Source organism: Pantoea vagans (assembly GCF_001506165.1).
In the GTDB taxonomy this organism is placed as follows: Bacteria; Pseudomonadota; Gammaproteobacteria; order Enterobacterales; family Enterobacteriaceae; genus Pantoea; species Pantoea vagans_C.
In genome coordinates, this window is record NZ_CP011427.1 from 1,432,264 (window position 1) to 1,893,636 (window position 461,373).

Consider the following 461,373-nt stretch of genomic DNA (forward strand, 5'->3'; position numbering starts at 1 on the left):
ACTGGATGCACGTGAGCAGAATGTGCCACGTGGTGTGGTCACCGCGCATCCGTTGGTGATTGAGCGGGCGAAAGGCAGCGAAGTGTGGGATGTCGAGGGCAATCGCTATCTCGATTTTGTCGGCGGTATTGGTGTGCTCAACGTAGGGCATAACCATCCGGCAGTGGTTAATGCGGTGACGAAACAGCTCGGTCTGGTGTCGCACGCCTGTTTCCAGGTGGTGGCTTACCCAGGTTACATTGAGCTGGCGCAGCGCTTGAATGCATTAGTGGGCAACGGTGAAGCTTATAAAAGCGTGTTCTTTACCAGCGGTGCGGAAGCGGTAGAAAATGCCGTGAAGATCGCCCGCGCACACACCAACCGCAGCGGTGTGATAGCGTTTGACGGCGCATTTCACGGTCGTACGCTGCTGGGCTGCACCCTGACGGGCATGAGCCAGCCTTACAAACAGAACTTCGGACCTTTCGCGTCAGAAGTCTACCGCTTGCCCTATCCGAATGCTTTCCATGGTGTCAGTGATGATGACTGCCTGAAGGCACTGGATCAGCTGTTTGCGGTACAGATCATGCCGGAACGCGTGGCCGCCATTATTATCGAGCCGGTGCAGGGTGACGGCGGATTCCTGCCTGCGGGCGCTAACTTTATGCAGGCGCTGCGTCGTATCACGGAAAAACACGGCATCGTGTTGATTCTTGATGAGGTGCAAACTGGATTTGGACGCACCGGCACCATGTTTGCCTTCCAGCAGCTTGGCATCACGCCGGATCTGGTGACGGTGGCGAAAAGTCTCGGGGGTGGTTTGCCGATTTCAGGTGTGGTGGGTAAGGCCGCGATCATGGATGCGCCGTTACCGGGAGGCCTTGGCGGCACTTACGGCGGAAACGCGCTGGGTTGTGCGGCGGCACTGGCGGTGCTGGATCTGCTGGAGCACGACAATCTGCTGGCCCGCAGTCATCAGCTGGGTGAACAACTCAATGCGCGTCTGCAGCAGTTGGCGGAAAAATATGCCTGCATTGGTGAAGTGCGCGGCGTGGGCTTTATGCAGGCGGTGGAGATCATCGACTTCGAAACCAAACGCCCTGATGCGGCGATGACGCAAAAAATCCTCGATTGCGCCTGCCAGGAGGGACTGCTGCTGATTAAGTGCGGACTGCATCGCAACGTCGTACGCTTCCTTGCACCACTGGTAACCACAGATTCACAACTGGAAGAAGCGCTGCATATTTTTGATATTGCATTGGCGCGTGCCAGCGGTCGTCTCGGATAAATCCCGCTTCCTCATTGATATCTCTGGAATTATTTACTGGACCAAAATAAAACGTGGTGCGCGCAGACGCTAGCGCCGCCACGTCAAAGCGTGTTATACCATCGTAACAACCTGCGCGATTGGTCAACAATGAGGGGTGCTATGAACGGCTTAATGAAACTCGACCGCATCGACATCAATATTCTGGTGCAACTACAAAAAGATGGCCGTATCAGCAACGTCAATCTCGCCGACGCCGTAGGTCTTTCGCCCAGCCCCTGCTTGCAACGGGTGAAACGCCTTGAGCAGGCGGGTTTTATCACCGGCTATGAAGCCCACATCAATCTGACCAAAATCACCGATTCCGTAACAGTTTTCACCGAAGTGACGCTTTCGGGCCATCGCCGCGAAGACTTTATGAAATTCGAAAATGCCGTGCGCGATGTGGATGAGCTGATGGAGTGCCATTTAATTACCGGCGGTTATGACTATTTGCTGCGTTTTATTACCCGCAGTATTGAGCATTACCAGGAAGTGATTGAAAAGATGCTGGACGCGCAAATCGGCATCGATAAGTACTTCAGTTATATTGTGATTAAGTCACCGATTATGAAAAGCAGCGTGCCGTTGCGCTCGTTGATTTCCAAGCATAATCCAGTTGATTTTGGTGTGTAATCTGCCCTCATCCTGACCTTCTCCCGCCAGCGGGAGAAGGGACCGCGTGTGCCCCTTACAGCTTTGGGCTCTGACCTTATCAATTGCGCCGATCTGCTCCCCATTGGGCTCTGGTCCTAACATTCGCACCGATCGGCTCCCTCGCCCGTTTACGGGAGAGGGCTGGGGTGAGGGAAATCGCGCGCACCGAATCCCACAGCATAAAATTTCTTCCCTGCCGTAAATTCCCTTTATCTTTACTGTTCAGGCCATGGCTTCAATCACGCCGTGTTCCTGTGCCCCCGTACACTTAATTTATCCCTTTACAAGGAGTTGCCATGACCGCATTAACCCTTGCCGATCACAGCTGGCAGCGCGATGACTTCACTGTCTCCACCGAACGTCAGCGTCTGGACATGGACTACATCCACCAACAGCTGGTGGAAAAGTCGTACTGGGCCAAAGACCAGCCACGAGCCAAAACCGAACGCGCTTTTGCCGGCTCACTGCCGTTTGGTGTCTATCACCAACAACAGCAAATTGGCTTCGCGCGCCTGGTGACGGATTACACCCGCTTCGGCTGGCTGTGCGATGTGATGATTGACGAAAACTGGCGAGGTCATGGATTGGGAAGCTGGCTGGCGACCTGCGTGCGTGCGCACCCGGAACTCGCCACCGTACACCGCTGGATGCTCTCCACTAATGATGCCCATCAGCTGTATCAACGTCTTGGCTGGCGTGTGGTGCAGGACCCACAAAAACTGATGGAATTTCCTCTCTCCTGATAACGGAGCTTTCTCACCATGGGTTACCGCGTTGGCGTTGATATTGGCGGATCGTTTACCGATTTCGCCGTGCTGGATGAACAGACCAATCAGATTCATACCTTAAAAGTGCTGTCGCGTCCGGATCAGCCGGGCAGTGAAATTCTGACCGGACTGGCACAGTTGCAGCAGCGAGACGGGATTGAACCGCAGCACATTGATTACTTCACCCACGGCACCACCGTGGGTATCAACGCGGTGATCCAGCGTCGCGGTGTGCGGCTGGCGCTGTTCGCCACCGACGGTTTCTGCGACGTGCTGGAGCTGGCGCGCCTGAAGATCCCGCATATCCATGATCTCTTCTCACGCCGTCCCGCGCCATTGATTTCCCGCGATCGGGTGTTTGCGATTAAAGAGCGCACCGACCGCCACGGCAATGTCATGCAGCAGGTGGATCGCAATAGCGTGTTGGCGGCAATTGAAAAAGCTCGCGCGTCAGGTTGTCAGGGGATTGTGGTGTCGTTGCTGCACAGCTACCGCAACCGGCACAACGAAGCGGCGGTGAAAGCCATTATCGATGAGGTGGCACCCGAACTGCTCACCTCCTGTTCGGCCGATATCTGGCCGATTATTCGCGAATACGAGCGCACTATTACCGCCACCATCAACGCCTATGTGCAACCGATGGTAATTCACTACCTGGAATCATTTGAACGCGCACTGCACACCATGGGCGTGCAGCCAGCCCCGCGCATCACCAAATCCAACGGTGGCGTGATGGGGGTTGAGCAGGCCAAAAGCGAGTGCGTACAGATGGTGCTCTCCGGCACGGCATCGGGAGTGATCGGGGCCAGCTTCCTCGCCAGCGCATGCGGTTTCGACAAGATCCTCAGCCTTGATATCGGTGGGACCAGTGCCGATGTGGCGGTGATCATTGATGGGCAAGTGGCTCAGGGCAACGGGGAAATCATCGGTGATTTTCCAATTTATATTCCGTCAGTGGCCGTAACCTCGGTTGGGCAGGGTGGCGGATCGCTGGCGTGGATCGATAAGCAAGGCGTGCTGCAGATGGGGCCAGATAGCGCCGGATCGCTGCCGGGTCCGGTGTGTTTCCAACGCGGTGGCACGCAACCCACCGCCACCGATGCCTTTGCGGCTTGCGGCATGATCGGCCACGGCGATCTCGGTTACAACGCGGTGAAAGTGGATGTCGCCGCCGCACGTGCCGCATGGCAACCGCTGGCGGACCAACTGGGCATCACGGTGGAAGAGACGGCGGAAACCGCCATCGAACTGGCGATCTCCAGTATGTACGGTGACACCAGCGGGCTGTTGTCACGTTTTGGGCTAGACCCACGTGAGTTCTGGTTCCTCGCCTTTGGCGGTGCAGGGCCGATGATGGGCTGCTTCCTCGCGCGTGAACTGAACATGAAAGGGGTGATTGTGCCACCGACGCCGGGCGTGCTGTCAGCCTTGGGTGGGCTGGTGGCTGATATCCGCAATGACTTTATCCGCACGCTGTACAGCGATCTGGACAACGTACTGGCAGATCGTCTGGCTACCGAAGCGGAGGCACTGAGCCAACGTGCACGTGACTGGCTGACCGAACAGCACGGTGCCCAAATGCACTTTACGCTGCAGTACAGCGCCGACATGCGCTATCGCGGCCAGTCGTTTGAAATTGAAGTGGCACTGGAACCGCAATGGCTGGCTCAGGCCGATAAGGTTGCACTGCATCAGGCGTTTGATCGCCAGCATCATCAGCTGTTTGGCCATTTTGATGCCAAAGCGCCTGTTCAGATCATCAACCTGCGTTTAGTGATTGCCTCGCCCACGCCGAAACCTGAGTTGATTAGGTTACCCGCAGCGGAAGCCCCGGTTGAGGTGGTGAAATACGTTCCGGCCTGGATTGATGGCGCGTCGCATCAGGTGGCTGTTATCGCCCGTAGCACGCTGCGTGCCGGGCATCAGCTGACGGGTCCGGTGATTATTGCGCAAGACGACTGCACTACCTGCGTACCACCACAGATGCAGGTGGACGTGGATACCTTTGGCAACCTGCTGATCACCCCAGTGGAGGCGAACTGATATGGCTATTGATGGACGTAATCTGCAAATCCTGGCGAACTACTGTGCCGCCGCCGCGGATGCCATGGCCTTCACGCTAATGCGCACGGCACACTCCACCTTCGTGAAAGAAACTGAAGATTTTTCCTGTCAAATCGTCAGCCGTGACGGTCTGGCTTTTGCGTCTCCGCGCAGCTTTGGCGCGCCCTGGTACAGTGGCATCGATTACGGCCCGGTGCTGGCGTTGATCGACAGTTATGACGAGGGCGATATCTGCATCACCAATGATTCCTACGCGGGCAACGTGGCGACTCACACGCCTGATATTCACATCTGGAAACCGGTGTTCCATCAGGGGGAGATTGTCTGTTTTGTGGTGGGGCATATCCATAACACTGACGTGGGCGGTGCCGTACCGGCTTCCCTGTCGCGCTCCTTGACCGACATCGCGCAGGAAGGGATTCGCATTCCGCCGCTGAAGATGGTGCGCAACGGCGAAATGAATGACGAAGTGGCGCGCATTATGCGGCTCAACGTGCGCGCGCCGGATCAAAACTGGGGCGATTTCAAAGCGCAGATTGCTTCGGTGAACGTCGGCGAGCGCAAGATCCATGACATCATCGCGCGTTTTGGCATTGAGGATTTCCGCCAGGGGATTGCAGGTATTTTGGATTATGCGGAAGCGCAGGCGCGCAGCATCATCGCCACCATTCCCGACGGGGAATACTTCTATGCGGACTTTGCCGATGAAGATGGCGAGGGTGGCTTCCCCTGTCGCGTGGCGATCACCCTACGCATCACCGGTGACACGCTGGAGCTGGATTACACCGGCAGCGATCCCCAGCTGACATCATCACTGAATATGCCAACCGGTGGACGCGAGCGCCATCCTCTGGCGCTGGTGGGGGTGACTTACGTGCTTTCAACGCTGGATCGCCAGTTACTGCTTAATGCGGGTACGTTACGGCCGACGCGCGCCATTCTGCCGCCGGGGACGGTGATGAACTGCGAGGCACCTGCTGCAGTGGGGATGCGCTCGCTGACCTGCGCGTTATCGCAGATTGCAACCATTGGGGTGTTCTCGCAGGCGCTGCCGGATCGCCTTCCGGCTAACTCTCCGGGCGGTAACTCAATCATGAACATTCGCACCAGCGACAGTTTGAATCGCAGCGTGGTGGCATCGCTCGGCCCGGTGGGTGGTGGAGCGGGCGGCACGCCGCGTCACGATGGTCCAGACGGATCTGGCGGACTGTCCGCTTTCCTGAAAAACACGCCGATTGAGATCAATGAGGCAGAAGTGCCGATTCATTTTCATCGCTATGGTCTGGCGGCAGACAGCGCCGGTGCGGGGCGTTATCGCGGCGGTCTGGCGACAGAGATGGCGTTCGAAGTGTTCGCACCGAATACCACGGTCACGGCGCGTAACCGCAATCGATCGGTGTTTGCTTCGGCCGGGGTGCTGGGCGGCGAGTCGGGCGCACTGTCGCACTTCCGCACGTTGCGGAACGGGCAAGCCATCGAACACGGTAATACCGATGTGATCCGCTGCCAGCCGGGCGATATCGTCGAGGTGCGCGGGCCTGGTGCAGGGGGCTACGGGTTGCCAGCAGAGCGTGACGCTGTGGCGGTGCTGCAAGATGTGCGCTGTGGATTTGTCTCTGCGCAGGTTGCACGAGACAGTTACGGGGTAGCGATGGCGGCGGGCGAAATTGATCAGGTAACCACTGCACGCTTGCGCGCCGAGATGCGGGTGAATGTTTCTCAGCACTTCGACCACGGTCCGGCACGGACGGCCTTTGAACAGGTTTGGACCCTGGCGCGCTATCAGTTGCTCACGGCGTTTCTGGCATCAGCGCCAATAACCTGGCGGCATTTCCTGAAACAGCAGGTGTTTGAAGCCGTTGCGTTGGATGCCGGGCGGCCGATGCCCGAGATTTTTAGTGAACTGCAGCAGCGCTATCCCGCCATGATGCCCGCTTCGCACTAAGCGCTAATCTCAGCGGCGCGGCTTTGCCATAGTTATTGACCTTGCCCGATGACGGTTCATCGGGCGCCTTTAAGGGGATTTCATAATGGCTTCAGCAAACACACCGGTTTGGTTTATTTCGGGGTGCTCCACCGGCTTTGGTCGTGAACTGGCACAGCAAACCATTGCGCGGGGTTTTAATACCGTGGTGACCGCACGCGACCTCAGCAAGGTGCAGGATCTGGTTGCGGGCCACCAGAACGCGTTGGCGGTAGAGCTGGATGTAACCGATCAGAGCAGCATTCATCGCGCTGTCCACGCCGCACAGGAGAAGTTCGGCAGCATCGATGTGCTGGTGAACAATGCCGGTTATGGTTATCAAAGTTCGGTGGAAGAGGGCGATGAAAACGAAATTCGTGCGCAATTTGATGCCAACGTGTTTGGCCTGTTCGCCCTAACCCGTGCGGTACTGCCAGGGATGCGCAAGCAGCGTCGTGGGCATGTGATTAACATCACCTCTGTGGCCGGTTTTATTGGCTTTGCCAGCTCGGGTTACTACTCTGCCAGCAAGCACGCGGTTGAAGGCTGGTCTGATTCGCTGGCGCTGGAAACCGCGCCTTTAGGCATTCATGTGACCTGTGTTGAACCGGGTCCGTTCCGCACCGACTGGGCGGGACGTTCGTTGCATCAGACCCCCAGTACCTTGCCAGAATACGCCGATACCGCTGCCGCACGTATGAAAGCCACCTCCGCCTACAGTGGCACGCAAGCGGGCGACCCCGCACGCGCCGCGACCGCGATGATTGCCATCACGGAACATGACAACCCTCCCCGCCATCTGGTGATGGGCGCATGGGGTTATGATGCGGTGACGAACAAACTGAAAGAGCGTCTGGCACAGATTGAGGCATGGAAACAGGCGTCGTTAGACACGGATTTCCCGTCATAATTTTATAGTAATGCTAGACAGTTCAGCGCTGATGATAACGCCGTCTGGGGCCGCACCGGGGCTGGCGGTCCTCGCGCCGCTTCGCGGTGCCTTCACTTCACTCGTCTGCCTTACGGACCGGTGCCGATGGAACATCCATGTTCCAGCGCCACCTTTCGCCCGCGTCCTGCGGGCTCTCCTGGCATACTCACTCCGTTCAGCGCTGCGGATGCCAGCCCCGGAGCGGCCCCAGCCTGCTCATTAGCTTCAGTGCGTGTTGTCAGTAAGGGCTCATTTCCTGAGGCCATGACGTCCTCTGCTGAATGGACTACACCATCTTCTCAATCTCTTCGTACGGCACTGCCTGGCTGAATAAATACCCCTGCAATTGATTGCAGCCAGCGTCGGCGAGGGCGTTTTTCTGGCCTTCGGTCTCGACGCCTTCGGCGGTGACGGTTAAACCCATGGCGTGTCCGAGCCGCACCACCGATTCGATAATCGCGGTCGAGTTTTGCGCGACACCCAATGATTGGGTGAACGAACGGTCGATCTTGATTTTATCCACCGGGAAAGTGCTGAGGTAATTCAGGCTGGAGTAGCCAGTGCCGAAATCATCCAGCGCGATGCGGAAACCGGCTTCGCGCAGCGCAATGATATTGTTACGCGCTTCGTGTTCATCTTCGATTAACACGCCTTCGGTGATCTCCAGCTCCATATGCTGCGGGTTGGCGCCTTCTTCGCGCACAATCTCAATAATCCGTTCAACAAAGCCGCTGGCGCGGAACTGCACCGGTGAGACATTCACTGCCACTATCACCTGCGGCAGCTTTAACGAGGTTTTGCAGGCTTCGCGTAACACCCATTCACCGAGCGGGATAATCATCCCGGTCTCTTCAGCGATGGCGATAAAATCACCTGGCGAGACGTCACCGCGAACGGGGTGGTGCCAGCGCAGCAGGGCTTCCAGGCCGACCACGCGCTGCCCACTGATCTCCATCAACGGCTGATACCACACGCGCAGCCCAGCGAAATTGACCAACGCATGACGTAAGTCTGTCGCCATCTGCTGACGGGTGCGCAACGATTCGTCCATCACTTTCTCAAATTGACGATACTGGCCGCGTCCGCTGTTTTTAGCTTCATACAGCGCGATATCCGCTTTGCGCATCAACTCCAGACGATCAATGCCATCTTTGGGTGCTAATGCCAGCCCAATACTCACGCCCACCCAACCCTCACTGCCTTGCAGATCATAGGGTTCACTAAGCTCGCTGATAATACGTTTTGCCAGCGCCTGCACCTGACCAATGTTATCGACGTCCGGCATGATAATGATGAACTCATCGCCGCCAATGCGTCCGACAGTATCACTGGCTCGCAGAATGTGGGTCAGACGTCGTGCAACCTCTATGATTAGCTCATCGCCGGCATGATGGCCGTAGGTATCGTTGATGTTTTTGAAACGGTCGAGATCGAGCAGCAGCAACGCCACCCGCTGATCGTGTCGCGCGGATGCGGCCAGCGCCTGGGTTAAACGATCTTCCACCAAGGCGCGATTGGGCAGACCGGTCAGCACGTCATGAAATGCCAGATGCTGTGCCTGGGCTTCGCTGGCACCCAGTTTCAACAGCGACTGTGACAGGTTCAGCGATGACGTCCAGATACGCCGCACCATAAAAAGGCAGAGCAAGGTAATCAGAATCACGGACAGCAAGGTAGAAGGCCCCAACATCCGCAACATTTGTGCGCCCGGCTTATCAGGCTGCCAGGTGAGGTAGCCCACGGCATCACCCTGTTGGGAATTGAGTTGGTAAAGTGCATCGGTGCCTTTCTGCGGCGTACCGTCGCTAAAGTGTAACTGCTGTAACTGACTGCGATCGGCCAGATTACGCAGATAGCCGTCATCGAGGAATTTAATGCTCACCAGCCGATAGCGACCCGCCTCCCGCGTGCTACTGATATCTCCCACCGCCAGTGCGGCCGCACGCGGACCAATACGGACAAAGTCGGCGCGATCGCTGGGTCCCGCCACTTCATCGCTGCTCACTACCAGTGGGCTACGCAGCATCTCCAGCAGGTAATGGCCGATGCTGTCGGCGGATACACGCTGGCCGTTGCGCCACACTGCCAGCGGTTGATTATCCCGATCCAATAGCAGAATCAGTTGATGATCGAACATATCGTATAGCCAGCCGCCGATATTTTGATCCAGCCAGCTTTGGTCAGGTGTGCCTGAAGCCAGCTGATTCGCCAGCGGCGACCAGCGCGTCAGGCTGCGCAGCTGGCGCAGGTGTTCGCTCAGACTTTGGGCAAACGACGCCTCAATCATTCGCTGCTGCTGCGAGCGCGCTTGATCGTTGGTCAAAGAGGTGCCCCAAAACAGGCCAACACCTGCTCCGGCAAAGGTTAAAACTAAAATCGCCACTAAAGGCAAAATCACTTCCCGAACAAAATTGCGGCGAAAACCGTCGGAAAGTTTTATTGTGTTAATCATTTCAGGGTTCGCGTAACAAGGAGGGGTCACTTAATAAGTTAGCAGAGTTTCTGCAAGCTGCATCCTGTAAGGCTATAGATAAATGAGTGAAAATAAGTGAAATTTTTTTGATGACTGTCACAAAGGCAACAGTTAAAAATATTTTATTGAAACGCCAGCCGTTTCGCTTCAATTCTTCTGTCCTAATTCAAATTCATCCTCGCGTCATTGAGCCGTCACGGCGTTGTCATCTGGCTCGCGCACTGTAGTCGCCATCCCGCAGCAACCTTCGCTGCGTTCCTCAACCTGAAGCGAATGAGGTATTGAGCGTGATGGAGATATCCAGACATCCGACCACTGTATATCAGGCGGTCGCCGCCCAACTGGAGCAGGCACTGCAAGAGCGTTATCGCTGCGGTGACTATCTGCCTTCCGAACAACAGCTGGCCGATCACTACGAAGTTAACCGCCACACACTGCGTCGTGCGGTGGATGAACTGGTCAATAAGGGGCTGCTGCAGCGTCGCCACGGTGTCGGCATATTGGTGCTGATGCGCCCTTACGATTACCCACTGCATGCGCAGGCGCGTTTCAGCCAGAACCTGTTAGAGCAGGGCAGTCATCCCACCAGTGAACGCTTGTTAGCAGTGCTGCGCCCGGCCAGCAGCGATGTGGCCAGCGCATTGGCCATCAATGAAGGCGACAACGTGATTCACCTGCGCACCCTGCGCCGTGTCAATGGCGTGCCGGTGTGTGTGATTAACCACTTTCTGCCTGAATTAAGCTGGTGGCCGACGTTACAACAGTTTCAGAGCGGCTCATTGCACGACTATATGCAGCAGCATCTGGGCCTGGATTTAACCCGTTCGCAAACCCGTATCAGTACCCGTCGCGCACAGGCGAAAGAGTGTAAACAGCTGGAGATTGCGCTGCAGTCACCGCTGTTGTGTGTGCGCACCCTGAATAAACACCGTGACGGTCAGGTAGCGGAATACTCCGTCAGCCTGACGCGTGGCGACATGATTGAACTCACCCTGGAGCATGAATGAAACAGCAAACCGCCCGCCAGCATTGGCTTGCGGTGCTGGCGCACAGTGACGCCAACACCCTGAATGCCCACTGGCAATCGCTGCACCTCAATAGTGATTTCGAGTCTGTGCGTCCGGCTGAAACCGGATTGACTCGCCTGCAAGCGCGCATGGGGGGAAGCGGTAAACGCTTCGTGATGGGCGATGCCACCGTCACGCGTGCAGTGGTGAAACTGCACGATGGCACGCTGGGTTTTAGTTATGTGCTGGGACGCGATAAAGCGCACGCCGAACGTTGTGCGTTGATCGACGCGCTGCTGCAACAGCCAGAAACCCACGCGCTGTTGCAGGAAAAATTAATTGCCCCGCTGGCGGCACTGCGAGAAGAGCAGCGTCAGCTGCGCGCGCGTGAAATCGCCAGCTCTAAAGTGGATTTCTTTACGCTGGTTCGCGGAGATAACTCATGACATTACTGGCCAGTTTTAACCATCCGGTTGCCGATTCACAGCGTGCCTTCCGCCGCATCCTGAAAGCCATGAGCGAGCCAGGCGTTATGGTCTCTCTGCCCTTGCAACAGGGTTGGGGCGATTTGTCGCCTGCGGCAACCGCCGTGTTACTGACGCTGGTGGATCAGGAGAGCGCGTTGTGGATAGACAACCGCATTGACAGCGAGATGCTGCGCAGCAACCTGCGTTTCCATACCGGTGTGCCGATTGTTGAACACCGTGATGCGCCTTTTGCCCTCACTCATGCGGCTGCCAATCCCGATCCGGCGCAGTTTGCGGCCGGCGACAATATGTCACCGGAGAAAAGCACCACGCTGATCATCGAAGTGCCCGCGCTTAACGGCGGTCTAACCTTGCGTCTGTCTGGCCCTGGGCTGCGTGAACCCCGTGCGATTGCGCCGCAACTGCCGGAAGCGATTCTGACCTATCTGCGTGAGCGCCCCCATCCATTCCCATTGGGTGTCGATCTGATTTTCACCTGTGGTGAAGCGATGATGGCACTGCCACGCACCACCGATGTGGAGGTGTGCTGATGTACGTCGCGGTTAAAGGGGGCGAAAAGGCGATAGCCAGCGCGCACGAGCTACAGGCGGATTTACGCCGTGGCGACCGCGATGTGGCCGAGCTGGGGTGCGATCAGGTCGCTGGCCAGCTCGGTCTGGCGGTGGATCGTGTGATGACCGAGGGCGGTATTTACGATCCGCAGTTAGCCGCGTTAGCGATTAAGCAAGCCAGCGGCGACATGGTGGAAGCCATTTTCCTGCTGCGTGCCTACCGCACAACTTTGCCACGCCTGGCCGACAGTCTGGCGCTGGAAACCGACGAGATGCGCATCGAACGACGTATCTCTGCGGTTTATAAGGATTTACCTGGCGGTCAGGTACTGGGCCCCACATACGATTACAGCCATCGTTTGCTTGATTTCACGCTGCTGGCCAATGGCGAGACGCCTGCTGCACCGCGCGACGATCAGTCGTTGCCAGAGCATTGTCCGCATGTGTTCAGCATGATGACCCGTGAGGGGCTGGCGGCGCGTGAAGAGGATGACGGCAGTGAGCCTTGTGACATCACCCGTGAGCCACCAGGTTATCCCGCCAGCCGCGCCGCCCGTCTGCAACAGCTGGTGCGCGGCGACGAAGGCTTCCTGCTGGCGTTGGGCTACTCGACCCAGCGCGGCTACGGACGTAACCATCCGTTTGCTGGTGAGATCCGCACCGGCTATCTCAGCGTATCCATCTGCCCGGAAGAACTGGGTTTCGAGATTGATATCGGCGAAATCCTGCTGACGGAGTGTGAAATGGTCAATGGCTTTACCACGCAAACCGAAGGTGCGCCGCACTTCACCCGTGGTTACGGCCTGGTGTTTGGTCGTTCAGAGCGTAAAGCCATGGCGATGGCGCTGGTCGATCGTGCCTTGCAGGCCCCGGAGTACAACGAACGGATCGCCGGCCCGGCACAGGACGAAGAGTTTGTGCTGTCACATGCGGACAACGTTGAAGCGGCAGGTTTTGTTTCGCATCTGAAACTGCCGCACTACGTCGATTTCCAGGCGGAGCTTGAGTTGCTGAAACGGCTGCGCGAACAGGTTCAGGAGCAAAACGATGAGTGAGTTAACCGGCTATAACAACGGTTATCTGGATGAACAAACCAAGCGCACCATTCGCCGCGCCATTCTGAAAGCGGTCGCGATTCCAGGTTATCAGGTGCCGTTTGCCGGGCGTGAGATGCCAATGCCGTACGGTTGGGGTACCGGGGGTATTCAGATCACCGCCAGCATTATTGGTGACAGCGACGTGCTAAAGGTGATTGACCAGGGCGCGGATGACACCACCAATGCGGTGTCGATCCGTCGTTTCTTCCAGCGTGTTAGCGGTGCAGCCACCACCGAAGCCACCAAAGACGCAACCTTGATCCAGACGCGTCATCGCATTCCTGAAACGCCACTGGAAGAGGATCAGGTGCTGATCTTCCAGGTGCCGATCCCGGAGCCGCTGCGCTTTATTGAGCCACGCGAAACCGAAACCCGCACCATGCACGCGCTGGAAGAGTACGGAATTATGCAGGTGAAACTGTATGAGGATATCGCCCGTTATGGCCATATCGCCACGACCTATGCCTATCCGGTCAAGGTCAACGATCGCTACGTGATGGACCCCTCACCGATTCCGAAATTCGACAACCCGAAGATGCACATGATGCCTGCACTGCAGCTGTTTGGTGCCGGACGTGAAAAACGCATCTATGCGCTGCCGCCGTATACCAAAGTAGAAAGCCTCGATTTCGATGACCACCCGTTCACCGTGCAAAGTTGGGATGAACCCTGCGCACTGTGCGGTTCGCGCCACAGCTATCTCGATGAGGTGGTAATGGATGATGCCGGTACGCGCATGTTTGTCTGCTCCGATACCGATTTTTGCCACCAGCAGCAGGAACAACAGCATGCACAGTGAACAGCCGCTGCTTGCGGTCAACAATCTGACGCACCTTTATGCGCCAGGCAAAGGCTTTGAAGATGTCAGCTTTGAACTCTATCCGGGTGAGGTGCTGGGCATTGTTGGGGAATCCGGCTCGGGTAAAACCACCTTGCTGCGCAGCCTGTCGGCCCGGTTAGCGCCGCAGCAGGGCAACATTCTTTATCGCGCCCAGGATCTCTATCAACTGAGTGAAAGCGATCGTCGCCGTCTGCTGCGCACGGAGTGGGGGGTGGTGCATCAGCATCCGCTCGACGGCTTGCGCCCGCAGGTCACGGCAGGCGGCAATATTGGCGAGCGCTTAATGGCCGTGGGTCAACGCCATTATGGCGACATCCGCAAAGAGGCGATGCGCTGGTTGCAGGACGTTGAGATCCCGGCCAACCGTATTGATGACTTGCCGACCACCTTCTCTGGCGGCATGCAGCAGCGTTTGCAGATTGCACGCAACCTGGTGACCCAGCCCACGCTGGTGTTTATGGATGAGCCAACCGGTGGTCTGGATGTGTCGGTGCAGGCTCGACTGCTCGACCTGCTGCGCACCCTGGTGCGTGAGCTGAATCTGGCGGTGGTGATTGTCACTCACGATCTCGGCGTGGCGCGCTTGCTGGCGCACCGTTTGCTGGTGATGAAGCAGGGCAGAGTGGTGGAGAGCGGTCTCACCGACCGGGTGCTGGACGATCCGCACCATCCTTACACCCAACTGCTGGTTTCATCGGTATTGGCGTAACGTTTTTGCCAGGTGCGCATCAATGCGCACCCTACAACATCGGGTCACGACCCTTAGTAAGAGTGGGCTTGGAGCGTTGTAGGGGCGCCATTTATGGCGACCTCGAATCAAACATCAGGACATCAACATGCAACCTTTATTGCGCGTAGAGAAACTCAGCAAAACCTTTGTGCTGCACAACCAGAGCAGTGCCGCGCTGCCGGTATTACAGGACGCCAGCCTTGAAGTGTGCGCCGGTGAATGTGTGGTGCTGCATGGCCGCTCGGGTAGCGGAAAATCCACGCTGCTGCGTGCGTTGTACGGCAATTACCAAGCCAACAGTGGCCACATCTGGCTGCAACATCAGGGCGAATGGATCGATATGGCACAAGCCCCTGCACGCCAGATCCTGGCGATTCGCCGCGAAACCGTGGGCTGGGTAAGCCAGTTTTTGCGCGTGATCCCGCGTGTGCCGACGCTGGAAATCGTGATGCAACCGCTGTTGGAGCGAGGCGTGGAGCGCGCGTTCTGTGAAAAACGAGCCAAAGAGCTGCTGACGCGGCTAAATGTGCCAGAGCGTTTGTGGTCGCTCGCGCCGTCCACCTTCTCTGGTGGTGAGCAGCAGCGTGTGAACATTGCGCGTGGCTTCATTGCCGACTATCCGGTGCTGTTACTGGATGAGCCCACTGCCTCACTCGACAGCGCAAACAGCGCCGCCGTGGTGGAATTGATTGAACAGGCGCGTGCACGGGGTGCCGCCATTGTAGGTATTTTCCATGACGAAGCGGTGCGCGCACGCGTGGCCGATCGCCTGCACGTCATGCAGCCGGTAAAAACAGGAGCAGAAGCATGATCGTCAACAACGTCCGTCTGGTGCTGGAACAGGAAGTGGTGTCGGGTTCACTGGAGATCCGTGATGGCCGCATTGCCAGCTTCAGCGACAGCGCCAGCCAACTGCCGGGTGCGCTGGAGGGGGAAAACGCCTTCCTGCTGCCTGGGCTGGTAGAGCTGCATACCGATAACCTCGATAAATTTTTTACCCCTCGCCCAAAAGTCGATTGGCCTGCACATTCGGCTATGAGCAGCCACGATGCACTGATGGTCGCCAGCGGCATCACCACGGTATTAGATGCCATCGGCGTGGGTGATGTGCGCGACGGCGGCCATCGCATCGAAAACCTCAGCAAAATGATCAACGCGATTCAGGACAGCAACCGCAAAGGCATTAACCGGGTTGATCACCATCTGCATCTGCGCTGTGAACTGCCACACAACACCACGTTGCCGCTGTTTGAAACGCTGATGAGCACACCGGAGCTGTCACTGGTGTCGCTGATGGACCATTCGCCAGGCCAGCGTCAGTACGCGTCGCTGGAGATGTACCGCACCTACTATCAGGGCAAGTACTCGCTCAATGATGAGCAGATGGATCAGTTTGAGCGTGAGCAGCTGGCGCTGGCCGCTGAATTCTCCACGCCGAACCGCAATGCCATCTCCAGCCTGTGCCGTTCACGTGGTATTCCGATTGCCAGCCACGATGATGCGACAGCGGCACATGTGGCGGAATCATATGATGTAGGCAGCACCATCGCTGAGTTCCCGACCACCCTTGAGGCGGCACGCGCTTCACGCGAGTGCGGTATGCAGGTGCTGATGGGCGCGCCGAACATTGTTCGTGGGGGATCGCACTCCGGGAACGTGGCGGCATGGGAGTTGGCCAGCCATGGCCTGCTGGATATCCTGTCATCCGATTACTATCCGGCAAGCCTGCTGGATGCAGTGTTCCGCCTGGTGGCCGACGAGCGTAACAGCCTGACGTTGCCACAAGCCGCCGCGCTGGTGACACGTAATCCGGCTCGCGCGATCGGCTTGCACGATCGCGGGGTGATTGCCGAAGGACAGCGCGCCGATCTGATTCTGGCGCATACCGAACATGGCCATCCGCACATTCGCCACGTTTGGTCGCAGGGCAGGCTGGTGTTCTGATGGCACGGCTGATCTGGCTAACCGGGCCTTCGGGCTCGGGTAAAGACAGCTTGTTGAACGCGTTACGCGAAGCGCCGCCCGAAGGGTTGGTGATTGCGCATCGTTACATTACCCGCCCGGCGGATGCTGGGGGGGAAAACCATGTCGCACTGAGTGAAGCGGAATTCCGGCGACGTGAAGCCCTCGGCTTGTTTGCCATTAGCTGGCAAGCGCACGGCCTGCATTATGGACTGGGCGAAGAGATCGACCACTGGCTGGCACGCGGGTTAAACGTGTTGGTGAATGGTTCACGTCTGCATCTACCGACGGTACAACAGCATTACGGTGCTGAGTTACTGCCGTTGGTGTTGCAGGTGTCGCCTGCGGTGTTGGAGGCGCGGCTGCGGCAGCGTGGACGTGAAAGTGAAGCAGAGATTAGCAAACGACTGGCACGCGCAGCGGAACCCTTGCCTGCGCACTGCCATCCGCTCAATAACGATGGCGCACTGAGTGATACGCTCGAGAAGCTGCGCCAACTGCTGGAACATCCGCCATGAAACTCACTTTTCTCGGAACCGGCGGCGTGCAGTCCGCGCCGCTGTTCGGCTGTGATTGTCACGCCTGTGAACGCGCGCGCCGCGAACCCCGACATGCACGCGCAGCCACCAGCGCAATAATCGACACCGGCAGTGAGCGCATTTTACTGGATGCAGGACGTCACGATCTGCATCAACGCTTTCGCCCCGGTGAATTGAGTCGCATCCTGCTCACCCATTTTCATATGGATCATGTCGCTGGACTGTTCAGTCTGCGCTGGGGAATCGGCGAACCGATCCCGGTCTGGGCACCGCCGGATGAGAAGGGGTGTGATGACCTGTTTAAGCACCCTGGACTACTCGATTTCCGCCCGGCACTCACGCCATTTGTGCCCCATCACTTCGGCGCATTGCAGGTGACGCCGTTGCCGTTACAGCACTCCAAACTCACCCATGGCTATCTGTTTGACTGGCAGGGTACACGCCTCGCCTGGCTGTGCGATACCTGCGGATTGCCACCGGAAACCGCAGATTTTCTTGACGGTCAACCCCTCGACCAACTGGTGATTGACTGCAACGACCCACCGCGAGAAAGCGTGCGTAATCATAATGATGTGACACGTGCATTGCAGATTATTGAACAGCTGGCACCGCGCCAGGCCTGGCTTGTCCACCTGAGTCATGAGATGGACCGCTGGTTACTGAATAATCGCTTACCTGACAATGTGCTGGCGGCAACCGATGGCCAAAGCATTGCCGTCGGCTCTGTTCACGCTGTCACCGTTTAATCACTTTACTGTCATCAAGTCTTCATCGGATTTGCCCGTAATAACGGGCAATCAAGACCTCAGAGAGTGGAGTGCATCATGGCACAGGCATTACTGAAAACTGTTATCGACAATCCTTACGTTCCACACGCCGGGCAGGGTAACAAGGTGCTGTCGGTACAGGGACTGTGCAAGGCCTACGGCGAAAACCGCGTACTGGATAATGTCAGCTTCGATCTGCATGCGGGCGAGCTGGTGGCCGTGATTGGTCGCTCTGGCGCAGGCAAATCGACACTGTTACACATGCTGAATGGCACCATCAGTGCGTCACAGGGGGCGATTCTCAGCAACCGTCCTAATCAAGCAGATCGTGATGTGGTGACGCTCAACAGCCGCCAGATGCGCGAGTGGCGTAGCGAATGCGGCATGATTTTCCAGGACTTCTGTCTGGTGCCGCGTCTCGATGTGTTGACCAACGTGCTGCTTGGCCGTCTGAGTCAGACCTCGACGCTGAAATCTTTCTTTAAAGTCTTTTCCGAAGCAGACCGCGCGCAGGCGATTGAGCTGCTGCAGTGGATGAACATGCTGCCGCAGGCGCTGCAGCGTGCTGAGAATCTCTCGGGCGGACAGATGCAGCGCGTGGCAATTTGCCGTGCACTGATGCAGAACCCGCGCATCCTGCTGGCTGATGAGCCTGTCGCGTCGCTCGATCCGAAAAATACCAAACGCATCATGGATGTGTTGCGTCAGGTGAGCGAGCAGGGCATCAGCGTGATGGTGAACCTGCACTCAATTGAACTGGTGAAGCAGTACTGCACCCGTGTTATCGGCATTCAGCGCGGCAAAGTGCTGTTTGACGGACATCCTTCTCAGTTGACCGACGGCCTGCTGCACGAGCTGTACGGCGACGAAATTAACCAGCTCCACTAACTCCCACGGCAAGAGAAAAACCACGAATGAAACTGACCTCTTTAGCTTTACTGACTGGCGCTCTGATGGCTTTTGGCGTTAACGCAGCGGATGCACCAAAAGAGTTGAACCTCGGGATTTTGGGTGGCCAGAACGCCACTCAGCAGATTGGCGATAACCAGTGCGTCAAAGATTTCTTCGACAAAGAGCTGAATGTCGATACCAAGATGCGCAACTCCTCTGACTATGCAGGCGTGATTCAGGGCCTGCTGGGCAACAAAATTGATATGGTGCTGAGCATGTCTCCAGCATCCTATGCGTCGGTTTATCTGCAGAACCCGAAAGCCGTAGACGTGGTGGGGATCGTGGTGGATGACAAAGACGGTTCTCAGGGTTACCACTCTGTGGTGATCGTGAAAGCCGACAGCCCGTACAAAAAGCTGGAAGATTTGAAAGGCAAATCATTCGGCATGGCTGACCCGGATTCAACCTCTGGCTTCCTGATGCCAAACCAGGCATTCAAGAAAGAGTTCGGTGGCACCGTTGACGATAAGTACAACAACACCTTCTCTAGCGTGACCTTCTCTGGCGGTCATGAGCAGGACATCCTCGGTGTGTTGAACGGTCAGTTTGAAGGTGCGGTGACCTGGACTTCTCTGATCGGTGATTACAACACCGGCTATACCTCGGGTGCTTTTGGCCGTCTGATTCGTATGGATCATCCAGACCTGATGAAGCAGATTCGCATTATCTGGCAGTCGCCGCTGATCCCGAACGGCCCGATCCTGGTCAGCAACAACTTACCCGCTGACTTCAAAGCGAAAGTGGTTGCCGCGATCAAGAAGCTGGATAAAGAAGATCACAGCTGTTTTGTTAAAGCGGTCGGTGGTGCTCAGCACATCGGTCCAGCCACCGTTGCGGACTATCAGAACATCATCGATATGAAGCGTGATTTGATGAAAGGTTCGCGCGGGTAATACCCATCGGTGCTGTCGTTGATAGAGGTGCGCATCAATGCGCACCCTACGTAGGGTCGCCATTAATGGCGACCAGATTCCCTCCTGCACCCTTTCCAACACAGGACATCCCCCTTGACCGATTTTGAACACTACTATCAACGTATCCGCCGCCAGCAAAAGCGTGACACTGTGCTCTGGTCGCTGCTGTTGGTCGCACTCTATCTTGCTGCGGGCAAGATGGCGGAATTCAATTTGGTCACTGTCTGGCAATCATTGCCTCACTTTTTCGATTACATCGGCCAAACGATGCCAGTGCTACATCTGTCGGTATTGTTCGCGGATGTGAAAACCGAAGGCTCACTGGCGTACTGGGGCTACCGTCTACACTTCCAGCTGCCGCTAATCTGGGAAACTCTGCAGCTGGCGCTCTCGTCAACCCTTGTTGCAGTGATCGTTGCCGCAGTGCTGGCCTTCTTCGCTGCCGATAACACGCAAACGCCACGCAGCGTGCGTATCGCTATTCGCGCCTTCGTCGCTTTTCTGCGCACCATGCCAGAGCTGGCGTGGGCGGTAATGTTCGTGATGGCGTTCGGAATTGGCGCGATTCCTGGTTTTCTTGCTCTGGCACTACACACCGTGGGTAGCCTGACCAAACTGTTTTATGAATCGATTGAGAGCGCGTCGGATAAACCCGTGCGTGGTCTGGCGGCCTGCGGTGCCAGCAAGTTGCAACGCATGCGTTTTGCTTTCTGGCCACAGGTGAAACCCACTTTCCTCTCATACAGTTTTATGCGTCTTGAGGTGAACTTCCGCTCTTCCACCATCCTTGGGCTGGTGGGCGCGGGCGGGATTGGCCAGGAGTTGATGACCAATATCAAACTGGATCGCTACGATCAGGTCAGCATCACGCTATTACTGATCATCGTCGTGGTATCGCTGTTGGATACCCTTTCAGGCTGGTTGCGCCGTCGCGTCGTGGAAGGAGAAATGAAATGATCGCCTTAGCGCCAGATGTGGCGAAATTGAAGCAAGAGCATCCCGCACTGTTCGCCGCGCAAAACCGTTACTTACGCCGTATTGCTATGGTGGCGCTCGCCGTAGTGCTGTATTACCTGTTCTTCTTTGAATTTTTCGGTATTGAGTGGAGCCGTTTTATCATTGGCTGCCAGCAGTTGAGTCGCTATTTCCTGCGCATGTTTGTCTGGCAGGACTTTGTTAACTGGCCGTTTGGCTACTACTTCACCCAAGTTGGTATCACGCTGGCCATCGTGTTCGTCGGGACGCTGACCGCATCCGCCATTGCACTGCCCGTGTCCTTTCTGGCGGCGCGCAATGTCATGCACGATCCCATTGCCCGTCCGATCTCTTTAGTGGTGCGATGCCTGCTCGATATACTGCGTGGCATCGACATGGCGATATGGGGTCTGATCTTTGTGCGTGCCGTGGGCATGGGACCACTGGCAGGGGTACTGGCGATAGTGATGCAGGATGTCGGGCTGCTTGGTAAGCTCTATGCAGAAGGTCACGAAGCGGTTGAGCGCTCACCCAGCCGTGGGTTAAGTGCGGTAGGGGCCAACAGTTTGCAGAAGCATCGTTACGGCATCTTTACCCAATCGTTCCCCACTTTCCTGGCACTGAGTTTGTATCAAATCGAATCCAATACCCGATCGGCGGCGGTACTCGGTTTCGTCGGCGCGGGCGGCGTGGGCCTGGTGTACGCCGAGAACATGCGCCTGTGGAACTGGGATGTGGTGATGTTCCTGACCATTATTTTGGTGGGCGTGGTGATGATTATGGATGTGATCTCCAGCAAGCTGCGTAAGCGTTATATCACGGGGAAACCGTTGCCGCTGTGGCAGCCTGCCGCGCGCGACTGAGCCTTTCTCTCCGCTGCCAGGCACGTTCCAGTGCCTGTGCCAACTGCACCTGTTGCCAGGGTTTCGCCAGCCGCTCACACAGCGGCAAGGTGACCTGGCTTTGGCGCAAATCCTGACCGCTGATCAACAGCGTGGCCAGCGTGGGCCACTGCTGTTGTGCCTGGCGAATCACATCGGCACCGTTGAGCGGGCCGGGTAGCATCAAATCACTGATCAGCAGTTCAATATCGGGCGTCTGGCGCAGCAGCGTGAGCGCGGACTCACCATCACCACACTCCAGTGTCAGATACCCAAGCTGATGCAGATGTTCGCATAATGTTTGTCGCACTGCCGGTTCATCGTCCAGCACTAACACCAGCCGATTGCTACTGTCGCCCGGAACAAAGGTGGATAAGGTGGCCTGAGGCTGCACCGCTTCCGGCGCACGCGGCAACAGCAGACGTATGGTCGTGCCCTGGCCGGGTGCGGTTTCGACTTCAATATGGCCGCCAGACTGTCTTACAAAGCCATACACCATCGACAAACCCAGACCACTGCCGCTGCCGGTCTCTTTAGTAGTGAAAAACGGCTCAAAAACCTGTTCACGCACCTCGGCTGACATGCCGCAGCCATGATCGATCACTTCAATGGTCACCCGATCACGTTTGCCTTCCGCCTCTTGTGTGCGCTGATTCCAGATGCGCAGGCGAATTTCACCACTCTGCTTCTCCATGGCATCACGGGCGTTGACCACCAGATTCAATAACGCGTTCTCCAGTTGTCCCGCATCGATCCATGCAGGCCAGCCGGGACGCTGCGCATCCACCACTAACTGCTGGCCGGGCAGCAGTGAATGTTGCAGCAGCGAATGCAGGTTATCGACCAACTCGACCACCGATACCGCACGCGGATAGAGTGCCTGCTTACGTGAGAACGCCAGCAGACGTTGCGTCAGTTGCGCCGCACGGTCTGCGGCCTGGCGCGCCCGTTCAACACGACTGGCGAGGGTGCCGGGTGGCAGTTGATCTACCGTCAATGCCAGACTGCCGATAATCACCGCCAGCAGATTATTAAAATCATGCGCGATGCCGCCAGTGAGTTGACCCACCGCTTTCATTTTCTGGCTGTGCAGTAGCGCCTCTTCCAGTGCCTTGCGTGTGGTGCGCTCTAACACCGTGTTCACCATGCCACGGCGGGGCACCGGGCTGAAGCGCAACTCCAGCGTGCGACCATCTGGCAGACGCACTTCCTGCGCATCTTGCAGACCGTTAAGCTGCACATTCATGCGTGTCAGCAGACGTTGATAATGTAGACCGCGATGCAGTTCACGCGGTGAAATACCCAGCAGTTCGGCGTATTGCGCGTTCCACACCACCAGTTGACCACTGTTATCAAACAGGGCAAAGCCATCACGCATGGCGAGGAACGTCGATTCCAGCTGATTACTTTTCTCTTTTAACAGCCGGGAGGTGTGTGCCAGCGAGGCGGTGTTGCGCGCGAACACGTTAAAGGCGCGAGCCAGATCGCCCAGCTCATCACGCCGCGCCAGCCCCGGTACATTGACGCTTTTCTCACCCTGTGCCAGTCGGGTCATGGCATGGGCAATCGCCGTGAGGCTCGATCCCAGATTGCGATAGATGTAGTAGCCCGCGTAGCCGGTGATCAGTAACGCCAGCAGCATAAACAAACCGATAAAGCCGATGATGGAATCCAGTTCCTGATGCGTGACGGCACTGCGCGTATCGCTTTGTTGCGCCACCAACTGGACGTACCGGGTGATGTCACTGTTGAGCATCGCCACCAGCGCTTTGATGCGATACGTCGCGTAGGCGATAGTGATATCGCTCTGTTCTAACTGTCCGGCGACAGGTTGCAGGCTGTGTAGGGTGTCGACCAGACGGTCGCGTTGCATGGCCAGTGCGTCCTGTAACGGTAACGCTGACCAGACCGGCAGAACCTGTTGTAACTGCTGCTCTGCAGCTTGCGGTGCGGTGGACTGAATTGCCACTTTTAATAGCGCATCGGTTTGCTGACGCAGCGGCAGAAAAGCGGCGTTACTCGCGAGGGTATCAATACGATTGAGCAGCAACTGGGCTTGCCATAAACCACTTAGCATCACGTTACGCTGCAGATGGCGCTGGTGGCCCTCACGTAACAGCTGACTGATGCTCTGTTCCAGCATCTGGCTGCGTTCGCGAATTCGCGCCAACAGCGCCGGTTGCTGTGCGGCTAAAGGAGCGTTTGCCAGCATCGACAATGACCGCTGTAAGGCTTGTTGCGTTTGCTGCAAGCGCGCCGACTCGCTTTGGTACTCCAGCGCGCCCACCACCTGCGCCAGCCGCACGGCGGCGGTGGCCACATTGGCGGTGTCTCTCGCCAGCGACAGACTGCCGTTCATATCGGCGAGTGTTTGTTCCTGCGCCTGTTCCTGAATGTGACCGGCGTGGCGAAAACCAAAAATAGCCACCAGACTCACCGCCAGCGTGACGCTCACTACCAGCAGATTGAACAGCAGCAGGCGACCCCGCGCGCCAGCGTGCCAGTGCAGACTCTGACTCATTGCGGTCTCTCCTTACCACTCCACCTCTGGCGAGTATAGAAGCGCCATCCAGGCGCAATATGACAAATATGAATGGCCGCTGACATTTTCCATTTATCTGGCGTTGCCACACTGGGCGGCAACAACTGGCAGTGGGAGCCTGGCGATGACGGCGACACCGATATTAGAAATGCGCGAAATCACCCGACGCTTTGGCAGCTTCTACGCGCTCAAAGGCGTGGACCTGACCGTATGGCCTGGCGAGGTGCACGCACTGATGGGCGAAAACGGTGCCGGAAAAAGTACGCTGATGAAAATTCTGGCCGGTGCCTATACCGCCAGCAGCGGGGAAATTCTTATCGACGGTAAGCCGTATGCCATTAAAGGCCCGAAAGAGGCACTGGCAGCGGGGATCACCCTGATTTATCAGGAGATCAATCTGGCACCCAATCTGACGGTGGCAGAGAACATCTTTCTCGGCAGTGAGATCACCCGAGGGGGGCTGGTCAAACGTCGACAGATGGCGGAAGAGGCACAGCTTGTCATTAATCGTCTGGGTGCTCAGTTTAGCGCCACCGATCTGGTCAGCACGCTGAGCATTGCCGAGCAGCAACAGGTGGAGATCGCCCGCGCGCTGCACCGCAACAGCCGCATTCTGGTGATGGATGAACCCACCGCAGCACTCTCCAATCGCGAAACCGAACAGCTGTTCGCTTTGATTAAGCGTCTGCGCAGTGAAGGCATGGCGATCATCTATATCAGCCACCGCATGGCAGAAGTGTATGAGCTTTCAGACCGCGTCAGCGTACTGCGTGACGGACAGTATGTTGGCAGTTTGACGCGCGATCAGCTGAATGCCAGCGAGCTGGTGCGCATGATGGTCGGTCGGCCGCTCAGCGATCTGTTTAATAAAGACCGCACCATTTCGTTTGGCGAAATTCGCCTCGCCGTTAATCACCTGACGGATAACCGCAAAGTGCATCCCAGTAGCCTGGCGGTGCGCGCGGGTGAGATTGTCGGACTGGCTGGGTTGGTGGGGGCAGGGCGCAGCGAACTGGCACAACTGATTTTTGGTGTGCATCAACCCAAGGGCGGCGAGATCTGGATCGATGGGGAAAAGGTCAAGATCCAGTCTCCACGTGACGCCATTGCGCGCGGCATTGGTTTTCTCACTGAGAACCGTAAAGAGCAGGGGCTATTCCTTGAGTTGGCGGCACAGGAAAACATTGTGATGGCCACGCTAGAGCGCGACGCCAGCTACGGACTGCTCAACCGCCGTAAAGGACAGAAGATTGCCAGCGAAGCCATTGAATCGCTGAATATTCGCGTGCCCCATGCGCAGGTGCGTGCGGGCGGCTTATCGGGCGGTAATCAGCAGAAGTTACTGATTTCACGCTGGGTGGCCATTGCGCCCCGCATCTTGTTGTTGGATGAACCGACGCGTGGGGTGGATGTCGGTGCCAAGAGCGAAATTTACCGCATGATGAATCAGATGGCGCAGCAGGGTGTGGCGATTTTGATGATCTCCAGCGAATTGCCTGAAGTGGTGGGCATGAGCGATCGCGTGTATGTGATGCGCGAAGGCAGCATTGCCGGTGAGCTGAGCGGCGCAGAAATCAGCCAGGAAAACATAATGACACTGGCCACCGGCGCACAGCCGGTTCAGGCCTGAGGAGACCGAGATGACCAGTGAAACCGCACGTGCCAAAAGCCCAACGCTCAAACGGGCATTAATGAGCGATCTGCTGCAAACGGTAGGCATTCTTCCCATTCTAATCATCATCGTGGCGGTGTTTGGCTTCGTCACGCCAAACTTCTTTACCGAAGCAAACTTGCTGAACATTACCCGGCAGGCCTCGATCAACATCGTGCTGGCGGCGGGAATGACCTTTGTGATTCTGACGGGTGGTATCGATCTTTCAGTGGGGTCGATGTTGGGCACCACGGCGGTCGTGGCGATGGTGGTGTCGCTGGATCCCGCCTTTGCCGGTCTGACTATTCCAGCGGCGCTCGGTGCCGGTCTGATCATGGGATTGTTCAACGGCATCCTGGTGGCGTGGGCGGGATTACCGCCTTTCATCGTCACGTTGGGCACTTACACCGCACTGCGTGGTGCAGCCTATCTGCTGGCAAATGGCACCACGGTGATTAACTCCGACATCAATTTTGAGTGGATAGGCAATGGGTATCTCGGCTCGATTCCCTGGCTTATCATCATCGCCTTCGCGGTGATTGCACTGTGCTGGTTCATTTTGCGCCGCACTACGCTGGGGGTGCACATTTATGCGGTGGGGGGCAACGTACAGGCGGCGCGTCTTACCGGGATCAAAGTAAGTCTGGTGCTGGTGTTTGTCTATGCGATGAGCGGCATGTTGTCAGGGTTGGGGGGCTTGATGAGCGCCTCGCGCCTTTACAGTGCCAACGGCAACCTCGGTATGGGCTATGAGCTGGATGCCATCGCGGCGGTCATTTTGGGCGGCACCAGCTTTGTCGGCGGCATCGGCACCATCACCGGCACGCTGATTGGTGCGCTAATTATCGCCACGCTGAATAACGGCATGACGTTGATGGGCGTGTCGTATTTCTGGCAGTTAGTGATTAAAGGCGCGGTGATCATTATCGCGGTACTCATCGATAAATACCGCACACGCCATCATTTGAATTAACGGGCTATTTTACTTGCCATTTTGCCACCGGGCAGTGCGCGCAATCCTCACGTACTTCAGTACGCTCCGGTTGCTGTGCGCTGGCCGTCGACAAACTGGCTGCGACAATAACGCCCTGGGTTTGAGCTTATGAAACAGGTTGTCACATCACGGCGTTCTGACCGATCGCCAACATAATCATAAAAGCAGGAGAACATCGACTATGCGTTTTAATCCGATTATTACCGGACTGCTGGCGGCGACGCTGTTGAGTGCGCCACTGGTGCAGGCCAAAGAGTTGAAATCCATTGGTGTGACCGTGGGTGATCTTGCCAACCCGTTCTTCGTGCAAATCACCAAGGGTGCGGAGCTGAAAGCGCGTGAGCTGGCAGGCGACAAGGTCAACGTGACGTTAGTGTCGAGCGGCTACGATCTTGGTCAGCAGGTGGCGCAGATTGATAACTTCATCGCGGCTAAAGTGGACATGATCATCCTCAACGCCGCCGATTCAAAAGGCATCGCCCCTGCCGTTAAACGTGCTCGTGACGCCGGTATTGTGGTGGTGGCGGTGGACGTGGCCGCTGATGGTGCCAACGCCACCATTACCTCCGATAACACCCAGGCAGGTGCTATGGCGTGTAAATACATCTCCGATCGCCTGAAAAATAAAGGCAATGTGGTGATCATCAACGGGCCACCGGTATCGGCTGTGCAAAACCGTGTCGAAGGCTGTATGACCGAGCTGAAAACCCATCCGGATATCAAACTGCTCTCCTACAACCAGAACGCCAAAGGCAGTCGCGATGGTGGATTGGAAGTGATGACCGGTTTGCTTTCTGCTAATCCGAAAATCGATGCGGTGTTTGCGATTAATGACCCGACGGCGATCGGTGCCGACCTGGCTGCGAAACAGGCGCAGCGTAGTGAGTTCTTTATTGTTGGCGTTGATGGATCGCCAGATGGTGAAGAAGCCCTGAAACGCAAAGGTTCGTTGTTTGTGGCGACACCGGCGCAAGACCCACAGGTGATGGCGGCGAAAGCGGTGGAGATTGGTTACGACATTCTGCAAGGCAAACCGGCACCGGACAAGCCGGTGCTGATCCCGGTCACCATGATCGATCGTAATACCGTTGGCAGCTACAAAGGCTGGACGGTGAAATAACCGGTTCACCGCGATCTGTACTGGATGGGCGGGCCACGTCTCGCCCCTACCTGTGGAGAGGGACCCATGCAGCGATCAGAAGTTAACGCCATTCTTCAACTGACCCGCGAATTCTTCATGCGTCAGGATGTTCACCTGCCGCCCTGGGCTGATTATGGCCTCAGCCAGTGGCGTGCACTGGAGCAAAGCCGCGCGCAAGAGTTGCTGGCGCTGCACCTCGGCTGGGACGTCACCAGTTTCGGGGCAGATGATTTCAGCCAGACGGGCCTGACCCTGTTTACCTTGCGCAATGGCTCACGCGGTGGGCAGCCGTGGGGTAAACCCTATGCGGAAAAAATCATGCATGTCCGCGAAGGGCAGGTCACGCCCATGCATTACCACCCGCAAAAAATGGAAGACATTATTAATCGTGGTGGCGGCAATTTGATTGTCACACTGCATAACCGTGAGGGCACACAGCTTGGTGACACGCCGGTAAACGTGACGCTGGATGGCATCCGCCAAACGCATGCCGCGGGGTCGCAACTGCGCTTATCGCCTGGTGAAAGTGTCACCCTGATGCCTGGCATCTGGCACAGCTTTTGGGGAGAAGAGGGCTATGGCGATGTGCTGGTTGGCGAAGTGTCGATGCCCAACGACGACGAACATGACAACGTGTTTCTCACGCCGTTAGCGCGCTTCAATCCGATTGATGAGGATGAAGAACCGCGCTGGCTGCTCTGCAACGAATATCACCGCTGGCTGGCATAAAGGAGCGCACCATGGCACTGATTTCACTGGCGCAGGGCCTTGCCCACGCGCAGCAGCATCAATACGCATTGGGCGCATTTAATGTGCTGGATACCCACTTCTTGCGCGCCCTGTTTCAGGCAGCAGAGCAACAACGTTCACCATTCATTATCAACATTGCCGAGGTGCACTTTAAATATGTCAGCCTCGAACATCTTATCGCGGCCATTCGCACTGAAGCAGCGCTGCACGATATTCCGGTGGTGCTCAACCTTGATCATGGTTTGCATTTTGAAGCGGTGATGCAGGCGATCCGCCTCGGCTTTACCTCGGTGATGTTCGATGGTTCAACTCTCAGTTACGACGAGAATGTGCGTCAGACACGCGAAGTGGTGAAAATGTGTCATGCCCTTGGCGTGTCCGTGGAGGCGGAGCTGGGGGCTGTGGGCGGCGACGAGGGGGGAGCACTGTTTGGCGAAGCTGACAGCAACAAATTTACCGACCCTGCGCGCGCGGCAGAGTTTGTTGAATCAACCGGCATTGACTGTCTGGCGGTGGCCATCGGCAACGCGCATGGGAAATACAAAGGTGAACCCAAGCTCGATTTCGAACGGCTTGCGGCAATCCGTGCGGCAGCCAGGATTCCGTTGGTGCTGCATGGCGGTTCAGGGATCAGTGATGCGGATTTCCGCCATGCCATTAGCCTTGGAATTCACAAAATCAATTTTTACACCGGTATGTCTCAGGCGGCGTTAGGGGCGATTGAAAAACAGATTAGTCAGCGTGATGCGCGATACGATTCTTTCGCCGAACTACTGATGGCAGTTGAGCACGACATCGCCAACGTGGTGGCGCAGCAAATGCAGGTATTTGGCAGTGCCGGGAGGGCCTGAGATGGCGCAACGCAAGGGCATTTTGGGCGCAGGCAGCATGCTGGTAGACCATGTGCAGCGTATTACTCACTGGCCGGAGCAGGGCTGGCTGGCGGAGATTACCCACAGCGAGAAATGCAGCGGTGGGGCCGCGCTCAATGTGCTGTTCACGCTGGCGCGCATGCAGGTGAATGTGCCGCTGGCGGGGGTGGGGATGGTTGGTGAGGACAACGACGGCGATTACATTGTGCAGTTGTTGGACGACCATCAAATAGATCGCCGTTTTGTCCAGCGCACCTGCAGTGTCACCACCGCCATGACTCAGGTAATGACCACGCCAGACGGGCAGCGCACCTTCTTCCATGCGCGTGGCGCCAATGCACAGCTGGATCTGTTGCATTTTGCTGATGTCGCGACAACGCATCGTATTTTCCATCTGGGTTATCTGCTGTTGCTGGATAGTCTGGATCAACCTGACGATGAATACGCTACTCGCAGTGCACGGTTGCTGGCACAGATGCAGCAGCGCGGTTATCTCACCTCGCTGGATTTGGTTTCACGAGCGGGAGAATATCGTCCTTTGGTTGTCCCTGCGCTGCGCTGGCTGGATTATCTGGTGATAAATGAGCTAGAGGCGCAAGCGTTGACGGGCATCACGTTACGCAGCGAACAGGGGCTGTCGGCGCCAGAAGCTTTTGCGCAAGCGGCAGCATGGCTCATTGCACAAGGGGTGCGTCAGCGGGTGGTGATCCATGCGCCAGAGGGGGCGTGGGGGCAAGAAGGTACAGAAGAGGGGATCTGGCAGCCTGCCTGGTGCCTGACACCTGAGGAGATTGTCGGTAGCGTAGGCGCGGGCGATGCCTTTTGTGCGGGTGTGCTTTATGCCAGTCACGAGAACTGGACGATGATAGACACGCTGAAGCTGGCACACACCTGTGCCTGTTTTAATCTGCATGCAGCGAATGCGCTGGACGGCACGCGGCCATTGGCCGAGATGCAGCGCTGGATGGATCAGGCTATTTGTGTTTCACGTGATGCAGAAGCGGGGCGCATCACATCCGCAGAAAAAACGTAACCCAAACCGCGGATGGTGCGTATCAGGCTGGGCTGGTGTGGATTGGTTTCGATTTTTCGTCTCAACCGCATAATCAGCACGTCAATGGTGCGATCGAAGACTTCCAGGCTTTCGCTATGGGTCAGTTCCAGCAGTTGATCGCGGGTTAACACTTTGCGGGCATGGCTCACCAAAGCACGCAGCAAGGTATATTCCCCTTGGGTTAGCGGCACATTCTCCCGTTGCGGATTAAACAACTGGCAACGGGCATCATCCAGGCGCCAGCCATTGAATTGCCACCCCTCGTCATAATGCGTCTCAGGTTGAGCCAGACGGCCGCAGCGGCGTAACGCGGCTCTGGCGCGTGCCACCACCACTCGTGGGTTAAAGGGTTTGGCGATATAATCATCGGCTCCCATTTCCAGGCCTACCACCATATCCGCTTCAGAACCCATACCGGTCAACATGATGACCAGCAGGTCTGGCCGCTGTCTCTGCATCTGTTGCAGCACCAGCAGGCCGTTGGTATCGGGTAGCATCATATCCAGCATCACCAGAGAGATTTCAGGATGCAGGCTGACCAGCGCCAGCGCATCTTTGCCCTGGTGGCAGCTGTAGACGGTAAACACGTGTTCACTTAATACATCGTGCAGCAATTCACACACGGCACGATCATCATCAACGACCAAAATCGCGGGCTTCATTGCGCTGTCTCTTTGTTGCGGAAGGGTTAAAAAGCAGTGTAACCCGATGTTTTTAGGCTGCCGATTCAGGCTGCAGAAACGTGAGCGCCATCGCCAGGCAGAGTGTGAAAGCGTGCGTTGCCGCAATATTTTTTGCCGTGACCATGACCATTGGGGAAAACGATTGCGCAGCGATAGTGCAATGCACCATAATCGCGCCTCGTTCTGGTTCAGAATTATCTTAACCGTAAATACATTCGCGGACGTAAACGATTGCGTACAGTGATGGCATAGCAATTGCTATATGGACAGGGGAAAGCGGAAGGCGTTCTTGCCTTACGTCCGGCTTAAATCGCTTTCATCAAAAAAAAAATCACTAGCTTAACCACATTGGCAAGAGAGAACGTGCATCCGTGCCGTCTCCGCTCATGAGAGATGATGATGTTAGAAAAACTCTTCAAATTAAAAGCGCACAACACCACCGTGCGTACGGAAATTATTGCCGGTATCACCACCTTCCTGGCAATGGCCTACATCCTGTTTGTTAACCCGAGCATCCTCGGTGCAACCGGGATGGATAAAGGTGCGGTGTTTGTGGCGACCTGTCTGGCAGCGGCAATTGGCTGCGTGTTGATGGGTTTGATCGCTAACTATCCGATCGCTCTGGCACCCGGCATGGGGCTTAACGCCTTCTTCACCTACACCGTGGTGCTGCATATGGGTTACACCTGGCAGATTGCACTGGGTGCGGTGTTCCTCTCAGCGGTGATTTTCTTTGCTCTGTCGATTTTCAAAATTCGTGAGTGGATTATTGCCAGTATTCCTTTACCGCTGCGTGCCGGCATTGCCGCCGGTATTGGTCTGTTCCTGGCACTGATTGCGCTGGAAGGTGCGGGCATCGTGGTGGATAACCCAGCCACCTTAGTGGGTCTGGGCGATCTGACGAAACCGGGTCCACTGCTGGCGCTGTTAGGCTTCTTTATTATTGTAGCGCTGGAAGCACGTCGCGTTACCGGTGCGGTGTTGATCGGTATCCTGGTGGTGACCTTTATCTCCATGGGGATTGGCCTGACGCCATTTGGTGGGGTGTTCTCTGCACCGCCTTCGATTGCGCCGACCTTTATGCAACTGGATATCTCCGGTGCCTTCAACGTGGGCCTGGTAAGTGTCATCTTCGCCTTCCTGTTCGTTGATGTGTTTGATAACACCGGTACGCTGTTGGGTGTGACCAAGCGTGCAGGCCTGGCTGATGAGCAGGGCAACGTGCCAAAAATGGGCCGTGCACTGATTGCGGATAGTGCGGCTGCCTTGTTTGGTTCTCTGCTGGGTACCTCAACCACCACCAGCTACGTCGAATCTGCGGCGGGTGTCAGTGCCGGCGGACGTACCGGTTTGACCGCCATCGTGGTCGCGGTGCTGTTCCTGCTGAGCCTGTTCTTCTCGCCATTGGCGGGTAGCGTTCCGGTTTACGCCACCGCACCTGCTCTGCTGTTCGTGGCAGTACTGATGGCTTCCGGGTTGGCTGAAATTGACTGGAAAGACATCACCACGGCTGCACCAGTGACGGTAACGGCATTGACCATGCCGCTGACCTACTCGATTGCTAACGGCATCGCCTTCGGTTTCATTACCTGGACCGTGGTGAAGTTGCTGAGTGGTCGTACTAAAGAACTCAACGCCGCGTTAGTGATTCTCTCCATTCTGTTCGTGATCAAACTGGGCTGGCTGAGCGCTTAAGTTCTGGTTTACGGAAGCCCGCTCGGGCTTCCGTGTCATCTGTTACATCTCCGTAGTTAATTCCTGTGCGATGTCTCGCAATCCTCATTGATGCACGCTTCACGGATGTGTCGACCTGGTTTAACTTCTCGCGTCGTCATTCACTGCCTGACTTTTTTATCCCAATGGCGGGTTCGTGGAATGTTTAATCAGTTCGAATCTGTTTCACTAAGGTGATAGTGGGAAGATTGAACGAATACAGTAAAGGATTTGGTGATGGATAACCCCATTAACAACATGCCTCGTTTATCTCCTCCGCTTCTTTTGGGTATGCACAATCAAGGAGAACATCCCATGGAAACGTTAACGAAACGGGTTGAACATCTGGAAAAAAACACGCAAAAAATCCAGTTTGATGTTGCTCTGCTCACGGCACGATCCGAGCATTTTGCGACGAAATCAGACATTGAATGTTTGAGAACCGAGCAGGGGCAAATGCGTAATGAACTCATGGGCGAGATGGGCCAGTTGGATAGACGCATAGATCGCAAATTTGAAAGGCTAGAAGCCAAATTTGAAAAGCTGAATGACCGTTTAACGTGGTCGATTATGATCCCGGCCATCCTGGCTGTTGTGGCATGGTTTGTGAAAACGGCTGTGATGGAAATATGAGTGTTGAACCGGAAAGTCATTCCGACCTGCTAGCAGGCCGGAATGTACATATTTACCTGAACGGCGGCTCATTAAAGGTGCGCAACTTCCTGGAATGCAGCTTATCGCCCTCAGCACGCAGCAGCTCAACCGCGCAAATACCGATTTGCAGATGCTCTGAAATTGCCCCTTCGTAGAAACGATTTGCCTGTCCCGGCAGTTTAATTTCGCCGTGCAGTGGCTTATCCGAAACGCACAGCAAAGTACCGTAAGGCACACGGAAGCGATAGCCCTGTGCGGCAATTGTCGCGCTCTCCATGTCTACCGCCACGGCGCGGCTCAGGTTAAAGCGCAGCGCAGAAGCGGAATAACGCAACTCCCAGTTACGGTCATCAGTTGTGACAACGGTTCCGGTACGCAGACGCTGTTTGACCTCTCCCCCCGGCATACCGCTGACTGCTTTCGTGGCGTCATACAAAGCTCGCTGTACTTCAGCAATGCTTGGGATCGGAATGTCCGGCGGCAGTACGCTATCTAACACGTGATCGTCACGCAGATAAGCGTGCGCCAGCACGTAGTCACCAATGGTCTGGCTTTCACGTAGCCCGCCACAGTGACCAATCATCAACCAGGCGTGCGGACGGATCACGGCGAGGTGATCGCAAATAGTTTTAGCGTTGGACGGTCCCACCCCGATATTTACCAGCGTGATGCCGCGGCGGTTGGGTGAGGTCAGATGCCAGGCAGGCATCTGGTGCTTCTTCCACGCCAGGTCGGACATCATGGCGGTAGGGTCTTTGGTGTCGGCGGTGATGACCACATCCCCGGCGCACGCCAGACTGTCATAAGGCGTATTGGGATCCTGAACCTGTTCGATGGCCCAACGCACGAACTCATCGACATAGCGGGTGTAGTTGGTAAACAGCACAAACGGCTGGAAATGTTCTACCGCTGTACCGGTGTAATGACGCAGACGCGCGAGGGAGAAATCGGTGCGCAGCGCATCAAAGTGTGAAAGCGGGAAGATAGCATTGGCATGGAACAGACCATCCGCGGTTTCATCGCCGATTTGTGACAGTTCAGTGGTGGGGAAATGTCGCGCGATGCTGGCGCTCATTGAGCGGTCCAGCGTGAGGCCATCAATCACGTAGGGATAAGGGATTTCCTGTTGCGATGGGCCCACCTCAATTAGCACATCGTACTCTTTTTCCAGCATCTGTAACTGCTCGCTCAAATAATGGCGTAACAGTGCAGGGCGGGTGATAGTGGTGCTGTAACTGCCGGTATGGGTAAAACGGCCCCAGGCGCGCGTACGATTCTGCTGTGGGCCTTCCCCCTGCCAGGTGATGCGCAATTCGGGATAAACAAACAGACCATTTTGACGCTCGGCTTCATCCGGCAGCGTACCCTGGGCGGTGAAATCACGAATCGCGTTGCGCAGTGCCTCTACAGCGCTCTCATACAGGCGTTCCAGCTCATCCAGTGCCTGCTGGCTACTCAATCCGTTCCGTTGTGTATTCATAGGCTCTCCTTCAGGGAAACATGGACCGATTTGACCAGAGCATAGCGGATAAACACAGCAGCACGATGAAGAATCTGTGATCGACCGCATTCTGCACCATCACGGTGCTGGTGCGCGGCGTAACTGTGGCTATGTTTATGATTAGCAGGGATGTCACCTCGCGCCGCTTCTACCCTGGCGCGATGCCACTGCAAAAACTGCCACCGACCGTCTTCTTTGGCGAGTTTCTTGCTTATTCCTTAACCGTGGTCCTGATGACCACTGAAAGTGCTGCAAAAGTTTCAGAAATTGATTTCTCCCAGGCCGTGGTATGGCTCCGTTCCTGACCCGTTGAGGATTGAAAGCATGTCTTTGAAATTCATGAAACACCCAGTGAAGGTGGTACTTGCAGGTTGCCTGAGCGTAGCATTTTACGCGCAAGCGGATATCAAGATTGGTGTAGCGGGCCCGTTCTCCGGCCCCAATGCGACCTACGGGGCGCAGTACTGGAAAGGTGCAAGTCAGGCAGCCGACGATATTAATGCCGCAGGCGGTATTAACGGCGAAAAAATTGTGTTGGTGCAGGGGGATGATGCCTGTGAACCCAAGCAGGCGGTGTCGGTAGCCAACCGACTCGTTGATCAGGACAAAGTGATGGCAGTGGTCGGTCATTTCTGTTCGTCCTCCACCATGCCCGCCTCGGAAGTGTATGACGAAGCGGGTGTGCTGGCGATTACACCCGGATCCACTAACCCGCAAATCACCGAGCGCGGCATGAAAACCATGTTCCGCATGTGTGGTCGTGACGATCAGCAAGGGGCAATCGCCGCCGATTACATCATCGACAAGTTAAAAGCGAAAAAAGTGGCGGTAATCCACGACAAAGATACTTACGGTCAAGGCCTTGCCGATGCCACTAAAGCGGCGTTAGAGAAACGCGGCGTGAAAGAGGTGATGTATGAAGGGCTGTCTCGCGGTGAAAAAGATTTCAACGCATTAGTAACGAAAATCGGTGCGGTTAAACCTGATGTGGTCTATTTCGGTGGATGCCACCCGGAAGCGGGTCCGTTAGTGCGTCAAATGCGTGAGCAGGGCGTCAACGCCGCCTTCTTCTCCGGTGACTGTATCGTGACTGAAGAGATGGTGACGGCAGCTGGTGGCCCGCAATATACCAAAGGCGTGTATATGACCTTTGGTAATGACCCACGCACCATTCCTGATGGCAAAGCGGTGATTGAGAAATTCCGTGCCAGCGGTTTCGAACCGGAAGGCTACACCCTCTACGCTTATGCGTCAGTTCAGGCGATTGCTGCGGCCTACAAAGCTGCCGGTAAAGATAACGCCAAAGCCAGTGATTGGTTGAAAGCCAATAGTGTCGATACCGTGATGGGCAAAAAGGCCTGGGACGGTAAGGGCGACCTTAAAGTCTCGGATTATGTTGTTTATCAGTGGGATGACAAAGGCAAATATCACCAGCTGTAATATGACACGCGGCCCCGCCTGGCGGGGCTTTTCGCGATTGGACGCGAAATCTGCGTTCCTTTTACGTGCGAGAGATATATGGACGCTTTCTTCATACAGCAGATGATCAACGGCCTGACGTTGGGCGCGGTATATGGGTTGATCGCTATTGGCTACACCATGGTTTACGGCATTATCGGCATGATCAACTTCGCGCATGGCGAGGTGTACATGATCTCCGCCTACCTGTGTGCGATAGGCCTGGCATTACTGAGCTACTTTGGCATTCACTCCTTTCCACTGCTGATCTTCGGCACGTTGATTTTTACCATTATTGTCACTGCCGCCTACGGCTGGGCGATAGAGCGTATTGCCTATCGACCTCTGCGTAACTCCACGCGTCTTGCGCCCCTGATTTCAGCGATTGGCATGTCACTGATCCTGCAAAACTATGTTCAGTTGAGCCAGGGGCCAAACCAACAAGGGATTCCGACATTACTGACAGGCGTACTGCGCATGGAGATTGATGGCGGTATTGTGCAGATCACCTGGACCAAAGTGTTCATCCTTATCGCCGCCTTCTGCGGCATGGCATTACTGACCTGGATTATTCAATACACCAAACTGGGACGCATCTGTCGTGCGGTGCAGCAGGACCGGCGCATGGCCTCGATTCTGGGTATCAATACCGATCGTGTCATTTCGCTGGTGTTTGTGATTGGCGCGGCGATGGCCGGGTTGGCGGGTGTGCTGGTGACCATGAACTACGGCACCTTTGATTTTTATGCCGGGTTTATTATCGGCATCAAAGCCTTCACGGCTGCGGTGTTAGGCGGCATTGGTTCTTTGCCGGGCGCCATGTTGGGCGGATTACTGCTGGGCGTTGCGGAAGCGCAGTTCGCGGGGCTGGTGAACTCTGATTATAAAGATGTGTTCTCCTTTGCTCTGCTGGTGGTGATTCTGATCTTCCGTCCGCAGGGGCTGCTGGGACGTCCGCTGGTTGCAAAAGTGTGAGGATGCCGCGATGAATGCAATGACGCAAAGTACGGGCGTGCGCGAAGCACTGCTCGATACACTGCTGGCTGGCGTGATCGCGCTGGTGGTGTTTGGTCCGATTGTTGGGGTGGTGCTGGATGGCTACAGCTTCAAACTGTCGCCTCAACGTGTTGCACTGCTGGTGGCGCTGGTAATGGTGGGGCGCTTAGTCATCAGCCTGATTCTGCATACGCCCTTTGGCCAGCGCTTTAAGCGTAAGTTTGAAGGCAATGACGACGGTGTTTACGTCCGGGAACCGGGCTATCGTTCGCGGCTGCGCTGGGTATTACCACTGCTGCTGGTGGGCGCGCTGGCGTTTCCCTTTCTCTCAACAAAATATCTGTTAACGGTGGCTATTCTCGGGCTGATTTATGTTCTGCTCGGTCTTGGATTAAACATTGTGGTGGGTCTCGCCGGGCTGCTTGATTTGGGCTATGTGGCCTTTTACGCCATTGGTGCCTACGGTCTGGCATTGGGCTACGAATACCTCGGCTTAGGGTTCTGGAGTATGTTGCCGATTGCCGCGTTGCTGGCCGCTTTTGCCGGTGCACTGCTGGGCTTTCCGGTGCTGCGCATGCACGGTGATTATCTGGCCATCGTGACGTTGGGTTTCGGTGAAATTATCCGTCTGGTGCTGACCAACTGGCTGTCGTTTACCGGCGGACCCAACGGCGTATCGGTCCCTTCACCGACCTTTTTTGGCCTTGAGTTTGCCCGACGTGCGCGGGACGGTGGGGTGCCTTATCACGAATTTTTCCACCTTGATTACAACCCCAATATGAAGTTTATCTTCATTTACGTGGTGCTGGTGCTGGTGGTGCTCCTGGTACTGTTTATCAAGCATCGCCTGACGCGCATGCCGATTGGTCGCGCATGGGAGGCGCTGCGTGAAGATGAAATTGCCTGCCGTGCGATGGGGCTGAACCATGTGCTGGTAAAGCTTTCGGCATTTATGTTGGGCGCATCCACCGCGGGTATTGCCGGGGTATTCTTTGCCAGCTATCAGGGATTTGTTAATCCAACGTCATTCACCTTTTTCGAGTCTGCACTGATTTTGGCGATTGTGGTACTGGGAGGAATGGGTTCGACGCTGGGCGTGGTGCTCGCGGCTTTTGTGCTGACTGTGGCGCCAGAACTGTTGCGCAGTTTTGCAGAATATCGCGTCCTGCTGTTTGGCATGCTGATGGTATTGATGATGATTTGGCGCCCGCGCGGCCTGGTGCGTACCGCCCGTGTTGGCGTACCGCTGAGAAAAGGAGTGCGCCATGAGTGATGCCATTCTGCAAGTGGATAACCTGATGATGCGCTTCGGCGGCATTAAAGCGCTTAATGATGTCAGCCTGTCTGTGGCACGCGGTTCAGTCACCTCGCTGATTGGCCCCAATGGTGCCGGTAAAACCACGGTGTTCAATTGCCTGACAGGATTTTATCGCGCCACGGGCGGGCGCATTATGCTCAATGCTAACCAGCGCAGCACTGACGTGATTCAGGTGCTGGGGCAGAAAATCCACCCACAGGATTGGCTCAATCCTGCACGTCTGGGATCGCGAGTCTGGTACAAAATGTTCGGCGGAGCCCACTTGGTCAATCGCGCTGGGCTGGCGCGCACCTTTCAAAACATCCGTCTGTTCCGTGAAATGTCAGTGGTCGAGAACCTGCTGGTGGCCCAGCACATGCAGGTTAACCGACAGCTTTTAGCGGGGGTACTGAATACGCGTGGTTACCGGGAAGCGGAAAACCGGGCACTGGATCGCGCCTTTTACTGGCTGGAAAACGTCGATTTAGTCTCCAGTGCGAATCGGCTGGCGGGGACGCTCTCTTATGGCCAACAGCGGCGATTAGAGATTGCACGCGCCATGTGCACGCGTCCCGAATTGATCTGCCTGGATGAACCCGCAGCAGGGCTGAACCCGGTTGAGACCGATGCACTGAGTCAAATCCTGCATCGCCTGCGTGCCGACCACCGTATTAGCGTGATGTTGATTGAACATGATATGCCGATGGTGATGCGTATTTCCGATCACATTGTGGTGTTGGATCATGGCGATGTGATTGCGCAGGGCACACCGCAGCAAATCCGCCACGATCCCAAAGTGATTGCGGCTTATCTCGGTGCCGATGAGGAGAGCGAGCATGGCTGAGCCGATGCTGAGTTTTGAACAGGTGGATGTGTTTTACGGCCCCGTGCAGGCCCTCAAGCAGGTGTCATTGACCGTGAACCAGGGCGAAACCGTCGCCTTGATTGGCGCGAACGGTGCAGGCAAATCGACGCTGCTGATGTCGATATTTGGTCAACCGCGCATTGCCAGCGGTGAGATTCGCTTGCGCGGAGAATCGATTAGCCATCGTAGCACCCATTTTATCGCGGCCAGTGGTATTGCCCAGGCACCAGAAGGGCGGCGCATCTTCCCAGACATGACGGTGGAAGAGAATTTGCTGATGGGCACTATCGCCGTGGGTGAACGCCACGTCAAAGAGGACAAGGAGCGAATGTATCAACTGTTCCCACGCTTGCTGGAACGGCGCAAGCAGCGCGCAATGACGCTCTCTGGCGGTGAGCAACAGATGCTGGCAATTGCGCGGGCATTGATGAGTCGCCCGAAGCTATTGTTACTGGATGAACCTAGCCTGGGCCTGGCACCGATCGTGGTGAAGCAGATCTTCAACATCCTGCGCGAATTGACTCAGCAAGGCATGACGTTATTTCTGGTGGAGCAGAATGCTCGTCATGCGCTGCAACTAGCTGACCGTGGCTATGTCATGGTCAACGGAGAAATTAAATTGAGCGGCAGTGGGGAAGAACTCCTAAATAACGATGAGGTGCGTAGCGCCTATCTCGGTGGTGCAGCGGATCCTGCGGTGGTGGCGACAAAAAGTTTGTAATAATGATTAAATGGTGACGGGAAACACTTTGCATATTTCTCAGTGGCCTATCATCATTATTACTCTTCTTCTTCTCCAAAGTGATTTGGTACTCCCTTGCAAAATCCTGGCGTAGCAGTGATGCGTGCGGTCAGAAATACGGCGTGGTATCCCAAACGTCGCTCTTATCGCACGCTGTTGTGGCGTGAAATCACCCCATTGGCCGTGCCCATCTTTATTGAAAACCTGTGCGTGATGCTGATGGGCGTCCTGAGTACTTTCCTGGTGAGTTGGCTGGGCAAGGAAGCGATGGCGGGCGTTGGCCTGGCTGACAGCTTCAATATGGTGATTATCTCTTTCTTTGCGGCGATTGATCTGGGTACCACGGTGGTGGTGGCCTTCAGCCTTGCCAAACGCAACGGCAAACGCGCCCGTGCGGCGACGCGCCAGTCGCTGGGATTAATGACGGTGCTGGCCTTTGTGCTGGTGATCGTGATTGAGTTCTGGGGGCATTTAATCATTGATGGCATAGCCGGCAGCGCTGAACCCAAGGTGAAAGAGCTTGCGCTTAGCTATCTGCAAACCTCGGCGTGGAGCTATCCCGCAGCAGCGATTGCGTTGATTGGCAGTGGCTCATTGCGCGGTGCAGGAAACACCAAAATTCCAATGCTTATCAATGGCGGCATGAATATCCTTAACATCGTGATCAGTAGTGTGCTGATTTACGGTGCCATGGGGTGGGAAGGCATGGGGTTTGTCGGGGCCGGGCTTGGGCTGACTATCTCCCGCTATATCGGTGCGGCTGCGGCCATTTATGTGCTGTATCGCGGTATCACGCCTGCGCTCAGAATCAGCATCGCCAGCTATTTTCGTCGCTGGGATCGTAACATCCTGATGGAAGTGTTGGGGATCGGTGTACCCGCCAGTATTGAGTCTGTGCTGTTTAACGGCGGTAAATTGCTGACGCAGATTTTTGTTGCGGGTATGGGCACCAACGAAATTGCCGGTAACTTTATTGCCTTCTCCATCGCCACGTTAATCAATTTGCCCGGGAATGCCCTCGGTTCGGCATCCACCATTATTACCGGCAAGCGCCTGGGCAAAAACCAGGTGATGCAGGCAGAAAGACAAATCAAACACGTGTTCTGGCTGGCAATGATTGGCTTGTGCACGCTGGCCTTAATCACGGTGCCTTTGGCGGGCACGCTGGCGAAGTTCTATACGCGCGATCCTGAAGTGATCGAGGTAACGAAACACCTCATCTGGCTGAACGCCGCCTTTATGCCTATCTGGACTGCCTCGTGGGTGTTGCCTGCTGGGCTGAAAGGCGCACGCGATGCGCGTTATACCATGTATGTGTCGATGTTTAGCATGTGGGGCGCACGTGTGGTTGCGGGGTATGTGCTGGGTATCATGTTTGGCATGGGTGTGGTGGGCGTATGGCTCGGTATGTTCCTCGACTGGACTGTACGTGGCGTGTTCTTCTGGCTGCGCTTGACCAGCGGAAAATGGCTCAATAACTATCATCGAATGCTGGCAAAGAGCAGGGGATAGGCGTGTGATGGCCGCTGCAGAGTGCGGCCATCACAATATGCATTAACTGGGATTCCATCGCATATCTAATCGTTTTGGTTATCACGCGCTCTGCGCTTTACTGTCAGCGTCAACCATTACTGGAGAGCCTGACGATGAAAACCATCCTGTCGCAGTGGTTCAACCGCTTAATTAACGCTGATGTTCAGCCGCACGAAGAACGCGAGTTCGACCTCAGCAATCATATTGATTTGCTGATCCCAGTCAGCCAATTGTATGGCATTGAATTCCATCCGTCGGTGTATCGCTACTATGAAAGATGAACGCTTCCTTCAGGTGATGCGCTACAGCTACTGGAATGAACTCTGCACTGCCCAATAAAAAACCCGCTGCCATGTCCAGCGGGTTTTTTCTGTCCGCATTTTCCCTCTTGTTGAAAAAATTTCGTCTCACCCCGCCGTCTCATTCAACTGTATTGATTCTGTAATCTTAATGTAAAGAAATGTATTCCAAATCCTCACATTGCGTGTAAAGATAGAAACCTAAATGATAACCATTGGCGTTATCATTTAGGTGTTGCATGCCAAAACGGCCTTTTAGCCTTGATGGGATGTGATAAGCGCGTCAATAACGATAAGAAATCTTCCCTTTTAAAATGGATAAAAATCGCACTCTGCCGTTTGGCAGTTTCAATTCGCTGACCTTGTTCACGGGTCTCTGTATTGGTATTTCTCCTGCTGCCAGCCTGGCTGCTGACACCTCAACTAAAAAAACTGACGATACGTTAGTGGTGAACGCGCAGACTCCGTCGCTGTATGCGCCGAACGCCTCTGCTGACCCTAAATTTAGCCGCCCGCTGGTAGACACCACCCGTACCATGACGGTGATCAGCGATCAGGTGATTAAAGATCAAGGCGTGAATAATCTGACCGATGCGCTAAAAAACGTGCCAGGCGTGGGGGCGTTTTATGCCGGTGAAAACGGCAGCTCATCAACGGGGGATGCCGTCTATATGCGCGGTATGGATACCTCGAACAGCATCTATGTTGACGGTATCCGTGATATTGGCAGCGTGACGCGTGACACCTTTAACACGCAGCAGGTTGAAGTGATCAAAGGACCATCCGGCACCGATTACGGTCGCAGTGCGCCATCCGGCTCGATCAACATGATCAGCAAACAGCCGCGTCTGGATACCGGCTTGGATGCCTCTGTCAGTGTCGGCAGCGCGTGGATGCGTCGTGGCACGCTTGATTACAATCAGGCAATTAACGATAACAGCGCTTTCCGTCTTAATTTGATGGGAGAGAAAACCCACGATGCGGCACGCGATAACGTGGAAAACGAGCGTTATGGCGTAGCGCCTTCACTGGCATTCGGTCTGGATACGTCAACGCGTCTGTATCTGAACTACCTGCATGTGCATCAAAACAATACGCCAGATGGCGGCATCCCGACGATTGGTTTGCCGGGTTACTCTTCGCCAACGGCAGCCACGGCGGCACTGAACAACTCTGGCAAAGTAGCGACCAGCAACTACTACGGGACCGATTCGGATTTCGACAAGTCGACGACCGATACGGGCACCATCCGCTTTGAACATGACCTCAACGACAGCACCACCATTCGCAACACGACGCGCTGGTCGCGTGTTAAGCAGGAGTATCTGCTGACTGCGGTGATGGGCAGCACCATTACCACGCCAAACCCTAACGATGTCAGCACCTGGACCTGGACGCGTAACGCGAACCTGAAAGATGTCAGTAACCGCATTCTCACCAACCAGACCAATATCACCTCGAAGTTCTATACCGGCTCGGTGGGGCACGATATCAGCGCAGGCGTCGAGTTCACGCGTGAAAATCAAACCAACTACGGCGTGAATGCGATCACTGCGCCTGCGGTGAATATCTATCACCCTATCAGCAGTATTTCGGTGGGTGGACTGGATCGTAACGGTGCAAATGCCAACGGCCAGACGGACACCACCGGCATTTATGCCTTCGATACCTTAGCCATTACCAAAAGCTTTGAGTTGAACGGCGGCATCCGCCTCGACAGTTATCACACCGAGTATGACAGTGCGACGGCTTGCGGTGGTACGGGACGCGGTGCGTTGGCTTGCCCAGCGGGTACAGCACCGGGTACACCTTTGACCACGGTGGACACCGCGAAGTCTGGCAATCTGGTGAACTGGAAAGCCGGTGCACTCTATCGCCTGACAGAGCAGGGCAATGTGTATGTTAACTATGCCATCTCGCAACAGCCTCCAGGCGGCAGCAGTTTTGCGTTGGCGGCTGGTGGCACGGGTAACAGTGCTAACCGCACCGACTTCAAACCACAGAAAGCCAAGTCAAGTGAAGTGGGCACCAAATGGCAGGTGCTGGATAAACGCCTGCTGCTGAATGCAGCGTTGTTCCGCACCGATATTGAAAACGAAGTGGATGCTAACGATGATGGCACCTACTCACAGACCGGCAAAAAGCGTGTCGAGGGCTATGAGTTATCAGCCACGGGTAACATCACGCCTGACTGGGAAGTGATTGCCGGTTACACCATGCAGCACGCCTCCGTGAAGGAGGGTGCAGCAGTGGCGCAAGACGGTTCGTCTTCGATTGCCTACACGCCTAAGCATGCGTTCACCTTGTGGACACAGTATCAAGCCACTGACGCGATTTCAGTTGGTGGAGGTGCACGTTATGTTGGCAGCTTGCGTCGTGGCAGTGATGGCGCAGTTGGCACGCCTGATCATACCGAAGGCTACTGGGTAGCAGATGCCAAGCTGGGATATAAGGTGAATAACAACCTCGATCTGCAGTTCAACGTGTACAACATTTTCGATACCAACTACGTTGCTTCGATCAACAAGAGTGGCTACCGCTATCATCCGGGTGAACCACGTACATTCCTGTTGACGGCAAACGTCCACTTCTGAGTGTTAACGAGGGGCGTGCGCGCCCCATTTTATTTGAGAGAACAACGCGATGATGTATCACATTCCCGCCGTACTGGCACCGGAAGAGGTGGCGAAATTCAGTGAGCTGTTACAGCAGGCTGAGTGGATTGACGGACGTGCAACGGTCGGTAGTCAGGGTGCGACGGTCAAAAATAACCAGCAGATTGACACACGCACACCGCTTTACGATCAACTGCAAGCGGCGGTGATGCAGGCGCTGAACACCAACCCGCTGTTCTTTTCTGCCGCGTTACCGCGATCGATTTCGACACCCTTGTTTAACCGTTACGAGCAGGGGGAAACCTACGGTTTTCACGTTGATGGTGCGGTACGTCATAACGGCGCGGCGGGCTGGATGCGTACCGATCTTTCCGCCACGCTGTTTCTCAGCGAACCGGACAGCTATGACGGCGGCGAGTTGGTGATTGAAGATACCTACGGCCAACACAAAGTGAAGCTGCCCGCCGGCCATCTGGTGCTCTATCCCTCCAGCAGCCTGCATTGTGTCACGCCTGTCACTCGCGGTGCTCGTGTGGCGTCATTTTTGTGGATTCAGTCGATGGTGCGTGATGATAAACAGCGCGCAATGCTGTTTGAGCTGGATCGTAATATCCAGAGCCTGAAAGTACGCCACGGTGATAGCGAAGAGTTGCTGTCGCTGCTGAATATGTATCACAACCTGCTGCGTGGCTGGACGGAAGTGTAATAGGGGGGAGAGGTGCTGGTGAGCGCCTTTCAAGGAAAGCAAAAAGCCCGCTCAGGTTTCCCTGAGCGGGCTTCTCTAAATATGGCTCCTCTGACTGGACTCGAACCAGTGACATACGGATTAACAGTCCGCCGTTCTACCGACTGAACTACAGAGGAATCGTGTGAACGAGGCGCATATTAATGGCCCCCCCTTTATGTGTCAACAGCTAAAAACACATTTGTATTCAACTGGCTAGCAAAAGTACAAAGCGATCGCGATTTAAGCAGATTCCACGGATAAACGGGCTATCGGGTCCTGACGATAAAATTGCTGTAAGTGCTGATACATGGCAGGGAATCGTTGTGCCAATAGATCGGGTGCACTAAAGAAGTACTCTGACAGCACGGCAAAGCATTCGGCAGCATCACTGGCGGCGTAGGGATCGATAGTCGCCGCTTGCTCGCCTACCAGTTCCACCTCCGCTTCAATCTCTTCCATTGCTGCGAGCAAATCCTTTTCCCATTGCGCGACGTCTCGCAACGCAATGGCCGGGATACCGCTGGTGTAGCCGCTACCGCGCGCATCTAACTTATGTGCCACTTCGTGGATCACCAGGTTGTAGCCTGACAGGTCGAAAGAGTCTTGAATATCCAACGCATTCAACACCACAGGGCCTTGTGTCCAGCTCTGACCGGCATGTACAGCAGCAGCATGGTGCACCAGTCCACTGTCATCTTCCCAGTGATCGTTGACGTTGAAAGGCTCGGGATAGATGAGGATTTCGTGAAAGCCATCGAGCCATTCAAGCCCGAGCTTCAACACTGGCAAGCAAAACAGCAACGCCAGGCGTGCCAGTTGCAGTTCATTGAGTTGTAGACCCTGCAGCAGGGAGATTTTCTTCTGTTGCAGGAAGCGCTGCGCCAGCGCAGTGAGAGTGGATTGTTCTGCTGCGGTCAGCAAAGAGAAAATAGGCTGCGCCAGCGCCTGCTGCCAAGGTAGCGCCGTCACTGTTGCATCAACCTGCGCATTCCATGGCCATTTAAACATCGCGCGACTCACTCTGCAGGGCGGAAAGGTTTATCCTGGCGCGGCAAGACAAAAATTACCAGCGCGGAATCAAAGCCGGATATTCAATCAGTTGCTACAGAAATTGTCTGTGATTGGCGTGGCAAAGCCGGGAGAAAATAAAAAGGTGCGCACCATTGCGCACCTTACAAAAAACCGCATTCATTCTTGTAGGATCACCCTTCATGGCGACCGTCAGGCGCTCAACTGACAAGCATTACGCTCTATGCAGCGACCTTGTCATGATGAAGTGATTAGTCTTTCTCCAGACGCTGGAATTCGATTACCCACACCCAAGGGTTCACTTCCCAACTGGTGGCACCGTACTGCTTTTGCCACGCTTTGCGGTAGGCCTCTTTGGGGGATTCCGCATTCATATTCATAGTGAAGAAGTTATTCAGGAAGTGCGTATCGGTCTGCACGCCCTCGGCCATGATGTCATCTTCACTGATGTCCTGAATTTTCTCGGCACGCACAGACGTGATCGCCAGGCTAATTCGACTGGCCCAGCGTGGCATATGGATCGCGGTCTGCCAACCAAACTGTTCAGCGTCCTGAAGATCTTCATCCAACTGACCGAGTTCGTTGCTGTCCGCTCGATACTGGCAAAAAGCAGGTGTGCGGAAGGGCAGGGGATCGCGTTCGTATTCTGGCAGTTGCTCCTCTGGCACGATCGGGCCGCGCCACGTTTCACGCACCCACAAACGATCGCCTACCTGCCCATACGGACAGTGAGAGCTGATATCCGACATCGACATCAGCTTATAGCCGTGAAGATGGTTAGCGCTGACGTCGAATGCATGTACGCCTTCGTGATGATCCTGACCCGGGCCAAAAGCCTGAGTTTTCATGATGCGCCGGGTTTGCGTTTGCTGGCCAACAAGCAGGGCGCGGACCCGCTGTTCGGAAAAAAGAATCGGCCGTTCTTTCATTACGTACCTCATGTAGTGTCACTAACCCGGAGAACTTCGACGAAACATCCGCATCCGCAGATGTGAGAATCAGCATAATGGGTTTGAATCGATTTGCTTAATAATTTGTCGCCTTAGTATCAGGCTTTTCCTGCATATTCCGGTTTTAAAAATGGCTCATAAGCAAAATGCGTGCTAATAGCAGCACGTCAGGCCATGCTGAGCGGGAAATATCCCTTATACAGTACGTTATAACGGCCACGATGGGAATCTTTTCGGATTTAGTCGTGGGTGATTATCGCCTTTACTCAGAGTTAATCAGCACGTTTAACTGGAATATCTCAGCAATGTGAAAATTGTTGATGGTCAAAATAGATTACTCATGTTTAACAGAGTTGATTAACTAAAACGACGCTAAGGAAATGCTTAAAACGTGATCTGTGCTGGGAAACGCGCATTAACAGCGCTATAACAAGATCGGAGTCTCATTTTTTACGCTTTGCACATCCAGGAAGGATGTAAAAAAAGTGTCACGACCAGACCGCTATGATGTTACCAGGAGCAGCACCCTGATTGAGCGGTGCTTTTATAACAGCAATAAGGAGAAGCACGATGTCACTCACCCGCTGGCAACAACGCTACGAGAACTGGCTGCAGCAAAACTGGCTGCATGACGACAAAGCCCATGATATCGCGCACCTGCGTCGTGTTTGGATGAGCGCCAACCGCATCATGCAACACAGCGCAGCCGACCCCATGGTGGTGCTGACCGCCTGCTACTTCCACGATGTGGTCAACCTGCCCAAAAACCATCCCGAGCGCCATTTGGCATCGACCTATGCCGCGGAAGAGACGCGTCGCATTCTGCAGCAGGATTTCCCTGATTTCCCACAGGAACTGCACGACGGTGTTGCCCATGCGGTCCAGGCGCACAGCTTTAGTGCGCGCATCACGCCACAAACACTGGAAGCAAAGATCGTTCAGGATGCCGATCGCCTTGAGTCTTTAGGTGCTATCGGCCTTGCGCGTGTTTTCTACACGGCAGGGGCACTGGGACGACCGCTGTTTGACAGCGAAGATCCCTTAGGCAAAGAGCGTGAATTAGATGATGTAAAATGGACGCTGGACCATTTCCAGAAAAAACTTTTACGTCTGCCCGAAACCATGCAAACCGAAGCGGGGCGCCTGCTGGCGGAACATAATGCCGATTTTCTCGTGCAGTATATGGGCAAACTCTGTGCGGAATTACAGGGCAATCTGACCACCATTGATGAGTCGGTGTTAAGGGATTTCAGCCTCATACACTCTTAATATTAAATTTTTATGACAGTCTGTTAACTTTCATCTTCTTCCGCTACGTTGTTGTAAATCAAAAGGGAGTATGAAGATGACCGAGACCGTTAACTTAACCATTAAAATTGACCCGGCACTGAAAGAGCACATCAAACAGTTAGCCGCCGATAACCAAATCTCCATGAGTCAGGAGATCGTTAACCGCTTACAGGCCAGTTTACATGCTGTTGAGCAACCGGCCGTTGATAGTCTGCATACCGAAGAAGCGGTAGCTGAACAGCTTTCCGCGTCTGAACTGAAGCAGGTGCGTGCGCTGCTGAAGAAAGGCAAAAAGAAGAAATAAACGATAAAACCCGTCATTGACGGGTTTTTTTATCTCACCAGTTCACGCGGCATCAACGCGGAATTGCTGTGCGCGCTGGGCGAGGCGGTCTGAGAGTTCACGGAGTTGAGCTGCGGCCTGAACCTGATGCGCGTTCAACGCTTCGTTTTGCTGAAGCTGATTACTCATCTCCACCACTTCATGTGCAATCTTACTCACACGGTGGCTCTGTGCCGTGGTGTTTTGCTGTAGTTCATCCAGCTGTGTCACCACACCCGACACCGCAGCACTAATCTGCGCGAACAACACTTCCAGCGCTTTCACTTTGTCAAAACCATCATTTACATGCTGCTGAGTGTGCTGAATTAAACCATCAATCTGGCGCGTCGATTCGCCGCTCTGCTGTGACAACATGCCCATCTCTTTTGCGACCACCGAGAAGCTGCGACCATAAGCGCCGGCATGCGCAGATTCAATGGCGGCATTTAGCGATAACAAACGCGTCTGCATCGACAGGCTATCCAGCATGCCGACAATCCCGGCGATATTGCCCGATGCGGTCACAATTTGCTGCATCTTAAGCTCCATGTTATCGACTTCAGTGGCGCAGTTGCGCATCAACGCGTCTGCTGATTGGGCTTCCTGCGTGGCCTGTTGTGAGAACTGCGCGCCGATTTCCACCTCTTCTGATACACGGTGCAAACGCTGGGAAAGATGATGGAAACTGGCGTTTTGCGCCTGATGTTGCTGCATCACCTGTTCATTATGCTGCTGCATATCCTCAGCACCGGCGGCAACGCTGACCGCAACGGTGTTGATATCATTGACGATCTGTTGCAAACCGCTGCGCATGGATTCAATTGTCTGGAACAGCTGACGCGTCTCCAAAGACTGACGGCGCGGCGTATCATGGCCTGGCACCAAATCGCCGGTGGCGATCTGTTCCAACTGCTTATTCGCGCGTCGCAACGGTAACAGCACACCTCGCATCAACAGGCTGGAGGCCAATACTAACAGCGCCATGAGAATGGCACTGACTATCAGCGACATATTGCGGCTCTGTTTCAGCGTACTCAGCGTGTTCTGGTTAACGCTGCTCAGCTGGTGGTTGGCCTGTTCGATTTCGCTGAACCAGGCATCGTTAAACTGCTGCTGAAAGGCCTGCATCGGCACCATAAAGAAGGCGTTAATATCGTTGGCTGACAAGCCTTTTAACTGCTCCTGCAAACCTTCCGCCAGCATGGCAAAACCTTGCGCTAACGGGCTGTCAGCTTTGGCATGATAAGCAGCAAACAGTGTCTGGGCTTTTTTCAACGAGTCATCGGAAGCGGCGGCAAGACTTTTCCAACTATCAACCGAACCACTTTGCTGATCCTGCATCAGGTAGATACCTGCGCGATGGCTGTTATCACTGGCGGTCAGCAGCTCAATGCGCGCTTTATCCAGCAGGGCCAGCCTTTCCCGAAGTTGGTTAGCTTGCTGCAGCGAGGTTTGCGTCTGGTTGACGTGGTTGCTCAGCAGCAGCACACCGGCAAATTGCAGCAGACAGAACAGCACGATAAACAGCAAGAACTGGCTGCGCAAACTGGTGAGCCATAATGGCATCCGCCATGAGAATCGTGTACGTAAACGCAGCGGTAAGGAGATAACGGAAAGGAGTGACATCTAACGCCCCCAAAAATAAAAAGGAGTATTGGGAGCGGGCGTGACAGTTTGGTGACAGGGGCGGTGAATCAAAGCAAAACAGCACAAAGCCCGTCCCTAAAGGAAATTATGGACCTGATAAACTCGGTGTATGCGCGCAAGCGAATGGCCTGAAGACCATCGCTATGGCTTCTGTGTCAGAAGATGCTGCTCGATCAGCGGTGAAAGCAACTTAGCCACCGCCGCAAAAACCGGTACCACCACCGAGTTACCAAACTGTTTGTAGGCTTGAGTATCGGAGACGGGAATACGGAACGATGATTCTCCCGGCGCTTCAAAACCCATCAGTCTGGCGCATTCGCGCGGCGTCAAACGACGCGGCCGCCGTGCCATGTTACTGGCATGCTGGAAGTCTGCCTCACCCTGAGCCTGATCCCAACCGCGATCAATCAGAATCTCCGAACCATCCTTGTAATAACGCGCCGAGAGAGTGCGAACGCAAATGTCAGGGTTATGCGGGTCGTTAAGGCCAAAACCAAAACCGTTGCCTTTGGCTTTGTGCTTCTTCGCGTACTGGTACAGGTATTGCCACAACGTTGGCGACAAAATGTATTTCGCCTCTGGCGTGGGCTCCAGCAGGCTGTGTAACGACGGCACCTGTTGCGGGTAAAGTGTGGAGAGTGCGCGCAGTGAAAAGCCGTTGCTCAAACCACTGTCACGACGAATACCGACCAGCACAATACGTTCGCGATGTTGCGGTAAGAAATGGCGTGCATCCACGATCTTCGCATCGGGTGAGCCGTTATCGGCAGCATCGGCCACGTCGTATCCGAGTTCATCCAGCGTCGCCATAATGATGGCGAAGGTGCGGCCCTTATCGTGGCTCTTGAGGTTTTTCACATTCTCCAGCACGAAAAACGGCGGTTTCTTGGCCGCCAGGATGCGCGCGACATCGAAAAACAGCGTGCCCTGGGCTTCGCATTCAAAACCGTGTGCGCGACCCAGCGCATTCTTCTTACTCACACCCGCCAGTGAAAAGGGCTGGCAGGGAAAACCAGCCAACAATACCTGATGGTCGGGAATGGTTTGATCGATGTGCTGGTAAATTGCGTCTTCGTCAGAAAGTCCTGCGGGCTGTGTCACCAAACGAATATCACTGTTGAACTGATGTCGTGCCGGATCGCTATAGTGGTTGGCTTTATAGGTGCGTACCGCTTCTTTGTTCCATTCGCTGGTAAAGACGCACTGACCGCCAATCTGTTCAAAGCCACGGCGAATGCCGCCGATGCCGGCGAACAGATCGACAAACTGGAATTTAGCTGCATCGTAATGGGCGGGGCGTGATGGCAGCAGAGATCGTAAGCTTTCCACCTCATTGCTGGAGAGCGCGGGTGCGGCACTTTTTCCCTGACGAATACGATTGAGCCGCGGGATGCTCCAGTCTCGGCCGCCAGCCTCGGTTAAGGTCTGTACCAGATCGCGCGCGGCATAGATATCGAGCACCTGCATTAACAGCGATGTTGCGTCATCCGGAGCAGCAGTAAACGGGGAGGGCGAGACGGTCGCGGCGGGGTCGATAGCAAGCATGCGTTTTTCCTTAACAGTGAAGCCACTATGCTAACACTCATCGCACATTCACACACTTGTTGCGCGTGCCTTTCGCTTTTGCCTTTAACCGCTAAAGTTGAAGGAGCCCCATTAAAAGGAGACGCCATGGCAGACGTCCACCCGCAAAACATCCGCAGCAAAAATATGCGCGCCATTCGTCAACAGGATACGGCGATTGAGCAACGTATTGCGCTGATTCTAAAAGATCGCGAGTTCAGTTATCGCGTGCAGGATAAGGCGCTGCCGGGCCGCCCCGATTTTGTGCTGCCGCAGCAGAAAGCGATCATCTTTGTGCATGGTTGCTTCTGGCATCGTCACCACTGCTATCTATTTAATATGCCTGCCACGCGCACCGAGTTCTGGGCCGGAAAAATCAACAGTAACGTTGAGCGTGATCGTCGCTATATCCAGCAATTGCAGCAGAGTGGCTGGAAAGTGTTGATCGTCTGGGAGTGTGCGTTGCGCGGTAAACTGCGACTGGAAGACGTTGCACTCATTGAACGGCTGGAGGAGTGGCTGCTTGCCGCCACGCACAGCGGAGAAATTGATCATCAGGGGTTGCATCACTATCGCGAAGAGTAGCGCGTGATTGTTGCTTTTAGCCACCATAACGGTTTAGATCACCCCTTTCTCTGGGACGCGGAATAGAGCCATGAGCAGCATTAAACTGACGGTCAAACGCTTGTATCAACTCCGCGATGAGCGGATGGTGAACACCCACGCAACAGCTCGCATCTATCTGGGTGAGCAGTTGGTGGCCACTGAGGAGATCAGTGGGATGACGGAAAGTCCGGTGAGCAAGTATGTTCATGCGGGTGATGTTGCCGGGCAGGCACTTCGCGTTGAATGGGACTGTGCGGGCATCGCCGATATGACGGTCACGGCGGTTGAGCGTTGCCCCTGTTGTCAGGATCACGAACCGGAATAAGGATAACTATTTTGGCAGGAACCAGTTTATTAACGCTTCTGGATGATATTGCGACCTTGCTTGATGATATTTCAGTGATGGGCAAGGTTGCTGCAAAGAAGACTGCGGGCGTATTGGGTGATGATTTGTCACTCAATGCGCAGCAGGTCACCGGAGTTAAGGCCAACCGGGAATTGCCGGTGGTCTGGAGTGTGGCAAAAGGCTCCTTTCTAAACAAATTAATATTGGTGCCACTGGCGTTGGTGATTTCAGCGTTTGCGCCCTGGCTGATCACACCGCTGCTGATGCTGGGCGGAGCGTATCTCTGTTATGAAGGCGTGGAGAAGGTATTACATAGCCTCAATCACGATAAAGCCGAAAGCACACCAGAAGCACGTCAACAGCGCCTCGACAAGCTGGCACAGCAGGATCCTCGGCAGTTCGAGAAAGATAAGGTCAAAGGTGCGGTGCGCACTGACTTTATTTTGTCCGCAGAGATTGTGGCGATCACTCTGGGGATCGTTTCCGAAGCACCGTTGTTAAACCAAGTGCTCATTCTGGCGGGCATTGCGATTCTGGTGACCATTGGGGTGTATGGCATTGTGGCGATGATTGTCAAAATTGACGATCTCGGATACTGGCTGCGTGAAAAATCCTCCACGCTGGCTCAGGCGACCGGCGGTGCACTGCTGGCGTTAGCGCCTTGGTTAATGAAGGTGTTGTCCGTGGTCGGCACGGTCGCCATGTTCCTGGTGGGCGGCGGCATCATCGTGCATGGCATCGCGCCGCTGCATCACGCCATCACGGAATACAGCGGCGACTTTAATGGTGTGGTATCGGCGCTTCTGAGTAACGGCGCCAATCTGGTGCTCGGTTTTATCATTGGGTCGATCGTGCTGTTGGCGGTAAATCTGATTGCTAAACTGCGTGGAAAATCGGTATAAAGCGCAGGAAATTTCTAATCACGGGTCAGGAGAACGATGATGAACGACGATATGTTTGAATTTGATATCGATGCGCAGCTGGAACAGGCTGAAGCCAAAGCGGCGGAAAAAGCCAATGAAGTTCCGGCAGATATCAGCGATGAAGCTGATTGCGAAGGCTGCAAAATTTGATTTTCCCACCCGGGAAACCGCTTCAAAGCCGATAATAATTTTTATCGGCTTTTTTTATAAACAACATTTATGACTGCTTATTCCGATTTCGTCACAGTAATAGCAATATCCTATAGGCAAAAACCCTGTGCAGCTGCTATACCTAATTTCGTTCATTCAACGGAAAAAGGGAGGGCGCGGTATGACCTTTGCGATCAGTGACGAAGTTCAGCAGAAAGAGGGCGGACCCACGATGGTGGTGACCGGCTATGCCAGCGGAATGGTAGAGTGTCGTTGGTATGATGGCTACAGTGTGCGTCGTGAGGCGTTCCGCAGTGACGAACTGAGTCACCTGTCGACCGCGCAGCAGCTGGCCAGCTGAACGTATTCGGGACGGCAATCACCGTCCCGTTGCGTTTTTAGCTATTTGATTTTCCTTTGATCCCTGCCTGTACGCTTCCTCATCACCTGACTACACTTTTGGCATTCGACTTCTTTCGGAGCATGGTTGCTGATGCCAAACTCGCCCTTGTCGCCACGCGCAGGCAATCCATTTTTGCCGGTGCATCTCTGTTTTTTGGCGGTCTTTCTCTTCTCGTCTTTTCTTACCGTCCATGAAGCGCTGGAACTCAAGAACAATTATGAAGAGCGTCAGCGTGCGCAACTTTCTGATTTCCAAAAGAACCTCGACAGCCAGTTTCAGGAAAGCCTGGATGAGCTGATGTACTACCAGAAAATGCTGACCTATGCGTTAACCCATCCGTTGGACTCTGACCACGGGCGCGAAGCATCACAACGTTTTCAGCAACTGCGTCAACAGCACACCTGGCAGTTGCGGATCGCCAGCCCGCGTAGCATGCCATTGAATGGGATGAGTGACAGTTGGATAGAGCAGGACCCACTGTTACGACGCGATAGCGAGCACATTGCTCAGGAGCTCCGCGCTGCGCTGGAGTTCAGCTTTATTATGCAATTTGGCGATCCGGAACAGGAGTTCCACTCACGCTTTTGGTACACCTCGCGCGCGGGTTTCTTTATCAGTTCCCGGCCACCGCAAAGCCCGCAGGAGCTTGAAGAAACCTATGCCACGATGGTGAAACGGCCTTATTTCCGCGAGTTGGACCCGCGCAATCCGCAGCATTCACGCCTGCGCTGGACCGAAGCCTACCAAGGGCTATTCAATGAAGGACTGATGATCACGGTGAGTGCGCCTGTCGTCAGCGGAGACTATTGGTACGGCGTTCTCTCAATGGATTTCACGCAACAGCGCATTCACGCGTTATTAAACGAGGCGCGGCAAAGTTACTTACAGGGCAAGTTGCTTATCGTCGACCGCAGTATGCATGAAATCACCCGGCTTTCGGCCCTGCATGACAAGCCCTTAACGGATGAACAACAAGCACGGCTTGAACAGCAGATGCGATTGCATCCCGCGGGCATCATGCGCTTAGGGACGCAATTTACCAGCTGGAGCAAACTGACTAACGTCGACGCTTATCTGGTCAACATTCAGAGCCTGAAACAGGGCATAGCGCAGCCTCTGGGACGCGTTGCACTCTTCCTGTTTGGCACCTGGCTGTTATTTGTGGTGTTGTTGCTGGTTTCACATCAGGTCATCTTTCGTCTGGTTCGACGCATGGACGATCTCTCATCCAAACTCACCTGGCGCGCCAATTATGATGGCATGACGCGCCTGCTCAATCGCAATGCCTTCTTCGAGCAGTTTGTTGCCCTTGCGGCACACAATAAACAGCAGCAAACACCGATGGCGGTGATACAGCTGGATGTTGATCACTTCAAAAACGTCAATGATACCTGGGGTCATGCGGCAGGTGATCAGGCGCTGATTCGCGTTGCGGGCGTCATTAGCCATACGCTGCGCAAATATGACATTGCCGGGCGCATTGGCGGTGAGGAGTTCTGTATCGTGCTGCCGGAAACCACACTGGCTGATGCCAGCGCGGTGGCAGAACGCATCCGTACGCGCTTAGCCGCCAAAACGATACTGGTGAACTGTAATTCGACCTTCAGCATCACGCTGTCTGCCGGTGTGACAGGGAGTGAGGAGCAGGGCGATTATGATGCTGAGAGTTTGCAAGCGACCGCCGATCGTCGCCTGTATCAGGCAAAAACCAGCGGTCGTAATCGCGTGTGTGCGGAAGGTTAGACTTTGCCGTCGTTGTCCTCTTCCACCGCCTGATAGATACGTTGCAGGATGTCAGGAAACGCGGATTGCACCCGACTCCAGCTGGGGATAAATGGCTTCTCGTTAGGACGTTCGATAAAGGACTGTCCGGCATCAAGGATGGCCTGAGTGAACATTTCAACGGCGGCTTCTTCGATGTGTTGGTCAAACTTGAGGCCATTCATCGTCGCTTCGTGATTATAAATCTCCATCATGTCCAGCGCATTGCGGTAGTAGGTGGCTTTGAGCACGCGGAACGAGTCACTGGTCAGTGGCACGCCCATGGTCGCTAGCTTGCGCAGCAGCGATTGCACAATGTCATTGCTCATCCGTTTCAAACCGCCGGTGCCATCCTCTTCGGCCAGCGGCTGGTGCTTATGATCGTAGTTATCCGCAATCTCAACCTGACAGGTTTGACGCGTGGTGTAGTTGCGGTAGATCTCCGATAACACCCCAATCTCCAGCCCCCAGTCACCGGGTATTTTTATGCCATTCAGCACGTGAGTGCGCATAGCAAATTCGCCGGAAAGCGGATAGCGGAAGCTGGTGAGATAATCCAGATATTCGGAATGGCCATAAACCTTCTGCAGCGATCGCAACAGCGGGCCGACCAGCAGGCGGCCGACGCGGCCATTGAGTTTTCCATCTGCCACGCGCGCATAAAACCCTTTGCAAAACTCATACTGGAAAGCGGGGTTGGCAAGCGGATAGAGCAGGCGGGCGAGCATGCCGCGTTCATAAGTGACGATGTCGCAATCGTGCAGCGCCACGCACTGCGTACGATCGGAGGCCAGCGTATAACCGGTGCAGAACCACACGTTACGCCCTTTGCCCGGTTGGCTGGGAGACAACCCCTCTTTATCCAGTTCCGCGTCCAGCGCTTTGAGGCGCGGCCCATCATTCCATAAAATGCGATGCCGTTGCGGCAGCCGCGAGAAGAACTCGCGGGCAAAGAGAAACTGCTCACGATCGGCCCGATCCAAACCAATGACAATTTCATCCAGATAGGGCACTTTGGCCAGCTCGCTGACAATATTATCCAGTGCCGGGCCTTCTAACTCGGAAAACAACGAAGGTAAAATCAGCCCCATTTTGCGTTTACGGGCAAAACGCACCATCTCCTTTTCCAGCGATTCAACGCTGCGGTGGGTGAGATTATGAAAGTTAGTAATGACACCATTTTGGTAAAAATCACTCATCGTCTCATCCTTAGGTCAGGCGGTTAATCGGGTTGCGCCAGAAAGTAATCCAGCCCTTCACGCCAGCCCTGTGGGCCGACATGCGCGGTGTGATAAACGTGTTGATGATCGTCGCGCTGGAGTCTTACCGGGGTCTTGCTGAAGCCTTTAATCACCACGGCATAATCGACTTGATCCAGCATGGGTACATCGTTGGGGCCATCGCCTAATCCGATGGTGATGCGGGTGCGTGCTTCCTGTTGCGCCAGATGCTGTTGCAATTGCGTGAGTGCCACACCTTTGCCACTGCCGGCTGGCATGACATGCCAAAATCGACCTCCCTGCGTCAGTGCTAATCCGTGCTCCGCCAGTGCGGCGCGAAAGTCATCTAACTTATCGCCATCATCCCGCCACAGCACCACTTCTGAGGCATCACGCAGCCGACTCTGGCTGGCTTCGGTGAGTGTCAAACCGGTGAAACGAGCGACTTCGGCATCACTGAAATCATGAAAGCCGGTGAAGCGGAAGTCGGATTGCAGTTGACGCAGCGTCTGGCACAACTGCAGATAGGGTTCGCCCGGCTCATCCGCGAGGCGCTGTTCGCCATTGAACGCAATGCGTGCACCATTTTCGGCGATAAAAGGGGAACCGATGAGACCAAGGCGTTTCTGCAAAGGAATAATTTCAGCCGCCGTTTTACTGGAACAAATCACCACAGGGATCGCGTGTTGTTTGAGGCGGGTCAGCCACTCACTGGCGGCATCCCAGTTGTAATCATGATGGTCCAGCAGCGAGCCATCGAGGTCGGTCACTATCATTAAGGACGAATCGAGTCTGAGCATCGTTACACTCCTTACGCCAGGCGCATCCATAAAGCAGAGAGCAATCAGTATAATAGCGTAATCGGGATCACACTTTTTCGCGGGTAAGTTCCAGGATAAATCTTAAATCGTCATGCGTGCTACGCGGTGTGTGCGTGATTTGTGCACGTGAAAAACACAGTGAGCACAGAGTGTTTTCGGTAACATACGGGGAAGCTAATGCATTTTTGTTCGATTTACACGCAAAATTGGGACTTGTCTTGTGTTGACTAAAGCGTAACCTCAATCAGGTGTTAAGAATTCCCTGGTGTAACGAATTTACTGATTAACTTTACCCGGCGCCCCCGCCGGGTATTTTTTTGAAATCGATTTCAGCGATTCACTTCAGTGATGGAGAAGTCGCGGATGTCGAGTTCAAAGGCTTCTGCCAACTCGGTGTAGGAGTCGTAGGCTTCGCCATTCACTTTTACCCGATGCGCATGTTCCGCTTCCATGAACTCTTTAACCTCGCCTGAGGTTTTCTTCTGTATCGCTTCCAGCAATGCTTCTACATCGATATTCACTTCACGCTGCACGTTGTCGCTGTACTCTTTCGCGGTCGTCATAGTGGGCCTCCCAGAGGCGATGAGATTCAGGTTAAGTATAGACAACGCAGGTGCATGAGCGGGAAGGGCGGATTTCAGGCAAAAAAAAGCCCGCGCTGCGCGGGCAAAAATCCTTGTTACTTTTAGGTTGACTGCGCCTTTGGGGTTGGTGCAGTACCGAGAAGTGTACGAGCAGGCCGCGTCAGAAGTCTCTCTGCTAAACGTTAAGAAAGTGAAAAGTCAGGTTTTGACAGATCTTTACCCGAGTCAAACTCCATTTCTGTTATCAGTGTCTATGCTTAACCTTGAACGATTATTTTTCATTATCAGGGAGTTAGTATGGATTTTATTCGAATTGTGATTGCGATTTTGTTGCCACCACTGGGGGTGTTTCTGCAAGTGGGTTTCGGCGGTGCTTTCTGGCTGAATATTTTGCTGACGCTGTGCGGATATATTCCCGGCATCGTGCATGCGGTGTGGGTTATCGCACGACGCTGATCGCGATCAGGCAGCGGGCTTTTTCTTCCGTTACACTGTGTGCAGGACAATTTCAGGAGAGCAGTAAATGAAGGTCAATGACCGGGTAACAGTAAAAACCGATGGCGGCCCACGTCGTGTCGGCACAGTGTTGGCGGTGGAAGGCTTTAATGAAGGCGTGATGTATCTGGTGGCGTTAGAGGATTACCCGCTGGGGATTTGGTTCTTCAATGAGAGCGACCATGCCGAAGGCGTGTTTGTCGAGCCTTACGACGGAGCGTGAGGTCCAGCAGATTGTTAGGGGCGCCATCAATGGCGCCCCGGATCATTTAAAACGTTTCCCAGTTATCATTGCTGTTAGGTGCAGCCAGTGCCGGGCGCGGTGCCAGCGTCGGGGCTTTCAGTGCCGGTGCTGAAGGAGATACCATCCGTGACGCTGGTGCATCGTTTAAACGGAATGCGGCGACGGCCTGGGTCAGACGGCCTGCCTGATCTTCCAGCGATGCCGCCGCTGAAGAGGCTTCTTCAACCAACGAGGCGTTCTGCTGCGTCACGTTATCCATCTCGGTAACTGCCAGGCTCACCTGCTGAATACCGCGGCTCTGCTCATCGGATGCTGCAGCAATTTCCGACATAATATCGGTCACGCGACGCACCGCTTCGACAATCTCACTCATCGTTGAGCCTGCTTCACCCACTTGATGAGAACCGTTGGTAATCAGATCTACCGATTCGGCAATCAGCGATTCAATCTCTTTGGCTGCCTGCGCACTGCGCTGTGCCAGATTGCGCACTTCACTGGCCACCACGGCAAAACCACGGCCTTGTTCACCGGCACGTGCGGCTTCAACGGCGGCATTCAGCGCCAGAATATTGGTCTGGAAAGCAATGCTATTAATCACATTGGTAATTTCAGCAATCTTCTTCGAACTGCCAGAGATATTGTTCATGGTTTTCACTACACCATTCACCAACTCCCCACCGCTGCGCGCTTTCCCTGAAGCGTCCGCCGCCAGTTGACTGGCATGATGCGCATTTTCGGCGTTCTGTTTCACGGTTGCAGTGAGCTGCTCCATGCTGGCCGCCGTCTGCTCCAGCGCGGAAGCTTGCTCCTCGGTGCGTGATGACAGATCGGTGTTGCCCGCAGAGATCTCACTCGACCCCTGATAAATCGCCACGGCGCCTTCACGTACGGTTCCCACAGTGCGGACCAGCGCCGCCTGCATCAGTTGCAGATTATGCAGCAGGCTACCAATTTCACTGCGGCCATAGGGCTGCTCTGGCGCGGTTAAATCGCCTTGGGCAATACGACCAATACGTTCTACTGACTGCTTAAGCGGGTTAATCACGACACGGCGCAGGAAAACAAAGGTCAGGAGCACAAGAACCAGTGCGGCAGCAAAGGCGACGGCCATAGCAATAAAGCCAACGCGGGACTGGTGGGCTGCTTCGGCATTAATCGCTTCTGCGCGGTCAGTACGGATTTTGATGGCTTTCAGCAACACGGCGTTATAGGCATCATCCAGCTTACGGGTCACATCAGTTTCTTGCGCAACGATCCCCTCAAAGCTGCCTTGCTTAGCCGATTCAATCATCGGCTTCAGCCCCTTATCGATATAGTCGTTAAAACTGGCGGTCAGTGGTGCGTCCAGTGCCAAATCTTCTGGCGTCTTGGACTTGCGATCCATATAAGTTTTAAACCCTTCGCGCGCCTGCTTGATGCGTGTTTCTGTACGCGCCAGATCGGCACGATAACCATCCATCTCACCAATACGTGCAGCCGCACCAGATTGTAGAACATTCAAACGTGCCGTTCGCAGGTGGTTTGAGCTGTTAGAAATGCCCATCCGAATTTGAATTTCATCCGTGGCATCATTAAGCGAATTATTACTCTGAATAAGAAAGTAGCTGGCGAGGCCGATACACAGGGCGAAAAGTAGCAGAATGCCACCAAAGATCATGCTGAAAAGAGGCATCAGGCGCAGGTTCTGCCAGATGCTGAGCTTATATTGCTCATCAATCGATGCTGTTTTCATATCCTTGCTCTCATTTTGGGTAGGTGTTCTGAGAACAAGCATCGGCAATAAACGGCAAAGGCTTAGACGGGGAAATGCGATCTGGCTCGCAAAACACAGCAAAACGACAGAGGGCCAATCTGCGGATTGGCCCTCTGTCTGCTACGGATATTAACCCTTAGGGACTATCGTACGTTGACATAAATCCCGGAGGTCACATTATCGGTAAGACGCACCACATGATAAATAACCTGTTTATTATGTGTCTTAATTTTGCGTTTAATATTACCTTTATGTGACGATACCGTTTTGGCTTTAATTTGCATCTTGTCTGAAATTTGAATGGTGTCATGTCCTGACATCCACATTTTCAGCATGTTTGATTCAGTCTGGCTTAATGTCAGTGGGTGAATATCGAGGCCAGCGGAAATACGCGGCGCAACGCTGAGTTTCTTTTGCAGGTATGTGCCTAATAATGAATCCAGAGTCGATGTTTTTATCGATTTTGACGTAATAATCAGGTTCTTACGAACGTAGAGGTATTCCTCAAAATGGATATTCGAGATGGCCATGAAAATAAAGAATAACGTATCAGGATGCTGCATAATAATGGCACGAATACGATCGCTGGAATCGGATTCGTGAATGAAGCACTCTTCGTTAATAAACACGACACCTGGTTTTAATTGTTCACATCTTTGTTGCAATTGTTCGATATCAGAGACCGGAGTAATGTTTTTCTTTTTAACTCCTTTGGCCGACATATAGTCTGATAATCCCAGGCGTGTGTAGTTACATGAATCCATAATAATCGTTGGCATTATAGCGACCCTCACCAATTTGTTATCCGTTTAAATCAACGATGAATACGCGTTTGCGGTACGAGAGAGATTTCCAAAGACACTTTTTTATTCTGCTCGGCAGACTGGCGAAATGTATCCGTGCGCCATCATGACTCTTCCCTGAACCCTTCTGCGAAGTTTTTTTGTGTTACTTCAACGTCACTCTTGTCCCCGCGATAGTGGGAATCGCCGGGAGTTTGCATTAAGTGTGTAATTCGCTCTGTTTTTGAGAGCCCTGTCACTATCGCGCAAGTCACAGACAAATCTGATAGGACAATTCTTAAAAACATTTGAATCGCGAAAGTGTGACGTTTCAGCGAGTGTTGACAATGCCGTAAAAAAGGGATTTAGACAAGAAAAATCGCTGTAAAATTTTTTTTGTTTAAAAACAGCCCTTTGAGCATTTTTTCAACCAATTCACAAGGTTTTCCACCTTAGGAATCGTCTGACTAAAATACGCGAAGCGCGGTTTAATAAGAATAATTTTCACCTGAAATGCGCATTTATCAGAATAACCTCAGTTGATTTCTGAGAAATATGGTTCGAAAAATGCACAGATTGATTTTGAATACTTAACTATCGCATAAGATTCGCTACAGAATCGTTAATTAGCGCGGGCGGGAGAGTTCTGACACAAACTGCGCGAGTAAATCAAAGACTTCGCCGAAGAGATGTTCACAGAATGGGGCAAGCAGCGGCATCATCATCCCCAGACTAAGGATCCCCACCGTTAAGGTAATTGGGAAGCCAATGGCGAAAACCGACAGCTGTGGTGAAACACGGTTTAACAAACCTAGTGCCATGTTTAGCGTGAGCAACAGAACTATTAAGGGCAGCGCTAACATCATGCCGTTAAGGAAAATTAACCCGGCGGACTTCACCAGCGCCATAAATGCATTGGCGTTGAGAGGTTGATCGTTAATCGGCAGGGTATGAAAACTGTCCACCAGCAGCGAGATCAGCCACAAGTGTCCGTTGAAAGTTAAAAACAGCAGCATCGTCAGCATATCGAGAAAGCGTGCCAGCACCGGCATATTTAAGCGGCTGCCAGGATCGAAGAAGGTCGCGAAGGACAAACCCATCTGCAAACCCACCACTTCACCTGCCATGCGCACCGCGGCGAATGCCAGTTGCATGGTCAGGCCAATACCGACACCAATCAGCAGCTGTTGTAGCAGAATCCAGAACCCGGCAGGGGTGAAGAGGGTGACTTCAACAGGCGGCAGCACCGGAATAATGATCCAAGTGATAAGCACCGCGAGGCCAATTTTAACGCGTTTAGGAATCGACTTTTCGCTCAGCACCGGCGCACTGGCGAACAGCGCCAACAGACGTACCATCGGCCAGAAAAATTGCGCGACCCAATGGATCAGTTGGCTGCTGTCGAGATTAATCATTAGCCAATGATATACGGCAGGTTGGTAAACAGATTACGCATGTAATCCAGTACCAGATTGAGCATCCACGGACCGGCGATCACTGCTGTAGCGGCAACGGCAAGGATTTTCGGGATAAAGGAGAGCGTCTGTTCGTTCACCTGCGTCGCCGCCTGCAACAAACTGATGATCAAGCCGCTGACCAGCGCCGCCAGCAGCAGTGGCGCTGCAAGCATCAACGCGATGCGCATCGCTTCCTGGCCAATTTGCATTACCGATTCGGGTGTCATGCTGTGCTCCTACGAGTAGAAACTTTGTGCGAGGGAACCGACCAGCAGTTGCCAGCCATCAACCAGTACAAACAGCATCAGCTTGAACGGCAGGGAGATGGTCGCCGGAGGCACCATCATCATCCCGAGCGCCATTAACACGCTGGCGACCACCAGGTCGATGATCAGGAAAGGAATAAACACCGTGAAACCAATCTGGAAAGCGGTTTTCAGTTCGCTGGTAACGTAAGCCGGCAGCAAAATGCGCATCGGTACCGCTTCTGGCCCTTCAATCGGGGCCGTATTCGCGAGGCGGGCAAACAGGGCTAAATCTGCTTCACGCGTCTGACGCAGCATAAATTCGCGCAGCGGTTGCGCGCCTTTATCAATCGCCACGTCCATGCTGATTTTATCCTGACTGAACGGCAAATAGGCGTCGGAATAAATCTTGTCGAAGGTCGGCGCCATAATAAAGAAGGTTAAAAACAGCGCGAGGCCGAGCAGAACCTGGTTTGGCGGTGCTGATGGGGTGCCTAAGGCGTTACGTAGCAGGCCGAAAACAATAATGATGCGCGTAAAACTGGTCATCATCAGCAGCACGGCTGGAATAAACGTCAGCGAAGTGATGAAGACCAGCGTTTGTACCGGCAACGACCAGCTCTGACCGCCATTGGCCAGCGGTTGGCTCACTAAACCTGGCAGTTGCGCATGGGCAACCGGTGCCAGCAACAGCAGCGGCAGAAGGGGAAGCAATCGACGCATCATTGGGGTTTTCCGGGACGTTTAACCAGGTTCTGAAACAGCTGACGAAAATCCTGCGGTGCAACGCTGTTGCTTGCCAACTCTTCTGGCGGCACAGGTGGCAATGAGTGCAGATGGGTAATTTGCTGAGCGGTGACACCCAGCACCAAACGCGCGTCGGCCGTGTCCACAATCACCACGCGTTCCTGACGGCCAACCTGCACACTGGCGCTGATTTTCAGCGCCTGGGTGTTGACGGTCTTAGGCGCAAAACCGAGGCGTTTAGCTAACCAACCGCAGGCCAGGATCAGCAGGACTATCACCGCCAGTACGCTGCTGACTTGTCCAATCACCGAACCGGTAGAGACCACCGGCTGGCTGTGGACGGGCTGGCCGATTTGCGCGTTCTTCAACATGCTTAACGGCTCAGACGACGCATACGTTCGGAAGGGGTGATGATATCGGTGATGCGCACGCCATATTTGTCGTTCACCACCACGACTTCACCCTGGGCAATCAAATAGCCGTTGATCAGGATGTCCAGCGGCTCACCCGCCAGACCATCCAGTGCCACCACAGAACCCTGTGTCAGGCGCAGCAGCTCTTTAATGGTCATCTTGGTGCGGCCCAGTTCCACCGTCAGTTTGACCGGGATATCCATGATCAAATCGATATCCTGCAGCGAGCCACTGGCACCGTTGCTGTCGAAAGACTTGAAAACGTTCTCCGTGGGATCCGGGGCGCTGGTGGTAGCCTGTTCGTTCATTGCTTCAGCCCACAGGTCGTCCGCAGAAATATCATCGGACGGTTTTTTGCTGTCACTCATCGGGCTGTTCCTCGTTCAGCGAATTCAAAATCGGGTTAATCAGATGTTCTACACGCAGCGCGTACTGACCGTTCATGGTGCCGTATTGGCTGGTCAGTACAGGTACGCCATCGACGTGTGCGATGATGCGGTCCGGCTTCTCAATGGGCAGGACGTCACCGGGTTTCAGTTGCAAAATGCGTGACAGGCGCAGCGATGTCTCGGCGAAGTGGGCAATCAACTCCAGCTCTGAGTGCTGTACCTGTTTCACCAGATTGTCGCGCCAATGGGTATCTTCTTGGCGCGAGTTTTCTAATGGCGGATTGACCAGCAGCTCGCGCAGCGGCTCAATCATGGAAAACGGAATGCAGATATTAAATTCACCCACCAGGTTACCAATCTCGACCTGGAACGGCGTGTTGACCACGATGTCGTTCGGTGAAGTGGTGATGTTGGTGAACTTCACCTGCATTTCAGAACGGACATACTCAACGTCTAACGGATAAATCGCTTTCCAGGCATCGCTGTAACCATCCAGCGCCAGCTTTAACATGCGACGGATAACACGTTGCTCGGTATGGGTAAATTCACGGCCTTCCACTTTAGTAGGGAAACGGCCATCACCGCCGAACAGGTTATCCACGGCGATGAATACCAGACTCGGTGAGAACACCACCAGCGCGGTGCCGCGCAGCGGTTTCAGGTGGATCAGGTTCAGGTTGGTTGGCACCGGCAGATTACGGGCGAACTCATGGTATGGCTGAATCTTGATCGCGCCGACACTAATATCCGGGCTACGGCGCAGTAAGTTAAACAGCGCCATACGAAAATGACGGGCAAAGCGCTCGTTAATGATTTCCAGCGCCTGCAGGCGCTCGCGCACCACGCGACGCTGGGTATTGGGATCATAGGGACGGATATCACCCTCGGTCCCTTTGGAACTGTTCTCTACTTCCGCGCTGTCACTGTCGCCATTAAGCAGCGCGTCAATCTCAGCCTGGGAGAGAATGCTATCGCCCATTAAATCACCTCAAAATGAAGGCGGTAAACAGCACATCACTGACGACCTGAGGCGGTTGAGTTTTTACCAGCGGTGGCGCTAATACCTGTTTGATCTGCTCAACCAGGGCCTGTTTGCCTTGTTCCGTTGCAAGCTGCGCGGCATTTTGACGCGAGAGCAACAACAGCAAACGGCTGCGCACTTCAGGCAGGTAATCATTCAACCGACGACGGGTATCCTCATCCGGCAGACGCAGGGTAAAGCCTACGTACAATACACGGTCGGGATCGTTGTCAGGATTGATCAGGTTAACCGTAAACGTATCCATTGCAAAAAAGACAGGGGCGGCCGGTGGCTCTACTTTCGCCGCTTCCGGTTTGTCATCCCCGTGTTTATTCATCATTCGCCAGACTGCATAGCCTGCCACGCTGCAAGCGGCCAGCGTTACAATCAGTAACACCGGTATTAGTAGTGAACGTTTGCGGCCTTTAGCTTTCGCGTTATCAGACATGTTTGCAGTTACTTCCTGTGAATTATGGGCAAGCCTTTCGGCTCACCTGGACAGATTATCCCGCGTCTTAAGTCAAACAATGGGAAGAAAAGACGCGGGTTTTACGCTTACCTTCAGCGTTTAGCCGCTGTCAGGCAAAGATATCGACAGCGCCGTTGCCGGTCGCGCGTGCCTGAAGGGCTGCCGGGACGGCAATAGGCGTTATCTCGTTTTCACTGTCCTGGGAGAGGGTAAAGCTGCCGTGCTGGCCATCACGACGACCTTCCTGCTGGCCCTGATAATTCTGGCTCTGTGCGAAGGCGTCGCTGCTGACGTTACTCTGTCCCAGGTTTATTCCGCTCTCCGCCAGCGCATTTCGCAGCTGAGGAAGAGCCGCTTCCAGCGCGGCCCTCACTTGGCTGTGGCTGGAAACCATACTTAACTGCGCCTGATCCTTATCAAGGGTCAGGTTGATCTGGATAGCGCCCAGGTCTTCCGGATGTAAGCGCAGTTCGGCGTTTTGCTGACCGTTACGACTAAACATCACAATTTGCTGGCTAAGTGCCTGCTGCCACTCGTTGCTGCCGAGTTGGGCATTCAGCATCGGCGTCGACGGAGTGGTACTGGTCGTCGCCGTGCTATTGGTCAGTGTGCTACTGCTGCTGACCGGGGCGCTGGTTAATGCTGTCACCGCATCACTGCCGCTTTGGCTGTCACGGCGTTCTTCCGGCTTACTCAGGGCACTCAGTACTTGCTTAAAACTCTCGTCCAGTGTCAGCGTTGCGTTGCTGGCACTGGCCGTGGTGCTGGCGGCAGACGCGGTGGTACTGGTCTGTGCTGCGCTGGCATCACTCTTCAATTCACTCAGCACCGTGCTGGATTTCTTTTGCGCGCTGCTGTCTGTTGAAGCTGGCTCATCCTTTAGTGCGCTTTGTAGCGTACGACTTAACAATGCACTGTTTAGCGTAGACCCTGCCTCTGCTGCCGTCTTATCAGTGCTGGCACTGATCGCGGTTTGGCTGCTGCGGTCTTCTACTGCGGCCGGTAACATGGCAAACAACGCCTGCACATTCTGTAAGTCGCTGGCACTTAACGAACTTGCTTCAGTCTTGTCTTTATCATCGGCTGATTTCAGCGCGGCTTTAGTGTTTTCCGGCTGTAAAAGTGCGTTTAACGCTTCTGGTTTGTCCAGTGCCTGCAATAATGCGCTTAATGACGCTTTTGTGACGTCTTTTTCATCGACTTCTGCTGCTATATCAGTCGATTGCGTGTTAACACCTTGTTGCTTAGCCAGCGTTAATAAGCGGTTACCCAGCTCGGTGACAAACCCTTGTGGCAGGGTGTCGGTGTTGTGCAGAACATCCGTCGAAACTGAACTGTCTGCGTTTCCCAAATTAGAGGTTTGCGTAACCACAGTTGGCAGCGTAATCATTCCCCTCTCCTCATTGCGGCCCGTTGGGCAAATTCATCCATCCGTTTCTGATCGAGACGGTTTTCTTGTTGTAATGCTTTTTCAGCCGCGCGGGTGATCAGCGTTTGATAAGCATTCAGTCGCTTATGTTTTTCACGCCAGTTACTTAATGCCTGATCAAGGCGCTGATTCCACTGGTTAAGCTGCTGCCGATGCTGTTCAATCGCTTTTTCCAGCGTCTGAATAAACTGGTGATAGTTGGTCCAGCGGGTGCTGGCGATGCCACCCGACATATCGGCGTTGAGTTTGTTGCGGTACTCGTCCTGATAGTCGAGCAGCATGCTGAGTTGTTCATCTGCCTGCTGTACGCCACGGCGCATATCGCCTAAATGAATCACGGCCTGTTCCAGATCCTGCTCCGCAAGGTCGCGCAGCTTATCGATAGCATTGGCAGTTTTCATGGCTTACCTCGTTTAAGCGGGCGCTAACCGAACATGGCTTGCAGATGCAGACTGGCATCGTCATAGTCGCTGCGCTCGAAAATACCTTGTTGCAGAAACGCTTCCATTTCAGGGTAAAGCTTGATGGCTCTATCCAGCATCGGATCGCTGCCTGCGGCATACGCACCGACGCTCACCAGATCGCGGTTACGCTGGAAACTGGAGAGCAACTGTTTGAACTGGCGCACGCGCGCGTAATGGGTCTCATCAATCAGCGCGGTCATTGCACGGCTGATGGAAGCTTCTATATCAATCGCCGGATAGTGACCGGCTTCTGCCAAACGGCGCGACAGCACAATGTGGCCGTCAAGAATGGCGCGAGCGGAGTCGGCAATCGGGTCTTGCTGATCGTCGCCTTCGGTCAGTACGGTATAGAAGGCGGTAATTGAACCGCCGCCGTGGGTGCCGTTACCGGCACGTTCGACCAGCGCTGGAAGCTTCGCAAACACCGACGGCGGATAACCTTTGGTCGCTGGCGGCTCACCGATGGCGAGGGCGATTTCACGCTGTGCCATGGCGTAGCGGGTGAGGGAGTCCATGATCAACAAGACATGCTGGCCGCGATCGCGAAAATCTTCTGCGATACGCGTGGCGTAGGCGGCCCCCTGCATACGCAACAGCGGCGAAACGTCGGCAGGCGCGGCGATCACTACCGAGCGCGCACGACCTTCCGCACCGAGGATATTCTCAATAAACTCTTTAACTTCACGGCCACGCTCACCGATCAAGCCCACCACAATCACATCGGCTTTGGTGTAACGTGCCATCATACCCAGCAGCACCGATTTACCGACGCCGGAACCGGCAAACAGGCCCATACGCTGACCACGACCGACGGTGAGCAGGGCGTTAATCGCGCGTACGCCGGTGTCGAGGACATCTTCGATAGGCGTGCGTTGTAATGGGTTGAAAGGGGCGGTGATCAGCGGAGCGCGATAGCCCGTATCCGGCGCGGGTAAGCCATCGAGCGGCTTGCCACTGCCATCCAGCACGCGGCCTAACAGTTCTGGACCAAGCATCAACTGTTTGCCACTGTGTCCGCTTTCGCCATTAACCCGCGCATATACGCGTGCGCCTGGCAAGATGCCGTCCACTTCTTCCAGCGGCATCATCAGCAATTTCTGACCGTTAAAACCTACGACTTCACTTTCGACTTCAGAGATAGTGTTGCCGTCGTGACGTTCAATAATGCAGGTTGCACCCAGCGGCAGTTGCAGCCCGGTGGCTTCAAGCACTAAGCCGGTGGCGCGGGTCAGACGACCGTAACGACGCACCGTCTGCACTTGCGAAATGCGATCTTCGAAGGCATCGAGTGCCCCGAGCCAGCGAGAAAGGCGCGACGAAGTCATTAGAATGTCCCCGGCGCAGCCAGGCGACACAGTTCTTGCCAACGCGTAGCCACGCTGGCATCGAGATCGCCGTCTTCGGCACTGAGTTTACAGCCGCCAGGATGCAGGGAATTATCGGCCAGTAATTTCCAGCCGTGCAGATCCAGCGTCGGGCCCAGAGTCTGTTCAATGCGTTGCAAATCATCCGGGTGCACGCGCAGCTGTGGTTTGCCACTGAACATCGGTTCTTGTTGAATCAATTGCTGTATCTGACGCAGCAGGGCGGTGCCGTCCACCTGGGTGGCCTGGCCAATCACGGTTCGTGCCGCTTCCAGCGCCAGCTGCATCAGGCGTGATGCAATTACGCTGTCCAGCGCTTCCAGCGTGTGATGGAACTCGCTGACTAACTGCTGCATACGCGCTTGCAAAGGCGCTTGCTGCTGTTGGGCATCAGCCAGACCTTGCTGGAAACCCGCGTCGTAACCGTTCTGCTGCGACTCGGCAAACCCTTTTTGATAGCCTTCGCTGTAGCCCTGCGTCTGCGCGTCTTTGCGCATCTGCTGCTGCATGCGCTCCAGCATTTGCTGTTGCTCAACTTCAGCACTGACTTCGAACTCTTCAGCGGGCGTTTCCAGCTGCGGTTCGACTTCTACTTTGAATGCGCTGCCTAAATCATCAGGCTGCCAGCGCTGCCACGCACGGGCGGAAAAGGCATCAGACATAGGTTTCCTCGCCACCACCAATTACCATCTCGCCAGATTCGGCCAGGCGGCGTACCACCAGCAGAATCGCTTTCTGTTCGTTTTCCACCGCCGACATACGTACCGGGCCACGGTTGGCCAGATCGTCGCGCAGGATATCGGCCGCACGTGCCGACATGTTTTTGAGGAATTTCTCGCGCAGTGGTTGCTCTGCACCTTTCAGGGCGATCAGCAACTGCTCGGACTCCACTTCCTGCAGCAAACGCTGGATGCTGCGGTCGTCCACTTCCACCAAGTTTTCGAACAGGAACATCTCGTCGATGATTTTCTGCGCCAGCTCGCCATCGAAGTCGCGTACCGCTTCGATAACCGCTTCTTCCTGCTGAGTTTTCATCAGGTTGATAATCTCTGCCGCCGTTCTCACGCCGCCCATCTTCGCGCGCTTGAGGTTGGTACCGTCCAGCAGACCGTTGAGCACCTCGGTCAGTTCTGCCAGCGCCGCTGGCTGGACACCGCCAAAGGTGGCGATACGCAACATCACATCGTGACGCAGACGCTCGTCGAACAGCGCCAGGATATCTGCCGCCTGACCCCGTTTGAGGTGGACAAGGATGGTGGCGATGATCTGCGGATGCTCGTCGCGAATAAGGTCGGCGGCCGCTTGAGGTTCCATAAAGTTGAGCGTTTCCATGCCGCTGGTGGTCTCGTTTTTCTCGAGAATATCTTCCAGCAGGCTGGAGGCACGCTCTTCGCCCAAGGCTTTAACCAGCACGGAGCGCAGGTACTCATTGGAATTGAGACTGAGCGCGGCAAACTGTTCGGCATCGGCCTCAAACTGGCGCAGCACTTCAGTCAGCTGCTTATGCGAGACCTGCTTCATGTTGGCCATCGCCGCACTGAGATGCTGGACTTCACGCTGGTTGAGGTGTTTGAACACCTCCGCCGCGCGCTCTTCACCAATGGTCATCATCAGGATGGCGCTTTTTTCTGTACCGGTCAGACTCATAGTTCATTACCCATCCATTCACGGATAACCAGCGCCACGACGCGCGGATCGTTCTCAGACATATCGCGGATGCGCTGGCTCATCACCTCGGCGCTCATGCGGTTATTCGACTTACGTTCTTGTTCCAGCTCGTCTTTGCTGAGCTGCACGCTGAAGGCTTCTTCTTCTTCCATGGCTGCAGCACGGGCTGCCAGCGCTTCGGCGGCGGCTTTCTCCTGCTCTTTCTTACGCATCAGCTGTGGACGAACCAGTTTGCGATACAGGATGAAGGCAACCAACGCCACCAGCAGCCAGCGACCGCCGCTCATCAACATGTCGAAGAAGGCCTGCGTCTGCCAGAACGGCAGGTCACCGCCAGTTGGCTCAGTGGTGTTGAACTGCGAGTTCACCACATTCACGCTGTCGCCACGGGTCTGCGAATAGCCCATCGCTTCACGGGTCAGGTCTTCAATCTGTTTGATCTGTTGGTCGTTCAGCGCAACCGCTTTGCCTTTACCGTCATCGCGGTAGTTGACCACTACCGCGACCGACAGACGCTGCACATCACCCACGTTCACTTTGGTATGGCGGATGGTGCGGTCCAGCTCATAGTTCACCGTATCGTTACGGCTTGAACTGCTTGGGCCGCTGCTCTGTGCGGTGCTGGTGGTTGTGCCGTTGTTTGCCGCGTTGTTCTGACCATTGGCATTCTGGCCGTTGGCGTTGTTCTGCTGCTGCTGCGGGTTATTAACCGGTGCCGTATTGGCCGGTGCAGGCTGATTAGACAGCGCACCCGGTACGCCGCCTGGATATGGGCTGCCGTTCTGCTGATTGGTATTGGTCTGACGTGAACGAATCGCCGTGCTGTTCGGATTAGCGTTCGGCTGGTACTTCTCGTCGGTTTGTTCGCTGCGGTCAAAGTTAATCTGCGCTGTTACCTGCGCATGCACATTGCCCTGGCCAACAATCGGATTCAGGATCGCTTCAATACGTTGCTGATAGCGCGCTTCAACTTCAGACGCATATTTCAACTGCGCGTCATTCAGGTCACGGCCTTCGCTGTCTGAACGAGTCAGCAGGCGACCTGCCTGATCCACCACGGTCACGTTGCCTGGCGGTAAGCCCGCGACACTGCTCGAAACCAGGTGCTGAATAGCCTGAATCTGCCCTTCATCTAATGCGCGACCCGGTTGCAGGTTCAGGGTGACGGAGGCAGAAGGGGCTTTCTGCTCGCGCACGAACAGAGTGGGTTTAGGCATGGCCAGATGCACACGGGCGCTCTTCACCGGACCGAGCGTTTCCATGGTGCGCGCCAGTTCACCTTCCAGCGCGCGCTGATAGTTGATTTGCTCGCTGAACTGGCTGATGCCGAATTTCTCTTTGTCCATCAGCTCAAAGCCAACGGAGCCGCCCTTAGGCAGCCCCTGTTGCGCCAGACGCAGACGCAGTTCATGCACCTTATCGGCGGGCACCATCAAGGCACCGCCGTTCTCGGCGAACTGGTAAGGAATGTTCATTTGCGTCAACTGCGTGACAATTGCGCCACCATCTTCATCAGAGAGGTTGTTATAAAGGACGCGATATTCCGGCGCTTTTGCCCACAGCACCAACGCAAAAACCACTGCGATAGCGGCAGCTGCGGCAACAATTAAGGGAATGCGCGGATTCGCGCGCAGACGGGCGAGAAGGTCACTGAAGCCTTTCTTTGCGGTATCTTGTGTGGCGGCTGCACTCGCATTCATGACCGTTTCCTGCCTGACATAATTGACCGGGTTAGTTGTGATAACAAAACAGACTCCCTGACTTTCCTCTTCACATTTCGCATTGCAACTGCGTTGGCTTCTCGTGCTCACCCCGGTCACTTACTGATGTAAGCTCCCGGGGATGCGCCCGCTTACCGCCTTGTTGCAATGCGAACTGTTTTGAGGAAGACATAAAAATGAACTTCCAATCTTATGCCTGGCATTATTTGATGAATCGGGTCACTTCGATGGCTGGATAAGCCGTGGTTTTTACGTTTATTTAGCGCCTTTGTCCTATTGACACTGTGTTAACTTTTCCAGCGTGAAAATGTGAACCCTTCTTCAATGAGGAACAGGCAATGTCGATTCAGGCAATTGATGGTGTGTTGCAGCAGCTGCAGTTAACGTCGCTGCAGGCCAGCGGCAAGCAGGCCGAGTCAACCAGTCAGGTGGATTTTGGTGCCACCATGAAAGCAGCACTGGATAAAATCAGCGATACGCAAAATGCGGCACGCACCCAGGCGCAAGATTTCGAAATGGGTAAACCCGGCATTCAGTTAAATGATGTGATGGTCGATCTGCAAAAGTCCTCTATCTCAATGCAGATGGGGATTCAGGTACGTAACAAACTGGTGTCGGCGTATACCGATATCATGAATATGCAGGTGTAGTGGCATAGTTTGAAAGGCATTGCTCGCGGTGTGAATTGTCGTTTGTCTTAATGCTGAAAATAAGCGAAGCGCTAATTAAAACAATCACTTACTGATCATTCCTGTCATCTGTGTGTTAGTATGCCGTCGTTGATAAATGCCTGCTCTTGAGGGCAGCGACAAGAAGCGTACATAGATGAAAGAAGGTTATTACTGGGTTAGAGATAAAGATAACCCGCCAGAGGTGTGGCGTTATATTAGGCAGTTTGGCTGGTATCGTCCCTGTGTTGCAGTGCCGATTACCCTCAGCTCTTTTAAGCTGATGAACTATCAAGTCATCAGCGATCGATTATTACCACCGGGCTTTACACCGCTTTAAATGAAAAACCGCCCAAAGTCAGGCGGTTTTTGTCTGTTGAACAGCGCTATTTAATTTCGGGCCAGGCCACCGCTGGGAATCCGTTCAACAGCGGGTGCGCGAACAGATATCCCTGGAACTGACTGATCCCTGCCGCCTCCAGCCACATCCACTCTTCAGCTTTTTCCACACCCTCGGCAATGACGGCAATCTCCAGAGAAGAACAGCATTTGATAATGGCATGCACGATGGCCTGCTTCGGCCCACTTTTATGCACGTCACTGATGATCTCGCGGTCAATTTTAATCTTGTCGGGCTGGAATTTGGAGAGCAGTGACAGGCCGGCAAACCCTGCGCCGAAATCATCCAATGCCAGGCTGATCCCCGCTGCCTTTAGCTTTCTGACTTCTGCTGTGAATTCATCTGCCCGTGAAATGATTTCGTTCTCGGTCACTTCAACGATCACCTGTTCAGGTACCAGGCCATTCGCCTCAATTTCCGTTAACAAGAACTCGACGGCATTCGGCACTGTCACCAGCGACATTGGCAGTAAATTAATCGCCAGGCTGTGATCGCCAATGTTCAAGGTACTTGCAAGTTGAAATGCACGTTTTTTCGAGTGGATATCCGCGTAGTAAACCGCCTCACCTTCGAAAGCAGAAAAGTATTCCTGGGGTGACCCCCCTTTTGGGGTACGAATCAACGTCTCATAGGACACGATGCGACGTGCAAAGGGATCGATAATCGGCTGGAACGCGAAGCTGTGGTCCTGCGGTGGGGTTGACACTTCATCTTGCACGATATGCGATGATTCATTAGCAATGAATTCCCACATGTCTGCGCCAGGAAGTTCGAAGTAGTTGTCTTTGTCGCGTGCCATCACGAAGGTGCGCAGAAACTGCAACGCGCGATCATCATAAGTCAGTTGGAAACGTGAGGTACCTTTATCCAATACCGACTGGAGAACCGTATCTTTGTCGTGTTCGCGTAAATCAAACAGTTCCATGCCCACTTTGCCAAAGCGCCGTGCTGGCGCGAAGTCATGCATGAGCTCTACCAAATTATGATGGCGGGCATCCGCACTAATACGATTATAAATTCCCTGTACTGCATCACGCGGGCCTTCCAACAGTTGGAAGAAATGCAAGCCGTCGAACAGTAATATGCCTGTTACATCCGCGCGTTTATTCTTGGTGTTGGCTTTAGCAACCATATCTTTAAGCGTGTTGATCGGCACGTGCTCGTGAAGGTGGCTGCGATAGAGGATAGTGGTGAGCATAGCGATTGTCCGGACATATCTTTATTGTGGCCCTACACTAGCAGGCCTTGGATAATTATCTCCATAGCTGATCGGCCGAACGGTAAACTTTTTTTCAAATAACAGGTTAACCGAAGCGGCTGGCAATAGACGTCAAATCGAATTGTTAATTAAGTGTATTCGCGCAGTGATTTCGATAAATAAATTCGATTGAATGGATAAATAAAAAGCGTATCTTTGACCTCGTTAACCAGAGGTGAGCATGATGTTACGCGATTATTTAAAGATTGATGATAGCGATAGTTTAGTTGAACAGAGCGTGTTAAGACTCAACAACCGCGGTCAGGAACATGTCACCGAATGGTGCATTGTTGGCGCAGACGGCAAGCAGAAGGGCAGTGTCGCGCTGTTTGATAAACTCAATACCCGCCGCTCTTATTGCGTCAGTTATCGAATTACACAGAAGGATGTGCACGGGAGGGTTGTCGTCGATCATCTGACCGACGTTTTGTAATATTTGCCGTAGTTTTCTCCACCTTGGCCCGCTTATTAGCGGGTTTTTTGCATGAGATGATCAGCGCGATACCGACGCATTTCCATCAATGTTCCAATCAATTGCATGCTGTTCTCCGATGATGTCAACACAGGAAAATCTTCGTTTATGGGTCGCAACGAGAAAATTTGTTCGTCATGACGCTGAGATAACAGTCGGTAAACGCGAACCTGCGCCACACCATTGACCTCTGCGAGCACCACATCACCAGGTTGTGGTGTGACGGTGGGGTCAAAAATCAACGTATCACCCTGCCGATAGTCGGGTTGCATGGAACCATCTTCTAACATCACGGCCAGCGACTGTTCGCTGAGTAGGATATCGCTGTAGAGAAAGCGTGTGGCCTGCTGTTGCATCGCCAACCGTTGCTCATGCATCCACTGCGCCGCTTGCGTCAAACTTATCAATGGCAGCGGGGTGAGGTGGTTAATCGCCAGCGGTGCGCTAAACACTTCACCCTCGCCATCCATGATCCATGCCGCAGTGCATTGCAGCCATTCTGCCAACCGCAACAGGTTCTCACCGCGTGGCACGGTTTCCTCTTTTTCCCATTGAGAAACAGCGACATGTGATACGCCCACCCCTTTGGCCAACGCCTGTTGCGTCAATTTCAGCGCTTTACGGCGACTGCGAATACGCTCACCAACACATTCTTTTTTCATCATCTTGACAACTCCCGGAAGGTTTACTTAAGTATACTTAAATTCATTAATTAAAGTATACTTAAATTCAGGCGTTGGCTGCGCACCTGGCAAGGGTAGTCAACGTGCTTCTGGGGCGGACTCCTTGCCAGTGTTGAGAGGTGAGGCATGGAAAGTAGTTTGGTGACCAGCGTCGGTGCGTTGCTTCTCGGCGGCGGCGCAGCAGCTGTGTTCTGGAAACCGTTAATGGCTGGCATTGCAGCCATCGTCACCAGCAATCGCGCCGGCGGCGAGATCATCACCAGCTACAAAGAGCAGGTGATGCTTCTCAAGGAGAGCCACGCGCTGATGCGCCGGGAGAATGATGATCTGCGTATTCGCCACGATAAAAATCTCCGGCGTATCTCTTCGCTGGAAACCGATTTGCGGCTGATCAAGAACGCGCTGGGCATTTTGCTGGCGACCACGGAATCGGATCACAGTGACAAATTCCGTAGCCAAATCAATCAACTGATTACCACCCTTGAGGAGAGTCGCGATGGTGCAGATAAACAGTGAATTTTCAGTCAGAGGTCATCGGCGTCAGCTGCTGTTGGGCGGCTTGCTGCTGGTGCTGTCACTGATGTGTGTGGCAATGACCATCATGTTTGTTTTCGTCAATAACAGTGCCAATCGCCGGGTGGAGGACATTCGCCAACAGTACCGAACCATCTCTGATCGACGCGAAGCTCGCGTAGCCGAACTGACCAGCCAGTTGGTGGCGCTGCAGAAAAAACTCGATGGTTTGCCAGACCGCACGGCAAACAAAACGGCAGACAAAGTTAAGCAGGTTGTTACCGAAGACGCGCCACCGGAATCAACGCATTAAGGAGGCCATGATGAGTATTACCGAGCGGATCGCAACCCGTCTTCATCAGTTGCGGTCTTTATTCAGCAAGAAGGAGAAATTTATGAGCGACCAAACTGTTATTGAACCGACTACCGTCACGGATGCCAGCACAGTGTCACCGCTGGAGAGTTTTGCTAATGAGATCGCGGCACCGGCTGCGAGCAGTGCGCCAGCACCGGAGGTTGCTGCACCTGCGGCAGCCGCCAGTTCAGCCGCTGTCTCTGCCGTCAGCGAGGATGTGAGTGCCAGCGTTAAAGACTTCACGCAGGCATTTAACTTTGTCGAGCAGGGCGTGGAGAAGTTGGGGGCAGCCGCCAAGGATGAGCTGATAGCGTTAGCACGGAAGTATCTGTAACTATACGGGCGGTCATTTGGCCGCCCGATTTAACCTTCCGATTATTCCTAAGGCAGTCTCGATATTTTCTACTAACTTTAATCATTCAGACGTTATTTAAACGGGCTTATTAAGCAAAAAGGAAGACACCATGAGTGATACAGAGACTGTCAAAACCAAAACCGACTACCTGCGTGATGTCACCTCACAGCTTAAAGAGATGCGTCACTACGCACAGACCAACACCGAGACGCTTTCCAGCCACTGGTTAGCCTTCGATGCAGGCGAGTACAAGGATAAAGAGTATGCGGGACGTTTCGACACGCTGCTCAATAAGCAGGGAAAACTGCTGGATGATATTGAGCAGGCGATTCAGGATTTAGAGATCACCATCAATCACAGCGAACAAGAAAGCTAAGTTCCCTTCGCGCGGGTGGCCTATTCGGCCACCAGCCACATATCTGCTTCATCGAACATCTCTTCGACAATACGTGCGATAGTTGCTTTGTCGTTCTTACTCAGATCGGTATCAATCCCATTACGCTCCATCGGCTTGACGCGCACCTCAACCTCAGGAAATACACGTTGCACGCGCTTCTCCAGCTCCTGCAAAATCATTTCGCGTGCGCCTGGCAAACCGGCCACGTTGCGTTTGTCGTAAATCAGTTCCACAAACATCAGGGCATTCCATTCTTCAAAAGGGTGCGTCATATTACTGTAAATAAAAACAGTAGCAAGTCATCGGCGCTTGTCGGCTGGAAATTTTTTCTTTCTGGCAAGCGATGCACAGGATTTGCGCTGATACTCAACAGCGTTACACAGGGAAATGGACTCATTGGGAGGTAGGCATGCGGCAACTGGTGATCGATATCTTGCTGAAAATGGCAAAAATGGATACGGAAGCAAAAGAGCTGGTGGCGCAGGTTGAAGCGCAATCATTACTGATCGCGGCCTTGCTGATTCATGCGAAGCAGGATAATAGCTTAACCATTAGCGATACCGTTCAGGATGCGATTGTGACGGCTTCCCGCAGCGGGCATGAGTTTTTGCAGTCGGATGTGGATCTGCTGCTCACCCATATTAATCGTCTGTTGGCGGTGGCGAGCTATGTTGAGGTGAAGGGTATTGAGCGCGAAGAGTAGGGGAAAAAATACTACCTCTGGAGGGGAAATCCAGCAACTCCTCCAGAGGCGGTGCAACAGCACCTTCGTTCAAGGACAATCTACGACCTAAGCCGTCAGAGACAAGTTATACAACTTCGATGGTGTTGTACAACTTTTTCCTTGGTCATTTGTGTGGTTGGAGGTGTATCTGAGACGCCTTTTTAGTACCGCTCCGCTTAGAGTTCGTTCTTAATACAGAACTCTTCCCACGTCATCCCCAGCGCTTCCGCATGAGATTTTAAATAGGTTTCAATGGCTTCCGCAGCAACCGCTTTATCGGGTTCGGCCAGTTGAATAGAAAACAGCATGCCATCCAGTTTCTTTTGGCGCAGGAACGCCGCGTAAATACGCTCGGCATGCCATTCACGCAGTTGACGCAAAGACAGGTTAGCCGCACGCGCATCACTTTCGGTTAACTCATCCAGCGCGGCCTGGAAATCGGCATGCGCAGCAAAAAACATGGTGCGGGCTTGTGCGTAATACTCTTCTGGGGTTTTCATTCGGAATTCCTGCTGATCATCTTGCGCGCTAGTGTAACGCGCGCCGGGAACATTGTCAGGAACCACCGGGTTTTAATGAAGATTCCTTGCGTAACTTACGCGAAAAATTATAACGTACCGGGCATTGAAGCGAGTGTAGGAATCGATAATGAAAAAGTGGATGGTACTGGCCGCATTGGCATTGAGCGGATGTGCGCAAATCACCAGCTATGAAGGGGCAGTAAAAACCCCGGCACCGCAGGAATTACAAGGTAACTGGCAGACCGTGGGGCCACAAAGCAAACTGATCAGTAAGCAAGCCATGGGCAGCCTGATTATCGGTGCGCAGGGCGATACGCTGGATTGCCGCCAGTGGCAGCGCGTGATTGCCAAGCCGGGCAAATTAACCCGCCTGGGCGATGACTGGGTCAACGTGACGCGTCAGGTGCGTGTGATGCCGATTACCCTGCAGAACGGTGAGCTGCGTTATGACGGCTTGCGGATGCGTAAGGTCGATCGTCCAACCGTAGAGTGCCAGCAGGCCTTAGAAGAGGTGGCGAAACGCCCGAATGACGCGGTGATTCAGAATATTCAGCCGCAAATTATGGAGCCGGTGTCGGTGCCTGCACAGAAGTAATAAAAAAAGGGTGAGCACGAGGCTCACCCTTTCTCATTCACACTTCATGCCGATCACGAACTCTGCGGCAAATACACATTACCTTGCTTGCCGTAGGCGCTCATCACCGATTTCTGCTTAGATGACTGGCCCACCAGCAGCGTCAGCTCGTCCATACGCAATTTCAACAGACGTTTGACTTCACTCTCATTGTCGAGGATATGGCGCAGTACCGGGCGCAGCTGATCCTGCAGCTGGCTGGACGGCGACGCGGCTTCCGTCGAGCGGGCCAATGTTTGCACCGCACTGACATAATCCATCTCCTTTGTAATCAGGTCATCCCATTCGCCGTCTGCGGCCAGGCGCAGCATTCCATGGCTGAGATCGAGTAGCTGTTGGTAAACGGTAATCAGATGCGGTGCGTTATTCATTAAACGGCGTCCTGAAGGTGTTGAGGTTGTGCGACTTCTTTCCAGGCATCAGCGATATTGCGTAAAAGACCTTCGACTTCTTCGATGGCTTCTACGTCATTTCGCAGGTTGGCCTGCAGCAGACGGCGGACCATATAGGCGTAAAGCCCCACCAGATTATCGGTGAGCTCATCGCCGCTACCTTCCACCAGACCTTGCTTAAGTCCGTTTTCGATGATGTTAATCGCTTTAGACAGCGATGAACCTTTGCCTTCAATATTGCCATCCTGCAAGAACAGGCGGGCACGTACCAGCGCGCTGAGCGCGCCGTCAAACAGCATGGAGACCAGCTGCTGCTGGTTAGCGCTCATCACTGCGCTCTCCACACCAATTTTTGCATAGGCTTTAGTGCCATTTGCGCTGTACATGATCACTCCTTATGAAGAAGAGCTGCTGGAGCTAGAGCTGCTGGATGACTCGAACTGCTGCGTCAGATAGCTACTGGTCTGGTTAAGCGAGCTCATCAGGACATCAAGCTGAGTAAATTGGGTTTTATAACGCGCCACCATGTTGTCGATACGGGTGCTCATGTCGTTATATTGGTCGGTCAACTGGTTCAGCGTTTTGCTTACACCATCTGTGGCGGCCTGCACAATGCCGGTGCTGGAAAGCCAGCCAGTCAGATTCGTTGCGATGGTGGTAGAGATCCCGGTGGTCTTGCCATCACCAACGATCATCTCTTTCACGCCGTCTGGATCGCTGGTCAGCGCGGTTTCCAGCTTGTCAGAATCGGTTTCCAACTGTCCGGTCGTCGGGTCAGTGGTGATCCCAATCTGCGCCAGGGTTTTATAAGTGGAAGAGCTCTGTGCATTGGTCAGCATGCTCTTCAACTGGGTCTGAATGGTACGCAGGGTACTGTCACCCAACAGAGCGCCGTTACTGGAGTCCTGAGCATCCGCACCCACATCCACCGCGGTGTATTTCGTCAGGGTGTCGAACTGATCCAGCAGCGTGTTGTAGGCACTGACCCAGCTGTTGATGGCACTTTCAGCTTTTGACGTGTCTTTGGTAATGGTCAGCGTCTGGTTGCCGGTAGTGGTGTCGTTAAGATTCAGTGTAATACCTTCCAGCGCATCATCAATGGTGTTGCTGCTGTTCTCAATCTCAACGTTGTTGACGGTTAACTTGGCATTTTGCGCAGCGACGCTTTCGGTCATCGCATTGCTGCTGGATGTGGAGTCATAGCCCACAATACCCTGCAAAGTGTCATCGCCGGTCACGCTAATCGAGCTGACGGCATTATCGCTGCCGGTTTCGCTCGAGGTCAGCGATAAACGATAGCTGCCATCGCCGACTTTAATAATGGTGGCAGAGACACCGGCATCAGCACTGTTGATGGCATCACGCATGCCCGTTAGCGAGGTTTGATCGCTGGTCAGAGAGATATCTTTACTTGTGCCGTCTTTCAAGGCGATGGTCAGAGTGCGGCTGCTGGCAGAACTGTCACCTAAGGCTGTGGTATTACTGGTCTGCACTGCTGAAGTCAGGGTTTGAGCCTGCGCCAGTTGCGACACGCTGATGGTGTATTTACCGGCAACCACAGAACCCGATGTGGTGGCGCTAAAGGCGCTGGAACTGCTGCTGGCAGACGTCGCGGTGAACAGATCGGCATCATTAAGCGTGGTGTTGGCGGTCTGGAAGGTGGTCAGCGCACTTTTCAGCGTCCCGTAAGCACTCAGTTTGGCGGTATAGGCCGTCTGCTGAGTGGAAATCGGTGTCAGAGACGCTTTCTCGGCGGTTTCCAGGTTATCCAGAATGGTACTTAAATCGAGTCCTGAACCGATACCGAGCGTAGAGATACTAGCCATGTTGTTTCCTTTTATATCGACACGGAGAGTGAATACCCGGGTTATCGGCTTTTGATGGGCAAAGTTTAAAATTATTTATCAGCGAGTGATAAAGCGAATAAGGCATATAGAGAAGGGTATTTCTCGCGCTAGAAAAGTGCTGAGGTTGCACTAAAGAAGTGCTGGGTGAGGGCGATAAAGATAAGCGTGACAGGTTGAAGAGAAAAAATTTCGCCTGGTACTAAAAAAAATCTAAAGGTTGTTAGCAGGTAGACGATAACAACTTTGACGGCGCTGAAGCCGGTGGGTTGAAGCCCAAACCTTAACCAAAGACTTGATTAATAGGAACTTAAACCATGGCCCAAGTAATTAACACCAACAGCCTCTCGCTGATCACTCAGAACAACATCAACAAGAACCAGTCTGCTCTGTCTACTTCAATCGAGCGTCTGTCTTCTGGTCTTCGTATCAACAGCGCGAAAGATGACGCTGCTGGTCAGGCAATTGCCAACCGCTTCACCTCTAACATCAACGGCCTGACTCAGGCTGCTCGTAACGCCAACGACGGTATCTCTGCTGCGCAGACGACTGAAGGCGCACTGTCAGAAATCAACAACAACTTACAGCGTGTTCGTGAACTGACTGTACAAGCACAGAACGGCACCAACTCTGATTCTGACCTGTCTTCAATCCAGGACGAAATCAAATCACGTCTGGACGAAATTGACCGTGTATCTGGTCAGACTCAGTTCAACGGCGTGAACGTGCTGGCTAAAGACGGCAAAATGTCTATCCAGGTTGGTGCAAACGATGGCCAGACTATCGATATCGACCTGCAGAAAATTGACTCTACTACTTTGGGCCTGAAAGGCTTCTCAGTAGACGGTAACTCTCTGAAACTCAGCGACGCTGTTACCACCGTTGGTGATGCTTCTGATTCAGGTGCTACCGTTTCAAATGTAGATTTGTCAGACGTTGCAGATGCTTTAGGCGTAGATGCAAGTGGGCTCTCATTGCATAACGTACTGACCTCAGGTGGTGCTGCAACAAATACTTATGTTGTTTCATCTGGTAGCGATAACTACTCTGTATCGGTCGGTACATCAGGTAAAATCGAACTGAACACCGCAGATGTAAGTTACGATGATGATGCAAATGGCGTTACCGATGGTTCAATGACAGGTCAGTTCATTAAAGTTGGTAGTGATTCAACAGGCGGAGCCGTTGGCTTTGTTACTGTCCAAGGTAAAAACTATGAGACCGGCAGTGGGGCACTTGCTAACGGCGGTGATACAACAACAACAGGTACTGCGGTTGACATCGAAGATATCTCAGATTCAGCTAACACCCATGTATACTCTGGCGCATCAACTAACGACCCACTGGCACTGCTGGACAAAGCAATTGCATCAGTTGATAAATTCCGCTCAAGCTTGGGTGCAGTTCAGAACCGTCTGGACTCTGCTATCACCAACCTGAACAACACCACGACTAACCTGTCTGAAGCACAGTCACGTATTCAGGATGCTGACTACGCAACTGAAGTTTCAAACATGTCTAAGGCACAGATCATCCAGCAGGCGGGTAACTCAGTGTTGGCTAAAGCTAACCAGGTTCCACAGCAGGTTCTGTCTCTGCTGCAGGGCTAATCGTCCTAAATTTCTTGCTTATTCAACCCCGCTTCGGCGGGGTTTTTTATGGATAAAATATGGCTTTTACTACAACATGGTTGATATAAAGGATTAGCTGTAATTCTCCCTCATGCTCACCCGATTGAATAACGCCGTACTAGCTATGCTAAAGCAAAATTGTATTCGTTCTGAGCAGCATTATTCTGCGCTTAGAGCCAAGGGAGAATGAGCCAAAATGACTGAGCCAGATCTGGTAAGTATTATCCTGACAGCCCAAATACCAACGTGGTTCAATACCGCATTGGAAAGTGCACTTGCACAAAATTACCCCCATTGTGAAATCATTATCGCTGACAGCGGTGGTGATAGATATATCCCTGATTTGTTAACACCTTATCTCAATCAGCCTGGTCATAAAATTCGCCATTTAGTCTTTGATAAAAACGATAAAGGGATATTTGAATCCGCGATCCGCCAGGCGTATGGTAAATATATTAAATTTGTTTCAGATGCCGAGATACTTGAACCGTACTGCGTAGAAACACTGGTCTCCGGTCTGGTATCTCAACAACAATGCCGTATTGCTGCTTCAAAGCGTAAGCGTGTTGATCCTAAAGGGGGGTTGCTACCTGACTTGGTTTCGACATGCGCATTGGTTGATAGTAAAAGTATTATTAAAGGGCGTGATTTATTGTGCACGCAAAGTCGCGTTAGTTACAGTTTGTTAGGCGAGTTGACCGCTTCATTATTTTATCGTGATGATGTTATGGGATTAATGTCTGATGATCGGCTATTCGTGATCAATAATGAACCTGTAATTGGCGTTGAGGGGTTGCTTTTATATAGTAAGTTATTGGCCAAAACCGATTTAATCTGGTTCCCAGAGGCACTCTGTGCTGTACGTGCCTCTGAAGTTTATAAACAACCGCATCAACGGGATAGTGAAGAAGCAATAAAAAAAGCACGAGATGTTGTGTTAAATGCCATTCGCAGCGAAGTGTGGTACAACGAAAGTAACGTAAACGAAGTCCGAGTGGCACCCTTTGAAAACCCGAATGACTTTACGAGAAAAAATTTGGTTAGCCACCAATATCATTATCTGAATCTAAATAGACTTGAATGGTGGAATCGTGTACGTAAACTGGAGTCTTTCCAAGAGATACGTCTCCAGCAAATGGCTGTTGAAAATCCAGAGATTACACGCGTTGGAGTCATCATTAATGTTGCAGAGGATAATGCTTCCCGAGTAGACCAAACCTTGGCCTCTCTTTCCCATCAAAATATAAGTAATCTGCAACTGATTCCAATCTTAGTCGGAGCAGTCGAAAATACGCCTTTCGAAATAGTCAGATATTCAGCGCTAACAGATAATAGAATTGATATTATCAATCGATTGATTACTGAACGTGATGAGCAGTGGTATATTTTTGTTGATGCAGGCAGTTATTTTATGCCATCGGGTTTGGTTGCGCTTTCAACCACACTACCGCAGGTTGATAATTTGCTGGCTATTTATGCCGACGAATATTTTTACATGGGGAATGACCCTTCAGGTGTTATCTTCCGGCCAGACCTAAACTTGGATCTTGTGCTCAGTTCACCTAAAACGATGGCGCAACATTGGTTGTTCCGTCGTGAACTATTATTGGCTGCTGAGGGGTTGGATAAAGAATATCCGGCTTCAGCCGAATTTGACTTGATTGTCAAAATGCTGGAGTCTCAGGGACTCAATTGTGCGGGCCATCTGGTAGAGCCTCTGATAACTTCTCGCTTGAAAAGTCGCGCTATTGTTGAAGATGCTGCAATTATTGAACGTCATCTGCATAATCGTGGTTATCCTAAAGCACAAATTGCCTTAGATAGTTACTATAATTACCGATTGCGCTATCAGCATGCTGTAAAGCCGAAAGTATCTATCGTTATTCTCGCTAACTGGCATTTGCCCTCGTTGATAACTTCGGTTACTACTATTTTAGAAAAAACCAGTTATCTCAACTACGAATTATTGATTGTTGCCGATGGCCAACGGTCTGAAGAGCGTGAGAACTGGTTGAAGACACTTGCAAGTGTGGACCCAAAACGTATTCGTATTTTAAATTATCAACATACTTTTAACCATGGTGGGATGGTGAATTTGGCTGCGCTGAACGCAGAGGGGGAATATCTGGCGTTTATGCATTGTGAATTAGCGGTTACTGATAGTGAGTGGCTGGATAATTTATTAAATCATGGCTTGCGACCTGAAGTTGCGATTGTCGGTGGAAAGCAACTATCATCGGATAATAAAATACGCCATGCAGGCTTTGTCCTTGGAATGAACGGTGCCGCTGGGGAAGTGTTCCGCGGACTGGAAGATAATCAGCCTAGTTATTTAGGCCGCCTAAGTTTGGACCAAAACTACAGTGCTGTGTCCGGCGACTTTATGCTGGTGAGGAAATCTGTTTTTGATGCGCTAAATGGTTTTGATGCAGATCAACCGATGTATGGCGATGTCGATTTTTGCCTGCGCGCCCGTAATGAGGGTTATATGACGGTCTGGACACCTTATGCAAGAATTCATCGCCCGGCAGCACGTCAAAATCCTTTCCCTGGAGAAACTGTCCACAGTTCCAGCAAACTTAAACAGCTGGAAGAAGACAAACTTTATCAACGCTGGATGCCGATGATCGCGAATGATCCGGCTTTCAACGCGAATTTATCTTTGAAAAGTCGCCATTTCGATATGTCTAGTGAAAGCGAAATAACCTGGCGGCCAGCTCAACGGGAAAATTTACCTGTGTTTCTTGCGCACAATGCGGATATCTCCGGTTGCGGCTATTACCGCATAATGAAGCCATTGGAAGCAATGCTGAATGAGGGGCTGGCCGAAGGTAAGCAAGGTATGACGTTATTAACCTTGAGTGAGATGGGGAAATTTAAGCCTGATAGCTTGATTATTCAACGTCGATATTCTGTAGCATTTCACAATTGGATTGAGCGCACGGGTAAGCTTCACGATGTATTCAAAGTATTCGAGCTTGACGATTACATTCTTAACGTACCAATGAAGCACTATCGCCGTACCAGCTTCAAGCAAGAAACAACAGGCTTAATGCGTAAAAGTCTCAGCTATTTTGATCGCTTTGTCGTCTCTACAGAACCCTTAGCTGAAGCCATGCGCGATATGCACCCTAATATCGTGGTAGTGAAAAATCGTCTTCCGGTAGATATATGGGGGCAATTGCAAAGCCTACGAAATCAGGGCCGAAAACCTCGTGTTGGCTGGGCGGGCGGTTCTAGTCATCGTGGTGATCTGGAAATGATCGCGGATGTAGTGAAAGAGTTCACTAACGAGGTCGAGTGGGTATTTATGGGAATGTGCCCAGAAAAGTTGCGTCCATACGTGCATGAGGTTCATTACGGCGTAGATATCAGTCTTTATCCTGAAACATTGGCTGCATTAAATCTCGATTTAGCTTTAGCTCCAGTAGAAGATAATATTTTTAACTCTTGTAAGAGCAATTTACGGCTTTTGGAATATGGAGCTTGCGGCATTCCTGTTATTTGTAGTGATGTTGCTTGCTATCGTGGCGATGATTTACCGGTTACACGTATAAGTAACAGATTTATCGATTGGCGCGATGCGATCCGCATGCATTTAGCCGATCCTGAAGCAAGCTCACGTATGGGGCAAGCATTACAGATTGCCATACGTCGCGATTGGATGCTCACCGGTAATAACGTGCGTGAATGGGTGAAAGCCTGGAGTGCTGATTAAGCCAAATACGAGCCCCTGCTTTGCAGGGGCTCGATTTCTAAAGGTGAATTATTCTGCTTTAAAACAAATCGCCGTATTTCCATTTATATGATTTGTTCTTGCACCCTACATCCTCAGAAAAGTAACCACCCTGTTACAGTCCCGCGCCAAAATGCCGATAACCACTCCAGAATCATTCCAATTTTTACGCTCTACTTTTTCTGTTTCTGGGGTGTCTATGCGCTTCAATTATGACTTGTTACCAGGTGAGCAACTGACCTTCGAAGAGATTGCGTTGCGCTATGCGCAGCAGCATCCTGATGAGAAAGAACTCACCGCACGCGGGTTGCTGAGCCCGTCGACCAGCTTTCGCAATTTAATCATCCGCGCGGTGTTCGCGCAGGAGGAGATCAACAGCCCGCTGGAGGATCTGCTGTTCGTCTCGGAAGATAATGAGCGTAAAAACTATCTGCGCCGTTTTGAGCACTATTTAAAGACGCAACAGGCTTTCCTTTATTTCCGTCGCAACGATGAAATAAAGAAAGAAGGGCGCTGGAAAGTGGTGGGGGAAACGCAAGTTTACGCCATGCTCGATCCTAACTCAGCAGAAGCGCAGAACCTGCTCTCCAGCCGGGGCTTTAAACTGGTGCTGATGCGTCAAACGGAAGAGGAGGAGTATTGGCAGCTGTTTGATCCCCATGCGCATCCCTGTTTCCCGCTGTCGCGCAAGATTCAGTTCCTGGTGGTGTTGAGCACGCCGCATCATAAAGTGCCTACGGCCGTGATGCCGGGTACGGAAGTGGGTCGGCGTGTGAAAGCCAAAGTGTTCCAGCGCGCCAGCCAGGCGGAGTTCAGTTCGGCGGTAAAGGCACGCTATGGTGCCTGCATCATTACCGGAACGCAGCTCACCGAACGCCACAGCTGGCCATGGGTGGAAGCCTGCTATATCGATACGCAAGAAAATGAAGAGGGCTTTCTGGCGGATAACAGCGTCGATAACGGCCTGTTCCTGCGCAGTGATCTACAGCGCTTGTTTATCAACAAAATGATAAGCATCGACGCAGAAACTGGGCAGGTGGTGTTTAATCCGGCACTGGAAACTGAAGTGTCGGTAAGCGATTTCTATCAGACACTTGAGGGCAAAACCTGTGCACTGTGGGACGCGGTGCCGCCTGGCACGCGGCAACGGCTGCGTAATCTGCGCTAGACATCGGGCTGATGGCGGTGCATTGCGCCGCCATCCATAACAAATTTGAAATAACCTCGCTTTTTCCCGCCTATTCTGCCAATCGAAACCCCTACAGAATTGGATAATCATGCCGATAACTTTATTAACGCAGGGTAGTCATCGTGAACGATCTCTATACGCCCGAAGGCGTGATGGATAAACATTCGCTCTGGCAGCGCTACGTTCCTCTGGTGCGATATGAAGCGTTGCGCTTGCAGGTACGTCTGCCAGCCAGCGTTGAGCTTGACGATCTGCTGCAGGCTGGTGGCATTGGTTTATTGAATGCCGTGGAGCGCTACGACGCGCTACAAGGCACCGCCTTTACCACCTATGCCGTGCAGCGTATCCGGGGCGCAATGCTGGATGAACTGCGCAGCCGCGACTGGGCACCTCGTAGCGTACGTCGTAATGCGCGCGAAGTGGCTGGTGCTATGCATCAAGTAGAACAAGCGTTGGGGCGCTCGGCTACTGAGCAGGAAGTGGCTGAACAGTTGAATGTTTCGCTGGAGGAGTATCGGCAGATCTTGCTCGATACCAACAACAGCCAACTCTTCTCCTACGACGAGTATCGGGAAGAACACGGTGACAGTGCGGAGCTGGTGACGGAAGGGCATGAAGAAGCCAACCCGCTTCATCAGTTAATGGAAGGAAACTTGCGTGACCGCGTAATTGAAGCGATCGAGGCGTTGCCCGAGCGTGAAAAATTAGTGCTCACACTGTACTACCAGGAAGAACTGAACCTGAAAGAGATTGGCGCAGTGCTGGAAGTCGGGGAATCCCGCGTCAGCCAGCTGCACAGTCAGGCGATCAAACGCCTGCGTGCCCGATTAGCGGGGGCGCGCTGACAGACTCAGTTCCTGGGATCAAAAATAAAAATACCGGGGACTCAGCAATGGGAGCCAAAGCCAAAGCCAGACCTTTAAGTCGTTATCTTAAAGACTACAAACACAGCCAAAGCAATTGTTCACATTGTGGCAAGGTTTTAGACCGCATGGCGTTAGTATTCCGCGGCCAGATCATCAATAAAGAGGCCATCGCACGCATGGACCAGATGATTGACGATCAGGTGTGGATGAAACTCCAGCCGGAATTAACCGCGTTGTGTCGTTTTTGCAGCGATATTTTTTGTAATACCCATCCGAATTACTTCGACATTATGGCGTTCAAGCAATACCTGTTTGAACAGACCGAAATGAGTCACAGCACCATACGTGAGTATGTAGTACGCCTGCGTCGTCTTGATGACATGCTGAAAGCGAAAAATTTCCCGGCCGACAGATTACGGGGCATCAGCTGGCATGAGTGTCTGGAAAACGACTTACCTGATGCCGGTAACAATAACTACCGCATCGCGCTGCGCAAATATGACCAGTTTTTAGGCTGGCAGCAGGGCTGATTGTGATCCTGCCCTTGTTGTTGCTGAGCATAGCGGCAACAAGGGCCGCGCTCGCAGATTTCCGGGTGCGACTTTTCTCATCTTCTGCAACACTATAGGGATAATTGCACATTGCCCGAATGGAGGCTGCATTGTCCTTACACCTGTTGCACCAGTTCCCTCGTCTTGAATTACTCGGTGCGCCTACGCCGCTTGAGCATTTGCCACGGCTTTCTGACTACCTCGGTCGCGATATCTTTATCAAGCGTGATGATTTCACGCCGGTAGCTTTGGGTGGCAACAAACTGCGTAAGCTCGAATTCCTCGCTGCCGATGCGTTGCGTGAAGGGGCCGACGTGTTGCTGACCGCAGGTGCGATTCAATCCAACCATGTGCGACAGACCGCAGCGGTGGCCGCTCGTCTCGGCTTAAAGTGTGTCGCACTGCTGGAAAATCCTATTGGCACGACCAGCGAAAACTACCTTTCTAATGGCAACCGCCTGCTGCTCGACCTGATGGACGTCGAGGTGGTGATGGTGGAGTCGCTGTACAATCCCACTGAACAACTCGCTGAACAAGCCGATCGTCTGGAAGCGCAGGGCTTCCGTCCGTATGTGGTACCCGTTGGCGGCTCAAATGCCTTGGGTGCGCTAGGTTATGTAGAGTGCGCCCAAGAGATCGCCCATCAAAGTGAAGGCGTGGTGGATTTTGCCGCCGTCGTCGTTGCGTCCGGGAGTGCAGGCACGCACGCCGGTCTGGCGGTGGGCCTTGAGCATCTGTTGCCAGAAACCGAATTAGTGGGTGTGACTGTTTCACGCAAAGTTGAAGCACAACTGCCGGTAGTAGAACGTATTCGCACGGCACTGGCAGAGCAGCTTGAAGTGCAGGTGCACGCGCCGATCACCCTATGGGATGACTATTTTGCCCCGCGTTACGGTGAACCGAACGAAGAGGGTATGGAAGCGGTGAAGCTGCTGGCGCGTCTGGAGGGCATCATGCTGGATCCGGTCTATACCGGCAAAGCGATGGCGGGCTTGATCGATGGTATTGCGCAGAACCGCTTCCGTCGGGAAGGGCCACTGTTATTTGTGCATACCGGTGGATCGCCTGCGTTATTTGCTTATCATCCTTCGGTCTGAGACAGCAGCAAAAAAAAGTTTATAATCCGGCGGTTATTACATAAACGGTCGCCATAAATGGCAACCCTACGAGGAGGCAATATTATTTTCGTAGGGGAGCATTGATGCGCACCAAGAGATACACAACAACACATCACAAAAAATGGGGTCAACATGACTTTCTCTCCAATTCGTCGCCAACTGGTGATGGGCATGATGGCGGTCGCGCTGGTCGCGGGCGTGAATAGCAAATCCTTCGCAGCGGAAGATCTGCTGGCGCAGGTGAAAAGTAAAGGCGAGCTGCGCGTGGGTCTGGAAGGGACCTATCCACCGTTCAGCTTCCAGGATGAAAACGGCAAACTGACCGGTTTTGAAGTGGAGTTCGCTCAAGAGCTGGCCCAGCATCTTGGCGTGAAAGCCGACCTTAAGCCGACCAAATGGGATGGCATGCTGGCCGCGCTGGACTCAAAACGCATCGACGTGGTGATCAACCAGGTGACGATTTCTCCTGAGCGTAAGAAGAAGTATGACTTCTCTACCCCGTACACCATCTCTGGCGTGCAGGCGCTGACCATGAAGAAAAACGCCGGCAGCATCACCAAGCCGGAAGACCTGTCCGGCAAGAAAGTCGGTGTCGGCCTGGGCTCTAACTACGAACAGTGGCTGCGCGATAACGTCAAAGGTGTGGACATCCGTACCTATGATGATGACCCAACCAAATATCAGGATCTGCGTTCTGGCCGTGTTGATGCCATCCTGGTTGACCGCTTAGCGGCGCTGGATCTGGTGAAGAAAACGGGCGACACCATGGCGGTCGCGGGCCCGGCGTTCTCTCGTCTGGAATCGGGCGTTGCGCTGCGTAAAGGCAATGATGACTTGCTGAAAGCCATTGATGGAGCCATTGCCGACATGCAGAAAGATGGCTCGCTGAGCAAACTCTCTGAGAAATGGTTCGGCGCGGACGTCACTAAATAATGCAGGAAAGCCTACAACTGGTGCTGGATTCAGCACCATTTTTACTCAAGGGCGCGCTGTTCACACTGCAGCTGAGTATCGGCGGGATGTTCTTTGGCCTGGTACTCGGCTTCGTGCTGGCACTGATGCGTTTGTCACACTTCTGGCCGATAAACTGGCTGGCGCGTATTTACGTGTCGATTTTCCGTGGCACCCCTCTCATCGCCCAGCTGTTTATGATCTATTACGGTCTGCCACAGTTTGGTATCGAGCTGGATCCGATTCCGTCAGCGATGATCGGCCTGTCGCTTAACACCGCAGCCTACGCCTCAGAATCATTGCGTGGCGCGATTGCTGCCATTGAGCGCGGGCAGTGGGAAGCCGCAGCCAGTATCGGCATGACGCCGTGGCAAACCTTGCGCCGCGTGATCCTGCCACAAGCGGCACGCACTGCGTTACCGCCACTCGGCAACAGCTTTATTAGTCTGGTGAAAGACACCTCACTGGCGGCCACCATTCAGGTGCCAGAGCTGTTCCGTCAGGCGCAGCTGATCACCTCACGTACACTGGAAGTGTTCACCATGTATCTGGCCGCTTCACTGATCTACTGGGTGATGGCGACCGTGCTGTCGGCGCTGCAAAACCGTCTGGAAGCGCATGTGAATCGACAGGATCGGGAGGCGAAATGAGTGCAATTGAAGTACGCCAGCTAGTGAAGCAGTTCCACGGCCAGACCGTGCTGCACGGCATCGATCTTGATGTGGCTCCAGGTGAGGTGGTGGCGATCATTGGTCCGAGTGGATCGGGTAAAACCACCTTGCTGCGCAGTATCAATCTGCTGGAAGTGCCCGAAAGTGGTCGTGTCACGGTCGGCGATATCACCATTGATGCCAGCCTCGGGCTCAACAAGCAAAAAGAGCAGGTGCGCCGCTTGCGTCAGCAGGTGGGATTCGTGTTTCAGAACTTCAATTTGTTCCCGCATCGTTCGGTGCTGGAGAACATTATTGAAGGTCCGGTGATCGTCAAAGGTGAGCCGAAAGCGGAAGCGATCTCTCGCGCACGTAGCTTGCTGGAGAAAGTCGGGTTGCACGGTAAGGAACAGAGTTTCCCACGCCGTCTTTCCGGTGGACAGCAACAGCGTGTGGCGATTGCGCGTGCGCTGGCGATGCGTCCACAGGTGATTCTGTTTGATGAACCGACGTCGGCACTGGACCCGGAGCTGGTGGGGGAGGTGCTCAATACCATCCGCGCGCTGGCAGAGGAGAAGCGCACCATGGTAATCGTGACGCATGAGATGAGCTTTGCGCGCGATGTCGCTGACCGCGCCATCTTTATGGATCAGGGACGCATTGTCGAACAGGGGCCAGCAAAAGAACTGTTTAGCAACCCGCAGCAGGCACGCACCCGGCAATTTCTCGACAAGTTTCTTAACCAATAGTCTCAAGCGCCGTCTGGATCGGATGGCGCTTCCTTTCTGCGTTATGTCATTAACCGCTCTCAGTTTCTTCTGAAAATATTTACGCTTCGATTAAATAACCCACTGAATTTAGGTGTTTTATCATGACTAAAATTTCTGTAGCAACAGGCTAAAGGAATTTTAAGAGCCGCCCGATTGAGACAACTTTGTAAATATAAATAATTCTTTACAAATTCATGGCGCAATCAGGATAAAACAATGAGTAATGCCAGAAACGAGGTCCTCTGGATCAACACGCTAAAAGGTGCCTGTATCTTGCTGGTGGTGTTGCACCACTCGATCATCACCACCTTCGCTCCTTCGATACATCATCTCACCGCCGGTGTGGTGCCCGCGCACTGGTGGGTGACCTTTAACACTTACCTCTCGCCGCTACGTATGCCCGCGTTTTTCTTTGTGTCCGGACTGCTGGCAGCGAGTTCGATTATTAAGAAGAGCTGGAAAGAGGTGTTTACCAAGAAGTTCAGTAACATCGTCTATCTCTATTTACTGTGGGGAGCGATTCAGTGGGTCAGTATTCATTACATTTCCACTCACCTTGGGGAAAAGCTCTCCAGTGCGAAGAATGCTGCCTATGCCGATACGCCGTTTGAGTTCATCAAGCTGCTGTTCACCGCCATGACCAGCCTGTGGTATCTCTATGCGCTGGCCGGGTTCTTCCTGTTCACTAAGTTGTTCCATCGCCAGAAAATCGCGCTGGTGTTGTTGGCGATTTTGGCCAATTACGCGGCGCAGTTCAGCCTGATCCCCGGTTGGGGGCCAACCAGCGTGGCGCAAAACTATCTCTACTTCCTGCTTGGCGTGTTCTTTAGCCAGTCGCTGATTGAGATCAGTCAGCTCAAGCGCCAGCACTGGCTGCTGTTGGCGGCTATCGCGCTGATTGGCGTCGCGCACCATGTGGGCGGCATCTATAAAAATCCCTTCTACAGTTTGTTGACTATCGTGTTTGGCATTGTGGTATGTCGCTTCCTTAATGAGCGCCTGAATATGGCGTGGCTGAACTGGATTGGCCGCAACACCCTGCAGATTTATGTGCTGCATCGTATCTTTATCGAATTACTGGGTTTGAGCGCGATTGCGCTGGCACTGCACTACGGCTGGTTTGGCAATGCGGTGTTCAGCTGGGCGTGGGCGATACTGATGCCGGTGACGGGCGTTGCTGTCTGTGTGGCGGTTTCGTTGTTGGTGTGGTCCGTGCTGAATCGTGGGCCGGGACGCATGTTGTTCTTGTATCCGCGCTTGCTGCGTAAACCGACACTGGAGCCGAAGTCTGCGCCGTTGCCATAGGGCGCATGCGGGCGTATCTGGGGTAATGTTGGTTTTCGGTCGCCATAAATGGCGACCCTACAAGTATCGTGCATAGTTTACGTAGGGTGCGCATTCATGCGCACTTTGTTCCGCCCGACATACCTTATATTAATATTCTCCCCCGTATTAAATCAGTGAAATTAAACTATTTCCGCTGAATATGAATATCCTCTTAGCACATCATGAATATCTCTGCTTATCCATTTGGCACATTTAATAATTATCTGAAAATAATTTGATTATTATTTGGATGTCGAAGTAATGGATTGTTCTTAAATTCCTGCAGTGATTTCACTCTATACATTCCTGCTTTCGTCACGCTTAACGACTCAATTTAAGGCAAATATTCTTAGCCTGCTAAACATTTGATTAATGTTTGGAACTGTAAAGTATTGTTATATCAGGGCCACAAAAAAACTTTTAGGACTTTCGCTAGAGTCATCTCCGTCATGCTTGTTTAATAATTGTTGAATAACCAGAAATGCTTCATTGCTTATTTCCTCATACTTCTCCTTAAAGACCTACACAGCAGCGGGAGTTAATCATATGAATAACGCCAGGAAAGAAGATATTGCATGGGTCAATACCCTCAAGGGGGCCTGCATATTGCTGGTGGTGTTGTATCACACCGTATTACCCGGATTTGAAGGAACGGTGAAATATTTGACGGCCGGTTGGATCCCGGCAGAAATATGGGTGCAGTTTAATACCGTTTTATCTCCACTGCGTATGCCAGCCTTCTTCTTTGTTTCTGGCCTGTTGGCAACCAACGGGATTCTTAATCGCCCGTGGAAGCAGGTGTTTACCAGTCGTATTACCAATCTGTTCTATCTGTACATTTTGTGGGGCTTTATTCAATGGTGGTCTATCGTGGGCATCTCCACGGAAATCACCGGGCAACGTATCTCGCATAACCTTAATGCGGCCTACGCGGGTTCACTGTTTGAGTTCCTCAAGCTGACGTTTATGGCAATGAGTACCTCATGGTATCTGTATGGGCTAGCGCTGTACTTCTTGTGCGCGAAGATATGTCACAAACAGAAAGTGGCCTTGCTGGTGGTGGCGGTGGTGTTCAACTATCTGGCGGTGGAGAAGATCATTCCGTACTGGGGACCACAGAGTGTGGCTCAGTACTTCCTGTTCTTCTTACTGGGGGCGTTCTGGAGCCCACTGATGCTGCGGATGAGTGAATGGCGTCGTGAGAACATTGTGCCATGGGCTTTGCTGGCGGCGGTCTCGGGGATTCACATCATCTTTGGTCTGGATAAGAGCTTATTCCTGTGTGTCATCGCAGTGTTGGCGAGCGTGGCGGCCTGCCGCTGGCTCAATGCGCACTTCAAAATGACCTACTTCAACTGGATTGGGCGTAACACCTTACAGATATACGTTATCCATCGTATTTTCATTGAGTACTTTGGCATGTCAGCGATCTTGTTCGCTCAACGCCATCACTTGTTTGATTATGCGTGGTTCTCGGTGCTGTGGGCGTGTTTCTATCCGATAGCGATAGTGGGAATTTGCTCGCTGTGTTCCGTGGCGGTGTGGTCCCTCACTAACCGTGGGTTGGGGCAGTCGCTGTTTGTGTTCCCGACTCTGATTGGGATGAAGCGAGGTAAGACTGCGGCGTAATTAAAAAAAGGTCGCCATCAATGGCGACCTTACATGTCAGGTGCGCATTTATTCGCACCTGATCATTTTTCGTGGATGATGCTATCAACCGATGGTCATCAAACTCGCATTCCCGCCCGCCGCTGCAGTGTTCACGCTCAATGAACGCTCAATCAACAGACGCTCCAGCAGCAGATTGGTTTCACCGCGCGCAAAGCCTTGCACTGACACAATCGCACCGTCACGCGCCGCCACCTGTTCGCACAGATGACGCAGCTGATCGGCATCGCCGTGATAGATCACTGCATCAAACTCAGCCGCTAATGCCTCTTTCACTAGCACCACGTGTGCCTGTACCGCTGCGGGGAGTTTTGCCCGCAACGCACGATGCAACTCATCGTCCTGCCACAGCGCCTTACTGCCTACGCTGGTCACTGCCGCCAACTGCGTCAGTGCGTCCTGCTCGTTGTCCGACAGGCACAGCACATGCTCACGCGGCAACAGGGTGAAGGTATTGCGTTCACCCGTTGGGCCTGGTAACACGCGCACGGTACCGGCCTGCGCCAGTTCGTCATAACGCTGACACAGTGCCAGCAGTTCTGGCTTATCTTGCGCCCATGCCAACAATGCCTGGTGCGCACTCATCAATTCAGCACGTACGCTGCTGTCTGCTGGACGCTCCGCATCCTGACGGTTAAAGGTTTTCAGCAGTGCACTGTCTGGACGGTTCGCCAGTAAGCGATAGAGATAGAGTGGACCACCGGCTTTCGGACCGGTACCTGATAAGCCTTCACCGCCGAACGGCTGCACACCTACCACCGCACCGACCATGTTGCGGTTGACGTACAGGTTACCGACCTTGGCACCGGCGGTGACCTGCGCGATGGTTTCATCGATGCGCGTATGCACGCCCAGCGTCAGGCCGTAACCGGACGCGTTAATCTGATCGATAAGCTGCGGTAGGTTGTTACGCGCAAAACGCACCACGTGCAGCACCGGACCGAAGACTTCTTTATCCAGATCGCTCACCTGATCCAGCTCAATCAGCGTTGGCTTGATAAAGGTGCCGCTGTTCCACTCTTTGCTGTCTTGCGGATTCTCCTGCGCTGCCTGATACACCGTGAAGCCTTTGTTACGCATCGCCAGGATGTGACGCTCAATATTGCCTTTGGCTTCGGCATCAATCACCGGACCGATATCGGTTGAGAGGCGTTCCGGGTTACCCATGCGGCACTCGGCCATCGCACCGCGCAGCATTTTCAGGGTGTGTTCTGCGACATCATCCTGCACGCATAGCAGGCGCAGTGCCGAGCAGCGCTGACCGGCACTGTCAAACGCTGAGGCAACGATATCCACCACCACCTGTTCTGTTAGCGCAGATGAATCGACGATCATCGCGTTCATGCCACCGGTCTCGGCGATCAGCGGAGTAGGGCGACCTTGTGGATCGAGACGACCGGCGAGGTTGCGTTGTAGCAGAGTAGCGACAGCGGTAGAACCGGTGAACATCACACCACGGACACGTTCATCGCCAGTCAGCTGTGCGCCAACGGTCTCGCCCTGGCCTGGCAACAGTTGCAGCACGCCCGCCGGGACACCGGCATCCAGCATAATCTGCACCGCCTGCGCAGCAATGAGCGGCGTTTGCTCGGCGGGTTTCGCCAGCACGCTATTACCCGCTGCCAGCGCGGCAGCAATTTGACCGGTGAAGATCGCCAGTGGGAAGTTCCATGGGCTGATGCACACTACCGGTCCCAACGGACGATGGGTTTCATTATCAAAATCGTCACGCACCATACCCGCGTAGTAATAGAGGAAATCCACCGCCTCACGCACTTCGGCAATCGCATTGTTATAGGTTTTACCCGCTTCACGCACCAGCAAACCAATCAACTGCTGCAACTGGCCTTCCATTGCTTGCGCTGCACGTTCCAGGATGGCAGCACGCTCTTGCGGTGGAGTAGCAAACCAGATCGGACCGGCATTGACTGCCGCATCCAGCGCTTCTGACACTTCTGCTTCGGTGGCGTCACGTACGCTGCCCACCACATCGCCAGGGGCTGACGGGTTGAGCACCGGGCGGCTAATGCCTTCACCGAGGTCAGCCTCAACCAAAGGTTGTGCGATCCACGGCTGGCTGGCGCTGTTCAGCAAGGCGCTGGAAAGCGATGCCAGACGATGTTCGTTGGCCATGTCGAGGCCCGCCGAGTTAGCACGATTCTCACCGTAGAGATCGCGCGGCAACGGTATTTTTGGATGCGGTAAACCAACGGCACCTTCGCTGACGCCCATTTTTTCTACGGCGGTCACCGGATCGGCCACCAGTTCGTCCAGCGGTAAGCTGTTATCGGCGATACGGTTAACGAAGGAGGTATTGGCCCCATTCTCCAGCAAACGACGCACCAGATAAGCGAGCAGGGTTTCATGCGTGCCGACCGGTGCATAAATACGGCAAGGGCGGTTGAGCTTGCCGTCGGCCACTTTGCCCACCACCTGCTCATACAGCGGTTCGCCCATGCCGTGCAGGCACTGGAACTCATACTGACCAGGATAATAGTTGTTGCCTGCCAGCTGATAGATCGCCGCCAGCGTATGGGCGTTGTGGGTAGCAAACTGCGGATAGATTAAGTTCGGCACCGCCAGTAGTTTGCGGGCGCATGCCAGATAGGAGATATCGGTGTACACCTTGCGCGTGTAAACCGGATAGCCTTCCAGACCATCGATCTGCGCGCGTTTGATCTCACTGTCCCAATACGCGCCTTTCACCAGACGGATCATCAGACGACGACGGCTGCGCTGAGCCAGATCGATCAGTGAATCAATAACAAACGGGCAGCGCTTCTGGTAGGCCTGAATGACAAAGCCGATACCGTTCCAGCCATCCAGCTCCGGCTCGAAGCACAGCTTCTCCAGCAGATCGAGCGACAGCTCCAGACGATCCGCTTCTTCCGCATCAATATTGATGCCGATGTCATAAGAGCGCGCCAGCAAGGTCAGTGATTTGAGGATCGGATACAGCTCATCCATCACGCGCTCATATTGCGCGCGGCTATAGCGCGGATGCAGTGCGGAGAGCTTAATCGAAATGCCTGGGCCTTCATAAATGCCACGGCCGTTAGAGGCTTTACCAATAGCGTGAATCGCCTGCTGATAAGAGACCAGGTAAGCTTTGGCATCGCTGGCGGTGAGTGCGGCTTCACCCAGCATGTCGTAAGAGTAGCGGAAACCTTTCTCTTCCAGTTTGCGCGCGTTGGCCAGCGCTTCAGCGATGGTTTCACCAGTCACAAACTGTTCGCCCATCAGGCGCATCGCCATATCCACACCTTTTCGGATCAGCGGCTCACCGCTCTTACCAATAATGCGGTTCAGTGAACGTGACAGGTTGGCTTCGTTGTGGGTAGAAACCAGACGGCCGGTAAACAGCAGACCCCAGGTTGCCGCGTTGACAAACATTGACGGGCTGCGCCCCAGATGTGATTGCCAGTTGCCGTTGCTGATTTTATCGCGGATCAGCGCATCTCGGGTTGGCTTATCGGGAATACGCAGCAGCGCTTCTGCCAGACACATCAATGCCACGCCTTCCTGTGAGGAGAGGGAGAACTCCTGCAACAGGCTTTGCACCATGCCAGCGCGTCCGGTTGCACCTTTTTGGTGCCGCAATTTCTCCGCCAGACTGTAGGCGAGTTGATGGGTTTTTTCTGCCAGTGGGGCAGGGAGACGCGCCTGCTCCAGCAACATCGGCACCGCGTCCGTCTCAGGACGACGCCATGCCGCGGTGATGGCAGAACGTGTCACCGACTGCGGCAGAATGTGTTCCGCAAAGTCGAGGAAAGGTTGCAGAGCCTCGTCTGGCGTGCCTTCTTCGCTGGCGGCATCCGCCAGTTGCAAGGGAATTTCAGGCAAGGATTCACCCGCTTCTAACTGCGTGAGGTAGTTAAAAATCGCCTGCTTGATCAGCCAGTGTGGTGTGCGGTCAATTTTGTTTGCAGCCAACTTAATGCGATCGCGGGTGGCTTCATCCAGCTTCACCCCCATGGTAGTGGTTCCCATGAATTCCTCGTCTTTTAATGATGTCGTCAAATCCAGCGTGGCAGCACTATCACTTAAGTTGCAACTTTGTGCAACCTTGTTAAATGTGACCTGAGTTGCATGTTTTTCACTGTCTGAGTTGTTAAAACCGAATGAATCGGCATGAAACTTGCTGCAAGAATCTCGCCAGGGTTGCAACCTACCTTAACCATCGACGTTTTAAATGGATTTGGGTGCAACTAAAAGTGTGAGTGAGTGCAACCTATTGGCATTTAAAAATCGAAGTCAGGTGAAACCAGTGTGACAGCTGTGTTAAATGCATTGTGCGCGCCGCCCCTTTGCGGCAGGATACCGCGCCTTAAGAGGAATCGCTTTCTCTGGATGCGGTAAAGCCCTGAGTTATCCCGTTCCGATAACCCAGGAAAAAAGATTGCTCTTAATGGATTACATAATAAGTGGAGAGAGTATGAGTGTAAGTACACCGATGTTGGTGACCTTTGTAATTTACATCCTCGGGATGGTGCTAATCGGTTTCATTGCCTACCGTTCAACCAAAAGTTTTGATGACTATATTCTGGGTGGTCGCAGTTTAGGCAGCGTTGTTACCGCCTTGTCCGCAGGTGCATCGGATATGAGCGGCTGGCTGCTGATGGGCTTGCCAGGTGCCATTTTCCTGTCCGGTATCTCTGAGAGTTGGATTGCCATCGGCCTCACCATTGGAGCGTGGCTGAACTGGAAAATTGTCGCGGGCCGCCTGCGTGTGCAAACCGAACATCATGACAATGCCTTAACCCTGCCAGATTTCTTCTCCAGCCGTTTCGAGGATAAAAGTAAGCTGCTGCGTGTTATCTCCGCAGTGGTGATTCTCATCTTCTTCACCATTTACTGCGCATCTGGCGTGGTTGCTGGTGCACGTCTGTTTGAAAGCACCTTTGGTATGGATTACCAGACGGCGCTGTGGGCCGGCGCGGCAGCCACCATTCTTTACACGCTGGTGGGTGGTTTCCTGGCGGTGAGCTGGACAGATACCGTTCAGGCCAGCCTGATGATCTTCGCGCTGATTCTGACGCCGGTGTTTGTGATTATTGCAGTTGGCGGTCTGGATGATTCCCTGGCGGTCATTGAAGCGAAAAGCCTCGAAAACCTCGACATGCTGAAAGGGCTGAATTTTGTCGCGGTGATCTCACTGCTCGGTTGGGGCTTAGGCTACTTTGGTCAGCCACATATCCTGGCGCGCTTTATGGCTGCAGACTCCCATCGTTCAATTCGTGCAGCACGTCGCATCGGTATGACATGGATGATTTTGTGCCTGGCCGGTGCGGTGGCGGTGGGCTTCTTTGGCATCGCGTACTTCCAGAATCATCCTGAACATGCGGCGGGCGTCAGCCAGAATGGCGAGCGCGTGTTTATTGAACTGGCGCGCATCCTGTTCAATCCATGGATTGCCGGTATTCTGCTTTCCGCGATTCTGGCGGCGGTGATGTCCACGCTGAGCTGTCAGCTGCTGGTGTGTTCAAGTGCCCTGACCGAAGACCTGTATAAAGGCTTCCTGCGTAAAAATGCCAGCCAGAAAGAGCTGGTGTGGGTAGGCCGTTTGATGGTGCTGGTGATTGCGCTGATAGCTATCGCGTTAGCGGCAAATCCGGAAAACCGCGTGCTGGGCCTGGTGAGCTATGCATGGGCAGGCTTCGGTGCCGCCTTCGGTCCGGTGGTGTTGTTCGGTGTGTGCTGGAAGCGCATGACGCGCAACGGCGCGCTGGCCGGTATGGTGATTGGTGCGCTGACCGTGCTGCTGTGGAAGAACTACGGTTACACCGAGCTGTATGAAATTATCCCTGGATTCATCTTCGCCAGCATCGCGATTGTAGTGTTCAGCCTGATCGGCAGCGGCCCGTCAGAAGAAGCTCAGGCGCGCTTCGCCGCGGCTGAAGCAGAATACAACACCAAGTAATTTTTCAGTTTTGTTGCAAACCCGCCCGTAAAATGGCGGGTTTTTTGTTTTTAGCATTCATTGCCCAATGCCCCGTATAGCGATGAAGAGGGTCAAGGTCCCATAAAGGCCATACATTAATTCTGTCTCCCACTCCGCAAATGAGAAATTATTTCATTAAGTGACTTGTATTTTTCCTCCCTGTAATGATAATCGATATCGTTCGCACTTTACGTATTTTTACCTAAGGTTTACCCTCCTTAACAATCAAGAGGTTGGTGATGTTCGTACCGTTTCTCATTATGCTGCGTGAAGGTCTTGAAGCAGCGCTCATCGTCAGCCTGATTGCCAGTTACCTGAAACGCACCCAGCGCAGCCAATGGTTTCCTGCTATGTGGGCAGGTGTCTTCATTGCGGCTGCGCTCTGCCTGGCACTTGGCATCTTCATCAACGAAACCACCGGTGAATTCCCGCAGAAACAGCAGGAGCTGTTCGAAGGCATTGTGGCTGTTGTGGCGGTGGTGATCCTGACATCTATGGTGTTCTGGATGCGCAAAGTCTCGCGCAATATCAAAGCCACACTGGAACGATCGGTTGATCAGGCGTTGCAAAAGCAGGGCGGAAGTGGCTTCCCGCTGGTACTGATGGTCTTTCTGGCGGTGGCTCGTGAAGGGCTGGAATCGGTATTCTTCCTGCTCGCTGCCTTTACCCAGGATGTGGGCTATGCGCCGCCGATTGGTGCGGTGCTCGGTCTAATCACCGCTATTGTGCTGGGCATGCTGCTCTATTACGGCGGTATTCGCCTCAACCTGGGCAGCTTCTTCCGTTGGACCAGCCTGTTCATTCTTTTCGTGGCTGCTGGCCTGGCGGCGGGGGCGATTCGTGCCTTCCATGAAGCCGGACTTTGGAACCATTTCCAGGATGTGGCTTTTGACCTCAGCAACACGCTCTCAACCCATTCGGTAATGGGGACGCTGCTGGAAGGCATTCTCGGCTATCAGGAAACGCCTAGCGTCAGTGAAGTGGCAGTCTGGTTAATTTACCTGATCCCTGCACTGTTGCTGTTTTTCTTCCCGGCACGCCCAACGGCCAATGCCGCTCGCACTACACGCTGAAATTAAATCAGGCGCGATTGCGCGCCTGTTCTTCCATGTAACAGGGATATCACTATGACGATTCGCTTCCGCCGCAAGGCGCTGTTGGTTTCAATGCTGGCTCTCTCAGGCGCCGCTTCTGCTGCATCCATCCCGCAGGTCACGGTTACCGTCACCGACAAACAGTGCGAGCCGATGTCACTGAATGTGCAGGCAGGGAAAACCCAGTTCATCATCAAAAACAACAGCCAGAAAGCGCTGGAGTGGGAAATCCTGAAAGGGGTGATGGTGGTGGAAGAGCGTGAAAACATCGCGCCTGGCTTCAGCCAGAAACTGACGGCTAACCTCGAAGCGGGCGAATATGACATGACCTGTGGTCTGCTCACCAACCCGAAAGGCAAACTGGTGGTCTCTGGGGAGTCGAAAACCGCTGCCAAAGGCAAAACCGACATCATGCAACTGGCTGGCCCGATTACCGACTACAAAACTTACGTGATGAGCGAAGTCAAAGAGCTGGTGGCGGGGACGCAGGCCTTCACCGATGCGGTGAAAGCGGGCGATTTGGAGAAAGCCAAAGCGCTGTATGCGCCAACGCGTGCGCACTATGAGCGTATTGAACCGATTGCGGAACTGTTCTCCGATCTCGACAGCAGTATTGATGCCCGTGAAGACGACTTCGAGAAGAAAGCGGAAGATCCTAAATTCACCGGTTTCCACCGTATCGAGAAAATCCTGTGGGCTGACAAAACCACCAAAGGTGCAGAAGAGTTCGCCACTAAGCTGAACCAGGATGTGTTGGATCTGCAAACCCGTATCAGCGAACTGGCATTCCCGCCAGCCAAAGTGGTCGGTGGCGCTGCCGGTCTGATTGAAGAAGTGGCGGCCAGCAAAATCTCTGGTGAGGAAGATCGTTACAGCCGCACCGACCTGTCTGACTTCCAGGCTAACATTGATGGCGCACAGAAAATCGTTGATCTGCTGCGTCCACAGTTACAAAAAGCTAACCCGCAACTGCTGGCGAAAGTTGACGCAAACTTCAAGAAAGTGGACGGCATTCTCAGCAAATACCGCACCAAAGACGGATTTGAGTCTTACGAGAAGCTAACCACCGCTGACCGTAATGCGCTGAAAGGGCCGATCACCACCCTGGCGGAAGATCTCTCCCTGTTGCGCGGTACTTTAGGTCTCGACTAATCATGAGTAATAAAAATGACGCGGCGCAACCGTCGCGTCGTCGTTTATTGCAGGGATTAGGCATGCTGGGCGGCGCTGCCGCCCTCAGTGGCGGCTGTCCGTTCCATACGGCAGCCGCGGCTGACAGCTTCTCTCCCGGCACGGTTGCACCCGATGGACGCCAACAAGCGCAACCCTTCTACGGCCCGCATCAGGCTGGCATTATCACTCCGCAACAGGCATCCATGATGCTGGTGGCATTTGATGTCTTAGCCAGTGATAAAAGCGATTTAGAGCGCTTGTTCCGCCTACTTACCGCGCGCTTTGCTTTCCTGACCAAAGGTGGGTCAGCGCCAGCAGTGCCTAACCCGCAGCTGCCGCCGATGGATTCCGGTATTCTCGGTGCCGATATTGCACCTGATAATCTCACCATCACCTTGTCAGTCGGTACCTCCTTGTTTGACGAGCGCTTTGGTCTCAGCGCCCACAAACCGACGCAGTTGCAAGCCATGACGCGTTTCCCCAATGATTCGCTTGATGCCGAGCAGTGTCATGGCGATCTGTTGATCCAGATTTGCGCCAATACCCAGGACACGGTGATCCACGCACTGCGCGACATCATCAAGTACACCCCAGATCTGCTGGCGGTGCGCTGGCGTCGTGACGGCTTTATTGCGGACCATGCTGCACGCAGCAAAGGTCAGGAAACGCCCATCAACCTCTTGGGCTTCAAAGACGGCACCGCGAATCCAGATACGCACAATAATGCACTGATGGATCAACTGCTGTGGGTCACGACCAATCAGCAAGAGCCTGCCTGGACGGTGGGTGGTAGCTATCAGGCGGTGCGTATTATTCGTTTCCATGTTGAAATGTGGGACCGTACCCCGCTGGGCGAACAGCAGACCATTTTTGGCCGCGAGAAATTATCCGGTGCGCCATTGGGTATGAAAAATGAACACGATGTGCCGGATTACAGCAAAGACCCCGATGGTGATGTGATTGCACTCGATGCGCATATTCGCCTCGCCAACCCACGTACGCCTGCAACCGACAGCAGTTTGATGCTACGCCGAGGTTACAGCTACTCTTCTGGTATCACCGGAGCAGGGCAGTTAGATATGGGGTTATTGTTCGTCTGTTATCAGCATGATTTAGCCAAAGGCTTTATAACGGTACAGAAGCGTCTGAATGGCGAAGCGCTGGAAGAATATATACGCCCGATTGGTGGCGGATACTTTTTCGTTTTACCCGGTGTCCCTGATGAAAAACATTACCTTGGGCAGCCTCTACTGCAGGCTTGATTAATAAATGCACAGTTCCTACGCAGCGATAAGGTCGCGTAGGGGCTTTTTTTACTTGCAACAAACTTTCCCCCGGCCTCTTCCACTTCCGAATGTTCTGAAAAAGTTCGCCGCGCACTAAATAATCCATCACTCTGAAAGATATAGATAATTTAATTTAAGACGAAAGTTCTCATGCTTCGCTTATCTGTTTTTCTTTAGCGTGACGTAAAAATACTGTTGCAAAGCATGGTTAATTTGATGCACTTTACTCATAAGCGTTGTCAGTTGTGTGGCTAAGTCCACTGGAGTTCGCGCATGACCCGGTCCTTCTATGGACAGTTAAATACACTTCAGCTAGCGCAGTACACTGCGGGGGATTTCTTCCCTCCAAAGTATCCTCTTCACTTTTCAATTATCGTTTCCGAACTAACGCCAATTCTTTACCGGTGCGCTACAGCGCTTCGTCGTTGTTGCACACTATTCTCAATGGCCAGACTCGGCTTACAAGGAAGCCAACGAAACCTCTAAAGCGTTCAAGTCATCGCCGCGGGTGATCCGCCGCGATAAATGAAACCAACTGTAAGGTGCCACTATGGGAAGACAGAAAGCAGTGATCAAAGCGCGTCGTGAAGCAAGAAGAGTCGTTCGTAGTGATTCTCGCAGTCACCGTCAGCGCGAAGAAGAATCGGTCACTTCGCTGGTGCAGATGGGTGGGTTGGACTCAATAGGCATGGCGCGTGATTCACGCGATCGTGGTCCGATTGAAGCCAGAAATGAAGCTCAGGCGCACTATCTTAACGCCATAGAATCGAAACAGCTGATATTCGCTACCGGTGAAGCCGGTTGCGGTAAAACCTGGATTAGCGCAGCCAAAGCGGCTGAGGCCCTGATCAATAAGGACATCGAAAGGATAATTGTGACGCGCCCGGTTCTGCAGGCGGATGAAGATCTCGGTTTCCTCCCCGGAGACATTTCCGAGAAGTTCGCCCCGTATTTCCGACCGGTATACGACGTTCTGGTTAAACGTCTCGGCGCTTCCTTTATGCAGTACTGCCTGCGACCCGAAATCGCTAAGGTAGAGATCGCGCCCTTCGCATATATGCGCGGACGTACCTTTGAAAATGCGGTGGTGATCCTTGATGAGGCTCAAAACGTTACCGCCGCACAGATGAAGATGTTCCTGACACGCTTAGGCGAAAACGTGACGGTTATCGTCAACGGCGATATCACACAGTGTGACTTGCCGTCTAACGTCAAATCTGGTCTGGCCGATGCGTTAGCGCGCTTCGAAGAGGATGAGATGATTGGCGTGGTGCGTTTCGGTAAAGACGACTGCGTTCGCTCGGCACTCTGCCAGCGCACGCTGCATGCTTACAGTTAACCTTTTAGAAGTAGATTGAGAGTGTAGCGAAGCAAAACCCGGCGCAAGCCGGGTTTTTTTATTCCCGGTTAACCGGGATCAGTTGAGCGAATCATGAGTTGATTGTTGGGGAAGTCTATTAACACTGCATGGTTCTGCAGAAAGTTGGTCCCTAATAATCCATCCGCTTTCATATGTTGAAAATCACCTTCAAGAACTAAGGCGTTCACGTTAAATTTCCCTGGTGCGGTGTCTTTAATATGAACCTGAGTCGCCTCGCAATTATCGTTATCCATCTCAGCCCACAGTCATTTTTTAATATTTATTGTCGGTGTTTATTTATGCGAAGCAGTTTTAACTTATACCTCAGAGGGCTTTAATCACTGGCTCGTGATTTAAAACAAGGCGTTTCTTGTGAAAACCGGGCGGTACGCGCATCACGCTCATAACCTTGCGGTTCACACAGCAGATGATAAAGCTCGGGCCGACGGCCATGGATCCAGCGTCGGCCGGTGGACATGGCGAGCAAAGAGAGATCCAGCTCGGCACTGACCAGCGCATCCCGGAAGGTGGTGGTTTCATTGATAATGCGGCCATAGGGATCAATCACCATCGCATTGCCTGTGCGGATCTCGCCGTTATCGAGTCCAACGCCGTTACTGAATAACAAGAACAGCCCATTATCGTGTGCGCGTGACGGCAACCAGCGCATCAACCAACCGCGTCCGCTGTCTCCGGCTAAAGCAGCTTCAAGTGCATCTGGATTCTGCTCCCGCTTCTCCCACAAACTGAGCGGAATCGGCTTCATGCCGAAGGGGCTACGTGAATGCGTACCGCCGGTCTGATGTGGTGCAATCAAAATATCGGCACCGAGCAGGGCGGTAATGCGCACGTTATCAGTCAGGTTGTTATCCCAGCAGATCAAAATCCCAATACGCACTCCCCATGGCGTATCGAACACGGTGAATTCATTCCCTTGGGAAATTGCTGGGTGTTCAAATGCGTGGATTTTTCGATGGATATGACGCTGACCATCCGGCATGCACATCGCATAGGCATTGTAGAGCTGGCCATTGCGATGTTTCTCAATGAAACCAGCACCGATTGCCATTTGGTACTTCTCTGCCAGCATCGCGATACGTGCCAGCGAGGGGCTGTCATCACTGCGTTCAGCCAACGCTTCCACCTCTTCAGCAGGGAGATCCGGAACATGCCAGTAGCCAGTGATACACATTTCAGGGAAGGCGAGAACCTGGGTCTTATCCTGTGCAGCTTGTTCAATGAACTGCTCCATGGTGGAGAGATTGTAATCTTTGTCCCCGGCTCGATGACAAAACTGTACCGTTGCGACACGAAGTTTTTTATCCATTTGGTTTTCTCGTTTGGGAAATTGGACGCTATTTCACCAGAGAGATATCAACGGTGTATAATCACAAAATCTCGCATTTTGATAACCAAACGGAATGGATATTAAACTTCTGCGCGCCTTCGTGACGCTAGCCAAAACAGGGTCGTATCATGCGGCCGCGGACATACTGTGTGTGACACAACCCGCGCTCACTAAGCAGATACAGACACTGGAACATATTGTTGGTGTCACGCTTTTTCAGCGCGGGCGTAATGGCGCAAGGCTGACTATCGCTGGTGAGCAACTGTTGCCAAATGCCCAGGATATTGTTGAACGGCATACACAGTTTTGTGCGTCAATCGCTAATCTGCAAAGCGGTCATGCGGGAAAGCTGACCGTTGGGTTTGGTATCTCGTCATTTCGGCTGGCTCCCGAGCGGGTAGCGTCATTCCGCAATGTCTATCCGGGCGTGCAGGTGTCATTGAATGACATGCCCTCTGCGGTGCAGTACCAGCAACTGATTGAGGGGCGTCTTCAGGTAGGATTTGTGCGTCTGCCGGTGCCTGAGCCTTTGTGCAGTCTGGCACTGGGCGAAGACCAACTGGTGCTGGCGGTTGCTGCCGATTGCGCTTCAACATCGACGACCTTAATCGAAACCCATCAACTGTTGCAGCTCTCGCCGTATCGCGGTGACGGGCTAACGGAGCAGGCACAGCGTTATCTTAGTGCTCATCACCTTAAGCCGCGCACAGTGGCGGCCGCCGATGATATCCAGACATTGCTGGCATTAGTAGCGGCAGGTGATGGCATCGCATTACTGCCCGCCAGTGTGGCGCATATCCTGCCCTCAGCCGTAAAGTTGTTATCGCTTGAGGGTGAACATACGCGCTGGCAAACCGGCATGGCCTGGAATGCGCAGATTAAAGACCCAGTAAGAGATAACTTTTTGCATCTGGTGAGAAGTAACTAAAAGCGTTTTCGGGCTCTGGGGGAAAGATAAAAGGGCGGGTGCATTGAGGTCAGCCATGCCAACAAGAGAGAGTGGCGGGAGTTTCCTCCCGCCGGTTGCTCTTACTTCAAGGATTCGTAAGCCATGAATGCAGCAACCTCCATGTGGCCGGTTCGGATTCGTACCTCACAGAGGTCTTTTCTCGTGACCAGTATCACGGCCAGCACTGCCGCGATGAAGAAGATGGCGATCAAGATCGCCTCACGCTGCTTCATGGTTGCTTCTCCTTGCCTTTCGGCACGTAAGACGCTACCTTTCATGTTGTCTGGCATTAAGGGTAGGCCTCGGGTTGATTGAATAAATCTCTCGGGGCTTTCTTCTTTCTGCCGTCAGCAATGCTTAAGACAGAAAGCCTCAAGCACCCGCCCGAATACTACTTATCCTGATACAAGCTCACAATGAGATGCCTTGTAGTCGAATTCTTAATTCGTGAAAAGTTTGACCGCTGGAGTTAGATGATGAAATTGAGCAACCTCAATTTCATAAGTCGGCGGTGGGCGGCGGGAAATGAAAATAAAAATGCCCAGTTGTTAACTGGGCACTTTCATATAAATAATGGCGGTGAGAGGGGGATTGATTCGCTGCGCTCACCCTTCGGGCAGCGTCGCAGGCTCCGCTGTCCACCTGGCTGACGCCAGTTGTCGAACCCCAATCGGGGCTTCTCATCCCCCTCAGGTCGGCGGGAAATGCAAATAAAAATGCCCAGCTGTTAACTGGGCACTTTCATATAAATAATGGCGGTGAGAGGGGGATTGATTCGCTGCGCTCACCCTTCGGGCAGCGTCGCAGGCTCCGCTGTCCAACTGGCTGAAGCCAGTTGTCGAACCCCAATCGGGGCTTCTCATCCCCCTCAGATCGGCGGGAAATGCAAATAAAAATGCCCAGCTGTTAACTGGGCACTTTCATATAAATAATGGCGGTGAGAGGGGGATTCGAACCCCCGATACGTTGCCGTATACACACTTTCCAGGCGTGCTCCTTCAGCCACTCGGACATCTCACCACGTTTTTTCCGCTAACCGCACTGGGTCAACGGGGCGCTACTATAGGGAGTAACCCGAAAACGGTCAAGCCCTATTTTCTCCTTTTCTTCTATTCGCTTAAGCTCTGTGCAGCTTGCTGCAACTCTCAACGAAGTGGTGTTTCTGTCATCAAATTATTCCTTATCCGCCACAAAAGTGTCACCGAACTGTCGCAGACTTGTCTGCGGAAACATTTGGTTATATTTACTGATAAGGATGCTGATAAATGAAACACATACCTCTTTTCACGGTTTCTCTGCTGGCCTCATTAATGACCGCGTCAGCAGTGGCAGATGATGCAACATACTCGCGTGCCGCAACTGGCGATATTACCGAACACGGTGGCGCGCGCCGCCTTAGCAGCGATCAAACTGAAGCACTGAAAGCGTCATTAATGAACACCACGGCTAAAAACGTCATCTTGTTGATCGGCGATGGCATGGGCGATTCAGAAATTACCGCCGCTCGTAATCAGGCGATGGGGGCTGGTGGATTCTTCCCCGGTCTGGATGCATTGCCACTGACCGGGCAATACACGCACTATTCCCTCGACAAGAAAACCCACAAACCGAACTACGTGACAGATTCAGCCGCGTCAGCGACGGCGTGGGCCACCGGCACCAAATCCTACAATGGCGCAATTGGCGTCGATGTGAATGGCAAAGATCAGGTCACCATTCTTGAGCTGGCGAAAGCCGCCGGGAAAGCCACCGGTAATGTGTCAACCGCTGAACTGCAGGATGCAACACCTGCTGCATTGATGGCGCATGTCACTTCGCGTAAATGCTATGGCCCTGAAAAAACCAGCGAGCTGTGTCCGACTAACGCGCTGGAGCAGGGCGGTAAAGGATCAATCAGCGAGCAGATGCTAAAAACCCGTCCTGATGTCACTTTCGGAGGCGGCGCAAAATCCTTTAATGAAAGCGCTAAAGCCGGTGAGTACCAAGGCAAAACCCTTCGTGAGCAGGCTCAGGCGTTGGGCTATCAACTGGTGGATAACCTTGAAGGCATGAATGCGATTCAGCAGGCCGATCAAACTAAACCGGTATTGGGCCTGTTCTCTGATGGCAACATGCCGGTGCGCTGGCAAGGGCCGAAAGCCAGCTATCACGGCAATATTGATAAGCCAGTGGTGACCTGCGAAGTGAACAAAGAACGTCCAGCTTCCGCACCGACTCTGGCGCAGATGACTAAAAAGGCGCTCGATCTGCTGAGCACCAATGAGAAAGGCTTCTTCCTGCAGGTAGAAGGAGCATCGATCGATAAGCAGGATCATGCTGCGAATCCATGCGGTCAGATTGGTGAAACCGTCGATCTGGATGAAGCCGTACAGCAGGCGCTGGCTTTTGCCCGTGAGCACGGGGATACGCTGGTGGTGGTGACCGCAGACCATGCGCACAGTAGCCAGATTATCGAGAATGGCAGCAAAGCGCCGGGTCTTACGCAGGCGCTGAATACCAAAGATGGCGCAGTGATGACCATCAGCTACGGTAATTCAGAAGATGATTCACAAGGCCATACCGGCACACAGATTCGTATTGCGGCTTATGGCCCTCATGCGGCGAACGTAGTGGGTCTGACCGATCAGACCGACCTGTTCTTTACGCTGAAGGATGCGATGGGGATTAAGTAATAAAATCAGGGGCGGTCTGAAGATCGCCCCTCACTGTTACAGGCCGCGCTGAGCCATCAGACGGGCTAAATCGACTAAGCGATTGGAGAAACCCCACTCGTTGTCATACCAGGCAAGGATTTTTACCAGGTTGCCGCCAATCACCAGGGTTGAAAGGCCATCAATGATCGATGAGCGCGGATCGCCCTGATAATCGCTGGAGACCAGTGGTTCATCGCTATAGCCCAATATCCCTTTCAGCGGACCTTCTGCCGCAGCCGCTTTAAACGCGTTGTTCACTTCCTCAGCCGTCACATCCCGTTTTAATGTCACGGTTAAATCGACAATCGATACCACCGGAACCGGCACGCGCAATGAATAACCGGTCAGGCGACCCTCCAGCTCGGGAATCACGCGTCCCAACGCCTTAGCGGCACCACTTGAGTAAGGCACTATCGACAGCGCCGCAGCGCGCGCGCCACGCAGTTCTTTTTCAGGCTGATCGTGCAGCACCTGGCTGTTGGTGTAGGCATGCGTGGTGTTCATTAAGCCGTGCTCGATGCCAAATGCTTGGTGAAGTACCTGCGCGGCAGGGGCTAAGCCGTTCGTGGTGCAACTGCCGTTGCTGACGACGAAGTGCTGCTGCGGATCGTAGCGCTGATCGTTCACGCCGAGCACAATCGTCAGGTCATCATTTTTGCCCGGCGCGGATATAATCACCCGTTTCGCGCCCCCGCTGGTGATATGCACTGCAGCTTTGTCGCGTTCGGTGAAGAAGCCGGTGGCTTCAATCACGATATCAACGCCGACATCACGCCAGCGAATATGGGCCGGGTCGCGCTCGCTGAACACTCGCACTGGCTTGCCATCGATACGTAACTCGCCTTCAGAGGCTTCCACTTCAGCGGGTAAACGGCCGAGCAGCGAATCATGTTTCAGCAGGTGTGCCAGCGTCTTGCTGTCGGTGAGATCGTTGATTGCCACAATCTCAATATCGTCGCTACCCAGTGCGGCGCGAAATACATTCCGTCCGATACGGCCAAAGCCGTTAATGCCTACCTTGATCATCATTGACTCCTTATATGAAGTGATTGCAGTCAATGTAGGCCGTTCACAGGATGGCGTAAACGACAAAAAAGGATCACTTTACGCCAATTTTCGGCAGTGAAAGCGTTGGCGATATTCACCGGGTGTGAGGTGGAGTTGGCGCTCAAAACTGCGTCGCATATTGATGCTGCTGCCGAAACCGGTCTCTTCAGCAATGCGCTCCAGCGTGTCACGGGTCTGTTCCAGCCTTTCCCGTGCAGCCGCCAGACGTGCTTCCGCGACAAAGCGTGCAGGCGGCGCACCGGTTTCACGGGTAAATACGCGGGTGAAGTTTCTTGGGCTCATGGCAGCATGTTCGGCCAGCTTTTCAACGGATAAGTCTTCGGCCAGATGGTCGCGAATCCAGCTTTGTAGCGCGTTAATCGGACCAGAGTCACTTTGCTGAAGTTGGTAGCGACTGAACTGCATTTGTCCGCCGGGGCGGCGCAGATACATCACCATGTCCTGTGCGATATCGCGTGCTACGCTGAAACCGAAATCCTCTTCAACCAACGCCAGCGTCAGGTCAAAGCCAGAACTGACGCCACCTGAGGTCCAGATCGTGCCATCCTGAATATAGAGCGGGCCACCTTCAACCTTAACCTGTGGGAAGCGCGTTTGCAGTGTATCAAGCAGTCGCCAGTGCGAAGTGGCCCGTCGTCCATCCAGTAAACCTGCCTCCGCCAGCAGCATCGCACCACCGCATATCGATACCACACGTCGCGCCTGAGGGGCCGCCAGCTTGATAAAGTCCACCACCATGTTGCCTTCTTCCACGCTGTCGCCACGGCCGGTGATCATGATGGTGTCCCAGGCCTGACGGGGATCCAGTTCGGCCAGTTTAAGGTCGGCGAGCAGATTCAACCCGGACTGGCCATGGATGACTTGATGCGCTTGCGTCGTCGCGATACTGACACGATAGCGCGGCTGGTCGAGGCCAATCGGCAAGTGCAGATTGGCGTGCATCAGGATGTCGGCGATGCCCGCCGCTTCGAACAGCATGCCGCCGTCGGGCACAATGACGAGAAAATTTTTCATGGCTTAAAGTGTTTCTTGATGACAAAGCAAGTCAAAGTGTCGCATGCTGGTGTCGGCAAAGACCAGACATTTTGGCCAAAGGAATGTATGACTTCACATGGAGCAATCAGTGGAAAATCGTTTAGACCAATTTTTAATGCATCCTCCCACCATGACTTATCGCGGCAGCAAACGTTGTGCTGTAGAGTTTCTGTGGTTCGGCATTAAAGAAGCGCGTGCCTGCTTGTTTGCAGGACTGTTTTTCCTGTCCATCTTTTGCGTACCGCGCACCGGCTTATTTGGCATCGCACGCTATGACCTGCTGCTGATGATTGCGCTGACTATCCAGTTCATCATGGTCGCAACCCGGCTGGAAAGTTGGGATGAACTAAAAGCCATCACGCTGTTTCATTTGCTTGGGATTGGGCTTGAGCTCTTTAAAACCTCGGCAGCGATAGGTTCCTGGCATTATCCCGAAGCCGCATGGAGCAAAGTGGCGGGTGTGCCGCTGTTCAGTGGATTTATGTATGCTGCTGTCGGCAGTTACATCATTCAGTGCTGGCGATTGATGGATCTGAAGATCCGCCACCATCCACCGATCATTCATGCGGTACTGCTTTCACTGGCACTGTATGCCAACTTCTTTACCCACCACTTTATTGGCGATTACCGTTGGTACATTGCGGCGGTGGCGCTCGGTTTGTATGCGCGATCCGAAGTGATTTTCACCCCTTATGACCGGCCATTCCGAATGCCGCTGCTGGTGGCATTTATCCTGATTGGCTTTTTCATCTGGCTGGCGGAGAACATGGGGACTTTCTTTGGCGTGTGGCAGTATCCCAACCAAATTGGCGCATGGGCAACTGTGCATGTAGGGAAGTGGGGAGCATGGTCACTGCTGGTGATGATGACCTTTACCATCACGTTGTTTCTCAAGGATATTAAGAAACGCGTGCACATCGCCCAATAAAAAATCCACGCCGGGGCGTGGATTTTCTGGCACAGAGAAAGTTAGACGTTGAACAAGAAGTTCATCACGTCGCCATCTTTCACGATGTACTCTTTACCTTCTGAACGCATCTTGCCGGCTTCTTTCGCGCCTTGCTCACCCTTGTAGGTGACAAAGTCATCAAAGGCGATGGTCTGCGCGCGGATAAAGCCTTTCTCGAAGTCGGTGTGGATTTTACCTGCCGCCTGCGGCGCAGTGGCACCCACAGGGATGGTCCATGCACGCACTTCTTTCACGCCAGCGGTGAAGTAAGTTTGCAGGTTGAGCAGTGCATAACCCGCGCGAATCACACGGTTCAGACCTGGCTCTTCCAGACCCAATTCCGCCATGAATTCATCACGCTCTTCATCGTCCAGTTCGGCGATATCAGACTCGACAGCCGCACAGACTGGCACCACCACGGAGCCTTCGGCTTCAGCGATCGCACGTACCTGATCAAGATATGGGTTGTTTTCGAAACCGTCTTCGTTGACGTTAGCGATATACATGGTTGGTTTCAGCGTCAGGAAGCTCAGGTAGCGGATTGCCGCTTTCTCGTCCGCATCCAGTTTCAGCGCGCGCAACATGCCAGCCTGTTCAAGGTGCGGCAGGCACTTCTCCAGAGCAGCCAGTTCAGCTTTGGCATCTTTGTCGCCGCCTTTGGCTTTTTTCTGGCAGCGCTGAATGGCGCGTTCGCAGGTATCAAGGTCTGACAACGCCAGTTCGGTGTTGATAACGTCAATATCTTCCGCCGGGTTCACTTTGCCGGAAACGTGGATGATGTTGTCGTTTTCAAAGCAGCGCACCACGTGGCCGATCGCTTCGGTTTCACGGATGTTGGTCAGGAACTGGTTACCCAGGCCTTCACCTTTCGAGGCGCCTTTCACCAGACCGGCGATATCAACGAATTCCATGGTGGTTGGCACTACGCGCTGTGGCTTAACGATATCGCTCAGCTGATCGAGGCGCAGATCGGGCATTGGCACGACACCGGTGTTTGGCTCGATGGTGCAGAACGGAAAGTTGGCTGCTTCGATACCCGCTTTGGTCAGCGCGTTGAACAGGGTGGATTTACCGACGTTCGGCAGGCCCACAATACCGCATTTAAATCCCATGGTCTGATTACCTTTATCACTGAGTGTGCGGCGCTGACTGACAGCGTCGACAGATTCAAAAAATTTCGCGCATTATACACAGAATTACCTTCTGCGGCGCGGGAATTGGCCTTAACTGGCCTTGAAGGCGTGAAGGCGGTTCATCGCCTTGATCTTGTCTTCTTTCAGCCAGACTTCCGTGCAGCGCACGGCTTCATCGACGGCATCATCAATCAGCTTTTGTTCGCTGGCCGGGGGTTTACCTAAAACAAAACCCGTCACTTTATTACGGTCACCCGGATGGCCGATGCCGACACGCAAACGCTGGAAATTATTGTTGTTGCCCAGTTTGCTAATAATGTCTTTCAGGCCATTGTGACCGCCGTGACCGCCACCCTGTTTGAACTTCGCCACGCCTGGCGGTAAGTCCAGCTCATCGTGCGCCACCAGAATTTCTTCAGGCGTGATGCGATAGAAAGTCGCCATCGCTGCTACCGCTTTGCCACTCAGGTTCATAAACGTCGTTGGCACCAACAGGCGTACGTCTTCGCCCGCCAATGACAGGCGCGCAGTGTAGCCGTAAAATTTCGGCTCCTCTTTTAACGACTGATTATGCCTCTCAGCCAGCAAATCCACGTACCAGGCACCTGCATTATGGCGCGTTGCGGCGTATTCAGCGCCGGGATTGGCCAGCCCCACAATCAGTTTAATGCTGCTCACGATGTTTATCCTGTCTCACTGCGGAAAGGGCGATAGTTTACTGCCTGCAGGCAGGGATGACAAAGGGTGTAATGGCCAGATAATGACGCTGTGTGACTAATCAATTTCTATCGAAATCAACAGGCTGGCGGTAAAGAAATGTCAGAGATTGTGAAGGATGTGTGATCCTGTACGCAACTTAACCGCAAGCCATTGCCTAAACTTATGACAAGTTAACCATACGTGCTGTTTGTTCTTTCATAAGGATGGAGGTGAATCATGAAACGTCAAAACTGCCGCTTTGTGGGTAATGGCCTGATGTGTCTGGGTTTACTGACGATGGTACTGGGTGTCGGCTATTCCATTATTAATCAGCTACCTTCACTGCATCTGCCTCAGTTCCTCGCTCATGGTGCGATGTTCAGTATCTTCATCGGCGCATTGCTGTGGCTGATCGGCGCGCGCGTCAGCGGACGTGAAAGAGTGGAAGACCGCTATTACTGGCTGCGTCATTATGGTGATAAACGCTGCCGTCGTAATCACTCTTCACATTAAGTGAGCATCGCTTCCTGCAATGGCTGTAATGGCACCCGGTAACATTCGATGCGGTTACGGCCACTGGCTTTCGCGCGATAAAGCGCCTCATCCGCTAACCCGAGTAAAATCGGGAAAGTTTGATCGCGATGAATTGCGGTAGCGAAGCCAATACTCACCGTGTAGCAGACGTCGTTAGGCATCGATAACTGCGTTGCCAGGCGAATACGTTCGCACACGCACTGTGCCTCCTCACTGGTGCCAGGCAAGATTGCGGCAAACTCTTCTCCGCCCAAACGGGCGAAATGCCCCTCTGCGGGTAACAGCGCCTGTACCACATGGCAAAAATCGATTAATACCCGATCCCCTTGCTGATGCCCATAGCGATCGTTAATGCTTTTGAAATGGTCGAGGTCAAACAGCACTGCCGTGTAGATATACAGTTTAGGATGGCGGGCATTGCGCATCACCAATCGGTCAGCATGCTCGAACAGCGCACGGCGATTCCATACGCTGGTGAGAGGATCGTGCAGCGAGGCCAGTTTGTGCGCGATCTGCGTACGCTCATTCACCATTGCCAGGATAGTAAAGGTTAAGCCAATCACAAACAGTATCGACTCAAGGATCACATAAACCGAGAAGCTGGAACCGGCAATAGCACCGCGCACCGGCGTAGCAATGGCATCATCCAGAAATATCCGCGCCACATGAAACAGCAGATGGATCCACAGCAGCATCTGTGCCGGCCAGAATGTCACCGTCAGCGATGCGCGCGAGTGCCATAAAAGGCGAATCAGCGCGCCGGTGTAAATAATACAAAGCAGACAAAGCACCAGTACCCGCTTGGGTTGGCTGTAATAAAACTCGGGGAAAATACAAAGTATCGCCCAGAGTAAGGCACCAGCCAGCCAGCTCAATCCCAAGGGTTTGCCACAAAAGATGCGAAACGCATTCAACAGATTGCCATAAGCAAGCAGCATGACGACGTTGCCCACGGCAATCGGCAGAAAGTGAAATCCAGCGCTGCGAAGACTGCTAAGGAATACGGCTAACAGCGTCAGGCTGAGCGCGAGAGTGGTGAAACCCAGCACGCGATCGTACTGCGAACCCATCCAGGCGAAGACCAGAATAATACTCAAAAACCCGAGCACGTAGAGCTCACAAACAAATAATGTATAGATGTCGAGAGTCATAGTGGTCGGAGTTCTCAGAAAAAAAGTGACAGGAAAAATACCACTAATTATTAGAGCGCTAAAGCGCAGCATGATGTCTGAAATGAAAAGAGTGAAAGGCAGCGAGAATGGGGTGTTTTAACGAAATTTATCGCGAAAATATCTGTAGCGAAAGCGGCTTCATCGGTTGTGAAGACTGAGGAGATAAAAAACAAAACCGGGCGCGGGGCCCGGTTTCATGCAATGAATTAATGTTCAAACATTGCGGAGATGGATTCTTCGTTGCTAATACGACGAATCGCTTCGGCCAACATGCCAGAGAGCGTTAAGGTACGCACATTTGGCAGCGACTTCATCTCATCCGACAGCGGGATGGTGTCGCACACGATAACCTGATCAATCACTGACTTACGCAGGTTTTCAACGGCGTTGCCGGAGAAAATAGGGTGGGTTGCGTAAGCGAAGACACGTTTCGCGCCGCGTTCTTTCAACGCTTCAGCCGCTTTGCACAGCGTACCGCCGGTGTCGATCATATCGTCGACCAGTACACAGTCACGACCGGCAACGTCACCGATAATGTGCATGACCTGAGAAACGTTTGCGCGTGGGCGACGTTTGTCGATGATGGCCATATCGGCGTCATTCAGCAGTTTCGCGATAGCGCGGGCGCGCACAACACCACCGATATCAGGCGAAACCACAATCGGGTTTTCCAGACCAATTTGCAGCATGTCTTCCAGCAGAACCGGGCTACCGAACACGTTATCAACCGGGACATCGAAGAAGCCCTGGATCTGTTCGGCGTGCAGGTCAACTGTCAGAACACGGTCAACACCCACGCTGGAGAGGAAATCGGCAACCACTTTGGCGGTGATAGGCACACGAGCAGAACGCACACGGCGGTCCTGACGGGCATAACCAAAGTAAGGGATAACAGCAGTAATACGACCAGCAGAAGCCCGACGCAAAGCGTCGACCATCACAACCAGCTCCATCAGATTATCATTGGTGGGGGCACAGGTGGACTGGATGATGAAAATATCACCACCGCGTACATTTTCGTTGATCTGTACGCTTACTTCACCATCACTGAAGCGGCCGACAGCGGCGTCTCCGAGGCTAGTGTAAAGGCGGTTGGCAATACGTTGTGCTAGTTCCGGGGTAGCGTTACCAGCAAAAAGCTTCATATCAGGCACGAGAGGAACCTCAGGCTTGTCGTCCAGAGAATGAACATTTCAAAAGTAACCGGCGAATACTTTTGAAGTCGTTCATACGGGTGTGTTAATGCGTCACGTGCAGTGCCTGGAACAGGGTGGCACTGTCACGCATACGCTTAGAGCCCGGAAAGGGTGCGATGCAACGGCGAGATATTAAGCCCGCGCGCCACAAATCCGCAAATCCATTTCGGGGCAAGCTCCAGCACCTGACGAGCGTCGGACTCGGTGTTAAATTCAGCAAACACACAAGCTCCGGTCCCGGTCAGGCGCGACGGCGCGTATTCTAGCAGCCAGGAAAGCAGCGCATCAACCTCGCGAAAACGTTTTCTTGCCACAGCTTCACAATCATTGTGAAAAGGACGCTGTAACAGCTCATCTAATGTGCGTATCGGTGAATTGCGCGTCAGTTCCGGATCGCGAAACAGATCGGGGGTAGCAATACTGACCCCTGGATGCGCGACGAGGTACCATTTCTCTTCCGGTTCAGCGGGTTGAATCTGTTCGCCAACCCCTTGGGCAAAGGCGGCATGCCCACGGACAAACACCGGGACATCGGCACCGAGCGCCACACCCAGGGTGGCTAACTCATCCACGCTTAGCTGTGTTTGCCATAAATGGTTGAGCGCGACCAGCACGGTAGCCGCATCAGAGGAGCCACCGCCCAGACCACCGCCCATCGGCAAACGTTTCTCAAGTGCGATCTGCGCTCCAGCATTGGCGGGCAACGTGTCGCGCGCGGCAGCGGCCTGTTTCAGTGCCTGCGCGGCGCGCACAATTAAGTTCTCTTCATCGGGCACTCCTGCCAGCGGTGTAAGCAGTGTAATGCTATCGCTGCTGTCCGGCGTAATCTCCAGCGTGTCACCGTGATCAAGGAACTGAAACAGGGTTTGCAGGTTGTGATAGCCGTCAGGACGACGGCCAGTGATGTAGAGAAACAGGTTCAGTTTTGCCGGAGCGGGCCAGGTGGTGATCATTTCGTGGTCCAGCTATCCATACGCAGTTTGATGCGCTGACCACCTTCGGTCAGTTCCAGATTGGCTGGCAGCGGCGGGTTAACCTTGCTGTCGTAATCGGAAATGTTCACTTTCCACTGTTGTCCATTGCGGCTGTAGTTCACACTCTGCAACTGGTAGCTGCTGTTCAGCTGATAATCGGTGGCATCACCTGGCAGGCCCATCATCCATTGACGCAGGTTCGCCAGCGGAATATCCATGCCGGTGAGCTGAGAGATCATCTTCTCGGCATCGTTGCTGACGTAACGCTTGCCTTTGTTATCGACGATTTGCACCACGGAACCTTGGGCATCAAGCTGCAACTCGGTGCTGCCAAGCGGGTTGGTGAGCAGCAGACGATAGCGGTCAGCGGCGGTTTGCTGCCAGTTAAAGCGCGCGTACACTTTTTGCTTATCAGAGAGATAGGCAAATGCGCCGCGCGTTTGATACTGGGTGATTTTCGCGACAGCTTGTTGATGTTGCTGCCATTGCGGTGAAGTGGTGCTGGGACCCGGACCCTGGGGTTTATTGATGCTACAAGCAGCCAGCAACACGCTGGCAAGGGGCAGAAGGCGCAACAACTTGCGCGGGGGCAATTGCATCACGTGGTCGTCTCCTCAGACACGTTTTTAATTCCTAACAGGTAACGCTAACCATCCAAATCTGTGCCGTCAATGCCGATGTAATGATAATTGCGCACGATCAGTTTAATCTTATTACAGTCATAGCCTTTGTATGGCTTTTCTTGATCTGTGGCATCTTGTAGAATGCGCTTCACAAAACCCTGACAATCATTGGGACATCCCAACCCGATCACCATGACGCTGCTTGCACTCGGAATCAACCACAAAACCGCACCTGTCGCCCTGCGCGAACGTGTTGCGTTTCTGCCCGACACGCTGGATCAGGCATTAAACAGCCTGCTGTCCCAGCCGATGGTGCAGAGCGGTGTGGTGCTCTCAACCTGTAACCGTACTGAACTTTACCTTAGCGTAGAGCAGCAAACGGACCTGCAGGAGAGGCTGGTGCGCTGGCTGTGTGAGTATCACGATCTGCGGGAAGAGGATGTCCGCGCGAGCCTGTACTGGCATCAGGATAATGCGGCGGTAAGCCATCTGATGCGTGTCGCCAGCGGTCTGGATTCACTGGTGTTGGGTGAGCCACAAATTCTTGGGCAGGTGAAAAAAGCCCATGCTGACTCATCGCGTGACCATGCGTTGAGCAGTGAACTGGAGCGTATGTTCCAGAAAACCTTCTCCGTCGCCAAACGCGTCCGTACTGAAACCGAAATCGGGGCCAGTGCGGTGTCCGTCGCCTTTGCTGCCTGCTCGTTAGCCCGTCAAATTTTCGAATCCCTCAGCACGGTGAACGTCCTGCTGGTGGGGGCCGGTGAAACCATCGAGTTAGTGGCGCGTCACCTGCGTGAACACAAAGTACAAAAGCTGATGATTGCCAACCGCACCCGTGAACGCGCTCAACTGCTGGCGGACGAAGTGGGTGCAGAAGTGATCGGTTTGGGTGATATCGAAACGCGTCTGGCGGATGCAGACATTATTATCTCTTCCACCGCCAGCCCCTTGCCGATTATTGGTAAAGGCATGGTAGAGCGCGCGTTGAAGGCGCGCCGTAATCAGCCGATGTTGCTGGTGGATATTGCCGTACCACGTGATGTCGAACCCGAAGTGGGTAAACTGGCTAACGCCTATTTGTACAGCGTCGATGACCTGCAGGCGATCATCGAACAGAACATGGCGCAGCGTAAAGCCGCCGCCGTGCAGGCTGAAAGTATTGTGGTGCAGGAAAGCGGTGAATTTATGGCGTGGCTGCGTGCGCAAAGCGCGGGCGACACCATCCGTGAGTACCGCTCGCAGGCTGACGACGTCCGCGCAGAACTGCAAGAGCGTGCGTTAGCCGCTCTGCGCCAGGGCGCGGATGCTGAGAAAGTTTTACAGGAGTTAGCGCACAAGCTGACTAACCGCCTTATTCATGCACCAACCAAATCATTGCAGCAGGCCGCGCGCGACGGCGACAGCGAACGCCTGCAGATCTTACGTGACAGCCTCGGTTTAGAGTAATCTGGTCTGTCACGACCTATCACTGGGATACCCTCTATTACATGAAGAGCTCTATTGTTGCCAAGCTGGAAGCCCTCCAGGAACGCCACGAAGAAGTGGAAGCGTTACTGGGCGATGCCGGCGTTATTGGCGATCAAGAACGTTTCCGCGCATTGTCTCGCGAATATGCGCAGCTGACCGATGTCACCCGTTGTTTCCGTGACTGGCAGCAAGTACAGGAAGATATCGAAACCGCTGAAATGATGCTCGATGATCCTGAAATGCGCGAAATGGCCAATGAAGAATTAAAACTCTCGCGTGAGAAGCGTGAGGTGCTGGAACAGCAACTACAGGTGCTATTGCTGCCGAAAGACCCTGACGATGAACGCTCGTGCTTTGTGGAAGTGCGCGCCGGAACCGGCGGTGATGAAGCGGCCATCTTTGCCGGCGATCTGTTCCGTATGTACAGCCGTTATGCAGAATCCCGCCGTTGGCAGGTGGAAATCATCAGTGCTAACGAAGGCGAGCACGGCGGTTACAAAGAGGTCATCGCGCGCATTATTGGCGACGGTGCTTACGGTCGTTTGAAGTTTGAGTCAGGCGGTCATCGTGTGCAACGCGTGCCAGAAACGGAATCTCAGGGGCGTATTCATACCTCTGCCTGTACCGTTGCGGTGATGCCGGAACTGCCCGAAGCGGAAATGCCAGAAATTAACGCGGGCGATCTGAAAATTGATACTTTCCGCTCCTCTGGTGCGGGTGGTCAGCACGTTAACACCACCGACTCTGCTATCCGTATTACCCACTTACCGACCGGTATTGTGGTGGAGTGTCAGGACGAACGCTCGCAGCATAAAAACAAAGCCAAAGCGTTGGCGGTATTGGGCGCGCGTATTCACGCAGCGGAAACCGCTAAACGTAATGCGGCTGAAGCCTCAACCCGCCGCAACCTGCTGGGCAGTGGTGACCGTTCCGACCGTAACCGTACCTACAATTTCCCGCAGGGGCGTGTGACCGACCACCGTATTAACCTGACGCTTTACCGTCTGGACGAGACCATGGAAGGCAAGCTGGATACCCTGATTGAGCCGATCGTGCAGGAGTATCAAGCCGATCAGCTGGCCGCGTTGGCTGGACAGGATTGATGATCATTCGTCACTGGCTGCAGCAGGCGGTGGTTGCCCTCTGTGGCGGCGATAGCCCAAAGCGCGATGCGGAAATTTTGCTGGGTTTTGTCACCGGTAAATCGCGCAGTTGGCTGGTGGCATTTGATGATACCAAGCTCGACGCCGCACAAATCGCCGAGCTTGATGCGCTGTTGGCGCGCCGGGTGACCGGTGAACCCATTGCCCATCTGGTGGGCGAACGCGAATTCTGGTCGTTGCCGCTGCGTGTCAGTGATGCGACGCTGATTCCGCGCCCGGATACTGAAGTGCTGGTGGAACAGGCGCTGGTGCGCGTGCCGTCAACGCCATCCTCTCTACTTGATCTTGGCACAGGCACGGGTGCTATCGCGTTAGCACTGGCGAGTGAACGGCCTGATTGTCAGGTGCTGGGATGTGACCGCATACCCGAAGCTGTCGCGCTGGCACAAGATAATGCACAGCGCCTGCACATCAACAATGCCCGTTTTCAGCTCAGCCACTGGTTTAACGATCTCCCCTCCCAACGTTTTGACCTGATTGTCAGCAATCCTCCTTATATCGATGCCGCCGATGAACATCTGCAGCAGGGAGATGTGCGTTTTGAACCGCTTAGCGCGCTGGTGGCGGATGATGCCGGGCTGGCCGATTTGCGCTTCATCATTCAAAGCGCGCCGCAATGGTTGCAACCTGGCGGCTGGCTCTTGCTGGAACACGGCTGGCAACAGGATGAAGCGGTGCGAACCATTTTGACGCAACATGGCTATCAGCAGGTCAGCAGCGTCAATGATTATGGCGGCAATCCCCGCGTTACTCTTGGACAACTTTTCTGATTTAAGGAAGTACAATGGCGAGCTGGTATCCGCTGATTAAACATTTTCACCTCTTGACCGTTGCGCTGACTATCAGCCTGTTTCTGCTGCGTTTTTATTGGCTGACAACCGGTTCTGCCATGCTGCAACGCCGCTGGGTGCGCATCGCGCCTCATATTAATGACACCTTTTTGCTGCTCAGCGGCGTGGGGTTGGTGGTGATAACGCACTTTTATCCGTTCTCGCCACAAGGAAGCTGGCTGACGGAGAAGCTGTTAGGGGTTATCATCTACATCGCCTTAGGTTCCGTGGCATTAAGCCGTCGCCCACGCAAGATGGGGACACGTTGGATCGCTTGCCTGATTGCAATCGTTGCGTTGCTGTTTGTGATTAAGCTGGCGATGACCAAAATGCCGATATTGGGGATAGTATGACCTCGCCAGAGCAACTCGATTACAGTGAAACACCGTTGAGTGAAGCGGTGATTGGTGCGACCTGCGCCATACGCAATGATTTTTCCGCGCCCTCTGTGCAGCAGCAGTTGGCCGCGTTAGTAGATGAAGCCCGTGAATTTGTCAGCAGTGAGCAGGACGCAGATTTGCAGCTAGGCAAGCTGCTGGATCTGTTTTATCGCGAATGGGGATTTGGCGGCGCCAGCGGTGTCTACAATTTATCCGATGCACTGTGGATAGATAAAGTGCTGAAGAGCCGTCAGGGCACTGCGGTATCACTGGGCGTGATTCTGCTGCACATCGCGGATGAGCTGGAACTGCCGTTGATGCCGGTGATTTTCCCCACCCAGTTGATTCTGCGTGCCGACTGGCTTGATGGCGAAATGTGGCTGATCAACCCGTTTAACGGCGAGACGCTCGATAAGCATACGCTGGAAGTGTGGCTCAAGGGCAATATCAGCCCGACAGCCAAACTCTACAACGACGATCTCGACGAAGCGAAAACCATCAACGTGATGCGCAAAATGCTCGATACGCTGAAAGCGGCGTTGATGGAAGAGAAGCAGATGGAGCTGGCGTTGAATGTCAGCAAGGTATTGCTGCAGATAGACCCTGATGATCCGTATGAAATACGCGACCGTGGTCTCATCTATGCCCAGCTTGAGTGCGAACATATCGCATTGACCGATTTGACCTACTTCGTTGAGCAGTGTCCTGAGGACCCGGTCAGCGAAATGATTAAAGTGCAGATTCACGCAATTGAACAGAAACAGGTGACGCTGCATTAAGCGTCCCTCGAAAAAAAGGAAAAGGCATGACCCAGAAAATAGTGAATATTGGCGATATTAAGGTCGCAAACGATCTGCCATTTGTTCTCTTTGGCGGTATGAACGTGCTGGAATCGCGCGACCTCGCCATGCGTATTTGCGAACACTATGTAAAAGTGACCGACAAACTCGGCATTCCTTACGTGTTCAAAGCCTCTTTTGACAAAGCTAACCGCTCTTCCATCAAATCTTATCGCGGTCCGGGCCTGGAAGAGGGGATGAAGATTTTCCAGGAGCTGAAGCAGGCTTTCGGCGTGAAAATCATCACTGACGTTCATGAAGCGTCACAGGCGCAGCCCGTTGCCGATGTAGTGGATGTGATTCAGCTGCCTGCTTTCCTCGCACGTCAAACCGATCTGGTTGAAGCAATGGCGAAAACCGGTGCGGTGATTAACGTGAAGAAACCTCAGTTCGTTAGCCCTGGCCAGATGGGTAACATTGTCGATAAATTCGCCGAAGGCGGTAATGACAAAGTGATCCTGTGCGACCGTGGTAGCAACTTTGGCTATGACAATCTGGTTGTGGATATGCTTGGCTTTAACGTGATGAAGAAAGTCACTAACAACAGCCCGGTGATCTTCGACGTGACGCATGCTCTGCAGACTCGTGATCCATTCGGTGCAGCCTCAGGCGGCCGTCGTGCGCAGGTGGGTGAACTGGCCCGTGCGGGTATGGCTGTGGGTATTGCCGGTCTGTTCATCGAAGCGCACCCAGAACCAAACAGCGCGAAGTGCGACGGTCCTTCCGCGCTGCCGCTGGATAAGCTGGAGCCATTCCTGGTGCAGATGAAAGCGATTGATGACCTGGTGAAGAGCTTCCCGGAGCTGGATACCAGCAACTGATTGATTGCTGATGATTGTAAAAAAGGCGCCGCGATGGCGCCTTTTTTTATGGTGGTAGCGGCGCAATTTATCGCGCAATCGTGCAGCGGTGTGACTGCCAGGGGCGCGCAATAAATTGCGCCGCTACGCGTTCCTACAACATAATTGTCAGTAAATAGCCGGCAAACAGTGCCAGGTGCGCGGCACCGTTTAGCACATTGGTACGTCCGGTTGAGAACGAGATGTGGCACAAGATCAATGCCGCACTCATGATCACCATATGCGGTGGCTCCAGGCCAAATATCAGTTGCTGGCCCGTCAGGGTGGCGATGATGCTGACTGCGGGAACCGTTAAGGAAATCGTGGCTAACACCGAACCAAAGAACAGGTTCATGGCGCGCTGGACCTGGTTCATTAACACCGCTTTGATCGCCCCCAAACCTTCTGGTGACAGAATCAGCAACGCGACGAGGAAACCGGTGAACTGCGCGGGTGCATTCAGTTCTGTCAGCAGTTGCTCCAGAGTATTGGCGTTCATCTTGGTGACCGCGATAACGGCAATCAGATGCACGATCAACCAAATGGTATGCCACACAGAACTGTGAGCGGAAGGTTTGCCGTGATGGGGATCGCCATCGTCGCCGTCATCTTCATGCTCATACACAAACAGGCTCTGGTGCGTTTTCGTTTGAATCAGCAGGAACACGCCATACATCGCCGCTGAAATAGCCGCGATGATCAGTGCCTGGGCGGTGGTGAAATTACCACCCGGTAACGCGTTAGGGAACACCAACACCAAAATCGCCAACGGGAAAATGGCGATCATGTACTGTTTCACGCCTGCCAGATTCACATATTGCGTAGCAAATTTACGTCCGCCGAGCAGCAGTGCAAAACCAACCAGGCCACCGGTAACAATCATAATGATGGAGTAGAGGGTATCGCGCATCAGCGCCGGTGCAGCATCACCGGTGGCCATTAATGCGGAGATCAGGCTCACTTCTAATATCACCACCGACAGGCTTAAAATCAGCGAACCATAGGGTTCGCCCAGGCGGTGTGCCAGAACGTCGGCGTGACGTACTACGCTGAACGCACTGCAGAGGATTGCTACCAGAGACAGCAAGTTAATGCCGATAACCGGCATCAGCGCGGTTTGGCCGCCAAAGAAGCTCAGCACCGCGAGCGCAGCAATGGGGAAAATCAGCGAGTATTCGGTATGTCGGGTCTTTTCATGTGTAGCCATTCACCATCCTCTCCGGAAAAAAGAACCAAAACAGGCCATCAGTGCCTGATAAATATAATGACTTTTCTGACGCAGCGCAGTGTAACTTTTCAACAGTTGTGTTGCAGAGTCTTTACGCGTTTTTACTTAATGAATATTAATGACCTAAGTTGATAAAACTGAGTGTTATCCAGTAATAATGTCTGATATTCATTGGGTTGAAATGAGAGTAAATTCACTTAATTTATAAAATGGCACCAAATTTAACGAGGTTAAATCGCTCTTATTTTGGTTTGATTAAGAAGTTTCGGTTTATTTAACTAAAGTTAGACTTTTCTAACTTGCATGCATGACTCTCTATTAAACCGCCTCCCTAATTCAAGTTCTTCGCCAGGCAGCCGATGCTATTTACGAAGAATTTCCCCTTTGTGATCGGGGTCAATCTTGAAACTTTTATGAAAAATGCATTAATGTCTTCTCTTAAGTCGACGCAACGCGTGTTGCCTGTAAGACATCATCTTTGAGGAGCCGAACCGACAGGATGTCAGCGCAGTAGAGGAGGTCGCATTGTTAACCCGGGAATTTCTTTTAAAAGCGGATTGTAAAACATCCTTTGGCGATATTGACGAAGCGCTGCTGTGGAGCTGTGAAAAGCGCGCAGCATCGCTTGCGGCCACGCTGGCCTGTCGCCCTGACCAAAGCCCGGTGTGGATCTTTGGTTATGGTTCCCTGATGTGGAATCCGGTTTTTGAAGCGGAAGAAGTGGCTTCCGGGCGGCTGGAAGGCTGGCATCGGGCGTTCTGTTTACGCCTTACCGCCGGACGCGGCACGGTAGAGGCTCCTGGTCGTATGCTGGCGCTGAAAGAGGGCGGTGCAACCAGCGGGCTGGCGTTCCGTCTGCCGGAATCCCGACTGCATGATGAACTCGAGTTGTTATGGAAGCGTGAGATGATCACCGGCTGCTACCTGCCAACCTGGTGTGAACTGGAGCTGGATGATGCGCGTAAGGTGACTGCGTTGGTGTTTATCATGGACCCTCGACATCCGCTGTATGAAACCGACTCCTGCCGTAGCACTATCGCGCCATTGATCGCACAAGCGAGTGGGCCGCTGGGAACGAATGCCCAATATCTCTATTCGCTGGAACAGGAGCTGGGCAAACGCGGTATGCAAGAAGAAGCCTTAACGCGTCTGGCCGCAGAGGTCAGAGCGCTGCAAAAATCTGCAGCGCGCTAATCAGGGTTTGCCGGGATTAATCAGCCAGGTTCCCGGCTTATCAATCGTGAGTGATTGCGCCAGCACTTCACTACCATGATGGACTTCAATGCGATAGTTGCCGGCGGCCAGATTCAGCGAGGCAAAACCGCTGCTGGCTGGTTTCACATCCTTCACTTCACCATTCAGCACAATATTGTCGCCTTCCTGCAAGCGCAAATAAACCGTTGCCAGCGAGGGACCAGGATGAGCCGCACTGGGGTTTGCCACGGGTGCGGTTGCTGCAGGGGTCGAGGCGACAGGTGGCGCATCGCTGTGACGATTGGCTTTCCACACCACAACCACCACCGCCAGAATCGCAATCGCCGCCGCGGCAACTAAACCTGGCGACAGACGACGCACATTACGCGGTGTCACGGGTTCAATGGCGGCGGCAGCATGATTCACCGCCATCACCTGAGGTTCTGGCACCACAACCGCGACCGGCTCGGCAGCCGGGACTTCGGCGATCACCGGGAAGGTGGTCACCAGCGCCTCAACATCACTGACAGGTAAATCAATCAGGCTGGCAAAGGCATCAATATTTTGTGGACGGTCAGCCGGCTTCATGGCCAGCGCGCAGTCGATAGCATGAAGCAGCGGCAGCGAGTAGCCCTCTGGCTGGCGTTCGACCAGCGGCTGGTAGTTATCCTCGATACAACGCACCACGCTCACTGGTGGCGCATGACCGGTGATCAGATTGTGTAGCACCGCTCCGAGCGCATAGATATCCGTCCACGGCCCTTGTTCGACTTCGCCCTCTTCGCTGTATTGTTCAATCGGCGCAAAGCCGGGTTTCAGCATGATTTCGGTTTCGTCCGACAGGTTGCCGATCTCCTTGCGCGCGGAACCAAAATCGAGCAACACCGGTAACTGGTTTTCCTGAATCTGGATATTATCCAGCGAAATATCACGATGCAGATAACCCGCGGTATGAATGGTATTAATGGCACCAAACAGCGGAGGCAGCAGGCGACGGATCCAGCTTTCACTGATGCTTTCCGGGCTGGTCACTTGCCACTCTTTCAGCGTCATGCCGCTGTAGTAAAGTGTGCCCATATAGGCGGTGCCGTTCTCTTCCCAGAAGCGCAAGACATGCAGCAGACCAGGATGATTAAAACGTGCCAGCAGGCGCGCTTCCTGAATGAAGCTGTTGCGCCCGGCATTAAACAGTTTCTGGAAGCGTTCGCCACGCAGCTCAAGCGACAGGTCGGCAGCACGCACCGCCAGTGAAACCGGCATGTACTCTTTAATCGCGATGGTGCGCTCGAGCTGATGGTCCCAGGCACGATATACAATGCCAAAGCCACCGCCGCCGATCACTTCCTTGATTTCAAATTCGTTAAACCGATAGCCCGCAGGCAGGGCATTCGGTGTATGGTTTTCGTTTGCCGACATAGTGAACTCTCTGAACACGTCCTGTAGCGCCCGGTCAACATCATTGATCCAAGGCGACGATCGCTAATTAATTAATGTTACGCCAGGCACCAATCGCCGGATCGGCCAGATCCGCATGCAGGGTGTCAATCAGTAACACAGTCACTTTTTGCTGTGGCATAAATTGTGGCGACCAGACGCCACGTAAAGTTTCAACCCGCTTCTTAACCGCATCGCTGTCCTGGCCTGCTGTCTTATCCATTTTAATCAGCAGGTTGCCAGTGAAGCGCCATACGTGCTGCTGGCTGTCAAAGGGCAGCACCAGCCAGCTATCGTCTGCATCAGGGCGCGTCACTATCATGCGCTGCTTATTAACGGCGACGACTTCCAGCGCTGGACCGCTTAGCTTGAGATCGGCAATCGGGTAGCCCTGGTAGAAGTTAACCGCCACGCTGCGGGTATTACCGTTGTTCATCAGCGTGATATCACTTGGGCCTTCCAGCCAACCTTCGGTCGAGCAGTGCTGTTGCGGATTATCAGGGATAAAGAGTGAATCACCATTTTCATCCCACCAGGTGCGGAAATGGCATCCGGCCGGCAGAGCGAAGTGTTGCAAGGGGGCCGTATCTGCTGGTTTTGACAGGTCAAGCGGTGCGGCATTACTGGCACTTGCGCTGGCAGTGGCATCGTTAATCACAATAGGGCGCCAGTTTTGCAGTTTGGCTGCGCTACCATTCGCTAAGACGCTCCCATCTTTGTTGGTCATCTGCCAGGGGAGTTCATCCAGCGTGCCACACTGATTCGCTAACAGCGTCCCCACGCGTGGCAGGAAGCTGGTCAGGATGCTGGAATCGGTGCTTTTACCTGAAACAATGCGTAACGGCAGTGTCTCTTTACACCAGTCATTCGGCGAATTGCTGGCCACGTTATCGATATAAACTTCCAATGACAGGCTCGGCGAGTAAACCACGCGATAATCATCAGCTTGTGCATTTAGAGCCAGCAACAGGGTCGCTAAACCCGGCAACCACACTTTCATAAGGATCCTTGGAATCAATAACGTGTCGGCAGAAAACGTGCCGCATCGGCCTGGGAATAAAGCAGCGTCGCTTCCTGCGGCTCGCCAATCCAGATTGCCAGAGCGCTGAGATTGTCGCTTTTAACACTGCGGTTAACGGCTTGTTCCATCAAAGTCAGCCACTCTTCGCAGGCATTGACCATGCGCAGGGCTTGTTCCATCTCGTGGGTGGTCAGATTGAGCCAAAACCCATCGGTACAGACCAAAAACGCATCACCATCGGTGAGCGAAATCACTTCACTGAAGGTGGCGGGACGGGCAGGCTCAACACCGAGCGCATTATAAAGTAAATTACTGTTAATGCCGGAATTTTCATAGCCCGCTTCACGTAACTGTTGAGCCAGACTGTGGTCACGCGTGACCTGACTCAAGACCCCGTGACGGAAGTGATAAACCCGGCTGTCACCTGCGTGCGCCCACCATGCGCGCTGTGTTTGGCGGTCGATAAAGAGTGCGGCGAGCGTGGTGCTCATGCGGGCATATTTCGGATTATTTCCCTGCGCCTCCAGCAATACCTGCTGGCATTGCTCAATGGCGGCACGGGTGCTGTCAGGGGTAAAGGTGTCGCTGTTGTGCAAAGAGGTCAGAAGCGTGTCCCGAACGATCTGTGCTGCCATATCGCCACCCGGTAAGCCCGCAACGCCATCACATACTAAAAAGCAGGCTTTGTGTTCGTCGAGTTCTGCCCCGGTGCGGTCTTGATTTTCGTCGCGCATTCCCTGCTGGCAGCGACTGGCAAACATCATCTTCATGCGTCTTCAGTCCGCGTCTGTGAATCTTTGTACTGGTTAACTTCCATATCGTAGGCGTGCAAAAAGGCTTCGCCAAACAGCGTGTGGAAGTCATCTTCAATTTCGCCGGCCGTGCGCTGATAGTGGCGTGAGAAGTAATCCCACAACGCCGCTTTGCGTCCACCATTAAACGGCAGCTTTGGCAACACGCCGTCTTTACGTGCCTCTTCTTCCAGCCGTTGCGGGTTAAACGACTGCAGCATAGCGGCAATGATGGCGCGGATACCGGCAATCATGCCCAGCTGGTGAGCTTGCAAATCCACTAATGCATCGCGCACAGCAGCTTCCGGTGACATAAAGCCGGGCATCTGGCTCTGGTAGATCTGCATCAGTACGGTCTTGCCCGATGGCAGAATTTTAAAAGGGTTGTTGGCTTCGTTCAGGATCATCGTCATATCGGCTTTGACTCCACGCTTCAAAATTGAGCGCGAAGAGAGCAGAGCGACGGTGCCTTGGGAAAACAGGCTCAACATGCGACCGGTGACACGCATTTGCTCTTCGGTGAAGGGCGTTTGGTGTCCGTTGTTGAGTCCCATACCTTCTAACAGTGCCGCAATCAGCTTATCCTGATCGGCACCCGGTAATGCGGCAGGGAGAGCGGGTGAATCACTTTGGGGATCGATGGCGAGGCGTGGATCTGTGCGACGCTCGTGGCGAACAGTGGCGGTCTCTGGCAGGACATCAGGTTCCTGTTGAATACCGAGCGGGTCATCCGCACTCTCTGCAAAGAACGCCAGTGGATCATCTTGTTGACTGTTCTGACAGGCTGGGTCGTTCACTTGCAAGCCATACTCACCGATTTGTAAGGCATCGCCGTGATGTAACAGCACTTGCGAACCACGTTGCAGAACCATGCCATTGAGCACCACTGAGGTGACGCTGCCCTGATTGGTCAAACGGCATTCGCCTTCAGGTGACAGATGCACCAGTGCTTGCAAACGCGAAATCGCGCGTGTCTCGTCAGGCAGCACCAGATCGTTGTCCTGACTGCGGCCGATAGTTCCCCCCGGCGGTTTAAAGGCGACCGTCTTTGCGGGCACATCCGTATTGCACTGCACAATGGTAAATTGCATGAGTCATCCCATTAACAAGGAAAACGCGACAGCCTATTCAAACATCGGTGGATAGAGGCCATTGCGTCCCGGCTGAGCACCAGATGCCGGGTTAAACAGTAAGGAAAAAAGTTGCGCGGTGAGCGGCCCACTGTGTTTGTGTGTGGCATGGGCAAATCCGTCACTGCGATTACTCCACCAGTAGCTAATATGCTGCTGCGGATCAAATCGGTCTGCCACTTCACGCCAGCTCAGTGTGCAGGGCAGGTCATCAAAACCAATGACATCCATAATGTCGCTGCGCTGGTTATCTGGCACCATCAGTGGAGCTAACTGTTGCATCTGCTGTTCCAGCACATCCGGGCTGAGACGATCTTTCACGCTGCGCAATAGCAAAGCACCCAGCTCTTGATACCAATCTCCTGACATCGCCAATTGCGCGCTATGCCAGTGGCTGAGCGGAAAACTGCGTAATGCCAGCAGCGGCCAACTACGGCCTACGCGATCGCAAGAGGGCAATAAACAGCCCATCTGAACCTGCTGACGTAGCGGCGACAGCGGCAACACAAAGTTCCACACCGGCGCACGCAAAAAGAGCGGAGTGTTCGCGTCGGATTGTTGGTGCCAATGCATCAGCCCTTGTTGAAACCAGTGGCTCCAGGGCGTCACGGTATTCTCGCTCAGGCGCTGGCGCAGAAAATCACCGGTGGCCGGTAATTTGCCGTACCAACCCGGCGCGGTATGCGTCGCCATTGTTACCTCACCATTACTCACTGTGTCCGGTCAATCGCTGCGACAACGCATCTGGCACAATCGCCAGCGTGTTGCCGTTTTCACCGGCATTTTTCAGATTCTCCGCAAGCTTGCGCATCATCAAAGCGTTGTCTCGCGCATAAGGCGATGACTGAATCTGCTGATCCAACAGTTGGCTGAGGTGCCAGTCCAACTGCTGCAAATCGCGAGCGCTGACATTTTCCGGCAGATTTCGTTGCAGGTTTTGCATCAGCCAGCCACGCAAAAACTCGCCGTCATAATTTCGCGGCTGATAAAGCATTTGATAGGCGCGCAGCGCATTACGACTGTACTCATTATCGTTCCCGGGATCGTTACGCAGCAGATTGGTAATCTGTTGAGCGACACGAGGCAACAGCAGAGACTTAAGCGCATTTTGATAAAGCACCCATGCAGCATCACTCACCTGGTTGCCACGATATAAACCCACGCGCATGGTAAGCGGCGGATTGTCGAGGGAAAAACGCTCTGATAATGGCAGTTTTACCAGGTTATTTAAGAAGGGTAGCAGATCAAAAATATTATCGGCTGGCTGATGCAATACCTGCTGACTTTGCACGGTGATCGGGGCAATGCGTGCCGAGACCTGGTCGAGATAACGCTGGTTCTGCAGATAACTGGCCAGCCATAAACCCGACAGCAGCAGCAACGCTCCGGTCAACGCACCATAACCGATCCAATGGAACAGTCGGTTGCGATATTCCCAGTGCCGATTACTGCCGGCCAGACCGCTCTCGCGAAACACCAGGTCGCTCAGAAGATCGCGAATAAAGAAGCTCTGGCCTTTGTTACCCGGGATAGGATTGTGGCGGGTGACGCTATCCCAGGTGGCAAAACTGTTTTCACCAGTGTGCGGTAACTGCAACTTACGGTTCAGTTCCCCCATAATGCGGTCAAACGGCAGTCCTTCCTGCGTGCCGCTGGTAAAGAACAGGCCACGTGCCGACCACGCGATTTCGTCCTCGTGACGAGAGAACACCACATCAAGATACTCATTGAGCAGTGGGCGCAATGAACTGAACTCCTGTGGAAACAGGAAACTGTCCGCACGTTGCGTGAGATCGCGCTCGTTCGCCATCACATTGGCGAGTTGTTGCTGTAAACGCTGCTCTAAGTGTCGATATTGCTGAGTAAAGCTGTTGTGCCAGTCATCTTTATGCGGTTTGCCTGGCTCCCACGGGAAGGTAAAACCCCAGATGGCATCGCGTTGCGGTTTGCTTAAACCGGCATGAAAGCTCATAAAGCCTTTCAGCAGGTCGGTTTTGGTCACCATCACATACACCGGGAAGTGAATTCCGGTTTGCTGATGCAGTTCCTGCATGCGCATACGCAGTGCGCTGGCCTGCGCGTGACGGGCCTCAGCCGAGTCCGTGAGCAGGTCCGAGACGCTGATCGTCATGATCACACCGTTGATCGGCTGACGGGTACGATAACGCTTCAACAGATTGATAAAACTCTGCCACTCGGCACCATCACGGGCGCGTTGGCTCTCTTGCAGGGCATAACGGCCAGCGGTGTCGATCAGGACTGCGCTATCCGTAAACCACCAGTCACAGTGGCGTGTACCACCAACGCCACGCACCGCGCCTTTACCCAGGCTGTCCGTGAGCGGGAATTCGAGGCCGGCATTCAGCAGTGCGGTGGTCTTGCCCGCGCCGGGTGCGCCCATCATCACATACCACGGTAATTGATAAAGATAGTGGCTCTGGAAACGTGCCAGCCAACTCTGCTGATGACGACGACCAAACTGGGTGCGTTTTAATCGCAGTGCGGCTTCGCTGAAGCGCTGTGCCAGTAGCGTATCCGTGGCTTGTCGGTCAGAAAGCTCCTCACTGTTCATTTCCTGAAGGCGGTTAAGCATTTTGCTGTTGAACCAGCCACGCCAGATTGCCGGAATAAACTGGAACAGCACCCAGCAGAAGAACAACAGGCCAACCACGCACTGACGAGCGAAAATCGGCTCAAGCGGACGGGTATCACCCCAGGTCCATAGCGGGCCCAACATCCACAGCACGCAACTCAGGGCCGTGACGCCAATCAGGCTCCACAACAGGCGGTGGGTTAAAAAATGTTGCATCGATGCACGCATCACTGACCTCCCGGATGATTGCCAAGGGTTTCCGGTGCCGCGAACAGGGTGATTTCTACGCGCCGGTTGCGCGCGCGATTTTCATTGCTGTCGTTGGGAAGCAGGGGATTACTGTCGCCGCGCCCTTCAGCTTTCACGCTGTGTCCTTCAGCGAGCTGCGGATTGAGTAACTGCGTAACGGCGCGTGCGCGGGCAAAAGAGAATTCGTAACTGGAAGCAAAGCGACCATCAACCGGGCTGTTATCGGTGTACACCGAGACCAAAACGGTGCCTTTCACCGTTTTCATCGCGCTGGCGACGTGCGCCAGCAGTGCGCGGCCAACCTGATTGACCACGGTGCCATCAGATGAAAACAGTTTGTCTGCGGGGATGATCACTTTACTGCCGAATGCGCCATCACTTACCTCTAACTGGCCTGCAGCAATCACATCATTTAAACGTTGATGAAGATCGAGCAAGGCTTGTGGTGAGGTAGGACGACGGCCAGGCATGATTTGTGGCAATGGCGTTTGATAGATGGCGCGAAGCAGGGGTTCAGCTGCATTGCCCAATCGCCAGTTGAGACCGCTGTATATCAGGCAGGCAATCAAAGCGGCTAAGGTGGCGCAAGCCCACAGCGGCACCATGGGTCGCGTCAAGCTGCTCACCAAGGGATGCACTTCAACCAGCGGCGCGGCCGGGTTAACGGTAGTCGGGCGAGTTTCCTGAATTAACTGTGCCAGGCGCTTGCGAATGCTGTCACACTGGGCGCGACCACTGTCGCTGCCGCGATAGCGGCCTTCATAGCCCAGTAGCAGGCAATAGTGGATCACTTCCAGCAGCCAGAGGTGTTGCTGTGGACTCTGCGAAACGCGTGACAGCAGCTGGAAAACTTTTTCACCGCCCCAGCTTTCGTTGTGGAAAGTCACCAGCATGCCGTTGCCAGACCATACGCCTCGCGTGCCCCATGGCGTTTGTGCCGCGGCTTCATCCAGCACGCTGCATAGGCAATAGCGTGCGCCAATGATCATCTCAAAGGGCAGTCCCGCTTGCTTGCAGCGTTGTTCAAACTGGCGGATTTCTTCGATCAAAAGCTGGCGTAAACCGGCAGGATCATCATGCGTGGCAGCCTGCCGCAGGCGAACAACGGCATTCAGTATCGGTGCTGCGGCATTAAGCAAAAGGTTATCATTGCCCGCGACAATGCCATCGCGTGCAACAGAATCCTGGGTCATTAAATCTCGATTTTCCTGGCAATGGCGCTATTTCTTGTCCGCAAAGAGCGACCTTTCTGCGGACAATCTGCGCCGTATTGCATTATCAGTCTAGGATCCAGGTCGCGGTATCGTTGGTGCGACATGCCTTGCTGGCGCCTCCAACGGCCACACAGACCTGTTTGTTGCGGCGGGGGCGTGGACGATCGCTACGCACGGTGGCGTCATAACGGCTGCTTTCCACCCCAGCCTTGGGCGGAATATAACCAATCAGCTGTCCATTCGGTTCATCAGCAACGGCTAACCAGCTGTGCTCAACACGGCCAAGCACTTCAAACGACTTAGCATTGTCGAGATAACGCACCACTTTGCCGCCAAAATCAGGCGTGGTCATGACCGAAGCAGCATAGAGTGCGCGAAAACTTTCATTGACCGGCGTGAACTCGGCTGGTGCTGCCACCGCATTCCGGTGAACCAGCTTAACGCCATTGACTTCACTGGTGACCAAAGTGTCATCAGTAACGGGCGGCGTTGGCGCTTTACAACCCGCTAACGTTAACACCGCCAGTAGGGTTAGCACGAGACTCTTATTCACCATGAACCTCAAATTTCATCAGATTAGCTGCAGATTAAAATGCGGCACACGCAATGGAAGCGGGCAGATTACGCAGCAAGAAAGCCATCAAAAAACAGTCAGATTACAGAAAGATAGTGCTGTGCTCAGTCTACCTAAGACTTTTGAGAATTCAAACCATTGCACCGAGAGAAATCCCGTGCTACCGGGCGAAAATGCAGCTGGAACAGGTGATAAAAAACACGTGCTGAGGGTGATATATAAGATGAATTTACTTATTTACCAGTGGAAGTGTAAAACGCAGGCGAAAACACAATTTTCGCACAATGGATATAATGAAAATTATTAAATAAGATTAATCTATTTTTGACGTTAAAAAAAGATTGCGCCAGTAAACAATTTTCTGACTTTCAGAATTTACGGGCGCCCATCCGTCCAAATTGAAGTCGAGTTCGGCACGGCTTTTGCTTGAGTATTGCCCTAAATTTGCCTGATAGTGGGAGTCAGCAATGAACCGGGCTCTGGAGTATCTACGTGCTAGCCGCGCCAGCGAGATTGCGAGTCTGCAACGTTTATTACGTACGGGCGAGCAAATTCTTGCGCTCAGTGAATTAATCCATGTGCTGCAGCGTGAGCGCGGTGCCAGCAATATCTGGCTGTGTTCAGAGGGCCGCCTGTTTGGTGATGAGCTGGAAGCGCGTGCGATTGAGGTGCAGCAGCGGCAAGACGTAGCGATGACAATGTTACCTGCCGCTGTCGCGCAACCGGGCTACAGTCGGTTTTGCATGTTAATCGCCGCCGCGTTGCAGGCACTCGATAGCCTGCCAGTATTGCGTCAGCAGGTGCGCAAACAAAGTTGTCGCCACGCGCAAGCCATGGAGGCGTTCAACCATGTGATTCGCACATTACTCAACCTGGTATTTGAAGCTGCAGACACCGCAAGCGAACCGGAAATTTCTCGTGCGCTAATCGCCCTCTTTAGTTTTATGCAGGGAAAGGAGTTGGCTGGTCAGGAGCGCGCGACGGGTTCGGCAGGTTTTGCTGCCGGGACCTTTAGCCCGGAACAACGCCAGCGCATTCTGGCACTGATCGCTGCTCAGGAGCAGAGTTTCAACACCTTCAGCCAGTTCGCTGACAGCCAAAATCTACAACGCTGGCAGGAAATGGCTGACGCGGGCAGCCAAATTGAACGGCTGCGGCGTATTGCCTGCACCGATGCTCCTTGTGGTGAAAATGGGGTTCTCCAATGGTTTACGCTGCTGAGCCAGCGGCTGGATCAGATGAAGCAAATAGAAGATACGTTGTGCATTACCCTCATGAACTGCTGTCAGCGTGCGATTAGCGCCAGTGAACAGGCGGACCCGCAACAGGTGGCACACCGTGAAGAGGCCAGTTTCTCTCTTTATATCGCCGGGGCCAGTTGGCTGGACGGGCAGGAAACCACGCTCGACAGTCAGGGCCTCGCGCCGCAACTGGGCCGTTCAGTACTTTCACTGATCGGCGAACAGGCGCAGCGTTTAAAGGCGCAGGCCGATGAACTGGCCACCATGCGTGCGTCACTCGATGAACGAAAAATTGTCGATCAAGCCAAAAGCTGGTTGATGGAGCAACACGGTTTTAGTGAGCAGGATGCCTGGCAAGCCCTGCGAAAAAGTGCCATGAATCAAAACAAACGCATCCTGGACATCGCCCAAGCCATCCTGGCCGTTGCGGCAACGTTGAAGTCATAACTCCAAGGAGGTAGTTGCACAAAGCCTGTGCGTATTGTGCGTCAGCACAGTGCAGATTTGCGCACTTTCACTGATCCAAGTGGGGTGGCGTGCTGATTCTTTACGAGAATTTTTTTGGCACAGGCTTTGCAATACCTTACTGACATTGCGCATTTGTTTCGCCAACGGCGGTGAAGCGAGTGCTTTGGATAAAGGCGTCCGGCCCCATGTTTTTACAGCATGCGGGAGGACGCCTTTTTTTATTTCTTTTTTTCAGGATGCGCATGATGAGCAAAACGCGGTTTTCGGTATCACGTCGTCAATTTCTACTGGGCAGTGCGGTGGTAGGTGGCAGCTATTTACTGCCGGGCTTACGCAATGCGGTGTGGGCTGCCGGCTCGGATGCGCCAGAAAAAAGCAGCGTTCGCGTTGGCTTTATTCCCCTCACTGACTGCGCGCCAGTGGTGATGGCCTCAGTGAAAGGCTTCGACAAAAAATATGGACTCACGCTGCAGCCAAGCAAAGAGGCCAGTTGGGCGGCGGTACGCGACAAACTGACGGCGGGTGAACTGGATGCCGCGCATGCGCTATACGGCATGATCTATGGCCTGCAATTAGGTGTCGCAGGGCCACAGCACGACATGGCCAACCTGATGACGCTGAATAACAACGGTCAGGCCATCACACTCGCAAACCAACTGAAAGAGCAAAAGGTCACGGATGCAGTCAGCCTGCAAAAGCTGATTGCGAGCCAGGCAAAAGGCAGTTACACCTTCGCGCACACCTTTCCCACCAGTACCCACGCCATGTGGCTCTATTACTGGCTGGCGAATGCAGGTATCGACCCATTTGAAGATGTGCGCACCGTGGTGGTACCGCCACCGCAAATGGTGATGAACATGAAAATGGGCAACATGAGTGGTTTCTGCGTTGGCGAACCCTGGAACCAGCGCGCCATCAGCGACAACATCGGATTTACTGCCGCCACCACACAGCAAATCTGGCCGGACCATCCTGAAAAAATCCTCGCGACACGGGCGCAATGGGTGCAAGAGAACCCCAACACCGCGCGTGCAATGACGGCTGCGGTCCTCGAAGCCGCCCGCTGGATCGATGCCTCTGACGAAAACCGCAAAGAGACTGCCGCTGTGTTAGCCGGGCGAGCGTGGATCAACACCAAAGTTGAAACGCTGGAAGGCCGCATGCTGGGCCATTACGAGAATGGCCTGGGCCAGAGCTGGCAAGACGGCCACTCGATGCGCTTCTACCGCGATGGCGAAGTGAGCTTCCCATGGATCTCCGATGGCATGTGGTTCCTGACGCAGATGAAGCGCTGGGGGATGGTGAAAACCGCGCCCGATTACGCCGCCATCGCACGGAAAATCAACCGTATCGACATTTACAAACAAGCCGCCAGCGCGGTGGGTGGCGTCTCCGTGCCGTCTGCCGAGATGCGCAGCAGCACGCTGATTGACGGCAAAGTGTGGGATGGCAGCAATCCTGCCGCCTATGCCGACAGTTTCGCCATTAAACGTAGCTAAGTGAGGTCAGCATGAAATCTGAAGCCCGTACGCTGAAAGTGGCGACTCCCGCCGTCGCTCAACCGGCGCAGGTGATTGCGCTGAACGTCGCACAACAACCGCGAGCACGGCAACGCTGGCTGCGGCCGCTGTTACTGCGGCTGATCCCGGCGAGTTGCGGACTGATCGTCCTGCTATTCGTCTGGCAGTTGGCCGCCATGTCGAGCAAAGGTTTTCCTGGGCCGTTGGCGACCTGGCAAGCGGCAGTGACGCTGTTCGCCGACCCCTTTTACAACAACGGCCCCAACGATCAGGGCATCGGCTGGAATGTCGTGGCATCGCTGCAACGTGTGGCGGTGGGATTTGGTCTGGCAGCGCTGGTGGGGATACCCGCAGGTTTCCTGATTGGGCGCTTCACCTTTGTGGCGCGCATGTTCAATCCCATCATCGCACTGCTGCGTCCTGTCAGCCCTTTAGCGTGGTTACCGATTGGTCTGCTGCTGTTTCAACGCGCGGAGCCTGCCTCCAGCTGGACCATTTTCATCTGCTCGATCTGGCCGATGGTGATTAACACCGCCGAAGGAGTGCAGCGTATCCCCCAGGATTACCTCAATGTGGCCCGTGTCTTGCGCCTTAACGAATGGACGGTGATGCGCCGCATTCTGTTCCCAGCGGTTCTGCCCGCTGTGTTGACCGGTATGCGCCTCTCGATGGGTATCGCCTGGCTGGTGATTGTTGCCGCGGAGATGTTAACGGGGGGGCTGGGCATCGGTTTCTGGATCTGGAACGAGTGGAACAACCTCAACGTCGAAAACATCCTGATTGCCATCGTGGTGATTGGTGTCATTGGGTTGCTGCTGGAGCAGGCATTGATGCTGCTGGCACGTCGTTTTAGCTGGGATAAATAAGGAGCCAACCATGAACCCCATTATTCGCGTTCAGCAGGTCAGCCAGTGTTTCAACACCGCCAGCGGTGAATTCCTGGCACTCGATAACGTTAGCTTTGATATTCACCCGGGTGAAACTCTCAGCCTGATTGGTCACTCAGGCTGCGGTAAATCCACCTTGCTTAACCTGATTGCCGGATTGACCCAACCCAGCAGCGGCGTATTGCTGTGTGAAAACCGCGAAATCAATGGCCCCGGTCCAGAGCGTGCCGTGGTGTTCCAAAACCATTCATTACTGCCGTGGCTCACGGCTTACCAAAATGTCGAACTGGCGGTACAGCAGGTGTTTAAGGGGCAGATGAACAAAAGCGAAATGAGTGAGTGGATCGAACACAACCTCAATCGCGTGCAGATGAGCCACGCCATGCACAAGCGGCCAGCGGAAATCTCCGGCGGCATGAAACAGCGTGTGGGCATTGCGCGCGCACTGGCGATGAAACCGCGCGTGCTACTACTGGACGAGCCGTTTGGCGCACTGGATGCCCTGACGCGAGCACATTTGCAAGACAGCGTGATGCGCATTCAGCAGGAGCTGAAGACCACCATTGTGCTGATCACCCACGATGTGGATGAGGCCGTGCTGCTGTCAGACCGCGTGTTGATGATGACCAACGGGCCTGCGGCACAAGTTGGTGAGATTCTCACCATCGATCTGCCGCGTCCACGTTCTCGCGTGGCCTTGGCCGACGAGCCGCGCTATCACCAGCTGCGTCAGCAGATTCTGCACTTCCTCTACGAAAAGCAGACTGCGGTCGCTTAAGGAACAGGTCATGGTGCAGCAGCTGGTGGTGATTGGTAACGGGATGGCCGCGATGCGGATGGTGGAAACCCTTTTGCAGCGCGCACCGGGCCGTTATGCCATCACGGTCATTGGCCGTGAAGCCCAGGGCAATTACAACCGTGTGATGTTGTCTCCTGTGCTGTCAGGCGAGAAAGCCTTTCTGGATACGCTGATCCACGCGCCGGATTGGTACATCACCCATCAGGTGCAATTGTTGATGGGTGAAACAGCACTGCAGGTGGATCTCAAAGCACAAAGGGTCTTCACCGATCAACGCACGCTGCACTGGGACAAACTGGTGTTCGCCTGTGGTTCACGACCGCGTATGCCCGATCTGCCGGGAGTCGAACGCCCTCAGGTGCTGGGTTTCCGCACATTACGTGATGTCGAGACGATGTTGGCGCAACAAGGCCCGGTGGTGGTGCTGGGTGGGGGATTGATAGGTGTGGAAGCGGCGGCGGCACTGCGTCTGCGTGGGCGTGATGTCACGTTGCTGCACCATCGCCCTTGGCTGCTGGACCGTCAGTTGGATCAGCAGGCCGGCACGTTGTTGACGCAGCATCTGACCCAGCGAGGTATTCACTGCCACCTTGGCGTATCGCTACAGTCGATCCATAGCGATGCGGTCACCTTGACCGATGGCACACGTTTACCTGCACAGCAGGTGATCATGGCGATTGGCGTGCTGCCGGAAATGGCACTGGCGCAGCAGGCCGGTGTGCCGTGCCAGCGCGGCATTGTGGTCAATCGTCAGTTACAAACCGCCATCGATGACGTGTATGCACTGGGTGAATGTTGCGAAATCGAAGGTGAAACCTTTGGACTGGTCGCCCCCTGTCTGGCGCAGGCCGATGTGCTGACGGCACAACTCGCCGGTGAGCCGATGGCGGACTTTCACTATCAAGAGAGCGGTACGCGGCTAAAGGTCACCGGCATTGAGATGTTCAGTGCAGGCGATATTCGCGAAGGCGAATCCATCAGCAGTTTTGATCCTATCGACAATCACTATCAGCGCCTGTTTCTGCGTAACGGCGCGTTGCGCGGCGTATTGCTGTTTGGCGATACCCAACGTGCAGGCGCGCTGCTTAACCCACTTCAACAGGGTGAACGTGTGGATATCAATGCACTGTTCGGACTGGATAACCCCTTAACGCAGCCGTGTGCTGCAGGAAGCAATGTGATGAGCAAACCTCTTCTCGCCGTGGTGGGCCACGGTATGGTCAGCCACCATTTTCTGGAGCAGCTGGTGAGCCGCGAGTTGCACCAGCACTACCACATCGTGGTATATGGCGATGAGCCTCAAATGGCGTATGACCGCGTTCATCTCACCGAGTATTTTGGCGGAAAAACGGCTGACGATCTCTCACTGGTGAGCGACAACTTCTTTGAGAAATACGGTATTGAGCTGCGCAGCGGCTGCGAAGTGCTGGCGATAGATACCGATAAGCGCAGCCTGCGCGATGCCAGCGGTGCGGAACTGGCCTGGGACAAACTGGTACTGGCGACGGGATCGATACCCTTTGTGCCGCCGGTGCCTGGACGTGAACATTCGCGCTGTTTTGTCTATCGCACACTCGCGGATTTGGATGCAATTGCTGCCTGTGCCGAACACGCCACCCGCGGCGTGGTGATTGGTGGGGGGCTGTTAGGTCTGGAAGCCGCGAACGCGCTGAAACAGCTCGGGTTAGAAACGCATGTCGTGGAGTTCGCCCCGCGCCTGATGGCGGTGCAGCTCGATGATGGCGGCGCGCAGATGTTGCGCGGCAAGATCAGTGCACTCGGCGTGCAGGTGCACACCAGCAAACAGACGGAAGCCATTGAAAGCCTGCCCGATGGCAGCGTGCAGATGCGTTTTGCCGACGGCAGTGTGCTGCAGACCGATTTGATTGTGTTCTCCGCGGGGATTCGTCCTCGTGATACCCTGGCGAGCGCGGCGGGGATTCAACTTGGCGAGCGCGGCGGCATTGCGATCAACGATGGCTGTGAAACCAACGTAGCCGGAGTTTATGCCATCGGCGAGTGCGCGCTCTGGCAGGGGCAAATTTTCGGTCTGGTGGCACCGGGCTATCAAATGGCGCGTGTACTGGCCGCGCAGTTGGCCCAGGAGGAACTGGCGTTCAGCGGTGCGGACATGAGCACCAAACTCAAGCTGCTCGGCGTCGAAGTCGCCTCTTTTGGGGATGCGCACGGTCGCACGGCCGACAGCCAAAGCTACCAATGGACAGACAACCCGAAAGGCATCTATAAAAAACTGGTGGTGTGCAAAGAGAGCAAAACCTTGCTCGGCGGTGTGCTGGTGGGCGATAGCGGCGACTACAGCAGCCTGTTGCAGATGATGTTGAATAAAATGCCGTTGCCCAGTGAACCGGAAAGCCTGATTTTGCCACAGCTGGCAGGTTCACCCTCCAAAGCCCTTGGCGTGGCAGCATTACCTGAAAGCGCGCAAATCTGCTCCTGCCACAATGTCAGCAAAGGGGATATCTGCGTTGCGGTGCAGAGTGGCTGTGGCGATATGGCAGCGATCAAAAGCTGTACCAAAGCGGCTACCGGCTGCGGCGGCTGTAGCGCTTTGGTTAAGCAGGTGATGGAACTGGAGTTGGCGAACCAGGGCGTGGAGGTAAAGAAAGATATTTGCGAACACTTCGCCTATTCACGTCAGGAGCTGTATCACCTGATCCGCGTCGACCATATCACCACCTTTGAACAACTGATCCAGCAGCATGGCCGTGGACATGGCTGCGAAGTATGCAAACCCCTGGCCGGGTCGTTGTTGGCATCCTGCTGGAACGAATACCTGCTTAAACCGCAGCACCTGCCGTTGCAGGATACCAACGACCGCTACTTTGCCAATATCCAAAAGGATGGCACCTATTCTGTGGTGCCGCGTGTGCCAGCCGGTGAGATTACTCCGCAAGGTTTGATCGCCATCGGGGAGGTGGCCGCACGCTACGACCTCTACACCAAGATTACCGGCGGCCAGCGCATCGATCTGTTTGGCGCACGCCTTGAACAGTTGCCGGATATCTGGGAAACCCTGATTGCTGCAGGCTTCGAGACCGGTCACGCTTACGGTAAATCGTTGCGTACGGTGAAGTCTTGCGTGGGTTCGACCTGGTGTCGCTATGGTGTTCAGGACTCCACCGCCTTCGCCATTGCGCTGGAGAATCGATACAAAGGGCTGCGCGCGCCGCACAAAATCAAAATGGCGGTATCGGGATGCACCCGTGAGTGCGCGGAAGCACAGAGCAAAGACATAGGCGTGATTGCCACCGATAAGGGCTGGAATCTGTATGTGTGCGGCAACGGCGGCATGAAACCGCGCCACGCAGACCTGTTTGCCAGCGATCTCGATGATGAAACCTTGCTGCGTTACGTCGATCGTATCCTGATGTTCTACGTGCGCACGGCCGATCGTCTGCAACGCACCAGTGTGTGGATGGATAACATGGAAGGCGGTTTGGACTACCTGCGTCGAGTGGTGATTGAGGATGTGCTGGGTATCGGCGAGAGGCTGGAGCAGGAGATGCAGTTAGTGGTGGATCGCTACCAGTGTGAATGGCTCAGCACGCTGCAAGATCCTTCCCGCCGCGCATTGTTTACCCCCACGCTCAACAGCGAGGAAGCGGATGAAACCCTGAACTATGTGCGGGTGCGCGATCAGCGCCAGCCTGCATCAATGGACATCATTCCAGTGACAACATTGCCTGACGAACCCTGGAGCGCGATTTGTGATGTGACAGCGATTCCGGCATCCGCGGGTATCGGCGCTCGGCTGGGTGGCCAGCGCGTGGCACTGTTCCGCATGGGCGAAACCATTTACGCACTGGAGGATATCGAACCGGGCACACAGGCGAGCGTGCTGTCACGCGGCATTCTTGGCGATGTGGCGGGTGAACCGGTGGTGATCTCGCCCCTCTACAAACAGCGTGTTCGTCTGCGGGATGGACAAAGCCTCGATAACGCTGAACATCAACTGCGCTGCTGGCCGGTGCGGATTGATGGCGGCAAAGTGTGGCTAGGGCATCAGCCAATGCTGGCGCTCGCGGCGGCATCATGAAAACCACCTGTCCTTACTGTGGCGTGGGTTGTGGTGTCGAGGTCAGCGCGCCGGATCAACCTGTCAGCGGCGATCGCCAGCATCCCGCCAACTTTGGCCGTCTGTGTGTGAAAGGGTCTGCGCTGGGCGAAACCTTGTCTCATGAAGGGCGTCTGCTGTGGCCACAGATCAATGGTGAGCGTGTCAGCATGTCGGTGGCACTGGATCATGTAGCGGCAAGAATGCAGCAGGTCATCGATCAACATGGCCCACAGGCCGTGGCATTTTATGGCTCGGGCCAGTTGCTGACCGAGGATTACTACACCGCCAACAAGTTGATGAAAGGCTTTATTGGGGCGGCCAATATCGATACCAATTCACGGCTGTGCATGGCGTCCGCCGTGGTCGGTTACAAGCGCGCGTTGGGTGCGGATGCGGTGCCATGCTGCTATGAAGATATCGAACAGGCCGATGTCGTGGTGCTGGTCGGCTCGAACGCGGCATGGGCGCACCCGGTAGCGTGGCAGCGACTGGTGCAGGCGAAAACCGATCGCCCCGAGATGAAACTGGTGGTGATCGATCCCCGCCGCACGGCCAGTTGTGATATCGCGGACCTGCATCTCGCCTTGCAACCAGGGTCGGACAGCGCGCTGTTTGCCGGGCTGCTCAACTGGCTGAGCGACCATGATGCCGTCGATGCCGCCATGTTGCCGCATCTGGCGAACGTTAAAGCGACGCTGGCAGCCTGCAAAGTGTGGGATCTGGCGACGGTGGCAGAAGCCTGCCAGCTTAGCGAACAGGAAATCACCAACTTCTGGCAGCTATTTGCATCGCAACCACGCGTATTGACGCTGTGGTGTATGGGCATTAATCAGTCGCAAACCGGCAGTGACAACAACAACGCCATTATCAATGCGCATCTGTTAAGCGGCAAAATTGGCTATGCCGGCGCAGGACCGTTTTCGTTGACCGGGCAGCCGAATGCCATGGGCGGCCGGGAAGTGGGTGGACTGGCTAATCAACTGGCGGCGCACATGGGATTCAGTGAGGAGGAGGTGGACCGGGTCAGCCGCTTCTGGAACAGCCCACGCGTGGCCCGTCAGCCAGGGTTAACGGCGGTCAATCTGTTTAAGGCGATTGATCGTGGTGAAGTGAAAGCGGTGTGGATCATGGGCACCAATCCCGCGGTCTCGATGCCAGAAGGTAATCGTATCGCTCAGGCGTTAGCCCGATGCGAACTGGTGGTGGTGTCGGAGGTGAGCGCCCATAGCGATACCGCGGATTTAGCGCATGTGCTGCTCCCCGCGCAAGGCTGGGGCGAGAAGAATGGCACGGTAACGAATTCCGAACGTCGTATTTCACGCCAGCGATGTTTTATCGAACCGGCAGGCGAAGCGAAACCTGACTGGTGGTTGCTGGCGCAGGTGGCGCAGCGGTTGGGATTCGGCGCGGCCTTTGCCTGGCAGCACCCCTGCGAGATTTTTGCTGAGCATGCCGCGCTGTCTGGCTTCGAGAATGGTGGTCGCCGTGCTTTTGATATCAGCGCGCTGGCAACTATCACCCGGGAACAATATGACCAGCTGACGCCGGTGCAGTGGCCAATCAATGCGCGAAGGCCTGAAGGCACGGCGCGGATGTTTGCCGATCGGCGCTTCTTCCATGGAGATGGTAAAGCGCGCTTGCTGCCACCCGCCATCCCCATCAAAACCCAGACCTGTAACGATTACCCCTTGTTAATGAACACTGGTCGTATTCGCGACCAGTGGCACACCATGACCCGCACCGGCAATGTTCCGCGATTGATGCAGCATTACGATGAGCCCTTTGTGTCACTGCATCCGCACGACGCGGCAGCGCATGGCTTAAGTCAGGGGGATCTGACGCGTGTACAGTCTGCGCTGGGCTGGTGGAGCGGTCGTGTGGTGATCGACAGCGGATTAACGCGTGGTCAGCTGTTTATTCCCATGCACTGGACGCGCCAGTTTAGCGCTCAGGCCAACGTAGATGGCTTAGTGGCGGCCAACTGCTGTCCCGATTCTGGCCAACCTGCTCTGAAACAAACCGCCGTGCGTCTGCAGCCGTTGCGTCCTGCATGGCAGGGGTGGCTGTTCATGCCAGCGGTGATGGCACCTCAACAACTGCTGTACTGGTCTCGCGCGCCTCAAGAGGGGGTACAGCGTTATGTCGTGGCAGGCAACGGTAAGGCATCGGATTGGCTGATGCAGCAACCGGGCATGCGGGATGTGCAGTGGCAACAAGCACAGTCGGGTCAGCAGCGGCATATGCTGGGCTGGCGTAACGGCAACCTGGTATGTGCCTTTTATGCGGCCCCTTGGTTGCCGGAAATCGATCATGGATTTGTTGCTCGCGCCTTTACGCACACACCGAATTCACCTCAGCAGCGCCATACCCTGTTGGGCGGGCGTCCAGCACAAGGTGAAAATCCAGGCCGGACTATTTGCAGCTGCTTCGGTGTCGGCGACGTAGCGATTCGACGGGCGATTGAGCAGGGCTGCGATTCCACGGCCGCACTTGGCGCAATGCTGAAATGTGGCACCAATTGTGGCTCCTGTATTCCAGAGTTAAAAAATTTACTGACAACCCTGCGCGTCGCGCAGTAAAGGGGCATGTGATGACACAGGCGATAAGCTCTCTTGATAAGTTGCTCAATCCGCAGGGAAGCGAAACTGTTCAGGGCTGTGTCTGGTTGGTGGGGGCTGGGCCGGGGGATGTCGAGTTGCTGACGCTTAAAGCGCTACGGTTAATCAAATCTGCTGATGTGGTGGTATTTGACCGGCTGGTCAGCGATGAGATTATGGCCGAAGTCCCACACAGTACGCTGGCTATTGATGTCGGTAAAAAGCCGGGCAGCCATGGGCTGAAGCAGGCGCAGATCAATCAGTTGCTGGCAGATTTAGCCGCGAGTGGTCGCTTGGTGGTGAGGCTGAAGGGAGGCGATCCCTTTATCTTCGGACGCGGTGGCGAAGAGATGTTGTTTCTCCAGCAAGCGGGTATTACCTGTCAGGTTGTGCCAGGGATTACCGCTGCAGCAGGCTGTGCTGCGGCCAGCGGCATTCCACTTACCCATCGCGACTGCGCGCAATCGCTGCGGTTAATCACCGGGCATGGCAGGAGCGGCGAACCTCAACTGGAAGACGCCAGTTTAGCCGCCAGCAATCAGACCTTAGTGTTCTACATGGGGCTGAAATGGAGCGCCAGCATCAGCGCACAACTGCAGGCACAGGGCCGCGCTGCCGATACGCCAGTGGCAATCATCGAAAATGGCACGCGTATCGATCAACGAGTAATGGTGACAACGCTGGCGGACTTGTCGGCAACCATTGTCCGCGAACAGGCACAATCTCCGGCACTGCTGTTGGTGGGAGAGGTGGTGCGGTTTTATCGCGAGCACTGCAGCGCAATTTCACTTATGGCCCAATAAACTCGCATTTCTCCCCCTTAATCCACGCTTTAGCCACGGCGGGTTTTGGCATCCTATGCTCAGAATTCCTGCCAGCTGAGGTATGTCGTGGCTGAAGAGAGCGACGAGGACAAAACAGAATCGCCCACGGCGCACCGACTAGAAAAGGCGCGCGAAGAGGGACAGATTCCGCGATCGCGCGAGTTAACATCGGTGTTGATGTTGCTGGCGGGCTTGCTGATCCTGTGGCTGGGTGGCACCCATATGGCGGAGCAGCTGGCCAGTATGCTGGCCACCGGGTTTCGTTTTGACCACGCCATGGTCACCGATGACAAAATGATCATCGCGCACATCAGCAACCTGATTGGTCAGGCAGTGATGGCTTTGCTGCCTTTGATGGCGGGCTTGGTGATTGTCGCGATTGCAGCACCGATGCTACTCGGCGGTATCAACATCAGTGGCAAATCTATCAAGCTGGATTTCAATAAGCTCAATCCTCTTAGCGGATTGAAACGCATGGTCTCCTCGCAAACCTGGGCTGAGCTGTTAAAGGCGATTTTGAAAGCAGTACTGGTGGGGCTGGTGGCAGGCTGGTACATCTGGTCACACTGGCAAGAGATGCTGCGCTTGATCAGTGAATCCCCGGTCAACGCGCTGCACCACGGTTTAAGCATGATGGCCATCAGCTGTGCGCTGATCATGCTGGGCCTGGTTCCGATGGTGGGTTTCGACGTGTTCTGGCAGCTCTACAGCCACTTCAAAAAGTTGAAAATGTCGCGTCAGGAAATCCGAGACGAACATAAGCAGAACGAAGGTGACCCGCACGTGAAAGGGCGTATTCGTCAGGCGATGCGTGCAGCCGCGCGACGTCGCATGATGGCGGATGTGCCGAAAGCGGATGTGATTGTTACCAACCCAACGCACTACTCGGTGGCGCTGCAGTATCAGGAAGGCAAGATGAGCGCGCCCAAGGTGATTGCCAAAGGGGCCGGTGATATTGCCCTGAAAATACGTGAGCTGGCAAAAGAGCACCGCGTCCCGATCCTTGAAGCACCGCCGTTGGCACGTGCGCTCTATCGACACACAGAGATTGGTCAGTTCATCCCCGGCGCGCTCTATGCTGCGGTGGCGGAGGTGCTGGCGTGGGTATGGCAACTGCGGCGCTGGAAGCGTGAAGGCGGCCTGATCCCAACCAAACCAAAACAGCTGCCGGTTCCGGCAGACATGGACTTTGCAGGAGAGAACAGAAACGATGGCTAATCTGGCCGAAAAGCTGCGTTTACCGGGCAATTTTAAAGACACGCAGTGGCAGGTGCTGGCAGGGCCGGTGTTGATCATGCTGATCCTGTCGATGATGGTGCTGCCGTTACCGGCATTCATTCTCGACCTGTTGTTCACCTTTAACATTGCCCTGTCGATCATGGTGCTGCTGGTGGCGATGTTTACGCAGCGCACGCTGGATTTCGCCGCGTTTCCCACCATTCTGCTGTTCTCCACCTTACTGCGCCTGGCGCTGAACGTGGCGTCAACGCGTATCATCCTGCTGGATGGTCACACCGGTGCTGACGCAGCGGGCCGCGTGGTAGAGGCCTTTGGTCACTTCCTGGTAGGCGGTAACTTTGCCATCGGTATCGTGGTGTTCATCATCCTCGTTATCATCAACTTTATGGTTATCACCAAGGGTGCCGGACGTATCGCCGAAGTAGGCGCCCGTTTCGTACTCGACGGGATGCCAGGTAAGCAGATGGCGATCGATGCTGACCTGAACGCCGGTTTGATCGGTGAAGAAGAGGCTAAGCGTCGTCGTTCGGAAGTGACGCAGGAAGCTGACTTCTACGGCTCGATGGACGGTGCGAGTAAATTTGTTCGTGGTGATGCCATCGCCGGAATTTTGATCATGGTGATCAACGTCATCGGCGGTCTGTTGGTGGGCGTGGTGCAACACGGTATGGACCTCGGTCACGCAGGTGAAACTTATACCCTGTTGACCATCGGTGACGGCTTAGTGGCACAGATCCCGGCGCTGGTGATCTCCACCGCTGCGGGTGTCATTGTGACGCGCGTCAGCACCGATCAGGATGTTGGCGAGCAGATGGTTACCCAGCTGTTCAACAATCCTCGGGTATTGATGCTGAGTGGCGGGGTTATCGGTTTGCTCGGCCTGGTACCGGGAATGCCGAACTTTGTCTTCCTGCTGTTTACTGCGGCACTGCTGGGTCTTGCCTGGTGGCTGCGTGGACGTGAGATGAAGCCGAAGAAAGCGCCTGAAACCTCAAGCCTGGTGAAAACCCAAGAGACGCCAGCCACAGTGGAAGCGTCATGGACCGATGTCCAGTTGGAAGATTCATTGGGTCTCGAAGTGGGTTACCGCCTGATCCCGATGGTCGATCACCTGCAAAATGGTGAACTGCTGGGGCGCATCCGCAGTATTCGTAAAAAAGTGGCGCAAGAGGTGGGATTCCTGCCGCCGGTGGTGCATATCCGCGACAACATGGAGCTGCCCCCTGCGCGATATCGCATCCTGATGAAAGGGGTGGAAATTGGCAGTGGTGATGCTTATCCGGGACGTTGGATGGCCATTAACCCGGGCACCGCAGCAGGTTCGTTGCCGGGTGAACCGACCGTCGATCCAGCCTTTGGCCTGGCGGCTATCTGGATCGACAGCGCCCTGAAAGAGCAGGCACAGATTCAGGGCTTTACCGTGGTAGAGGCCAGTACCGTGGTAGCGACTCACCTGAACCACCTGATTGGTCAGTATGCCAGCGAGTTGTTTGGTCGTCAGGAAGCTCAACAGCTGTTGGATCGCGTCACGCAGGAGATGCCAAAGCTGACAGAAGATCTGGTGCCGGGCGTGATTACCCTGACCACGCTGCACAAGGTATTGCAGAACCTGTTGATCGAACGCGTTTCGATTCGCGATATGCGTACCATTATCGAAACGCTGGCAGAGCATGCTCCGGTGCAAACCGACCCGCAGGAGCTCACCAGTGTGGTACGTGTCGCCCTGGGCCGCGCGATTACTCAGCAATGGTTCCCCGGCAACGGCGAAGTTCAGGTGATTGGTCTCGACGCCACTTTAGAACGTCTGCTCCTGCAAGCATTGCAGGGCGGTGGTGGTCTGGAACCGGGCCTGGCAGACCGCTTGCTGGTACAAGCACAGGGTGCATTGCAGCAGCAGGAGATGACTGGTGCACCGCCGGTGCTGCTGGTTAACCATCCGCTGCGTGCGCTGCTGGCGCGCTTCCTGCGTCGTAATCTGCCGCAACTGGTGGTGCTGTCGAATATGGAACTGACCGATAATCGTCAAATCCGTATGACCGCCACCATTGGAGGTAAGTAATCCATGCGTCGCTGGTGTTGGACATTAATGATGTTACCGATGGTGGCGCTGCCACTGTATGCCGATGCCGCAACGGGTGCATGGAGCGACAGCGCCAGTGGTCCGAGTATCGGGGTGCGCGGTAACTGGCTAATGACGCCGGCTTTAAAGGCACCCTCTGCTGCACCGGGCACTATTACAGTCGTGAACTGGCGTTATCAGCTCAGCCGTCCCGCGCCTTCCGGGATGATCGTGCGGTTGTGTACCACGCAACGTTGCGTGGAGCTTGAGGGCGGTAGCGGCAGTACGCGTGGGCTGGCAAATATCTCAGCTGAGGAAACCCTGCATTTGGCGTTTGGTTTTCAGGGGAAAGGCGCGTTGCCCCCGGGCTTGCGGGTGATAAGCAGTGAAGTGACGGTGAATTATCAGTAGCCAATAAAAAACCCGCCTTGGCGGGTTTTTTATTCTTACATACGCTCGACGGTTTTAATCCCCAGCGTATCCAGACCTTGCTTCAGCGTCTTAGCCGTCAGCGCGGCCAGCTGCAGACGGCTAAGACGCACTTGTTCATCCTCGGCAGAGAGAATCGGGCAGTGTTCGTAGAAGCCGGAGAACAGGCCAGCCAGATCGTACAGGTAAGCACACATCACGTGCGGCGTCCCATCGCGAGCGACCTGAGTAATCACTTCTTCAAACTGCAGCAGACGGGTAGCCAGTTGCGCTTCGCGATCTTCGGTGAGCACGATGTCGCCGCTCAGCGTCTCAGCGTCGATACCGGCTTTACGGAACACCGAAAGCACGCGGGTGTAGGCATACTGCATGTAAGGCGCGGTGTTGCCTTCAAACGCCAGCATGTTGTCCCAGTCGAAGATGTAATCAGTGGTGCGGCTTTTTGACAGATCGGCGTATTTCACTGCGCCAATACCGACCACTTCCGCCAGATCTTTCAGCTCTTGCGCTGACATCTCTGGGTTCTTCTCACTCACTAACGCGTGCGCACGCTCTACCGCTTCATCCAGCAAGTCGGCCAGCTTGATGGTGCCGCCACTGCGGGTTTTAAACGGACGACCATCTTTGCCTAGCATCATGCCAAACGCGTGGTGCTCAAGTGGCACCGACTCTGGCACATAACCGGCTTTACGCACGATGGTCCAGGCCTGTTGCAAGTGTTGATGTTGGCGTGAGTCGATGTAGTAGAGCACGCGGTCAGCATGCAGGGATTCATAGCGATACTTGGCGCAGGCAATGTCTGTGGTAGTGTAGAGATAGCCGCCATCCTTTTTCTGGATGATCACGCCCATCGGTTCGCCTTCCTTGTTTTTAAACTCATCAAGGAACACCACGGTTGCGCCTTCGCTGGTCACCGCCAGACCTTTTTCACGCAGGTCACTGACGATGCCCGGCAGCATGTCGTTGTAAAGGCTTTCACCCATCACGTCTTTGCGGGTCAGCGTCACGTTCAGGCGGTCATAGACTTCCTGATTCTGACTCATGGTGATATCGACCAGCTTCTTCCACATGCTGCGGCAGTACTCGTCGCCGCCTTGCAGCTTCACCACGTATCCACGTGCACGTTCGGCGAAGGCCTCATCGGCGTCATAGGTCACTTTGGCTTCGCGGTAAAATTCTTCGAGATCAGCCAGGGCGATATCTTCATGATGTTCGTTTTGCTGCTTTTCCAGATACGCAATCAGCATACCGAACTGGGTACCCCAGTCACCGACGTGGTTAGCGCGGATCACCTTGTGACCCAGGAACTCCAGCGTACGCACCGCTGCGTCACCAATGATGGTTGAGCGGACATGGCCAACGTGCATTTGCTTCGCCACGTTAGGTGCCGAGTAGTCAATCACGATGGTTTGCGGTTCGAGACTGCTCAAACCCAGGCGCGGCAATTGTAGTGCCTGCGCGGCTTGCGCCGCCAGCCATTGGCGATCGAGGAAAATATTGATGAAGCCGGGGCCGGCGATTTCGACTTTGCTGGCGATGCCGGCGAGATCCAGATGCTGAATCACCTGTTCAGCCAGCTGGCGCGGTGCCTGACCGAGCTTTTTCGCCACAGCCATGATACCGTTCGCCTGATAATCGCCGAACTGCACTTTCGCGGACTGACGAACCTGGGGTTCGCAATCAGCAGGTGCACCCGCCGCTACCATTGCCTGACCGACTTTATCGGAAAGAAGAGCCTGAATATTCACCGCGTTACCTTCATATGCTGAAAAGGCCCACCACGTGCGGTGAGCCGATGCCTTCATCCCGCAACGACACGGCGGGACGGAAAAATAAGAGGGGAAGTATACGTGAAATGTTAAGGTGCGTCAGCTTTTCGCATGCACAAGGGCGGGCAACATCAGCCCGCGCGCCGATTAACGGCGGCGCGGGTGACGACGAGGATTTTTAACGCTTTTGTCTTCACGCACCTTCCAGTGGCGGGAAATTGCAAATCCCATCAATGCAATCAGGACCGCGACAACAATGAGCATAGACATAGAGCCATTCCTTGAAGTTGTGAAACACAAATTTATAAGAAAGGGTATCAAGCTGCAATTGTTTGCAACTGAAATAAGAGTTATCTCATTGTATTAATTATCGTTAATATTAACAGGAGGTTAAGCCACTTTCATAAAGTAACTTCTGGACCTGTTTGGGCGATTAATCCTAATCGAGTGGGCTATTTATGCGGTTTTAGGCCATTTACGTAGTGAAATCGGAGGAATCCGACGATTTTGTCAAGCGTAATCTTTGGCGGCCCCATTTTATAATTGATTAAAATAACTGAACTAATATCGGCGTTTTAGGAGTATTAAGATGATTTTCCCTTCGGAACTGAGTGATTTAGAACAAGACTTAATGCGTTTTGAACAGGCGTTACAGCAATTTTCAGCGCGATTAGGGCTCGAACTCACGCAACACGAAGCCGATCACCTTGCGGTGCGTTGTCACCAGTTTGCGACAGCCGAGCGCTGGAAGGCGGGATTACTGCAAATCGGTAGCCAGTTTTCAGAGGCGATGATCAATGGTCGCCCGATCTGTTTATTCAAATTACATCAACCTTTGACGCTGGCGGGATGGCAAATCGATGTCATTGAATTACCCTGGCCGGGTGAGAAACTTTATCGCCACGAAGGTTGGGAGCATGTGGAGATCGTCTTGCGCGGAGAACCCGAAACCTTGGGTATGCGCGCGATGGCGTTGCTGTCCGATGATGCGCTGACGCAACCCGGCATTTCGTTCAAAACCAGCGCGCCGAAAGGTGACAATGAACGTTTACCCAATCCGACACTGGCAGTGACGGATGGGCAAACCACGATTAAATTTCACCCGTGGCGACTGGAAGAGATCGTCGCCAGTGAGCAAAATTAACGACGTGCGTTCAGCGCCTGCTGTAAACGCGCGACCGCTTGTTCCAGCAGCGCACGCGTGCAGCCAAAGTTGAAGCGTACGAAGTGGTCATCGCCAAAATCGCGACCGGGTGAAAAGCCCAGACCGTGTTTTTCGAAGTAGAGCGCAGGGCTGGCAACATTTAACTGGCTGGCATCAATCCAGCCAAGATAGGTTGCTTCGGGTGTGCTCATGGTGAGCTCGGGCGTGGCATTGATTTCGCTCACCAGCCAGTCGCGGTTGGCGCGCAGATAGTGGATTTGTGCATTAAGCCACTCATCGCCCTCACGCCATGCCGCCTCAGCGGCCACCAGGGCAAGAATATCCACCCCTGGCACAATGCCCTCACGCGCCTGTTTAAAGCGCTTACGCAACTCCGGGTTAGGGATTATCGCCATTGAGGCACCCAGTCCGGCGATATTGAAGGTTTTTGACGGTGAGATTAGCGTGATGCTGCGCTGAGCCGCATCCTCGCTTAAGGCGGCGAACGGAATGTGCTGTGCGTCGGGCGAGAGGATCAAATCGCAGTGGATTTCGTCAGAGCAGACGATGAGGTCATGTTGTTGGGCAAACACTAGCTGTGCCTCCAGTTCATCCCGGCGATATACGGTGCCGCCAGGATTTTGCGGATTACACAGCATCAGCAGTCGTTCATCGCCTTGCAAAGCGGCAGCATCGAGGTCCATGACCCAGCGCCCACTCAATAACCGCATCGGCAAATTAATTTGCTCGCGGTTGGCCAGCTTTGATGCCGCGCGAAACGGGGGGTAGATGGGCGTGGGGGCCACCGTACGCTGCCCAGTTTCCGTAAATGCGCGGACCGAAAGGTTAAGACCGCTGACCACGCCGGGTAGCATAACAATCCAATCCGGTTGAATATGCCAGTTGTAGCGCTGCGCTAAACGTGAAACGGTGATATCAATCAAACCACTTGGCGTGGCACCGTAGCCGAAAACACCATGATCGGCGCGCTTTTTAATGGCCTCAATAATGCACGGCGGTGAGCGAAAATCGGTATCGGCAACCCATAAAGGCAGTACATCGCGATCGCCATATTTGTGCCATTTCAAACTATCGCTGTGACGACGGTCTATCCATTGATCAAAATCGAATGCCATAGTGAGGTTTCCACGTAAACTATCCCACTAAGCAGACTAACTGAAGCCATCCTCCCGAGCCAGAAGTCATGAAAAGGAGCAAGGTATGACGAAACTGGAAATTTGTTGCTACGGCATCGACTGTGCAATGACTGCACAGCAGTCCGGTGCCGATCGCGTGGAGCTGTGTAGCGCCCCACGTGAAGGCGGGTTGACGCCGTCGGCTGGCGTGCTGGAAGCCGCACAACGTGAACTGACGATACCGGTTCACCCGATTGTTCGCCCACGTGGCGGCGATTTTTGTTACACCACGCAGGAATTTGAGGTGATGAAATCCGATGTTGCGCTGATGCGTGAACTCGGATTTCCCGGTGTGGTGATTGGCATGCTGGATGAAGATGCGCATGTTGATATCGCGCGTATGCGACAAATTATGGCGCTGTGTGACGGTATGGCGGTGACGTTCCACCGTGCTTTTGATTTGTGCCACAGCCCAAAAAAATCGTTAGAAGTGCTGGCTGATTTAGGCATTGCCCGGATCTTGACCTCCGGTCAGCAGCAAAGCGCCGAGACAGGAATTGCATTATTGCGGGAACTAAATGAACTGAGTACGGGTCCAATTATTATGGCCGGTGCGGGCGTCCGTTTAAGCAATTTGCAGAAGTTTATCGATAGTGGTCTGCAGGAAGTCCACAGCTCCGCCAGCCGTTTAGTCGCTTCACCGATGCGCTACCGTAAAGCCGGTGTCTCAATGTGCTCCGAAGCGGAAACTGATGAATTTAGTCGAACGTGTGTCGATGGCGATGTGGTTGAAGCGATGAAAAGCATGATGGAAATGACCGCTGTTCGTGTCGCCTGATTAAAAAACCGTTTTTGCCGCGCAGCACGCCATACCCAGGACGTGATGTTTGCAAGTACCAAACCCCAGAGCTTCTTGCTGGGGTTCTTTTTATCTGTCGTTCGGCCGTTGATAGCGCGTTACGCAAAAAGATGCTTTGATTAGTTCATGGCTGCTACGGATAAATCCTCATGAAATCCTTCTCTTGTGCTGTTTTAGTGCTGCTGTTTCCTGTATCCGGCGTTGCGCTGGCGGCGAGTACGGCCTGTCCGCCATTCAGCAAAAACATCACCAGCAGCAATAACTGGATCATGCTGGGCGGTGATGCCAAAGGCGCGGTGCGTCAGGTGGTGGCAGGTGAGTTCGGCAAAGACGTTGATTCGCAAAAAAGGGTGCTGGGACAGTTTGACCAGTGTGGGGATTTAATGGTGGCAGACATTACCTACGATAAAAACGAAGGCAATGTGGTGCTGACCATGGAGCAGCACATTGCCCGCGTGCAGCGTGGTTGGGTCGCAGAATATGCCTATCTGGTGAAAGTGATCAAAGCCGGAAAAGAGGAAGTGGTGGATAACCGTCAGGGCACCATTAGTTGGCAAATGGGGCAGCATGGCAACATTGTCAGTTCTTCAGATAAATTCACCAGCATGGGTAAAGACGGTTTTAGCGATACTACCTACCGTTATGACAAACACTTCCGGCTGGAAAAAAGCGTGGCGCGGGGCAGTGATACGTCCACTAACGGTGAAAACACCTGGCACTGGAACCCGCAAGGGCTGGTGACGTCATCCTCCAGCGCGCGCAGCAAAGATACTTACAGTTACGATAACCAATGGCGCGAAATGCGGCTCAATGGCTTATCGACCACCCCGGTGAGTACTTTGCATTCGGTTGATGAATGCCAACTGTGGGACGAAGTAGGTAATTGCACGCTGAGTTACCTGCATGAAACCGAAGTGTTTGCCAAGGGCACCATCGAGCGCCATTTGAGTTCGGCTTACAAGTATCAGTATTGGGATCGACCACCGGCGATGGCGGATGACGGGGACTGATGGAGAGATTGCGCAATAAATTGCGCCGCTACGACGTGCATACTTTGTAGCGGCGCGATCATCGCGCGATGTTATTTCACGGTTTGACTAAATGCATCCACCGCCACAATCGCGTTGGCAATATCTTCCGCTGACAGGTTTGGATTGAGGTTTTTCAGGGTATCGCCCTCACTGTTCGCCAACGCCCCAACACGCACCAGATTCTCCCAGGATTCATTCTCCAGGTGCAGCTCCTTCAGCGTGGTCGGCATCTTGATCGCGCGATAGAAGCGAATGTAACGCGCAATCTCTTCGTCAGGGCGCTGTTCCAGTACCATCTGCGTCAGCGTGCCGTATGCCACTTTCTCGCCATGGGTCAGATGATGGATATCGCCATCAATGGCGGTAAACCCATTGTGAATCGCATGGGCACCGGCCAGACCGGCGTTTTCAAAACCTAAACCAGAGAGCAGGGTGTTCGCTTCCACTACGGCTTCTACCGCTGGCGTGACGCGCTTTTCGCTCACTGCGGTGTAGGCGCTGAATCCCCACGTCAGCAGCGTCTCTTCGCAGGCACGTGCAATGGCAGTCCCGGCGATAGTCGGATCACCATTCACCATCGACTTGGCATGAGAGCGCAGCACCGCTTGTGCTTCCACCCAGGTTGCCAGACCATCGGCAATGCCAGATGCAAACAGGCGGGCAGGCGCAGATGCGCAGACTGCGGTATCAACTAACACCAGGTCAGGGTTTTTACTGTAAAAACGATAGCTTTCAAACACACCACTGTCCGAGTAGATCACCGACAACGCGCTGCAAGGCGCATCGGTTGAGGCCACGGTGGGTACAATCGCAACCGGCTGTTTCAGCTCATCGGCAATCGCTTTGACGGTGTCCAGGGTTTTACCGCCGCCAAGGCCGACCACCACATTGCTGCCCTGTGATTTTGCCAGCTGCGTTAAGCGGTTGATCTCATTGCTGGAGGCTTCACCGTTAAACGGCTGGCGGCTGAATTCAATCCCTGCCGCCTGCAACGTTTTCTGCGTGCGTTCACCAATCAGATTCCAGACGATATCGTCAGCCACCAGAAACGCATGCTGCCCGAGTTCAGCAACATAGGTTCCCAACTCATCCAGTACACCGGCGCCTTGAACATACTTACGCGGAGAAGAAAAAATGAATTTACTCATAGCGACAACTCCTTGATGTGAGAAAAGCAGTTGCTGTTAAGGTGACACAGTTAGATGACGAAGATTTAACCATAACTGGCAAGTTGAGAATCATTATCAATTACTGACGGAAGGTAATTATCGTCAATATGTTACGAGAGCGTTAAGATAGCGGCGCATAAACAAGGAGCAGGCCATGACACTGATTTTATCTTTTCTGTTTGCGATCACCATTCTGACTCTGACACCGGGTTTTGACACCGCACTGGTGCTGCGTTCTGCCGCCGCCCAGGGTTGGAAACGTGCTTCAGCGACGGCTTTTGGCGTGACGCTGGGTTGTCTGGTGTGGGGCGTGGCGGTGGGCTTAGGTTTAGGCGCGCTGCTGCTGGCATCTGAAATGGCCTATAACCTGCTGAAGTGGGTGGGTGCCGCTTATTTGCTCTACCTCGGGGTCAAACTGCTGCTTAATCCGCGCACCCAAGCCGAAGAGGGGCAGGGAGTACAAACAAAAGAGCAAAGCTATGTCGCCTGCTTCTCTCGTGGATTACTCGGTAACCTGCTGAATCCGAAAGTCGGCGTATTTTATGTCACCTTCCTGCCGCAGTTTATTCCGGCCGGTGCGTCAGTGCCGCTGTGGTGTACCTTGATGGCGTTAACGCATATGGCGATTGGCCTGGTGTGGAATGCGGTGCTGATCGGCGGCAGCCAGTATTTTGCTGCGCATTTGCGCCGTCCAGCGGTATTGAAAGTGATGGATCGTTTGACCGGCTGCGTGTTTATCGGTTTCGCCGCGAAGCTGGCGCTGTCGCGGCGATAAGCACTAAGGCTTGCGTGCCACCAGTACCGCACGCAGTGGTGCTGGATAGCCTTCTACCGTTTTGCTGCTGTCATTAGGATCAAGGAACTCGGCCAGTGATTCGCTGGTCATCCAAGGGGTGCGGCGCTGCTCTTCGACGGAAGTCACGGCGTAATCGGCGATGCGGACATCAACAAAACCACACTTCTCCAGCCAGCCTTTTAAGGCGGCAGCAGAGGGGATGAAGTAGACGTTACGCATTTGCGCATAGCGTTCACCCGGCACCAGCACGGTGTTTTCGTCCCCTTCAACCACCAGGGTTTCCATCACCAGTTCGCCGTCACTCACCAATTGATTTTTCAACTGCAGCAGATGATCGAGCGGTGAACGGCGGTGATACAGCACGCCCATCGAGAACACCGTATCAAAAGCTTGCAGCGCAGGCAGTTGCTCAATGCCAAGCGGTAACAGATGCGCGCGGCGATCGTCGCCCAGCAGTTTACGCACGGCTTCGAACTGGCACAGGAACAGTTGCATCGGGTCGATACCGACCACCAGTTTTGCGCCTGCACCGATCATGCGCCACATGTGATAGCCGCTGCCGCAGCCGACATCCAACACGGTACGATGCGTCAGGGGAGAGATGTGCGGCAATACACGATCCCATTTCCAGTCGGAGCGCCATTCGGTATCGACCTCAGTGCCATACAGGGAATACGGCCCTTTGCGCCACGGCATTAAATTGCGCAGCAGATTCTCAATACCCAGACGCTGACGATCGCTGAGGTTGTCAGCTTGCGCACTGACGCTATCCAGCAAATCCAGCTTTTGTGGCGTCAGGAGAGGTAAATACTCGACTGACTTCTCCCAGTCACGGAATTTCCCGTGCAGGTTTTCGCGTTGCCACGCTGCAACTTGTGCAGGCAAGACTTCAAGCCAGCTGGCGAGTGGCCCCGTGGCGATTTGCTGATAAAAACGGCCAAAATCAATCATTTCAACGCTACCAAAGAACCAAAGTTAAAGCACTGGAACCACAACTCAGCATGGGCGAAACCGGCCGTTTTCAGCCGCGCTTTATGGGCTTCGACGCTGTCCGTCAACATCACGTTTTCCAGCATGCTGCGCTTCTGGCTGATCTCTAATTCGCTATAACCATTGGCACGTTTGAAGTCGTGATGCATGTTAAACAGCAGTTCGCCAACGTCGGCATCTTCAAAGCTGAATTTTTCTGACAACACCAGCGCGCCGCCGGGGTTCAGGCCCTGCGCGATTTTCTTCAGCAGCTCAAGACGGGCAGGTGGCTCAAGGAATTGCAGCGTGAAGTTCAGTACTACCATCGAAGCATTCTCGATATGGATATCCTGAATATCCGCTTCGATCACCTGCACCGGCGTATCCGCGCGGAAGGCATCGATGTGGCGGCGGCAACGCTCAACCATCGCCGGTGAATTATCCACGGCAATAATCTGGCAGCCCGGCACATGAATGTTGCGGCGGACGGAGAGCGTGGCGGCACCCAACGAGCAACCCAAATCGTAAACCTGGCTGTTGGGCTGCACAAAGCGTTCTGCCAGCATGCCAATCATCGAAATGATATTGGAATAGCCCGGCACCGAGCGCTGAATCATATCGGGAAAGACTTCAGCCACGCGCTCGTCAAAGGTCCAGTCACCCAGCTTGTCGATAGGTGCGGAAAATAGCGTATCGCGGTCAGACATAATGAAAGGTCCGGAGAGAAAACGGAAAGGGCGCTATTCTGGCAGAAACTGCCGCAGGCTGCACCCGCTTTGAGTTTAGAACAGACTCGATTGTTGCGGCCAGTCAGGCAGATTGCGCAATGAGGGTTCCAGTTGCAGCAACTGTGGCCACAGCGCCTGCAGTAGCGGAAACACCTCGCCCATATCCGGCGTATGAATAAACAGCATGGGATCGCTGTCATGCTGCCACTCCGCCAGCTTTTTCCGCCAAGGCGCAAACAACGGCAGACTCTCTTCAACGCTGTCGCTGCCGATAAAGCGAACCATCGGCTGCGACCCGCTACGCACTGCGTGAGGCGGCACGCGCGGCTTTTTCGCCCGGGCATCTACGGCGGCAGCGGTTTGCGAGGTGGAGGCGTGCACTGGGCGGCTATCGAGGATCACGCGATTAACGCCACGTTCCAGCAGGCCGCGATTGAAAGCGCGTTCCGCATCGCCTTTGGCGAAAAACTGCTCGTGGCGCACTTCCACGCCGTAACGGAAGTTGCGGGGCAAACTGTCTAAAAATCCCCATAAGTCTGGCAACTGGGCCGGTGAAAAAGTGGCGGGCAGTTGCAGCCAGTACTGGCCAATACGCTGGCTGAGCGGGTCGAGCAAGCGGAAGAACTCGTTGAGCAGGTCGTCACAGTTTCGCAGCGCGGCGGTATGGCTGATGCTTTTGGGAAATTTAAAGCAAAAGCGAAAATCATCGTGCGTCATGTCGCGCCAACGCATCACCACTTCTGGCGTCGGTAAAGCGTAGAGCGTGGTGTTGCCTTCAACACAGTCAAACAGCTGGGCGTAATCGGCGAGCGTTTCCAGCCCGAACATTTTCCAGCGCGGATGCTGCCATTGCGGTAACCCAATACGAAGTGTCAAACCGGTGCTCCTGAATCCTTTGTGTGCGGGAATGTGTGGCGTAATGTAACCTGTTTCTCTGTTGGCAGGAAAAACAGCGACGATAATTGCCGATCATTTATTCGCTTTGATCTGGCTCTACTTATCCTGCCTGGGTTTTTCCATTATAATAGCCGCCTTTTTTGCGACAGCATCTCAGAAGGTTACGCGGCCTGATGTTGTCTGGCAGCAGCGGCGAAGTTAAAAGGATACGTTATGCGTACAGAATATTGCGGACAGCTCAATCTGTCCCACGTGGGTCAGCAAGTCACTCTCTGCGGCTGGGTTAATCGCCGTCGCGATCTGGGCAGCCTGATTTTTATCGATATGCGCGACCGTGAAGGTATCGCTCAGGTATTCTTCGACGCCGATCGTCAGGAAGCTTTCCAGCTGGCATCTGAGCTGCGCAACGAATTCTGTATCCAGATCACCGGCACCGTGCGTGCACGTGAAGAAAAAAACCGCAACAGCGACATGGCGACCGGTGATGTTGAAGTCTTCGCCCATGAACTGAACATTATTAACCGTGCTGAACCCCTGCCGCTGGACTCCAACCAGACCAACAGCGAAGAAGCGCGCCTGACCTATCGCTATCTGGACTTGCGTCGTCCGGAAATGGCGCAGCGTCTGAAAACCCGTGCGAAAATCACCAGCTTCGTGCGCCGCTTTATGGATAACGAGGGCTTCCTCGATATCGAAACGCCGATGCTGACCAAAGCCACGCCAGAAGGCGCACGTGACTATCTGGTGCCGAGCCGTGTGCACAAAGGTAAGTTCTACGCATTGCCGCAGTCTCCACAGCTGTTTAAACAGTTGTTGATGATGTCCGGCTTTGACCGCTACTACCAGATCGTGAAGTGCTTCCGTGACGAAGACCTGCGTGCTGACCGTCAGCCGGAATTCACCCAGATCGACGTAGAAACCTCTTTCATGACCGCCGAGCAGGTGCGTGAAAAGATGGAGCGTCTGATCCGCGAACTGTGGATTGATGTGAAAGGCGTGGACCTCGGTGACTTCCCACAGATGACTTTCGCCGAAGCGATGAACCGTTACGGCTCCGACAAACCAGACCTGCGTAACCCAATGGAACTGGTGGACGTGGCTGACCTGTTGAAAAGCGTCGAATTCCAGGTGTTCGCGGGCCCGGCTAACGATCCTAAAGGCCGTGTTGCTGCCCTGCGTGTGCCAGGCGGCGCGGCGCTGACCCGTAAGCAGATTGATGAATACGGCAAGTTTGTTGAGATCTACGGCGCTAAAGGTTTGGCGTGGATGAAGATCAACGAGCGTGCGAAAGGCTTCGAGGGCGTACAGAGCCCGGTGGCGAAATTCCTGACCCCGGAAATCGTTGATGCGATCCTGAACCGCACTGCTGCACAAGATGGTGACCTGATCTTCTTCGGCGCTGACCGTGCCAAAGTGGTGGCGGATGCGCTGGGCGCACTGCGTCTGAGAGTGGGTCGCGATCTGCAAATCACCGATGAGAAAGCGTGGGCCCCGCTGTGGGTGATCGACTTCCCGATGTTCGAAGCGGACGAAGAGGGCGGTCTGGCGGCTATGCACCATCCTTTCACTTCACCGAAAGAACTGACGGCTGAGCAGTTGGCGGTAGATCCAACGCAGGCGGTAGCGAATGCCTACGATATGGTGATCAACGGTTACGAAGTGGGTGGCGGTTCAGTGCGTATCCATAACGGTAAAATGCAGCAGACGGTGTTCAGCATCCTCGGCATCACCGAAGAAGAGCAGCGCGAGAAGTTTGGCTTCCTGCTGGACGCACTGAAGTACGGTACTCCACCGCATGCGGGCCTGGCGTTTGGTCTGGATCGTCTGACTATGTTGCTAACCGGCACCGACAACATCCGTGATGTTATCGCGTTCCCGAAAACCACCGCAGCTGCGTGTCTGATGACCGAAGCACCAAGTGAAGCCAACCCGGCAGCGCTGCTGGATTTGGGCATTTTGGTGGCACCGAAGAAAGAAAAGTCAGAGAACAAGTAATGGGCTATAAATACCCGGTTTCGGTGCTGGTGGTGATTTTCGCGCGAGACACCGGCCGGGTGTTAATGCTGCAGCGACGTGACGATGTGAACTTTTGGCAATCCGTCACGGGCAGTCTTGAGGCGGGTGAAACCCCGCGTCAGGCCGCACAACGAGAGGTAACAGAAGAGCTCGGTATCGACGTTGTCGGTGAACAGCTGGTGCTGGATGATTGTCACAAACACATTGAGTTTGAAATCTTCCCGCACTATCGCCATCGCTATGCGCCAGGCACCACCCATAACCGTGAACACTGGTTCCGGCTGGCACTGCCGCAGGAGCGCGATTTGCTGCTCACCGAACACCTCGCCGCCCGCTGGCTGGACCCCGCCGCTGCCGCAGCCTTAACCAAGTCCTGGAGTAACCGCCAGGCAATCGAAGAATTTACCTGAATGCCCGCCGCCGCGCGTTTTTTTGGCGGCGATTAAGGTAGATTCCACAAATTCGACGAAGCGTATTTCCTTCGTACTAAAATCCGGTGCCAGACATCCATCTCGCACCGCTAAATTGAATAGATGGGCGTAATCGACACACATTGTCAGTTATACGCCCCCAATATTGAACAGTCAGGCGTTATCGTCGCAGCAAGGTTGTTCACCGCCAGCGCACAGCAACCGGAGCGTACTCTTGTACGTGAGGATTGCGAGCACTGCCGGGGAACAAGATTGCAAGTGAGATAGCCTGCACCCTGTTAAAGATCGGAGAAACAGTAAAGATGGCTGGACACAGTAAGTGGGCGAACACCAAGCACCGCAAGGCGGCGCAGGATGCTAAGCGCGGCAAAATCTTCACCAAAATCATTCGTGAACTGGTGACCGCAGCGAAACTGGGCGGCGGCGATGCCGGCTCTAACCCGCGTCTGCGCGCAGCAATGGACAAAGCCCTGTCCAACAACATGACGCGTGACACCATGAACCGTGCGATTGCACGCGGTGTGGGCGGTGAAGATGATTCCAACATGGAAACCATCATCTATGAAGGTTACGGTCCTGGCGGCTCAGCCGTGATGATTGAGTGCCTGAGTGACAACCGTAACCGTACCGTGGGTGAAGTACGCCACGCGTTCACCAAAACCGGCGGAAATCTCGGTACCGATGGTTCTGTTTCTTACCTGTTCAGCAAAAAGGGTGTGATCTCTTTTGCGCCGGGTCAGGATGAAGATGCAGTGATGGAAGCGGCATTAGAAGCCGGTGCAGAAGACGTGGTCAGCTACGACGATGGCGCAATTGATGTCTTTACGGCCTGGGAAGAGCTGGGTGCCGTGCGTGATGCACTGGAAGCCGGTGGCCTGAAAGCCGATACCGCAGAAGTCTCAATGATTCCTTCGACCAAAGCAGAAATGGATGCCGAAACTGCACCGAAACTGCTGCGTCTGATCGACATGCTGGAAGATTGCGACGATGTGCAGGAAGTTTACCACAACGGTGAAATTTCTGATGAGGTTGCGGAAACGCTGTAATGGCGTTATCCACTAACCTAACGGCCGGAGGCGCGTAGTGGCGATCATTCTCGGGATTGACCCCGGTTCGCGCGTCACCGGTTACGGTGTGATTCGTCAGGTGGGCCGCCAGCTCAGTTATCTGGGCAGCGGCTGCATCCGTACCAATGTCACCGACCTGCCATCTCGCCTCAAGCTCATTTACGCCGGGGTGAGTGAAATCATCACCCAATTCTCACCGGATTATTTCGCCATTGAGCAAGTCTTCATGGCGAAGAATGCCGACTCCGCGTTGAAGCTGGGGCAGGCACGTGGTGCTGCCATTGTCGCCGCTGTGAACCTCGATCTGCCGGTTTTTGAATATGCCGCAAGGCAAGTCAAGCAAACGGTCACCGGTACCGGCGGCGCGGAAAAAAGTCAGGTGCAGCATATGGTGCGTACTTTGCTGAAACTCCCTGCTAATCCGCAAGCGGATGCCGCTGATGCGTTGGCCATCGCGATTACCCATTGCCATCTCAGTCAGAATGCGTCGCGGTTGAGTGATACAAAACTGGTGATGACGCGCGGTCGATTACGGTCGGGTTGATAAAGGCGACAGAGATGAAGGCTGGATATTGATCCAGCCTTTTTTATGTTATAAATACCCGTCATGTTGCACTGACTGATGCGTTGTCTGCCCTCGTTCATCCGAATCGCTTAACACAGTAAGCAAGTCGGGGTTCTCTCGGTTGCCGCGGTTCTGTCAGGGTAAATATTTAGGGTATGAATCGACTTATATAAGGAACTGCTCAGGTGATTGGTCGTTTACGAGGCAACATTCTGGAAAAACAGCCGCCGCTGGTGTTAATTGAGGCGCACGGTGTCGGTTATGAAGTACATATGCCAATGACCTGCTTCTATGAGCTGCCGGACATCAACCAGGAAGCGATTATCTTCACCCAGTTTGTGGTGCGAGAAGATGCGCAACTGCTGTTTGGTTTCAACAATAAGCAGGAGCGTGCGTTGTTCCGCGAGCTGGTCAAGGTCAATGGCGTAGGGCCAAAACTGGCGCTGGCTATCCTGTCCGGGATGTCCGCACAGCAGTTTGTCACCGCCGTTGAGCGTGAAGAGATTGCATCACTGATCAAGCTGCCGGGCGTAGGCAAGAAAACCGCCGAGCGCCTGGTGGTTGAGATGAAAGATCGCTTTAAAGGCATGCACGGCGATCTGTTCGGCAGTGACTCAACCTTTACGTTGACCACCCCATCCGAAGCGCCACAGAGCAATGATGCGGAAGCTGAAGCAGTTGCAGCACTGGTGGCACTGGGCTATAAACCGCAGGAAGCCAGCCGCATGGTCAGTAAAGTGGGCAAACCTGATGCGGACTGTGAAACCCTGATTCGTGAAGCCCTGCGCGCAGCTATTTGAGGTAATGCATGATTGAAGCCGATCGCCTGGTTTCGGGTGTCCCTTTAAACGAAGAAGAGAGTCTCGACCGCGCCATTCGCCCTAAACTGCTGGCGGAATACGTCGGTCAGCCGCAGGTGCGTGAGCAGATGGAGATTTTCATCCAGGCGGCGAAACTGCGTGGGGATGCCCTTGATCATCTGTTGATTTTTGGCCCACCTGGGCTGGGTAAAACCACGCTGGCAAACATTGTCGCCAACGAGATGGGGGTTAACCTGCGCACCACCTCTGGGCCGGTGTTAGAGAAAGCGGGCGATCTGGCGGCCATGCTGACCAACCTTGAGCCGCACGACGTACTGTTTATCGATGAGATTCACCGTCTGTCGCCAGTGGTGGAAGAGGTGCTATACCCGGCGATGGAAGATTATCAGCTGGATATCATGATCGGTGAAGGTCCAGCGGCGCGCTCAATCAAACTCGATCTGCCGCCGTTTACCTTGATTGGCGCGACCACGCGTGCTGGTTCCCTCACTTCGCCACTGCGTGACCGCTTCGGCATTGTGCAGCGTCTTGAGTTCTATAACGTGCCAGATCTGCAACACATCGTCAGCCGTAGCGCGGCCTGCCTGGGCCTGTCGTTAAGTGAAGAAGGGGCACTGGAAGTGGCGCGTCGTGCGCGTGGCACACCACGTATTGCAAACCGTCTGTTGCGGCGTGTACGTGACTATGCGGAAGTGCGCGCCAACGGCAACATGAGTGGGGAAGTCTCCGCGAGTGCGCTCGATATGCTGAATGTCGATAATCAGGGCTTTGATTACATGGACCGCAAACTGCTGCTGGCCATTATCGATAAATTCTCCGGTGGACCGGTGGGACTGGACAACCTGGCGGCGGCGATTGGTGAAGAGCGGGAAACCATTGAGGATGTCATTGAACCCTTCCTGATTCAGCAGGGTTTCATTCAGCGCACACCGCGCGGCCGTCTGGCCACGCAGCATGCTTACAAGCATTTTGGTATCAGTCGCGAAGAGTAATTCGCGTCAGGCTGGTTTTACAGGTGCGCATCACTGCGCACCTCGCTATGCCGCCGGTTTTTTTGCCATGCTCAGGATGAACAGCACGGCGGCACACAGCACCACTGACGGGCCTGCAGGCGTGTCATAGGTGGCGGAGAAGGTTAATCCTCCCGTCACCGCCAAAATGCCAGTCAGCACCGCAAAGCCAGCCATCTGCTCGGGTGAACGTGAAAAACGGCGCGCGGTAGCGGCGGGAATAATCAGTAGTGAGGTGATGATCAGCGCACCGACAAATTTCATCGCCACACCAATGGTCAACGCTGTTACCAGCATCAGCATCAAGCGCGTACGTTGAATATTCACACCATCAACCTGCGCCAGCTCCGGGCTGATGGTCATGGATAACAGCGAACGCCACTGCCATGCCATCACCGCTAACACAATCGCTACGCCGCCACCCATCATCCACAAATCATCGGGTGTGACTGCCAGCAAATCGCCAAACAGATACGCCATCAAATCGACGCGCACGCCTTGCATCAGGCTGACCACCACCAAGCCCAGCGATAGCGCACTGTGTGCCATGATGCCCAGCAGGGTGTCAATTGCCAGATGCGGACGACGCTCCAGCCATACCAGACCCAAAGCCAGGCAAACGGTCACCAGAATGACGGCATAATAGGGATTCACATTCAGCAGCAGGCCAAAAGCCACACCCAGCAGTGAGGCATGTGCCAGGGTATCGCCGAAATAGGACATGCGACGCCAGACCACGAATGAGCCTAACGGGCCCGCCGCCAGCGCCAGCAAAACACCACCGAGCCAGCCGGGTAATAACAGTTCAATCATCAGGAACCCTTCCCTTTGCGCAGAACAATACGTCCCTGTAAATCATGACGGTGATTGTGGTTATGGCGATAGATAGCCAACTGCTGTGCGCCGCGTGGGCCGAACATGGCAATAAACTCGGGATGCTGCGACACCGCTTCTGGCGTGCCGGAACAGCAGATGTGATGGTTGAGGCACAACACTTCATCCGTTTTCGCCATCACCAGGTGCAGGTCATGTGAGACCATCAGCACGCCGCAGTTGAGTTCACCACGAAGCTGATCGATTAAATCGTAGAGCGCAACCTGACCGTTGACGTCAACGCCCTGTGTGGGCTCATCCAACACCAGGAGTTGCGGCTGGTTGAGCAGGGCACGGGCCAGCAACACGCGCTGTGTTTCACCACCAGAAAGCTTTTGCAGGGGGGCCTGCAACAGATGACCCGCCTGAACGCGTTTTAATGCAGGAAGAATGGCATCACGCTGGCTGCCTCGTGTCAGGCGCATAAAACGCTCAACGGTGATCGGCAGAGTGGGGTCGATATGCAGTTTCTGTGGCACATAGCCGATGCGTAAACCCGGCGTGCGTTTAACTGTACCGCTGGTGGGGGTCAGCAAACCCAGTACCGTGCGCACCAGCGTCGATTTACCTGCGCCATTTGGCCCAAGCAGCGTGAGGATTTTTCCCGGTTCCAGTGACAGGCTAATGCCTGCCAGCACGGGACGCTGAGAGAACTTCACTGAAATGTTTTCAAGTGTAACAAGTGACGACATAGTATTTACGGGTTGCATTGAATTTCGGATGTTATAATATCACATTCCATCTACGGGTCACGATGGAATGACGCATTATGTTACACATTAAGCAGCGCCTTGTTTTTACTCTTCCTGCTGCGGCAATGGTTGCCGCTTTTGCACTGCCAGCACACTCTGCTGTCGTCGCTTCGATTAAACCTCTGGGGTTTATTGCCGCCGCCATTGCGGATGGCGTCACACCGGTTGAAGTGTTGCTGCCAGATGGTGCTTCAGAGCATGATTATGCCTTACGTCCTTCGGATGTAAAACGTATTAAAAACGAGGACTTAGTCGTCTGGGTCGGTCCTGAAATGGAGGCGTTCCTCACCAAGTCTGCGGCTGAGTTACCGGCGGCTAAAAACCTGGAAATTGCCGCGATGCCCGGGGTGAAACCGCTGCTGATCCGGGGGGGTGAAGAGGAGGAAGAACATGAGCATGGTCACGATCATGACCAGGGTGCAGAAAAGTCTGAAGACCAAGACGCGTCTGATGATCATCACCACCACGGGGAGTTTAATATGCACCTGTGGATGTCCCCAGAGATAGCGAGGCAATCTGCGGTTGCAATCCATGGAAAATTATTGGAACTTATGCCGCAAAGCAGAGCCAAACTTGACGCGAACCTGCAGCAATTTGAGGCAGGATTAGCGGATGCTGACAAGCACATTGGCGCGCAGCTTGCCCCGGTTAAGAACAAAGGTTATTTCGTTTTTCACGATGCTTACAGCTACTTTGAAAAACACTACGGTTTGTCCCCCACCGGACATTTTACCGTCAACCCTGAGATCCAACCCGGCGCCCAGCGTTTACATCAAATACGAACACAGTTGGTTGAGCAGAAAGCCGTATGCGTTTTCGCTGAACCACAATTCAGGCCGGCCGTCATCGATGCCGTGTCTCGCGGAACCAACGTGCGTAAAGGCACCCTTGATCCGCTGGGCATGGGAATCAGCTTAACCAAAGACAGCTATGTGAAATTCCTCTCACAGTTGTCGAGCCAGTATGCGAGCTGCCTGAATGGAGCATAGAGGAATAGGTAAAAGTGCAGCAGATAGCCCGCTCTGTCGCCCTCGCATTTAATAATTTGCCGCGTCCCCACCGCGTTATGTTGGGTACATTAACTGTTGTGACATTGGCCGTCGCTGTCTGGCGGCCCTATGTTTATCATCCCCATGACGTTGCGCCCATCGTGAAAGACATCACGCTGGACAAAAACGAACTGCGTACGTTACTGCCTGAATCCAGTGAGCCGATTGATCAAACCACGGCAGAGCCGGAAGAAGACATCCCCGCGGATGACATCGATAAAGATGTGCCGGATAACCCGAATCAACACGATTACACCGTTTCGTCGGGTGATACGTTAAGCAGCGCGCTCAATCAGTATGGTATCGATCTCGGTGATATCAATGCGCTGGTGAGCAGCGACAAAGACTTCCGTAATCTGCGTGTCGGCCAGCAACTGAGCTGGACGCTGGATGCAGATGGACAGCTGCAAGACTTCACCTGGGAAGTGGATCGCCGTGAAACCCGCAGCTATGCGCGTCAGCCGAATGGCAGCTTTAAGATGCAGCAGGAGATGCAAAAGGGTGAATGGCAAAACAGCGTGTTGAAAGGCGAAGTGCGTGGCAGTTTTGGTGCCAGCGCGCAGCGTGCCGGATTAACCAGCGCCGAAACCAGTAACGTCATTAAAGCCATGCAGTGGCAGATGGACTTCCGCAAACTGCGTGCCGGTGATGATTTCAGCGTGCTGATGTCACGTGAAATGCTGGATGGTAAGAGCGCGCAGAGCCAGTTGCTTGGTGTGCGCCTGCGCACTGGCGGCAAAGATTATTACGCTTTCCGCGCGGAAGACGGCAAATTTTACGATCGTAACGGCTCCGGCCTTGCACGTGGCTTTATGCGTTTCCCTACCGTGAAGCAGTATCGCGTCTCATCCAACTTCAACCCACGCCGACTTAACCCGGTGACGGGGCGTATTGCACCACACAAAGGTGTCGATTTTGCTCTGCCAATTGGTACTCCGGTGCTGGCCGTGGGCGACGGTGAAGTGGTGATGGCTAAAAATGGCGGTGCTGCTGGGAACTATGTGGCCATTCGCCATGGTCGTCAGTATATGACCCGTTATATGCACCTGAGCAAAGCGCTGGTGAAGCCTGGTCAGAAAGTGAAACGTGGCGACCGCATTGCGTTGTCGGGTAATACCGGACGCTCTACCGGCCCGCATTTGCACTATGAAGTGTGGATCAACAATCAGGCGGTCAATCCATTGACGGCTAAGCTGCCGCGCATGGAAGGTCTGACCGGTAAAGACCGCAGCAACTACCTGGCAGATGTGAAGACGTATCTTCCGCAGTTAGCGCTGAAATAACGCACCACAGCCGCTAATATTAAAAAAACCGACGAAATATTCGTCGGTTTTTTGCTATCTGACGCAGGATGATTGCAAAATTAACCACCGTCACTATCATTGTCCCGTCATTGTCAGAGGCGAGTGCATGGAAACCCGAAAGAAAAATAACAGTGAGTTTATTCCCGTTTTTCAACGTTCTTTTTTAAAACCGAAATACTGGGGCAACTGGTTGGCGATTGGTGCGCTGGCCGGTATGGCAATGCTGCCTGCCAAAGTGCGCGATCCGATTCTGGGCGGATTAGGTCGATTTGCTGGCAAGCTGGCTAAAAGTGCGCGCCGCCGTGCGCTGATCAATCTCTACTATTGCCTGCCGGAATTGAGTGAAGCGCAGCGCGAAGAGATTGCTGATCGTATGTTTGCCACCGCGCCACAGGCGATGGTGATGATGGCTGAGTTGGGGATGCGCGATCCTGCGCGCGTACGACAACGCGTGGACTGGCACGGACGCGAAATTATTGAACAACTGCAGGCCAACAAAGAAAACGTTATTTTCCTGGTGCCGCACGGCTGGGGCGTAGATATTCCGGCGATGTTGCTGGCATCGGAAGGCCAGATGATGGCGGCGATGTTCCACAACCAGAGCGATCCGCTATTGGATTACGTGTGGAATCGGGTACGTCGTCGCTTTGGTGGCCGCATGCATGCCCGCAATGACGGCATCAAACCTTTTATCGCATCGGTCCGTCAGGGTTATTACGGCTACTATCTGCCGGATCAGGATCACGGCCCAGAGCACAGTGAGTTTGTGGATTTCTTTGCCACGTACAAGGCTACGCTGCCTGCCGTAGGTCGTTTGATGAAAGTGTGCCGCGCACGCGTTGTTCCGTTGTTCCCGGTTTATAACAGCGAGACGCATCGGCTGGAAATCTACGTTCGTCCGCCAATGGATGACTTGCTGGATGCAGATGACAACACGCTGGCGCGTCGAATGAACGAAGAGGTTGAGGTGTTTGTGCGTCCGCACCCGGAGCAGTACACCTGGATTTTGAAATTGCTTAAGACGCGTAAAGAGGGTGATATCGAGCCCTATGCGCGTAAAGACCTGTATCCGCGCAAATAGTTTTTTGCGCAATGAATTGTGCCGCTACGGAATGTGCAATTTTCACGATCCATAGCGGCGAGTTCAATCTCGCATCATTCTACTGCTTCAACGTGACTGCGACGCTTACGTTCACGCAGGAACAACGTCACCAGGCCAAACCACAGCACACCTGCCGCAAAGTTAATCCCACTGAACCACGGGGTGCCGCCACTGAAGTAACCGCTTTTCGCTAACTCAATGCCGATGGCCAGCGTCAGAATGCTGATCATTCCGAGCATGGCGGCAATGCTGCCTTTGCCTTCATTGCTGGAATAAAGCGTCAGGCGATAGAGACCCGCATTGACCATGCCTGCACCGAAAGCATACAGGCTTAATCCGGCGGTGAGCAGCAGATAGGTGTGGCTGTCGAGCAGATTGGCCAGCAAGGCTGTGCTTAACCCAATTAATATCGGCCAGGCGGCGAATTTAACCGGTTGTTCGATAGGCACACGGCCTGCCAGTTTTCCCAGTGTCAGATTGCCAGCGATCATCGCCAGGAACACCGGCAGTTGCAGCAGCGCGTACTCCATACGCGACAAGCCTTCATCGTGCATCAGAATCACCGGTGACAGCGCGACCCAAGTCAGAATCGGGATAAACACCAAACCGATGGCGAAGGATCCGTATACCACCTGACGATCGCGTGCCAGGCGGCCATAGGTGCGCGCCAGATTGGGAAGGGCGATAGAGTGGCTACGGTCGCCAGCGGTTTCCGGCATGATGCGCCACAGCACCACAAAGGCCACCAGGCTACAGATTGCGAACAGCCAGAACATACTGCGCCATTCACCGACCGTCAGCCAGGCTGCTCCAGCCAGCGGACCCGCCAGCGGTGCCAGCAGTGCCACGTTGGCCATCAGCGCCATCATGCGCACCGCCAGTGCTTCTGCAAAAGCCTCCTGCACGGCGGCGTAGCTGACTGCGCCGATAAAGCACAGGCTAATGCCCTGGATAAAGCGCAGCGTGACAAACTGCTCGATGTTGCTGACCCAGGTGGTCAGGATGCAGGCCGCCGCAAAGAACAGAATGCCAAACAGCAGCACCGGACGCCGGCCATATTTATCGGAGAGTGGGCCAAGCAGCCATTGCAGCACCACGCCGCCCATCAGATAGGCTGTCAACGACGTGGAAACCCATTCCGGACCAACGTCAAATTCAGAGGTCACCAGCAACATGCCGGGCTGAATCATGTCGTGGGCGATGTAAGTCGCAAACTCAAACAGCACCAGCGCGAGCGGAAACAGCAGCACGCGTCCGGTCAGTTGCGTAATCGGTTGAAAGCGGGCCATCTGGCCTCCTTGTCAGAGCAAAAATAAAAACGCGACTGCCAGGCAGTCGCGTTTGTCCATGTTGTTACAGCCGCTGTCGGTGGTGCGTGAGCGTTTAGTCTACGCGCAGGACACGGCTGGTATTGGTGGTGCCGGTGGTCGCCATCACGTCGCCCTGGGTGACAATCACCAGGTCGCCAGAAACGAGGAAACCTTTGTCGCGCAACAGGTTCACTGCATCATGCGCGGCGGCAACACCATCGTTGTTGCTGTCGAAATAGACGGGCGTTACACCACGGAACAGCGCCGTCAGATTCAGGGTACGTTCGTGACGTGACATCGCGAAGATCGGCAGTCCAGAAGTGATACGTGAAGTCATCAAGGCGGTACGGCCAGATTCAGTCATGGTGATGATGGCGGAAACCCCTTGCAGGTGGTTTGCGGCATACATGGCAGACATGGCAATCGCTTCTTCCACGTTGTCAAACTGCACTTCCAGGCGGTGCTTGGAGACGTTCACGCTCGGGATCTTTTCCGCGCCGAGGCACACTTTTGCCATCGCTGACACCGTTTCAGCCGGATACTGGCCTGCTGCGGTTTCGGCAGACAGCATCACCGCATCGGTACCATCCAACACGGCGTTAGCCACGTCCATGACTTCCGCACGGGTGGGCATCGGGTTGGTGATCATCGATTCCATCATCTGGGTAGCGGTAATGATGGTACGGTTCAACTGACGGGCACGACGGATCAGCGCTTTCTGGATACCGACCAGTTCTGGGTCGCCAATTTCAACACCCAAATCGCCACGCGCCACCATCACCACGTCAGAGGCGAGGATGATGTCATCCATGGCTTCCTGAGTGGCCACCGCTTCAGCTCGTTCCACTTTGGCTACCAGTTTGGCATCACAACCGGCGTCGCGCGCCAGGCGGCGAGCGTAATTCATATCTTCGCCATTGCGCGGGAAAGAGACGGCCAGGTAATCCACGCCGATTTTCGCGGCAGTGATGATATCCACTTTATCTTTCTCTGTCAGCGCTTCTGCAGAGAGACCGCCGCCGAGTTTGTTAATCCCTTTATTGTTGGAGAGTGGGCCGCCGACGGTGACTTCGGTGAACACTTTGACGCCCTGAACTTCCAACACTTTCAACTGCACGCGGCCATCATCCAGCAACAGGATGTCGCCAGGCACCACGTCTTCTGGCAGGCCTTTATAGTCGATACCGACTTTTTCTTTGTCGCCTTCGCCTTTGCTCAGGTCTGCATCCAGCAGGAAACGATCGCCCACGTTAAGGAAGACTTTGCCTTCTTTGAAGGTTGATACACGAATTTTAGGACCTTGCAGGTCACCCAGAATCGCCACGTGACGGCCAAGTTTAGCGGCAATCTCTCGCACTTTGTTGGCGCGTAGCTGATGGTCTTCAGCCGTACCGTGAGAGAAGTTTAGTCGCACAACGTTAGCGCCCGCCGCGATGATTTTTTCGAGGTTATTGTCGCGATCGGTAGCTGGACCGAGGGTGGTAACGATCTTGGTTCTTCTGAGACGTCTTGACATGAAGGACTCCGTTAACAAAGGTTCGTGCCACTTTCGTAGGACACGGTGTGGTCATCTATTCTATATGATCGATGGGCTGTGATTCGACTCACATTGTGAATGTGATGTTAATTATTTTTCCTGCACGTGTTTTTCCACGCGCGAATCTTTCAGTGCTTCTTTCACTCGTTTCAGATTTTCGCGGAAAACAGCGCCGCGCTGAAGCGTAAATCCTGTCGCCAGAACATCAATCACGGTTAATTGCGCCAGGCGGGAGACCATCGGCAGGTAGATATCCGTATCTTCAGGTACATCAAGCGTCAGGGCGAGGGATGCTTCTGCCGCTAAGGGTGAACCCGGAGAGGTGATAGCCAGAACTGTGGAAGCGTTTACACGCGCCAGGCGAGCCAGTTCTATCATATTTTTGGTGCGGCCAGTATGTGATATGAGAACAAAAACGTCATTTGGTCCACTATTTATGCAACTCATGCGCTGGATCACAATATCCTCTGACCAGATGACCGGCAGATTAAAGCGCAGAAATTTATTGGTCGCATCATGCGCCACCACGGCGGAGGCACCAAGGCCAAAAAAGGCAATTTTATTGGCCTGTGTTAACGCCAGAATGGCTTTATCGATCGCCTGTAAATCCAGCTGTTGTCGTACCTGGCTCAGCCCGGCGAGCGCAGAATCAAAAATCTTGTGGCTATAACTCTCTACGCTGTCATTTTCTTCCACATCGCGGCTGACCCAGCTTGGGCCTTTTGCCAGACTCTGGGCCAGACGTAATTTGAAATCGGGAAAGCCGCGCGTGCCCATGCGGTGACAAAAGCGGTTAACGGTCGGTTCGCTGACCTCGGCAGCCCGCGCCAGCGTGGCAATACTGGAGTGCATTGCCTGTTGCGGAGCGGCAAGGATCTGTTCCGCCACTTTGCGCTCTGATTTGCTCAGCGCCTCAAGTTGCGCCTGTATGTGTTCCAGCATGTCGTTAACCTGATGCTCCTCAATCACTTTCATTAAATGATGAAATCGCTGCCAATTCTCAAGAATATACCGTGTAATACCGGCTCGCACGCAGCAGCGGACAAATGTAAGCGCGATTTTTTTGTCATACTTTGATCGTTGCCGGGTTTTTCCCGACAAACATCGAAACAGAAAAAAAGCCTAAAGCGCACACGACAACACATCTTTGTTCGCCATCATGTTCAAAGTAATGGCTAATGCCACACCGCGTCTGGGTTGTTACGATGCGGGGAAAAAAGTACATTGTGCTGTAAGAAAATTACAATAAGGACCTGGGATGATGAGGACGCTCAAACCGGGTATATCCTGCAACGAGGAGAGGAAAATGGCGGTAACACAAACAGCCCAGGCATGCGATCTGGTTATTTTCGGTGCCAAAGGCGATCTTGCACGCCGGAAACTGTTGCCTTCACTGTATCAGCTGGAGAAAGCGGGTCAGATTCACGACACCACACGCATTATTGGCGTGGGGCGTGCGGAGTGGGACAAAGACGCGTACACCAAAGTGGTACGTGAGGCGCTGGAAACCTTCATGAAAGAGAAGATCGACGAAGCGCTGTGGGACAAACTCAGCAGCCGTCTCGACTTCTGCAACCTCGACGTTAACGACACTTCCCATTTCACCAAACTGGGCAAGATGCTTGACCAGAAAGAGCGTGTCACCATCAACTACTTCGCCATGCCGCCAAGCACCTTCGGCGCGATTTGTGATGGTCTGGGCGCGGCCAAGCTGAATGCCAAACCAGCGCGCGTGGTAATGGAAAAGCCGCTCGGTACCTCACTGGAAACCTCACAAGAGATCAACGACAGCGTCGGTAAGTATTTCGAAGAGAGCCAGGTGTTCCGTATTGACCACTATCTGGGTAAAGAGACGGTTCTGAACCTGCTGGCACTGCGTTTCGCCAACTCTATCTTCGTAAATAACTGGGATAACCGCACCATCGACCACGTGCAGATTACCGTGGCAGAAGAGGTGGGTATCGAAGGCCGTTGGGGTTACTTCGATAAAGCGGGCCAGATGCGCGACATGATTCAGAACCACCTGTTGCAGATCCTGACCATGATCGCCATGTCACCGCCATCCGACCTCAGCGCGGATGCGATCCGTGATGAGAAAGTGAAAGTGTTGCGTTCACTGCGCCGCATCGACCAGACCAACGTGCGTGACAAAACCGTGCGCGGTCAGTACACCGCCGGCTTTGTGCAAGGCAAAAAAGTGCCGGGTTATCTGGAAGAAGAGGGTGCGAACAAGCAGAGCGCCACTGAGAGCTTCGTGGCTATCCGTGTGGATATCGACAACTGGCGTTGGGCGGGCGTGCCGTTCTACCTGCGTACCGGTAAGCGTTTGCCGACCAAATGCTCTGAGGTTGTGGTTTACTTCAAAAACCCAGAGATGAATCTGTTCAAAGACTCCTACGCTGAACTGCCACAGAACAAGCTGACGATTCGTCTGCAGCCGGACGAAGGCGTAGATATCGAGATCCTGAACAAAGTGCCGGGTCTGGATCACAAACACAAACTGCAGACCACCAAGCTGGATCTGAGCTACTCCGAAACCTTCAACCAGTCACATCTGGCGGATGCTTACGAGCGCCTGCTGCTGGAAACCATGCGCGGCATTCAGGCACTGTTTGTGCGCCGTGATGAAGTGGAAGCGGCGTGGGGCTGGGTGGATTCGATCATTGATGCGTGGAACGCCGATGCTGATGCGCCTAAACCTTATCAGGCTGGAACCTGGGGCCCTGTGGCCTCTGTCGCGATGATCACCCGCGATGGTCGTTCCTGGAATGAGTTTGAGTAATCGTTAAAAATGAAGCCCGCTCAGTGCGGGCTTTTTTGTACCCAAAATTCATTCTTCTTAAAATTGAACCAGAGTTTCAAAAAATTTTGATATCCGATAGACGCCACTCCAGCCAATCTTGTATGGTAGAGCCAAATTATTGACAGCGTGGCGTAAGCCGCGCTGATGCCACTAAGGAAACGTGATGAAGAACTGGAAAACAAGTGCTGAACAGATCATGACAACTGGCCCGGTTGTGCCGGTGATTGTGGTCAACAAACTGGAACACGCGGTGCCGATGGCTAAAGCGCTGGTGGCCGGTGGTGTACGTGTGCTGGAAGTGACGCTGCGTACCCCCGTGGCCATGGACGCACTGCGTGCCATGATCAAAGAAGTGCCGGAAGCGATTGTCGGTGCGGGCACGGTGATCAACACCCAGCAGTTGAAAGAAGTCACTGATGCCGGTGCGCAGTTCGTTATCAGCCCTGGTTTAACCGAACCCTTGTTAAAAGCCGCCGTTGAGGGCCCTGTGCCGCTGATCCCTGGTATCAGCACCGTGTCTGAGCTGATGCTGGGCATGGATTATGGCCTGCGCGAGTTTAAATTCTTCCCGGCCGAAGCCAATGGCGGGGTAAAAGCCTTGTCAGCGATTGGTGGTCCGTTCCCGCAGGTGCGCTTCTGCCCAACCGGCGGCATCTCTCCCGCTAACTATCGTGATTACCTGGCACTAAAAAGCGTGCTCTGCATTGGTGGGTCTTGGCTGGTGCCAAATGATGCACTGGAAAGTGGTGACTGGGATCGTATTACGCGTCTGGCGCGCGAAGCGGTTGAAGGGGCAAAATAATGGCGTTGCGGGGGTGGCCTGAGTGCCGCCCCCGCAATGATTAACCTTCGACCTTCACAGCAGCCGCGCTGGCTATCGCGCGGGCAATGGCGTCATCGGTATTGTCACCGGTCGCCAGAGCCACACCCAGACGGCGCTGACCCGCAATTTCCGGTTTACCGAACAGGCGCAGCTGTAGACCCGCACCTAATGCCGCTTCGATATTCACGAACTGCACGTTCTGGCTGTCTAGCTGTGGCAGGATCACCGCCGATGCCGCTGGGCCATACTGGCGAATCCCGCCGATAGGCAATCCGAGGAACGCACGCACATGCAGCGCAAACTCTGACAGATCCTGGGATATCAGGGTCACCATGCCGGTATCGTGTGGACGTGGCGAGACTTCGCTGAACACCACCTCGTCACCACAGACAAACAGCTCGACGCCAAACAGGCCGTAACCGCCTAATGCCTTGACCACCTTCGCAGCAATATCCTGAGCGCGTTGCAGTGCCAGCTCGGTCATCTGCTGCGGCTGCCAGGATTCACGGTAATCGCCATCTTCCTGACGATGCCCAATCGGTGCGCAGAAGTGGATACCATCCACTGCGCTGATGGTCAGCAGAGTGATTTCAAAATCAAATTTCACCACACCTTCAACAATCACGCGACCCGCACCCGCACGACCACCTTGTTGCGCGTAATCCCAGGCTTTCTCCAGCTGGCTGGCTTCACGGATGAAGCTCTGGCCTTTGCCAGATGAGCTCATAACAGGCTTAGCGATGCACGGGAAGCCGATGTCGTGAGCAGCAGCGACAAAGTTCTCTTTGCTATCGGCAAACTGATAAGTTGAAGTCGGCAGGGACAACTCTTCGGCGGCCAGACGACGAATGCCTTCGCGGTTCATGGTCAAACGCGCAGCGCGTGCGGTAGGCACCACTTTCTGGCCCTGTGCTTCCAGTTCCAGCAGCTTTTCAGTTGCGATGGCTTCGATTTCTGGCACCACGAAGTGCGGCTTCTCCAGCGCGATTAATGCTGCCAGCGCATCGCCATCCAGCATATTGATCACATGGCTGCGGTGAGCAACGTGCATCGCAGGGGCATCGGCATAACGATCCACGGCGATCACTTCCACACCCAGACGCTGACACTCCAGCGCCACTTCTTTGCCCAATTCGCCTGAACCTAACAGCATCACGCGCGTTGCGGCAGGGCGCAGCGCGGTTCCTAGAGTCGTCATAATTTCACCTTAGCAGTCAAAATGCGCGCGCAGTATATACGAAAACGTTTGCGTACTCACGCATTCGCCTCATTCAGGTTTGCCATACTTTTCTCGCTCTGACGTTAACTGACACAAGCTGCGGCAGCATAGAAACCGGAAACTTAAACGGGAGTTAAACGATGAGCAATTGGTTGCAGCAGATCCAATCGGTGCTGGCGAAAAAAGGCGGCGAGGGAAAATCCGGTGGTTTAAGCGATATGTTGGCACCCGGTGCGCTGGGCGGCCTGGCGGGATTGTTAGTGGCCAGCAAATCGACCCGTAAGCTGCTGACCAAATACGGTGGTAAAGCGTTGCTGGTGGGCGGCGGCGCGGCGGCGGGTGCGGTGCTGTGGAACAAATACAAACAGCGCGTGCGGGAGACACATCAGGATGAACCGGGATTTGGTCAGTTGCAGACGCCAGTTGATCAACGCGCAGAGCGGCTGGTGACGGCCCTGGTGTTCGCGGCCAAAAGCGATGGGCATATTGATGACCGTGAACGCGCGGCCATCGAACAGAATATCCATCAGGCGGGCTATGGCGCGCAGGCGGAAGCGTTAATTCAACAGGCGATGAATCGCCCGCTCGATCCCCAATGGCTGGCTGCTGATGTGAAAAACGAAGAAGAAGCGCTGGAACTTTACTTCCTGAGTTGCGCCGCCATTGATGTCGACCACTTTATGGAGCGTAGCTATCTCTCCGCGCTGGGTGATGCGCTGAAGATCCCACAAGATGTACGCGAAGGCATTCAGCGCGATATTGAGGCAGAAAAAGCCGCGTGAGGCGGTAGGGCCAAAGAAAATTTGCCCTTTGAGCAACACACTCCCAGGTTGATGAGCAGGCTGGGGCCGCATCGGGGCACGAGGACCGCCAGCTCCGATGCGGCTCCAGACGGCGTGACCGCCAGTTGTTGTACTTCCTGTGCGCTGATGCTTGGCTTCCTGAGTGATAAGTGCCACGCTTGCTGGATGCTGTTATTCAGGGAAAGGAGCCAAGATGCACCAGCCACAAGCGAAAAAAATCCCCCATGTGATGAACCTGCACGGTGAAATGCGTACCGATAACTACTATTGGTTGCGTGATGACGATCGTGAAAATCCTGAAGTGCTGGACCATCTGCATGCCGAAAATGCCTACGGCAAGGCGATGATGGCTTCACAAAACAACCTGCAAGAGCGGGTGTTGAAGGAGATCGTTGATCGTATTCCACAGCAGGATCACTCAGTGCCCTATGTGAAAAACGGTTATCGCTACCAAAGTCGTTATGAAGTGGGCAACGAATATCCACTCTATTTTCGCCAGGCCTTAGATGCGCCAGCCGATGAACCCTGGCAACTGCTGATTGACGGTAATCAGCGTGCCTCGCATAGCGATTTTTACACCATGGGAGCGCTGGCGATCACGCCAGACAATGAAGTCATGGCGTTAGCCGAGGATTTCCTGTCACGCCGTCAGTACGGCATACGCTTTCGCAATCTGCAAAGTGGTAGCTGGTATCCCGAAGTGCTGAGTGAGGCATCTTCAAGCGTGGCGTGGGCGAATGATTCACGCACGCTCTACTACGTGCGCAAGCATCCGAAAACCTTGCTTGCCTACCAGGTATGGCGCCATGAACTGGGTCATCCACAATCAGACGACCAACTGGTGTATGAAGAGCAGGATGAAAGTTTCCATCTCAGCGTGCACAAAACCACCTCCGAGCATTTCATCCTGATTGCGCTCTACAGCACCACCACCAGTGAAATCCAGCTGATTGATGCCGAATATCCCGATGCGCAGCCACAGGTATTTTGCCCACGCCGTCGCGATCACGAATACAGCCTCGATCACTACAATCATCAGTTCTATATCCGCTCCAATCGTGATGGCAAAAACTTCGGTTTGTATCGCAGCGCATGGCTGGCGGAAAACCGCTGGCAAGCCATCATTCCAGCGCGTGATAACGTGGTACTGGAAGATTTCCAGCTGTTCCGCCACTGGCTGGTAGTTGAAGAGCGCCAGCGCGGCGTGAACACGTTACGACAAATCAACTGGGAAACACAGGAAAGCATTGGAATTGCTTTTGACGACCCCGCGTATGTCACTTGGTTGGCTTACAACCCCTCGCCAGAGAGCGACACTTTGCGCTATGGCTACTCTTCCATGACCACGCCAACCACGCTGTTTGAGCTCAACATGGAAAGTGGCGAGCGGCGGGTACTGAAACAGACGCCGGTTCCGGGTTTCAACTCTGACGACTATAAAAGCGAGCACCACTGGATCACCGTGCGCGATGGCACTGAGGTGCCGGTTTCGCTGGTTTATCATCGTAAACACTTCAAACCAGGCAGCAATCCGTTACTGGCTTACGGCTATGGCGCTTATGGCAGCAGCATGGATGCCAGCTTCGGCACCAGCCGGATCAGTTTGCTGGAACGCGGGTTTGTCTACGCGATTATCCACGTGCGCGGCGGCGGTGAGTTAGGGCAGCAGTGGTACGACGATGGTCGACTCAAGCACAAGATGAACAGCTTCACCGACTTCATTGATGTCACCGAGGCGTTGGTGGCGAAAGGATACGGTAATCCGCAGCAGCTCTATGCCATGGGCGGTAGCGCGGGTGGTTTATTGATGGGCGGCGTCATTAACCTTGCACCGGCGTTGTTCCACGGCGTGGTGGCGCAGGTGCCGTTTGTGGATGTGGTAACCACCATGCTGGACCCCTCAATACCGCTCACCACCGGCGAATACGATGAGTGGGGCAATCCCGAGCAGGAAGAGTATTACCACATCATTCGGCAATACAGTCCGTATGACAACATCGAAGCCAAAGCCTATCCGCATTTGCTGGTGACAACCGGCCTGCACGATTCCCAGGTGCAGTACTGGGAACCGGCGAAGTGGGTGGCAAAACTGCGTGAGTTAAAAACCAATGACACGCTGCTGCTGCTGTGTACCGAGATGGATTCGGGGCATGGCGGCAAATCTGGACGCTTTAAGGCTTACGAAGGGGTGGCGCAGGAGTTCACCTTCCTGATTGGCCTGGCGCAGGGCAGTTTGCCAGACCGCGTCGATTACTGATCGCTCTTGACGTACTTGCGTAGCGCCTGCCTTAACGGTGGGCGCAAATCACGCACATTTTCCAGCACCCAGCGCAGATAGCCCGGATCTTTACGTGCAATGCTGCCAATGCTCTGTCCGCGATATTTGCCGAACGGGAACACATCACCACTCACTTCTGCTGGCTGGCAACGGCTGACCATCTCACTGGTGTTCCAGCCTGAGGTTTCCATAATACGGATCAACAGCGCGGCGGTGACATAGCAATCATACAGCGCACGGTGCGCATGCAGTTCGCTCGGCGGGGTCACATCTAGCTTCAGACTATGGCGCAGTGCCTGATTGCCGTATTTAATGCCGGGCCACAGTTGGCGTGCCAGCGTCATAGTGCAGATCCATTCACCCGGCATAGTGGGCAGCATGCGGCGATCAAAACTGGCGTTATGCGCAACATAATGTGGACTGCCGTGATAGCGACCAATCGCTTCTTCTATGGTGGGTTTGTCAGCCACCATCGCTTCGGTAATACGATGTACCGCCATCGCCTGACGGCTGATTGGCCGGTCCGGGCAGATCAAATCGCTCATCGGATTAACGATCTGACCATCAATCACATCCACGGATGCGACTTCGACGACGCCGCCTTGCAAACCACAGGTTTCGGTATCGATAACGCGTAACATAAATTAATTACTTCTGCTTGGGTTCATAGGGCAGGCGGGAAAGGGTGAGCGAGGCCTGACGATAGCTCATCAAGCGTTGGCGGAACCAGTCACGCAGCGCTTCTGGCTGTTCACGTTCGACCATTTCAGCTACCACGGGCATGTTGTAGCGCTCTTTAAAGGCCACGCCAGCGGCGGCCAGATCGACATTCACTTTGTCTTTCTCTTCCTGCGACAGCAGGGCAAGGTTTTGGCTCATGCTTTTCTCCTGATAAACAGGGGCAAAAGTAATGGTTTCCCCTTTACGGATCAAGGAAATTGGATCGCACCGCAGGTCTCGACACGCTTTAACCAGCGGCGTATCCTGCTGCCACGTTTGCAGCAGATGGCTGCATTGAAAAGGGATGAAGTGATGAAGAAAACTGCGTTAAACCCGCTTGTGGCGCTGTTGCTGGCGTCATCTACGTTAACTTTCAGTCAGTTTGCACTGGCACATGCCCATCTGAAAACCCCGGTTCCTGCCGACAAAGCGGTGGTCGACAGTTCTCCACAGAATCTGACCTTGACCTTCACTGAAGATGTTGAAGCCGCTTTCAGCGGTGTCGAAGTGCTGAATGCGCAGCAACAACCGATGCCAGTGGAGAAGGCCAAACTCAATGACAAACAGCATGATCAACTGATCGTGCCGATCAGCAAGCCGCTGCCCGCAGGTGATTACCAGGTGAACTGGCATGTGTTGTCAGTCGATGGTCATAAAACCAAGGGAAGTTACGCGTTTAGCGTTAAGTAACCGATGAGTCTGAGCACGTTGTGGATTTGCCTGCGCGCACTGCATTTTATTGCGGTGTTCTTGCTGGCTGGCAGCGCGTTCTATACCGCTCTTCTGGCACCGCGGCGTTATCGAGCGGTGCTGGCACAGCGTCTGCACCGGATATTTGTCACTACCGCGATATTGAGTTTTCTGAGTGCGTTGCTGATGCTGGCAACACAAACCGGCTTGATGAGCGGCGACTGGCGCAACGTCAGCGATGTCGAAACCTGGCAGGCTGTGCTCGCGACCCGCTTTGGCAGCGTATGGCGCTGGGAGCTAGGCTTCGCACTGCTCAGCACGCTGGCCTTGCTGTTACGTGGCACACTGCGTCAGCAGCTATTACTAGTGAGTGGTTTGTTGCAGTTGATGGCGTTGGCTGGCGTCGGGCATGCCGCCATGCGAGATGGTGTTCCGGGCTTATTGCAACAGAGTAATCACGCATTGCACTTGATTGCCGCCGCGTTCTGGACCGGTGGTTTATTGCCCCTGTTATTGCTTATGCGTGAAGCCCGTCAGATTGCGTTTCGCACCGATGCGATTCGCTGCATGATGCGCTTTTCGCGCTACGGGCATCTGGCTGTTGCACTGGCGCTGATCACCGGGCTGATTAACAGCCTGTTGATTGGCGGTACGCCGCTCAACTGGGGGACCACGCTGTGGAGTGCGATGCTGGTGGTCAAAGTGATGCTGGTGATGATGATGGTGGGCATTGCGCTGATCAATCGTTATATTCTGGTGCCACAATTTCGTGTCGCGGGTAACCAGGCGTCACAACAATTTATTCGCCTGACGCAGCTTGAGCTGCTGCTGGCCATGGTCGTAGTCGGATTGGTCAGCGTGTTTGCTACGTTGTCACCGGCCTGAAGAGTAATGAATGAAAAATGAGGTCGATATTTTGCTGAAGAAATTGATTCCAGCCTGCATTCTGATGGCACTGTGCAGCCAGGCGATGGCCGCGCAAATTATTACCGTCAGCCGTTTTGAGATTGGTAAAGATAAGTGGCCTTTCACCCGTGAAGAGGTGATGCTGACCTGTGAGAAAGACGGCGCGCTGTTCGCCATCAACCCGAGCACCTTGCTGCAATACCCGCTGAACGATAAAGCCCAGGCGCGCGCTGATGCGGGTAAAGGCACTCAGCAATCAATCGATACCATCGTGGCGGAAGATAAAGCGCATCCAGGCCAGAAAATGAGCCTGCAGCCGATCATCGAGCGCACTCAGCAGTTATGCGGTAAGTAATCCTTTCAAAATACGGGCGTAGCGCACAGTTTTGCCGCTACGCTTGTTTCCTCGATGTGCCAGCACGATCACAGAGTTGGCAGCTTCCTCACCGCAGCGGCGCGGTTGGCTGGAAATTAATCAATCCTCGACTACCTTTAAAAGGCAAGGCGACATCGCCTTCAAAAATGCCAACTTTTAGCGCACGGCTCTCAAAGAGCCATTTCCCTGGACCCGATACAGGAATCGTATTGGGTCTTTTTTTGTTAAGTATTCAACATCAATAACTTATCTAACTATCAATGAGTTATTGCCCATCCTGTTACACCGTGTTTTACCCTGTGACAACCTCCACCGCCATTTTGCCGCCACTCTTACCGGCCATAATCGCCAATGGATTGCAGTGAATAGCGTCTTCAAGATGATCAGGTGCGAAGTGGGCATAACGCATCGTTACGCGTATGTCAGAGTGACCAAGGATACGCTGCAGGACAAGTATGTTGCCACCGGCCATCATGAAGTGGCTGGCGAAACTGTGTCTTAGAACGTGGCTCATTTGACCCTCTGGCAGTTCGATGCCGGAGAGACGGATTACCCGATAGAACTGGCGATAACACTCTTCGAAAAACTTGCCTTCTTTATCCTTCAACTCGTCATGCAGCTCTTTGCTAATCGGGACGGTGCGGTTGCGTTTGCCTTTGGTATTGATGAACGTGATTTTAAGCGGGGATATTTGCGACGCTTTAAGTGCTGCAGCCTCATTCCAACGACAACCAGTTGAGAGGCATATTTTAATAATCAATGTCAGTTGTGGATTGCCATGTACTTTACAAGCCGCAAACAGTTTTTTTATTTGCGTCTCCGTCAACCAAGCCATCTCTTTTTCTGGCTGCTCGAATAAGCGAATGTTTTTGAGTGGGTTGGGGTAGGCAATTTCGCCCAGACGTTCCAGCTCATTAAATAGAGCACGTAAGAAGGCGTGCTCGCAATTAACTGTGCCGGGTGACACCTTTAGAGATTTAGCACTGGTTTTATAACCGTTCTCGATTTTCCCTTCTAACCGACTATTACGATAGTGCGCCCAATCTTTTGCCGTGATATTGGCAGCAATAGGATTGTCCAAGCCATTACAAATGATATGGAGCTTACCTAAGCGTCCTTTACGGTCGCTGAGTGAACGGCCATGCAAGTTGTACCAGAGATTAATCAACTCGCTTAAACGGCGGTTATCTTCCTTCTCTGCCAGCCAAGGTTTGGCTTTGCTTTCGTCTAATGTGTACTGCTCGAAGGCAATGGCTTCGGCGCGGGTTTTAAACTGCCTTCTAACACGTTTGCCATCTCTGCCATTGAGATAGCACTCGCAAAGCCATTTGCCCGTGCTGAGCTTCCTGATCGCCATTATCTGCCTCCATCTTAAAAATGCAGGCTAAAATACTGTATGTAAATGCAGTATTCAATGTTTGATTCTCAGAAAGTAAACATGAAAAAGCCCGCATGGCGGGCTAGATTAGTGAAGTAGGGGAGGTTGATGTTGTTGATTGGAGTAGAGCGGAACTTTGTTAACCTGGCCGGGCGAAACAATAATTCCTGCGACTGACTCAAGTGTTTTAAAAGTGCAGCTGCAATTGATGTTTTGGCACTGGTGGTAACGTTCTTTGGTTTCTTTGGAAACATAACGGCTGCTCTTGGCGTGCGCAGCTGTTTGGCATAGCGGGCAATGCATCATGTTGAAATCCTTACGGGCAAAGTAGGGCGGCGAAGGCTAATTTTGAATAAGCAAATCGCAGTTTGCAAATTACAGTCTAATTAGCCGGTTTCCGTTTCACCCTCTTGCACTGACTGATATTCGACATCCGTCAGCAGCACTTCAAATTCCAACTGCGTGGTGTATCCGCCGCTGCTAAGGCTGTGCGTGACTTTACTTATAAGCCACGGCTGTGCATCGATTACGGATTTGAATCCGCTAACTTTTACAGGGGTTTCGGGATACAGGTCGGCCCGCCCCATTGCCAGAGTTAGCGAAAACTCAGCTACTCCTCGCTGTAGCTTTTCCCATTTAGCTTTCGCAGCGCGCATCGCGGTTGCCTTGCTGGAGTAAATCGTCGTCAGCGTAAACACGTTGTCTTCACTGCCTGCCAGATAATCCCCCTCTTTTACCTCTGGCGTTTTTACGACTTTTGCTTTGGTCTTCTTTGCCGCCGGATGCTCAAGCGCACGCAGGTGACGCTCTTTTGGCTTGCGCTGTAACTTTACCTTTTTGGGTTTCGGGTCTTTGGTGTGCAACCAGCCTGCCGAAACGCCGGTATATGCCCCACGGTCTGCAATGCTAAAGCTGTGCCGGTCGCCGTCTTTGCGCGTGATAGTCATTTGCGGGATAGGCTTGCCGCTAATGGTTACACCGTTCCCCGGATTGATGAATAACAGCCTGCCCGCTTTTACCGCTGCCACTGCACCGTAAAGGGTAGCGAGCCGCGTAAGGAACTTCGCATCAGTCTCCTGCGTCTGGTCGATATGAGACACGACAATCCCGGCAAATCCCTCTGCCAGCATGGGCTGTAGTTTGTTACGCGTTGCCACATGCGTGACAATTTCGCCCAGGGTAGTATCGTGATAGGACACCTCTCGGCGGGAATTCAGAGTGCCGCGAAAATCGGCGCTTCGGGCGCGTATGGTCATCGTATCTGGCGCGCCGTGGTGCTCAACCTCATCAACAGTAAAGCTACCCTTGCCGATCAGTGCTTGGCCTACCCACCCAAGGAACAATGAAACCTCCGCACCGCGAACCGGCATTGCCAGCTTGCCGTCAGAATCGTCCAGCTCAATATCAAGCTGATCGGCCTCAAAGCCACGATTGTCTGTCAGCGTGAGCGAGATAAGCCTGTCTTTGATGTTGGTTGTCACGTCCTGAGAATTCACCTTCAATAGAAAATCAGGCGTCAGTCTGGCGCCCATCTGTACGGGTAACCCGCTAATGCCGGTCATCCTAATAACCCTCCTGCTGAAGAAATAATGCTACCTGCTGCAGACTTCACGCTGTCGATTGCCGATGTGATTTGACCTGGCAGATTGCTCACGCAGCTGATTAACCCGCTGGCCTGCTTATTGAGATCACCAAACATTGACGTCAGTGATTCATCTACTCGCTTAAGGCTCAGGGTAAACATGATTTTGCTGGCAGCTCCGTTTGGGAAAAACTCGCTGTGCGTATTCGAAATGTTCTCAATAACGTACATGCCGTAAATCATCCCACTGCCACCAATCAAGGGCCACGCCATCCCCTGATCAGCCAACAGGCGAACGGTCATCAGGGAAATTGCACCGCCCGTTATCTCCGGACGCAACTCCCCCGACAGCGTGATTTTTTCATCACCCGGCCCGATATACTGCGCTGCCGGACGCAGGCCGAACCGGTTATTTGTGGGCCAGCGGTAATCGATATTTTGCTGCAGTTCGCCATAAGGCAGCGTCTGTCGCATAAACGGCATCATTCCGTAAACCATCATCATCGGTTAATCCTCCCAACCCATTTTGCTGCGGTTTTGTGCCTGCCGGTTACGCTGCTCTCTCGCCTGATGCTGTGCCATCAATGCCAGCGCATCGTCTTTGGTCATCCCCTCATGCATGTTGATTTCGTACTGGTAGGTATTCTGACTGCGGTCAACAATACCGCCGCCCGTTGATGGCGCTGTAACAGGCCGATAAGGTGCGCCACCTGTTGCAAGGCTGTATTGCAGACCGCCAGTGTCCACGCCAGCACCACCCGTCGCTATGGGATCAGGGGACGGAACCTTGTCTTTGAGACCATCCGATTTGGTATCGATGATGCCTAGCTTTTCCAGCACCCAATCTATGCCGCTTCGCAACTGGTCCAGTGCCTGCCCCGGTATTTTCAGCGCTTCAGCAAGCATGTTGCCAAACTTCTTGCCCATGTCACCGGCAGCAGCCAACTCAGTCTGCGTTGACTTGACCGGCCCTAGCAGTTTGCCAAACCAGTCCCACAACTCTTTGATTTTGTCACCCACTGCGGAAAAGATTGGCGTGAGCGAACCAAACGCGCTTCCTATTGGCCCCATCGCAGCGGTAAACCCCTCAGCGAAACCGCTAATAAAGGCGCTGATTGGCTCCCAATATTTCCGTACCAGTAGCGCACCCGCGACAATTGACGCCGCCACGGCGACGACTGGCAGTGTTATAGCACCCAGCGCCGTAGCAATCGCGCCACTTGCGATGCTGAACGCAGAGCCAAGCAGGCCCGCCCCGGCAATCATCGCGTTAACGCCAGCAATGACGGGCCATGCAACCAAACCGACAGCACCTAATACGCCAATGATAATTAGACCTGCGGCTGCAATTTTGCCCATCCCGCTCGCCAATGCAGGGTTAGCTTTAATCCAGTTATCGATAGTTAGTAGAAAGGCCGCTGTACCCTGAGTCAGTTTCCTTAACCCGCTATCCTGCTGGTCAAAGAGATCGGTGCCGATAGCCTCATAGGCCGACTGCAGCTCTTTCAGGTCACCGCCGAGATTGTCCTGCATAACTTCAACCAATTCAGCGGTCTTTCCATCAGATGCTTTAAACGTTGCTGTAAGTCGGTCAAGCTTACCTGAATAAGCGGCAGACATAAGAACCGCCGCCGATGAACTGGCCTCTTCACCGAAGATAGCTTTCATATACTCGGCGCGCTGCCCGGTGCCGAGTTTATTGCGGTCAAAACTCGCCTGCATTTCCTTCAGGATGGCAAAGATCGGGCGGGTATTACCTTTGCTGTCAGAAGTTTTTATTCCCAGCTCGGTGATGGCTTTGTAAGCCTGGCCAGTTGGTGCCTGCAGTCGACTTAGCACCGCACGGCTACCCGTACCAGCCATTGAGCCGGTAATTTTGGCATCATGCAGCGCACCAACCATGGCGGCAGTTTCTTCAATGCTTACTCCAGCATTTTTAGCAACCGGCGCGGCGTAGGTCAGCGCATCACTCATCCCGTCAAAATCTGCAGCAGTTTTATTCATAGTCATCGAAAGGACGTCGCCAATATGTGCGACCTTGTCATTTGATAACTCAAACGCTGACTTCATTCCCATCAGTAGCCCGGCGTTTTCTTCCATGGTGCGCTTATTTGCCAGCGCCATGTTAAGTGTTACTGGGGTAGCCGCCTGAATAGCCGCAGCATCTCCACCACTTTTGGCGATGATGATTTGCGCGCCTGCAGCATCGTCTGAAGACGCTGCAGTGGTGTCACCCAACTGACGAGCCTGCAAACGCAGTGCGGTCATTTCCGCCGAGTCTTTTGCCAGCCCTAGCACCGCCTGCAGTTCTGAGTTTTTCTGAGCAAAATCAAATCCGGGCGTCAGTAACGTTCTCGCTGCCATCGCGCCAACAGTCGCAGTACCGATACCGGCAGCACCTGCGTTACGCACCTTAGCCGACAACTCCTGCCCGCGACGGTAACGCTCACTGGTCTGGTTGAGCCGTTCCTGCTGCATATTCAGGCGCTGCAGCTCCTGCTTTTGGCGACTCAGATTGACGGTTGCCATTGCCGAGGCAGATTTAAGCCGCTGCTGCTCAGTGCTAAGGCTGCGAGTTGAAATACCCGCCTGGGTCAGCGCCTCGCGCTGCTGCTGCACTGACAGGCGCAGTGCGTTGGATTTGGTCTGTAGTTCAGATGCAGCCTGCCGCGCCTTCTCCAGTGCGCGGGCCTGCTGCGTGGTGGGTCGCTCAGTGTTTTTGAAGGCCACCGCCAGCGATTCAGCTTCGGCTTTGGCCTCTTTCAGTTTCTGGCTGGTGACGGCGAGCTGCGCACTCGTCTTGCGGAAACCGTCAATTTTTGCCGACTGCGCATCCAGCTCTTTGATGCTGGTCTGCGTCTGGCGGATTTCAGCGGTCAGCCCTTTCGTGGCTTTTTCGACGGTTTTAAACGGGCGCGTCGCTTTGTCTACCGCGTTCAGCAGCACCTGCACTTTGAGGTTATTGCTCATCGGGGTCTACTCCGCTACGGATTAAGGCTTTATGCCGCCAGCTAATCAACTCGACCAGCGGCATGTCGTACATCTCAGAAGGGGGCCAGTGAAAGATGGCGGCGATATCAGCCATCAGGTCATTAACCGTCAGGCCTTTGGGCCACTCTATTCGTCCGACTTCGAGGATAAAAAACCAATCACCTTGCCCGCCAGCGCAATCAGGTCAACCGGATCGAGGCTGTTGCACTCCGCTTTGGTCAGCGACGGCATGGTGATGCGAGGCAGTACGACGATAAGCGAGTCCACGTCAGAACCGGCAATATCGGACAGGCGCACGCCGCGCAGTGAACCCGCGTTAGGCTTCATCAGCTCAACCTGCTTAATCTCGGTTTCGCCACGCTTGATCGGAAATTCCAGCACAACAATATTTTCATTCAGTTCCATAGTTGCTCATCTCTGTTCACTGTAGTCAGGGGACAACCAGCGCCGGTCGGCGCTGGCGTCTGGTTTATACGAGGCCGATGTTTTTGCGGCGTTCTGCCAGGCGATCAACACCATCGACAATTTCGACCATGTTCACGGTGTCGATTTCGATCAGTGCTTTGCCGTTAAACGTCAGCTTGTAGTACGTATTCTTACTGGTGATTTTGACTTCGGTGTCCTCACTCGGCTTTGATTCGCCAAAGTCGAAAGTCTGGTGCTTACCGCGCACCTCCACCTCTACCGCAATCTCTTCGCCGGTATCGTCACGCTGATAAGAGCCGGTGAAGCGCAGCGGGATGTCTGATGCGCCCCACTGCGAGAGCACCAGCTCATCCATGCCGCCGATACTCCACTCAATATCGAGCGCGTCATCTTCCAGACCGTTGTCGATATGCGCCGCGCCGCTCATACCGCCCGCACGGAACGGGTCAAGCTTGCGAGACAGCTTCGGCAGGGTGACGGCTGTCACCACGCCCTGATAGCTGTTAGCGTCGTTGAAAAGGTTCATCGCCTTTAGTTTGCGTGGCATTGCCATTTATCCGGCTCCTTAGCTGTTTACGGATGCGGCGAAGTTCGCCAGATAGCTGTCGGTAATGCGCTGGCGTAACGTCAAATCTTCCAGCGGTGGAACCGGCGTGTAGTCGTAATCGATAAAGAGTTTGCCCGCCTTCAGGCTGTCTTTATCGTTGGCGCTTTCGTCATACCAGGCTGTTGCGCCCAGCAGATAACCCGCGCTGCACAGCTCGCGAAACTTCGCGTTGATACCCGCGATAATTTCTTTGACCAGTACCGGCGTCAGCGGCTTATCGTTCGCCCACATGTGGGCTTCCGCCATCGTGTCGGCCAGTACCTGTGCGGTGCGGGTGTAGTTCTCAAACTGGAACAACGGATCATCACTGCAGGTGCGGTTGCCCCAGAAGCGGAAACCGTCCTTGCGGATAAGCGTGGTAACGTCCGCCTCGTTGAGCAGGTCTGCGTCGGTGCCAACCTGCTGCAAATCCCAGAACACTGAAGCCGAAATGCCGGTGACACCGTTTACGCCAACGTTCGACAGGGTTTTATGCCAGCCAGTGTCGTTGTCGATTTTGGCGCGCAGGCCCAGCGCACGCGCGGTGGCGTAAGCGGTATCGGACGCATTGGTGGTGGTGTTCCACGCGAGGAAGTCAGGCCAGATCACCATCAGCTCACGCTGGCTGAAGTTCTGACGATACAGGCGGGCTTCAGAAATGGTCTTGCACTCCCACGCCGATACATAGGCGAAGGCGCGCAACTGCTGCGCAATGCTCGCAAGCGAGGTTGCCACTTCCAGCGAGTCGAGACCGGGCACGCCGAGAATGCGGGGTTTCACATCGAGCTGAGTCTGCGCCGCGAGCAGCGCTTTCATGCCGGTGTACTGCCCGTTAGCGTCGGTCCCTCCGATGATATTTGAAATGGTTTCGGCATCGTCAGCGCCTTCCGACACGCGCACTACGACGGTGACGGGTTTCGACTGGTCAGCGATTGCCTGCAGGGATGATGCGAGCGTGCCTTTCACGCCAGCTTTGCCGACTGCACCCTGCACGTTGATGATAAGTACCGGCGTGTTCAGCGGGAACGTTGCCGCGTCCGCATCTTCGGCGGTGCAGACCATGCCGACAATCGCGGTTGATACGGTGGAGATGGTGCGCGTGCCGTCGTTGATTTCGACGACGCGGACACCGTGATGATAATCTGCCATCTGTTGCACTCCTGGTTAAAGGTGTGCTCAGGGTGTCAGGTCAGTAAGGCAGGTGCATGCGGTTGCGGTTTGCTCATGGATCCGCGGACAAAAGAAAAGCCCCGCAGGGCTTATCTCAGTCTGGTCAGGCGGTGACACTAAGCCATTACCGCCACGTAAACCAGTGCGCAGGCGATAACAGGCACAAGCATATCCAGCAGGCTCGGCATATCCCACGCCCTGATGACAAACCCTCCCCACCAAGGCATATTCTCGCGGTGTCCGTTTCCGAACTCGGCGATCCAGCGATATTCAGCCTGCGTCTGCTCGCGGGCGATAAACCACAGACAGCCCAGCACTGCACCGCTGAGCCAGTCACCCAGCATCAGACCGAAGATGCACTGCACCGCAACGGCGGCGCAGGCGTGGAACACTGGCGAGAAATCCATTACACGGCCTCCGCATCTGGCGCAGCAGGCCACGTGATATCAGGAGCGGAAGACGTGTCTAACGCCTGCAGAGCCTGAATGTAGGTCATCCACTCAGTCAGCGCAGCCTTGTCCGCATCGGTGATGATGCCGAGCATTAGCTGCGTCTGCCACGCCTGCGTCGTGCTGTTTGCCACAGCGATGAGTCTGGCCTTTTCAGCATCGGCAATCTTCACTAAAGCCGCCTGCTGCGCGGCTTTATCGGTCACCCATTTTTTACCGTTCCACGTATCAAACGCGGTTGCGGGTTTGAGTAGCGTGGTACCTGTTGGATATTCACCGGCCTGGCTGATTACCGTGGCAGTGCCGTTTTCGGTGCTGTATACCGTTTCGCCTCGATGGTCTTCAACCAGTTGCCAACCGCCATTAAAGATCATGGCTTTGCCCTGCTCAGCATCGGGCGGAGCAGTGCAGGTTGAATTAGCAGGGATACCTACACCAACTGAAACATACTCCTCGCTTGAGCCGGTAAACTCCCCTGTGTTGGGATCGTAACTGTGTACGGTCAATAAACCGGTTTCTTTCGCCAGCCCTGTTTCATCCAAGCTGGTATAGATGATTACTGGCTCGGTGGGCAATACTTCCGTCGATGTATCTTCTTTAACGTCGGTCATTATGCTGCCCTCACGATATAGTTAAATGCAATGTTACGGGGACGGGTTTCGGTGGCAGTGTTGCCAGAAGCTCCGCTGGTTGTCACCGTCTGGGTATTATCAACGCTATAGGTTGAATCAAGGCTACCGCGATCGCTATCCGTTGTTCTCAGCGGAACCGCCACAGTATGAGTGTGTTGCTGCAGGGCATGGCCCTGTGCACTCAGAAGCTCTCGACTGCTATCAACGCCGCGTCCGTCATCCCAGCCACGAATGAACTCGCCACGAAGATCGGGCAATTTGAGGGACGGGTAAGCCTTCGCCAGCTCCGGGTAAGTCGTCGCACTGAATGACGCGCCGTTGCATTTCAGCCAGCCAGCCGGTGCTGTCTCCGCAGGCCACGGCAAAGGCACTCCGATCGGCACGGCATTGATCGTTGTTGTTACCTGCTTCCAGTCAGCAAGAAGAGAACCAGCTGCGCTGTACCCACGGAACCAAAGAGAAGCGGCAGCACCTCGACCCGATACCCCAATCTGGATAGGCCGCAACTCACGTTGAATGTTCAGGCCTGCAAAATCCTCCCCACTAACGGGGTTATGCGCTGTTGCCTGATCGTCTGAAGCTTTAGCATTCACAAATTGTGTCGAAGTGGTGTTACCAGACTGCCCCGGATTGAAAATGTAATTAGGTGCAGTTGTGCTGTTCACGCCCAACCCCCACCCTTTTACCAGCTCAACAGTTGCCGTTTCTGTCCACGCCGTCCAGACGGTTGCGGTACCGTTTCCTGTACGTTTCCACTCTCTGTCGGAATTTCCCGACGTAACTGAAACACTTCGGAATGTCTGTAATATCTCTCCGCTGCTTCGTTTCATCACATCAACAGTACCTACAAGAGCGGCAGGCATATTCGTTGCAGACGTCGTTACGGAATAACGCCCAGGAGCAACTAACGTGTTGAGGTCACCAGAGAAATATCCCGACTGAGTTTGATAACCAACCATCTGCCACTCAAGCCAGACAGGTTTAGATGCATCCCATGCTGCACCCAGCGTGCGGATATAAATTGTCCCGTATCGCGTAATATATTCCTGAGTACAACCGTACAGACCTGCTGGAAAAATATTCAAAACCCCCTGTGTTGCTTCCGGGAGGTTTGGGTTTGTCTGGGTTGTAGATGATCCGATAGACCATGAACCCATCGATAATGGCCCCAGAGAATTGGTATCAATCCCACTGGCGATACTCCCCATTACTTTAAACGCAGAATCATTTACGGCTTTTACTGCTTTCGGCGTAGCTGCCTGCGTTTCGCTGGTGCTGTTGATATCGCTACTGAGCTGGCTTTCTAGCAAATACTGCCCATGTGGATCAGCCGCATCGTTGTGCGCCTTCATCAATGCTTGTCCAAACGCAGTGGTCGCTATCTGCGTATCATTTTTTGTGACAGCAGGCGTTGGCGCTTTAGGGGTTCCAGTCAGCGTCGGACTGGCCTTCGGCGCATACTGCGTGTGCGGGTCGGCTGCAGCAACATGCTTTGCCATCAGGTCATCGGCATAGGCTTTCACCTCAATCACCGCGTTATCAACGTACTGGCGAGTCGCCAGCACAATCGACGGGTCGATTTTGAGCGTCACCGCGTCGGTGCTGCTGACAATCAGGATCATGCGCACGGTCTGCGTGCGCCCGCTGCCCTCCTGCAGTTGCGGCTTGTAGGTCTCGGCGCAGTTGGCTACCGCGATTAGCACGCCGTCAGCATCAAACAGGCCAATTTCGCGAATCCAGAAGCCGCCCTCCGTTTCAGGTATCACCTGTTCGGCGATAATCTGGCTGCTGTTCGCCGCATCGATACTCAGCGAATTCAGCGCCGCGCGGCGCTTCTCGCCGACCAGCTTGGTTTGTGTGGCATTGGGTGTTGGTAGCGTGCCGCCACCGTCGCCCACCGCCATCTGTGTAATCTGCAGCTTGGTACCTAGCGCGGCGGCGTTTGCCAGTTTGGATGCGCCAAGGTTCGTCAGCAGGGCATAATATTTTGTCGTCATGCGCGCACTTCCGTCAGGTCAATGATATGTAGCGCAACGGCTGTATAGCCGGTGCCGCCCACGGTGATAGTTTCAGGGATATAGGGATAAACTGTCAGCTCGTCACCCAGATAACAGGCTGCGCCAACGCTAAAAGGCCCGGACGAATCGAGATTGATGGACAGGCCAATGAGGTGACGACTTAACGGCTTGGCGTCCGATATCATCCGCTCCAGCTCGTTGTACATTTCCTCGGTGATGCCGGTATCGAGCACGCCCACGTCAAGCCGGAATGTGCCAGGCGTCTCGTTGGTCTTCCACCACTCAATAACGCGGATCAGATAGCCGAGCGGCTCAACCACGCGACGGATAGCACCGATGGTGCCTTTGCGCTGATGCACTGCGCGCGCCGCCGCCACGACAGACCGCTTGGTGAACTCATTCCATCCGGTATCCCAGCGGTCTACCGACCACGCCCAAGCCAGATAAGGCAGCAGGACTAACGGGCATGCGTAGGGATTCCAGAGCAGGCGCAGCGGGACATTCATCGTACTCAGATTTGACAGTGCTTCAGCCGCCGCCACCTCAAGCAGAGACGAACCGGTGGGAAGCAGGCGATCACTCATCCGACCCCCCGACGCTCAGCGTGTAGCCGGTGCAGTATGCCGCCTGCGTTTTATCCAGCACGACGTCGGCAACCGGCTTAATCAGGTTTACGCGCTGCACGCCTTCGACGTGCATAGCGGCATAGAGTGCGGACAGTCGAATGTCGCGCCCGAGTCGCTTTTGCGTGCCGATGTAAGCGACGAGTTTTGCCTCAGAAGCGGTGCGAATAGGCTCCGCCTCTGGCCCCGGATAGAGATACAACTCGGCTTCAATCTCGTAATTGATGATGACTGCAGACTGGACTGTTACCCGATCAGCAACCGGGCGCACGTTCTCGTCATTCAGAGCGGTATCGACGACGGTCAGCAAATCATCCGCCGCCGTTCCGTTACCCTCGCGGGCTAGAATGGTCACCGTCACCACGGCGGGTGACGGGCTGATGGCTGATGCATCTGCCACGCGCCCGTCTGCGCTTCGGGCGTGGTACTCATATGCGCCAGACGGCCCGGCAACACTCAGCCCCTCAAATGCACCCGCAATGCGCACGCGGAAATCGTCGTCACTTTCCATGACCGCTGCCACTGGCGGAATGGCGGTATCATCTGCCGGTGTGATGGTAAGGCGAGTCACGCCGTTATTTGCACCAAGCTGGTCTAAGTCGTCATCAACGGCATAAGCCACCATGACGGCGCGTGCCGCCTCGTTGATGCGCTGGCGCAGGATCACTTCACGGTAGGCGTTTTCCTGCAGCACCTTAACGATGGGATCGGACTCCAGCGCCAGCACGCGGGCGACGGCCTCCTGCTGGTCTTCCGGGTAGAGCGAAATCAGCGTGGACTTTCGCTCAGCCAGGAGCGTTTCATAATCGAGCACTTCTACCACGTCGGGTGCAGGAAGCTGGCTCAGGTCAATGGTTGCCATGTTCTCAGCTCACAGGGATGGTTAAGGAAAAGGGTTGCAGGCTGTCGGCCCGGTTGCCCGTCAGGTCGACCACCATCGCGCCGTTGTAATCCGACTCAAAGCTGATAGCGGTGAGCCTTACGCGCGGCTCCCAGCGCAGCAACGCCACATAGCAGGCCGACATAATCTGCAGGCGCAGTGACTCGTTTTGCGGCTGGTCAATCAGCGCTGAAAGCAGCGATCCGTATTCGCGGCGCATGATGCGGGTGCCAATCGGCGTGATCAGAATGTCGCGGATTGACTGGCGAATATGCTCGATGTCCGTCAGCGCTTCGCCGGTCTCCCGGTTCATGCCGATATATTTTGCGGTTGTCATTGTGGCCCGTCCGTTCTGCTGCCGCCGCGCTCTATGCCGCCGTGGTCGTGGTCATCAACCACAACGCCATTTGAATCAAACTTGCCGCCGCTGTGGCTGACGTCTCCGCTCATCTTGCCGCCCTCTGAAAACTCAAATGTTTTGGCTTTTAAGTGCGCCGTGCATTCAACCTCTGGCGTGCTCAGCAGAATTTTCACCGCTGCCTCAATGGTGGCGGTCTGTACGCCGGTTGCTTTCAGCGCTCCGTTTTCCGGTTCGTATTCAATTACAGCGCCGTCAGGGAATGACCAGTGCAGAGCTTCAGCAGATGCGGATGGGGCGGGGTTGTTATCAGAGAAGATGCCCGGTAGCACAAACCCTGTATCGAGTTCACCGCCGAGGCATAAAACGAGCACCTGCTCGCCGACCGACGGGGCATTCCATGAACGGGTTTTACCCGCACGGGCAGACAGCCAGTGAAGCCAGTCAGTTGTGTTATTTCCCGTATCCACGCGGCATAACCCGTCGTCCAGTTTTACGGCGGAGACGGTGCCAATGCGGATAAGGTTGCGCAGCAGGCGCAGGATTTCAGAGAGTTGTTCGTTCATGGCAAGATGATGCTTCAATCATCTTGCCTTGCAAAAATGATGCTGTTTATTGATCTCTAACAGGACAAACAGAGGGTAAAAAGAGCTTATATTTAATGATTACTTAAAAGTAAAGCTTTGTTAATGTATGTGAGCAAATACTACTTATCTTGTGGGGTAATCATGGAAGAAGTGGAGTTTTTCAACGATGGCAATGTAAGCGTCTCTAGCGCACGATTTCGTGTCGGGGCAAGCACTTATGCAATGCAGGGCGTAACATCAGTTAAGCGTGCAAAAAAAGATGCTAATAAATTCCCAGCAATATTGATGGTTTTTATTGGTGCATTGATGACTTTCGGTGCTGACCAAATAGGCTCGAAAATTTTTGGCGTTGTATTGGTGGTCGCCGGAATTATTGTATTTAGGAAAATGAAGGCTGAATATAGCGTTTATTTAAATAGCTCATCTGGTGAAAGTCAAGCATTAAAAAGCAAAGATGTATCGTATATCGATCAGGTCATTGACGCTTTGAACAAATCAATTGTACACAGAGGCTAAGACATTTAAGGAGCCTTGGCTCCTTAAATGATTGAAGGGAGATGATTGTCATGGATTTAATAACTTTTAGTGAAGCATTAAAGAAATCGGAAGCTCAGAGGAAAAGACATATTCTTTTGGGAAACGGTTTTAGTATAGCTTGTAAGCCAGATATATTTATCTATGGGCGTCTATTCGAAAAAGCAAGGTTTGATAAGCTTTCCCCCTCTGCGAAAAAAGCCTTTAGTATAATGGGCACTGAAGACTTTGAGAAAATCATTAAAATATTGAGAGATTCGAGTGATGTACTTCAAGCATATGATGTTGCCGACCAGAGCATCGTTGACCAGTTATTAGAGGATTCTGAAGCTCTTAAAGAGCTACTTGTTGAAACTCTGGCTACAAGCCATCCTTCACATCCCGGAGAAGTTAGTGAACTGCAATATCAGTCTTGCAGGCGATTTCTAAATAATTTCGAGCGCATTTATACTCTTAATTATGATTTACTACTATATTGGACTTGCATGCATTGCGAAGAAGGAAAAAGTCCAACAAGCGATGATGGGTTTAGAAAACCTGCCGATAATTATGATGCTGATTATGTAACTTGGGAACCTAATAATGCTCACGGACAGAGTCTTTTCTTCCTGCACGGTGCTTTGCATCTTTTTGATGCTGGCTATGAGTTAAGAAAATTCACATGGGTCAATACCAAAGTGAGACTCATTGAGCAAATTCGTAAGGCAATGAGTAACGATCTTTTCCCGGTCTTTGTTTCTGAAGGAACATCTAAAGAAAAAATTGAAAGGATTAGACATAACGACTACCTTGCCAAAGCTTATCGAAGCTTCAGTGAAATAACCGGAGCATTGTTCATTTATGGACATTCTTTAGCTGAAAATGATGAGCATTTTCTTGGTGCAATTGAAAATGGGAAGATAAGACAGCTTTATGTTGGTATATATGGAAATCCTAATTCAAACGATAATAAAAAAATAATTAGGCGCGCCAATAAGATGGCATTAACTAGGAAAAGACATACCTTGGAAGTTTACTTCTACGATGTCTCGTCAGCAAATGTTTGGGGATAAGCCTAACGGATTTCCCCTAGAGCTGACAGTATTGTATTAAAGATCATCATTTCATCTGTTTTGGATAGTCCTAAAAGCGGGCGAGCAATGTATTGCATATCTTTACTTCCGCGAGAGGGCCTGTCCCTTAATCCGTATTGATGCACTCTTACCATGCGTTGCACATGTCCAACAAACTCGACCGCAGCCTCATCGGAAGTCGCCCGTGCCTTCATATATTTCGCCGTGCGCAGCTTGGCAAACATCTCACGCTTAACCCGACCTTTCTTGCCGCGTATCGGCTGCTCCTTGCGCGGCTTATAAGGCGTGCCATCTGGTGACTGCTGTTTCTTAATGTTCTGCTGCTGGCTGGCGCGCAGCTTCTTCGCGATGTTGCGCGCCATCTCTTTGCGCGACTGCGCGGACAGGTTGCCGATCAGCGCATTAAGGCGGTCATTAACCAGCTCTAAGTCGCTCATGACTGCCACTCACTGATGAGCTGGCCGTGCGTAAAAAGCTGCAGCGGCCGCGCATCATTCTCCGCCAGCGGATTTTCGCCAACGTGCTCGACGTGAAGTTCATCACCCACGCGCCGGATAATCACCCGCTCGGTGAGCTGGAGGTCAATACTGATGTCGCTCGCCGTGTCGCTGATCACGTCCGCCTTGAACGTGAAGCCGTTCTGCTGCTTCTCTTTCGTCGCCATGATGTCGGGTTCATTCACCCGCAGCCATTCCAGCAGCGGCACAATCAACAGGTCGATATTGCCGGTGTAGTCGGTGATCACCATGTTCAGCCGGTACTGATATTCAAACGACAGCGAGGTGGCGAGCGTGGACACAATGCGCCCGCTGTCGATAAACACGTTAAGGCTGTCAGGGTTGCGCTGCAGTAGCGGCACGCTGTCGGTGAGCGTCTTGCGCAGTTGTTGCGGTTTCAGCATTGTGTTGTTCCTGGCACTCTTTGATTACTTCAATCTGCAGCCCGCAGGACGCGAGCGCCGCCTCAAGTTGGCGGTTATCCGCCGCCAAATCGCCCGCTGTTTTCAGGCTGTTGCCCGGAACCGGGCAGCTTGTTACGCGCGGACAACCAATCCAGATAATCTCTGGCGCTGGCGAAGGCGGGACGGCTGTGCAGCCGGATAACGTCATCAGGCAGAGCAGCAGCAGACCACTCACGTAAAATCGGACTCGCATCGGTTTCCCTCTGTATCTGTGCTTCACGGGTTAAGGCTCCGGCGCTGGCGCGTCCCTGCATCAGCCGCAGCGCGGCCTCGCGCTTTTGTCCCTGCAGATTTTCACTGTTAAGACGGTTGATCGCTTTGTCGCGGCTCTTTATGCCTGCCGACAGCGTGCCGATAATACGCTGCGCTCCCGCCAGCTCGTCACTGGCAACCGACCAGCGCCAGCCGGTAAACGCCAGCGCCAGCAACACGACGGCAATTAGCGTTGCGGTAATGCGCATCACCATGCCCCCTCAAGGCACCATGCCAGCTCCCGCACGCGGCGGTTATCCAGCCCCTGATTAAACACGCCTTTCACGTACACCCAGCGCGGCAACTGGTAGCAGGCTGCGCGCCAGTGGCTCTCATTCAGCAGCTTCACCATCGTTGAGCTGCAGGCATTGCCCGTGCCGACGTTGAAGGCAAGCGACACTAGGGCGTCGTATACCTTTTGCGGCACGACCGTAAAGAGACAGCGAGCCAGCGCTTTTTCGGTACGCAGCACGTTGGCAATAAACGTGCCTGCCACCTGTCGCTCGGTGATAGTTTTACCCGGCACGACGCCGACCGTGTTGCCGATGCCGTCCGTCCATTTGTCCGCGTCGCACTTATATGGACTCAGGCGGCAGCCTTCGTAATCGGCAATCAGCTTTAGCCCCTCGATCGAGGTGTGCAGTTGCTGAAACCCCGGTATGGTGGCTGCGATGACTAGCACCACGCCGACCGCGCAGCGCTTAACGATTTGCAGATTCATAGTCCCCCCGGCTGATGCGCCCACTCAGGAAAAGCTGGTAGGTTTTGCGGCGGTAATACCAGCTCACGAGAAACATGCCGACGCCGAGCACCATGCCGAGCAGCGTTGCCACGTCCTGTAAATCCCACTTGCCGAGCCAGCCCATCACCACCGCTACGCAGTAGGTGATAAAGGCGGTGATGCGCTCCATTGTGATGTTCATAGTCAGTCCCATAGGTTCACGGTTTCGCCCGTTGATGATTCCGGCAGCTCAGGAAGGTCAACCGGCCAGCCGTGCGGAAGCACCGCTCCGGCATCAGCGAGGCCGGGATTTGCGGCAAGCACGGATTCCATGACCTGCTGCGTGCGGCCGTAATACCGATAGCAGAGGTTATCCACTGTATCGCCCTGCAGCGCGTAAACCCGCGTCACAGCAGGCTCACGATGCAGCCGGGGCGCTCACCGACGCGGCTGATACTGAACCGCGCATCGCGCCAGTATTCGTCGGCACTGGACTCAACGGCGCTGGCCTTATTCGCTCCGCTGGCGTCGTAGCCGCGATAACGCTCGGCGATGGTGGCGGCGGTGATCGCCTCAACGGCCGCGAGGTAGTAGGTGATTTTCTCGCTTACGCCGTCCAGCGATTCGGCCGGAACGTCAGCCAGCGTTTTGAAGCCCGCCGCCATGCGATCGGCGCGCCATTCGTACAGCTCGGCGTTCACTTCGGCAATCGCCGTTTTCACCGCCAGCCGCAGGCGCTGCGCGGTGACGGTTCCCTCATAGCGCAGCGATTCGCGCAGCTGCTGCAGGTCGATGTCAGGCCAGAAAAAGGTGTTCTTAACCGGCGGCTCGTCAGTCTCTGCCGGTCGCTGTGCTGCAATTACCAGCGTGCTCATAGTTGGCCTCAGAATAGGTGGGCGGTGGAGGACGACGCAGACACTGAAAGTGCGTTGCCGTCCTGCCGCCCTGCGCGGGGTCGCGTCCGGTCAGCGGCTGGCCTGCGCCTGCTTTTTCATGGCAGTAGCCAGCCGCTCTATGTCTTTTTTCACGCCGCAGCCCTCATGCAGCTGCAGCGCGCGTTTCAGGTGGTTCATCGCTTCCAGAGTCCCGCCCGCGTCGCGATAGGCATACCCAGCGATTTTGTGCAGCTTGGCGCGCACCTGATCGGGCATGTCTTCGGCGTCGGTCAGCCGGATGGTTTCAAGCAGCGGCGCAATATCGATCGCCTCTTTTGCCGTCCAGGCACGCGTCGCGGCGCTGGCTACTTCTTCGGCCAGCAGGTACGGCAGGCTGTCACGTTTAAAACCGTCGGGCGGAACCAGATCGTGCTGCAGTGCGTAGCGGGCGATTTCAAGCGCGCCATTTACGTCGCCGGTGTCCAGCCGCCAGATCATGACGGTCATCACGATGGCATCCTGCGCGCCGCGCCCGCTGTTCATCACGCCTGCAATCCACGGCAGGTAGTCGGGCAGCAGCTGGCGTTTAAGCTCCGCTTTGCGCTCGACCGAGTGGATTTTTTTCAGGCGGCGCTTGTCCTCGTTGAGTTTCACGAGCATCTGCTCATAGCCGGTGGCGTGGCGCAGCGGATTCGCATTCCGCTGCGTTTCGGTTTCGGCCTGAATGCGCATCCGGTGACGGCGGGCGGGACTCAGCATGCGTTACTCTCCCGCCGGTGCTTCGGCTTCTTCCTGCGTGGTGAAATCACCGATTTCGATGTTCTCGATCACGCAGCCCGCCGCGTAGTCTTCCACCACGTAGTCTTCGTTGGCTGACTCGTAGTTTTCGATGCGGTCGCGCTTCGGCACTTCTTCGATGTGGCGGCGCTGCGTGCCTTCCTGCCAGTAAATCGACAGGTTATCGGTGCGGGTGATCATCATGGCGTTGGCCGGGAAGTACGGCACGCGCACGGCGGGCAGGTTGCCGATGCGCTTCTGGCTGACGATGAGATCGGCGGCCAGCTGCTCAGTGTTCGGCTGTGTCTGGTTGACGATCGGGAAATACTTGTCGGCAAGCAGCTGACGACCAACGATAACGACTAGCTCCGGGTCTTCCTGATACCACGGCTCGATCAGGTTGTTAGTGGCGTCCATCACCAGCGCGTCGAGGTTGGCATAGTCGCCACCCTTACCGATGCGAATGGTCGGCGAAATCACCGCACCCGCACCGTCGGTGATTTTGCTCATCACGCGGGACGGCGCTTCGTTGCGGTACTTCTGCAGCCAGCCCACGGCCACGTCCTGCAGCATCGGGTTCGCCGCGCGGTTTGATGTCTTGGCGCGGTGCGTGCCGTTGAAACCGATCATGATGCGGTCAAGCGCCTGACGCTGAATAATGGCGTCGCGTAAGCGCGTCTGGAAATCTTCGTAGCGCGCCCACAGGTCAAGCGTGTTGTAACGGATGTGGAAATCGAAGTTCACCTGCACGCACTCATAGCCCTGGCTGTCCAGCGATGCAAAGTCAGCGGTTTCGCGCTCGTCGCCGCCTGCGGTATCGGTGGTGCTGGCAATCGAGCCGGACACACCGACGCCGATTTTTTCACCCTTCATTTCAGGGACGGGCACGATGTTGATGCGTGTCAGAAACGCGGACGACTCCTGCACACGGGTCATCAGCTTCTGCGTGACGGACGGCTCGACGCTGAATTTTTTGTTCATGTCGTCGATTTCAACGCCGTTAAGTTCGGCGACGCGGGACATATAAGCGTTAAATTTGAAGCGGGTTTGCTTGCGCATTGGCTTTCCTGTTTATCAGTGTTCGGATTTATCAGCAGTCGGTCATCACGCTGGATTTGTTGTCGCCGCCGGTGGCAGGCGGACGGCGGTTAAAGTTGCCGTCGGTACGGGTGAGCGTGTCCTGCAGCGCACTAAGCGCTTCGCGGTCTTTACCGTGTTCGGTTTCCAGCGTGTCGATGCGAGCGGTGAAAGATTTTTCCAGCGCCGCCAGCTGCTGCGCGTAACTCTCGCCGTTGTGCTGCACCTGCTCAGCCACGGCCGTTACGGCTGCGCTCACGTCGCTAAAGCGCTCGTCGTCAGTTTTCTCTTTGCGAGTAAACAGATCTTTCACGCGGGACAGCAGCGACGGAGCGGCGTCGGCTTCTTCATAAAACTTAATCAGGGTTTCTTCGGCGGCGGTAAACAGGTTGTCTTTGTCCAGCTTGCGCGACGCCAGCGGGTTGGCTTTCGCCGTGGCGCTGAAACTCAGAATCTCGGTGCCGAGGCTCGCCGGGTCGTCGGTGACGGCCAGGCCAACCAGATAGGCTTCGCCGGTGTCGGCAAACTTGGTGTTGATTTCAACCGAGGTGTAAATCTTCTGGCGTGCTTTGGTCAGGTCGATCAGCTCCGGCGTCGGGTCGATGTAGCCGAACAGGGCGAGTTTGCCCGCCAGTGCGCCTTCGGTGATTTCTTCCACTTCAACTTTCGTCACGTCGCCATAACGTCGGAACGGGCTGTCGGCAGCATAGCCTTTGATGTGTTCCATGTTGACGCGCGCACCGTACACGGTCGGGTCGTAGTTCTTCGCCATCTGCGAAATCCACTCGCGGGAAATCTCGCGGCCGTCGGTGGTTGCACCCTCAACGGCGATGCGGAAACGCTTTGCTTTGGTTGTTGCCATTAAACAGGCTCCGGTCAGTGGGTTGTTTCGGTTCGGGGTCAGTTTCCCCGTCGCCACCTCATCCCTCAACGAAAGCCAGCCCGCTCACGTACCAGCAAACAGCCAGTGCAGGCGCGCCATTTTCGGCATCGGTAGCCTTAGCGGCATGAACATGACACCCGGCACTATCATCAGCGATCCGCGCCGTCAGGCTGCGCTGCTTTACTGGCAGGGATATTCCGTGCGCCAGATTGCGGAAGCGATCGGACAAAAAACGCCGACCGTGCAGAGCTGGAAACTGCGCGACGAGTGGGACAGCATCGCGCCCATCAGTCGCGTGGAAGCCAGCATGGAAGCGCGGTTGATTCAGCTCATCATGAAAGAGGTCAAAGGCAACGGTGATTACAAAGAGATAGACGCGCTCGGCCGCCAGATTGAGCGGCTGGCGCGCATTGAGCGCTATCGCAGCAGCGGCAACGAGGCCGACTTAAACCCCAACGTGCGCAACCGCAACAAAGGCGAACGCCAGCCGGTGATTAAGAATTTGTTCAGCGACGAGCAGACCGAAAAGCTCACCGGCCTGTTTATGGATAACTGCTTTGAATACCAACTCAACTGGCACAAAGCCGGGCTGGCGCACCGCATCCGCAACATCCTCAAGTCGCGGCAGATTGGCGCGACGTTTTACTTCGCCCGCGAGGCGCTGATTGATGCGCTCACCACCGGCCGCAACCAGATTTTCCTGTCGGCCAGCAAGGCGCAGGCGCACGTCTTCAAAAACTACATTCTCGACTTTGCCCGACAGGCTGACGTTGACCTCAAAGGCGACCCGATTGTGTTGCCCAACGGCGCGCGCCTTATTTTTCTCGGCACCAACGTGCGCACCGCACAGAGCTACACCGGCAATCTGTACCTGGATGAATATTTCTGGATCCCCAAGTTTCAGGAGCTGCGTAAGGTTGCCAGCGGCATGTCGCTGCACAAGAAGTGGCGCACCACTTACTTTTCCACGCCGTCCAGCCTGTCGCATAGCGCCTATCCGTTCTGGTCGGGCGAGCTGTTTAACAAAGGGCGGCGCAACCGCAATGAACGCATCGAGCTGGATCTCTCACATTCTCACCTGGCGAAAGGCGCACTGTGCGGCGACGGCCAGTGGCGGCAGATTGTCACCGTTGAGGACGCACTGACGGGCGGCTGCAACCTGTTCGACATCGATCAGCTGCAGCTCGAATACAGCCCGGCGGAGTATCAGAACCTGCTGATGTGTGAATTTGTGGACGACGAAGCCAGCGTGTTCCCGTTCGCCGAGCTGCAGACCTGCATGGTGGACAGCATGGAAGAGTGGGACGACTTCAATCTGTACGCGCTGCGCCCGTTCGATTACCGGCCGGTGTGGATTGGCTATGACCCTTCACACACAGGCGACAGCGCCGGATGTGCTGTGATCGCGCCGCCGCTGGTTGCGGGCGGCAAGTTCCGCGTGCTGGAGCGCCATCAATGGCGCGGCATGGATTTCGCCGCGCAGGCACAGTCGATCAAAGAACTTACCGAAAAGTACACCGTGGAATACATCGGAGTTGACGCCACCGGCATCGGTCAGGGTGTGTTCCAGCTCGTGCGCCAGTTCTTCCCGGCGGCGCGGGAAATCAAATATTCGCCCGAGGTGAAAACCGCAATGGTGCTGAAAGCCAAGGACACCATCAGCAGCGGCCGCCTCGAATACGACGCAGGCCAGACTGACATCACGCAGTCATTTATGGCTATCCGCAAAACCATGACGGCCAGTGGCAACCGCTCAACCTACGAGGCCAGCCGCAGCGAGGAAGCCAGCCACGCCGATGTCGCGTGGGCAATCATGCACGCGCTGCTTAACGAACCGCTCACCGCTGCCAGCGGCGGCGCTAACCCTTCATTTATGGAATTTTACTGATGAGCAAACGCAACCACCGCAAGGCATTCACCGCAAAAAACCAGCCCGCACAGGACGCGTCACAACCGTTCGAGGCGTTTACCTTTGGCGAGCCGACGGCGGTACTCGATAAGCGCGACATCATGGATTACGCCGAGTGCATCCATAACGGCCGCTGGTATGAGCCGCCGGTCAGCTTCCACGGCTTGGCAAAAAGCCTGCGCTCGGCGGTGCATCACAGCTCGCCGCTGTATGTGAAGCGCAACATTCTGGCCTCAACGTTTATCCCGCACCCTCTGCTGAGCCAACAGGAGTTCAGCAAGTTTGCGCTCGACTATCTGGTGTTTGGTAACGCTTTCGCGGAGCTACGTCGCAACACACTCGGCAAACCGCTGCGTCTGGAAACGTCACCGGCCAAGTACACGCGGCGCGGTGTGGAAGAGGGCGTTTACTGGTTTGTGAATGAGTGGAAGGATGCGCATCAGTTCGAGGCGGATCAGGTATACCAACTTATCGAGCCGGATGTGAATCAGGAGCTGTACGGCCTGCCGGAATACCTCAGCGCACTTAATTCGGCCTGGCTGAATGAGGCGGCGACGCTTTTCCGCCGGAAGTATTACCAGAACGGCGCGCACGCGGGTTACATACTTTATATGACCGACGCCGCGCAGAGCAGCAGCGATATTGAGCGCATGCGACAGGCGATGCGCGATACCAAAGGGATCGGCAACTTCCGCAACCTGTTCATGTATGCGCCCAACGGCAAGCCGGACGGCATCAAGATTTTGCCTCTGAGTGAGGTGGCAACGCGGGATGATTTCTTTAACATCAAGAAGGCCAGCCGCGATGATTTGCTCAGTGCGCACCGCGTACCGCCACAGATGATGGGGATTATCCCCGACAACACTGGCGGGTTTGGAGATGCGGTTAAGGCGGCGCAGGTGTTTGTTCGCAATGAGCTGACACCATTGCAGGAGCGAATGAAGGAGCTAAACGATTGGCTGGGTCAGACAGTAATTAGATTTCAAGAATACAACCTTTGATAAAAGCCCCTTAATGGGGCTTGCTTTTATAATCTTTGATTATTGCTTTAATTGAGTCAAACAGAACATTAAATCCTTTAAACTCGATGCTATTCTTTTTAACTTTAACGACATACTCAGCAAAGTGATTTTTCCCATAGTGCTTAGAAGAATCAAAGTTTCCTTTGTAGCTAAAACTTTTCTTCCCAAGTTTTTCATTGAGTGTCTTAGCATCAAAAAAATCCTCAATAGCACTATCCCCACCCATTACCAAAGGGGTTTGCAGTATATATAAGTTTTTTATAATATGGGTAAAGGTGTCGGTATTATCGAACTTACTTTTAGTTATCTGACTTACCAATGATCTCACACTTGGCGCGCCTGAATCATTATCAATTAAAATTATAACGGGCTGAGGCAATGAGAACCTTTTGAATTCATCACAATAACTTGAATAGTTACTAATTAAATTCCCAATATCACCCGTACCCCCTGTAACTCTAAACAATTCGCCAATGGTTTTAGATGGCCTGAAGAAATCCACTTTCAATTCTTTGCTTAATATAAGTGAGCGGTGCTTGGCTGCCTGAGAATGCAAAGCACACTTTAAATAAACTATATCAGTCTTACCCTCACAAACAATTAATGGTTTTTTACCAGATACGAAATTTTTAAAGAAAAGCATATCTCTATACATTCTGCTGTCAGCATCAAAAATGCTATCCATCAAAGCTTTTGTTGGTTTTTTTGGTATGACATACTCAGTTGCAGTAGTGATTCTATGTTCACGCCTAACGTTATGAATGTGTCCCAATATGCCAGTTACGTAATTTATGTTTTCCTTTTTTTCTGGCTTGGCATTGATTGCGTATATCTCTTTACCACTTTTCATTTTGTGCCAAATAACTCTAGCGCGATTCCTGTAATCCGAAGGAACGTTAACCTTTTTGTTTACTATGAGTCCCGTGACATCTTGTCTAGAATCACAAAATTGAAGTCTGTTTTTTTTGACATTTACTTCAAAACCACACTTATCTATAACTTTGTTTAAACTGGTCCCAATTGTCACATTTCCGTTTTCAAAAATCGCCAGTTCTTTCGGGAACTCTTTAAGGTTAGTTGAAAACGTCAAGTCATCAGCATACCTCGTATAAAAACAACTATGTTTTTTTGCAAGTGATGCGAGTCTTATATCAAGTATTCCAGCAATTAAATTAGAAACAATTGGTGATGTTGGCGCCCCTTGTGGTAGGCCGCTTTGATAACAGCAAATATTAGCTAAGGCTTTTGCAACCTCGTCTTCCAACTCAAAGTGTTTATTATTTTTAAAAAATCCATAAACCCTTCCAAAATGAATTTGTCCAAAAAAATCTTTTAAATCTAAATTCAGAACATACCTACTATTTTTGTGAGGGATGGCATTAGTTATTATTGACTTCCCTTTAATGAAACCATGAGAAATAGAAGTAATTTCTTTGTCATGATCCCTATGTCCCTCTAAAATGCAAATTATTCTAAAACACTCCTGTAATAAAGCTGCAACCTTCTTCTGTATATCTTTTAAATCTTTAACGGGAACATTTATTCTACGCGCAGTACCATCCTTCTTTGGTATTGTGAATGTAGTATATTTCGGGAGTCGGAGTCGGTTTATGCCGTAAATGGCATAAGTTATTGCTTGGAAAGGAACTGAAAGCACCTCCGCCAAATCTTTAGTGTTATTAGCCGATTTTAACAAAGATAGTTTGTTATTTTTAGACATATTATCATCTTCAGAATATGAGGGGGTGAGGAACTATAGGCACTCATTAAGCACAACGGCCGCCCATTATCGGCAACCTGAACACATTGATAGCATTCCGCCGGACATTTTTTTCACATATCACGCTTCGTGATAAAAGATCTGCCTATAGCCCTCAATATATTAATATTCTAACTTTAATGTTTGTTCAACTACTTTTAAGTTCAAAGCGGAAAATAATTGGATATCAGATTTCCTGATGCATTTTTGTTCAGGGTATTTTCATTGCCTGCATCTTGGTTGTAGACACCGAATAGGGACAGTTTTCGGTTGAAAGCATGTGGAAATCGTCACAACCAGGTTTGAAACATGTTTTCACCCCTCGCGCGCAATGCTATCCCCGCCACGCCTGCCCGCTTCATGCATCGCTTTTCATGCAGATGCATGCACCACGAGAAGCCGCACCAGCAGTGGGCGCTATAGCGATAGGCGATCCTATTTGGATCATGCGAAATCATGCACAAGAATGCGGTTTGCTGCACCACAAAAAAAACCACCAAAATGGTGGCTTAGGGCAGGGGAGTTACCGAGATGAAATCATTCAGCTTGGCGGAAAATGGCATCCTGATAAATCGCCGTATCAATCATTCCCGCCATCTCACTGATCATCGACAGAGCCATTTTTAACTCATCTTCTTTGCAATGCGCGACAAGTGATACGTCAGCAATGAACTGAATTCTTGCCACGGTCTCGCTAAGATTATCTATATCCATCAGCCGATTAACTCCTCTTTTTCATGAATTACTGTATGTATAAACAGTACCATGGTGATAAGGAATCGTAAAGAATCGTGCAACTCTGATTGGTCCGAACGCTGCTTTAATGAGCAGCCCTACTAGTTTTATGTCGTTTTGCTAGCGAAGCAAATCTTTCTAGAACTGTTGAGGGCTTCCTTCTGTCCCTGAACAGATGTCCCCTGCTACCACTCCAGAATGACTGCTCACCAACTTTGAGTTTACGGCCACTCATTATCCAAGTGATCTCACCTTCGGATAGGTGCAAACGCGAGACATCGTGGAATATCTCTTTAAGTTGCTCGCGTTTCTCCAATTGCTGCGCGGTTGGGGTTGGTGGTGACTGATTTCGCTTCTTAACCGGTGTGCTTTCGTGCAGTCGCCGCAAAATACGCCGCCTTTCTGCTCGTGTTGGCGGACTTGAGAAATCGAGAGGGGTATCAACTGGCGGCGACGCCGTACAGTTATTGACAGAACTCCAAGAGGGCGCGGACGCGCCCTTAACGTCAACGGCCAAATCAACGGCACGCTTCGTCACAATTTTCCACTGAGTCAGTCGGGTTAGGATTGGCGTATCTGCGCCCGCTTCGGTTGCATACACGCCTTTGATACGCACGGTTTCTTCGCCGTAAGCGTTGAGATCTTCGCTCGGTTGATACCATGTGCGCACGGCCAGCTCATCCCGACGCACAAATGCGCCGCCCTGTGCGTTAACATAGCCAGCCCAATCGCCTGCATCAGCAGCGTCATGCACGGCAGCAAACTCGATACTGAGTCCATGTGCGGTTTCACTGTCGGCCATGCGGCGCAGTTCGCGATACACCGTGACCGGCGCTCCACCAACAAACTGGAACTGGCGAATGTGCCAACGCGCAGCCCATGCCGAAACGGCGGGCGCGGTGTCTTTAAGTTCTTTACCACTTTCGTCGTCCAGCTCGCCGTCGAGCGCATAGCCATCAATATTTTTTGAAATGTATTTAGCCACATAACCGGTGGCGCTGCCTTTGTCGGGATCAATGGCTTCGGCATGAAAGCGCGCTCTGCGAGCTTTTTCGCTGGTTAGTTCTACACCATCTTCACGCCATGCATAGTCGCTGATCACCTCACGCACACGATCGATATTTTCAGGCAGCATAAACATCAGCATGTGCCAATGTGGTGTAGCATCGTGATGGGGTTCGGCAACACGAATACCAAAGATGCGGATTTCTTCGCGATGCAGCTTGGCGCGAATTTTCTGCCAGACGTTGCAAAGGTAACGCTGCGTGTCTGCCGGGCTAGCGCCATTCCACTTACGGTTACGATGACCGGTCTTGATAGTAGCGTGGTAGCGAGAAGGCGCGGTAATCGTATAAAACTCACCGACAAATCCCATGTCGTTGCAGATGTTTTCAAATCCGCGAATGCGGTTCATCAACTCGCAGCGCTTAATGGCGGGATTTGACACACTGGAATCAAACTTGTCGATTAGGCTAATTCTCTCGCCGGTTTCTTCATTCTCCAACTCAAGCCCTTTAAGAAACTCTCGCGTGCGGCGCTTTTGCTCGCGCCACTCCGACACTGTCATTCTGCTGGCATAGGGCGTGTGTTTTTTGCTGACGTTGGCGAGGGCGATTTGCAGATGTTCACGCCATGATGCCGCGATACGACGCAGGCGACCCTTCCACCATTTCTCGGTCTGCATGCGCAAAATCGCGGGTGTGACTTCTTCCGGCTCAAAGAATCGAGACGTGACCTTTTCCCAAAGTGGCGGAGTCTGGTTGAATTCGCCGGTGATGGTGGCGGCGGTCATGTAGATTCGATGTGTGTATTTGTAATCTGATTCGCTGTCAGATTGAGCATGCGCTTGCACCAGTTCAGCCAGGGTAAAGTTGGCAATGTCACCAGCCAGTAAATCAACATCGGCACGAGTCATATCAGGCAAGCGGTTAAAACGACGCATCAATTCCCATAGCGCGCCACTTGCTCTGGCTGAGCCTTTTGCATTGTCTGAATTATTAGTGAGTAGGGTTTGTGTTCCGGCCTTCATCTCGCCTAGGCGATACTTGGTGTTCACACATTCAACGCGTGGCAATGTGCGCTCAACAAATGTCTTTGTTAAGTACGCATTGGCACGGGCAATGCCCTGTGATTTTTCCAGTTCGGCGACGCGCCTCCTGACATCGAGCTGTATCAGCGTTGGCTGCTGAGCGAGTAATTGCTCAGCATGCGCCAAAGCCGCAATCAATTGATCGCGGCTTCGCAGTTCCTGATAGGTAGGATAGGGGCTGGCAATGGCTTCCCGTGGAGTATTCCACGGGTAAGCATATGCTTGCGACTCACCATGATTGGTATTAATTTCTTCGCTAATATCAGAAAGGGAGGCACACATTGGAACCGGAATCATCTACACAACGCCCTTATTACGCCGAGAATATTCACTTTCTGGCTGGCGGGAGAGCGCCTCTACGCGCTGTAAGACTTTTATCAGCGCGCGACATGTATGCTGCTTGCGACGCGTTCTTGAGTCAGACACAAAATTACCGACCAGAGCGTTGGCTTGGTTCAAAATCCAGTCGAGACGACCTTGCTCGTCTTTTCGAATGGAATACTGGAGCAGATTGGCTACCACACGGAGAATGGAAAGGCTCAGTTCAGCGCGCATTGAATAACGTGCTCCAACAGCTAGAGAGCAGCCATAGACACGAATTCTATGAGTGGGATGACTGGGAATCTCTACAGTCAGATATTCACATTTCGCTTCAAGCGACTCGTAGGACTGTTGAGTTTTTCTGCGCGGGAGATCCACGATTTCTGCCAATGCCGACAGACTTGTTTTTGGTTCCTGATCACTTCGGGAAATTCCTCTGCACTCTGATTGCTGGAACTGTAAGTCCTGCATAGATCTCAACGGTTGATAGCGAAATGACACCGGGATGTCGTAATGGACTGCATCCGATTTATGCTGAACGTGAGATTTAGAATTACTCATGCCGCACCGCCTTTGCGAGCATTTCCAAATCTTTCTTCAATGTCCTGGCAGCATACGCAGCGGGTCACGCCATGAATGGCGCGGCGACGTTGTTCTGGGATAGGAGCGTTGCAGTCCTCACAGAATGACGCAGATACACCTACAGGACGATTAGTGATTAACGCGATGCTGCGTTCGAGCATTTCCTCGGTACGCTGCTGCACAATATCCATTGAGTCGGCCATCAGTGCGTCTCCGCAATTTGCGTTTGGATTTTTTCGATTTCCTGATGGAGCAGTTCGGCAGCTTCAATCGACGATAATTCGTCGTGACGGATTTTCGCGGCCAATATGTTCAGACGATTGACCATCAAGTCAGCGCGATCGCGACGCTCTTCTTTGCGCGCGTCATTGAGCATCATGTCGAGGTCGATATATGAAGCCGTTTGTTTAGATTGGGATGAATAAATCAGCATGTAATTTCCTGTTTTTGGGCAAAGTGAATCCCGGCGGGTTTACGCCAGTTAATTGCATTGAGTTAATTAGTTAGAAAGCGTCATTCGCTTAGGGAATAAACTCACAACGGCTTTTAATTGGTTCATTGCACGAATGACTGCGGATTTTTCATCGGTGCTTAATTCGCTAAAATCAGCGCTGTGTCGGTCTTTACCGATATTCGCCAGGAAAAAGATTGCGCTTAGTGCGCGCTTATTGTCCTGGTAGTTGTTGTCTCTCACATCACGTATTGAGTCGAAGAATCGCGATAAATCTTTTTCACCGTCGCCGCCCTTAAACTGCGAGCGCAATAACGCAACGTGATTGAGTGCGGCGACGCGCTGACCGGCACTCAATTCGACAAGCATTGAATCGCCTTCAATAGCCATGATTTGCCTCTCTTGGGTATTGCCTGAGATCGTGGTGCGCCTGAAACCTTTTTAACCGGATGCCAGCGCTTACCGTTATAACCTAAAATCCATCCGTGCCCGTAGGACATTGACGGGCTTTGCCTCTTGAGCTGTGCAGCAAATGAAATCATGGCTGCACCTCACACCACGCCGAACGAAGCGCCAAGGACGCTGATCGCATCGACTGTAGAAGACAAAGCAGGGTTAGCCTGTATGCGCGCTTGAACAGCGATTGCGGCCAGCGTTAAGCAGCGAATACCGCTATTCACGTTTTGTAGTAGACCGCGTTTGCAGCTCGCGCTTAATTGCTCAGTTGAGATCGCGCCAGCAGCGAGTTGACCAACCTCAGCGGTGGCTTTCATCACATACAGTGGCAGCTTGTCGTTGGCGACTTCGTTGACCGGCACGCAAGGCAAGCACTGGATTTGTGCAAGCAAGCCATCAATGAGCGTCGCATCTTCGGTGACATCGGTAAGCGTTAACACTTCTTGCACGGTGAGCTGGTGCGGCTGGTCGGGATTAAGTTTGTTACGCAGCGTTTGCGCGCGCATGCCAGCTTGCTGTGCAACGTCTTTCATGTTGTGCGCTAACGCGAACTTGCGACAAGCGTCGTCGTAGTGCGTATGGGTAGAAACCTTGAAATCAAACATGTTTGAAATGACCTCAACTTGCAAAATCAAATTAGGGTTTGATGTAGCGACATTTGATTGCGTGTTGGCGGTTTTTTTCACGCCAAGCTGCAACATTGATTAAGGCATTGCCGTGTTTGATCATCGTGGTCTCGGCCTTCTCACCGGTCTTTTTATTGGTGCGATTCTGCGTAAGAGTGCGAGTAGGAGTTGGTGCCAATAAAACTACGCCATTGGATATCCATTTCTCGAGTACAGAGTCACTGATGCGGTTCGCTGCGGCAAAGTCTTTCTTAGACATGGTAGGGGAAGTCGCTAGCGCGACAGCTTTGTTAACAGCCTCGTTAACCGCTTCGCTGATAACAGGCATCAAAATTGCAGCGACATTGGCAATTAAATCTTTAGATTGCACTAAGTCAAATGCGTTTTGGCTGTTTGCATTTTCAGTATGCATAACGCAGTATCTCCTCGTGGTCGTTTTGTTCTACTGTGTTTCATGTGGTGTGAATACACCTTAGATCGTAAAAGCGATTTGGTAAATGATTATTTATCACTTAATGGTGTTTTTATGATTGAAGAGAAGGGCGGCAGTACTCAGATTCTCGAGAGACTCATGTCTTCTTATGGGGTTAACACTCAGAAAGATCTCGCGGCGGCGCTTGGCATACCCGCTAACAACATTAGTGGATGGACTCAGCGTGATAGCGTTCCAGGTAATGCCATCATCAAATGCGCATTAGATACTGGAGCTGAATTGCGTTGGCTGGTATCTGGAGAACTTGCAAAAGCAAGTTTTATTAGAGGGGCCGATGCATTAATAGGCAAGGTTCTTTATGACGAGATAACTTCCAGTGGTGGTAAACCTGTCCTGCGCAGGATAATGGATGCCTATGGTTTTACACTTCAAAAGCAGCTCTGCGAACGTCTTGGCATATCTTCTGGGACAGTTAGTACGTGGGTTCGCAGGAATTATTTTCCTGGTGATGTTGTTGTAACATGTGCTCTTGAGACTGGTGCATCATTACAATGGTTAGCTACAGGGAAGGAAAACCAGAAAAAGTCTTTAGATAACGAACACAATGTTACTTCTATTCCTAAAAAAAATCTCAATGATGGCGTTTTAATTGATACGGGCTTTTGGAGTGTAGACCTAAGCATTATTTCTAATGTTATAAAAACTCCCATATTGATATCCAGTAATACAGACCTTTGGATAATTGACGGGAGTGTTAATGAATTAAGTAATGGATTGTGGCTTCTTGGTGTTGATGATAAATATGATATTTATAAAGTAGCACTACTCCCTGGAAAAAAAATAAGTGTTAATTCTGGAGGGGATAGTTTTGTCTGCATGGATAATGAAGTTTATGGTTATGGAAAAGTGGCAGTTACTATCGGAAAAAATTTTTAGGGTAAGATGGTAACGGTATTAGGGCGATTAATTATTTATTGAGGTCGACATGGAACTTGTTTATGTCTTCGCTTTAGAACATAAAATACTAAATGGTTTCGGCGCAAAATTTAGCTCTAATTTCGATGTTAGTGTTACTGATGAAGTCATATCCATCAATAGAAATACAAAATCGGTTGATTATTATGATGGCCTTAGCATTAAGGCCATTGTCGGTAAAAATGGGGCAGGAAAATCATCTTTATTAGATTTTATTGAGGAGTCTTGTAATCAGTATACGGAATCTAGAGGTTTCATTATCTGGCATGATCCAGAAAGGGATGAAATTATTATTCATGACATTGGTCGCACACTCTATACATTCAGCGTTGATTCTTGTCTACAATTTAAAATTGTAGAAAACAATAGTGCTTTTTTTAAAAAAAACAACCATAAGATCTACAAAGTAAACAATTTGCCATCGAATGATTTATTTATAAAAAAAAGGAAGAAAAAAAATGTTGTTGACCTTTCACTAGGAGCCCAAGGGAAGCTAAAAGGGAAGGGCAGAGCTAACAATCTGAAGCGTTTACTCGATTTTTTTAATGACAGTGAATGGTTGGCAAACAAGCAAGCTAAATACACATATACATTTCATTTCAATCCTCCCAGCACTTCAATTAATCGTTGGGTCGAACAAATAATTAAGAACGAAGAGGAGTACGTTGAAAGTGACCTCGTAATTAGAGTTAAGAATCAGTTTGAAGAATATACAAACCAAGATGTTTTCAATGAAGAAAAAAACACAATAGATTCTATTTCTCAAACTTTATTAAGAAGAAATATATTTACTTTTATAAATACTTTCCCCTCTATCCATATTGGTAATAGGAAATTCACAGATGAGTTTTGTTTGCACACTCTATTTGACTCGAGATATTGCGAGAGTTTAAATTATGAAGATTTCGTAGGTGACTTAATATCATTTAAAGAGAAATGGAACATTGATAATAAAAAGCCTGATTATTCCATTGACAATGATTATTTTAGATTTCATTGCGCAAGGTTTTTTGATTCGATATTGAGCCTCACTGAGATAGTATATTACAGCGTAATGAATGGTAACGTTAGACGTGGTAATGAATTTAATAGCAATGATTATTTAGTAGTGGTGTCGGTTTTACATAGCTTGTCTGCTCTTCCCTCTGGGTTGGCTAATAATTTTCGTTATGGGTGGGAAGGATTCAGTACTGGAGAATTGGCAAAATTAAATTTATTTTCATCTATTTATAATATTGTGTCTGGTGATGCTATTAGTGGGTTGGTCATTATTGATGAAGTTGATCTTTTTTTACATCCAGAATGGCAAAGGAGCTTTGTCAGTGAATTGATTTCATTTAATAAAGAATACAACCGTGCAAAACTCCAATTTTTAATCACGACTCACTCCCCACTAATAATCGGAGATCTACTGTCAGATGATATAATTTCAATGTTTATTCCAGATAACGGTGTTCCATTAAAAATAAAGCCTTATGGTTTTGGTACGGAAATTACAGATGCCTATGTATTAGGAATGCATATACAATCAACTTTCGGAGAGCATTCAAGGCTAAAACTCCTTGAGTTAATTGATAAAAAGAAAAGAAATGAAATTTCGGAAGACGATAAAAATTTGATAAGAATGATATCCAATCAAGAATTAAAACGGAACTTATTAAATGATTAATTATATTCTTCACTTTCCAAAGGAATTGACAACTAAAATTAGAAACGAATTTTGCACGACTGTTATGATAAACCTTGAACGGTTACGCGAAAATTGTCGTGTAAATGATGCTGAAAACTTCGGTTCTCTATCAAAGTTATCATCAAGGAAAAACATTTTAAGGATCATCTTTTGCAAACCCAGTCGTTTTAAAGAATTAATAGAAGAGGTTTTCGTTTCTCTTCCTGTGATAGCTGATAGGTATAACCCTAAGCGTATCTTTGCAAATGGTAATTTTAATTATGAACTCCTAGAGTTGCATGCTTCTTCAACGCGAGCTAAAGAAATTCATAGTGTAGTCAAAAGTAGCTTGTCTGCAGAATTGTTAAGATTACACAGAGACTTTGATTCGTATATTTGTAGTGACCTTAATAGAAAGCTCAATGCCACTAACAGTATCGGTAACACAAAAAAAATCTTGCTAAGAGTTAAATTACTTGCAAGTGGAGAGGGGAGACTCACTAAAGAGGAAAAAACTTTGTATCCATCTTGGGTTCAGGAGTTTTACGGAGCGTTTGATTATGAACTGCTCAGTCGAGACTATGGTTATAATTTAGTTGCCTCTAGTCAGCTAAGTGTATGTCCATATTGTAATGCGGAAGAAATACCGTTGATACTGGGTGCTAAGAAAACTCATAGACCAGCATTAGATCATTTTTTGCCTAGGTCAAAGTATCCGTTTTTAGGAATTTCAATTTATAATTTAATACCGGCAGGTAATATTTGCAATACATCATTCAAAAGTGACATTGACTTTTTAGACGGTTACCTTAACCCGCTTGTTAGTGGTGTCGAACACAAGAGTTTATTTAATTTTGAGTTCAATGCTTTATTAAATTTAGTCGATATTAGATTAAAAAAAATCCAAGCATTTGAGAAAAATAAAAATATTTTTGAGTTAGAGGCTCGCTATTGCTCACCTTATTATGAGGAAGTTTACTTAGACATTAGAACCAATTACAAAATCCTAAAAGATTTGAATAAAAATGAAGTTGATATTTCTAAAGACAAGTTTTTAATTAATCAATTCTTCAAGATGAATGGTTCATGTAATAAAACACAAAATTTAAAGTTCAGAAAAGAAGCGTTGCGGCATGTGATATTTAATCATAAGCTTGTAAATACGCAAGAAATTGAAGTGGTTGAATGAAATTTTAGGATGAACTGTTGTGACAACCAAATTATGAAGCAATAGAGATTACATATGTAGGATAGATTTGCTGCTCGCAAATTAAGAGAAAGTTTTGTAGCAGCAATCGTCTGTTTCGATGTGGCCAATTTATCGCCATGTCGGTAATTAACTCATTGATAAATAGACTAATAAATCGTATTGGGTCTTTTTTTGTGGATTAAAACACTCCTCATAACGTTCATAAAGTGCACGATCTCCCCAGTTATTCTCTGAATCAAACCAATCCCACCGTGTTAAATTCCCCTGATGCCATTAGCCAACAATACCAACCACAACGAGAGTCGTTCGATGTTAAAACCTGCCATCCTGTTCACCACGCTGTTGCTGCTCAGCGGCTGCGCGCTCAAGCAATACCCGCAATCACCCAAAGTCAGTGATGAAGAAGCGCAAACCTACAATTGTGCGACGCTCGATCAGGAGATCGCCAAGACCCATAGCGTGCAGCAGCAGATTGACAAAACCGGTGAGTTTGATGCTTTAACGGTGATCGGCTTCTTAGGTGATTTTGGTATCGGCAACGGCATCGCAAAGGCCAGCGCTAACAAGCACGCAACGGCGCGGTTAAACGAGTTGGAGCAGCTAAAAACGGTGCGTTGCGGTCATCCAACGGCGTAGAGAATCAAGCCAGCACTAAAGTTGCGGACATTTATCAGCAGCCAGTGAGTGTGAAAAATGGTATAAGGGTGCGCATCATTTTTTATTGCCGGTTAATAAGGACTCTTCATGGCAAATGCGCAATATCTTCTCTGGGTAATGATTGGCACCTTAACACTGCTGAGTATCTTTATTGGAGTCGTGGTCGGTCGGACAAAAACGCCTCGTGTCGGCTTTGCTACCTTTGCCGGATTGTGGGTGTTTTTCCTGCTGGCGATCTTCTTTCTTTCCCATTAAGGGAGCTATTTGCCACACGGTTTGTGTGGCAAATCAATACATTAAGCGGTGTGGTTTAACGCGGCGCGATGCTGAGCGATCAGCTTATCAGCCATGTAGCGGTCTTCCTCATGCTGAGAAATATAATATTCATAGGGATCGTGCACGCCAAGGCTTTCAATATAATTCAGGTGGGCTTGTTTCACTTCACGGTTAATATATTGCACCACCTCTAGTCCATAATCATCTGCATAAACCGGCGCTCGGCTTTTAATATCGCGAATCAAATCCGCGTTATTATGCATGAAAAGCTCCAGATCGATTTTGTAATAGTCTTTCATTGCTCACTCCTTGCTGTGAATACTGTTCTAAGCGTAGCAAAAGGCTTTAGCGCGTTGTGACTACAAGTGCCAGCAGGATGGTTGAATGAGCATCACTTATGTAAGCGAAGCGTAAAAATCAATAGTGAGAATGATAGTTAATATCATTTAACTTGTTCGGAATTGTCTTAGTTGGTAAAGTCTTCGCCGTCCCGCACAGAGCTAACGCCTTTAATGAGCGCCGGAGATAAGCGCCGGACGGGACTTTCATCAGGGCTGCAGGACGCAGCCTGTGTTGAAACTTCACAAGCGAGTGAAACGCTCACCCCACAAACAGCAGATGCACCAAGCGCGCAAGCGATTCCAGTAGCAGCAGGCTGCCCAGAAATATAAACACCAATACGCCAATAAATTGTTTACGGCTGCTCACGCTGTTCCCTCCCTTGGCTCCATCTCACCGGACTATACTTTAAGCCGGGTTCACTAAACTTCCAGTCAACCGGGAAAGATTACATGTTTTACCAAACGGTGAGTGCCAAAACGTGGCGTAACATATGGGTTGTTGGTGATTTACATGGTTGCCGCGCCCAATTGGATTCGCAACTGATCCTGCATGACTTCGATAAACAGCAGGATTTATTGCTGTCAGTGGGTGATCTGATCGATCGCGGACCCGATAGCCCCGGCTGTTTACAGCTGCTGCAAGAGCCTTGGTTCCGCTGCGTGCGTGGTAACCATGAACAAATGGCGCTATCAGCGCTGGATGGGCATGACCCTATGTTGTGGATGATGAACGGCGGTGACTGGTTTTGGCAGTTAAAAGGCGCGGATTTAATTGCAGCGCGCCATGCATTGAAACGCTGCGCCGATTTACCGTTGATTTTACATATCGAGTTAGCGGATCGCGTGGTGGTTATCGCCCATGCCGACTATCCCGCCAGCCATTATCAGCTGGGACAAGACGTTGACTGGCATCAGGTGGTGTGGAGCCGTGATCGCCTGGGGCGCCATCATCGCGGGACATCCACCAGCATCGACGGTGCCAGCGATTTCTATTTCGGTCACACGCCATTGGAGCAGCCACTCAATGTGGCGAACCAGCATTATATCGATACCGGTGCGGTGTTTGGTAATCGATTAACGCTGGTTCAACTGCAGTAAGGATTAACGGAACAGACGACCATCACGCACCAGCTCGCGGGGATAGCTGTTTTTGATGCGATTGCTGACTTTCTTGGCTAATCCCAGCGGTTGCTGCTGATAAGTGACGATGACTTCATCCTGCGTAGGTAACGTCTCAGGACGGATATCCTGGCCACGGTACCAGCTTTCCGCTTCGTCAATGGTGAGTTCAAAATCTAACGCGCTGCCCGGCTGGGTAAAGGAGATCACCGCTTCATGCTGCCAGCGATAGCCTTTAGGAAAGGTCTCTGCCAGCTTCACGCCGATGCGCGAGAAGCGCACTCTGCCCAACCAACTTTCCAGCGCGGCAGGGAATAGCCACAACTCTTTGTCGCGTTGCCACAAGGTATGATTCTCATCCCACTGGATACCCACTTTCGCTGCCGCTTGCTGCACTTCGGCAGAGAGTTTACGGCTGGCCGGTGAGAAGGGCAGTTTGCCCACTTTATAGGTCGGCGCAGGCAGTGCCGGGATACGGGCGGTTTTGCGCAGGCGTGCAACGAAAAAGCCTTCGCTATCGAAGATCTGCGGGAACACGTGTAAAAATCCTTCAGGTGTCAGCGCTTGCTCTGCCCCCGCAAACAAGCCGTCCAGCGGCACGATTTCCACAGCGTCTGGATAACGCTGTTGCAGCCAGGCAATCACCTGCTGATTCTCAATCTGGTTCAGGGTGCAAGTGGAGTAAATCAGCGTGCCGCCCGGTTGCAGGGCATGAAAGGCACTGTCGATAAGATCGCGTTGTGTGGCGGCAATCTCTTCGGTGCTGGCAAGGGTCCAGTTACGCAGCGCATCGGCGTCTTTGCGTACCACGCCTTCGCCGGAGCAGGGGGCGTCCAGCAGGATGGCGTCAAACTGTTCAGGGAGTGCAGCGCCAAACACGCGGCCATCAAAGTGGGTCAACGCCACGTTACTGACGCCGCAACGGCTGATATTGGCGTGCAGCACTTTCACGCGGCTGGCCGAATACTCATTGGCGAGGATGGCACCCTGATTGCGCATCAACGCGGCCATTTGCGTGGTTTTGGATCCCGGCGCAGCGGCTACATCCATCACCTGACGCGCATCGGGTGCGGCATCAAACAGTGCCGTTACTGGCAACATCGAGCTGGCTTCCTGAATATAGAACAAACCACTCAAATGTTCGGCGACGCTGCCGAGCGGAAGTGACTCGTCGTCTCGCTCAATCCAGAAACCTTCCGGACACCAGGGAATCGGCGTCAGACGCCAGTTGTAGTGCGCGGTGTGCGCCAGAAACGCCTCAACGCTGATTTTTAGCGTGTTGACGCGCAGGCTGCGGCGCAGCGGTTGTTGACTGATCGCCAGAAAAAGCTGCAGTTCATTTTCATCAGCGAGGCTGGCGCGCATCAGCGCAAGGAAATCTTCGGGAAAGCGATCGGACACAGACATATACCGGGGCATCAAATGAAGCGCGAAGTGTAACACGTGCAAACAAAACGGGCAGCCCGCAGGCTGCCCGATTGCTTAATTGGGGTCCGGAATCGCTGTTCCCCAGTTGCGCCACTCTTTCGGCGCTTCATCTTGCAGCAGGAAGTGCTTATCGGCTCCGGCCTGTGGTGCCAGTGGCACCGTCGGCGGGGTGGCAAACTGAATGCCGCCACGGATAAATTGCTGGAAGGTGCCGGTTTTCACCACGCCGCCAATCAGACCGAAGTCGAGGTTATAGCCGGAGGCCAGCCAGAACACTGAGTTGTTACGCACCAGATGCTGATATTTCTTGCTGATGCGCAGGGCGATCTGCACGCGATCTGCCATGTTGCCCAATGAGGTGCCGGTTACGGTACCCACTTCAACCCCACGGAACAGCACAGGGGTGCCCAGCGACAGCGAACCGGCTTCGGTGGCATCCACATAGATGTTAAGACCGTTGAGGTAGCGCGAATCGGTAATGGTGCTCTCCTGCAACTCAAACACGCGGGCCTGAGCACCTTTACCCGGATCGACGTTGAGATAGGGCTGGAGCAGCGTTTCCAGATGGTTGACGCCTGCGGCCGAAATTTCCGGTGATACGACCGAGAAGCGACTGCCGACGCGCGCGAAGTCCTGTACATATTCAGGATACAACACGGCTTTTGCCACCACCTGGTTGTTATCTTTACTCAGTGCCAGTGATTCGACCTGACCAACATTGATACCGAGATAGCGAATCGGCATACCGGCTGCCAGTTTGCTGGCGTCAAAGGTGTGCAGGGTGATTTGGCTACCCACGGCACGCGCGGCGGTTTCAGACGAATAAAGAACGCGCTTCACGCCTTTTGCCGCTTGAGCGCCAGTCAGGTTATCGAAGCTGATAGCGCCTTTCAGCGCACGATTCAATGGCGAAGCCTGCACCGTTAAGCCGCTGCCGTTGAGCTGGACTTTCGCACCGCCTTCGGCCCAGAACACACTTTCACTGGTGAGCAATTTGCGATACTGCGGCTCGATGTGAATGGAGATCTCAAAGGCATCGGCACGCGGTACTACGTCTACCACTTCACCCACCTGGAATTTACGATACAGCACCACAGAACCGGCCTGTACGTCTGGCAAACTTTCTGCGGTCAGTTTCAAGGTAGTTGGCGGCTGATCGCCAACGATGCCTTCCTGCGCACGTTCGGCGTCGGCATATAAAGGATAACGCGAGGAAGGATCGCCTTTCGCACCCGGTACCAGGCGAATACCACCATCGACCCATTCACGGGCGCTGGCACCCAACACCTGCATCCCATCGAGACCAAACTTCACATCGAGACGGCTGTTAACGATAAACTTGCTGTCAGCGTGCACCAGATGACGGAATTCTGGATTGATCGCCACCGCGAAGCTAATGCCGTTCTCATCCAACTGGCGAGAAATAATCTGACCGATCTTCATGCCATACAGCATCACGGGTTGGCCCTCATCGATGCCGTAGGTTTCTGGCGCACTCAGTTTAACCGTGAGCACATCGGGTTTTTGCAGCAGAGTTTCGCTGGCGGGTAATACCGTGAAATGATCCTGCGGCTCGCCTTCACCGGGCACCAGTTCAAAAGTGTTGCCGGTGAGCAGGCTGCTGAGATTGGTATCGGTCAGGCTTAGTTTTGGTGCGCGCATCTCAATACGCGTGCCGCTGCGCATTAGACTGGTAACCGATGGGTCGACAGTCAATTCGCCCGTGACTTTGCCACCAGGCAGCAGGTTTAGTTTGGTGAGCGTACCGACTTCCAACCCTTGATACATTAAGGGTGTACTGTCCGCTTTCAGGTTATCGCCATTCGGCAAATCAAGGCTGATTTGCACGCCACGTTGGCTGCGTGCCAGGTCAGGATACAGCTGATAGTTTTCATCGCTGTTTGCCTGCTGGCCGTCATTCGGGGAGTCAAAGGCAATGGCACCATTGACCAAAGCGGCCAGACTCTCTAGTTTGACCTTGGCACCACTTAGGCTGACATCGGCATCGACACCGGACACATTCCAGAAGCGACTCTGCTTTTTCACCAGGTTGACGAAGCGGCGCTCAATCAGTACGTCGACGGTCACGCCATCGGTGTTGCTGTTGATGCTGTAGTCATAGACGCGGCCCACCGGGATTTTACGGTAATAGACCAGGGAACCTGTATTCAACGAACCCAAATCGGGTGAGTGCAGGTGGATTAGCAGTTCACCGGTATTGACGCGGTATTTCGGTTGCGTATCTAACGCGGTGAAATGCTCACGTGGATTACCGCCACCGGGCATCATGCCGATATAGTTACCGCCGACCAGGGCGTCCAGGCCAGAAACTCCAGCCAGTGAGGCTTTCGGTGTCACCAGCCAGAATTGAGTGTTGTCTTTCAGCGCATCGCGCATGTCACTCTTGATACTGGCCTTGATCTGGATGCTGTGATAGTCATCGCTCAGCACGATACCCTGCACCGTACCCACTTCCACACCTTGATAACGAATGGGCGTGCGTCCCGGCACGATGCCGTCTGCGGTCTGGAAGTTAATGGTAATAGTGGTACCGCGCTCCTGGTAATTGGTCCATAGCAGCCAACCCGCAATCAGCAGGGCAATAATGGGCAATAACCAGAACGGCGAAATCTTGCGTTTATTACGCAGATTGGCGCTAGTCGGTGTAGTCGGCGTTTCCTGTTGCATGTGCATCCCAGATCAGGCGGCTATCAAGCCACTCTACAGCCATAATGGTCAGGATGACTGCCGCGCCAAAATAGAGCGCGGCAGGTCCCATGGTAAAAGCCAGCAGTTGATCGCGATTCACCAACGACATGGTGACCGCAATCACGAACAGATCCAGCATCGACCAACGTCCCACCCAGGTGATGGCACGCAGCAATCGAATACGGGTTTTGATGCCCTGTTCGCATTTAAAATGGATGCTGAGCAGTAAGGTCAGCATCACTAACACTTTGGTAAACGGCACCAGAATACTGGCGATAAACACCACCGCCGCGACGGGCACGTTGCCGGAAGCCAGCCCCAGAATACCGGAGAAAATGGTATCTTCGCGGCGCGCACCGTTGACGTAAACCACTGAAATCGGCAGCAGGTTAGCGGGGATCAGTAGCACAATCGAAGCAATCAGCGCGGCCCAGGATTTCTGCAAACTGTGGCGACGACGGAAATCGAGCGGGGTGTGACAACGCATACAGCGCCCGCGATCGTCCGGCACGCCGGTTTGATGACAGTTCAGGCAGACCTGCCACTGTTCAGGAGGAGAGGTTGGCACAGCCTGCGGATAATAGTGTTCCCACAGCTCCTCAACGTTAAGGTGAATCAGCGTGAGCAGGCTCAGTACCGTCAGCGCGATATAGGCCACCAGACCGTAGCCCACTTCCAGCGCGGCATAATCCTGCACCTTTATAGAAGCGACTGCCACACCGACCAGATAGATATCCAGCATCACCCACTCTTTTAGCTTCTCCAGCATCAGCAATACCGGGCGCAGGTTCATACCGAGGGCGTGGCCAATCCATAAGTAGCAGATGCCCGCGACTAAGGTCATAGGGGCACCAATGGTGCAGAACGCCACCATGGAGGCAGTCAGGACGTTGCCCTGTTGCGCCATCTGGATCACACCTTCCACCAGGCTGGCGTTGATGCGCATGCCAAGTAAGCGAATATCTACCAACGGCAGGCTAAAGGCGAAGGGCATCAGCACGATCATGGTCACGGCCATCACCGTGAGGCGCGTCATTGACCAGTCGCGGCCGTTTTGAATCTTTGCATGGCAACGCGGACAGTGCGCAGCCTGATGCGATTTCACATCCGGTAAGGAAAAAAGGGTATCGCATTGCGGACAACGCTGATAACGTGCGTGGGGCAACGTCTGGCTGATAGCGTGAATTTTCATAGGTGACGCAAATGGCCCATCGTTCGTTACAGTTACCGGCATGCTGAGCAGAGCAATCTGTCTGCAACATTCTGTGGTCCGAGAAAATTCTTAACCACCGACTGCTAAGGGTATAGTAACTAACACAATGATTCACCTTGTGGGGCTGGATTATTAGTGCTTATTTTAACAACTGAGTGACAACAAGGTCACGACAGTGACGAGTTATGGTTAAACAATGAACAAAAAAGCCTTTTATGAGGATTTAAATCGCGATGTCCGTGCACTGTTAGCGGGCGAAACCTCTTTCCTTGCGGCACTGGGCAATTGCAGTGCGCTGTTGTTTGAGCGTCTGGAAGGTGTGAACTGGGCGGGATTCTATTTGCTGACTGAACCGAACACGCTGGTATTGGGCCCATTCCAGGGCAAAATCGCGTGTGTGCGTATTCCGGTGGGCAAAGGAGTATGTGGCACAGCGATTGCAGAGGATAAAGTGCAGTTAGTTGAAGACGTGCACGCATTCCCGGGACATATCGCTTGTGATGCTGCCAGCAACGCAGAAATCGTGATTCCTCTGAAAGTGAATGGCACCGTTGTGGGTGTGTTAGACATTGATAGTACGGTTTATTCTCGCTTTGATAGTGAGGATGAAACGGGGCTGGTGGCCCTTACCGACGGGCTTTGTGAAGTGCTGGCGGGCAGCGACATCGTAAAATTTATTCAGCTGACGCGCAGCTAATCGACTGGATCACATAGCATTTGGCGATGTTGTCATTATAATGTCGCCTGTTCATGCCTGCTCTGGTCGGCAAACCCGTAGTAATCAGGAAATTTCATGGAAAATCAACCTAAGTTGAATAGCAGTAAAGAAGTTATCGCCTTTTTGGCGGAGCGTTTTCCGCAATGCTTTAGCGCCGATGGCGAAGCGCGTCCGCTCAAGATCGGTATCTTCCAGGATCTGGTTGAGCGCGTTCAGGGTGAAAACAGCCTGAGCAAGACGCAACTGCGTTCGGCCTTACGTCTCTATACCTCTAGCTGGCGTTATCTTTACGGCATTAAAGCCGGTGCGACCCGTGTCGATCTCGACGGCAACGCCTGTGGCGTGCTGGATGAGCAACACGTGGAGCACGCGCGCAAGCAATTAGAAGAAGCTAAAGCGCGCGTTCAGGCGCAACGCGATCAGCAGCGTGCGAAGAAGCGTGAAGCCGGTGAAGAGACCGCTGAGCGTCGCCCGCGCAAGCCCGCACCGCGTAAAGCGGCTGAAGGCGGCGAAGCTGCACCACGTAAGCCTCGTCCACAGGCTCCGCGTGCGGCGTCGACTGAACGCCAGGCTGCACCACGCCCGCCGCGAGCAATACCTGTCACTGACACCTCAACTTTGCAGCTCGGCCAGAACATCAAAGTTAAAGCAGGCAAAAGTGCAATGGACGCCACCATTCTTGAAATCACCAAGGATGGCGTTCGGGTACAGCTCGCTTCCGGCATGGCAATGATTGTGCGCGCAGAACACTTGCAGTTCTGAAACGGAGGCTGACCCTGGCATGAACAACATTTTAAAGATCGGTATGATCGCGGGCCTGCTGTTAGCAGGCCCCACCTTTGGCGCAGACAACATTACCCGCGCCGACCAGATTCCCCAGTTACATGAAGATCCACAGCATCCTACCGTCAGCGAACGCGTCACATCGCGTTTTACCCGCTCTCATTACCGTCAGTTCGATCTCAATCAGGATTTCTCTGCGAAAATTTTTGATCGCTACCTGAATCTGCTCGACTACAACCATAATGTGCTGCTGGCCTCTGACGTTGCTCAATTCGCCGATAAGAAAACCACCATCGGTGATGAACTGCGCAGCGGTAAGCTGGATGTATTTTACGATCTCTACAATCTGGCGCAGAAACGCCGCTTTGAACGCTATCAATATGCGCTGAGCGTGTTGAACCGCCCGATGAATTTCACCGGCAATGACACCATTGACATTGACCGTTCAAAATCGCCATGGCCAAAGAGCACAGATGAGCTGAACGCGCTGTGGGATGCCAAAGTTAAATATGATGAGCTGAGCCTGAAACTGGCGGGCAAAGATGACAAAGAGATCCGCGAAACGCTGACCAAGCGTTACAACTTTGCCATTCGTCGTCTGGCGCAGAGCAACAGTGAAGACGTGTTCCAGCTGGCGATGACCGCGTTCGCGCATGAAATCGACCCGCACACCAACTACCTGTCACCACGCAATACCGAACAGTTCAACACCGAAATGAGCCTGTCACTGGAAGGCATCGGTGCTGTGCTGCAAATGGATGATGACTACACGGTCATTAACTCTATGGTGGCGGGCGGTCCAGCGGCGAAGAGCAAATCCATTAGTGTGGGCGACCGCATTGTCGGCGTGGGCCAACCGGGCAAGCCGATGGAAGATGTGATTGGCTGGCGTCTGGATGATGTGGTCTCCAAAATTAAAGGACCGAAGGGCAGTAAAGTGCGCCTGGAAATCCTGCCAGCCGGTAAAGGCACTAAAACCCGTACTGTGACCCTGACGCGTGAGAAGATCCGTCTGGAAGATCGTGCCGTTAAAGGTACGGTTCACAATGTGGGCAAAGAAAAAGTCGGCGTGCTCGACATTCCTGGCTTCTATGTCGGCCTGACTGACGATGTGAAAGTGCAGCTGCAAAAACTGCAGAAGCAAAACGTCGACAGCATCGTCATCGACCTGCGTACCAATGGCGGTGGTGCATTGACCGAAGCGGTATCGCTCTCTGGTCTGTTTATTCCAAGCGGCCCAGTGGTGCAGGTGCGTGACAATAACGGTCGCGTACGTCAGGACAGCGATAACGACGGCATCGTGTATTACAAAGGTCCGTTGGTGGTATTGGTCGATCGTTTCAGTGCCTCAGCGTCTGAAATCTTCGCCGCAGCCATGCAAGACTATGGTCGTGCGTTGATTGTCGGTGAGCCGACCTTTGGTAAAGGCACCGTCCAGCAGTATCGTTCGCTGAACCGCATCTACGATCAAATGCTGCGTCCAGAGTGGCCAGCGCTGGGTTCTGTGCAGTACACCATCCAGAAGTTCTACCGTATCAACGGCGGCAGTACTCAGCGTAAAGGCGTTACGCCAGATCTGCTGATGCCAACCGGCGTGGAAGCGGCAGAGACAGGTGAGAAGTTCGAGGACAACGCGCTGCCATGGGATAGCGTGAATGCGGCGACTTACACCAAAACCGGTGATATCACCGCGCTGGTGCCGCAGTTGACCAAAGAGCATGCCGATCGTATCGCCAAAGACCGCGAGTTCCAGTACATCCTGAAAGACATTGCGCGCTTTGATGCTATGAAGGACAAGCGCAACATCGTGTCACTCAATCTTGCCCAGCGTGAGAAAGAGAACCACGAAGATGATGCACTGCGTCTGGAGCGTATCAACGCCCGCTATCAGGCCGAAGGCAAAGCACCGCTGAAGAGCCTGGATGATTTGCCAAAAGATTACAAAGAGCCGGATCCGTACCTGGATGAAACGGTTAACATCGCCAATGACATGGCTCAGCTGGAGAAATCCCAGCCTGCTACTAGCGCGAAGTAATCTTCAGCGTCGTCAGAAGCACCGCTCAGGCGGTGCTTTTTTTTGCGCTAAGATCATTGTTTATCGTGGCTAATGGGCAGATTCAGGCACACCATTACCAAATGTAAAGTTATGTCTTTTTAGACACTTAAAGATTAAGGTTGCTTGAAATGCTGCGCAATGAACATAGGATATATATCCGCGCATGAGCGCGAGCACAACTGAGGAAGATTAACGTTTATGATGCGTATTGCGCTTTTCCTGGTCACCAACCTGGCGGTGATGTTGGTATTCGGACTGATTCTGAGTCTGACAGGAATCCAGTCAAGCAGTGTTCAGGGTCTGATGATTATGGCAGGTCTGTTTGGCTTTGGCGGTGCGTTTGTTTCACTGCTGATGTCCAAGTGGATGGCGTTACGATCCGTTGGCGGTGAAGTGATTGAACAACCCCGTAACGAGACAGAACGCTGGTTGATGGACACCATCAGCCGCCAGGCTCAACAGTCCGGCATTGCGATGCCGCAGGTGGCGATTTACCACGCGCCAGATATCAACGCCTTTGCGACCGGTGCGCGTCGTGACGCCTCATTGGTGGCGGTCTCGACCGGTTTACTGCAAAACATGAGCCGTGATGAAGCGGAAGCGGTGTTGGCGCACGAAGTGGCACACATCGCCAATGGTGACATGATCACCATGACGCTGATCCAGGGTGTGGTGAACACCTTCGTGATCTTTATTTCACGTATTATTGCGCAGGTGGCTTCTGGCTTCCTGTCGGGTAACCGCGATGGCGAAGAGAGCAGCAACGGTAACCCACTGGTCTATTTTGCCGTTGCTACCGTACTGGAACTGGTGTTTGGTATTCTGGCCAGCATTATCACCATGTGGTTCTCACGTCACCGTGAATTCCACGCCGATGCCGGTTCTGCCAAATTAGTCGGACGTGAGAAGATGATTGCCGCCCTGCAGCGCCTGAAAACCAGCTATGAGCCGCAGGAGCCCAGCAGCATGATGGCGTTCTGTATTAACGGTAAAAGCAAATCGTTGAGCGAGCTGTTTATGTCGCACCCGCCATTAGACAAGCGCATCGAAGCGCTGCGTAATGGCGACTATTTGAAGTAATCGATAGTTGAATGAACAAGGGCGCCTGATGGCGCCCTTGTTGTTTTTAAGCGTCTGTCACGGCACGCGATTGTGACATGCGCGCCATGCTGACCACAGCAGCAACGCTGGCAAAGATGCCTGCCAACACTAACGACGCGTGGGTGCCGCCATCATTGAAGAGGTTCAGCATCAAGGCGACCAGGGCTGCCCCCATGCTTTGACCCACTAAGCGTGCAGTACCGAGCATACCGCTGGCTCCACCGCTTCGGTTACGCGGCGCGGAAGAGACAATGGTGTGGTTATTGGGAGACTGGAATAAGCCAAAACCGGCACCGCATAAAATCATGCGCCAGATAATATCCGCATCCGTTGGCTGTGACGGTAAGAGCGCCAGCAGGAATAAACCGGACGCAAAGATCGCCAGCCCTAATCCGCCGAGTAACCCCGCATGGACGCGTCCAATCAGTCGGCCTGCAATCGGTGCCATCACGCTGGTTGCCAGCGGCCATGGCGTGAGTAACAGCCCTGTCGCCACTTCATCACGGCCCAACACGTTCTGCATGAAAAAGGGCAGAGACACCATCGCCAGCATCTGCGCACAGAAGGAGCAAACCGACGTGCACATCGACATGGCAAAAATCGGGATGCGCAGCAGGTCCACGGGCAGTAACGGCACGGTCATGGAGAGCTGACGGCGAATAAACACCACGCCAACCACCACCAGTGCCACCACCTCGCCCAGAATTAATCCGCGATTCTGGCCTTGTGCAAAGCCACTTAATGCTGAGATCAACAAGCCGAAGAACAGGGCGTTCATGATTGCACTTGGCACATCAAATTTCTGTTGGGTGGCTTTCTGCGTGTTATCCGGCAGGAAGCGCAACGCCAGCCACAGCGCCAGAACACCAATCGGAATGTTAATCAGGAAAAGCCACTTCCAGCTGGCGATAGAAAGGATTGCTGCGGCAACGGTCGGCCCGGCGGCACTCGATACCGCCACGATCAGCGAGTTAATCGCCATGCCGCGTCCAAGGAAACGCTGCGGATAGATGATGCGAATCAGCGCCGTATTCACGCTCATCAACGCAGCACCGCCAAACCCCTGCAGGATGCGCGCCACGGTCAGCATATTTAGTGAAGAGGAGAGGGCGCAAAACAAGGAGGTCGCGATAAACAGTGCCAGACCCACCTGATAAACACGTCGGTAACCCAGCATGTCACCCAGGAAAGAGAGTGACAGCAGTGAAATCACAATGGCGATTTGGTAGGCGTTAACAATCCAGATTGATTCCGCGGGGCTGGCATTCAGCTCACGTGCAATGGTGGGCAGCGCCACATTGGCGATAGCGCCGTCTAACACGGCCATCATGATGCCCAACGCAATAGTGATAATGGCACCATAGCGCTGCGGAACGGGCAATCCATCCTGAGAAAGTGTAGGGGACATAAAAAGGAATAAGTGAAGTCAGTGAATATCATCATGCTAATCAATTATGTGATGGAAAGCACCGAATTCATTGACAAAAAATTACGAAGGAATGTGTCTTACAATGCGATTCGTTGCCGCCACTGGGCTGAAACGCATATACTGGCGTTTCTGTTCCGTTTTTTTTGAAACACAGTCAAAAAAGGATACGCGCAATGGCGAGCAGCGATAACGATAAACAGCCAGATTCCGTTTCATCCGTGATGAAAGTATTCGGCATACTGCAGGCGCTCGGAGAAGATCGCGACCACGGCATCACCGAGTTGTCGCAGCGTGTGATGATGTCGAAAAGCACGGTATATCGCTTTCTGCAAACCATGAAATCGCTGGGTTATGTGGCGCAGGAAGGCGAAAGCGAAAAATACTCGCTGACGCTCAAACTGTTCGAGCTGGGGGCGAAAGCCCTGCAAAACGTGGATTTGATTCGCAGTGCAGATGTGGAGATGCGTGAGTTATCGCGCCTGACCAAAGAAACCATCCACCTCGGTGCGCTGGAAGAAGACAGCATTGTCTACATCCACAAAATCGATTCACTGTATAACCTGCGCATGTATTCGCGCATTGGTCGGCGAAATCCATTGCACACTACCGCGATTGGTAAAGTGCTGCTGGCCTGGCGCGATCGCAATGAAGTGCAAGAGATTCTGAGTGAAGTGGAGTTTCGCCGCAGTACCGCCAATACCATCGTCTCGGCGGATGCTCTGCTGGATGTGCTGGATCAAGTCAAAGTACAGGGCTTCGGTGAGGATAACGAGGAGCAGGAAGAGGGTTTACGCTGCATCGCGGTGCCGGTCTTCGATCGCTTTGGTGTGGTGATTGCTGGGCTGAGTATCTCGTTCCCGACAATTCGTTTCTCGGAAGAGGGTAAAGCGGAGTATGTCGCGATGCTGCACCGTGCGGCACGTAATATTTCCGATCAAATGGGCTATCACCAGTATCCTTTCTGATACAGATTAACGGGCTGTTTCCAGCCCGTTTTCATGATTAATTGTCTACCACTTCACCGCTTTTCTTCAGCAATGGGCAATCTGTAACACCCACAATGCCACTGTCCGTATGCAAGTATTGCGCGGTGATCACACCTCGCGCTGTCAGATAGCTACACTGCAAACCCAGACCGGCCGCATTTTTATTGCTGCCTGTTAGTACGCCATAACCGGTAAACAACATGGCCAGCCAAATCACGCCCACCACGATAATCGCTCGAATGAAAAGTTTCATTTTATCTCCTTGTGATACACAACGCAGCTGTCCTGAAGTCGCTGCCATTTCTATAGTAGCAGCATGCCGCGTCCTGCCGATGAAATCGATCAGAGATAACTGAAAGCCATACAGATGCGGGATAATCTGCTTTCCGCCGGCAACCATTATCTTTTCCGCACACAACGAGTAGAATCAGCGGCGGTGTAAGTGTTTTATGTATGACAATAGAGGCAGTTATGAACGAGTTAGCCGCAAATACCAGTCCGCTGTTGAGCTATGGCGTACTGGCCATCATTATTGTTGTGGCCTTTATCGCCTGGTTCTTCGTCAACCGGGCCAGCGTACGTGCCAGTGAACAGATCCGTTTACTGGAAGCGCTGTTAGAAGAGCAGAGAAAACAAAATGCGCTGCTGCGCCGCCTCGCGGATGCTCAGCCAGCCACAGCAAAACAGCAGGAAGAGGAAGATGCCATAGAGCAGCGCGACTTCATCCGCATGATTCCAGAACGTTAAACACACGGAGCAGTAATGGCCTGGCAAAACCCCTGGTATGACGCATCGCTGGCACATCACACGCCAGAAGGCTTCCGCAACCCGGAAGAGGAGTTGCGCCAACCAGGGGATTTGCAACGCTGGCGACGCGAGCGAAAGGCCGACAACCTGCCACGCCCGCCGCAAGCCGGATATCCCGCCTTTATTGATCGCTGGTGCCAGACCACAGATTTAAGTGGCGATGATGACCGCATCTGGTGGCTGGGCCATGCAGCATTGCTGCTGCGCCTCAATCAACGTTACATCCTGATTGACCCGGCACTCTCATCACGCGCGTCACCCCTGCCGTTTGCTGGACCGCAGCGTAAAACCCCAGCGCCACTCAGTATCGCGCAGTTGCCGCATCTCGATTTCGTCCTGATTTCGCATAATCACTATGATCATTTGGATCGCCCGACCATCAAACGTATTGCACGTCATTTTCCTGCTGCACAATTTTTGGTGCCACTGGGCATGGGGGAATGGTGTCGCAAACGTGGGGTGCGCAATATCAGCGAATTTGATTGGTGGCAGTCCAGGGACGTTGCAGGACTAACATTTACCGCAGTGCCGGCCCGGCACTGGAGTATGCGCACCTTCTGGGACCGTAACCGATCTCTCTGGTGTGGTTGGGTGATGCATAACCAGAATCTGAATTTTTGGTTTTCGGGTGACAGTGGTTACAGCGATAATTTGCTGGAAATTGGTAAGCGTTTGGGCCCATTCAATCTTGCGGCATTGCCGATTGGCGCCTATGCACCAAAATGGTTCATGCGGGGACAGCATATGGATCCCGATCAGGCGGTAGCATTGTGGCAAGCTATTGGCCGCCCCCTCACGCTGCCTATTCACTGGGGCGTGTTTGAACTGGCAGATGATCCGTTAGATGAACCCCCAGTGGTGCTGGCACAGGCAATGGATGCTGCAGGCGAAGATAAAAGGCGCTTCGCGCCCTGGAGAATAGGTGAGAGCCGCACTCTGCAAAATATCGATTCGGATTAATCCTAAGCGCATTTTGTTAAATCAAGCAATGCGGTGCATTTTTTTAACATTTATTTGTTGTCTGGATAGTTAAAATTAAGATAACCGCCAAATTCGTTATGCATATATTTGGGGCAATCCTCAGTTTATTTTCCTGATTTTGGTGCAAAACTATTTATGAGTTGTACCTAATACCGACTGCTGTACAAGTTTTGCGCAATGCACGATTGTTGCATTAAGTGCGAACTTTTTGCCGGAATATTTTATTCATGCCATATTAGTGCAATATTTTTCGCATAATCTAAACCGCTTTAATTGTGCTGGTTTTTGGTAACCCGCTACGCTTGACTAATGTACTTACTGGCGCTAACTACTCTGAAGCATAACCCTTTTTTGCTCATATGAATGTGTCGCTGTCAATATGACAACTGGTCTGCTGTGCGGCTTTTCAGCCAATTATGTGCGTTGTGTCGATCACCGTTTAAAAATGGCTTGCCATTAATTTGCGAATATGTGATAACGACTCGTGGGTCAAACGAGGTACAGTTCTGTTTATGTATGGCATCTTCAGTAAAGAAGTTACGAGTAAAGACGTTGACGTTGAATACTGCTTCCTTGCCGAACCTTAAATTAGTGCCTCATTCAGTAATGTCTCTGGTTTCTCTGTAAGACTGCCTTCGGGCAATATAAACAATCAAAGGAATTTGCAAAAATGGCAAAGATTAAAGGTCAGGTTAAGTGGTTCAACGAGTCTAAAGGTTTTGGTTTCATTACTCCTGCTGACGGCAGCAAAGATGTGTTCGTACACTTCTCTGCAATCCAGGGTAACGGCTTCAAAACTCTGGCTGAAGGCCAGGCTGTTGAGTTCGAAATTCAGGACGGCCAGAAAGGTCCAGCAGCAGTAAACGTTACTGCTATCTGATTTCGTTCTCAGACTTGGTGCCATGCGCCACTGACACGAATTTAAAGCCCCGGTCTCAGACCGGGGCTTTTCTTTATCCTTTCTGTTGCCAGATGATCAGGGTAAACTGCGCGCGAATCGCTAACCCGGAGTTATCTATGTCTTTGATTTGCCCCCTTTGCCATCAATCCTTGCAGCAGCAGGCGAACAGTTTTCGCTGTGATGCTGGCCATCAATTCGATCAGGCGAAAGAAGGGTATGTCAATCTGCTGCCGGTTCAGCATAAAGGCTCGCGTGAACCGGGTGATAGCGCCGAAATGCTGTTGGCGCGTCGGGCGTTTCTTGATGCAGGACACTATCAGCCGTTACGCGATGCCGTCGCGCAGACTCTGGCGCAACATCTGAGCGGGCAAACGACACAGCTACTGGATATTGGCTGTGGCGAAGGCTATTACACTGCCGCTATGGCCGAGGCATTGCCACAAGCGCAGCTATTTGGGCTGGATGTGGCCAAAGCCGCGATTCGCATGGCCGCCAGGCGTTATCGTCAGGTGAAGTTCTGTGTGGCCTCCAGCCAGCGCTTACCCTTTGCAGATGCATCACTAGACGGCATCGTGCGCATTTATGCCCCATGCAACGAAGCGGAGTTGAGTCGTGTGGTGAAAGCGGGAGGGTACTTGCTCACTGTCACACCGGGACCGCATCACTTGCAGCAGTTTAAAGCGCTGATCTACAGAGAAGTACAATTGCACGCTGCGGAAGAGAAGTCCTATGAGGGCTTTACTCGGGTTGACCAACACAACCTGCGATATGAAATGACTTTAAGCGGTGCCGAGGCGGTGAGCTTGCTGCAGATGACGCCGTTTGCGTGGCGTGCGCGCGAAGCGGTATGGCAAGAACTGGCGGCAGCTGACAACTTCAACTGCGACGCCGATTTTATTCTGACACTCTGGCAGCGCGTTTAACGCGCTTCAACCAGCGTATTGTAAATGCGCTCCAGGTCGTCGAGCTGTTTCACAGCAATCAGTAAACGACGCTGCTCCAGTTGCATCACCAAAATGCCGTCTTCAGACAAGTTCATACTCTGAATACGGCGATAATCGATCCACACGCTGCCGAAAAATAACCCTTCATTTTTCATCAACAGTTTTGGCGTGCGCAGCCAGAACAGCCAGATGGCCATGAAACACAGCACCATCAGCAGCGTAGTTGTGAGTTGTGGTCCGTGATTGCTAACGTTATTCCAGAGAAGAATCAACAGTAAAACGATAAAGATCCCACTGTCGATCTTATGGCGGCGGCGCAGCGCGACACGCAATTTAGTGGGGCCATGACGACGCGGTAGAATCGCATCATCATAGATGGCAAACAGAGCGAAAGCGAAGATAAGCAGGGCGATCAGCGCGTCAGTCAGTGACATAAAAATATTTCTTCCTCAACCGAATTTACCTCAACGTTGACGCTCAGGTAACGCCGCTGGAAAACAGCCGGGAGCGTTAACTCCCGGCAGATTTTTTACAGACCGAGCAAGCCGATCCAGTAACCGAAGATACCCAAGGCAAAGAAGCCGACGATAATCCACAGTGCGTTAACTTTGCGGCGCAGTAACCACATGCAGCCGAAGGTCAGCAACAGCGGAATTAACCCCGGCATCAACTGATCGAGAATCGACTGTACGGTAGTGACGGTGGTTTTGCCGGTGTGATCGGTAATGCGCGACACCACAAGCGGCACGTTCACATGTGTCCACTTGTTGACCAAGGCCCCCATAACAAACAGGCCGAGAATCGACGCCCCCTCCGTAAGTTTCTGCAGGAAACCGCCGCCCATATCGCTAACGATATCTACACCTTTACGATAGCCATAAGCCACACCGTAGTAACGCGTCAGCATACGCACAGCGTTAAACAGAATGAAGAACAGCAGCGGACCCAACAGGCTTCCGCTCATCGCGATACCGGCACCCAGCGCGGCGAATACCGGACGCACGGTACCCCAGAAGATCGGGTCACCCACACCTGCCAGCGGCCCCATCAGACCGACTTTGATACCGTTAATCGCGGCATCATCAATAGCGGCACCGTTAGCACGCTGTTCTTCCATCGCCATGGTGACACCCAATACCGGTGCCGCCACGTAAGGGTGGGTATTGAAGAACTCCAGGTGACGTTTGATTGCCTGTTTACGGTCATCATTGTTCTCAGGGTAAAGGCGACGGATCACCGGTACCATTGAGAAGCAGAAACCCAGCGCCTGCATACGTTCAAAGTTCCAGGAACCCTGAAACAGGTTAGAGCGGATGAACACACCACGGACGTCGCTCGGGGTGAGTTTCTTTTCAGTGTTAGTTGTATCAACCATGATTTCACCTGTTCCTAGTCGAGTTCGTTGTCGAGGTCGTTGTGCGCAGGACCGGCCGCAGCAGCGCCCGCTGTGCGATTATATTTTGGCGCCAGCTGGATATAGAGAATCGCCATAACCACGCCAATCACGCCCAGTGCAACCAGGTTGAAGTTGGTGAAGGCCGCGGTAACAAAACCCAGATAGAAGAACGGCATCAGGTAGCCTGCACGCATCATGTTGATGACCATCGCATAACCGACGACGACGATCATACCACCGGCGATATTCAGACCATTGGTGACCACTTCAGGAATAGAGTTCAGCAGTTCCTGTACCACGCTGGTGCCGACTGAAATCGCGACAATCAACGCAGGGATGGCGATACGCATTGCCTGCAACACCAGGGCTGAAACGTGGATCCAGCTGATGGCGCTCAGGTTACCTTTCTCCGCGGCCTTATCGGCAGCGTGTTGGAAGGCGACGGTAATGGTACGTACGATAATGGTCAGAACCTGACCGGCAGCCGCCAGTGGGATGGCCAGGGCAATACCGGCACCGACGCTCTGTCCACCGGCAATAACCAGAATGGTAGAGATGATGGACGCCAGAGCCGCATCGGGTGCAACCGCTGCCCCGATGTTCATCCAGCCCAGTGCGATCATTTCAAGGGTACCACCGATGATGATACCGGTTTTCATGTCACCCAGGACTGCACCAATCAGGGTACAAGCCACCAGTGGACGGTGGAACTGGAACTCATCAAGAATTGAACCCATCCCGGCAATACAAGCCACAATAAATATCAGGATGATTTGTAGCGTGGTTATTTCCATTGCTTTTCTCCTCAGCAAGGTCTCAAGTATTCGCCCGCCAGCGCAGGCAAAAGCGAACTACTGATTGACCTTCGCGATCAGGTCCATCATTTTCAGCCTCGGGTCGTTCGAGACTTTACGCACTTCCAGTTCGATGCCACGTTCATTCAGCTTGCGGAAGGCAACGATATCTTTCTCATCGACGGAAACCGCATTGTTGACCTGGGTTTTACCCTGCTTGAATGCCATACCACCAATATTGACCGACTTGATATCAACGCCTTGTTCAACGATCCGTTCCACATCGGTAGGATTGGTGAACAGCAGCATCACGCGATCGCGGCCATATTTCGGGTTATTCCACACGCGAATCATCTTATCGATGTCCACAACGTGCGCAGTGACGCCCGGCGGTGCCACTTGGGTCAGCAATGTCTTACGCACGGTGTCGTTGGCGACTTCATCGCTGACGACAATGATGCGTGTGACGTTGGTCTCTTTGGTCCAGCGAGTAGCCACCTGGCCGTGAATCAGACGGTCATCGATACGGGCAAGCCCGATCTTCATATGTTCATCTGGGCCGAGTGGTTTTTGCGGTTGGGCAGGGGCTTTTGCCGCGACAGGGGCTGGTGCGGCTTGGGCAGGGGTTTCGGTCTTCAAGGCTTTTACGCCTTCCCGACCGGCTTCCACCGCAATGTGAATCAGTTCCTCCAGTGACGGGTTGTCATCACGGCCCATCAGGGTTTCAACCAGCATCGGGATGTTCACCCCGGCGATGACATCGTAACCCGGCTTGTCCACCACAATGCGGCTGGCCGCGTTGAAAGGACTGCCACCCCAGGTATCGACCAGGAACAGCACGCCCTTGGACGTATCGAGATCGGCCAGTCGCGCCTGATACTTTTCAATTAGCGTTTCTGCATTTTCGCCGGGCACGAAATCAATCCATCCGACATTTTCCTGCTCACCCAACAACATTTCTGCTGTTTTAAGCAGCTGTTCTGCCGCCCAGCCATGTGTACCAATTACAATAGCAATGGTCACTTGCTACCTCCGTTCGCATGAGAGATTCTCTGGCTTCGCCGGGAATCATTGAGAATTACCGTTGTTGTTTCAGGTGGATCGTTTTGGTCTAAGATGAAGAAACGCATCAATAAATAATCCGAAACTGTCCGCTGCACAGCGATAAGGTCGCGATTTATTTTAGTGTGCGAAAAAATAATTTATGTGATGTTTGTCAGCTATTTCGAGCGTAACCCTGCAAAATTGCATTTAACTGCGTGATTCATGCGTTAGCGCAATTGTTTGTAAATGTAATAAAATTTTTTGACGTGGTTGATGTAACTGATACATTAGCGATCTGTTTAATATTCAGGAGTACCGGGCTTCAGCTCACCTTTATGGACCGTCACCGACGTCGCTCAACTTGTTCTCAGCGCTTTCTGGCGCATGCTTCAACGCTCTTCAGCGTGACCTCAATTGCTAACGATCTTCCGTCTCGCCCTCTGGCGCAGGCTCAGTTTCGTTCGCCCATTTGTGTTGTAAGGAGTCATTGATGGAAATTCTCTTCGACCCCTCAATTTGGGCGGGTTTACTGACGCTCATCGTGCTCGAGATCGTTCTCGGTATCGATAACCTGGTCTTTATCGCTATCCTGGCGGATAAATTGCCGCCGAAGCAGCGCGATAAAGCGCGTCTGATCGGCCTTTCCCTCGCATTAGTGATGCGACTGGGCTTACTGTCGTTGATTTCGTGGATCGTGACATTGACACGGCCCCTATTCAGCGTAGGCGATTTCAGTTTTTCCGGGCGAGATTTAATTCTGTTGTTCGGTGGCTTGTTCCTGTTATTCAAAGGAACCATGGAACTGCATGAGCGGCTGGAAAGCCGGGGCATGGATCATCAGGGCAATAAAGGGTATGCCAGTTTCTGGGCAGTGGTGATTCAGATCGTGGTGCTGGACGCCGTGTTCTCACTCGATGCGGTGATCACCGCCGTGGGTATGGTGAACCATCTGCCGGTGATGATGACCGCCGTAGTGATCGCCATGGGTGTGATGCTGTTGGCTTCTAAACCGTTGACGCGTTTTGTGAATGAGCACCCAACGGTGGTGGTGTTGTGTCTGAGTTTCCTGTTGATGATCGGTTTGTCACTGGTGGCAGAAGGCTTTGGCTTCCACATTCCGAAAGGTTATCTGTACGCCGCGATTGGCTTCTCTATCGTCATTGAGTTGTTCAACCAGATTGCGCGCCGTAACTTTATTCGTCATCAGGAACATCGCCCGATGCGCGAGCGTACCGCCGAAGCCATTCTGCGTCTGATGGGTGGCCGCCGCCAGAGTCATCAGCCGGTCACCACCGAAGAAGCCGCTTTGACGCAAGCGATGCCGCAGGAAGCGTTTAAGGACGAAGAGCGTTACATGATCAACGGTGTGTTGACGCTATCTCAGCGCTCTATCCGCAGCATCATGACGCCGCGTGGCAACATCTCGTGGGTCGACGTTTCGCGCCCACTGGATGAGATTCGTATTCAGTTGCTGGATACGCCACACAGCCTGTTCCCGGTATGTCGGGGTGAGTTGGATGAAATCATCGGTGTAGTGCGCGCGAAAGAGCTGCTCGTGGCGCTGGAACACGGTATGGATGTTGCGACCTTTGCCGCTAATACGCCGGCAATCGTGGTGCCGGAAACGCTGGACCCGATCAACCTGTTGGGCGTCTTACGCCGTGCTAAAGGTAGCTTTGTCATCGTCACTAACGAGTTTGGTGTGGTGCAAGGTTTGATCACCCCGCTGGACGTACTGGAAGCCATTGCCGGTGAATTCCCGGATGAAGATGAAACCCCAGACGTGATTGCCGATGGTGATGGCTGGTTAGTGAAAGGCGGAACCGATCTGCATTCACTGCAGCAGTTGCTGGATTATCATGAGCTGGTGAACCCGGAAGAGGACCATGCTTCGCTGGCCGGTTTACTGATCGCCCAGAAGGGCCAACTCCCACAGCCAGGTGAAGTCATTGACTTGCCACCGCTGCATTTCCAAATCATTGAGGCTACGGACTACCGCATCGATCTGGTGCGTGTAACCAAAGACAAGCCGCATGATGATGAAGAACATGAAGCGTAGATATTAAGATAATATCGCTACAAGTAAGGCCGTCGAAAGACGGCTTTTTTGTTTTTGGAAGATTAAACCGCTGCCGCCTTTGATTACCCTATACAACGCGCATGATGCTTGATAAAGCCGGTAAAGGGGAATGAGGAGTAAAGCGTCCGCCGCAAGGATGCGGCGGTCGAGGCTACAGGGAGGTATTTACGCCGACTTTACGGAACATCCCCTTTACTGGCTGTTACACGCCGGCCCTGCAGAAATCTCCACCTACATCTTACGCACTCAAATGCGCCAAATGCTGCTCCAGCCACACCGGGAAATCCTCAATTGGCATCGGGCGGGCATAGTAGTAACCCTGCAAATGGTCGACACCGCGTTCACGCAGATAGTGCGCCTGCTCAGCGGTTTCGACACCTTCGGCGACCAGCGCAATATTCAAACGCTGTGCCAGGGAAATCACCATATCCGTGACTGTAGCGTTAATGGCATCGGTGCCAATCGCTGCGGTAAAAATCTTGTCAATCTTCAGCACGTCTGGCTTCAGATCCTTAAGGTAGGCAAGGGAACTGTGGCCGGTGCCGAAATCGTCAATCGCCAAACGCACGCCAATTTCATGCAGTTGTGACACCACAGACTGATCAATCACCGGTAAGGCATCGCGTTCGGTTAGTTCCACCACCAGTTTCGGTAGAGGGTTTGCCGGCCACCAAATACTCTGTAAGTCTTCTACTATCGCGCGGTCGCGGAAATGGCTGGCAGCGACGTTAATGGCAATATGGAAAGATGGACACTGCGGCAAATTTGGCAACTCATCCACGACTTTTGCCAGAACAAAACGGGTCAAGGGTGCAATCAGATTTTGACGCTCAGCCAAGGGGATAAACACATCGGGGGCAATCCAACCTTGACGAGGGTTATGCCAGCGCAACAGCAGTTCAAAGCCATCACATTCGCCACTTTTTGCATTAATCAGCGGCTGGCAATACACCATAAATTCGTTTGCTGTGATGCCGTAACTGATCTGCCAGCTCAGGCTCATGCGATTCGCAGTAGCCAGCCAAACGATGTAACCGATGAGCAAACTCAGCAGCACGGCAAGAGGCAGCTGAGAGGGAAGCGTATTCAACGCCAGACGAGCCGGAGAAGGTCCATACAACGTAATGCTAAACGGATAACGCAGCGATGACTGATCGTAAGCCACCTCATCTTCCGATGGCACAGTGTGTTCAATCAGTGGATTACCGTACTCCAGGCTTTGACCGCCCACATTGAAAATGGCACGTTCAACCCACGGCAACTGTGGCTCCAGCAGGTAGTTGGTCATCAACTCAACGTTAATCACCTGCAGCAGACCATCGCGGTTATCCAGCGACTTAGGCGTCCACAGCAACAGCACTGGAGAGCCCTTCAACAGATAGTTATCTGTGGTGAGCATCATGCGTTGGTTATTAATCGCCAGCTCAGGGTAAGTCTGGCTAAAGGAAATATTGCGTGGGCCATAAATGCTGGAGCAGTAAATGCTGTCGTCCTGCACCAGCAGGATAGTGCGAACGGTCTGCAACGCCGAGATTTTCTCAATCAGCGGATAGCGCACTTGCGCACAGGGCACGCCAACCAACCCAAGGGTGTTGTTGGCTGACACATCAAGTGGCGAGAACATGCGGTCAAAGCGCTCAATGGCGCGCGAGGCGAAATTTAATGACTGCTGCTCAATACGCGACTTCTCTTCGATATAGCGAAAAGTCAGCGTAAGAATCAGAACCAGCGCTGCGATCACTAACGCAATAAGCAGGCGCTTACGGCGAAATTGACCGACAAATTGCTGGGGAATGAGCATCAGTAACCACCTTGCAAAACAAAGATTGAAGCCAAATTAACGTGTAGGTTATCGGCATAGAGGCGGCCAGGTTTAGCGTGCCTTAATAAATAATTCGGCACTAAAAAACAGCGCGGCCACTAAGGGCCGCGCGCAAATCAATGTATATGGTTTACTCACTCTGAGGTAGAGCAGGATGCAGAAAAAAAGTTCAATTGGCGCTTTTTTCATCGTTAACGGTCAATCGCACTGCACCTTAATTGCCAGTCCACCACGTGAAGTCTCACGATATTTTGCATTCATATCTTTGCCTGTCTCATACATGGTCTCGATCACCTTATCCAGTGAAACGCGGGGTTCGCTGGTGCGGCGCAGCGCCATGCGTGCGGCGTTGATCGCCTTCACTGAAGCAATGGCGTTGCGTTCAATGCAGGGCACCTGCACCTGTCCCGCTACCGGATCACACGTCAGACCCAGGTTATGTTCCATACCAATTTCTGCCGCCACACACACCTGCTCTGGGCTGGCACCCAGCAACTCGGCCAGACCGGCCGCTGCCATAGAACAGGCCACGCCGACTTCACCCTGACAGCCGACTTCCGCACCGGAAATGGAAGCATTCATTTTATACAGCACGCCTATCGCACCTGAGGCGAGGAAGTAACGGACGAAAATGTCCGGGGTAACCGTTTCAATAAAGTGATCGTAGTAGGCGAGCACTGCCGGAACAATGCCACAGGCACCATTCGTCGGCGCGGTCACCACACGTCCGCCTGCAGCGTTCTCTTCGTTCACTGCCAGCGCAAACATGTTGATCCAGTCGATAACGTTCATCGGATCGTTGGAGTGCTTGGTCGAGGAGACCAGTAAACGGCGCAGTGATGCCGCACGGCGTGGCACGCGCAACGGACCAGGCAATACCCCTTCGGTATTCAGACCCCGATCAATACAGGCTTGCATGGTCTGCCACACGTTGCCGAAGTAGTCATTGATTTCGTCACGTGTATGTAGCGCCAGCTCGTTCTTCATCACCAGGCCGGAAAGGGACAGGCCGGTTTCGCGGCAGTGACTGAGCAACTCTTTGGCGGAGTTAAATGCGTACGGCACAGAAACTTCATCCAGTACCGATTGGCCAAAATGCTCTTCATCGACGATAAAGCCACCGCCAATGGAATAGTAGGTTTTACTGAGGATCAGCAAATCACCCGCGAAGGCAAACACCGTCATGCCGTTTTCGTGCAGCGACAGGTTTTCACTGCGGAACACCATGCCCCCTTCGCGCGGGAAATCGACTTCGTGAGCCCCTTTTGCCAGCAATAACCGTTCACGCTGTTCAACGTCTTTAATAAAGGCAGGAATGCTATCGATATCGACCGTAGCGGGTTCGAAGCCGGCCAGCCCCATAATAATGGCGATATCGGTATGGTGACCTTTGCCCGTCAGCGACAATGAGCCGTACACGTCGACTGAAACGCGCGTGACGTCCTGCAGTTTGCCTTGTTCGACCAACAGATCAACAAACTGCTTGCCCGCTTTCATCGGACCGACAGTATGTGAACTGGATGGGCCAATACCCACTTTGAACATGTCGAAAACACTAATCACCGGTGACACTCCTCACAAATCTTATTTTGCACGGCCAGAGCCGTTTATGCGGCTAATAGTAATCGCCTGCGTGCCGCAACGAACAGCTTTTCGCATGAAATAAACTAATTATAAACCACAGAAATAGTTATCCATTTACCCCGTGGTGAAATACAGCGAATGGGTCGAGGAAGGTGAACGATACGGGAAAATCAGGGAAGGGCGATTTGCTGGCCGAGGGAGCGGATAATACCTGCGGTCATGCCCCAGATAAAATAATCTTCATACCACGATAGCCACACCTGATGCTGGCGATGTCCGCGACGCAGCGTCATGCCACTGTAACGACTGATGCGCAACGCTTCGGCTAATGGCATGGCAAAGGTACTTTCTACTTCATCTGGATTGATGTTCAGCGGCAATCCAGCGGGGATAACACCTACCACCGGTGTCACGGCAAAGCCCGTACTGCTGGTCACCGGCGGCAACACGCCAACGACCCTGACGTGTTTTGGCTGTATGCCCACTTCCTCTTCCGCTTCACGCAGTGCGGTAAAAACCAGTGAATCATCGGTGGCGTCCTGCATGCCGCCCGGGAAGGCCACCTGGCCTGCGTGCTTGCGTAAATGCGATGAACGACGCGTCAGCAGCAAACCGGGTTCTGGCCCATCGATCACCGGGACCAGCACCGCCGCCCGCCGCCCACTTATCGCGCTTTTAGGCACGGTGAGCGGGGGTTGCATGACAAAACGGTTCAGGAACTGCTCCAGGGTCAGACTCATTTAGACCTCGCCGCTCAGGCAGGGGAGGATGCGGTTAACCTTGTGAAAGGTCTCCTGATATTCCAGTTCAACATCGCTGTCCGCCACGAGCCCCCCACCGGCAGCACAATAAAGCTGCTGGTTCTCGGCAATCAGGGTGCGGATCGTGATGCTGGTGTCCATACGGCCGCATAAACTGATGTAACCGATGCTGCCACACCAGGCGTTACGGCGCTGCGGCTCTAACTCTTCAATGATCTCCATGGCGCGGATCTTTGGCGCGCCGGTGATGGAGCCACCAGGGAAGCAGGCACGCAGAAGGTCCGTGGCCGTGAGATGTTGCGGCAATCGGGCGCGAATGGTGCTGACCAGGTGGTGAACAGCGGGGAAAGGCTCCACCACAAACAGCTCCGGCACGCTGACACTGCCTGGTTCCGCAACGCGGCCAATATCATTGCGCAGCAAATCAACAATCATTAAGTTTTCGGCACGGTCCTTCTCGGAATGGGCGAGTTTCTCTGCCTGCAACCGATCGGCGTCAGGATCCGCAAGGCGCGGCAACGTGCCTTTAATCGGACGGGTTTCAATCTCTTGCTGCTGGAGTGAGAGAAAACGTTCCGGCGACAAGCTCATCAGTACGCTTTTTGGCAAACGAATAAACGCACTGAATGGCGCGCGATTATCACGATTCAAACGCAGAAAGGCCTGCCATTCGTCACCCTGATAGCGCGCCTGAAAACGTTGCGCCAGATTCACCTGATAGCAGTCACCCGCCTGAATGTAATCCTGCACCGCCTGGAAACGATCCGCGTACTGTTCAAAAGTCAGGTTTGACTGCCAGTCACTGGTCAGTGCAAAGGTTTTGGGCTGCGGTACGGCTTGCGCTTGTAGCCAACGCCAGCGTTGTTCGGCATTCACCAGTGAAATAAGGGTTAGGGTGCGCAGTTGATGGTCAGCAATTAGTGCCCAGTCATAAATGCCTACAGCCATATCCGGCGTAGTGAGATCCTGCTCGGCACGCTGTGGCAGCGTTTCAAAGCGTCGTCCGAGATCATAGCCAAAGAGGCCCAGTGCACCGCCCTGGAAAGGCAGCTCGGGGTGACTTTCAGGTTTAATGCCCAGCTCATCACACTGCTGCTGTACCAGCTGCAGCGGGTCGTCGGCAGAGAGCAGCACTTTACCGTCACAGTCGATCTCAGTGATGTCGCCACGCGTGGTCAGGGTAGCGCGTGGATCGGCGGTCAGAATATCAAAGCGATTATCTGCATGTTCGGCATGACCGGAAGTGAGCAACATCGCCCATGGACGATGGGCCAGGGCAGAAAAACGGTGCAATAACGTATCCGGGGTATACTTCAGGCTAAGCGTGTGTACGGTCATCGGGCAAATTAATCCAGCAAGCAAGTGCGTAGCCTGGCATATTTTTTTGTGGCTGGCACCTGTTTGTTCCGCATGGAATAATGCGCCCCTTTTCGCACCAGGAGTGAATCATGTTTACAGGTCTTCCGGCTTTATCTCATGAACAGCAGCAACAAGCGGTTGAACGTATCCAGGAATTGATGGCAGGCGGTATGGCGAGTGGTCAGGCGATTGCGCAGGTGGCGCAGGAGATCCGCCAAACTTATCAAGGTGAAGGGATTCGGGCGCTTTTCGAAGACGATGAGTCAGAAGAAGAGGCCGACGAGTAACGCCCGAACACTTTATAATGCGGCGATGATCTTGATTTCGACTTTATATTTCGGGTTCATCAGGCCCGCCTGCACGGTGCAGCGTACCGGTGCATTACCCGGTGATACCCAGGCATCCCATGCACGATTCATCGCCGGGAAATCCGCTTTGTCGACCAGAAAAATGGTGGCATCGAGGATTTTGCTCTTATCTGATCCGACGCGAGTCAAAATCGCGTCAATCACCGCCAGCGCGTTGGCGGTTTGCGCTTCCGCATCTTCATCCAGATTCTCTGGCACGCTGGTGTAATACACGGTTTCGTTATGTACGACGGCTTCGGACATACGATGTTCGGGATCGATACGCGTAATGGTCATGGTGTTCTCCTGTAAATTCGCTGCGCTAGCCTGCCATAACCCATGGGCCGCTGTCATCTGTTGTGGTCGCCTCACGGGAATCCTGACATAATTACAGTGTTTTTGGGCAATCGGTGAGGATGTGTGGCAGACGATTTTGCAACTGATGGTGCGCTAGCGCAGGCGATTCCGGGATTTAAACCTCGAGCAGCACAGCGTGAAATGGCACAGGCGGTCACGGAAGCGGTGGGCAATGGTGGAGAGTTGGTGGTTGAAGCCGGCACCGGTACCGGGAAAACCTATGCCTATCTGGCACCCGCATTGCGCGCGAAGAAAAAGGTCATCGTCTCTACCGGCTCCAAAGCGTTACAGGACCAACTCTACAATCGTGACCTGCCGACCATTGCGCGGGCACTCAAATTCAGCGGCAAAACCGCGTTACTGAAAGGGCGCTCAAATTATTTATGTCTTGAGCGCCTTGAGCAGCAAAATCAAACGGGTGGCGATCTTACCGTGCAGGCGCTGGGCGATCTGATCAACGTGCGCAGTTGGTCATCGCAAACCGTTGATGGCGATGTCAGCAGTTGCACCGACGTGGCGGAAGACAGCCCCATCTGGCCTTTTGTCACTAGCACCAACGATAACTGTCTCGGCAGCGACTGCCCGTTGTATAAAGATTGTTTCGTGGTGAAAGCCCGTAAAAAGGCCATGGACGCGGATGTGGTGGTGGTGAACCACCATCTGTTCCTGGCCGATTTGGTGGTAAAAGAGGGCGGTTTCGGTGAGTTGATCCCTGAGGCGGATGTCATGATCTTCGATGAAGCCCATCAGTTGCCCGACATCGCCAGCCAGTATTTTGGCCAGCAGCTTTCCAGCCGCCAGCTTCAGGACCTCGCCAAAGACATCATCATTGCCTACCGCACTGAAGTGCGCGATGTTCAGCAATTGCAGAAATCGGCTGACCGCCTTGCACAGTGCGCTCAGGATTTTCGTCTTACCTTGGGTGAACCCGGTTTTCGTGGCAATCTGCGCGATCTGCTCAGTGATAACAACATCATGCGTATGTTTACGCTGCTGGATGATGCGCTGGAGCTGTGTTACGACGTCATCAAATTATCTTTAGGACGCTCGGCGCTGTTGGATGCGGCTTTTGAGCGCGCTGCGCTGTATCGCACGCGTCTGAAACGGCTGCGCGCCATTGATGAACCCGGTTTTAGTTACTGGTATGAGTGCACCAGTCGCCATTTCACGTTGGCACTGACCCCGCTATCCGTCGCGGAACGTTTTCGTGAAGTGATGGATAACCGCAAAGCGGCTTGGGTATTTACCTCCGCTACACTCGCCGTCAATGAGCAAATGAGCCACTTCTCCAGTCGTCTTGGCGTCGATAAAGCGAAAACGCTGATCCTCGATAGCCCATTCGATTATGCACAGCAGGCGTTGTTGTGCGTGCCGCGTAATATGCCTGAACCTAATCAGCCCGGCGGTGCGCGTCAGCTTGCGCGCATGATGAAACCCCTGATCGATGCCAATAAAGGCCGCTGTTTCTTCTTGTGTACCTCACACAAAATGATGCGAGAGCTGGCCGCAGAATTTCGCGCTTCCATGACCTTGCCGGTGTTGCTGCAAGGTGAAACCAGCAAAGGGCAACTGCTGAAGCAATTCCTTGAGGCGGGGAATGCACTGCTGGTGGCGACCAGCAGTTTCTGGGAAGGCGTTGATGTGCGCGGTGATGCACTGTCATTAGTGATCATCGATAAGCTACCGTTTACCTCACTCGAGGACCCCTTATTAAAAGCACGCATGGAGGATTGCCGGGTACGCGGCGGGGATCCGTTTAATGATGTGCAACTGCCGGACGCGGTGATCACCCTGAAACAGGGGGTGGGCCGTTTAATTCGTGACACCGAAGATCGAGGCGTCTTGGTGATTTGCGATCAGCGTCTGGTTTCTCGTCCTTATGGCGGATTGTTTCTCAACAGTTTGCCACCTACGCCGCGCACCCGCGATCTCCTCCGCGCTATTGAATTTGTTCGTCGGGCAGAGAATCAGTAATTTGTGCCAGGCTATGTTAAGATGCGCGCCATTTTGACTCTCAGAGGTTGTTATGTCCGCCCGAATTTTAGCCCTGGACACGGCGACAGAAGCCTGTTCTGCCGCGCTGCTCAACCAGCAGCAGATCGATGCCCGTTTCGAAATCGCCCCGCGCGATCATACCCAACGCATATTACCCTTGGTGCAGGAGCTGTTGCAGTTACAGCAACTGGACCTGACGGCGCTTGACGCGTTAGCGTTTGGACGCGGTCCGGGCAGCTTTACTGGCGTGCGTATTGGCATTGGTATTGCCCAAGGGCTGGCATTAGGTGCGAACTTGCCGATGATTGGCATCTCCTCACTCGCCACCATGGCGCAAGGCGCATGGCGCTTGACGGGCGCCACGCGCATATTGGCAGCTATTGATGCGCGCATGGGAGAAGTGTACTGGGCAGAATATCAGCGTGATGAAAATGGCGAATGGCTGGGTGCAGAAACTGAAGCCGTGCTCAAGCCCGAAGCGGCAGAGGCACGCATCGCGCAGTTGAGCGGTGAATGGGCAACAGTCGGCACTGGCTGGCAGGCTTATCCCCATCTGCTGAATGGCTCGGTGGCTACGTTAATGACCACCGACGTCACACTGCCTGCGGCGGAAGACATGTTGCCGCTGGCGCAGTGTGCCTTACAGCGCGGTGAAACTGTCGCGGTAGAGCATGCGGAACCGGTTTATTTGCGTAATGAAGTGGCATGGAAAAAGTTGCCTGGCCGCTAAGCGATACGCAACTATTCCGTCACCGCTCAGTCTAACTGAGAAATAACAGGAGAAGTGCTATGCCAATGAGTCGTAAAGGGATGTCTGGCGCTCTGTTAGCCTGCGCGTTACTGCTGAGCGGTTGCGTTTCGGTGCCAGATTCCATTAAAGGGAGTTCTCAGCTTCCACAGCAAGATTTATTACGTGTGATGAATGCTCCACAGTTGTATGTCGGGCAGGAGTCGCGTTTTGGTGGGAAAGTGGTAAAAGTGACGAATCTGACCGGTTTAACCCGCCTGGAGATTGCCACTCAGCCGCTGGATGACAGCGCGCGTCCTCAATTAGGTGCCGCTTCCGTTGGCCGGATATTTGCCGACATCCGTGGATTTGTCGATCCCGTTGACCTGAACAACCAATACGTCACGGCGCTGGGAAATATTAAAGGCGTTGAAAAAGGTGAAATTGGCAAAGCCAGTTACAACTTTGTGGTGGTGGATGTGCGTGGCTATCAACGTTGGCACTTAACACAGCAAGTGATGACACCGCCTCAACCGATAGATCCATGGATTTGGTATGGTCCGACGCGTCGTCACCCAGGTTACTGGGGGCCTAACCCCTATTGGGGGATGAACATGAACACCGGCCCAGCGCAGGTGCAAACCATCCTTACCGAATAACCCATTATTATTAGATAACGGCCCGGTCGCGGCGCTCGCGACCGGGCTTTTTTATTGGCAGCGCAACCGATGCGCGAAATTTAGTGATGGGCTTCGCAACCTGAAAATGCCGAAACAGGCAAACTGGTACAATCAGTTAAAATATTGTTAACAACACTGATTGCAGAGGCGGCGATGGCTACGCAACAAGAATATCGGGGTGACTCTTTGAATAAGGTTTGGCTCAAACGCTATCCGGCAGACGTACCTGCGGAAATTAATGCGGACCGTTATACCTCTTTGGTCGAGCTTTTCGAGCACGCAGCATTGCAGTACGCCGATAAAACGGCGTTCGTCAATATGGGCCAGCCGATGACCTATCGTCAGCTGGATAAGCAGAGCCGCGATTTTGCCGCCTGGCTACAGCAAGGTTTAGGGCTTAAACAGGGCGATCGAGTGGCACTGATGATGCCGAACCTGCTGCAGTATCCAGTGGCGCTGTTTGGTGTATTACGTGCCGGCATGGTGGTGGTGAACGTTAACCCCCTCTACACACCGCGTGAACTTAAGCATCAACTAAATGACAGTGGTGCCAGCGCCATTGTGATTGTCTCTAACTTTGCCCATACCCTGGAAAAGGTGGTCGCGGAGACGCCGATTAAACACGTGATGCTGACGCGCATGGGCGACCAACTTGCCCCGGTGAAAGCCACGCTGGTTAACTTCGTGGTGAAATACGTTAAGAAGCTGGTGCCAAAATACCATCTGCCTGGGGCGGTTCCGTTCCGTCACGCATTGCAGCAGGGTGCGCAGATGCGCTACCAGCGTCCAACCGTGACCAATAACGATTTGGCCTTCCTGCAATATACCGGCGGCACCACCGGTGTGGCGAAAGGGGCCATGCTCACCCATGGAAACATGCAGGCCAATCTGGAGCAGACCAAAGCCACGTACGGCAAATTGCTACGGGCGGGTAAAGAAAATGTGGTAACGGCGCTGCCGCTTTACCACATTTTTGCGCTGACGGTTAACGGCTTGCTGTTCCTCGACCTCGGGGGGACGAATCTGTTGATCACCAACCCGCGCGACATCCCCGGATTTGTTAAAGAGCTGAGTAAGTTCCCCTTCACGGCCATTACCGGCGTGAATACGCTGTTTAATGCGTTGCTGAATGATGACAATTTCAACAAGCTGGATTTCTCCACGCTGCGGTTGTCTGCAGGAGGGGGCATGGCGGTGCAGAAAGCGGTGGCCGAGCGTTGGGAAAAACTCACCGGGCATTATCTGCTGGAAGGCTACGGCTTGACTGAGTGTTCTCCGCTGGTTTCCGTTAACCCTTATGACATTACCTGCCACACCGGCAGTATCGGCCTGCCTGTGCCTTCTACGGACGTACGCATTGTTGATGATGAAGATAATGATGTGGCGCCCGGCGAACCCGGTGAACTCTGTATTCGTGGGCCACAAGTGATGGTGGGCTACTGGCAGCGGCCGGATGCGACGGAAGAAGTGCTAAAAAATGGCTGGCTGCATACCGGTGATGTTGTTACCGTTGATAGCGAAGGCTTCATTCGCATCGTTGACCGTAAGAAAGACATGATTCTGGTGTCGGGCTTTAACGTGTATCCTAACGAAATCGAAGATGTCCTGATGCAGCATCCCAAAGTCCGAGAAGCCGCGGCGATTGGGGTACCCAGCGATCTCTCAGGCGAAGCCGTGAAAGTGTGCATCGTCAAAAAGGATCCTTCGCTGTCGAAAGAAGAGGTGCTGGATCATTGCCGTCGCCAGCTCACCGGCTATAAAGTGCCGAAGATTATCGAGTTTCGTGACGAGCTGCCAAAGACCAACGTGGGCAAAATTTTGCGCCGCGAACTGCGGGACGAGGCGAAGCGAGAAGGGCAGTAATCTGCTTTTCTCCTTAGGTTAACGCCGGCTCAGTCCGGCGTTTTTATTGCTTTTAACATGGAGCGCTGCGCGAAGTGTGTCGCAGCGAGAATGAATACGTGAATTACACTTTGATCGACCAAGACAGTCAGCTGGCGGCCGTGTGCGAACTGGCGCTTAAGCATGATGCGGTAGCGCTGGATACTGAGTTTGTGCGTACCCGCACTTACTATCCACAGTTGGGCCTGATCCAACTGTTTGATGGTGAACAACTGGTTCTTATCGATCCACTGAATATCAACGACTGGACGCCGTTTATCGCGCTGTTGCAAAACAAGCAGGTGACCAAGTTCCTGCATGCGGGTGGCGAAGATCTCGAAGTGTTCCTGCACCGTTTTAACTGCCTGCCTGACCCGATGGTGGATACCCAGATCCTGGCAGCCTTTGCCGGGCAACCGCTGTCATGGGGTTTTGCCTCGATGGTGAATCACTTTAATCAAATCGAGCTGGATAAAAGTGAAGCCCGAACCGACTGGTTGGCGCGTCCGCTGACAGAGCGTCAATGTACTTATGCGGCGGCGGATGTGGCGTATTTACTGCCAATTGCGCATCAACTGGTGGAGCAAACTGAAGCTGCTGGCAATATGGCGGCGGCACTGAGTGAGTGCGATAACCTGTGCCAGCGTCGCCTGGATGTGCTGAAACCCGAAGATGCGTGGCGCGACATCACCAATGCATGGCAACTGCGCCCACGTCAGCTGGCGGCGTTACAGCGCCTGGCCGCGTGGCGTTTGACCATTGCCCGTCAAAAAGACATGGCAGTAAACTTTGTGGTGCGCGAAGAGAATCTGTGGAAAGTGGCCCGCTTTATGCCGGGAAGTTTAGGTGAACTGGATCATCTGGGTCTTAACGGTCACGAAATTCGTTTCCATGGCAAAGCAATGGTTGCTCTGGTGGCTGAAGCACAAGCGCAGGATGAAGCAACATTACCGCCACCTTTGCCTAATCTGATCGACCATCCGCATTACAAACAGGCGTTTAAGGCAATTAAAGCGTTGGTGGTGCAGGTCAGTGAAGAGACCGGTTTTAGTCAGGAGTTACTGGCTTCGCGTCGTCAGATCAATCAGGTGCTGAGCGTGTATTGGGGCTTAAAGAGTGGCTGCCGCACACCGGAATTGCTGACCGGCTGGCGAGGTGAGTTACTTCAGGCTCGCATCGACGAGATCTTACAGGCGCTGTAAGCGCTGCATTTTCCCCTGCGCACGACGCAGGGGAAAATCAGGAACCTGCTGCTGTCATTTAGGAACGTCTTCCGTCTCCGGCAACGTGACGTTCAGCTCCAGGATGGAGATATCGTCCCCTTTCTGATCCAACTGAACGGTCACCATATCCGGGTCTATTTTCACGTACTTACAGATCACTTCCAAAATATCGCGCTTGAGCTGCGGCAGGTAATGGGGCTCACTGTCGCCCCTTCTGCGCTCGGCCACGATAATCTGCAGCCTTTCCTTGGCTATATTGGCTGTGTTCTTCTTACGGGATAAAAAGAAATCAAGTAATGCCATTGGTTATCCCCCGAACAGGCGTTTCAGGAAACCCTTCTTCTCTTCTTCAATAAAGCGGAAGGGGCGTTCTTCGCCAAGCAGGCGATCTACGGTATCAGCGTAAGCTTTACCGGCGTCAGAGTTAGCGTCGAGGATCACCGGCTCACCTTGGTTAGAGGCACGCAGCACAGACTGATCTTCTGGGATCACACCAACCAGTGGAATACGCAAGATTTCCAGTACGTCTTCCATGCTCAGCATGTCGCCACGGGTGACGCGGCCCGGGTTGTAACGGGTCAGAAGCAGGTGCTCTTTCACCGGGTCCTGGCTGTTTTCTGCACGACGTGATTTTGACGAAATAATGCCGAGAATACGGTCTGAGTCACGTACGGAAGAGACTTCCGGGTTGGTGGTAATGATTGCTTCGTCGGCGAAGTACAGAGCCATCAGCGCGCCGGTTTCGATACCTGCTGGCGAATCGCAAACGATGAAATCAAACTCCATCGCGGCCAAATCGTTCAGCACTTTTTCCACGCCTTCGCGGGTCAGTGCATCTTTGTCGCGGGTTTGTGAAGCGGGCAGAATGTAGAGCTGCTCAGTGCGCTTATCACGAATCAGCGCCTGGTTCAGCGTGGCGTCACCCTGAATGACGTTGACGAAATCATAGACCACACGGCGTTCACAGCCCATGATCAAGTCAAGGTTACGCAGACCGATATCAAAATCGATCACAACAGTCTTTTTGCCCTTTTGCGCTAACCCTGTGGCGATGGCCGCGCTTGACGTGGTCTTGCCAACGCCCCCTTTACCCGATGTAACTACAATGATGCGTGCCATAAATGTTGATTTCCTTAACGAAAGAAAAGGGGCCTAATAAAGTGTCTGGATGGTGAGCGCGCCTTCTTTAAGACACAGGCGCGCGGCTTTACCAAAGAATTCCGCCGGGATTTGATCCATGATCCAGTATTCACCGGCAATAGAAACCAACTCGGCTGCGAGGTTGGTGCAAAAAATTTGGCTGTCACGTGCGCCGCTGGCTCCGGCCAGCGCACGGCCACGCATCATGCCGTAAATATGAATGTTGCCGTCGGCTACCAGTTCGGCACCGGCACTGACGCTATTGGTGACGATAAGGTCAGCATTGCGTGCGTAAATCTGCTGACCGGAACGTACCGGTGTGTTGATGATGCGGGTTTTGCCGGCACCTTCAACCACAGGAGCAGCAACCGGTAACGCGGTTTCTGCCACGGGCGCTTCTGCGCGTTTACGATTCTCTTTGCCTTCTGACAGCACGGGCAATCCGGCACGTGCAATCATTTTTTTCAGGGCTTCATCTTTGCAACCGCTGACACCAACAATGCGCAAACCTGTCGCGATGACGGCTTGCTGCATCTGCTTCCAGTTAATGTCGCCGTTCAAAGCAGAGACATTAAGCACCACCGGGGCATTCTGCAAAAAAGCAGGGGCCTGATCGATTTTGTCCTGCAGTGCCTGACGAATCACCTCGGGTTGCGAATGGTGCAGATGAACGACTGACAGGGTAAAACTGCTTCCCTTGAATTCGATTGGCGTTTGCGACATCTGTCCTGACTCAGTCCTGTTTTACGACCCTATGATGTCCAGCGATAAAATCGTCATTAACATCAAACGGTCAATATTCGAAGTTCTGCAAGCATGTTATAGTTACTGCTATATTCAGGCAAGTGACGCCATCGGTTAATTCGAGTAAAAAATATGTTTTGTGTGATCTATAGAAGCCCGCAACGCGACCAGACTTATCTTTATGTTGAAAAAAAAGACGATTTTTCGCGCGTTCCTGAAGAGTTGTTGCGTGGCTTTGGTAAACCCAAGCTGGCGATGGTGCTGTCGCTGGACAAACGCGACAAACTGGCTAATGCTGATATCAATAAAGTTAAGCAAGGATTGAGCGATAACGGCTATTATTTACAGATCCCACCGCCGGTCGAAAATCTGCTCAACATTCATCGCGAACTGGGTAAAAAAGATTAATTCGGATTCATCTGTAAATATATCCTGTAAATATCCTCAGTGTTATTTGCATTAATTAATTGCCCGCGCAAAAGCTTAATTGCGGGCATTTAATCCTACATGTCTTCGCCGTTTCTGGTGAACAATTAACGACTTTTGACAATTTCCGCCACGCCTGACGCGATAAAACCGCTAATATAATCCTCCTCAGCCTGCCGCGTTCCGGCACTGAACCTGACTCATCCGCCAGCACAGCTGGCATCAAACACAACACAAGCAGGGGAATAGCATGTATCAGCATCGTAACTGGCAAGGCGCTTTGTTAGATTATCCCGTCAGCAAAGTGGTTTGCGTGGGCAGCAACTATGCGAAGCATATCAAGGAAATGGGCAGTGCAACGCCAACAGAGCCAGTCGTCTTTATCAAACCAGAAACCGCCGTGTGTGATTTACGCCAGCCACTCTCCATTCCGGATAACTTCGGTGAAGTGCATCACGAAGTTGAACTGGCGGTGTTAATTGGTTCGACGTTGAAGCAGGCGACCGAAGAGCATGTGGCAAAAGCGATTGCCGGCTATGGCGTGGCGCTGGACTTAACGCTGCGTGATGTACAAGCAGGCTTAAAGAAAGCGGGCCAGCCGTGGGAAAAATCCAAAGGCTTCGATAACTCATGCCCGCTGTCAGGCTTTATCCCGGTGGCCGAATTCAGTGGCGATCCGCAAGATACTGAGTTGAAACTGGTGGTCAATGGCGAAGTGCGTCAGCACGGTTCCACCGCCGATATGATCCACAAAATTCTGCCGCTAATTGCCTACATGAGCCAGTATTTCACGCTGCGCGCAGGCGATGTGGTGCTGACTGGCACCCCTGAAGGCGTGGGCCCAATGCGTTCTGGCGATAAACTTGAAATCTCGCTGGCAGGTCACGGTATTACCACGCGCGTACTGTAAAACTTGCATCACCGCACCTGAACCTTTATAAGGTGCGGTCTTGTTGCACAACCCGGACCGCCATTATGACTGAACAACCTTTCTGGCAAACAAAACGCCTTGACCAAATGGACGACGCAGAGTGGGAATCGCTGTGTGACGGCTGCGGCCAGTGCTGCCTGAACAAGTTGCAGGATGCGGACACCGACGAAATTTACTTTACCAACGTTGCCTGCAATCAACTGAACATCAAAACCTGTCAGTGCCGTAATTACGAGCGCCGCTTTGAGTATGAAGAAGATTGCATCAAGCTGACGCGGGAAAACCTCACCACCTTTAACTGGCTGCCGCGTACCTGTGCCTACCGTCTGTTAGGCGAGGGTGGCACACTGCCGGCCTGGCATCCGCTGGTGGCGGGTTCGAAGAAGGCGATGCATGCGCAGCGTATTTCTGTGCGCTATATAGCGGTGCGGGAAAGTGAAGTGCGCGACTGGGAAGACCACATTATCGATCGACCCGATCGTAACGGATAAGAAAAACAGGCAGCCTTGGCTGCCTGTTTCATTTGGGCTTAACGACCGAAAAGATCGCGACGTTTAGGTTTGAACGGTTGTGCGATTAATACCAATGCACCCACCAGCAGGTAAGCCGCGAAGATCACAATCATCCACTGCGGCATGCTCCATGTCAGGAAGGTCCAGCTACGTTCAGCGCAATCGCCACTCGCCACAAACACTGACGGCAACCACTTATCCAGTGGCAGCCAGCTTGGGAAACGGGCGGCGAAATCACAGGTCACAAACGGATTAGGATGAAGCTGAATGTTGGTGTGCTCAATGGAAAGCATCAAACCTTTGTAGGCACTGTAGAGCCAAATCAGGATCGCTGCCCAACGCACGGGCAAGCTTTTAGGGGCAAACGCGCCGACAATGCCTGCGCCCATCACGCCAAATAAGGCACAACGTTCATAAATGCACATCACACAGGGTTTTAGCCCCATGACGTGTTGAAAAAACAGTGCGGTGAGTTCAAAAGCCAGAGCTGTAAGAGCCAACAATAACCATGCTCCGCGACCTCGTGAGCATTGATTTAAATATCGCAACATATTGCTTATCCTGTAACCGTTAATGCTTCGCAGTGTAAACCAAAAGCGTAACCGTGCCAGCCAGGTAAGGGGAAAAAATCATGTACAAAAATGACTTAAGCCTGATCCAGGCCAAAAATAATGGCATTTTCTTCCTGGATAAGGAGTGACACGCGGACAGCACAACGTAAACGAGTGCGTTTTTACCGTCACCACGAGGATGACAAGACTGAATTTTTGCGCCAGCGCGCGCTTTTAATCAGTTGTCAGGCTATTTACGCTATAGGCCCTCTGGTATGATGAGTGCCATTACGACAAAGAAAGCAATGAGAAATAAATGCTATGGTGATTAAGGCGCAAAGCCCCGCAGGATTTGCTGAAGAGTATATTATTGAAAGCATCTGGAACAGTCGTTTTCCGCCGGGGTCGATCCTACCTGCCGAACGTGAGCTTTCTGAACTGATTGGCGTCACCCGTACCACGCTACGAGAAGTGTTACAGCGTCTGGCACGTGATGGTTGGCTGACCATTCAACATGGTAAACCGACGCGCGTGAATGATTTCTGGGAAACCTCAGGTTTAAACATCCTGGAAACTCTGGCCCGCCTTGATCACGATAGCGTGCCCCAGTTGATTGATAACCTGCTGTCAGTGCGAACCAATATCGCGTCGATCTTTATCAGCCGCGCACTGCGCCACCATCCTGATAAAGCGCGTGAAGTGTTAGAAAGCGCGTTAGCGGAAGAGGATAAGGCAGAAGCCTACACCGAACTGGATTATCGTGTGTTTCGTGGTTTAGCGTTTGCCTCGGGCAACCCCATTTATGGTTTGATCCTTAATGGGCTGAAAGGGCTGTATACCCGCGTTGGACGCCACTATTTCTCCAACCCAGAGGCGCGTCAGCAGGCACGCAATTTCTACCGCCAACTGGCAGACTTGTGCAGCGTTAATCCGACGCAGGATCAGATTGTGGATTGCGTGCGCGATTATGGACGTCGCAGTGGCGAGATTTGGCACAGTATGCAGAAGAGCATGCCGGACGATTTAGCCAGCAAGCGATAAAAAAAACCGGACCTCATCAGTCCGGTTTTTTTATGCCTTACAAGGCGGGGCCGCGTGTCGGCGCGCGATCAAGCAGTTCGACGCTCCCATCCTCATTCTGCTGTTCCAGAATGACATCGAAGCCCCACAAGCGATTCACATGCTTGAGCACTTCCTTGCGGCTTTTGTCGAGTGGTGCACGCTGTTGTGGCACATAGCGCAGCGTCAGCGAACGGTCACCACGCAGATCGACGTTGTACACCTGAATGTTCGGTTCAAGATTGCTGAGGTTGTACTGCGCCGACAACTGCTGTCGTATCGCGCGGTAACCGGCTTCATCATGAATCGCGGCAATTTCCAGGAAATTATTGCGATCGTCATCCATCACCGTAAACAAACGGAAATCACGCATCACTTTCGGCGACAGGAACTGACTAATAAAGCTCTCGTCCTTGAATTCACGCATGGCAAAGTGCAGCGTTTTCAACCAGTCAGAACCCGCGATGTCTGGGAACCAGTAACGATCTTCCTCTGTCGGTGACTGGCAGATACGCTTGATGTCCTGGAACATGGCAAAGCCAAGTGCGTACGGGTTGATGCCGTTGTACCACTGGCTGTTATACGGAGGTTGATACACCACATTAGTGTGACTGTGCAGGAACTCCATCATAAAGCGTTCCGACACCTTACCTTCGTCATACAGGTGATTCAGGATGGTGTAATGCCAGAAGGTTGCCCACCCTTCGTTCATCACCTGGGTCTGTTTTTGCGGGTAAAAATACTGGCTGACCTTGCGTACAATACGCAGCACTTCACGCTGCCAGGACTCGAGCAACGGGGCATTCTTTTCCATAAAGTACAGCAAGTTTTCCTGCGGCTCAGACGGGTAACGTGAGGCCTCAACGTGCACCGACTCCTTCTCTTTACGCGGCAGGGTACGCCACAGGGTATTCACCTGGCTTTGCAGATACTCTTCACGGCTTTTCTGTCGCGCCTTCTCTTCCTGCAGTGAGATTTTTTGCGGGCGTTTATAGCGATCCACGCCGTAGTTCATCAACGCATGGCAGGAGTCGAGCAGACGTTCGACCTCCTCGACGCCGAATCGCTCTTCGCAGTCGGAGATGTAATTACGTGCAAACAGCAGGTAATCGACAATGGAGCTGGCATCGGTCCAACTGCGGAATAGATAATTATTTTTGAAGAAAGAGTTGTGACCGTAACAGGCGTGCGCCATGACCAGCGCCTGCATGGTCATGGTGTTCTCTTCCATCAGATAGGCGATACACGGATTGGAATTGATCACTATTTCGTAAGCCAGCCCCTGCTGGCCATGCTTATAGCGCTGTTCGGTTTCAATGAATTTCTTCCCGAACGACCAGTGTGCATAGTTGATTGGCATCCCCACGCTGGAGTAGGCATCCATCATTTGCTCGGAGGTGATGACTTCGATTTGATGCGGATAGGTATCAAGCCCGTAGCTTTTCGCCACGCGGTCGATCTCTGCCAGATAGACATCGAGCAATTCGAATGTCCAGTCTGGCCCATCACTGAGTCGTTTACTGCTCCGGGTTGGCTCGTCAAAGATTGTCGTCATAGCGCACCTCTGTTTTGCAAGCGGCAGGCAACGGATTGTCACCTGTCACGATCGTTTAAGGCTTCATCCTGAGAAAGACGGCCCAAAAAAACTGAGCGAACACTTCAATGATAGTCCACTGTCGCTTATCCGAAACCGGAACTCAAACGAATTCTTTTGGCACAAAATCATTCAAAATTCGCTGCTTAAGGTTTTGCTAATGACAAATGCGGGTTTTATTTTTAATGGCAGGATAAAATGCTGTTTATAAGTGCATTATATGACTGTGGCGCTTTGTACTGAAAAAAGATAAAAGCACTGCCTTCCGCATAATAAATCGCTGGTTAATGGTTTTATGGCATAAAAAATCCTGATTTTTGCACTGCCTCATGATTTCTGTGTGCAGGAACGTGAAAAACATGTGAAATGTATCTGTCGAATGTAAGATTAAATCAGTCGTCTGGTTATGCTAATGCAGGCGGCATTCATAGTTGATTATGCTTTTTGCCGCGACGAGGGGCTTATGCGCGTAGTGATTCTTGGAAGTGGGGTTGTCGGGGTGGCAAGTGCATGGTATCTGGCACAGGCGGGGCATGAAGTCACGGTGATCGATCGCCAGCCCGCTGCCGCTCTGGAGACCAGTGCCGGTAACGCCGGGCAGATCTCCCCCGGCTATGCTGCGCCTTGGGCGGCACCGGGTGTGCCCTTGAAGGCTGTTAAATGGATGTTCCAGCGCCACGCGCCTCTGGCGGTTCGCCTCGATGGCAGTAAATTCCAGCTGGAGTGGATGTGGAATATGCTGCGCAATTGCGACATGCGCCACTATCAAGAGAACAAAGGCCGCATGGTGCGGATTGCGGAATACAGCCGTGATTGCCTGAAAACCCTGCGTGCCACAACTGGCATTGCCTATGAAGGTCGACAAGGCGGAACGCTACAGCTCTTCCGCACGCAGCAGCAGTTCGACAGTGCCAGCAAAGATATCGCCGTGTTGAAAGACGCTGGCGTGCCTTACGAGCTGCTGGAAGCACACCAGCTTCACAGTGTTGAACCGGCGTTAGCGGCCACCGCCCACAAACTCACTGGCGGTTTGCGTCTGCCGAATGATGAAACCGGTGACTGCCAACTCTTTACCCAACGCTTAGCGGATATGGCCGCCGCCGCTGGCGTGACCTTCCGCTACAACATGGAAGTGGATCAGTTGCTGCGCGAAGGTAATCGGATCTACGGCGTGAAGTGTGGCGACGAAGTGATTAAAGCCGATGCCTACGTGGTGGCCTTTGGTTCCTATTCGACCGCGCTGCTCAAAGATATTATCGCCATCCCGGTTTATCCGCTTAAAGGCTACTCACTCACCATCCCGATTAAGAATCCTGAGGCCGCACCGGTTTCCACAATTCTCGATGAGACCTACAAAGTGGCGGTAACGCGCTTTGACGATCGTATCCGCGTCGGTGGTATGGCGGAAATTGTTGGTTTTAACACCAAACTGACGCCAGCACGACGTGAAACGCTGGAGATGGTGGTCAGCGATCTTTATCCTGAAGGTGGTTTTGTTGAACAGGCCACGTTCTGGACCGGATTGCGCCCTATGACGCCAGACGGTACGCCGATTGTTGGGCGCACGCCGCTCTCCAATCTCTATCTCAATACCGGTCACGGTACGCTGGGATGGACCATGGCCTGTGGTTCCGGTCAGCTGTTGGCCGATTTGATTTCCGGTCAGAAACCGGCAATTGCTGCAGACGATCTCTCGGTGCTGCGCTATTTGCCAGGTTTCGAAGCCCATTCGTCGCCGTTGCGCAACGCTAACGCGGCGCGTTGAGACCTCAGGGAGAGCACACGCATGTCACGTCCTATTGGCGCAACCATCAATCAACAGGCGCTGAGCCACAATCTGGCGATTGTTCGTCAGGCGGCACCGCAGTCGCGTATCTGGTCGGTGGTGAAAGCCAACGCTTACGGACACGGAATCAGCCGCGTTTGGCAGAGCCTGGCGCAGACTGATGGTTTCGCGTTGCTGAACATGGAAGAAGCGATTCTGCTGCGCGAGCAGGGCTGGAAAAAGCCGATCCTGCTGCTGGAAGGTTTTTTCCATGCGGAAGATCTAACGCTGATTGATCGTTACCGTCTGACCACCAGCGTGCACAGTAACTGGCAAATCCAGGCGCTGGCGAAAGCCACGCTCTCGGCACCGATTGATATCTATCTGAAGATCAACAGCGGCATGAACCGCCTGGGCTTCCGACCTGAGCAGGCCCATGCGGCGTGGCAAAAACTGCGTGAACTACCAAATGTTGGCGAGATGACGCTGATGGCGCACTTCGCCGATGCGGAAAATCCAGAAGGTTTGATTGAGCCAATGAAGCGGGTAGAGCTGGCAGCAGAAGGTCTCAACTGCCCACGTTCTCTTTCCAACTCGGCAGCAACCTTGTGGCATCCGGAAGCGCATTTTGACTGGTTACGGCCTGGCATCATTCTGTATGGTGCCTCCCCAAGCGGTGACTGGCAGGATATTGCCAGCACCGGCTTGCAACCAGTGATGACGCTGAGCAGTGAGATTATTGGCGTACAGCAACTCACTGCCGGTGACGGGGTGGGCTACGGCTATCGTTACCATGCCTCAGCTTCGCAGCGTATTGGTATTGTTGCCTGTGGCTACGCTGATGGCTATCCGCGACATGCGCCAACGGGCACGCCCGTGTCTGTTGAGGGTATTCGCACCCAAACGCTGGGCGCGATTTCCATGGATATGATGATGATTGATCTTGAACCTTGTCCGCAGGCGGGAATCGGCTCGAAAGTGGAGCTATGGGGCAATCAGGTGAAAATCGATGAAGTCGCGAAAGCCGCGGGAACGGTGGGCTACGAGCTGATGTGTGCGCTCGCGCCCCGCGTGCCGGTTAGTGTTATTTAAGCGCGGTCACACTGCCGTGCATTTTCTTACTGCAGCGCCAGGCCATCAGTGCCAGCGCTGCACCTAATAGCATCATCAATGCCAGTGCCGATTTCTCCGCGACCGGTAATGCGACAATGATTAGACTGCCGCCTGCTCCACATGCCATCTGAATAAAGCCCTGTAAAGCGGCTGCCACACCGGCCTGCTGTTGATACGGCTCCAGCGCATAGCTGGTGGCAGGTCCGACCGTAAAGGCTAAGCCCGCTACCGAGACGGCTACCGGAATCATGTATAACGCCCAGTGAGTCTGCCATGCAGCAGGGAATAGATGCATTCCAGCAACCAGTAAGATGGCGCCCACTAACATGGTGAAAAAGCCCATCGCCAGACAGAAGGGCCGCCCGGCTTTACGGATGGTTTTATTCACAAACGCACTGACCAACATGATCCAAAAACCGTTGGCACCAAAGGCAAACGAGAACTGCAGCGGCGTGAGGCCACCTTCGGTCATCAAAACATGCGGCGCGAGCGAAACATACGTCAGCACCATGCCCAGTGCACCGGCATTCGCAAAGGCAAACGCGAGGAAGCGCGGTTCGCGCGCAATCGCGGCATACTGTGCCAGCGGCAAACCTTTAACTCGCAGGGTATCCGCAGGGCGTGTTTCCGGCAGGAAGAACACCACTATCACACCAATCACCGCGGCATAACTGCACAGGAACCAGAACGGTGCACGCCAGCCGTAGGCTTCGGCAAGGATACCGCCCAGCAGCGGAGCAAGCGCCGGAACAATATTTAATGCGCCATTGAGAAAACCATAGGCGCGCGCGGCTTCATCGCCGCTTAAACGGTCGCGTACCCCACTAAAGGCGACAACCGCACTGCAACATACAGCACATCCCTGAATGAGTCGTGCCAGGAAGAAGATGGGCCACGCGGTGGCCGTCGCCGCATTAGCGCTGCCGATGATATAGAGCGCCAGCCCAATTAAAGCGATCGGCTTACGTCCATAATTATCGACTAATGGCCCCGTCACCAACTGACCGATGCCCATCACCAGCAAAAACAGGGGAATGGTGGTCTGAATCAAACTGACCGGGCTGTTAAGGCCCTCAGCAATTTGCGGAAGTGTAGGGAGATAAAGATCAATACCAAGCGGCGCCAGCAGCACCAGGCTTAAAAGTAGCAGGGTAAATTTTTGCATTACGAACCAGAAACAACCTGTTAAACAAGCGGGAAGGGTAAAGAGTTAGCAGAGAAAAGGGAAGGAATAAAAAAACGATGTCTGCCGGTCGCGCACAGACATCGCCTTTAGGGGATTAGTAAGCGCCGTCGCGACGCAAGACTACGCCAGCCGTTTTAAACAGAATGGCGATATCAGTCCACAGTGCCCAGTTTTTCACATACCAGGAGTCGAAATAGACGCGGGTATCGTAGTCAATATCGTTACGTCCACTAACCTGCCACAGGCCGGTCATGCCCGGTTTTGCCATCAGGTAATAATCCACATCACCTGCATAGCGTTCCAGTTCAGCTTCAATCACCGGACGCGGACCGACCAGACTCATTTCGCCGCGAATCACATTCCACAGTTGCGGCAGTTCATCCATGCTGGTTTTACGTAAGAAGCCGCCAATTTTGGTGATGCGCGGGTCGTTCTTCAGTTTGAAATCCCGATCCCATTCCGCACGTGCTTCCTCGCTGGTCGCCAGCAGATTTTGCAGCACTTCTTGCGAGTTGGTGACCATTGAGCGGAATTTCAGGCATTTAAATTTCTTGCCATCCTGTCCAACACGTTCGTGACCATAAATCGCATTTCCCCCATCGCGTTTCACCATGGCGCACAGCAGGCCGAATACCGGAGCCAGGAACAGCAGCAACAGGGATGCCACCACAATATCGAAGGCACGCTTGAGGAAACGAGATGAGCGCTTTGCCAGGTTGTTGCTGACGCGCAAAATCATCACTTCATGGCTGAAGATGAAAGACATATCCGTGCCGTAAAGGGGCACGCCGCGCAGAGTAGGTATAACGGAAATTGAACGACATTTCATTTTAGAGAGGAACTTTAGCCATTTATCGCGCACCACTTGCTGTTCAAATTCAGTGGCGACGATAAATTGCGTGTTGTCACGGTCCATGGTTTGCCAGTTGATATCTTTCCAGGTAATCACCGGCACGCCATTAACATTGTCAGGACGGTTTTCATCTTCCAGTGAAATGAACGCCTGCACGTTATAGCCAAGGATCTCTTCACTCTGCAACGCAGCGTAAGCTTCCATGGCATTTTTACCCGAACCAATAATGATGGTTTCTTTCTGCCATTGACCCGCACGGTTTATGGCGCGTTTCACCACGGCACGCATCAGTGGCAACAGCAACAGAGCGTAAGTCCAGCTAAACACCCACACCATGCGCGAGAAATCCCATTTGGAGAAGGCGATCAGTGCCAAATCCAGCAGTGAGAACACGAACAGGGTTTTTACAATTTCTTTCAACTCGAACCAGAAGGGTTTGCGATAAGTGTAATGACGCATACGCACCCAAAACCAGGCGGTGCAAAGAACCGATAGCCCGAGTTGTGCGATAAAGCGGTATTCGATTTGCTGCGGCGGAATAAAGGTGTCCAGTTCTCCCCAAATACCCTGAACGGTGGCCGCAGATAAGAACAATGCCAGATTTAATGCAATTAAATCTGAGAAACTTAAAGCGACTTTCGCGATGAGATTTTTACGCAGTCCGCTCCATGAGCGGGTTGCATTATTCATTACCAATGTACTTGCCATAAAACCTGCTCTCTTTTCTTAAGTAAAAGATGGCCTGACCAGAATCAAGTACGCGCTCAGGTGTGGTCCGCTGAAACAGGAAAGAATTTATTTTTCAGCGCGATATGAATCAAAACTGCCACAAGCGCTGCACCGAAAGGACCGTTTGAGACGTGAATTGCGTCACAAAAAGCTGCAGCAACGTTTAAGAGTATGCAGGAGTTATTTGACAGAGTTAATATGGAAATAGTCTGAAAAGGAAATAAATGACTAAAGAAATTATGAGCTATCGAATTGAATTATAAGGTTAAAAGTAAAAAATCCGACGATAGAACGCTTCATTTTAAGACTGCTTTTAGGAATGACCGCCATACGAAGCGGATGGCGGTATGGAAAAATCAGGCAGGTTTTTTTAATACCCAGCGGTCTTGCTGCTTGTCATAGTGTCCGATCGCCAGATCGATGGGTTCGCCATCAATCCACGCCAGCACACTGGTGTCATGATCCCAGCCGTCGAGTTGGTAACTCAGGCCGGGGTTGGTATTGCAGGGAATGCTGACGGTCTCTAAATTTTCAGCATTCAGTTCTGCATCAACGATCTCGTAACGACCAATCTTTACCACGTGTCCCATCCTATTCTCCCGTTTATGCTGGGTGGAATAGTGATCATAGTCGCTCACGCGCAGTTTGGGGGTTAAAGCGCTTCGGATTACTCTTTGTCTTCCATGACGCGCACACCAATTTTAACGATTTGGTTATCTTCTTTTTCGGCGACGGTCCAGGTCAGTTGATTCCACTCCACCTGGTCACCCACCACCGGCGTGCTGCCAAGTAACCCCATAACGAGTTGGCCGAGTGACTGCTGATCGTTGGTCTCTTCGTCTAACTCTAAACCGTAAATCTGCGCCACATCGCGCAATCGTGCCTCGGCATCGAGAATGAAGTCCCCGAAGAAGCGTTGGTCGAGGGCTACAGGCGGTGACTGGCTAAACATTTTACCCAATGCGGGCAAATCACGCTCGCGACCAATAACGCACAACACATCGCCTTCTTTGAGGCGCGTGCTGCCATTCGGATGCATCAGTGCATTGTCGCGGAACAGCGCAGCGATGCGTGTCTCGCGTGGCATCTGTAAGTCTCGTAGCGCCGCGCCGACACACCACTTGTCCGCACCAAGCTGGTAGACAAACTGTTCCCACGGGTTTTCCGGATGGATATCCAGCCCTACACGGCTAATCGGTGAAGCGGTAGGGGGTACCACGACTTTGGCGCGTTTAGCGGCATAACCGAGTGACGTGCCCTGCAGCATCAATGACACTAACACCACGAAGAAAGCGATGTTGAAGTAGAGCTTGGAATTTTCCATGCCCGCCATCATCGGGAACACTGCAAGGATGATCGGCACCGCGCCGCGTAACCCCACCCAACTGATGAAGATACGCTCACGTCCGGTAAACCCTTTGAATGGCAGCAGACCGACCAGAATGGATAGCGGGCGCGCCACCAGAATCAGCCACAGTGACAGAATCATCGCGGGTACCGCGATGTGCCACAAATCGGAAGGGGTGACCAACAAACCGAGCACGATAAACATGCCAATCTGGCTGAGCCATGCCATGCCGTCGAAGGTTTGCAGAATGCCGTGACGGTTACGGATTGGGCTGTTGCCTAACAGGAAGCCACAAAGGTAAACAGCCAGAATGCCGCTGCCTTCCATCACCGTGGTCAAAGCGAAAACAATGATGCCGCCGCTGACGGCCAGCAGAGGATATAAACCCTGTGCCAGATTAATACGGTTAATTAACTGCTGCAGTGCCCAGCCGCCGCCCAATCCCAGCACAATGCCAAGACCAAACTGCTGCACCAGGTGTACCACAAACATCCAGCTTAAACCGGTCTGGCCCTGCTGAATCATGTCGATCAGCGTGATGGTGAGAAACACCGCCATCGGGTCGTTACTGCCCGATTCAATTTCTAACGTTGAGCTGACACGCTCATTAAGCCCTTTATCGCCCAGCAGCGAGAATACGGCTGCGGCGTCGGTAGAGCCAATGATGGCGCCAATCAGGAAACCTTGCATCAAATCGAGCTTGAACAGCCAGGCAGCCGCCACACCGGTTAAGCCCGCGGTGATCATCACGCCAACGGTGGCTAATGACAACGCTGGACCCAGAGCGACCTTGAACGAACTGGCTTTGGTCCGCATGCCGCCATCCAGCAGAATGATGGCCAGCGCAAGGTTGGAGACCAGGTAGGCCACGGGATAATTATCAAAGGCGATGCCGCCGATACCGTCAACACCCGCCAGCATGCCAAGCGCGAGGAATATCACCAAAATCGGGATGCCAAGGCGAGATGAGAACGAACTCAGAAGAATACTTGCTGCAACCAGCACGGAACCAATAATGAACAAACTGTAAATCATGCTGGCATTCAACGGCGTTCTCCTGCGCTAACGGACGGATAAAACAAACTGCGGGGATAATCACACAGACAAGCTGAAAAGATAATGCCTTATCAATAGCTTGTCAGCGCTTAATTCAACATTTTTTCAATCTAACGAGCACTATCCCATAGATGGTTAAGTTTGTGTGAAAAATCAGCGGGAGTTTCAGGTAAATGAGAGCGGGCGCGGAAAAGAAAAAGCCGGTCAGTGACCGGCTCGGATATCAGGCTTCAGCAACCTGTTTGTGGAAAAGTTCTCTAAATACCGGATAGATGTCTTCGGGCTCACGGATGTGCTGAATCGCGAAGTTATCGAACATCGCCTGCAGATGTTCATACTCACGCCATAGCGTTTGATGCGCACGGCGGGTGATCTCGATATAGCTGTAATAACGTACTACCGGCAAAATATGCTTGGCGAGGATCTCGTGGCACAGGGGAGAATCGTCCGCCCAGTTATCGCCATCTGACGCCTGCGCCGCGTAAATATTCCACTGTGCTGGGTCATAGCGCTCTTTCACCACCTCATCCATCAGCTTCAGCGCACTGGACACGATGGTGCCGCCGGTTTCCTGCGAGTAGAAGAACTCTTGCTCATCCACCTCTTTCGCCTGCGTGTGGTGACGGATGTAAACCACCTCGACATTTTTATAGGTTCGGCTCAGGAACAGATAGAGCAGAATATAAAAACGCTTGGCCATGTCTTTGGTGGCTTGGTCCATCGACCCGGATACGTCCATCAGGCAGAACATGACTGCCTGGCTGGAGGGTTCCGGCCGTTTTTCAAAGTTTTTATAGCGCAGATCAAAGGTGTCAATAAACGGCACCCGCTCAATACGCGCACGCAACTCGGCAATTTCTTTGCGCAGTCGCTCTTCTTCCAGCAATTGCGCCGGCTCACTGTTTTCTACTTCAGTCAACGTGGCTTCCAGCTCATGCAGCATACGACGCTTACCGGCGGTCATCGCCGTGCGGCGTGCCAGTGAGTTTTGCAGTGAGCGCACCACACTGATGTTGGCGGGTACTCCATTCGAGGTGAAGCCAGCACGGTGTGTTTTGTATTCATTCAGCTGCCGATGCTGATTTTTCTTCAGATTCGGCAGGGCCAGGTCTTCAAACAGCAGGTCAAGATACTCATCTTTCGATATCTGGAAGACAAATTCGTCCTGGCCTTCACCGTCCTGGCTGGCATTGCCTTGACCACTGCCTCCACCGCCACCGCCACCTTGAGGACGTTCAATGCGGTCATTCTGCACAAAATGGTCGTTCCCAGGGTGAACACGATGGCGACTGCCGCCGCGCCCCTGGTGGAAAATCGGCTCATTGATGTCATCAATAGGAATCGAGACCGATTCGCCGCTCTCCACGTCGGTGACCGAACGCTTGTTGATGGCCTCGGAGATCGACTGCTTGATTTGCGACTTGTAACGGCGCAGAAAGCGCTGCCGATTGACGGCGCTTTTGTTTTTACCGTTCAGACGCCGATCGATGAAATAGGCCATAAAACTCCCCCAAACTACAGCGCAAGCCAGGCCGGAATATTCCGGCCTCCTGTTACGGCGCCGCAGCGCCGCATAGCTTACAGGTAACGATTATGAAGATTTACGCACGCGCAGATACCATTCACACAGCAGGCGCACCTGCTTGCGGGTATAGCCTTTCTCCATCATGCGGTCGACAAAATCATCGTGTTTTTTCTGTTCGTCCGTTGAGGTCTTGGTATTGAACGAAATCACCGGCAGCAGCTCTTCGGTATTGGAGAACATTTTCTTCTCAATGACCGTGCGCAGTTTTTCGTAACTGGTCCAGTTTGGATTACGTCCACTATTCTGCGCACGAGCACGCAGCACAAAGTTGACGATCTCGTTACGGAAATCTTTCGGGTTACTGATCCCGGCAGGTTTCTCGATCTTTTCCAGCTCGGCGTTCAGTGATTCGCGGTCAAACAGCTGTCCGGTATCGGGATCGCGATACTCTTGATCCTGAATCCAGAAATCAGCGTAGGTGACATAGCGGTCAAAGATGTTCTGACCATATTCAGAGTAAGATTCCAGATAAGCCGTCTGAATCTCTTTACCAATAAACTCGGCATATTTCGGGATCAGATAGCCTTTCAGGTGCTCAAGGTACTTCTCAGCCAGATCCTGCGGGAACTGCTCACGCTCAATCTGTTGCTCCAGCACGTAGAACAGGTGTACCGGGTTGGCGGCCACTTCAGCGTGGTCAAAGTTAAAGACGCGCGACAGAATCTTAAAGGCAAAACGGGTCGACAGACCGTTCATACCCTCATCCACCCCCGCGTAGTCATGATACTCCTGCCAGGATTTCGCTTTCGGGTCGGTATCTTTCAGGCTCTCACCGTCATACACCCGCATTTTGGAATAGATGCTGGAGTTTTCCGGATCTTTCAGGCGTGACAGGATCGAGAAGCGTGCCAGGGTTTCCAGCGTGCCTGGGGCGCAAGGTGCGGTGGTCAACTCACTGTGATTAAGCAGCTTGTCATAAATTTTGATCTCTTCCGACACACGTAAGCAGTACGGCACTTTGACGATGTATACGCGGTCAAGGAAGGCTTCATTGTTCTTGTTGTTGCGGAACGTCACCCACTCAGATTCGTTGGAGTGCGCCAGGATGATGCCATTAAACGGCAGGGCAGAGATGCCCTCAGTACCGTTATAGTTACCTTCCTGAGTGGCGGTCAGCAGCGGATGCAGCACTTTAATCGGTGCTTTGAACATCTCAACAAATTCCATGATGCCTTGGTTTGCCCGGCACAGTGCGCCAGAGTAGCCGTAAGCATCCGGATCGTTTTGCGCGTGGTTTTCCAGTTTACGGATGTCGACTTTACCGACCAGCGCAGAGATATCCTGGTTGTTCTCATCACCCGGTTCCGTTTTGGCAATGGCGACCTGTTCCAGAATAGAAGGCCAGACCTTCACCACTTTGAAACGGGTGATATCGCCACCAAAGTCATGCAGGCGTTTCGCGGCCCACGGAGACATGATGGTGCCCAGGTAACGCCGCGGTACGCCATACTCTTTTTCCAGAATATTGGCATCTTCCTGCGGGTTGAACAGGCAAAGTGGGTGGTCATTCACCGGGCTACGTTCGCCTTCGGCACTCAGCACGTAAATCGGAACGCGCTGCATTAACGCTTTCAAGCGCTCGGCGAGGGACGACTTACCGCCACCGACCGGTCCCAGTAAATAGAGGATTTGTTTCTTCTCTTCCAGGCCTTGCGCAGCATGTTTCAGGTAAGAGACGATCTGTTCAATCGCTTCCTCCATACCATAAAACTCTTCGAAGGCGGGATAACGCCCCATGACGCGGTTAGAGAAGATTCTGGAAAGGCGTGGCTCTTGCGCCGTATCAACCATTACTGGCTCACCGATAGCCATCAATAGTCGTTCTGCAGCGTTGGCGTATGCACTGCGATCCTGCTTACAGACAGCAAGGAACTCCTGCAGTGTGAACTCTTCGTCCTTGGCAGCTTCATAGCGCTGACGATAGTGATCGAATATATTCATAGCGATGCCCGTCCTTTCGTTTTTAGCACAGGTAAAGGAGCGAAATTAGATACGTTTGCAGCTCCCGGAAGATATTCTTTATTGAGTACAGCAACCCTTATGCCAACCTGACGTTTTTTTATCGGGATACACAATTCTTATGGTTACTCTGCTCGAACTAAAAGTCTCGTCTTACTTTTAACTGTAGAAGGCATTCAGAAAACCTGCAGCCACTTTTCACCTTATTTAGCGATATATCAATAACAAAGTCTCATAAGCGCTAAGGCAATCCGTTGGTACGTGCTGGCTGATGAAATGCCTCAGACAATTCCGCTGGGGTGATAAACATCCCTGATTTAACATTAACCCAAAGCAAAAAATTGGTTAGACTCTGCGTGTGATTGTTATATTTATGGACTGAATAAATTGTGAACCATTTCAAACTTAAAGCGCTTGCTCTCGCTGTTCCTTGTTATTTTGCGGCGTTCAGCACTCATGCAGAACCCTTATCTCTTGGTGCCTCGGTTATTTATGCCCAATCGCCTTACCGTGGAGGACAAGACCGTTATCTGCCGATTCCTGTCATCAACTACGAGGGCGAAAACTTCTGGTTCCGCAGTCTGCAAGGCGGTTACTACCTGTGGAAAGACCCGCAGAACCAGCTGTCTCTAACAGTGCTGGGCTCACCGCAGCAGTACGATCCGAAAGACAACGATCTGGGCGATATGAAAGCGCTGGACAAGCGCCGCATGACCCTGATGGCGGGTGCCAGTTATCGTCATGTTGCTGACTGGGGCATCGTGCGCACCGCATTGCTCGGTGATGTGTTGAATAACAGCAATGGGATGATTTGGGATCTTACCTATCTGTATCGCTTCGATTTTGGCGCATTTAGCCTGACGCCGGGTATCGGTGCGATGTGGAACAGCGCCAATCAGAACCGTTATTACTATGGTGTTTCATCGCATGAGAGCGCCAGAACGGGCATTGCGCAGTATCAACCCGATGACAGTTGGTCGCCTTATGTTGAAATGAATGCCAGCTATCAGATCAGTGATAGCTGGAACGCCAGTTTCTCGGGACGCTATACCCGATTTGACAGTGAAATCAAAGACAGCCCAATGGTCGACAAAAGCGGGCAGTTCACGGTCTGGACCGGCATTAGCTACAGCTTCTGATGATTTGAATAAACGCCTCGCCAAGAGGCGTTTTTTTTACATTGCACCAATACAGCGCCCACAAATGGCGCAACCGGAGGCGTAATGAAAACCATTCAGTTTCGTGATGAATCACCTTTACCTGCTATTGGACAAGGCACCTGGTACATGGGCGAAAATGCGGCGCAACGCAATGCCGAAGTCGGCGCACTGCAGGCGGGTTTGGATCTTGGCCTCAAACTGATTGATACCGCCGAGATGTACGCAGAAGGCGGCGCAGAGGAGGTTGTGGGTGAGGCATTGCGCGGGCGCCGCGAGCAAGCCTGGTTGGTGTCAAAGGTCTATCCGTGGAACGCAGGTGAAATCGATGCCATTGACGCCTGTGAACGCAGTTTGCGGCGCTTGCAGACCGATTACCTTGATCTCTACCTGCTGCACTGGCGCGGCAATGTGCCGCTGGAAGAGACGGTGCGCGCCATGGAGATGCTGCAACAGCAGGGTAAAATTCGCCATTGGGGCGTGTCGAACTTCGATACCGAAGATATGCAAGAGTTGTGGGGTGAAGCGGGCGGAGAGGGCTGCTTAACCAATCAGGTGCTTTATCATCTGGCATCTCGTGGCATTGAATATGATCTGTTACCAACTTGTCAGCAACGCAGCGTGCCGATTATGGCCTATTGCCCGCTGGCACAAGCGGGACGCTTACGCCAGTCCCTGTTTGATGAGCCGCATCTCCAGCAGATTGCACAACAGAGGGGCATCAGTGTGGCGCAATTGCTGTTGGCATGGGTTATTCGCGACCAGGGTATTATCGCGATTCCTAAAGCCAGCAGCATCAAGCATGTGACGGAAAATGCCGCCGCCCTGAACGTTACGTTAACGGCAGAGGAGTTGACGATTATCGACCGGGCGTTTCCGGCACCGCAGCACAGGACCGGATTGGATGTGGTGTAGCGGCGCGAGTGCGCCGCAAAGACTTATTTGTTACGCACGCGCAGCGTGGTACCGAGACGTGCAGGGGATTCACCGGCGCTTTTCATCGGCTTATTAATGCGCGCCGTCTCCACGCAAACCATGGTTTTGTAGCCTTCGTTCGGCATATCCGCCATGCTGCATGACAGTTCCGGGCCCGGATTCCAGGTGACAACGTCACTTTGATAGTGATGATACACTTCGATTTGACGCTTGCCGCCTTTATCGTGGATCACGCTGCAATCTTCTGCAGCGGTGTGAATACGATCCACGCGGTCGGGATAGGTTTGTTTACCATCCGCTGAACTGCCCAAGGTATTTGCGTTCACTTTATCAATGTAACTATTGCCTAAGCCACTCACTTCAACCTGCGCGATGTCAGCAATCTGGAAGTAGGTATGCAGCGCGGCGGTGGCTTCATAATCGCCCCAGGCTTCAAGCTCTATTTCGCAGTGTTCGGCGATACGGAAGCGGGCGAGCAGGGTGAAATCGTGCGGCCAGAGCTTTTTGGTCTGGGCATTACTCTCCAGCGTGAAGGTCAGCATCACCGCATCTTCGTTCTCATCGTGCGCGGTGAGTGTCCATGGCTGATTACGTGCAAAGCCATGCGCAGGTTCGCCAGCCGGGCCAAACCACGGCCAGCAGACAGGTACGCCACCGCGAAATGCCTTGCCCGTAGTGAAGGGCGTCTTCTCACTGAGCCAGATTACCGGTTGCTGCCCACTCGGTTGCCAGGAGAGCAGATGAGCGCCTTGCAGTGCGATGGCGGCACGCACCTTAGGATGGCTGATCACCACAATCGGCAAGTCACCCAGTTGGCGCTGTGACAGGTAAGGGGTGATCTGATTCACCACCGGCAAAGCATAAATTTTATCTTGCATCGTCAGACCTTCTCTTCTTCCAAATGAAAAAAAAGGGGCGACCGAAGTCACCCCTTGTCTGTTTCGCTAGTTGCTTACTTAGCAGCAACCAGTGCAATCAGATCCAGAACTTTGTGTGAGTAGCCAGTTTCGTTGTCGTACCATGAAACCAGTTTCACGAAGTTGTCGTTCAGTGCGATACCGGCTTTAGCATCGAATACTGAAGTCAGGGTTTCGCCGTTGAAGTCGGTAGATACGACGTCGTCTTCGATGTAACCCAGAACGCCTTTCATCTTGCCTTCAGATTCAGCTTTGATAACGGCACAGATTTCTTTGTAAGTTGCTGGTTTTTCCAGACGAACAGTCAGGTCAACAACAGACACGTTCGGGGTAGGAACGCGGAACGCCATACCAGTCAGTTTACCGTTCAGCTCTGGCAGAACCACGCCAACTGCTTTCGCAGCACCGGTAGATGAAGGGATGATGTTCTGAGCTGCGCCACGGCCGCCGCGCCAGTCTTTGTGAGACGGGCCATCAACAGTTTTCTGCGTTGCGGTAGTTGCGTGAACGGTGGTCATCAGGCCTTCAACGATACCGAAGTGATCGTTGATAACTTTAGCCAGTGGAGCCAGGCAGTTAGTGGTGCAAGATGCGTTAGAAACGATATCCTGGCCTTGGTATTTGTCGAAGTTTGCACCGCGAACAAACATTGGGGTCGCATCTTTAGATGGACCAGTCAGAACAACTTTCTTCGCGCCAGCCTGAATGTGTTTACGAGCGGTTTCGTCGGTCAGGAAGATACCGGTTGCTTCAGCAACAACGTCAACACCCACTTCATCCCATTTCAGGTTAGCCGGGTCTTTCTCAGCGGTAACACGGATTTTCTTGCCGTTAACAATCAGCGCGCCGTCTTTAACTTCTACGGTGCCGTCGAAACGACCGTGCGTAGAGTCATACTTCAGCATATAAGCCATGTAATCCGCGTCGAGCAGGTCGTTGATTGCAACGATTTCGATGTCAGAACGCTGCTGTGCAGCACGGAAAACGATGCGACCGATACGGCCAAAACCGTTGATACCTACTTTGATAGTCATATATTCCACCAGCTATTTGTTAGTGAATAAAAGGTTGGCTGTAAAATTACAAAAACCTTACCAGGCGTCAAGCGGAATCGTGTCAATTGTTGCGACAGGTCAATTCCAACGCCAGGAATAATTCGTTGCGCAATCGCTTACGCAGCACCCTTATTGCGCGCCTATGTTACGCCGAATACCGACCGAAAAGGGATGACTTTTGCAAAGGGTGATCGACGTCACAATTTTGCGCTGTGGCAGTCGTGTCGAATGGGTTCGCACGAAAAAAGACCATGAAGATGTTGTTCGTTTGTTAGAATACTAGTCGATTTTTACAGAATGACACTCCGGAACTCAAAATGGCTAAAGACACCGCACCCGAGGCAAAAATCGCGCAGCTTTCAGAGATGCAGCGTTATGTCACTCAGCATCGCGGCACGGAACCGCCTTTCAGTGGCGCACTGCTGCATAACAAGCAGGAAGGCATTTACCACTGCTTAGTGTGCAACTCACCTCTGTTTCTCTCCGACTCCAAATACGATTCAGGCTGTGGCTGGCCAAGCTTCTATCAGCCTTACAGTGATGATGCTATCCGTTATCTGGAAGATGATTCGCATGGCATGCACCGTGTGGAAATTCGTTGTGGCAATTGCGATGCACATCTCGGCCATGTCTTCCCGGATGGCCCACAGCCTACCGGTGAGCGTTATTGCGTTAACTCCGCATCGCTAAGCTTTAGCGATGAGCAGGGCAATCAGCAAGAGGGCTGAGCATGAAACAAGAACTGGAAGCGATGCTGGCAGCGATGACGCCGGAAGTTTACGAGCGTTTGGCCAGTGCCGTGGAAACTGGCAAATGGCCGGATGGTGTGGCGTTAACGCCGGAACAACGTGAAAACTGTCTGCAGCTGGTGATGCTGTGGCAGGCGCGTCATAACGACGATCCACAGCATATGACCATCGGCAAGGGTGGTGAAATGGTGATGAAGTCGAAAAAGCAGTTGAAGGAAGATTTCGGCATTGAATCGGAAGTGACACGTATCAACCTGCACTGACAGGCAAATGGGCTGGTTTTCACCAGCCCATTTTTCAGATTATTACCGCACCCTGTGCTTCCATTTGGGCGATGGCAATTTCACTGTCATCTGGATTGAGGTTCACGCCACGGCAACCCTCTTTTACCACTTCAACGTTGTAACCCAATTCCAGCGCATCCAGCACGCTGTACTTCACGCAGTAATCGGTGGCAAGACCCAGCACCACCAGGTCGCTGATGTTCCGTTCACGTAGCCAGCTGTCCAGCTCAGTTTTACGGCGATGGCCGTTGTCAAAGAATGCGCTGTAACTGTCCACCTCAACGTCACCGCCTTTGTGGAAAACCGCGTCAATCAGGCTACGGTCCAGATCGGGATGAAAATCGGCACCGACAGAGTTTTCAACCCCATGATCGGGCCACCAGATCTGTGCCAGACCGTTTAACTCACCCAAGGTGTAAACCGGTTCGCCTGATACTGAGGCGAAGCTGCCATGATTGGCTGGGTGCCAGTCCTGTAATGCCACAACGCATTCACCCCGATCACGGAATTCACGTGCGTAACGATTGGCAACGGCAACCGTTTGATCACCTTCACGCACCGCCATAGGGCCGCCGGGGCAAAAATCGTTCTGAATATCGATGATTATCAATGCCCGCTTCATTACATCTCGCTCCGTATCAGTCGTCGGTCAATTCGCCGCGTAAATTCTGTTGCATTTTGGCACGAATTTCAGTGCTGGTGAGATTTTGGCTCAACAAAAAGTGCAGTTTTGTTAACGTAGCCTCAACGGTGAGGTCAAAACCACTGATGACGCCTGCATGCTCAAGTGCGTTACCGGTGGCGTAGCCGCCCATATTCACTTTGCCGGACATGCACTGCGTGAGGTTCACTACCACAATGCCGCGATCGCTGGCCTGATGAAGCTCAGCCAAAAACTCAGCGTTTTGCGGCGCATTTCCCACGCCATAGGAGCGAAGAATCAATGCTTTCACCGGCTGGCGCAGGAAATTGCGCACCACATCCGCGGAGATGCCCGGATAAATGGTGACCACACCGATGGGCTGCGGCGTAATGGGATGCACGATCAGGTCGCCTTTGCCTTGCGGTGCCGCAGGGGTATTCAGCTTGCGAATGTGAATGCCGGCTTCCAGCAGCGGTGACAGGTTAGGTGAAGCAAATGCATTAAAGCCATCGGCGTGGGCTTTGGTGGTTCGGTTGCCGCGGAACAGCGTGTTGTTAAAGAACAGCGCGACTTCACTAATGGGATAATTCGCCGCGACATACAACGAATTGAGCAGGTTCTGTTGGCCATCTGAGCGCAACTCAGCCAATGGAATCTGTGAACCGGTAACGATGACGGGTTTGGACAGATTTTCCAGCATGAAAGATAACGCCGAGGCGGTAAACGCCATGGTATCGGTGCCATGCAGGATCACGAAGCCATCATACTGGTCATAGTTCTGCTTGATATCGTCAGCAATCGATTGCCAATCCGCTGGCGTCATGTCTGACGAGTCCATCAAAGGATGATATTCGTGGATGGTAAAATTCGGCATCTCAGGCCGATGGAACTCTGGCATGTTCGCCAGTTGCTGCTGCAGATGACCGGAAACCGGAATGTAGCCCTGAGCAGAGCGTTGCATACCGATAGTACCGCCCGTGTAGGCTACGTAGATGTTTTTCTTTTGCATGAGGAACTCAGACTTGCCGTAAAACGCGCAGTATAAGGGGATTAACAGCGAAAAGCAGCCCGACCAGCGGCCGGGCTGTAAAGATTAACGTACGTTGCTGCAGTTCAGGCAGAACGCGTAACGATTTTGTGGATCGTTAAGGTTATTCATCAAACCTGGCTGATCTTTCACTGCGCTCATCACATCCAGCATTGGCGCAGGCAGCCACACTTTGAGTGCAGCAGGCAGCATGGCTTGAGCCGACGCGTTCATCTGATTGAGCAGCAAATCGATCATGCCTGGATCATCCTGATACCAGCTCAGTTGTGGCTTAGCGACTTTTGCCAACTCGGCGGCTTTCGCCACGGCGTCGTCAAAATCACCCAGTGCATCGACTAAACCATTGGCTTTCGCATCGCTACCCGTCCAGACGTGACCTTGCGCGATAGCATTGATCTGCTCAGGTGTCTTATGGCGCGATGTCGCCACCAGGCCAACAAAGTTGCGATAACCGTTCTCAATGGTCAGTTGCATCAATTGCTGCACTTCAGTCGGCAAGGCTTTGGTGGTCGCCACGTCAGCCAGCGGGGAAGTGGCGACGCCGTCGGTGTGCACACCAATGCTGCTCAGGCTGTTCTCGACGGTGTTGATCACCCCGAAAATGCCGATCGATCCGGTGAGCGTGCTCGGTGCTGCCACGATGTAATCCGCTGGCGTTGAGATCCAATAGCCGCCTGAAGCCGCCATACCGCCCATGGAAACCACCACCGGTTTGCCGGCATCATGCGCGGCGGCCAGCTCTTCACGAATCGCTTCTGAGGCGGAAACGCTGCCGCCTGGGCTGTTCACGCGCAGGACAATGGCTTTGATTTTCGGATCGAGGCGTGCATCACGAATCTGTGACGCGGTGGTATCGCCGCCCACGTTGCCCGCCGTCTCTTCTCCATCCATGATGGCGCCGCTGGCGAAGATCACGGCAATATTGCCATCCTGATCCTGCTGCGGTTGTTTCACGGTGTAATCATAAATGCTGACGTTGCGATAATCGTTATTGGCCTTATCCCAACCGAAGGTTTTCACCAACTCCTGGTCTGCGGCAGCACGGCTATCCAGTACATCAACCAGTTTATTGTTCAGTGCATACTTGGCGGTATCACCATCGACAGCCTGCAAGCCGCTAATGATGCCTGCTGCGCCAGGGAAGAGTTGGTCTGGCGTGATCTGGCGGTTGGCGGCAACGGTGTTCAGGTAGTTCTGCCACAGCTGACCTATCCAACGACCATCGGCATCACGGGCTTCGGGTGACATATCATCACGCAGGAAGGGCTCAACGGCGGATTTATAGGTCCCGACGCGGAAGACGTGTGAGTTGACCTTTAACTTCTCCAGTAAGGATTTGTAATACAGGCCGTTGGTGGCGAAGCCGTGCAGATCAACCGTACCTTGCGGTGACAGGTAGATTTTGGTCGCATAGCTGGCGATGTAATATTGCGCCTGGCTGTAGCTGTCACCAATCGCATAGATGGGTTTGCCCGTATCGCGGAATTCACGCAGTGCTTTGCCCACATACTGCAGCGACGGTTGATCGCCCCCGGCGAAGTCACGCAAGTCCAGCACGATGCCGGTAATGTTCTTGTCGGTCTTCGCCTGACGAATCGCATCCACCACATCGAACAAAGAGTTTTCCTGCAAGCGGTCGCTGCTGGCACCCAACAGCTGACGACTGATGCGGCTCAGACGATTGCTGACGGAAGGCTTATCCACCAGTACACCGCTTAAATCAACTTTCAGCGCACCTTGTTGCACGGGCTCACTGCTGCTGGCGCTGGAAAGCTGTAACCAGATGCCAACGCCAGCCAGAATCAGAACAATAAGGAATAAATTAAGAATAAATTCCCGAATGAAATTTAACACCCGCCAGCTCCAGCGGAACAGACCGGCAATAATTCGCCACAATGTGCGCATAAACTCTCCATATTCACGTAACAGGGCAGTCGCCACGCGCTCTGCCCCGATGTTGGCTTCATCCTAAAGAGCGGCGTGCGAAATGTCAGCAGGAAATCGCGCCAGACTGTTACAAAAGATCGCGCTGTGCCAGGATTAGCCGACGCTTTTTATTCACGGGAGAATAATCATGGATGCATTGGATTTATTAGTTAACCGTCGTTCAGCATCACGCCTTGCAGAACCGGCACCCGCAGGTGAGGCGCTGCAAAACATTTTGCATGCAGGATTACGCGCGCCAGATCACGGCACACTGCAGCCCTGGCGTTTCATCATTGTTGAGAATGAGGGTCGTGAACGTTTCGCTAAGCTGCTGGAGCAGGCAGCGCGTGACACTCATCAGGATGATAAAGCCATCGAAAAGGCGGCATCGGCCCCATTCAGAGCGCCGATGATCATTACTGTGGTGGCGCGCTGTGAAGAACATGCCAAAGTGCCACACTGGGAACAGCTGGTTTCAGCGGGCTGCGCGGTGATGGCGATGCAGATGGCGGCAGTAGCGCAGGGCTTTAACGGTATCTGGCGCAGCGGCCCCTGGACCGATAATGTGGCTGTTCGTGAAGCCTTTGGCTGCCGTGAGCAAGACGCGATTGTGGGTTTCCTTTACCTCGGCACGCCACAGCTTAAAGCCAACACCACCGTGGTGGCACCCGATACGGCACAATTTGTCAGTTATTTCTGACAGACAACAGCGGGTTTCTGCTGCAGGGTGAGCGCGGTTGCAAAGATTGCACACCGCGTGTGCGAAAGATCGAGGTTAGGTCGCGCAACACTTACCACCGGCTGGCAGCCAGGCTAACATAACGCCTTCTGTACAGCGCATAAGGAACCCGCCATGAGTGAACCGCTTCGTTTGACGCAATACAGCCATGGGGCTGGCTGCGGCTGCAAAATATCTCCGCAGGTGCTGGAAACCATTCTACGCAGTGAGCTGACGCCTTTTCACGATCCACAACTGCTAGTGGGCAATGAAACCCGTGATGATGCCGCCGTCTACGATCTGGGTAACGGTACGGCGGTGGTCAGCACCACCGATTTCTTCATGCCTATCGTGGACGATCCTTACACTTTTGGCCGTATCGCGGCCACCAATGCCATCAGTGATATCTATGCCATGGGCGGTAAACCGATCATGGCGATTGCGATCCTCGGATGGCCGATAAACGTCCTCAGCCCTGAGGTGGCGCAACAGGTGATTGAAGGTGGACGAGCGGCGTGCCAGGCGGCAGGTATTGCGCTGGCGGGTGGGCACTCTATTGATGCGCCAGAACCGATCTTTGGTCTGGCTGTCACCGGGATCGTTGATGTGGCGCGCGTGAAGAAGAACAGCGCGGCATTGGCGGGTTGTCAGCTTTTCCTGACCAAGCCACTGGGCATTGGTATCCTGACCACCGCGGAGAAAAAAGGGCTGCTGCGTCCTGAGCATCAGACGCTGGCGGCAGAGGTGATGTGTCAGCTGAATAGCGCTGGCGCAGAGTTTGCGAAACTGGCCGGCGTCAGTGCCATGACGGACGTCACCGGTTTTGGTTTGCTGGGCCACCTGAATGAAATTTGCCAGGGTTCTGGCTTACGAGCGGAAGTGGTGGTCGCGCAGGTTCCGCGGTTACCTGGCGTGGATGATTACATCGTGTTAGGCGCGGTGCCTGGCGGTACTGAGCGCAATTTCGCCAGCTATGGTGCGCATATTTCCCCAATGGATCAGGCCACGCGTGCATTACTGTGTGACCCACAAACTTCAGGTGGACTGCTGGTGGCGGTGCAACCCAGCGAGGTGGACGCTTTCCAGCGTTGTGCTGCATTAGCCGGCGTGCAGGCGACAGCAATAGGTGCGCTGTTTGCTGCTGATCATGCTCATCCACTCATTACAGTCGTGAACTGACGTTAAAGGATCGACGCCACACATGCGTTTGTTTATTGCCGAAAAACCCAGTCTGGCGCGCGCCATTGCTGATGTCCTGCCAAAACCGCATCGTCGCGGTGATGGTTTTATTGCCTGTGGTAATGACCAGATGGTGACCTGGTGTGTGGGTCATCTGCTTGAACAGGCGCAGCCAGAAAGCTACGACAGCCGTTATGCCCGCTGGAATCTGGCTGATCTGCCGATCATCCCGGAAAAGTGGCGCCTGCAGCCGCGCCCCTCGGTGGCGAAGCAGCTCAAGGTGATTGAAGGCTTGCTGCAACAGGCAACTGAAGTGGTCCACGCCGGTGACCCGGACCGTGAAGGCCAGTTGCTGGTGGATGAAGTGCTGGATTATTTGCAGTTGCCGCCGGAAAAACGGCAAAAAGTTCAACGCTGCCTGATAAACGATCTTAACCCGGCAGCAGTGGAGCGTGCGGTAGGGCGTCTGCGTGAAAACCGTGAGTTCATCCCGCTGTGTGTCTCTGCGCTGGCCCGTGCCCGCGCGGACTGGCTCTATGGCATCAATATGACGCGTGCCTGGACACTGCTAGGGCGTAATGCCGGTTACGATGGTGTCTTATCGGTGGGGCGCGTGCAGACACCCGTGCTGGGGCTGGTAGTGCGTCGTGATGAAGAGATCGAGAACTTTATCCCGAAAGATTATTTTGAAGTGAAGGCGCACATCGTCACGCCGAAAGATGAGCGCTTTATTGCCACCTGGGTGCCCAGTGATGCCTGTGAACCCTGGCAGGATGATGAAGGCCGCCTGCTGCATCGCCCATTGGCCGATCACGTATTAGAGCGCATCAATGGCAAGCCGGCGCTGGTGACTGGCTACAACGATAAACGCGAGTCGGATACGGCGCCGCTGCCGTTTTCACTCTCCAGCCTGCAAATCGAGGCGGCTAAGCGCTTTGGTTTGAGTGCGCAGAACGTGCTGGATTGCTGTCAGCGTTTGTATGAAACCCACAAGCTGATTACCTATCCCCGTTCTGACAGCCGCTATTTACCGGATGAACACTTTGCGGGCCGCCACGCGGTGCTGAACGCCATTCAGGCGCATCAACCCAACCTGACGCCGCCAGCGGACTTCAATCCCGATCAGAAAAATCGCTGCTGGGACGATAAAAAAGTCGATGCTCACCACGCCATCATTCCCACGGCGCGTGCCAGTAAAGTCAATCTGACGGAAAACGAAGCTAACATTTACGGTTTAGTCGCGCGTCAGTATCTGATGCAGTTTTGCCCTGATGCGATATTCCGTAAATGCGTCATTGACCTCGATATTGGCGGCGGTAAGTTTATCGCCAAAGCCCGTTTTCTGGCTGAAGCCGGATGGCGCGCTTTGCTGGGCAGCAAAGAGCGGGATGAAGAGAATGACGGAACGCCGCTGCCGGTAGTGAGTAAAGGCGATGAGCTGTTGTGCGAGCGCGGTGAAGTGTTGGCAAAGCAGACACAGCCGCCGCGCCCCTTCACGGATGCCACGCTGTTATCCGCGATGACCGGCATCGCGCGTTTTGTACAGGATAAAGAATTAAAGAAAGTGCTGCGTGCGACCGATGGTTTAGGAACGGAAGCGACGCGCGCGGGCATTATCGAATTGTTGTTCCGTCGAACATTTCTGGTCAAAAAAGGCCGCTATATTCATTCAACGGAAGCGGGAAGGGCGTTGATTCATGCCTTACCTGAAATGGCGGCGCGACCGGACATGACAGCGCATTGGGAATCGACATTGACTCGTATCAGTGAGAAAGCCTGCCGTTACGATGAGTTTATGCAGCCGCTGGTCAGCACCTTGATTGGGTTGATTGGCGAAGCGCGCCAGCGACCGTCATTACAGTCGTTTAGAGGCATTGCCGCACCGGCAGGCAAGCGTAAAGCGAAACCGAAATCGACCCGGCGTAAAACCAAGGAGACAGAGTGATGCGTTATGCTCTCGTAGTGCTGAGCCTGATGGTGATGTGCAGCACGGCTGCACAAGCCAACCGCCAGCCGGAAAGAAGCATGGGAAATACTGATGTGGTGGTGGATATGCCACCGGAAGTCTGGACGCAGGGACAGAACACTCAGCAGAGCAACTGCATGCAGTGCTGTACTTATGAAAACCGCAGTTATTCGGAAGGTGCAGTGGTAAAAGCAGAAGGTGTGCTGTTGCAATGCGGGCGCGATGAGAAAGTACTGGGAACCAACCCGCTGATCTGGAAAATCATCAAATAAAAGCGCGTGGCGTTAGGCGCCACGCAGCTTCATCACAGTTTAAATGTTGACCACACTGGCGCGTGATCTGACGGTTTTTCCATGCTGCGGATGTCGTAATCGATCCCACTCTCAATGCAACGCGAGGCCAGCGGCTGGCTGGCCAGCAGCAGATCGATACGCAGACCGCGGTTGTCATCGAATCCTTTAGAACGGTAATCGAACCACGAGAAGCGATCGTTGGTATCGGGGTATTTGTCACGCCAGGTATCAACCAAGCCCCAGTTCATCAGGCGATCCATCCACTCACGCTCTTCTGGCAGGAATGAACATTTACCGGTGCGCAACCAGCGTTTGCGGTTGTCTTCGCCAATGCCAATATCCAGATCGGTGCTGCTGATGTTCATATCACCCATGATCAGCACCGGTTTATCGACGGCCAGCTGCTGCTCAAGATAATCTTGTAGATCGCGATAAAACTTCTCTTTCGCCGGGAATTTGGTCGGGTGGTCGCGGCTCTCACCTTGCGGGAAATAGCCGTTAATCACGGTAATGTCGCCGATTGGACTCGGGATTTCCGCCATGATTAAGCGGCGTTGTGAATCCTCATCATCACCGGGAAAACCACGGCGTACAGAGACAGGTTGCTGCTTGGTGAGCAACGCCACACCGTAATGGCCTTTCTGGCCGTGATAAAAGACGTTGTAACCCAGTTTGCTGACATCTTCGAGCGGGAACATGTCGTCATGAACTTTGGTTTCTTGCAGGCCGATAACGTCCGGCTGATGCTGCTCAACCAGCGCTTCAAGCTGATGAGGGCGAGCGCGCAAGCCGTTGATGTTGAAAGAGATGAATTTCATTTCGCTGCCATTTTTTTCCGCAAAAGTATGCCGGGATGGTAACGAGTTTTCGCTTAAAAGTCATGGATTGGATCGGAAGGTAGTCTCACTGCGTTCGACTCGAACCTTCGGTCGAAGCTTCTCATCCTTCTCAAGTGCTTTATGTGAGAGTTTGTAGCTGATTAGGAATGGGAGAATATTGGATGGTGGCGGGAGAAGGATTCGAACCTTCGAAGTCGATGACGGCAGATTTACAGTCTGCTCCCTTTGGCCGCTCGGGAATCCCGCCTGGGATATGAAGCTCTTTATGATTCAGGCGAGGAGTTAATTCAGATGGTGGCGGGAGAAGGATTCGAACCTTCGAAGTCGATGACGGCAGATTTACAGTCTGCTCCCTTTGGCCGCTCGGGAATCCCGCCACTGGCCTGAATTAAAGTGCCTGAAAGCGGGGCGCATCATACCAAATGCGCTCTGACTGTAAAGCGCTGAAAACGAAATTATGAATCGTTTGACCACTTTTCACGCGTGGCGCTGAAGAGTTGCACAATTCAGCGCCGCACAGATTAAAGAATGATGGTGCGGTTGCCGTAAACGAACACCCGCTGACCCAGCACTTTATACAGTGCACGGCTCAATACATTCTTCTCAACATCACGTCCGGCACGCATCATCTCTTCTGCGGTATAGCTGTGATCGACATTGATGACGTCCTGCATAATGATTGGACCTTCATCAAGGTTATCATTCACATAGTGTGCCGTTGCGCCAATGATCTTCACGCCGCGCTCATACGCCTGGTGGTAAGGACGAGCGCCGATGAACGCGGGCAGGAACGAGTGGTGAATATTGATGATCTGATTCGGGTAACGCTGCACAAAGGCCGGCGTCAGCACACGCATATATTTCGCTAACACGACGTAATCCGGTTGGTAACGATCGATTTCGTCACCCATGCGATTGTCGTGCTCTTCACGGGTTAATCCTTCGTGGCTCACCAGCACGAACGGAATATCGAAACGCTCGACCAGTGAACGCAAGGTTTCATGGTTACCGATGACCGCGGCGATCTCCATATCGAGACCCCCAAAGGCGCTTTTCATCAGTAAATCACCCAGGCAGTGCGCTTCTTTGGTGACCAGAATTACCACGCGGCGGCGTCCTGCGCTCTGCAGTTCACGCACCGAGCCAGCTGGCAGCGCGCTGTCGAGATCGGCCAGCAAGGTGTTGTCGTTGAAAATCCCTTCAAGCTCTGTGCGCATGAAAAAGCGCCCGGTACGGTGATCGACAAACTCATTGTTCTGCACAATGTTGAGTTCGTGCTTGTAGCAAATGTTGGTGATCTTAGCGATCAGGCCTTTTGCATCAGGGCAAATGGTTCGTAAAACTTTTCGTTGCGTGTTTGGCGCTTGCATCTCGATCAGAGTCCTGTCAAAGCGATGAATGGTAAAGCCGTTGTGCATCTGTCCAGATTAACCACAACATTTTTTGTATTTTTTATCGGAGCCACAAGGACAGCGATCGTTACGCCCTAATTCCGGCGTTGTACCGTCTACATAGTACCAGCGTTGATCCTCACGAAGAAAGCGTGAACATTCATAGATGGCTGAAGTCCGCTCTTTTTCGCGGTAACGCGCAAAAAAGGTCACAAAGGCTTCATTAACATGGTTTCCATTAATACAACGGGTTACATTCAGACCCAGCCATTCAGTGTTGGTAAAACTTTCGGATAATAGCGTCTCAAGGTCTGCCACGCGCTGACTGGAGTGCCAGGTCGATGCCAGATAGGCGGCATTCTTCTCAACATAGGCGGTATAACGTGACCGCATCAATTGTTCAGCGCTGGTGGGGATATCATGGCCACTCAGAAAGGGTTGGCAACATGAGCTATACTGCTTTCCGCTGCAGCAGGGGCACTTTTCGGACACGTCATCTCCTGTGAGTGATTAAACTAAATTAACGTGTGCGCTATGGTAGCCGACTGCTGAGTGTGATGCTACGTACCAGATGAATCACGAGGTGCGATGAGAAAGGTAAGAATTGGGCTGGCTCTGGGTTCAGGTGCTGCCAAAGGCTGGGCGCATATAGGTGTTATCAATGCTTTAGAGCGCGCCGGGATTGAAGTTGACGTGGTTGCTGGCTGTTCTGTCGGTGCTTTAGTGGGATCAGCTTACGTGAATGGCCGACTCGGTCTGATGGAGAAATGGGTCAGTGCATTCCGTTATTGGGACGTCATCCGCTTAATGGATCTCTCCTGGCAGCGCGGAGGATTGTTACGCGGCGACCGCGTGTTTAGCCATATTCGCCAGTTGATTCCCAATGAATTTATCGAAGGGTGCGACAAACCTTTTGGTGTTGTCGCGTCAAATTTAAGTACCGGGCGTGAGCTATGGTTAACGGAGGGTGATCTCCACCAGGCGGTTCGCGCGTCATGCAGCATGCCAGGCCTGTTACCTCCGGTTAGCTACAATGGTTACTGGCTGGTGGATGGTGCGGTGGTGAATCCGGTGCCGATTTCGCTCACGCGTGCACTCGGCGCTGACATTGTTATCGCGGTTGATCTACAACATGACGCGCATTTGATGCAGCAGGATCTGTTGTCGGTCACGCCACAAAGCGGTGAAGAAGAAGCCGCCGCTGAAGCCCTCAGTTGGGGCAAGAAACTGCGCCAGCGCATTCTGGGATTGACGCATCGCCGGGCCAATCAAACGCCGGGTGCGATGGAGATTATGTCAACCTCGATCCAGATACTGGAAAACCGTTTGAAGCGTAATCGCATGGCAGGGGATCCGCCGGATGTCCTGATCCAACCGTTTTGTCCGCAGATATCCACATTGGATTTTCATCGTGCAGAAGAAGCCATCGCGGCAGGTAAAGCCGCTGTTGAGAAAAAAATGGATGAACTATTACCGCTGGTCCGTGGCAGATAATCAGGTTGTTCATTCACAGCTTTTGCGACTTCAGTCAATTCTGAAAGGCGCAACTGCGTTTTATGAACCACTATTGAAATATCTGGTACACAGGGGGAGAGAATGGAAAAGCCACTAATCGGCAAAAAAATACTCATTGTCGAAGATGAGGTCGTTTTCCGTTCATTACTGGACAACATGCTGGCGGGTCTGGGCGCCAGTACGCTGGAAGCCGGCGATGGCCTGGATGGCTTAACGCTGCTGTCAGCGCAGGCGGTGGATCTGGTGATTTGCGATTTGGAAATGCCGCGTATGGGCGGCATTCAGTTTGTTGAGCGCATCCGCAGTCGCGGCAATAGCGTCCCTATCTTGATCATTTCCGCCACGCAGAATATGGCCGACATTGCGCATGTGCTGCGGCTTGGCGTGCAGGATGTGTTGCTTAAACCTCTTAAAGACCTCGAACGTTTCCGTGAAGCGGTTTATGAATGTCTTTATCCTTCGATGTTCACCTCAAAAGTTGAAGAAGATGAACAGTTGTTCCAGGACTGGGACGCGCTGGTCCGCGATCCGCTAGCCGCGTCTAAACTGCTCAAACAGTTGCAGCCTCCCGTGCAACAAACCATTGCCAACTGCCGGATTAATTATCGTCAACTGACGATGGCGGAGCAGCCGGGTCTGGTGCTGGATATTGCTGCGCTATCGGACAAGGATCTCGCCTTCTACTGCCTGGACGTCACCCGCGCGGGTGATAACGGCGTACTGGCGGCATTGTTGTTGCGCGCATTGTTCAATGGATTGTTACAGGAACAACTTTCTGGGCAGAATCAACGTCTGCCAGAACTGAACGGCTTGCTCAGGCAGGTCAACATGCTGCTGCGTCAGGCCAATCTCAGTGGGCAGTTCCCATTACTGGTCGGTTACTACCATCGTCAGCTGAAAAATCTGATTCTGGTCTCCGCTGGACTTAACGCAACGTTGCACATCAACACCCACCAGATTCAACTCAGTAATGGCGTGCCGCTTGGTACTATGGGCAGCACGCACCTCAATCAAATCAGCCAACGTGCCGATGCCTGGCAATGCCATGTGTGGGGCGCGGGCGGCAGGCTTCGCCTGATGCTTTCGGCTGAAGAATAAGCGGTTGGATTTATATTTTTCGCGGGTTGGAGACAGGGCCAAGGGTAAGCTTTACACTTGGGTAATAGTCTTAAATTCCGCGGATTAACTCCATCCAGGATAAATCCGTCTGATAGTAACTGATATACTCATTTCGTTTTTAAACCGACATATCAAGTATTAACTTGAACGGCCTATTAAGAGAGGTATTTAGATGTCTGCCTATAAGTCTAAAGTAAAAAAAGCGGTAATCCCGGTTGCGGGTCTGGGTACGCGTATGCTGCCTGCTACCAAAGCTATTCCAAAAGAGATGTTACCGCTGGTCGATAAGCCGCTGATCCAATATGTCGTGAATGAGTGTATTGCTGCGGGCATTAATGAGATTGTGCTGGTCACCCACTCATCTAAAAACGCCATCGAAAACCATTTTGATACCAGTTTCGAACTGGAATCTATGCTGGAAAAACGCGTTAAGCGTCAGTTGCTGGATGAAATCCAGTCTATCTGCCCACCACATGTCACCATCATGCAGGTTCGTCAGGGTATTGCCAAAGGCCTGGGCCACGCAGTGATGTGTGCACATCCACTGGTGGGTGATGAGCCAGTTGCGGTCATCCTGCCGGATGTGATTATTGATGAATACGAATCCGATCCTACTAAAGACAACCTGGCAGAAATGCTGGCGCGTTATGAAGAAAGCGGCCGTAGTCAAATCATGGTTGAGCCAGTAGCCGACGTGACCGCTTACGGTGTGGTTGACTGCAAAGGTGCCGACCTCGCCCCAGGCCAGAGCGCGCCAATGGTGGGTGTTGTTGAGAAGCCGAAAGCGTCTGAAGCACCTTCTAACCTCGCGGTTGTGGGCCGTTACGTGCTGTCAGCGGATATCTGGCCGCTGTTGGCAAAAACCCCTCCGGGCGCAGGTGGCGAAGTTCAGCTGACTGACTCCATCGCCATGCTGATGGAAAAAGAGACCGTAGAAGCTTACCACCTGACCGGTGTGAGCCATGACTGCGGTAACAAACTGGGTTATATGCAAGCTTTTGTTGAGTACGGTGTACGTCATCCGGTGCTGGGTAAAGACTTTACTCAATGGCTTGAAGGCGCGGTAGGCAACAAAAAGTAATTCATTAAACACAGGATAATTCAATGAAAGTCACTGTATTTGGTATCGGCTATGTCGGTCTGGTTCAGGCTGCAGTGTTAGCTGAAGTCGGACATGACGTTCTCTGTATTGATGTCGATGAAAAGAAAGTCGAAAACCTGAAAAAAGGCCATATTCCGATTTTCGAACCGGGTTTGACGCCGCTGGTGATGTCTAACTATGAAGCGGGCCGCCTGAAGTTCAGCACCAATGCAGAAGAGGGTGTTAACCACGGCGTGATGCAATTTATTGCAGTGGGAACCCCGCCGGATGAAGACGGTTCTGCCGATCTGAAATATGTGACTGCAGTTGCGCGCACCATTGCCGCGCACATGAGCGATCATAAAGTCGTTATCGACAAATCCACAGTGCCTGTCGGGACGGCGGATCGCGTGCGTGCAGTGATGACAGAAACATTGCAAAAACGTGATGTTAACATCCCGTTTGATGTGGTTTCTAACCCTGAATTCCTCAAGGAAGGGGCTGCAGTAAACGATTGTATGCGTCCTGAGCGTATTGTCGTGGGTACCGATAACGATGATGTGGTTGAACTGCTGCGTGAACTCTACGAGCCGTTTAATCGTAATCACGACCGTATGATTTTGATGGATATCCGCAGTGCAGAGCTGACCAAGTACGCGGCAAACTGCATGCTGGCCACCAAAATCAGCTTTATGAACGAGATCTCAAACCTGGCAGAACGTCTGGGAGCCGACGTTGAGAAAGTGCGTCAGGGGATTGGATCGGATTCACGCATTGGTTACCACTTCATCTACCCTGGCTGTGGCTACGGTGGTTCGTGCTTCCCGAAAGACGTGCAGGCGCTGATTCGTACTGCTGAGTCTATTGGTTACACGCCGCGCCTGTTACAGGCGGTAGAAGATGTGAACGACTCGCAGAAAAACAAACTGCCAAGCTTTATCAAGCGCCATTTTGGCGACGATTTGCGCGGCAAGACGTTTGCACTGTGGGGACTGGCCTTCAAACCCAATACGGACGACATGCGTGAAGCCTCCAGCCGTGTGCTGATGGAAACGCTGTGGGAAGCGGGTGCGACTATTCAGGCATTTGACCCAGAAGCGATGGAAGAAGCCCAACGCATCTATGGTCATCGTGACGACCTGAAGCTGACGGGCACGAAAGAAGCTGCACTTCAGGGCGCAGATGGCTTAGTTATCTGTACTGAATGGCAGAATTTCCGTGCACCAGATTTCGACGTTATCAAAACCGCGTTAAAACAACCCGTGATTTTTGATGGTCGTAACCTGTATGATCCGGAACGTATCAGCAAACGCGGCTTTACTTATTATGCAATTGGCCGCGGAGCGTCAATCCAAATCATAGAATAAATGAGGGAAGTATGAAGTTTCTGGTCACCGGCGCGGCAGGATTTATTGGATTTCATGTAAGTCAGCGTTTGCTGGCCGCCGGTCACCAGGTTGTCGGTATAGACAACCTGAATGACTATTATGACGTCAGCCTTAAACAGGCTCGCCTGGATCAGATCCTTCAGCACCCTGAATTTATTTTCATCAAAATGGACCTGGCAGACCGCCAGGCCATTTCTTCTCTGTTTACCCAGCACGGCTTTGAGCGCGTTATTCATTTGGGTGCCCAGGCAGGGGTGCGTTATTCCATTGAAAACCCTCACGCCTATGCGGATGCCAATTTAATTGGCCATCTGAATATTCTGGAAGGCTGTCGTCACCATAAAATTGGCCACCTGCTTTATGCCTCATCCAGTTCCGTGTATGGACTGAATCGTAAAATGCCTTTTTCAACTGATGACTCAGTTGACCATCCTATTTCATTGTATGCGGCCACCAAAAAAGCTAATGAATTGATGTCGCATACCTATTCACATTTGTATCAGTTACCTACTACCGGTTTACGCTTCTTCACTGTTTATGGTCCATGGGGCCGTCCCGATATGGCGCTATTTAAGTTCACGCGTGCCATGCTGGCTGGTGAGCAAATTGATGTATATAACCGCGGGCAAATGACGCGTGACTTTACCTACATTGATGATATCGCTGAAGCGATTGTGCGCCTGCAAAACGTTATTCCGCAGGCCGACGAAAGCTGGACCGTAGAAGAGGGCTCTCCTGCATCAAGTTCTGCACCTTATCGCGTCTACAATATCGGAAATAGCCAGCCAACCAGCCTGATGACCTATATCGAATCACTGGAGAAAGCGTTGGGTATTGAGGCGAACAAAAACATGCTGCCTATGCAACCGGGTGATGTGCCTGGCACCAGCGCCGATACGCAGCCGTTGTATGAGGCGATTAATTTCCGCCCGCAAACGGGTGTAGAGATTGGCGTACAAAACTTTGTGGATTGGTATCGCGATTTTTACCAGTAACAGCGCAGCATAAAAAAGGAAGCCAGTGGCTTCCTTTTTCTTACCCGGTGTAAAGTGAAACAGCGTTATTGCCTTTCACAATGCGAAGCTCTGATGTGATTACAGCAGGAAATCGTCCAGTTGTTTGCCTTGTTCTTCGATGGCTTTTTTAATCACTGCTGGCGTGCGGCCCTGACCAGTCCAGGTACGGTTTTCACCGTTTTCATCAACATAGGAATATTTCGCTGGACGCGCAGCACGCTTGGCTTTTCCTGGTGCTTTGGTCTCTGACAGCGCCTGCAGCAATTCGTTTGGATCGATACCATCAGCAATCAGCATTTCACGGTATTGTTCCAGCTTGCGACTACGTTCTGCATTTTCCGCCTGTGCATGCGTCTCTTCTTCACGACGCTCATTCACCACAACTTCGAGTTTTTCCAGCATCTCTTCCAGTGTTTCCAGAGAGCATTCCCGAGCTTGCGCGCGCAATGTACGGATATTATTAAGAATTTTAAGTGCTTCGCTCATTGTCCTAATCTCAAAATATAATAAATGGGAGTTGTTCTGCCGAATCATAATAGTGGGGCGAAAAAATAACTGCAATAGCCAGATTAAAATGTAAAACGTAAAGTAAAAGTCAGGAATGCCATTTTAAAGCGACCTGCAAAATATATTTAACTTTCTCTGTTTTTTTACCACCTTGATTTTTCCTGCTTCACAACAGTGCAATGCCCGAATCCTTACACTTAGCGGTAATAAAGTTGAATAAAATGTCAGCACACGACCTTCTTTGTCAAAACGTGCGGTTTAAGGCTGAGACTGAATCACTCAGTCATTAATGGTGTTAATTTGAACAAACGATAAAAATAATGCATCGCTACAGGATCGCGCGTTTATGGTAGACTGCGCGACATCTGAATTGCGCTGCGATGAGATTTTGCACATGGCTCAACTTTATTTTTATTACTCCGCAATGAACGCGGGGAAATCAACGGCTTTGCTACAGTCTTCCTATAACTACCAGGAGCGTGGCATGCGGACATTAGTGTATACCGCCGAGATAGATGACCGCTTTGGTGCGGGTAAGGTTAGTTCACGTATTGGTCTTTCGTCTCCCGCCTTTTTATATAACGCTCAAACGAAACTAGACCAGCAAATAGCGGATGAACACGCGAAGCAACCGGTTCATTGCGTTCTGGTTGATGAAAGCCAGTTCCTGACGCGTGAACAAGTCAGATCCTTGTCTGATGTGGTCGACAATATGGATATTCCGGTATTGTGTTATGGACTACGCACCGATTTTCGCGGAGAACTCTTCGTGGGGAGCCAATATTTGCTGGCGTGGGCGGATAAACTGGTTGAGCTAAAAACCATCTGCCATTGTGGTCGCAAAGCCAGTATGGTGTTGCGCCTGGATGCCAATGGAAAACCTTTCAGCGAAGGTGAGCAGGTGGTTATTGGTGGCAACGAACGCTATATTTCGGTGTGCCGTAAACACTATAAGCAAGCGATAGATGAAGGTTCATTGAAAGCCATTTACGGCTCGCATTCCTCTCCTGTTTGATCATGCCAACATAAAAAAAACCCGCCGCAGCGGGTTTTTTATTTATGACAACTTATGCTTTCTTGGTTTTCTTCTCAACTTTCACCGCTTTCTCATCGACGAGTTCAGCAGTAGCGCTCTCTGACTCTGAGAATTCACGGCCGTAGAAGGTATCCAGCATGATTTGTTTCAGTTCAGCGATCAGTGGGTAGCGCGGGTTAGCACCGGTACACTGGTCATCAAAGGCATCGTCTGCCAGTTTATCGACTTTCGCCAGGAAGTCCGCTTCCTGTACGCCCGCTTCACGAATGGATGTTGGAATACCCAACTGGGTTTTCATCTCTTCCAGCCATGCCAGCAGTTTTTCAATTTTCTGTGCGGTGCGGTCACCTTCGGCGCTCAGGCCCAAGTGGTCGGCAATTTCCGCATAACGACGGCGAGCCTGTGGACGGTCATACTGGCTGAATGCCGTCTGCTTAGTTGGGTTATCATTCGCGTTATAACGGATGACGTTACAAATCAGCAGGGCGTTAGCCAGGCCATGTGGGATATGGAACTCTGAGCCCAATTTATGCGCCATTGAGTGACACACGCCCAGGAAGGCGTTAGCAAAGGCGATACCGGCAATGGTGGCCGCATTGTGCACACGCTCACGCGCAACGGGGTTTTTGGCACCTTCGCGATAGCTGGCTGGCAGGTTCTCTTTCAGCAGTTTCAACGCTTGCAGGGCTTGTCCGTCAGAGTACTCGTTGGCCAGTACTGAGACATAGGCTTCCAGTGAGTGGGTTACGGCATCCAGACCTCCAAATGCACAGAGGGAACGCGGCATATCCATGACTAAGTTAGCATCGACAATCGCCATGTCAGGCGTCAGGGCATAATCCGCTAATGGATATTTCTGACCGGTCGCATCGTCTGTGACCACCGCAAACGGAGTCACTTCTGAACCCGTGCCGGACGTGGTGGTAATCGCCACCATGCGCGCTTTTACGCCCATTTTCGGGAACTTGTAGATGCGTTTACGGATATCCATAAAGCGCAGTGCCAGTTCTTCGAAATGGGTTTCTGGATGTTCGTACATCACCCACATAATTTTCGCGGCATCCATCGGTGAACCACCACCCAAGGCGATAATCACATCCGGTTTGAAGCTGTTCATCTGCTCCGCACCTTTACGCACGATGCTCAGGGTTGGGTCAGCTTCCACTTCAAAGAAGACTTCGGTTTCGATACCGTGGGATTTCAGTACGCGAGTGACCTGATCCGCATAGCCATTGTTGAACAAGAAGCGGTCAGTCACGATAAAGGCGCGTTTTGCACCGTCAGTGGCGACCTCTTCAAGTGCAATGGGCAGTGAGCCACGACGGAAGTAAATAGACTTCGGAAGTTTATGCCACAACATATTTTCAGCTCGCTTGGCCACGGTTTTCTTGTTGATGAGATGTTTAGGTCCCACGTTTTCAGAAATGGAGTTACCACCCCATGAACCACAGCCCAGCGTTAATGATGGCGCAAGTTTGAAGTTGTACAGGTCACCGATACCGCCTTGTGAAGCCGGGGTATTAATCAAGATACGTGCCGTCTTCATCTTGTCGCCGAAGTAGTGCACACGTTCGTGCTGGTTATCCTGGTCGGTGTACAGACAAGAGGTGTGACCGATACCGCCCATGGCAACCAGTTTCTCTGCTTTATCTACCGCATCGTGATAATCCTTCGCACGATACATGGCCAGCGTCGGCGACAGTTTTTCATGAGCAAAAGGCTCAGATTCATCAACCAGCTTCACTTCACCAATCAGAATTTTGGTTGAAGCAGGCACGCTAATGCCGGCCAATTCAGCAATCTTATAAGCCGGTTGACCCACAATGGCGGCGTTAAGCGCGCCGTTTTTCAGGATGATGTCCTGAATCGCTTTCAACTCTTTACCTTGCAGCAGATATCCGCCATGGGTGGCGAAGCGCTCGCGAACGGCATCGTAGACGGAATCAACCACAATGACGGACTGTTCAGACGCACAGATAACGCCGTTGTCGAAGGTTTTGGACATCAGAATTGAAGCAACTGCACGTTTGATATCCGCGGTCTCATCGATCACCACTGGCGTGTTACCGGCACCCACACCAATTGCTGGTTTACCTGAACTGTAGGCGGCTTTCACCATGCCTGGGCCACCGGTGGCCAGAATCAGGTTGATGTCTGGATGGTGCATCAGTTGGTTAGACAGCTCGACAGAAGGCGCGTCAATCCAGCCAATAATATCCTTCGGCGCACCGGCAGCAATGGCCGCCTGCAGCACGATATCCGCTGCTTTGTTGGTGGCGTCTTTGGCGCGTGGATGCGGTGAGAAGATAATGCCGTTACGCGTTTTCAGGCTGATGAGTGCTTTAAAGATAGCGGTAGAGGTTGGGTTAGTGGTCGGCACAATACCGCAGATCAGGCCAATCGGCTCGGCGATAGTGATGGTGCCGAAAGTGTCATCGGTGTCTAACACACCGCAGGTTTTCTCATCTTTATAGGCGTTGTAGATGTACTCTGAAGCGAAGTGGTTCTTGATCACTTTATCTTCAACAATGCCCATACCGGATTCGGCAACAGCCATCTTAGCGAGGGGGATGCGGGCATCAGCGGCGGCAAGTGCAGCAGCGCGGAAAATGGTATCAACTTGTTCTTGGCTAAAATTGGCGAATTCACGCTGTGCCTTTTTAACACGCTCAACCAGTGCATTAAGCTCGGCAACATTAGTAACGGCCATAGTACTCTCCTGAAGGAAGTTAAACTCTTTTAGTAAACAAGCCTGAGTTCAGAAGTATAGTCGCGCTATGCTTATACGTTGCTCAGGATGGCGGTGATTTGCCGTTGCTTACTAAAAGGGTTTCCTGGTCAAGAAGCCTGTGTCTCTGTAACAAGTTTCGATGCGGTAAGATTACCCCCGATGAGGTAGCTGAATTTTGATGCAGATCAATTGGCATCCAAGCTGACACCATTCAGCACTGACTTTCGCAACTAAAGTAACTTTCGCGGGGCTTCTGGCCGGGACGGATTTGATGAAGGGTGTGCACTGGACGCTAACCGCAGATAAATAAACTGGATTCTGGCAAAAATGGCAGCATAAATTTCTGCCTGACCCACTGGTTTTTCATCGGGCTTTTGCACTACATTAAGCGCGTTTTTTTAAACACACATTTTCCGGAGCTCACTTTGAATCCTGTGCTACTTGATTTTTCCGGCTATATTAAATTTTTTGTCGGTCTGTTTGCCTTGGTCAATCCCGTGGGCATCATCCCGGTGTTCATCAGCATGACCAGCTATCAAGCCGCTGCTGAGCGAAATAAAACCAACTTCACGGCGAATCTGGCTGTGGCGATCATTCTCTGGACGTCACTGTTCCTGGGGGATGCAATCCTGCATCTGTTTGGTATCTCTATCGACTCATTCCGTATTGCTGGTGGCATTCTGGTAGTGACCATTGCGATGTCGATGATCAGTGGCAAGCTGGGCGAGGACAAGCAGAACAAGCAGGAGAAGTCAGAGACGGCGATACGTGAGAGCATTGGTGTGGTTCCGTTAGCGTTACCCTTGATGGCGGGGCCCGGTGCTATCAGCTCTACTATCGTTTGGAGCACGCGCTATCACAGTTGGCCGAATTTGATAGGTTTTACCATTGCCATTGCCATTTTTGCATTTTGTTGTTGGTTGCTGTTCCGTGCAGCGCCATTAATGGTGCGCGTGTTAGGGCAAACCGGCATTAACGTTATTACCCGTATAATGGGTTTGCTATTGATGGCGTTGGGAATTGAATTTGTGGTCACCGGAATGAAAGCCATTTTCCCAGGCTTGCTCAATTAAAGGCAGGGTTATTTTTCTTAGATAACTCTCCATTGATCCATATTGGTGCAATCTGTGAATTATTTGCACCAATAGGGTGAAAATATTCATCTCGCTTAATAGAGCCTCTCCAGCATCACTTTTGCTACTATTACTTCTCTCACCGCCACTTTTATCACTTATCTTTGTGATAATTGTCACAGTGTTTTTTTCTTTAACGCCTGTTTTTCACGAAATTTATATAAGGCTTTAATCGCCATAATCAATTTATTGTGTCGTTAAACCTTGCTAATGCAGATTAATTTCGATTTTATGCGCTTAAGAATTTTGCTTGTACAAAACTTCCACAAAAAATAGATTTAAATTATATATATCAGGATGTTGATTGATTTTTCAGTGTAAAAATTAACACTATTACTGTGGGCATGTCCGTGATAAAAGAGAATCAGCTAACATTTTTGCTGTTTGGCTTTGGCGTGCGGGCATTTGTTCTGATAATTTTCGGCACATCGCAAATTTTTTATCCGCTGGTGTCAAATGAGTACGCTTCTTGCTTACTCGCTAGCGGGTTAATGTTTTAAGGTTGATATTTGTTGATGAAAAGCATGGCAGCGAAAAAAGCGGCGCCTTCTCTCCTGGCGCTCTGCTTGTCGGGGATAATTGCACACAGTCAGGCAGCAGAAGTTTCAGCGGGCGTGCCATTGGCAGAAACACAGCGCATTGTGATTAACAATGGCAGCGAAGTCGCCTCGTTAGATCCGCAAAAAACCGAAGGTGTGCCCGAGTCCAATGTGATTCGAAATTTACTGGAAGGATTGGTAGAGACGGATAATAACGGGCAAATTGTTCCGGGTGTGGCCTCTTCCTGGCGCAACGATCATGGCCGTATCTGGACGTTTACTTTGCGTGATAATGCTCAATGGAGCAATGGCGAGCCGGTGACCGCGCAAGATTTCGTTTACAGTTGGCAGCGCCTGGCTGACCCGAAAACGGCATCACCTTATGCCAGTTACCTGCAAGCCGCCCATATCGCCAATATTGATTCTATTCTGGCCGGTCAAGCCTCTCCCACTGAATTGGGCGTCAAGGCGCTGGATGACCATCATCTTCAGGTCACTCTCTCAGAACCCGTTCCCTATTTTATCGACATGCTGGCCCACACCGCGATGAAGCCGGTGTACCGTGCTGCCATTGAGAAATGGGGTGAGCAGTGGACTCAGCCTCAACACTATGTAGGGAATGGTGCCTATACGCTGGCTGATTGGGTGGTCAATGAGAAAATCGTTCTCAAGCGTAATCCACGTTACTGGGACAACCCTCACACGGTAATTGATGAGGGCATATTACTGCCGCTCACGTCTGAAAATAGCGATATTAATCGCTACCGCAGTGGCGGCTCGGATATGACCAATAGCGTTGTGCCACCAGACTTGTTTAAGAAATTACAGCAAGACCTGGGTGAGCAGGTAAAAGTCAGCCCACTGCTTTGCACCTTCTATTACGAAATCAACAATAAAAAAGCGCCGTTCACTGATGCCCGTGTCAGAACCGCACTCAAGCTAACCCTCGACCGTGACATCATCGCCGACAAAATCATGGGGCAGGGGCAGATCCCAGCATATGGCCTGACGCCGCCGTTCACGCACGGGATCACGCCTGAGGCGCCATCCTGGTCGAAGCAGACGCAAGCTGAGCGCAATGCCAGCGCGAAGCAATTGCTGGCTGAAGCGGGGTTCACGCCGCAGCACCCACTGCAATTCACGCTGTTGTATAACACTTCGGAGCAGAATAAACGGCAGGCGATTGCCGCGGCTTCAATGTGGCAGAAAAACCTCGGCGCCGAGGTCACGTTACAGAATCAGGAGTGGAAAACGCTGCTGGAAACGCGCCGCCAGGCACAGTACGACGTGGTGCGCGCAACCTGGTGTTCGGATTACAACGAACCCTCCACATTCCTCAATATGCTGTTGAGTGGGTCATCGATCAATACCGCGTTTTATCATAGCGATACGTTTGACAAATTGATGGCGCAAACCCTGACCGTAACCGATGACGCTCAGCGTGCGGCCTTGTATCAACAAGCTGAAGCCCAGTTGGATAAAGATTCCGCCATTATTCCGGTTTATTACCGGGTGAGTGTGCGTCTGGTGAAGCCTTGGGTAGGGGGTTACACCGGTAAAGATCCGCAGGATATGCTGGCATTGAAATACTATTACATAAAGAAACATTGAGTAATGAGCCGATCCGGCGCTACAGTCGGGCGGCACGTTACTGAAGTAAACCCTGAAGGGTGGTAGTGATCTCTGTTCAGACAGGCAGAGATCTCCCGGAAACGGGGTACGCTGGGCGGTTGACCGACCCGGTGACGATAATAAAACTGGAGCGTAATAATGAACAACATCACGAAAAAAAGCCTGATTGCCGCTGGCGTTCTTGCAGCAATCGGCGCGCTGGCAGGGAATGCCGCGCTGGCAGCGACAGTACCAGCAGGCGTTGAATTGGCAGCAAAACAGGAACTGGTACGTGGCAATGGTGACGAAGTTCAGTCACTGGACCCGCATAAAATTGAAGGTGTGCCGGAAGATAACATCGCCCGTGACCTGTACGAAGGTCTGATCATCAGCGACAGCGATGGCAAGCCGATTCCGGGCGTGGCAGAAAGCTGGGAAAACAAAGATTTCAAAGTCTGGACTTTCCACCTGCGCAAGAACGCCAAATGGTCTAACGGTGAGCCTGTCACTGCACAAGATTTCGTGTACAGCTGGCAGCGTCTGGTCGATCCGAAAACGGCCTCTCCTTACGCCAGCTATCCGCAGTACGGCCATATCGAGAACGTTGACGACATCATCGCGGGTAAAAAACCTGTCACTGATTTGGGCGTGAAAGCGCTCGACGATCACACTCTGCAAGTGACCCTGAGTGAGCCAGTCCCTTACTTCTATAAGCTGCTGATCAACTCAGTGATGTCTCCAGTGTATAAGCCTGCTATTGATAAGTTTGGCGACCAGTGGACGCAGCCACAGAACTGGGTGGGCAACGGCGCATTTAAGCTGGAATCTCACGTAATTAACGAGCGCGTGACCATCGTGCGTAACCCAGAGTACTGGGACAACGCGCATACTGTGCTGAACAAAGTGACCTTCCTGCCAATCAACTCCGAAGTCAGTGACGTCAACCGCTACTTCTCTGAGAACGGCAGCGACATCACCTATAACAACATGCCGATTGAGCTGTTCAAAAAGCTGCAGCGTGACAACGGCAAAGAGTTGATGGTGAAGCCATACCTCTGCACCTATTACTATGAAATCAACAACCAGAAAGCGCCATTCACCGATCCACGCGTGCGTACCGCACTGAAACTGGGTCTGGATCGTGACATCATGGTTAACAAGGTACTGGCGCAAGGTCAGTTGCCTGCATACAGCTTCACGCCTCCGGCTACCGATGGCATGGAACTGTTGCCACCAGACTGGTTCAAGTGGGATCAGAACAAGCGTAATGAAGAAGCGAAGAAACTGCTGGCCGAAGCGGGTTATACCGCAGATAAGCCACTGACCTTCAACCTGCTGTACAACACCTCCGATCTGCACAAGAAGTTAGCCATTGCCGCCTCTTCTATCTGGAAGAAAAACATTGGCGTGAACATCAAGCTGGAAAACCAGGAGTGGAAGACCTTCCTGGACACCCGTCATCAGGGCAACTTCGATGTGTCCCGTGCCGCCTGGTGCGCAGACTATAACGAACCGACATCGTTCCTGAACATCATGCTGTCTGACAGCAGCAGTAACACCTCACATTATAAGAGCGCAGACTTCGATAAAGTGATCCACGATGCGGTGAAAGCGGTAGATGATAAAGCCCGTGTTGCGGATTACCAGAAAGCTGAGCAGATCCTGGATAAAGACAGCACCATCGTGCCTGTTTACTACTACGTGAACGCGCGTCTGGTGAAACCGTATGTGGGTGGTTACACCGGCAACGATCCGCTGGATAAAACCCTCGATAAAAACCTGTATATCATTAAACATTAATAGCACTCAGGCTATCGACAGTGGCGGTGCTGCGGCACCGCCTTTTTGACTTTGTGAAGCAACAGCCTGGTAGGTACGGCAATGTTAAAATTCATCCTGCGTCGGCTTCTGGAAGCGATCCCGACGCTCTTTATCTTGATTACCATCTCCTTCTTTATGATGCGACTGGCACCCGGCAGTCCGTTTACCGGCGAGCGTACGCTGTCGCCTGAAGTGATGGCGAATATCGAAGCCAAATATCATCTCAACGATCCCATCGGTAAGCAGTATGTCAGTTATCTGGTACAGCTGGCACATGGCGATTTTGGTCCGTCGTTTAAATACAAAGACTACTCAGTCAACTATTTGGTCGGTCACGCCTTCCCGGTTTCAGCCAAACTGGGCCTGGCCGCGTTTTTCCTGGCGGTAGTGCTGGGGGTAACCGCTGGCGTGATTGCCGCACTCAAGCAGAATAGCCTGTGGGACTATGCGGTGATGGGGGTCGCCATGACGGGCGTGGTGATACCCAGCTTTGTCGTTGCGCCGCTGCTGGTGTTGGTTTTCGCCATCACCCTGCGCTGGTTGCCTGGCGGCGGCTGGAACGGCGGACAATGGAATTATATGTTGCTGCCGATGGTGGCACTGTCACTGGCCTACATCGCCAGCATCGCGCGAATTACGCGTGGCTCGATGATTGAAGTGATGCACTCTAACTTTATCCGCACCGCGCGCGCCAAAGGGTTACCGCTGCGTCGTATTGTTTTACGCCACGCCCTCAAGCCCGCCATGCTCCCTGTACTTTCCTATATGGGACCGGCGTTCGTCGGCATCATCACCGGTTCGATGGTGATCGAATCCATTTACGGGTTGCCGGGCATTGGCCAGCTGTTCGTTAACGGCGCGTTAAACCGTGACTACTCGCTGGTGATGAGTCTGACCATTTTGGTCGGCGTGCTGACTATTCTGTTTAATGCGATCGTTGATGTGCTGTACGCAGTGATCGATCCAAAAATTCGTTACTGATGGTGGAGTTCGCCCATGATGTTAAGTAAGAAAAACAGCGAAGCTCTGGATGCCTTCAGTGAAAAACTGGAAGTCGAAGGGCGCAGCCTGTGGCAGGATGCGCGTCGTCGCTTCATCCATAACCGCGCCGCGCTGATCAGTTTGCTGGTGCTGTTGGTGATTACGCTGTTTGTGGTCTTTGCACCGGTATTGTCACAGTTTAAATATGATGACACCGACTGGGGCATGATGTCGGCTGCACCGGATACGGTATCAGGCCATTGGTTTGGTACAGACTCTTCAGGACGCGATCTGCTGGTGCGTGTGGCGATTGGCGGACGTATCTCACTCATGGTCGGGATTGCCTCAGCCCTGATCGCGGTGCTGGTCGGCACGCTTTACGGCTCGCTGGCGGGTTATCTCGGCGGCAAAATCGACTCCGTGATGATGCGTATCCTGGAAATCCTCAACTCCTTCCCGTTTATGTTCTTCGTGATCCTGCTGGTGACCTTCTTCGGCCGTAATATTCTGCTGATCTTTGTGGCTATCGGCATGGTGTCGTGGCTGGATATGGCGCGAATTGTGCGCGGGCAAACACTGGGCCTGAAGCGCAAAGAGTTTATTGAAGCGGCGCAAGTGGGTGGCGTTTCCACCTTCAACATTGTACTGCGTCATATTGTGCCGAACGTGTTAGGCGTGGTGGTGGTATACGCCTCGCTGCTGGTGCCGAGTATGATTCTGTTTGAATCCTTCCTCAGCTTCCTGGGGTTGGGTACGCAAGAACCCCTGAGCAGCTGGGGCGCGTTACTGAGTGATGGCGCCAACTCCATGGAAGTATCGCCATGGTTGCTGATGTTCCCGGCGGGTTTCCTCGTGGTTACGCTGTTCTGTTTTAACTTTATCGGCGATGGCCTGCGTGATGCCCTCGACCCGAAAGATCGTTAAGGAGTTTCCCGATGACTATTCATGAATTTCAGCCAGCCATGGCTGCGCGTGCGGGAAACAGTAACCTGTTGCTGGACGTCAAAGACCTGCGCGTGACCTTTGGCACGCACGATGGTGATGTGACCGCAGTCAACGATCTTAACTTCTCACTGCGCGCAGGGGAAACCCTGGGCATTGTCGGTGAGTCAGGTTCAGGTAAATCGCAAACCGCCTTTGCTTTGATGGGCTTACTGGCGAAAAACGGCCGTATTGGCGGCTCGGCAAAGTTCAACGGCGAAGAGATCCTTAACCTGCCGGAGAACAAACTGAACAAACTGCGTGCCGAGCAGATTGCGATGATTTTCCAGGATCCGATGACCTCGCTTAACCCGTATATGCGCGTGGGCGAGCAGTTGATGGAAGTGCTCAAACTGCATAAAGGCATGAACAGTGCGCAGGCGTTTGAAGAGTCAGTACGCATGCTGGATGCGGTAAAAATGCCGGAAGCGCGTAAACGCATGAAGATGTTCCCGCATGAGTTTTCAGGCGGCATGCGTCAGCGCGTGATGATTGCGATGGCGTTGCTGTGCCGTCCTAAGTTGCTGATTGCGGATGAGCCCACGACGGCGCTGGATGTAACGGTACAGGCGCAGATCATGACATTACTGAACGAGCTGAAACGCGAATTCAATACTGCCATCATCATGATTACCCACGACCTCGGTGTGGTTGCTGGCATCTGTGACAAAGTGCTGGTGATGTACGCCGGTCGGACCATGGAATACGGTCGCGCGCGCGATGTGTTCTATCAACCAGCGCATCCTTATTCCATCGGCCTGCTGAGCGCCGTGCCGCGTCTGGATGCGGAAGAAGGGGAGTCACTGACCACCATTCCTGGCAACCCGCCGAACCTGCTGCGCTTGCCGCAGGGCTGCCCGTTCCAGCCGCGCTGTGCCTATGCTATGGACGTATGCGCGAAATCGCCGCCGCTTGAACCTTTTGCTGAAGGTCGTCTGCGTGCCTGCTTCAAACCGGTGGAGGAATTGGTATGAGCACCGTCATCGAAGAGAAGAAAGTCTTACTGGAAATTGCCGATCTTAAGGTGCATTTCGAGATTAAAGACGGCAAGCAGTGGTTCTGGCAGCCAGCTAAAACCCTTAAAGCGGTGGATGGCGTTAGCCTGCGTCTTTACGAGGGTGAAACCCTGGGCGTGGTGGGTGAGTCGGGCTGCGGTAAATCGACGCTGGCACGTGCCATTATCGGTCTGGTGAAAGCTACTGACGGTCGTGTAGCCTGGCTGGGGCGCGATTTACTGGGGCAAAGTCAGGATGAGTGGCGTCAGGCGCGCAGCGATATCCAGATGATCTTCCAGGACCCGCTGGCCTCGTTAAACCCACGCATGACCATCGGTGACATCATCGCGGAACCGCTGCGCACTTATTATCCGAAGATGCCTAAACAGGAAGTGAAGGATAAGGTGAAGAATATGATGATGAAGGTGGGTCTGTTGCCTAACCTCATCAACCGTTATCCGCATGAGTTTTCCGGTGGACAGTGTCAGCGTATTGGTATTGCGCGTGCACTGATCCTGGAGCCTAAACTGATTATCTGTGATGAGCCAGTATCGGCGCTGGATGTGTCGATTCAGGCGCAGGTGGTTAACCTGCTGCAAAAGTTGCAGCGTGAGATGGGATTATCACTGATCTTCATCGCGCACGACCTGGCGGTGGTGAAGCACATCTCCGATCGCGTGTTGGTGATGTATCTTGGCCATGCGGTGGAGCTGGGCACGTACGACTCGGTGTACAATAACCCGCAACATCCGTATACCCGTGCGCTGATGTCGGCGGTGCCGATCCCGGATCCCGATCTGGAGAAGAATAAGCAGATCCAGTTGCTGGAAGGGGAGTTGCCTTCGCCCATCAATCCACCGTCGGGCTGCGTGTTCCGCACGCGTTGTCCGATTGCCGGGCCGGAATGTGCCAAAACGCGTCCGTTGCTGGAGGGCAGTTTCCGCCATGCGGTATCCTGTTTGAAGGTCGATCCGCTTTAAGCTGGAAATAAAAACGCCGGGCAGATGCCCGGCGTTATTTTATCTTTGGCTGCAGATCATTCACGCCACAGAATGTGGCACAGCTTGTGGTCTTTCTCGCGGCACAGCAACACGCGGGCAAACACATCCGTAATCGGTTCACCGTCTGCTTCACCCAAACCAATCACCACTTCCGCGAAGAAATCTGGGTTGAGATCGAAATCGACATGTTCCTGCCAGTCTTCCGCGGGATCAAACAGCTCTGCGCCGCCGCGTTCTTCAAACTGCAGATTGAACAGAATGATGTCAGCGGGATCAAGATTATCGCCAGCTAGCTCGAGAAAAATGTCGTAAGCCTGTTCCAGCGTTTCATCTTCGGTAAGGCGATTATTTAAATCCATAGTCATTCCTGCTTGCCTGAGGCGGTAATATTTTCGCTCGTTTTACAGTAAAGGACTAAAGAAGTAAAACAGTCGTTCAACGATCCGCTGCCACCACGCACGTTTCGCCCAGCGCGCACCATCCAGCAAGCGTGAACGGGCGATGTAATCATCCTGGACGGTAGCCAAATCGCTGCCAAAGCCATCATCATCGACCACAAGGGTGATTTCAAAATTGAGCCACAGGCTGCGCATATCCAGATTAACGGTCCCGACCAGGCTGAGCTGGCCATCGACCAACACGCTCTTGGTATGCAGTAAACCATCTTCGAACTGGTAAATTTTCACGCCCGCTTCGAGCAGTTCAGTGAAGAAGGCGCGGCTGGCCCATCCGACTAACAAGGAGTCGTTGTGGCGAGGCACCACAATGCTGACTTCAACCCCTCGCAGCGCAGCGGTGCAAATGGCATGCAGCAGGTCGTCGCTCGGCACGAAGTAGGGCGTGGTCATAATCAGCTGCTCACGCGCGGAATAGACCGCTGTCAGCAACGCCTGATGAATCATGTCTTCAGGGAAACCGGGGCCAGAAGCGATAACCTGAATGATATGACCGCTTTCCTGCTCAAACGGCATGATGTTGGCATCAGGAGCCGGGGGGAGAATGCGCTTGCCGGTTTCGATCTCCCAGTCACAGGCGTAAACAATCCCCATGGTGGTGGCGACAGGGCCCTCCATGCGGGCCATCAGATCAATCCATTGGCCCACGCCCGCATCCTGTTTAAAGAAACGCGGGTCGACCAGATTCATGCTACCGGTGTAGGCGATGTAGTTATCGATCAATACCACTTTGCGATGTTGACGTAAGTCCATACGACGCAAGAAGACGCGCAGCAAGCTGACTTGTAAGGCTTCAACAACATCAATGCCTGCATTACGCATCATGTTGGCCCATGGACTGCGGAAGAACGCCACACTGCCTGCGGAATCCAGCATCAGGCGACAATGTACCCCACGACGCGAGGCGGCCATCAATGATTCGGCCACCTCATCTGCCAGGCCACCGGGTTGCCAGATATAAAACACCATCTCGATATTATGACGTGCCAGCTGGATGTCGCGGATTAGGGCGTGCATTACGTCATCTGAACTGGTCAGGAGTTGCAGCTGGTTGCCTTTTACGCCTGCAATGCCTTGCCGATGGCGACACAGATCAAACAGCGAGCGTGCAACATCACTGTGCTCTGTGGCAAAGATATGGCGACATTGTTTGAGGTCGTTAAGCCATTTGGCGGTGGAAGGCCACATGGTGCGAGCGCGTTCCGCACGGCGTTTACCGAGGTGTAACTCACCAAAAGACAGATACGCGATGATACCCACCAGCGGCAGAATGTAGATGATCAGCAACCAGGCCATTGCAGAGGTCACGGCACGGCGTTTCATCAGAATACGCAGTGTGACACCCGCAATCAGCAACCAGTAGCCAAACAGCAGCAACCAACTGAGAAGGGTATAAAATGTGGTCATTAAGTGGACATCCCGTTCGCGCTTTGATGAGGAAAGTTTACGTGCTGATCCGCACTAGTGAAACCTTTAATCGTGAATGACAGTTCAATGAAGCTTTCGATTTGGCATTTTCAATCAAATCTTTATAATGCCCGGCGAGTTTAGCCTGTCTGAGAGGATGTGATGAAACGAAGCAGAAATGAAGTGGCGCGCTGGAGAATGTTACGTCAGGTACACCGCCGTCGTGCTCGCTGGCTGGAAGGGCAGTCACGTCGCTACAAACGTATCCATACCATCCGTCATCAGGTGGCGCAGGAACATCGCCGCTCTATTCTGTTCATCAACCAGAATATGTGAAAGGCTTACGCGGCCATTAAGCGCCGCGTAACACCAGGGATACGTTAACAATCTGTAGTGCTGCGGCCAGCACCACCAGCATCACGATGTGCTGTCTTGCCTGGCGCCAACCCTGTCGACGCCAGACCCACACTGCTCTGCCAATCAGCGCAAACACGGCGATCAACAGTAAAACCGACTGCCACATCTTTTAGAATACGCGTTTGAAAGGTTTCACCGCTACTTTCTCGTACACGCCAGCGGCAATGTAAGGGTCGTCATTGGCCCAGGATTGCGCCGTTTCCAGAGACGAAAACTCAGCAATAATCACTGAACCGGTAAAACCAGCAGGGCCGGGATCGTTGCTGTCGACAGCAGGCAAGGGGCCAGCAGCGATCAGACGACCTTCATCCTGCAGTAACTGCAAGCGCGCGAGATGCGCAGGGCGTACGGAGTTGCGTTTTTCCAGTGAATCTGCGGTATCTTCCGCATAAATGACGTAAAGCACGATGGGGTACTCCCGTTAGACTTGCCGAAATTGCGAGACACGTTAAGTGATCGTTAATCAGAGTGCAAATGAAAGATAATGACACTGGCTCAGAGCGCCATTTGGGTTAAAAAAAGACTTTCTGGTCATCGGTTGCACATCGCTTATTGAAACTGATTGCTATTTGCATTTAAAATCTGCCCTTCACTCAATGAATATGACTGATATGACGACGTTGACTACGCCTCTTCCTGCTCGTACCCCCGTGGCTATGATTTTATCCGTGGTTCTTCACGGTTCGGTTATCGCGGGCATTCTCTATGCATCGTTTCATCAGACCATTGAGGTTCCGAAAGCATCCCAGCCGATCAGCGTGACCATGGTGGCACCCGAAGTGCAGCCGGAGCCCGCACCGGCCGTGGTCACTCCGCCACCACCGGAGCCTGAGCCGGAACCTGAAGTCGCGCCAGAACCGCCGAAAGTGGAACCGGTGCCGATTCCCAAGCCTGAGCCGAAGCCAAAACCTAAACCGAAACCAAAGGTAGAGAAGAAGGTCGAGCCGAAGCCGCGCAAAGAAGTGAAACCGCAGGAGAATCCCGTCAAGCAGGATATTCCGACGACGCAGACGCGTCCGACCACAGCGCCGAAAGCCAACCCTGCGCCGACACAAACGGTCTCTGACGGCCCGAAAGCGATGAATGTCAGTAAGCCTGCCTATCCGGCCCGCGCATTCGCACTGCGCGTTGAAGGCCGCGTGCGCGTTCAATTTGATGTAGACAGTGATGGGCGCGTCGATAATGTGGAAATTCTCTCAGCCGAGCCGCGCAACATGTTCGAGCGTGAAGTGAAGCAAGCGATGAAGAAGTGGCGTTATCAGCCGGGTCGACCAGGTAAAGGATTGACGATGAATATCGTGTTCCGTATCAACGGCGGCGCAAACATCGAATAATGTCGCAAGCGGACGAAGAAAAAAGCGGTCAATGACCGCTTTTTTAATGGCATTTATTCAGCGAGGTTCGCTTTTTCCGACGGTAATGGTCGCGATTTACCTGAGTGATCAACCGCGACGTACACGAATACCGCTTCGGTGGCACAGTAGGTTTGACCAATCGGTTCAGACGACACTTTTTTGATCCACACTTCGACGTTGATGGTCATCGAACTGTTGCCGGTGCGGATGCAGCGGGCATAGCAGCTCACAACATCTCCCACAGCCACCGGCTTCAGGAACGACATCCCATCAACACGAACGGTCACCACACGGCCTTCTGCAATCTCCTTGGCCATGATGGCACCGCCCATATCCATCTGTGACATCAACCAGCCGCCAAAGATATCGCCATTGGCATTGGTATCCGCTGGCATCGCCAGGGTGCGCGACACCATCTCGCCTTGCGGCAATTTATGTTTTTCGTCCATTGCTCAATTCTTCTGCAGGTGAAGAGAAGCCCGACAGTGTCGGGCAGGATGGCTTATTTTTGTTCTTGTTGCGGCATCTGTCGCCAGATGTACACGCCGCTTAACAGAGTAAACAGTAGGGTCAGGCCGGTCAGACCGAACACTTTAAAGTTAACCCAAAACTCTTGTGATAACCAAAATGCTACGTAGATATTTACCACACCGCAGGCGAGGAAAAAGATCGCCCATGCCACATTCAGCCGACGCCACACTGCGCCTGGCAGCTGGAGCTCTTTACCCAGCATAGTTTGAATCAGCGGCTGCTTCATAAACCACTGGCTATACAGCAATGCCAGCGCGAACAGGGAGTAGATCACGGTGACTTTCCATTTGATGAATTCATCGTTGTGGAACACCAGCGTCAACGTACCGAAAACTGCCACCAGCACAAACGTGAAGATGGTCATTTTTTCCAGCTTACGGTACAGCACCCAGCTCACGACCAAGGCAAGGCCAGTGGCAACGATCAATGCACCAGAGGCGACAAAGATGTCGTACAGCTTGTAGAAGATAAAGAAAACCACCAAGGGAAGAAAATCGAGTAACTGCTTCATAGTGTTTCCAGTGAGGACGGGATCGTTCAGCTAAGGCGCTCCGGGGAGCGCCAGAGTGGTTAACGTAACAACATATACAGTCGATACAAATAAATAATCAGAATGGCTGACACCAGGTTACCCAGCGCATTCATCACCACCGAAGCGATATTGACCGGCAATACGGTGAGTGACGAGACCAGGAACATCAACACAATTTTAGCCAATAACCACAACACGATGGCGGGGGCGATGACTTTCATGTTTTTCCACGCCAGCTTCATGCTGGCGCGCATGGCACCGATGACACCCATTTTCTCACTCACCAGCATGACTGGCGCCAGTGAGAGCAAAATGGCCAAAATCACGCCCGGCACCATGAGTACCATAAAGCCGATTTGCACCAGCAACGTAATGAGGAAGGTCTGCAGCAGCAGCTTCGGCAGCAGGGGGGCTGAGGCGCCAATGGCACGCAGGGCGCTGACACGCTGGCCGTTAGAGACCAACGGGATCAGGCACAACATGCCACCGAGCAGCAGGGTATTGCCAATCAAGGCGGCAAAGGTGCCAGCAGCCGAAGCGCGTAGCAGGATGCGCTGTTGATCCGGCGACATATTCTGCACCAGCTCAAACAGTGAGGTTGCGCTGTCATCGGCCTGGCTGAGCAGCGATAACTGATCTTCACCTGGCGTTAATGCATGACCGACGATCACCGTAATAAATGACGTCAGCAATGCCATCAGCACAATAGTAACCAGCTGATGGCGCAGAAAATTTCCTGTGTCACGGTATAACGAGCTTGCCGTGATAGACATGTACTCTCCTTGATGGAACCGGGTTAATTAACCTGGCGATTGTACATGTTCTACAGGCTGGCTGGCACCCGCAAACCCATAACTTTCTGTCATTACAGGTAAAGAAGGGTGAAAAAGTCGGGAAAGCCCTGAATGCACCTGCATGGGAAAAGGTGGTGTCAGGCGGCAATCTCAGGTTTTTTAATTCTCGCGCAAAGCCAAAATTGATCTGAATCAATTCATTGTTTTTTAAGTGATTAATTTGAATTGATACAGATGATCTTTTACTGAAAAAGGGTTAGATCTTGTGCCGCAACCCCATTAAGACCCTACTTTTCGGCAAAGGAGTGAAAATGAAACTGGCAAAATGCGCGCTGCTGATGGCACTGGCGATTCCTCAACTGGCACTGGCTCATGAAGCGGGTGATTTCTTTATGCGCGCCGGTAGCGCGACCGTCCGTCCAACCGAAGGCTCTGATAATGTGCTGGGTATGGGCGGCTTTAACGTCAGCAACGATACACAGCTTGGCTTAACCTTCACCTACATGGCGACGGACAACATCGGCGTAGAACTGCTGGCTGCCACACCGTTCCGCCATAAGGTGGGCTTAGGGGCAACCGGCAACCTGGCGACCGTGCGTCAGCTCCCGCCTACGCTGATGGCACAGTATTACTTCTTTGACAGTAAAAGCCCGGTGCGTCCTTACGTGGGCGTGGGTATCAACTACACCACCTTCTACGATGCCAAATTCAATCAGACCGGCCAGGATGCAGGCTTAAGCGACTTAAGCGTTAAAGACTCATGGGGTATCGCCGGTCAGGTGGGGATGGATTATCAAATCAACCGCGACTGGATGCTGAACGCCTCACTGTGGTACATGGATATTGATACCGAGGTGAAGTTCAAAGCCAATGGTGAGCAGCAGAACATCAATACGCGTATCGATCCGTGGGTGTTCTTCTTTGGTGTCGGTTACCGCTTCTAACCTGTGTCAGAAGCAAAACGGGCGACCCAAGGGCCGCCCGTGTTTTCATCACTTAACGGTTACTTAATCTGCATATTGTTGACGACAGATTTCACCCCTTGCACGCTGCGGGTCACCGTCACTGCACGGTTCGCCATCTGCGGTGAGCTAACAAAACCACTCAACTGCACTTTGCCCTTAAAGGTTTCGACGTTGATCTCTGTCGATTTCAGGGAATCGTCATTCAGCAACTGGGCTTTGACTTTGGTGGTAATCACCGTGTCATCAATGTAACCCCCGGTCCCTTCCTGTGTAGCGGTTGGCGCACAAGCGCTGAGTGTCAGCGCCATAACTGCAGCCATCAAAAATCCTGCAACGACTTTGAAAAAATTCATTGGTTATCTCCCTGTCTTAGATGGTGTTTCACCGCAACGAGACGGTGCAATTAATTGTGGTCTGACCTGGACGAATCAGCAAATCGCGGAGTGTGAAAAAGTTTAAAAAACGTAACGAAGGGGGAGTGTGGAGAAAGGCCTCATCTGCGAATGCTGATAAGGCCTATAAAGTTTAACGAGTGCCGGCTTTCAGGTTGCTGACAAAGGCTTTCAGTTCTGCAAGCAGCGTCGTAGGATCGTTCTGGTTGCGTTCGATGATTTTGACGATAGCAGAACCGGAAATCGCACCCGCTGCGCCTGCGGCAATCGCTTCTTTGACCTGGCTCGCTTCTGAGATACCAAAGCCCTGCAACGGCGGGGCTGCATGGTATTCGCTCAATTTCGCGATCAGGTGATGCAGTGGCTGGCTGGCGCGATTCTCAGCCCCTGTTACACCAGCACGTGACAGCAGGTAAGTGTAACCACGGCCGTGTGAGGCAATCTCACGCAGCAAGTCATCATCCGCGTTTGGCGGGCAGATGAAGATCGGTGCGACGTTATGACGCATCGCCGCCTGACGGAACGGGGCGGACTCCTCGATCGGCACATCGGCAACTAACACAGAATCGACGCCCACTGCCTCACATTGCGCATAGAAGTTGTCGATGCCTTTGCTAAACACCAGGTTGGCATACATCAGCAAACCAATCGGTAGCTCAGGGTATTTCTGGCGCACAGCGGCCAGAATTTCGAAGCATTGCGCGACGGTGGTGCCAGAGGCGAATGCACGTAAGGTCGCGCTTTGAATGGTAGGGCCGTCAGCCAACGGGTCGGAGAACGGAATACCCAGTTCTAACGCATCTGCACCACCTTCAACGAGGGTATCAATAATTTTCAGCGACAATTCCGGAGAGGGATCACCGATCGTGACGAAAGGTACAAATGCCCCTTCTTTTTTCGCCGACAGGCGTTGAAACAGCTGATTATAACGCTCCATCAGATCTCTCCCTTAGCTTTCAAAATATCGTGAACGGTAAAGATGTCTTTGTCGCCGCGGCCAGACAAGTTAACCACCAGCAGCTGCTCTTTTTCTGGGTTTTCGCGGATCATTTTCAGGGCGTGTGCCAGTGCGTGTGAGGACTCCAGCGCGGGAATAATCCCTTCGGCGCGGCACAGTTCTTTAAAAGCAGACAGCGCTTCGTCATCGGTAATCGACACGTACTCAGCGCGACCAATGCTGTTCAGATGTGCGTGCTGCGGCCCAACTGAAGGGAAATCAAGACCAGCAGAAATCGAGTAAGACTCCTCAATCTGTCCCTCTTCCGTTTGCATCATCGGGGCTTTCATTCCGAAGTAGATGCCCACGCGACCGTGTTTCAATGGCGCACCGTGCTCACCGGTTTCGATACCGTGACCTGCCGGTTCAACGCCGATCAAGCCAACGCTGGTTTCATCGATAAAGTCGGCAAACATACCGATAGCATTTGAACCGCCGCCGACACAGGCCAGCACGGCGTCAGGTAAACGTCCTTCGCGCTCAAGAATCTGTGCTTTGGTTTCCTCACCAATCATGCGTTGGAATTCACGTACGATGGTTGGGAAGGGGTGCGGACCTGCCGCCGTGCCAAGCATGTAGTGCGCCGTTTCATAACTGCCAGACCAGTCACGCAGTGCTTCGTTACAGGCATCTTTCAGCGTCGCGGAGCCGCTGTGTACCGGGATCACTTCCGCACCCATCAGGCGCATACGGAACACATTCGGTGACTGGCGCTCAACGTCTTTTGCACCCATATAAATACGGCACTTCATGCCCAGCAGGGCGCACGCCAGTGCAGAAGCGACACCGTGCTGGCCAGCGCCCGTCTCAGCAATGATCTCATTCTTGCCCATACGTTTAGCGAGCAGCGCCTGACCCAACACCTGGTTGGTCTTGTGCGCACCGCCGTGCAGTAAGTCTTCTCGCTTGAGGTAGAGGCGGGTTTTGGTGCCTTTGGTCAGGTTACTGCACAAGGTCAGTGCGGTCGGACGACCGGCATAGTTTTTCAGCAGGTCGGTGAATTCCGCCTGGAACTCAGGATCGCGCTGGGCTTCCACAAATGCATTTTCTAACTGACGCAGAGCTGGCATCAGAATTTGCGGAACATATTGACCGCCAAACTCGCCAAAATAGGGATTCAATAACGTGGTCATCTTTTCATCTTCCTTATTCGGTCCGCGCAAAGGCGGACTCGCGAAATTAATAGGCGCGCAGCGTGCGGAATACCGCCGCGACTTTACTGGCATCTTTGATGCCTGGCGCGGATTCCACGCCGGAGTTGAAGTCCAGACCGGCGCAGCCGAGTTGTGCAGCTTCAACGCAGTTGTCGGCACTTAACCCACCTGCCAGCAGCACATTGCTCAGGTCTTCACCCTGCAGCAATGACCAGTCAAAACGCTGTCCTGTACCGCCTTGGCCATTATCAAACACGTAACGGTCAACGTGCGGCCAATCGCGTGCTGGAAGGCTGTTGCTGATGCTCAGCGCCTTCCAAATTTTCACCTCTTCAGGCAGTGCGCTGCGCAACTCTGCGACAAACGCTTGATCTTCATCACCGTGAAGTTGCACGGCAGCAAGATGCAGTGACGTCGCCTGAGAGACAATGTCACTGATGCTGTTATTGCGGAATACGCCAACGTACTTCAGGGGCGCAGCCGCAATCAGAGTTTGTGCTTGTGTGGTAGTGACTTTGCGCGGCGAACCTTCAGCAAAGATCACGCCACCATAGATGGCACCGGCTTCGTGCGCACTGCGCGCATCTTCAGGGCGGGTCAGACCGCACACTTTGTTGTCACCCATCAGAACACGGCGTACGCCAGCGTTCAGATCGGCTTCTTCCATCAGTGCAGAACCAATCAAGAAGCCGTTGGCGAAGTGGCTCAGCTCACGCACCTGGGCGTAGTTGTGAATACCGGACTCGCTGATCACCGTCACACCGTGGCCCAAGCGCGGTGCCAGTTGGCGGGTGCGATTCAGGTCGATAGACAAATCACGCAGATCGCGGTTATTGATGCCCACCACTTTCGCTTCCAGCGCAATAGCGCGCTCCAGCTCTTCTTCATTACTCACTTCTGTCAGCACGCCCATCTTCAGGCTGTGGGCCACGGCCGCGAGTTGCTGATACTGCTCATCATCCAGCACCGACAGCATCAGTAGGATGGCGTCAGCCTGATAATGGCGAGCGAGGTAAATCTGGTAAGGATCGATGATAAAGTCTTTGCACAGCACCGGTTGCGTAATCGCCGCACTGACAATCGGCAGGAACTCAAAGTCGCCCTGGAAATATTTTTCATCCGTTAACACAGAAACGGCGGAGGCATAATGGCGATACACGCCGGCAATGGTTGCAGGATCAAAATCTTCGCGAATCAGACCCTTTGACGGAGACGCCTTTTTGCATTCAAGGATGAATACTGTGCGTGTGCCACGCAAGGCATCGTAAAAGTGACGTCCCGCCGGCTGCAAGCTGCTCTGGAAGGTGGCCAGTGGCTGCTGCGCCTTACGTGCTTCTACCCAAACGGCTTTGTCCTGAACAATTTTCTCTAAAACAGTGCCCTTAATGCTCATCTCATCCTCTCGCTGCCAGAGCAACAACGCGTTCGTAAGCCTGTCCGCTGCGAATTGCAGTGATGGCACGCTGCGCATTGTCACGCAAATCTTCATTTCCGAATACTTTCAGCAACATTGCGACGTTGACCGCAACGGCCTGCTCATGTGCCGGCTGGCCTTTACCCTGGAGTAAACGCGCCAGAATGTCACGGTTTTCTTCCGGCGTGCCGCCTGCCAGCGCTTCTTTATCATGGAAGCTGAAACCAAAGTCTTCCGGCGTTAGCTGATAACCGGTAATTTCACCGTCGCGCAGCTCAGCAACCTGCGTTGGGCTGTGCAGCGCCACTTCGTCCATGCCGCCACCATGTACCACGGCAGCACGCTGATATCCCAACACCTTAAGGGTTTGTGCAATCGGTAACACCAGCTCCGGGCTGTACACCCCAATCACCGCCAGTGGTGGGCGAGCGGGGTTGATCAGCGGCCCCAACACATTGAACAGTGTGCGGGTTTTCAACTGCTGGCGAACCGGCATCGCGTGGCGGAAACCGCTGTGATACTGCGGTGCAAACAGGAAGCAAACGTTAAGGTCGTCCAACGCCTTGCGTGCTTTCTCCGCGGGCATATCCAGGTCAATACCGAACGCCGCCAGCAGGTCGGAAGATCCCGATTTGCTGGAAACGCTGCGGTTGCCATGCTTAGCGACTTTCAAACCGCAGGTGGCGGCGACAAAGGCACTGGCCGTTGAGATGTTAATGCTGTTGCTGCCGTCACCGCCGGTGCCGACGATATCTGCAAAGGTGTAGTCGGGACTAGGGAACGGCTTCGCGTCTTCTAACAGTGCCGTGGCCGCACCGGCGATCTCTTCCGGGCGCTCGCCACGGACTTTCATGGCGATCAGCGCTGCGGCGAGTTGGGTCGGTTCAAGCTGGCCTTTAATAATGGCGCTGAACAGCTGGTGGCTTTCAGCCTGGCTCAGAGTCTCTGCCTGATACAGTTTTTCCAGAATAGTTTGCATCATAATCTCCCTATTATTTCGCCAGCGCCCAGGCCAGCGTTTGCTCTAACAGACGCGCACCCTGGGTGGTGAGGATGGATTCGGGGTGGAACTGGAAGCCACATACACGGTCAGCATCGTGGCGCACGGCCATCACCATGCCGTTGTAGCTGGCGTTCACGGTTAATTCGGCAGGGGTGTTGCTGCCCACCAGCGAGTGGTAACGCGCAACAGGCAACGGATTGCTCAGGCCGGTGAACATCGCTTCACCATCATGATTAATCGAAGAGGCTTTACCGTGCAGGATCTCGCCTGCCTGGCCAACATGGCCGCCGTAAGCTTCGACAATCGCCTGATGGCCGAGGCAAATACCGATGATCGGCAGACGTCCACGCAGCGCTTGTAACAGCGCCGGCATGCAACCGGCATCCTTCGGTGCACCCGGGCCCGGCGACAGCATCAACACCGGATTCTCCATCTGCTGCAGGCGCTCAATCAGCACTTCAGCCGGTACGTTATTACGGTAGATCACCACGTTGTGGCCAAAGGTGCGCAGCTGATCAACGAGGTTGTAAGTAAAGGAGTCGATATTATCGAGCAGCAGGATGTCGGCCATCAGAAAATCTCCTTGCAATGATGGGCAGTGGCGATGGCACGCAATACCGCGCGCGCTTTATTGCGGCTTTCATCCGCTTCGGCTTGAGGTTGTGAGTCCAGCACCACGCCGGCACCGGCCTGCACGGTTGCTACACCGTCTTCCACCCACGCGGAGCGAATCACGATGCAGGTGTCGAGGTCGCCGTGTGCCGTGAAGTAACCCACTGCACCGCCGTAGCTGCCGCGACGCGTGCCTTCTTTCTCAGCGATCAATTGCATGGCGCGTACCTTAGGTGCACCGCTCAATGTGCCCATATTCATGCAGGCGCGGTAGGCGTGCAGGACATCAAGGTCGTTACGCAGCGAGCCGACGACACGAGAGACCAGATGCATCACAAACGAGTAGCGGTCTACTTTCGTCAGGTCGGCGACATAGCGGCTGCCAGGTACACAGATGCGCGCCAGATCGTTACGGGCAAGGTCCACCAGCATCAGGTGTTCGGCCAGCTCTTTGTGGTCGGTGCGCATTTCCAGCTCGATACGGCTGTCGAGGTCACGATCCAGCGAGCCATCAGCATGACGTCCGCGTGGACGTGTGCCCGCAATCGGGTAGATCTCAATCTGACGCGAGGTGGCGTCATATTTCAGTGAGCTTTCGGGTGAAGCACCAAACAGCGCGAAATCCTGGTCCTGCATAAAGAACATGTATGGGCTGGGGTTGCTGTGCTTCAGCGTGTCATAAGCCGCCAGCGGTGAAGGGCACGGCAGTGAGAAGCGACGCGAAGGCACCACCTGGAAAATTTCACCGATGCGAATCGCTTCCTGCATCTCACGCACAACGCTGCAATACTCTTCGTCGCTTTGGTTCGTGCTCAGCGTCATGTGCTCAACGCGCTGCACCGGCAACGCGGTGGCAGGTTGCGCCATTTGACCACGCAGCTGCTCGATGCGGCTTTGCAGACGCTGGAATTCACTGGTTGAAGGGCTAAACAGGCTTGCCTGCAAGCGGGCGCTGCGCGTCTGGTGGTCAATCACCAGTAAAGTTTCGGCCAGATAGAAGCAGTAGTCTGGGCAGCTCTGTTCATTACGTAATGCAGGCAGGTCTTCGAAGCCCGCGACCAGGTCGTAAGCGAACAGACCACCCAGGAACATCGCTTCGCGTTCTTCAGCCGGGCTATTTACCAGCTGCGGAATCAGGCGGAGTGCATCAAACACTGACAACGCTTTCAGGCGCGAATCTTCATCATGCAAACCCTGCGGTTGCGGGAAGTGCAGCTCGCGTCCATCTGGGCGCGCTTCAATTCGCACGTCGGCTGGCAGTGCTTCATCCAGCAGCGGCAGGATAGCGCGACCGTTTTCGGACAGGGCCTGCAGCGTGACGACATTGCCCATTGCACTGATGCGCAGGGCACTGTCGACAATCAGCAAGCTTTTCAGATTCTGTTTGCTGTCGATATCGGCGGATTCGAGCAGCAACGTTGCTGGACGTGCGCCGCAAATTTGATGGAACACTGCGGCCGGATCTTCGCGGTAGGGCGCGGTACCGGTAATCAACTTCACTGTAGGTTTCGCATTAGCCATTATTGGATTCTCTGAATTTCGCTCAAAAAAAAGCCCGCTCGGTGGCGGGCTCAGGTATCTGCACAGCGGTTACGCAAATTGTGCACGACGACGTCGCCCGTTCAAGGGATCATCGCGCCACCAACCTTTTGCATGCGTACCGAAAAATGCCATGATTAAATACCCGTTACGTGTGAACTTGTGTACTAGTTAACTGGTTCAGGCGAAAAATGTCAATACCCTTTTTCAGTCACGGTCAAAATCGTTATCATGCCCGCCGGTTTATGCAGTTGCTGGAGTGACCTTGTCGGATATCGCCCGTTTTCCTCTATATGATTTACACAGCCATACACAAGCATCTGATGGTTTACTGACACCCACTGCACTGGTGCAGCGTGCCGTTGAGATGAAGGTTGGTGTGCTCGCGATTACCGATCACGACACGGTTGCCGGTGTGGCGGAAGCACAAGACGCCGTGCTGCAACACGATCTGCCCATTCGTGTCCTGGCGGGGTTAGAAGCATCGACGCTGTGGGAGAACCACGAAATTCATATTGTGGGTTTGAACATCGATTGCCAGCACCCGGTACTCAGCGAATTTCTTGCCCAGCAGCATCAATGCCGTGTTGATCGCGCGCTACAGATTGCTGAGCGACTGGAGCGGGCGCGCATCCCTGATGCGCTGGCCGGCGCACAGCGTCTGGCACAGGGCGGGGTAATTACCCGAGGCCATTTTGCGCGTTACCTGGTTGAGATCGGCAAAGCGAACAATATGGCGCAGGTGTTTAAGAGTTATCTTGCGCGTGGGAAAACCGGCTACGTGCCACCGCAATGGTGTACAATTAAACAAGCTATTGATGCCATTCATCATTCTGGCGGCGTTGCCGTACTCGCACATCCAGGTCGTTATGGCTTGTCTGCCAAATGGCTAAAAAGGCTGATTGCCCATTTCGCAGAAGCGGGTGGGGATGCAATGGAAGTCGCGCAGTGTCAGCAGGCACCCAACGAACGCACCCAGCTTGCGACATATGCGCGCGATAATAAGCTGGCGGCATCGCAGGGGTCAGATTTTCACTTACCTTGTCCGTGGATAGAACTGGGGCGCAAATTGTGGTTGCCGGGTGGTGTTGAACCCATTTGGGAACGCTTTCCTGAGCTGGCGCCCGCAGTGGCTGTTGCTGACAGGTGATATGAGGTTTTTATGAGTCAACTTTTTCACATTCATCCCGACAATCCGCAGCCACGCTTGATTAATCAGGCGGTTGATTATCTGAATAAAGGGTCCGTTATCGTCTATCCCACTGATTCGGGTTACGCGTTAGGTTGCCGACTGGAAGAGAAGAATGCCATGGAGCGTATCTGCCGCATTCGTCAGTTGGACGGTAATCACAACTTTACTTTGATGTGTCGTGATCTGTCTGAGTTGTCGACCTATTCGCAGGTGGATAACACCGCGTTTCGTATTCTGAAAAACAATACGCCAGGTAACTACACCTTCATTCTCAAAGCGACCAAAGAAGTGCCACGCCGTTTGATGAATGATAAACGCAAAACCATCGGTCTTCGCGTGCCGTCCAATCCAGTAGCATTGGCGCTGCTGGAGCGTCTGAATGAGCCGATGATGTCGACTTCACTGATGTTGCCAGGCAATGACTTTACAGAATCCGACCCCGAAGAGATTCAGTACAGCATCGGTAAGCTGGTGGATCTGATTATTGATGGCGGCACCCTTGGGCAACAGCCAACCACCGTTATCGATCTCACCAGCGATTCACCGATCGTGGTGCGTGAAGGGGTAGGCGATACGCGTCCGTTCCTTTAATCACGCGTGGTCAGGCGTCGATAAGGTCGTCTGGCCAATATTTTGTTCCAGCCAATGTTTGAAATCGCCGTACGGAATATACAGTGAGACATCTTTCAGGATGACTTGCTTACTACGCACATTGGATATTTCATGGCTATAACCCACAATCACACCACCAATAGTCTGGTCAGCATTATATACTGCGCCGCCTGACATTCCCTGCACAACTCCAGCATTTGATGCCATTGCCATGCACGGTTTTTTATTCCATTTATTGGTAATCGCGGTGCGCGCTAAATTAACGCCGCTCGATTCCACTGGCATGGCAGAAATAAAGCTGTAACCGTACATCTTAATGGGCTCGCCCACTTTACTGGTGCGGAATTTGGCCAGCGTTTCAGGGCTATTTTTATGGTAGATAATGGCAACATCACAATAGGGGTGATAAGCCTTCACACGCTGGACAGCCGTGGTTGCCACGTGTGCAGCCGTCAGACTGTATTCTGGTGTCAGTGGAATGGTGGTGCCGAGGATACCCAAACCCAGTACCGTCGGGATGCCTGTCACGCTCATATCAACGTGTTCAAGCGCCGCACGACTGTACTCAGTGTGGCCCACGGAACAACCGCTCAGTGCCAGCGCGGCGAGCGCAGGCCAAAGCAGGGAGGTTCTCATGTTGTATTGCCTTCATTTCATGCATGTCAGTAAAATCCCTGGTGAAGACTTTCGACATGCAAATTAAATTCATTCCGTGAATGAATTAACGCATCGTTTCCGCGTGCGCCGGTTTATATTATCAACGAAACAACACTGTGATCGTTAATGGCTTGTTAGGTAATCGAGTGTAAATAGTAAAAATTACGTTTTTATTAATACGGCACACTGGATTTCAGAGTTAAATTTTACACACATTTCTCATCAGAACAATTCATCATATTTAATCTGAATCAAATAATGCGAAAATACAGACTTAATCCAACCTGCAGAGCCAATTAACTAACAATTTAAATTTACTGGCATGATGAGCCTTATTTATCCCGGTTGAATAGAGTTTTATCCTGTTTTGCGATTTGGCTTTAGATTTTATGTTTGGGATTATCCTTAAGCGCGGTTCGCAATGCTACCTATGTAGCCTTGAAAAGCGCTAATGTATCACGCAGCTAAAGTGGAAATAATCACCAGGTTGAAGATGACGCAGGCAAAGAGTAAAAATTCAGTGACTTGGCGAAGAGCGCAGAAGCGATTTACTGGTCTATCTATCAGCGACGTAAATATATCAATCATTGGTCCTGATCGTTCGACGCAGCCTTTGGCCTTTATTATCGGCAGCAAAGTAAAAGGTGTTAACGAAACTTGCGTTAGTGTAGAATCGCGGGCCGCCTGAGATTGCAGCAGCAATGCGCAGCGGTAACAGATTCTGATATGGGAATTGGTAATCCCTGTATCCTACCTCTTCTTACCACGACGCCTGGGAAGGCGACAACGAGGCAGCTCCATGAGCGAGAAACTACAGAAAGTATTAGCGCGCGCCGGTCACGGTTCGCGCCGCGAAATCGAAACCATGATTTCAGCCGGACGCGTCAGCGTCGATGGCAAACTGGCGACGCTGGGCGATCGCATCGAAAGTGATAAATCCTTGAAGATCCGTATCGATGGCCATCTGGTTTCGATTGCTGAATCTGCGACGGAAGTGTGCCGCGTGCTGGCCTACTACAAACCAGAAGGTGAGCTGTGCACCCGTAATGACCCGGAAGGCCGTCCAACGGTGTTTGACCGCTTGCCGCGTCTGCTGGGTTCACGCTGGATTGCTGTCGGCCGTCTGGACGTTAACACCTGTGGTCTGATGTTATTCACTACCGACGGTGAGTTGGCGAATCGCCTGATGCACCCAAGCCATGAAGTCGAGCGCGAATATGCTGTGCGCGTATTCGGCGAAGTGGATGACGATAAAATTCGCCAGTTAAGTAAAGGTGTGCAACTGGAAGATGGTCCTGCATCGTTCAAAACCATTAAGTTTGCGGGCGGCGAAGGCATTAACCAGTGGTACAACGTCACGCTGACTGAAGGTCGCAACCGTGAAGTGCGTCGTTTGTGGGAAGCGGTAGGTGTCCAGGTGAGCCGTCTGATGCGTGTACGCTACGGTGACATTCAGTTGCCTAAAGGTTTACCACGTGGCGGCTGGATGGAGATGGAACTGTCGGCAGTTAACTATTTGCGCACGCTGGTGCAAATGCCGGAAGAAACTGTCACCAAAGTGGCGGTGGAAAAAGATCGCCGTCGCACCAAAGCCAACCAGATCCGTCGTGCGGTGAAACGCCACAGCAATGTGAGCGGTAACCCGCGTCGTGGCGGCAGCAGCAGCAGTCGTACCAGCGGCAACAAAAAACGCGGTGCCTGATGCTATAGTGACGCCGCGGTGTGCGGCGTCACTGCTTTACCAGTCAATTCCTTGCTGTGCCTGAATTCCCGCATCAAAAGCATGTTTCACCGGACGCATCTCCGTTATCGTATCGGCCATTTCCAGCAATGTGCGATGGCAGCCGCGACCCGTGATGATCACGCTTTGCTGCGCCGGACGCTGGCTTAATGCCACCACCAACTCCTCCAGATCCAGATAATCCATACTGACCATGTAGGTGATTTCATCGAGAATCACTAAGTCGAGTTGTGGATCCGCCAGCATGCGCCGCGCCTGCTGCCACACCTGCTGACAGGCCAGGGTGTCGGTTTCACGGTTTTGCGTATCCCAGGTAAAGCCGGTGGACATCACCTGAAACTCAACCCCATGTTGTTCCAGCAGATTACGCTCACCGTTCGGCCACTCACCCTTGATAAACTGAACTGCAGCAACCGTCTTACCATGTCCACAGGCACGCAGGGCGGTACCAAAAGCGGCGGTGGTTTTGCCTTTCCCATTGCCGGTGAACACCATCAAAATGCCGCGTGTTTCCGTTGCGGCGGCAATACGGGCATCCACCTGCTCTTTTAAACGCTGTTGTCGTTGCTGGTGACGATCGCTCATGCGCTGGCCGGCCCTGGTTTGCGTCCTGGTTGCGCATCAAAACTGATACCGGTTTTGCGGCGACTGTCATCTCCCATCAAGTAGAGATAGAGCGGCATCAAATCAGCAGGGGTTTTCAGCAGGTTGGCGTTCTCGTCCGGAAAAGCACTGGCGCGCATTTTGGTACGTGTTCCGCCTGGATTGATGCAGTTAACCCGGAGATGGCGATTTTTATACTCATCGGCCAAAACTTGCATCATGCCTTCGGTGGCAAATTTTGATACGGCATAAGCGCCCCAGCCTGAACGCCCGGTACGACCGACGCTTGATGTGGTGAACACCAGTGAGCCCGCATCGGATTTCAGCAGAAGTGGCAACAACGCTTGGGTGAGATAGAAGGTGGCATCAAGATTAATTTGCATCACTTCGCGCCAGACGGCGGGATTAAGCTCAGCCAGCGGGATGATTTCGCCAAGGATGCCAGCATTATGCAGCACACCATCCAGCCGCGGTACCAAATCAGCCACTTGTTGCGCCAGTTGGTGACAGCTTTCAGGTGTAGCCACTGACAGATCGAGCAGTAGTGAAGAGGCTTGTTGCTTGTTCAACTGGTTAATCGCCAGTTCCGTTTGCTGCAGCGTCTCGGCATTGCGGCCCAGCAAAATAACGCGTGCGCCGTAGCGTGCATAGGTGAGGGCAGCTTCACGGCCAATGCCGTCTGAAGCGCCGGTCACCAGGATAATACGATTTTCCAGCAGATCGCTTTTCGGTTGATAATGCACAGCGATGTCCTTTGGCAGGTGAGGGTTTGGGGCTTTATGCCTCAATTTTCCGCAAGGTGCAATCGCTGAACCTCGCAATCTGTGCCGCCTGCGGGCATTTCAGGCGACGAATGCCTGCAAAGCGGGTACACTCAGCCACTGTTTGTAATTTACTGTTTAATAAGGCGGCAGAATGGATTTACTCTCCAGCTATGGATTATTTCTGGCCAAGGCCGTCACCGTGGTGGTGGCGATCGCAGCTATTGTTCTGATTGTGCTCAATGCCGCGCTGCGTAAACGTCACAGCGGCGGGCAGCTGCGTTTAACTCATCTCGATGACGAATACCGTGAGATGAAAGAAGATCTGCAGTTAGCGAAGATGAAGCCGCAGGCACAAAAAGTATGGCTCAAACAGCATAAAAAAGAAGAAAAACTCAAAGCCAAGTCTGAGAAACGTAACGCGAAAGCCGGTGTAAGTGAAACCGCGAAACCCACGCTCTACGTGCTGGAATTTAAAGGCAGTATGGATGCGGGTGAAGTCAGCTCATTACGCGAAGAGATCTCCGCTGTGTTAGCCGTTGCGCAACCCGGTGATGAAGTATTACTTCGTCTGGAAAGCCCGGGTGGTGTGGTGCACGGTTACGGCCTGGCGGCTTCTCAGTTACAGCGCCTGCGTGATGCCGGTCTGCATCTCACCGCCGTGGTGGATAAAGTGGCTGCCAGCGGCGGCTATATGATGGCCTGCGTCGCCGATCGCATTGTGGCTGCGCCTTTCTCTATTATTGGTTCCATTGGCGTGGTCGCGCAGATTCCTAACTTCAACCGTCTGCTGAAACGCAATGATATTGATGTGGAACTGCACACCGCAGGACAGTACAAACGCACGTTGACCCTGTTTGGCGAAAATACCGATGAGGGTCGTGAGAAGTTTCAGGAAGACCTCAATGAAACCCATCAGCTGTTCAAAGACTTTGTGCAGCAGATGCGTCCGTCACTGGAGCTGGATAAAGTGGCAACGGGTGAACACTGGTACGGTCGTCAGGCGCTGGATTTAGGCTTGGTCGATGAGATCGGCACCAGCGATGCGCTAATTATCAAACAGATGGATCGTTTTGCTGTGCTCGGGGTGCATTTTGCACGTAAGAAGAAAATGATGGACCGCTTCACTCATAGCGCCAGCATGGCGGCAGAGCGGTTAATTCTGAAAATATGGCAGCGTGGCGATAAGCCGTTGTTATAAACCAGCCCGGCAAATGCCGGGCTTTTTTATGCCAGATGATATTGCGCGGAGAGCACCACAGCGAGGTGTTTAAAGACATTAAAAACTGCGGTGGTTTTGGCCGTGGGCAAGCCCTCGTCATCAAGAAAATGGGGGCCGCGAAACACTAAAACTTCACCTTGCTGAATCACGTCATTGGCTTCCATGCCCGCCAAATAATCGTCATGCTGTTTGATCATTTGATTGGCAATTTCCAGTAACGCCTGGTGTGAAATAGATTCCGTTTCTGCTGACATTTTGCACTCCTTTTTTGACAGCGATTGTTCTCCTTCTATATTACTTGCGAGTTGGCATGTTCAGCAAATCAACAAAGGCAAGCAAAACTGGCGCAAAATTAAACAGAATGCTAATTAAGTTGCGTAACGGATTTTATCAGGTAGAGTGTGGGCGATTCAGCTTTCAGGGAGATCACACCCGGATGTGTGATACTGTCAGACGGAAAACTCGCTTCTAATCATAAAGTTGCATAAGTCGATGCAATCTGACCTGAGATTATCCCCGCTGCCTTGAAAAGTGAAAAGCTGGCAGCAATATTCAACCCGTTGGGTTTTGGGGCTTCGAATCCTCTCCCGTTATCAGGACGTTTCAATTTAGGTAAAGGTACATATGGGTAAGTCACTCGTCATCGTTGAGTCCCCGGCAAAGGCCAAAACAATCAATAAATACCTCGGCAATGACTACGTGGTGAAATCCAGCGTGGGTCATATCCGTGATTTGCCGACCAGTGGTTCAACTGCCCGTAAAAGTGCCGACGGGGAAAAAGCCAAAAGCGGTAAAAAGGTTAAGAAAGATGAGAAAGTCGCGCTGGTTAGCCGTATGGGTGTTGATCCCTGGAATGGCTGGGAAGCGGATTATCAAATCCTGCCAGGCAAAGAGAAAGTCGTTGCCGAGCTGAAAAATCTTGCTGCTGATGCCGACCACATCTATCTCGCAACGGACCTTGACCGCGAAGGGGAGGCCATTGCATGGCACCTGCGGGAAGTGATCGGTGGCGATGACACGCGTTTTAGCCGTGTGGTGTTTAACGAAATTACCAAGAATGCGATTCGTCAGGCGTTTGAGAAGCCGGGTGAACTGAATATTGAGCGCGTCAATGCGCAGCAAGCGCGCCGCTTTATGGACCGCGTCGTGGGTTATATGGTTTCTCCGCTGCTGTGGAAGAAGATCGCCCGTGGCCTCTCTGCCGGTCGCGTGCAGTCCGTTGCCGTGCGTTTGGTGGTGGAACGCGAGCATGAAATCAAAGCCTTTGTGCCGGAAGAGTACTGGGATATTGATGCGGATTTCACCACGCCGAAGGGTGATGATTTGGCCATGCAGGTCACGCATCAGGGTGACAAAGCCTTCCGTCCGGTTAACCGCGAGCAAACACAAGCCGCTGTCGCCATTTTGCAGAAAGCACGTTTTGAAGTGCTGGATCGTGAAGATAAACCGACCAGCAGTAAACCTTCTGCTCCCTTTATTACCTCAACGCTGCAACAGGCAGCGAGTACGCGCCTGGGCTTTGGCGTGAAAAAAACCATGATGATGGCACAGCGTCTCTACGAGGCCGGTCATATCACCTATATGCGTACCGACTCCACCAACCTGAGTCAGGATGCGGTGGCGATGGCCCGCGGTTACGTTGAGAAGAGCTTCGGTAAGAAATACCTGCCGGACTCACCGATTACCTACACCAATAAAGAGAACTCGCAGGAAGCGCACGAAGCGATTCGTCCTTCTGATGTCAACATCGCTGCGGAACAGTTAAAAGATATGGAAGCTGATGCGCAGAAGCTCTATCAGCTTATCTGGCGTCAGTTTGTCGCCTGCCAGATGGTGCCTGCCCAGTATGATTCCACCACGCTGACCGTAGGCGCGGCAGACTTCAAACTGAAGGCCAAAGGCCGTACGCTGCGCTTTGATGGCTGGACGAAAGTAATGCCTGCTCTGCGTAAGAACGATGACGATCTGACGCTGCCGCCAGTCAACGTCGGCGATATGCTTGATCTCAAAGAGCTGATGCCAAGCCAGCACTTCACCAAGCCGCCAGCCCGTTTCAGTGAAGCGTCCCTGGTGCGCGAACTGGAAAAACGCGGTATCGGACGTCCGTCGACCTACGCATCAATCATCTCGACTATTCAGGACCGTGGTTACGTGCGTGTGGAAAACCGCCGCTTCTACGCTGAAAAAATGGGGGAGATTGTTACCGACCGTCTGGAAGAGAACTTCCGTGAGTTGATGAATTATGACTTCACCGCACGCATGGAAAACAGCCTTGACCAGGTCGCCAACAACGAAGCGCAGTGGAAGGCGGTGCTGGATTCGTTCTTTAGCGATTTTAGCCAGCAGTTAGGACAGGCCGAGAAAGAACCGGAAGAGGGCGGCATGCAGCCGAACCAGATGGTACTGACCTCGATTGACTGTCCGACTTGTAGCCGTCAAATGGGCATTCGCACCGCCAGCACCGGCGTATTCCTGGGCTGTTCCGGGTATGCTTTGCCGCCGAAAGAGCGCTGCAAACAAACCATCAACCTGATTCCGGAAAACGAAGTGCTTAACGTGCTGGAAGGCGATGATGCCGAAACCAATGCGTTGCGTGCGCGTCGTCGTTGCCAGAAATGTGGCACGGCGATGGACAGTTACCTGATCGATAATCAACGTAAATTGCATGTCTGTGGTAACAACCCAGAGTGTGATGGCTACGAAATCGAGAAGGGCGAATTCCGCATCAAAGGTTATGATGGCCCGATCGTTGAATGCGAAAAATGTGGTTCTGAAATGCACCTGAAAATGGGGCGTTTTGGTAAGTACATGGCGTGTACCAACGACGAATGTAAAAACACCCGTAAGATTCTGCGTAATGGCGACGTTGCGCCGCCAAAAGAAGATCCGGTTCCGTTACCAGAATTGGCATGTGAGAAATCAGATGCCTATTTCGTTCTGCGTGACGGTGCGGCAGGGGTATTCTTGGCGGCTAACACATTCCCTAAATCACGTGAGACTCGTGCGCCACTGGTGGAAGAGCTGCAGCGTTTTGCTGACCGTTTACCTGAAAAGCTGAAGTACCTTGCAGAGGCGCCGGCCGCCGACCCGGAAGGCAATAAAACCCTGGTGCGGTTCAGCCGTAAAACCAAACAGCAGTATGTCTCCTCGGAAAAAGAAGGTAAGGCAACGGGCTGGTCGATGTTCTATATCGATGGTAAGTGGCAGGAAGCGAAGAAGTAATTCCCCTCAAGGCCAGCATCTGCTGGCCTTTTCACCATCCTTATAGCTAATCGTTCTACATTCCTTCTTTAACTGATATAGTAGTTATAGCTTTTTTCGTTTCGCTGACTCGCTTTCCCTCGCCATACCTTCATCAGGGCGGAAACACGCCTGCTGGGATTGCCCCTCTGTCGCTACCGGGAAGATATAACTATGAAATTGCAGCAGTTGCGCTACATCGTCGAAGTGGTCAATCACAATCTAAATGTCTCATCGACCGCCGAAGGGCTTTACACCTCACAACCCGGCATCAGTAAGCAGGTTCGTATGCTTGAAGATGAACTCGGTGTACAGATATTTGCGCGCAGTGGCAAACACCTGACCCAAGTGACGCCAGCCGGTGAAGAGATCATCCGTATCGCGCGGGAAGTGTTGTCCAAAGTGGATGCGATTAAGTCGGTAGCGGGGGAGCATACCTGGCCTGACAAAGGTTCTCTGTATGTGGCCACCACGCATACACAAGCTCGCTATGCGCTGCCTGGCGTGATTAAAGGCTTTATCGAGCGCTATCCTCGTGTTTCGCTGCATATGCATCAGGGATCGCCTACACAAATTGCAGAAGCCGTTTCGAAAGGCAATGCAGACTTCGCTATAGCCACGGAAGCACTGCATCTCTATGACGATCTCATTATGCTGCCATGCTATCACTGGAACCGGGCAATTGTGGTCACGCCGGACCATCCACTGGCGGGCAAATCTAACGTCACTATTGAAGAGTTGGCTGACTTCCCGCTCGTCACTTACACCTTTGGCTTTACCGGCCGCTCTGAGCTGGACACGGCGTTTAATCGCGCAGGATTAACACCGCGAATTGTGTTTACGGCAACCGATGCAGACGTGATTAAGACCTACGTGCGCTTAGGGCTTGGCGTGGGCGTGATTGCCAGCATGGCGGTGGACCCGGTTTCAGATCCTGATTTAGTGCGGATAGAAGCTTCAGAGATATTTACCAATAGCACAACCAAAATTGGCTTTAGACGCAGCACCTTCCTGCGTAGCTATATGTATGATTTTATTCAACGTTTTGCACCTCATCTGACACGAGATGTGGTGGATGCAGCGGTAGCATTACGCTCCAATGAGGACATCGAAGCGATGTTCCGCGATATCAAGTTACCTTTCAAATAGTTCCTTAAGTCATTATTTTGTCAAGGTGTCTTGCTGGCACCTTGCAAATCCCGCCTCCGTTAGCGCCACAAGAATCTCAAAAAATTTCATTATTTTTTTGTAAATGAAACATAGGTCACATGTTTTTTCATTGTTAGTTCTTAAATGCGAATCAGTACACAATTTTTACGTTGCTACTTTGCGGACCGCCAGGAATATTCCCATACTCCAGTTAAGAGCTGATGAAGAAGGGCTTTTTCAGCGGCTCTTTAAATAAGACTCTAATTTAGATTGGATCTAAATTAGTTTTAACTCAAATTTACAATGAGATGTTTTAATTAATAGTTAGCTTCGTGATTAAGTTTATCTCATCTATTTTTTGAGTTTTGATAAATAGCATTAATCGTTGTGCTCAATAAAAATAACTGGATTTTCGGTCTTAACAAGTTTAGGATTCGTCCTAAATCTTAATCGTTGTCAACAATCGTTTTATTGAGAGTGATTATCAAAAACTATGAATACTAGATTAACTGTACAGCCGGACTTCCGGACCAAAAGCACCAAAGTTGAGCGCACTGGCAACACCCGTCGCAAAGCTTGGTTGACTGTCTTCGCTGCTTCAGCACTGTTCTGGGTAGTGGTGGCTTTAATGATTTGGCGTATGTGGGGTTAAGCCATGTGGGCAAATACACTCAGCCGTAAGTCTCCGGTTTCTGCGCGTCAGCCGAACACGTCAGCGTGCAAAGCGAAAGAAGTCAAGAGCGCTGAACAACCAGCGGCGATTCCTGCGTCGTGGGAACTGAGTGAGAAACAGCGTAGCTTTATCGAATCTTTCATGGATCCGAAGTCGAAATAACGCAGTCTGCGTTCTGTTCTTTATATAGATGTTCGTCCCTCATTTTACCGGATTATCCGGTGGGCATTTTAAAAGCCCGTCTCTTTAACACTCAGCATTAAAAAAAACGGTGTCATCAGTACAACGCTGAAGACGGTGGACTTTTTTTGCCCGGAATCCGGGAGGGAGTGACTCAATGAATACAACAACTTTTTCATGGTTTAGCGTTTATGCCTTTTCATTTGCATTTTGGGCAGCTGCCGTGTGGGCAATGATGTAATTCAATAACTCAAATTATTCGTCCCGTTATTCATGCCCTGACAATCGTCGGGGCATTTTTCTTTGTGCATTTATGTGTCATTTCGTGTTGTTATCAAATCGTTAACGACAATGTGGTCTATCTTTAACCTAAACCTTGCTGTTTTTGAGGTTTAAAGAAAGGCCCATTAAAGGAGGAGTTATGTCGTTAACCTTACGCGAGCACAGCCAGGATACGCTGGACGTTCGGGCAGAAAAATATCATTACTACAGCCTGCCAAAAGCCGCCCAGCAACTGGGCAATATTGATCGCTTACCCAAATCGATGAAAGTCCTGCTGGAAAACCTGCTGCGCTGGCAGGATGGCGATTCTGTGACTGCGGAAGATATTCAGGCGCTGGTGGACTGGCAGAAAGATGCTCATGCCGACCGTGAGATTGCCTATCGCCCTGCACGCGTGCTGATGCAGGACTTTACCGGTGTACCTGCGGTGGTTGATTTAGCCGCCATGCGAGAAGCCGTTAAGCGTCTTGGCGGCGATGTTGCCAAAGTGAACCCGCTTTCCCCAGTCGATCTTGTCATTGACCATTCTGTTACGGTTGACCACTTCGGCGACGATGAAGCCTTCGATGAGAATGTGCGCCTCGAAATGGAGCGTAACCACGAGCGCTACGTGTTTCTACGTTGGGGACAAAAAGCGTTCAACCGTTTCCGCGTGGTGCCGCCCGGCACTGGGATTTGCCATCAGGTCAATCTGGAGTATCTGGGCAAGTCGGTCTGGCATGAAACCCAGGACGGCAAAGAAGTGGCCTACCCCGATACGCTGGTAGGTACCGATTCCCATACCACGATGATCAACGCGCTTGGTGTGCTTGGTTGGGGCGTGGGCGGTATCGAAGCAGAAGCCGCTATGTTAGGCCAACCGGTATCCATGCTTATCCCCGATGTTGTCGGCTTCAAACTGACCGGAAAACTTCGCCCGGGCATAACCGCCACTGACCTGGTATTGACCGTCACGCAGATGCTGCGCAAACACGGCGTGGTGGGGAAATTTGTTGAGTTTTACGGTGATGGATTAGCTGATTTGCCGCTCGCCGACCGCGCGACCATTGCCAATATGGCGCCAGAATATGGTGCAACCTGTGGTTTCTTCCCGATTGATGAAGTCACCCTGAGTTATATGGCGCTCACCGGCCGTGAGCCTGAACAGGTGGCATTGGTCGAGGCGTATGCGAAACAGCAGGGCATGTGGCGTCACCCTGGTGATGAACCGGTGTTCACCAGCACGCTGGCGCTGGATATGGCCGAAGTGGAATCGAGCCTCGCCGGACCTAAACGCCCACAAGATCGTGTATCGCTGGGTGATGTTCCCGCCGCATTCGACGCCAGCAATGAACTGGAAGTGAATCATGCGCAGAAAGCGCACAAGACGGTCAGCTATCGCGACAGTGAAACCGGCGAAAGTTATCAACTTGATGACGGCGCGGTGGTGATTTCTGCGATTACGTCCTGTACCAATACCTCCAATCCCAGCGTATTAATGGCTGCAGGCCTTTTAGCGAAAAACGCCGTTGAGCGTGGCTTAATGCGCAAACCCTGGGTTAAGGCCTCACTGGCTCCAGGCTCAAAAGTGGTGTCAGATTATCTCGCCGTGGCGCAGCTCACGCCGTATCTGGACGAACTGGGCTTCAACCTGGTGGGATATGGCTGTACTACCTGCATCGGTAACTCTGGTCCGTTACCGGATGTAATTGAAAGTGCCATCAAAGAAGGGGATCTGACGGTCGGTGCAGTGTTGTCGGGTAACCGCAATTTTGAGGGACGTATTCATCCACTGGTGAAAACCAACTGGCTGGCCTCTCCACCGCTGGTGGTTGCCTATGCGCTGGCCGGTAACATGAAACTGAATCTGCAGCGTGACCCCATTGGTCAGGATCATCAGGGCAAAGACGTATTCCTCAAGGATATCTGGCCCTCTCCGGAGGAAATTGCCGCTGCGGTGCAAAAAGTGACCAGTGACATGTTCCACAAGGAGTACGCGGAAGTGTTTGATGGCACGCCAGAGTGGCAACAGATTAAAGTCAGTGAAGCCGCGACTTATGACTGGGATGAAGGGTCCACCTATATTCGTCTGTCACCGTTCTTTGATGATATGGAGGAAACGCCGAAACCGGTTCAGGATATCAAGGGGGCGCGTATTCTGGCGATGCTGGGTGATTCAGTCACCACTGACCACATTTCCCCGGCGGGGAGTATCAAAGCGGAAAGTCCCGCAGGGCGCTATTTGTTGTCGCATGGGGTAGAGCGTACCGACTTTAACTCCTACGGTTCACGTCGTGGTAACCATGAAGTGATGATGCGCGGTACGTTCGCCAATATCCGTATTCGCAATGAAATGGTGCCTGGCGTTGAAGGGGGCTATACCAAACACTTCCCGAGCAATGAGCAACTGGCTATCTATGATGCGGCGATGAAGTATCAGGAAGAGGGCGTGCCCTTGGCGGTCATCGCCGGGAAAGAATACGGATCCGGCTCAAGTCGTGACTGGGCCGCGAAAGGGCCTCGTTTACAAGGTGTTCGCGTGGTTATCTCCGAATCGTTTGAACGTATACATCGCTCTAACCTGATTGGTATGGGCATTCTGCCGCTGGAGTTTCCGGCTGGGGTGACGCGCAAAACCTTGGGGTTGACCGGTGAGGAGTTTATTGATGTGGCCGACCTTGCCCAGCTGAAACCTGGTTGTACGGTGAAAGTGACGCTGACGCGTGCCGATGGCACCAAGGAAACCCTCGAAACACGCTGCCGAATCGATACCGGTAATGAACTGACTTATTACCAAAACGATGGCATTTTGCACTACGTGATTCGTAACATGCTTAACTAAAAGAAAGCCGGGATATTTCCCGGCTTTTCCTTTCTGCTTTAAGACTTAGGCAGCAGATGCCCCATTTTTTCCGCTTTGGTATCCAGATAGTGCGCGTTCTTAGGGTTACGCCCTACCACCAGAGGCACGCGCTCAACAATGTTGATGCCCGCTTCGCTGAGGATTTCGACTTTACGCGGGTTATTGGTCAGCAGACGGACCTCATTCACGCCAAGAAGTTTGAACATATCCGCACACAGCGTGAAATCACGCTCATCCGCTGCAAAGCCCAGTTGATGGTTAGCTTCCACTGTATCGTAGCCTTTATCCTGCAGGGCATACGCGCGAATTTTGTTCAGCAAACCAATGTTACGACCTTCCTGGCGGTGATATAACAGCACACCACGACCTTCTTCAGCGATGGCGTTCAGCGCGGCTTCAAGCTGAAAACCGCAGTCGCAGCGCAGGCTGAACAGCGCATCGCCAGTCAGACACTCAGAGTGGACGCGCGCCAGCACCGGATTGTGATCGCTAACATCACCGTAAACCAGCGCGACATGATCCTGGCCGGTTGCCAGTTCTTCAAAACCAACCATCAGGAAATCTCCCCATGGCGTGGGCAGTTTGGCTTCTGCTACCCGTTTAAGCTGCATGTGACTCTCCAGAACCTTCAGAGGATGCGCTATCATCATGATAACGCACGGGCCCGATTGGCCCGACAAAACTGACAATATTGTGCCACAACATGAACTTTAGCCGTTAATCAGTCAGAGTGATTGTAGTGATAAAGCACAATTATCCAAGCTGCAACGGGTATGTTATTCTTTTTTCAGCTAAAGTTATGCACGGCCTGCTAAATCAGGCGGATCGAAAAGGAACAGGATGTTAAAAATCGCTCAACGAACCACCCTTGGAATGTTGCTGTTATTGATCATGCCGCTTGGCGTCTGGCTATCCGGCTGGCAGTGGCAGCCCGGTGAAAGTGGGCTGTTTTTGCGCGTATTATTTTGGGTAACAGAAACGGTTACGAGCCCGTGGGGCACGCTGACCAGTCTCATTCTCAGTGCCTGGGCATTATGGTGCCTGCGCTTTCGGCTTAAACCCGCCATCCTGTTAATACTGATCATGAATGGTGCCATTCTTGCCGGTCAGTACACGAAATCCTTTATCAAGGAACAGGTGCAGGAGCCGCGCCCCTATGTGGTGTGGCTGGAAAAAAGCCACGGCATTAATGAAGCAGAATTTTACCAGCTCAATCGACAGGGCCGCAGCCAGATGGTTTCGAACTTGTTGGCAAATGACACCCAATTGCCGCAATGGCTAAAGCAGCACTGGGCGTTTGAAACCGGGTTTGCGTTTCCCTCTGGACACACCATGTTTGCCGCCAGTTGGTCGTTGATGGTGATTGGCTTGCTGTGGCCACGTCGTCACAGAGTCACCGTGGTGGTGGTGTTTGCCTGGGCAACCCTGGTGATGGGCAGCCGTTTGCTGTTGGGGATGCACTGGCCGCGCGATCTTGTGGTGGCCACTATCATCTCTTGGTTGTTGGTGACACTGGCCACCTGGCTGGCACAGCGCTTCTGTGGACCACTCACGTTACCGCACGAAGAGCAGCAAGAGATCGCGCAACGTGATGATGTATTGTAATTTCTGATCGCGCCCCCATATGATCGATCAACCTTACAGAAAATGCGCTAACTGATGCGCGGATAAGCAGCATCAGCGCCGCTTTTTTGGCATACTTCTAACGGATAACCTCTCGACAGGACGCAATGTGAAATATTTGCTGATTTTTCTCGTGGTATTGGTCATTTTTATCATCTCCGTCACCCTCGGAGCGCACAATGATCAAATCGTCACCTTTAATTATCTGCTGGCGCAGGGCGAATTCCGCATCTCCACTTTACTGGCTTGCCTGTTTGGCGCTGGATTCCTGCTCGGATGGGCTATTTGCGGTCTTTTCTGGTTACGGATTCGTGTGTCTCTGGCCAATGCGCAGCGCAAGCTGAAACGTATGCAGGCACAGATCGAACAATCAACGGCTGTGACAACCTCTTCTACTGCTGGTCGTCGGGATTAAGTTTCGATGCTTGAATTGCTGTTTTTGCTTCTTCCTGTTGCTGCGGCGTATGGCTGGTACATGGGCCGCCGCAGTGCCTATCAGGATAAGCAACAGGAAGCTAACCGCCTGTCGCGTGAATACGTTGCTGGCGTCAACTTCCTGCTATCTAACCAACAGGACAAAGCCGTAGACCTCTTTCTGGATATGTTAAAAGAGGATAGCGGTACCGTCGAAGCACACCTGACGCTCGGTAACCTGTTCCGCTCACGCGGAGAAGTTGACCGCGCAATTCGCATTCACCAGTCCTTAATGGAAAGCGCATCACTCAGCTATGAACAACGTTTATTAGCGATTCAGCAACTGGGCCGTGATTACATGGCGGCAGGGCTGTACGACCGCGCTGAAGACATGTTCGGCCAGTTGATTGATGAAACGGATTTCCGTATCGGTGCGTTGCAACAGTTGTTGCTGATTCATCAGGCCACCAGTGACTGGCAGAAAGCGATTGAAGTCGCCGAAAGACTGGTGAAGCTCGGCAAAGATAAGCAGAAGGGCGAAATCGCCCACTTTTACTGTGAGCTTGCACTCCAGGCGATGAGCAGCGATGACCTTGATCGCGCCATGAACTTGCTGAAGAAGGGTGAATCCGCCGATCATCAAAGTGCCCGCGTTTCCATCATGATGGGGCGCATCTTTATGGAAAAGGGCGAGTATGCAAAAGCCGTAGTGCATCTGGAGCGCGTGCTGGAGCAGGATAAGGAATTGGTGAGCGAAACCTTACCGATGCTGGAGACCTGCTACCAACGTCTGAATCAGCCAGAAGGCTGGGCACATTTTCTGCAACGCTGTGTTGAAGAGAATACCGGCGCCGCTGCGGAGCTATATGCAGCGGATATCCTGGAACAGCAGCAGGGCCCGGAAGCGGCACAGCTATATATCAATCGTCAGTTGCAACGCCATCCCACCATGCGTGTGTTCCATCGTTTAATGGACTTCCACCTGCATGAAGCAGAGGACGGGCGTGCTAAAGAGAGCCTGATGGTGCTGCGCGACATGGTAGGTGAGCAAATTCGTACTAAGCCGCGCTATCGCTGCCAGAAGTGCGGCTTCACCGCGCATGCGCTTTACTGGCACTGCCCATCATGCCGTGCGTGGTCTTCGGTGAAACCGATCCGCGGGCTCGACGGCCAGTAATGGCCGCGCTTTATTGACTTGTTTAAGCGCGATGTAGTTACAACATACTACAAACTCAAGACTGCCAATTACAACTTAGACATTGTGCCCATTTCCGTTAATCAACGTCTAATCTTCGCCGTGCGATTGTCCTGTCCGGTGTGCGCGGGTAGAATGCTTGCCGTTTGTCCATCGCGCCTGCGGGTGCCCGCTTCTGAGGAAACGTTATGCCTGTTACCCCTTCACCGATTCTGGTGGCACTCGACTATCATGATCTCAACAGTGCACTGCAATTTGTTGACCGCATCGATCCGAGCCAGTGCCGTTTGAAAGTGGGCAAAGAGATGTTCACGCTGTTTGGTCCTTCGCTGGTCAAAACATTGCAGGAACGTGGATTCGACGTTTTTCTCGACTTAAAGTTTCATGACATCCCGAATACTACGGCGCATGCCGTGGCTGCCGCAGCCGATCTCGGGGTATGGATGGTGAACGTCCACGCCAGCGGTGGGGCGCGCATGATGAATGCCGCACGCGAGGCCTTGGTGCCATTTGGTAAAGATGCGCCGTTACTGATTGCCGTCACCGTACTAACGAGCATGGATGCAGAGGATCTTAAAGGGCTCGGCATTACGCTTTCACCGGCAGAACAGGCAGAGCGCCTGGCGCGTTTGACCCGCGATTGCGGCCTGCATGGTGTGGTCTGCTCCGCGCAGGAAGCTGCACACTTCAAGCAAGTGATTGGCCAGGATTTCGCGCTGGTAACGCCGGGTATTCGTCCTGAAGGCAGCGATGCGGGCGATCAACGACGTATCATGACGCCGCAACAGGCGAAGCAGGCGGGTGTGGATTATATGGTGATTGGACGTCCGATCACCCAATCCAACGATCCCGCCGCCACACTGCACGCGATCCTGCAAAGTTTACAGGAGGCCTAATGGCTGACGATAACCGCCTGGTTTACTCCACGGAAACCGGGAGAATCACGACAGAAGAAGCAAAGGCACCGCGTCCCAAAGGGGATGGTATCGTGCGAATTCAGCGCCAGACCAGCGGCCGCAAGGGTAAAGGCGTGTGCCTGATCACCGGTATCGATCTCGACGATGACGCCTTGAACAAACTGGCCGCAGAGTTGAAGAAAAAATGCGGCTGTGGCGGTGCGTTAAAAGATGGCGTGATCGAGATTCAAGGGGATAAACGTGATTTGCTCAAAACCCTGCTCGAAGCCAAAGGCATGAAAGTCAAATTAGCCGGCGGCTAAGATAAGAGCGGGCCACATTGGATGTGGCCCGTGATTAAGTAGATGCGCTGCGTAGCCTGAAGCATTCTTTTTTATTTAGAAACCTGATGGCCGATGATGCCGCCCACGGCTGCGCCACCTACGGTTCCTAATGCACTGCCGTTGGTCAGTACCGATCCACCAATGGCGCCAGCACCGGCACCAATTGCGGTGTTACGGTCGCGTTTAGACCAATTTGAACAACCGCTCAATCCGATGACCAACGTGGTCGCCAGTACAGCTGCGGTGAAACGTTTCATTGTTATTGTCATGACTTTCTCCTTTGTTGTTTGCACAGAGGCAACCTCATAAGTATAGATGTTGCGCAACAAAGCACTTCATCCTGCAGTGTCAAATGGTCTTAATCCTGGAGCCCTGAGCCACACTTTTGTCTGCTCAGCGACTTTCCGCTGCTTTTACAGCGATCCGCTCCATAACATTTTCTCTGGTCGATCAGCACAATTTAGCGATTACCGTTCGCAGGAGAAAAATCATGCTGGAATCCCTCAAGCAGCAGGTGCTGGAAGCCAATCTCGATTTACCACGTTATAACCTCGTCACCTTTACCTGGGGCAACGTCAGCGCGGTAGACCGCGAGCGAGGGCTACTGGTGATCAAGCCATCGGGCGTGAAGTACGAAAACATGAAGCAAGAGGATATGGTTGTTATCGACTTAGAGAGCGGAAAAGTGGTGGAAGGGGCACTGCGTCCCTCATCCGATACTGCCACCCATCGTGCACTCTATCTTGCCTGGCCACAGATTGGGGGGATTGTTCATACCCATTCGCGGCATGCCACCATCTGGGCTCAGGCTGGGCGCGATATCATTGCGCTGGGCACTACCCATGCAGATGACTTTTACGGCACCATTCCCTGTACGCGTGCGATGAAGCGTGAGGAGATTCAGCAAGAGTATGAGTGGAACACCGGGCAAGTGATTATTGAGACATTTGCGCAGCGTCGTATCCAGCCTCAGGATGTCCCTGCCGCGTTGATCAATTCACACGGTCCTTTTGCGTGGGGTAAAGACGCGCATGCGGCGGTGCACAGTGCGGTCGTGCTAGAAGAAGTCGCCTATATGGCGATGCACACAGAGCGCTTACGTGAGGAAATCTCGCCCATATCGCAAAACTTGCTAGACCTGCACTATTTGCGTAAGCACGGTAAAAACGCATGGTACGGGCAGGAGTAACCTTCATTACCTCTTTAAGGCGCCTGTGGGCGCCTTGATTTTTTCCCTGCTTAAACTAGTATGGCGATGCGCGTCATAAAATAAAATGATCATTCATTAAAAATAAAACAACGTTTCATAAATAGACTTGCGATCACTTTTTTCTCCCTGGCCAAAGGTTATGTTGCCTGCCATGCCATCCGGCAAATCATAACGCACCTCCTTCTGGCTCAGTTAAGGTGACACAATTATGCATATCAAACGTGCAATCGATAAAATTCCAGGCGGCATGATGCTGATTCCGCTGTTTCTGGGCGCACTTTGCCACACGTTTTCCCCTGGCGCAGGTAAGTATTTGGGATCTTTTTCCAACGGATTAATGACCGGCACGGTACCGATTTTGGCGGTGTGGTTCTTCTGTATGGGTGCGTCAATCAAACTCAGTGCCACCGGCACAGTACTGCGCAAATCAGGCACTCTTGTGTTGACTAAAATCGCGGTGGCGTGGGTCGTGGCTGCGATTGCTTCGCGTGTTATGCCTGAAAACGGGGTCGAAGTCGGTATGTTTGCCGGATTGTCGACGCTGGCGCTGGTCGCAGCGATGGATATGACCAACGGCGGGTTGTATGCCTCTATCATGCAGCAATACGGTTCAAAGGAGGAAGCGGGGGCCTTTGTGCTGATGTCACTGGAATCGGGCCCGTTGATGACCATGGTGATTCTGGGCACAGCGGGAATCGCATCCTTTGAGCCTCACGTTTTCGTCGGCGCGGTATTACCTTTCCTGGTGGGGTTTGCACTGGGTAATCTCGACCCTGAATTACGTGAGTTCTTCGGCAAAGCCGTACACACACTGATTCCCTTCTTTGCCTTTGCGCTAGGCAATACCATTGATCTGGCGGTCATCGCGCAAACCGGCCTGCTCGGCGTGTTACTGGGCGTTGCGGTTATCATTGTGACGGGCATCCCGCTGATTCTGGCTGACCGACTTATTGGCGGAGGCGATGGTACGGCGGGCATTGCGGCGTCGAGTACCGCAGGCGCAGCGGTGGCAACTCCGGTACTCATCGCCGAGATGCTACCGCAGTTTAAACCGGTCGCGCCAGCTGCCACTGCACTGGTGGCCACATCGGTTATCGTGACTTCTGTATTAGTGCCGATCATCACCGCCGTCTATTCACGACGCGTTAAGCAATCTCATGTTGCCGTCGGGCAGCGTGCCGCCATCAAGTAAGCATACTAATCTTTCCCCGGCCCCTCGGTCGGGGATATCTCTGGATTTTACTTTATAAATCAATCTCTCATTTGGTCTGGCCTCACTCTGGATTACGCTGATGTGGCGTTTAACGCATCACATAACTAGAGGATGAGACTATGACAGTAATTAACCAACCAACTTGCAGATTGTTTACCGAAGTCGGACAAACCACCCAGCTGGCGGCCTACTATGAAGAGGGTCGACACACCATGTGGATGATGCTGCGTGCGCAACCGCGCCCCAGTTTCAACCACGAATTAATTGAGGAGATCATGAATCTGAGCTATGCCGCCCAGCGTTCTGGTCTGCCCATTGATTTCTGGGTAACGGGCTCATTAGTGCCACAGATGTTCAATGCCGGGGGAGATTTGCGTTTCTTTGTGGAGTGCATTCGTAATAACCGTCGTGAAGCGCTCAGGGCTTATGCACGTGCCTGTGTGGATTGCATCCATTCAGCCGCACGTGGGTTTGATACGGGCGCGGTGACGCTGGCGATGATCGAAGGCAGCGCGTTAGGTGGTGGTTTTGAAGCCGCACTGGCGCATCACTTCATTCTGGCGCAGAACAGCGCAAGAATGGGCTTCCCAGAGATTGCTTTCAACCTGTTCCCAGGCATGGGCGGGTATTCATTAGTGGCGCGTCGTTCTGGCATGAAGCTGGCCGAAGAGCTGATATGTGAAGGGGAATCGCACAGTGCAGAGTGGTACGAAACGCGAGGTCTGGTGGATAAAGTGTTCCAGCCAGGCGACGCATACCGCACTACGCGCACCTTTATCGATACCTTACGTCCGAAACTCAATGGTGTACGTGCGATGCTGAAAGCGCGTCAGCGCGTGCTGCAACTCTCGCGAGCGGAGTTAATGGATATCACGGAAGATTGGGTGGATTATGCATTTACACTGGAGCCAAAAGACATTGCTTACATGGAACGACTGGTACAGCTACAGAACCGTCATAGCGCATCCCTGCGCAAAGCCGGATAACCCAGACCAGCGTTAAACGCGGGCAGGATGCTTAGCCAGCCAATGCCCGAGCTGTTCTGCGGGCATTGGTTTTGCATAATAATAGCCCTGACGTCCATCGACACCGTTGGTTAACACGAACTTTTCTTCGGCTTTAGTTTCAATACCTTCAGCGATCACCTGCAGCTCAAGGGCTTTAGCCACAGCAACAATGGCGCGTACCAGTGACTGTGCAACCGGCTGTTTATTGATGTTCCGCACAAAGCTTTGATCAAGCTTAATCGCATCAATGGGTACGCGAGCCAGCTGAGAAAGCGAGGAGTAACCAGTACCAAAATCATCGAGATGAACCTGAGCACCCAGCTCCTGGAACTGTTTCATCAACGACAGCGCGCCCGCTTCATTTTCGATCAGGCAGCTTTCGGTCAATTCGATATCAATCGGACAATCGTTGAGGCCCGCCTCACTCAAAGCCTGCTTCAAATCGCTGTAAATACTTTGATCAATCAGTTGCTTAGCTGAAACATTAACCGCAACTCTTAAGTAGATGCCTTCACTGCGCCACTGAATGATTTGTTGCAACACGTTAAGCATCACCCAGCGGCCAAGTGGCACAATCAGGCCGGACTCTTCGGCATAGGAGATGAAATCTCCAGGCGGCACCAAACCGCGTTCAGGCGAGTTCCAGCGCACCAGCGCTTCAGCGCTGCGCACTTCGCCATCGCGGTCCAGTTTAGGCTGGTAGTAAACCACCAAATGCTCCAGCTCCAGCGCTTTACGCAGGTTGGTATCAAGCCATAAATACTCGAAAACACGCTGGTTCATCTCGTTGGCGAACACGCAGAACTTGCCGCGACCATTCTCTTTCGCGTGATACATCGCGGTATCGGCGTTGCGAATCAGGCTTTCGCGATCTTCGCCATGCAAAGGGGCGAGGGCGATACCAATTGAGCAGCCGCTGTAGACCTCAATCAGGCCGACGCGGAACGGCTGGCGCAGGCGCTCAAGAATGCGCGATGCCATCGCTTCCAGCGCCGCCTGGCTGGTGTGTTCGGCCAGCACCACAAACTCATCACCGCCCAGGCGCGCGAGAGTCTGATCTTTGCCAAGGCAGCTCAGAATGGCTAACGACACGGCCTGCAGGAGTTGGTCGCCAAACATATGGCCGTAAGCGTCGTTAACCTTCTTAAAATTGTCTAAATCGAGGTAAACCACGCCGGTTTGACTGCCGTTAGCCAGTTCCAGTGCCAGACTTATCTGTTGATGGATGGCATTACGGTTCGGCAAACCGGTCACGGTATCGGTATTGGCGAGCACGCGCAGGCGTTCCTGGGCACGTCGCTCTTCTGTGATGTCTGTTCCAGAACAGATGAGGAAAATTTCATTTTTCCCGCTACCACTGTGAACGAACTTATTACGAAACAGAAACAGTCGTTGACCTTTTTTGGTTTTAATCCAGCGTTCTACTTCGTAAGAATTGCCATCGCGGAAGAAACCGGCGATGTTACGACGCGAAGCCTGCGCTTCCTGCTTGGTCATAAACAGCTGAAATACGTTGCGGCCGATCACTTCCTGCTCTTTCAGACCGGTATACTCTTCGCTTAAGCGGTTGAAACGCTGGATGTTACCGCGTTGATCAAGGATCACAATCACCGAGTTAGCTTCAGAAACCACTTGCTCAGCGAAAGATAAGCCCAGCGTTAAATCACGGGCCACGGAAGAGGTGTCTCCCCAGGCGGAAGAGGTGCCGGCCCAGGTGGATTGATTCACTTTGCGCCCCACAAAGTGCATTGGCACGGGCGATCCATGCAAAGAGAGCGTGAGGTTGATACTGGAGGTGATAACCGTCATCGCGCGTAACAGGCTTGCCTGTGCAGGCGTCAGGGCAATCGCCAGATTGGTGCGCGCGTTCTCGTCTTCGGCAAAATGCAGAGCATCGCTATCTGAAGTTAAACGCCAATGAGGGCTGGTTGTGCCAAACAAGGTGTATAGCAGCGTTTGCCCTTGTTCATCGGTCATGGAAACTTCCTCCGGGGAAATGCTCAGCGGTCGGTATCTCATTATTTTAGCAACAGTATTCAACCTCCAGCATCAGCACAAGATGCAAACCAAATATATTTTTGTTTTCACTAAAGAATGGCACGAAAAAGCCCCGAAAATCGGGGCTCAGATTTGTCAGCAAGGACACTTGCCCAGCTTGCCAGCCTGGCTGGGAAAACGCGCCTCAAGGCAATAGCGATGGAAGGCGCGTTCATCCATTGGCGTCTGCCCAGGATGATGTTGGCGCATATGCTTCAGATAAGTTTGATAGTCATGAACGCCAACCATTAAGCGAAAACTTTGTTGTAGTCCCTGCCAGATCCGTTGCCAGCGATTAAGAGTTTGCCCAGCCGTCTCGGTTGCGATCGGTAAGCAGTGCTTGATATGCCAGACACCGACCGGTTTTCTCCAGCGAAAAATGGACTCAGACATTTCGCACCTCTTTACGCAGTGAGATTTCAGATTCGTGGGTGGTAGGCAGGTGGCTGCGCAACGCCCGGCGGATGACAAAGAAGGCGGCAATTAGCATGGTGACGGCCACCAGCATAAAGAACCCGCACAGGGCCGCGTTAATCTGATTACTAAACACGATGGTTTGCATGTCGGCCACGGTTTTTGCCGGCGCGATGATCACACCTTCATCAATGCCCTTACGGAACTTGTTGGCTTGGGCAAGGAAACCAATGGACGGCTTCTCATGGAAGATCTTCTGCCAGCCTGCCGTCATTGAGGTCACAAACAGCCACGCGGTTGGCAGAATCGTCACCCACGCGTAACGCTGTTTCTTCATTTTGAACAGCACCACTGTACCCAGAATCAATGCCATCGAGGCCAGCATCTGGTTGCCAATGCCAAACAGTGGCCACAGCGTGTTGATGCCGCCCAGCGGATCGACCACACCCTGATAAACAAAGAAACCCCAGCCCGCCACGGCAACGGTGGTGCCCGCCATATTACCCAGCCAGGAGCGGTTGTTGGCCATAGAAGGCACCACGGTACCCACCAGATCCTGCACCATAAAGCGACAGGCACGGGTGCCGGCATCCACCGCCGTCAGGATAAACAGCGCCTCAAACAGGATGGCGAAGTGATACCAGAAGGCCATCATCACGCGGCTGTTAAACACTTCGGTGATGATGTGCGCCATGCCTACAGCAAAGGTCGGTGCGCCACCTGCACGGGACAACACGGTGGATTCCCCAACATCACGGGCAATGCCACTCAGCATTTCAGGCGTCACCACAAAGCCCCAGCCGTTAATCACCTGAGAAGCACTCTCCACGGTGGTGCCAATCAGCGCGGCAGGGGCGTTCATGGCGAAGTAAACGCCCGGATCAAGCACGGAGGCGCAAATCAACGCCATAATGGCTACGAACGACTCCATCAGCATCGCGCCATAGCCGATAAAACGGATATGACTTTCGCGTTCCACCAGTTTCGGTGTCGTGCCGCTGGAGACCAGCGCATGGAAGCCGGAGATGGCTCCACAGGCGATGGTGATAAACAGGAACGGGAACAGCGCGCCAGAGAACACGGGGCCGCTGCCATCAATAAATTTGGTTACCGCCGGCATTTTCAGTTCTGGCATGGCAAACAAAATGCCCACCGCCAGACCGATGATCACGCCGATTTTCAGGAAGGTCGAGAGGTAGTCACGCGGTGCCAGCAGCAGCCACACCGGCAGGGAAGAGGCGACGAAGCCGTAGATCACCAGCACCCACGTCAGTTCGGTCCCTTTCAGGGTGAACAGCGGTCCCCAGTAGGGATCGGCCGCCACATCACCACCGTAAATGATCGCTGCCATCATCAGCACAAAGCCAATGATCGAGACTTCAGCGATTTTGCCAGGGCGCAGATAACGCATATAGACGCCCATAAACAGGGCAATCGGAATGGTTGCTGCGATGGTAAACAGTCCCCATGGGCTGTTGGCCAGCGCTTTCACCACCACCAGCGCCAGCGCGGACAGGATGATAATCATCACGCCGAGCGCCCCCAGCATGGTGACTACACCAGCAAAAGATCCCAGTTCCTGACGCGCCATTTCACCTAATGAACGGCCATCACGGCGGGTAGAGATAAACAGAATCAGGAAGTCTTGCACCGCACCGGCCAGCATCACACCGACCAGAATCCAGATTGTGCCAGGCAAGAACCCCATTTGCGCCGCGAGGATCGGGCCAACCAGCGGGCCAGCACCGGCGATCGCCGCGAAGTGGTGACCAAACAGCACCCATTTGTTGGTGGGCACATAGTCGAGGCCGTCATTCAGGCGCTCCGCAGGGGTGCGGCGACGGTCATCCAGTTCGAAAATACGTTCAGCAATAAACAGGCTGTAAAAGCGATAGGCAATGCTGTAGCAGGCCACGGAGGCAATAACCAGCCAGACGGCATTGACGTGCTCGCCGCGGCTGAGTGCCAGCATGGCAAACGCACCAGCACCAATTAACGCCACCGCTAACCAGATCAATCCGGTTTTGACGTTGTTCATGTGTTAACTCCTTGTAGGGACCGGGAAAATAAGCGATCGGATACAACAAGTTAAAAGTAATGTAATGAATTGTTAACGAAAGGGAGTCGAATCAGAAGTGTGAAGCGGGAGGCAAATTTAACTTCAGATAAAACGGAGGAAGGGAAATGCGGGATAGCAGATGTTATCCCGCCAGCATTGCTGCTTATACCCGTCATACTTCGAACCGCAGCTGCGTTGGCTGCGCGTGCTCACCCCAGTCACTTACTGATGTAAGCTTCTGGGGATTCACTCACTTGCCGCAATTCGAATTATTTTGGGTTTAGGCAGCTGGACGCGCCACGACACTGCGGGTTTCCATACGCACTTCGGCGATGGTCACATCGATAATGTCGGTCACGCGATAGGCCACTTCGCCTTTGATCTGCACGGTGCCACTCTCTTGCGAGCACACCAGCTCATCACGCACCGCGTGAATGAACGGGGCAGGGATAAAGGCAACGGCACCATTTTCCAGCAGACGCACACGCATGCCACCACGAGAAACGTCGATAATCTCCGCGCTGAACTTGCGGTCAGTGCCAGCAGACGGCGCAAGGAAACGCGCATACAGCCAGTCACCGACATCACGCTCAGCCATGCGGTTCAGACGACGACGCTCACTCATAATGGTGGTGACGTCATCGTTAGGACGCGCAATGCTCTCGCCACGTACGATAGCTTTTAGCAGGCGATGGTTGATCATGTCGCCGTACTTACGAATTGGCGAAGTCCAGGTCGCGTAGGCTTCGAGGCCAAGGCCAAAGTGTGGGCCCGGCTCGGTGCCGACTTCGGCAAAGCTCTGGAAACGACGGATACGGCTGTCGAGGTATTGCGTTGGCTGTGCATCCAGTTCACGGCGCAGCTGGCGGAAACCGTCCAGCGTAGTGATCGCCTGAGGGTCAACGGTAATACCGTGACCGGCCAACACGCCAGCGGCTTGCTCGGCATTCGCCAGGTCAAAACCGGTGTGCAGGTTGTAAATACCGAAGCCCAACTTCTCTTGCAGCGTTTTTGCTGCACAGACGTTAGCCAGAATCATCGCCTCTTCTACAATGCGGTTAGCGATGCGACGTGGCTCAGAGATGATATCCAGCACTTCGCCTTTCTCACCCAGCACGAAGCGGTAGTCAGGGCGATCTTTGAACACCAGCGCATGGGTTTGACGCCACTCGCTGCGGGCCAGGCACACACGATGCAGCAGACGGATCTGCTCAGCAATGGCGTCATTTTCAGGCTGCCAGCTGCCGGTATTTTCCAGCCAGTCGGAGACTTCGTCATAAACCAGTTTGGCTTTAGATTCGATCCAGGCCGCGAAGAAGTGCACATCGTCAGCCAGGCTGCCGTCTGGCAGCACGGTGACTCGGCAGGCCAACGCTGGGCGACGCACGTCAGGACGCAGTGAACAGACATTGTCAGACAGTTCACGCGGCAGCATTGGGATGTTGAAGCCCGGCAAGTAGTTGGTAAAGGCACGCTTAGACGCGAGTTTATCCAGCTCACTGCCTTCTGCCACATAGGCAGTAGGATCGGCGATGGCGATGGTCAGTGACACGTTGCCGTCGGCGGTGGTTTCGACATACAGCGCATCATCCATATCTTCGGTGCTGGCGCTGTCGATGGTCACGAAGTTCAGTGCGGTCAGATCTTCACGCTGTAAATGTTCGTCGAGCATCTCACCGAAGGCCACTTTCGGCGCTTCGCGCTCCAGATTATGGCGCGACAGGGTGACCCACCACGGCGCAAGGTGATCGTCCGCAGTGACAATGAATTCAGTCAGTTCAGCATAAAAACCGCGATCGCCTTTCAGCGGGTGGCGACGCATTTCTGCCACAGCCCAGTCACCGTTCTGGAATTCATGCGTGACATCGCGCGCCGCGCGGCATTGAATCGCATCTTTCAACAGAGGATGGTCAGGGACAATCGACAGGCGGTCATCCTTCTTCTGGACGCGACCGACAAAGCGGGACAGGAACGGCTCGATCAGGGTTTCCGGCTCGGCACTCTCGCGATCTTTATCAGTGTGGATCACCGCTGAAATACGGTCACCGTGCATCACTTTTTTCATCTGCGGAGGAGGAATGAAGTAGCTTTTTTGGGCATCGACTTCAAGGAAGCCAAACCCTTTTTCCGTGCCTTTCACAACACCTTCGGCGCGCGGAGTTTGCGCGTGAAGCTTCTCTTTCAGCTGCGCGAGCAGCGGGTTATCCTGGAACATAATGTATTTAGTTTCGTGGCCTAAGAGCGGTGGACAGTTTTACGCGAATCAGGGGCGCGCGGCAAGGCCAAAACAGGCTAAAAAGCCGCTTTGCGCGGCTTTTTACCTTCTGATAACGCTGATGACTCAGGCGATACGCTGCGTAGGTACAGCGGCCGTTAACGCCAGTTTCACCGGCACCGATTTGGAGGTCGGTGTACCGCTGCCGTCACCATAGCTGGAAAGGGGCACCAGCGGATTGGTTTCCGGATAATAGGCCGCCAGGTTGCCACGCGGAATGTTATACGGCACCAGCTTGAAGCCGCTCACCCGGCGTGTCAGGCCATCGTTCCACAGGGTTTCAATGTCCACCAACTGACCTTCGCTGAAGCCCAGGGACGCCATATCGTCCGGATGGATAAACACCACTTCACGTTGACCGTACACCCCACGATAACGGTCATCGAGGCCGTAAATGGTGGTGTTGTACTGGTCATGCGAGCGCAGTGTTTGCAGCGTGAACGGGACTTCCACATCGTTGCCCAATTGCGGGAACAACGAGGTCGGTAGGGCTGCCGCGCTAAACTCTGCCAGCTTAGTTGGCGTGTTGAATCGCATCTCAGCCGCGGCGCTTCCCAGATAGAAACCACCCGGAATATCACACTTGTTATTGAAATCCGCGAAGCCCGGAATGGTGGCACCGATATGGTCGCGGATCACATCATAGTTATCCGCCATGCCTAACCAGTCAATCTTGTCGCTGCCCAGCGTGGCATGTGCAATGCCGGCCACAATCGCGGTTTCAGAACGCTGTGTATCGGCCAGTGGAATCCCGACACCCTCAGATGCATGTACCATGCTGAAGGAGTCTTCAACGGTAATAAACTGGTTGCCGCTGGCCTGACGATCGCGTTCAGTACGGCCCAGCGTCGGCAGAATCAAACCTTCGTGGCCCGGTACTAAATGGCTTCGGTTCAGTTTGGTGCTGATGTGCACGGTCAGGCCGCAATGCTGTAGCGCTTCTTCTGTCACCGGAGAGTCCGGCGCCGCCGCAGCAAGATTACCGCCCAGTGCAATCAGCACTTTGACTTCATCACGCAGCATCGCGTTCAGGGCTTCAACGGTGTTGTGGCCGTGTTCACGTGGGGGTTCGAAATCGAAATGTGCGCCCAATGCATCAAGGAAAGGTTTGTTGGGCTTCTCATCGATGCCCATGGTGCGGTTACCCTGCACATTACTATGACCACGAACCGGGCACAGACCGGCGCCTTTTTTGCCCAACTGACCAAACAGCAGTTGCAGGTTGGTAATTTCGCGTACTGTATCCACCGAGTGTTTATGCTGGGTGATGCCCATCGCCCAGGTGATGATCACGCGTTCAGCACTCTGATAAATCGCCGCTGCTTCGCGGATCTGCGCTTCACTCAGGCCAGATTGACGCACAATGTCATCCCAGCGCGTGTTATCCACCGCCGCAAGATAATGCTCAATGCCGTGGGTATTGGCATCAATAAAGGCCTGATCAAAGATACCCGGCTCACCTGCCGCCAGGCGCTCACGTTGTACTTCCAGCAGCGTTTTCACCATGCCGCGAATCGCCGCCATGTCACCACCCAGATTGGGCTGGTAATAGGCAGAACTAATCGTGCCTGCCATTGAGGTGACCACTTCCAGTGGCTTTTGCGGATCGGCAAAACGCTCCAGTCCACGCTCACGCAGAGTGTTAAAGGTGACGATTTTGGCACCGTGATCGGCCGCATGACGCAGGCTGTGCAACATACGCGGATGGTTAGTGCCCGGGTTCTGCCCGAAGACAAAAATCGCATTAGCGTGATCAAAATCGTCCAGGCGGATGGTGCCTTTACCCACGCCAATACTGCGCTTCAGGCCGGTGCCGCTCGCTTCGTGGCACATGTTTGAGCAGTCCGGGAAGTTGTTGGTGCCCATCACGCGGCCGAACAGTTGATAGAGCCATGAGGCTTCATTGCTGGCGCGACCAGAGGTGTACAGCTCCATCTGATCGGGGTGATCCATCGCATTGAGGTGTTTGGCAATCAACGCGAACGCATCATCCCAACCGATCGGTTCATAGTGATCGGTTTCGCTGTTATAGCGCATTGGGTGAGTGAGGCGGCCCTGATACTCAAGGAAGTAGTCGCTTTGCTGGTACAGGGTGCTGACACTGTGCTGAGCAAAGAATTCGGGCTCCACCACGCGACGCGTGGCTTCCCATGTGACCGCTTTGGCCCCGTTTTCACAAAAGCTAAAGGTGCTTTTGTTGTCGTCGCCCCATGCACAACCTGGGCAGTCAAAGCCACGCGCTTTGTTCATGCGCATCAGGTTACGCATGTTTTTCAGGGCAGCTTTACTATCAAGGACAAAACGAGTGGTTGCTTCCAAAGAGCCCCAACCGCCAGCAGCGGCACGATAAGGCTGAATTTTACGTTTAAATTTCATGGTCGTCGCAGGCTTATTGTTTATGAATTGTTATCAGAATATGACTTCTGTTGGAAAGAAGTGTGCGACTGACAGCAAAAGTTGTCTAATTGATTGGTTTAATGGTGCGATAGAGGCGGTTTATCGCGTTACCAGGCATTAAAGCGTGATGCAGTTCAAATTCTTCAGGCTGACAGCCGGCCGCTGTGACGTGAAATATTGATAACTGACTAATAATTGCTCTTTCAATCGAAGAAAGGGCGCGCACCATGAAGAATCTGGCCAGCCAAATCCATGCCTTCGGTAAAGCCTTAATGATGCCGATTTCCGTTATTGCCGCCGCAGGGATCTTTCTCGGGCTGGCAGCCGCCATGCAAAACCCGGCTGTCACCGGCGATGCGTTTGCAAACTTGCATGTACCTCAGTTGATCATCGGCTTTATTCGTAAAGTGGCTGCTGCGTTGTTTGCCAATCTGCCGGTTTTCTTTGCCGTCGCCAGCGCGATTGGCTTAGCCAAAGCAGAAAAACCCACGGCGGCCTTTGCCAGCGTGATTGGCTATATCGGGATGAATGTGGGTATCAATGCCACACTGGCCGCTAAAGGGTTGACTGCCGCCACCACCACACCGGAAGCGCTGCAGCAAGCGGGTATGGACCAGACCACGGCCATGATGACTTCCGCCGAGTACATCGACATGCTGGGGATATTCACCTATAACATGAGCGTGCTGGGCGGCGTGATTGCCGGGCTGATCACCGTGCTGTTGCATAACCGTTTCTATACTCAGCAACTGCCTACCGCGATCAGCTTTTTTGGCGGGAGGCGGTTTGTGCCCATCGTCACCATTATCGTGTTACCGCTGATTGGCGTGTTACTGGCGCTGATCTGGCCCACCCTTGGCGCTGGGATTGCGTGGGTAGGGCAGATGATTGGCAAGAGTGGCCAGTACGGTGCATTTCTGTTGGGCACCGGTGAGCGACTGCTGATCCCCACGGGGTTGCACCATATCCTCAATGAAACCGTACGCTTCACGCCGATTGGCGGCATGGCAACGGTGGACGGGCAAACCATTGTGGGTGCGCTCAATATCTTCAATAGTTCCTTAACCCATCCTGGCGCCATCCCCGATGACACTGTCCGCAATGCCACTCAGTTTCTTGCACAGGGTAAAATTCCGGTGATGATGTTTGGCTTGCCCGCCGCAGCCCTGGCGATTTACCACACGGCGCGGCCAGAACATAAACAGCGCGTCAAAGCGCTGGTGTTGGCAGGCGCGCTGACATCATTTACCACCGGGATCACCGAGCCGCTGGAGTTCTGCTTTATCTTCGTTTCCCCTGTGCTTTACATCCTGCACGCACTGCTCACCGGCTTATCATTTATGTTGATGTCGATGCTGCATCTGATGATTGGCAACGTGCAGGGCGGTGCCATCGATTTGGTGGTATTTGGCATGCTGGGCGGTAGCAAAACGCACTGGTGGTGGACGGTGGTATTGGGTGTGATTTATGCGCCGATCTATTACTACGGTTTCCGTTTTGTCATTACAAAGATGCGAGTGGAAACGCCGGGGCGTGAGTCGGATGAAGAACCACAAACCGCTCAGGTCACGGCAGATGAGCGCACTAAAGTGATCATCAGTGGGTTAGGCGGGCAGGGCAATATAGAGGACGTCGATTGCTGCTTTACCCGATTGCGTGTGCGGGTAAAGCAGATGAATGAAGTGGTTGATCAGACGCTGCTTACCACCGGGGCTAACGGCGTTAATCGCGTGAGCGAACATGATGTGCAGGTGATCTATGGCCCGCAGGTGGAAAAGATTGCCAGCGAGGTAAAAAGTGCCTTAGGCGTGGCATAAATATTTAGTTACCACGCTAATAATAAAATTCGCAATCATTGTTAAATCTCTATGGCGGAAATTTGCGAAGATGGCTTCGCCCCTTCAAGAGCTAAGCCATTGCGAGTGCCGGAGATAAGCGCCGGGTGGGGCAATAATTTATTCCAAGGCTGCCTCCCGGCGGCCTTTGTGCTTTTTAGCGCCTGAGTTTGCTACCATAGCGCGATCGTGTCTTCAGGGTGGATGAAAAAATCGACATCAAGCAATTGATTTACCTCTGTAATTTAGAGCGTGAACGCCATTTTGGCCGCGCGGCAGAAGCCAGTTTTGTCAGCCAACCGACGTTATCGATGCGGCTAAAAAATCTTGAGCGCGAGCTGGGCCTGTCGCTGATCAATCGCAGCAATAATTTCGACGGTTTCACTCCGGAAGGCGAACGGGTGCTGACTTGGGCGCGCGAGATTGTGTCGGTGTATCAGGGCCTGAAACTGGAAGTGGAATCACTGAAGCACGGTGTTAACGGTACGCTGCGTCTGGGTGTGATGCCGCAGTGCAGTGTGGCACTGCCCGCACTGTTAAAAGCCGTCGAGGCGCGTTATCCGCAGCTGGATTATCGCGTGGCGGCGATGAGTGCCGACCAACTACTGGAGGCATTAAACAGTCACACCGTCGATGGCGGTATCGGATTCTTTGAACTGACGTCACTGCGTGAACTGCATTTCCAGACCGCACTGTTGAAGGATCGCGGCGTCGAAGCGATTTTTAACCCTGAGCATTTCCCGACACTGCAGGAACAGCAGACCCTTTCACTGAAGACACTGGCGGCGCAACCTCTGTGCCTTGCCGAACCCACGCGCTATTTTCGCCGCTACCTGGATGGACAGCTGCGAGAAACCGGGATCTTACCGCGTGTGATTGTCGAGAGTGCCTCGATTATGCAGTTGCTGCAGAGTGCGCAGGTGGGGCTGGGCGTGATGGTGTCGCCGTGCGATCACTTATTGCCGGAGATGTTGCAGAATCTGGCGCGCCGCCCGATTGAAATGGCTCCCATGGGACGCCAGGCCGCATTGGTGATTGCCGAGCCGGGCAGGGCATCGCCGCTGGCCCAGCATTTCTTTGATGAAGCGCGTCGACATCTGCCAGATTAACGTACTTCACCCAGCGCCATAAATACACGATCTTGCCAACTGGCGAAGGCCACCGCCAGCAGCAGGGTAAAAATGCGTTCGCTGCCCCATCCAGCATTCAACAAGGGCTGCAGATGCGCGGCACTGAAGCGCTCTGGCAAACGGACCAACTGCGCACTGACGTGAATCAGTGGGGTCGTTTCTCCCGCTTTATCGACGTCCTGTAACAGCAGATCGCGGTGATGGTGGACTCGTTGTGCAAACAAACGACGGCACCCGAGGACACGTGCACTCACCGCCTGCGCCAGAGACGCCTCTTCGCCAAAATGGTCGCCCAGGCGCTGTTGCAGGGTGGCCCAGCCGTACAGAACCTGCGCATCCTGTACCAACAACCAGACGGCATCCTCTAAATCCGCTATGCCCTGACAGAAGGTGACAGCAGCTAACTGTTCCGCACTGGCGTAACGCAGTTCGACCGGTTTCAACGCGTGTTGCCACGTCGAAGAAGAAGAAAACAGCACAGGGTCGGCATCAGGCGGCGGTGAAACGCCAGGGATCCAGCGCACTGGCAATCCCATCATTGCCTGCAAGGCGGCCACCACGCGCGCCTGATAGCTGACAAATCCGACCAACTGATTGAGCGTGACAATGTCCGGCTCGGTCAACCCGACCGCATCCAGAGCGCTGATGCTATTGGCATTAATCAAGGCCGGTTGCATCGCCAGTTGGCGCGCGTACTGAGTTATCTGCGTCAGGCGATTATTGCTCTCCCGTGAGGAGTCGGGGCCGGGTAAGGGATTCAAGCGTGCCGAGTAGTGATTGCATAGCCGCTGCACGCCTGCCACCTGCGCTACGGTTAGCGCGGTGCTGAGACGATCGTAAAGCGTTAGGGTGTGCGTCAGCGAGGTGTTCAGGGTGTCAGGAAACAGAATTTGGCTGAGATCGCGCGCGGCCAGTAAGGCAGGCTGGAAGCGGCTCAGCAGCGGCTGTAACGCGCTGGCTTCTTGCTGCAGCCCCAATAAAAAACGATCTTCGATGTAAGCGGCCTCGGGCACCAGGGGCGCAGTGGCGTGGGATGGTGGGCGAGTCTGGCTTTCATAAAACCAGTGGTCATGGCCGGGAGAACGGCGTTGTTCCATGGTCATTCCTTGCGCAAAAAACGGACTTGGTTAACGACGAGCAATTCTGAAAAGCGCATCGCCACCAAAGGGCTAGCTTATCGTCGCTGAAGCACTGTCTGTGGCAAAAGAATGAAGGGGAATAACAAATAGCGGCTTGATATAAGGAGAGGGTTGCAGGGGCGACCATCAGGCCGCCCAAAAGCCCACAGTCGTGGGCTTCTACATTATTTCAGTTCCAGCTCGTTCATTGCGGCAATGCTGAAGCCGCCATCAACGTGTACCACTTCACCGGTGATACCACCCGCCAGGTCTGAACACAGGAAGGCCGCAGAGTTACCCACGTCTTCGATGGTGACAGTACGGCGAATTGGCGTAACCGCTTCACAGTGAGCCAGCATCTTACGGAAATCTTTGATGCCAGAGGCTGCCAGGGTACGGATTGGACCCGCAGACACGGCGTTGACACGCGTACCTTCAGGACCCATTGCGTTCGCCATGTAGCGCACGTTTGCTTCCAGAGACGCTTTCGCCAGACCCATTACGTTGTAGTTCGGGATAGCGCGCTCTGCACCCAGGTAAGACAGGGTCAGCAGGGCTGAATTCGGGTTCAGCATCGCACGGCACTCTTTCGCCATCGCAACAAAGCTGTAGGCAGAGATGTCGTGAGCGATTTTGAAGCCTTCACGGGTCACGGCGTTCACGTAGTCACCATCTAACTGGTCGCCAGGGGCGAAACCAATTGAGTGAACGAAACCGTCAAATTTTGGCCAGGTTTTTGCCAGTTCGGTGAACAGCGCAGTGATGCTCTCGTCTTCTGCCACATCGCATGGCAAAACAATGTCAGAACCCAAATCTTTAGCGAACTCTTCCACACGACTTTTCAATTTGTCGTTCTGGTAGGTGAAAGCCAGTTCTGCGCCCTGTTTGTGCATCGCCTGTGCAATACCGTAGGCGATGGAGAGTTTACTGGCAACGCCAGTAATCAGAATGCGCTTACCGGAAAGAAAACCCATAGCTGTAATCCTTATGGTCATTGTTGTTGGCGGTCGCAATGGTTAAAAAGTGGGCGACCGACGTTAATCGACGTGCGGATTCTAGCACGTCTCTGTCAATTGCGGTAAACCGCACCGCGTTTTCCGCGATGCGCTGAACAATCAGCGTACTTTGCGCCAGGCTTCAGCGGTCAGTGCTTCACCAAAATGGCTGGTAATAAGACGTTTGGTGAGGTCGTGCAACGGGGAAGCCAACACATCGGCCGTGCCGCCGCGTTCCACCACTTCTCCCTGATGCATCACCAGCACCTGGTCGCTAATGTGCTTCATCATGCCGAGATGCTGCGTCACATAAATATAGGCGATACCATGCTTCTCCTGCAGTTCCAGCATCAGATTCACCAGTTGTGATCGCATGGTCATATCCAGCGAGGCGAGGGCCTCATCCGCCACGATGACTTTCGGCTGTAAAATCAACGCACGCGCCAGTGCCAGACGCTGTTTCTGACCGGGGGCCAGCATGTGCGGATAGTAACCGGCATGATCGCGCAACAAACCCACCTGACGTAACGTGGCGATAATGCGTTTTTCGCGCTCCTCATCATCTAACTCGGTGTTGAGGCGCAGCGGGAAATCGAGAATCTGGCTGACGCGCTGACGGGGATTCAGTGACGTAGACGGGTCCTGAAAAATCATGCGGATGCGTTGGCTGCGATAGCCGTAGTCACCGTATTCCAGCGGATGGTCGTCGATCAGCATCTCGCCATCCGTGGGTTCGATCATGCCGCTCAGCATCTTAGCCAGGGTAGATTTGCCCGAACCGTTCTCGCCGATCACCGCCAGCGTCTGCTTCTCACGCAGGGTAAAACTCACCCCTTTTACCGCTTCAACATGTTGACGACGAAACAGTCCGGTACGATAGCGATAGGTTTTGCTCAGGTTACGCACTTCCAGCAGGGTTTCCATACTTACTGACCCTCGATATTTAACGGGAAGTGGCAAGCGAACAGATGCGCTTTATTGCCGCTCAGGCGCGGTGTCTCGATACATTTGCGCTGCGCATAGGGGCAGCGCGGACCAAGACGGCAGCCAATCGGCAAGTGTTCCAGTGACGGAATGGCGCCGGACAGCGTATTAAGTCGACTTTTATGCGGTAAGGCGCTGCCAAAATCGGGCATCGCGCGGATCAGCGCCTGGGTGTAAGGATGGTGTGGTGTATCCATTAAGTCTTCGCTTTGCGCGGTTTCCACGGTCTGACCGCAATACATCACATTAATGCGATCTGCCCATTGGCTCATGGTGCGCAGATCGTGGCTGATCAGCAAAATGGTGGTGTTGTTGTTCTGATTCAGGCGGCTCAGCAAGCGGAAAATTTGTGCTTGCGTGGTCGGCTCCATGGCATTGGTCGGTTCATCGGCGATCAACAAGCGAGGCTTATTGGCCAGCGCGATAGCGATCATTACCTTCTGGCATTCGCCTTCGGTCAGTTCGTACGGGAAACTGCGCATGATGTCTTTGTGATCTTTGATCCCCACGCGGTGCAGCAGTTCGATAGCACGCGCTTTGCGCCAGAACCACAAACGCTGATACCAATGGCCTTTGAAGGTCCAGCGCGGTATTGCCTGCATTAACTGACGACCAATGCTCTCTGAAGGATCCAGACAAGACTGCGGCTCCTGAAAAATCATCGACACGTTGTGCCCGACAATGCGGCGACGTTCGCGTGGCGATAATCGCAGCAAGTCGATATCGTCAAACACCATGCGGTCTGCAGTGACGCGCCAGTTATCTTTGGTCACGCCGCAAATGGCTTTCGCAATCAGACTCTTGCCCGAACCCGACTCACCCACCAGCCCGCGGACTTCCCCCTCGCTGAGCGTGAGATTGATGCGATCCACCGCTTTCACCGGGCCTTCGGAGGTCATGAATTCGATGGTGAGGTTACGAATATCAAGTAACGGCATTATTCAGCTCCCGCTTCTACGGCACGACGGACGCCATCGCCCAGCAGGTTAACGATTAATACACTGACCATCAGCGCTACACCGGGCAGCATCACTGTCCAGGGGGCGACATAAATCAGCTCCAGGGCGTCACCCAACATCGCGCCCCATTCGGGCGAGGGCAGTTGTGCACCCAGATCGAGAAAACCGAGCGCTGCGATATCCAAAATCGCCATCGACAGCGAACGGGTAAATTCGCTGACCAGCAGCGGTAACACATTCGGCAGCACTGCGTTCCACAGAATATTCAGATTACGCGCGCCATCAAGACGCAGTGCCACCACATACTCTTTCTCCATTTCATTATGGACGGCAGTGTAAATCTCGCGCACCAGACGCGGGATAATCGCCAGAAACACCGCCAGCATCGCGTGTTCCAGGCGGGGCCCAAGAAAGGCCACCACGATAATCGCCAGCAGCAGAGAAGGAATCGAGAGCAGGGTATCCAGCACGTGGTTCATTACCGCCGAGCGCAGGCCGTGCGTAATACCGGCCAGCACACCCAATACCAGCGCACATACCGCAGCCAGCACCGTCACTAAAATGGCGGAGCCGACGGTTGGCGCGACGCCGCTTAACAAGCGGCTCAGCACATCACGACCCAGGTCATCGGTGCCAAGGAAGAAAGACACATCGCCGTAGCGTGACCAAGAGGGCGGCAGCAGCTGATAACCAAGGAACTGCTGGTCGATGCCATAAGGTGCCAGTAAGCCACCAAACAGGCACAGGAACAGCAGGATACCGAAACCGTATAGCCCGATCATGCCGCTGGTGTCGCGGTATAAGCGCTGCCAGAACAGACGGAATGGGCTGGGCAGGCGCTCTTCAGCGTAGATGTTATCTAAGGGCATACCATTCCTTGTGTTTCAACGGATTGAGTGCCGCACCGAGAATATCGGACAGGACGCTAACCAGAATCACTAAACCGCCGACCACCATCACCCCGGCCGAAATAGCGGCATAATCTTGCTGGCGAATCGCGTTAATCAACCAGCGGCCAATACCCGGCCAGTTGAATACCACTTCGGTAATCATCGCCAGCGTCAACATGGTGGAGAACTGCAAACCAAGACGCGGGATCACCGGCGGCAGCGCATTGTGCAGCACATGTCGGCGGATCACCGTGAAGCGCGAAAGTCCTCGCGTCGCTGCTGCTTTCACATAGTTTTTATCCATCACTTCACTGGTACTGCTGCGCAGCAGTCGAATAACTTCGGTGGTGGGTGCAACTGCCAGCACGATGACGGGCAAAATCATGTGCGTTAAGGCACTCATCAACATTTCATGGCGCCATGGCGACGGGCTTAACCAGGCATCGATCAGCGCAAAGCCGGTGATGTTCTGCACCGGATAGAGCAGGTCAAAGCGCCCGGAAACCGGCAGCCAACCCAGCGTCAGGGAGAAGAACAGGGTAAACAGCAGCGCCAGCCAGAAAATCGGCATGGAAAAACCGAGCAGGGCTAATGCGCTGATGGCTTTGTCCTGCCATTTTTTACGCATCACCCCGGCGCAAATGCCAAGGGGAATGCCCACCAGCAACGCCAGCATAAAGGCCAGCACGCACAGCTCCAGCGTCGCAGGGAAGACTTCGCGCAATTGCACATCAATCGGCTGACCGTTGGTGCTGGAGACGCCGAAATCGAATTGCAGCAATCCTTTAAACCAGAACCACCAGGCATCAAATAGCGATGCGCCCTCCAGCGGGGCATTGGGGGTGAAATAGCTCAGGCTAAAGCTCACCAGCGACAGCAGAAATAGCGTTATCAGCAGCAACAGTAAACGACGCAATACGTAGATAATCATGCTTACTCCTCGCTGCTCTCATCACGGTAAACCCCAGCAAAGGAGGCGTTACCAAATGGACTCAGCACTAACCCCTTAATGTCGTGGCGATAGGCTTGTAAGCGCAGCGATGACGCCAGCGGCAAGACCGGTAACTCCTGCGCGAGAATCTGTTGCGCCTGGTCGTAACTGTCAATACGCGCGGAGAGCTGTTGCGATAACAACGCATGTTGCAGCGCCTCATCAAAGGCGGGTGAGCACCAGTGTGCATAGTTTGTTTGTGAACGGATGGCTGCACAGCTCAACAGCGGGCGGAAGAAGCTGTCCGGATCGTTACTGTCGGTGGCCCAGCCGGTCAGGGTTAAGTCATGGTTCATCGCCATCAACTGCGCCTCCTGGAAGCGACCCTCGACGGGCGCAATGGTGACACGCACGCCAACCTGCGCCAAATCCGCCTGAAGCAGTTCAGCCGTTTTCAACGGGCTGGGGTTCCAGGATTGCGAGGTGGTGGGCACCACCAAACGTAAATGCAGATCTTCCAGCCCGAGGGCTTTTAGCTCTTCACGGGCTTTGGCGGGGTTGTACTCGGTGACGCGAGCATCGTTGTCATAAGCCCAGGAAGCACGCGGTAAAATCGACGCGGCGGTTTCTGCCGTACCGTAATAGATCGACTCCATCAAACGTTCATTGTTGATGGCCAACGCCAGCGCGTGACGCACTTCGGGGCGATCCAGTGGCGGTTTACGGGTGTTAAACGCCAGATACGCAATGTTCATACCGGGGCGTAAGGTCATGCGCAAACGCGGATCGTCGCGCAAAATCGACAGCTGGCTGGCGGCGGGATAAGCCAGCACGTCGCATTCACCGGTTAACAGTTTCGACAGACGTCCGGTGCCACCAACGCCCAGATCGATTACCACTTGCTGCAAGCGCGGGACGCCTTTCCAGTACTGTGGATTACGCGCCAGCCGCAAGTATTGCCCGGTACGATATTCGCTTAACTGGAACGGGCCGGTGCCGACCGGTTCACGATCCAACTGCTCCTGCTGGCCTTTGGCCGTGAGTTTGTCAGCATACTCTTGTGACAATATCGGGGCGTAATGCGTCGCGATGTGCCACAGGAAAGAGGCATCAGGGCTGTTTAATCGGATTTCAACGGTATCGTTATCCAGCTTTTTCACACTCTGCACCGAGTCGGAAAACTGCAAACTGTCGAAATAGGGATAGCTGCCGCCGTTAACGTTGTGCCACGGGTGCTGGCGATCGAACATGCGTGCAAAACTGAACACCACATCGTCGGCATTCATTTTACGCGTGGGTTTAAACCAGTTGGTGTGCTGGAATGACACGTCTTTACGCAGGTGGAAACGGTAGGTCGCGCCGTTATCGCGCACTTCCCAGCTCTGCGCCAGGTCGGGAATTAAGCGATAGGTGTAGGGATCAACATCCAGCAGCCGATCATAGAGTTGGGCAGCCAGCGTATCGACCACCAGGCCACTGCTGACCATCTGCGGATTAAAGGTATTCACGGTGCCGTTAACGCAATAAACAAAGCCGCTGTTGCGGATGTTATCGGTTGGCGCAGCCAGCGCAGACGCACTCATTACGCTGAGACTGAGCAGCAGCGAAGACAATAATTTTGGCATAGAACTCAACGATTCTGAGGCAATAGCGTGAGTGTATCGCAAACGTCACGCACTCCCCAAATTCACGATGCAACTGCGCTCTTTTTCGCCAAGATGAGCACGAGATAATCACACCGTTAGTGTGGAAATGAGAAAAATTCTCAATTAGGGCTTTACAGATGATAATAAGAATGATTATTATTCTTCTGCGCTTCGACGGTGGCTCTACCGAAGAAGAGCACGACATTGCTCACATTGCTTCCAGTATTAAGTTGCCCGTACTTTATAGTGCGGGCTTTTTTTTGTGTGACGTTTTTCCCGTCATCTTTTATTCGGCTGCTGCGTTGGCTGCGCACGCCAACCCCAGTCACATACTGGTGTATGCTCCTGGGGATTGGCGCACTTGCCGCCTTGCATCCGCATAAAAGCTATAGGGAAAAACGCCACACACCTGTGCGGTTGGTTAAACCTTAATTTGTGGCTTGTGGCTTGTGGCTTGTGGCTTGTGGGTTTGGTGTTCAGGCCGCCCGTCGCCGGGCGTGCTCCTACCACATAATCGCGCGCTTTTGCTTTTAAACCTCATCTCTGGCCTGAATCCCATGCTTCTTCATCATGGCGCGCAACTGATGATAGGTCACCCGTAATAGCTCGGCGGCGCGGCGCTGGTTGAATTTCGCCTGCTGCAAACTGGCTTCCACTAACTCACGCTCCTGCTGGTTTTGCCATTGACGTAAATCGAGTGGCAGGGCGGGTAATGTGCTGGCAACCGGGACTGCAATGCTTTCCGGCGGCGCGCTGCGTGGGGCAAAGGGGTTAATGATGATGTTATCCAACTGCTCATCAACGCTGTGATGGCGATACACCGAACGCTCGACCACATTCTTTAACTCACGCACATTCCCTGGCCAACGGTGACTAAGCAGCGTCTGCTGCGCGGCTTCGCTGAATCCGGGGAACAGCGGCAGGCCAAGTTCCCGGCACATCTGAATGGCAAAATGCTCGGCCATCACCAATATATCGCTACGGCGTTCGCGTAAGGGCGGTAGCTGCACCACGTCAAAAGCCAAACGGTCCAGCAGGTCAGCACGGAATTTTCCGGCAGCGGCCAGCGCGGGCAAATCTTCGTTGGTGGCGCACACCAGACGCACATTCACCTGCAAGGATTGATTCCCGCCGACGCGTTCCAGCTGCCCGTATTCGATCACGCGCAATAGCTTCTCTTGCACCAGCATCGGGGCGGTGGCGAGCTCATCGAGAAACAGGGTACCCGCATCGGCACGTTCAAAGCGGCCCAAATGCCGTTTTTGTGCCCCGGTAAACGCGCCCGCCTCATGCCCAAACAGTTCGGAATCCAACAGATTTTCATTCAAGGCGGCGCAGTTAAGAGAGATGAACGGGCCTTGCCAGCGATCGGAAAGGTAGTGCAGACGGCTGGCAATCAGCTCTTTACCGGTGCCGCGTTCGCCAATCACCAGCACCGGTTTTTCCAGCGGTGCCAAACGAGAGACCTGCTCAAGCACTTCCAGAAAATTGTTTGATTCGCCCAACAGATTATCGTTGCCATTTGCCATGATGAATTTCGCCACACGTTAATCAATTTCACTACCTTAATCGATGACCAGACAGATGTAAAATATGCAAACTACGTTAAATCAATAAGTTAAAAGTTGGCACGCACTTTGTATTAGGAAACCCTGTACGAAACAATCACACGACACATTGAGGAACATCATTATGGGTATTTTTTCTCGTTTCGCCGACATCGTGAACGCCAACATCAATTCCCTGCTGGAGCGCGCCGAAGATCCGCAGAAACTGGTACGCCTGATGATTCAGGAAATGGAAGACACGCTGGTGGAAGTTCGCTCCACCTCTGCACGCGCGCTGGCAGAAAAGAAACAGCTTTCACGTCGCATTGAGCAGGCTGAAATTCAGCAGGCTGAATGGCAGGAAAAAGCCGAACTGGCCATCAATAAAGGCAAAGAAGATCTCGCGCGTGCTGCCTTGATCGAAAAACAGAAACTGACCGACCTGATTGCCTCATTGCAGCAGGAAGCCGTTCAGGTTGAAGAAACTCTCGAACGCATGAAGGGTGAAATCGGTGAGCTGGAGAAAAAACTCACTGAAACCCGTGCCCGTCAGCAGGCATTGACGCTGCGTCATCAGGCGGCTTCTTCATCGCGTGACGTACGTCGTCAGCTCGACAGCGGCAAGCTGGATGATGCCATGGCTCGCTTCGAATCGTTTGAACGCCGTATCGATCACATGGAAGCAGAGGCGGAAAGCCAGCGTTTCGGCAAGCCTAAAGGCTTAGATCAGGAATTCGCCGAGCTGAAAGCGGATGATGAGATCAGCCAGCAGTTGGCTGCGCTGAAAGCCAAAATGAACCGCAGCGAGTGATCAAGACGGGCCTGTTAGCGGGCCCGTGGATAAAGGTGTACCTGAAAAAGGAAAATCAATGAGCGCACTATTCCTGGCCATCCCTTTAACGATCTTCGTGCTGTTTGTGGCACCGATCTGGTTATGGCTGCATTACAGCAACAAACGCAACGGTGGCGCGGAACTGTCATCTGGCGATATGCAGCGTCTGCAACAGCTGACGCAAGATGCGCGTCGTATGTGCGAACGTGTCGAAGCCCTGGAAGCGATTCTCGATGCTGAGCATCCGAACTGGAGGCAACCATGATGAATGGCCGCAAGCTGTGGCGCATCCCGCAGCAGGGAAAAATACGCGGTGTGTGCGCGGGACTGGCGGAGTATCTTGATATTCCCGTACGCCTGCTGCGCGTGATTGTGGTGTTGTCGCTGTTTTTCGGGCTGTTCATGTTCACGGTGGTGGCCTATTTCATTCTTGGCTTCGTCCTGGATGAGAAACCGGAGGATGCGCCCGACCAACGTACGCCCACGGCGCGTGACATGCTGGATGAATTAGAGACCAGCTTACACCGTGACGAGCGCAACGTGCGGGATATTGAACGCTACGTCACCTCTGAAACCTTCAGTGTGCGCAGTCGTTTCCGTCAAATCTGATTTTCTTCCCCGGGCCCGGCAGCGGGTCCGCTTTCCGGTTTATCCTTAAGAGGTGGACATGCACAATCAGCGTTTTACTGCTCTGCGCCGTCGCGCAACGCCTGCGTTGAAGTCGGCGGGGAAATTCATCATCATCAGTGCAGTAACCTATGCGCCCGGCGGCCTGGCTGGCTGGGCAGTAAAATCGGTGGCGCGTCGCCCGTTGCGCCTGTTACTGGCGGCCGCCCTGGAACCGTTGCTGAGTAAGGTGTTCAATCGCCTGTCAGCGCGTTTCGTCAGGGAGAACGATGAAAAGACTGCAAAATGAATTCGCGGCGTTGATGAACCGCGGTGTTGACCGCCATCTGCGTCTTGCGGTAACCGGTTTAAGCCGTAGCGGCAAAACGGCATTTATCACTTCGCTGGTTAACCAACTGCTTAATGTACACAGTGGTGCACGCTTACCGCTGTTCTCGGTGGTGCGCGAAGAGCGCTTGTTAGGCGTTAAGCGCGTACCCCAGCGCGAACTCGGCACGCCGCGTTTTACCTATGACGAAGGGTTAGCGCAGCTGTATGGCACACCGCCCGTCTGGCCCACGCCAACCCGCGGCGTGAGCGAGATGCGGCTCGCGCTGCGTTATCGTCCCGAGCAGTCGCTGCTGCGCCACTTCAAAGATACCGCAACTCTCTATCTCGAAATCGTTGATTACCCCGGTGAATGGCTGTTGGATTTACCCATGCTGGCACAGGATTACCTGAGCTGGTCGCGGCAGATGATGGGGCTGTTACAGGGGGATAGGCAGCAGTGGGCCGCGCGCTGGAAAAGCCTGTGCGAAGATCTTGATCCTTTTGCTCCCGCCGATGAAAACCGTCTGGCTGCAATTGCAGCAGCCTGGACCGACTATCTGCACCAGTGCAAAAGCGAAGGGCTGCACTTTATCCAACCCGGACGGTTCGTGTTGCCGGGGGATATGGCCGGTGCCCCTGCGTTGCAGTTCTTCCCGTGGCCGCAGGTGGATGAGATGCACGCCAGCAAGCTGTTACAGGCACCTGCAGGCAGTCATTTTGCCATGCTGCAGCAACGCTTTAACTACTACTGCCAGCATGTGGTGAAAGGCTTCTACAAAAACCATTTCCTGCGCTTTGATCGTCAGATCGTGCTGGTGGATTGCCTGCAACCCCTCAATAGCGGTCCGCAGGCGTTCAATGACATGCGTCTGGCGCTGACCCAACTGATGCAGAGTTTTCATTACGGTCAACGCACCTTGTTCCGTCGGCTGTTTTCACCGGTGATCGATAAACTGTTGTTTGCCGCCACCAAGGCTGACCATGTCACCGCCGATCAGCATGCCAATATGGTGTCGCTGTTACAGCAGTTGGTGCAGGATGCCTGGCAAAACGCGGCGTTTGAAGGCATCAGTATGGATTGCCTTGGGCTGGCATCGGTTCAGGCCACCGAGAGTGGACTGGTGGAACATCGTGGCGAAAAGTTACCCGCCTTGCGAGGTCATCGTCTTAATGATGGGGAAGCCTTGACCTTCTACCCTGGCGAAGTGCCGCCGCGCTTGCCGGGGCATCAGTTTTGGCAACAACAGGGCTTTCAGTTTGAACAGTTCCGGCCGCAGCAGCTCGATGTCGATCGGCCGCTGCCGCACATTCGCATGGATGCCGCGCTGGAATTTCTTTTAGGAGATAAATTGCGATGAGCGACGAAACCCCTTTAAAACCGCGCATTGATTTTGCCCGACCGCTGGAAGCGGAAGCGGAGAACCCCCTGCGCGCGGCACAAACGTTTAGCGCAGACGCTGAAAGTGCCTTTCTTGCCACCACCGAAACAGAGGTGCTGGAAGAAGGCGCAGGCGAAAAGGTGGTCGAAGCAGCGCTGCGGCCAAAACGCAGTTTGTGGCGCAAAATGGTTGGCGCCGGGCTGACGATATTTGGCGTGAGCGTGGTCGCTCAGGGCGTACAGTGGTTGCATGATGCCTGGATCACGCGTGACTGGTTCTCTCTTGGCACCGGTGTTGCGGGTGGTCTGATTGTGGTGGCGGGCGCAGGCGCAGTGATCGGCGAATGGCGACGACTCTATCGCTTACGCCAGCGTGCAGAGGAGCGCGATGTTGGGCGTGAACTATTGAATAGCCACGGTATCGGCAAGGGACGCGCATTTTGCGAGAAGCTGGCGCAGCAGGCGCAACTCGATCAGGCCCATCCCGCTCTACAGCGCTGGCATGCGGCACTGCATGAAACCCACAATGACCGCGAAATCGTGATGCTGTACGCGCAGCTGGTGCAACCGGTGCTAGACCGTCAGGCACATCGTGAAATCAGCCGCCATGCGGCGGAATCCACCTTGATGATCGCAGTAAGCCCGCTGGCATTAGTGGATATGGCGTTTATCGCCTGGCGCAACCTGCGTCTGGTGAACCGCATTGCCGCGATATATGGCATTGAACTGGGTTATTTCAGCCGTATCCGGCTGTTTCGTTTGGTGCTGCTGAATATGGCGTTCGCTGGGGCATCTGAGTTGGTGCGTGAAGTGGGCATGGACTGGATGTCGCAGGATATTGCGGCTCGGCTCTCAGCGCGCGCAGCACAGGGCATTGGAGCTGGCTTGCTGACTGCGCGCCTCGGCATTAAAGCGATGGAATTATGCCGTCCGTTACCCTGGTTAGAGGACGATAAACCGCGACTGGGTGACTTCCGCCGCGAACTGCTGGGGCAGTTAAAAGAATCCCTGGTAAAAGGTGGGGATAAAGCAGATAAGCCTGCTAAATAATCACTCTTCGCTCACCTTTCACGCTGCGAAAGGTGTGAAAGGTGAAATTATCTGTGTTAAATGTGATATTCGGCGGGATTAATGCTGGGCGTTCCGCTACACTTCTTCGCGTCACCTGCCTCGAACTGTCAACTTTTCATGACAGCCCCCTTCTGAGGCGCTGCAAGTTAGCGTATTATCTCTAAAATCAAAACCTGACTAAGGCTCATCGCAATGCGTTTGGAAGTTTTCTGCCAGGACCGCATCGGTCTGGCGCGCGAGCTACTCGACCTGCTGGTTGCGCGCAACATCGACTTGCGCGGTATCGAAATTGCGCCATTTGGTCGCATCTACCTCAATTTTTCCGCACTGGAATTTGAGCCGTTCAGCAATCTGATGGCGGAAATCCGCCGTACACCTGGCGTGACAGATGTGCGCACCGTCAGCTACATGCCTTCGGAACGCGAGCATCGTGCCTTGAGCGCATTGTTGATTGCGATGCCGGAACCGGTGTTCTCTATCGACCTCAAATGCAAGGTAGAGCTGGCCAACCCGGCGGCGCAGAGCCTGTTTAACCTCGACGAGCAAAAGTTGCGCAATCAAAATGCGGCCACGCTGATTTCTGGCTTTAACTTCCAGCGTTGGATTGAAAACGAGCGCGTTGAAGCCCAGGCACAGCATGTGGTGATTCAGGGGCGTGATTTCCTGATGGAAGCCCGACCGATTTACATGGCTGAGGAAGAGGGGCAGAGCGACCAGCCGGTGGGCGCGATGATTACCCTGAAATCCACCGCGCGCATGGGCCGCCAGTTGCAGAATCTCACCGTAACCGATGAGTCCGAGTTTGACCATATTGTTGCCGTGACGCCGAAGATGCGCCAGGTCATCGATCAGGCGCGTAAACTGGCGATGCACGATGCCCCGTTACTGATTGTGGGGGATACCGGCACCGGTAAAGATATGCTGGCGCGCGCGTGTCATCTTCGCAGTGCGCGCGGTAAAAAACCGTTCCTGGCGCTGAACTGCGCATCGCTGCCGGATGATGTGGCAGAGAGCGAACTGTTTGGCCATGCCGCGGGCGCATACCCGAACGCGCTGGAAGGCAAAAAAGGGTTCTTTGAGCAGGCCAACGGTGGCTCGGTGTTGCTGGATGAAATCGGCGAGATGTCACCACGTATGCAGACCAAACTGCTGCGATTCCTCAACGATGGTACCTTCCGCCGTGTCGGTGAAGAGCATGAAGTGCATGTTGATGTGCGCGTGATTTGTGCGACACAGAAGAACTTGATTGAGCTGGTACAACGGGGTGAGTTCCGTGAAGATCTGTTCTATCGGCTTAATGTCCTGACGCTCAACCTGCCGCCGCTGCGCGAACGTCCACTGGATATCCTGCCGCTGACGGAGATGTTTGTCGCCCGTTTCGCCGATGAGCAGGGTTTACCTCGCCCACGTTTGTCACCGCAGCTGGCACCGTTCCTGACCCGCTACAACTGGCCGGGTAACGTACGTCAGTTAAAAAACGCGCTGTATCGTGCGTTGACGCAGTTGGAAGGCTATGAGCTTCGCCCGCAAGATATTGTGTTGCCCGAACAGGCACTGGATGTGTCACTGGGTGAAGAGGCTATGGAAGGGTCGCTGGATGAGATCACCAGCCGCTTTGAGCGTTCAGTGCTGACGCGTCTTTATCTGTCCTATCCCAGCACACGTAAACTGGCGAAACGCCTTGGGGTTTCCCATACCGCGATTGCCAATAAACTGCGTGAATATGGATTAGGGCAAAAGCGCGGCGAAAACGAATAATCCTGTGTCTCCGGAAATAAAAACGCCGTCTTTCGACGGCGTTTTTGTCTGTTTCAGACTTATTTCAGTGATGCCAGCGCAGCATCGTAGTTCGGCTCTTCGGTGATTTCGTTCACCAGTTCGCTGTAAACCACTTTATCGTTCTCATCCAGCACCACTACGGCACGTGCAGTCAAACCTTTCAGTGGACCATCGGCAATCGCCACACCGTAATCTTCTTTAAACTCGGCACCACGCAGTGCTGACAGCGTCACGACATTGCTAATGTTTTCCGCACCGCAGAAGCGAGACTGAGCAAACGGCAGGTCTGCTGAAATGCACAGCACCACGGTATTGTCCGCTTCAGCAGAACGTTCATTAAATTTGCGCACTGAAGTGGCGCACACGCCGGTATCAATACTTGGGAAAATGTTCAGAACTTTGCGTTTACCTGCATACTTAGAAAGGGATACGTCACTAAGATCTTTAGCCACCAGGCTGAAAGGTTTAGCTTGTTCGCCTGCCTGCGGGAAGTGACCTGCAACGGGGACTGGGTTACCCTGGAAGTGAACATTCTGAGACATACGATTTCCTTTTAAACGAAGAATTAATCTGGCATTAACCTACCAGAGCAGATATAGCGTTTGTTTATGACATAATTTTGAAGGGTTTACGAGTGCATTTCGTGGTGAAGACCGAGCCGGTTCGCAATTAAGTGGCAGATTTAAGGAGAATGAATGAGAACAGTGAAGAGTTATCCGGAAGCCTGGCCGTTGCATTCGCCGTTTGTGATTTCACGCGGAAGCCGGACAGAAGCGCATGTGGTGGTGGTGGAAATCGAACAGGACGGCATAAAAGGTGTCGGTGAAGCTACGCCTTATGCGCGTTATGGCGAGAGTGAAGAGTCGGTGCTGCAACAAATTGCCTCGCAGCTGCCTGCGATACAAAACGGCATGACGCGTGCAGCGCTGCAACAGGCATTGCCTGCTGGGGCTGCCCGTAACGCCCTTGACTGTGCCTTATGGGATCTTGAGCGTCAGCAGCAGGGTAAAACGCTCCAAGCACTGTGTGAAGTCCAACTTGCCGATAGCATAGATACCGCGCATACCGTCAGCATAGACACGCCCGAGGCGATGGCCAGCAGCGCGCTGGCGCTGTGGCAGCATGGTGCGCGACTGTTAAAGATTAAACTCGATAATCACCTGATCAGTGAGCGGCTGGTGGCGATTCGCACGGCAGTGCCGGAAGCCACGTTAATCGTTGATGCTAACGAATCCTGGCATGCTGAAGGACTGGCGGCGCGTTGCCAGTTGCTGGCAGATTTGAACGTCGCCATGCTGGAACAACCGCTGCCTGCCGCTGAAGACGCCGCGCTGGCCAACTTTATTCACCCCTTACCGATTTGTGCCGACGAAAGCTGCCATACGCGTGAACAGCTGGAACAACTGCAGGGGCGCTACCAAATGGTCAACATCAAGCTGGATAAAACTGGGGGGTTAACAGAGGCACTGGCGCTGGCGAAAGAAGCCCGGCAACAGGGCTTTGCGGTGATGCTGGGCTGTATGCTCTGCACCTCACGCGCTATTCGAGCGGCACTGCCCTTGACGCCAATTGCAAAATTCGCCGATCTTGACGGCCCAACTTGGCTGGCTGCCGATGTTGAGCCGTCACTGCACTTCTCTCAGGGTGTGCTTAATCTCGCGGTTGCCAACGCAGCAGATTAATCATCGCCTCCAGGTAGACTTCGGTGGCTTCATCGACCGATATCGGCGGCATCTCGGCGGTAATGCACAATAAGCCGAGATCGTCGCACCAACTGCCAAATGAGCCTGGCGTGGCGTAACCCACGCTACTCACCACCGGCAACTGCGTTTGTTGCGCCAGCCACTGCGCTAAAGTGCTGTGATGTGGATCATCGATACAAGCCAGCGGTTCGTGCCAGGTGACCACCCAGCTCGGCTTAATCTGGTGAATCAACTGGCACAGCGCCTGGGTTTCGGGTTCCGAAGCAGGGCGGCTTCCGGTGGAGAGCAGCACATCGCGCTCATCGGCTGCGCTGTTCCAGCGATAGACGGTGTCGCCAGTTTGCCAGTTTGCCGCCGGAAAGTTGCGATTCAGATCTACGCCATTGGCATTAGCACGCAGCCCAAGCTGGCATCCATCCGGATTGACCGCCAGCACCACATGATGGCGACGCAGCGCTTCCGGCAAGGTGCGCATCGCGCCTGAAAGGGTTGCTACGGCGGCATTCTCATCGCCGTGCGTGCCAGCAATAATTAATCCACTCTCAGCATCCGCCGCGGGAGCAGGAAACCACAATAGCGGTGCACCCAGCACCGACTGACCATATTGTTGCCAGACGGCATCGAGCTTGCCGCGCAGCGGACGGGGATGGTGTGACGACATGACATTCCTCTCTGAAAACGTGCAATGCAGCCTGGATGTGGCTGGCGTTCAAGATGAAAAGTGTGACCGGGAAACCAGCCTCAACATAACGGTAATCAGCGCGCGGGGAAATAGCTATATATCAATCAGCGATTTGCGATAAAGTGCCAAAAGTCGCTGGCGACACAAACTTCTTCGCGGTCGCCATTTTTTGGGTTAAGGAGTGGTGATGAAACTGACTTTCCGCAAGACGCTGGCTGCTGTTTTGATTGCTGGCGCATTCACACCCGTTTTTGCTGCTGACGTGCCGCCGGGCGCACAGTTGGCCGGCACGCAGGAAATTGTCCGCCATATTAAAGATGAACCCGCCTCGCTCGATCCGATGAAGGCCGTCGGCCTGCCGGAAATCCAGGTGATGCGCGATCTGTTTGAAGGGCTCACCAACCAGGATGCTCACGGTAAAATTGTGCCGGGTGTGGCGTTGAGCTGGAGCAGCAACGACAACAAAACCTGGATTTTCACCTTGCGCAAAGATGCACGCTGGTCGAATGGCGATCCGGTTACCGCGCAGGATTTCGCCTATAGCTGGCAACGTTTAGTGGATCCCAAAAACAGTTCGCCGTTTGCCTGGTTTGCCGCGCTTAGCGGCATGGAAAATGCGGAGGCCATTACCAAAGGGCAGATGAGCGCCGATAAACTGGGCGTGACAGCAACGGATGCCACACATCTTAAAGTGACATTGTCACGACCAGTGCCGTGGTTCCCCAGCATGGTGGCCAATGCGGCGATGTATCCGGTGCCACAAAAAGTGATTGAGCAAAACGGCGATGGCTGGACGTCACCTGGTAAACTGGTCGGGAATGGTGCCTATCAGCTGCAGGATAGAGTCGTGAACGAGAAGATTGTGCTGGTGCGCAATCCGCATTACTGGGATGACAGCCACTCCGTGCTGACCAAAGTGACCTTTATCCCGATCAATGAAGAGTCGAGCGCCACCAAGCGCTATCGTGCCGGTGACATTGATATCACCGAATCCTTCCCGAAAAATATGTACGCGCTGCTGAAAAAAGAGTTGCCTGGCCAGGTTTACACGCCGGATCAGTTGGGTACTTACTACTACGCGTTCAATACCGAGAAAGGGCCAACCGCCGACGTGCGGGTTCGCAAAGCGCTTTCGTGGAGCATTGATCGCCGCATCATCGCTGAGAAAGTGCTGGGCACGGGTGAAAAACCGGCCTGGCATTTCACGCCAGACGTCACCGCAGGCTTTACCCCGCAGCAAAGTTATCTGCAACAGCACAGCCAGCAAGAGTTAAACGCCCAGGCGAAGGCATTGTTGACCGCTGCAGGCTACGGTCCTGGCAAACCATTGCACCTGACGCTGTTATACAACACCTCTGAGAGTCATCAGAAGATTGCCATCGCGGTGGCCTCAATGTGGAAAAAGAACCTCGGCGTGGATGTGACGTTGCAGAATCAGGAGTGGAAAACCTACATCGACAGCCGTAATAGCGGAAGTTTTGATGTGATCCGCGCCTCTTGGGTGGGTGATTACAACGAACCTTCAACCTTCCTGAGCTTGTTGACCTCGACCCACAGCGGCAACATCGCCCGTTTCCACAGTGCAGACTATGATGCCGTGCTGACCAAAGCCAGCATGGAAACCAGCGTGGTAGCGCGTAACACCGATTACAACAAAGCCGAGCAGATCATCGCCGATCAGGCGCCGATCGCCCCGATCTATCAGTATACGAATGGCCGATTGATAAAACCCTGGGTGAAGGGTTACCCCATCACCAACCCAGAAGATGTGGCTTACAGCCGTGAACTGTGGATTGAAAAGCACTGATTTAAACGTCAGAAACCCTGTAGCGGCGAGATTTATCGCGCGAATTTGCCTCTATGCTGCGCTGACAGATACGCAATTAATTGCGCTGCTACAGATTGCCGTTCAATACGTTAGTGACCCATTACTGAATGTTCCCGTCTGTCATCTTTGCTCACAGCCTGATGATTGCAACTCGTCTGCGCCACGCTAGACTGTATCGTATTGATTTTGATAGTGAGGCGCGTACGTGAACGTCATTGAAGGAAAAGCGTTAAAAGTTTCGGATGCCATCATCTCTTGCCAGCTAGATGGCAAAGGTGGCGTGATTGCCATCGAAGACAAAGATGTCATCAACTGTGAGCGTCATTGCTGGCTGCACCTGAACTACACTCAGCGCCAAAGCGCCGAATGGCTGCAAAATACTCCATTGATCCCCGATTCAGTGCGCGATGCGCTGGCTGGCGACAGCATGCGTCCGCGCGTCACACGACTGGGCGATGGCTTTATGATCGTGCTGCGCAGCGTCAACCATAACGCCGATTCTCGCCCTGATCAGCTCGTCGCGATGCGGGTATTTATCAATGACAAACTGATTGTCTCTACACGCCGTCGCAAGGTTTACGCCATCGATACGGTTCTCAGCGATCTGCAACATGGTAACGGTCCGGTGGACGGTGGCAGTTGGTTAGTGGATGTGTGTGACGCGCTGACCGATCACGCCAGTGAATTTATCGAGGAGATGCACGATAAAATCATTGAGCTGGAAGATGCCTTGATGGATCAGCAGGTGCCGGCTCGCGGTGAGCTAGCGCTGCTGCGCAAGCAATTGATCGTGATGCGGCGTTATATGGCGCCGCAGCGAGATGTGTATGCGCGTCTGGCCAGTGAGAAGTTGCCGTGGATGAACGATGACGATCGCCGTCGCATGCAGGACGTAGCCGATCGTCTGGGGCGCGGTTTAGACGATCTTAATGCAGGCGTGGCGCGTACCGGCATTCTGGCCGATGAAGTGGCATCGTTACTGGCGGAATCGATGAACCGCCGTACCTACACCATGTCACTGATGGCAATGATTTTTCTGCCCGCAACATTCCTGACCGGCCTGTTTGGTGTCAACCTCGGCGGTATTCCGGGCGGAAGTTGGCCGTTAGGCTTCACCGCATTTTGTGTATTACTGCTGGTGATGGTGGTGGGCGTGGCGGTTTGGCTCAAACGTCGCAAATGGCTGTGATGTTAATATTGAGTTGCCACTGGGTAACTCATTGTTAAATAAGCCCACCCAATTCAGAAAGCGAAGAAAACCTGATCGAAATCAATAACGGGATCGCCTAACAGAGGCAAACTCTCTCTCGCAGGTGAATGCAACGTCAAGCGATGGGCGTTGCGCTCCATATTGTCTTACTTCCTTTTTTGAATTATTGCATAGCACATATAATTCGTACGACGCCGGCTATCCGCCGGCTTTTTTTTTGCCGCTTGGCTTCTCCGCGTTTCCTTTCCTAAGCTTAAAATTCATTCCGCGACAAGGAGCAGGGCATGCGAGAACTGATTGCCAGCGAACCTATCCCAACCGATCCACCACCGATTCCCGAACCGATCCCTCATCCCCAGCCGATTCCGCAACCGGATCCGCCATACGACCCTGAGTTTCCACCGATTATCGATCCGCCTCCCCATCGTTAATAAAAAAGGCGCAGAGCCAAAGCGCTGCGCCTTTTCATGACCGGAATACGGTTACTTAATCTCTAATACATCCAGTCGCACGCTGAGTTCAGCAGCGTCTTCGTCTTCTGGCTGCCAGCCAGCAGGTTGTGTTGGCAGGGTTTCCCGGTCAAAACCAATATCGCCGCCGTTCACCACTTCATCGCCGTGCTTAATGCCTTTGAAGTCGAACAGATTGATGTCGGCCATATGCGAAGGCACGATGTTCTGCATCGCGCTAAACATGGTCTCAATGCGGCCAGGATAACGCTTATCCCAGTCACGCAGCATATCGGCCACGACCTGACGTTGCAGGTTAGGCTGGGAGCCACACAGGTTGCACGGGATAATCGGATACTGACGCGCTTCGGCAAAGCGGATAATGTCTTTCTCACGGCAGTAGGCCAGCGGGCGGATCACAATATGCTTGCCATCATCACTCATCAGCTTTGGCGGCATGCCTTTCATTTTTCCGCCGTAGAACATGTTCAGGAACAGCGTCTGCAAAATATCGTCGCGATGATGACCGAGCGCAATCTTGGTACAACCCAACTCGGTGGCAGTGCGGTAAAGAATGCCGCGACGCAGACGTGAGCAGAGTGAACAGGTGGTTTTGCCTTCTGGAATTTTCTCTTTAACGATGGAGTAGGTGTCTTCGTTAACGATCTGGTACTCAACGCCTAATTCATCCAGATACGCGGGCAGAATGTGCGCCGGGAAGCCGGGTTGTTTCTGATCGAGATTCACCGCCACCAGCGAAAAGTTCACCGGTGCGCTCTGCTGCAAATTACGCAGAATTTCCAGCATGGTGTAGCTGTCTTTCCCACCAGACAGGCAAACCATGATGCGATCGCCTTCTTCAATCATGTTGAAATCGGCAATGGCTTCACCCACGTTACGACGCAGGCGCTTCTGAAGCTTGTTCAGGTTGTATTGTTCTTTTTTGGTTACTTCTTGATTTTCTGACATTATTTTCACGCTTGAGAGTGAAGGTAAGGGCCGTTAGCGGCTGAAAAAGCTTCAGCGGCAATAAACCCCTCTAACATGAGTGCGTATGGTACGGATTGCGGGCGCGAATGCCAGATCTGATGTGATCTCTTTTTACGCCGCCGCATCTGATGCTTGCGATAAAAGCGCACACTTTGCCAGAACAATCTGCCCATTTATTGATCTGGGTAAAGATTAGACACCTTCGCGCCTGACAGGATGGATGCAGAGTTTTTTTAGTTTCTAAAGGTGAGGAGAGGCAAATGCAAACGTACGACATGGTATTTGAAGAAGCGTGCCGGTTAGTCGGGCAGTGCTATCTGGAGCTGGCTCAGCGCGGATCCGCAACAGAAAAAGAGGTGGTAGCGACTGAATTGCGTAACCTGCAACTGCGCTACCGTGAGTTGACCGGTTCACCTAATCGCGCTGTGGAGATGGCGATTATCCAACTGAATCCGTGTTGATGTGTGGGGGGCGAGCTAAGGCACGCCCCTTTGGTCAATGGCTTTAGCTACTCACTTTTCTCCGCTTTACCGGCCATTTCCGCCAGTCGTTGATAACGCTGACTGGCGGCTTCGGTGGCATCATGCCACAGCTGCGTGGCGGCTTCGGGATCTCGGGTTTGCAACTGACGGAAGCGCTGTTCATTCATCAGCGCCTGCTCCAGTTCCGATGTCGGTGGACGCGAATCCAGCGACAGTGCGGCTTTTCCTTGTTCGGCGCGCCGAGGATCGTAACGATACAGTGGCCAGAATCCGCTGGTGGTCAACAGACGCATCTGTTCATGACTGTAAGCCAGATCGTAGCCGTGCTCCTCACAGGGACTGTAGGCGATGATCAAGGAAGGGCCTGGCCAGGCTTCCGCTTCCTGAATCGCTTTCACCGTTTGGTTGAGCTGCGCACCGAGTGAAATCTGCGCCACATACACATGCCCGTACAACAGCGTAGACATCCCCAGGTCTTTGCGCGCTTTGCGTTTACCTTGCTCACCAAACTTGGTCACGGCACCGAGCGGCGTGGCTTTGGATGCTTGCCCGCCGGTGTTGGAGTAGCACTGCGTATCGAGCACCAGCACATTGACGTTCTCGTTCAGGCTCATCACATGATCCAGTCCGCCATAGCCGATGTCATATGCCCAGCCATCGCCCCCAATTAACCATACCGATTTCTCAACCAGCGCATCCGCAATCTCTCGCAATTCGCCCGCTTCAGGTGAGGGCAAAAGTTTCAGCTGTGCTCGCAGCTGGTCAATCTGTTCACGGCGCACAGATGTCGTGACATTGTCACCTTTTAGCTCCTCCACCAGAGGCGCAGATAATTGCGGTGCGCACTGTTCCAGCAGGCGCAGCGCGCGTTGTTTTTGTTGATCCACACTCAGGCGGAAGCCGAGGCCGAACTCAGCGTTATCTTCAAACAGCGAATTTGCCCACGCTGGACCGCGCCCTTCGGCATTCGTGGTATAAGGCGTTGAAGGCAGATTTCCGCCATAAATGGATGAACAGCCAGTGGCGTTGGCGATCAGTAAGCGATCGCCATACAGCTGGGTCAGCAACTTAATATAGGGCGTTTCTCCGCAACCGGAACAGGCTCCGGAATACTCGAACAAAGGCGTGATCAACTGCGAGGTGCGGATATCAATGCGCTCCAGCTGCTCAGCGGTGATCTCCGGCAAGGCGAGAAACGCATCGTAATTCACTTTCTCGACTTCGACATGCTCAAGACGCGACTGCATATTGATGGCTTTGATTTCGGGATGCTGTCGGTCGCTGGCGGGACACACCTCCACACACAGGTTGCAGCCGGTACAATCTTCAGGCGCGACCTGCAGGACATATTTTTGCCCGCGCATATCGCGTGATTTCACATCCAGTGAGGCGAGTGTGTCTGGCGTTGACGCTAACGCTTCTGGTACCACCACTTTGGCACGGATCGCCGAATGCGGGCAGGCGGCCACGCAATGGTTACATTGAGTGCAGAGATCGGGCTGCCAGATGGGAATCGCTTCCGCGATATTGCGCTTTTCCCATTGCGTGGTGCCCACCGGCCAGGTGCCGTCTGGCGGCAGGGCCGACACCGGCAGCTTGTCACCCAGGCCAGCCAGCATGGCGGCGGTGACCGTTTTGACGAAATCGGGCGCGCTGTCGGAAACCACCGGTGGACGATGCGGGCTGCGGCTGTCGACGGGCTGCAGCGGCACGGCCTCCAGCGCTTGTTGTGCCATCGCCAGTGCCTGCCAGTTGCGTTGTACTAACGCTTCGCCTTTGCTGCTGTAACTGCGTGCGATGGCATTTTGCAGTTCGGTCAGCGCGCTGTCGCCGGGCAGAATTTGGGTCAGCTGGAAGAAGGCCATTTGCATCACGGTATTGATGCGCGCGCCTAACTGGCATTCACGCGCAATGCGGGCGGCATTGATCACATAGAAACGCGCCTGTTTTTCATTGAGCTGGCTTTGCACCTCTTGCGGCAAACGTGACCAGACTTCATCCGCGGCATAAGGCGTGTTGAGCAGGAAAATCCCGCCGGGTTTGAGCTGATCGAGCATCGAATACTTATCGATAAATTGCAGCTGATGACAGCCGATGAAATCAGCCTGCTGCACCAGATAAGCTGACTGAATCGGGTGTTCACTGACGCGTAAATGCGAAACCGTCAGACCGCCGGCTTTTTTCGAATCGTAGACGAAATAGCCCTGAACATGCCACGGCGTCGCGTTGCCGATGATCTTCAGGTTATTTTTACTGGCGCTGACGCTGCCATCGCTACCTAACCCATAGAAGAGGGCCTGCAGCCGCGCGCGGTTGGGCACGATGTTGCTTTCCATCGGTAAAGAAAGATGGGTGACATCATCGTAAATCCCGACGGTAAAACGGGATGGCGGCTTATCGCGCTGCAGGGCGCGGAACACGGCTAGCACTGCATCAGGCGCAAATTCTTTTGACGACAACCCATAACGCCCACCAATCACTTTGGGCAGCGTCGGGCGCTCGCCACAACTGAAGGCTTCTGCCAACGCTGTCATCACATCGAGAAACAGCGGCTCACCGAGGGCGCCAGGCTCCTTGGTTCGGTCCAGTACAGCCAGGCGCTGAACTGAAGCAGGCAAGGTTTTGATTAGATGCGCAGCAGAGAATGGGCGATAGAGGCGAACCTTCACCAGACCCACCTTGTCACCGCGTTGCAGAAGGGTATCAATCGCTTCTTCGGCAGTGCCGCAGCCAGAGCCCATCATCACGATCACGCGGTCAGCTTGTGGGTGACCGTAGTACTCGAAAGGCTGATAGTGGCGGCCGGTTTCCGCGCCAAAGGCGACCATTGCTGTTTCAACATGGCCGGTACAGGCGTCATACCAGCGGTTGGTGGCTTCGCGAGACTGGAAATAGGTATCCGGATTCGCGGAGGTACCGCGTATTGAAGGATGGTCGGGCGTTAACGCACGCGCACGGTGGCCAGCAATCGCTTCGGCAGGCATCAGCGCTTGTAGGGTTTCATCGCTGATCGGGACAATTTTGTTGATCTCGTGCGAGGTACGGAAACCGTCAAAGAAGTGAATAAAGGGCACGCGGCTATAGAGCGACGCCATCTGGGAAATCAGCGCGAAGTCTTGCGCTTCCTGCACGCTGGAAGCGCACAGTTGGGCACAACCGGTCTGGCGTACTGCCATCACATCAGAGTGATCGCCAAAAATAGAGAGTGCGTGGGTGGCCACAGTACGCGCCGCCACGTGCAAGACAAACGGCGTCAGTTGACCCGCCAGCTTGTACAGTGTGGGGATCATCAACAGCAAACCTTGCGAGGAGGTAAAGGTGGTGGAGAGTGCGCCGGTTTGTAAGGCACCATGGACGGTAGCAATTGCGCCACCTTCGGATTGCATCTCGACCACGCGCGGGACATCGCCCCAGATGTTGCGGCGCCCTTCGCCTGACCAGCTGTCTGCCAGTTCCGCCATAGTGGAACTGGGGGTGATGGGATAGATGGCGATCACTTCACTGGTGCGGAAAGCGACCGAAGCCACTGCGCCATTGCCGTCGACGGTAATCATAAAACGTCCTTTGCTGAGCCTGGAAACCCATAAAATTTACGGGGGTAATGATTCAGTTTAGCAAAGCGCAGGGGCGGGACTTTTTCATCTGTGTGGTGTCTGAGGATGAACGCACAGACATCTAAGGTTGCTGTTTTTTACATCATCTCAAGTGACTGAACGCCTTTGATTTCCATCACTTTGTCATAAATGGTATGGATAGGCGCATTGCGTGACAATGTCACCTCAACGCTCAATTCACAGAGACCGTTCTCTTCATCCCGATTGACCACTGCGATATGGCCATAGCGCAGGTTTTCGCGCTGCATCACCAGCAGCACCAGTGGCACACTTTTCGGTTTAAGGTGAACCAACAGCGTGTGATGGCGGCCAATCAACCAGTGACTGATGCGGCGGAAGGTTTCTAGCACCACCAGCGCCAGCACCGTGCCGTAGATACCGATTTCGTACATTCCGCTACCAATCACCAGGCCAATCGCGGCGGTGACCCATAATCCGGCGGCAGTGGTTAAACCTTTGACGATCTGTTTTTGGATGATGATGGTACCTGCACCGAGGAAGCCCATCCCGCTCACCACCTGCGCGGCAATACGGCTGGGATCGAGTGCCACATGGTCGCTGTTGAGCATGTCAGAGAAGCCGTATTTGGAGACCAGCATAAACATCGCGCTGCCAATACCGACCAGAATATGGGTGCGCAGCCCGGCTTCTTTGGCGCGCATCTGGCGCTCCAGGCCAATCAACCCACCGAGAATCCCGGCGAGAGCGATACGGATAAGCATGTCCGTTAACATGGTTCCTCCTGGCTATTGATAAATCGCGATCTTTTGTCGCGAAAAGGATAATTGCGTTCAATCAGGATAATTCTGCTTGCAAAGGGTGATAAAAAATTTTGTAAAAAGCTGTGTCGCCTATCGACCCCTGATGGGACCTGACATATGCTGGTGGTTCTTTTACGCCCAACTCCCCGGAGCCCGACCGATGAAAGCCGCTACCTTACTGCTGGCCGGTGCAGCGCTGTTACTTTCTGCCTGCAGCAGCAACAGTGATAACGAACCACCGCAACAGGCGACCGCTGCACACGTGCCATCCCATGTGGTCATGGCTTCTCTGGCTGAAGTGAATTGCAGTAATGCCGGGGGATCGCTGGCCTTCTCACGTCAGTTAGATGGTTCGCGTATTGGTATGTGCCAACTGGCGAATGGGCGTCGCTGCGACGAACAGGCGCTGATGGGTGGACGTTGCGCCCGCTAACGCAGGCGCAAGACGATTAAGCTTTCACTTGATTCGGGCTGGTCTCACCGCGTTCAAGCTGTTGCAGATTGCTGAGCGTGGTTTCTGAAATTGCCGTCAACGCTTCGGCGGTCAGGAACGCCTGATGCCCGGTGAATAACACGTTATGACAGGCTGACAAACGGCGGAAGATGTCGTCCTGAATCACATCATTCGACTTGTCCTCAAAGAACAAGTCGCGCTCGTTTTCATACACATCCATCCCGAGTGAACCGATCTTTTGCTGTTTCAATGCATCAATAGCCGCTTGGGAGTCAATCAGGCCGCCGCGGCTGGTATTGATGATCATCACGCCATCTTTCATTTGACTGAATGCCTGCGCATTGAGCAGATGATGATTCTCGGGTGTCAGTGGGCAGTGCAGCGTAATCACATCGGATTGCGCAAACAGCGTTTTCAAATCCACATACTCCGCACCCAACTCCAGGGCAGTGTCGCTGGGATAGGGATCGAACGCCAGCAGCCGCATACCAAACCCTTTCAATATGCGCATGGCCGCCACACCGATTTTGCCGGTGCCTACTACTCCTGCGGTTTTGCCATGCATATTGAAACCGGTTAAACCATCCAGTGAGAAGTTGGCATCACGCGTGCGTTGATAAGCGCGATGGATACGTCGGTTGAGCGTCATCATCAGCCCGACAGCATGTTCTGCTACCGCTTCCGGGGAATAGGCTGGCACGCGAACCACCTGAAGACCCAGCGCAGCCGCCGCTGCAAGATCGACGTTATTGAAACCCGCACAGCGCAGCGCGATATATTTCACGCCCAATGCGGCCAGCTCTTCCAGCACCGCTTTACTGCCATCATCATTGACAAAAATGCACACCGCATCGCAGCCCGCTGCGTTTTTTGCCGTCGCCTCGCTGAGCAGGAAATCGAAAAACTCCAGCTCAAATCCATAGCGAGCATTGACGTGTTCAAGGTATTTCTGGTCGTAGTGTTTGGTGCTGTAAACCGCAACTTTCATTGTTTCGCTCCTGAAAAATGCACTGTCGGTATCACAACAGGATAACGTTTTCCGCGTCACTTTGCTGTTCTTCAGCCAGGCTATTAAGCTAACACCTTCATTTGCCGGGCATAACATGACATCATCACTGTCAGGATTGCGTAAAGAACAGGAAAGTTAACTGCCATGACGCGGGGCCTTCGTCGAACACTTGCTGCGCTGCTGGCGCTGATACTGCTGCTGTTGGGGTTATTGCTGACGTTAACGCAATGGTTACCCCGGCTGGCGGGCATCTGGCTGCCAGAAAATACCCGTGTTGAACTAAACGGTGCACCGCGCTGGCATCAGGGCGGTCTGCATTTTCCTGAAGTACGTTACCTGGCGGGAGATTGCGAACTGGCGAAGGTCGAAGACGTGGCGCTGGGTCGGCACAGCCAGCGCTGGCAGCTGAATGCACACAGCGTCCAGCTTAACACCGATTGTCTACAAGCATTGCAGCAGGGCAGCAACAGCGCTGCGCCGCGAAGCCTGGCCGAATGGCAGCAGATGTTGCCGGGTGCCGATATTCATCTTGAACAGCTGAGTATTCTGCCGTGGCAACAATATGCCGGTCGCTTTGACCTGACATTAGATAAGAACGCGCAACAGCTGCATTACCAGGGCGATAACCTCAGCGTGGATGCAAATCTGCAGGGGCAGCAACTGCATATCACACAACTCCAGTTCACCCATCCGCTGTTACCCAAACCGCTCGATCTGCACGGTGATCTGACCCTGCCTACATTCGCTGATGGCTTACCCGTGGCGGGCGAGTTGAACGGCGATGTCAATCTGGCGCAGTGGCCGCAGCCGCTGTCAGTGGCGCTCAACTGGCAGCAACAACAGGGCACATTGACCGTTAATCAGCAGGGTGACGATCAGCCATTGTTGCAGCTGCCGTGGCAAGTTGACGCGCAACAAATCCGCATTACCGAGGGCCAGTGGCGCTGGCCACAAGCTGACCAACCGTTGTCAGGCGGCATGGCGTTGACGCTGGAAAACTGGCAGCAGGGATTAGAGAATACGCTGATCAGCGGCCGCTTTAATCTGTTAACACAAGGGCGCGGGGGGAAAGGCAACCTGGTGCTGAGTGTTGGACCCGGCAACTTAAGTCTCACAGATAGCCACTTGCCATTCCAGTTAACGGGAGAGAGCAAGTTTGCCGATTTGCAACTTTTCGGCACGATGCCAGGCGTGTTGCACGGCATGCTTACCGATCCGCAAGTCAGCCTGAAACAAGGATCGTTGCTACGCTTGCGCGGTCGTTTACTCTCGACATTAGAAGTGGATGAAGCACGTTGGCCGCTGGCCGGGGTCACCGTCGCTTCTCGCGGTATCAATGGACGCCTGCAAGCGATCCTGAAAGCGCACGATCCCAGTTTTGGCCGTTTTACCCTGCACCTTGATGGACGAGCCAGTGATTTCTGGCCTGACAGCGGACGATGGAACTGGCGTTACTGGGGCGATGGCGAGATGGCACCGCTTAATGCCAAATGGGACGTGAAGGGCACGGGCAGTTGGCAAGATACGTTGATCAGCCTCGACACGCTTAATACCGGTTTTGACCAACTCTCCTATGGCATGGTGCAGGTCGACAAACCGCGCTTAACCCTCACAGCACCGGTGCGTTGGCAGCGTGACATCAATCATCCTGCGTTTAACGGCGGGTTCACGCTGAAATCCGGCCAGACGCAATTCAGCTATGGTGGCTGGTTACCGCCGTCTGCATTAAATTTTGAAGCCAAGGGCAGCGATCCCAGCCGGTTTGTCTGGCGTGGACAGCTCACCGCCGAAGATATTGGCCCTGTGCGCGTGCATGGGCGTTGGGACGGTGAACGTTTACGCGGTGAAGCCTGGTGGCCAGCCCAATCGCTGACGGTGTTTCAGCCGTTGCTCAGCAGCGATTTGAAGATGCGCATTCAATCGGGTGAGTTACGCGCTCAAATCGCTTTTTCCGCCGCGAATGATCAGGGTTTTGAAGCCGGCGGTCACTGGGCGGTGAAAAATGGCAGCGTATGGATGCCAGACAGTGAAATTAATGGTATCGACTTCTCATTGCCGTTCCGTCTGAAAGATCATCAGTGGCAGCTCGGCCGCCGTGGGCCGGTTTCGCTGCGCATTGCCGAGGTGAAAAATCAGTTCGCCCTGCAAAACATCACCGCTGATTTGCAGGGGCACTATCCGTGGCAGGAGCGCCAGCCATTAACGCTGAGCAATGTGAATCTCGATCTGCTGGGTGGTCATGTCAGCATGCCTGAACTGCGTATGCCGCAGCATCAACCCGCGCGCGTCTCACTGCGCGAAATCAATCTCAGCAAGCTGATTACCGCCATCAAGCCCAAGCAGTTTGCCATGTCGGGTAAGATTAATGGTGAGCTACCGTTGTGGGTCAATAATCCGCAATGGCTGATTGAGAAAGGATGGATTGCCAATAGCGGCCCGCTGACGTTCCGCATGGATAAAGATATGGCCGATGCCATCGTCAGCAATAACTTTGCGGCGGGGGCGGCCATGGATTGGTTGCGCTATATGGAGATTTCCCGTTCGTGGGCGACGTTGGATCTGGATAACTTTGGCAACCTCACCATGCAGTCGGAAGTGAAAGGTACCAGCCAGTTCAGTAATCGCCGCCAGTCGATCAATCTTAACTACCGGCATCAGGAAAATCTGTTCCAGCTGTGGCGCAGTCTGCGCTTTGGCGATAATTTGCAATCATGGGTGGAGCAAAACGCCACCCTGCCATCGAAAAAGGATCCCCAACCATGAGCCTGAGGGCACTACTGGTTTTAGCCGCTGGGCTGCCACTAATGGGATGCGTACCGCGCATTGAAGTCGCGGCACCGAAAGAGCCCATCACCATCAATATGAACGTCAAGATCGAGCATGAGATCCATATTAAGGTCGATAAAGACGTGGAAGCGTTGTTGAAAAATCAAAGCGGTCTGTTTTAAGGAGCGGCATGATGAAACGCAAATGGGCCGCGCTGTTTCTGGCGCTACTGATGATCCCTTCCGCGTGGGCGTTAACGCTTGATGAGGCGCGGCAACAGGGGCGCGTGGGCGAGACGCTGAGCGGTTTTATCGCGGCACGCCAGCAGGATGATGAGACCCTGGCGCTGGTGAAGCGCATCAACGATGGTCGCACCCAGCAATATCAGCGTGTGGCGCAGCAGAACAATCTGACCACCAGCGAAGTGGCGCGTATCGCCGGTGAGAAGCTGGTCAACCGCGCAGGCAGCGGTGAATACGTACGCGGGATTAATGGGCAATGGTTGCGTAAATAAGTGCCTTAAAGTTCATGTGCGCATAAATCGCACCCTACGATAACCACGCCCGATCGTCGTAGGGTGGCCATTTATGACGACCGAAAATCGCTCAACTGACACATATATGCCATTTATGGCGATCATCAGGCACAAAAAAGCCGGGCACTCGGGCCCGGCAAAGATGGCATCATACCCATTATTCTCGGGTATTCATCACGTTCTCAATGATTACGCAGCAACAATTTGTTTGATAGCGTCTTTAGCGTCGTTAGCCGCTTTGGTCGCGACTTCTGGACCATAAGCAATACCTTCTGCGAACACGAAGTTCACGTCGGTGATGCCGATGAAGCCCAGGAACAGTTTCACGTATGGGGTCAGCAGATCGGTTGGGGTATCTTTGTGGATACCGCCACGGCTGGACAGGATCACTGCGCGTTTACCGGTTACCAGACCTTCTGGGCCTGCTTCGGTGTAGCGGAAGGTCACGCCAGCGCGAGCAATCAGATCGAAGTAGTTCTTCAGCTGAGTGGGGATGTTGAAGTTGTACATGGGTGCAGCAATAACCACAGTGTCATGCGCTTGCAGTTCAGCAATCAATTCGTCGGACAGCGCCAGTGCTTCCTGCTGACGTGGAGACAGTGGAGCATCAGAAGGACGCAGTGCGCCAACCAGCTCACCATCCAGTACTGGAATCGGCTGTGCAGCCAAATCGCGTACGGTAACTTCGTTACCTTTTGCGCGCGCTTCTTCAGCGTAGAAGTCAGCCAGTTGGTTTGACTGAGAGTAACCAGCGAGGATGCTTGATTTCAGAACTAAAACTTTGCTCATGGTATTTTCCTGTGCGTTACGCGGTTGGCTTACCGCTCAATGCGTTACACTCTACGGAGTTCCTCCGCGAGGTAAAAGCGCAATATTTCGAGACCTATGTTCGAAATTATTGAATAAGGTCGCATGTCCGGTCAGGTGAGGTTGTCCAGAGTGTGCTATTATGCCGGGCAATAATTGATTGAATCCGCCGGGTATTTTTGCCGGCAACGAGCGCACTTTGTCAGGCTCGCCGCGACAACAGGTAACACATCACTATGTCATCATCCGTCACTTCCCCTTTGGCCCCACTTTGGACGCGGCTCGATAATCTCATGCTGCGCGATCGCCAGCGTTTGCAGCGCCGTCTGCATGGCGCGGCGAAGGTGAAAAATCCTGCGGCACAGCAGGGCATTGCTGCTGAACTGGAGCCTGAATTTGCTGCGGCTGAACAGCGCATTGCCCAGCGTACCGCTGCCACTCCGCGCATTACCTTCCCGGAAAACCTGCCGGTCAGTCAGAAACAGCAGGAAATTGCCGAAGCCATCCGCGACCATCAGGTCGTGATCGTGGCAGGTGAGACCGGCTCAGGGAAAACCACGCAGTTACCCAAAATCTGTCTGGCGCTCGGAAGGGGCGTGAAGGGGCTGATTGGTCATACTCAGCCGCGTCGTCTGGCAGCACGCACCGTGGCGAACCGTATTGCCGATGAGTTGGAAATCTCACTGGGTGGCACCATTGGTTATAAAGTGCGTTTTAACGATCAGGTCAGTGACACCACCCAGGTGAAGCTGATGACCGACGGTATTTTGCTGGCGGAAATCCAGCAGGACCGTCAACTGTTGCAATACGACACCATCATTATCGATGAGGCGCACGAGCGCAGTCTGAACATCGATTTCCTGCTGGGATATTTGCGCGAACTGTTGCCGCGTCGTCCCGACCTGAAAGTCATCATCACCTCGGCTACCATCGATCCACAGCGTTTCTCGCATCATTTTAACAACGCACCGGTGATTGAAGTCTCTGGTCGCACCTATCCGGTGGAGGTGCGTTATCGCCCGATAGTGGAAGATGCTGACGACACTGACCGTGACCAGCTTCAGGCGATTTTTGATGCGGTGGATGAGTTGGGGCACGAGAGCCGTGGCGACATCCTGATCTTTATGAGCGGTGAACGCGAGATCCGTGATACCGCCGATGCGCTGATGAAGCGGGAGATTCCACACACGGAAATCCTGCCGCTTTATGCGCGTCTCTCCAACGCCGAACAGAACCGCGTGTTCCAGTCACACAGTGGACGCCGTATCGTGCTGGCGACCAACGTGGCGGAGACCTCCCTGACGGTGCCGGGCATTAAATACGTTATCGATCCCGGTACGGCACGTATCAGCCGCTATAGCTATCGCACCAAGGTGCAGCGCCTGCCGATTGAACCGGTTTCGCAAGCCTCTGCCAATCAGCGTAAGGGGCGTTGCGGTCGCGTATCGGAAGGGATCTGTATTCGTCTCTACTCAGAAGACGATTTCCTCAGCCGCCCGGCGTTTACCGACCCAGAAATTCTGCGCACCAACCTGGCATCGGTCATTCTGCAGATGACGGCACTGGGCCTCGGCGATATCGGTGCATTCCCGTTCGTCGAAGCGCCAGACAAGCGCAACATCCAGGACGGTGTACGTCTGCTGGAAGAGTTGGGCGCGATTACGCTGAGCGAAGATGAAACCTATAAGTTAACCTCGTCAGGCCGCCAGTTGGCGAAGTTGCCGGTCGATCCGCGTCTGGCGCGTATGGTACTGGAAGCGCAGAAATTTGGTTGTGTGCGTGAAGCGATGATCATCACGGCGGCGTTATCCATTCAAGACCCGCGTGAGCGTCCCAGTGAAAAACAGCAGGCATCTGATGAGAAACATCGTCGTTTTGCCGATAAAGAGTCTGATTTCCTCAGCTTTGTGAATCTGTGGAATTACCTGCAAGAGCAGCAAAAAGCGCTGTCTGGCAATCATTTCCGCCGCCAGTGTAAGGCTGATTTCCTCAACTATTTACGCGTCCGTGAATGGCAGGATATTTACACCCAATTGCGCCAGGTGGTGCGTGAACAGGGCATGCCAGTCAACAGCGAACCGGCACCCTATCGTGAAGTGCACTGCGCGTTGCTGACTGGATTGCTGTCGCATATCGGGCAAAAAGATAACGAGAAGCAGGAGTTTACCGGGGCGCGTAATGCGCGTTTCTCCATCTTCCCCGGTTCGGGCCTGTTTAAGAAGCCACCGAAGTGGACCATGGTGGCAGAGCTGGTGGAAACCAGCCGCCTGTGGGGACGTGTGGCGGCGCGTATCGATCCGGAATGGATTGAGCCGCTGGCACAACACCTGATTAAACGCAGCTACAGCGAACCGCACTGGGAAAAAGCCCAGGGCGCGGTGATGGCAACGGAAAAAGTTACCCTGTACGGACTGGCAATTGTGCAGGCGCGCAAGGTCAACTATAGCCGTATCGATCCGCAACTCAGCCGCGAACTGTTTATCCGTCATGCCCTGGTGGAAGGAGACTGGCAAACGCGTCACGCATTCCTGCGCAACAACCTTAAATTGCGCAGTGAAGTTGAAGATTTGGAACACAAATCGCGCCGTCGCGACATCCTCGTTGACGACGAAACACTGTTTGCCTTCTACGATCGACGCATCGGCAGCGAAGTGGTCTCAGCGCGTCATTTTGATAGCTGGTGGAAACAAGCGAGCAAAGCGAATCCCGATTTGCTCAGCTTTGATAAGCAGATGCTGATCAAAGAGGGTGCCGATAAAGTCAGCCAGCTTGATTATCCGAACTTCTGGCAGCAGGGCAACCTGAAGCTCAAACTGAGCTACCAGTTTGAGCCGGGCGGTGATGCGGATGGGGTCACCGTGCATATCCCATTACCGTTATTAAACCAGGTCGAAGAGAGCGGTTTTGAATGGCAAATTCCCGGTGTGCGCCGAGAATTGGTGATCGCGCTGATCAAATCATTGCCCAAACCAACACGTCGTAATCTGGTGCCAGCACCCAACTATGCAGAAGCGTTCCTGGGGCGGGTTAAAGCTATGGAACTGCCGCTGTTAGATGCACTGGAGCGCGAATTCCGCCGCATGACCGGCGTCACCATCGACCGTGAAGCCTGGCAATGGGATCAGGTGCCCGATCACCTCAAAATGACCTTCCGTATTGTTGATGAGCACAACCGCAAGTTGCAGGAAGGCAAAGATCTGCATCAGCTTAAACAAGTGCTGAAGGGTAAAGTGCAGGAGACGTTGTCAAAAGTGGCCGACGACGGACTTGAGCAGAGCGGGCTGCATATCTGGAGCTTTGGCACTTTGCCACAAAGCTATGAACAGAAGCGCGGCAGCTATCAGGTAAAAGCCTGGCCGGCGCTGGTCGATGAGAAAGACAGTGTCGCTATTCGTCTGTTCGATAATGAGTTAGAGCAGCAAAAAATGATGTGGCGCGGACAGCGTCGCCTGTTGCTGTTGAATATTCCGTCGCCAATCAAGTATCTGCACGAGAAGCTACCGAATAAAGCCAAACTCGGATTGTACTTCAATCCCTACGGCAAAGTGCTGGATCTGATCGATGATTGTATCGCCTGTGGCGTCGACAAGCTGATGGCGGCGGCGGGCGGTCCGGCGTGGCAACAAGAAAACTTCGAACAACTGCGTGACAAAGTGCGTGCAGAACTCAATGAGACGGTGGTGACCATCGCCAAACAGGTCGAGCAGATCCTGACGTCGGTGTTTAATATCAATAAGTTCCTCAAAGGCCGCGTGGATATGTCACTGGCTTTGGCGCTGTCTGATATCAAAACGCAAATGAGTGGCTTGGTGTATCGCGGCTTTGTGACGGGCAATGGCTATCAGCGACTGGCTGATACGTTGCGTTACCTGCAGGGTATTGAGCGCCGTCTGGAGAAACTGCCGGTTGACCCGCACAGCGATCGTGCGCGGATGCTGAAAGTGCAGGCGGTGGAACAAGCGTGGCAGACATGGCGTAACAAGTTACCGCCGCAACGTCAGGATGATGCCGATGTACAGGCTATTCGCTGGATGATTGAAGAGTTGAGGGTGAGCCATTTCGCGCAGCAGTTGGGTACACCGTTCCCGATCTCCGAAAAACGTATTTTGCAGGCGATGGAGCAGATAGGTTAATACGTATGCCGGTGCGCATAAATGCGCACCCTACAAAATACGGCATCGATTTTTGTAGGGTCGCCATTTATGGCGACCGTCAGGCGGTTATTTGGCTAACTCTTCGAGGCGGTCTTTAAACGAGGTCACTGCAATCGCTCGGTTATCCGCGCGGTAGCGGTCAGCGGGCGCTGGTGCCGAACTTTGCACGGCAATCAACTGCCAGCCATCAGCGGTTTTCAACAGCAGCGGCGATCCGCTGTCGCCCGGCAGGGTATCACACTGGTGCGACAGCACCGCGCGCTGTGCCCAACCGGTAATCAAACAATCACTGTGCGAATAGAGCGTATCCAGGTGATCCGCCGGATAGCCAGCCTGCGTCACTTTGCGCTCGGTGGTTTTGAGCGCATCGGTCAAATCACTGCGTGAACCGTCAAACAGCGGAATCGGTACAATGCCCGATGGCGGGTTATGCAGTATCACCAATCCATAGTCGTAAGGGGCGGCACCCGGCGGCACGATCCAGCCTTCACCATCTGCCTGTAATTTACGGGCTAAAGAGGGCTCGACGCGCGCGTCAATATCATGAATCTCGTAACGCCAGCCCTTAGATCCCGCCATAAAACGCAGCGCGACTGGCTTATCGAATTTTCCTGGCGGGGCCAACAGGCAGTGTCCTGCGGTCAAAGCCAGATGTGCAGAAATAAGGGTGGCGGTGCACAGGTTGCCGCTTTCGGTCTCTAACTGACCAATGGCGTCCCAGGGTGCGGCGCTAACATCGGTGATCGCTTTGCGGTGATCTTTGCCAAAAAAGAGTGTCTTGATGTCTTCCGGGCTTGGCCCATCTTCATCATCGGCATGTGCTGCGAGGTTGAAACTGAAAATACCAACTAGAAACAGGATAGCCAGGCGCATAGTTCTCTCAATGGCGAGAATAAAAAGAGGTTATTGTCATCACGCGTGAGCGGTAACTATAGTCGGAGAGCGGGAAAAAAGGGAGAAATATTGGAGTAATCAGCACGCTACAACGACTAGATAAAAAAACTGGCTGCAACGATGCCACACAGTATCATCACAATCAGGATAATTTCGAAGCGATAGCGACGCACCATTTTTCGCTACTCCAGTAAATAAACACCCGGCATAACCGGGTGTTTTTTAAATATTAATGCGGTGTTGGCGCTAAGAGCCGAACTTATTTAGCCGCTTTTTTCACTTTGTGATGCTTTTTAGCAGCCTGAGCTTTCTGAGCTGGTTTAGTTACTTTTTTGTGGTGCTTTTTAGCAGCCTGAGCTTTCTGTGCAGCTGGCTTGGTTGCTTTTTTGTGGTGCTTTTTAGCAGCCTGGGCTTTCTGTGCAGCTGGCTTGGTTGCTTTCTTGTGGTGCTTTTTAGCAGCCTGGGCTTTCTGTGCAGCTGGCTTGGTTGCTTTTTTGTGGTGCTTTTTAGCAGCCTGAGCTTTCTGTGCAGCTGGGGCTTTCTTAGCTACTTTTTTGTGTTTCTTAGCTGCCTGCGCTTTCTGGGCAACTTTTTTATGGTGAACAGCTTTATGCTTAACCGGTGCTGCGGTAGTAGTAGCGGCGGCAGCCGGAGCAGCAGTTGTCTCAGCAGCGAAAGCAACAGAAGACATACCCATAGCAGCGGCGATCACCAGTGCAACTAATTTTTTCATCGCAAAATCCTCGAACTATTTTTTCATGTGTAGCCCACTGCGGGGCCGGTGAAAGAACTATATGAAAAACAATTCGGTCTTTCCGTGAGGCATTGGTATCGGCGTGTAACGGAATGTACAAAGCAGGGTAAAGGATGTGAAAAGGGCGGCCTGACTGGCCGCCGCGCAGTTTACTCAGAGAGGTAGCGTTGTTCAAGGTGCTGGCGGAAATAGTGCGGATTCAGCGCTTCCCCTGTCGCATTGATCAGCAACTGCTGCGTAGGGAAGCGGCTGCCGTGTTGCCAGATGTTCTGCTGTAACCAGTCAAAGACTGGCTGCAACTCGCCGTCGAGGATCAGTTCATCCACCTGCGGAATCGCCCGCTTCACCGCCTGGAACAGCTGAGCGGCATACATGGCGCCCAAGGTATATGTCGGGAAGTAACCAAAGGCACCGTCGGTCCAGTGAATATCCTGCATACAGCCGTCACGGTAATTGCCACGGGTGTCAATGCCGAGCGATTGCTGCATCTTTTGGTCCCACAGCGCAGGGATATCTTCAACCTCAATGTCACCTTCAATCAGCGCGCGTTCAATCTCGTAACGCAGGATCACATGCGCCGGATAACTCAGTTCATCTGCATCAACGCGAATAAAACCGGGTTTGACACGCTGGGTCTGGCGAATGAAGTTGCTGACTTCCAGTGCGGGCTGATCCCCCATCAGAGCCACCACCTGCGGGTGAATGTGTTGCAGGAAGCCGTTGCTGCGCCCCAACTGCATCTCCATAAACAGGCTTTGTGACTCGTGCATCGCCGTGGAGCGCGCATGGGCGACTGGCTGTCCACGCCACTGCTGCGGCAAGTTCTGCTCGTAGCGAGCGTGGCCCGTTTCATGGATCACGCCCATCATGGCACTGAGAAAATCGTTCTCGTTGTAACGCGTGGTAATGCGCACATCTTCTGGCACGCCGCCGCAGAAGGGGTGGGCGCTGACGTCAAGACGACCATGATTGAAGTCGAAGCCGAGCGTCTTCATCACACTGAGACCCAGTTGTTTCTGCGCTTCAATGGCAAAAGGACCAACAGGAGCCGCGATAGGGGTTTTCTGCTGTTTTGCTACGGCTTTTTGCAGCAGGTCTGGCAACCAGCTTTTTAACTCGCCAAAGGTGCTATCGAGTTGGGCGCTGGTCATGCCGGGCTCGAACACATCCAGCAAGGCATCATAGCGGGAAACACCGGATGCATCTGCACGCAACTGGGCTTCTTCACGGCTGAGTTTGACCACTTCTTTTAAGTTGGCAGAGAAGCCAGCCCAGTCATTGGCCGGGCGCTGCTGACGCCATGCATGCTCACAACGTGAGCCCGCCAGCGATTTCGCTTCCACCAGCGCTGCGGGCAGGATTGTCGCCTGCTGCCACGCACGTTGCATTTCACTGAGGTTGGCCTGCTCAACGTCGTTCAGAGATTCCTGCTGTGCAGCATCGAACAAACCGCCGAGACGCTTATCGGTCAACAGTTCATGCATGAAGACACTCAATTCGGCCATGGCTTCGCCACGTGCCTGACTGCCGCCCGGTGGCATGGTGGTTTGCATATCGACGCCAGCGATAGCGCCCAGGTGACCGAAGCGCGATAAGCGCTGGAATGTACGGCTAAGTTGCTGATAAGCGGATGTCACAGTTGAAGCTCCTTATGACGGTAAACGGGGCGGAATGTCTCGCAAGGGTAGATCAATCGGCCAGCAGAAGCGAACGCAGGCACCGCCTAACGGGCTGCTCTCAATACTGACCTGTCCCTGCAGCGCTTGCGCGATAGAGTGAACAATCGCCAGGCCTAAACCACAGCCGCCCGTGGCGCGGTCGCGACTGGGGTCAAGACGCACGAACGGTTCAAACACGCGTGCGCGCTCTTCCTGAGGAATGCCTGGACCATCATCTTCTACCTGTAAATTAGCCATCGCGCCGTCAAACCACAGGCTGACGCGCAATCGCTGTTGGGCATAGCGCAGGGCATTATTGACCAGATTATCCAACACGCGTTCCATAAGGCGAGTATCCGCTGCACCGACATTTTCCAGTTGCGGGATATCCAGCGCGATCTGCGCCTGCGGATTCATGGTTTGCACATCTTCGATATGCAGCCGCAACCATTGGGCAAGGTCGAATGACTGCAAATTGAGGTCAACACGCGGGCGATCCAGGCGAGCGTAGGTGAGTAATTCTTCGATCAGGCTCTCTAACTGGCCCACATCGCGGTTTAGCGCGGCGGACTCCGCTTCACTCAGGTTATCGCTCATTTCTAAGCGATAACGTAATCGCACCAACGGCGTACGCAGCTCGTGCGCGATGCCATCAATCAACTGTTTCTTACTGGCGACCAGCGTATTGATGTTATCCGCCATTTGGTTAAACGCGACGCCCAGGCTGTGCAGGCTGGATGTGCTTTCAAAATGGGTACGCACATCCAGTTCACCGCGACCAAAGCGTTGTGCCGCTTTCTCCAGGCGTTGCATCTCCTGCCAGTGCGGCCGCAGCCAGATAAACACCGGCAGCGCCAGTGACATTCCGATAAAGGCCAGTAAGGCGATATCGAGGATGCGCATTTGGTGCAGATAGAACAGGTACGGAATCGGGCCGACAGAGAGCACATAATGGCTGCGCGGAATATGCTGCAGGAAGGTGTACTGATCGTCCTGCGCGACAATCTCACCTGCGCGCAGACGACGCATGTCGGCTTCATCCAGCTGATACTTGCTCATCGGTTCGATATGTAGCTCAAACGACAGATCGAGATCGAGATTGCGGATGGTTTTATTCCAGTCACGCGGCGGGATCTCGCGCAGTTCGCTGCGCATCAAAAACAGCGAGCTGGCCATCAAGTCGTTCATCGACTGACGACCGGCGCGTTCGGCGGTGAACTTGTACACCAGACCGACCAGCAGCGTCATCACCAGAAAACAGACAAACAGCAGCAAATAGAACTGAATGAAGAGCTTTCTCATGCGGAGCGAGTATCCCAGGCCTGTGGTGCGAACAGATAACCTTTATTACGGATAGTTTTGATGCGGAACGGTTCGGTGGCGCTGTCATAAAGCTTCTTACGCAGGCGCGAGATCGCCACATCAATACTGCGATCCATGCCGTCATAGGTCACGCCACGTAACGTTTTCAGCAGGGCATCACGATTCAATATCTGCCCAGCATGGGTTGCCAGCTCCCACAGCAAATCGAAATCAGCTGTAGACAGTGTGATATTTTCCTCGAACAGCGTCACCTGACGATTCAGTGAATCTATCGTCAATGAACCAAAGCGCAGCACGCGCTGTGAGCTCTGCACGGCGGGCGCCACTTCCGGCTGCACACCTTGCGCCTGGCGCAGGTGCAAACGCAGACGCGCCAGCAGTACGGCAGGCGGCGTGGTTTTCAGAATGTAATCGTTGGCACCCATTTCCAAAGCGAGGATGTGGTTCATATCGCTATCGAGTGAGGTCAATAACACGATCGGGCCTTGCCAGTGGGCGCGAAGATCGCGGCACACCGTCATGCCATCTTTGCCGGGAAGCATAATATCCAGCAAAACCAGATCGGGGTCGACCTCAAGAATGGTGGCTTCTGCACGGTCACCGCGGGTTTCAACCGTGACTTCAATATCGTGGCGGCCAAGGTAAGCGGCGATCAGTTCGCCCACTTCTGGCTCATCTTCCACATAGACAATTCTGTTCATATTTCTCTGCACGTGATGAGAATGACAGCAGCATAACTTTTCCTGGTCCTGAGCTCTACGCTATCGCACGAAATATCCCTCTCTGACTGGTATGTTCCCAGGGAAATGTGCCATTATTAGCGGCGCGTTGTAGCGCAAGGTTCGGAACCGCAATAAAAACCAGGAGGAGTGCGAGGGTGTCTGATAAAGAGCTGGCTTCAGCCGGATACAGTGACCGCATCTGCTTCAATTACAGTGATTTTCTCTCCGCTTCCTGCAAAAAACGCTGGAGTTTTGTCGATGCCATTTACGGCGTGATGCCCATCTTTGGCATGGTGACGCGTAAATCTGCGCATGGCTTAGCGGCCAGTGACGATCACCTCAAAGAATTAGCATTACAAATCATTTCAACCCAGGTCAGTGACGAGATAAACATCGCTCGACTCATCACCTTAGCTGAACAGCAACACATCAGTCGTTTCGATATCCAGTTACCTTATCCTTTGTCAGCGGAGCAGCTTGACGCTATCCATCAGGAATACCGTAAAGCGCTCAATCTGACACAGCAGGATGACCTGCTGTGTGTTTCTATTCCGGTACAACCCCACTAATTACTGCGTGAGCTGCCATACCGCAGGCAGTGAAGCCGCCATCAGCAAGACAATCGCAATGCGCTCCAGTTGTGATAACACCTTGTCACTGCGACCGCTGCGTCGCGCATAGAGGAACAGCAGTAATCCCGGCGCATACAACACCACGGAAAGTAGCAGATGCAGCGGGCCAGAAGCATACAGCAACCACACCCCATAGGCGCTGGCACCGATGCCGGTGATCATCGCCAACGGTTTGTTCTGCCCGCGCACCACTTTAATCAGATATAACCCGACCAGCAGATAGGGCACCAGAATCATCTCTGAAGCAATGGTCAGCAAGGTGTTGTAGTCGGCACCGGTGATGGCGATCAGGATCAGACACAGCTGCACGCTGCCATTAGTGAGCCATAATGAGGCGGCGGGCGAGTTGTGGCGGTTCTGGCGTGCAATAATACGCGGAAAAGCGCCTTGCTGCGCGGCGAGGAAGGGCACTTCGGCTGCCATAATGGTCCAGCTCAGATACGCACCGCACACGGAAATGATCAAGCCTACGGCGATCACCGCATTACCCCAATGCCCCATTAATTGCTGCATTAATCCTGCCATGGAAGGGTTACGCATCTGTGCCAATTCAGCGCGCGGTACCACACCTAATGACAGTAGCGTCACCAGAAGATAAACCAGCAGCGCTGCGATCACTGCGAGCATGGTAGCGCGTCCAACATCTTTCTTATAACGCGCGCGTGCAGAGACCACCACGGCGCCTTCAACGCCGATAAAGACCCAAAGCGTGATCAGCATGGTTTGTTTGACCTGCTGCCACAGCGGCTGCCCGAGCGTCAGCCCACTGAAATCCACGCTGAAACGATCGTAGTTGAAGGCCAACAGCGCCAGCACCACAAACAACAGCAACGGCACCAGTTTGCCCAAGGTGGCCAGCAAATTAATGCTGGCTGCGGTTTGTACGCCGCGCAATACCAGGAAATGCACCAACCACAGCAACACCGAGGCACCCAGCATCGCTTGCCAGGTATTGCCATCACCCAAGACTACGTGATCCGGTGTGTCGGTGAAGAAACTCAGTGCTGAGAAGACGATGACCAGATAGGAGACGTTCGCGATCACCGCGCATAACCAGTAGCCCCACGCGGAGCAAAAGCCCATTAGCTCGCCAAAACCTGCGCGTGCGTAAGCAAAGATTCCGCCATCCAGCTCGGGTTTCAGACGTGTCAGCAACAGCATGGCCAGCGCAAGAAAAATGATCCCCACGCCCGTAATCAACCAACCAATCAGCAAGGCGGCGGGTCCCGCTACGGCGGCCATATTTTGCGGCAGGCTAAACACCCCTGCGCCCAACATTGAACTGAGTACCAGCGCGGTGAGTGCACCAAGACCTAATTTTTTATCCAAAACGCCATTCCTGAGCAGCAGAGTATGCTGGGTAGTGACTATTCCGCCGGAGAGTAACGTGGCAATCAGCCGGGATTGAAACGGAATAACCTAAAAACAGGCGAAGGATTTTACGGAGAGCGAATGGGGAAGGCAATGCAGGATTATGCAAATTTGCGCACAGACTATGCAAACAGAAACGCAGGGCGACAATTGCCGCCCTGCATCGGTATTACTTGAACAGATCGGCAGTCACCGTCAGGTTACCGCCGCTTTGATTCGACCACTGGCGGGTGACGTGATAATACTTCGCGCCCTTATCGGCGGCACGTTTAGCCACAGCTTCAGAGATTTCTGTCGGTGTACCGAAATGATCTGAGAAAGTAATGGTATCAAACGGCTGCATTTGCGCTGCAGTGATGGCATTCACTTCCTGCACGCTGCGGCCATCAGCCAGCTTCACAGTATAGCGCTCGCCGGTAGAACTCTGGGTTTCGAAGAAACGTCCTACACTGCGGCTTGGGGAATCGGAAGATGCCACGCCTGGAATGGCGACTTTTTTGGCTTCTGCGCCGCCTGCTGCCAGCGCTGCTTTACCGGCCTCGGAATCGGCAGGGATAGAGTCAGAGACGCTCTGTACCTTACGCTCAGCTGCATCAGCTTTATAGACGTAAGCAGTCACGTACTGGTTGCCGCCGTTGTTTGCATCAACCTGACGCACAATAAAGAAAGAGGCTGCGCCTTTATCTTTCGCTTGTTTAGCAATAGCTTCATTTACGTCCGGCTGGCTGGAGAAGAAACCACTGACGGAAACGGTATCGAATGGCTCTAAACGATACGCTTCTGCTTTTGGTAACTCCTTCACGCCATTAAACATACGATACTTTGTTGACTGGTCCGCTTTGGGTGCGTTGGCTTTGTAAAGGTCTGCCGTAACACGCCAGTTGCCTCCGTTGCCATTGGTGTCGTTGATACCTTGCACATAGAAAGAGTCAGCGCCTTTCTCATCGGCGGCTTTAGAGATGGCATCAGTGGCATCACCGATGGCATTAAAACGGCCGTTGATATTAATACGTTCGAATGGCTTCAACGCGGCCGCTTGTTCTGGCGTCAACTCTTTGGCAGCAAATGCATTTGCTGCCAGCAGAGATAACAAGGTGGACGCCAGAATGGTGTTCTTCAGCTTCATAAAAATGATCCTTCGCCTTACGCAAAATGAGTACGAAAACGTGCTGGACTCTTGATGTATAACAGATTAGCCGCTGATTATTGCATGTAATAATCAGCCTGTCTCAGCCAATTTATGCGCATAAGATTGACAATCACCGCAAATTATTCATCGACATGTCATTTGCCTATGCTATGGCTTTTTTTTAACCAGGTTACCACTAATTCTGGTAACGCATAGTGCCATAATAGTTAAAGTATTGTTAAATAAAGGTTTTTAAAAACACTTAATTCGACATGACACGATTTTGCGCAGCAGATTATTTTTTATTACGTCTTAAAACTAGTGGCAAAACGTGGCATTCAATCTTTGCATCTGAATATTTGAGTGAATGTCATAAGTGTGCGTTATCGCTGTGGATCACTTTTCACATTTTCAGTAGGTTATAAAGACTTTGTTACATTGCGCATTTTGCTCATAAAAAGCTGAAACGCTGTTTCAGCCTTATGGGCTTGTGCCACTTACAGAACCTCATCCTTTAATTGTTGAAAGGAAACAGTATGTTAATTGGGATACCCAAAGAAAGGTTAGCCAACGAGTCACGCGTCGCCGCGACGCCCAAGACCGTTGAGCAACTGATCAAGCTGGGATTCAGCGTAACTGTCGAACAGGGCGCGGGAATGCGTGCCAGCTTCGACGATGAAAGCTTTATCGCCGCTGGTGCCACTATCAGCAGTACCACTGATGTCTGGCAGTCTGACATTGTGTTAAAAGTGAACGCGCCTGATGATCAAGAAATTGAACTGACGCGTGCGGGTAGCACGCTGGTGAGTTTTATCTGGCCAGCACAAAATCCGGCATTGCTGGAGAAACTGGCTGCCCGTCAGGTCACCGTGATGGCGATGGATTCTGTGCCGCGCATTTCGCGCGCGCAGGCTCTGGATGCACTGAGTTCCATGGCGAATATCGCCGGTTATCGTGCGATCGTCGAAGCTGCTCACGAGTTCGGACGCTTCTTCACCGGACAAATCACCGCAGCAGGCAAAGTGCCGCCAGCGAAAGTGATGATCATCGGTGCGGGCGTTGCGGGTCTGGCTGCTATCGGTGCAGCAGGGAGCCTGGGGGCGATTGTCCGTGCCTTCGACACCCGTCCTGAAGTCAAAGAGCAGGTGCAGAGTATGGGCGCCGAGTTCCTGGAGTTGGACTTCGAAGAAGAAGCCGGTAGTGGCGATGGCTATGCCAAAGTGATGTCCGAAGCCTTTATTAAGGCAGAGATGGAACTGTTTGCCGCCCAGGCGAAAGAAGTCGACATCATCGTGACTACCGCCCTGATTCCGGGCAAACCAGCCCCTAAACTGATCACTGCGGAAATGGTTGCCAGCATGAAGCCTGGCAGTGTGATCGTCGATTTGGCCGCTGCCACCGGTGGTAACTGTGATCTCACCGTTGCCGATCAGGTTACCCTGACCAATAACGGCGTGAAGATCATTGGTTATACCGATCTGCCAAGCCGTCTGGCGACGCAGTCTTCCCAGCTTTATGGCACCAACCTGGTCAACCTGCTGAAACTGCTGTGTAAAGAGAAGAACGGCGAAATCACCGTCGACTTCGAAGACGTCGTGGTCCGTGGCGTCACTGTAGTCCGCGAAGGCGAAGTGACCTGGCCTGCACCGCCAATTCAGGTTTCAGCCGCACCTAAAGCTGCGCAAGCCGCCGTTGAGCCGAAAGCTAAATTGGAAGCTAAACCGGTTTCGCCTTGGCGCAAGTATTTGCTGCTGGCCTTGGCGATTGTGCTGTTCGCCTGTCTGGCCAACGTGGCACCGGCAGAGTTCCTGTCTCACTTCACCGTCTTTGCGCTCGCCTGCGTAGTCGGTTATTACGTGGTCTGGAACGTCAGTCATGCTTTGCATACCCCGCTGATGTCTGTCACTAACGCCATATCCGGCATCATTGTCGTGGGTGCGGTATTGCAGATGGGCCACGGTGGCTGGGTGACGTTCCTGGCTTTCGTTGCCGTACTGATTGCCAGCATCAATATCTTCGGTGGTTTCACCGTCACCCAGCGCATGCTGAAAATGTTTCGTAAGAATTAAGGGGTAACAACATGTCTGGCGGATTAGTGACTGCAGCATACATTGTTGCCGCAATTCTGTTTATTTTCAGCCTTGCGGGTCTCTCAAAGCATGAGACCTCCAAGCAGGGTAATATTTTTGGTATGAGCGGCATGGCGATTGCTCTGCTGGCCACCATCTTCGGGCCAAACAGCGGTAACGTTGCGTGGATCCTGTTGGCGATGGTGATCGGTGGTGCGATAGGCGTGCGCCTGGCGAAGAAAGTCGAAATGACGGAAATGCCAGAGCTGGTGGCGATTCTGCACAGCTTCGTGGGTCTGGCTGCGGTACTGGTGGGCTTCAACAGCTACCTGGACCACGCACCGGGTCTGGCACCGGTGATGGAGAATATCCATCTGACGGAAGTGTTCCTCGGCATCTTTATTGGTGCAGTAACCTTCACTGGTTCCCTGGTGGCATTTGGCAAACTGCGCGGCAAGATCTCCTCAAAAGCGTTGATGCTGCCGCATCGCCATAAAATGAATCTGGCGGCGCTGGTGGTTTCCTTCCTGCTGATGCTGTGGTTTGTTCAGACGGACAGCACCGCTTCGCAAGTGGTTGCGGTGCTGTTGATGACCGTGATTGCGCTGGTGTTCGGTTGGCATTTGGTGGCCTCGATTGGCGGTGCGGATATGCCGGTAGTGGTCTCTATGCTGAACTCTTACTCCGGTTGGGCCGCAGCAGCTGCAGGCTTTATGCTGAGCAACGACCTGCTGATCGTGACCGGTGCGCTGGTCGGTTCTTCCGGTGCCATCCTCTCTTACATTATGTGTAAAGCGATGAACCGCTCGTTCATTAGCGTGATTGCCGGCGGTTTTGGCACGGACGTGAGTGTCGGTGGGGAAAGCGAAGAAGAGGGTGAGCACCGTGAAATCACGGCGGAAGAGACCGCAGAACTGTTGAAAGGCTCTTCTTCGGTGATCATCACGCCTGGTTACGGCATGGCGGTGGCGCAGGCACAGTATCCGGTGGCGGAAATCACCGAGAAACTGCGTGCGCGCGGAATCAAAGTGCGTTTCGGTATCCACCCGGTTGCCGGTCGTTTGCCAGGCCACATGAACGTGTTGTTGGCGGAAGCGAAGGTGCCGTATGACGTGGTACTGGAAATGGACGAGATTAACGATGACTTCAGCGACACCGATACCGTACTGGTCATCGGTGCCAATGACACCGTTAACCCGGCAGCGCAGGAAGATCCGCGTAGTCCTATCGCGGGCATGCCGGTGTTGGAAGTGTGGAAAGCGCAGAACGTCATTGTGTTTAAGCGCTCGATGAACACCGGCTACGCGGGTGTGCAGAATCCACTGTTCTTTAAAGACAATACCCAGATGCTGTTTGGCGATGCCAAAGCCAGCGTAGAAGGTATTTTGCGCGCGTTGTAAGCCGTTACCGTAGTAAGAAGAAGGGCGACCCGAGGGTCGCCCTTGTTGTTTTAATCGTCTTCGTCTTCTTCGTCGTCGTAATCAATCGGCGATTTAAAATCGTCAGGTTTGATCGCCAACAAATCACAGCGCAGGTGGTCAATCACCTGTTCCGCGGTATTTCCCAAAAACGCTGCGGATAAGCCGGTACGCCCAATGGTGCCCAGCACCACAATCCCGGCTTCCAGATGTGAAGCGATATCCGGAATGACTTCCTCGGGCAAACCTTTTGCCACGTGGGTAAACTCTTCGCCGATGGAGAATTTCTGCCGTAAGGCTTTCATGGCCACCAGATGCTGGCCGCGGATCGCGTCGTTATAAACGCTAGGGTCGAAGTCTGGCAACTCGATAGCGATGTTGATAGGGGTGATCGGATAGGCGCCGACCAGGTGAACTTCCGTGTGGTTGACCATGTCGGCCAACAGCGCGGTTTCGCGGATCAATTTCTGATTAAGCTCATCATGATGGGGTTCTTCGCTCGCCAAATTGACCGCCACCACTGCTTTACCGCCTTCCGGCCAGGGCTGATCTTTTACCATCCACACTGGGCAAGGGCATTTACGCAACAGATGCCAGTCGGTAGGGGTAAAAATCACCGCTTCCAAGCGATCATGCTGGTGGGCCATTTTCAGCACTAAGTCATGCTGATGCGCCATCACTTCCTGAATAATCGCCTCGTAAGGTCGGTTGTGCCACACCACGGCGATTTCGATGTCAACGCCAGCATCCAGATAGGCATGGGCCTGTTGGCGAATCCACTCGGTACGTTGGCTGATCACCCCTTTACGCATGTTGGACCGCTCATCAGGCGACAACAAGGTGGTCATTTCATAGGAAAAGTCGTAGATAGGCAGGAAAGCTTTGATTTTTCCGCCGATACGTTGATTGAGATACACCGCACGGCGCAGCGCGGGTTGGTCATCCTGCTGGGCGTCAATCACAACCAGAATATTTTGGTACCGGGACATAAGGCAATCTCCTCAAACCAAAGCAAGTTGGATTAAAGATAGCCTAAGTTGGCGCAGGGCAGAAGGGGAAAAGTTGTTGCCGGATCAATAAAATAACATTTATCGACCCGGCACAGAATCAGGCGGCTTGTTCAGTCTGTCCAGCCAGTTCTGCTAACAATGCATGATTTTCAATGGTGATGTATTTGCCTTTTACTGCCAGCATACCGCTTTTCTGGAAGCGGCCCAGCAAACGGCTGATGGTTTCTACCGTTAGTCCCAGATAGTTACCAATGTCGCCGCGTGTCATGGTCAAACGGAACTCACGCTGTGAGAAACCACGCTGACCGAAACGGCGCGACAGGTTCCAGACAAAAGCAGCCAGGCGCTCTTCCGCATTCTTTTTCGATAGCAACAGGATCATGTCCTGATCGCCTTTAATCTCGCCACTCATCAGACGCATCATCTGCTGGCGCAGTGCGGGCATTTTACCGGAAAGGTCGTCGAGGGTTTCAAAAGGAATTTCACACACCATAGCCGTTTCAAGCGCTTGGGCGAAGCTGGGGTGATGCGCGCCGACAATGGCATCAAAGCCGACCAGATCTCCGGCAAGATGGAAACCAGTAATTTGTTCGTCACCCTGTTCAGTAATGGTGTAGCTTTTAATGGTTCCGGAGCGGATAGCGTAAAGCGATTTCAGTTCATCACCGGCTTTGAACAGCGTCTGGCCTTTCTGAATCGGCTTTTTGCGTTCGATGATATTATCCAGCTGATCAAGTTCGTGTTCGTTCAGCGTGAAGGGAATACACAATTGGCTAATGCTGCAATCCTGACAATGGATGGCACAACCGCCTGACTGAATACGTCGAATGCTGCGTTTTTCCTGGATCATATAGGTTCGCTCGGTGATTATTGACTGCCGTCAATTTTAACATTTTTATTGGTTAAGGGAACTCATCCGAGCAGTAATAATCCTAAAAACCCCACTAAAGGCGGGTATTCCTGCATTTACGCAACCTGGATGCCAACGCATTTATTGATCTGGCACGTTTTCTTTCCATGTTTACATCTGTTCACAGCTTGTCATCAGACAAAACGTGACAGATGTGATGCTAAAAATCCTTTGCTACTATTTTGCTTTTGAGCGGCATGTTGCGTTCAGCAAACCACCAGGCGTGAGACGAAACCATGAACCTTGACGATGAAGACCTTTTCCGGGATGCCATGGGCGATGTGACACCACTGAAAGATTGCGCTAACACCCAATGGCTGCGCGCACCCTCGACCAAAGAACCGCGCGCTGCGCAATTGAGTGATGAAGATGAAAATTTCCTGACCCGAGGCTTTCTCGACATTATTCCACTGACGACGCCGCTGGAATATAAAACAGAAGGGGTTCAGCAGGGCGTACTGGATAAAATGCGACAGGGGAAATACCCGCTGGATGCCAGTCTGAATCTGCTGCGGCAGCCAGTGGAAACTTGCCGTCAGTCGTTGTTTAGTTTTATGCGACAAGCTCAGAAACAAGGGTTGCGTAATCTGCTGATTATCCATGGCAAAGGCCGTGACGATGAATCACATGCCAATATCGTGCGTAGCTATCTGGCGCGCTGGCTACCTGAATTCGAAGAGGTGCAAAGTTTTTGCATCGCTCAGCCGCAGCATGGTGGTGGTGGCGCACTCTACGTCGGCTTACGTAAAACCGAACAGGCACGCCAGGATAACCGTGAGCGCCACGCCAAGCGCAGCCGTTAGTCAGGTGTGGAATTTACGAATGGTCGCCATCAGCACTTCGGCACTGAGGCTAAGGCTACTCGCGCTTCGCGTAATGATCCCGACCGGTTCTCCCGGTCCCGGTGAGTTAATCGGAAGTGCCGCGACGGCCTGATGGCTCAAATCTTCTTTAATGGCACCAGATGGCACAAACCACACATAGTCATAGCGCAGTGCCAGTTGACGGGCGAGGGAAGTCGATGATGTTTCCACGCAGTTGGCGGGAAGAGAACAACCCTGTTCATCCAGCATATGCTGCGCGATGCGGCGCGGCGCGGTGCCTTCTGGTGAAATCACCACCGGCCACTGCATGGCGCGCGACAGCGTGACGTTGTCACTTAAAAGCGGATGCTCAGGGCGTACCACCAGCTTTAGTGACTCCAGGAACAGCAACTCATAAGTGAGTCCCGCCATCATTTCACTGTCCGCCATACGACCAATGCCGATATCAAATTCTCCGGCACGCAGACCCGCCAGCAGCACATTGTTGTGCAAGGTTGCAACCTGCACTGTGGTATTGGGCTGTTGCTCATGGAATCGGTCAAGAATCTGCGGCAGCATCCCCATCGCCGCGGTAGTCAGAGCACCCAGGCGGATCACCACAGGCCGACCGGGCTGAGGGGCGTTGAAACTTTGGCCCGCATGATTGAGTGCATCCAGCACTTTCACCGCATGGACCAGAAATTGCTCGCCCAGCGTGGTGAGTTGCGCGCCGAGGCGACCGCGTTCAAACAGCCGTGCTCCTGCCAGCTCTTCCAGCTCGTTGAGCGTTTTGGAAAGCGCAGGTTGGCTGAGATTCAGGGTTTCAGCCGCGCGCCCCAAGGTCCCTTGTTGTGCGACAGCCACAAAGGTGTGTAAATGGCGCAAGCGAATGCGCTGATTGAAAAGGATATTTTTGTCCATAACCCTCAACATAATGAGTTTTAGCGGGTGGCGGCAACTGAAAAAGGGGAATTATGTTAACTTCACTGCAAAATTATATTAACAAAATCGGCAATCCGTACCGGTTTGACTAACGCATTGTAATCATTTGATAAATTGAAAACGCATTTCAGGGCAAAACTATCACCTGTTGTAATATCAACTGCTTAAACTCGCAAAATTTGAATAATTCTCAGTTACACTCAAAAATCCTGCCCGTTATTGTTAACGATGAGCTATCATTAGCGCCGTTTTTTTTACCAAAACTGATGATATACCCTAAATAATTCGAATTTCAGCACAAAAGCGCTTGCGCTGGCCCGCAGGCCAAATCACGTGGCAAGTGGGTGAATCCCCGGGAGCTTACATCAGTAAGTGAGTGGGGTGAGCACGCGCAGCCAACGCAACTGCGGTTCGAAGTATGACGGGTATAGACGATGAAAGTGCAGGAGTTAATCCGTGACCAGCGTTGAAGCCGTAGATGTTCGCCAGCTCATTAATCAGAGTGCGCTCAGTCGCTGGCAAAAGCGCCTGATTGCACTGTGCTTCATCGTTGTGGCATTGGATGGTATGGACATTGCGCTGATGGGCTTTATTGCCCCGACATTGAAAGTCAGTTGGGGCGTAACCAACCATCAACTCGGCATGGTGATCAGTGCAGCACTGATCGGGCTGGCGTTAGGCGCGATGGTTGCTGGGCCACTAGCCGATCGCTATGGCCGCCGGGTCATGATATTACTCAGCGTCGGCTTCTTTGGTTTGTGGACGCTGGCAACCGCCATGGCGCAAAACGTGGAACAGATGATGCTGTTCCGTTTTCTTACCGGCCTGGGGTTGGGGGCGGCGATGCCGAATGTCGGGACGCTGGTGGCGGAATACGCACCTGAGCGCCGCCGCTCTTTCATCATTACCGTGGTGTTTTGTGGCTTTACCTTTGGTGCCGCCTCCGGTGGATTTGCCGCATCCTGGTTGCTACCTCGCTATGACTGGCATTCGGTGATGCTGATGGGCGGCGTGTTGCCCTTGGTTGTGCTGCCATTCTTGTTGCGCGGTTTACCTGAGTCGGTGCGGTTTCTGATCAGTCGCCGTGCGCCTGCTGCACGCATTCATGCCATTCTTGAACGTATGTTGCCTGGCGCGGTCCAGCCTGAAAGCCATTATCAATCCAGTGAACATGTCGCCGTGCGTCGAGGTGCGGTGGCCACGGTGGTGTCATCGCGCTACTTGTTTGGCAGCCTGATGCTGTGGGGCGGCTACTTTATGGGCTTGTTCCTGGTGTATCTGATCGGCAGTTGGATGCCATCACTCATTAATACTTTGGGCATGTCCGTCACGGAAGCAGCTATTGTCACCGCCATGTATCAGGCGGGCGGTACCGTGGGTTCGCTGTTTGCCGGTTGGCTGATGGACCGCATCAATGCCAATATCGCTCTGGCAGTGATCTATTTCTGTGGGGGTATTGCGATAGTCGCGCTGGGCTTCTCACCGGCTGAGGTGGGCTTAATGAGCGCGATTGCCTTCTTCAGTGGCTTCTGTTTCAACGGGGCCAATACTGGCATGAATGCCTTATCCGCCAGCTATTATCCTACGCATGCACGTGCTACCGGGTCCAGTTGGATGCACGGCGTTGGGCGCGTGGGGGCAATTATGAGCGCGTTTGTAGGCGCAGAGTTGCTTTCTCTCGGCTGGTCCTTCAGCCAGATTTTCCTGTTGCTGGCAATCCCGGCCGTTTTGACCACCATCATGCTGGCGTTGAAGTGTCGTTTTGGTGACCAGGCCGAGCGGCTTGAGTGACAGGGCGATCACAGTTCGACGAAATTCTCCCACGGCGTTAAAGGGTTGATCTACATTAGCAACAATCCTTTAGCCCGAGGTGATGACCATGGAAAACCTTCTCACCAGCGATGCCATTCGCACGCTGTTCTCCCAGGCCATGTCCAGTATGTATCAGCAAGAAGTGCCTCAGTATGGCACGCTGACGCAACTGGTCACCGCCGTGAATGAACGCACGCTGGAAGCCAATCCCGCCTTAAAAAACCGCCTGGCAGCCGCCGATGAACTGACCCGTCTAAGCGTTGAACGCCATGGTGCGATTCGTGTGGGAACGGCTGCTGAACTCAGTATGCTACGGCAGATGTTTGCTGTAATGGGTATGGAACCGGTGGGGTATTACGATCTGTCCCAGGCGGGTGTGCCGGTTCACTCTACGGCTTTTCGTCCTGTCAGCGACAGTGCGCTGCGGCGTAATCCCTTCCGCGTCTTTACCTCCTTGCTGCGACTGGAATTGATTGATGATCCGGCATTGCGCGAACAGGCCGCTGCGATTTTAGCGGCGCGGGATATTTTCACTGCAGAGTGTCGAGCGTTAATTGCCCGGCATCAGCAACAGGGTGGATTAGATGCCGCTGATGCGGCCCGTTTCGTCAAAGAGGCACTGGAAACCTTCCGCTGGCATGCCCATACCACGGTGGACAGTAACACTTACCACGCCTTGTCTCAGCAGCATCGTCTGGTGGCTGATGTTGTGTGCTTCCAGGGCTGTCACATTAACCATCTCACACCGCGCACCCTTGATATTGACCGCGTGCAAGCGCTGATGCCCTCACGCGGTATTGATCCGAAAACGCTGATTGAGGGGCCACCTCAACGGCAGGTGCCGATTTTGCTCCGTCAAACCAGCTTTAAAGCGCTGGAAGAGGCAGTGCATTTTAACGATGGATCGCCGGGTACCCACACGGCGCGCTTTGGTGAGATTGAGCAGCGCGGTGCCGCATTGACGCCGAAAGGCCGTGCACTCTATGACCGTCTGTTGGCGGAAGCGGGAACCGGCCGCGACAACCAGCATCATCAGCAGCATCTCAGTGCCGTATTTCGTGACTTTCCCGATGTTGAGGACTCGCTGCGGGAGCAGGAGCTGGCATGGTTCCGCTACCGTTTAACCGATAAAGGGGAACATCAGCGTCCACAGCCGGGTGAAAGCGTGGCGCAGTTGCTCGCTGAGGGGCGGTTGCAGGCCGAGCCAATTATCTATGAAGATTTTCTGCCAGTGAGTGCAGCGGGCATTTTCCAGTCTAATCTGGGTGATGAAGTGCAGGCGCGTAGCGCCGGAAATGCCAGTCGCGCGGATTTTGAAGCCGCCTTGGGTGCAAAGGTGCAAGACGAAATGGCGCTCTATCAGCAGATGCAACAGCGCAGTCTGGCGCGTTGCGGCATTGTCTAAGCTTGAGAAAGCCGGCCTGTGGAGGGGCAATCCCCTCCATCGGACCGGCTATTTTTTCTTCTATTATTTATTGCAGGCGCGAATCACGCACCAGCGTGTACTTCCCGGCACCCAAAAACATGATGGCAAGCGCGCCAAGCAAATAAAGGGCTTCTGTTTCCAGAGACCAGGCACCCACATCCGTGCGATGCCAGATGGCGCCCATTTTTACCAGTAAGGTCGCGACAATCATATTCACCGCAATAATGAAGGCCGCTGGGCGCGTCATTAAACCGATGATCACCATCACAGGTGCCACTATTTCCCCGATGTAAGCACCGTAAGCGATGAAACCTGGCATACCTTTTACGGCCAGCAAATGGGCTATCCAGTCGACGCCATGCATCACTTTGAATTCGCCATGAAACAGTAGCAGGCCGCCAAATGTGAGACGTAACAGCAGTTTACCGAAATCCGGGTGATCACTCATCCGGTTGAACATCTGATTGATTCCACCGAACATCGCGCTTCTCCGTCTCGCCAGGTTAACTTAAAACTTTAGAACAAATTGCCATGCCAGGGTTAGCCAAAAAATTTGATGGTGTTGTTCAGTGGATCGAATGCTGCTTCGGCTTAATCTGCAAATGCTTTCGGAACATGGACATTCGTGCAAGGCCTGCAAATAATGGAACTACGCATTATCCGGGAACCCGAGATGAAAAACGAACGACGTCTGAGGATTATGACCGCAGAGGGCGAACTCAGAGGCCTGATTGATGATGATCTCTTTGTCTTCAAGGGAATACCTTACGCCGCCGCGCCGGTAGGCGAATTACGCTGGCGTCCACCGCAGCCGGTCGCCCCCTGGAAAACGGTGCGTGATGCCACCGAGTGGGGCAATGCCAGTTGGCAGAATCGTGACTATTGTGTGGCCGTTGGCGGTGGTGATCCGGGCTGTTTTAGTGAGGACTGCCTTTACCTTAATATCTGGACGCCGGACGTCGAGCCTTCGCACCCGATGCCCGTGATGGTTTGGCTGCATGGCGGCGGCTTTACCATCGGCGCTGGCAGCCTCGATCCCTACCGTGGTAAAGCCCTGGCAGCGCAGGGCGTGATTGTGGTGACGCTCAATTATCGTTTGGGCCATTTCGGTTTCTTTGCGCATCCTGCGCTGGATGCCGAATATCAGGCCAAATCGGTAGTCAATAATTTCGCCCTGTTAGACCAAATCGCGGCATTGCAGTGGGTTCAGCGTAATATTCCGGCATTTGGCGGCGATCGCCATAATATCACGCTGTTCGGCGAGTCTTCGGGGGCGCGCAGCGTGCTGTCGCTGTGTTGTTCACCCTTGGCAGAAGGGCTGTTTCACAAAGGGATTGTGCAGAGTGCTTATAGCTTGCCGGATGTGCCACGTAAAAAAGCGCAGCAGATTGGTAAGCAGGTCGCGGCACACTTTGGTTTGCCCGAACAGGCCACTGCAGCGCAATTGCGTGAATTACCTGCCGACCAGTTTTGGTCGTTGCAGCGATCGCTGGGATTAGGACCGGTGGCAATCAGTGGTGATACGGTATTGCCTAAACCGATGCTGGACACTTTTATGGCAGGCAAACAGCATCGCGTGCCGCTGATGGTGGGTAGCAACAGTGATGAAGCCAGCGTGTTGGACTATTTTGGTGTTGATGCCGCGCAGGTGTTGCAGCAGATGCGTAAGAAAAACCGCTTTAGTTATAGCCTGATGAAATGGTTATACGATATTCATGACGATACGTTATTAGGCCGCTCGGTAGCGCGGGACATGGCCTTCACGGTGATGCCATTGCTGGTCGCGCAATCTCAACACGATATTGGAATGCCGGCCTGGCGTTACTGGTTCGACTATGTCTCAGAGAATGCACGCGATCTCTATCCACACGGCACCTGGCACGGCAATGAAATTCCTTATGTGTTCAATACGCTTTGCACGCTGACACCGCCGGTAGCGCAGGCTTACACCGAGACGGATCAAGCTTTCGCGCGAAAGGTCAGCGCGTTTTGGGTCACTTTTGCGCGTGATGCCACGGAATTTAGTTCGGAACTGCGGGGTGAGTTAGCCTGGCCGGTTTGGCGACCGCATGCAGACCTGACTTTAGCGTTTGGTCACGACGGTCAGCCTCAGTCAGTATTAAAGGCGAAATTTATGCGAGGACGCCTGCGACTGTTCCGCATGATGATGCGCAACCACGTCAAACTTTGATAAGTGCGCTAATAGTGAAATTGCGCAAATGATTTTTTAAGGCAAATTTCCCGCTAACCCATTGATTAATATTGTTAGCCAATTCTATCCGCCTTAAGCAGCCAGCAATTAATTAGCTTGTTAAACCGTTACATTTTCCCTAACCGATGCCGATAAACGCAATATGCCCTATTTTATCGGGCCTCCTTCGCGTTTCACACCAAGGGATTATGTATGGGTATCTTAAAAAACTTCACTATTCGCGCCGTGATGCTGACCATTCTGGGCTTGTTCTGCCTGTTGTGGTGTGCAGTTGGGTTATTCAGCGTTCACTCGCTTAATGCCCTCGGCGATGGGAATGAGATTGACCGTGAGTTAGTCAATCAGATGACGGTACTGAGCAAAGGAAACGATCAATATTTCCGCGTAGTCACACGTTTGTCACGTGTGATGGAGGGGCGCGCAGCGGGCGCTGTCGTTACCGCCGAAGCCTTCGCACCGGTACAGCAAGCGCTGGACAATATGAAAGATCAGCTCACGCAATTTAAAGCCATGGCGCCCGGTCCAATGGACAGCGAAACCGCCAACAGCGTGATTGCTAACTGGCAAAAACTGCTGGACGAGGGTATCGCACCGCAGGTTTCGTTAGCACAACAGGGCACAGTGGAAGCCTATCGGGCACAGGCAAATAACGTGACGCCAGCGTTGAGCCGCGCATTTGGTACCAGTGCTGATGCATTCAACAAAGCGGCAGGCAGCAAGCTGGATGAAACCCGCGTCAATGTCGATAAACTCACTAACATGACCAAGATGATCATTCTGGTCGCGGTGGTGTTTGGTCTGGTGATTCTGCTGTTCACCGATCGCTACCTGGTGGCGATGCTGGTAAAACCGCTGGAGCGTGTGCGCAATCACTTTACGGTGATCGCCCAAGGGGATTTGAGCCAGCCAATTGAGGATTTTGGCCGTAACTGTGTGGGTAAGCTGGTGCCGCTGCTACGTGCTATGCAGGACAGTCTGCGCGACGCCGTGAGTGCGATTCGCAGCGGCACGGAAAATATCTACCGCGGTGCGGCAGAGATTTCATCGGGCAATAATGACCTCTCTTCGCGCACTGAAGAGCAGGCAGCGGCACTGGAGCAGACGGCTGCCAGCATGGAGCAGTTAACCGCCACCGTGAAGTTCAACGCCGACAACGCGCGTCAGGCCAGTGTTCTGGCCGAAACAGCCACCAGCACGGCGCAGCAGGGCGGTCATTTGGTGGGTGAAGTCGTGACCACCATGGAAGGCATCTCTGGTAGTTCGAAGAAAATTGCTGAGATCACCAACGTCATCAATAGTATTGCCTTCCAAACCAATATTCTGGCGCTGAACGCCGCGGTAGAAGCCGCACGCGCGGGTGAGCAAGGGCGTGGTTTTGCGGTGGTGGCGAGTGAAGTGCGTAACCTTGCACAGCGCAGTGCCAACGCCGCTAAAGAGATCGCCACGCTTATCGAGGATTCAGTACAGCGTGTCGGTAAAGGTTCCGAACTGGTGAGCAGCGCAGGCACGACCATGAGCCAGATTCTCAAATCGGTTCAGGACGTCAATGAGATCATGAAGCACATTGCCTCGGCATCCGAAGAGCAGAGCAAGGGCATCTCACAAGTGGGCACCGCGGTGACCGAGATGGACAGCGTCACCCAGCAAAATGCGTCATTAGTTGAGGAAGTTTCCGCTGCGGCCAGCGCCCTGGAGCGTCAGACGCAAGAGCTGCAGGCATCGGTGGCGAAATTCCGCTTATCCGATAGCACACCGGTGAGTCAGGTAGCTTCAGCATCTAAACACAGCGAACTGCGCCGTCCCGTGCTGGCTCCTGCCACCGCCGTTCAGCCTAAATCGGCCAGTGCCGACGATTGGGTCTCATTCTGAGACTGACATAGCCACGCCACCAGTTCCGGCAGGAACGGTGGCGCATCCTCTTCCGAACGCTGTAACAAGCTATAGGCGGCCCCGGTTGCGACACAATCCGCAAACGGGGCAATTAGCCGACCATTGGCTAAATCATTTTGCACTAACGTCACATCTGCCACCGTCACGCCAAACCCTTGCATTGCTGCACTGATTGCCAAATCCATGGTGGCGAAATGCTGGTTACGCGACATGGGCAGATGCACGTTTTGCTTAGCAAACCACAGCTGCCAGTCACGCATATCATTGGTGGGATGTAAAAAGGTGAACTTAGCCAGATCGCTGATCCTACCCGGAGGGGAAATGTGGCTGCCCAGCACGGGTGTCAGCTGCTCATCAAACAGGCGGATTGACCCCGCCGGTGGGGCGCCAAACACAATTGCGGCGTCATAGTTCTCCAGCAGCGAGGCATGATCCAGCGTGGTGGTGAGTGCCACATGAATCTCAGGGCGCTGCTGTTCCAGTGCCACCAGACGTGGCACTAACCAACGCATCGCGCAGGTGGGGGCTTTTAATCGTATTGAGGCGTTGCTACGGCTGGCTTTTTCCGTGGCACTGAGCAGCATCGCGTAACCTTGTTGCAGCTCTGGCAGCAAGGCTGCACCTTGCGCGGTGAGATGCAGCCCACGCGCATGGCGCTCAAACAGAGCAAATCCCAGCCAACTCTCCAGCGTGGCGATTTTGCGGCTCACTGCACCCTGGGTGATGCACAGCTCAATGGCCGCACGCGTCAGATTGAGATGGCGTGCGGTCACCAAAAATGCATGGATGGCATTTAGCGGTAGAGCAGAACGGGACATGGCGGCCTCAAGCTATGATTTTTAATCATGGCTATTATGACAACAAATCGCTTGTCGACTCAAGCAGCACGCCGTTGAATAGAAATCTACTTTACCTAATTGGTTATGCAACCTTGCGGAGCAACGATGACCCTCAATAGCAGTGTTAACATCTCTTCCAAACAACCTGATGTCGGCACGACGATTTTTAGCGTCATCGGCCAACTGTCAGCACAGCACAAAGCTATCAACTTGTCTCAGGGCGCACCGAATTTCCCTTGCGATCCGAAGTTGGTGGAACTGGTCAGCAAAGCGATGCGTGAAGGACATAACCAGTACGCGTCCATGACCGGTTTACCGGCACTGCGTGAAGCGCTGGCAGAGAAAGTCCACACGCTTTACGGCCAGCAATATGATGCAGGAAGCGAAGTGCTGATCACCGGCAGTGCCAGCCAGGGCATCTATATGGCGATTTCCGCGTTAGTTCATCCCGGTGATGAGGTGATTTTCTTTGAGCCGGCCTTCGACAGTTATGCACCAGTGGTGCGCTTACAGGGTGCCACGCCGATAGGCCTGAAACTGCAGGTGCCTGATTTCGCCATCAACTGGGATGAGCTGCGTGCCAGCATCACACCACGCACCCGCATGATCATCATCAACACGCCGCACAACCCGAGTGCACAGGTGCTGACACCGGCCGATCTGGAACAGCTGGCTGTACTCACGCGCAACACCGATATCGTGGTGCTGTCTGACGAAGTTTATGAACACATTCTGTTTGATGGTCGTGCCCATTGCGGTATGGCGACGCATCCGGAGCTGGCGCAGCGTAGCGTGGTGGTCTCTTCATTCGGTAAAACTTTCCACGTCACCGGCTGGCGCGTCGGCTATGCGCTGGCGCCAGCAGCGTTGATGGAGGAGATCGTCAAAGTGCATCAGTTCATGATGTATGCGGCAGATACTCCAATGCAGGTCGGTTTTGCCCACTATTTACAGGACCCGCAAAATTACCTGCAGCTCTCGCCGTTCTACCAGGAAAAGCGCGATCGCCTGCTGGCCTTGATGCAAGATTCACCATTTAAGCTGCTGCCAAGTGCCGGTTCCTTCTTTATGTTGGCCAGTTACGGACATTTCAGTGACGAAAGCGACAGTGAAATGGTAAAACGTCTCATCGTCGATCACGGTGTGGCCACCATTCCGTTGTCGGCGTTTTATATGGACGGCACTGACAATAAATTAATTCGCCTGTCATTCGCGAAAGACGACGCAACACTGCAGGCTGGCGCAGAAGCGCTGTGCCGGGTTAAAGGGTAATTAGGGGAAGAATAATGAAAAAGTTAAACGCACTGTTTGTGGCTGTGGGTATGCTGACTTCTGCACACGCGCTGGCGCAGGAAACCTTACGTTACGGACTGGAATCACAGTATCCACCGTTCGAAAGCCGCAACGCGCAGGGTGAGTTGGAAGGTTTTGATATCGAACTGGGCAAAGCGATTTGTCAGGTGGGTAACTTTGATTGTAAGTGGGTGGAGAGCAGCTTTGATGCGCTGATCCCTGCGCTGCAAGCGAAGAAATTCGATGCCATCAACTCAGCGATGAACATCACCGAAGCACGTGGTAAGAGCATCGACTTCACCAAGCCAATCTACCGCATTCCTACCATGCTCATCGTGAAGCAGGGTGAGAAACTGCTGCCAACCGCGGAGTCGCTGAAAGGCAAAAACATTGGCGTACTGCAGGGTTCTATCCAGGAAACTTACGCGAAGAAGCACTGGGAACCGCAGGGCGTGACCGTCACCTCTTATCAGGATCAGAACCAGGTTTATAACGACATGGTGGCAGGTCGCCTTGACGGCACGCTGGTGATGTCAGCCGCGGGACAGTCTGGCTTCCTCGATAAGCCGCAGGGCAAAGGTTTCGCCTTCGTCGGCAAACCGGTTGAAGATGACACCATCCTTGGTTCTGGTATTGGTTTTGGTCTGCGTAAGGGCGATGCCAAGCTGAAGGGTGAGCTGGATGCGGCGATTAGCAAAGTGCAGGCTGACGGTACTGTCACCAGGCTGGCGGCGAAATTCTTCCCAGGTATTGATGTAACAGCCAGCAAATAACAGCTGTTAGCCAGGTCGCCATAAATGGCGACCCTACGGTCGTAGGGTGCGCATTCAGGTGCACCTGGTTAATCACCACACAAAATTATTTAGCGGCTAAGTAACATAACGCTTCGGCCACCTGATACGACTTCACAAACGATGGCACCGGTAAAAACTCATAACGTGAGTGGAAGTTGTGCGCGCCGGTGAAGAAGTTCGGCGTCAACAAGCCTTTAGCCGACAGCGCTGCACCGTCCGTGCCTCCACGCATCGGGATCACTTTCGGCTCCACGCCCACCTGATCCAACGCCGCAAAAATCAAATCAATCGCCCGACGATCTTCGCCCACAGCATTGCTGATATTGCTGTAGGTATCGCTGATGGTTAACGCCACATGCCCGGTGGGATAGAGCGCAGCAATCTCATCCGCCACTTCCACCAACTGCTGTTTCTTCGCATCAAATCCGACCAGGTCGAAATCACGTATCGAAGCTTTCAGCACCGCGCGGCTGGCATTGGCGTTGATATCGTTAAACCAGATATAGCCTTCGCGGCCTTCGGTATGTTCAGGCGTGGCTAAGCGATCAAAACGTGAAATAAAATCGTGTGCCATCAGCAGCGGGTTAACCAGCACCCCTTTGCCCGACATCGGATGCGCCGGTACACCGGTAAACACCAGTTCAGCCGCCGCCGCATTAAAGTTTTCATACACCACTTCACCCAGCTCGCAGCAGTCAATGGTCCAGGCGAAATCCACGTTGAAGCGTGTCTCCAGATCAAGAGCTTTCGCGCCGCGAAGGCCAATCTCTTCATCAGGCACAAACGCCACCACGATGTCGCCATGATCGCCCTTGAGATTTTCCATCAAGGTCATCACTACCGTTACGGCGGCTTTGTTGTCGGCTCCCAGCACGCTGGTGCCATCACTGAAGATGATGTCCTGACCCACATAAGGTGCAATCTCCGGATGTTCCGCCACACGCAGCCAGATATCTTGCTGGCTGTTGAGGCACAAATCCTCACCTTTAAACGCCAGGGTTTGTGGATGGATATCGGGTGATAAGCCAACGTCCACGGTATCGATATGGGTGATAAAGCCAATGCGCGGTGCGTTGGGCCGGTTGCCAGGTTTCACCGCGGTCACGGTGGCATGCTGATCAATCACCACATCTTTCAAACCCAATTCACGCAACTCCTCTGCCAGCAGTTCCGCCATAGCATGTTGCGATGGGGTGCTGGGTAAGGTGGTGGATTTGGCATCGCTCTGGCTGGAGACCGCCAGATAACGATAGAAACGCTGGGTCAGTTGGCGAACAAGAGGCTCTGTCATCACTATTCCTTATAAGCTTTGCGCGATGTGCATTACACACAGCAGATAAATCATGTTAATAATCAATACATACCGATGAGGGCTCATGGAAGTCAATAAAAACGAGGTCGAAAATGAAAAAGATGATGGTGAAGTTCACACTCAGTGCCTTAGGTCTGGCACTGGCTGGCGGGGTGTCAGCGAAGACGTTGGTGTACTGTTCTGAAGGGTCTCCGGAAAACTTCAATCCACAGCTATACACCTCCGGTACCAGTGTGGATGCCAGTGCCGTGCCGATTTTCAACCGGCTGGTCGATTTCAAACCCGGCACCACTGAGCTGGTGCCCAGCCTGGCGGAAAGCTGGGACATCAGCCCAGATGGCACGGTGTACACCTTCCATCTGCGTAAGGGCGTGAAGTTCCAGAGCAATAAACTGTTTGAGCCTTCGCGTGATTTGAATGCCGATGATGTGATCTTTTCGTTTATGCGCCAACTGGACCCGAAAAATCCGTACCACAACGTCTCGGGGGGCAATTACACTAACTTCGACAGCCTTGAATTATCGAAGCTGATCAAAGGCATCGATAAAGTCGATGACAATACAGTGCGCATCACGCTGGCACATGCCGAAGCGCCGTTTCTCGCCGATCTGGCGTGGTATTTTGCCTCGATTCATTCAGCCGAATACGCAGACCAGATGTTGAAAGCCGGTACGCCAGAAAAAGTGGATATGGAACCGATTGGCACTGGACCGTTCGAGTTGGTGCAGTACCAGAAGGACTCGCGCATTCTGTATAAAGCCTTCCCGGACTACTGGCAGGGCAAAGCGAAACTGGACCGCATCGTCTTCTCCATCACGCCTGATGCCTCGGTTCGCTATGCCAAACTGGAGAAAAATGAGTGTCAGGTGATGCCATTTCCTAATCCGGCCGATCTCGACAAGATGCGCACTAACCCAGATTTAACGCTGGAGCAAAAATCCGGCTTGAACACTGGCTTCCTGTCGTTCAATACCACCAAAGCACCGCTGGATAACGTCAAAGTACGCCAGGCACTGGCGATGGCCATCAACAAGCAGGCGATCATCGACGCGATTTTCAAAGGCACCGGAACCGTGGCGAAAAATATCCTGCCGCCGGATGTGTGGAGCGCGGATAAGGATCTGAAAGATTACGACTACGACCCGCAGAAAGCCAAAGCCTTGTTACAGGAAGCTGGCATCAAGCCGGGCACCGAAATTTCATTATGGGCGATGCCGGTGCAACGTCCTTACAATCCTAATGCGCGACGCATGGCCGAGATGATTCAGGCCGATTGGGCGCAGGTGGGCATCAAAGCCAATATTGTCAGCTATGAGTGGGGTGAATACCTCAAACGCGTGAAGGGCGGCGAGCATCAGGCGGCGTTGATGGGCTGGACCACGGCAACCGGCGATCCAGATAACTTCTTTGGCCCACTTTACAGCTGCACCTCGGCAAACGGCGGCTCTAACTCATCTAAATGGTGTTATCAACCGTTTGAGAAGATCATTACCGAGGCGCGCGCTGAGCAGAACCACGACAAGCGTATAGCGCTGTATCGCGAAGCACAGCAGATCATGCACGACCAAATGCCTGCCGTGATGATTGCGCACTCCACGATTTTCGAGCCGGTGAGCAAGTCGGTCAGCGGCTATACAATTGATCCTTTTGGCAAACATATCTTCTATCCGGTCGATATTAAGAATTAGTCAACGCACTCAGCTGCTGCTGTAAAAAAGCCAAAAACACATTCAGGGCGGCGCTACGGGGCCGCCCTGATTGCGCCTGCAATTGCAGATTACGCTGGCTAAGCTGATCAATCCCCACCGACCGCAGCACCAAGCCATGGGTTTCTGCCTCCTGCAACACCGTAAAGGCACTGCAAATCGTTAAGGCCAGCGGCGTACGTAGTAAAAACTGGAACAGCGTTGAAAAGGTATCGCAGGTAATAACCGGCTCAATCAGGTTGCCGCTCATATGGCTCGCCAGCTCGAACAGTTGGCGTACCGTGGTGTTTTGCTGTGGCAGGGCCAGCGGATAGTGGCTGATGTCGCTGAGAGCCACCTGTGGTGAGCTGGCCAGCGGATGCGTCTGATGCATCACTAACAGCACCGGCGCGGGCCAGGAACCGATAACCTCAACGCCGCGCTCAGCGTGTAGGCTGAATTGCAACGCGACATCGCACTCGCCGCTGCGTAACAGTTCCGCCACGCCTTGCGTGCTGGCGACTTTAATATCAAACAAAATACCTGGATTGCCTTCGCGAAAGGTGGCTATCAGCGTGGGCAACAGCGTGAAAGCCAAGCCATCGGTGCAGGCAACGCGTATTTGCGTGCGGCGCACGGCTTTCAGCCCTTTGATCTCCGCCAGCGCATACTCCATATCCAGCATGTTTTTGCGCACGTGACTGGCAAAAATTTCCCCGGCTTCGTTCAGTACCATGCCCCGGGCATGGCGTTCAAACAGCGGCACGCCAACCTGAGTTTCCAGGCGTTGAATCTGACGGCTGATGGCGGAGACGGCAACAAACAGCTGTTCGCTGGCCGCACTGAGCGATCCCGTATTGGCGACAGCGAGAAAATAGCGGATTTCATTACTTAACATGCGCGTGCCTCATGCTGGTGCATGCCTCGAAAACGGGCAACCAAGCTTTGCTTTAAAAGCAAATCTTACTCGATAAATTGATAATTGTGGCAAAGCAGTGTTTCAGCAAAGATGACAAAACCATAATACGAATAAAAGATCAGCAAACATGACAGCACAACACGCGGTACAACAGGCCACCGCCTGGTTCGATAGCGGGGAATTTCAGCGGATACTGGCACGGCGCGTCACGCAGCGTACCGAAAGCCAGCGTCAGGATCGCGACAGCGAATTACAGCGTTATTTACAGGATGAGATTGGCCCGCAGCTGATTGCGCTGGGCTTTACCCTGCATTTTATTGAGAACAGCGAAGCCGCTCATCGTCCTTTCCTGGTGGCCGTGCGCATCGAAGATCCCGCATTGCCGACCTTGCTGAGTTACGGGCATGGTGATGTGGTATTCGGCGATGATGAAAACTGGCGCGAAGGTTTATCGCCCTGGCAGTTGGTCGAAGAAGGCGATCGTTGGTACGCGCGCGGCAGCGCAGACAACAAAGGCCAGCACTGTGTGAATCTGGCGGCGTTGGAGCAGGTGTTCCAAGCGCGCGGTGGCCGCCTCGGCTTTAACTGCAAACTGCTGTTTGAGATGGGCGAAGAGATCAGCTCACCGGGTCTGGCGCAACTGTGCCAGCAGCATGGTGAACTGTTAAAAGCGGACCTGTTTATCGCTTCCGATGGTCCGCGTTTGAATGCGGTGCGACCGACTTTATTCCTCGGCTCACGCGGCGCGGTGAATTTCCGTCTGACCATTACCGCCCGCGACAACGCCTACCACTCTGGCAACTGGGGTGGCTTACTCACCAATCCGGGTACACAACTGGCGAATGCCATTGCCTCACTGGTTAACGCGCAGGGCGTGTTACAGGTTGAAGCGCTAAAACCGAATTCGCTGACCCAGCAGGTGCGCGACATCCTCAGTGATATCGAAGTGGGTGGCATGCCAGGCGACCCCGAAATCGACGCGAACTGGGGCGAGCCGTTATTGACGCCAACAGAGCGTCTGTACGGTTGGAATACCTTGGAGGTGCTGTCATTCCTGACCGGTAACCCCGCGCGACCGATGAATGCCATCCCTGGTGAAGCAACAGCGGTATGTCAGCTGCGCTTTGTGGTCGGCACCGATTGGCAGAATCTGGCGCAACATATCAGCGACCATCTTGCGCAGCAGAGCTTTGGCTATGTGAAGGTCGAGTTTATGCGGGGATCACCGGCCACCAGGCTGGATCCGACCGATCCGCTGGTGGATTGGGTGTTATCCAGCATGGCAGAAACCAGCGGCAAAAAGCCGGCGCTGTTACCGAATCTGGGCGGCTCACTGCCTAACGAAGTGTTCTCCGACATTCTCGGCCTCCCCACGCTATGGGTTCCGCACTCTTATCCGGCCTGTGGTCAGCATGGCGTCAACGAACATATGTTGAAGTCGATCGCGCGTGAAGGTCTGCAAATGATGACCCGGCTGCTGTGGGATCTCGGTGAGAAAGGCAGCGATTTAGTGGCACAGCATCGTAAACATACAGGAGGTGCAGCATGAGCACCCTCAACACGGCGGCACCGCTGAGTGCGACCAAGCCAAATCTGCACAAAACGCTGTTTGCCACCTGTATCGGTAATGCGCTGGAGTGGTTTGATATCGCGGTGTATGGCTTCTTTGCCAGCTATATTGCCCATGCTTTCTTCCCAACCAGCGACCCCTCGGTGTCGTTGTTACTGACGTTTGGCAGCTTCGGTGTTTCATTCCTGATCCGTCCGCTGGGCGCAATTGTATTGGGTAACTATGCCGACCGTCATGGTCGTAAAAAAGCCTTACTGTTATCGATCAACCTGATGATGTTGGGCGGCGCGGTGATTACCTTTATGCCGGGTTACGCCAGTATTGGTTTGATGGCACCGATTCTGATTTTGCTGGCGCGTCTGGTGCAGGGGTTCTCTGCGGGCGGGGAATTTGGCAGCTCAACCGCGTTTCTGGTGGAACATTTTCCCGAGCGCAAAGCCTTTATCGCCAGTTGGCAGTTTGCTACACAGGGTGCCAGTACTTTGATGGCTTCGGCGTTTGGCCTTGGGCTGACGCAGATCCTCAGTGAAAGCCAGATTCAGGAGTGGGGCTGGCGTATACCGTTTGCCTTCGGCCTGTTGATTGGTCCGTTAGGGATTTATATCCGTCGCCACGTGCATGAACCTGCCAGCTTCGAGGCACAACAGCCTGAAGCCGCACCGCTCAAGCGTCTGTTTGGGCGTCAGAAAGAGCTGATGTTGTTGGCGATTGGCCTGATGGTGATCTCAACGGCAGTCAACTATATGCTGAACTACGTGCCGACCTACGCCACCAAAAATCTGCATTTATCCGGTTCGGTTGCCTTTACCGCTACTTTGCTGGCGGGCGTGATTCTTACCGTTGTGACGCCAGTCATGGGGTTGTGGGCAGAGCGTGTAGGACGTGTGCCGCTGATGTGGGGCTCACTGATTTTGCTGATCGTCACTATCTATCCGGCGTTCAAACTGGTGGTCAATCACACCACGCCGACCACCCTGATTATTTTGGTGTGCTGGATGGCCTTGCTTAAGTCGATCTACTTCTCGACCGTGCCCTCGGTGATGGCGGACTTGTTCCCGATTGGTACCCGAGCCAGCGGCATGGCGATCAGCTATAACGTGGCAGTGACGGTATTTGGTGGCTTTGCACCGTTGATTTGTACGCTGTTGATCAATGCGACAGGTACCAGCCTGGCACCAGGTTACTACCTGATGGCGATGTCAGTGCTAAGTGGATTGGCACTGCTGCGCAGCCAGAAGCGCGTGTCCTGAGTTGCGGGGGCGGCCTGAAGGCCGCCCCCTGTTTGCGCAATAAATTGCGCCGCTACGTTTCCCTGCAAACTTCAGGCTGGCAGGGTGCCAGCCTGAAGTTTTAATTAAGAGAACTGCAAATACGCCACGTGTGTTTGCAGATACTCCTCCAGACCATGACGTCCATCGGCACCGCCAATTCCCGATTTACGCCAGCCCGCATGGAAGCCTTGCATCGCTTCGAAGTTTTCGCGATTGATGTAAGTTTCGCCAAACTTCAGCTGACGCAGCGCGATCATTGCGGTGTTCAGATTCTGGGTATAAATCGATGAGGTCAGGCCATACTCGCAGTCATTGGCCAATGCCACTGCTTCATCCAGCGTCTTAAATGTCATCACCGGCAGGACGGGTCCAAAGATCTCTTCACGCATGATCTCCATCTCCTGACGCACGCCGGTAATGATGGTGGGCTCAAAGTAGAAGCCTTTGTCGCCTGCGCGTTTGCCGCCTAACACCACTTTACCGCCGTCCGCTACCGCATTGGCCACCTTCTGCTCTACGCGCCCGAGCGCCGCTGCTGTGATCAGCGGCCCCATATCGATATCAGTTTGTTCCGCCGGGTTACCGAATTTCACTTGTTTCATCGCCGCGGTGAGCGCAGTGATAAAGCGGTCGTAAATGCCTTCCTGCACATAAACACGTTCTGCACAGTTACACACTTGTCCGGTATTGATCACGCGAGAGCTGACAATCGCTTTTACCGCCAGTTCAAGATCGGCGTCATCCATCACGATAGCTGGAGCCTTACCGCCGAGTTCCAGCGACACTTTGGTGACATTTTTGGCCGCCGCTTCCATGGTGGCGATGCCCGCACCTACGCTGCCCGTTAAACTGACCAAACCCACGGTAGGGTTAGCGGCCAGTTCCTGGCCCACTTCTGGACCGTAGCCATACACGAAGTTGATTACACCTTTCGGCAGACCAATCTCATCGATAATTTGGGCAAAAATAGCCGCGTTGTTTGGCGTCAACTCGCTGGGTTTGATGGCGATGGTATTGCCGGTGATCAGGGCAGGCGCCGCTTTACGCGCAATCAGGAAAAACGGGAAGTTCCATGGCAGGATGCCCGTGGTGACGCCGATGGCTTTCTTAAACACGAAAATGTTTTCATTTGGGCGGTCGCTGTTAACGATTTCGCCTTCGTAACGACGCGCCCACTCGGACATATAGTCCAGATAATCGGCGGTGAACATCACTTCGGTTTGCGCCAGGCCTTGCGTCTTACCGCCTTCTGCCACGATGGTGGCGGTGAGTTCCGGCTCACGCTGACGAATAGCGGTGGCAATCTTACGCAGCCATTGACCACGCTCCACTGCGGGCAGCGCTTCCCAACCGGGTTGCGCAGCTTCTGCAGCAGCAATCGCCTGTGCGGCGTCTTGCCGGGTGCCTTCAGGGATGCGTGAGAGCAGCGCTTCGGTGGCAGGGTTGATCACTTCAATCCATTTATCATGCTGGTCGGCTACAAACGCGCCATTAATGTAATGTTGATGGTGTGTTGTCATATGTAGGGCTCCGCGATCGGTTTCGTTAATTTTGTGTGAAATGCAGAGTGAAACAGATCAAGGTGTAGCACCTTTTTGTCATTGCCAGCGCAGATGAGGGGATGGCAGAGAAGGGAAGAACAGCACGACAGACGCAGCATTCCTGATGAAATGCCGCGCATTCAGCGGGTTAGCAATCCGAAGGAATTGTTCTTAAAAACTCAGGAACCGGGCATCGCGGCGCCACTGGCGATAAACCAGGCAAGGAAACTGACGCCAGCAATGATGATGGCAATGGGGAAAAGTAGTCCGATTTTCATAGCGATCCTGAGTGTTAAGCGAGTTGAACGATGGCGCGGTGCGTCTTCATCATACTAAATAACTGGAATTGCGTAGCGTCATCTACCTGGCGCAGATGTTCGCCTTTTTGATAATGAATACGGTGAACGTGCCCGAGTTGACGCCACACCACAATCGCCGACGCCAGCAAGGCGCAGTTCTCTTCACTCTGAACACAATCGAGTGTGGCATAGCGATCTTCATCTAATCCATTAATGAAAACGTTCAACGCCTGAGGCGGTACGATGGCGCGGATGTCATCCAGCATCACGCGGCTTACCGGGTGTGACAGCAGCAGCGTCAACCTTTTGCTATTCATCTCAATCCTTCGTTCCGATGATTTTTCCAACGTTATACGGCGATAACGTCTCCTGGGGAAGCACAGAGGCCGACTTTGTATGGGTGCCATGTTACGCAGCAAGCTGGCAGTCAGTCAAAAACTGTGTTGATCAACACAACAAAAAAGAAAAATATCCCCAATAATAAGTCACTTATAAAAAATAATCGCTGTTTTAACTGCAAAACCGATTTTGTGATCCTGGTGTTGAAGACCCGCCGAATATTGCCAGCACTCTACGCTTTCCGGCAGCCATTCAAAGGCTGACGAAAAGCGGCGCACCGTAGACTGCCAGTAATCGGGAAACTCTCGGTTTCCTGTGGGCCTCAACCTTACGAAGGAATAACAATGAACAGTGCCATTCTTGCCGGTATTTTATGGCATCTGGTGGGTGCCGCCAGTGCCGCATGTTTTTATGCTCCGTTTAAGCAGGTAAAAAAGTGGTCATGGGAAACAATGTGGTCAGTGGGTGGCGTGATGTCGTGGCTGATCCTGCCATGGGCGGTCAGTGCCGTGCTGCTGCCCAACTTCTGGGCGTACTACAGCAGTTTTAGCCTCTCGCAACTGTTGCCGGTGTTTCTGTTTGGTGCCATGTGGGGCGTCGGGAACATCAACTACGGTTTGACCATGCGTTATCTCGGCATGTCGATGGGCATCGGGATTGCCATCGGGATTACGCTGGTGGTCGGCACGCTGATGACACCGCTACTGCAGGGCCGCTTCGTTGAGCTGTTCAGTTCACCGGGTGGACGAATGACACTGCTCGGCGTGTTGGTGGCGTTAGTGGGGGTGGCGATTGTCTCGCGTGCGGGGTTGTTAAAAGAGCGTGCACTTGGCATCAATGCGGAAGAGTTTAACCTGAAGAAAGGGTTAGTGCTGGCGGTGCTGTGCGGCATCTTCTCGGCGGGCATGTCGTTCGCCATGGATGCAGCAAAACCGATGCATGAAGCAGCGGCGAACCTGGGCATTGACCCGCTGTATGTGGCACTGCCGAGCTATGTGGTGATTATGGGCGGCGGGGCGTTGGTGAATCTGGCATTCTGCTTTATCCGCCTGGCGGTGAAACCAGAATTGTCGGTTCGTCGGGATTTCTCGGTGGCCAAACCGATGCTGATAGCCAACATCGCCTTCGCGGTTCTTGGCGGCACCATGTGGTATCTGCAGTTCTTCTTCTATGCGTGGGGCCACGCCAAGATCCCGCCACAGTATGATTTTGTCAGCTGGATGCTGCACATGAGCCTGTATGTATTGTGCGGCGGGCTGGTTGGCTTGATTTTGAAAGAATGGAATGCGGTAGGGAAACGTCCGGTGCGCGTGTTGTCCCTGGGGTGTGTGGTGATCATCATCGCCGCAAACATTGTCGGCTTGGGCATGGCTAACTAAAGACGCCATGAGAGCCTGACGTGCTATCTGCATCGTCAGGCTTTTGAGGTGTCCTGAGGCTCGCGCTGTGGCACAAAGCGCTGACGCCAGGCACTCGGCGTCAAGCCGGTATCCCGCGTGAACACCACCGAAAAGTAGTTACTGTCATCAAAGCCGCAGCGTGCGGCGACTTCACTGATCAAACAATCCTGAGTGCGCAGCAGATACTTCGCCTGACACAATTGCAGCTGGCGCAAATAGTGCCCAACCGTCATTCCTGTTTGTTGCCGGAAAAGCTGTTTCAGTGCACGTTCATTGAGTTGATTTTGCTGGCAGAACAGATTGAGATCGAACGGACGATGCAGCGCGCCTTGTAAAGCCGACATCAGTAGATCGAGCTGTTCTCCCTCTGGCAGCGCCCACGGGCGATCGGCGGCATAGCCATGGCGACGCAATATCAACGCTAATTGCAGGAACAGCGCTTCAGAAAGTTGAATGGATAATGAATCACTTTTGCGGCTTTCGCGTTCAAGTTGACTGATCACTCCGCGCGCCAGCGCCATGCCGCGCGTGGTTAAGCGCCAGCAGCTGGGCGCATCAGCCTCTTCCGGTGGCAGCAGTTGGCTCCAGTCCAGACTCAAACGGAAACGATCGCGGCAGTAAAGGATGTTATCCAACGCCAAATCGTTGACGCTGTCATAGCTGTGACAGTCATTATCACGGATGTAGAACACGTCCCCGCAGGTAATCAGCCAGGGGCGATCGTTCAGCACATGCAAGCCATTGCCACGCCAGACAATGACAATCTCACTGAACTCATGGCGATGAGGGGGGAAGGAGGGTTGCGGCATGCGTTCGGCCACCGCTATCGGCAGACTGGTGGCCGGGAAATAGTCTTCGCGCTTCAATATCAGCGACATGAAAAACTCCGATTACATCATCTGCTGGCGCTCCGCTCGGGGCGCGCAGCCAAATTCTCGCCGGAACAGGGTAGAAAAGTGGTTGCTATCACCAAATCCACACTGGTAAGCGATGTCGGTAATGCGCATATCACTATGACGCAATAGATGTCTTGCCTGCAGTAGACGCAACCGATTGAGATAGCGCTGCGGCGTATTACCCGTTTGCTGTTTCATCTGACGATGCAGCGTACGCAACGACAGCGAGAAACGATCGGCCAACGCATCCCACACGATATCTTCACTGTAGTGCTCATTGAGCCAGTCCAGCAACCGATGCAGACGTGCTTCCTGATCCTGCGCTTGATCGTTGTGACCGGCTTCGCGCAGCAGCACCAGCAGTTGCAAAAACAGTTGCTCCTGGTGCGCCTGGCGCTCCAGTGACCAGATCGCTTGCTGCTTCATCTGCGTCACAATGTGCAACGCCTGCGCCATAACCTTGTTGTTAATACGCCAGTGCGAACTGTAGTTGCCATCCTCTTCTCCCGGCAGCAGTGACTGCAAGCCGGAAAGAAAGCGAAACGCCGCGGGACTGCGATACAGCACATTGGTCAGACACAGATTGTCCGTTTGTTCATACAGATGACGGTCGTGATCGCGGATAAAACAGACGCAACCGGCACATAAGGTTTGCGGCTGACCATTAAACACGTGGATGCCGGAACCTTGTTCAACCAGCACAATTTCATGGAAATCATGATGATGTTCGGGGAAGGCCGACTGCGGTACGCGCGGCTCAATGGCAATCGCGTAGTTTCCCTCAGGAAAGAAATCTGTACTGTGCAAAACGGTCATGATGCGCCTCTCGTTAACAACTTTGCAACCGAGTCTACTCAGGCGTTCGGCACCTTACCTTGAAATTTGAACCGTCCAGCGCAGGAAAATGGCGTTTTATTCAAGATCGCCCAAGTGTTTGATGGAAATGCGGTAACGCTCACAACTCTACCCTGATGCGGTTCTGTGAGCTCTCTCACGATCATCTTTGCCCGTCTGCCAGACACTTTCACGCGCTGGCAGTAAGGGGAAGGTGCCAGAACCTCAGGATTTATACGCTAGAGCCCTCTCATCACAGGAAGAAACGCCATGAGTATGCGTAACATTGTTGCCATTGATTTAGGCGCATCCAGCGGGCGCGTGATGCTCGCGCAGTGGACCTCGACCAGCCAAAAGCTAAGCCTGCGTGAAGTGTGCCGCTTTCCCAATCAACGTATACGCCGTGCGGGCTACGACTGCTGGGACCTTGACCGTCTGGAGCAAGAGATTCGGGCTGGGTTAGCACAGCTGGATGATGAGGGCATCGTGCTGGACAGTATCGGTATTGATACCTGGGGCGTGGACCTGGTGCTGCTGGATGCCAACGGGAATCGTGTCGGTGAGGCGGTGAGTTATCGTGACCCGCGCACTGACGGGCAGATGTCGCAGGCCATCAACGATCTCGGAAAGGCGGCCATCTACCAACGCACCGGCATTCAGTTTCTGCCCTTCAACACGATCTATCAACTGCGCGCGCTGCACCAGCAGCAGCCAGACTGGCAAGCGCAGGTGAAACACGCGCTGATGATCCCGGATTATCTGCATTACCGTCTGACCGGCAGGATGAACTGGGAATACACCAACGCCACCACCACGCAGTTACTGAACATCGAAACCGGTGAGTGGGACAGCGATCTGCTGGCCTGGGCGGGCGTTGATGCCGCCTGGTTTGGCAAGCCCAGCGCGCCAGGCAACACCGTGGGTTACTGGTCAAATGCCACGGGTAAAGCGATTCCCGTTATTGCCGTGGCAACCCACGACACCGCCAGTGCGGTAGTCGCCACGCCACTGATGCAGGATGATGCTGCCTACCTCAGCTCCGGCACCTGGTCGTTAATGGGCATTGAAAGTTTGCAGCCCTGTGTCAGCGCCGCTGCGTTGAAAGCCAACATCACCAATGAAGGCGGTGCAGAGGGTTACCGGGTATTAAAGAATATCATGGGCTTATGGCTCCTCCAGCGCGTATGCAGTGAGCTGCATATCTCAGATCTCTGCGTCTTGATTGGCGAGGCAGCGCAAGAGCCCGCCTGTCGCACGTTGATCAATCCCAACCACCACCGTTTTATTAATCCCAATAGCATGGTGCAGGAAATACAGAACGCCTGTGCCGAGCAACATATGCCAATTCCGCACACCCCTGCGGCTCTTGCGCGCACCATCTTTGACAGCCTGGCGTTGCTGTACCGCCAGGTGATCGGCGAGCTTAGCCAGTTGCGCGATGCGCCAATACGCCAGCTCCATGTGGTGGGCGGGGGGAGCCAGAATCCGCTGTTGAACCAGTTATGCGCCGATGCCTGTCAGTTACCGGTACTCGCCGGACCGATTGAAGCCTCAACCCTGGGGAATGTCGGCTGCCAGCTGATTGCACTCGGTGAGTTGCGCGATGTGGCCGATTTACGCCGCTGCATCAGCCAGAATTTCCCGTTAGAAACTTTTGAACCTCAGCGCTCAAGCGTCTTCGCAGCCCACCAGGCACGATTTTCCGCGCTGAGCCAACCTGCTAAGGAACTTGCTTATGACAAAGCTGATTGAACAAGCTTATGAACTGGCTAAACAACGTTACGCTGCCGTAGGAATTGATGTGGAGCAGGTGATGACGCAATTGGATGGGATTCCTGTGTCGATGCACTGCTGGCAAGGGGATGACGTGCGCGGCTTCGAAAACCCCAACGGCGAACTCACCGGCGGGATTCAGGCCACAGGTAACTATCCGGGACGCGCGCGTAATGCGCATGAACTGCGCGCCGATATCGAAAAAGCCATGTCGCTGATTCCAGGCGCTAAGCGCCTCAATCTGCACGCCATCTATCTGGAAAGCGACACGCCGGTAGAACGTGATGCTATCGAACCGCAACACTTCAGCCACTGGGTGGAGTGGGCAAAACAGCATAAATTAGGGCTCGATTTTAATCCAAGCTGCTTCTCGCATCCTTTAAGTGCCGATGGTTTTACCCTGTCACACGCTGACAAAGGCATCCGCCAGTTCTGGATTGATCACTGCAAGGCCAGTCGCCGCATCTCGGCACATTTTGGTGAACAACTGGGCACGCCCTCAGTGATGAACATCTGGGTTCCGGACGGTATGAAAGATCTCACCATTGATCGCCTGGCGCCGCGTGAACGTTTAGCCAGCGCGCTGGATGAAGTGATCAGCGAAAAACTCGATGCCAGTCATCATATCGACGCCGTCGAAAGTAAGTTATTCGGGATTGGTGCCGAGAGTTACACCGTGGGATCCAATGAGTTTTGCCTTGGCTACGCTGCCAGCCGCCAGACCGCGCTGACGCTTGATGCCGGGCATTTCCATCCCACTGAAGTGATCTCCGACAAAATCTCCACCGCGATGCTGTATGTCCCGCGCCTGTTATTGCACGTCAGCCGTCCGGTGCGTTGGGACAGCGACCATGTGGTGCTGCTGGATGATGAAACCCAGGCTATTGCCACTGAAATTGCGCGTAACAAGCTGTTCAACAAAGTGCATATCGGCCTCGACTTCTTTGATGCTTCTATCAACCGCATCGCGGCGTGGGTGATTGGTACCCGCAATGCCAAAAAGGCGTTACTGCGTGCGCTGTTGGAGCCGAGTGACCAACTGCGCAAACTGGAGCAGGAGGGGGATTACACCGCACGTCTGGCGCTGCTGGAGGAGCAAAAGTCATTGCCATGGCAGGCTGTCTGGGAAGCCTGGTGCTTGCGTCACGATGTCCCTGCTGATGCCAGTTGGCTCAGCGAAGTCCGTCATTATGAACAACAAACACTGCGTCTACGTTAAGGGATAACCCATGCAAAACACGATTCTCGCTTCTTCATTTGTGCAGGATATGGTCAAGGCGACCAGTGATATGTGGTTAAAAGGCTGGGACGAGCGCAACGGGGGCAATGTCAGTTTGCGCTTGCTGCCGGAAGAGGCGCTGGCCTGGTCAGCTGATTTTTATGCCGAACCGCGCTGCATCGAGTTAACCAAACCCGCACCGGCACTGGCGAATGACTGGTTCCTGGTGACCGGCTCGGGCAAATTTTTCCGCAATGTGCAGCTTGATCCCGCCGACTGCCTGGCGTTACTTCAGGTTGACGACAAAGGGCTGTCCTACAAAATTCACTGGGGTTTGAGTCACGGTGGCTTGCCAACGTCAGAGCTGGCGGCTCATTTCCAGTCGCACAGCGTGCGCAAGCAGGTCTCTAACGGCGCTGACCGCGTCATTATGCACTGCCATGCCACGAATTTTATGGCGTTGAGTTATGTGGTGAACCTTGATTCTGCACGCTTCACCCGTTTGCTGTGGGAAGGCAGCACCGAGTGTCTGGTGGTGTTCCCGGATGGCGTTGGCATCCTGCCGTGGATGGTGCCGGGTACCGATCAGATCGGCCAGGCTACTGCGGATGCCATGGCATCACACAGTCTGGTGATGTGGCCGTTCCACGGTATCTTTGGTGCAGGCCCGAATCTGGATGAAACTTTTGGCCTGATCGATACCGCAGAGAAGTCCTCTGAAGTGGTGGTGAAAGCCTTGTCGATGGGCGGCATTCGCCAGAGTATCACCACGGAACAGTTGGTCGCCTTGGGTGAACGCTTTAATGTCAAACCCTGGCCAGCGGCACTGCAGGCGGAGCGCAGCGATGTTGCGTAAAGCCTTTGTGATGCAGGTGCATGCGCACTGTCACGATGAGTACTTGCGCCGACACTCGCCCATCTGGCCGGAGTTGGAAGCAACGTTGAAGGCCCACGGTGCGCACAACTATGCGATTTGGCTGGATGCCGAGCGTGACCTGTTGTTCGCCAGCGTGGAGATTGAATCAGAAGCGCGCTGGGAAGCGGTGGCGAATACCGAAATATGCCAGCGCTGGTGGGCCTCGATGAAAGATTTGATGCCGTCAAACGCGGATAACAGCCCGGTCAGTGCTGCATTAAAACCGATGTTTTTTATGCCTTAGCATCGGAGTTGAAGGGCGCACCCTGGTGCGGTGCGCCCAACCGGTTACTTCGCGGTTAGCTCACAGTATCCCGCCAACGCGGGCCAAATGGCCATCTGCGTATCCACAATTTTGTCTAAATCATCGCGTGCTGCACCTTCGCGTGCGCGCACGGACATGCCTTGCAACAGGCAGGCTAAAAAACGCGCCAGGGTTGCGCTGTCAGCGCATTGCGGCAACTCACCACGCTGCTGTCGGCTATCCAGGAACTGCTGCAAAGCGCGTTCCTGAGCGTGATGCTGCTGCGCCAGCATATGGGCGATCTCTTCCGAACCCGATGAGAGGGCGCTGGATGTACAAATAAAGAAGCATCCAGCCGGTTTATCACACTCGGTAAAACAGGCCGCAGTGGCGCGGAAATAGGCTTCAATAGCCGTTTTCACATCGAGAGTGTCATCGTTAAGCACCGCGTTACGCTGGGCGCTAAAGGTTTCGATATAGCGCTGCATCGCGGCGCGAAACAGACCCTCTTTATTTTCAAATTCTGCATACAGCGTTGGCGCTTTTGCACCGGTTGCATTGACCAAATCAGACAGCGATGTGCCTTCATAGCCATGCGCCCAGAACAACATCAATGCTTTGTCTAATGCATCGTTGCGGTCAAACACTTTTGGGCGGCCACGCGTTTTGCGGTTAACCGTGTCGATAACTTCCGTCATAGCGCACCTCAATGCGTTTTGAACATACAAATAAATTACCGATCATTAAATAAAGATGCAAGCGTCGTAGTGCTTGCCAGTTAAGAGAATGGCGTTAACGCCGTCTGGAGCCGCACCGGGGCTGGCGGTCCTCGCGCCGCTTCGCGGTGCCTTCACTTCACTCGTCTGCCTTACGGACCGGTGCCGATGGAACATCCATGTTCCAGCGCCACCTTTCGCCCGCGTCCTGCGGGCTCTCCTGGCATACTCGCTCAGCTCAGCGCTGCGGAATGCCTGCCCCGGTGCGGCCCCAGCCAGCTCATGAGCTTCAGTGCGACTTGTCAAAAAGGGCACACAGTCTGAAGCTATGACGCCTCTGCTGCCCCCTCAGGGCTATCCGCAGCGCTGAGACTTTTACGTTGGGCCAGGAGCCCCACGCGGGGAGGCGTGGGGCAGTTCGCGGCCGACCATGGATGGTCATCCGCGAACGGTCCGTCCGGCACGACGTGGAAGTCGAAGGTACCGCGTCAGCGGCGCGAGGACGGCCCAGAGGGGGCAGTAGTGGCGGCAGAGCCCGCACTGACAAGACAGGCCACTTATTAATAAGCAGCCTGAGTTCTTAACAGACAAGGATTATGCAAGCGCCGCAGTTTTTAGCAGTACTGGACTTTGCCCGTTTGTGCTTTTTCGGTTTGCCACCCCTCATACGGATAAGTGAAAAAGGGCTGCGAAGCCCATAATCACGCCACTCCCCGTTAAAATAATGGTCGTTAATAAAATGATTGACGCCGGTGCGACTCCGGCGTTAGCATTTACTTAACGGTTGTTAAGTAAATTCAACCCACCCATTTCATCTGCATAAGAGAGACGATCATGAAAAGCATCAAAATGACATTAGCCGCTGTAGCCCTGTCTTCAATCGCGTTTGGTAGCATGGCTGCTGAGTTAGTGAACGAAGCACCTTTAAACCAGCAACAAGTTGGCGTGATTAGCGCGTCGGGTAGCACCAATCTGACTTCACTTGAGAATCAGCTATCGGAGAAGGCGAATGCTGCCGGAGCAAAGTCGTTCCGCATCACTTCGACCTCTGGCAACAACAAGCTAAATGGCACAGCAGTCATTTATAATTAATTAACCGATGCGCAGTGAAAGGCGCAGGGGCGCACAGTGTGTGCCCCTGGTTTTTTTCAGTGTTAACCGTTTGAACGCAACTGCGGATAACGACGGAAAATGGTGATACACCAGATTAAAGCCACCAGGCCAATGACCCCGCCCACATTACCCACGTCCGACATCTTCATATGCAGGCTGACCTGATTACCCAGCAGGGCACCCGCGCCAATCCCAATGTTATAAATGCCAGAGAACAGTGACATTGCCACATCCGTTGCATCAGGGGCCAGCGACAGCACGCGCACTTGCATCGCCAGACCAATCATCATCATCGCCATACCCCAGAAAATACAGACCAGGGTAATTGCGGCTGGGCGAACGGCGGCGAACACCAGTAAACCCATGCTCAATGTGATAATGGCGATCGCAGCCAGTAATAATCCAGAGGGGAATTTATTACCCAGGGTGCTGAATAACACACTGCCGATAATGCCTGCCGTACCAAACAGCAGTAACAGCAGGGTGGTGAAGTTCTCATCGGCATTGGCAACCACCTGCATAAATGGCTCGATGTAACTGTAAGCGGTGTAGTGCGCCGTGACCACCAAGGTCACGAGCAGGTACATGGCCACCAGCGCCGGGCGACGGAACAGCATCGGCACACTACTCAGGGAACCCGTATGCTCACTCGGCAGGCGTGGCAGAATGCGCACCAGCAGGATCAACAGTACCAGCGCTGACAAACCAATCATGCCGAAGGTGGTGCGCCAGCCTAGATACTGCCCAACGATACGACCAATCGGTACACCCAGCACCATCGCCAGCGCAGTACCCGTTGCCAGCATGCTCAAGGCTTGCGTTTTCTTACCGGCTGGGGCGACGCGAATCGCCAATGAAGCGGTAATCGACCAAAACACCGCATGCGCCAGGGCAATACCGATGCGTGAAATCACCAGTGAAGTGAAGTCCCAGGCCACGGAAGAGAGGACATGGCTGGCGATGAACAGAATAAACAGCACCGCCAGTAGCAAACGACGCTCAATGTTGCGCGTTAACAGCATCAACGGCAGGGAGAGTAGCGCAACGACCCAGGCGTAAATCGTCAGCATGATACCAACGTCGGCGGTCTTCATGGCGTAACTGGCGGCGATATCCGACAGCAGGCCAACCGGGACAAATTCAGTGGTGTTAAACACAAAAGCGGCAATAGCCAGCAGCACGACACGTAGCCAGGCTGTTTTACGTGAGACGGTAGTTGATTGCATGGAGTTCAAATCGGTCAACAGCGAGTGAGGGGGTGAAACGCACCCGATTAAGTGACCTAAGTCACAAACTGACGCTATTGTGGAGCATTAATGAGCGGATGAAAACCGTTGGCAGGGTTTTTATTACTGAATATTTTTTATCTCTAAAGCCGGAGTTAATAGCCTGAGGTTATTATCAATTCTTGCGGTTACCACACAATTGCAACCGATGGCAACGCATAGCGCTCTACCCGTCATACTTCAAACCGCAGCTGCGTTGGCTGCGCGTGCTCACCCCAGTCACTTACTGATGTAAGCTCTTGGGGATTCACCCACTTGCCGCCATACTGCAATTCGAATTATTTTGGGTATATAAGAGCCACGGAAAATTAAGCCGACTGTTTCTGTATTAGAACGATGTGACAGCCGTGCTTAACAAAACCCTATAAGCGCTATGCCATTGTCAAACCACTATTATCAGAGTCTCACCATATGTTTTAGCGCCACGCTATGTTGAGTGGTCAGGTTTTTTTTTACCGCCACCGGGCAGCAGTGTTCACACCCCATCGCGCTGGCGTAAAACTTTCTTGCTTGCTGGATCGCGGCGGTCGCGGTGTAGAAAGTGCCGAGAAAACGCCGTGCGCCATCGGATGGCAGGAAGGGGCATCCCGTTGCGTGCACCACATGATTGTCGTTATAGCCTGCGTGCTTATCGACGTAATAGTAAAGCTCCATCGAACGTCCTCATTGCTGTGAAAAAAAAAGTCTAACTATTGTTGGAATAAAATGAATTATAGCGATGAATAGACGCTTTGTTTTATGTGGGACTGTTTGATCGCCGGTTTTTATGGGCTGCGGTGAGAAACGGGGCCCTGCGGCCCCGAATAAAGGATGAAGGGTATTAAAGTTTACGGCACTGTAAGCGCCAGCCGACGAAGAGCGCCAGGAGCAGTAGCACGCTGATAAAGGCGGTCACACCCATCCAGCCATAATTGTGCCAGAACACGCCGCCTAAAGTTCCTGCCACGCTGGAACCCACGTAATAACTGAACAAGTAGAGTGAAGAGGCCTGGCCTTTCGCGCGGCGCGCGCGCGGGCCAATCCAGCCACTGGCGACAGAGTGCGCGGCAAAGAACCCAGCGGTGAACAGCATCATACCGGGTAAAATGACCCAGAGTGAGTTGAATGCGGTAAGCAACAGTCCTGCCAGCATAATGGCGGTTGCGCCAATCATCACCGGACCGCGGCCAAAACGGCTGGTCATGGCACCGGCTTTAGGTGAACTCCATGAGCCGGTCAGATAGACCACTGACAACAGACCGACTACTGCCTGACTGAGTGACCAGGGCGCACTCAACAACCGATAGCCAATGTAGTTAAAGAGCGTGACAAACGCGCCCATCAACAAAAAACCTTCGGCAAACAGGAAGGGCAGCCCTTTATCTCGCCAGTGCAGACGAAAATTGATCAGCAAACTACGCGGTCGCAGTGACGCGGGGCGGAAATGACGTGATGCAGGCAAGATCTTCCAGAACATCAGTGCACCGGCCAGTGAGAAACAGCCAATCACACCAACGGCAACACGCCATGAAAAGAAATCAGTCAGCACACCGGTCAACAGGCGTCCGCTCATCCCACCAATCGAGTTACCACTAATATACAGCCCCATGGAGAAGGCGATGACTCGTGGATGGATCTCTTCACTCAGATAGGTCATACCGACCGCCGCGACTCCGCTCAGTGACAAGCCAATCAGCGCACGCATCAGCAGAATCCCTTGCCAGCTGGTCATGGTGGCGGAGATCAACGTGCAGATGGCTGCCAGCATTAATGCCGTCACCATCACGGATTTTCGGCCAACGGCATCAGAAATAGGGCCGGTGAACAGCAAACCCAGAGCCATTAATCCGGTGGACAGGGATAACGAGATACTACTTTCAGCAGGAGACACGCCAAACTGTTGCGACAATACTGGAAGAATTGGCTGGACACAGTACAGCAACGCAAAGGTGGCCAGTCCGGCAGAAAACAGGGCCAGCGTGACGCGCATAAACTGCGGCGATCCGCGTTCTATCCATTCTGAAGGGGGTGTGGCGGAAACAGGCTTAACGGACAGCTCGTCTTCATCGAGTGTCACTGCCTGGGGAGAGCGACTCACGGAAAATCCTCGGTTTAGAAACAGTCTGAATACTGTAGAAAAGCCGTAATAGGTTGTACAATATATTAATAATCTCAAATGAGACGTTGTAAATATGAATGTCGAGCTGCGACATCTGCGGTATTTCATTGCCGTAGCAGAAGAGCTGCATTTTGGACGCGCCGCTCAGCGATTAAATATCTCTCAACCGCCGCTCAGCCAGCAGATACAGCAGCTGGAGCGGGAAATGGATGCGCAACTTTTTACCCGCACCAATCGAAGCGTGCAGCTTACCCCTGCTGGGGAACTCTTCTTGCAGGACGCCCGTGCGATACTATTACAGATTGAGCAAGCGGCGAGTCGTGCGGCGCGTATCCACAGTGGGCAAGAGGGAGAGTTAAGGATTGGCTTTACCTCATCTGCACCTTTTACCGGTCTGGTTTCAGATGCGCTTTATCAGTTTCGCCAGCGCTGGCCGGAAGTGCACATCCAGATGCAAGAAAACAATACGCGACAGCAGTTAGCGCCGCTGCATGAGGGGCGGCTTGATCTTGGCGTGATGCGCAATACGCCACTGCCGAATGATCTGCAACATCGGGTACTGCTACGCGAACCGCTTTGCGCGCTGGTGCACTGGGCCCATCCACTTGCCGATGCCGAATCGATCTCGATTCAGGCGCTGGCCACTGAACCCTTTGTCTTTTTTGATCCACAGGGCGGTACCGCACTGTATGGCGAAACCCTGGCACTGCTTCATCGTTACCAAATAAAACCCTTTATTACGCAGGAAGTGGGGGAAGCGATGACGATCCTCGGCCTGGTGGCGACGGGTTTAGGGGTATCGATCTTGCCCGCTTCGTTTCGTCGTGCGCGTCTCGCCGATGTGGTTTGGATTCCGTTGCAGGAGGCCGATGCGATTTCAGAGGTTTGGTTGGTCTGGTCAGCCACGCGTGAACCCAGCGCTCAGATGCGTAATATGATGGCGCTAATGCTGCACAACGCGGAAATTTGAACCGTCTGGTGAATAATGGCCCAGTCTTTATGTGCGATAAATCACATTTCTAATCAAATATTTGACGCTGCCTGCCAATCTGCATCACCATAGCTGCTGTTTATTTAGAAGCGCGAAAATATCCGGGAGCAGGGCGTGAATCTGGACAGTCAGCCTGGCCACATTGATCAAATTAAACAGACCAACGCAGGTGTGGTTTACCGACTGATTGACCATTACGGCCCGATTTCTCGTATTGAGCTTTCTAAACGTGCCCAGCTGGCACCCGCCAGTATCACCAAAATCGTGCGTGAAATGCTCGATGCGCATCTGGTACAGGAAACCGAATTTCAGGAACCCGGCAGTCGTGGACGCCCGGCAATCGGCCTAATTCTTGATACCTTTGCCTGGCACTACCTTGCGGTGCGCATTCAGCCGGGACATATCACATTGACACTTCGCGACCTCAGTAGTCGGGCGTTGCAGGAAGATCGTTTACCGCTGCCCAATCAGGCCGGGCAACCTCTATTGCAAACCTTGCAGAATCAGGTGAATGATTTTTTCGTTCGCCACCAGCACAAACTTGAGCGTTTAACCGCCATTGCCATCACCTTGCCGGGTTTAATTAACGCGGCCACCGGCGTGGTACATCGCATGCCGGGATATGATGTGCAGGAGATGCCACTCGGAGAGACACTCGCCACGCTGACGGGCTTACCGGTGTTTGTACAGCACGATATTTCAGCCTGGACGTTAGCGGAGGCGCTGTTTGGTGCCTCGCGTGGGGCACAGGATGTGATTCAGATTGTGATTGATGAAACGGTCGGTGCTGGCGTGATCAGTGGTGGTCAGCTACTGCATAAGCGCGGGAAAGCGCTGGTCGAAATCGGTCATACGCAGATCGACCCTTACGGCCAGCAATGCTATTGCGGCAATCACGGCTGTCTGGAAACGGTTGCCAGCACGGGCAGCTTACTGCAGCTGGCGGCGCAGCGCATGGCCACGCAGCCGGATACGGTGTTGCACAACACCCCCCTGACCATCTCCTCGTTGTGTGAGGCCGCGCAGCAGGGGGATCGGCTGGCCCGGGATGTTATCGCCGGTGTGGGGCATCACATCGGACGCATGTTGGCGATGATGGTTAATATCTTCAATCCACAACAAATCCTTATTGGTTCTCCGCTGAATCAGGCTGCCGATGTGCTGTTTCCCGCGGTGAGCAGTACTATCCGCCAACAGGCGTTGCCCGCATACAGCCGGGATATCCAGCTTGCGCCCACCAGTTTCACTGATCCCGGCACGCATGGCGCGGCTGCGCTTATCAAGGATTCGCTCTACAGCGGTCATTTATTGGTGAAACTGTTGCAAGGTTAACCTCAGCTCGCCTTTAGTTTGCGCTAACGCAATCTGCCGCTCACCGCAATTCCTTACACTGCCTCCTTCGCAAGTTACACATCGCTTCAATGAAGGAGGAAAAAGATGAGCACCATCTTTGTCACCGGTACCGACACGGCGGTGGGTAAAACCGTCGTGTCACGCGCGCTGTTACAGTGTTTTGCCAAAGCGGAACTTTGCGCGGCAGGTTACAAACCTGTCGCTAAGAGCGCGCAGCACACCCCTGACGGGTTGCGTAATAAAGATGCACTGCTGCTGCAGCAAGCGTCAGGCCTTGAACTCCCCTACAGTGCGGTGAACCCCATTACTCTGGCAGAAGACGAAATCAGCACCAGCCCGGCACAACGCATTGATTATGCGCTGTTGAGCCGTAGTCTGGCGGAATTACAACAGCGTGCAGCGAGAGTGGTGGTTGAGGGAACGGGCGGCTGGCGGAGCCTGATGAATGATTTGCAACCGCTGTCAAATTGGGTGCAGCAGGAACAGTTACCCGTGGTGTTAGTGGTGGGGATTAAAGAGGGCTGTATTAGCCATACTTTACTGACCGCAGAAACCATTGCGCGCGATGGTTTGCCGTTAATCGGATGGGTGGCGAACCGTATTAACCCAGGCCTTGCCCATTACGCTGAGATCATTGACGTTCTGCGCGAAAAACTTGGCGCGCCCCTTTTGGGTGAACTTCCTTACTTACCGCGTGCCGAACAACGTGAGTTGTCTGGGTACCTGGATATTTCACTTTTACAGCCTGCACAATCGCACCTTGGTAGTGCAATGACGGCTGAGGCGTGAAACTAAGTGATGCAAATGGCGCTAAGTTGAATCTAAGGTTTCTGGTTCAGCTTAGCTTCATCATTGATTTAATCTGTTTTTATTCAAATCGTTAGAAAAATTTTCTGCCTGTCAGGTGGCGATGGCGTGATTCATGCATCAGCAATGCTGATGAATATTCTGCCGGAGCACCCTTATGTCGCATTCTCAAAAAGGTTTGTTGTATGGGTTAGACGCCCGTATTGGTCTTGCCCCCGCTTTCTTTGCGGCACTGCAGCACGTGTTGGCCAGCGTGGTAGGAATTATTACGCCCCCACTGATTATCGGCTCCGTGCTCGGGTTGCAAAGCTACATTCCTTATTTGATCAGCATGTCCTTACTGGTTTCAGGATTAGGCACCTTTCTGCAGGCGCGCCGCTTTATGGGCATTGGCGCCGGGATGATTTGCCTGCAAGGCACCAGTTTTGCGTTTCTCGGCGTGATTTTATCCGGTGGCTTGATGGTGAAGGCGCGCGGTGGATCGCCGGAGGATATTATGGCAATGATCATGGGGTGCAACTTCGTCTCCGCGTTTATCCCGATGTTGATCAGCCGCTGTGCGACCACATTGAGAAAAGTACTGACTCCGGTTGTGACCGGAACCGTGATTACCTTGATCGGTATCAGCCTGATTAAGGTGAGTATCACCGATTGGGCTGGCGGGCACAGCGCCACCGACTTCGGCGCGCCGGGTAATCTGGCGTTGGGTGCACTGACGCTGCTGGTGATTATTGTACTCAACCGTTCGCGCAATCGCTGGACACGTCTGGTGGCGGTAGTAGCAGGAATTGCCGTGGGCTGCCTGGCCGCTGCGTTGACCGGGCATATGCCGATCAAACCGATGTCTGGGGATCACTGGCTGGTATTGCCATCCTTCTTCCACTTTGGCTTCAGCTTTGACTGGACGATCTTTGTGCCGATTGCGCTGGTTTCAGTGATCTGTGTGATTGAGGCGGTAGGGGATTTGACCGCGAACTGTCTGATCTCACAGCAGCCGATTGAAGGAGAAAGTTTCCAGCGGCGTTTGCAGGGCGGCATCCTGGCCGACGGCGTGAGCTGCTTGCTGGCATCCATCTTCTCTGCTTTCCCCAACACCACCTTTGCGCAGAATAATGGTGTGATTCAGATGACCGGCGTCGCCAGCCGCTATGTGGGGATGGTGATTGGCGTGATGCTGCTCCTGCTCGGCGTATTCCCGGTGATTGGCAATCTGTTGCAACAGATACCGCCGCCGGTCTTGGGCGGAGCCACACTGGTGATGTTTGGCAGTGTCGTTGCCGCAGGTATCCGTGTGATGACGCAATCCCCGCTGGAGCGGCGTGAAATGCTGATCGTTGCGGTCTCCTTTGGCATTGGTTTAGGCGTAGAAGCGGTACCCGATGTACTGAAACAGTTCCCGCTGTTGGTGAGTAATCTGTTTGGCCATGCGGTGACCACCGGTGGCATTCTGGCGATTGTACTGAACGTGGTACTGCCTTCAGAGCGAGGGGATGAGTTAGCGGTGGAGGCGGTGGAGGAGTCTCATTGATTGAGGATGAATCGTTAGTGGTCGCCATAAATGGCGACCCTACGACGAGCGGGTGAGGTTTTTGTAGGGTGCGCATTAATGCGCACCTGGACTTATGGAACTTGAGGATTCAATCGGCGGCGCGTGCGTCCGGAACTCAGATAATCCGCGATATAGTCCTGTGAAATCTCACCACTGTAACGACCTTCCTCGTCGACGATCGGCATCCACACGGTGTTGTGCTCATACAACTTGGAGAGTACCACACGCAGATTCTCCTCCGCTTTCCCTGTCACCTTAAAGGTATGCAGCATCTCCTCGCAGCGGCCGGTTGCACCTCGTGCTTCGCGGCGTTTCACAAAGCCCAGTGGCTTACCGTCTTCATCAACCACAGTGACAGAACGCATATCATTGTCATCCATGGTGGCAAAAGCATCGAGCAGTGGGGTGCTGCGCTGCACGGTAATGGTCGGCTGCTGATCGGTAACATCTCCCGCCTGGACTAACAGCAGGCGCTTCAGGGTACGGTCCTGTCCGACAAACGAACCGACAAAATCATTGGCCGGTTTTGCCAGTAATTCATCTGGGCTCGCGCACTGCACAATCTTACCCTGACCAAATACCGCAATACGGTCACCCAGTTTAAGTGCTTCATCAATATCATGGCTCACCAGCATCACGGTCTTTTTCAACTGACGCTGCATCTCCAGAAATTCATTCTGAATCACTTCACGGTTAATCGGGTCGACGGCACCAAAAGGCTCATCCATCAGCAACACCGGTGGATCAGCGGCCAATGCGCGGATCACGCCAATACGCTGCTGTTGTCCACCCGACATCTCACGCGGATAGCGGTGGAGAAATTTTGTTGGGTCCAGTGCCACCATGCTCATCAACTCGGTCGCACGCTCACGGCAGCGCTTCTTATCCCAGCCCAGCATGCGCGGTACTACCGTAATGTTCTCTTCAATGGTCATGTTCGGGAACAGACCAATCTGTTGGATGACGTAGCCAATATTACGACGCAGCGTCACGGTATCTTGTCCGCTGGTATCTTCACCGTTAATCAAAATCTTGCCGCTGCTGGCTGGGATCAAACGGTTAATCATTTTTAAGGTGGTGGTTTTGCCACAGCCAGAAGGGCCGAGTAGCACACACATCTCACCGGCGGGCACTTCCAGGCTAACGTTATCGACGGCGTTAAAGGACGTGCCGTTCTTCTGCGTAAAGGTTTTCGTCAGGTTTTCCAGCTTTATCATTATCGAATCCCCTTAGGAGTCAGCGCCGACTGCAAACGGTGCAGTAGCCAATCAAGTACAATTGCTAACAAACAAATCATCAGTGCGCCCGCAATTAACATGCGCACGTCGCTGCCGCTAATGCCATCAAGCAGTTGCAGACCCAGACCGCCTGCGCCAATCACGGCGGCGATCGCCATTACGCCAACGTTCATCACCACCGCAGTACGAATACCGCCAAAAATCACTGGCAATGCCATCGGAATCTCCACCCAGCGCAAGCGCTGCCAGAAGGTCATGCCAATGCCGCGACCTGCTTCGCGCAAACCCGGCGACAAATTCTCCAGTGCTGTGTGGGTGTTGCGCACAATCGGCAGTAATGAGTAGAGGAACACCGCACAAATAGCGGGAAGTGCACCAATGCCCTGACCGATCATCGAGAACAGGGGGATCATCAGGCCAAACAGGGCGATGGTAGGAATGGTGAGCACAATAGTGGCAATGCCAAGAATCGGGGTAGCCAGCCATTTAAATCGCACAATCAAAATGCCCAGAGGGACGCCAACGATGATGGCGCATCCGACCGCCACCAGCACCAACCAGGTATGCTGCCAGGTCAGAGCCATCAAGGTATGCCAATTGCCCATCATGTAATGCAAAGTATCCATGATGCCTCCTTACAGCAGGTTTTTAGATTTCAGGAAATCACGCGCCACCTGCTCAGGGGACTGGTGATCAATATCGACACGTTTGTTCATCTCGGTAATCGCTTCATCAGTGATTAAAGGCGAGAGTTGATTCAGTGCCGCTTCCAGGCCGGGATGGCTGTCGAGTACGTCTTGGCGCACCACTGGCGTGACGTTGTAACTTGGGAAGAAGTGTTTGTCATCTTCCAGAACTTTGAGTTCAAAGCCTTTTACGCGGCCATCGGTGGTGTAAATCAAACCCGCATCGACAAAACCATCACGCACAGCGTTATAGACCAGGCCGGGGTCCATCTGACGAATTTGCGGGCGATCCAGCGGCATGTTGTAGGCTTTCTGCAGCGGTTTCAGGCCATCCGAACGTCCAGAGAACTCCAAATCCAGCCCCAGCTTCCAGTTATGATCGGGATCGTTCTTGCGTATCTCTTCCAGCTTCGCCACCAGCTGCGACATGGTGCTGATACCTTCTTTGTCAGCGCGGGCACGCGTCATAGCAAAAGCGTAGGTGTTGTTCATGGGCGCAGGATCGAGCCAGATTAAACCGAGTTTGGCATCAAGCTGTTTCACCGTTTTATAGGCTTCTTCAGAGGACATCGGTTTATTGATGTGATTAAAGATGATCAGAGACGTACCGGTGTACTCCCAGGTCATATCAATCTGTTTATTGATCATCGCATTGCGACCAATGGTGGTGGCGATATTGGTTTTCGGCACCACCTGAAAACCCTTCTTCTGTAGCCACATTACCGTCATCGCGGAAAGAATGTGCTGTTCGGTAAAGCTCTTGGTGGCCATGACAATCGGTGTGGCTGCCGCAGCGGTCTGGCTGATAGCCAGTGTGGCGGCCAGTGCCAGCGCAGTGTGCCTGGCCCAGCGTGTTAAACAATGCATCTTACCCATCACTTAGCTCCTTGTGTTAAGCCGCAGAGTGCGGGCTGAGGAAATGTCCCAATGCTGCCAGCAGCATATCGAGGATCAGGGCAAACAGCGCTGTTGCCACTGCACCGAGGATCAGGGTTGGGAAGTCATTGAGATAGATGCCAGGGAAAATCAGTTCGCCATAGCTGCTGGCACCAATCAGAAATGCCAGCGGCGCAGTACCCACGTTAATCGCTGTGGCGATACGCACACCAGCCAGAATGACCGGCAAGGCATTGGGGATTTCCACCTGCATCAAACGTTGGAATTTGGTCATGCCGATACCGTTGGCGGCTTCAATCAGCGACGGCGGCACCGCGCTTAAGCCGGCATAGGTATTGCGCACAATCGGTAGTAATGAAGCGAGGAACAGGGCGATCAATGCCGGACGATCACCAATGCCGACAATCACCATCGCCAGCGCCAATACGGCAAGCGGAGGCAGGGTATTACCGACATTGAAAATCTGCATCACATACTCAGCCCAACGGCGAGCAAAGGGGCGACTCAGTAAGATCCCGCTGGGAATGCCGACCAGCAGTGCGAAGAACATCGACCAGAAAACCAAAAACAGATGCTGCTGACCCAGGTAAATCAGGTCTTCTTTACGGTCACGCAGGGTATTGAGTCCGATGCCCCAAACCAGCAGCGCAATCACCGCAACAATGGCCAGCAGTGCCAGCCCGGTTCGGCGGACGAGCGATGCATTTTGCATGCAAGTGTCTCCCTGATTCAAAAATTCGTTTGATATGGTGGTGCCATTCTCAGGATGTCAGCGTAACGCCTAAGACGTTGCGTACGAAAATCCTTCACCCTGTCAAAATGCAGATAAAATGACTCTTCCAGACTTCTTTCTCAGTGAATAACTGGAAAGAGGCTTTAAAAGCTATAGCAATGCTTACCGTAATGCGCCAGTTTTTACGTTAAAATCAGGCAGATAGAAAAGAGGCGAAAATGCGGTGAACCCGCATGAAATAAGGCATCATCCAACAATAAAAAAAATTCATCGATATGGGTGACGTTGTCACAAATGGAAGCACGCAGAGGAAACTCATCTGGTGGAAAATCAGCTAGCCTTGAAGGTAAAAAAGGGAGACGTATGACTGAAACTGCACAATTGAATACGGAACATCGCCACTGGATCCTCATCGCCTGCATGTTAGCCATGTTTATGGCGGCGATCGAAGTCACCATCGTTGCTACCGCTATGCCTACGATCATTGCTGAACTTGGCGGTTTTTCGCAGTTCGGCTGGGTATTCTCTATCTATCTGCTGACTCAGGCCGTGAGCGTACCTTTATACGGTCGACTGGCGGATATGTGGGGGCGGAAACGGTTATTTTTCATTGGTGTCTCGCTGTTTCTCATCGGTTCGGTGCTGTGCGGGTTTGCGCATACCATGACGTGGCTGATTCTGTTCCGTGCGTTTCAGGGCCTGGGTGCCGGGGCGATTATGCCGCTCACCACCACCATCGTGGCCGATATCTACTCACCCCGCGAACGCGCCAGCGTGCAGGGTTGGCTTTCAAGCGTGTGGGGCGTGGCGGCCATCATCGGACCCTTAAGTGGCGCCTGGCTGGTACAGCATTTTAATTGGTCAGTCATTTTCTGGATAAATGTGCCGATCGGTTTGTTCTCCATCTTTCTGTTGGCAAAATTCCTGCCCGCGCGCGAACATCACACAGGCGCGAAGCTCAATCTCACCGGCAGCTGCTGGCTGATGATATGCGTCACGGCACTGTTGGTGGCGCTGTTACAAGCGGATGCACTGGGTTACTGGCTGTTGGCATTTCTGCTATTAGCGCTGTTGGCCGGCTGGCAATTGAAGCAGCACGAACAGCGTGCTGCCGCGCCGCTGTTTCCCTTGGCCATCTGGCGTAGCCGATTGATTGTGGCGGGCAATGCCGGAAATCTGATTATTGGCGCCACCATGATGGGCATCAGCGCTTTTCTGCCAACGTGGATCCAAGGAATTAACGGTGGCACGCCGTTGCAGGCGGGAAGTGCGCTGGCGATGATGTCCATTGGCTGGCCGCTGGCGAGTACCCTCAGTGGCAGATTAATGCTGGTCACCTCGTATCGCTTCACTGCTCAACTGGGGGCCTTTTTACTCATCGCGGGCAGTGCACTGTTGCTGTTGTTACGCGCCGACAGCTCAATTATGCAGGCGGGGTTCACGGCATTTGTGATTGGCACTGGCATGGGTATGACCAGCACCACTTTCCTGGTCTCGGTGCAGAACCATGCGCACTACGAAATTCGCGGCATCTGTACTGCATCAATCATGTTTAGCCGCATGCTGGGTTCGGCGGTGGGCACGGCGCTGATGGGAGCGGTGCTGAATTTCAACCTTGCACTGCGTCTGCCGCAGGCCGACGATCCGATGCAAAAAATCATGTCGCATGAGAGCCGTCAGGCACTGCCGGAAGGCACGCTGCATTACTGGATTGGTCAGATTGCCACGTCACTGCATTGGGTGTTTGTGGTCGCGCTGCTGATTGCCATGCTGACACTGTGGATTGCATGGCTGATGCCACGCCAAAGGCCGGAAGCCGAATAGAAAAGGGCGGCTGAGTGCCGCCCGGTAAGCATTACTGTGCAGGGGTATCTTGTGAGCTGCCTGCGCTGGCCGGAAGATTGCTTTCCGCATCACGGCCATTCTTCTTGTAGACGATTTTCTGAGTATCATTCTCGCAGTGGCCCACCACCTGACCGCCAGCCTGATCGGCCTGGTCATTGGGGACGATATCCAGCGAGAAGTCCGATTCGGCCACGCCATTATTAACAATCTTCTTACTGATATCGGCTTTAACGCTTTCACAGGATGCTTGGGCCAATACTGGCAGGGCCAGCATTGCCATCAATACAACGGCATTACGTTTTTTCATCACACTCTCCTTGGTTCTGAATTCCCATGAAAACTATAGCAGCAACAGCGAATTAAGGTGCGACAGTACGCCCAGTGCGGCGATCAAGGCAACGTAGGGTATTGGGTTCCCAATAGGCGTTCACGTTGTAGCTCTTTTCACAGGCGTCACGGGTATCAAAAGCTTTGTCCGCTTTATCAAACTCTTTCTCCACACGCGTATTGACCTTACCGCGCAGATTTTTCGTGTCATTCCATTGTTGCTGGCTTTGACGTGCCGCTTCATTGCTGGCAGCACTGTTACCATCTTCAATGATCACGCGGTCAGTTTTAGCCACAGCCAATGGCGCGGTCAGCAGCACGCTGGAAGTCAATACGGCAGCCAGCAGGGCAGAAAACAGATTTTTCATTGTCATTTCCTTAAGTTAACACCAGCACAGCCGCTTGGTCGGCTGTCACAACCATGGGCGTTAGTATATCATCGCTGCTTCTTTACTCACCAGCGGTGAGCCGTTTGTTTAACCTGGAGTGAACATTTTTATGCTGGTGAAAACCACGTTGCTGTTTTTTATCACTGCGATTGCCGAAATTGTTGGCTGTTTCTTGCCGTGGCTGTGGTTGAAGAAAGGCATGACAGCATGGTTATTGATCCCTGCTGCTGCGAGCCTCGCCCTGTTTGTCTGGCTGCTGACGTTGCACCCGGCCGCCAGTGGACGTGTGTACGCGGCCTACGGCGGTGTCTACGTGATGACAGCACTCATCTGGCTGCGCGTGGTGGATGGCGTAAAGCTCAGTACCTGGGATTGGGTTGGCGCGCTGGTGGCATTCTGCGGGATGCTGATTATCGTCACGGGATGGGGTCGCGCATAGGGCACACGGCAGTGCGCCCTTGGGCATCGTTTAGCCTTTATGCACTTTCAAACCCGCGAGGGTCTGGGCCACGGGCATAATCTCTAATGTATTGATGTTAACGTGTTTAGGCAGGGTGGTTACCCAGTAAACGGCTTCAGTCACGTCTTCCGCGGTCAGTGCGGTAGTGCCTTCGTAAACCGCATCGGCGCGACCATCGTCACCTTTGAAACGCACGTTGGAGAACTCGGTGCCACCTACTAAACCAGGCTCAATATCGGTAACACGCAGCGCCGTGCCGTGTAAATCAGTGCGCAGGTTGAGGCTGAACTGACGGACGAAGGCCTTGGTTGCGCCATACACGTTACCGCCCAGGTAAGGCCAGCTCCCCGCGATGGAGCCAATGTTGACGATATGACCAACATTGCGCTCCACCATGGCAGGCAGTACCGCGCGAGTCATGTACACCAAGCCTTTGTTGTTGGTGTCGATCATATTTTCCCAGTCTTCGATATTGGCTTTGTGCGCCGGTTCAACACCCAACGCCAGGCCAGCGTTGTTCACCAGCACATCAATATCGCGCCACTCAGCGGGCAGAGCTGCAATGGCTTCATCGATAGCAGCACGATTGCGCACATCCAACTGAACGGTATACAGATTGTCGCCAAGCTCATCTTTCAGCTCTTTTAAACGCTCAGCGCGGCGTCCGCTGGCGATCACCTTGTGACCTGTAGCAATGAAGCGGCGGGTGATACTTTGACCAAAACCAGCAGTAGCGCCGGTAACAAAAATAATCATCTCACTGTTCCTTAAACGATTTCAGGTTCTCAGCCACACCTTAGCATTAACCCTGACACCATGCTCATGAAAAGCCTAACCGGTGTGTTGCAGGATTCTTCGTGCACAAAAAGAGTGCGCTATTGCACCGGCATTGCGCAAAAAATCACGGGTCTTACTACGTTATCTCTGCGATTTACACTTTCATCACCAATAGCAACCGTTTGCCATTGTCAGCAAACGGTTGCGCATTCGTTTGCGAATTGATCCTGCCCTCAAAATCAATAAAAATCACCTATTTTATTGAAATAGAACAGTATTTTTTGTTCTAAGCTTTGGCATGTCCCTTGCAATTCACTTTCAAGGCAATTATCTGCAATGACATGTATCAAGGAACTTTTATGCCTTACGCCTCTGAAACCCTGCTGCGCGCCAGCTTCTTTGACTTCACCGCCCTGGCTGCACAGCCCGATCAGATTGCGGCCAATGCACGCTATCTTGAAGATGGCCTACTAACGCTGCGTGATGGCAAAGTGGTCGCGCTGGAAAGTTGGGAGATCGCAGAAGGGCGCGTTGATGCCGCTCAGGTGATCGATCTGCGCGGTAAACTCATCGTGCCGGGCTTTGTCGACACCCACATCCACTATCCGCAAACAGAGATGATTGGGGCCTTTGGCGAGCAGCTACTGGAGTGGCTGAACCAATACACTTTCCCGGTCGAGAGCCAATATCACTGCCCGGACCACGCTGCGCAGATGTCCGCCTTCTTCTTGCAGCAGCTCTTGGCGAATGGCACCACCAGTGCGCTGGTGTTTGGCACCGTCCACAAACAGTCCGTTGACGCCTTATTTAGCGCAGCGGAAAAGCTCGATATGCGATTGATCGCGGGCAAGGTGATGATGGATCGCAACGCGCCAGAGTATCTGA

The 461,373-nt window shown here is 53.4% G+C and carries 443 protein-coding genes, 4 tRNA genes, 2 other RNA genes, 3 pseudogenes and 1 other annotated feature (2 of these 453 cut by a window edge); of the genes and pseudogenes, 234 read left to right on the forward strand and 218 right to left on the reverse strand.

All coding sequences use genetic code 11. From position 1 onward, the window contains the following. The 6 genes from gabT to LK04_RS06625 form a co-directional block, all read left to right on the forward strand. On the forward strand, positions 1 to 1,267 hold the 3' portion of the coding sequence (gabT, locus tag LK04_RS06600) for a 4-aminobutyrate--2-oxoglutarate transaminase (RefSeq protein ID WP_039332193.1). The gene continues 50 nt to the left of window position 1, outside the view; the window shows 1,267 of its 1,317 coding nt (coding positions 51-1,317); its start codon lies beyond the left edge, outside the window; the stop codon is at positions 1,265 to 1,267. A 141-nt stretch (positions 1,268 to 1,408) separates the two neighbouring features. Continuing rightward, positions 1,409 to 1,921 (forward strand): Lrp/AsnC family transcriptional regulator, encoded by a 513-nt coding sequence (locus LK04_RS06605; RefSeq protein WP_039332191.1) that lies wholly within the window; start codon positions 1,409 to 1,411, stop codon positions 1,919 to 1,921. A 317-nt stretch (positions 1,922 to 2,238) separates the two neighbouring features. Then, a complete protein-coding gene (locus LK04_RS06610; protein ID WP_039332189.1) occupies positions 2,239 to 2,685 on the forward strand; it encodes a GNAT family N-acetyltransferase in 447 nt (148 codons plus the stop codon). Positions 2,686 to 2,703: 18 nt separating this feature from the next. Beyond that, positions 2,704 to 4,752: a hydantoinase/oxoprolinase family protein gene (locus LK04_RS06615; RefSeq protein ID WP_039332187.1), complete on the forward strand. Its 2,049-nt coding sequence runs from the start codon at positions 2,704 to 2,706 to the stop codon at positions 4,750 to 4,752. Position 4,753: 1 nt separating this feature from the next. Next, the gene (locus tag LK04_RS06620) at positions 4,754 to 6,718 is read left to right on the forward strand and encodes a hydantoinase B/oxoprolinase family protein (RefSeq protein ID WP_039332183.1); all 1,965 of its coding nucleotides are present in this window, start codon (positions 4,754 to 4,756) and stop codon (positions 6,716 to 6,718) included. A gap of 85 nt (positions 6,719 to 6,803) precedes the next feature. Continuing rightward, positions 6,804 to 7,646, forward strand: a complete 843-nt coding sequence (locus LK04_RS06625) for an oxidoreductase (protein WP_039332181.1) — start codon at positions 6,804 to 6,806, stop codon at positions 7,644 to 7,646. A 307-nt stretch (positions 7,647 to 7,953) separates the two neighbouring features. Here the strand turns inward: LK04_RS06625 and LK04_RS06630 are convergent, their stop codons facing one another. Beyond that, entirely contained in the window at positions 7,954 to 10,119 is a 2,166-nt protein-coding gene (locus tag LK04_RS06630) for a putative bifunctional diguanylate cyclase/phosphodiesterase (RefSeq protein ID WP_039332179.1), read from the reverse strand. Between the two features lie 311 nt (positions 10,120 to 10,430). Between LK04_RS06630 and phnF the strand changes: the two genes are divergently transcribed. The 14 genes from phnF to phnE (LK04_RS06700) all read left to right on the forward strand — a co-directional run bounded on the left by phnF (position 10,431) and on the right by phnE (LK04_RS06700) (position 21,825). Further along, positions 10,431 to 11,147 (forward strand): phosphonate metabolism transcriptional regulator PhnF, encoded by a 717-nt coding sequence (gene phnF / locus LK04_RS06635; RefSeq protein WP_039332177.1) that lies wholly within the window; start codon positions 10,431 to 10,433, stop codon positions 11,145 to 11,147. Next, positions 11,144 to 11,593 carry a phosphonate C-P lyase system protein PhnG gene (gene phnG, locus LK04_RS06640; protein ID WP_039332175.1) on the forward strand — a complete coding sequence of 150 codons (450 nt, stop codon included), beginning with the start codon at positions 11,144 to 11,146 and terminating at the stop codon, positions 11,591 to 11,593. Before phnF ends, phnG begins: the two co-directional genes overlap by 4 nt. Then, complete coding sequence (gene phnH / locus LK04_RS06645; protein ID WP_039332173.1) at positions 11,590 to 12,165, forward strand: phosphonate C-P lyase system protein PhnH; 576 nt, start codon at positions 11,590 to 11,592, stop codon at positions 12,163 to 12,165. The genes phnG and phnH overlap by 4 nt, the downstream gene beginning before the upstream one ends. Continuing rightward, complete coding sequence (locus LK04_RS06650; RefSeq protein ID WP_039332171.1) at positions 12,165 to 13,241, forward strand: carbon-phosphorus lyase complex subunit PhnI; 1,077 nt, start codon at positions 12,165 to 12,167, stop codon at positions 13,239 to 13,241. The genes phnH and LK04_RS06650 overlap by 1 nt, the downstream gene beginning before the upstream one ends. Next, positions 13,234 to 14,082, forward strand: coding sequence for an alpha-D-ribose 1-methylphosphonate 5-phosphate C-P-lyase PhnJ (locus LK04_RS06655; RefSeq protein WP_039332169.1), 849 nt, complete (start codon positions 13,234 to 13,236; stop codon positions 14,080 to 14,082). The genes LK04_RS06650 and LK04_RS06655 overlap by 8 nt, the downstream gene beginning before the upstream one ends. Further along, on the forward strand, positions 14,072 to 14,833 hold the full coding sequence (gene phnK / locus LK04_RS06660; RefSeq protein WP_039332167.1) for a phosphonate C-P lyase system protein PhnK: 762 nt from the start codon (positions 14,072 to 14,074) through the stop codon (positions 14,831 to 14,833). The genes LK04_RS06655 and phnK overlap by 11 nt, the downstream gene beginning before the upstream one ends. A gap of 127 nt (positions 14,834 to 14,960) precedes the next feature. After that, the gene (gene phnL, locus LK04_RS06665) at positions 14,961 to 15,665 is read left to right on the forward strand and encodes a phosphonate C-P lyase system protein PhnL (protein WP_039332165.1); all 705 of its coding nucleotides are present in this window, start codon (positions 14,961 to 14,963) and stop codon (positions 15,663 to 15,665) included. Next, on the forward strand, positions 15,662 to 16,798 hold the full coding sequence (phnM, locus tag LK04_RS06670; protein ID WP_039332163.1) for an alpha-D-ribose 1-methylphosphonate 5-triphosphate diphosphatase: 1,137 nt from the start codon (positions 15,662 to 15,664) through the stop codon (positions 16,796 to 16,798). The genes phnL and phnM overlap by 4 nt, the downstream gene beginning before the upstream one ends. Further along, entirely contained in the window at positions 16,798 to 17,334 is a 537-nt protein-coding gene (gene phnN, locus LK04_RS06675; protein ID WP_039332161.1) for a ribose 1,5-bisphosphokinase, read from the forward strand. The genes phnM and phnN overlap by 1 nt, the downstream gene beginning before the upstream one ends. Then, a complete protein-coding gene (gene phnP / locus LK04_RS06680) occupies positions 17,331 to 18,101 on the forward strand; it encodes a phosphonate metabolism protein PhnP (RefSeq protein WP_039332159.1) in 771 nt (256 codons plus the stop codon). Before phnN ends, phnP begins: the two co-directional genes overlap by 4 nt. Positions 18,102 to 18,179: 78 nt before the next feature. After that, a complete protein-coding gene (gene phnC, locus LK04_RS06685; RefSeq protein ID WP_039332157.1) occupies positions 18,180 to 19,010 on the forward strand; it encodes a phosphonate ABC transporter ATP-binding protein in 831 nt (276 codons plus the stop codon). Between the two features lie 26 nt (positions 19,011 to 19,036). Continuing rightward, the gene (gene phnD / locus LK04_RS06690; protein ID WP_039332155.1) at positions 19,037 to 19,966 is read left to right on the forward strand and encodes a phosphonate ABC transporter substrate-binding protein; all 930 of its coding nucleotides are present in this window, start codon (positions 19,037 to 19,039) and stop codon (positions 19,964 to 19,966) included. 114 nt (positions 19,967 to 20,080) lie between these two features. Further along, positions 20,081 to 20,944, forward strand: a complete 864-nt coding sequence (gene phnE / locus LK04_RS06695) for a phosphonate ABC transporter, permease protein PhnE (RefSeq protein ID WP_039332153.1) — start codon at positions 20,081 to 20,083, stop codon at positions 20,942 to 20,944. Continuing rightward, the gene (gene phnE / locus LK04_RS06700; RefSeq protein WP_039332151.1) at positions 20,941 to 21,825 is read left to right on the forward strand and encodes a phosphonate ABC transporter, permease protein PhnE; all 885 of its coding nucleotides are present in this window, start codon (positions 20,941 to 20,943) and stop codon (positions 21,823 to 21,825) included. The genes phnE (LK04_RS06695) and phnE (LK04_RS06700) overlap by 4 nt, the downstream gene beginning before the upstream one ends. Here the strand turns inward: phnE (LK04_RS06700) and LK04_RS06705 are convergent. Continuing rightward, positions 21,779 to 24,364, reverse strand: coding sequence for an ATP-binding protein (locus tag LK04_RS06705; RefSeq protein WP_039332149.1), 2,586 nt, complete (start codon positions 24,362 to 24,364; stop codon positions 21,779 to 21,781). The two genes, phnE (LK04_RS06700) and LK04_RS06705, sit on opposite strands and share 47 nt — an antisense overlap. A gap of 145 nt (positions 24,365 to 24,509) precedes the next feature. On the opposite strand from LK04_RS06705, the gene LK04_RS06710 reads away from it, so the two are divergent. The 6 genes from LK04_RS06710 to LK04_RS06735 all read left to right on the forward strand — a co-directional run bounded on the left by LK04_RS06710 (position 24,510) and on the right by LK04_RS06735 (position 30,826). Continuing rightward, positions 24,510 to 26,015 carry a sugar ABC transporter ATP-binding protein gene (locus LK04_RS06710; RefSeq protein ID WP_039332147.1) on the forward strand — a complete coding sequence of 502 codons (1,506 nt, stop codon included), beginning with the start codon at positions 24,510 to 24,512 and terminating at the stop codon, positions 26,013 to 26,015. A 10-nt stretch (positions 26,016 to 26,025) separates the two neighbouring features. Next, the gene (locus LK04_RS06715; RefSeq protein WP_039332145.1) at positions 26,026 to 27,009 is read left to right on the forward strand and encodes an ABC transporter permease subunit; all 984 of its coding nucleotides are present in this window, start codon (positions 26,026 to 26,028) and stop codon (positions 27,007 to 27,009) included. Positions 27,010 to 27,211: 202 nt separating this feature from the next. Continuing rightward, entirely contained in the window at positions 27,212 to 28,150 is a 939-nt protein-coding gene (locus LK04_RS06720) for an ABC transporter substrate-binding protein (RefSeq protein ID WP_039332143.1), read from the forward strand. A 66-nt stretch (positions 28,151 to 28,216) separates the two neighbouring features. Next, positions 28,217 to 28,900, forward strand: a complete 684-nt coding sequence (locus tag LK04_RS06725) for a D-lyxose/D-mannose family sugar isomerase (RefSeq protein WP_039332141.1) — start codon at positions 28,217 to 28,219, stop codon at positions 28,898 to 28,900. 11 nt (positions 28,901 to 28,911) lie between these two features. Next, positions 28,912 to 29,772, forward strand: a complete 861-nt coding sequence (locus LK04_RS06730; protein ID WP_039332139.1) for a ketose 1,6-bisphosphate aldolase — start codon at positions 28,912 to 28,914, stop codon at positions 29,770 to 29,772. A gap of 1 nt (position 29,773) precedes the next feature. Then, entirely contained in the window at positions 29,774 to 30,826 is a 1,053-nt protein-coding gene (locus LK04_RS06735) for a carbohydrate kinase family protein (RefSeq protein WP_039332136.1), read from the forward strand. Here the strand turns inward: LK04_RS06735 and LK04_RS06740 are convergent. Continuing rightward, on the reverse strand, positions 30,763 to 31,509 hold the full coding sequence (locus LK04_RS06740; protein WP_039332134.1) for a response regulator: 747 nt from the start codon (positions 31,507 to 31,509) through the stop codon (positions 30,763 to 30,765). The two genes, LK04_RS06735 and LK04_RS06740, sit on opposite strands and share 64 nt — an antisense overlap. A 417-nt stretch (positions 31,510 to 31,926) precedes the next feature. On the opposite strand from LK04_RS06740, the gene LK04_RS06745 reads away from it, so the two are divergent. Both LK04_RS06745 and LK04_RS06750 read left to right on the forward strand, forming a co-directional pair. Then, positions 31,927 to 33,225: an NCS2 family permease gene (locus LK04_RS06745; RefSeq protein ID WP_231568864.1), complete on the forward strand. Its 1,299-nt coding sequence runs from the start codon at positions 31,927 to 31,929 to the stop codon at positions 33,223 to 33,225. A gap of 255 nt (positions 33,226 to 33,480) precedes the next feature. Further along, positions 33,481 to 33,876, forward strand: a complete 396-nt coding sequence (locus LK04_RS06750) for a hypothetical protein (protein WP_039332132.1) — start codon at positions 33,481 to 33,483, stop codon at positions 33,874 to 33,876. A gap of 52 nt (positions 33,877 to 33,928) precedes the next feature. Here the strand turns inward: LK04_RS06750 and LK04_RS06755 are convergent, their stop codons facing one another. Next, positions 33,929 to 35,377 carry an AMP nucleosidase gene (locus LK04_RS06755; RefSeq protein WP_059109781.1) on the reverse strand — a complete coding sequence of 483 codons (1,449 nt, stop codon included), beginning with the start codon at positions 35,375 to 35,377 and terminating at the stop codon, positions 33,929 to 33,931. 125 nt (positions 35,378 to 35,502) lie between these two features. Here LK04_RS06755 and LK04_RS06760 point away from each other — a divergent pair, with 125 nt between their 5' ends. The 10 genes from LK04_RS06760 (at position 35,503) to ybiX (ending at position 45,909) form a co-directional block, all read left to right on the forward strand. Beyond that, positions 35,503 to 35,703, forward strand: a complete 201-nt coding sequence (locus LK04_RS06760; RefSeq protein ID WP_156138106.1) for a hypothetical protein — start codon at positions 35,503 to 35,505, stop codon at positions 35,701 to 35,703. Between the two features lie 19 nt (positions 35,704 to 35,722). Further along, complete coding sequence (locus LK04_RS06765) at positions 35,723 to 36,838, forward strand: branched-chain amino acid ABC transporter substrate-binding protein (RefSeq protein WP_039336853.1); 1,116 nt, start codon at positions 35,723 to 35,725, stop codon at positions 36,836 to 36,838. A gap of 78 nt (positions 36,839 to 36,916) precedes the next feature. Next, positions 36,917 to 37,831 carry an ABC transporter permease subunit gene (locus LK04_RS06770; RefSeq protein WP_039336852.1) on the forward strand — a complete coding sequence of 305 codons (915 nt, stop codon included), beginning with the start codon at positions 36,917 to 36,919 and terminating at the stop codon, positions 37,829 to 37,831. A gap of 10 nt (positions 37,832 to 37,841) precedes the next feature. Next, a complete protein-coding gene (livM, locus tag LK04_RS06775; RefSeq protein ID WP_039336851.1) occupies positions 37,842 to 39,125 on the forward strand; it encodes a high-affinity branched-chain amino acid ABC transporter permease LivM in 1,284 nt (427 codons plus the stop codon). Next, positions 39,118 to 39,993, forward strand: a complete 876-nt coding sequence (locus tag LK04_RS06780; RefSeq protein ID WP_039336850.1) for an ABC transporter ATP-binding protein — start codon at positions 39,118 to 39,120, stop codon at positions 39,991 to 39,993. The genes livM and LK04_RS06780 overlap by 8 nt, the downstream gene beginning before the upstream one ends. Beyond that, the gene (locus LK04_RS06785) at positions 39,986 to 40,735 is read left to right on the forward strand and encodes an ABC transporter ATP-binding protein (protein ID WP_039336849.1); all 750 of its coding nucleotides are present in this window, start codon (positions 39,986 to 39,988) and stop codon (positions 40,733 to 40,735) included. The genes LK04_RS06780 and LK04_RS06785 overlap by 8 nt, the downstream gene beginning before the upstream one ends. A gap of 120 nt (positions 40,736 to 40,855) precedes the next feature. Beyond that, entirely contained in the window at positions 40,856 to 42,268 is a 1,413-nt protein-coding gene (locus LK04_RS06790) for an EmmdR/YeeO family multidrug/toxin efflux MATE transporter (protein ID WP_039336847.1), read from the forward strand. A gap of 134 nt (positions 42,269 to 42,402) precedes the next feature. Beyond that, positions 42,403 to 42,570: a hypothetical protein gene (locus LK04_RS20735; protein ID WP_197063380.1), complete on the forward strand. Its 168-nt coding sequence runs from the start codon at positions 42,403 to 42,405 to the stop codon at positions 42,568 to 42,570. A 332-nt stretch (positions 42,571 to 42,902) separates the two neighbouring features. Beyond that, entirely contained in the window at positions 42,903 to 45,182 is a 2,280-nt protein-coding gene (locus LK04_RS06795) for a catecholate siderophore receptor Fiu (protein WP_039336845.1), read from the forward strand. Between the two features lie 49 nt (positions 45,183 to 45,231). Then, on the forward strand, positions 45,232 to 45,909 hold the full coding sequence (gene ybiX, locus LK04_RS06800; protein WP_039336843.1) for a PKHD-type hydroxylase YbiX: 678 nt from the start codon (positions 45,232 to 45,234) through the stop codon (positions 45,907 to 45,909). An 82-nt stretch (positions 45,910 to 45,991) separates the two neighbouring features. On the opposite strand, the gene LK04_RS06805 is transcribed toward ybiX, so the two are convergent. The 3 genes from LK04_RS06805 to LK04_RS06815 all read right to left on the reverse strand — a co-directional run bounded on the left by LK04_RS06805 (position 45,992) and on the right by LK04_RS06815 (position 47,888). After that, positions 45,992 to 46,067 (reverse strand) — tRNA-Asn (locus LK04_RS06805). Between the two features lie 103 nt (positions 46,068 to 46,170). Then, complete coding sequence (gene mtfA, locus LK04_RS06810) at positions 46,171 to 46,938, reverse strand: DgsA anti-repressor MtfA (protein WP_039336841.1); 768 nt, start codon at positions 46,936 to 46,938, stop codon at positions 46,171 to 46,173. Positions 46,939 to 47,210: 272 nt separating this feature from the next. Further along, positions 47,211 to 47,888: a hypothetical protein gene (locus tag LK04_RS06815; protein WP_039336839.1), complete on the reverse strand. Its 678-nt coding sequence runs from the start codon at positions 47,886 to 47,888 to the stop codon at positions 47,211 to 47,213. Positions 47,889 to 48,479: 591 nt separating this feature from the next. Here LK04_RS06815 and LK04_RS06820 point away from each other — a divergent pair. Both LK04_RS06820 and LK04_RS06825 read left to right on the forward strand, forming a co-directional pair. Next, a complete protein-coding gene (locus tag LK04_RS06820) occupies positions 48,480 to 49,178 on the forward strand; it encodes a phosphohydrolase (protein ID WP_039336837.1) in 699 nt (232 codons plus the stop codon). 76 nt (positions 49,179 to 49,254) lie between these two features. After that, positions 49,255 to 49,503 carry a hypothetical protein gene (locus LK04_RS06825; protein ID WP_039336835.1) on the forward strand — a complete coding sequence of 83 codons (249 nt, stop codon included), beginning with the start codon at positions 49,255 to 49,257 and terminating at the stop codon, positions 49,501 to 49,503. A gap of 42 nt (positions 49,504 to 49,545) precedes the next feature. Here the strand turns inward: LK04_RS06825 and LK04_RS06830 are convergent, their stop codons facing one another. Beyond that, positions 49,546 to 51,147 (reverse strand): methyl-accepting chemotaxis protein, encoded by a 1,602-nt coding sequence (locus LK04_RS06830; RefSeq protein ID WP_039336834.1) that lies wholly within the window; start codon positions 51,145 to 51,147, stop codon positions 49,546 to 49,548. 162 nt (positions 51,148 to 51,309) lie between these two features. Next, positions 51,310 to 52,713: a DNA (cytosine-5-)-methyltransferase gene (gene dcm / locus LK04_RS06835; protein WP_059109782.1), complete on the reverse strand. Its 1,404-nt coding sequence runs from the start codon at positions 52,711 to 52,713 to the stop codon at positions 51,310 to 51,312. Between the two features lie 126 nt (positions 52,714 to 52,839). On the opposite strand from dcm, the gene LK04_RS06840 reads away from it, so the two are divergent. The 6 genes from LK04_RS06840 to dgcQ all read left to right on the forward strand — a co-directional run bounded on the left by LK04_RS06840 (position 52,840) and on the right by dgcQ (position 56,902). Then, on the forward strand, positions 52,840 to 53,316 hold the full coding sequence (locus tag LK04_RS06840; RefSeq protein WP_039327778.1) for a very short patch repair endonuclease: 477 nt from the start codon (positions 52,840 to 52,842) through the stop codon (positions 53,314 to 53,316). Positions 53,317 to 53,386: 70 nt separating this feature from the next. Continuing rightward, positions 53,387 to 53,662: a hypothetical protein gene (locus LK04_RS06845; RefSeq protein ID WP_039327775.1), complete on the forward strand. Its 276-nt coding sequence runs from the start codon at positions 53,387 to 53,389 to the stop codon at positions 53,660 to 53,662. A gap of 11 nt (positions 53,663 to 53,673) precedes the next feature. Further along, entirely contained in the window at positions 53,674 to 54,585 is a 912-nt protein-coding gene (locus LK04_RS06850) for a DUF808 domain-containing protein (RefSeq protein WP_039327773.1), read from the forward strand. 36 nt (positions 54,586 to 54,621) lie between these two features. Then, positions 54,622 to 54,756: a hypothetical protein gene (locus LK04_RS20910; RefSeq protein WP_255253243.1), complete on the forward strand. Its 135-nt coding sequence runs from the start codon at positions 54,622 to 54,624 to the stop codon at positions 54,754 to 54,756. Positions 54,757 to 54,937: 181 nt separating this feature from the next. After that, complete coding sequence (locus LK04_RS06855) at positions 54,938 to 55,117, forward strand: YodC family protein (protein ID WP_039327770.1); 180 nt, start codon at positions 54,938 to 54,940, stop codon at positions 55,115 to 55,117. Between the two features lie 132 nt (positions 55,118 to 55,249). Continuing rightward, entirely contained in the window at positions 55,250 to 56,902 is a 1,653-nt protein-coding gene (gene dgcQ, locus LK04_RS06860) for a cellulose biosynthesis regulator diguanylate cyclase DgcQ (RefSeq protein WP_039327768.1), read from the forward strand. Here the strand turns inward: dgcQ and LK04_RS06865 are convergent. The 3 genes from LK04_RS06865 to yodD form a co-directional block, all read right to left on the reverse strand. Next, positions 56,899 to 58,119, reverse strand: a complete 1,221-nt coding sequence (locus LK04_RS06865; RefSeq protein ID WP_039327766.1) for a glycosyl transferase — start codon at positions 58,117 to 58,119, stop codon at positions 56,899 to 56,901. The genes dgcQ and LK04_RS06865 overlap by 4 nt on opposite strands. A gap of 23 nt (positions 58,120 to 58,142) precedes the next feature. Next, positions 58,143 to 58,940, reverse strand: a complete 798-nt coding sequence (locus LK04_RS06870) for a mannosyl-3-phosphoglycerate phosphatase-related protein (RefSeq protein WP_039327764.1) — start codon at positions 58,938 to 58,940, stop codon at positions 58,143 to 58,145. 350 nt (positions 58,941 to 59,290) lie between these two features. Next, positions 59,291 to 59,524, reverse strand: a complete 234-nt coding sequence (gene yodD, locus LK04_RS06875; protein ID WP_039327762.1) for a YodD family peroxide/acid resistance protein — start codon at positions 59,522 to 59,524, stop codon at positions 59,291 to 59,293. Between the two features lie 318 nt (positions 59,525 to 59,842). On the opposite strand from yodD, the gene LK04_RS20030 reads away from it, so the two are divergent. After that, entirely contained in the window at positions 59,843 to 60,001 is a 159-nt protein-coding gene (locus tag LK04_RS20030) for a YqaE/Pmp3 family membrane protein (protein WP_034824466.1), read from the forward strand. Positions 60,002 to 60,068: 67 nt separating this feature from the next. Next, positions 60,069 to 60,263 carry a protein DsrB gene (dsrB, locus tag LK04_RS06880; protein ID WP_039327758.1) on the forward strand — a complete coding sequence of 65 codons (195 nt, stop codon included), beginning with the start codon at positions 60,069 to 60,071 and terminating at the stop codon, positions 60,261 to 60,263. A 46-nt stretch (positions 60,264 to 60,309) separates the two neighbouring features. Here dsrB and LK04_RS06885 read toward each other — a convergent pair whose 3' ends face one another. The 15 genes from LK04_RS06885 to fliF form a co-directional block, all read right to left on the reverse strand. Beyond that, positions 60,310 to 62,016: a methyl-accepting chemotaxis protein gene (locus tag LK04_RS06885; protein WP_039327756.1), complete on the reverse strand. Its 1,707-nt coding sequence runs from the start codon at positions 62,014 to 62,016 to the stop codon at positions 60,310 to 60,312. Between the two features lie 164 nt (positions 62,017 to 62,180). Beyond that, entirely contained in the window at positions 62,181 to 62,816 is a 636-nt protein-coding gene (rcsA, locus tag LK04_RS06890; protein ID WP_039327754.1) for a transcriptional regulator RcsA, read from the reverse strand. Positions 62,817 to 63,445: 629 nt separating this feature from the next. Beyond that, the gene (fliR, locus tag LK04_RS06895) at positions 63,446 to 64,234 is read right to left on the reverse strand and encodes a flagellar biosynthetic protein FliR (protein ID WP_039327753.1); all 789 of its coding nucleotides are present in this window, start codon (positions 64,232 to 64,234) and stop codon (positions 63,446 to 63,448) included. Then, positions 64,234 to 64,503 (reverse strand): flagellar biosynthesis protein FliQ, encoded by a 270-nt coding sequence (fliQ, locus tag LK04_RS06900; protein ID WP_039327751.1) that lies wholly within the window; start codon positions 64,501 to 64,503, stop codon positions 64,234 to 64,236. Before fliQ ends, fliR begins: the two co-directional genes overlap by 1 nt. Positions 64,504 to 64,512: 9 nt before the next feature. Continuing rightward, positions 64,513 to 65,244 (reverse strand): flagellar type III secretion system pore protein FliP, encoded by a 732-nt coding sequence (gene fliP / locus LK04_RS06905; RefSeq protein WP_039327781.1) that lies wholly within the window; start codon positions 65,242 to 65,244, stop codon positions 64,513 to 64,515. Beyond that, positions 65,244 to 65,639, reverse strand: a complete 396-nt coding sequence (gene fliO, locus LK04_RS06910; RefSeq protein WP_039327749.1) for a flagellar biosynthetic protein FliO — start codon at positions 65,637 to 65,639, stop codon at positions 65,244 to 65,246. The genes fliP and fliO overlap by 1 nt, the downstream gene beginning before the upstream one ends. Positions 65,640 to 65,641: 2 nt before the next feature. Continuing rightward, entirely contained in the window at positions 65,642 to 66,049 is a 408-nt protein-coding gene (fliN, locus tag LK04_RS06915) for a flagellar motor switch protein FliN (protein WP_039327747.1), read from the reverse strand. Then, on the reverse strand, positions 66,042 to 67,049 hold the full coding sequence (gene fliM / locus LK04_RS06920) for a flagellar motor switch protein FliM (protein ID WP_039327744.1): 1,008 nt from the start codon (positions 67,047 to 67,049) through the stop codon (positions 66,042 to 66,044). The genes fliN and fliM overlap by 8 nt, the downstream gene beginning before the upstream one ends. 4 nt (positions 67,050 to 67,053) lie before the next feature. Further along, a complete protein-coding gene (gene fliL, locus LK04_RS06925) occupies positions 67,054 to 67,539 on the reverse strand; it encodes a flagellar basal body-associated protein FliL (protein WP_039327742.1) in 486 nt (161 codons plus the stop codon). Positions 67,540 to 67,669: 130 nt separating this feature from the next. Continuing rightward, entirely contained in the window at positions 67,670 to 68,950 is a 1,281-nt protein-coding gene (locus LK04_RS06930) for a flagellar hook-length control protein FliK (RefSeq protein WP_039327740.1), read from the reverse strand. Further along, on the reverse strand, positions 68,947 to 69,390 hold the full coding sequence (gene fliJ, locus LK04_RS06935; protein ID WP_039327738.1) for a flagellar export protein FliJ: 444 nt from the start codon (positions 69,388 to 69,390) through the stop codon (positions 68,947 to 68,949). Before fliJ ends, LK04_RS06930 begins: the two co-directional genes overlap by 4 nt. Positions 69,391 to 69,413: 23 nt before the next feature. Next, a complete protein-coding gene (fliI, locus tag LK04_RS06940) occupies positions 69,414 to 70,778 on the reverse strand; it encodes a flagellar protein export ATPase FliI (protein WP_039327737.1) in 1,365 nt (454 codons plus the stop codon). Next, on the reverse strand, positions 70,778 to 71,479 hold the full coding sequence (gene fliH, locus LK04_RS06945; RefSeq protein WP_039327734.1) for a flagellar assembly protein FliH: 702 nt from the start codon (positions 71,477 to 71,479) through the stop codon (positions 70,778 to 70,780). Before fliH ends, fliI begins: the two co-directional genes overlap by 1 nt. Next, a complete protein-coding gene (fliG, locus tag LK04_RS06950; RefSeq protein ID WP_039327733.1) occupies positions 71,472 to 72,464 on the reverse strand; it encodes a flagellar motor switch protein FliG in 993 nt (330 codons plus the stop codon). Before fliG ends, fliH begins: the two co-directional genes overlap by 8 nt. After that, positions 72,461 to 74,185, reverse strand: coding sequence for a flagellar basal-body MS-ring/collar protein FliF (gene fliF, locus LK04_RS06955; protein WP_059109783.1), 1,725 nt, complete (start codon positions 74,183 to 74,185; stop codon positions 72,461 to 72,463). The genes fliG and fliF overlap by 4 nt, the downstream gene beginning before the upstream one ends. A gap of 359 nt (positions 74,186 to 74,544) precedes the next feature. On the opposite strand from fliF, the gene fliE reads away from it, so the two are divergent. Both fliE and LK04_RS06965 read left to right on the forward strand, forming a co-directional pair. After that, the gene (fliE, locus tag LK04_RS06960; protein ID WP_039331746.1) at positions 74,545 to 74,856 is read left to right on the forward strand and encodes a flagellar hook-basal body complex protein FliE; all 312 of its coding nucleotides are present in this window, start codon (positions 74,545 to 74,547) and stop codon (positions 74,854 to 74,856) included. A gap of 175 nt (positions 74,857 to 75,031) precedes the next feature. Beyond that, positions 75,032 to 75,214, forward strand: coding sequence for a hypothetical protein (locus LK04_RS06965; protein ID WP_039331747.1), 183 nt, complete (start codon positions 75,032 to 75,034; stop codon positions 75,212 to 75,214). A 46-nt stretch (positions 75,215 to 75,260) separates the two neighbouring features. On the opposite strand, the gene LK04_RS06970 is transcribed toward LK04_RS06965, so the two are convergent. Further along, positions 75,261 to 76,472, reverse strand: a complete 1,212-nt coding sequence (locus LK04_RS06970; RefSeq protein WP_039331748.1) for a diguanylate phosphodiesterase — start codon at positions 76,470 to 76,472, stop codon at positions 75,261 to 75,263. Between the two features lie 244 nt (positions 76,473 to 76,716). On the opposite strand from LK04_RS06970, the gene LK04_RS06975 reads away from it, so the two are divergent. After that, positions 76,717 to 76,965, forward strand: coding sequence for a hypothetical protein (locus LK04_RS06975; RefSeq protein WP_039331750.1), 249 nt, complete (start codon positions 76,717 to 76,719; stop codon positions 76,963 to 76,965). 35 nt (positions 76,966 to 77,000) lie between these two features. Here LK04_RS06975 and LK04_RS06980 read toward each other — a convergent pair whose 3' ends face one another. After that, entirely contained in the window at positions 77,001 to 77,669 is a 669-nt protein-coding gene (locus LK04_RS06980; protein ID WP_052206047.1) for a helix-turn-helix domain-containing protein, read from the reverse strand. Positions 77,670 to 77,813: 144 nt separating this feature from the next. Between LK04_RS06980 and LK04_RS06985 the strand changes: the two genes are divergently transcribed. From LK04_RS06985 to LK04_RS07000, 4 genes are all read left to right on the forward strand, one after another. Further along, a complete protein-coding gene (locus LK04_RS06985) occupies positions 77,814 to 78,203 on the forward strand; it encodes a hypothetical protein (protein ID WP_039331752.1) in 390 nt (129 codons plus the stop codon). After that, the gene (locus LK04_RS06990) at positions 78,184 to 78,513 is read left to right on the forward strand and encodes a hypothetical protein (protein ID WP_039331756.1); all 330 of its coding nucleotides are present in this window, start codon (positions 78,184 to 78,186) and stop codon (positions 78,511 to 78,513) included. Before LK04_RS06985 ends, LK04_RS06990 begins: the two co-directional genes overlap by 20 nt. Before the next feature lie 82 nt (positions 78,514 to 78,595). Continuing rightward, positions 78,596 to 78,889 carry a hypothetical protein gene (locus LK04_RS06995; RefSeq protein ID WP_156138059.1) on the forward strand — a complete coding sequence of 98 codons (294 nt, stop codon included), beginning with the start codon at positions 78,596 to 78,598 and terminating at the stop codon, positions 78,887 to 78,889. Between the two features lie 130 nt (positions 78,890 to 79,019). Continuing rightward, positions 79,020 to 79,286 (forward strand): hypothetical protein, encoded by a 267-nt coding sequence (locus LK04_RS07000; protein ID WP_039331758.1) that lies wholly within the window; start codon positions 79,020 to 79,022, stop codon positions 79,284 to 79,286. Between the two features lie 20 nt (positions 79,287 to 79,306). On the opposite strand, the gene LK04_RS07005 is transcribed toward LK04_RS07000, so the two are convergent. Next, positions 79,307 to 79,546, reverse strand: coding sequence for a DinI-like family protein (locus LK04_RS07005; RefSeq protein ID WP_039331762.1), 240 nt, complete (start codon positions 79,544 to 79,546; stop codon positions 79,307 to 79,309). Positions 79,547 to 79,716: 170 nt separating this feature from the next. Here LK04_RS07005 and iraP point away from each other — a divergent pair, with 170 nt between their 5' ends. Further along, entirely contained in the window at positions 79,717 to 80,010 is a 294-nt protein-coding gene (gene iraP, locus LK04_RS07010; protein ID WP_039331764.1) for an anti-adapter protein IraP, read from the forward strand. A 197-nt stretch (positions 80,011 to 80,207) separates the two neighbouring features. On the opposite strand, the gene LK04_RS07015 is transcribed toward iraP, so the two are convergent. Continuing rightward, positions 80,208 to 80,531, reverse strand: a complete 324-nt coding sequence (locus LK04_RS07015; protein ID WP_034824381.1) for a DUF6388 family protein — start codon at positions 80,529 to 80,531, stop codon at positions 80,208 to 80,210. 148 nt (positions 80,532 to 80,679) lie between these two features. On the opposite strand from LK04_RS07015, the gene yedD reads away from it, so the two are divergent. Continuing rightward, on the forward strand, positions 80,680 to 81,147 hold the full coding sequence (gene yedD / locus LK04_RS07020; RefSeq protein ID WP_039331765.1) for a lipoprotein YedD: 468 nt from the start codon (positions 80,680 to 80,682) through the stop codon (positions 81,145 to 81,147). Between the two features lie 53 nt (positions 81,148 to 81,200). Here the strand turns inward: yedD and fliT are convergent, their stop codons facing one another. Genes fliT through fliD form a run of 3 tightly spaced genes read right to left on the reverse strand, consistent with a single transcriptional unit; the run spans position 81,201 to position 83,404 of the window. Next, positions 81,201 to 81,557 (reverse strand): flagella biosynthesis regulatory protein FliT, encoded by a 357-nt coding sequence (gene fliT / locus LK04_RS07025; protein ID WP_039331768.1) that lies wholly within the window; start codon positions 81,555 to 81,557, stop codon positions 81,201 to 81,203. Then, complete coding sequence (fliS, locus tag LK04_RS07030) at positions 81,557 to 81,964, reverse strand: flagellar export chaperone FliS (RefSeq protein ID WP_034824372.1); 408 nt, start codon at positions 81,962 to 81,964, stop codon at positions 81,557 to 81,559. The genes fliT and fliS overlap by 1 nt, the downstream gene beginning before the upstream one ends. Positions 81,965 to 81,973: 9 nt before the next feature. Beyond that, positions 81,974 to 83,404, reverse strand: a complete 1,431-nt coding sequence (gene fliD / locus LK04_RS07035; protein WP_039331773.1) for a flagellar filament capping protein FliD — start codon at positions 83,402 to 83,404, stop codon at positions 81,974 to 81,976. Positions 83,405 to 83,739: 335 nt separating this feature from the next. On the opposite strand from fliD, the gene LK04_RS07040 reads away from it, so the two are divergent. The 11 genes from LK04_RS07040 to LK04_RS07090 all read left to right on the forward strand — a co-directional run bounded on the left by LK04_RS07040 (position 83,740) and on the right by LK04_RS07090 (position 97,839). Then, positions 83,740 to 85,032, forward strand: coding sequence for a FliC/FljB family flagellin (locus LK04_RS07040; RefSeq protein ID WP_039331776.1), 1,293 nt, complete (start codon positions 83,740 to 83,742; stop codon positions 85,030 to 85,032). Between the two features lie 217 nt (positions 85,033 to 85,249). Beyond that, the gene (locus LK04_RS07045; RefSeq protein WP_039331783.1) at positions 85,250 to 88,771 is read left to right on the forward strand and encodes a glycosyltransferase; all 3,522 of its coding nucleotides are present in this window, start codon (positions 85,250 to 85,252) and stop codon (positions 88,769 to 88,771) included. 217 nt (positions 88,772 to 88,988) lie between these two features. Next, a complete protein-coding gene (locus tag LK04_RS07050; protein WP_039331786.1) occupies positions 88,989 to 89,957 on the forward strand; it encodes an HNH endonuclease signature motif containing protein in 969 nt (322 codons plus the stop codon). Between the two features lie 143 nt (positions 89,958 to 90,100). Next, positions 90,101 to 90,823, forward strand: coding sequence for an RNA polymerase sigma factor FliA (locus LK04_RS07055; protein WP_039331787.1), 723 nt, complete (start codon positions 90,101 to 90,103; stop codon positions 90,821 to 90,823). A gap of 47 nt (positions 90,824 to 90,870) precedes the next feature. Continuing rightward, complete coding sequence (gene fliZ / locus LK04_RS07060) at positions 90,871 to 91,374, forward strand: flagella biosynthesis regulatory protein FliZ (RefSeq protein ID WP_039331790.1); 504 nt, start codon at positions 90,871 to 90,873, stop codon at positions 91,372 to 91,374. Between the two features lie 131 nt (positions 91,375 to 91,505). Beyond that, positions 91,506 to 92,492, forward strand: a complete 987-nt coding sequence (locus LK04_RS07065) for a D-cysteine desulfhydrase (RefSeq protein ID WP_039331792.1) — start codon at positions 91,506 to 91,508, stop codon at positions 92,490 to 92,492. A 153-nt stretch (positions 92,493 to 92,645) separates the two neighbouring features. Continuing rightward, complete coding sequence (tcyJ, locus tag LK04_RS07070; RefSeq protein ID WP_039331794.1) at positions 92,646 to 93,446, forward strand: cystine ABC transporter substrate-binding protein; 801 nt, start codon at positions 92,646 to 92,648, stop codon at positions 93,444 to 93,446. Further along, positions 93,446 to 94,114, forward strand: coding sequence for a cystine ABC transporter permease (tcyL, locus tag LK04_RS07075; RefSeq protein ID WP_034824349.1), 669 nt, complete (start codon positions 93,446 to 93,448; stop codon positions 94,112 to 94,114). Before tcyJ ends, tcyL begins: the two co-directional genes overlap by 1 nt. After that, positions 94,111 to 94,863: an L-cystine ABC transporter ATP-binding protein TcyN gene (tcyN, locus tag LK04_RS07080; RefSeq protein WP_039331796.1), complete on the forward strand. Its 753-nt coding sequence runs from the start codon at positions 94,111 to 94,113 to the stop codon at positions 94,861 to 94,863. Before tcyL ends, tcyN begins: the two co-directional genes overlap by 4 nt. A gap of 237 nt (positions 94,864 to 95,100) precedes the next feature. Next, positions 95,101 to 96,189 carry an acyltransferase family protein gene (locus LK04_RS07085; RefSeq protein WP_039331798.1) on the forward strand — a complete coding sequence of 363 codons (1,089 nt, stop codon included), beginning with the start codon at positions 95,101 to 95,103 and terminating at the stop codon, positions 96,187 to 96,189. A gap of 567 nt (positions 96,190 to 96,756) precedes the next feature. Continuing rightward, complete coding sequence (locus LK04_RS07090; RefSeq protein ID WP_039331800.1) at positions 96,757 to 97,839, forward strand: acyltransferase family protein; 1,083 nt, start codon at positions 96,757 to 96,759, stop codon at positions 97,837 to 97,839. A gap of 84 nt (positions 97,840 to 97,923) precedes the next feature. Here the strand turns inward: LK04_RS07090 and putA are convergent, their stop codons facing one another. Next, the gene (putA, locus tag LK04_RS07095) at positions 97,924 to 101,868 is read right to left on the reverse strand and encodes a trifunctional transcriptional regulator/proline dehydrogenase/L-glutamate gamma-semialdehyde dehydrogenase (protein ID WP_039331801.1); all 3,945 of its coding nucleotides are present in this window, start codon (positions 101,866 to 101,868) and stop codon (positions 97,924 to 97,926) included. Between the two features lie 445 nt (positions 101,869 to 102,313). Here putA and putP point away from each other — a divergent pair, with 445 nt between their 5' ends. The 5 genes from putP (at position 102,314) to phoH (ending at position 108,711) form a co-directional block, all read left to right on the forward strand. Continuing rightward, on the forward strand, positions 102,314 to 103,798 hold the full coding sequence (gene putP / locus LK04_RS07100) for a sodium/proline symporter PutP (protein ID WP_039331804.1): 1,485 nt from the start codon (positions 102,314 to 102,316) through the stop codon (positions 103,796 to 103,798). A 260-nt stretch (positions 103,799 to 104,058) separates the two neighbouring features. Then, a complete protein-coding gene (gene efeU / locus LK04_RS07105; protein WP_039331807.1) occupies positions 104,059 to 104,892 on the forward strand; it encodes an iron uptake transporter permease EfeU in 834 nt (277 codons plus the stop codon). Between the two features lie 54 nt (positions 104,893 to 104,946). Next, positions 104,947 to 106,065, forward strand: a complete 1,119-nt coding sequence (gene efeO, locus LK04_RS07110; protein WP_039331809.1) for an iron uptake system protein EfeO — start codon at positions 104,947 to 104,949, stop codon at positions 106,063 to 106,065. 2 nt (positions 106,066 to 106,067) lie between these two features. Beyond that, positions 106,068 to 107,348, forward strand: coding sequence for an iron uptake transporter deferrochelatase/peroxidase subunit (gene efeB / locus LK04_RS07115; RefSeq protein WP_039331811.1), 1,281 nt, complete (start codon positions 106,068 to 106,070; stop codon positions 107,346 to 107,348). A gap of 574 nt (positions 107,349 to 107,922) precedes the next feature. Further along, on the forward strand, positions 107,923 to 108,711 hold the full coding sequence (phoH, locus tag LK04_RS07120; RefSeq protein WP_039331813.1) for a phosphate starvation-inducible protein PhoH: 789 nt from the start codon (positions 107,923 to 107,925) through the stop codon (positions 108,709 to 108,711). A 68-nt stretch (positions 108,712 to 108,779) separates the two neighbouring features. On the opposite strand, the gene LK04_RS07125 is transcribed toward phoH, so the two are convergent. Beyond that, positions 108,780 to 108,986, reverse strand: a complete 207-nt coding sequence (locus LK04_RS07125) for a hypothetical protein (protein ID WP_039331815.1) — start codon at positions 108,984 to 108,986, stop codon at positions 108,780 to 108,782. 80 nt (positions 108,987 to 109,066) lie between these two features. After that, entirely contained in the window at positions 109,067 to 110,059 is a 993-nt protein-coding gene (locus tag LK04_RS07130; RefSeq protein ID WP_039331817.1) for a nitrilase family protein, read from the reverse strand. A 94-nt stretch (positions 110,060 to 110,153) separates the two neighbouring features. Here LK04_RS07130 and LK04_RS07135 point away from each other — a divergent pair, with 94 nt between their 5' ends. After that, positions 110,154 to 111,008, forward strand: a complete 855-nt coding sequence (locus tag LK04_RS07135) for a LysR family transcriptional regulator (protein ID WP_039331819.1) — start codon at positions 110,154 to 110,156, stop codon at positions 111,006 to 111,008. 101 nt (positions 111,009 to 111,109) lie between these two features. Here LK04_RS07135 and LK04_RS07140 read toward each other — a convergent pair whose 3' ends face one another. From LK04_RS07140 to LK04_RS07155, 4 genes are all read right to left on the reverse strand, one after another. Next, positions 111,110 to 111,262 carry a Hok/Gef family protein gene (locus LK04_RS07140; RefSeq protein ID WP_039331820.1) on the reverse strand — a complete coding sequence of 51 codons (153 nt, stop codon included), beginning with the start codon at positions 111,260 to 111,262 and terminating at the stop codon, positions 111,110 to 111,112. Positions 111,263 to 111,603: 341 nt separating this feature from the next. Then, positions 111,604 to 111,734: non-coding RNA, RtT sRNA (locus LK04_RS07145), on the reverse strand. 48 nt (positions 111,735 to 111,782) lie between these two features. Beyond that, a non-coding RNA gene (locus LK04_RS07150) (RtT sRNA) lies at positions 111,783 to 111,913 on the reverse strand. Positions 111,914 to 111,961: 48 nt separating this feature from the next. After that, positions 111,962 to 112,049: transfer RNA gene (locus tag LK04_RS07155), tRNA-Ser, on the reverse strand. Positions 112,050 to 112,294: 245 nt separating this feature from the next. Here LK04_RS07155 and phoA point away from each other — a divergent pair. Next, positions 112,295 to 113,701 carry an alkaline phosphatase gene (gene phoA / locus LK04_RS07160; protein WP_039337283.1) on the forward strand — a complete coding sequence of 469 codons (1,407 nt, stop codon included), beginning with the start codon at positions 112,295 to 112,297 and terminating at the stop codon, positions 113,699 to 113,701. 36 nt (positions 113,702 to 113,737) lie between these two features. Here the strand turns inward: phoA and gap are convergent, their stop codons facing one another. Together gap and LK04_RS07170 are read right to left on the reverse strand one after the other, a co-directional pair. Beyond that, positions 113,738 to 114,748: a type I glyceraldehyde-3-phosphate dehydrogenase gene (gene gap / locus LK04_RS07165; RefSeq protein WP_039337281.1), complete on the reverse strand. Its 1,011-nt coding sequence runs from the start codon at positions 114,746 to 114,748 to the stop codon at positions 113,738 to 113,740. A gap of 78 nt (positions 114,749 to 114,826) precedes the next feature. After that, positions 114,827 to 115,804, reverse strand: coding sequence for a GlxA family transcriptional regulator (locus tag LK04_RS07170; RefSeq protein WP_039337280.1), 978 nt, complete (start codon positions 115,802 to 115,804; stop codon positions 114,827 to 114,829). Positions 115,805 to 115,940: 136 nt separating this feature from the next. Between LK04_RS07170 and LK04_RS07175 the strand changes: the two genes are divergently transcribed. Further along, on the forward strand, positions 115,941 to 116,753 hold the full coding sequence (locus LK04_RS07175) for a DUF817 domain-containing protein (RefSeq protein WP_233797849.1): 813 nt from the start codon (positions 115,941 to 115,943) through the stop codon (positions 116,751 to 116,753). A gap of 41 nt (positions 116,754 to 116,794) precedes the next feature. Here the strand turns inward: LK04_RS07175 and ychF are convergent, their stop codons facing one another. After that, entirely contained in the window at positions 116,795 to 117,886 is a 1,092-nt protein-coding gene (ychF, locus tag LK04_RS07180; protein ID WP_039337399.1) for a redox-regulated ATPase YchF, read from the reverse strand. 111 nt (positions 117,887 to 117,997) lie between these two features. Beyond that, entirely contained in the window at positions 117,998 to 118,585 is a 588-nt protein-coding gene (gene pth, locus LK04_RS07185; protein ID WP_039337401.1) for an aminoacyl-tRNA hydrolase, read from the reverse strand. Positions 118,586 to 118,843: 258 nt separating this feature from the next. Here pth and ychH point away from each other — a divergent pair, with 258 nt between their 5' ends. Continuing rightward, the gene (gene ychH, locus LK04_RS07190) at positions 118,844 to 119,119 is read left to right on the forward strand and encodes a stress-induced protein YchH (RefSeq protein WP_039337403.1); all 276 of its coding nucleotides are present in this window, start codon (positions 118,844 to 118,846) and stop codon (positions 119,117 to 119,119) included. On the opposite strand, the gene LK04_RS07195 is transcribed toward ychH, so the two are convergent. The 4 genes from LK04_RS07195 to lolB all read right to left on the reverse strand — a co-directional run bounded on the left by LK04_RS07195 (position 119,116) and on the right by lolB (position 123,081). Next, on the reverse strand, positions 119,116 to 120,291 hold the full coding sequence (locus tag LK04_RS07195; RefSeq protein ID WP_039337405.1) for a GGDEF domain-containing protein: 1,176 nt from the start codon (positions 120,289 to 120,291) through the stop codon (positions 119,116 to 119,118). The genes ychH and LK04_RS07195 overlap by 4 nt on opposite strands. Positions 120,292 to 120,518: 227 nt before the next feature. Further along, positions 120,519 to 121,466: a ribose-phosphate diphosphokinase gene (prs, locus tag LK04_RS07200; protein ID WP_102136006.1), complete on the reverse strand. Its 948-nt coding sequence runs from the start codon at positions 121,464 to 121,466 to the stop codon at positions 120,519 to 120,521. Between the two features lie 137 nt (positions 121,467 to 121,603). Next, the gene (gene ispE / locus LK04_RS07205; protein WP_197063389.1) at positions 121,604 to 122,458 is read right to left on the reverse strand and encodes a 4-(cytidine 5'-diphospho)-2-C-methyl-D-erythritol kinase; all 855 of its coding nucleotides are present in this window, start codon (positions 122,456 to 122,458) and stop codon (positions 121,604 to 121,606) included. Further along, positions 122,458 to 123,081, reverse strand: a complete 624-nt coding sequence (gene lolB / locus LK04_RS07210) for a lipoprotein insertase outer membrane protein LolB (protein ID WP_039337411.1) — start codon at positions 123,079 to 123,081, stop codon at positions 122,458 to 122,460. The genes ispE and lolB overlap by 1 nt, the downstream gene beginning before the upstream one ends. Before the next feature lie 216 nt (positions 123,082 to 123,297). Here lolB and hemA point away from each other — a divergent pair, with 216 nt between their 5' ends. From hemA to kdsA, 6 genes are read left to right on the forward strand one after another with little or no spacing between them, the layout of a single operon-like run. Then, positions 123,298 to 124,554 (forward strand): glutamyl-tRNA reductase, encoded by a 1,257-nt coding sequence (gene hemA / locus LK04_RS07215; RefSeq protein WP_039337413.1) that lies wholly within the window; start codon positions 123,298 to 123,300, stop codon positions 124,552 to 124,554. A gap of 41 nt (positions 124,555 to 124,595) precedes the next feature. Continuing rightward, complete coding sequence (gene prfA, locus LK04_RS07220) at positions 124,596 to 125,678, forward strand: peptide chain release factor 1 (protein ID WP_058973488.1); 1,083 nt, start codon at positions 124,596 to 124,598, stop codon at positions 125,676 to 125,678. Continuing rightward, positions 125,678 to 126,508 (forward strand): peptide chain release factor N(5)-glutamine methyltransferase, encoded by an 831-nt coding sequence (gene prmC / locus LK04_RS07225; RefSeq protein WP_039335186.1) that lies wholly within the window; start codon positions 125,678 to 125,680, stop codon positions 126,506 to 126,508. The genes prfA and prmC overlap by 1 nt, the downstream gene beginning before the upstream one ends. A 14-nt stretch (positions 126,509 to 126,522) precedes the next feature. After that, positions 126,523 to 126,921, forward strand: a complete 399-nt coding sequence (locus LK04_RS07230) for a SirB2 family protein (protein ID WP_039335189.1) — start codon at positions 126,523 to 126,525, stop codon at positions 126,919 to 126,921. Beyond that, the gene (sirB1, locus tag LK04_RS07235; protein ID WP_039335192.1) at positions 126,918 to 127,727 is read left to right on the forward strand and encodes an invasion regulator SirB1; all 810 of its coding nucleotides are present in this window, start codon (positions 126,918 to 126,920) and stop codon (positions 127,725 to 127,727) included. The genes LK04_RS07230 and sirB1 overlap by 4 nt, the downstream gene beginning before the upstream one ends. 26 nt (positions 127,728 to 127,753) lie before the next feature. Continuing rightward, positions 127,754 to 128,608, forward strand: coding sequence for a 3-deoxy-8-phosphooctulonate synthase (kdsA, locus tag LK04_RS07240; protein ID WP_039335194.1), 855 nt, complete (start codon positions 127,754 to 127,756; stop codon positions 128,606 to 128,608). Positions 128,609 to 128,741: 133 nt separating this feature from the next. Here the strand turns inward: kdsA and chaA are convergent, their stop codons facing one another. After that, positions 128,742 to 129,833, reverse strand: a complete 1,092-nt coding sequence (gene chaA / locus LK04_RS07245; RefSeq protein WP_039335196.1) for a sodium-potassium/proton antiporter ChaA — start codon at positions 129,831 to 129,833, stop codon at positions 128,742 to 128,744. Between the two features lie 546 nt (positions 129,834 to 130,379). Here chaA and LK04_RS07250 point away from each other — a divergent pair. Continuing rightward, positions 130,380 to 131,048 carry a gamma-glutamylcyclotransferase gene (locus LK04_RS07250; protein WP_039335199.1) on the forward strand — a complete coding sequence of 223 codons (669 nt, stop codon included), beginning with the start codon at positions 130,380 to 130,382 and terminating at the stop codon, positions 131,046 to 131,048. Here the strand turns inward: LK04_RS07250 and LK04_RS07255 are convergent, their stop codons facing one another. From LK04_RS07255 to LK04_RS07290, 8 genes are all read right to left on the reverse strand, one after another. Next, positions 131,049 to 132,464 (reverse strand): serine/threonine protein kinase, encoded by a 1,416-nt coding sequence (locus LK04_RS07255; RefSeq protein ID WP_039335202.1) that lies wholly within the window; start codon positions 132,462 to 132,464, stop codon positions 131,049 to 131,051. It abuts the gene before it with no gap. Positions 132,465 to 132,531: 67 nt separating this feature from the next. Continuing rightward, positions 132,532 to 133,482, reverse strand: a complete 951-nt coding sequence (locus LK04_RS07260; protein ID WP_039335204.1) for a hypothetical protein — start codon at positions 133,480 to 133,482, stop codon at positions 132,532 to 132,534. A gap of 14 nt (positions 133,483 to 133,496) precedes the next feature. Next, positions 133,497 to 134,273: a PP2C family protein-serine/threonine phosphatase gene (locus LK04_RS07265; RefSeq protein ID WP_039335206.1), complete on the reverse strand. Its 777-nt coding sequence runs from the start codon at positions 134,271 to 134,273 to the stop codon at positions 133,497 to 133,499. Next, positions 134,270 to 135,385 (reverse strand): type VI secretion system-associated FHA domain protein TagH, encoded by a 1,116-nt coding sequence (gene tagH / locus LK04_RS07270; protein WP_039335207.1) that lies wholly within the window; start codon positions 135,383 to 135,385, stop codon positions 134,270 to 134,272. The genes LK04_RS07265 and tagH overlap by 4 nt, the downstream gene beginning before the upstream one ends. Positions 135,386 to 135,418: 33 nt before the next feature. After that, the gene (gene tagF, locus LK04_RS07275; RefSeq protein WP_039335209.1) at positions 135,419 to 136,117 is read right to left on the reverse strand and encodes a type VI secretion system-associated protein TagF; all 699 of its coding nucleotides are present in this window, start codon (positions 136,115 to 136,117) and stop codon (positions 135,419 to 135,421) included. A gap of 13 nt (positions 136,118 to 136,130) precedes the next feature. Next, positions 136,131 to 138,245 carry a type VI secretion system membrane subunit TssM gene (gene tssM, locus LK04_RS07280; RefSeq protein ID WP_039335211.1) on the reverse strand — a complete coding sequence of 705 codons (2,115 nt, stop codon included), beginning with the start codon at positions 138,243 to 138,245 and terminating at the stop codon, positions 136,131 to 136,133. Next, positions 138,245 to 139,459 carry a type IVB secretion system protein IcmH/DotU gene (gene icmH, locus LK04_RS07285; protein WP_039335213.1) on the reverse strand — a complete coding sequence of 405 codons (1,215 nt, stop codon included), beginning with the start codon at positions 139,457 to 139,459 and terminating at the stop codon, positions 138,245 to 138,247. The genes tssM and icmH overlap by 1 nt, the downstream gene beginning before the upstream one ends. An 85-nt stretch (positions 139,460 to 139,544) precedes the next feature. Then, the gene (locus LK04_RS07290) at positions 139,545 to 140,036 is read right to left on the reverse strand and encodes an SH3 domain-containing protein (RefSeq protein WP_197063365.1); all 492 of its coding nucleotides are present in this window, start codon (positions 140,034 to 140,036) and stop codon (positions 139,545 to 139,547) included. Positions 140,037 to 140,521: 485 nt separating this feature from the next. Between LK04_RS07290 and LK04_RS07295 the strand changes: the two genes are divergently transcribed. The 10 genes from LK04_RS07295 to flhE all read left to right on the forward strand — a co-directional run bounded on the left by LK04_RS07295 (position 140,522) and on the right by flhE (position 156,177). Then, positions 140,522 to 141,742 (forward strand): nitrate regulatory protein, encoded by a 1,221-nt coding sequence (locus LK04_RS07295; protein WP_039335214.1) that lies wholly within the window; start codon positions 140,522 to 140,524, stop codon positions 141,740 to 141,742. A gap of 266 nt (positions 141,743 to 142,008) precedes the next feature. Further along, a complete protein-coding gene (locus LK04_RS07300; RefSeq protein ID WP_039335216.1) occupies positions 142,009 to 143,262 on the forward strand; it encodes a CmpA/NrtA family ABC transporter substrate-binding protein in 1,254 nt (417 codons plus the stop codon). Between the two features lie 11 nt (positions 143,263 to 143,273). After that, the gene (ntrB, locus tag LK04_RS07305) at positions 143,274 to 144,149 is read left to right on the forward strand and encodes a nitrate ABC transporter permease (protein WP_039335218.1); all 876 of its coding nucleotides are present in this window, start codon (positions 143,274 to 143,276) and stop codon (positions 144,147 to 144,149) included. 10 nt (positions 144,150 to 144,159) lie between these two features. Next, positions 144,160 to 144,948, forward strand: coding sequence for an ABC transporter ATP-binding protein (locus LK04_RS07310; protein WP_039335220.1), 789 nt, complete (start codon positions 144,160 to 144,162; stop codon positions 144,946 to 144,948). A 10-nt stretch (positions 144,949 to 144,958) separates the two neighbouring features. Then, positions 144,959 to 149,026 (forward strand): nitrite reductase large subunit NirB, encoded by a 4,068-nt coding sequence (nirB, locus tag LK04_RS07315; RefSeq protein WP_081998137.1) that lies wholly within the window; start codon positions 144,959 to 144,961, stop codon positions 149,024 to 149,026. Then, entirely contained in the window at positions 149,023 to 151,626 is a 2,604-nt protein-coding gene (locus LK04_RS07320; protein WP_059109785.1) for a nitrate reductase, read from the forward strand. The genes nirB and LK04_RS07320 overlap by 4 nt, the downstream gene beginning before the upstream one ends. 11 nt (positions 151,627 to 151,637) lie before the next feature. Beyond that, positions 151,638 to 152,447, forward strand: coding sequence for a uroporphyrinogen-III C-methyltransferase (gene cobA / locus LK04_RS07325; protein WP_039335286.1), 810 nt, complete (start codon positions 151,638 to 151,640; stop codon positions 152,445 to 152,447). Between the two features lie 87 nt (positions 152,448 to 152,534). After that, positions 152,535 to 153,686, forward strand: coding sequence for a flagellar biosynthesis protein FlhB (gene flhB, locus LK04_RS07330; protein ID WP_039335288.1), 1,152 nt, complete (start codon positions 152,535 to 152,537; stop codon positions 153,684 to 153,686). Next, positions 153,679 to 155,766 (forward strand): flagellar biosynthesis protein FlhA, encoded by a 2,088-nt coding sequence (gene flhA / locus LK04_RS07335; protein WP_039335289.1) that lies wholly within the window; start codon positions 153,679 to 153,681, stop codon positions 155,764 to 155,766. The genes flhB and flhA overlap by 8 nt, the downstream gene beginning before the upstream one ends. Positions 155,767 to 155,769: 3 nt before the next feature. Beyond that, a complete protein-coding gene (flhE, locus tag LK04_RS07340; protein WP_039335291.1) occupies positions 155,770 to 156,177 on the forward strand; it encodes a flagellar protein FlhE in 408 nt (135 codons plus the stop codon). Positions 156,178 to 156,212: 35 nt separating this feature from the next. On the opposite strand, the gene argS is transcribed toward flhE, so the two are convergent. Next, on the reverse strand, positions 156,213 to 157,943 hold the full coding sequence (argS, locus tag LK04_RS07345) for an arginine--tRNA ligase (protein ID WP_039335489.1): 1,731 nt from the start codon (positions 157,941 to 157,943) through the stop codon (positions 156,213 to 156,215). Between the two features lie 168 nt (positions 157,944 to 158,111). After that, positions 158,112 to 158,234, reverse strand: a complete 123-nt coding sequence (locus LK04_RS20915) for a hypothetical protein (RefSeq protein ID WP_007889544.1) — start codon at positions 158,232 to 158,234, stop codon at positions 158,112 to 158,114. Positions 158,235 to 158,547: 313 nt separating this feature from the next. Here LK04_RS20915 and LK04_RS07350 point away from each other — a divergent pair, with 313 nt between their 5' ends. Continuing rightward, a complete protein-coding gene (locus tag LK04_RS07350) occupies positions 158,548 to 159,108 on the forward strand; it encodes a VOC family protein (RefSeq protein ID WP_102136008.1) in 561 nt (186 codons plus the stop codon). Here LK04_RS07350 and LK04_RS07355 read toward each other — a convergent pair. After that, positions 159,105 to 160,244 carry a MalY/PatB family protein gene (locus LK04_RS07355; protein WP_039335295.1) on the reverse strand — a complete coding sequence of 380 codons (1,140 nt, stop codon included), beginning with the start codon at positions 160,242 to 160,244 and terminating at the stop codon, positions 159,105 to 159,107. The genes LK04_RS07350 and LK04_RS07355 overlap by 4 nt on opposite strands. An 85-nt stretch (positions 160,245 to 160,329) precedes the next feature. Here LK04_RS07355 and cutC point away from each other — a divergent pair, with 85 nt between their 5' ends. Continuing rightward, positions 160,330 to 161,082, forward strand: a complete 753-nt coding sequence (cutC, locus tag LK04_RS07360) for a copper homeostasis protein CutC (protein ID WP_039335297.1) — start codon at positions 160,330 to 160,332, stop codon at positions 161,080 to 161,082. A gap of 170 nt (positions 161,083 to 161,252) precedes the next feature. Then, the gene (locus tag LK04_RS07365) at positions 161,253 to 162,113 is read left to right on the forward strand and encodes a hypothetical protein (protein WP_039335298.1); all 861 of its coding nucleotides are present in this window, start codon (positions 161,253 to 161,255) and stop codon (positions 162,111 to 162,113) included. A gap of 71 nt (positions 162,114 to 162,184) precedes the next feature. Here the strand turns inward: LK04_RS07365 and LK04_RS07370 are convergent, their stop codons facing one another. Then, positions 162,185 to 163,282, reverse strand: coding sequence for a glycerol dehydrogenase (locus tag LK04_RS07370; RefSeq protein WP_039335299.1), 1,098 nt, complete (start codon positions 163,280 to 163,282; stop codon positions 162,185 to 162,187). 175 nt (positions 163,283 to 163,457) lie between these two features. Between LK04_RS07370 and LK04_RS07375 the strand changes: the two genes are divergently transcribed. Beyond that, positions 163,458 to 164,078 (forward strand): LysE family translocator, encoded by a 621-nt coding sequence (locus tag LK04_RS07375; protein ID WP_039335300.1) that lies wholly within the window; start codon positions 163,458 to 163,460, stop codon positions 164,076 to 164,078. A 3-nt stretch (positions 164,079 to 164,081) separates the two neighbouring features. On the opposite strand, the gene cmoB is transcribed toward LK04_RS07375, so the two are convergent. The 3 genes from cmoB to LK04_RS07390 form a co-directional block, all read right to left on the reverse strand. Beyond that, positions 164,082 to 165,050, reverse strand: a complete 969-nt coding sequence (gene cmoB / locus LK04_RS07380) for a tRNA 5-methoxyuridine(34)/uridine 5-oxyacetic acid(34) synthase CmoB (protein WP_039335301.1) — start codon at positions 165,048 to 165,050, stop codon at positions 164,082 to 164,084. Beyond that, positions 165,047 to 165,775: a carboxy-S-adenosyl-L-methionine synthase CmoA gene (gene cmoA, locus LK04_RS07385; RefSeq protein ID WP_039335302.1), complete on the reverse strand. Its 729-nt coding sequence runs from the start codon at positions 165,773 to 165,775 to the stop codon at positions 165,047 to 165,049. The genes cmoB and cmoA overlap by 4 nt, the downstream gene beginning before the upstream one ends. A gap of 75 nt (positions 165,776 to 165,850) precedes the next feature. Next, complete coding sequence (locus LK04_RS07390; RefSeq protein WP_039335303.1) at positions 165,851 to 166,672, reverse strand: DUF72 domain-containing protein; 822 nt, start codon at positions 166,670 to 166,672, stop codon at positions 165,851 to 165,853. Positions 166,673 to 166,906: 234 nt separating this feature from the next. Between LK04_RS07390 and aspS the strand changes: the two genes are divergently transcribed. From aspS to ruvB, 6 genes are all read left to right on the forward strand, one after another. Then, positions 166,907 to 168,688, forward strand: coding sequence for an aspartate--tRNA ligase (aspS, locus tag LK04_RS07395; RefSeq protein ID WP_039335305.1), 1,782 nt, complete (start codon positions 166,907 to 166,909; stop codon positions 168,686 to 168,688). Beyond that, positions 168,688 to 169,119: a dihydroneopterin triphosphate diphosphatase gene (gene nudB / locus LK04_RS07400; protein ID WP_039335307.1), complete on the forward strand. Its 432-nt coding sequence runs from the start codon at positions 168,688 to 168,690 to the stop codon at positions 169,117 to 169,119. The genes aspS and nudB overlap by 1 nt, the downstream gene beginning before the upstream one ends. Positions 169,120 to 169,442: 323 nt before the next feature. Next, the gene (locus LK04_RS07405) at positions 169,443 to 170,186 is read left to right on the forward strand and encodes a YebC/PmpR family DNA-binding transcriptional regulator (RefSeq protein WP_034828649.1); all 744 of its coding nucleotides are present in this window, start codon (positions 169,443 to 169,445) and stop codon (positions 170,184 to 170,186) included. A 37-nt stretch (positions 170,187 to 170,223) separates the two neighbouring features. Further along, positions 170,224 to 170,751: a crossover junction endodeoxyribonuclease RuvC gene (gene ruvC / locus LK04_RS07410; RefSeq protein WP_039335309.1), complete on the forward strand. Its 528-nt coding sequence runs from the start codon at positions 170,224 to 170,226 to the stop codon at positions 170,749 to 170,751. 206 nt (positions 170,752 to 170,957) lie between these two features. Continuing rightward, a complete protein-coding gene (ruvA, locus tag LK04_RS07415; protein ID WP_039335313.1) occupies positions 170,958 to 171,572 on the forward strand; it encodes a Holliday junction branch migration protein RuvA in 615 nt (204 codons plus the stop codon). Between the two features lie 8 nt (positions 171,573 to 171,580). Continuing rightward, positions 171,581 to 172,585 (forward strand): Holliday junction branch migration DNA helicase RuvB, encoded by a 1,005-nt coding sequence (ruvB, locus tag LK04_RS07420; RefSeq protein ID WP_039335316.1) that lies wholly within the window; start codon positions 171,581 to 171,583, stop codon positions 172,583 to 172,585. Between the two features lie 45 nt (positions 172,586 to 172,630). Here the strand turns inward: ruvB and znuB are convergent, their stop codons facing one another. After that, entirely contained in the window at positions 172,631 to 173,416 is a 786-nt protein-coding gene (gene znuB / locus LK04_RS07425; RefSeq protein ID WP_039335318.1) for a zinc ABC transporter permease subunit ZnuB, read from the reverse strand. Continuing rightward, positions 173,416 to 174,168, reverse strand: coding sequence for a zinc ABC transporter ATP-binding protein ZnuC (gene znuC, locus LK04_RS07430; protein WP_039335321.1), 753 nt, complete (start codon positions 174,166 to 174,168; stop codon positions 173,416 to 173,418). Before znuC ends, znuB begins: the two co-directional genes overlap by 1 nt. Before the next feature lie 77 nt (positions 174,169 to 174,245). On the opposite strand from znuC, the gene znuA reads away from it, so the two are divergent. The 3 genes from znuA to lpxM all read left to right on the forward strand — a co-directional run bounded on the left by znuA (position 174,246) and on the right by lpxM (position 177,662). Beyond that, the gene (gene znuA / locus LK04_RS07435; RefSeq protein ID WP_039335323.1) at positions 174,246 to 175,217 is read left to right on the forward strand and encodes a zinc ABC transporter substrate-binding protein ZnuA; all 972 of its coding nucleotides are present in this window, start codon (positions 174,246 to 174,248) and stop codon (positions 175,215 to 175,217) included. Positions 175,218 to 175,231: 14 nt separating this feature from the next. Further along, a complete protein-coding gene (mepM, locus tag LK04_RS07440; RefSeq protein WP_039335325.1) occupies positions 175,232 to 176,560 on the forward strand; it encodes a murein DD-endopeptidase MepM in 1,329 nt (442 codons plus the stop codon). Between the two features lie 127 nt (positions 176,561 to 176,687). Further along, positions 176,688 to 177,662 carry a lauroyl-Kdo(2)-lipid IV(A) myristoyltransferase gene (gene lpxM / locus LK04_RS07445; RefSeq protein ID WP_039335326.1) on the forward strand — a complete coding sequence of 325 codons (975 nt, stop codon included), beginning with the start codon at positions 176,688 to 176,690 and terminating at the stop codon, positions 177,660 to 177,662. 74 nt (positions 177,663 to 177,736) lie between these two features. Here the strand turns inward: lpxM and LK04_RS07450 are convergent, their stop codons facing one another. The 3 genes from LK04_RS07450 to LK04_RS07460 all read right to left on the reverse strand — a co-directional run bounded on the left by LK04_RS07450 (position 177,737) and on the right by LK04_RS07460 (position 181,472). Further along, entirely contained in the window at positions 177,737 to 178,972 is a 1,236-nt protein-coding gene (locus LK04_RS07450) for an MFS transporter (protein ID WP_039335328.1), read from the reverse strand. 94 nt (positions 178,973 to 179,066) lie between these two features. Then, positions 179,067 to 180,509 (reverse strand): pyruvate kinase, encoded by a 1,443-nt coding sequence (gene pyk, locus LK04_RS07455; protein ID WP_039335330.1) that lies wholly within the window; start codon positions 180,507 to 180,509, stop codon positions 179,067 to 179,069. Positions 180,510 to 180,620: 111 nt separating this feature from the next. After that, the gene (locus LK04_RS07460) at positions 180,621 to 181,472 is read right to left on the reverse strand and encodes a MurR/RpiR family transcriptional regulator (RefSeq protein WP_039335491.1); all 852 of its coding nucleotides are present in this window, start codon (positions 181,470 to 181,472) and stop codon (positions 180,621 to 180,623) included. A 364-nt stretch (positions 181,473 to 181,836) separates the two neighbouring features. Here LK04_RS07460 and zwf point away from each other — a divergent pair, with 364 nt between their 5' ends. Together zwf and LK04_RS07470 are read left to right on the forward strand one after the other, a co-directional pair. Next, on the forward strand, positions 181,837 to 183,312 hold the full coding sequence (gene zwf / locus LK04_RS07465) for a glucose-6-phosphate dehydrogenase (RefSeq protein WP_039335333.1): 1,476 nt from the start codon (positions 181,837 to 181,839) through the stop codon (positions 183,310 to 183,312). 184 nt (positions 183,313 to 183,496) lie between these two features. Next, a complete protein-coding gene (locus LK04_RS07470) occupies positions 183,497 to 184,135 on the forward strand; it encodes a bifunctional 4-hydroxy-2-oxoglutarate aldolase/2-dehydro-3-deoxy-phosphogluconate aldolase (protein ID WP_039335335.1) in 639 nt (212 codons plus the stop codon). Positions 184,136 to 184,175: 40 nt separating this feature from the next. On the opposite strand, the gene purT is transcribed toward LK04_RS07470, so the two are convergent. Then, positions 184,176 to 185,354 (reverse strand): formate-dependent phosphoribosylglycinamide formyltransferase, encoded by a 1,179-nt coding sequence (purT, locus tag LK04_RS07475; protein ID WP_039335337.1) that lies wholly within the window; start codon positions 185,352 to 185,354, stop codon positions 184,176 to 184,178. Between the two features lie 161 nt (positions 185,355 to 185,515). Here purT and LK04_RS07480 point away from each other — a divergent pair, with 161 nt between their 5' ends. Next, positions 185,516 to 186,157: a tellurite resistance TerB family protein gene (locus LK04_RS07480; RefSeq protein ID WP_039335339.1), complete on the forward strand. Its 642-nt coding sequence runs from the start codon at positions 185,516 to 185,518 to the stop codon at positions 186,155 to 186,157. 214 nt (positions 186,158 to 186,371) lie between these two features. Beyond that, entirely contained in the window at positions 186,372 to 188,435 is a 2,064-nt protein-coding gene (locus tag LK04_RS07485) for a prolyl oligopeptidase family serine peptidase (RefSeq protein WP_039335341.1), read from the forward strand. Here the strand turns inward: LK04_RS07485 and exoX are convergent. Both exoX and LK04_RS07495 read right to left on the reverse strand, forming a co-directional pair. Then, positions 188,429 to 189,097, reverse strand: a complete 669-nt coding sequence (gene exoX / locus LK04_RS07490) for an exodeoxyribonuclease X (RefSeq protein WP_039335344.1) — start codon at positions 189,095 to 189,097, stop codon at positions 188,429 to 188,431. The two genes, LK04_RS07485 and exoX, sit on opposite strands and share 7 nt — an antisense overlap. A 7-nt stretch (positions 189,098 to 189,104) precedes the next feature. Further along, complete coding sequence (locus LK04_RS07495) at positions 189,105 to 189,335, reverse strand: DNA polymerase III subunit theta (RefSeq protein WP_039335346.1); 231 nt, start codon at positions 189,333 to 189,335, stop codon at positions 189,105 to 189,107. 153 nt (positions 189,336 to 189,488) lie between these two features. Here LK04_RS07495 and copC point away from each other — a divergent pair, with 153 nt between their 5' ends. Genes copC through LK04_RS07510 form a run of 3 tightly spaced genes read left to right on the forward strand, consistent with a single transcriptional unit; the run spans position 189,489 to position 191,127 of the window. Continuing rightward, entirely contained in the window at positions 189,489 to 189,866 is a 378-nt protein-coding gene (gene copC, locus LK04_RS07500) for a copper homeostasis periplasmic binding protein CopC (protein WP_039335493.1), read from the forward strand. A gap of 3 nt (positions 189,867 to 189,869) precedes the next feature. Continuing rightward, a complete protein-coding gene (copD, locus tag LK04_RS07505) occupies positions 189,870 to 190,751 on the forward strand; it encodes a copper homeostasis membrane protein CopD (RefSeq protein ID WP_039335348.1) in 882 nt (293 codons plus the stop codon). Between the two features lie 28 nt (positions 190,752 to 190,779). Then, positions 190,780 to 191,127 carry a YebY family protein gene (locus tag LK04_RS07510; RefSeq protein WP_039335496.1) on the forward strand — a complete coding sequence of 116 codons (348 nt, stop codon included), beginning with the start codon at positions 190,780 to 190,782 and terminating at the stop codon, positions 191,125 to 191,127. Positions 191,128 to 191,440: 313 nt separating this feature from the next. Here LK04_RS07510 and LK04_RS07515 read toward each other — a convergent pair whose 3' ends face one another. The 16 genes from LK04_RS07515 to LK04_RS07580 form a co-directional block, all read right to left on the reverse strand. Beyond that, positions 191,441 to 192,505 (reverse strand): tyrosine-type recombinase/integrase, encoded by a 1,065-nt coding sequence (locus tag LK04_RS07515; protein WP_039335350.1) that lies wholly within the window; start codon positions 192,503 to 192,505, stop codon positions 191,441 to 191,443. Between the two features lie 108 nt (positions 192,506 to 192,613). Then, on the reverse strand, positions 192,614 to 192,832 hold the full coding sequence (locus LK04_RS20040; protein WP_071885735.1) for an ogr/Delta-like zinc finger family protein: 219 nt from the start codon (positions 192,830 to 192,832) through the stop codon (positions 192,614 to 192,616). Positions 192,833 to 192,912: 80 nt separating this feature from the next. Beyond that, entirely contained in the window at positions 192,913 to 194,088 is a 1,176-nt protein-coding gene (locus LK04_RS07520; protein ID WP_039335351.1) for a phage late control D family protein, read from the reverse strand. Then, the gene (locus tag LK04_RS07525) at positions 194,085 to 194,612 is read right to left on the reverse strand and encodes a phage tail protein (RefSeq protein ID WP_039335352.1); all 528 of its coding nucleotides are present in this window, start codon (positions 194,610 to 194,612) and stop codon (positions 194,085 to 194,087) included. Before LK04_RS07525 ends, LK04_RS07520 begins: the two co-directional genes overlap by 4 nt. 3 nt (positions 194,613 to 194,615) lie before the next feature. Further along, a complete protein-coding gene (locus tag LK04_RS07530; protein WP_039335353.1) occupies positions 194,616 to 197,078 on the reverse strand; it encodes a phage tail tape measure protein in 2,463 nt (820 codons plus the stop codon). Then, positions 197,068 to 197,193: a GpE family phage tail protein gene (locus LK04_RS20045; protein WP_071885736.1), complete on the reverse strand. Its 126-nt coding sequence runs from the start codon at positions 197,191 to 197,193 to the stop codon at positions 197,068 to 197,070. Before LK04_RS20045 ends, LK04_RS07530 begins: the two co-directional genes overlap by 11 nt. A 32-nt stretch (positions 197,194 to 197,225) precedes the next feature. Continuing rightward, a complete protein-coding gene (locus LK04_RS07535) occupies positions 197,226 to 197,504 on the reverse strand; it encodes a phage tail assembly protein (protein WP_039335354.1) in 279 nt (92 codons plus the stop codon). 64 nt (positions 197,505 to 197,568) lie between these two features. Continuing rightward, positions 197,569 to 198,078 (reverse strand): phage major tail tube protein, encoded by a 510-nt coding sequence (locus LK04_RS07540; protein WP_039335355.1) that lies wholly within the window; start codon positions 198,076 to 198,078, stop codon positions 197,569 to 197,571. A 12-nt stretch (positions 198,079 to 198,090) separates the two neighbouring features. Next, entirely contained in the window at positions 198,091 to 199,260 is a 1,170-nt protein-coding gene (locus LK04_RS07545) for a phage tail sheath protein (RefSeq protein ID WP_039335356.1), read from the reverse strand. A gap of 137 nt (positions 199,261 to 199,397) precedes the next feature. Further along, positions 199,398 to 199,688, reverse strand: coding sequence for a hypothetical protein (locus LK04_RS07550; protein WP_039335357.1), 291 nt, complete (start codon positions 199,686 to 199,688; stop codon positions 199,398 to 199,400). After that, positions 199,688 to 200,341: a tail fiber assembly protein gene (locus LK04_RS07555; protein ID WP_081998138.1), complete on the reverse strand. Its 654-nt coding sequence runs from the start codon at positions 200,339 to 200,341 to the stop codon at positions 199,688 to 199,690. The genes LK04_RS07550 and LK04_RS07555 overlap by 1 nt, the downstream gene beginning before the upstream one ends. Beyond that, a complete protein-coding gene (locus LK04_RS20855; RefSeq protein ID WP_081998139.1) occupies positions 200,341 to 202,359 on the reverse strand; it encodes a phage tail protein in 2,019 nt (672 codons plus the stop codon). Before LK04_RS20855 ends, LK04_RS07555 begins: the two co-directional genes overlap by 1 nt. After that, positions 202,356 to 202,964, reverse strand: a complete 609-nt coding sequence (locus LK04_RS07565; RefSeq protein ID WP_039335358.1) for a phage tail protein I — start codon at positions 202,962 to 202,964, stop codon at positions 202,356 to 202,358. The genes LK04_RS20855 and LK04_RS07565 overlap by 4 nt, the downstream gene beginning before the upstream one ends. Beyond that, on the reverse strand, positions 202,957 to 203,865 hold the full coding sequence (locus tag LK04_RS07570; RefSeq protein WP_039335359.1) for a baseplate assembly protein: 909 nt from the start codon (positions 203,863 to 203,865) through the stop codon (positions 202,957 to 202,959). Before LK04_RS07570 ends, LK04_RS07565 begins: the two co-directional genes overlap by 8 nt. A gap of 4 nt (positions 203,866 to 203,869) precedes the next feature. Further along, complete coding sequence (locus tag LK04_RS07575) at positions 203,870 to 204,220, reverse strand: GPW/gp25 family protein (RefSeq protein WP_039335360.1); 351 nt, start codon at positions 204,218 to 204,220, stop codon at positions 203,870 to 203,872. Further along, positions 204,217 to 204,807, reverse strand: coding sequence for a phage baseplate assembly protein V (locus LK04_RS07580; protein WP_039335361.1), 591 nt, complete (start codon positions 204,805 to 204,807; stop codon positions 204,217 to 204,219). The genes LK04_RS07575 and LK04_RS07580 overlap by 4 nt, the downstream gene beginning before the upstream one ends. A gap of 162 nt (positions 204,808 to 204,969) precedes the next feature. Between LK04_RS07580 and LK04_RS07585 the strand changes: the two genes are divergently transcribed. Further along, positions 204,970 to 205,344, forward strand: a complete 375-nt coding sequence (locus tag LK04_RS07585; RefSeq protein ID WP_039335362.1) for a DUF6232 family protein — start codon at positions 204,970 to 204,972, stop codon at positions 205,342 to 205,344. Between the two features lie 50 nt (positions 205,345 to 205,394). Continuing rightward, the gene (locus LK04_RS07590) at positions 205,395 to 206,414 is read left to right on the forward strand and encodes a DUF4917 family protein (protein WP_039335503.1); all 1,020 of its coding nucleotides are present in this window, start codon (positions 205,395 to 205,397) and stop codon (positions 206,412 to 206,414) included. Between the two features lie 2 nt (positions 206,415 to 206,416). On the opposite strand, the gene LK04_RS07595 is transcribed toward LK04_RS07590, so the two are convergent. The 11 genes and pseudogenes from LK04_RS07595 to LK04_RS07640 all read right to left on the reverse strand — a co-directional run bounded on the left by LK04_RS07595 (position 206,417) and on the right by LK04_RS07640 (position 211,960). After that, positions 206,417 to 206,872 carry a phage virion morphogenesis protein gene (locus LK04_RS07595; protein WP_039335363.1) on the reverse strand — a complete coding sequence of 152 codons (456 nt, stop codon included), beginning with the start codon at positions 206,870 to 206,872 and terminating at the stop codon, positions 206,417 to 206,419. Continuing rightward, the gene (locus LK04_RS07600; RefSeq protein WP_039335365.1) at positions 206,869 to 207,336 is read right to left on the reverse strand and encodes a phage tail protein; all 468 of its coding nucleotides are present in this window, start codon (positions 207,334 to 207,336) and stop codon (positions 206,869 to 206,871) included. Before LK04_RS07600 ends, LK04_RS07595 begins: the two co-directional genes overlap by 4 nt. Continuing rightward, positions 207,269 to 207,589 carry an Rz1-like lysis system protein LysC gene (gene lysC / locus LK04_RS20860; RefSeq protein WP_231568898.1) on the reverse strand — a complete coding sequence of 107 codons (321 nt, stop codon included), beginning with the start codon at positions 207,587 to 207,589 and terminating at the stop codon, positions 207,269 to 207,271. Before lysC ends, LK04_RS07600 begins: the two co-directional genes overlap by 68 nt. Then, positions 207,513 to 207,863, reverse strand: a pseudogene (locus LK04_RS07605) (LysB family phage lysis regulatory protein); the annotation flags it as partial. The gene lysC and the pseudogene LK04_RS07605, both read right to left, overlap by 77 nt. Beyond that, on the reverse strand, positions 207,857 to 208,369 hold the full coding sequence (locus LK04_RS07610) for a lysozyme (RefSeq protein WP_039335366.1): 513 nt from the start codon (positions 208,367 to 208,369) through the stop codon (positions 207,857 to 207,859). The gene LK04_RS07610 and the pseudogene LK04_RS07605, both read right to left, overlap by 7 nt. Next, a complete protein-coding gene (locus LK04_RS07615) occupies positions 208,350 to 208,565 on the reverse strand; it encodes an HP1 family phage holin (RefSeq protein ID WP_039335507.1) in 216 nt (71 codons plus the stop codon). The genes LK04_RS07610 and LK04_RS07615 overlap by 20 nt, the downstream gene beginning before the upstream one ends. 8 nt (positions 208,566 to 208,573) lie before the next feature. Further along, positions 208,574 to 208,780: a tail protein X gene (locus LK04_RS07620; protein ID WP_039335368.1), complete on the reverse strand. Its 207-nt coding sequence runs from the start codon at positions 208,778 to 208,780 to the stop codon at positions 208,574 to 208,576. Beyond that, the gene (locus LK04_RS07625) at positions 208,777 to 209,244 is read right to left on the reverse strand and encodes a head completion/stabilization protein (protein ID WP_039335369.1); all 468 of its coding nucleotides are present in this window, start codon (positions 209,242 to 209,244) and stop codon (positions 208,777 to 208,779) included. Before LK04_RS07625 ends, LK04_RS07620 begins: the two co-directional genes overlap by 4 nt. A 90-nt stretch (positions 209,245 to 209,334) precedes the next feature. Continuing rightward, a complete protein-coding gene (locus tag LK04_RS07630) occupies positions 209,335 to 210,003 on the reverse strand; it encodes a terminase endonuclease subunit (RefSeq protein WP_039335370.1) in 669 nt (222 codons plus the stop codon). Positions 210,004 to 210,006: 3 nt separating this feature from the next. After that, positions 210,007 to 211,080 (reverse strand): phage major capsid protein, P2 family, encoded by a 1,074-nt coding sequence (locus LK04_RS07635; protein ID WP_039335371.1) that lies wholly within the window; start codon positions 211,078 to 211,080, stop codon positions 210,007 to 210,009. 31 nt (positions 211,081 to 211,111) lie between these two features. Further along, on the reverse strand, positions 211,112 to 211,960 hold the full coding sequence (locus LK04_RS07640) for a GPO family capsid scaffolding protein (RefSeq protein WP_039335372.1): 849 nt from the start codon (positions 211,958 to 211,960) through the stop codon (positions 211,112 to 211,114). 145 nt (positions 211,961 to 212,105) lie between these two features. Between LK04_RS07640 and LK04_RS07645 the strand changes: the two genes are divergently transcribed. Together LK04_RS07645 and LK04_RS07650 are read left to right on the forward strand one after the other, a co-directional pair. After that, entirely contained in the window at positions 212,106 to 213,869 is a 1,764-nt protein-coding gene (locus tag LK04_RS07645; protein ID WP_039335374.1) for a terminase ATPase subunit family protein, read from the forward strand. After that, entirely contained in the window at positions 213,869 to 214,891 is a 1,023-nt protein-coding gene (locus tag LK04_RS07650) for a phage portal protein (protein WP_039335375.1), read from the forward strand. Before LK04_RS07645 ends, LK04_RS07650 begins: the two co-directional genes overlap by 1 nt. 10 nt (positions 214,892 to 214,901) lie before the next feature. Here LK04_RS07650 and LK04_RS07655 read toward each other — a convergent pair whose 3' ends face one another. The 10 genes from LK04_RS07655 to LK04_RS07695 form a co-directional block, all read right to left on the reverse strand. After that, the gene (locus tag LK04_RS07655) at positions 214,902 to 216,632 is read right to left on the reverse strand and encodes a retron Ec67 family RNA-directed DNA polymerase/endonuclease (protein ID WP_039335376.1); all 1,731 of its coding nucleotides are present in this window, start codon (positions 216,630 to 216,632) and stop codon (positions 214,902 to 214,904) included. 576 nt (positions 216,633 to 217,208) lie between these two features. After that, the gene (locus tag LK04_RS20740; protein ID WP_039335377.1) at positions 217,209 to 217,385 is read right to left on the reverse strand and encodes a hypothetical protein; all 177 of its coding nucleotides are present in this window, start codon (positions 217,383 to 217,385) and stop codon (positions 217,209 to 217,211) included. A gap of 106 nt (positions 217,386 to 217,491) precedes the next feature. Continuing rightward, positions 217,492 to 219,777 carry a replication endonuclease gene (locus LK04_RS07665; protein WP_052206215.1) on the reverse strand — a complete coding sequence of 762 codons (2,286 nt, stop codon included), beginning with the start codon at positions 219,775 to 219,777 and terminating at the stop codon, positions 217,492 to 217,494. A gap of 15 nt (positions 219,778 to 219,792) precedes the next feature. Continuing rightward, on the reverse strand, positions 219,793 to 220,377 hold the full coding sequence (locus tag LK04_RS07670) for a hypothetical protein (protein ID WP_039335380.1): 585 nt from the start codon (positions 220,375 to 220,377) through the stop codon (positions 219,793 to 219,795). Further along, positions 220,374 to 220,601 (reverse strand): TraR/DksA family transcriptional regulator, encoded by a 228-nt coding sequence (locus tag LK04_RS07675; protein WP_039335381.1) that lies wholly within the window; start codon positions 220,599 to 220,601, stop codon positions 220,374 to 220,376. The genes LK04_RS07670 and LK04_RS07675 overlap by 4 nt, the downstream gene beginning before the upstream one ends. Further along, a complete protein-coding gene (locus LK04_RS07680; RefSeq protein WP_052206213.1) occupies positions 220,601 to 220,831 on the reverse strand; it encodes a DUF2732 family protein in 231 nt (76 codons plus the stop codon). Before LK04_RS07680 ends, LK04_RS07675 begins: the two co-directional genes overlap by 1 nt. Positions 220,832 to 220,897: 66 nt before the next feature. Then, a complete protein-coding gene (locus LK04_RS07685; RefSeq protein WP_039335382.1) occupies positions 220,898 to 221,239 on the reverse strand; it encodes a DUF5347 family protein in 342 nt (113 codons plus the stop codon). Further along, positions 221,203 to 221,391, reverse strand: a complete 189-nt coding sequence (locus LK04_RS20060) for a phage filamentation protein Fil family protein (protein WP_071885737.1) — start codon at positions 221,389 to 221,391, stop codon at positions 221,203 to 221,205. Before LK04_RS20060 ends, LK04_RS07685 begins: the two co-directional genes overlap by 37 nt. A gap of 9 nt (positions 221,392 to 221,400) precedes the next feature. Continuing rightward, positions 221,401 to 221,910: a phage regulatory CII family protein gene (locus LK04_RS07690; protein ID WP_039335513.1), complete on the reverse strand. Its 510-nt coding sequence runs from the start codon at positions 221,908 to 221,910 to the stop codon at positions 221,401 to 221,403. Between the two features lie 31 nt (positions 221,911 to 221,941). Continuing rightward, on the reverse strand, positions 221,942 to 222,343 hold the full coding sequence (locus LK04_RS07695) for a hypothetical protein (protein WP_039335383.1): 402 nt from the start codon (positions 222,341 to 222,343) through the stop codon (positions 221,942 to 221,944). 114 nt (positions 222,344 to 222,457) lie between these two features. Between LK04_RS07695 and LK04_RS07700 the strand changes: the two genes are divergently transcribed. The 5 genes from LK04_RS07700 (at position 222,458) to LK04_RS20745 (ending at position 227,130) form a co-directional block, all read left to right on the forward strand. Further along, the gene (locus LK04_RS07700) at positions 222,458 to 223,300 is read left to right on the forward strand and encodes a phage repressor protein CI (protein ID WP_039335386.1); all 843 of its coding nucleotides are present in this window, start codon (positions 222,458 to 222,460) and stop codon (positions 223,298 to 223,300) included. Between the two features lie 49 nt (positions 223,301 to 223,349). Further along, entirely contained in the window at positions 223,350 to 225,008 is a 1,659-nt protein-coding gene (locus LK04_RS07705; protein ID WP_039335388.1) for an AAA family ATPase, read from the forward strand. Then, positions 225,001 to 226,197, forward strand: a complete 1,197-nt coding sequence (locus LK04_RS07710; protein WP_039335390.1) for a hypothetical protein — start codon at positions 225,001 to 225,003, stop codon at positions 226,195 to 226,197. The genes LK04_RS07705 and LK04_RS07710 overlap by 8 nt, the downstream gene beginning before the upstream one ends. 330 nt (positions 226,198 to 226,527) lie before the next feature. Next, on the forward strand, positions 226,528 to 226,854 hold the full coding sequence (locus LK04_RS07715; RefSeq protein WP_039335391.1) for a hypothetical protein: 327 nt from the start codon (positions 226,528 to 226,530) through the stop codon (positions 226,852 to 226,854). Positions 226,855 to 226,962: 108 nt separating this feature from the next. After that, positions 226,963 to 227,130 (forward strand): hypothetical protein, encoded by a 168-nt coding sequence (locus LK04_RS20745; RefSeq protein WP_166932300.1) that lies wholly within the window; start codon positions 226,963 to 226,965, stop codon positions 227,128 to 227,130. 41 nt (positions 227,131 to 227,171) lie between these two features. Here LK04_RS20745 and LK04_RS07720 read toward each other — a convergent pair whose 3' ends face one another. Further along, on the reverse strand, positions 227,172 to 227,450 hold the full coding sequence (locus LK04_RS07720) for a hypothetical protein (RefSeq protein ID WP_039335393.1): 279 nt from the start codon (positions 227,448 to 227,450) through the stop codon (positions 227,172 to 227,174). A 492-nt stretch (positions 227,451 to 227,942) separates the two neighbouring features. Here LK04_RS07720 and LK04_RS07725 point away from each other — a divergent pair, with 492 nt between their 5' ends. After that, positions 227,943 to 228,590, forward strand: coding sequence for a metallophosphoesterase (locus LK04_RS07725; RefSeq protein ID WP_039335395.1), 648 nt, complete (start codon positions 227,943 to 227,945; stop codon positions 228,588 to 228,590). A 3-nt stretch (positions 228,591 to 228,593) separates the two neighbouring features. Here the strand turns inward: LK04_RS07725 and rsmF are convergent, their stop codons facing one another. The 3 genes from rsmF to yebS form a co-directional block, all read right to left on the reverse strand. Further along, complete coding sequence (gene rsmF / locus LK04_RS07730; RefSeq protein ID WP_039335397.1) at positions 228,594 to 230,018, reverse strand: 16S rRNA (cytosine(1407)-C(5))-methyltransferase RsmF; 1,425 nt, start codon at positions 230,016 to 230,018, stop codon at positions 228,594 to 228,596. Between the two features lie 75 nt (positions 230,019 to 230,093). Then, positions 230,094 to 232,727: a PqiB family protein gene (locus tag LK04_RS07735; RefSeq protein WP_039335399.1), complete on the reverse strand. Its 2,634-nt coding sequence runs from the start codon at positions 232,725 to 232,727 to the stop codon at positions 230,094 to 230,096. After that, on the reverse strand, positions 232,696 to 233,940 hold the full coding sequence (yebS, locus tag LK04_RS07740) for a membrane integrity lipid transport subunit YebS (RefSeq protein WP_039335401.1): 1,245 nt from the start codon (positions 233,938 to 233,940) through the stop codon (positions 232,696 to 232,698). Before yebS ends, LK04_RS07735 begins: the two co-directional genes overlap by 32 nt. 217 nt (positions 233,941 to 234,157) lie before the next feature. Here yebS and LK04_RS07745 point away from each other — a divergent pair, with 217 nt between their 5' ends. The 4 genes from LK04_RS07745 to htpX all read left to right on the forward strand — a co-directional run bounded on the left by LK04_RS07745 (position 234,158) and on the right by htpX (position 238,598). Then, entirely contained in the window at positions 234,158 to 234,658 is a 501-nt protein-coding gene (locus LK04_RS07745) for a GAF domain-containing protein (protein ID WP_039335404.1), read from the forward strand. 96 nt (positions 234,659 to 234,754) lie between these two features. Next, positions 234,755 to 235,441 (forward strand): RNA chaperone ProQ, encoded by a 687-nt coding sequence (gene proQ, locus LK04_RS07750; RefSeq protein WP_039335405.1) that lies wholly within the window; start codon positions 234,755 to 234,757, stop codon positions 235,439 to 235,441. Between the two features lie 19 nt (positions 235,442 to 235,460). Then, entirely contained in the window at positions 235,461 to 237,497 is a 2,037-nt protein-coding gene (gene prc, locus LK04_RS07755) for a carboxy terminal-processing peptidase (protein WP_039335406.1), read from the forward strand. 219 nt (positions 237,498 to 237,716) lie between these two features. Next, entirely contained in the window at positions 237,717 to 238,598 is an 882-nt protein-coding gene (gene htpX, locus LK04_RS07760; RefSeq protein WP_039335407.1) for a protease HtpX, read from the forward strand. 46 nt (positions 238,599 to 238,644) lie between these two features. Here htpX and LK04_RS07765 read toward each other — a convergent pair whose 3' ends face one another. Next, positions 238,645 to 240,027: an MFS transporter gene (locus tag LK04_RS07765; protein ID WP_039335408.1), complete on the reverse strand. Its 1,383-nt coding sequence runs from the start codon at positions 240,025 to 240,027 to the stop codon at positions 238,645 to 238,647. A 194-nt stretch (positions 240,028 to 240,221) separates the two neighbouring features. On the opposite strand from LK04_RS07765, the gene kdgR reads away from it, so the two are divergent. After that, positions 240,222 to 241,013 (forward strand): DNA-binding transcriptional regulator KdgR, encoded by a 792-nt coding sequence (gene kdgR / locus LK04_RS07770; RefSeq protein ID WP_039335410.1) that lies wholly within the window; start codon positions 240,222 to 240,224, stop codon positions 241,011 to 241,013. 37 nt (positions 241,014 to 241,050) lie between these two features. On the opposite strand, the gene LK04_RS07775 is transcribed toward kdgR, so the two are convergent. Beyond that, the gene (locus LK04_RS07775) at positions 241,051 to 241,287 is read right to left on the reverse strand and encodes a YobH family protein (RefSeq protein WP_039335515.1); all 237 of its coding nucleotides are present in this window, start codon (positions 241,285 to 241,287) and stop codon (positions 241,051 to 241,053) included. A 218-nt stretch (positions 241,288 to 241,505) separates the two neighbouring features. Between LK04_RS07775 and LK04_RS07780 the strand changes: the two genes are divergently transcribed. From LK04_RS07780 to rlmA, 5 genes are all read left to right on the forward strand, one after another. Beyond that, on the forward strand, positions 241,506 to 241,781 hold the full coding sequence (locus tag LK04_RS07780; protein WP_039335412.1) for a YebO family protein: 276 nt from the start codon (positions 241,506 to 241,508) through the stop codon (positions 241,779 to 241,781). A 15-nt stretch (positions 241,782 to 241,796) separates the two neighbouring features. Further along, on the forward strand, positions 241,797 to 242,801 hold the full coding sequence (locus LK04_RS07785) for an MBL fold metallo-hydrolase (RefSeq protein WP_039335414.1): 1,005 nt from the start codon (positions 241,797 to 241,799) through the stop codon (positions 242,799 to 242,801). A gap of 533 nt (positions 242,802 to 243,334) precedes the next feature. After that, a complete protein-coding gene (locus LK04_RS20635; protein ID WP_153011405.1) occupies positions 243,335 to 243,409 on the forward strand; it encodes a DUF2627 domain-containing protein in 75 nt (24 codons plus the stop codon). Positions 243,410 to 243,492: 83 nt separating this feature from the next. Then, on the forward strand, positions 243,493 to 243,702 hold the full coding sequence (cspE, locus tag LK04_RS07790) for a transcription antiterminator/RNA stability regulator CspE (RefSeq protein ID WP_034828712.1): 210 nt from the start codon (positions 243,493 to 243,495) through the stop codon (positions 243,700 to 243,702). A gap of 137 nt (positions 243,703 to 243,839) precedes the next feature. Then, positions 243,840 to 244,646 carry a 23S rRNA (guanine(745)-N(1))-methyltransferase gene (gene rlmA, locus LK04_RS07795; RefSeq protein WP_039335415.1) on the forward strand — a complete coding sequence of 269 codons (807 nt, stop codon included), beginning with the start codon at positions 243,840 to 243,842 and terminating at the stop codon, positions 244,644 to 244,646. Here the strand turns inward: rlmA and LK04_RS07800 are convergent. From LK04_RS07800 to manX, 4 genes are all read right to left on the reverse strand, one after another. Next, a complete protein-coding gene (locus LK04_RS07800; protein WP_039335416.1) occupies positions 244,643 to 245,101 on the reverse strand; it encodes a DUF986 family protein in 459 nt (152 codons plus the stop codon). The two genes, rlmA and LK04_RS07800, sit on opposite strands and share 4 nt — an antisense overlap. 95 nt (positions 245,102 to 245,196) lie before the next feature. Further along, entirely contained in the window at positions 245,197 to 246,042 is an 846-nt protein-coding gene (locus LK04_RS07805; RefSeq protein ID WP_039335418.1) for a PTS mannose transporter subunit IID, read from the reverse strand. A 14-nt stretch (positions 246,043 to 246,056) separates the two neighbouring features. Beyond that, a complete protein-coding gene (locus tag LK04_RS07810; RefSeq protein ID WP_039335419.1) occupies positions 246,057 to 246,857 on the reverse strand; it encodes a PTS mannose/fructose/sorbose transporter subunit IIC in 801 nt (266 codons plus the stop codon). A gap of 57 nt (positions 246,858 to 246,914) precedes the next feature. Next, the gene (gene manX / locus LK04_RS07815) at positions 246,915 to 247,880 is read right to left on the reverse strand and encodes a PTS mannose transporter subunit IIAB (protein ID WP_039335420.1); all 966 of its coding nucleotides are present in this window, start codon (positions 247,878 to 247,880) and stop codon (positions 246,915 to 246,917) included. 511 nt (positions 247,881 to 248,391) lie between these two features. On the opposite strand from manX, the gene LK04_RS07820 reads away from it, so the two are divergent. Next, complete coding sequence (locus tag LK04_RS07820; RefSeq protein ID WP_039335421.1) at positions 248,392 to 249,960, forward strand: TerC family protein; 1,569 nt, start codon at positions 248,392 to 248,394, stop codon at positions 249,958 to 249,960. Positions 249,961 to 250,219: 259 nt separating this feature from the next. On the opposite strand, the gene LK04_RS07825 is transcribed toward LK04_RS07820, so the two are convergent. The 4 genes from LK04_RS07825 to pabB form a co-directional block, all read right to left on the reverse strand. After that, on the reverse strand, positions 250,220 to 251,782 hold the full coding sequence (locus LK04_RS07825) for an EAL domain-containing protein (RefSeq protein ID WP_039335422.1): 1,563 nt from the start codon (positions 251,780 to 251,782) through the stop codon (positions 250,220 to 250,222). A gap of 219 nt (positions 251,783 to 252,001) precedes the next feature. Further along, positions 252,002 to 253,366, reverse strand: a complete 1,365-nt coding sequence (gene sdaA, locus LK04_RS07830) for an L-serine ammonia-lyase (RefSeq protein ID WP_039335423.1) — start codon at positions 253,364 to 253,366, stop codon at positions 252,002 to 252,004. A 191-nt stretch (positions 253,367 to 253,557) separates the two neighbouring features. Further along, positions 253,558 to 254,127, reverse strand: a complete 570-nt coding sequence (locus tag LK04_RS07835) for a CoA pyrophosphatase (protein ID WP_039335424.1) — start codon at positions 254,125 to 254,127, stop codon at positions 253,558 to 253,560. Then, positions 254,128 to 255,486: an aminodeoxychorismate synthase component 1 gene (gene pabB / locus LK04_RS07840; protein ID WP_039335425.1), complete on the reverse strand. Its 1,359-nt coding sequence runs from the start codon at positions 255,484 to 255,486 to the stop codon at positions 254,128 to 254,130. A gap of 110 nt (positions 255,487 to 255,596) precedes the next feature. On the opposite strand from pabB, the gene LK04_RS07845 reads away from it, so the two are divergent. Next, entirely contained in the window at positions 255,597 to 255,794 is a 198-nt protein-coding gene (locus tag LK04_RS07845) for a YoaH family protein (protein ID WP_039335427.1), read from the forward strand. A 12-nt stretch (positions 255,795 to 255,806) separates the two neighbouring features. On the opposite strand, the gene LK04_RS07850 is transcribed toward LK04_RS07845, so the two are convergent. Further along, complete coding sequence (locus tag LK04_RS07850; protein WP_039335429.1) at positions 255,807 to 256,151, reverse strand: RidA family protein; 345 nt, start codon at positions 256,149 to 256,151, stop codon at positions 255,807 to 255,809. A 123-nt stretch (positions 256,152 to 256,274) separates the two neighbouring features. Here LK04_RS07850 and LK04_RS07855 point away from each other — a divergent pair, with 123 nt between their 5' ends. From LK04_RS07855 to rnd, 5 genes are all read left to right on the forward strand, one after another. Next, a complete protein-coding gene (locus tag LK04_RS07855) occupies positions 256,275 to 258,185 on the forward strand; it encodes an ATP-dependent DNA helicase (RefSeq protein WP_039335430.1) in 1,911 nt (636 codons plus the stop codon). Positions 258,186 to 258,237: 52 nt separating this feature from the next. Then, complete coding sequence (tsaB, locus tag LK04_RS07860; protein ID WP_039335431.1) at positions 258,238 to 258,936, forward strand: tRNA (adenosine(37)-N6)-threonylcarbamoyltransferase complex dimerization subunit type 1 TsaB; 699 nt, start codon at positions 258,238 to 258,240, stop codon at positions 258,934 to 258,936. A gap of 59 nt (positions 258,937 to 258,995) precedes the next feature. Beyond that, positions 258,996 to 259,592 carry a Slp family lipoprotein gene (locus LK04_RS07865; protein ID WP_039335432.1) on the forward strand — a complete coding sequence of 199 codons (597 nt, stop codon included), beginning with the start codon at positions 258,996 to 258,998 and terminating at the stop codon, positions 259,590 to 259,592. Between the two features lie 207 nt (positions 259,593 to 259,799). Then, entirely contained in the window at positions 259,800 to 261,476 is a 1,677-nt protein-coding gene (gene fadD, locus LK04_RS07870; RefSeq protein WP_153011404.1) for a long-chain-fatty-acid--CoA ligase FadD, read from the forward strand. Between the two features lie 98 nt (positions 261,477 to 261,574). Then, a complete protein-coding gene (gene rnd, locus LK04_RS07875; protein ID WP_039335517.1) occupies positions 261,575 to 262,696 on the forward strand; it encodes a ribonuclease D in 1,122 nt (373 codons plus the stop codon). 54 nt (positions 262,697 to 262,750) lie between these two features. Here rnd and minE read toward each other — a convergent pair whose 3' ends face one another. Genes minE through minC form a run of 3 tightly spaced genes read right to left on the reverse strand, consistent with a single transcriptional unit; the run spans position 262,751 to position 264,580 of the window. Beyond that, entirely contained in the window at positions 262,751 to 263,020 is a 270-nt protein-coding gene (gene minE, locus LK04_RS07880) for a cell division topological specificity factor MinE (RefSeq protein WP_010616394.1), read from the reverse strand. A 3-nt stretch (positions 263,021 to 263,023) separates the two neighbouring features. After that, complete coding sequence (gene minD, locus LK04_RS07885) at positions 263,024 to 263,836, reverse strand: septum site-determining protein MinD (RefSeq protein ID WP_034828743.1); 813 nt, start codon at positions 263,834 to 263,836, stop codon at positions 263,024 to 263,026. A gap of 33 nt (positions 263,837 to 263,869) precedes the next feature. After that, entirely contained in the window at positions 263,870 to 264,580 is a 711-nt protein-coding gene (minC, locus tag LK04_RS07890) for a septum site-determining protein MinC (protein ID WP_039335435.1), read from the reverse strand. Between the two features lie 153 nt (positions 264,581 to 264,733). Here minC and LK04_RS07895 point away from each other — a divergent pair, with 153 nt between their 5' ends. From LK04_RS07895 to LK04_RS07905, 3 genes are all read left to right on the forward strand, one after another. Then, complete coding sequence (locus tag LK04_RS07895; protein WP_039335438.1) at positions 264,734 to 265,009, forward strand: YcgL domain-containing protein; 276 nt, start codon at positions 264,734 to 264,736, stop codon at positions 265,007 to 265,009. A gap of 268 nt (positions 265,010 to 265,277) precedes the next feature. Next, positions 265,278 to 265,937 carry a fumarylacetoacetate hydrolase family protein gene (locus tag LK04_RS07900; protein WP_039335439.1) on the forward strand — a complete coding sequence of 220 codons (660 nt, stop codon included), beginning with the start codon at positions 265,278 to 265,280 and terminating at the stop codon, positions 265,935 to 265,937. Between the two features lie 65 nt (positions 265,938 to 266,002). After that, positions 266,003 to 266,449 (forward strand): YcgN family cysteine cluster protein, encoded by a 447-nt coding sequence (locus LK04_RS07905; protein WP_034828749.1) that lies wholly within the window; start codon positions 266,003 to 266,005, stop codon positions 266,447 to 266,449. Between the two features lie 38 nt (positions 266,450 to 266,487). Here the strand turns inward: LK04_RS07905 and dsbB are convergent, their stop codons facing one another. Continuing rightward, complete coding sequence (gene dsbB / locus LK04_RS07910; protein WP_039335442.1) at positions 266,488 to 267,021, reverse strand: disulfide bond formation protein DsbB; 534 nt, start codon at positions 267,019 to 267,021, stop codon at positions 266,488 to 266,490. 321 nt (positions 267,022 to 267,342) lie between these two features. Between dsbB and fadR the strand changes: the two genes are divergently transcribed. Beyond that, positions 267,343 to 268,062, forward strand: a complete 720-nt coding sequence (fadR, locus tag LK04_RS07915) for a fatty acid metabolism transcriptional regulator FadR (protein WP_039335444.1) — start codon at positions 267,343 to 267,345, stop codon at positions 268,060 to 268,062. A gap of 37 nt (positions 268,063 to 268,099) precedes the next feature. On the opposite strand, the gene LK04_RS07920 is transcribed toward fadR, so the two are convergent. After that, positions 268,100 to 269,635, reverse strand: coding sequence for a SpoVR family protein (locus LK04_RS07920; RefSeq protein ID WP_039335446.1), 1,536 nt, complete (start codon positions 269,633 to 269,635; stop codon positions 268,100 to 268,102). A gap of 502 nt (positions 269,636 to 270,137) precedes the next feature. Between LK04_RS07920 and LK04_RS07925 the strand changes: the two genes are divergently transcribed. Further along, entirely contained in the window at positions 270,138 to 271,439 is a 1,302-nt protein-coding gene (locus LK04_RS07925; protein ID WP_039335447.1) for a D-amino acid dehydrogenase, read from the forward strand. A 21-nt stretch (positions 271,440 to 271,460) separates the two neighbouring features. Then, positions 271,461 to 272,531, forward strand: a complete 1,071-nt coding sequence (gene dadX, locus LK04_RS07930; RefSeq protein WP_039335448.1) for a catabolic alanine racemase DadX — start codon at positions 271,461 to 271,463, stop codon at positions 272,529 to 272,531. Here the strand turns inward: dadX and LK04_RS07935 are convergent. The 6 genes from LK04_RS07935 to yeaG form a co-directional block, all read right to left on the reverse strand. After that, positions 272,524 to 273,717, reverse strand: a complete 1,194-nt coding sequence (locus LK04_RS07935; RefSeq protein ID WP_039335450.1) for a multidrug effflux MFS transporter — start codon at positions 273,715 to 273,717, stop codon at positions 272,524 to 272,526. The genes dadX and LK04_RS07935 overlap by 8 nt on opposite strands. A gap of 115 nt (positions 273,718 to 273,832) precedes the next feature. Next, a complete protein-coding gene (wbaP, locus tag LK04_RS07940; RefSeq protein WP_039335452.1) occupies positions 273,833 to 275,299 on the reverse strand; it encodes an undecaprenyl-phosphate galactose phosphotransferase WbaP in 1,467 nt (488 codons plus the stop codon). Positions 275,300 to 275,676: 377 nt separating this feature from the next. After that, positions 275,677 to 275,910 (reverse strand): DUF1480 family protein, encoded by a 234-nt coding sequence (locus LK04_RS07945; protein ID WP_039335454.1) that lies wholly within the window; start codon positions 275,908 to 275,910, stop codon positions 275,677 to 275,679. A gap of 77 nt (positions 275,911 to 275,987) precedes the next feature. After that, positions 275,988 to 277,715, reverse strand: a complete 1,728-nt coding sequence (locus LK04_RS07950) for a potassium/proton antiporter (protein WP_039335456.1) — start codon at positions 277,713 to 277,715, stop codon at positions 275,988 to 275,990. Positions 277,716 to 277,947: 232 nt separating this feature from the next. Beyond that, positions 277,948 to 279,225, reverse strand: coding sequence for a YeaH/YhbH family protein (locus LK04_RS07955; RefSeq protein ID WP_039335458.1), 1,278 nt, complete (start codon positions 279,223 to 279,225; stop codon positions 277,948 to 277,950). A gap of 90 nt (positions 279,226 to 279,315) precedes the next feature. Continuing rightward, a complete protein-coding gene (yeaG, locus tag LK04_RS07960) occupies positions 279,316 to 281,250 on the reverse strand; it encodes a protein kinase YeaG (RefSeq protein WP_039335460.1) in 1,935 nt (644 codons plus the stop codon). Between the two features lie 407 nt (positions 281,251 to 281,657). Here yeaG and LK04_RS07965 point away from each other — a divergent pair, with 407 nt between their 5' ends. Together LK04_RS07965 and LK04_RS07970 are read left to right on the forward strand one after the other, a co-directional pair. Next, a complete protein-coding gene (locus tag LK04_RS07965) occupies positions 281,658 to 282,407 on the forward strand; it encodes a MipA/OmpV family protein (protein WP_039335463.1) in 750 nt (249 codons plus the stop codon). Positions 282,408 to 282,491: 84 nt separating this feature from the next. After that, positions 282,492 to 283,340 (forward strand): aldo/keto reductase, encoded by an 849-nt coding sequence (locus LK04_RS07970; RefSeq protein ID WP_039335468.1) that lies wholly within the window; start codon positions 282,492 to 282,494, stop codon positions 283,338 to 283,340. A 23-nt stretch (positions 283,341 to 283,363) separates the two neighbouring features. Here LK04_RS07970 and LK04_RS07975 read toward each other — a convergent pair whose 3' ends face one another. Together LK04_RS07975 and gapA are read right to left on the reverse strand one after the other, a co-directional pair. Beyond that, complete coding sequence (locus tag LK04_RS07975) at positions 283,364 to 284,239, reverse strand: D-hexose-6-phosphate mutarotase (RefSeq protein WP_039335470.1); 876 nt, start codon at positions 284,237 to 284,239, stop codon at positions 283,364 to 283,366. A 74-nt stretch (positions 284,240 to 284,313) separates the two neighbouring features. Then, complete coding sequence (gapA, locus tag LK04_RS07980) at positions 284,314 to 285,312, reverse strand: glyceraldehyde-3-phosphate dehydrogenase (RefSeq protein WP_039335472.1); 999 nt, start codon at positions 285,310 to 285,312, stop codon at positions 284,314 to 284,316. 338 nt (positions 285,313 to 285,650) lie between these two features. Between gapA and msrB the strand changes: the two genes are divergently transcribed. Together msrB and LK04_RS07990 are read left to right on the forward strand one after the other, a co-directional pair. Next, positions 285,651 to 286,061 carry a peptide-methionine (R)-S-oxide reductase MsrB gene (gene msrB / locus LK04_RS07985; protein WP_039335474.1) on the forward strand — a complete coding sequence of 137 codons (411 nt, stop codon included), beginning with the start codon at positions 285,651 to 285,653 and terminating at the stop codon, positions 286,059 to 286,061. Positions 286,062 to 286,063: 2 nt separating this feature from the next. Next, positions 286,064 to 286,345, forward strand: coding sequence for a YeaC family protein (locus LK04_RS07990; RefSeq protein WP_039335477.1), 282 nt, complete (start codon positions 286,064 to 286,066; stop codon positions 286,343 to 286,345). A 34-nt stretch (positions 286,346 to 286,379) separates the two neighbouring features. On the opposite strand, the gene pncA is transcribed toward LK04_RS07990, so the two are convergent. From pncA to sppA, 3 genes are all read right to left on the reverse strand, one after another. Beyond that, entirely contained in the window at positions 286,380 to 286,988 is a 609-nt protein-coding gene (pncA, locus tag LK04_RS07995) for a bifunctional nicotinamidase/pyrazinamidase (RefSeq protein ID WP_039335479.1), read from the reverse strand. A 16-nt stretch (positions 286,989 to 287,004) separates the two neighbouring features. Then, complete coding sequence (ansA, locus tag LK04_RS08000) at positions 287,005 to 288,018, reverse strand: asparaginase (protein WP_039335481.1); 1,014 nt, start codon at positions 288,016 to 288,018, stop codon at positions 287,005 to 287,007. A gap of 84 nt (positions 288,019 to 288,102) precedes the next feature. After that, positions 288,103 to 289,962, reverse strand: a complete 1,860-nt coding sequence (gene sppA / locus LK04_RS08005; RefSeq protein WP_039335483.1) for a signal peptide peptidase SppA — start codon at positions 289,960 to 289,962, stop codon at positions 288,103 to 288,105. A gap of 169 nt (positions 289,963 to 290,131) precedes the next feature. On the opposite strand from sppA, the gene LK04_RS08010 reads away from it, so the two are divergent. The 4 genes from LK04_RS08010 to LK04_RS08025 all read left to right on the forward strand — a co-directional run bounded on the left by LK04_RS08010 (position 290,132) and on the right by LK04_RS08025 (position 294,118). Beyond that, positions 290,132 to 290,683: an NAD(P)H nitroreductase gene (locus LK04_RS08010; RefSeq protein WP_039335485.1), complete on the forward strand. Its 552-nt coding sequence runs from the start codon at positions 290,132 to 290,134 to the stop codon at positions 290,681 to 290,683. A 153-nt stretch (positions 290,684 to 290,836) separates the two neighbouring features. Beyond that, complete coding sequence (selD, locus tag LK04_RS08015; RefSeq protein ID WP_058969525.1) at positions 290,837 to 291,880, forward strand: selenide, water dikinase SelD; 1,044 nt, start codon at positions 290,837 to 290,839, stop codon at positions 291,878 to 291,880. 22 nt (positions 291,881 to 291,902) lie between these two features. Continuing rightward, positions 291,903 to 293,825: a DNA topoisomerase III gene (locus LK04_RS08020; protein ID WP_039334584.1), complete on the forward strand. Its 1,923-nt coding sequence runs from the start codon at positions 291,903 to 291,905 to the stop codon at positions 293,823 to 293,825. Beyond that, positions 293,825 to 294,118, forward strand: coding sequence for a YnjH family protein (locus LK04_RS08025; RefSeq protein ID WP_039334587.1), 294 nt, complete (start codon positions 293,825 to 293,827; stop codon positions 294,116 to 294,118). Before LK04_RS08020 ends, LK04_RS08025 begins: the two co-directional genes overlap by 1 nt. Before the next feature lie 32 nt (positions 294,119 to 294,150). On the opposite strand, the gene xthA is transcribed toward LK04_RS08025, so the two are convergent. The 5 genes from xthA to LK04_RS08050 all read right to left on the reverse strand — a co-directional run bounded on the left by xthA (position 294,151) and on the right by LK04_RS08050 (position 296,861). Beyond that, positions 294,151 to 294,957, reverse strand: coding sequence for an exodeoxyribonuclease III (xthA, locus tag LK04_RS08030; RefSeq protein WP_039334589.1), 807 nt, complete (start codon positions 294,955 to 294,957; stop codon positions 294,151 to 294,153). A gap of 183 nt (positions 294,958 to 295,140) precedes the next feature. After that, positions 295,141 to 295,225, reverse strand: a tRNA-Tyr gene (locus LK04_RS08035). A gap of 45 nt (positions 295,226 to 295,270) precedes the next feature. Continuing rightward, positions 295,271 to 295,355 (reverse strand) — tRNA-Tyr (locus LK04_RS08040). A 144-nt stretch (positions 295,356 to 295,499) separates the two neighbouring features. Next, positions 295,500 to 296,348: a formyltetrahydrofolate deformylase gene (gene purU, locus LK04_RS08045; RefSeq protein ID WP_039334733.1), complete on the reverse strand. Its 849-nt coding sequence runs from the start codon at positions 296,346 to 296,348 to the stop codon at positions 295,500 to 295,502. A 57-nt stretch (positions 296,349 to 296,405) separates the two neighbouring features. Then, a complete protein-coding gene (locus LK04_RS08050) occupies positions 296,406 to 296,861 on the reverse strand; it encodes a YchJ family protein (RefSeq protein WP_039334592.1) in 456 nt (151 codons plus the stop codon). A 96-nt stretch (positions 296,862 to 296,957) separates the two neighbouring features. Here LK04_RS08050 and rssA point away from each other — a divergent pair, with 96 nt between their 5' ends. The 5 genes from rssA to LK04_RS08075 all read left to right on the forward strand — a co-directional run bounded on the left by rssA (position 296,958) and on the right by LK04_RS08075 (position 302,467). Then, a complete protein-coding gene (gene rssA / locus LK04_RS08055) occupies positions 296,958 to 297,863 on the forward strand; it encodes a patatin-like phospholipase RssA (RefSeq protein WP_039334594.1) in 906 nt (301 codons plus the stop codon). Between the two features lie 102 nt (positions 297,864 to 297,965). Then, positions 297,966 to 298,982, forward strand: a complete 1,017-nt coding sequence (rssB, locus tag LK04_RS08060; RefSeq protein WP_039334596.1) for a two-component system response regulator RssB — start codon at positions 297,966 to 297,968, stop codon at positions 298,980 to 298,982. A 193-nt stretch (positions 298,983 to 299,175) separates the two neighbouring features. Beyond that, positions 299,176 to 300,084: a UTP--glucose-1-phosphate uridylyltransferase GalU gene (gene galU / locus LK04_RS08065; RefSeq protein ID WP_034828817.1), complete on the forward strand. Its 909-nt coding sequence runs from the start codon at positions 299,176 to 299,178 to the stop codon at positions 300,082 to 300,084. Positions 300,085 to 300,107: 23 nt separating this feature from the next. Then, the gene (locus LK04_RS08070) at positions 300,108 to 301,451 is read left to right on the forward strand and encodes a UDP-glucose dehydrogenase family protein (RefSeq protein WP_039334598.1); all 1,344 of its coding nucleotides are present in this window, start codon (positions 300,108 to 300,110) and stop codon (positions 301,449 to 301,451) included. Between the two features lie 11 nt (positions 301,452 to 301,462). Then, the gene (locus tag LK04_RS08075) at positions 301,463 to 302,467 is read left to right on the forward strand and encodes an NAD-dependent epimerase (protein ID WP_039334600.1); all 1,005 of its coding nucleotides are present in this window, start codon (positions 301,463 to 301,465) and stop codon (positions 302,465 to 302,467) included. A gap of 99 nt (positions 302,468 to 302,566) precedes the next feature. Here the strand turns inward: LK04_RS08075 and hns are convergent, their stop codons facing one another. Further along, the gene (gene hns / locus LK04_RS08080) at positions 302,567 to 302,974 is read right to left on the reverse strand and encodes a histone-like nucleoid-structuring protein H-NS (RefSeq protein ID WP_039334602.1); all 408 of its coding nucleotides are present in this window, start codon (positions 302,972 to 302,974) and stop codon (positions 302,567 to 302,569) included. Between the two features lie 415 nt (positions 302,975 to 303,389). Between hns and tdk the strand changes: the two genes are divergently transcribed. Next, positions 303,390 to 304,010, forward strand: coding sequence for a thymidine kinase (gene tdk, locus LK04_RS08085; protein WP_039334734.1), 621 nt, complete (start codon positions 303,390 to 303,392; stop codon positions 304,008 to 304,010). Between the two features lie 52 nt (positions 304,011 to 304,062). On the opposite strand, the gene adhE is transcribed toward tdk, so the two are convergent. Then, positions 304,063 to 306,741: a bifunctional acetaldehyde-CoA/alcohol dehydrogenase gene (gene adhE, locus LK04_RS08090; RefSeq protein WP_039334604.1), complete on the reverse strand. Its 2,679-nt coding sequence runs from the start codon at positions 306,739 to 306,741 to the stop codon at positions 304,063 to 304,065. Between the two features lie 446 nt (positions 306,742 to 307,187). On the opposite strand from adhE, the gene LK04_RS08095 reads away from it, so the two are divergent. From LK04_RS08095 to oppF, 7 genes are all read left to right on the forward strand, one after another. Beyond that, positions 307,188 to 307,835 (forward strand): YchE family NAAT transporter, encoded by a 648-nt coding sequence (locus LK04_RS08095; RefSeq protein WP_039334607.1) that lies wholly within the window; start codon positions 307,188 to 307,190, stop codon positions 307,833 to 307,835. Between the two features lie 575 nt (positions 307,836 to 308,410). Further along, positions 308,411 to 310,045 carry an ABC transporter substrate-binding protein gene (locus tag LK04_RS08100; RefSeq protein ID WP_039334608.1) on the forward strand — a complete coding sequence of 545 codons (1,635 nt, stop codon included), beginning with the start codon at positions 308,411 to 308,413 and terminating at the stop codon, positions 310,043 to 310,045. 159 nt (positions 310,046 to 310,204) lie between these two features. Beyond that, complete coding sequence (gene oppA, locus LK04_RS08105) at positions 310,205 to 311,845, forward strand: oligopeptide ABC transporter substrate-binding protein OppA (RefSeq protein WP_039334610.1); 1,641 nt, start codon at positions 310,205 to 310,207, stop codon at positions 311,843 to 311,845. A gap of 81 nt (positions 311,846 to 311,926) precedes the next feature. Beyond that, complete coding sequence (oppB, locus tag LK04_RS08110) at positions 311,927 to 312,847, forward strand: oligopeptide ABC transporter permease OppB (protein WP_039334612.1); 921 nt, start codon at positions 311,927 to 311,929, stop codon at positions 312,845 to 312,847. Positions 312,848 to 312,862: 15 nt separating this feature from the next. After that, on the forward strand, positions 312,863 to 313,771 hold the full coding sequence (oppC, locus tag LK04_RS08115) for an oligopeptide ABC transporter permease OppC (RefSeq protein WP_039334614.1): 909 nt from the start codon (positions 312,863 to 312,865) through the stop codon (positions 313,769 to 313,771). Between the two features lie 11 nt (positions 313,772 to 313,782). Continuing rightward, positions 313,783 to 314,802 carry an ABC transporter ATP-binding protein gene (locus LK04_RS08120; protein WP_039334616.1) on the forward strand — a complete coding sequence of 340 codons (1,020 nt, stop codon included), beginning with the start codon at positions 313,783 to 313,785 and terminating at the stop codon, positions 314,800 to 314,802. Further along, on the forward strand, positions 314,799 to 315,803 hold the full coding sequence (gene oppF / locus LK04_RS08125) for a murein tripeptide/oligopeptide ABC transporter ATP binding protein OppF (RefSeq protein ID WP_039334618.1): 1,005 nt from the start codon (positions 314,799 to 314,801) through the stop codon (positions 315,801 to 315,803). The genes LK04_RS08120 and oppF overlap by 4 nt, the downstream gene beginning before the upstream one ends. Before the next feature lie 56 nt (positions 315,804 to 315,859). Here the strand turns inward: oppF and LK04_RS08130 are convergent, their stop codons facing one another. Next, positions 315,860 to 316,189: an HI1450 family dsDNA-mimic protein gene (locus tag LK04_RS08130; RefSeq protein WP_196761379.1), complete on the reverse strand. Its 330-nt coding sequence runs from the start codon at positions 316,187 to 316,189 to the stop codon at positions 315,860 to 315,862. 36 nt (positions 316,190 to 316,225) lie between these two features. After that, positions 316,226 to 317,686 (reverse strand): cardiolipin synthase, encoded by a 1,461-nt coding sequence (gene cls, locus LK04_RS08135; protein ID WP_039334624.1) that lies wholly within the window; start codon positions 317,684 to 317,686, stop codon positions 316,226 to 316,228. 162 nt (positions 317,687 to 317,848) lie between these two features. On the opposite strand from cls, the gene LK04_RS20640 reads away from it, so the two are divergent. Then, entirely contained in the window at positions 317,849 to 318,022 is a 174-nt protein-coding gene (locus LK04_RS20640) for a YciY family protein (RefSeq protein ID WP_153011410.1), read from the forward strand. A 16-nt stretch (positions 318,023 to 318,038) separates the two neighbouring features. Here LK04_RS20640 and LK04_RS20750 read toward each other — a convergent pair whose 3' ends face one another. Both LK04_RS20750 and LK04_RS08140 read right to left on the reverse strand, forming a co-directional pair. Beyond that, complete coding sequence (locus tag LK04_RS20750; protein ID WP_167347660.1) at positions 318,039 to 318,209, reverse strand: hypothetical protein; 171 nt, start codon at positions 318,207 to 318,209, stop codon at positions 318,039 to 318,041. Positions 318,210 to 318,212: 3 nt separating this feature from the next. Next, entirely contained in the window at positions 318,213 to 318,509 is a 297-nt protein-coding gene (locus LK04_RS08140) for a YciI family protein (protein ID WP_039334626.1), read from the reverse strand. A gap of 205 nt (positions 318,510 to 318,714) precedes the next feature. On the opposite strand from LK04_RS08140, the gene tonB reads away from it, so the two are divergent. Continuing rightward, a complete protein-coding gene (gene tonB / locus LK04_RS08145; RefSeq protein WP_197063358.1) occupies positions 318,715 to 319,437 on the forward strand; it encodes a TonB system transport protein TonB in 723 nt (240 codons plus the stop codon). A gap of 53 nt (positions 319,438 to 319,490) precedes the next feature. Here the strand turns inward: tonB and yciA are convergent, their stop codons facing one another. The 4 genes and pseudogenes from yciA to LK04_RS20865 form a co-directional block, all read right to left on the reverse strand. After that, positions 319,491 to 319,907 carry an acyl-CoA thioester hydrolase YciA gene (yciA, locus tag LK04_RS08150; protein WP_039334631.1) on the reverse strand — a complete coding sequence of 139 codons (417 nt, stop codon included), beginning with the start codon at positions 319,905 to 319,907 and terminating at the stop codon, positions 319,491 to 319,493. A gap of 53 nt (positions 319,908 to 319,960) precedes the next feature. Beyond that, positions 319,961 to 320,500 carry a septation protein A gene (locus LK04_RS08155; RefSeq protein WP_039334633.1) on the reverse strand — a complete coding sequence of 180 codons (540 nt, stop codon included), beginning with the start codon at positions 320,498 to 320,500 and terminating at the stop codon, positions 319,961 to 319,963. 59 nt (positions 320,501 to 320,559) lie between these two features. Further along, a complete protein-coding gene (locus tag LK04_RS08160; protein ID WP_039334634.1) occupies positions 320,560 to 321,294 on the reverse strand; it encodes a YciC family protein in 735 nt (244 codons plus the stop codon). 27 nt (positions 321,295 to 321,321) lie between these two features. After that, a pseudogene (locus tag LK04_RS20865) lies at positions 321,322 to 321,423 on the reverse strand (YkgJ family cysteine cluster protein); the annotation flags it as partial. Between the two features lie 203 nt (positions 321,424 to 321,626). On the opposite strand from LK04_RS20865, the gene ompW reads away from it, so the two are divergent. Continuing rightward, the gene (gene ompW / locus LK04_RS08165; protein WP_039334637.1) at positions 321,627 to 322,259 is read left to right on the forward strand and encodes an outer membrane protein OmpW; all 633 of its coding nucleotides are present in this window, start codon (positions 321,627 to 321,629) and stop codon (positions 322,257 to 322,259) included. Between the two features lie 59 nt (positions 322,260 to 322,318). Here the strand turns inward: ompW and LK04_RS08170 are convergent, their stop codons facing one another. The 6 genes and pseudogenes from LK04_RS08170 to LK04_RS08200 form a co-directional block, all read right to left on the reverse strand. Further along, entirely contained in the window at positions 322,319 to 322,633 is a 315-nt protein-coding gene (locus LK04_RS08170; protein ID WP_039334640.1) for a BON domain-containing protein, read from the reverse strand. 172 nt (positions 322,634 to 322,805) lie between these two features. Further along, entirely contained in the window at positions 322,806 to 323,609 is an 804-nt protein-coding gene (gene trpA / locus LK04_RS08175) for a tryptophan synthase subunit alpha (protein ID WP_039334643.1), read from the reverse strand. Beyond that, positions 323,609 to 324,802, reverse strand: a complete 1,194-nt coding sequence (gene trpB / locus LK04_RS08180) for a tryptophan synthase subunit beta (RefSeq protein ID WP_039334646.1) — start codon at positions 324,800 to 324,802, stop codon at positions 323,609 to 323,611. The genes trpA and trpB overlap by 1 nt, the downstream gene beginning before the upstream one ends. Before the next feature lie 46 nt (positions 324,803 to 324,848). Continuing rightward, positions 324,849 to 326,216, reverse strand: coding sequence for a bifunctional indole-3-glycerol-phosphate synthase TrpC/phosphoribosylanthranilate isomerase TrpF (gene trpCF / locus LK04_RS08185; RefSeq protein WP_039334649.1), 1,368 nt, complete (start codon positions 326,214 to 326,216; stop codon positions 324,849 to 324,851). 1 nt (position 326,217) lies between these two features. Next, positions 326,218 to 327,811: pseudogene (gene trpD / locus LK04_RS20870) on the reverse strand (bifunctional anthranilate synthase glutamate amidotransferase component TrpG/anthranilate phosphoribosyltransferase TrpD). Continuing rightward, positions 327,811 to 329,373: an anthranilate synthase component 1 gene (locus LK04_RS08200; protein ID WP_039334656.1), complete on the reverse strand. Its 1,563-nt coding sequence runs from the start codon at positions 329,371 to 329,373 to the stop codon at positions 327,811 to 327,813. The pseudogene trpD and the gene LK04_RS08200 overlap by 1 nt, the downstream one beginning before the upstream one ends. A 24-nt stretch (positions 329,374 to 329,397) precedes the next feature. Continuing rightward, positions 329,398 to 329,502, reverse strand: a sequence feature (Trp leader region). Between the two features lie 154 nt (positions 329,503 to 329,656). Here LK04_RS08200 and rnm point away from each other — a divergent pair. Then, a complete protein-coding gene (gene rnm, locus LK04_RS08205; protein ID WP_039334659.1) occupies positions 329,657 to 330,541 on the forward strand; it encodes an RNase RNM in 885 nt (294 codons plus the stop codon). Between the two features lie 12 nt (positions 330,542 to 330,553). Continuing rightward, a complete protein-coding gene (locus LK04_RS08210; RefSeq protein ID WP_039334662.1) occupies positions 330,554 to 331,174 on the forward strand; it encodes an L-threonylcarbamoyladenylate synthase in 621 nt (206 codons plus the stop codon). Here the strand turns inward: LK04_RS08210 and LK04_RS08215 are convergent, their stop codons facing one another. After that, positions 331,175 to 331,831 carry a serine protease gene (locus tag LK04_RS08215; RefSeq protein ID WP_039334665.1) on the reverse strand — a complete coding sequence of 219 codons (657 nt, stop codon included), beginning with the start codon at positions 331,829 to 331,831 and terminating at the stop codon, positions 331,175 to 331,177. 820 nt (positions 331,832 to 332,651) lie between these two features. Between LK04_RS08215 and rluB the strand changes: the two genes are divergently transcribed. Further along, on the forward strand, positions 332,652 to 333,554 hold the full coding sequence (rluB, locus tag LK04_RS08220; protein ID WP_039334668.1) for a 23S rRNA pseudouridine(2605) synthase RluB: 903 nt from the start codon (positions 332,652 to 332,654) through the stop codon (positions 333,552 to 333,554). Positions 333,555 to 333,590: 36 nt separating this feature from the next. On the opposite strand, the gene cobO is transcribed toward rluB, so the two are convergent. Both cobO and LK04_RS08230 read right to left on the reverse strand, forming a co-directional pair. Continuing rightward, positions 333,591 to 334,178 (reverse strand): cob(I)yrinic acid a,c-diamide adenosyltransferase, encoded by a 588-nt coding sequence (gene cobO / locus LK04_RS08225; protein ID WP_039334672.1) that lies wholly within the window; start codon positions 334,176 to 334,178, stop codon positions 333,591 to 333,593. After that, the gene (locus LK04_RS08230; RefSeq protein WP_039334674.1) at positions 334,175 to 334,939 is read right to left on the reverse strand and encodes a YciK family oxidoreductase; all 765 of its coding nucleotides are present in this window, start codon (positions 334,937 to 334,939) and stop codon (positions 334,175 to 334,177) included. The genes cobO and LK04_RS08230 overlap by 4 nt, the downstream gene beginning before the upstream one ends. Positions 334,940 to 335,111: 172 nt before the next feature. Between LK04_RS08230 and sohB the strand changes: the two genes are divergently transcribed. Further along, complete coding sequence (gene sohB / locus LK04_RS08235; RefSeq protein ID WP_039334677.1) at positions 335,112 to 336,158, forward strand: protease SohB; 1,047 nt, start codon at positions 335,112 to 335,114, stop codon at positions 336,156 to 336,158. Between the two features lie 26 nt (positions 336,159 to 336,184). On the opposite strand, the gene LK04_RS08240 is transcribed toward sohB, so the two are convergent. Beyond that, positions 336,185 to 336,433, reverse strand: coding sequence for a YciN family protein (locus LK04_RS08240; RefSeq protein ID WP_039334680.1), 249 nt, complete (start codon positions 336,431 to 336,433; stop codon positions 336,185 to 336,187). Between the two features lie 370 nt (positions 336,434 to 336,803). Here LK04_RS08240 and topA point away from each other — a divergent pair, with 370 nt between their 5' ends. The 5 genes from topA to acnA all read left to right on the forward strand — a co-directional run bounded on the left by topA (position 336,804) and on the right by acnA (position 344,524). Beyond that, positions 336,804 to 339,401 carry a type I DNA topoisomerase gene (gene topA / locus LK04_RS08245; protein ID WP_039334683.1) on the forward strand — a complete coding sequence of 866 codons (2,598 nt, stop codon included), beginning with the start codon at positions 336,804 to 336,806 and terminating at the stop codon, positions 339,399 to 339,401. Positions 339,402 to 339,593: 192 nt separating this feature from the next. Beyond that, positions 339,594 to 340,568 carry an HTH-type transcriptional regulator CysB gene (gene cysB, locus LK04_RS08250; protein ID WP_034821485.1) on the forward strand — a complete coding sequence of 325 codons (975 nt, stop codon included), beginning with the start codon at positions 339,594 to 339,596 and terminating at the stop codon, positions 340,566 to 340,568. Between the two features lie 493 nt (positions 340,569 to 341,061). Beyond that, positions 341,062 to 341,220 (forward strand): YmiA family putative membrane protein, encoded by a 159-nt coding sequence (locus LK04_RS20070; protein ID WP_071885738.1) that lies wholly within the window; start codon positions 341,062 to 341,064, stop codon positions 341,218 to 341,220. Between the two features lie 3 nt (positions 341,221 to 341,223). Next, complete coding sequence (locus LK04_RS08255; protein WP_039334686.1) at positions 341,224 to 341,403, forward strand: hypothetical protein; 180 nt, start codon at positions 341,224 to 341,226, stop codon at positions 341,401 to 341,403. A 439-nt stretch (positions 341,404 to 341,842) separates the two neighbouring features. After that, the gene (acnA, locus tag LK04_RS08260) at positions 341,843 to 344,524 is read left to right on the forward strand and encodes an aconitate hydratase AcnA (protein WP_039334687.1); all 2,682 of its coding nucleotides are present in this window, start codon (positions 341,843 to 341,845) and stop codon (positions 344,522 to 344,524) included. A 38-nt stretch (positions 344,525 to 344,562) separates the two neighbouring features. Here the strand turns inward: acnA and ribA are convergent, their stop codons facing one another. Further along, positions 344,563 to 345,156 carry a GTP cyclohydrolase II gene (gene ribA / locus LK04_RS08265; protein WP_039334688.1) on the reverse strand — a complete coding sequence of 198 codons (594 nt, stop codon included), beginning with the start codon at positions 345,154 to 345,156 and terminating at the stop codon, positions 344,563 to 344,565. Between the two features lie 229 nt (positions 345,157 to 345,385). On the opposite strand from ribA, the gene pgpB reads away from it, so the two are divergent. The 5 genes from pgpB (at position 345,386) to yciH (ending at position 348,996) form a co-directional block, all read left to right on the forward strand. After that, positions 345,386 to 346,150 (forward strand): phosphatidylglycerophosphatase B, encoded by a 765-nt coding sequence (gene pgpB, locus LK04_RS08270; RefSeq protein WP_039334693.1) that lies wholly within the window; start codon positions 345,386 to 345,388, stop codon positions 346,148 to 346,150. Between the two features lie 127 nt (positions 346,151 to 346,277). Continuing rightward, entirely contained in the window at positions 346,278 to 346,583 is a 306-nt protein-coding gene (locus LK04_RS08275; RefSeq protein WP_039334698.1) for a LapA family protein, read from the forward strand. Between the two features lie 6 nt (positions 346,584 to 346,589). Then, on the forward strand, positions 346,590 to 347,759 hold the full coding sequence (lapB, locus tag LK04_RS08280) for a lipopolysaccharide assembly protein LapB (protein WP_039334702.1): 1,170 nt from the start codon (positions 346,590 to 346,592) through the stop codon (positions 347,757 to 347,759). 206 nt (positions 347,760 to 347,965) lie between these two features. Then, positions 347,966 to 348,673, forward strand: a complete 708-nt coding sequence (gene pyrF / locus LK04_RS08285; RefSeq protein WP_039334704.1) for an orotidine-5'-phosphate decarboxylase — start codon at positions 347,966 to 347,968, stop codon at positions 348,671 to 348,673. Continuing rightward, positions 348,673 to 348,996 (forward strand): stress response translation initiation inhibitor YciH, encoded by a 324-nt coding sequence (yciH, locus tag LK04_RS08290; RefSeq protein ID WP_039334705.1) that lies wholly within the window; start codon positions 348,673 to 348,675, stop codon positions 348,994 to 348,996. The genes pyrF and yciH overlap by 1 nt, the downstream gene beginning before the upstream one ends. Before the next feature lie 71 nt (positions 348,997 to 349,067). On the opposite strand, the gene osmB is transcribed toward yciH, so the two are convergent. After that, on the reverse strand, positions 349,068 to 349,286 hold the full coding sequence (osmB, locus tag LK04_RS08295; protein WP_039334706.1) for an osmotically-inducible lipoprotein OsmB: 219 nt from the start codon (positions 349,284 to 349,286) through the stop codon (positions 349,068 to 349,070). Positions 349,287 to 349,507: 221 nt separating this feature from the next. Between osmB and araD the strand changes: the two genes are divergently transcribed. The 3 genes from araD (at position 349,508) to LK04_RS08310 (ending at position 352,426) form a co-directional block, all read left to right on the forward strand. Continuing rightward, complete coding sequence (gene araD / locus LK04_RS08300; protein ID WP_039334718.1) at positions 349,508 to 350,206, forward strand: L-ribulose-5-phosphate 4-epimerase; 699 nt, start codon at positions 349,508 to 349,510, stop codon at positions 350,204 to 350,206. 229 nt (positions 350,207 to 350,435) lie between these two features. Further along, a complete protein-coding gene (gene kdgT / locus LK04_RS08305) occupies positions 350,436 to 351,419 on the forward strand; it encodes a 2-keto-3-deoxygluconate transporter (protein WP_039334721.1) in 984 nt (327 codons plus the stop codon). 140 nt (positions 351,420 to 351,559) lie between these two features. Further along, positions 351,560 to 352,426: a crotonase/enoyl-CoA hydratase family protein gene (locus LK04_RS08310; RefSeq protein ID WP_034821448.1), complete on the forward strand. Its 867-nt coding sequence runs from the start codon at positions 351,560 to 351,562 to the stop codon at positions 352,424 to 352,426. Between the two features lie 12 nt (positions 352,427 to 352,438). Here LK04_RS08310 and pdeR read toward each other — a convergent pair whose 3' ends face one another. From pdeR to LK04_RS08335, 5 genes are all read right to left on the reverse strand, one after another. Then, positions 352,439 to 354,424, reverse strand: coding sequence for a cyclic di-GMP phosphodiesterase (gene pdeR / locus LK04_RS08315; RefSeq protein ID WP_039334729.1), 1,986 nt, complete (start codon positions 354,422 to 354,424; stop codon positions 352,439 to 352,441). 156 nt (positions 354,425 to 354,580) lie between these two features. Further along, positions 354,581 to 354,877, reverse strand: a complete 297-nt coding sequence (locus tag LK04_RS20075) for a YbdD/YjiX family protein (RefSeq protein ID WP_071885739.1) — start codon at positions 354,875 to 354,877, stop codon at positions 354,581 to 354,583. Then, on the reverse strand, positions 354,870 to 356,936 hold the full coding sequence (locus tag LK04_RS08325; RefSeq protein WP_039334732.1) for a carbon starvation CstA family protein: 2,067 nt from the start codon (positions 356,934 to 356,936) through the stop codon (positions 354,870 to 354,872). Before LK04_RS08325 ends, LK04_RS20075 begins: the two co-directional genes overlap by 8 nt. 301 nt (positions 356,937 to 357,237) lie before the next feature. Then, positions 357,238 to 359,172, reverse strand: coding sequence for an exoribonuclease II (locus tag LK04_RS08330; protein ID WP_039336695.1), 1,935 nt, complete (start codon positions 359,170 to 359,172; stop codon positions 357,238 to 357,240). Between the two features lie 126 nt (positions 359,173 to 359,298). Next, positions 359,299 to 361,608: an FdhF/YdeP family oxidoreductase gene (locus LK04_RS08335; RefSeq protein ID WP_039336694.1), complete on the reverse strand. Its 2,310-nt coding sequence runs from the start codon at positions 361,606 to 361,608 to the stop codon at positions 359,299 to 359,301. A gap of 248 nt (positions 361,609 to 361,856) precedes the next feature. On the opposite strand from LK04_RS08335, the gene LK04_RS08340 reads away from it, so the two are divergent. Together LK04_RS08340 and LK04_RS08345 are read left to right on the forward strand one after the other, a co-directional pair. Beyond that, positions 361,857 to 363,446: a PTS transporter subunit EIIC gene (locus LK04_RS08340; RefSeq protein ID WP_039336692.1), complete on the forward strand. Its 1,590-nt coding sequence runs from the start codon at positions 361,857 to 361,859 to the stop codon at positions 363,444 to 363,446. A gap of 230 nt (positions 363,447 to 363,676) precedes the next feature. After that, a complete protein-coding gene (locus LK04_RS08345; RefSeq protein WP_039336697.1) occupies positions 363,677 to 364,573 on the forward strand; it encodes a LysR family transcriptional regulator in 897 nt (298 codons plus the stop codon). On the opposite strand, the gene LK04_RS08350 is transcribed toward LK04_RS08345, so the two are convergent. The 7 genes from LK04_RS08350 to sapA all read right to left on the reverse strand — a co-directional run bounded on the left by LK04_RS08350 (position 364,570) and on the right by sapA (position 372,096). Beyond that, positions 364,570 to 365,691: a CMD domain-containing protein gene (locus LK04_RS08350; RefSeq protein WP_039336690.1), complete on the reverse strand. Its 1,122-nt coding sequence runs from the start codon at positions 365,689 to 365,691 to the stop codon at positions 364,570 to 364,572. The two genes, LK04_RS08345 and LK04_RS08350, sit on opposite strands and share 4 nt — an antisense overlap. A gap of 206 nt (positions 365,692 to 365,897) precedes the next feature. Beyond that, the gene (gene fabI, locus LK04_RS08355; protein WP_007892455.1) at positions 365,898 to 366,686 is read right to left on the reverse strand and encodes an enoyl-ACP reductase FabI; all 789 of its coding nucleotides are present in this window, start codon (positions 366,684 to 366,686) and stop codon (positions 365,898 to 365,900) included. 141 nt (positions 366,687 to 366,827) lie between these two features. Then, entirely contained in the window at positions 366,828 to 367,631 is an 804-nt protein-coding gene (gene sapF / locus LK04_RS08360) for a putrescine export ABC transporter ATP-binding protein SapF (protein ID WP_039336688.1), read from the reverse strand. Positions 367,632 to 367,633: 2 nt separating this feature from the next. Further along, the gene (gene sapD / locus LK04_RS08365; protein ID WP_039336686.1) at positions 367,634 to 368,629 is read right to left on the reverse strand and encodes a putrescine export ABC transporter ATP-binding protein SapD; all 996 of its coding nucleotides are present in this window, start codon (positions 368,627 to 368,629) and stop codon (positions 367,634 to 367,636) included. Further along, positions 368,629 to 369,519, reverse strand: a complete 891-nt coding sequence (gene sapC / locus LK04_RS08370; protein ID WP_039336684.1) for a putrescine export ABC transporter permease SapC — start codon at positions 369,517 to 369,519, stop codon at positions 368,629 to 368,631. Before sapC ends, sapD begins: the two co-directional genes overlap by 1 nt. Beyond that, the gene (sapB, locus tag LK04_RS08375) at positions 369,506 to 370,471 is read right to left on the reverse strand and encodes a putrescine export ABC transporter permease SapB (protein WP_039336682.1); all 966 of its coding nucleotides are present in this window, start codon (positions 370,469 to 370,471) and stop codon (positions 369,506 to 369,508) included. Before sapB ends, sapC begins: the two co-directional genes overlap by 14 nt. 2 nt (positions 370,472 to 370,473) lie before the next feature. After that, on the reverse strand, positions 370,474 to 372,096 hold the full coding sequence (gene sapA / locus LK04_RS08380) for an ABC transporter substrate-binding protein SapA (protein WP_059109786.1): 1,623 nt from the start codon (positions 372,094 to 372,096) through the stop codon (positions 370,474 to 370,476). 170 nt (positions 372,097 to 372,266) lie between these two features. Here sapA and LK04_RS08385 point away from each other — a divergent pair, with 170 nt between their 5' ends. Further along, on the forward strand, positions 372,267 to 372,500 hold the full coding sequence (locus tag LK04_RS08385; protein WP_167347658.1) for a hypothetical protein: 234 nt from the start codon (positions 372,267 to 372,269) through the stop codon (positions 372,498 to 372,500). Positions 372,501 to 372,647: 147 nt separating this feature from the next. Here the strand turns inward: LK04_RS08385 and pspF are convergent, their stop codons facing one another. Beyond that, positions 372,648 to 373,646, reverse strand: coding sequence for a phage shock protein operon transcriptional activator (pspF, locus tag LK04_RS08390; protein WP_039333508.1), 999 nt, complete (start codon positions 373,644 to 373,646; stop codon positions 372,648 to 372,650). A 163-nt stretch (positions 373,647 to 373,809) separates the two neighbouring features. Between pspF and pspA the strand changes: the two genes are divergently transcribed. From pspA to tyrR, 7 genes are all read left to right on the forward strand, one after another. Then, on the forward strand, positions 373,810 to 374,475 hold the full coding sequence (gene pspA / locus LK04_RS08395) for a phage shock protein PspA (protein WP_039333501.1): 666 nt from the start codon (positions 373,810 to 373,812) through the stop codon (positions 374,473 to 374,475). Between the two features lie 58 nt (positions 374,476 to 374,533). Beyond that, positions 374,534 to 374,761 carry an envelope stress response membrane protein PspB gene (pspB, locus tag LK04_RS08400; RefSeq protein ID WP_039333499.1) on the forward strand — a complete coding sequence of 76 codons (228 nt, stop codon included), beginning with the start codon at positions 374,534 to 374,536 and terminating at the stop codon, positions 374,759 to 374,761. Continuing rightward, on the forward strand, positions 374,758 to 375,105 hold the full coding sequence (gene pspC / locus LK04_RS08405) for an envelope stress response membrane protein PspC (protein ID WP_039333497.1): 348 nt from the start codon (positions 374,758 to 374,760) through the stop codon (positions 375,103 to 375,105). Before pspB ends, pspC begins: the two co-directional genes overlap by 4 nt. Before the next feature lie 58 nt (positions 375,106 to 375,163). After that, a complete protein-coding gene (pspD, locus tag LK04_RS08410; protein ID WP_039333495.1) occupies positions 375,164 to 375,412 on the forward strand; it encodes a phage shock protein PspD in 249 nt (82 codons plus the stop codon). Further along, positions 375,393 to 376,790, forward strand: a complete 1,398-nt coding sequence (locus LK04_RS08415) for a YcjX family protein (protein ID WP_039333493.1) — start codon at positions 375,393 to 375,395, stop codon at positions 376,788 to 376,790. The genes pspD and LK04_RS08415 overlap by 20 nt, the downstream gene beginning before the upstream one ends. After that, a complete protein-coding gene (locus tag LK04_RS08420; RefSeq protein WP_039333491.1) occupies positions 376,787 to 377,860 on the forward strand; it encodes a YcjF family protein in 1,074 nt (357 codons plus the stop codon). Before LK04_RS08415 ends, LK04_RS08420 begins: the two co-directional genes overlap by 4 nt. 213 nt (positions 377,861 to 378,073) lie before the next feature. Beyond that, positions 378,074 to 379,639, forward strand: a complete 1,566-nt coding sequence (tyrR, locus tag LK04_RS08425) for a transcriptional regulator TyrR (protein WP_039333488.1) — start codon at positions 378,074 to 378,076, stop codon at positions 379,637 to 379,639. Positions 379,640 to 379,698: 59 nt separating this feature from the next. Here the strand turns inward: tyrR and tpx are convergent, their stop codons facing one another. Further along, on the reverse strand, positions 379,699 to 380,202 hold the full coding sequence (gene tpx / locus LK04_RS08430; RefSeq protein WP_039333485.1) for a thiol peroxidase: 504 nt from the start codon (positions 380,200 to 380,202) through the stop codon (positions 379,699 to 379,701). Positions 380,203 to 380,355: 153 nt separating this feature from the next. On the opposite strand from tpx, the gene ycjG reads away from it, so the two are divergent. Then, positions 380,356 to 381,342 carry an L-Ala-D/L-Glu epimerase gene (gene ycjG, locus LK04_RS08435; protein ID WP_039333483.1) on the forward strand — a complete coding sequence of 329 codons (987 nt, stop codon included), beginning with the start codon at positions 380,356 to 380,358 and terminating at the stop codon, positions 381,340 to 381,342. Here ycjG and mpaA read toward each other — a convergent pair. Then, positions 381,311 to 382,024: a murein tripeptide amidase MpaA gene (gene mpaA / locus LK04_RS08440; RefSeq protein ID WP_039333481.1), complete on the reverse strand. Its 714-nt coding sequence runs from the start codon at positions 382,022 to 382,024 to the stop codon at positions 381,311 to 381,313. The genes ycjG and mpaA overlap by 32 nt on opposite strands. Before the next feature lie 208 nt (positions 382,025 to 382,232). Here mpaA and LK04_RS08445 point away from each other — a divergent pair, with 208 nt between their 5' ends. The 3 genes from LK04_RS08445 (at position 382,233) to LK04_RS20755 (ending at position 385,514) form a co-directional block, all read left to right on the forward strand. After that, on the forward strand, positions 382,233 to 383,852 hold the full coding sequence (locus tag LK04_RS08445; protein WP_039333479.1) for a peptide ABC transporter substrate-binding protein: 1,620 nt from the start codon (positions 382,233 to 382,235) through the stop codon (positions 383,850 to 383,852). Positions 383,853 to 384,078: 226 nt separating this feature from the next. Beyond that, entirely contained in the window at positions 384,079 to 385,062 is a 984-nt protein-coding gene (zntB, locus tag LK04_RS08450; protein WP_039333477.1) for a zinc transporter ZntB, read from the forward strand. Positions 385,063 to 385,367: 305 nt separating this feature from the next. Next, a complete protein-coding gene (locus LK04_RS20755; protein WP_167347659.1) occupies positions 385,368 to 385,514 on the forward strand; it encodes a hypothetical protein in 147 nt (48 codons plus the stop codon). 51 nt (positions 385,515 to 385,565) lie between these two features. On the opposite strand, the gene ttcA is transcribed toward LK04_RS20755, so the two are convergent. Next, positions 385,566 to 386,501: a tRNA 2-thiocytidine(32) synthetase TtcA gene (gene ttcA, locus LK04_RS08455; RefSeq protein WP_039333474.1), complete on the reverse strand. Its 936-nt coding sequence runs from the start codon at positions 386,499 to 386,501 to the stop codon at positions 385,566 to 385,568. A 281-nt stretch (positions 386,502 to 386,782) separates the two neighbouring features. On the opposite strand from ttcA, the gene LK04_RS08460 reads away from it, so the two are divergent. Continuing rightward, positions 386,783 to 386,983: a DUF2767 family protein gene (locus LK04_RS08460; RefSeq protein WP_039333472.1), complete on the forward strand. Its 201-nt coding sequence runs from the start codon at positions 386,783 to 386,785 to the stop codon at positions 386,981 to 386,983. A gap of 47 nt (positions 386,984 to 387,030) precedes the next feature. Here LK04_RS08460 and nifJ read toward each other — a convergent pair whose 3' ends face one another. Beyond that, entirely contained in the window at positions 387,031 to 390,558 is a 3,528-nt protein-coding gene (gene nifJ / locus LK04_RS08465) for a pyruvate:ferredoxin (flavodoxin) oxidoreductase (protein WP_039333470.1), read from the reverse strand. Positions 390,559 to 390,695: 137 nt separating this feature from the next. Then, positions 390,696 to 391,352, reverse strand: coding sequence for an MgtC/SapB family protein (locus LK04_RS08470; RefSeq protein WP_039333468.1), 657 nt, complete (start codon positions 391,350 to 391,352; stop codon positions 390,696 to 390,698). A 187-nt stretch (positions 391,353 to 391,539) separates the two neighbouring features. Here LK04_RS08470 and LK04_RS08475 point away from each other — a divergent pair, with 187 nt between their 5' ends. Further along, positions 391,540 to 391,812, forward strand: a complete 273-nt coding sequence (locus LK04_RS08475; protein WP_039333466.1) for a DUF333 domain-containing protein — start codon at positions 391,540 to 391,542, stop codon at positions 391,810 to 391,812. 16 nt (positions 391,813 to 391,828) lie between these two features. Here LK04_RS08475 and LK04_RS08480 read toward each other — a convergent pair whose 3' ends face one another. After that, on the reverse strand, positions 391,829 to 392,821 hold the full coding sequence (locus LK04_RS08480; protein WP_039333464.1) for a 2-hydroxyacid dehydrogenase: 993 nt from the start codon (positions 392,819 to 392,821) through the stop codon (positions 391,829 to 391,831). A 165-nt stretch (positions 392,822 to 392,986) separates the two neighbouring features. Here LK04_RS08480 and LK04_RS08485 point away from each other — a divergent pair, with 165 nt between their 5' ends. Genes LK04_RS08485 through LK04_RS08495 form a run of 3 tightly spaced genes read left to right on the forward strand, consistent with a single transcriptional unit; the run spans position 392,987 to position 396,122 of the window. Beyond that, on the forward strand, positions 392,987 to 395,605 hold the full coding sequence (locus LK04_RS08485; RefSeq protein ID WP_039333462.1) for a YdbH family protein: 2,619 nt from the start codon (positions 392,987 to 392,989) through the stop codon (positions 395,603 to 395,605). After that, entirely contained in the window at positions 395,602 to 395,790 is a 189-nt protein-coding gene (locus LK04_RS08490; protein ID WP_039333459.1) for a YnbE family lipoprotein, read from the forward strand. The genes LK04_RS08485 and LK04_RS08490 overlap by 4 nt, the downstream gene beginning before the upstream one ends. Positions 395,791 to 395,801: 11 nt before the next feature. Next, positions 395,802 to 396,122, forward strand: coding sequence for a YdbL family protein (locus LK04_RS08495; protein WP_039333457.1), 321 nt, complete (start codon positions 395,802 to 395,804; stop codon positions 396,120 to 396,122). A 210-nt stretch (positions 396,123 to 396,332) separates the two neighbouring features. Here LK04_RS08495 and azoR read toward each other — a convergent pair whose 3' ends face one another. After that, positions 396,333 to 396,932, reverse strand: a complete 600-nt coding sequence (gene azoR, locus LK04_RS08500) for an FMN-dependent NADH-azoreductase (protein WP_034821315.1) — start codon at positions 396,930 to 396,932, stop codon at positions 396,333 to 396,335. A 254-nt stretch (positions 396,933 to 397,186) separates the two neighbouring features. Between azoR and hrpA the strand changes: the two genes are divergently transcribed. Then, positions 397,187 to 401,083, forward strand: a complete 3,897-nt coding sequence (hrpA, locus tag LK04_RS08505; RefSeq protein WP_039333454.1) for an ATP-dependent RNA helicase HrpA — start codon at positions 397,187 to 397,189, stop codon at positions 401,081 to 401,083. A gap of 87 nt (positions 401,084 to 401,170) precedes the next feature. On the opposite strand, the gene LK04_RS08510 is transcribed toward hrpA, so the two are convergent. From LK04_RS08510 to rstA, 5 genes are all read right to left on the reverse strand, one after another. Next, a complete protein-coding gene (locus LK04_RS08510) occupies positions 401,171 to 401,977 on the reverse strand; it encodes a trypsin-like serine peptidase (protein WP_039334322.1) in 807 nt (268 codons plus the stop codon). Positions 401,978 to 402,257: 280 nt separating this feature from the next. Continuing rightward, positions 402,258 to 402,731, reverse strand: coding sequence for an acid resistance repetitive basic protein Asr (gene asr / locus LK04_RS08515; protein ID WP_039334324.1), 474 nt, complete (start codon positions 402,729 to 402,731; stop codon positions 402,258 to 402,260). Positions 402,732 to 402,901: 170 nt separating this feature from the next. After that, on the reverse strand, positions 402,902 to 404,389 hold the full coding sequence (locus tag LK04_RS08520; protein ID WP_039334326.1) for a carboxypeptidase M32: 1,488 nt from the start codon (positions 404,387 to 404,389) through the stop codon (positions 402,902 to 402,904). A gap of 12 nt (positions 404,390 to 404,401) precedes the next feature. Further along, complete coding sequence (gene rstB, locus LK04_RS08525; protein ID WP_039334328.1) at positions 404,402 to 405,712, reverse strand: two-component system sensor histidine kinase RstB; 1,311 nt, start codon at positions 405,710 to 405,712, stop codon at positions 404,402 to 404,404. Then, entirely contained in the window at positions 405,709 to 406,434 is a 726-nt protein-coding gene (gene rstA / locus LK04_RS08530; protein WP_039334329.1) for a two-component system response regulator RstA, read from the reverse strand. The genes rstB and rstA overlap by 4 nt, the downstream gene beginning before the upstream one ends. Before the next feature lie 176 nt (positions 406,435 to 406,610). On the opposite strand from rstA, the gene LK04_RS08535 reads away from it, so the two are divergent. Next, complete coding sequence (locus LK04_RS08535; RefSeq protein ID WP_039334331.1) at positions 406,611 to 407,024, forward strand: hypothetical protein; 414 nt, start codon at positions 406,611 to 406,613, stop codon at positions 407,022 to 407,024. On the opposite strand, the gene LK04_RS08540 is transcribed toward LK04_RS08535, so the two are convergent. After that, positions 407,025 to 408,416: an amino acid permease gene (locus tag LK04_RS08540; RefSeq protein ID WP_039334333.1), complete on the reverse strand. Its 1,392-nt coding sequence runs from the start codon at positions 408,414 to 408,416 to the stop codon at positions 407,025 to 407,027. A 211-nt stretch (positions 408,417 to 408,627) separates the two neighbouring features. Beyond that, positions 408,628 to 409,584 (reverse strand): DUF1471 family protein YdgH, encoded by a 957-nt coding sequence (gene ydgH, locus LK04_RS08545; RefSeq protein ID WP_039334336.1) that lies wholly within the window; start codon positions 409,582 to 409,584, stop codon positions 408,628 to 408,630. A gap of 539 nt (positions 409,585 to 410,123) precedes the next feature. Here ydgH and pntA point away from each other — a divergent pair. Continuing rightward, the gene (pntA, locus tag LK04_RS08550; protein ID WP_039334337.1) at positions 410,124 to 411,656 is read left to right on the forward strand and encodes a Re/Si-specific NAD(P)(+) transhydrogenase subunit alpha; all 1,533 of its coding nucleotides are present in this window, start codon (positions 410,124 to 410,126) and stop codon (positions 411,654 to 411,656) included. Positions 411,657 to 411,667: 11 nt separating this feature from the next. Continuing rightward, positions 411,668 to 413,056: a Re/Si-specific NAD(P)(+) transhydrogenase subunit beta gene (gene pntB, locus LK04_RS08555; RefSeq protein WP_039334339.1), complete on the forward strand. Its 1,389-nt coding sequence runs from the start codon at positions 411,668 to 411,670 to the stop codon at positions 413,054 to 413,056. A gap of 50 nt (positions 413,057 to 413,106) precedes the next feature. On the opposite strand, the gene uspE is transcribed toward pntB, so the two are convergent. Continuing rightward, entirely contained in the window at positions 413,107 to 414,063 is a 957-nt protein-coding gene (uspE, locus tag LK04_RS08560; protein ID WP_039334341.1) for a universal stress protein UspE, read from the reverse strand. Positions 414,064 to 414,181: 118 nt separating this feature from the next. Then, on the reverse strand, positions 414,182 to 414,934 hold the full coding sequence (locus LK04_RS08565; RefSeq protein ID WP_039334343.1) for an FNR family transcription factor: 753 nt from the start codon (positions 414,932 to 414,934) through the stop codon (positions 414,182 to 414,184). A 296-nt stretch (positions 414,935 to 415,230) separates the two neighbouring features. On the opposite strand from LK04_RS08565, the gene smrA reads away from it, so the two are divergent. Next, positions 415,231 to 415,797 carry a DNA endonuclease SmrA gene (gene smrA / locus LK04_RS08570; RefSeq protein ID WP_039334345.1) on the forward strand — a complete coding sequence of 189 codons (567 nt, stop codon included), beginning with the start codon at positions 415,231 to 415,233 and terminating at the stop codon, positions 415,795 to 415,797. Here smrA and LK04_RS08575 read toward each other — a convergent pair whose 3' ends face one another. Then, positions 415,798 to 416,718 carry a LysR substrate-binding domain-containing protein gene (locus tag LK04_RS08575; RefSeq protein ID WP_039334347.1) on the reverse strand — a complete coding sequence of 307 codons (921 nt, stop codon included), beginning with the start codon at positions 416,716 to 416,718 and terminating at the stop codon, positions 415,798 to 415,800. A gap of 477 nt (positions 416,719 to 417,195) precedes the next feature. Between LK04_RS08575 and LK04_RS08580 the strand changes: the two genes are divergently transcribed. Together LK04_RS08580 and LK04_RS08585 are read left to right on the forward strand one after the other, a co-directional pair. Then, positions 417,196 to 418,530 (forward strand): MFS transporter, encoded by a 1,335-nt coding sequence (locus tag LK04_RS08580; RefSeq protein WP_039334349.1) that lies wholly within the window; start codon positions 417,196 to 417,198, stop codon positions 418,528 to 418,530. An 88-nt stretch (positions 418,531 to 418,618) separates the two neighbouring features. Beyond that, positions 418,619 to 419,956, forward strand: coding sequence for a VOC family protein (locus LK04_RS08585; RefSeq protein ID WP_039334351.1), 1,338 nt, complete (start codon positions 418,619 to 418,621; stop codon positions 419,954 to 419,956). Positions 419,957 to 420,023: 67 nt separating this feature from the next. Here the strand turns inward: LK04_RS08585 and LK04_RS08590 are convergent, their stop codons facing one another. Next, positions 420,024 to 420,458, reverse strand: a complete 435-nt coding sequence (locus LK04_RS08590; protein ID WP_039334353.1) for a DoxX family protein — start codon at positions 420,456 to 420,458, stop codon at positions 420,024 to 420,026. 192 nt (positions 420,459 to 420,650) lie between these two features. Between LK04_RS08590 and LK04_RS08595 the strand changes: the two genes are divergently transcribed. Next, positions 420,651 to 422,168 (forward strand): carboxylesterase/lipase family protein, encoded by a 1,518-nt coding sequence (locus LK04_RS08595; protein ID WP_039334355.1) that lies wholly within the window; start codon positions 420,651 to 420,653, stop codon positions 422,166 to 422,168. 213 nt (positions 422,169 to 422,381) lie between these two features. After that, positions 422,382 to 424,058, forward strand: coding sequence for a methyl-accepting chemotaxis protein (locus tag LK04_RS08600; RefSeq protein ID WP_039334357.1), 1,677 nt, complete (start codon positions 422,382 to 422,384; stop codon positions 424,056 to 424,058). Here LK04_RS08600 and LK04_RS08605 read toward each other — a convergent pair. Continuing rightward, the gene (locus tag LK04_RS08605; protein WP_039334359.1) at positions 424,016 to 424,897 is read right to left on the reverse strand and encodes a LysR substrate-binding domain-containing protein; all 882 of its coding nucleotides are present in this window, start codon (positions 424,895 to 424,897) and stop codon (positions 424,016 to 424,018) included. The genes LK04_RS08600 and LK04_RS08605 overlap by 43 nt on opposite strands. Positions 424,898 to 425,023: 126 nt before the next feature. On the opposite strand from LK04_RS08605, the gene LK04_RS08610 reads away from it, so the two are divergent. Together LK04_RS08610 and LK04_RS08615 are read left to right on the forward strand one after the other, a co-directional pair. Then, positions 425,024 to 426,190, forward strand: a complete 1,167-nt coding sequence (locus tag LK04_RS08610) for a methionine aminotransferase (protein ID WP_039334361.1) — start codon at positions 425,024 to 425,026, stop codon at positions 426,188 to 426,190. Between the two features lie 14 nt (positions 426,191 to 426,204). Then, the gene (locus LK04_RS08615; protein WP_039334364.1) at positions 426,205 to 426,984 is read left to right on the forward strand and encodes a transporter substrate-binding domain-containing protein; all 780 of its coding nucleotides are present in this window, start codon (positions 426,205 to 426,207) and stop codon (positions 426,982 to 426,984) included. A gap of 85 nt (positions 426,985 to 427,069) precedes the next feature. On the opposite strand, the gene pepT is transcribed toward LK04_RS08615, so the two are convergent. Further along, on the reverse strand, positions 427,070 to 428,296 hold the full coding sequence (gene pepT, locus LK04_RS08620; RefSeq protein WP_039334366.1) for a peptidase T: 1,227 nt from the start codon (positions 428,294 to 428,296) through the stop codon (positions 427,070 to 427,072). 113 nt (positions 428,297 to 428,409) lie between these two features. On the opposite strand from pepT, the gene LK04_RS08625 reads away from it, so the two are divergent. Continuing rightward, complete coding sequence (locus tag LK04_RS08625; RefSeq protein WP_039334369.1) at positions 428,410 to 430,005, forward strand: ABC transporter substrate-binding protein; 1,596 nt, start codon at positions 428,410 to 428,412, stop codon at positions 430,003 to 430,005. Here the strand turns inward: LK04_RS08625 and LK04_RS08630 are convergent. Then, positions 429,995 to 430,900: a LysR family transcriptional regulator gene (locus LK04_RS08630; RefSeq protein WP_039334371.1), complete on the reverse strand. Its 906-nt coding sequence runs from the start codon at positions 430,898 to 430,900 to the stop codon at positions 429,995 to 429,997. The genes LK04_RS08625 and LK04_RS08630 overlap by 11 nt on opposite strands. 148 nt (positions 430,901 to 431,048) lie before the next feature. Here LK04_RS08630 and LK04_RS08635 point away from each other — a divergent pair, with 148 nt between their 5' ends. After that, entirely contained in the window at positions 431,049 to 432,470 is a 1,422-nt protein-coding gene (locus tag LK04_RS08635; RefSeq protein WP_039334373.1) for a M20 family metallopeptidase, read from the forward strand. Then, positions 432,467 to 433,741: an MFS transporter gene (locus LK04_RS08640; protein WP_039334375.1), complete on the forward strand. Its 1,275-nt coding sequence runs from the start codon at positions 432,467 to 432,469 to the stop codon at positions 433,739 to 433,741. The genes LK04_RS08635 and LK04_RS08640 overlap by 4 nt, the downstream gene beginning before the upstream one ends. Before the next feature lie 104 nt (positions 433,742 to 433,845). Here the strand turns inward: LK04_RS08640 and aldA are convergent, their stop codons facing one another. The 3 genes from aldA to LK04_RS08650 all read right to left on the reverse strand — a co-directional run bounded on the left by aldA (position 433,846) and on the right by LK04_RS08650 (position 435,919). Then, on the reverse strand, positions 433,846 to 435,282 hold the full coding sequence (aldA, locus tag LK04_RS08645) for an aldehyde dehydrogenase (RefSeq protein ID WP_039334377.1): 1,437 nt from the start codon (positions 435,280 to 435,282) through the stop codon (positions 433,846 to 433,848). 200 nt (positions 435,283 to 435,482) lie between these two features. Beyond that, complete coding sequence (locus LK04_RS20645; RefSeq protein WP_008108862.1) at positions 435,483 to 435,581, reverse strand: YoaK family small membrane protein; 99 nt, start codon at positions 435,579 to 435,581, stop codon at positions 435,483 to 435,485. A gap of 14 nt (positions 435,582 to 435,595) precedes the next feature. Then, entirely contained in the window at positions 435,596 to 435,919 is a 324-nt protein-coding gene (locus LK04_RS08650; RefSeq protein WP_039334379.1) for a hypothetical protein, read from the reverse strand. A gap of 366 nt (positions 435,920 to 436,285) precedes the next feature. Between LK04_RS08650 and rhaT the strand changes: the two genes are divergently transcribed. After that, entirely contained in the window at positions 436,286 to 437,320 is a 1,035-nt protein-coding gene (rhaT, locus tag LK04_RS08655) for an L-rhamnose/proton symporter RhaT (protein ID WP_039334381.1), read from the forward strand. A 35-nt stretch (positions 437,321 to 437,355) separates the two neighbouring features. On the opposite strand, the gene rhaR is transcribed toward rhaT, so the two are convergent. Further along, positions 437,356 to 438,219 (reverse strand): HTH-type transcriptional activator RhaR, encoded by an 864-nt coding sequence (rhaR, locus tag LK04_RS08660; protein ID WP_039334384.1) that lies wholly within the window; start codon positions 438,217 to 438,219, stop codon positions 437,356 to 437,358. A 12-nt stretch (positions 438,220 to 438,231) separates the two neighbouring features. Further along, positions 438,232 to 439,053 carry an HTH-type transcriptional activator RhaS gene (rhaS, locus tag LK04_RS08665; RefSeq protein WP_039334387.1) on the reverse strand — a complete coding sequence of 274 codons (822 nt, stop codon included), beginning with the start codon at positions 439,051 to 439,053 and terminating at the stop codon, positions 438,232 to 438,234. A gap of 288 nt (positions 439,054 to 439,341) precedes the next feature. On the opposite strand from rhaS, the gene rhaB reads away from it, so the two are divergent. Genes rhaB through rhaM form a run of 4 tightly spaced genes read left to right on the forward strand, consistent with a single transcriptional unit; the run spans position 439,342 to position 443,223 of the window. After that, positions 439,342 to 440,823, forward strand: a complete 1,482-nt coding sequence (gene rhaB / locus LK04_RS08670) for a rhamnulokinase (protein WP_039334389.1) — start codon at positions 439,342 to 439,344, stop codon at positions 440,821 to 440,823. After that, complete coding sequence (locus LK04_RS08675; RefSeq protein WP_039334391.1) at positions 440,807 to 442,063, forward strand: L-rhamnose isomerase; 1,257 nt, start codon at positions 440,807 to 440,809, stop codon at positions 442,061 to 442,063. Before rhaB ends, LK04_RS08675 begins: the two co-directional genes overlap by 17 nt. A gap of 10 nt (positions 442,064 to 442,073) precedes the next feature. Then, positions 442,074 to 442,919 (forward strand): rhamnulose-1-phosphate aldolase, encoded by an 846-nt coding sequence (gene rhaD / locus LK04_RS08680; RefSeq protein ID WP_039334393.1) that lies wholly within the window; start codon positions 442,074 to 442,076, stop codon positions 442,917 to 442,919. Next, positions 442,909 to 443,223 carry an L-rhamnose mutarotase gene (gene rhaM, locus LK04_RS08685; RefSeq protein WP_039334395.1) on the forward strand — a complete coding sequence of 105 codons (315 nt, stop codon included), beginning with the start codon at positions 442,909 to 442,911 and terminating at the stop codon, positions 443,221 to 443,223. Before rhaD ends, rhaM begins: the two co-directional genes overlap by 11 nt. Before the next feature lie 44 nt (positions 443,224 to 443,267). Here the strand turns inward: rhaM and LK04_RS08690 are convergent, their stop codons facing one another. Next, a complete protein-coding gene (locus tag LK04_RS08690; RefSeq protein ID WP_039334397.1) occupies positions 443,268 to 443,921 on the reverse strand; it encodes a TetR/AcrR family transcriptional regulator in 654 nt (217 codons plus the stop codon). A gap of 852 nt (positions 443,922 to 444,773) precedes the next feature. On the opposite strand from LK04_RS08690, the gene bhsA reads away from it, so the two are divergent. Continuing rightward, positions 444,774 to 445,031, forward strand: a complete 258-nt coding sequence (gene bhsA, locus LK04_RS08695) for a multiple stress resistance protein BhsA (RefSeq protein ID WP_039336118.1) — start codon at positions 444,774 to 444,776, stop codon at positions 445,029 to 445,031. A 62-nt stretch (positions 445,032 to 445,093) separates the two neighbouring features. On the opposite strand, the gene LK04_RS08700 is transcribed toward bhsA, so the two are convergent. From LK04_RS08700 to LK04_RS08710, 3 genes are all read right to left on the reverse strand, one after another. Then, entirely contained in the window at positions 445,094 to 446,278 is a 1,185-nt protein-coding gene (locus LK04_RS08700; RefSeq protein WP_039336120.1) for a sugar transporter, read from the reverse strand. A gap of 456 nt (positions 446,279 to 446,734) precedes the next feature. Then, on the reverse strand, positions 446,735 to 446,992 hold the full coding sequence (locus tag LK04_RS08705; protein WP_039336122.1) for a hypothetical protein: 258 nt from the start codon (positions 446,990 to 446,992) through the stop codon (positions 446,735 to 446,737). Between the two features lie 166 nt (positions 446,993 to 447,158). After that, positions 447,159 to 448,415: an MFS transporter gene (locus LK04_RS08710; RefSeq protein ID WP_039336124.1), complete on the reverse strand. Its 1,257-nt coding sequence runs from the start codon at positions 448,413 to 448,415 to the stop codon at positions 447,159 to 447,161. Between the two features lie 94 nt (positions 448,416 to 448,509). Here LK04_RS08710 and LK04_RS08715 point away from each other — a divergent pair, with 94 nt between their 5' ends. The 4 genes from LK04_RS08715 to LK04_RS08730 all read left to right on the forward strand — a co-directional run bounded on the left by LK04_RS08715 (position 448,510) and on the right by LK04_RS08730 (position 453,115). Further along, entirely contained in the window at positions 448,510 to 449,406 is an 897-nt protein-coding gene (locus LK04_RS08715; protein WP_039336126.1) for a LysR family transcriptional regulator, read from the forward strand. A 135-nt stretch (positions 449,407 to 449,541) separates the two neighbouring features. Next, on the forward strand, positions 449,542 to 450,759 hold the full coding sequence (locus tag LK04_RS08720) for an ROK family protein (protein WP_039336129.1): 1,218 nt from the start codon (positions 449,542 to 449,544) through the stop codon (positions 450,757 to 450,759). Between the two features lie 105 nt (positions 450,760 to 450,864). After that, complete coding sequence (bioD, locus tag LK04_RS08725) at positions 450,865 to 451,569, forward strand: dethiobiotin synthase (RefSeq protein WP_039336131.1); 705 nt, start codon at positions 450,865 to 450,867, stop codon at positions 451,567 to 451,569. A 175-nt stretch (positions 451,570 to 451,744) separates the two neighbouring features. Then, on the forward strand, positions 451,745 to 453,115 hold the full coding sequence (locus LK04_RS08730) for a nucleobase:cation symporter-2 family protein (protein ID WP_039336133.1): 1,371 nt from the start codon (positions 451,745 to 451,747) through the stop codon (positions 453,113 to 453,115). Positions 453,116 to 453,207: 92 nt separating this feature from the next. Here LK04_RS08730 and osmV read toward each other — a convergent pair whose 3' ends face one another. The 4 genes from osmV to LK04_RS08750 are packed head-to-tail and all read right to left on the reverse strand — an operon-like array spanning position 453,208 to position 456,669. Further along, positions 453,208 to 454,353, reverse strand: coding sequence for an osmoprotectant ABC transporter ATP-binding protein OsmV (osmV, locus tag LK04_RS08735; protein WP_039336135.1), 1,146 nt, complete (start codon positions 454,351 to 454,353; stop codon positions 453,208 to 453,210). After that, positions 454,353 to 455,000, reverse strand: coding sequence for an osmoprotectant ABC transporter permease OsmW (gene osmW / locus LK04_RS08740; RefSeq protein ID WP_039336137.1), 648 nt, complete (start codon positions 454,998 to 455,000; stop codon positions 454,353 to 454,355). The genes osmV and osmW overlap by 1 nt, the downstream gene beginning before the upstream one ends. A gap of 9 nt (positions 455,001 to 455,009) precedes the next feature. Beyond that, the gene (locus LK04_RS08745) at positions 455,010 to 455,927 is read right to left on the reverse strand and encodes a glycine betaine ABC transporter substrate-binding protein (protein ID WP_197063371.1); all 918 of its coding nucleotides are present in this window, start codon (positions 455,925 to 455,927) and stop codon (positions 455,010 to 455,012) included. A 25-nt stretch (positions 455,928 to 455,952) separates the two neighbouring features. After that, positions 455,953 to 456,669, reverse strand: a complete 717-nt coding sequence (locus LK04_RS08750) for an ABC transporter permease (RefSeq protein ID WP_039336141.1) — start codon at positions 456,667 to 456,669, stop codon at positions 455,953 to 455,955. Positions 456,670 to 457,053: 384 nt separating this feature from the next. On the opposite strand from LK04_RS08750, the gene LK04_RS08755 reads away from it, so the two are divergent. After that, positions 457,054 to 458,514 carry an MDR family MFS transporter gene (locus LK04_RS08755; RefSeq protein WP_059109787.1) on the forward strand — a complete coding sequence of 487 codons (1,461 nt, stop codon included), beginning with the start codon at positions 457,054 to 457,056 and terminating at the stop codon, positions 458,512 to 458,514. A gap of 31 nt (positions 458,515 to 458,545) precedes the next feature. Here LK04_RS08755 and LK04_RS08760 read toward each other — a convergent pair whose 3' ends face one another. Beyond that, positions 458,546 to 458,842, reverse strand: a complete 297-nt coding sequence (locus tag LK04_RS08760) for a DUF1161 domain-containing protein (RefSeq protein WP_039336143.1) — start codon at positions 458,840 to 458,842, stop codon at positions 458,546 to 458,548. A 52-nt stretch (positions 458,843 to 458,894) separates the two neighbouring features. Beyond that, positions 458,895 to 459,230, reverse strand: coding sequence for a DUF1283 family protein (locus tag LK04_RS08765; protein WP_039336145.1), 336 nt, complete (start codon positions 459,228 to 459,230; stop codon positions 458,895 to 458,897). Between the two features lie 130 nt (positions 459,231 to 459,360). Here LK04_RS08765 and LK04_RS08770 point away from each other — a divergent pair, with 130 nt between their 5' ends. Then, complete coding sequence (locus LK04_RS08770; protein ID WP_197063370.1) at positions 459,361 to 459,690, forward strand: YnfA family protein; 330 nt, start codon at positions 459,361 to 459,363, stop codon at positions 459,688 to 459,690. A 30-nt stretch (positions 459,691 to 459,720) separates the two neighbouring features. On the opposite strand, the gene ydfG is transcribed toward LK04_RS08770, so the two are convergent. Further along, the gene (gene ydfG, locus LK04_RS08775; protein WP_039336147.1) at positions 459,721 to 460,467 is read right to left on the reverse strand and encodes a bifunctional NADP-dependent 3-hydroxy acid dehydrogenase/3-hydroxypropionate dehydrogenase YdfG; all 747 of its coding nucleotides are present in this window, start codon (positions 460,465 to 460,467) and stop codon (positions 459,721 to 459,723) included. Positions 460,468 to 460,847: 380 nt separating this feature from the next. Here ydfG and guaD point away from each other — a divergent pair, with 380 nt between their 5' ends. Beyond that, positions 460,848 to 461,373: the 5' portion of a guanine deaminase gene (guaD, locus tag LK04_RS08780; protein ID WP_039336149.1), read on the forward strand. It continues 803 nt past the right edge of the window; 526 of the gene's 1,329 nt are visible here — the first part of the coding sequence; it begins with the start codon at positions 460,848 to 460,850; its stop codon lies beyond the right edge, outside the window.

Coding starts and splice junctions, on each gene's coding strand:
- LK04_RS06605 (WP_039332191.1), top strand. CDS start 1,409: ATGAACGGCTTAATGAAACTCGACCGCATCGACATCAATATTCTGGTG.
- LK04_RS06610 (WP_039332189.1), top strand. CDS start 2,239: ATGACCGCATTAACCCTTGCCGATCACAGCTGGCAGCGCGATGACTTC.
- LK04_RS06615 (WP_039332187.1), top strand. CDS start 2,704: ATGGGTTACCGCGTTGGCGTTGATATTGGCGGATCGTTTACCGATTTC.
- LK04_RS06620 (WP_039332183.1), top strand. CDS start 4,754: ATGGCTATTGATGGACGTAATCTGCAAATCCTGGCGAACTACTGTGCC.
- LK04_RS06625 (WP_039332181.1), top strand. CDS start 6,804: ATGGCTTCAGCAAACACACCGGTTTGGTTTATTTCGGGGTGCTCCACC.
- LK04_RS06630 (WP_039332179.1), bottom strand. CDS start 10,119: ATGATTAACACAATAAAACTTTCCGACGGTTTTCGCCGCAATTTTGTT.
- phnF (WP_039332177.1), top strand. CDS start 10,431: ATGGAGATATCCAGACATCCGACCACTGTATATCAGGCGGTCGCCGCC.
- phnG (WP_039332175.1), top strand. CDS start 11,144: ATGAAACAGCAAACCGCCCGCCAGCATTGGCTTGCGGTGCTGGCGCAC.
- phnH (WP_039332173.1), top strand. CDS start 11,590: ATGACATTACTGGCCAGTTTTAACCATCCGGTTGCCGATTCACAGCGT.
- LK04_RS06650 (WP_039332171.1), top strand. CDS start 12,165: ATGTACGTCGCGGTTAAAGGGGGCGAAAAGGCGATAGCCAGCGCGCAC.
- LK04_RS06655 (WP_039332169.1), top strand. CDS start 13,234: ATGAGTGAGTTAACCGGCTATAACAACGGTTATCTGGATGAACAAACC.
- phnK (WP_039332167.1), top strand. CDS start 14,072: ATGCACAGTGAACAGCCGCTGCTTGCGGTCAACAATCTGACGCACCTT.
- phnL (WP_039332165.1), top strand. CDS start 14,961: ATGCAACCTTTATTGCGCGTAGAGAAACTCAGCAAAACCTTTGTGCTG.
- phnM (WP_039332163.1), top strand. CDS start 15,662: ATGATCGTCAACAACGTCCGTCTGGTGCTGGAACAGGAAGTGGTGTCG.
- phnN (WP_039332161.1), top strand. CDS start 16,798: ATGGCACGGCTGATCTGGCTAACCGGGCCTTCGGGCTCGGGTAAAGAC.
- phnP (WP_039332159.1), top strand. CDS start 17,331: ATGAAACTCACTTTTCTCGGAACCGGCGGCGTGCAGTCCGCGCCGCTG.
- phnC (WP_039332157.1), top strand. CDS start 18,180: ATGGCACAGGCATTACTGAAAACTGTTATCGACAATCCTTACGTTCCA.
- phnD (WP_039332155.1), top strand. CDS start 19,037: ATGAAACTGACCTCTTTAGCTTTACTGACTGGCGCTCTGATGGCTTTT.
- phnE (WP_039332151.1), top strand. CDS start 20,941: ATGATCGCCTTAGCGCCAGATGTGGCGAAATTGAAGCAAGAGCATCCC.
- LK04_RS06705 (WP_039332149.1), bottom strand. CDS start 24,364: ATGAGTCAGAGTCTGCACTGGCACGCTGGCGCGCGGGGTCGCCTGCTG.
- LK04_RS06710 (WP_039332147.1), top strand. CDS start 24,510: ATGACGGCGACACCGATATTAGAAATGCGCGAAATCACCCGACGCTTT.
- LK04_RS06715 (WP_039332145.1), top strand. CDS start 26,026: ATGACCAGTGAAACCGCACGTGCCAAAAGCCCAACGCTCAAACGGGCA.
- LK04_RS06720 (WP_039332143.1), top strand. CDS start 27,212: ATGCGTTTTAATCCGATTATTACCGGACTGCTGGCGGCGACGCTGTTG.
- LK04_RS06725 (WP_039332141.1), top strand. CDS start 28,217: ATGCAGCGATCAGAAGTTAACGCCATTCTTCAACTGACCCGCGAATTC.
- LK04_RS06730 (WP_039332139.1), top strand. CDS start 28,912: ATGGCACTGATTTCACTGGCGCAGGGCCTTGCCCACGCGCAGCAGCAT.
- LK04_RS06735 (WP_039332136.1), top strand. CDS start 29,774: ATGGCGCAACGCAAGGGCATTTTGGGCGCAGGCAGCATGCTGGTAGAC.
- LK04_RS06740 (WP_039332134.1), bottom strand. CDS start 31,509: ATGAAGCCCGCGATTTTGGTCGTTGATGATGATCGTGCCGTGTGTGAA.
- LK04_RS06745 (WP_231568864.1), top strand. CDS start 31,927: ATGATGTTAGAAAAACTCTTCAAATTAAAAGCGCACAACACCACCGTG.
- LK04_RS06750 (WP_039332132.1), top strand. CDS start 33,481: ATGGATAACCCCATTAACAACATGCCTCGTTTATCTCCTCCGCTTCTT.
- LK04_RS06755 (WP_059109781.1), bottom strand. CDS start 35,377: ATGAATACACAACGGAACGGATTGAGTAGCCAGCAGGCACTGGATGAG.
- LK04_RS06765 (WP_039336853.1), top strand. CDS start 35,723: ATGTCTTTGAAATTCATGAAACACCCAGTGAAGGTGGTACTTGCAGGT.
- LK04_RS06770 (WP_039336852.1), top strand. CDS start 36,917: ATGGACGCTTTCTTCATACAGCAGATGATCAACGGCCTGACGTTGGGC.
- livM (WP_039336851.1), top strand. CDS start 37,842: ATGAATGCAATGACGCAAAGTACGGGCGTGCGCGAAGCACTGCTCGAT.
- LK04_RS06780 (WP_039336850.1), top strand. CDS start 39,118: ATGAGTGATGCCATTCTGCAAGTGGATAACCTGATGATGCGCTTCGGC.
- LK04_RS06785 (WP_039336849.1), top strand. CDS start 39,986: ATGGCTGAGCCGATGCTGAGTTTTGAACAGGTGGATGTGTTTTACGGC.
- LK04_RS06790 (WP_039336847.1), top strand. CDS start 40,856: ATGCGTGCGGTCAGAAATACGGCGTGGTATCCCAAACGTCGCTCTTAT.
- LK04_RS20735 (WP_197063380.1), top strand. CDS start 42,403: ATGAAAACCATCCTGTCGCAGTGGTTCAACCGCTTAATTAACGCTGAT.
- LK04_RS06795 (WP_039336845.1), top strand. CDS start 42,903: ATGGATAAAAATCGCACTCTGCCGTTTGGCAGTTTCAATTCGCTGACC.
- ybiX (WP_039336843.1), top strand. CDS start 45,232: ATGATGTATCACATTCCCGCCGTACTGGCACCGGAAGAGGTGGCGAAA.
- mtfA (WP_039336841.1), bottom strand. CDS start 46,938: ATGTTTAAATGGCCATGGAATGCGCAGGTTGATGCAACAGTGACGGCG.
- LK04_RS06815 (WP_039336839.1), bottom strand. CDS start 47,888: ATGAAAGAACGGCCGATTCTTTTTTCCGAACAGCGGGTCCGCGCCCTG.
- LK04_RS06820 (WP_039336837.1), top strand. CDS start 48,480: ATGTCACTCACCCGCTGGCAACAACGCTACGAGAACTGGCTGCAGCAA.
- LK04_RS06825 (WP_039336835.1), top strand. CDS start 49,255: ATGACCGAGACCGTTAACTTAACCATTAAAATTGACCCGGCACTGAAA.
- LK04_RS06830 (WP_039336834.1), bottom strand. CDS start 51,147: ATGTCACTCCTTTCCGTTATCTCCTTACCGCTGCGTTTACGTACACGA.
- dcm (WP_059109782.1), bottom strand. CDS start 52,713: ATGCTTGCTATCGACCCCGCCGCGACCGTCTCGCCCTCCCCGTTTACT.
- LK04_RS06840 (WP_039327778.1), top strand. CDS start 52,840: ATGGCAGACGTCCACCCGCAAAACATCCGCAGCAAAAATATGCGCGCC.
- LK04_RS06845 (WP_039327775.1), top strand. CDS start 53,387: ATGAGCAGCATTAAACTGACGGTCAAACGCTTGTATCAACTCCGCGAT.
- LK04_RS20910 (WP_255253243.1), top strand. CDS start 54,622: ATGATGAACGACGATATGTTTGAATTTGATATCGATGCGCAGCTGGAA.
- LK04_RS06855 (WP_039327770.1), top strand. CDS start 54,938: ATGACCTTTGCGATCAGTGACGAAGTTCAGCAGAAAGAGGGCGGACCC.
- dgcQ (WP_039327768.1), top strand. CDS start 55,250: ATGCCAAACTCGCCCTTGTCGCCACGCGCAGGCAATCCATTTTTGCCG.
- LK04_RS06865 (WP_039327766.1), bottom strand. CDS start 58,119: ATGAGTGATTTTTACCAAAATGGTGTCATTACTAACTTTCATAATCTC.
- LK04_RS06870 (WP_039327764.1), bottom strand. CDS start 58,940: ATGCTCAGACTCGATTCGTCCTTAATGATAGTGACCGACCTCGATGGC.
- yodD (WP_039327762.1), bottom strand. CDS start 59,524: ATGACGACCGCGAAAGAGTACAGCGACAACGTGCAGCGTGAAGTGAAT.
- LK04_RS20030 (WP_034824466.1), top strand. CDS start 59,843: ATGGATTTTATTCGAATTGTGATTGCGATTTTGTTGCCACCACTGGGG.
- dsrB (WP_039327758.1), top strand. CDS start 60,069: ATGAAGGTCAATGACCGGGTAACAGTAAAAACCGATGGCGGCCCACGT.
- LK04_RS06885 (WP_039327756.1), bottom strand. CDS start 62,016: ATGAAAACAGCATCGATTGATGAGCAATATAAGCTCAGCATCTGGCAG.
- rcsA (WP_039327754.1), bottom strand. CDS start 62,816: ATGCCAACGATTATTATGGATTCATGTAACTACACACGCCTGGGATTA.
- fliR (WP_039327753.1), bottom strand. CDS start 64,234: ATGATTAATCTCGACAGCAGCCAACTGATCCATTGGGTCGCGCAATTT.
- fliQ (WP_039327751.1), bottom strand. CDS start 64,503: ATGACACCCGAATCGGTAATGCAAATTGGCCAGGAAGCGATGCGCATC.
- fliP (WP_039327781.1), bottom strand. CDS start 65,244: ATGCGTCGATTGCTTCCCCTTCTGCCGCTGCTGTTGCTGGCACCGGTT.
- fliO (WP_039327749.1), bottom strand. CDS start 65,639: ATGTTGAAGAACGCGCAAATCGGCCAGCCCGTCCACAGCCAGCCGGTG.
- fliN (WP_039327747.1), bottom strand. CDS start 66,049: ATGAGTGACAGCAAAAAACCGTCCGATGATATTTCTGCGGACGACCTG.
- fliM (WP_039327744.1), bottom strand. CDS start 67,049: ATGGGCGATAGCATTCTCTCCCAGGCTGAGATTGACGCGCTGCTTAAT.
- fliL (WP_039327742.1), bottom strand. CDS start 67,539: ATGTCTGATAACGCGAAAGCTAAAGGCCGCAAACGTTCACTACTAATA.
- LK04_RS06930 (WP_039327740.1), bottom strand. CDS start 68,950: ATGATTACGCTGCCAACTGTGGTTACGCAAACCTCTAATTTGGGAAAC.
- fliJ (WP_039327738.1), bottom strand. CDS start 69,390: ATGAAAACTGCCAATGCTATCGATAAGCTGCGCGACCTTGCGGAGCAG.
- fliI (WP_039327737.1), bottom strand. CDS start 70,778: ATGACTTCGTCGCGCCTTTCTCGCTGGCTCGGGGCACTCGATGCCTTC.
- fliH (WP_039327734.1), bottom strand. CDS start 71,479: ATGTCTGATGCCTTTTCCGCCCGTGCGTGGCAGCGCTGGCAGCCTGAT.
- fliG (WP_039327733.1), bottom strand. CDS start 72,464: ATGAGTCTGACCGGTACAGAAAAAAGCGCCATCCTGATGATGACCATT.
- fliF (WP_059109783.1), bottom strand. CDS start 74,185: ATGAATGCGAGTGCAGCCGCCACACAAGATACCGCAAAGAAAGGCTTC.
- fliE (WP_039331746.1), top strand. CDS start 74,545: ATGTCGATTCAGGCAATTGATGGTGTGTTGCAGCAGCTGCAGTTAACG.
- LK04_RS06965 (WP_039331747.1), top strand. CDS start 75,032: ATGAAAGAAGGTTATTACTGGGTTAGAGATAAAGATAACCCGCCAGAG.
- LK04_RS06970 (WP_039331748.1), bottom strand. CDS start 76,472: ATGCTCACCACTATCCTCTATCGCAGCCACCTTCACGAGCACGTGCCG.
- LK04_RS06975 (WP_039331750.1), top strand. CDS start 76,717: ATGTTACGCGATTATTTAAAGATTGATGATAGCGATAGTTTAGTTGAA.
- LK04_RS06980 (WP_052206047.1), bottom strand. CDS start 77,669: ATGATGAAAAAAGAATGTGTTGGTGAGCGTATTCGCAGTCGCCGTAAA.
- LK04_RS06985 (WP_039331752.1), top strand. CDS start 77,814: ATGGAAAGTAGTTTGGTGACCAGCGTCGGTGCGTTGCTTCTCGGCGGC.
- LK04_RS06990 (WP_039331756.1), top strand. CDS start 78,184: ATGGTGCAGATAAACAGTGAATTTTCAGTCAGAGGTCATCGGCGTCAG.
- LK04_RS06995 (WP_156138059.1), top strand. CDS start 78,596: ATGAGCGACCAAACTGTTATTGAACCGACTACCGTCACGGATGCCAGC.
- LK04_RS07000 (WP_039331758.1), top strand. CDS start 79,020: ATGAGTGATACAGAGACTGTCAAAACCAAAACCGACTACCTGCGTGAT.
- LK04_RS07005 (WP_039331762.1), bottom strand. CDS start 79,546: ATGTTTGTGGAACTGATTTACGACAAACGCAACGTGGCCGGTTTGCCA.
- iraP (WP_039331764.1), top strand. CDS start 79,717: ATGCGGCAACTGGTGATCGATATCTTGCTGAAAATGGCAAAAATGGAT.
- LK04_RS07015 (WP_034824381.1), bottom strand. CDS start 80,531: ATGAAAACCCCAGAAGAGTATTACGCACAAGCCCGCACCATGTTTTTT.
- yedD (WP_039331765.1), top strand. CDS start 80,680: ATGAAAAAGTGGATGGTACTGGCCGCATTGGCATTGAGCGGATGTGCG.
- fliT (WP_039331768.1), bottom strand. CDS start 81,557: ATGAATAACGCACCGCATCTGATTACCGTTTACCAACAGCTACTCGAT.
- fliS (WP_034824372.1), bottom strand. CDS start 81,964: ATGTACAGCGCAAATGGCACTAAAGCCTATGCAAAAATTGGTGTGGAG.
- fliD (WP_039331773.1), bottom strand. CDS start 83,404: ATGGCTAGTATCTCTACGCTCGGTATCGGTTCAGGACTCGATTTAAGT.
- LK04_RS07040 (WP_039331776.1), top strand. CDS start 83,740: ATGGCCCAAGTAATTAACACCAACAGCCTCTCGCTGATCACTCAGAAC.
- LK04_RS07045 (WP_039331783.1), top strand. CDS start 85,250: ATGACTGAGCCAGATCTGGTAAGTATTATCCTGACAGCCCAAATACCA.
- LK04_RS07050 (WP_039331786.1), top strand. CDS start 88,989: ATGCGCTTCAATTATGACTTGTTACCAGGTGAGCAACTGACCTTCGAA.
- fliZ (WP_039331790.1), top strand. CDS start 90,871: ATGGGAGCCAAAGCCAAAGCCAGACCTTTAAGTCGTTATCTTAAAGAC.
- tcyJ (WP_039331794.1), top strand. CDS start 92,646: ATGACTTTCTCTCCAATTCGTCGCCAACTGGTGATGGGCATGATGGCG.
- tcyL (WP_034824349.1), top strand. CDS start 93,446: ATGCAGGAAAGCCTACAACTGGTGCTGGATTCAGCACCATTTTTACTC.
- tcyN (WP_039331796.1), top strand. CDS start 94,111: ATGAGTGCAATTGAAGTACGCCAGCTAGTGAAGCAGTTCCACGGCCAG.
- LK04_RS07085 (WP_039331798.1), top strand. CDS start 95,101: ATGAGTAATGCCAGAAACGAGGTCCTCTGGATCAACACGCTAAAAGGT.
- LK04_RS07090 (WP_039331800.1), top strand. CDS start 96,757: ATGAATAACGCCAGGAAAGAAGATATTGCATGGGTCAATACCCTCAAG.
- putA (WP_039331801.1), bottom strand. CDS start 101,868: ATGGGAACCACTACCATGGGGGTGAAGCTGGATGAAGCCACCCGCGAT.
- putP (WP_039331804.1), top strand. CDS start 102,314: ATGAGTGTAAGTACACCGATGTTGGTGACCTTTGTAATTTACATCCTC.
- efeU (WP_039331807.1), top strand. CDS start 104,059: ATGTTCGTACCGTTTCTCATTATGCTGCGTGAAGGTCTTGAAGCAGCG.
- efeO (WP_039331809.1), top strand. CDS start 104,947: ATGACGATTCGCTTCCGCCGCAAGGCGCTGTTGGTTTCAATGCTGGCT.
- efeB (WP_039331811.1), top strand. CDS start 106,068: ATGAGTAATAAAAATGACGCGGCGCAACCGTCGCGTCGTCGTTTATTG.
- phoH (WP_039331813.1), top strand. CDS start 107,923: ATGGGAAGACAGAAAGCAGTGATCAAAGCGCGTCGTGAAGCAAGAAGA.
- LK04_RS07125 (WP_039331815.1), bottom strand. CDS start 108,986: ATGGATAACGATAATTGCGAGGCGACTCAGGTTCATATTAAAGACACC.
- LK04_RS07130 (WP_039331817.1), bottom strand. CDS start 110,059: ATGGATAAAAAACTTCGTGTCGCAACGGTACAGTTTTGTCATCGAGCC.
- LK04_RS07135 (WP_039331819.1), top strand. CDS start 110,154: ATGGATATTAAACTTCTGCGCGCCTTCGTGACGCTAGCCAAAACAGGG.
- LK04_RS07140 (WP_039331820.1), bottom strand. CDS start 111,262: ATGAAGCAGCGTGAGGCGATCTTGATCGCCATCTTCTTCATCGCGGCA.
- phoA (WP_039337283.1), top strand. CDS start 112,295: ATGAAACACATACCTCTTTTCACGGTTTCTCTGCTGGCCTCATTAATG.
- gap (WP_039337281.1), bottom strand. CDS start 114,748: ATGATCAAGGTAGGCATTAACGGCTTTGGCCGTATCGGACGGAATGTA.
- LK04_RS07170 (WP_039337280.1), bottom strand. CDS start 115,804: ATGAAAAATTTTCTCGTCATTGTGCCCGACGGCGGCATGCTGTTCGAA.
- LK04_RS07175 (WP_233797849.1), top strand. CDS start 115,941: ATGCATCCTCCCACCATGACTTATCGCGGCAGCAAACGTTGTGCTGTA.
- ychF (WP_039337399.1), bottom strand. CDS start 117,886: ATGGGATTTAAATGCGGTATTGTGGGCCTGCCGAACGTCGGTAAATCC.
- ychH (WP_039337403.1), top strand. CDS start 118,844: ATGAAACGTCAAAACTGCCGCTTTGTGGGTAATGGCCTGATGTGTCTG.
- LK04_RS07195 (WP_039337405.1), bottom strand. CDS start 120,291: ATGACTCTCGACATCTATACATTATTTGTTTGTGAGCTCTACGTGCTC.
- lolB (WP_039337411.1), bottom strand. CDS start 123,081: ATGCAATTGCCCCCGCGCAAGTTGTTGCGCCTTCTGCCCCTTGCCAGC.
- hemA (WP_039337413.1), top strand. CDS start 123,298: ATGACGCTGCTTGCACTCGGAATCAACCACAAAACCGCACCTGTCGCC.
- prfA (WP_058973488.1), top strand. CDS start 124,596: ATGAAGAGCTCTATTGTTGCCAAGCTGGAAGCCCTCCAGGAACGCCAC.
- prmC (WP_039335186.1), top strand. CDS start 125,678: ATGATCATTCGTCACTGGCTGCAGCAGGCGGTGGTTGCCCTCTGTGGC.
- LK04_RS07230 (WP_039335189.1), top strand. CDS start 126,523: ATGGCGAGCTGGTATCCGCTGATTAAACATTTTCACCTCTTGACCGTT.
- sirB1 (WP_039335192.1), top strand. CDS start 126,918: ATGACCTCGCCAGAGCAACTCGATTACAGTGAAACACCGTTGAGTGAA.
- kdsA (WP_039335194.1), top strand. CDS start 127,754: ATGACCCAGAAAATAGTGAATATTGGCGATATTAAGGTCGCAAACGAT.
- chaA (WP_039335196.1), bottom strand. CDS start 129,833: ATGGCTACACATGAAAAGACCCGACATACCGAATACTCGCTGATTTTC.
- LK04_RS07255 (WP_039335202.1), bottom strand. CDS start 132,464: ATGTCGGCAAACGAAAACCATACACCGAATGCCCTGCCTGCGGGCTAT.
- LK04_RS07260 (WP_039335204.1), bottom strand. CDS start 133,482: ATGAAAGTGTGGTTGCCGGGTTTAGCGACCCTGTTGCTGGCTCTAAAT.
- LK04_RS07265 (WP_039335206.1), bottom strand. CDS start 134,273: ATGAAGATGATGTTTGCCAGTCGCTGCCAGCAGGGAATGCGCGACGAA.
- tagH (WP_039335207.1), bottom strand. CDS start 135,385: ATGCAATTTACCATTGTGCAGTGCAATACGGATGTGCCCGCAAAGACG.
- tagF (WP_039335209.1), bottom strand. CDS start 136,117: ATGGCGACGCATACCGCGCCGGGTTGGTACGGCAAATTACCGGCCACC.
- tssM (WP_039335211.1), bottom strand. CDS start 138,245: ATGCGTGCATCGATGCAACATTTTTTAACCCACCGCCTGTTGTGGAGC.
- icmH (WP_039335213.1), bottom strand. CDS start 139,459: ATGACCCAGGATTCTGTTGCACGCGATGGCATTGTCGCGGGCAATGAT.
- LK04_RS07290 (WP_197063365.1), bottom strand. CDS start 140,036: ATGGTGAATAAGAGTCTCGTGCTAACCCTACTGGCGGTGTTAACGTTA.
- LK04_RS07295 (WP_039335214.1), top strand. CDS start 140,522: ATGAACCGGGCTCTGGAGTATCTACGTGCTAGCCGCGCCAGCGAGATT.
- LK04_RS07300 (WP_039335216.1), top strand. CDS start 142,009: ATGAGCAAAACGCGGTTTTCGGTATCACGTCGTCAATTTCTACTGGGC.
- ntrB (WP_039335218.1), top strand. CDS start 143,274: ATGAAATCTGAAGCCCGTACGCTGAAAGTGGCGACTCCCGCCGTCGCT.
- LK04_RS07310 (WP_039335220.1), top strand. CDS start 144,160: ATGAACCCCATTATTCGCGTTCAGCAGGTCAGCCAGTGTTTCAACACC.
- nirB (WP_081998137.1), top strand. CDS start 144,959: ATGGTGCAGCAGCTGGTGGTGATTGGTAACGGGATGGCCGCGATGCGG.
- LK04_RS07320 (WP_059109785.1), top strand. CDS start 149,023: ATGAAAACCACCTGTCCTTACTGTGGCGTGGGTTGTGGTGTCGAGGTC.
- cobA (WP_039335286.1), top strand. CDS start 151,638: ATGACACAGGCGATAAGCTCTCTTGATAAGTTGCTCAATCCGCAGGGA.
- flhA (WP_039335289.1), top strand. CDS start 153,679: ATGGCTAATCTGGCCGAAAAGCTGCGTTTACCGGGCAATTTTAAAGAC.
- flhE (WP_039335291.1), top strand. CDS start 155,770: ATGCGTCGCTGGTGTTGGACATTAATGATGTTACCGATGGTGGCGCTG.
- LK04_RS20915 (WP_007889544.1), bottom strand. CDS start 158,234: ATGTCTATGCTCATTGTTGTCGCGGTCCTGATTGCATTGATGGGATTT.
- LK04_RS07355 (WP_039335295.1), bottom strand. CDS start 160,244: ATGGCATTCGATTTTGATCAATGGATAGACCGTCGTCACAGCGATAGT.
- cutC (WP_039335297.1), top strand. CDS start 160,330: ATGACGAAACTGGAAATTTGTTGCTACGGCATCGACTGTGCAATGACT.
- LK04_RS07365 (WP_039335298.1), top strand. CDS start 161,253: ATGAAATCCTTCTCTTGTGCTGTTTTAGTGCTGCTGTTTCCTGTATCC.
- LK04_RS07370 (WP_039335299.1), bottom strand. CDS start 163,282: ATGAGTAAATTCATTTTTTCTTCTCCGCGTAAGTATGTTCAAGGCGCC.
- LK04_RS07375 (WP_039335300.1), top strand. CDS start 163,458: ATGACACTGATTTTATCTTTTCTGTTTGCGATCACCATTCTGACTCTG.
- cmoB (WP_039335301.1), bottom strand. CDS start 165,050: ATGATTGATTTTGGCCGTTTTTATCAGCAAATCGCCACGGGGCCACTC.
- cmoA (WP_039335302.1), bottom strand. CDS start 165,775: ATGTCTGACCGCGATACGCTATTTTCCGCACCTATCGACAAGCTGGGT.
- aspS (WP_039335305.1), top strand. CDS start 166,907: ATGCGTACAGAATATTGCGGACAGCTCAATCTGTCCCACGTGGGTCAG.
- nudB (WP_039335307.1), top strand. CDS start 168,688: ATGGGCTATAAATACCCGGTTTCGGTGCTGGTGGTGATTTTCGCGCGA.
- LK04_RS07405 (WP_034828649.1), top strand. CDS start 169,443: ATGGCTGGACACAGTAAGTGGGCGAACACCAAGCACCGCAAGGCGGCG.
- ruvB (WP_039335316.1), top strand. CDS start 171,581: ATGATTGAAGCCGATCGCCTGGTTTCGGGTGTCCCTTTAAACGAAGAA.
- znuB (WP_039335318.1), bottom strand. CDS start 173,416: ATGATTGAACTGTTATTACCCGGCTGGCTCGGTGGTGTTTTGCTGGCG.
- znuC (WP_039335321.1), bottom strand. CDS start 174,168: ATGTCGTCACTTGTTACACTTGAAAACATTTCAGTGAAGTTCTCTCAG.
- znuA (WP_039335323.1), top strand. CDS start 174,246: ATGTTACACATTAAGCAGCGCCTTGTTTTTACTCTTCCTGCTGCGGCA.
- lpxM (WP_039335326.1), top strand. CDS start 176,688: ATGGAAACCCGAAAGAAAAATAACAGTGAGTTTATTCCCGTTTTTCAA.
- LK04_RS07450 (WP_039335328.1), bottom strand. CDS start 178,972: ATGGCCCGCTTTCAACCGATTACGCAACTGACCGGACGCGTGCTGCTG.
- pyk (WP_039335330.1), bottom strand. CDS start 180,509: ATGTCAAGACGTCTCAGAAGAACCAAGATCGTTACCACCCTCGGTCCA.
- LK04_RS07460 (WP_039335491.1), bottom strand. CDS start 181,472: ATGCTGGAACACATACAGGCGCAACTTGAGGCGCTGAGCAAATCAGAG.
- zwf (WP_039335333.1), top strand. CDS start 181,837: ATGGCGGTAACACAAACAGCCCAGGCATGCGATCTGGTTATTTTCGGT.
- LK04_RS07470 (WP_039335335.1), top strand. CDS start 183,497: ATGAAGAACTGGAAAACAAGTGCTGAACAGATCATGACAACTGGCCCG.
- purT (WP_039335337.1), bottom strand. CDS start 185,354: ATGACGACTCTAGGAACCGCGCTGCGCCCTGCCGCAACGCGCGTGATG.
- LK04_RS07480 (WP_039335339.1), top strand. CDS start 185,516: ATGAGCAATTGGTTGCAGCAGATCCAATCGGTGCTGGCGAAAAAAGGC.
- LK04_RS07485 (WP_039335341.1), top strand. CDS start 186,372: ATGCACCAGCCACAAGCGAAAAAAATCCCCCATGTGATGAACCTGCAC.
- exoX (WP_039335344.1), bottom strand. CDS start 189,097: ATGTTACGCGTTATCGATACCGAAACCTGTGGTTTGCAAGGCGGCGTC.
- LK04_RS07495 (WP_039335346.1), bottom strand. CDS start 189,335: ATGAGCCAAAACCTTGCCCTGCTGTCGCAGGAAGAGAAAGACAAAGTG.
- copC (WP_039335493.1), top strand. CDS start 189,489: ATGAAGAAAACTGCGTTAAACCCGCTTGTGGCGCTGTTGCTGGCGTCA.
- copD (WP_039335348.1), top strand. CDS start 189,870: ATGAGTCTGAGCACGTTGTGGATTTGCCTGCGCGCACTGCATTTTATT.
- LK04_RS07515 (WP_039335350.1), bottom strand. CDS start 192,505: ATGGCGATCAGGAAGCTCAGCACGGGCAAATGGCTTTGCGAGTGCTAT.
- LK04_RS20040 (WP_071885735.1), bottom strand. CDS start 192,832: ATGATGCATTGCCCGCTATGCCAAACAGCTGCGCACGCCAAGAGCAGC.
- LK04_RS07520 (WP_039335351.1), bottom strand. CDS start 194,088: ATGACCGGCATTAGCGGGTTACCCGTACAGATGGGCGCCAGACTGACG.
- LK04_RS07525 (WP_039335352.1), bottom strand. CDS start 194,612: ATGATGATGGTTTACGGAATGATGCCGTTTATGCGACAGACGCTGCCT.
- LK04_RS07530 (WP_039335353.1), bottom strand. CDS start 197,078: ATGAGCAATAACCTCAAAGTGCAGGTGCTGCTGAACGCGGTAGACAAA.
- LK04_RS20045 (WP_071885736.1), bottom strand. CDS start 197,193: ATGGCTGATATCGCCGCCATCTTTCACTGGCCCCCTTCTGAGATGTAC.
- LK04_RS07535 (WP_039335354.1), bottom strand. CDS start 197,504: ATGGAACTGAATGAAAATATTGTTGTGCTGGAATTTCCGATCAAGCGT.
- LK04_RS07540 (WP_039335355.1), bottom strand. CDS start 198,078: ATGGCAATGCCACGCAAACTAAAGGCGATGAACCTTTTCAACGACGCT.
- LK04_RS07545 (WP_039335356.1), bottom strand. CDS start 199,260: ATGGCAGATTATCATCACGGTGTCCGCGTCGTCGAAATCAACGACGGC.
- LK04_RS07550 (WP_039335357.1), bottom strand. CDS start 199,688: ATGGATTTCTCGCCAGTGTTCCACGCCTGCGCCGCCGTTGCGGTGCAG.
- LK04_RS07555 (WP_081998138.1), bottom strand. CDS start 200,341: ATGACCGACGTTAAAGAAGATACATCGACGGAAGTATTGCCCACCGAG.
- LK04_RS20855 (WP_081998139.1), bottom strand. CDS start 202,359: ATGACGACAAAATATTATGCCCTGCTGACGAACCTTGGCGCATCCAAA.
- LK04_RS07565 (WP_039335358.1), bottom strand. CDS start 202,964: ATGAGTGATCGCCTGCTTCCCACCGGTTCGTCTCTGCTTGAGGTGGCG.
- LK04_RS07570 (WP_039335359.1), bottom strand. CDS start 203,865: ATGGCAACCATTGACCTGAGCCAGCTTCCTGCACCCGACGTGGTAGAA.
- LK04_RS07575 (WP_039335360.1), bottom strand. CDS start 204,220: ATGACAACCGCAAAATATATCGGCATGAACCGGGAGACCGGCGAAGCG.
- LK04_RS07580 (WP_039335361.1), bottom strand. CDS start 204,807: ATGAACGAACAACTCTCTGAAATCCTGCGCCTGCTGCGCAACCTTATC.
- LK04_RS07585 (WP_039335362.1), top strand. CDS start 204,970: ATGGAAGAAGTGGAGTTTTTCAACGATGGCAATGTAAGCGTCTCTAGC.
- LK04_RS07590 (WP_039335503.1), top strand. CDS start 205,395: ATGGATTTAATAACTTTTAGTGAAGCATTAAAGAAATCGGAAGCTCAG.
- LK04_RS07595 (WP_039335363.1), bottom strand. CDS start 206,872: ATGAGCGACTTAGAGCTGGTTAATGACCGCCTTAATGCGCTGATCGGC.
- LK04_RS07600 (WP_039335365.1), bottom strand. CDS start 207,336: ATGCTGAAACCGCAACAACTGCGCAAGACGCTCACCGACAGCGTGCCG.
- lysC (WP_231568898.1), bottom strand. CDS start 207,589: ATGCGAGTCCGATTTTACGTGAGTGGTCTGCTGCTGCTCTGCCTGATG.
- LK04_RS07610 (WP_039335366.1), bottom strand. CDS start 208,369: ATGAATCTGCAAATCGTTAAGCGCTGCGCGGTCGGCGTGGTGCTAGTC.
- LK04_RS07625 (WP_039335369.1), bottom strand. CDS start 209,244: ATGAGCACGCTGGTAATTGCAGCACAGCGACCGGCAGAGACTGACGAG.
- LK04_RS07630 (WP_039335370.1), bottom strand. CDS start 210,003: ATGCTGAGTCCCGCCCGCCGTCACCGGATGCGCATTCAGGCCGAAACC.
- LK04_RS07635 (WP_039335371.1), bottom strand. CDS start 211,080: ATGCGCAAGCAAACCCGCTTCAAATTTAACGCTTATATGTCCCGCGTC.
- LK04_RS07640 (WP_039335372.1), bottom strand. CDS start 211,960: ATGGCAACAACCAAAGCAAAGCGTTTCCGCATCGCCGTTGAGGGTGCA.
- LK04_RS07645 (WP_039335374.1), top strand. CDS start 212,106: ATGAACATGACACCCGGCACTATCATCAGCGATCCGCGCCGTCAGGCT.
- LK04_RS07650 (WP_039335375.1), top strand. CDS start 213,869: ATGAGCAAACGCAACCACCGCAAGGCATTCACCGCAAAAAACCAGCCC.
- LK04_RS07655 (WP_039335376.1), bottom strand. CDS start 216,632: ATGTCTAAAAATAACAAACTATCTTTGTTAAAATCGGCTAATAACACT.
- LK04_RS20740 (WP_039335377.1), bottom strand. CDS start 217,385: ATGGATATAGATAATCTTAGCGAGACCGTGGCAAGAATTCAGTTCATT.
- LK04_RS07665 (WP_052206215.1), bottom strand. CDS start 219,777: ATGTGTGCCTCCCTTTCTGATATTAGCGAAGAAATTAATACCAATCAT.
- LK04_RS07670 (WP_039335380.1), bottom strand. CDS start 220,377: ATGAGTAATTCTAAATCTCACGTTCAGCATAAATCGGATGCAGTCCAT.
- LK04_RS07675 (WP_039335381.1), bottom strand. CDS start 220,601: ATGGCCGACTCAATGGATATTGTGCAGCAGCGTACCGAGGAAATGCTC.
- LK04_RS07680 (WP_052206213.1), bottom strand. CDS start 220,831: ATGCTGATTTATTCATCCCAATCTAAACAAACGGCTTCATATATCGAC.
- LK04_RS07685 (WP_039335382.1), bottom strand. CDS start 221,239: ATGGCTATTGAAGGCGATTCAATGCTTGTCGAATTGAGTGCCGGTCAG.
- LK04_RS20060 (WP_071885737.1), bottom strand. CDS start 221,391: ATGATTTCATTTGCTGCACAGCTCAAGAGGCAAAGCCCGTCAATGTCC.
- LK04_RS07690 (WP_039335513.1), bottom strand. CDS start 221,910: ATGTTTGATTTCAAGGTTTCTACCCATACGCACTACGACGACGCTTGT.
- LK04_RS07695 (WP_039335383.1), bottom strand. CDS start 222,343: ATGCATACTGAAAATGCAAACAGCCAAAACGCATTTGACTTAGTGCAA.
- LK04_RS07700 (WP_039335386.1), top strand. CDS start 222,458: ATGATTGAAGAGAAGGGCGGCAGTACTCAGATTCTCGAGAGACTCATG.
- LK04_RS07705 (WP_039335388.1), top strand. CDS start 223,350: ATGGAACTTGTTTATGTCTTCGCTTTAGAACATAAAATACTAAATGGT.
- LK04_RS07710 (WP_039335390.1), top strand. CDS start 225,001: ATGATTAATTATATTCTTCACTTTCCAAAGGAATTGACAACTAAAATT.
- LK04_RS07715 (WP_039335391.1), top strand. CDS start 226,528: ATGTTAAAACCTGCCATCCTGTTCACCACGCTGTTGCTGCTCAGCGGC.
- LK04_RS20745 (WP_166932300.1), top strand. CDS start 226,963: ATGGCAAATGCGCAATATCTTCTCTGGGTAATGATTGGCACCTTAACA.
- LK04_RS07720 (WP_039335393.1), bottom strand. CDS start 227,450: ATGAAAGACTATTACAAAATCGATCTGGAGCTTTTCATGCATAATAAC.
- LK04_RS07725 (WP_039335395.1), top strand. CDS start 227,943: ATGTTTTACCAAACGGTGAGTGCCAAAACGTGGCGTAACATATGGGTT.
- rsmF (WP_039335397.1), bottom strand. CDS start 230,018: ATGTCTGTGTCCGATCGCTTTCCCGAAGATTTCCTTGCGCTGATGCGC.
- LK04_RS07735 (WP_039335399.1), bottom strand. CDS start 232,727: ATGCAACAGGAAACGCCGACTACACCGACTAGCGCCAATCTGCGTAAT.
- yebS (WP_039335401.1), bottom strand. CDS start 233,940: ATGAAAATTCACGCTATCAGCCAGACGTTGCCCCACGCACGTTATCAG.
- LK04_RS07745 (WP_039335404.1), top strand. CDS start 234,158: ATGAACAAAAAAGCCTTTTATGAGGATTTAAATCGCGATGTCCGTGCA.
- proQ (WP_039335405.1), top strand. CDS start 234,755: ATGGAAAATCAACCTAAGTTGAATAGCAGTAAAGAAGTTATCGCCTTT.
- prc (WP_039335406.1), top strand. CDS start 235,461: ATGAACAACATTTTAAAGATCGGTATGATCGCGGGCCTGCTGTTAGCA.
- htpX (WP_039335407.1), top strand. CDS start 237,717: ATGATGCGTATTGCGCTTTTCCTGGTCACCAACCTGGCGGTGATGTTG.
- LK04_RS07765 (WP_039335408.1), bottom strand. CDS start 240,027: ATGTCCCCTACACTTTCTCAGGATGGATTGCCCGTTCCGCAGCGCTAT.
- kdgR (WP_039335410.1), top strand. CDS start 240,222: ATGGCGAGCAGCGATAACGATAAACAGCCAGATTCCGTTTCATCCGTG.
- LK04_RS07775 (WP_039335515.1), bottom strand. CDS start 241,287: ATGAAACTTTTCATTCGAGCGATTATCGTGGTGGGCGTGATTTGGCTG.
- LK04_RS07780 (WP_039335412.1), top strand. CDS start 241,506: ATGAACGAGTTAGCCGCAAATACCAGTCCGCTGTTGAGCTATGGCGTA.
- LK04_RS07785 (WP_039335414.1), top strand. CDS start 241,797: ATGGCCTGGCAAAACCCCTGGTATGACGCATCGCTGGCACATCACACG.
- cspE (WP_034828712.1), top strand. CDS start 243,493: ATGGCAAAGATTAAAGGTCAGGTTAAGTGGTTCAACGAGTCTAAAGGT.
- rlmA (WP_039335415.1), top strand. CDS start 243,840: ATGTCTTTGATTTGCCCCCTTTGCCATCAATCCTTGCAGCAGCAGGCG.
- LK04_RS07800 (WP_039335416.1), bottom strand. CDS start 245,101: ATGTCACTGACTGACGCGCTGATCGCCCTGCTTATCTTCGCTTTCGCT.
- LK04_RS07805 (WP_039335418.1), bottom strand. CDS start 246,042: ATGGTTGATACAACTAACACTGAAAAGAAACTCACCCCGAGCGACGTC.
- LK04_RS07810 (WP_039335419.1), bottom strand. CDS start 246,857: ATGGAAATAACCACGCTACAAATCATCCTGATATTTATTGTGGCTTGT.
- LK04_RS07820 (WP_039335421.1), top strand. CDS start 248,392: ATGGAAATTCTCTTCGACCCCTCAATTTGGGCGGGTTTACTGACGCTC.
- LK04_RS07825 (WP_039335422.1), bottom strand. CDS start 251,782: ATGCTCATTCCCCAGCAATTTGTCGGTCAATTTCGCCGTAAGCGCCTG.
- LK04_RS07835 (WP_039335424.1), bottom strand. CDS start 254,127: ATGAGTCTGACCCTGGAGCAGTTCCTGAACCGTTTTGTCATGCAACCC.
- pabB (WP_039335425.1), bottom strand. CDS start 255,486: ATGACCGTACACACGCTTAGCCTGAAGTATACCCCGGATACGTTATTG.
- LK04_RS07845 (WP_039335427.1), top strand. CDS start 255,597: ATGTTTACAGGTCTTCCGGCTTTATCTCATGAACAGCAGCAACAAGCG.
- LK04_RS07850 (WP_039335429.1), bottom strand. CDS start 256,151: ATGACCATTACGCGTATCGATCCCGAACATCGTATGTCCGAAGCCGTC.
- tsaB (WP_039335431.1), top strand. CDS start 258,238: ATGTCCGCCCGAATTTTAGCCCTGGACACGGCGACAGAAGCCTGTTCT.
- LK04_RS07865 (WP_039335432.1), top strand. CDS start 258,996: ATGCCAATGAGTCGTAAAGGGATGTCTGGCGCTCTGTTAGCCTGCGCG.
- minE (WP_010616394.1), bottom strand. CDS start 263,020: ATGGCATTACTTGATTTCTTTTTATCCCGTAAGAAGAACACAGCCAAT.
- minD (WP_034828743.1), bottom strand. CDS start 263,836: ATGGCACGCATCATTGTAGTTACATCGGGTAAAGGGGGCGTTGGCAAG.
- minC (WP_039335435.1), bottom strand. CDS start 264,580: ATGTCGCAAACGCCAATCGAATTCAAGGGAAGCAGTTTTACCCTGTCA.
- LK04_RS07895 (WP_039335438.1), top strand. CDS start 264,734: ATGTTTTGTGTGATCTATAGAAGCCCGCAACGCGACCAGACTTATCTT.
- LK04_RS07900 (WP_039335439.1), top strand. CDS start 265,278: ATGTATCAGCATCGTAACTGGCAAGGCGCTTTGTTAGATTATCCCGTC.
- LK04_RS07905 (WP_034828749.1), top strand. CDS start 266,003: ATGACTGAACAACCTTTCTGGCAAACAAAACGCCTTGACCAAATGGAC.
- dsbB (WP_039335442.1), bottom strand. CDS start 267,021: ATGTTGCGATATTTAAATCAATGCTCACGAGGTCGCGGAGCATGGTTA.
- fadR (WP_039335444.1), top strand. CDS start 267,343: ATGGTGATTAAGGCGCAAAGCCCCGCAGGATTTGCTGAAGAGTATATT.
- LK04_RS07920 (WP_039335446.1), bottom strand. CDS start 269,635: ATGACGACAATCTTTGACGAGCCAACCCGGAGCAGTAAACGACTCAGT.
- LK04_RS07925 (WP_039335447.1), top strand. CDS start 270,138: ATGCGCGTAGTGATTCTTGGAAGTGGGGTTGTCGGGGTGGCAAGTGCA.
- dadX (WP_039335448.1), top strand. CDS start 271,461: ATGTCACGTCCTATTGGCGCAACCATCAATCAACAGGCGCTGAGCCAC.
- LK04_RS07935 (WP_039335450.1), bottom strand. CDS start 273,717: ATGCAAAAATTTACCCTGCTACTTTTAAGCCTGGTGCTGCTGGCGCCG.
- wbaP (WP_039335452.1), bottom strand. CDS start 275,299: ATGGCAAGTACATTGGTAATGAATAATGCAACCCGCTCATGGAGCGGA.
- LK04_RS07945 (WP_039335454.1), bottom strand. CDS start 275,910: ATGGGACACGTGGTAAAGATTGGTCGTTACGAGATCGTTGATGCAGAA.
- LK04_RS07955 (WP_039335458.1), bottom strand. CDS start 279,225: ATGGCCTATTTCATCGATCGGCGTCTGAACGGTAAAAACAAAAGCGCC.
- yeaG (WP_039335460.1), bottom strand. CDS start 281,250: ATGAATATATTCGATCACTATCGTCAGCGCTATGAAGCTGCCAAGGAC.
- LK04_RS07970 (WP_039335468.1), top strand. CDS start 282,492: ATGAAAACCATTCAGTTTCGTGATGAATCACCTTTACCTGCTATTGGA.
- LK04_RS07975 (WP_039335470.1), bottom strand. CDS start 284,239: ATGCAAGATAAAATTTATGCTTTGCCGGTGGTGAATCAGATCACCCCT.
- gapA (WP_039335472.1), bottom strand. CDS start 285,312: ATGACTATCAAAGTAGGTATCAACGGTTTTGGCCGTATCGGTCGCATC.
- msrB (WP_039335474.1), top strand. CDS start 285,651: ATGGCTAAAGACACCGCACCCGAGGCAAAAATCGCGCAGCTTTCAGAG.
- LK04_RS07990 (WP_039335477.1), top strand. CDS start 286,064: ATGAAACAAGAACTGGAAGCGATGCTGGCAGCGATGACGCCGGAAGTT.
- pncA (WP_039335479.1), bottom strand. CDS start 286,988: ATGAAGCGGGCATTGATAATCATCGATATTCAGAACGATTTTTGCCCC.
- ansA (WP_039335481.1), bottom strand. CDS start 288,018: ATGCAAAAGAAAAACATCTACGTAGCCTACACGGGCGGTACTATCGGT.
- sppA (WP_039335483.1), bottom strand. CDS start 289,962: ATGCGCACATTGTGGCGAATTATTGCCGGTCTGTTCCGCTGGAGCTGG.
- LK04_RS08010 (WP_039335485.1), top strand. CDS start 290,132: ATGGATGCATTGGATTTATTAGTTAACCGTCGTTCAGCATCACGCCTT.
- selD (WP_058969525.1), top strand. CDS start 290,837: ATGAGTGAACCGCTTCGTTTGACGCAATACAGCCATGGGGCTGGCTGC.
- LK04_RS08020 (WP_039334584.1), top strand. CDS start 291,903: ATGCGTTTGTTTATTGCCGAAAAACCCAGTCTGGCGCGCGCCATTGCT.
- LK04_RS08025 (WP_039334587.1), top strand. CDS start 293,825: ATGCGTTATGCTCTCGTAGTGCTGAGCCTGATGGTGATGTGCAGCACG.
- xthA (WP_039334589.1), bottom strand. CDS start 294,957: ATGAAATTCATCTCTTTCAACATCAACGGCTTGCGCGCTCGCCCTCAT.
- purU (WP_039334733.1), bottom strand. CDS start 296,348: ATGCAAGCGCCAAACACGCAACGAAAAGTTTTACGAACCATTTGCCCT.
- rssA (WP_039334594.1), top strand. CDS start 296,958: ATGAGAAAGGTAAGAATTGGGCTGGCTCTGGGTTCAGGTGCTGCCAAA.
- rssB (WP_039334596.1), top strand. CDS start 297,966: ATGGAAAAGCCACTAATCGGCAAAAAAATACTCATTGTCGAAGATGAG.
- galU (WP_034828817.1), top strand. CDS start 299,176: ATGTCTGCCTATAAGTCTAAAGTAAAAAAAGCGGTAATCCCGGTTGCG.
- LK04_RS08070 (WP_039334598.1), top strand. CDS start 300,108: ATGAAAGTCACTGTATTTGGTATCGGCTATGTCGGTCTGGTTCAGGCT.
- LK04_RS08075 (WP_039334600.1), top strand. CDS start 301,463: ATGAAGTTTCTGGTCACCGGCGCGGCAGGATTTATTGGATTTCATGTA.
- hns (WP_039334602.1), bottom strand. CDS start 302,974: ATGAGCGAAGCACTTAAAATTCTTAATAATATCCGTACATTGCGCGCG.
- tdk (WP_039334734.1), top strand. CDS start 303,390: ATGGCTCAACTTTATTTTTATTACTCCGCAATGAACGCGGGGAAATCA.
- adhE (WP_039334604.1), bottom strand. CDS start 306,741: ATGGCCGTTACTAATGTTGCCGAGCTTAATGCACTGGTTGAGCGTGTT.
- LK04_RS08100 (WP_039334608.1), top strand. CDS start 308,411: ATGAAAAGCATGGCAGCGAAAAAAGCGGCGCCTTCTCTCCTGGCGCTC.
- oppA (WP_039334610.1), top strand. CDS start 310,205: ATGAACAACATCACGAAAAAAAGCCTGATTGCCGCTGGCGTTCTTGCA.
- oppB (WP_039334612.1), top strand. CDS start 311,927: ATGTTAAAATTCATCCTGCGTCGGCTTCTGGAAGCGATCCCGACGCTC.
- oppC (WP_039334614.1), top strand. CDS start 312,863: ATGATGTTAAGTAAGAAAAACAGCGAAGCTCTGGATGCCTTCAGTGAA.
- LK04_RS08120 (WP_039334616.1), top strand. CDS start 313,783: ATGACTATTCATGAATTTCAGCCAGCCATGGCTGCGCGTGCGGGAAAC.
- oppF (WP_039334618.1), top strand. CDS start 314,799: ATGAGCACCGTCATCGAAGAGAAGAAAGTCTTACTGGAAATTGCCGAT.
- LK04_RS08130 (WP_196761379.1), bottom strand. CDS start 316,189: ATGACTATGGATTTAAATAATCGCCTTACCGAAGATGAAACGCTGGAA.
- cls (WP_039334624.1), bottom strand. CDS start 317,686: ATGACCACATTTTATACCCTTCTCAGTTGGTTGCTGCTGTTTGGCTAC.
- LK04_RS20640 (WP_153011410.1), top strand. CDS start 317,849: ATGAAACGAAGCAGAAATGAAGTGGCGCGCTGGAGAATGTTACGTCAG.
- LK04_RS20750 (WP_167347660.1), bottom strand. CDS start 318,209: ATGTGGCAGTCGGTTTTACTGTTGATCGCCGTGTTTGCGCTGATTGGC.
- tonB (WP_197063358.1), top strand. CDS start 318,715: ATGACGACGTTGACTACGCCTCTTCCTGCTCGTACCCCCGTGGCTATG.
- yciA (WP_039334631.1), bottom strand. CDS start 319,907: ATGGACGAAAAACATAAATTGCCGCAAGGCGAGATGGTGTCGCGCACC.
- LK04_RS08155 (WP_039334633.1), bottom strand. CDS start 320,500: ATGAAGCAGTTACTCGATTTTCTTCCCTTGGTGGTTTTCTTTATCTTC.
- LK04_RS08160 (WP_039334634.1), bottom strand. CDS start 321,294: ATGTCTATCACGGCAAGCTCGTTATACCGTGACACAGGAAATTTTCTG.
- ompW (WP_039334637.1), top strand. CDS start 321,627: ATGAAACTGGCAAAATGCGCGCTGCTGATGGCACTGGCGATTCCTCAA.
- LK04_RS08170 (WP_039334640.1), bottom strand. CDS start 322,633: ATGAATTTTTTCAAAGTCGTTGCAGGATTTTTGATGGCTGCAGTTATG.
- trpA (WP_039334643.1), bottom strand. CDS start 323,609: ATGGAGCGTTATAATCAGCTGTTTCAACGCCTGTCGGCGAAAAAAGAA.
- trpB (WP_039334646.1), bottom strand. CDS start 324,802: ATGACCACGTTATTGAATCCCTATTTTGGCGAGTTTGGCGGTCAATAT.
- trpCF (WP_039334649.1), bottom strand. CDS start 326,216: ATGAGCATTAAGGGCACTGTTTTAGAGAAAATTGTTCAGGACAAAGCC.
- LK04_RS08200 (WP_039334656.1), bottom strand. CDS start 329,373: ATGGCTAATGCGAAACCTACAGTGAAGTTGATTACCGGTACCGCGCCC.
- LK04_RS08210 (WP_039334662.1), top strand. CDS start 330,554: ATGAGTCAACTTTTTCACATTCATCCCGACAATCCGCAGCCACGCTTG.
- LK04_RS08215 (WP_039334665.1), bottom strand. CDS start 331,831: ATGAGAACCTCCCTGCTTTGGCCTGCGCTCGCCGCGCTGGCACTGAGC.
- rluB (WP_039334668.1), top strand. CDS start 332,652: ATGAGCGAGAAACTACAGAAAGTATTAGCGCGCGCCGGTCACGGTTCG.
- cobO (WP_039334672.1), bottom strand. CDS start 334,178: ATGAGCGATCGTCACCAGCAACGACAACAGCGTTTAAAAGAGCAGGTG.
- sohB (WP_039334677.1), top strand. CDS start 335,112: ATGGATTTACTCTCCAGCTATGGATTATTTCTGGCCAAGGCCGTCACC.
- LK04_RS08240 (WP_039334680.1), bottom strand. CDS start 336,433: ATGTCAGCAGAAACGGAATCTATTTCACACCAGGCGTTACTGGAAATT.
- topA (WP_039334683.1), top strand. CDS start 336,804: ATGGGTAAGTCACTCGTCATCGTTGAGTCCCCGGCAAAGGCCAAAACA.
- cysB (WP_034821485.1), top strand. CDS start 339,594: ATGAAATTGCAGCAGTTGCGCTACATCGTCGAAGTGGTCAATCACAAT.
- LK04_RS20070 (WP_071885738.1), top strand. CDS start 341,062: ATGAATACTAGATTAACTGTACAGCCGGACTTCCGGACCAAAAGCACC.
- LK04_RS08255 (WP_039334686.1), top strand. CDS start 341,224: ATGTGGGCAAATACACTCAGCCGTAAGTCTCCGGTTTCTGCGCGTCAG.
- acnA (WP_039334687.1), top strand. CDS start 341,843: ATGTCGTTAACCTTACGCGAGCACAGCCAGGATACGCTGGACGTTCGG.
- ribA (WP_039334688.1), bottom strand. CDS start 345,156: ATGCAGCTTAAACGGGTAGCAGAAGCCAAACTGCCCACGCCATGGGGA.
- pgpB (WP_039334693.1), top strand. CDS start 345,386: ATGTTAAAAATCGCTCAACGAACCACCCTTGGAATGTTGCTGTTATTG.
- lapB (WP_039334702.1), top strand. CDS start 346,590: ATGCTTGAATTGCTGTTTTTGCTTCTTCCTGTTGCTGCGGCGTATGGC.
- pyrF (WP_039334704.1), top strand. CDS start 347,966: ATGCCTGTTACCCCTTCACCGATTCTGGTGGCACTCGACTATCATGAT.
- yciH (WP_039334705.1), top strand. CDS start 348,673: ATGGCTGACGATAACCGCCTGGTTTACTCCACGGAAACCGGGAGAATC.
- osmB (WP_039334706.1), bottom strand. CDS start 349,286: ATGACAATAACAATGAAACGTTTCACCGCAGCTGTACTGGCGACCACG.
- araD (WP_039334718.1), top strand. CDS start 349,508: ATGCTGGAATCCCTCAAGCAGCAGGTGCTGGAAGCCAATCTCGATTTA.
- kdgT (WP_039334721.1), top strand. CDS start 350,436: ATGCATATCAAACGTGCAATCGATAAAATTCCAGGCGGCATGATGCTG.
- LK04_RS08310 (WP_034821448.1), top strand. CDS start 351,560: ATGACAGTAATTAACCAACCAACTTGCAGATTGTTTACCGAAGTCGGA.
- pdeR (WP_039334729.1), bottom strand. CDS start 354,424: ATGACCGATGAACAAGGGCAAACGCTGCTATACACCTTGTTTGGCACA.
- LK04_RS20075 (WP_071885739.1), bottom strand. CDS start 354,877: ATGTCTGAGTCCATTTTTCGCTGGAGAAAACCGGTCGGTGTCTGGCAT.
- LK04_RS08325 (WP_039334732.1), bottom strand. CDS start 356,936: ATGAACAACGTCAAAACCGGATTGATCTGGTTAGCGGTGGCGTTAATT.
- LK04_RS08330 (WP_039336695.1), bottom strand. CDS start 359,172: ATGTTCCAGGATAACCCGCTGCTCGCGCAGCTGAAAGAGAAGCTTCAC.
- LK04_RS08335 (WP_039336694.1), bottom strand. CDS start 361,608: ATGAAATTTAAACGTAAAATTCAGCCTTATCGTGCCGCTGCTGGCGGT.
- LK04_RS08340 (WP_039336692.1), top strand. CDS start 361,857: ATGAAGAATCTGGCCAGCCAAATCCATGCCTTCGGTAAAGCCTTAATG.
- LK04_RS08350 (WP_039336690.1), bottom strand. CDS start 365,691: ATGGAACAACGCCGTTCTCCCGGCCATGACCACTGGTTTTATGAAAGC.
- fabI (WP_007892455.1), bottom strand. CDS start 366,686: ATGGGTTTTCTTTCCGGTAAGCGCATTCTGATTACTGGCGTTGCCAGT.
- sapF (WP_039336688.1), bottom strand. CDS start 367,631: ATGGAAACCCTGCTGGAAGTGCGTAACCTGAGCAAAACCTATCGCTAT.
- sapD (WP_039336686.1), bottom strand. CDS start 368,629: ATGCCGTTACTTGATATTCGTAACCTCACCATCGAATTCATGACCTCC.
- sapC (WP_039336684.1), bottom strand. CDS start 369,519: ATGCCCTTAGATAACATCTACGCTGAAGAGCGCCTGCCCAGCCCATTC.
- sapB (WP_039336682.1), bottom strand. CDS start 370,471: ATGATTATCTACGTATTGCGTCGTTTACTGTTGCTGCTGATAACGCTA.
- sapA (WP_059109786.1), bottom strand. CDS start 372,096: ATGCCAAAATTATTGTCTTCGCTGCTGCTCAGTCTCAGCGTAATGAGT.
- LK04_RS08385 (WP_167347658.1), top strand. CDS start 372,267: ATGATTATTATTCTTCTGCGCTTCGACGGTGGCTCTACCGAAGAAGAG.
- pspF (WP_039333508.1), bottom strand. CDS start 373,646: ATGGCAAATGGCAACGATAATCTGTTGGGCGAATCAAACAATTTTCTG.
- pspA (WP_039333501.1), top strand. CDS start 373,810: ATGGGTATTTTTTCTCGTTTCGCCGACATCGTGAACGCCAACATCAAT.
- pspB (WP_039333499.1), top strand. CDS start 374,534: ATGAGCGCACTATTCCTGGCCATCCCTTTAACGATCTTCGTGCTGTTT.
- pspC (WP_039333497.1), top strand. CDS start 374,758: ATGATGAATGGCCGCAAGCTGTGGCGCATCCCGCAGCAGGGAAAAATA.
- pspD (WP_039333495.1), top strand. CDS start 375,164: ATGCACAATCAGCGTTTTACTGCTCTGCGCCGTCGCGCAACGCCTGCG.
- LK04_RS08415 (WP_039333493.1), top strand. CDS start 375,393: ATGAAAAGACTGCAAAATGAATTCGCGGCGTTGATGAACCGCGGTGTT.
- LK04_RS08420 (WP_039333491.1), top strand. CDS start 376,787: ATGAGCGACGAAACCCCTTTAAAACCGCGCATTGATTTTGCCCGACCG.
- tyrR (WP_039333488.1), top strand. CDS start 378,074: ATGCGTTTGGAAGTTTTCTGCCAGGACCGCATCGGTCTGGCGCGCGAG.
- tpx (WP_039333485.1), bottom strand. CDS start 380,202: ATGTCTCAGAATGTTCACTTCCAGGGTAACCCAGTCCCCGTTGCAGGT.
- ycjG (WP_039333483.1), top strand. CDS start 380,356: ATGAGAACAGTGAAGAGTTATCCGGAAGCCTGGCCGTTGCATTCGCCG.
- mpaA (WP_039333481.1), bottom strand. CDS start 382,024: ATGTCGTCACACCATCCCCGTCCGCTGCGCGGCAAGCTCGATGCCGTC.
- LK04_RS08445 (WP_039333479.1), top strand. CDS start 382,233: ATGAAACTGACTTTCCGCAAGACGCTGGCTGCTGTTTTGATTGCTGGC.
- LK04_RS20755 (WP_167347659.1), top strand. CDS start 385,368: ATGCGAGAACTGATTGCCAGCGAACCTATCCCAACCGATCCACCACCG.
- ttcA (WP_039333474.1), bottom strand. CDS start 386,501: ATGTCAGAAAATCAAGAAGTAACCAAAAAAGAACAATACAACCTGAAC.
- LK04_RS08460 (WP_039333472.1), top strand. CDS start 386,783: ATGCAAACGTACGACATGGTATTTGAAGAAGCGTGCCGGTTAGTCGGG.
- nifJ (WP_039333470.1), bottom strand. CDS start 390,558: ATGATTACCGTCGACGGCAATGGCGCAGTGGCTTCGGTCGCTTTCCGC.
- LK04_RS08470 (WP_039333468.1), bottom strand. CDS start 391,352: ATGTTAACGGACATGCTTATCCGTATCGCTCTCGCCGGGATTCTCGGT.
- LK04_RS08475 (WP_039333466.1), top strand. CDS start 391,540: ATGAAAGCCGCTACCTTACTGCTGGCCGGTGCAGCGCTGTTACTTTCT.
- LK04_RS08480 (WP_039333464.1), bottom strand. CDS start 392,821: ATGAAAGTTGCGGTTTACAGCACCAAACACTACGACCAGAAATACCTT.
- LK04_RS08485 (WP_039333462.1), top strand. CDS start 392,987: ATGACGCGGGGCCTTCGTCGAACACTTGCTGCGCTGCTGGCGCTGATA.
- LK04_RS08490 (WP_039333459.1), top strand. CDS start 395,602: ATGAGCCTGAGGGCACTACTGGTTTTAGCCGCTGGGCTGCCACTAATG.
- LK04_RS08495 (WP_039333457.1), top strand. CDS start 395,802: ATGAAACGCAAATGGGCCGCGCTGTTTCTGGCGCTACTGATGATCCCT.
- azoR (WP_034821315.1), bottom strand. CDS start 396,932: ATGAGCAAAGTTTTAGTTCTGAAATCAAGCATCCTCGCTGGTTACTCT.
- hrpA (WP_039333454.1), top strand. CDS start 397,187: ATGTCATCATCCGTCACTTCCCCTTTGGCCCCACTTTGGACGCGGCTC.
- LK04_RS08510 (WP_039334322.1), bottom strand. CDS start 401,977: ATGCGCCTGGCTATCCTGTTTCTAGTTGGTATTTTCAGTTTCAACCTC.
- asr (WP_039334324.1), bottom strand. CDS start 402,731: ATGAAAAAATTAGTTGCACTGGTGATCGCCGCTGCTATGGGTATGTCT.
- rstB (WP_039334328.1), bottom strand. CDS start 405,712: ATGAGAAAGCTCTTCATTCAGTTCTATTTGCTGCTGTTTGTCTGTTTT.
- rstA (WP_039334329.1), bottom strand. CDS start 406,434: ATGAACAGAATTGTCTATGTGGAAGATGAGCCAGAAGTGGGCGAACTG.
- ydgH (WP_039334336.1), bottom strand. CDS start 409,584: ATGAAGCTGAAGAACACCATTCTGGCGTCCACCTTGTTATCTCTGCTG.
- pntA (WP_039334337.1), top strand. CDS start 410,124: ATGTTAATTGGGATACCCAAAGAAAGGTTAGCCAACGAGTCACGCGTC.
- pntB (WP_039334339.1), top strand. CDS start 411,668: ATGTCTGGCGGATTAGTGACTGCAGCATACATTGTTGCCGCAATTCTG.
- uspE (WP_039334341.1), bottom strand. CDS start 414,063: ATGTCCCGGTACCAAAATATTCTGGTTGTGATTGACGCCCAGCAGGAT.
- LK04_RS08565 (WP_039334343.1), bottom strand. CDS start 414,934: ATGATCCAGGAAAAACGCAGCATTCGACGTATTCAGTCAGGCGGTTGT.
- smrA (WP_039334345.1), top strand. CDS start 415,231: ATGAACCTTGACGATGAAGACCTTTTCCGGGATGCCATGGGCGATGTG.
- LK04_RS08575 (WP_039334347.1), bottom strand. CDS start 416,718: ATGGACAAAAATATCCTTTTCAATCAGCGCATTCGCTTGCGCCATTTA.
- LK04_RS08585 (WP_039334351.1), top strand. CDS start 418,619: ATGGAAAACCTTCTCACCAGCGATGCCATTCGCACGCTGTTCTCCCAG.
- LK04_RS08590 (WP_039334353.1), bottom strand. CDS start 420,458: ATGTTCGGTGGAATCAATCAGATGTTCAACCGGATGAGTGATCACCCG.
- LK04_RS08595 (WP_039334355.1), top strand. CDS start 420,651: ATGAAAAACGAACGACGTCTGAGGATTATGACCGCAGAGGGCGAACTC.
- LK04_RS08600 (WP_039334357.1), top strand. CDS start 422,382: ATGGGTATCTTAAAAAACTTCACTATTCGCGCCGTGATGCTGACCATT.
- LK04_RS08605 (WP_039334359.1), bottom strand. CDS start 424,897: ATGTCCCGTTCTGCTCTACCGCTAAATGCCATCCATGCATTTTTGGTG.
- LK04_RS08610 (WP_039334361.1), top strand. CDS start 425,024: ATGACCCTCAATAGCAGTGTTAACATCTCTTCCAAACAACCTGATGTC.
- LK04_RS08615 (WP_039334364.1), top strand. CDS start 426,205: ATGAAAAAGTTAAACGCACTGTTTGTGGCTGTGGGTATGCTGACTTCT.
- pepT (WP_039334366.1), bottom strand. CDS start 428,296: ATGACAGAGCCTCTTGTTCGCCAACTGACCCAGCGTTTCTATCGTTAT.
- LK04_RS08625 (WP_039334369.1), top strand. CDS start 428,410: ATGAAAAAGATGATGGTGAAGTTCACACTCAGTGCCTTAGGTCTGGCA.
- LK04_RS08630 (WP_039334371.1), bottom strand. CDS start 430,900: ATGTTAAGTAATGAAATCCGCTATTTTCTCGCTGTCGCCAATACGGGA.
- LK04_RS08635 (WP_039334373.1), top strand. CDS start 431,049: ATGACAGCACAACACGCGGTACAACAGGCCACCGCCTGGTTCGATAGC.
- LK04_RS08640 (WP_039334375.1), top strand. CDS start 432,467: ATGAGCACCCTCAACACGGCGGCACCGCTGAGTGCGACCAAGCCAAAT.
- aldA (WP_039334377.1), bottom strand. CDS start 435,282: ATGACAACACACCATCAACATTACATTAATGGCGCGTTTGTAGCCGAC.
- LK04_RS20645 (WP_008108862.1), bottom strand. CDS start 435,581: ATGAAAATCGGACTACTTTTCCCCATTGCCATCATCATTGCTGGCGTC.
- LK04_RS08650 (WP_039334379.1), bottom strand. CDS start 435,919: ATGAATAGCAAAAGGTTGACGCTGCTGCTGTCACACCCGGTAAGCCGC.
- rhaT (WP_039334381.1), top strand. CDS start 436,286: ATGAACAGTGCCATTCTTGCCGGTATTTTATGGCATCTGGTGGGTGCC.
- rhaR (WP_039334384.1), bottom strand. CDS start 438,219: ATGTCGCTGATATTGAAGCGCGAAGACTATTTCCCGGCCACCAGTCTG.
- rhaS (WP_039334387.1), bottom strand. CDS start 439,053: ATGACCGTTTTGCACAGTACAGATTTCTTTCCTGAGGGAAACTACGCG.
- rhaB (WP_039334389.1), top strand. CDS start 439,342: ATGAGTATGCGTAACATTGTTGCCATTGATTTAGGCGCATCCAGCGGG.
- LK04_RS08675 (WP_039334391.1), top strand. CDS start 440,807: ATGACAAAGCTGATTGAACAAGCTTATGAACTGGCTAAACAACGTTAC.
- rhaD (WP_039334393.1), top strand. CDS start 442,074: ATGCAAAACACGATTCTCGCTTCTTCATTTGTGCAGGATATGGTCAAG.
- rhaM (WP_039334395.1), top strand. CDS start 442,909: ATGTTGCGTAAAGCCTTTGTGATGCAGGTGCATGCGCACTGTCACGAT.
- LK04_RS08690 (WP_039334397.1), bottom strand. CDS start 443,921: ATGACGGAAGTTATCGACACGGTTAACCGCAAAACGCGTGGCCGCCCA.
- bhsA (WP_039336118.1), top strand. CDS start 444,774: ATGAAAAGCATCAAAATGACATTAGCCGCTGTAGCCCTGTCTTCAATC.
- LK04_RS08700 (WP_039336120.1), bottom strand. CDS start 446,278: ATGCAATCAACTACCGTCTCACGTAAAACAGCCTGGCTACGTGTCGTG.
- LK04_RS08705 (WP_039336122.1), bottom strand. CDS start 446,992: ATGGAGCTTTACTATTACGTCGATAAGCACGCAGGCTATAACGACAAT.
- LK04_RS08715 (WP_039336126.1), top strand. CDS start 448,510: ATGAATGTCGAGCTGCGACATCTGCGGTATTTCATTGCCGTAGCAGAA.
- bioD (WP_039336131.1), top strand. CDS start 450,865: ATGAGCACCATCTTTGTCACCGGTACCGACACGGCGGTGGGTAAAACC.
- LK04_RS08730 (WP_039336133.1), top strand. CDS start 451,745: ATGTCGCATTCTCAAAAAGGTTTGTTGTATGGGTTAGACGCCCGTATT.
- osmV (WP_039336135.1), bottom strand. CDS start 454,353: ATGATAAAGCTGGAAAACCTGACGAAAACCTTTACGCAGAAGAACGGC.
- osmW (WP_039336137.1), bottom strand. CDS start 455,000: ATGGATACTTTGCATTACATGATGGGCAATTGGCATACCTTGATGGCT.
- LK04_RS08745 (WP_197063371.1), bottom strand. CDS start 455,927: ATGCATTGTTTAACACGCTGGGCCAGGCACACTGCGCTGGCACTGGCC.
- LK04_RS08750 (WP_039336141.1), bottom strand. CDS start 456,669: ATGCAAAATGCATCGCTCGTCCGCCGAACCGGGCTGGCACTGCTGGCC.
- LK04_RS08755 (WP_059109787.1), top strand. CDS start 457,054: ATGACTGAAACTGCACAATTGAATACGGAACATCGCCACTGGATCCTC.
- LK04_RS08760 (WP_039336143.1), bottom strand. CDS start 458,842: ATGAAAAAACGTAATGCCGTTGTATTGATGGCAATGCTGGCCCTGCCA.
- LK04_RS08765 (WP_039336145.1), bottom strand. CDS start 459,230: ATGAAAAATCTGTTTTCTGCCCTGCTGGCTGCCGTATTGACTTCCAGC.
- LK04_RS08770 (WP_197063370.1), top strand. CDS start 459,361: ATGCTGGTGAAAACCACGTTGCTGTTTTTTATCACTGCGATTGCCGAA.
- ydfG (WP_039336147.1), bottom strand. CDS start 460,467: ATGATTATTTTTGTTACCGGCGCTACTGCTGGTTTTGGTCAAAGTATC.